Below are 461,373 nucleotides of genomic sequence, written 5' to 3'. Positions count from 1 at the left end.
TTCCACCTCGCCGGCGATGACGTAGATCGTCTTGCCGTCGCGGTCACCGGTCTTGAATATCGTGCGCCCCGCAGGCAGGGTCTCCACCACCGCCTTGCGCGCCAGTTCCTGGAAGTTCTCCGCATTCAGGGCGTTCGGGGGGACGAGTTGTTTCAGAACATTGCGGTCGACTAACTGAGCCATGGGGCCTTCTCGATCCGTTCGATGGCAGGGAAACGGTATTTTAGGTGTATCGGCGGGTACATTGACAGTCCCGCGACGGGGCTGGGGGTGCGCCGGCAAGGCCGGTCACCGGAGGGCAAAAAAAACGGGCGCCGAAGCGCCCGCTGCCAAGATTGCAGAAACACCCCTGGGTTATGTTTTGGGGTTATTTACCCGATCCGGAGCTGCCCACGAACTCCGGATAGGCCTCGAGGCCGCATTCCGCCAGGTCCACGCCCTGGAACTCATCCTCCTCGGAGACGCGGATCCCCATCACCGACTTGATGATGAACCAGACCACGAAGCTGGCGATGAAGACCCAGGCGAAGATGACACCGATGCCCATGAGCTGGGCGCCGATGGTGGCGTCCGGGTTGGTGACGACCACCGCCAGCAGACCCCAGATCCCCACTACGCCGTGGACCGAGATGGCGCCCACCGGGTCGTCCACCCGCAGCTTGTCCAGGGTCACGATGGCGAATACCACCAGCACGCCGCCCACGGTGCCCACCAGGGTGGAGGCCAGGGGCGAACCCGCCAGGGGTTCCGCCGTGATGGCCACGAGACCCGCCAGGGCGCCGTTGAGGGCCATGGTGAGGTCCGCCTTGCCGAACAACAGCCTGGAGGTGACGAGGGCCGCCACTACGCCGCCGGCCGCCGCCATGTTGGTGTTGACGAACACCAGGGCCACGGCGTTGGCCTCCAGCACGTTGGACACCATGAGTTCGGAGCCGCCGTTGAAGCCGAACCAGCCCAGCCACAGGATGAAGGTGCCCAGGGTCGCGAGGGGCAGATTGGCGCCGGGAATGGCGTTGATCTTGCCATCCTTGCCGTACTTGCCTTTACGCGCCCCGAGGAGCAGCACCCCGGCCAGGGCCGCCGTGGCACCGGTCATGTGCACCACGCCCGAGCCCGCGAAGTCCAGGAAACCCGCCGCGTCGAGGAAACCGCCGCCCCACTTCCAGTAGCCCTGCACCGGATAGATGAAGCCGGTCATGACGACCGCGAACAGCAGGAATGACCATAGCTTCATGCGTTCGGCCACGGCACCCGAGACGATTGACATGGCGGTGGCCACGAACACCACCTGGAAGAAGAAGTCCGACAGGTTGGAGTAGTAAGGTGCGTCTTCTCCCCCCGCCGTCACGGCCTCCGTGGTGTTGTCCGCCCCGATGAGAAAATCGAAGCCCGGGATGACGCTGCTGATGGCATCGCCGTACATGATCTGATAACCGAAGAGCATGTACATGATGGAGGCGATGGCATACAGCGCCACGTTCTTGGTGAGGATCTCAGTGGTGTTCTTGGCGCGCACCATGCCGGCTTCCAGCATCGCGAAGCCTGCGGCCATCCACATCACCAGCGCGCCGGATACCAGGAAATAGAAGGTATCCAGGGCGTAGTGCAGTTCCAATATTTCGCTCATGTTTTCCATTGGTATTGACCTCTAAACGGAATCAAAGGGCTTCATCGCCGGTTTCACTGGTGCGGATGCGTACCGTCTGTTCCAGCGGGGTGACGAAGATCTTGCCGTCGCCGATCTTGCCGGTGCGCGCGGCATTGCCGATGGCCTCGATGACCTGATCCACCATGTCATCCGATACCGCCACCTCGAGTTTCGCCTTGGGCAGGAAGTCCACGACGTATTCGGCGCCCCGATAGAGCTCCGTGTGTCCCTTCTGGCGCCCGAAGCCTTTCACCTCCGTGACCGTGATGCCCTGCACCCCGATGTCGGAAATGGCTTCGCGCACGTCGTCCAGCTTGAAGGGCTTGATGATTGCGCTGATGAGTTTCATCTCGATTCTCCATTAAGGGGCCCGCCCGGCGGACGGGCCCGTCTTTCATGCCTGTTTGCGTAGAAGACTCCGGGCCCTCGACTTAGAAGGACTTGCCCCAGGAGACGAAGAACAGCGGGTCGTCCCCGTCCGGGTTGCCGGCCTCTTCGTCGGCCTGGGAGACGCTCAGAGTGAAGTCGCCCCAGTCGCCGGCGCTCTTGCCGATATCGAGCTGGTAATGGGTGTAGTCGGTGTCAGCGGTGTCATCGAATTCGTACTGCCCGATGGTGCCGCCAATGGTCCAGGTGGGGGCCACCTCGAAACTCGCGCCCACGTAGTAGTAGATGTCGTCGTCACTGAAGGTGGCGTCTTCATCTGCCTCGCCATCAAGGGTGTAGTTGATGCCTGCACTGAACCACTTGTAGCTGACGCTGCCCGCCAACTCGAGGAAGTTCAGATCGCCGGTGGCGATGTAGGAGTAATAGATGAGGCCCACGTCGTAACCGAGTTCGCCCACTGAGCCACCGTAGCCGCCGTAGAGGTCGAGCTCGTAGCCGCCGTCGTCCGAATCCACGGTGAATGTTGCGGTATCCCCGGCGGAGTCAGTTATCGTGACTTCCTCACCCGCCGATGGAAAGTTGACATTCGATGCCCACGTGCCGAGATAGAACCCACTGTCGTGGGCCCAGTCGATACCGCCCTGGACGGCGGCCTCGTTACCGGTTTGGGTGACGCCACGCCACATGTAGTTGCTGGTGGCGCCGATGTTGGCGGACAACTCGGCCTGGGCTGCCAGGGGGGAGAGGGCGGCCGACACGGCGGCCACGAGGATGGTCTTTTTCATGTTGAACATGGGTACTTCTCCTTTTGCGTAGGGCTCCCGAGGAGCGGATATGACAAGTTGGATGCTGACGCGGATCACTGATGCAGTTGCCGTGCCAGTTAGATAAATAGGCGTATAATCAAGTTGTTATACGGGTATCATCGCTCCATTGTTGCTTTTTGATAACAGTTGCCTTAAGCCCAACGCACCATAATGGTGCGTCGGGGTCGGTCGTTGCCTGATGACGGTGCCGTACTCGGGCCGCGGCACCGGGAGAGCATGGCTGCGACGGTCCTTGCCCCGGGGCGCGGCCCGGCGCTAAGGTAGGTGTCGTTCTTCATTAATGGAGTGTGGAATGGTGAATCCCTCGGTGTTCGACAAGCTCGCGGACCGCATCGCGGCGGCCATACCGGATGACGCGAAGATGCTGCGCGAGGACTTGAACCGCACGGTGCGCCTCGCCGTCAGCAACGGCCTGTCGCGGCTGGAACTGGTGACCCGCGAGGAGTTCGACGTCCAGACCGAGTTGCTGGAGCGCACCCGGGCGCGCCTCGAGGCCCTGGAGGCGCGGGTGCAGGCCCTGGAGAACCCCCCCGCAGTGGCCCAGGAGGTCGGCGCCCCGGGCGAGGAGGGCGAACAGACGCCCTGACTGCAACGATCCTCGCCACGGAACCACGTGGAATTTCTCCGTGCCTCTGTGCCTCCGTGAGAGCATGATTTGTTCTCATGGGCCCGATGATGAGCTCTCACAGAGGCACAAAGGTACGAAGGCGGGATTGGCTCGGCCTTGTGCTCCGGGTGCCTTGGCGAGAGTAGAAGGGTTTTTTCCGGCCGGCGGCCGATAGCGCCTCGGGATGGGGTAGGTTCAGGGAGGAGCGCATGTCATTGGCGGTGGTGCATACCCGGGCGCAGGTGGGGGTGGATGCGCCGCCCGTCACCGTGGAGGTCCACATCACCGGTGGCCTGCCCGCCCTGTCTATCGTCGGCCTGCCCGAGGCGGCGGTGCGCGAGAGCAAGGACCGGGTGCGCAGCGCCCTCATCAATGCCCGCTACGAGTTCCCGTCGCGGCGTATCACCGTCAACCTCGCTCCCGCCGATCTGCCCAAGGAAGGCGGGCGCTTCGACCTGCCTATCGCCCTCGGTATCCTGGCCGCCTCCGGCCAGATCCCTCTGGATGCCCTGACCAGCCACGAGTTCCTCGGCGAGCTGGCCCTGTCCGGCGCCCTGCGGGGGGTGCGCGGGGTGCTGCCGGCGGCCATCCGCGTGGCCGAAGCCGGGCGGCGCCTGGTGGTGCCCCTGGACAATGCGGAGGAGGCCGCCCTCACGGACAACGGCGCGGTGCTGCCCGCGGGGCACCTGCTGGAGGTGTGCGGCCACCTGGCGGGGGAACGGCCTCTGGAGCCCCCCCGGGAGCGTCCCGCGCCCGCGGTAGAGCCCGCGGTGGAAGAGAGGTGGGGCGATCTGGCCGAGGTGCGGGGCCAGTACCGTGCCAAGCGGGCCCTGGAGGTGGCGGCCGCCGGCATGCACCACCTGCTCATGATCGGCCCACCGGGCACCGGCAAGACCATGCTGGCGAGCCGCCTGCCGGGGATCCTGCCGCCCATGACGGAAGGCGAGGCCATGGCGACGGCCGCCATCCACTCGGTGAGCCGCGGGGGCTTCGATGTCAGACAATGGGGCCGCCGGCCCTTCCGGGCACCCCACCATACCGCCTCGGGGGTGGCGCTGGTGGGTGGGGGCGGCGTGCCGCGGCCCGGTGAGGTGTCCCTGGCCCACAACGGGGTGCTGTTCCTGGACGAGCTGCCCGAGTTCGATTCCCGCGTGCTGGAGGTGCTGAGACAGCCCGTGGAGTCGGGGACCATCGTCATCTCCAGGGCCGCTCGCCAGGAGGAGTTTCCGGCCCGTTTCCAGCTGGTGGCCGCCATGAATCCCTGCCGTGAGGCGCGCACCGGCAGGGGGCATGACCAGGAGTGCACCGGCGAGGAACGCCGGCGCTATCTCGGGCGTCTGTCAGGGCCGCTGCTGGATCGTTTCGACCTCCATGTGGAGGTGCTGCGGGTGCCGCGGGAGCAGATGCATGGCGAGGACGACACTCCTCAGGAGGACTCCGCCGCGGTGCGGCGACGGGTGACCGGGGCGCGCGAACATCAATTGCGGCGCCAGGGAGTGCCCAATGCCCTGCTGGGGCCCGGACAGCTCGCCCGCCATTGCGCCCTGGGGGCGGAGGAGAAGGTGCTGCTGGAAAGGGCGGTGGAACGACTTGGACTGTCGGCCCGGGGTTGGCACCGGGTGCTGAGGGTGGCGCGGACCATCGCCGATCTGGCGCAGGCCGAAACCATCGCCGGTACTCACCTCAGCGAGGCCATCGGCTACCGCGGCCTGTTGGACTAGCCGGGCCGGGGAATATCAGGGGCCTGGGCCGTGGGGGGCTCAGGCGGTGGCGGCCGGCTCCAGGGCCCGCCGGCGACCCAGCATGCCGAGGCCCGCCAGGGCCGCGAGCATGAGCCACGCGCTGGCGGGCAGCGGCACGGGGCTCGGAACGCCCCCCACATCGTCGGTGGCCTGCACCTCCCAGCCGATGTCCGCCAGGGCCGCCCAGTCCAACTCCGTGAAGAACTTGCGGTCACCGGCCTTTATGTCGGGGTCCATGGCCGTCTCCTGGGTGTTACCGTCGACGGTGCTCTGGGTGTCGCCTTCCCAGTGGCCGCCGGTGCGAGTGTTGCCGTTCTGGTCCGTGATTACCTGCAGTGGGACATCAGCGCCGTGCACGCTGGTGGCCACGGGGCCGGTGAATTTCGGTTTTGATCCGGATTCGTCGACGTGGAAGTCCCATGAGGGCGCGATACCGAAGCCCAGTACATGGGCGATTTCGTGAATGGCCACGGAGAAGAAGTCGAGGCCGGCGAAGCCCTCGACGGAAAAGGGATCGGCATCGAAATGCCAGGTGGTGTCGGTGTCGAACCAGATGGCGCCGCCCCAGGGGCCGAAGTCCGTGGGCGGGGAGTCCAAAGCGCCGGCTTGGCCACGGCTGCCTGCGTTATCCAGCCACTCCTGGGATGTCGCGGATGTCGCGCTGGCGTTGAAGCCGCCGGGACCGCCCAGGCCGGCCGCATCGCCGGCGAGGTCGCGGCCGCCGGTGAAGATGACGAGGGTGTTCTCGGAGATGGAACGGGCGCCCAATTGGCGTTTGCCATCGCTCGCGTCAGGGTCGGAGAAGTTGGGCTCGAAGGTGTTGCCGCCGCCGCTAATGATGGCCGTGAGGGAGTCATTCAGGCGATTGCCCACGTAGTCACCGGCGGCCTGGAGCAGGGTCTGGCGGTCCTGCTGGAAGAAGAAATCGTCGTCGTCGTCGAAGGAGAAGTCGAAGTCGATGGTGAGTGCCGTGGCCGGCCCCGTGAGGGCCAATGCCGTCAATGCGACGCCACTGGCGAATAGTCTATGCGCTGTGATCACGGCTACGCCCCCCATACTCATGTCTGATGAGGGCCAATGATACCGAGTCCGGGTGACAATACTCGCTTGGCTGAGCGGTAAAAGTGTGACCCGGGTCCCAAGCCGGCGACTTCGCGCCGCGGGTTCGTATTTGCGCCTCGCCGACATGAGGCTCGGGTACTTGTTTAATCTCCACGCGCTTAATCTCGGTGCCGCGTTGACGAACCACGGGATCACCCGCATCGTCAATCGACTAAAAGAGGATTGCTGATCCCTTGGCGTTCTTGGCGAGAGGAAATGCTTCTCTCTACACCCACGAATGCTACGGGCGAGCCCGGGTTATCCGCAGCCAACCCCGGGCTCCCGGGCGATCGGCATTCAGGAACGGCGGGTCAGAGTCCTTCGAGGAGGGCCGATATGGTGGGTATGGCGTTCTCGGCCGCCTGCTCGCCCGCGGCGATAGCCGCGGTGGCGCGGTGGAAGTCCATCAGGGCGATATCTTTCAGACGTGGGGCGATGATCACGTCGGGGGGGTCGCCGGCCAGGCGGCTGCGGGTGATCTGATCCTGCATGATGTTGATCGCGGTGGCGGTGACGTCCAGCAGGCCGGGCACGCGGTCGTGGTCCGTGCCCCACGCCAGCAGATTGCGGACCCGGGCGGCCCAGTCCGCCGGCAGGTTGGCGGTGATGCGCTGCAGGCCGTCCTGCAGGGCCTCGGACTTCAGGCCGGCCTCTTCCGGCCGGCCCAGGTGGCGGCCCACGATGCCGCTGTTGAGGTTGACCGCCGCCACCCAGTCCACATCGAAGGTGCGGGCCAGGCTCACGGGTACCGGGTTGCAGAGGCCGCCGTCCGCCACCCAGCGGCCCTCGCGCTGCACCGGGGTGAAGAGCCCGGGCAGGGCGATGGAGGCCCGCACCGCCTCCGGCAGGGAACCCTCGCGGATCCAGATCTCGCGGCCGCTGCGCAGATCGGTGGCGGTACAGGCGAAGGGCACGTCGAGATCCTCGATGGCGACATCGGGCACGAACTCGGCCATCACCTCCATGAGCCGGGTACCCTGAATGAAGCCGCCACCCACCAGGGCTGGATCCAGCAGGCGCACCACGTCCACCCGATCGAGGGCCTGCACCCACTTCGCCAGGGCCTCCAGGCGCCCCGCCGCGAAGGCGCCGCCCACCAGGGCGCCGATGGAACTGCCGCATACGGCATGGATGGGGATGCCGTGGCCGATCAGCTTGCGGATGACGCCGATATGGGCCCATCCCCGTGCCGCGCCGCCGCCCAGCACCAGGCCGATGCGGGTGGTGGTCTTGCTGGAGGCCATGGCCGTGTCTCTCCGGGTGGGGTTGTTCAGCCGCTGGCGCCCAGGGCCATGGCCCGTTCCCGGGTGCGGGCGCATTGCCCGGCATCCACCGCCTGGCCCGGCCAGCCCTGGAGGTGGTCGAGAATCAGGCCGGTGAGGGCCGCCACGTGGTCCGGCCGGTCGTTGAGGGCGGGGATGTAGTGGAAGGTCTCGCCACCGGCCCCCAGGAAGAAGGCGCGGTTCTGCTGATCGATCTCCTCCACGGTCTCCAGGCAGTCGGCGGAGAATCCCGGACACACCACCTGGACGTGTCCCACGCCCGCCGCCGCCCACTCCTTCAGCAACTCGTCGGTGTAGGGGCGCAGCCACTCCTCGCGGCCCACCCGGGATTGGAACGACACCGCCCACCGCTCTTGTACCAGACCCAGCGCCGTGGCCAGCAGGCGGGCGGTCTTCTGGCACTCGCAGAAATAGGGATCGCCCGCCAGCAGATAGCGCCTCGGCAGACCGTGGAAGGAAAACAGCAGGCGGTCAGGTTCACCGTGGCGGGCGAATGACTCCCGGACGCTGGCGGCCAGGGCGGCGATATAGTCGGGGCGGTCGTGATAATGGGTGACGAAACGCAGCTCCGGGAGGCGCCGCCGGGTCTTCAGCACATCGGCCACGGCATCGAAGGTGGATGCGGTGGTGGTGGCGGAATACTGGGGGTAGAGGGGCAGCACCAGGAGGCGGTCGACGTTGGCTCCGCGCAGCTCTTCCAGGGCGTCGGCGATGGAGGGCGAGCCGTAGCGCATGCCCAGGGCGACGGCCACCGGGCCCTGGCGCCGGGCCGTGAGTTCGGCGGCTACCGCCTCGCGCTGGCGATGGCTGATGGTGAGGAGTGGCGAACCCTCGTCGGTCCAAACCTCCCGGTACAGGGCCGCCGAGCGTCGCGGCCGGATGCGCAGGATGACGCCATGGAGGATGAGGGCCCACAGCCAGCGCGGGGTCTCCACCACTCGGGGATCCCACAGGAATTCCGCCAGATAGCGCCGTACCGCGGCGGTGGTGGGTGCATCGGGGGTGCCCAGATTGGTCAGGAGCACACCCAGGGAGCCGCTGGAATCGTGGCGGAATTCGGATTCTCCGATATACATGGTGTCGGCGAGGAAGAGTTTTTGGTAGTAGGCCCCGAGTATAACGTCTCGGCCCGGCGGGCAGGAGCCGCCTTCCGTCAGGCGGCGGCGCGCTCCAGCTGGTGGAGGGCGGTGGTGATGACGCCCAGGCCGGCGCCATCCCGGTGCATATGCTCGCTGAGGTGGCGGCGCCACAGGCGGGCGCCGGGCTGGCCCAGGAACAGTCCCAGCAGGGGCTGGGCCATGGCGTTGAGGGGCACACCCGCGGCGAGTCCGGCCTCGACGTAGGGCAGATAGGCCTCCACCACCTCCAGGCGCGTGGGCAGCGGCGTGGGGTCTGCGAAGAAGGTTCGGTCCACCTTCGCCAGCAGGTACGGGTCGTGCTGGATGGCGCGGCCCAGCATGACCCCGTCCACCCGTTCCAGATGGGGGGCCGCGGACTCCAGATCGGCAATGCCGCCGTTGATGATGATCTCGAGGTGGGGGAACTCCCGCTTCAAACGATATACGAGCTCGTAGCGCAAGGGGGGGATGGTGCGGTTGTCCCTGGGGCTCAGGCCCGACAGCCAGGCCTTGCGGGCGTGGACGATGAAGGTCCGGCAACCCGCGCCCGCCACGATGCCCACGAAGTCCGCGAGGGCGTCGTCGTCCTGGTGATCGATGCCGATGCGGCATTTCACGGTGACGGGCAGGTCCACGGTGTCCGTCATGGACGCCACGCAATCCGCCACCACGTGGGGCTCGGCCATGAGGGCGGCACCGAAAGCACCGTCCCGCACCCGCTCGCTGGGGCAGCCGACGTTGATGTTCACCTCGTCGTAGCCGCGCCCCGCCGCCAGCCGGGCGCAGCGGGTCATGGCCCCGGCATCGCTGCCCCCCAGTTGCAGGGCCACCGGGTGTTCCGCGTCATCGAAGGCCAGGTGACGCGCCGTATCGCCCCGCAGCAGGGCGCCGGTGGTCACCATCTCCGTGTAGAGCAGGGCGTGGCGACTGATGAGACGCAGCAGGTAGCGGCAGTGGCGGTCCGTGACATCCAGCATGGGCGCCACGGCGAACCGTCTCATGGGCGCTGGGGTGGACTCGGCCATGGAATGCCTGCTTTGCGCGTGGGCGCCGGCGGTCGGTAGGGCGAAGGAGTATTCCAGAGCATCGCGGGTGTGGCAACCACGACTCTGCCCCATGGGCTGATTACCGGCGCTGCGGGCCTTTTTCTGTGCCGCAAAGGGGGCTATCTTGGCTGCAAGCTCAACCATCCAACTTTTACAGGAACCACGTCCATGAGCGCTGCCATCATCCATCTGCCCCGGACCCGTATAGCCGACCTCGAGCGTACCGCCGAGGGTGCGTTACACCTCATCCTGTTCCCCGCCATGGTGGTGAAATCGGAGGGGATCCCCCTGACCGACGCCAGCACCCTGTGGACCCAGAAGGGTGAGCTGGTTCTCCACGGCGTGGAGACGGACCAGCTGTTGGCGGTGCCGCTCGAGATCGCCGGGGGCAGCGTCGAGGCGGATGGAGTGCGCTACATGGACATGTTGCCCCTGCCTTTTCGTCCCGCCGGGGTGGTGGAGTTGCGGCTCACCTTCGCCGGTGCCGCCGAATTCGTCTGCAGCGCCGAATGGGCGACCCTTGAGATGGAAGGCAATGCCAAGTACGTTCGGCATCTCGAGCAGGACTGATATGCCTTCGAGGAGCACGCCATGCCTACCCTTTTTGCAAAGATCGTCCGCGGCGATATCGATGCGGATATCGTCTACCAGGATGAGAGCGTAACCGCCTTCAGGGATATCAATCCCAAGGCGCCGGTACATATTCTCGTGGTGCCCAACAAGGTCATCGCCACGGCCAACGACATCGGCGCCGGCGACGAGGTGTTGGTGGGACACATGATGCGGGTGGCGGCCAACATCGCGCGTGAACAGGGCATCGCCGAGTCGGGCTATCGGCTGATCATCAACTGCAACGAGGACGGAGGGCAGGAGGTTTATCATCTCCACCTGCACCTGGTGGGCGGTCGGCCTCTGGGCGCCATGCTGCCGGAATGACGACCCATCCTGCCACCGCGCCGCCTGCAGCCGTGGTGGATGCGGACGAGGAGTCCTTCGAGATACGGGTCATCGACGAATCCCATCGCCGTCTGGTGCTGGTGGATTTCTGGGCCGCGTGGTGCGCGCCATGCGTGGCCTTGACCCCCACCCTGGAGAGCCTGGCCGGGGAATACCGCGGGTGCTTCCTGCTGGCCAAGGTGGAGGTCGATGACAACATGCGTCTGGCGGGGCGCTACAAACTGCGGGGGTTTCCTACGGTCATCCTGTTCAGGAACGGTGAACAGGTGGCCCACTTCGTGGGCAATAAGCCCCGCCATCACGTCCGCGAACTGGTGCAGGCGCATATTTGAAGTGCGGTAAAAAAAAAGCCGCCGGCCCTTGGGACCGGCGGCTTACCACGCACCCTGAAGAGGTTTGTGCGCAAGGGGTGGCGGCTGGAACCGCCGATGGTCAATGCCAGGTGTTGTCCACCAGTTCCAGCCGGCCTTCCAGGTAGCCGTCTCGCCAGGTGCCGTCGAGGACACGCACGTGACGGCCTTTGAGTTCTTCGGTTTCGATGTCATCGCCCGACAGGTTGTGAGGTTTGACGCGGATCTGACCACCTTTGTAGGCGATACGCAGGACGGCACCCGGGGCCACATGGTTGACGCGGCCCTCGTAGATTGCGGGCTCGCCTGCACCGTTGGCCAAGGCCGGCCCCAACAGGGTCAGCAGCGGCAGGGCGATGAGCAGGGTCTTGATGGCATGCCTCATGGTCTTACCTCTTGATTGGTCGATGGCTGTCTTCAATGATTGAAGGCGCTGCATGGCGAAGGGGCATGGTAATGAACCACCTTTTGCCACAGGCAACGCAGGTCGATGTGGGCATCCAGTGCCTGCAGCACGATACCCGTGCCGATGAGCCACCAGAACACGTATTCGGTCCAGACCTGGCCCATCAGGGCGTCCTGACCGTAAACCGCCAGAGTCCCGAGGCCGAACAATGTGGCCGCCGCCAGTGCTGAAAGTATGTAGATCATGGTTTGTCTCCCGGGCATAGGCCCGCATTAAGTAATTAAGAATATTATTATAGACTAAATCGTCTGTGTATAGTTCAACTTCCCGTTTTGTGACGGGACCAGCACGAAATAATGTGTTGCTGACAGGGGCTCAGACCCGCCGGGGCCTGGCGTTCGAGGGGGCTGTGGTGGACCTTGCGGCCGTCGTGTATCCGGGTAATGTTGGGTTTGCTATCTTTACCGGGCGCCTCAGGCCCACTCAGCGGGGTTGTCGAGGCGCGCTTCCAGTTCGTGGAGCAACTCGCGGTATTTGATCCCCAAGGCCCGCTCGTAGGCGCAGTCTCCCTGGTCGCCGATGGCGTGCAGGCGTTCCTGCAGGGAATCGACCATGTCACGAAGTTGTTGCTGGTTGGTGTCGGCGTGGCGTGCCGGCGGGTGGTCAGCGCCGGCGATATGATGGACGGCCTTCATGATGTCATCTCCTCTCTTTTAGCTCTCTCAGGCATTACCAAGGCACATTAGCCCAGTTTTATTACAGATAGATTGCCTTCGAGCCTCCTGATCAGGGACAATGACTGTATATAAAACCAGTTATTATCGGGGGTGCCATGGCCGAGCTTACCCGCCGCCAGCAGCAGGTACTGGATTTTCTCAAGGGGTTCATGGAGGACAACGGTTTCCCGCCCACTCGGGCCGAGATGGCCCGGGCCCTTGGTTTCCGTTCCCCCAATGCCGCGGAGGACCACCTCCGCGCCCTCGCGCGCAAGGGTGCCATCGAACTCCTGGGCGGCGCCTCCAGGGGCATACGCCTCGTCACTCCGGTGGCGGCGGGAGTGCCGGTGGTGGGGCGGGTGGCCGCCGGCCGGCCCGTGCTGGCCCAGGAGCATATCGAGGGCCATTTCCGGCTGGATGGGCGTCTCTTCCGGCCGCGGCCGGACTACCTGCTGCGGGTCCAGGGCATGAGCATGCGGGATGCCGGCATCTGGGACGGTGACCTGCTGGTGGTCCACCGCACCGCGGAGGCCACCGGTGGCAGCATCGTGGTGGCCCGCCTCGAGGACGAGGTCACTGTGAAGCGTTTCCGGCGCCGCGGCCATGTGGTACGGCTGTTGCCCGAGAACCCCGACTACGCCCCCCTGGTGGTGGACCTGCGCCACCAGGCCTTGGTCATCGAGGGCCTCGGCGTGGGCATCATACGCAACCGCCGGCTCTGAGGGGGCAGCCAGGTCATGGCCCCGGTGCCCCAGGCCGCTATCCAGGCCCCGGACGGGTTGGAGCAGGTGCTGCGCCATCCCGCCGTGTGGCGGGGGCGGGCCCCGGCGGGGGGCGGCGGTCCGGTGGTGGCCAGCGGCAACCAGGCCCTGGACGAGGCATTGCCCGGCGGTGGCTGGCCCCTGGGGGGGCTCACCGAACTCTTGGGCGCGGTCCACGGCGCCGGCGAACTCGAGGTGCTCATGCCGGCCCTGGCCACTCTCACCCGGGCGGGGCGTCTCGTGGTCTGGATAGCGCCACCCCATATTCCCTATGCGCCGGCCCTGGAGTCCTCGGGCCTGGTGTTGTCACGGGTGCTGTGGCTGCGCCCCGCGGGCGTGGCGGATGCCCTGTGGGCCGCCGAGCAGGTGCTGACCGATGCCGGCGGTGGTGCCGTGCTGCTGTGGGCGGACGAGGTGGGTGACCGGCAGTTGCGTCGCCTCCAGCTCGCCGCGGAGCGGGGCGGCGCCCTGGGGGTGGTGTTCCGCCATATCGGGCGGGCGGCGCAGCCGTCACCGGCGATGCTGAGGGCCGAGGTGATGGCGCGTCCCGGCGGCGGTGCCCTGCGCATCATCAAGTGCCGGGCGCGCCCGCCGGCCGCACCCATTCCTCTCGCCGGAGAGCCGGCGAACTATTCAACACCTCCCGCGTGGCCCATGGATGGGTATCGCTCCGGCCCCTGAGGGGCCCGCGATGCGGTGGCTGGCCGCCTACCTGCCGGCATTCGTCCTCGACCTTCATGAGCGAGGCACTGCCACGGCCGTGCCCCTGGCGGTGGCCGGAGGTGTGCCGGGGCGCGAGGTGCTGACGGCCTGTAATGAGGCCGCCGGAGTGCGGGGTGTGCGCGCCGGCATGTCCCGGGACACCGCCCATGCCCTGGTACCGGAACTCCATGTAGTATCGCGGGATGAGGCCGCCGAGGCGGCGGCCCTGCGCAACCTGGCGGCCTGGGCCGGACAGTTCAGCGACGTGGTGAGCATCGAGCCCGGCCGGGGGTTGCTCCTGGAGTCCGGCCGCAGCCTGAGGCTGTTCGGTGGCGGCCGGCGCTTGGGGCGCCTGGTACGCCAGGGCCTGGCCACCCTGGGTTTCGAGGCCTGGGTGGCCCTGGCCCCCACCGCCCGGGGCAGTTGGTGGCTGGCGTCGCGGTCGCGGGGCACGTGTATCGCGGATCGCGAGGCCCTGGAGCGGCGGTTGAGGGCCTTGCCCCTCACGGTGATGGCCCTGTCCCCCAGGGTGCTCGTCGATCTGCAGGCCCTGGGGCTGTCCACCCTGGGGGACCTTGAGGCGCTGCCCCGCGACGGCCTGGCCCGGCGGCTGGGGGCAGGGGTGCTGCGCCAGCTCGACGAGGCCCTGGGCCGGCGTCCCGAGGCGCGCCGGCCCCATGTCCCGGTGCCCCGCTTTCACGCTCACCTGGACCTGCCGGCGCCGGTGCTGGAGCAGCAGGCGCTGCTGTTCCCCCTGCGCCGCCTGCTGCTGGAACTGGCGGGCATGCTCAGGGGACGGAGTGCCGGGGTGTCCCGCTTCCGGGTGGGCCTGGACCATGGCGGTGGTCGGACCACCGCCGTGGACGTGGGATTGGCCATGGCGGACGACGACGGCGAGCGTTTCCTGGAACTGTTGCGCCACCGCCTGGAGCGTGTCGATCTGCCGGCCCCGGTGGAACGGGTCGCGGTGGATGCCCCGGAGTTGCGGACCATGGTCCCGGTCACCGGCGACCTTTTCGAGGCGGCTCGGGTCCATGACGGGCGTCGTGAGGCTGCGCTGCTCGATAGGCTGGCGGCCCGCCTCGGGGACGCCGCGGTGTGTGGCCTGGTGCCGGTCCCCGACCATCGGCCCGAGCGGGCCTGGCGCGCCGTACCAGTGGCCCCCGGCCGCCGTGACGTGTCGGAGGCACCTGCGCATCCACTGCGGCCCCGCTGGTTGCTGGCCGAGCCGCGTCTCGTTGCATCACCCGGAGAAGGCCCGGAGGCCCTGTCCCTGGTGGGGGGGGCGGAGCGCATCGAAGGGGGCTGGTGGGATGGCCACGATGTGAACCGTGATTACTACGTAGCCGAGGACCGGGACGGCCGGCGCCTGTGGCTGTACCAGGAGCGCCGCCCACCCCATGGGTGGTATGTGCATGGGTTGTTTGGATGAATGAAAAGCGAGTGAATAGGGAATAGTGAACAAATAGTGAATAGTGAATAGTGAATAGTGAATGGCAAAAAAACAAAACGCGAGCTTGCTGCGAGGGCGTCTGGTGGGACAGACTGAAGGCCATTCACCATTCACCATTCACCATTCACCATTCACCATTCACCATTCACCATTCACCATTCACCATCTGTGTCCCCCGTCACGCCGCAGGGTAAAGGAGGGTGGGACGATGCCGATACCTACCCTCAAGAGCAGGCAGCCGGAGGCCGCTTCCCGCCTGGGGGGCACATGCCAGGCCTCCTGACATCATCGCAGGCAGGACAGGGTGTTCACAGCATGACGACTTCGATACGAGACATGGATCCGCCCTCTCTGGGGGGACGGTTGCGGGAGGCCCGCAAGGCCCGGGGCTGGACCCAGGAAGAACTGGCCTGCCGGGCCGATACCAGCCAGGCCGTGATCCAGAAGATCGAGAATGGCAAGAGCCTGCGTCCCCGTAAGATCGACGTCATCGCCCGGGTGCTGGATGTGGATCCGGCCTGGCTCATGTTCGGTGGACACCGCGCCGCCGCCCTGGAGGGCGAGGCGCGGGAGCTGGCCCTGGCCTGGCAGAGACTGCCCGCGGACCAGCGACTGCTGTTCCGCCGCGAGATCCTCAAGGCCGCCAATGGCGCCAGCCATTCCTCCGGTTACTAGACCGGTGAGTCCGCCGCGCCTGAGCCGACGGCGCCCATCAGGATTAACCACGAAATACGCGAAAGACACGAACAGCCGTTAGGTCTGCCTTCCTTGACCTCCCTACGGCCACCTTATCAGCCCGGCCGTCATGCTGGTCCCGACCCGGACCCCCCTCATCACGCCATACCGGCTTCTTTTACTACGTCATGCCGGGCTTGACCCGGTATCCAGGGCCGTCGGGACGAGCCCGACCCGTAATCCCCGATCATTCACTCTCCTGACTCCCCGGCGGGTCCATTACGTCCCTTCTATGGCCTCCATGGCCTCTGCGGCTGCCTCCCTGACCTCGTCATCGTCATCCGCCAGGCAGGCCTCCAGATAGGGGCGGGCGGTGGTGCTGGCCGTCAGGCCGAGGGCATGGCAGGCGTCGGTGCGCACCCGGGCCTCGGCATGTCGGGTCAGCGCGCCGAGGGGCTCCACCAGGGACTCCGGGGCCTGCTCTCCGGCCAGTTCCTCAAGGGTGGCCATGATCCCCAGGCGCGTGTCGATGGAGGTCTTCAGATCCCCCAGCAATAGCACCAGGGCACCCAGATGCCGGGGCTCGCGCTGCAGCTTGTCCGTCACCGTCCCCCGCCGGCCGCTGCCGAGGAGATGGCGCAGATAGTCCGCCATCCCCGCCGCGCCGGCGACTGCCTGCCCGGCCCAGTGGCGCAGCTCCGCCTCGTCATGGAGCCCCTCCAGCTCGAAGGGTCCCAACCGCGTCCAGGGGGCGGCGCGCACCCCGAGTTCCCGCGCCCGTTCCGGGTGGGCGGCCACGTTCACCACCTCCAGGGTCCCCAGCAGGCCGTCTTCCATGAGATGGGCGAGGCCTGCGAGCACCACGGGGCAGTGGTGGCAACCGGGGGCGATGAACAACAGGGCGTCGGGCGGCGGCGGGGGCTGGCTCATGGCGGTCTCGTCGTACGGGTGAAGGGGTGCGGCCGAATCTTACACGGGCTCACCATGGCGGGGCAGGCTGAAGCGGTGGCTGTCGTGGCCGGCAGGGCCGTGATACTGTATATAAATACAGCTACCGTGCGCCGGGGGATCCGGCGTTTCCCGTGGGCCCATGGATGGACCATCTCTTACCCGTCCGGGGGTGAACCCTATCTCCCCGGGAGTTGCCGCCATGTCCCGCCCGTTGCCCGACTATGCCGAGCTCCATTGCGCCTCCAACTTCAGCTTTCTCAACGGGGCCTCCCACCCGGAGGAGCTGGTGGCGCGGGCTGGGGATCTCGGTTACCAGGGCCTGGCCTTGACCGACGAGGCCTCCGTGGCCGGCGTGGTGCGGGCCCACGGGGCGGCCCGGGGCCACGGTATCCGGCTCATGGTGGGCAGCGCACTGTGCCTGGAGGACGGTCCAAGGTTGGTGCTGCTGGCCCCTGACCGGGCGGCTTACGGGCGCCTGTGCGCCCTCATCAGCCGTGGCCGGCGCGCCGCTGCCAAGGGCAGTTACCGCCTGGTACGCGAGGACCTCGCCGACGGCGTGCCCGGCTGCCTCGCCCTGTTGCCCGGCGGCACCCTGGGGCTGCCGGAGCCGCGGGATGCCCGCTGGCTGCGCGAGGTGTTCGGGGAACGCGCCTGGCTGGCGGTGACCCTGTTGCGGGGGCCCAGGGACGGCGTGCTGCTGGAGGAACTGGAGGGGCTGGGCCGCGCCGCGGCCATGCCCCTGGTGGCCACCGGGGACGTACTCATGCACGGCCGCGGCCGCCGCGCGTTGCAGGATACCCTCACCGCCATCCGTCGTGGCACCACCCTGGCCACGGCGGGCCATGCGCTGCAGCCCAACGGCGAGCGCCACCTGCGCCGGCGCCATGAGCTGGCGTGCATCTATCCCCCGGCGTTGCTGGCCGAGACCCTGGCGGTGGCGGAGCGCTGCACCTTCTCTCTGGATGAGCTGCGTTACGAGTATCCCGACGAGCTGGTGCCGGCGGGGACATCGCCGGCCGCCCATCTGCGCCGCCTCACGGAGGCGGGGATGGCGCGGCGCTGGCCGCAAGGGGTGCCGCCCAGGGTGCGCGCCATGGTGGACCACGAACTGGCCCTCATCGCCGATCTCGGCTACGAACCCTATTTCCTCACCGTCCATGACATCGTCGGCTTCGCCCGCGGGCGCGGCATCCTGTGCCAGGGGCGGGGCTCCGCGGCCAATTCGGCGGTGTGCTACTGCCTCGGCATCACCGCCGTGGATCCGGCGCGCATGGAGATGCTGTTCGAGCGCTTCGTCTCCAAGGAGCGTGACGAGCCGCCGGATATCGACGTGGACTTCGAGCACGAGCGCCGCGAGGAGGTGATCCAGTACATCTACGGCAAATACGGCCGCGAGCGGGCGGCCCTGGCGGCGGCGGTGATCACCTACCGGCCTCGCAGCGCGGTGCGGGACGTCGGCAAGGCCCTCGGCCTGGATGCCGGGGAGGTGGACCGGCTGGCCCGCTCCCACTGCTGGTGGGATGGCCGCGAGATGCAGGGGGAGCGGTTGCAGGAACTGGGCCTCGACCCCGGGAGCCCGGTGATGCGGCGCCTGCTGTACCTGGTGAATACCCTGGTGGGCTTCCCGCGCCACCTGTCCCAGCACGTGGGGGGCTTCGTCATCTCCCGCGGCCCCCTGGCGGAGCTGGTGCCGGTGGAGAACGCCGCCATGGCGGAGCGCACCGTGATCCAGTGGGACAAGGACGACTTGGAGGCCCTCGGGCTCCTCAAGGTGGACGTGCTGGCCCTGGGCATGCTGACCGCCATCCGCCGGGCCTTCGACCTGGTGGCGGGTTACTCGGGGCGGCGCCTCGCCCTCGCCACGGTGCCGGCGGAGGATCCGGCGGTATACGCCATGGTCCAGCGCGCCGACACCGTGGGGGTGTTCCAGATCGAGTCCCGCGCCCAGATGGCCATGCTGCCGCGCCTGCGCCCCCGCACCTTCTACGACCTGGTCATCGAAGTGGCCATCGTGCGTCCCGGTCCCATCCAGGGCGGCATGGTGCATCCCTACCTGCGGCGCCGCCAGGGGAAAGAGCCCGTGACCTATCCCAGCCCCGCCGTGAAGTCGGTCCTGGAGCGCACCCTGGGGGTACCCATCTTCCAGGAGCAGGTGATGAAGCTCGCCGTGGTGGCGGCGGGATTCACCCCCGGCGAGGCCGACCAGCTGCGCCGGGCCATGGCGGCGTGGCGGCGCAAGGGAGGGCTGGAGGCCTTCGAGGCGCGGCTGGTGGCGGGCATGGGCCGTAACGGCTACCCGGAGGCCTTCGCCCGGCAGATCTTCAACCAGATAAAGGGCTTCGGTGAGTATGGCTTTCCCGAATCCCACGCCGCCAGCTTCGCCCTGCTGGTGTATGTGTCGGCCTGGCTCAAGCACCACGAGCCGGCGGCCTTCACCGCGGCCCTCCTGAACAGCCAGCCCATGGGCTTCTATGGGCCCTCGCAACTGGTCCAGGACGCGCGGCGCCATGGGGTGGAGGTGCGGGATGTGGACGTGAGGTACAGCGAGTGGGATTGCTCCCTTGAAAATAAGGTCCTGGATTTTGGTCATTCGTCATTTAAAAAGGGGGCGGGGGCGGCGCCAACCGCAGACAAAGGACAAAGGACCAATGACCAAAACCAGCCGGCCCTGCGGCTGGGCCTGCGTATGGTGAAGGGGCTGTCCCGGGAGAGTGCCGAACGGCTGATGGCGGCGCGCCGTGACGGGGGCTTCGCCGATGTGCGCGAGTTGGCGGCGCGGGCCGGCATCCGGCGCCGGGACCTGGATGCCCTGGCCCGCGCTGGGGCGCTGCGGGGTCTGGACGGCGAACGCCACCGGGCCTACTGGGCGGTGCTGGGCACCGAGCCCACCCTGCCGTTGCTGGGCCAGCCGGCGTTCCGGGAGGCGCCACCGGCCCTGGCACCGGCCACCGAAGGCGAGGACATGGTGGCGGACTACGCCGCCCTGGGGCTCACCCTGGGCCGCCATCCCCTGGCCCTGGTGCGGGAGCGCCTGGCGGCCATGGGGGTGGGTAGTGCCGGCCAGGTGAACGGCCGGCGCCACGGCAGCCGGGTGCGCGCCGCCGGGCTGGTGGTGAACCGCCAGCGGCCTTCCACCGCCTCCGGGGTCACCTTCGTGACCCTGGAGGACGAGAGCGGCCACATCAACCTGGTGGTATGGCAACGCCTGGCCGAGGCCCAGCGCCCGGTGCTGCTGGGGGCCCGCCTGCTGGGCGTGGACGGAGTGGTGGAGCGCGACGGCGAGGTGGTGCATCTGGTGGCCGAGCGCCTCAAGGACCTGTCCCACCTGGTGGCCGATCTGGCCGCGGCATCACGGGATTTCCGTTGACCGGGAAAAGCAGGAAACCACGAAACACACGAAAGATTCGAAAAAGAGCGCTCGCTATCTCTAAGGCTAATAACGTTGTCAGGAACCGTTTTCGGGCTGTACTTGTCCCGCCGTTCGCTCATTCACTACACTTCCATGCACTGTAACCAGGGAGGGCGCAGCCATGGGGCGGGCGCAGCGGATTGCCAGGGGCGGGCTCGCCTATCATGTTCTCAACCGGGCCAACGGACGCCGGCCGATATTCCAGCGGGTAGCCGATTACATCGCCTTCGAGACGGTGATGGCGAAAACCTGCGATCGTATCCCCATGCGCATCCTGGCATGGTGCCTCATGCCCAATCACTGGCACCTCGTGCTGTGGCCTCGTCGCGACGGCGACCTTTCCCAGTTCATGCGCCTGCTCACGCTGACCCACACCCAGCGCTGGCATGCCGCCCATGAGACCACCGGCAACGGTCATCTCTCCCAAACAGGGGCTCTTCAAGTCATTCCCGATCCAGGCCGATGCCCATCTCCTCGAATGAAACGGTTCCTGACACCGTTTTCGGGGTCGGCACCATGATGGGCCTGCTGGTTCTCGGTGCGCTGCTGATCTACGGCCTTATCGCCCTGGCCGCGGCAGGACTGGCGGCGCGGGCGGCGCGGCGCCGGGGTGTTGCGGGCTGGAAGTGGGGCCTGCCGGCGGCCCTGGTGGTGTATTTCCTGGTGTTCCAGGATCACCTACCGTCGGTGGCCCTGCATGCCTGGCAGTGCCGTTTCGGCGATGCGGGGTTCCGGGTGTACAAGACCATCGACCAGTGGCGGGCGGAGAACCCCGGGGTGTGGGAGACCCTGGTGCGGGATGCGTTGCCGGAGGAGTACCTGCAGAAAACCAAGCCCACCGCAGGCAACGGCGAGAAGCGTTTCTACATGTTTCCGGACGGTGCCCAACTCGTGGCGGACTTCTGGGCAGGTGGCAAGCTGATTACCACCCGCCTTACTCGGCCGGATGGAACGAAAGGCTATTGGTTAAACCAGCGTTTCATCGCCCTCAGCGAGGAGACGCGGGGCTGGTTTCATGTGTACCGGTGGGAGGAAGAGATCGTTGACGGCGAAACGGGCGAGGTAATGGCGCGTTATGTGGATTACCGTTCTATCGTGCGGTTGCCGGCCTTTGCCTATCTAAGGGTGGGGCCGGATTCATGTGAAAGTGATGTGCGGAGTCGAATCGCGTTCTCAAAATTTCAGAAGGAATTCGTTGAGCAAGGAGGATAAGGAATGAGAACCAAGAACGTCTTTGAACTGGCGCTGCTTTCTGAAGCAGCGTATGCGGATCTTCGTGGTGCTGATACGCGGTTGCGGGTTCGCGATGCCCTCCAACGCATCGGCAATGCCGCTGGCGAGCCGAATGATCCGGATCTTGGGTTTTCACCCACCCAGGCCGAGGCCTTCACGAGACGCTGGCGCGTCATCGACCACCAGCCCAATACCGGGTCCGGCTATTCGGGCACCCTGTTCGAACGTCTTGATAACCTGGGTAACGGCACGGGCGAGCACGTCCTCGCCCTGCGGGGCACGGAGGGACTTTTTTCCGATGATATGCGCACGAATATCGGCGATATCGTCAGCGACGGTCTGGCCATCGAGCAGATCGTGGATCTCTACAATCACTGGCAGCGGATCAGCCACGCCGGGGTGTACCGGGCCGCTCGTCTGGAGACCCTGGCGGCGGAGACGACGGACTATCAGCTGGCGCGGGTAGGCCAGTTCGTGCCTGCCGTGGGCCTGGCGGCGGAGGCCTACCTGGCCCAGCTGCGGGCGCGGGAAGATGTGGTTATTGACGAGCCTTTTGGAATAGTGCGGAAGCTGGATCTCGAGGACTCCGATGAACTCTTCGGCGACGAGCGCGCCACGGGCCTGGGGCTCGCGATCGGGGCCGGGCCGGCCGTCACCGGCCACAGCTTGGGGGGGCACCTGGCCAGTGCCTTCACGCGGTTGTTTCCCGGGACCGGGGCCGAGGCCCTGACGGTCAATGGCGCGGGCCATGTCGCCGCCATCACCCCAAACCCCGGTGGTATGGCCGCGACCAACATCCGCAACCTCTTCGGCCTGCTGGGTGGCGCTCCTCATTTCGATGATCGTCGCATCGTCAATGTCTTCGGCGAGGCCATGCCCGAGGTGGTCGCCATGGACGAGGAATGGGGTCTGGTGCAGCCCGGTGTGCGCGTGCCCGTGCACATCGAGCAGACCCCGTGGTACGGCAATACCCTGGGTCATGGCGTGTCGCAGGTGACGGACAGCCTGGCGGTGTACGACCTCTTCGTCCAGCTCTCTTCGCCATCGGCCGGGGGCGCCCCCGAAGACACCCTGGAGGGTTTGGAAGGGCTGTTCCGGGCGGGCGCCGTGGCGGCGGACGAGACCCTGGAGCGTCTCGTTTATACCCTCGGGCGCCTGTTCCAGGTGGGCGGGACACTGCCGGCGATCGACCATCGCGAGGCCCTGTTCGAGGGCGTCGTGGCGGTGCGGGATGCGGCCGCCTATCAGCAGGCCGTGTCCGACGGCAACGGCGTGGTGATGGCGCTGTCGGCCTACGACGAACCGGCCCAGCTGGTTGCCAATGCCCGCCACAGCCTGGCCTTTCGCTACGCCCTGGTCAATCTCGCCCCCTTCGTGGTGCTCAACCAGGACGACGTGTATGCCGCCCATAACACCGGCGGCGGGCTGGACCTCTACGATCCGGCCACCGGCAGCGGGGCCCTGAGTGCCCATTACCTCGAAGATCGGGCCCTGTACCTGTCGACGCTGCTGGCTCGCAATACGGAGGGTGGGGCGAACGACACCGGGATCACGTTCCTGGACTTCCCCGAGGCCGGGGGCGGCTCGGATCCCGCGACCCGGCTGGCGGCGGCGACGGCGTTGCCGCGGCGTTTCGTGTTCGGGGGCGAGGGCGGCGATATCCTCATGGGTGGGCGTGCTGAGGATCATCTCTACGGCGGCGGTGGCGGTGACAGCGTCCACGGCGGTAAGGGGGATGATCGGCTGGAGGGGGGGCAGGGTGCGGATCGCCTCTACGGTGGCCCGGGTAATGACGTGCTGGCGGGTGGGGCGGGCGACGATATTCTCCTCGGCGGCCATGATCCGGCGGCGGGCCCGGGCTCCAACGTGCTGCGGGGCGGTCGGGGTCGGGACATCTACTTCGCGCGTCCCGGCGATGTGGTGGCGGACAGCGATGGCGACGGCGACGACACCCTGGTGGCCGGCTGGGGCGACGACCGCCTGGAGGGCGGGCCCGGCGACGACGTCTACCTGTGGGACGAGACCCTGGCCCTCGGCATGCTGGGCTTCCCCACCGGTCACGACCGCATCGCGGACAGCGCCGGCGACGACACCGTGCGCTTTTCCACGATGCGCCGGTACCACCTCGCCTTCGCCCGGGCCGGGGACGACCTCGTCATCCAGGGCCCCGGGGACGACGCTTCCCTCACCGTCGCCGCGTGGTTTCGGGACGACACCCAGCGCATCGAGCGCTTCACCACCGCCGCCGGCGACACCCTGGTGGACACCCAGGTGGCCCTGCTCATCCAGGCCATGAACCAGTTCGTGGCCGACGACCCCGGCATCGACACCTGGCACCAGGCCGTCCGCGAACACCCCCAGGACACCGCCACCCTCCTCGCCGCCCACTGGGAGCCCGCCGCCTCGATGTCGGGATGAATCCCGACCCACATCCGTGCCGAAGGAACGCGCCGTGGGGGGGGGTGTAGGTCGGGCTTCAGCCCGACAGACGGCTGAAAGCAAAAACGCAAACCACGAAACACGCGAAAGACACAAAAGATAAACTTAAACGGTAACTACGAAAGACGCGAAAGGCGCGAAATGTAATGGGTGATCAGGGGCCTGCCGTCACCGTGCAAGCCTGGAGCCATCGCGGCCACATTCCCATGCCGCATGGTATAGGACTGGCCAGGGCAGGGCCGCATCCGGCACCCATTATGTCGTTCCCGATCTTTCGTGATATTTCGTGTGTTTCGTGGTTAACCTTCGCGTCTTTCGCGTATTTCGTAGTTGAAAAAGATTCTGGATTGGATAAAGAGGTGAGAGGGAGGGGGGTCTCGCACCCCGGCCGCCCGGGTTCTTCCAGGCCCTCGCCCTTGCCTGATCTGCCCGCCAGGACCCTTTCGTTCATTTCGCGTGTTTCGTGGTTGAAAGGGGGGTTGAACGGAAACAGTTCCTGACACCGTTTCGGTGTGGGGCGAGCCTCGGAGGGATGGGCCGGGGGCCGCGGGGCTGGAGCTTCGTTGGGGTTTTGGTTATGTTGCGTCACTTTTCGCGCCCCGAGCCCGTCCCAAGTGAAACCGACCGTCGACCAATACCGCTCCTGGCCCCACAAGTCCATCACCCTCATGGGCATGTCGGGGGTGGGCAAGACCCGCCTGTCCTCCATGCTGCGGCGCCATCACTGGTTCCATTATTCCGTCGACTACCGCATCGGCACCCGTTATCTCGACGAGGCCATCCTCGACCAGGTGAAGAAGCAGGCTATGCAGGTCCCCTTCCTGCGGGACCTGCTGCGCTCCGACTCGGTGGAGATCCGCAACAACATCACCGTGGACAACCTGGCCCCCTTGTCCAGTTTCCTCGGCAAGCTAGGGGACCCGGAGAAGGGCGGGCTGCCTCTCACGGAGTTCGTGCGTCGCCAGCGCTTGCACCGGGAGGCCGAGATCGCGGCCCTCGGGGACGTGCCGGAGTTTATGAGCAAGGCGCGGGAGATCTACGGCTACGACCATTTCATCAACGACGTGGGCGGCAGCCTGTGTGAGCTGGAGGACGAGCCGACCTACCGGCTGCTGTCGGAGCACACCCTGTTCCTCTACATCCGTGCCTCGGCCGATGACGAGCAGGCCCTGATGGAACGGGCCAGCCGCGACCCCAAGCCCCTCTATTATCGCGACACCTTCCTGGACGAGCAGCTCGAGGCCTACATGAGCGAGCATAACCTGGAGTATGTGGCCCTTATCGACCCGGATGATTTCACCCGCTGGGTCTTTCCCCGCCTGTTCCGAGCCCGCATCCCGCGCTACGAGGCCATCGCGGCCCAGTTCGGCTATACCGTGTCCAGCGCCGAGGTGGCAGCGGTGCGAGACGAGCATGACTTCAACCGGCTGGTGGAAGCGGCCATCGCGCGGGAGACCTGAATACGTGTCCCCCGCCACCCTTCCTGCGGAGCATCGGCCATGCCCATAGTCGCCCACAATGCCCTGCCCACCTTCGAGCGCCTGCGCCAGGACGGGCACAATGTCCTTACGCCCTATCGGGCCGCCCACCAGGACATCCGGGAATTGCACATCGGCCTGCTGAACATGATGCCGGACGCTGCCCTGGCGGCCACCGAGCGGCAGTTCTTCCGCCTGGTGGGGGAGAGCAACCAGATCGCCCAGTTCTACCTGCACCCCTTCACCCTGCCCGAGCTGCCCCGCAGCGAGAAGGCCCAGCATCACATCGAGGCCTACTACGACACCTTCGAGCAGCTGCGGGAAGACGGGCTGGATGCCCTCATCATCACCGGTGCCAACGTGGCCGGGCGGGAACTCTCGGCGCAGCCCTTCTGGGCGCCCCTCATCGAGGTGATGGACTGGGCCTTCGACAACGTGACCTCGGTGCTGTGCTCCTGTCTCGCCACCCACGCCGTGATGGAGTTCCGCTATGGCCAGCACCGGCGCCCCATGGGACGGAAGATCTGGGGAGTGTACCCCCATCACCTGGTGGATCGCCGCCACCCCCTGGTGAGTGACGTGAACACCCTGTTCAATGTCCCCCATTCACGATTCAACGACGTCAGCCGCGAGCAGTTCGAGGCCGCCGGCTTGCACGTGCTGGCGGAGAGTCCCGAGGCGGGGGTGCATCTGGCGGTGAGCGAGGACGGCTTCCGGGTGGTGTTCTTCCAGGGCCATCCCGAGTATGACTCCATCAGCCTGCTGAAGGAGTACAAGCGGGAGGTGGTGCGCTACGCCCGCGCCGAGCGCGGAGACTATCCGCCCTTTCCGGATACCTACCTCAGCCTGCGGGACCAGGCGGTGCTCGACGAGTTTCGGCACCGGGTGGACACGGCCCTGGACAAGGGCCTGGTGCTGCCGGAGTTCCCCGAGGCGGTGATCACACGTGATCTCCACAATACCTGGCATGACACCGCCGAGGCGGTGGTGAACAACTGGATGGGCAAGGTCTACCAGATCACCAACAACGAGCGCGGCCTGCCGTTCATGCAGAACGTGGACCCGGCGGATCCCCTGGGGTTGGGATTGGGAAAGCGCTGAGATGGGCCGTTGCGGTTTGCGGCGCAGACCGGTCCCAAAGGCTTATTACGCCTCCACCACCATCTCGATGAAGCCGCAGGGGCATTCGTTGGCGCACATGCCGCAGCCCTTGCAGTAGTCGTAGTCGAAGACGTAGTGGGTGCCGTCGGTGGCCACGTCGCGGGTCTTCAGCACCGAGTTGTCGGGGCACAGGGTCCAGCAGTTGTCGCAGGCGAAACAGTTGCCGCAGGAGAAGCAACGCACCGCCTCGGCGGCCGCCTGGCGGGCCGTGATGCCACCCTCGATTTCCTCTGTCTCGCCTCGCTCCTCCACCGGTAATACCTTTTCCTCGGGCGCCGGGGCGTGCTCGAAATAGTTGAGGTTCAGCTGCTCGATGCCGATGGGCTGTGATTTGACCTCGGGTACGAGCTCAACGCCGTTCAGATCCGCGTGCATGGCCGCGGCGGCACGGCGCCCGTCGCCTACCGCCTCGGCGACGGTGCCACGGTCGCCGCGAGCGTCACCGCCGGTGTAGAGCTTTGGATGCTGGAACACCCGGCCGAGGTCGTCGGCCTGCAGGTAGTCGCGGCCCTTGGGCAGGATGGTTCCCAGGCCGTGGCGTTCCACCACCTGGCCTACCGCCGGGATCACCTGGTCCACATGGAGCACCGTCTCCGTGCCCTCGAAGGCGATGCGTTTCAGGCGTCCGTTCTCCTGGATCATCTTTTTCATGTGGACGATCTCCACGCCGATGACCTTCTGGCCCCGCAGGATGAGGCGGTGGACGCCGCGATGCTCGTGGACCACCACCCCCTCCTCGATGGCCTGGCGCACCTCCCGTTCGATGGCCGGCATGGTATCGGCGGCGGGAACGCCCGGCCCCGGGATGGCCTTGTGGGTGATGACGTGGACCTCCTTGGTGCCGGTGCGGCGCATCACTCGGGCCATGTCCATCGCGGTGTTGCCACCCCCGAGGATGGCCACGCTGCGGGCCTCGGGGGCCGCGCCCACGGCGATCCATTCCTGCAGTTGGGTGATGCCGGGATGAAGGTCGCTGGGGGTGACGCCGTCGATGCTCCAGGCCCGCCCTTCCTGGCAGCCGGGGGCCACGAAGACCCGTGCGTATTCCGCCTGCAACTCGGCCAGGGAGACGTCGCGGCCGAGGATGTGATGGGCACGGAACTCCATGCCCGAGGCCAGGATGCGTTCCATCTCCTTGTCGAGGATGTCCCGGGGCAGGCGGTACTGGGGAATGGCGGTGCGCAGGGTGCCGCCGGCCAGGGGTAGCTTGTCGAACACGGTCACCGGATGGCCGAGGCGCAGCAGGTGATAGGCGGCCGCCAGGCCGGCGGGGCCGGCCCCAACCACCGCCACCGCGTCGCCGTCGCGGCGGGCCGGGATGCCGGGATAGTCCCAGCCCTGGCGCAGGGCCTCGTCGCCGAGGAAGCGCTCGACGTTGTGGATGGAGATGGACTCGTCGTAGTCGCGGCGGTTGCATGCCGACTCGCAGGGGTGGTGGCACACCCGCCCGGTGACGGCGGGCAGGGGGTTGGCCGCCACCAGGGTCTCCCAGGCCGCCCGCGGCCCCGCTTCCTCGAGGCTGGCCAGATAGGCCTGGGCATCCTCGCCGGCCGGACAGGCCACATGGCAGGGGGCGTTGCGATGGTGATGCACCGGCCGCTCGACCCGCCAGGTGCCGGTCTTGAAGTCCAGGGAGGTCTCGGGGCGGGCGTAGGCGCCGCGGGTTAGGATGGTCATGGGTGGTGGTCTCGTCCTGGTGCGTTGCCAATGTTCAATGTATGGGGGCCATGCCGGCGCATGGAGTTGAGTGAATGGTGGGTAGGAAAAAGTGAATGGTGAATGGTGATGAAGAGCAAGTGAATAGTGAATAGTGAATGGTGAATAGTAAAAGCAACAGTAGAGAACGCCGGGGCGGGACCGGTTTTTTCCATTCACTATTCACCATTCACTATTCTCTTTTTCCTACTCACTTCCCCTTCCTCTTCCTCACGCCCACCGCGTCCCCCGGCGCTTGACGGTATCGGCGGCCTCGGTATCCATGGCATCGGGGCCGTCGCCGCGGAGGTCGTAGGTCTCCATGTTGTAATCCGCCAGGGCCTGCAGGTGCTCAAGTTCCTCCTTGGCTCGCAGGTCGTCGGCGAACAGATGGCGGAAGCGGTTCTGCACCTTCAGGTAGTCGATCACCGGCCGGGGGTCGCGGATGGGCATGGTATTGGCGAGTTGGCCGCGTTCCAGTTCGATGATGGGAAAGAGCCCTGTCTGCACCGCCAGCCGCGCCACCTCGATGGTGAGGTTACCCTCGTGGCCCCAGCCCAGGGGGCAGGGGGAGTGGATGAGCAGGAAGGTGGGGCCTTCGATGGCCATGGCACGGCGCACCTTCTTGCGCACGTCGGAGGGGTAGGCCACCGAGGCGGTGGCGGCGTAGGGAATATGGTGGGCGGCGATGATGGTGATGATGTCCTTCTTGAGGTGCCGCTTGCCCATGCGCACCTTGCCCGCCGGCGAGGTGGTGGTGGCGGCCGCGTGGGGGGTGGAGCTGGAGCGCTGAATGCCGGTGTTCATGTAGGCCTCGTTGTCGAAGCACACGTAGAGCATGTTGTGGCCGCGCTCCAGGGCCCCGGACAGGGCCTGGAAGCCGATGTCGAAGGTACTGCCGTCGCCGCCCATGGCGATGACCTTGGTCTTGCGCCCCTGGGCCTTGTAGGCGGCCTCCACGCCGGCGGCGATGGCGGCGGAGTTCTCGAACAGGGAGTGCATCCACGGCACCCGCCAGGCCGACTCGGGCCATGGCGTGGTGAACACCTCCAGACAGCCGGTGGCGTTGGTGAGGGTCACGTCGGGGCCGGCGGCCTCGGTCATGAGGCGGGCGGCCAGGGCCTGGCCGCAGCCCAGGCAGGCGCGGTGGCCGGCCTCGATGCCGCGAAAGCGCGGCTGCTTCTTGCGCAGGGCCGCGATGTCGATGTCAACGATGGTTTCGGACATGGGTGTTCCTCATTGGTCTTCGGGGGCGAGGCGCGACACATCGACGTCGAAGACGCTGAATCCACCCACCTCGCCGTCGGCCTCCAGCAGGCGTGGGTACAGGTCCAGGGGCACGTCGCGCCCGCCGAGGCCCACGGCGTAGTTCTCTACTCGGGGCGGCTGATCCATGGTGGACAGGGCCGCCCGCACCTCGTTACCGACGATGCCGCCGGAGCCCGGCGACAAGGCACGCTCCACCACCACCAGGCGCTCGAGGCCGGCACAGGCGGCGCGGATGGCGGCGGCGGGGAAGGGGCGGAAGCAACGTAGCTTGATGAGCCGGGCAGGCTCCGCCGACGGGTACTCGGCCATGGCCTCCATGAGGGTGCCGTGGATGGAGCCGATGGTGAGGACTCCCACGGTGGCATCCGCCGGGCCGGAACTCTCCAGCAGGGCGCCCCCCGAGCGCCCGCTCAGGGCCTGCCAGTCCCTGTCGGCGGCCTCGATCTCGGCGATGGCCCTGACCATGGCGGTGTGGTGGGCGTGGCGTACCTCGCTGAAGTGCTCGGGGGTCACCAGGGTGCCGATGCTGATGGGATGGGCCGGGTCCAGGCTGCGGGAGAAGGTGTAGGGGGGCAGGAAGGCGTCCACCTCGTCCTGGGAGGGCAGCTCCAGGGGCTCCAGGGTATGGGTGAGGGTGAAGCCGTCCACGCACACCATAACCGGCAGCTCCGTGCGTTCGGCGATGCGATAGGCCTGGATGGTGGTGTCGATGGCCTCCTGGTTGTCAGCGCAGTAGAGCTGGATCCAGCCCGAGTCCCGCACCGCCATGGAGTCCTGCTGGTCGTTCCAGATGTTCAGGGGCCCGCCCACGGAGCGGTTGGCGCAGGTCATGACCATGGGTACCCGCAGGCCGGCGATATTGAACAGGACCTCGCTCATGAGCATGATGCCCTGGGAGGCGCTGGCGGTGTAGGCTCGGGAGCCCGCCGCCGCGGCTCCCAGGACCACGGAGGCGGCCGAGAACTCGCTCTCCACGCTGACGAACTCGCAATCGAAGGTGCCGTCCGCCACCAAGCGGGAGATGTTCTCCACGATATGGGTCTGAGGAGTGATGGGGTAGGCCGCCACCACCTGGGGCCGGCACAGGGCCACCGTCCGCGCCAGGGCCTGGGAACCTTCAAGCGCCAGCGGCATGGGCCACCTCCTGCCATCTGCCTGCGTCCACCTGGGAGGCCGCGTTCTCCACCAGGGCGGTGTTGCGTTCCAGCACCTTGCCCGTGAAGCGCTCGCCGAGGGCGTTGGTAAGGGCCGCTACCGGCAGCATTCCGGTGAGGCTGAGGAAGGCCGCCAGCAGGGCGGTGTTGGGCACCGGCCGGCCGAGGTATTCGTTGGCGAGCGCGGTGGCCGGCAGGGTAACCACGTCGGCGTCACCCAAGTCTTCGTCGTCAGGCCGGTCGTTGGCATTCACCAGGATACCGCCGCCCGCCTTCAACCCATTCAGGACCCCCGGCACATGCAGCAGGGCGCGGTCCTGGACGATGAGGAAGGCGGGTTGCAGGACCTGGCAGCGGCGATGGATGGGGGCGGTGCCGATGCGTGTGAAGGCCACCACCGGCGCGCCGCGGCGCTCGGCGCCGAAGGCGGGGAAGGCCTGGGCGTAGCGGCCTTCGCCGATGGCAGCGGTGGCGAGAAGATAGGCGGCTACCACGTTCCCCTGGCCGCCGCGGCCGTGTATCCGGATCTCAAGCATATGGGTCGAATCCCTGTTGCGAGGGCAGGCGCTGCCGGGAGGGCAGCGCTGTGCCCGTCATCCTTCATCTGCGGGAAAAGGCGCGTTTCGGGCGGCCCCGGGCCGGCGGAGTAGGGTCCTCGGAAGGCCCCGCCGGCGATTCCCTGAGCCGTGTCGCTTCGTCCACTTTCCGTTTCCGGGGCCCATGTTAACCGAGTAGCGCCCTATCTGCGCAAGCCCGCTAACGCCGCATGCGCCAGGGGTACGGCCTTCGGCCCTCGGCTGCAGGCGTGGCCCCTCTGTTGCGTACAGGCAACAGTGTTGTAAGAAGGTTGAATTGTTGTTTTGTTAGGTATAGTATTTCAGGCAAGATTCCAAGACCATATCAGACTCACACCCGCATCGCTTGGGGATTCTTCCGGGGGGAAATGAAATGGTGCATAAATTCGATCTAATGAGGGCCTCCATTCTGGTGGCCCTGCTTGCCGGCGGGCAGGGCGCCGCCGGGGCGGGCGAACTCGACGACGCCCGCCGCATGCTGGGCGCAGGTCAGGCCCAGGCGGCGTTGGACAGGCTCCTGGTCATGGAGGGCGAGCGCGCCGGTGACCCGGATTACGATTACCTGCTGGGCATCGCCGCCCTGGATGCCGGCAGGCCGGGGACCGCGGTGTTCGCCCTGGAGCGGGTGGTGGCGATGCAACCGGACAACGCCCAGGCCCGGGCCGAGCTGGCGCGGGCCTATTTCATGCTCCATGACAACGAGTTGGCCAAGCAGGAACTGGAGAACGTCAAGGCCATGGCGCCACCGGAGCCGGTCCAGGCCACCATCAACAAGTACCTGGATGCCCTGGATCAGCGCTTCGAGGCCCTGCGTACCCATGTGTCGGTGTACGCTCAGGCCGGTATCGGCTTCGATACCAATATCAACGCGGCCACCGGTGACGACGACTTCGTCATTCCCCTAAACCGGCTTTCTGCCCGGGACCGAATCGATACCGAAGAGAATGCCGTTTTCCTGACGGGACAGCTGGGGGCCGGCATCACCCATAGCGTTACCCCCGACCTCTACTTCTTCGTGCGCGGGCGTCTGAGCGGCCGCGAGAATACCGGGGGCGAAAAGCTTATCAGTGCCGGGGGCGAGGACTTCGACGACCATCGCTACGGTGCCGACATCGGCCTGCGGTACTTCAAGGGGGCCAACACCTTCACCGCCACCCTGTCGGGCGAGCGGATGAACCTCAACGACGTCTCCTATCGCTCCAGCGGCGGCCTGAGTCTCCAGTGGCAGCACGCCCTGGACGCCCGCAACCAGCTCACGGGTTTCGTGCGCACGACCAACCTGCGCTATCAGGAGTCCACTATTTATCCCGGCAATCCCCTCAACGACGCGGACCAGTGGCTGGTGGGCGCCGCCTGGGGCCATGAATTCGGCGGCCAGGGCTCGCCGGTGCTGTTTGCCAGCGTCTATTACGCCGAGGACGACGAGCGCCGCAAGGTGTCCACCACGGTCAATGGTGTGCCGGTCAATACCTCGGGCCTGGTGGCCCGCGACTTCTGGGGACTTCGCGTGGGTGGACAGTACACCCTCGATGAGCGCTGGGACCTCGTGGGTTCCGCCACCGCCCAGTTTAGCGACTACGACGGCCCCCACCCGTCGTTCTCCGATCGTGAACGGGAGGATGACTTCTATCATCTCTCCGTGGGGGGCAACTATAAGGCCTCGCGCCAGTGGCTCGTGCGTCCGCGCCTGACCTACACCAACAACGACTCCAACGTGAACTTCAGCGACTACGACCGCTGGCAGGCCCACGTCACCGCCCGCTACACCTTCAAATGAGAGTTCGTGAGGACAAAGTCATGACTATGTATAGCAAACCGGGAAAGGTCGTGGGCGTACTGCTGCTGTGGGCCGTCGTGGCGTTCGGGGCCCAGGCGGCCACGGAGGCGGGCAGCGTCTCTTTCGCCTTCGGCGATGCCACCATCGAAGGCACGGATGGCGCCGAGCGCACGGCGCGCCGGGGGGTGACCCTGTACTCCGGCGACACCATCTCCACCGGTCCCCGGGGGCGGGTGCAGATGCGCTTCACCGACGGCGGCTTCGTATCCCTGACCCCCGACACCAGCTTCCGCATCGATGAGTATCGCTTCGAAGGGGAGGCCGATGGCTCGGAGAAGGGTTTCTTCAGCCTCATCAAGGGTGGCATGCGGGCGCTGACCGGCCTGGTGGGTAAGAAGAACCGCGAGAGCTACCAGCTCTCGACGGTGGTGGCCACCATCGGCATCCGCGGCACCCTCTACCGGGCCACCTTCGACCCGGTGATCATGAAGTTCCTCGCCAGCGTGGGAGTGGACCCCACCGATCCGGACTCGGGTCTCCAGATCACCGCCGCGGGCAAGTCCATCGTCATCGGTCCCGGGGGCTCGGTGGTGGTGGAGGGTGAGGGCTCGCCGCCGCGGCCCACCACCGAGCAGGCCCAGGTGGCTGCGGCCCAGCCGGAGGGCACGGAAGAAAGCGGCGAAGGGGATGAGAGCGATGTAGATCAGTCTTCTCTGCTGAGTGGTGCTGATCCAGAGGGCCTGTTGACCGAGCTCATGGAGCCCGAGCCCACGGAGCCCGAGCCTTCGGAGGTCGTGAATGCCTTGGAGTTCAATGCCTACGTGCTGGCAGCGGTAGTACTGGATCCGGATAGTGGGTCCTTGGCGGTCGAGATAGTCCCCGAAGATGCAGACGATACCCTTGCTAGCAGTATCGTGGACGTGCTGTTCACCACACCGATGGATGGCGCTGAGGCACTCGTCGCGAGATTTCAGGTCGACGAATTCACGGGGGGGGAGATCGATGACTCCTTGATCACCATCAGCCGTGTCGTGGCGGAGGACTTCGTGGTGGGTCTGGTGGAGGGCGACTTCGGATTGACGGCGGCGGAGTTGGCGGAAATCGAGCAGTTTATCGACGACACCTTCGCCAATGTCGCCACCAACGCCGATGTGGCCCACGACGATGCCACCGGACTAACCTGGGGGCGCTGGACCGGCGGCAACGTGCTAGTGGTGGACTTCGAGAGCTTCGACGACAGTGCTGATATCGACTTGGTGGAACTCACGGGCAACCAGAGCGATCATTGGATTTATGGTCCCCGTCCCGATGTCCTGCCCACCCAGGGGGTGGCCGAGTACAGCTTCATCGGGGGTACGCCATCCACTACCGCCAGCGGCGACAGCATCGGCCAGGGCATCACTGCCGGCACCATCACGGCCGACTTCGGCTCCCTGTTCGTGCAGACGGACCTCACCGTCAATCATGGAGGCGCCATCGACGTCATGACCTCGGGGCCCATGTTCTCCAACCGCGCGGGCTTCGCCACCTCCGGTGATGGGTTCAGCGATTCGGCGGGACCGTGCAATCCGAGCTGTGGGGCCTACGTCAACGGCGTATTCACCGATGCCTCCGGCGGCGCGGCGCCGGATGGCGTGGGGGCTTCGTTCAAGCTCCAGCCGGCCGATGCACCGGACGACTACATTACCGGCGTGGGTGGGTTCAAGCAGGATTCTTTCGATCCCGAGCCGCCGCTGTAGGGTTTGGCGCCAGCCCCCTGGTCGGCGCTGGTTCGGGACTCGTTGTGGGACCCGGCTGCGGCCGGGTTTTTCTTTGGCCGGAAGGCCTCTGCTATAGTCTGGCCATGGGTCGGGCAGGCATATTCATCGGGTTTCCTTGGCCCCTGCGCCGGGGCTTCGCGGCGCTGCTGGCGCTTTGTCTATGGGGTCCCACGGCCGTCCATGCCGGGGATGGGCCGCGGGCATGGAACGCCGCTGCGCCGCCGGAGCCGGTGGAGCGGCCCGCCAGGGGGGTGTTGCTGGTGGCGGCGGAGTCCCTGCGGGACCCCAACTTCGCGCGCTCGGTGGTGTTGCTGGTGGATTATGCCGACGACGGCCCGGCCCTCGGGCTGGTGGTCAACCGGCCGGCACGCCTGCCCCTGGCGGCCCTGGTGCCCGAGCTGGACGCCGGTGCCGGTGACGCCCCCGATGTCTACCTGGGTGGGCCCGTGGGACTGGGGCGGGTGACTCTGCTGATCCGGGCCCGGGAGGCGCCGCTGGAAGCGGTGCCGGTGCTCGCCGGGGTCTACGCCAGCGTCAGCATGGCCACCCTCGAACAACTGCTGGCCGGCCGCCCGGCCGAGGCCCACGCCCGCGCCTTCGTCGGCCATGCGGGTTGGGCCCCCGGCCAGCTGCAACGGGAGATCGGGCGCGGCGACTGGCATCTGGTGCGGGCGGCCGAGGAGCATGTGTTTGCCGCCGATGGCCGCCGGTTATGGGAACGTCTGATCGCCACCCACCGGGGGCGCTGGGTCGATATTCGCCCCCCTCAACCGTCGCCGCGCTCCGCCTCCACCTGGAACTGCCCGCCGTCATCCATCCACACTCGCAACTCGATGGAGGCGCAGCATACCGGGCAGTCCTCGTAATAGACCTGGTTGCCGCCCGAAGCGTCGATGGTGGTCTCGAAAGCCGACCAGCAATGGGGGCAGGTGAGGGCATACGCGAGGAGTTCATTCATGGCGGGATCCCAGGGCGGTTGATTCACGGTTCGCGCCTGTAGTCATGCAGCGGGTCGTATACGAGTGTAGGACACCGTGGCGGCGGTGGCTCCCTGCCCTGGCGTGTGCCTTGCTCATGGCCGTGGTGAGCGCCCGGGCCGAGGTGGACTATCGGCTGCAGGCGCACTTCCATGAGCGCCTGGTGCGGGCCGAAGCCGGCGACGCAGGGGCCCAGTATCACGTCGGGGATATGCTGCTCAAGGGCCGGGGAGTGGTGGTGGATCGTCCGGCCGCGCGGGTGTGGTTCGGCAGGGCGGCACGGGGCGGCATGGTCAAGGCCAAGTTCAAACTGGCCTATATGCACCTCAAGGGTCTCGGGGGGGAGCACGACGCGGGGCGGGCCCTGCCGCTGATGCGCGAGGCCGCGGAGGCGGGCTACGCGCCGGCGCGATTCTACCTCGGGGAGATGTATGCCCTCGGCCTCGGTGTGCGGCGCGACAGCGCCGAGGCGGTCAGATGGATTAAGGCCTCGACCCAGGAGGGCTATCGGCCGCCGCGCCGCGAACTCGAACTGATCCGCCAGGCCATGGAAAAGGCCATGGATGAAGCGGCGTTGCCCGTGATTGTCCCGCCTGCGCCTCAGGATTGATCGGGGTCCTGCCGGGCGCTCTTTTTCGTGGTGGGCATTTGTACCACCATGGAATCCTGGGGCTCGTCGGTATAGTGGGGACGCATCTCACGATGCGCCCCGCGTTCCTTGGTGAGTTCCATACGGCGCGCGGTGATGAGGTCGAGGCAGTCGCGGATGTTCGTGCGCGTCCCCTCCGACAGGGGGTGACGCAGGCGGGGATCGGTGGTGGTGTCCTTGATGACGTCCACCAGCACCGCGTAGACCATGTCCAGGACCTTCTCTTCCTTCGATGCGTCGTTTGCAGCCATGTCGCTGTAGCCTCGTTGAGAATGACGGTGGCGATTCCAGGACAGAATCGTTTGGAATCAATTAAGCAAGGCTCGCCTACCGGACGCCCAAAGTAAACCGACAGTTTTTGCCGGAAGGTCGAGGACTGCGGTGACACCACGCGTTGAAAGCCGTCGGACTTTCCAGAACAATTGTCCCGTAACGGAGTCAATGCTCTGAAGCTCCCCGCTGCGGCGGCGGGCCACAACCCCATAAGAATCGCTGGAGGATCCCACCATGATGACACGCATGAAACCCATGGCAATCGCTGCCGTCGCCTTACTCCTGATGGCCGGGCCGGTGGCGGAGATCGCCGCCGACGATTCCGAGGACATCATCAAGTATCGCCAGAAGGCCATGGCGTCCCAGGGGGGGCACGTGAGTGCCATGTCGCAGATCGTGCGCGGCAAGGTGTCCTACACGGAGCACATGAAGGCCCATGCCGTGGGCGTGGCCGGGGTGGCGGGGCATATCAAGTCCATGTTTCCCGAGGGCTCCGACTTCGGTGTGACCGATGCGAAGATGGAGATATGGGAGCGCTGGGCCGACTTCGAGAAGGCCGCGGATGAGGCCAAGGAGGCGGCGGATGCCCTGGTGGTGGCCGTGGACTCCGGTGACAAGGCGGCCATCGGTGATGCCTTCAAGACCCTGGGCGAGTCCTGCAAGGGCTGCCATGAGGATTTCAAGGAGGACGACGACTGAGTAGTCCCGGGTCCCTTTCGTCTCCGGCGACCCCGAAGCCCGCTATCCCATGAAGGTTGTAGTCGCGCTGGCGCTGAGCCTCCTCATGCTACTCGGGTGGGGTGGCGCGGTGGCCAGTACACCGGTGTCGGCGGATCTGCTGGAGCGCGGCGAGTACGTGGTGTACGCGGCGGGTTGCATCTCCTGCCACGCCGGGGAGGAGGGCGAGTCCGAGCATCTCGAGGGTGGCCGCGCCTTCGAGACGGCCTTCGGCACCTTCCATGCCCCCAACATCACCCCCCACCCCGAGTACGGCATCGGCGCCTGGACCGCGGAGGACTTCCGCCGTGCCCTGCGGGAGGGCGTGGCCCCCGACGGCCGGCGTTATTTTCCGGTCTTTCCCTATACCGCCTATTCCCGCATGCGCGAAGACGACATCCGGGCCATGTGGGCCTATCTGTCCGCCCGCCCCACGGTGGCCAAACCATCGCGGACCCATGATAGCGACTGGTATCTGCAGTTGCCCCTGGCCATGCGCCTGTGGCGCTTGCTGCATTTCTCTCCCGGGCCATGGCAGGATGATCGGGGCCGCTCGGCCCAATGGAATCGGGGCGCCTATCTGGCCGAGGCTCTCGGTCATTGCGGCGAGTGCCATACCCCCCGGGGCCTGATGGGGAATCTGCGCGCCGATCGCAAGTATGCCGGTACTCCGGAGGGTCCCGATGGCGACCCCGTGCCGAACATCACGCCCCACCCCGAGGACGGTATCGGGCAGTGGGATCAGGACGACCTGGCGTATTTTCTGGAAAGTGGTATGACGCCGGAGGGTGATTTCACCGGTGGCATGATGTCGGAGGTCATCGACAACGGGCTGCGTCATCTTAGCGCGTCCGATCGCGAGGCCATCGCCACCTACCTGCTGTCCCTGCCGCCCCTGCCGAAGAATGAGAGGGCCATGGCGGGCGAATGACGGGCCGGCACTGATCCCGGTCAGCGCTTCGTGGCGGCGACAACGGTTAGACTTGGCGCAGGCGCGCGGGAGTGCCTCGCAGGGCGCAGGGCTCGCTTCGCTGACCCCGCCCCGACACCACGCCGGCCCATTTTCGCAAGACCATCCAATACGACGAGGAACCCTGATGCCACAGTACCGGACCGAGGATATCCGCAACATCGCCCTGGTGGGTTATGGCGGCGCGGGCAAGACCACCCTGGTGGAGGCCCTGCTGCACCAGGCGGGCACTATCCCCGCGCCCGGCAACGTCGAGAAGGGCACGACGGTGTGCGATTACGATCCCCTCGAGCAGCGGTTGGGTCATTCCCTCGAGCCCGCCGTGGTCAGCCTGGACACGGACGGTCGCCATATCAACATTCTGGATACCCCCGGATCCCCGGATCTCATCGGCCGGGCCGTCAGCGTACTGCCGGCGGTGGAAACCGTTTTGGTGGTGGTGGACGCCGATGCCGGCATCGAGATCACTACCCAGCGCATGATGGAGATGGCCGCCAAACGCAATCTGTGCCGCATGGTGGTGATCAACAAGATAGACCATGCCGACAACGACATCCCCGGCCTGCTGGCCCGGTTGCAGGAGACCTTCGGGGCCGAATGTCTGCCCATCAACCTGCCCGCCGATGGCGGCGCCCGGGTGCTGGACTGCTTCTTTCAGCCGGGCGGCGAGGCCACGGACTTCTCTTCGGTGGCGGCGGCCCATACCGCCATCATCGACCAGGTGGTGGAGGTGGATGAGGCCCTCATGGAGGTCTATCTGGAGCAGGGTCAGGAGCTGCGCCCGGAACAGCTCCACGATCCCTTCGAGCAGGCCCTGCGGGACGGCCACCTGATCCCCGTGTGCTTCACCGCCGCCGCCACCGGCGCCGGCGTGGCGGAGCTGCTGAACATCATGGTGCGCCTGATGCCCAATCCCACCGAGGGTAATGCGCCGCCCTTTCTCAAGGGCGAGGGCAAGCAGGCCCGGCCCGTCACCGTGGTGCCGGATCCCCAACGCCACGTGGTGGCCCATGTGTTCAGGGTCAGCCATGACAACTTCATGGGCAAGACGGGTTTGTTCCGTGTCCACCAGGGGACGGTGACTCCCAACAGCCAGCTGTTCGTGGGGGATGCGCGCAAGCCCTTCAAGGTGGGCCACCTGCTCAAGGTGCAGGGACGGGACAGCCGGGAGGTGAGCATCGGTGTGCCGGGTGACATCTGTGCGGTGGCCAAGGTGGACGACCTGCACTTCGATGCCGTGCTCCACGACTCCCACGACGAGGACCACTTCCACCTCAAATCCATCGACTGCCCTGCGCCCATGTACGGCCTGGCCATCGAGGTGAACCAGCACGGCGAGGAGAAGAGACTCTCGGACGCCCTGCACAAGCTGGCGGACGAGGACCCCTGTCTCAGGGTGGAGCACAACGCCCAGGCCAACGAGACGGTGATCCGGGGCCAGGGCGAGCTGCATCTCAAGGTGGTGCTGGAGAAGATGGCCGAGCGCTTCAACATCCATGCCGATACCCACCCCCCCAGCATCCCCTACCGCGAGACCATCGGCGCACTGGCGGACGGCCACGCGCGCCATAAAAAACAGACCGGCGGGGCCGGTCAGTTCGGCGAGGTGTACCTGCGGGTAGAGCCCCTGGAACAGGGTCAGGGCCTGCTGTTCGAGGACGCGGTGGTGGGTGGCGCCATCCCTTCAGTGTTCATCCCCGCGGTGGAGAAGGGAGTGCGCCAGGTGGCGGAGGAGGGCGCCGTGGCGGGCTTTCCCATGCAGGATCTGCGGGTCACGGTCTACGACGGCAAGCACCATCCCGTCGATTCCAAGGAAGTGGCCTTCGTGGCGGCGGGCCGCAAGGCCTTCCTGGACGCCGTGGCCAAGGCCAGACCGGTGGTGATGGAGCCCATCGTGAACATCCGCATCGACGCCCCGGCGGCGAGTACCGGCGACATCACCGGGGATCTCGCCGGCATGCGGGGTCGTATCAACGGCACCACCGCCCTGGCCAACGGCCGGGTGCGGGTGATGGGGCAGGTGCCCCTGTCGGAACTCGAGGCTTATCAGTCCCGCCTCAAGTCGGTGACGGGGGGTGAGGGTACCTTCCTGATGGATTTCAGCCATTACGAGGCGGTGCCGCCCAAGGTGCAGCAAGAGCTGGTGGCTGCCCACCGGCCCCGGGTCCAGGAGGAATAGGCGGGGTCCGCCGCTATTCGGCCAGGGCCTTCTCCAGGCTGGCGCACAGGGTCGTGAGCACGCGGATGCGCGCGAAACGCTTGTCGTTGCTCTCCACCAGGGTCCAGGGCGCCGGCGCCGTACTGGTGCGCTCCACCATGTCATTGACGGCCAGTTCGTAGTCCGCCCACCGCTCGCGGTTGCGCCAGTCCTCGTCTGTCAGCTTCCAGCGCTTGTAGGCCACCTCCTCGCGGGCCTTGAAACGGGCGTACTGTTCCTCCGGGGTGATGTGGAGCCAGAACTTCACCAGCACGATGCCGCTCTCCACCAACTGGGCCTCGAAGTCGTTGATCTCCGCATAGGCCCGCATCCAGTCCTCCTCGTGGGTGAAGCCCTCCACCCGTTCCACCAGCACCCGGCCGTACCAGCTGCGGTCGAAGAAGGTGACGCGGCCGGCGCGGCCGAGGTGGCGCCAGAAGCGCCACAGGTAATGGTGAGCCCGCTCCTCGTCGCTGGGAGCGGCGAAGGGGATCACCTCGTAGCGGCGGGCGTCCAGGGCCGCCGTGCAGCGCCGGATGGCTCCCCCCTTGCCCGCGGCGTCCCAGCCCTCGAACACCCCCAGGGTGGAGATCCCCCGCTCCCAGGCCTGCTGCTGGAGTTGGTTGAGGCGCCCCTGGTAGCGGTCCAGTTCGGTCTTGTAGGCCTTCTTGCCCAGGGCCTGACTCATGTCCAGGGTGGCCAGGATGGTGGGGATGTCCGCGGTGGGCACGGACCCCGAGGGGGCACCGTTGGGGGCGTCCGGCGGACCGTCCTGGGGCGGGTCGCGGTCGTCTTGCGCCGCGGGGGCCGCGGCCAGGGCCTTGCGCCGGGTCTCACGCTCTGCCTCCACCCGCCGCAGGTGCCGGGAGATGGACTCCAGCAGGATGTTGGCCACGGTGAGGCTGCGGTAATTGGAGTCGTAGCCCTCGACGATATGCCAGGGGGCGTGGCCGGTGCTGGTACGCATGATGGCCCGCTCCGCCGCCATCACGAAGTTGTCGTAGAGGCGCCAGTGGTGCCAGTCGGACTCGGTGACCCGCCACGCCTGCCGGGGGTCCTTCTCCAGGCACTTGAGACGCTTCTTCTGGGCCTCCTTGCCGAGGTGCATCCAGAACTTGACCACCAGGGCATTATCATCGGCGAGGGCCTTCTCGAAGGCGATGACGCGGTCCAGGCGTTCATCGAGCTCGGCCGTGGTGATGCGTTCGTTGACGCGGTCCAGCACGGGCTGGGAATACCACGCGCTGAGGAAGATGCCGATACGCCCCTTGGCGGGCAGGTCGCGCCAATAGCGCCAGTAGGGCGGGCGCTCCCGCTCCTCCTGGGAGGGTTCCGTGTAGGCGTGGGTGACCATCCAGCGCGGGTCCATCCAGCCCGATAGCAGGTTGATGGTCTCCCCCTTGCCGGCGCCGTCCACGCCGGCGAACACCAGGACCACCGGCGCCTTCACGCGGCGCAGCTCCTGCTGGACCTCGAGCAACCTCTCTCGCAGCCTCGGAACCTGCTCCTTGTATTCCTTGCGGGCGACCTGGCGGCCCAGTTCGGCGGTTTCGAACATTATGGTGCATCCCTCGTTGTGGCGTGTGGTTAGGCGTGCGCGGTGCCGGTGGCTAGAACGGCGAAGAGGGTCGTGTCACGCCCCATAGCCCATAGCTCATAGCTCATAGCTCATAGCTCATAGCTCATAGCTCATAGCTCATAGCTCATAGGCCAGGGCCCATGGCATCATGATCGGCCGGCATCTTTCAACGGTGGTTTTTCTTGGCCCGCTGATCTTCAGTTTAGTCCTTATCGGTTTGCGGGCGCCGCGGTCAATTTATCGCTAAACTGAGCATTTGCCGCGCCGTGTCGGACCGGCGTGTCATGGGGGGCGTATTCGCGTCCCGCCGCGGTGGCCCATCACATCATGGGAGAAGCACGTGCCTGAAAGCGAGACCCAGCGGTTCCACGAAGAGTTGACGCGTCTGGAAGAGGAGAACCGGCTCCTCGGCAACGAGTTGATGTCGCTGCGCCATTTCGTGCGCTCCCTGCAGGACCTCGCCGACGCGAGCCGGCGCCGCACAGGGCCCGAGGACACCATGGCCCTGTTGCGCCAGATCCTCAAGAGTTCCCTGGATGCCATCAGCGCCGAGGATGGGTCCCTGATGATCCTGGACGAGGACACCGGTGACCTGGTGTTTGTGCTGGCTATGGGGCGCATACCGCAGGAGCAGATCTTCGGTTTCCGCGTGCCCAAGGGTCGGGGCATCTCTGGCTGGGTGGTGGAGAACCAGGAGCCCACCATCGTGGACGACGTGCACAAGGACGACCGTTTCTTCTCGAGTGTGGATGACCACTTCGGCTTCGAGACCCACACCGTGCTGTGTTCGCCTATCGTGGGGGGCGGGCGGGTCCTCGGCGTGGTGGAGATCCTCAACAAGGTGAAGGGTCATACCTTCACCGTCGACGACCTCACCCTGGTGACTCTGCTGTGCCGCTTCGCCGGCGAGCTGCTCCATTCCATGGAGGAACGCATCGCCACCGAGGGCGGCGGCAGCTGACGGGCGACATGGCATCAGACGGCACGGTATTTGCAGGCCGCCGCGCAGAACTGCTCATAGCGGTCCTCTCCATCACCCTCGAAGCCCGTGTGCTGGATGCCGATGAGGAGTTCATCCTCCACCTCCGCCACATAACGCACTTCCGACGTCATGGCCACGCGCCCGCCTGCGGGTAATTCCAGTTCCAGCCTCAGGCTGCCGCTGTCCAGGTCGCGCTGGATGATGGTGGCTAAAGTTACGGCACAGGCGATCTGCATGCCGGAGCGCGAGACGTTGGCGGTGTACATCTCCACGTCGCGCACCCGCACCCGCAAGTGGGCGGCAAAGCGGGGATGGATCCGGCGTTCGGCGCCAGGGGGTTGGGACATGGGCAGGCTCCTCTTCAGACTGATGCTTTCCCACGCCGGGCCTGGAAAAGGGATGATTGTACCCCTCTTCGCCCCGCCCCGGGGCGTCAACGGGGCGTTGCGTCCGGGTCCGGTGGCATAGGGGGGCGTTCCGGCTCCGCCGGCCGGTCCCGCGGCTCGCCGCGTTGGCACTTGAGGCACTCGAGGGTGGTGCCCAGATGGGCCGTGCGGCCGCCAGGGTTCGTTACCCACGGGCGCTGGATGAAGGGGGGCTGATGGCGTACGTGCTGGTCGTGGCCACAGGCCAGGCGCGCCACCCAGTGGCCTTCGTCGTCCCGGTGGTAGCCCACTATGGCCCGTTTCACCGGCGACGCGTCGGGGCTATTTCTTGAATAGATCGCCGAGGGCGGCGAAGGGACGCTGGGTCATGGCGGAGCCCTCGTCACCCTTGCCCGCTACCACGCCCGTGGCCTCGAGCTGCCGGGCGTGCTCGTTGTCGTGGCAGTACAGGCACAGCAGTTCCCAGTTGCTGCCGTCGGCGGGATTGTTGTCGTGGTTGTGGTCGCGGTGGTGGACCGTCAGTTCGCGCAGGTTCTCGCGGGTGAACTCGCGCCCGCAGCGCCCGCATATCCAGGGATACATCCTGAGGGCCTGCTCGCGGTAGCCGCGGTCGCGTTCCTCGCTGTCGCGTCGGGCATCCCTGACTATGCGGTCGAGGCGGTTGTCGTCGGGCTGTTTGGGCGCACTCATGGCGCGGGCGCGCCAGGGTCGTGCGCGGCGGCGCGGGCCGGCATGGAGAGACGGGTGATGCGGGTCATGGCTACCTCCTCGAGCGGTTCCGATGGTGCTGTTCGACAGGGCCGGCGCCGGTTTGCCGATGGCGGCCCCGTCAGTGGCTGGTGGCGGGCCCTCTGGACTCGTGAAAACGGATGGGAATACCAAGGAATTTCACCAGCTTGCGCTTGCTCAGCAAAGCGTAATCGTCGGTATCGATATAGGCATTGATGAGCCATGAGGCGCCCTCCCGGGCGATCTCCGCGGCATTCACCTCGTAGATGCACTCCTTCTGGAACAGGCGCGCCACCGCAGCGACGATGGACCGCCCGGCCTCGGGGTCCGATTGCCACTGGGCCAGAATGGCGTTCCTCTCGGCATCGCTGGCATGCAGCCATTGCTCGAAACTGATGGACTCCATGGTCCGCTTACCTCCGTCCTGGTGTGGGTGTGGCGGCCCGGGTGCCGGCCAGGGGCCGCATGCTCAAGGCCTATTCTAGGAGATCCCGCGGGCCATGGTGAGACCTCAGCCCTCTACCGCTTCTCCGGCGAAGTGTTGCGGCCAGTGCAGGGCCACCACGGGGCTGTGGCTGGCCAGGGCGTGGCATCCTCCCAGGTGCGCCGGGCGGCCTCCGTCGTCTGGCGGTGCCTTGCGACCTTCGGCCACCGCCCGGTCGCCGGAGCCATGGATGGTCTGGAAGGCCACGGTGGCCATCACGCCAATGAGCTCGGTGAGGTGGGTGCAGCCCCGGGTGCCCCCCACACGTTCTTTCAGACGCAGGGTGAAGCCGGGCTTGATGGTGAGACCCACCAGGCTATGGTAGTGGTCCGTGATATCCGTACACATGTCAAAGGGGCTGTGGTCGATGGCCGCCTCCACCCCCTGGATGACCATGGCATCATCGAGGGTGAGTCGCAGCGCCATGCCATGCAACAACTGGCCAGGCTCGACACGGCCCCGTTCGTCGTTGTCGAAGGCGTAGGTCTTGGTGTCGCCCAAGCGGGCCTCGATATCCCACAGGCCATCCTCGCGCAGATAGCCCTCGCAGTGGACGCGACGGGTGTGATAGTGGCGGCGGGCACGGGGTGTAGACAGGGGCATGGATAGGTCCGATGGGGAGCAAACCGCAGGAAAATAGGCAATTCCGTGGCATTTTGCAACGCGCGGCGCCCCCGCCTTCCATGACGCTCCGTGCTCGATGGCCGGATCGATGCCGGGACGCCCCGCTATTCGGGGCGCCGTGGCGGCGACTGCGAGTCCGGGGATGGCCCCCTGCCGGGCGCGGCGTCGCTTCGTCCCAGCAGCCTGTGCAGCAGGCCGGGTTTGGCCGCGGGCGATTCGGGGTGCGGCGCCAAGCGACCCTGACGGGCCCGCAGGCTGTAACCGATGAGCGTGCCCCCGGCCCCAGACAGGGCGAGGGCGCCGAAGGTGATGAATTGGGCGAATATGAGCACGGAGCCGAGGGCGGCCAGGGCCGCCAGCGCCACCCACAGCTTGATGCCGGCGTAGGTCCGCACGCGGCCGGTCTCCCTCGTCACCCGCCGGTGGCTCTCTTCCAGCAGGCGCTGCTGCTGCTGGTGGCTCTGCTCCGCCAGTTTCTGACGTTCCCGGTGGCTGGCCTCCACCACCTTCCGTTTCTCTCGTTCGGTCTTCAGCAGCAGGGCCTCCCGTTCGGCGATGAACTCCTCGCGGGTGCGGGCGCGGGCGGCGTTCTTCATACGCTTGAACCTGGTGTGGAACCAGATGGTCGCCAGCACCGCGATGATGAAGGCGCTCGAGGCGAAGAAGAACCAGGCGCTCTCGAACCGCGGGTCCACGGCGCCCACCATGAGGGCGGCCGTGGCACCCTGCACCAGCACGATGACGATGAAGAATTTAAGCAGGGATGTCATGGTGGGGCTACGGTAGCGGATCCGTGGGGTTGGTGCATTGGGGGGGGGGATTGAGGATAGTGAATGGTGAGGTGAATAGGGAAAAGGGAAAGGGGAAAGGGGAAAGGGGAAAGGGGAATAGTGAATAGTGAATGGTGGAAAGGGGACTGGGAAATCGTTTGGGTGTGGGGTGTGGCTCATGGGGGGAGTTCTATCATCCAGCGTTCGAAGCCCTTCAGGATCATGTCGATGGCGAAGCTGCCCGTGAACAGGGCGGTGACGCGGCCGGCGATCTCCGTGTAGCGCTCCACGTAGCGCTCGTTGCGGTAGCGCACGAAATCATGCAGCCACTTGAGGACCAGCAGGGCCGTCACCGCGGCCACCATGGCCAGGGTGATGGTGGTCACGGTGACGCCGAAGTCATGGTTGCTGCTGATGATGACCACGGCGCTGATGGTGCCGGGCCCGACGATGAAGGGCATGGCGATGGCCCCCGACATGTCGTGGTGCCCGGCGGAGGGGACCTCCACGGGCGGGCCGATGCCGAGGATCAGGCGCACCCCGACGATGAGAAAAATGACCCCACCGAAGATCATGAAGGCCAGGAAACGGATCTGCAGCACGTCGGCGAAGATGCGATCACCGGCCCAGGCGAATACCAGGAAGATGGCGAAGCTGAGTACGGCGGCCTTGACGATTTGCGTCGAGAACTCGCGCAGGCTCAGTTCCTTCACCAGCTCGAGCAGGTAGATGCTCAGGATGAAGGGGTTGAGCAACACGAACAGCAACAGAAAGGATCTCAGTTCAACTTCCATGATGGGGTGCGGGTTGCGGCCGAGTGGGAAAAGTATGGTTCCTGAACGGGACTAAAGCCATCTCCCGGGGAGGGGGCAGGATAGAAGGCGCGCGTCCGACTGCGCTATGATTCAACGCCTGTTTGGGAAACACCGGTGGCCGAGCCGAGGGGTGATTCGGCCACCTCCGGGTCGGGACCGGCGATTCGAGTGCCGGCATCATGGGTGCCTGCCGCCGCCTATACCCTCACCGTCGCGGTTCACCCCGGCGTTGCGATAGAGGAGCTAACATGAGTCAAGAGGAATTGCCAGGGCCGGTCACCCGGTCCGCGCGTGTCGAACACGAGGTGCGGGACCCGGCGCGCGTCCAGGCCTTGGTGGACGCCATTCCGGAGGATGCGCAGCAGATGCAGCGCCTGCGTAACCGCCACGTGCTGTCCATCGCCCATTTTGACGCCCCCCTGCTGCTGCAGATACTGCGCCTCGCGGGGGTCATCGAGAAGTGCAAGGCCCGCGACGAACACCCCCTCGAAGGCAAGATCCTGAGCAACCTGTTCTGGGACAACTCCCGCAGCCACACCCGTCTGTCCTTCAACTCCGCGTGGCTGCGCATGGGTGGCAGCCTGCTCAACTTCGAGAAGGCCGTCGACCAGATCACCCTCCACCGCCATGCCCCCGACGAGCTGGTGCAGTTATGCAACGCCTACGGCGATGCCGCGGTGCTGCGCACCATCGAGGGCCAGGAACTCACCGAGATGGTGGGCATGTTCGAGATCCCGGTCATCAACGCCGGCAACGGCGAAGACGAACATCCCACCAACGCCATGGCGGACCTCTACACCCTCTTCAAGTGGCGTCCCGACCTGCTGGACCCCAAGACCGCCGGCAACCCGCTGCAGATCGGCATATTCGGCCACCATGCCCGCACCCGCACCATTCGCAGTTTCCTCCTCGCCCTGGCCCGTTTCCCCCATGCCGTGGAACGGGTGGTGTTCTTCGAACGCCGGGACAACATGTTCGTGTGTCATGAGCGCGAGCAGTTGGAGGACGCGGGGATCACCATCCAGCTGGTGGAGGAACTCCATCCCATGGACTCCAAGATGAAGGCCTATCAGAATATCGTGCCCGAGCTGGACGTGGTCTACATCCACAGCGGGACGCCCCATCAGTACACCCGCATGGAACTCATCGAGGGCATGAGCTATCTGCGCAAGGACGCCATGGTGCTCAATCCCCGCATCCAGACCCAGGTGTTCAGCGACCTGTTGAACAACTCCACCCACAACGCCTATTTCACCCAGATCCGCGGGGCCGTGTCCCTGAGGATGGCGCTGTTCTGTGGCATCCTGGGTTGCCGGGTGGGGATCTGCTGACTCTGCACCGTCGCTCCTTGCACTGCCGGGCATTGCGGTTATCATCAACGGCCCGCGGCCCGGTGGCGAGAACAGACCCAACCGCCGCCCACGGCCCCGTCCACACGCCAATGGATCCGAATGAATAACCAATCCGAGACCCAGGAGTCACGTCGCGGTGCGCGTATCCTGGTGGCCGTCATCGTGGTGATCCTGGCGGCGGCGCTGGTCTACGTGCAGACGCGGGACGATGCCACGGAGATGGTCGAGGTGCCGCCGGTCCCCGAGGCGGAGCCAACCCCGCCGGCCGAAGACCCCGGGGCCCGGGAGCGGGGTGACCAGGCGCGCGCCATCATCGCCCGGTTGCGGGCCGGCGAATCGGAAGAGGACCTGGACGCCATCTTCGCCAAGGCGCGGGAACTCCAGGCCCAGGGCCACCTGGCCGATGCCTACCTGCTGTATTTCTATGGCGCCCGCAAGGGTGATCCCGCCGCGGCGCTGATGCTGGGGCGCATGTACGATCCCACGGGGCCGGATGATCCCCAGTCCCTGGTGGACGAGCCCATCGCGGCCCAGGCCCTCAAGTGGTACCGCGTCGCCGCCGATGCCGGCTCCGCCATCGCCGAGGACTATCTGGCGAACCTGCGGGGGTGGGCCGAGGACGCGGCGGCCCGCGGCGACCCCGAGGCCCGTCAGTTGCTGCTGATATGGCAATGAGACTGCAAAGGACCCCGATCATGGTGTATCCATATTTTCGCATCGTCGTTGCGCTGCTGGTGCTGCTGGCGGGCGCCCCGTCCGAGGTGATGGCGGCTGAGCCCCTGCTGGTGCCGGGCAAGCAGAGCCTGTACCAGCGGGTGGTGGCCCGTCCCGGCAGCGTGCTCTACGACGAGCCGTCCACGACCGGCGCGGCCCGCGCCGTAGTGCCCTTCACCGCCCTCTATGTCTACGAGCGGCAGGAACTGGGGGGCGCACCCTGGGTGCGGGTGGGGACCGACAGCCACGGCCAGAACCTCGGCTGGCTGGCGGAGGACCAGGTCATCGAGTGGCAGCAGTCCCTGACCGTGGCCTTCCGCGAGCCCCTGGGCCGGGATCGGGTGATGCTGTTCAGCGACCGCGAGTCCCTCAAGGCGCTGGTGGACAGCCGCGACCTGGAGACCTACCGGGCCCTCTATGACGAGGCGGTGGCGGGCGAGATCGGGCCGGATTCCCCGGTGGCGGCCATCCAGCCCAGTGCCAACCTCGACATCCAGGAGAATTTCTATCTGGTGCCCATACTCGACCACGAGGACGTGTTCCTGGGAGACCGCCAGGCGCGCATGCTCAAGGTGGCCTCGGTGCCCCTGGAAGAGTCGAAAACCCTGGAAGAGAAGGAGGCCGCCGCCCCGGCCCGCGACTACCGCTCCGGGGTGGTGTTCGTCATCGACTCGACGGTGTCCATGGGACCCTACATCGACCGCACCCGCGAAGTGGTGCGCGGCGTCTACGATGCCATCGAGGTCGCCGAGCTGGAGAATCAGGTGAGCTTCGGCCTCATCGCCTATCGCGACAACGTGGCGGTGCGTCCCGAACTCGGCTATCTCACCCGCGAGTTCGCCGATCTGCGGAGCGGACTGGCGGCGGATACCTTCTTCGAGCGGGTGGCGGAGATGGAGCCGGCCGAGGTCTCCAGCAAAGATTTCAAGGAGGATGCCTACGCGGGTATCAAGCGTGCCATCGAGGACATGGACTGGCGGGACTTCGACGCACGCTTCATCATCCTGGTCACCGACGCCGGGCCGCGCAGCGGTGGCGACCCCCTCTCGGCCACCGGCCTCGATACCCGGGCCCTGCGCCAGCTGGCCCAGGACAAGGGCGTGGCCATCTGGGTCATGCACCTGCTGACGCCTCAGGGTGCCCGGGACCACGCCGCGGCGGAGCGCGAGTACCGCGTGCTCTCCACCTATCCCGGCATCGGCGATTTCTACTACGGCGTGGGCATGGGGGACGTGGACGAGTTCGGCGACGTGCTGGAGGCCCTCGCCATCCAGCTCACCGAGCAGGTACGCAAGACCTTAGCGGGGGCCTCGCCGGTGCCCGCCACCACTCCGGTGGCCAGGCAGGCCAGTGAACTCGCGCGCCTGCAGCAGAAGGTGGAGACCCTGGGCTATGCCCTGCGCATGCGTTATCTGCAGAAACGCCAGGGCGTACAGGCCCCCACGGTGTTCGACGCCTGGCTGGTGGACCGCGACTTCGAGAACCCCGACGTGCAGACCGTGGACGTGCGGGTGCTGCTGACCCGCGACCAGTTGAGCGACATGCAGGATGTGTTGCGCCGCGTCCTCCAGGCCGCCGAGGAAGGCCTGCTGTCCCCCGGTGGTTTCATCAACGACCTCAAGAGCGTGGCGGCGAGCCTGTCCCGCGATCCCTCCGCCGCCCCGGGCAGCACCCGGGTGGCGGGGGCCGGTGGCCAGAACCTGGCGGATCTGGGCTACATGCGCGAATACATCGAGGACCTGCCCTATACCGGCGAGGTGATGAACGTCTCCCTGGACGACTGGGCCGAGTGGCCCGCCCGGGAGCAGATCGAGTTCATCCACCGCATCGAGGCCAAGATCAACTACTACACCGCGCTGCACGACAACACCGATCTGTGGGTGTCCCTGGACGGCGGTGCCGTCACCGGCGACTCGGTGTTTCCGGTGGCCCTGGAGCTTCTGCCCTGAATGCCGCCGGTCTATCGCCTGCGGGAGGTGGTCAAGACCCGCACGACCCAGTCGTCCACCTTCCGCCTGGTGGTGCCGGAACTCAGCATCCAGCCCGGTGAGCGGGTGGCCATGGTGGGCCAGAGCGGTTGTGGCAAGAGTACCCTGCTGGACCTGCTGGCCATGGTGCTGCAGCCCAACGAGGCCGAGGAGTTTCTCTTCACTCCCCGGGACAGCGCCGAGCAGGACGTGCAGTGGTTGTGGAAGAAGAACAAACGCAACCGCCTCAGTGACCTGCGCAAGCGCCATATCGGCTACGTACTGCAGACCGGCGGCCTGTTGCCCTACCTGACGGTGCGGGACAACATCGCCCTGTCGCGGCGCCTCCAGGGGCTGTCGGAAGGCGAGAGTACCCGCCGCCTGGCCGAGGGCATGGGCATCGAGGGCCACCTGGACAAGCTGCCCGGCCTGCTGTCGGCGGGCGAGCGCCAGCGGGTGGCCATCGCCCGCGCCCTGGCCCACGAGCCCAGCGTGGTGATCGCCGACGAGCCCACGGCGTCGCTCGACCCCATCACCGGGCGGCGCATCATGCGCCTGTTCATGGGGTTGGTGGAGAACCTCGGCATGACGGTGCTGGTGGCCAGCCACGACTGGGCCCAGGTGGACCGCCTGGACCTGCGCAAGCTGACCCACCACACCCGCCAGAAGGCGGACAACGTCACCGAATCGGTGTTCAGCGACTGATGGCACGCACCCAGCTCGGCAATATCCTTTATCTGGCCCTGCGGGACTACGTCCACGAGTGGCGCATGTCCACCTGCTTCATCCTCGCCCTGGCGGCGGTGCTGGGGCCCATGATGGTGCTGTTCGGCCTCAAGTTCGGCATCGTCACCCACATGGTCGAGGACCTGGTGCAGAACCCCCACAACCGCGAGATCCGCAACGTCGGCAGCGGCCGCTTCACCCCTGCCTGGTTCGACACCATGGCTGCCCGCCCCGATGTCGGTTTCCTGGTGCCCGAGACGCGCTCCCTGGCCTCCACCATCAAGGTCCACAGCGAGCAGGCCGGGCGCATCATCGACGTGGAGCTGATCCCCTCGGGGCCCGGCGATCCCCTGCTGCCCTCGGGCACCGCGGCCCCCACGGGTTTCCACCAGGCGGTGCTCTCGGCCGCCGCGGCGCGCCAGTTGGAGGTGGGGCCGGGGGATACCGTCAGGGCCAGCGTGAGCCGCCGTTTCCGCGGCCAGCGGGAGCGCGAGACCCTGGAAGTGGAAGTGACGGCCGTCGCCCCGGCCACGGCCTTCGGCCGGGATGGCGCCTTCGTAGCCGTGCCCTTCGTCACCGCCATGGAGGATTTCCGCGACGGTCGCCGGGTGGCGGCGCTGGGCTGGGATGGCGATCCGGCGGTGGGCGAGGAGCGGCGCTATCCGAGCTACCGCCTCTACGCCGCCGCCATCGGCGACGTGGCCGGGCTGCGCGACGCCCTCGAGGCCGCCGGCATGGAGGTGCGTACCAACGCCGCCGAGATCGAGAGCGTTCAGGCCATCGACCGTAACCTCTCCCTGCTGTTCTGGGTGGTGGCGGTGGTGGGGCTGGTGGGCTTCTCTCTGTCCCTGGGGGCGAGCCTGTGGGCCAACGTGGACCGCAAGCGCCGGGAACTCAGCATCCTGCGTCTGGTGGGTTTCCGCACCGGCTCCATCATCGGCTTCCCCTTGCTCCAGTCGCTGTTCACCGGCGTGCTGGGCTGGGCCCTCGGCTCCCTCATCTACGTGGTGGTGCAGGAGACCATCAACCGCATGCTGGCGGCCCAGATGGCCACCCGCGACACCATCTGCCTGCTGCTACCGGAGCATTACGCCTGGGCCCTGGGTATCACCCTGGTGGCCGCCGTCATGGCGGCCCTGCTGGGCGGCTTCCGGGCGGCCGGCATCGAACCCTCCGACGGCATCCGCGAGATCTGAGCCCCGGGTGTGGGTCGGGATTTATCCCGAGAGCCGGCCCCGCGCCATACACCCAGGCCGGGCTGGAACTCGCCAGTCCAGGATCGGTTGCTCCCGACAACCGACAACCGACAACCGACATCCGCGACCGCAAACCGCCGGGGTTCCGTCGGCTGCCAAGAGCAGCCGACCTACAGATACCACACCCACGAATTCTGCCGACGAGCCGGGGATGAAATGAGTCTGGATGAATTGTTCGAACGTTTGGCCGAGGTTCAGGAGAGGGCCGCCATGGCCTGTGGCCAACTCCGGGGTTGCGATGCCAGCTGTTGCTGGCCCTCCCTGCCGGGCGGTGAGCCCAGTGTGACGGCATCCGAGGTCGGCGCCATCAACCGCCATCTCGCCGCCCGGGGGCCGTTCCCCTTCCATGCCGCCGGTCCCGGGGCCTGCAAGTTTCTCGGCGCGGACGGCCGTTGCGGCATCTACGCGGTGCGCCCCATCGACTGCCGTGTCCACTTCTGCGCCGGAGAGTCCCTGGCCAGCCGGGAGGACCCCGAGGTCGCCGCCCTGGTGGACGCCTACCACGCCCGCCGGGAGGCCGAATTCATGGCCTCGGAACGGCTGGACGCCGTCAGGTTTTACGGCGAACCGCCATGATCGAGCCTGTCGGGCCGACGCCCGGCTACAGGTTCAAGACAATCGCCTGTTCCCGGGGCACGGTTGTGGGTCGGGATTCATCCCGACATCCGGCCGGCGGGCTCAGCGCATGAAGGGCATCAGGCTCTCGGGGCGGGTGAACTTGTTGATGTCGTAGCCCATCCGGCCCATGGAGGCGTTCATGCTGGCCATGGACTGGTTCATCTGGGCCATGTTGGCGTTCATGGTAGCGATGTTCTCGGTCATGGTGCCGATGTTGCCGCTCATGCCGGCGATGTTGCCGTTCAACTGGTGCATGTCCCGGCTCATGGTGTGCATGTTGCCGGCCATGCGTTCCATGCCGAGCCTGACCTGGTGCAGGTCATCGGACATGCCGGCTTGGCCCTCCACCATGCTGTCGGCCATGACCTGCATGCGCCCGGTCATCTCTCCCATGTCCCGCGCCATGCTGCCGACATCGCGGCCCATCTGGGTCACGGCGCCGGTCATGGTGCTCATGTCGTTGCCCATGTTGAACATGAACAGGCCCATGCCCAGGAAGGCTCCGGCGGCGGCCACCAGGAGGATGCCGATGAGGCCGCCGCGGGCGAGGCCGCCGTTGCGGGTTTGTCTGTCCTCGGCCGCTGCCATGATGGGTCTCCTTAAACCGGGTCCCCCGCCGGCGGCGGGTGGTGGTCTGTTGCCTGTTCGGAGTATACCAATCCTTCCCCGGTTCCGGCGCTCGCGGCCGCCGCGCCCATGGGTTCGACCTGCCCTGCGTGAAGATTAACCACGAAAGACGCGAAATACCGCGAAAGATCATTCGGCTCAGGCGCATCGGGCCCCGGGTGGGGCGATGCCATTTCCGCTGTAACGGCGGAACCGCTGCGCTTGTTCCGCCCTACACCCCTGACACGTCTTTTTCACGTTATTTCGCGTATTTCGTGGTTTCCTTTTTCAGCGCGTAGGCTGATGGAGCGCGGCGCACTCCGGCATAAGGCAAGAGTCAAGTACACTGTCGCAGAGTCGCATCCGCGGAGCGCGCAATATGCACGTCATGGTGTTTTTGACCTCGTTGGGCCCCTTGCGCTTGGAGGAGGAGGGCGGTTTCCTCACCGCCTGCCTGTGGAGCGGAGAGGACGGGGATGCCACCGCGCCCACGTCCACCCTGGAGCGGGCCGCCGGCCAACTGTCGGAGTACCTGGCGGGCCGCCGGAGCGTATTCGACATACCCCTGCGGCCCCGGGGCACGCCCTTCCAGGAGGCGGTGTGGCAGGCCCTGACCACCATTCCCTACGGTGCCACCTGGAGCTACCGCGAGCTGGCGGCGGCGGTGGGCAGGCCGGGTGCCGCGCGGGCCGTGGGCACGGCCAACGCCCGTAACCCCCTGAGCATCTTCATCCCCTGTCACCGCGTCATCCGGGCCACCGGCGAAGTGGGGGGCTACGGCGGCGGTGTCTCCGCCAAGGAGCGGCTGCTGGCCCTGGAGGCGCAGCACGCGCCTCGCCCATGATGGCCCTCAGTATTGGCCCTCGCTGATAACCTGGGGGCGTCGTCCCGGCGCCCTCAATGCCCCGCGTAGAGGCCGGCGGTGAGATCGGCGTGTTTTTTCAGGATGGCGCCCCGTTTGAGCTTGAGGGTGGGGGTCATGAGGCCGTTCTCCGGGGTCCACGGCTCGGCCACCAGGGCCAGGCGGCGGATCTGGGCGTAGCCGGGGAAGGCACGGAGCTGGCGCTCCACATGGTCCAGCACCGCCCGGCATACCCGGTTGTCACGGCACGCCGACTCGCTCGCCGGGTCGAGGTCCATGGCCTTGAGGAGCTGGCCGAACTCCTCGCGGTTGGGCACCACCAGGGCCGCCAGGTAGGGGCGCCCCTCACCCACCAGCAATACCTGGTCGATGAGGCGGTCCAGGCAGATGGCGTTCTCCAGCTCCGCCGGCGGGATCTTCTCGCCGTTGGAGAGCATGATGATGTCCTTGAAGCGGCCGGTGATATGGATATGGCCCGCGGCATCGATCTCGGCCCGGTCGCCGGTGTGCAGCCAGCCGTCGCCGTCCAGGATGCGGGCGCTGGCCGTGGCATCGTTCCAGTAGCCCTGCATCACGGCGGGACTGCGCACCAGCAGCTCGTTGTCCGTCGTGAGCCGGGTCTCCACCCCCGGTAGGGGTGGCCCCACGCTCTCCGGGATGTTGCGGTACAGCAGGTTCACCGAGATGACGGGGCTGGTCTCGGTGAGTCCATAGCCCTGGACGATGGGGACGCCGAGACCGATGAAGGTCTTGGCCACCTCCGGGTTGAGGGGAGCGCCGCCGCATACCGAGAAACGCAGCCGCCCGCCCAGGCGCTCCCTTATCCTGCGTCCCACCAGGCGGTCCAGCAGGGGGGCCATGAGCAGCTGTGGCGACCAGGGGATCTGGTCCTGGCGGTGGCGGTAGCGGCGCCAGCCCGTGGCCACCGCACGGTGGAACAAGCGCCGCTTGACGGCCGGCGCCTGTCTCAGGCCGTCCATCACCCGGGCGTAGACGCGCTCGAAGATCCGCGGCACCGAGATGAGAATAGTGGGGCGGATGGCGGCCAGGTCCTCGGCGAGTTGGGGGATGCCGCGGTTGTAGGCCACCGCCGGTCCGGCCACCATGGGCAGGTAATAGCCCACGGTGCGCTCGAAGGTGTGGGACAGGGGCAGGAAGGAGAGCAGCCGGTCCGACGGCCCCACCTCGAACAGTTGCAGACAGGCATGGATGTTCCACACGATGTTGTAGTGGCTGAGCATCACCCCCTTGGGCCGGCCGGTGGTGCCCGAGGTGTAGACGATGGTGGCGAGGTCGCCGGGACGGACCTCCACGTCCAGGGCGATGGTGCCCACCGCGGGCAGCCAGGCCGCCGCCGCCACGGACTCGGCGTCGCCGCCTCGGCAGGGGCCCAGGGTGACCACCCGTTGCAGCCCGGGCAGGGGCATGTTCAGGGCCTGCAGGTCGCGCCACGCCGCCTCCCGCTCCACCACCAGCAGGCGGGTGCCGGAATCGGCGAGGATGCGGGCGATGTTGTCCGGTCGGTCATCGGCATACAGGGGCACCAGCACCAGGCCGAGGCCCAGCACGGCCTGGTCCACGATCACCCACTGCCAGCCGTTGCGGCACAGGATGGCCACCCGGTCACCCTTCTCCAGCCCTGCCGCGGCCAGGACGGCCTGCCAGCGGGCCACCTGGAGGGCCGTCTCCTGCCAGCTGTGGGAGCGCCAGCGGCCGCCGGCCTCGTCATACTGGATGTAGGCGGTGGCCTCGGGGGTGCGGTTCACCCGTTCCCGGAATATCGCGTTGAGGGTGGGGGCCTCGGCGATGGGGATGGCCGCCGGATTGTGCGCGCTTTTCATGACAGCACCTCCTCAGCCCACCGCGGCCCAGCCGGAATCGGCGTGGAAGTGTCTGCCGTGGCGGGTCTCCAGTTGCCGCAGCCGGGCCTGCACCCGTCCCGTCCCCCGTTCCCGGGCGTAGGCCATGGGGCCGCCGCGAAAGGGTGCGAAGCCGGCGCCGAACACCAGTCCCGCGTCCAGCAGATCGGCGTCCGCCACCACCCCCTGGCGCAGGCAGGCCACCGCCTCGTTGATGAGGGGGAGGATGAGGCGATCCGCCAGTTCGTCCTCGGCACCGTGGCGCGCCCGGTGGCTGACCGCCCGGCCGTGGCGCCAGCCATAGAAGCCGTGGCCGGACTTCCTGCCCAGCCGGCCGGCTTCCACATGGCGGCGCAACAGGGTGGGCACATCGGCATCGAGCAGCGGGGCAAGCTCCTCGGCCACCCTGAGGCAGATGTCCAGCCCCACCCGATCCGCCAGTTCCACCGGGCCCACGGGCATGCCGAAGTGGCGGGCCGCGGCGTCGATGCGTGGGGCGTTGGCGCCTTCCTCCAGCAGCGCCATGGCCTCCAGCAGGTAGGGCATGAGCACGCGGTTCACCAGGAAGCCCGGCGTGGCGGCCACCGGCAGGGGCAGCTTGTGGATGCAGCGGGTGAAGGCCAGGGCCTGGTCCACGGCCGCTTGCTCCGTGGCCTCCCCGGTGACCACCTCCACCAACTCCATGCGACTGACCGGGTTGAAGAAATGCAGTCCCACCAGGCGGCCGGGCCGCTCGAGGTCGCGGCCCAGGGCCTCCAGGGGCAGGCTGGAGGTATTGGTGGCCAGCAGGGCCGTGGGGGCCATGGCGCGTTCCGCCTCGGCGTAGAGGGCCCGCTTGGCAGTGGCGTCCTCGACGATGGCCTCGATCACCACGTCGGCCCCGGCGAGGCCGTGATTGCGGGGATCGGGCATGAGGCGGTCGGCGGCGGCCCGCACCCGATAAGGGTCCTTGAGGCGGCCCCGGAACAGGTCATGCCCGCGCGCCAGGGCGGCGCCGATGGCCTCGCTGCGGGGGTCGTGCAGGGTGGTCATGAGGCCCTCCATGGCACACCAGGCGGCGATGTCACCTCCCATGGCACCGGCCCCCATGACATGCACCCGGCGGGGCTGGAAGGCGCCACCGCCCGCGAGGCCCTTGAGGCGCTCCTTGAGCCGGAACACCCGGATGAGGTTGCGGGCGGTGTCGCCGCGCAGCAGCGCCGGCACCGCCCGCGCCTCGTTGGCGTACATCTCCTGCCTGCGCCCGCCATGGTGTTGCCAGTGGTGCAGCAGGGCGTAGGGGGCGGGGTAGTGGTGCTCCGGCACCCGGCGGGCGAGGCCGCGGCGCAGTACGGGGGTGAGCAACCAGCGCGCCGGTGCCAGGCCCGCCAGGCGCTGCAGGAGTGACGGCTGGTGGCGGGACGGGCGGATGGCGATGAGGCGGCGGGCGGCGTTGGCCAACTGGCGGGGCGGCAGGGCGTGGTCCACCAGGCCCAGCGTGGCGGCGCGCCGGGCATCCACGGTGGCGCCACCCAGCATCTGCTCCAGGGCCCGCAGGTGGCCCATGGTGCGGGTGGCGCGCACGGTGCCGCCGAAGCCCGGGAAGATCCCCAGGCGCACCTCCGGGAAGCCGAGGCGGGTGTGGGCCTCGGTGGAGGCGATGCGGTAATCGCAGGCCAGGGCCAGCTCCAGGCCGCCCCCCAGGCAGTGGCCGTCGATGAGGGCTACGGTGGGGAAGGCCAGGGCCTCCAGACGCTGGAGGATCTCGTGTACCCGCAGGATGAGCCGCTCCGCTTGGTCGTCCGCCGGTGGCCGTTCGAACCGCTTGATATCGGCCCCGGCGATGAAGCCGCCGGGCTTGGCCGAGGTGAGCACGAGGCCGGCGGGATGCCCCTGGGCCACCGCTATCAACTGTTCTTCGAAGGCCAGCAGCAACTCCTCGGAGAGCACGTTGACGGTGCTGTCCGCCATATCGAAGGCAAGCCAGGCCACGTGGCCGGCGTCGTGGGTCAGACGGAAGTGCTCGCTCATGGTCAATCCTCCACGCGTTCCACCAGCATGGCGCCGCCCTGGCCGCCACCTACGCACAGGCTCGCCATGCCGCGGCGGGCGCCCGTGCGTTTCAAGGTCTTGAGCAGGTGCAGGACGATGCGCGCGCCGCTCGCCCCCACCGGGTGGCCGAGGCCGATGGCCCCGCCGTCGACGTTGAGGCGCGTCTCGGCGATGGCCGCGAAAGGCTGCTCCCGCCCCAGGGCGCTGCGGCAGAAGCCCTCGTGCCGCCACGCCGCGAGACAGGCCAGCACCTGGGCGGCGAAGGCCTCGTTGATCTCCCAGTAATCCACGTCGGCGCTGGCGAGACCCTGGCGTTCCATGATGGGGGCCATGGCGTGCACCGGGCCGAGGCCCATGCGCCGCGGGTCCAGGGCCGCCCACTGGATATCGGCGATGCGCCCCAGCACCGGCAGCCGGTGGCGTGCCACCGCCTCCCCGGAGGCCAACAGTGCCAGGGCGGCGCCGTCCGTCACCTGGGCGCTGTTGCCGGCGGTGACATGGCCGAAGGGGCGGTCGAAGACCGGGGCGAGGCGCGCCAGGCCCTCGGGGGTGGTGTCCCGCCGCAGCCCGGTGTCGGCGTCATAGAACGTGCCGGCGCCATCGAACAGGGGCTCCACTTCCGTCAGGTGGCCGGCGTCCATGGCCGCGGCCAGGCGCCGGTGGCTGGCGGCGGCGAAGGCGTCCATGGCCTCGCGACCGATGTCGAAATCGGCCGCCAACTGCTCGGCCGTCTGGCCCATGGAGAGGCCGTAGACCGGATCCGTGAGGCCGCGCAGCAGGGCGATCACCGGTTTGAAATGGCCGGCCCGCAGGCGTGCCAGCAGCCGGCCCCGCGCCGCCACGCCGCGGGCGCGTCCCCACAGGGCGAGCCAGTGCTGCATCGCCTCGGCCACCAGCAGGGGATGGCGGCTCATGGCCTCGGTACCCCCCGCCAGCACCAGGTGGGCGGCGCCGGCGGCGATATGGTCGGCGGCGCTGGCCAGGGCCTGCATCCCCGAGGCGCAGTTGCGCTGCACCGTCATGGCGGGCACGTCATGGCCGCAGCCCAGGCGCAGGGCCACCACGCGGGCGATGTTGGCCTCGTCGGGGCCGGGCGAGACACAGCCCAGTATCACCTCGTCCACCGCCTGTGGGTCGAGGTCGAGGCGGGTGAAGAGGGCGCGCCCGGCATGGTGGGCCAGGTCGGCGGCGGCGAAGGGGCCGGGGGTGCCGCGGCTCTTGAGGAATGGCGTGCGGCTGCCGTCCACCACGTAGACATCGCGCCCGGCGGGGGTCTGCATGGGTCGGTTCATGACGGTTCCTCCTCGTCGCAGGCCGGGTCCGGCGCCGCCTCAGGCGGCGTGGGGCGCGGCGGTGGCGGCCGGCTCGCGGCCATCGGCCGTCAGGGCCCAGCGGTGGCCGTAGTCCTCGAAGTGGTCCACGGCGACGACCTCGGCGCGCCACCGGAACATGCGCTCCAGCTCGCTGCACTCGCGGGCCGTGATGAAGCCCCGGGCACGGGCCTGGCGGGCCTGCTCCACGGGGCCGGATGCGGTCACCACACCGTTGCGCTGGAGGTCCCGCAGGGTCTTCTCCAGTGGCGCCGTGCGCCGGGTCTGGAGCAAGGCGCGCTCCAACTGGCCCTGGCGCAGGCTCGGATCGGTGGTGGTGAAGATGCCGGCGGTGAGGCGGTCGCGGGTGGCGGACGGCGCGAGCAGCAGGCGGGCCACCTCGTGGTCCAGGCGGTCGTCGGGCGGGCCGTAGTGACAGCCGGTGGGGAAGACCAGCAGGCGCAGCAGCCAGCCCAGGGGCCGCAACGGGATGGCGCCAAGCTGGGCCCGCAGGGCCTCCTGCATGCGGTACAGGCCGCGCTCGCAGCACCAGTGCACCAGGGGCAGATCGGCCGCCGGGCGGCCGTCGTCCTCGAAGCGCTTGAGCACCGCCGAGGCCAGCACCAGCTCGCTCAGCACGTCGCCGAGGCGGGCCGACAGGCGCTCACGGCGCTTCAGGGTGCCGCCGAGAGTCATCATGGTGGCGTCGGCGCACAGGGCGAAGGCGGCGCTGATGCGGTTCAAGTGCTGATAATGGCGCCGCGTGGCGGGGTGGGGCGGTGCCGCCGACAGGCGCCCGTCGCCGAGGCCGAGAAACAGAGTGCGGGCGAGGTTGCCGAGCAGGAAGGCCACATGGCCGGCCAGCGCGCGGTCGAAGCGTGCGAGGCCCCTTGCCTTGTCCGCATCATGGACCGCTTCCAGTTCCTCCAGCACCCAGGGATGGCAGCGGATGGCGCCCTGGCCGAAGACGATCATGTTGCGGGTCAGGACATTGGCGCCCTCCACGGTGATGGCGATGGGGATGGCCTGGTAGGCGCGGCCGAAGAGGTTGCCGGGGCCGGGGCAGATGCCGCTGCCGCCCTGGATGTCCATGGCGTCATTGATGATGCGGCGGTAGCCCTCCGTGAGGTGGAGCTTGACGATGGCCGAGATCACGGCCGGTTGCTCGCCCAGGTCGAGGCCGGTGAGGCACAGCAGGCGCGCGGCGTCCATCTGATAGGTGAGGCCGCCGATGCGGGCCAGGATCTCCTCCACCCCCTCGAAATGGCCGATGGGGGTGCCGAACTGGCGGCGTACCGCGGCGTAGGCCCCGGTGTAGCGGCTCGCCGTCTTGGCCGCCCCCACCGCCAGGGCCGGCAGGGAGATGCCGCGGCCCTCGGCCAGGCATTCCATGAGCATGGCCCAGCCGTGGCCGGCGCCGGTGCGGCCGCCGATGATCTGCTCCAGGGGCACGAACACTCCGCGGCCGCTGATGGGACCGTTCTGGAACGGGATCCCCAGGGTGATGTGGCGCCGGCCGATGGTGATCCCCGGCAGGTGGCGGGGGATGAGGGCCACGGTGATGCCGATGTCCTCCCGTTCTCCCAGCAGGTGGTCGGGGTCCCGGAGCCTGAAGGCCAGCCCGATGATGCTGGCCACCGGGGCCAGGGTGATGTAGCGCTTGTCCCAGTCGATGCGCACCCCGAGCACCTCGCGGCCCTGCCACTCGCCGCGGCACACCACGCCCGTGTCGGGGATGGCGGAGGCATCGCTGCCGGCCTCGGGGCCGGTGAGGGCGAAGCACGGTATCTCCTCACCCGTCGCCAGGCGCGGCAGATAATGGCGTTTGCTCCCGGGGATCGCCGCGGTAGCATTGCCGCACCCGCTCCCGCAGGGCCTCGTCACGGATGTCGAACAGGCGGCCGATATAGAGGGCCGCGTGGCTCCAGGGACTCTGGGTGATGAGCTTGATGACATCGCCCACGCGGCTGCGCCCCTCCACCAGCAACACATCGGCGGGGCGCAGTTCGAAGCGCAGGCGTTTGAAGTCGCACAGCGGGACAGCGGGCCTCGCGTTCTCTCCGGTCAGCCAGTCCGTTGTGCGCCGACCCAGCCAGGACAGGATGGTCTTCATCGTCTTCGCGCCAGGTAGCCATCATACTTGAGTAGACCTGTCGGGCTTTTGAAAAATTCCACCCCGTAACAGTGGGGTTTCATGCCGGAGTCAAGGACCCGGGTGGGAGCAGCCGGCACGGCCGCGCGAGACGCCGGGGCGCCGGCGCGCCATAATGCGCATTGCTGCGGGCAGGGGCCCGCCGCGGGCAACTCAACGAGAGGAAAACACCTATGGGCGATCCAATGACCGGTCTCATGGGCCTGATATTCAACTTCTGGACCGGGCTCGCCGTCGTCGCCCTCGTGATCCTGAAGTCGAGCGTCAAGTTCGTGCCCCACAACACCACCTTCGTGGTGGAACGCTTCGGCAAGTACTTGAAGACCATGACCGCGGGGCTCAACTTCGTGGTGCCCGTCATCGACCGGGTGGCCTACCGCCGCACCCTCAAGGAGCAGGCCATCGATGTGGCCAGTCAGGCGGCCATCACCCGGGACAACATCTCGCTCACCGTGGACGGCGTGCTTTACCTCAAGGTCATCGATTCCTACAAGGCCTGCTACGGCGTGGAGGACTACCACTTCGCGGTGGGCCAGCTGGCCCAGACCACCATGCGCTCCGAGATCGGCAAGATGGAGCTGGACAAGACCTTCGAGGAGCGGGACACCCTGAACGCCGCCATCGTGTCCTCCATCAACGAGGCGGCCCAGCCCTGGGGGATCCAGGTGTTGCGTTACGAGATCAAGGACATCAATCCGCCCCGCAGCGTGCTGGAGGCCATGGAACGCCAGATGAAGGCCGAGCGCGAGAAGCGCGCCACCATCCTCGAATCCGAGGGCCATCGCCAGTCCCAGATCAACGTCGCCGAGGGTGAGAAGCAGGCGGTGGTACTGGCGGCCGAGGCCGACAAGGAACAGCAGATCCTCAGGGCCGAGGGCGAGGCGCGGGCCATCACCGCCGTGGCCGAGGCCAATGCCGAGGCCATCCGCAAGGTGGGCGAGGCGGCCAATACCGAGGCCGGCCAGAAGGCCATCCAGTACGAACTGGCCGGCGACGCCATCAAGGCCAAGCAGGCCATCGCCCGGGAGTCCACCGTGGTACTCATGCCCGACCAGCAGACCGAGGCGGGCTCCCTGGTGGCCGGCGTCATGGCCATTGCCGATACCCTCAGGGCCAGGACCGGCGGGGCCTGAGATGCTACCGGTGGTCGGCTACATCGACGCCCACCAGGCCGAGTTCTGGATCTTCGTGGGCTTCGCCCTGGTGGCCATCGAGACCCTGGTGCTGGGGCTGGCCTCCGGCGTGCTGCTGTTCGGCGCCATCGGGGCCCTGCTCACCGGTATCCTGATGATGGCCGGTGTGCTGCCCGAGACCTGGACTGCCGGCATCGCCGGCTTCGGCATCCTGGCGGCCGTCAGCACCGCGGTGCTGTGGCGGCCCCTGATGCGCCTCCAGCACGGCCGAGCCGCGCCCGGGCGCGACCGCACCAGCGACCTCATCGGTTACGAGTTCACCCTGCCCGGCGACATCGACACCACCCGCCCCTCCAGCGTCTCCTACTCGGGTATCACCTGGGAGGTGCGCCCCGACCCGGAACTCGCCGCCGGCGCCATCCCCGGCGGCACCCGGGTACGAGTGGCCGGAGTGGACGCGGGGGTGTTCTGGGTAGTTCGGGCCAGGGCGTAGGCACCGGCGGCGGTCCGCGACTAGCGGCGGCCCGGGTGTTGGGGAATGGTGAATAGTGAATGGTTAGGCGGCGGCGAAGATTAGCGATATACCTGGGTGCATCTGAACAGCGCGGCCGTTCTAAGTGAATAGTGAATAGTGAATAGTGAATGGTTAGGCGACGGTGAAGATTAGCGATATACCTGGGTGTACCTGAACAGCGCGGCCATTCTACAAGCGACTACCTGCGCAGTCTGTTAGTGGACCCGCTGCACCATTCACTATTCACCATTCACTGTATTCACCATTCACTATCTCCTCACCCCGTATTCCTCATCCCCGACGCAATGGCATTGATGGACCGCAACAGCGGTTCCATCCACTGCTCTCGTTCCTCGTCGCTGATATCGGGGTCGCGGGCGCGGCGTAGCAGGGTGATCTGGATGTGGTTGAGGGGATCCAGGTAGGGGTCGCGGCGGAACAGGGACAGGGCCAGGGTGGGGGTCTCCTCCAGCAGGCAGTCGATATCCGCCACCTTCAGCACCATCTCCAGGGTGCGGTCGTGCTCCTCGCGGATGGCGCCGTAGACCCGCCCGGCCATCGACTGGTCCTCGGCCAGGGAGGCGTACTCGCCGGCTATCCTCATCTCGGCCTTGGTCAGGGACATCTGGGTGTTGGACAGCAGGGCGCGGAAGAAGGGCCAGTGGCGATACATGCGGCGCAGCTCCTCCAGGTTGCCGCCGTCTGCGGCCGCGAAATCCGTGAGGGCGTTGCCGATGCCGAACCAGGCCGGCAGGGTGTGGCGGGACTGGGCCCAGCCGAAGACCCAGGGGATGGCGCGGATGGAGGCCTTGGATCGGTCCTGTTTTTGGCGGTGGCTGGGGCGGGAACCGATGTTGAGCAGGCCGATCTCCGATACCGGCGTGGCCTCGTAGAAGTAGTCCAGCAGCCCCTCGGTGCGGTCGATGAGGTTGCGGTAGGCCTCTTCGCCGGTGCGGGCCAGGCCGGCCATGATGCGGTGGTACTCCTCGCAGTCCTCGGTGTTGCCCTGCACCACGCCGCGGCTCGCCTTGAGAAGCCCGGTGATGCCCATGGACAGCTCGTACACCGCGGTCTCTTCGTTGCTGTACTTGTAGGACAGTACCTCACCCTGCTCGGTGAACTTGATCTGGCCATGCACGGTGCCGGCGGGTTGGGCGAGGATGGCCTCGTGGGTGGGGCCGCCGCCGCGGCCCAGGGTGCCGCCGCGGCCGTGGAACAGCCGGCACTCGATACCGTGGCCCTCGGCGATGGCGATGATCTTGCGCTGGGCCTCGTAGAGGTTCCAGGCCGAGGCCAGGATGCCGCCGTCCTTGCACGAGTCCGAATAGCCCAGCATCACCTCCTGGAGATTACCCGAGGCCTGGAGCAACCGGCGGTAGATGGGTTGCTCCAGGAGCGTGCTCATCACCTGCTCGACGCGACCCAGGTCGTCGATGGTCTCGAACAGGGGGCTGATGCGGATGTCGCAGTACCAGGCGCCGTCGCGGCGCCCGGCGAGGCCGCCCAGGGAGGCCAGCCACATGAGTTCGAGGATATGGCTGGCGCTGTGGGTCATGGAGATCACGTAGGTACCCAGGGCCTCGGGGCTCACCTCCGCGCGCAGCTTGCCCATCACCTCCAGCACCTTGAGGGTGTCCGCGGTATCGGCGCTCAGCTCCCCTCGCGGCATGGCCAGGGGGGGCTCCTCCAGGAGCCGGCACAGCAGGGCGATGCGCTCGTCCTCGTCGAGGTCCCGGTAGCCCGCGGTGACGCCGATTTCGCCCAGAATCTCGTCCACCGCCGCGGTGTGGCGGGTGGATTCCTGGCGGATGTCTAGGTTCTGCATGAAGAAGCCGAAGGTCTCCGCCATGCGGATGAGGTCCAACAGCCCGCCGTCGGCGATGCGGGCGTCACCGTGGGAGGCGATGGACTCGTGGATGAGCCGCAGGTCGGCGATGAACTCCTGCTCATTGTCGTAGCGGCAGGGGTAGTCCTCGGGCCGGGCGTTGTCGGGGTCGTCGATGAGTTTGTTCACCAGCCGCAGGTTGTCGCGCAGGCGGTTCTCCATGATGAGTAGCTTGCGCCGGTAGGGCTCATGGCTGAACCGTGCCGGCCGCTTGCCCATGATCTCCGGGCACGCCGTGAGTTCCTGCTGCAGCTTCTCCGTGAAGGCGGCGCTCGGGGTCACCAGGCGGCTGGAGAAGGTGAGTCGGCTGCGCAGCTCCTTCACCCGCCGCAGGTACTCGCACAGGACCTCCCGCTTGTGCATGCGCACGGCGAACTCGGTGGTCTCGGGCCGCACGAAGGGGTTGCCGTCGCGGTCGCCGCCGATCCACGAGCCGAAGCGCAGCAGGCTGGGCACCTTGAATGCCACGTCGCCGTAGGTGCGGGAGATGGCCCGCTCCATGTAGCGGTAGACCCGGGGTACGGCGCGGAACAGGCACTCCCGGAAATAGAACAGCCCGATGCGGATCTCGTCCTCCACCGTGGGCTTCACCACCCGCACCTCGTCGGTCTTCCACAGCACCTGGATGAGGTCGCGCAGGTCGTTCATCACCTCCTCGCGCTCTAGCTTGCCGAGGCGGCGGCCGTCCAGCTTGTCGGCGGTGACGAAGATGGCCCGCAGCAGGTGCTTTACCGCCAGGCGCTTGGACTCCGTGGGATGGGCGGTGAACACCGGCATGTAGATCACGCGCGCCAGCAGGGTGTTGACCTGTTCGATATCCAGGCCGCCGGCGGCGAAGTCGCGCATGGTATGGTCGAAGGAACCGCGCCACAGGGGGCCGCCGGCGCGCACGTTGCGGCGCCGCTCGCGGTGCAGGAAGGCCTCCTCGGCGATGTTCACCAGGCTGAAATAGATGTTGAAGGCGCGGATCACGTGGTTGAGGTCGTCGGTGTCGAGGCCGTCGATGAGGTCGGCGAGGCGCTCCCGCAGGGCTTCGTCCTCTCTGATTCGCAGGCGGATGTAGCCGCGGCGCAGGGTCTCCACCGCCTTCAGCACATGGTCGCCCGTCTGTTCCGCCAGTACCTCGCCCAGCAGATTGCCGAACAGGCGTACCCGCGCGCGCAGTTCCTTGTCGCGTTGGGGCGGCAGCAAGGGTGGTTTAGGCATGGGAACAGGACTCCGGGGTGGGGAATGACGCCCCCGGGGACCGGCGGGCGGGACGCGCAAAGCGGGCATTATATCCGCCCCGGGGTGGGGCGGTCGAAGGGCGGGGAGGCGGGGCGTCAGGGGGCGGCAGGCGGTGGCCCTTCGAGACGGGTCGTGACCTCGGCGGGGGCCAGGCAGCGGCCGCTGTCGTTGCAGGCCTGGGCGTGGACCGTGACGGTGGTGCCGGCGGGCAGCGGCGGGTCCGCGACGGCGCTGAGACGGGTGCCGTCACCGTAGATGCGGATGGGGGTGCCGAGGCCGGTATCCATCTTCTCGCCCCGCGGGTAGTCCACGGTCAGGGCCAGAACCTCCCCCTGGGCCCGGGCGCGCACCCGGGTGGCGGTGAGGAAGTCCAGGGAGGCGGGCGTGGCGTTCACGTGCCAGCCGGGGGCCAGGTGCAGCGTGGCCTCCAGGCGGTGGCCGTCGCCCGGGAGGCGGCGGGCACTGATGCGCAGGTGGTCCGAGGTGGTCTCGAGGGCGGCGATGGCGGGCGCCGCGGGGGTATCCTCGGCGAGGCCGGCGCGGCGATAGTCGGCCAGACCCCACAGCATGTAGGGCATGTCGTCGGGGGCCTTTCCCAGCAGGGGGCCGTAGGCCCGCAAGGTGGCGGCGGCCGCGGCGGCGTAGCGTCTGTCGTCCGTCTCCCTGGCGAGGGCCACCAGGGCGCGGGTGGCGAGGCTGTCGGCGCCGGGCATGGCGCCGTCATGGGTGGCCTTGGGGCGGGCCAGCAGGTGGTCCACCGTGGGTGGGGCGTAATGGAAACCGCCGGCGGGGTCTTTCAGGGTGGCGAGCATGGTGTCGGCCAGCATCCGGGCCTCGTCCAGCCAGGCTGCCTCGCCGCTGACGCGGTGGAGTTCCGTGAGGCCGAGGATCACCGCGGCATAGTCATCGAGGTAGGCGTCCAGACGGGCGCGGCCGTGACGGGCGACATGCAGCAGGCGGCCCTGGTCGTCCCGCAGGGTGGCCAGCAGGGCGGTGGCGGCCCGTTCGGCCATGGCCACGTAGGCGGGTCGCTCCAGCACCTCCCCGGCGTAGGCGAGGGCCCAGATCATGAGGCCGTTCCAGGCGGTGATGACCTTGTCGTCGAGGTGGGGCTGGGGGCGTTGCTGGCGGCTGGCCAGCAGGCGGGTGCGGATGGGCTCGAGGCGGGCCATCAGGTCCCCGATTGTTATCTCCAGGGCGGCGGCAGTGGCGGCGTAGCCCCGCGGCCAGTGGAGGATATGCCCGCCCTCGAAGTCGGGCGGACCGTCGAGGCCCCATACCCGGCGCACCAGATCGTAATCGGCGGCGGGCAGCAGTTCCGCCAGTTCTTCCGGGGTCCACAGGTAGGACTCACCCTCCACGGCATCCACCTCCGCGTCCTGGGCCGAGTAAAACAGGCCGCCGGGGCCTGTCATATCCCGTTCCACGTAGGCCACGATGTCATGGGCCACGCGCTCGAAGTGGGCGTTGCCGGTGAGGACGTGGGCGCGGGCGTAGGTGTGCAGCAACTGGGCGTTGTCGTAGAGCATCTTCTCGAAGTGGGGTACCAGCCACTGGTTGTCGATGGCATAGCGGTGGAAACCGCCGCCCACCTGGTCGTGGATGCCGCCGCGGGCCATGGCGCCGAGGGTGGTGGTGGCCATGTCCAGGGCCCGGGTGTCACCTTCGTGCTCGTAACGGTCCAGCAGCAGTTCCAGGATCGAGGACATGGGAAACTTGGGCGCCTGCTGGAAGCCGCCGTCGAAGGTATCGAAGCGCTCGGCCAGGCGGGCCACGGCCTGGTCCGCGAGGGCCTCGTCCGGCAGGGTCGCGAGGGGTTCGCCGGGCAGCCGGCCGGCGTGTTGGATGGCGGCCGCCACCCGCGCGCCCTGGGCCTCCACGGCGGGGCGGTTGTCGTTCCACAGCTCCCGAGCATTGCGGATCAGGCCCTGGAAGCGGTCCCGGGGCAGGTAGGTGGCGGCGAAAAAGGGCTCGAGGTCGGCGGTCAGTAGCAGGGTCATGGGCCAGCCGCCATGGCCGGCCAGCAGTTGCACCGCCGTCATGTAGATGGCGTCCACGTCGGGCCGTTCCTCGCGGTCCACCTTGATGCTCACGGCGTGGCGGTTCAGCAGCGCCGCCGTCTCCTCGTCGGCGAAGGACTCCCGCTTCATGACGTGGCACCAGTAGCAGGTGGAGTAGCCCACGGACAGGAGGATGAACTTGTCCTCGCGGCGCGCCTTCTCGAAGGCCTCCTCGCCCCAGGGATACCATTCCACCGGGTTGCCGGCATGTTGCTGGAGGTAGGGGCTGGTGGCGTCGGCGAGACGATGGCCGCCACTCGCGGCCGGGGCGTCGGGGGGTGCGGCGGCGCCGGCGGGCAGGACCGCGGCAAGGGTCAACAGGACAAGAGGGGTAAAGGGGTTCTTCAAGGTCATGGTCTCGTCAGCCGCGGGCGGCCCGGATGGCCGCCACCAGGGTGTCGCGCTGGAACATGTCGGGCAGGCGTTTCACCACTTCGCCCTCGCCGTCCAGCACTACGGCGAAGGGTATGCCGGCGCCGCCCCAGCCCAGCAGCCGGGCCTGGAGTGCGGGTATGGCGGCGGTGAGGTCTACCTGCAACGTCACGAGGCCGGCCTCCCGGGCCGTCGCCAGGGTGCGGGGGTGGCGATAGACGGTGCGCTCCAGCACCTTGCAGGTGATGCACCAGTCGGCGGTGAACTCCACCAGCACGGGCCGGCCGTCGGCCCTGGCGGTGGCCAGGGCGGCCTCGGAAAAGGGCTGCCATGGCAAGACATCCTCCGGCCCGCCGTCGCCCGGGTCCAGGGCCAGGGGTACCAGGGGGGCCAGCAGGATCGCACATACCACGGGCACGGCCCGGGCTCTCAGGTCCGGGCCCTGCCACAGTACCCACAGGGCCCAGCCCAGGGCCGTGAGGGCCAGCGCGCCCCATAGCAGACGGGTGATGGCCGGGGTGAGGTCGGGGGCGGCGAAGAACACCCCGCCGGCCAGCAGCACCAGGCCCAGGGCCTGATGGACCCGGCGGCTCCAGGGGCCGCTTTTCGGTAGTCGGGCCAGCAGGCGCGGGGAGGCGAGCAGAATCAGGTAGGGCAGGGCCAGGCCGAGGCCTATAGCCAGGAAGATGGCCATCACGTGGCCCGGTGGCCGGGTCACGGCGAAGGCCAGCACGCCACCCAGGAAGGGGCCGGTACAGGGGGTGGACAGCAGGGCCGCCAGCAGGCCCGCCAGATAGGGCTCCGCGTAGCCGCGGCCGCCGAGACGGTAGAGCCTCTCCGGCACCTTGAAGCCCCTGGCGGCCATGCTCATCAGCCCCAGCACCACCAGCACCAGGGCCAGCCCCAGGCGCACGGCCGGGCTTTGAAACAGCTCGCCCCAGTTCCAGGCTGCGCCCCCGGCCGCCAGGGCGAGGCCGCCGAAGAAGGTCCAGGTGCCCGCCAGCACCGCTCCGGCCGCCACCCACCGCGGCCCCGGGCCCGCCCCCACGGCGGCGGTGATCATGCGCAGCTTCACCGGGATGGCGGGCAGCACGCACGGTGTCAGATTCAGCACCGCCCCGGCCACGACGGCCAGCAGCAGTTGGGTGGCGAATACGTAGGATTCCATGGACTCGATAATGACCTCGTTTGCCGCAGGTGGCTCCGGTTCGCCTCACCGAGGGCCTGTGGATTCGACCTCCCCCGGAGAGAAAGGGTTTCATTTCCGCCCCCGCCCGGCATCGCCCCATCCCTGCTCAGACGGTCGGGCACCGTGCGCTATTCCCTGGGGTGCCTTTGGCTTTCGGTGCGGCACTGTCATACTTTGCCAGATATCCGCCGCGGGCGAGGTCATCATGTCGGTCAAATATCCCATCGTCGCCATCACCGGCTCCTCCGGAGCCGGCACCACGTCCGTGCGCGAGGCCTTCCAGGAGATCTTTCTGCGGGAGGCCATGAACGCGGTTTTCGTACAGGGCAATAGTTTCCGCCGCTATGATCGCGTGGAGATGAAGTGCTGGGTGGAGCAGAACGCCCGGGAAGGCCGCATCATGTCGCGTTTCGGGCCGGAGGCGAACCTGCTGGACCGTCTCGAGGGCCTGTTCACGGAGTACTCCCGCACCGGTACCGGGCTCATCCGGCATTACGTGGAGAGTCCAGCCATGGCGGCGCGTCACCAGCACCCCGAGGGTACCTTCACCTCCTGGGAGGAGATCCTGCCGGGCACCGATCTGCTGTTCTACGAAGGCATGCACGGCGGTTACACATCGGACCTGTGGACCCACCGCACCATGGGACCACCCCACAATCCCCTCGTCGTCAAGTTGCGCCGGCACGTGCAGCAGGAGCGCAGCGACTACGGCGTGGACGTGGCCCGCTGGGTGGACCTGCTCATCGGCGTGGTGCCCTCCGTGAACCTGGAATGGATCCAGAAGATCCATCGCGACGTCAGCCTGACGGGGGCCTCGGCGGAGGCCGCCACCGAAGCCATCCTGCGGCGCCTGCCCGACTACGTGCACTACATCACCCCCCAGTTCTCCTACACCGACATCAACTTCCAGCGTATTCCCCTGGTGGACACCTCCAATCCGTTCACGGCCCGCGACGTCCCGACGGCCGATGAGAGCGCACTGGTGATCCGTCTCCGCGAACCGCGTCGCTTCGATTTCCCCAACCTGCGCAAGCGCCTGGATGGCAGCTTCATGTCACGGGCTAACACCCTGGTACTGCCCAATGGCAGCATACGTCACGCCCTGGAGGTGATCTGCGCCCCCCTGGTGCATGAGTTGGTGGAGAGGCGGAGGAAGGCGGGGGAATAGTGGAAAGGGAGAAGAGCGGGGAAAAGGAAGAAAAGCGGGGAAAAGGAAGAAAAGCAGGGAAAAGGGAAATGGGAAAAGGGAAAAGTTAAGCAAAAGCAACAACGAGAGCAAAAACAAAAAACCTTGTTGGCGGGCGCGCCGGGTCAGGCTACACTCTTGCATTTCCCATTTCCCATTTCCCATTTCCCATTTCCCATTTCCCATTTCCCTGGAAACCTCAGGCCAACCGCAGTTCCTCCAGCACCGCCCGGGCCTGGCCGCCGCTGATATCCGGAATGATGGAGAGTTCCAGTACTCTCACGCCCTCCAGCTGCAAGCCGTAGTCCTCGATCTCGGTGGTGGTGGTAGGCGGGCTGAAGTGATACTGCTGGCGCACGATCTCCTCCATGGGCCCGTCGCTGTCGCGTGACCAGCGCAGCATGAACTCCTGGGTACGCTCGGTGTTGTTCTCGATAAAAAGCAGCTGGATCAGGGTGATGCTCAGGGGCTCGTCGAAGGAGAGCCGGATGATCTGCTCACCGGGTCCGGCGGCCCGCCAGCCGGCATCGTGGCCCGGGACCAGCGCCCCCTCGATGGGGAAGTCCGGGTCCTCCGAGCTGAACTCCACCGTCGCCAGCTGCTCCACGTCGAGCCATTCGCGATTGGGGATGGGCGCCTCTGTCTGTTTGTCCATTCTGCGTTTGCGCATCGTTGTCTCCTGTGGGGTGCGCGTAATGACTTCGCTAATCAGAAGGTTAGTATATCTCGAATAACATAGGTATGGAGTGGAGGCGCACGCGGTGCCTCAGGGGACGTCCCTGTCGATGGCCTAGGGTCTGATGGACGCGCTCGTAAGTTCATGCAATTACTGGCTTTTCCATGCCTGTTTGCCATCGAGAGGGGAGTGAGGCTAAGAATCGCTTGCGGACAATCTGAATGTTCTGACTGCCCGAATCGGGTGTCACACCGGTAGCCTGTAACATCAGCACTGAGTCGCACACCAGCCAAGGATCTCCATGATCGAACCTGCCGCCATCCAACCGGGCTTTCATGCCATCCACGCCAATCATCTGGAAGATCTGCGCCGCGCCGTGGTGTACATCTGCCATCGCAACGCCGTGCCGCCTCTCGGGAGCGAAACCTTTCTGGTACAAAGCAACGGCATCGCCCAGTGGCTGAAGCTGGCGCTGGCAGCGAAGCGCTCGGAAGACGGCCGTGAAGGTGGCCTCGGCATTGCTGCCGGTATGGACTTCCTGTTCCCTGCCCGTTTTATCTGGCAGGCCTACCGGGCGGTGCTGCCGGAGGGCGAGGTACCGGAGCAGTCACCCTTCGACAAGCGCCGGCTGCTGTGGCGGCTGTACCGGTTGTTGCCGGAACTGGTGGGGCAGGATGAGGTGTTTGCTCCCCTCGGCCGCTTTTTGGAGGGCAGCGATCCGGAGCTGCGGGGCTTCCAACTGGCAGAGAAGGTGGCGGACCTGTTCGACCAGTATCAGGTATTCCGGGCCGACTGGCTCAGCGCCTGGGAGCAGGGGCAGGATGTGATCATCACCGCCAGGGGCGAGGAAAGATCAGTCGAGGAAGAAACCCGCTGGCAGCCGCGGTTATGGCGCAGGCTGGTGGCAGACGTGGGTACCGACCCCCACACCAGCCGTTCGCAGATCCATACCCGATTCATGGCCGCAGGCCAGCGTATCCGTGTGCCGGCCAATCCCTCCCGGCTGCCCCGGCGCATCGTGGTGTTCGGCGTGTCCTCGCTGCCCCGGCAGGCCCTGGAAGCCCTGTACGTACTCAGCCGTTTCAGCCAGGTGGTGCTGTGTGTCCATAACCCCTGCCAGTTTTATTGGGCGGACATCATCAGCGACCGGGAGTTACTGAAGGCCGAACGCAAGCGCGGCGCCGCCCACCCCACGCTCTCGCGGATTGCCGATCCGGACCAGCTGCACCAGCACGCCAATCCGTTGCTGGCAGCCTGGGGCAAACAGGGGCGGGATTACATTCGCCTGCTGGACGAATTCGATGACCCGGACCAGTATCGGGGCAGCTTCCGGATCCCGGACCAGAAGATCGACATCTTCTCGGAGCACGGCGCCGGTGAAGCCCCCTCTGTGCTGCACCAGTTGCAGAACGACATCTACAACCTGACACCCCTGCGGGACATCCGGGCCGAGAACCGCCGCCTGGATCTTGTACGGGACCACTCCCTGGCGTTCCACGATGCCCACAGCCCCCAGCGCGAGATGGAAATCCTCCACGACCGGTTACTGGCCGCCTTCAATGCCGATCCGACGTTGCGGCCCCGGGATGTCATGGTCATGGTGCCGGATATCAACGTTTACGCCCCTCATATCCAGGCGGTGTTCGGCCGTTACCAGCCCGGGCGCAGGCGCCATATCCCGTTCACCCTCGCCGACCAGGGTCAGCGCCACCACGAACCGGTGCTGATCGCCCTGGAAACCCTCATGTCCCTGCCTCGCAGCCGCTTCGGCGTGAGCGAGATCATCAGCCTGCTGGAGGTGCCGGGGATTCGCGACCGTTTCGATATTGCCGAACAAGAAATCCCCCTGGCCCGGCGCTGGGTGGAAGGCGCCAACATCCGCTGGGGCCTGCACGGCCGGCACCGGGAAAGCCTGGGACTGCCCGCAGGGCTCGAGCGCAATACCTGGCAAGCGGGCCTGCGTTCCATGCTCCTGGGTTACGGCATGGGGGATGACGCACCGTGGGCCGGTGTGCAGCCTTACGGCGAGATCGCCGGGCTTGAGGCCAGTCTTGCCGGCCGCCTCGGCGAGTTCGTGGAGCGCCTGGAAGCCCTGTGGCAGGCGCTGCAAACAGCCCGCACCCCGGGGGAATGGGAGATCCTTTTCTCGGCCATGCTGGCGCGGTTTTTTCACCAGGTCACCGGCAGTGATTTGCTCCTCCTCAACCGCTTCCGTCGCCAGTTGGAACAGTGGCTGGACGATGCCCTGGCGGCCGGCCTGAAAGACCGGACCCTGCCCCTGAATATCGTCAAGGACGTGCTGCTTGAAGGCCTGGACGATGGCGGCCTCAACCAGCGTTTCCTGGCCGGCAAGGTAAATTTCGCCACCCTGATGCCGATGCGGGCGATCCCCTTCCGCATGGTGTGCCTGCTGGGCATGAACGACGGTGACTACCCCCGCTCCCGGCCGCCGGTGGATTTCGATCTGATGGCCCGGGATTATCGGCCCGGGGATCGTTCCCGCCGGGAAGACGACCGGTACCTGTTCCTGGAAGCCCTGTTATCGGCGCGGGAACAGCTTTACATCAGCTGGGTGGGGCGCAGTATCAAGGACGATTCCGCGCGCCCTCCGTCGGTGCTGGTGGGCCAGTTGCGGGATCATCTGGACAGCCTGTGGCAGGTTGACGGCACGGCCGATACGACCGTCACCGGAGCCCTGACCACCCGGCATCCGCTGCAGCCCTTCAGCCGCGAGTACTTTCCCAAGGCCAATGGACTGGAACAAGGCGAGAACAGTCCACCCAGACCTGTGGCCGAAGTGCTCCAGGCCCGTAGCCTGTTCACCTACGAGCGGGAATGGCGCAGCGCCCATGGTATCGAGGCGCCGCATCGGGAACGGCGCCCCTTGGCCTACCGGGAGCCCGAGGAACCCCTCACCCTGAATGACCTGGCGGCGTTCCTTAAAAAGCCCATAGACACCTTCTACCAGCGCCGCCTGCAGGTGCGCTTCGAGGATGTGGAGGACAAGGACGCCGACAACGAAAACTTTGACCTCTCCGGTCTGGATCGCTGGCGGTTGGATGACGAACTGATTCGGGACGGCCTGCTGAAAGCCGCTTCCGAAGAAGACTTGCGCGAACGGCTGGAGGCCACTCTGGACCGCATGGCCCGGCGGGGTGAGCTCGGCATGGGCGTCACCGAGCACCGCCTGCGCAGCGATCTATCGGCCCGGCTGCCGGATCTGTTCGAGCGCTACCGGAGCGCCCTGGCGGCCTGGCCGGAAGTAGTCAGCGAGCCGTTGCCCTTCGAATGCCGTTTCAACCATGACGGTAGTTCGGTGGAGGTCGTGGATCTGATTGACGGCCTGCGTCGCAACTCCGACGGCCGGTGGTGCCGCCTGGTTGTGGCGCGTTCCGGTTTGCTGTCCGGCTCCGGCTCGGCCAGGAAAGTGCGCTATGCCAACCTGATGCGGGACTGGGTGATCCATGTGGCCGGGCAGCTCACGGGGCAACCCTTCGAGACCCTGATTCTGGCCAAGGAAGAGGGGCGCAGTTTCCGCTTCGCGTCCCTGGGCCGGGAACGGGCCCGGATCCATCTCGAAGCGATTGTCGCCCACTGGATGGACGCCACCACCCGGCCCCTGCCCCTGCACTGTAATGCCGGCTTTGCCTGGATTTACAGTTTCTACCAGAGCAGGAAGTTTCGCGGTCAGCATGAGCGGGCCATCAGCGATGCCGAACAGGCCTACACCACGGCATTGGAACGCGATGCCGGTTACCTGAGGGGGGCCTTCGAGCGTGCGGACTTACTGACGGCCGGCGGTGAGTTCGAGGCGTTACTGCATTCACTCTATGTGCCACTGTGGGAGGCCGAGCAGGATAAGTCCGCCGCCGAACAGATTGAGGCCACGGCATGAACGATGTGAACCCGAGCCTCGACCCCTTAACGTTGCCCCTCAACGGCAGCACCCTGATTGAAGCCAGCGCCGGCACCGGCAAGACCTTCACCATCGCCATTCTGTACGTGCGTCTGGTATTGGGCCACGGCCAGCCGCCCGACAGCCCGCTGGCCGGGGGCATATTGCCGCCGAACCTGCTGGTCGTGACCTTCACGGATGCCGCCACCAAGGAGCTGCGGGATCGCATCCGCACACGGTTGACCCAGGCCGCCGAGGTCTTCTCCGGGAACATCGATGGCCTCGAGCCCTCGCCGGATACCCGGCTGATCTTCCGATTGCGGGACGAGGGCTACCCGGATCGGGGTACCTGGCCGGATTGTCGTAAGAAGTTGTTGCTGGCCGCCGAGTGGATGGATGAGGCCGCCGTATCCACCATCCACGCCTGGTGTAACCGCATGCTCGGCGAGCATGCCTTCGACAGCGGCAGTCTGTTCAAACTCACCCTGGAAACCGACCATAGGGATCTGCTGGACGAAGTGGTGCGGGATTACTGGCGTACCTTTATCTATCCCCTGCCTCCCGTGTTGATGGATGAAGTCCTCTGCCACTGGACGACGCCGGACGACCTGGGCAACGCGGTACGCAACCTGATTCCGCTTGCGGACAGCCTGGAAGTGACCGTCGGAGATGTGAAACAGGCCATCGAGCGGACGCTCGATGAGCGCCTGGAACGGGCGCGGGCATTGAAAGCCAATGACTGGAGGGCCTGGAAAAGCGAAGTCCTGGAACTGCTCGACGAACTTCACGCCGCGCGACGCCTGCACGGTAATAGCAGGAATGCGATGCGCAAGGTCTGGGACATACTGTCGTCATGGGCCGAATCGGACGAACTCCTTCCCGAGGGTCTGGACAAAGCCGGTTTCAAGAACCAGACGCCGGCGGGTCTGAAGAAGACCCTCAAGGTTGAGGGCCCGGCGCCACACCATGCCGCCTTCGACGCCATTGCCGAACTGGTCGCATTCAGCGAGAACCTGCCCGGCGCCGAGGCTGATATCCTCAGGCATGCCAGCCATTGGGTCGCCCGGCGTCTGGAATCGGAAAAACATAAACGCTCGGAAATGGGCTTCGACGATCTGCTTACCCGCCTGGATGACGCCCTGCACGGCTCCCGGGGTGATCAACTGGCAGTGACCATCCGCCGCCAGTTCCCGGTGGCGCTGATCGACGAGTTCCAGGATACGGACCCGGTACAGTACCGGATTTTCAACCGCATCTACCGGGTGGCGGACAACGATCCTGATACCTGCATGCTGATGATCGGTGACCCGAAGCAGGCCATCTACGGCTTCCGGGGCGCCGATATCCACACCTACCTGGAAGCCCGCAAGGGCGCCCTGGGGCGTACCTACACCCTGGGCCGCAATTTCCGATCCGCAGAACCCATGGTGAAGGCGGTCAATCGGGTGTTCGAGCATGGCGATAAAAGCGGCCGTGACGGCGCCTTCCTGTTTGGCAAGGGCGATACCTCGGCACTGCCGTTCCGTGCCGTGGACGCCAATGGCACCGAACGGTCATGGTCGGTGAATGGGCAGGTCGGGCCCAGCCTCACCTTCTGGGCCCTGGAATCCGAGGCAGAAGACAGCGCCGGCAACAGCAAGAGGCTGGCCAAAGGCGCCGCGACCAGCGAGGTGGCCGAAGCCTGTGCCAGCGAGATCACTCGGCTGCTGACCCTCGGGCAGCAACGAAAGGCCGGGTTCGTGGTGGCGCACAACGGGTCGGATATTCAGCCTCTCGCACCCGGGGACGTCGCGGTTCTGGTCAACAACCGCGTTGAAGCCAGTGCGGTGCGGGATGCTCTCGGGCGGCGGCGTATCAAGAGCGTGTACCTGTCTGACCGGGATTCCGTGCTGACGTCCCAGGAAGCGAAAGAAGTGCTTTACTGGATCAAGGCCTTCGCCGAACCTCGCCAACTGGCCTACGCGCGAGCCGCGCTGGCCACGCCGACGCTGGGGCAGTCCTGGCAGTCTCTGGACCGGTTGCTGGCCGATGAGATCGCCCTGGAGCGGGAGATCGAACGCTTTATGGGTTACCAGCAGCAGTGGCAACGCCAGGGTGTGCTGCCCATGCTGCGCACTTTCCTGATGGATTTCGATGTCCCCGGCCGGCTGCTGCAACGTCCGGATGGCGAGCGCCGGCTGACGGACATCCTCCATATTGCCGAACTGCTCCAGCAGGACAGCCTGCAACTGGATGGGGAACATGCCCTCGTTCACCACTACACCCAGATGCTGCGAGTGGCGGATGAGGAAGACGAACACCGCACCCTGCGTCTGGAAAGTGATGCCGGTTTGGTGAAGGTGATTACGGTGCATAAATCGAAGGGTCTGGAATACCCGCTGGTGTTCCTGCCGTTCGGCACCGCCCATCGGGCGGAAAGGGGGAAGCGGGCGTTTGTGCGCTATCACGACGACGGCGGCAGGCCGGTGACCGTGTTTGATCCAACGCCTGAAGATGTGGCGCGGGCAGATCGGGAACGGCTGGGTGAAGATATCCGTAAACTCTATGTGGCCCTGACACGCGCCCGGTTCGCCGCCTGGGTGGGTGTGGCGGCGATCGACGACTGGGAACTGAGTGGCCTGGGCTACGTGATAGGGGGAGAAGGCGGGGAGCAGCAGCCCGTCGGCGATTTCCTGAACACACTGGCGGGGGAACACCCGGCCATTGCGATTACGTCGCTGCCGGCAGCCACCGGTGGACACTATCTCGAGAAAATGCCGGAGGCCCTGGGACCTGCCTTGAACTCGAAGCGGGAAGCATGGGAAGACTGGTGGATTGCCAGTTACTCCTCCATCGAATACACCGGCATGGCGGGGACGGGTATCGTGTTCGCCGGGGAAGTGGAAGACGCGGAGACTCAGAACATTCTGGAAGAAAGTGTCAGGCAGGCGGGCGAAGAGACGCCTTCGAGTCCGGCCACCCGCGACCATCATCATTTTCCCCAGGGCGCCGGTCCCGGTACCTTCCTGCACGAAGTGCTGGAATGGTGCGCCCGCCAGGGCTTCAAACAGGTTATGAACAACCCGGCACAGTTACGCGAACAGCTCATCCGCCGGTGCAGCACGAGGGGCTGGAATCCATGGGCGGTACCTTTGGAAAAGTGGTTGCTGGCGCTGATCGGCAAGCCGCTGCCCCTGGGCCGGGGCGGCGATGAAACCGTCACCCTGGCGGACTTGGGCACCCTGCGCCCGGAACTGGAATTCTGGTTCGAGAGCTGCAACGTCAGCACCCGGGTCCTGGATGAGTGGGTCACACGACTCACTCTCAACGGCGCCGACCGGCCCCGGGTGGAAGACCGCCGCTTCAACGGCATGCTCAAGGGTTTCATCGACCTGATGTTTGAGCACCATGGGCGGTATTACGTATTGGACTACAAATCCAATACCCTGGGCACCGGCGACGACGCCTACACCCATCGGGCCATGGGCGAGGCGATCCTGAAAGAACGCTACGATTTGCAATACATTCTTTACCTGCTGGCCCTGCACCGATTGCTGAAGGCGCGGCTGGCCGATTACGACTACGACAGCCATATCGGCGGCGCCGTGTATCTGTTTCTGCGCGGCGTCAATGCGCCGAGTGCCGGGGCGTTCACGGACAAACCTCCGAGGGAACTCATCGAGAAGCTGGACGCCCTGTTCGATGGCGAGGCCGGGCAAGGGGGGGTGGCCCCATGAGGATGGGCGAGGTGGAAGCTCTGCTGGAGGGCTGGCAGCAGGCGGCATGGGTCCGCCCTCTGGATGTGGGCTTCGCGCGACTCGTCCGGACGCTTTCGGAAGCGCAGGGGGATAGCCCGCGGCCGTTATTGTTGTTGCTGGCGGTGCTGGCGTCCCACCAGGTCGGCCGCGGTCATGTGTGTATTGATCTGGCGACCCTGCTGGCGGATGCCGGTAAGACACTGTCGCTGCCACCGGAAGAACAGGTAGGGGTAAGGCCGATCCTCCCCGAAGTTGCGGTTCCCGGCCCGCTGACACCGGACGATGTGCTGGCCGACGTTTCCCTGCGGGACTGCCTGTCCGCTCTGGATGACGCTCTCGCAGTGACTGACGGCACTTCTGTGTCCCCTCTGGTGTTGAACGACAGCCGCCTGTACCTTCGCCGGTTCTGGCGCTACGAGCAGCGCATCGCCGAGGGTATTCGCGAACGACTGGCCTTCCCTTCGGCGCTGGCCGATCCTGGATCAGCGCCCGCCCGCACCTTGGCCGAGGCCCTGGGGCATTTGTTCAAACCGCAGCAAGGCGTGGATTACCAGAAGCTGGCTTGTGCCCTGGCCGCCCGCAACCGCTTTGCGGTGATCACCGGTGGGCCGGGCACCGGCAAGACCACCACGGTGGTGAAGCTGCTGGCGGCCTTGCAGGCCGTGGCCGGTGAATCCCCGCAACGGGCCGGTCGCAAATACCGCATTCGTCTGGCCGCACCCACCGGCAAGGCCGCTGCGCGGCTGAACGAGTCCATTGGGGGGGCCGCCAGCCGTCTGCCCCTGGGTGAGTTGCCGGGCCACGTGGTGCTGGATGACATCCCCACCCGGGTCACCACCCTGCATCGTCTGCTGGGCAGTCACCCGGACACCCGCAGATTCCGTCACGACCGGGATAACCCGCTGCTGGTGGATATCCTGGTGATCGACGAGGCCTCCATGGTGGATGTGGACCTGATGGCCTCGGTGTTCGACGCCCTGCCTGCCAATGCCCACCTGATCCTGCTGGGCGACAAGGACCAACTGGCCTCGGTGGACGCGGGTGCCGTCCTGGGTGAATTATGCCGGCGGGCGCCGGACGCCCACTACACCCCGGATACCGCCCACTGGCTGCGGGCGATCATCGGTGAGCCGATTCCCGATGCGCTGATCGACGCCCATGGCCAGCCCCTGGACCAGGCCGTGGCGATGCTGCGCAGGAGTTACCGGTTCGGTGAAGACAGTGGCATCCGCAAGCTGGCGGATGCGGTGAATACCAATACCCTGGATGCCACCGTATTGCAGCAGTGCCGGGACGGTAGTTTCGATGATGTCATGTGGCTGAATGGTCGCAGGGTCAAACCGGTCCCGGGCGATATCCTGGACCGGGTCTGCAGCCATGCCGTCACGGGCACGCCGGAGGCCTTCAGCAACCACGGCCGGGGTCGGCTAGTGGACAACCGGCCATTGCCGCCGCCGGTGGGGTATCGGCACTATCTGGAGAAGATACAGCAGCACGAGCTGACGGCCCACAGTCCCCGGCAAGACTGGGACGATCTGGCGAGGGACGTCCTGGAGGCCTTCAACGATTTCCAGCTTCTCTGCGCCTTACGCAAAGGCCCCTGGGGAGTGGAGGGCCTGAACGAGCGGGTGGCCCTTCGCCTCCTGGGCGAGAGGCTGATTCCCCGGGCCGAAGGCTGGTATGAAGGACGCCCCGTGCTCATTACCGGTAACGATTACAACCTGGGTCTGATGAACGGGGATATCGGCATCACCTTCCGTGTGCCCTGGGACCAGGCCGGGACGGGTGAGCCGAAACCCATGCTGCGGGTTGCCTTCCCGAGTGGGGACGGCACCGGGGACATTCGCTGGTTATCCCCCAGCCGGCTGCAGCAGCTGGAGACCGTGTACGCCATGACGGTGCACAAATCCCAGGGCTCGGAGTTCAACCACACCAGCCTGCTATTGCCGGACCGGCTCAGCCCGGTAATGACCCGGGAGCTGATCTACACCGCCATCACCCGGGCGAAAAACTGGTTCAGCCTGATCACCGGCGATGCCCAGGTATTGCGCGACAGCGTGGAGCAGCAGGTGGTCCGCGCTTCCGGCCTCGCCCAAAGGCTCTGAGTCCCGATGGTCGCGGGCAGGGTAGAAGAGGCGACACCGGACCCTGGATGGCACTGGGTGGGAATGATTCCGATCGGGGTGCTTCACGGCACCCAGCCGGGGGCGTGGGCATTGGTGTCCGTATCCGCCCGGGCCAGCAGCCGGCGCTGCCACAGCAGGTAGATGGCGGGGATGACGAACAGGCTCAGCAGCGGGGCGGTGATCATGCCCCCCACCATGGGGGCGGCGATGCGCCGCATCACCTCGGAGCCGGCGCCGGCCCCCAGCATGATGGGCAGCAGGCCGGCGATGATGGTGGCCACGGTCATGGCCTTGGGTCGCACCCGCATCACCGCGCCCTCCATGATGGCTGCCTTGAGGTCGTCCTCGCTCCCCAGCCGGCCGATGTCGCGGCGGTCCTTGAGGGCATTGTCCAGGTACACCAGCATTATCACGCCGAACTCCGCCGCCACCCCGGCCAGGGCGATGAAGCCCACGGCCACCGCCACCGACAGGTTGTAGCCCAGCACATAGATGAGCCAGAAGCCCCCCACCAGGGCGAAGGGCAGGGACAGCATCACCAGCCAGGCCTCGGCGGCACGCCGGAAAATCATGTAGAGCAGCACGAAGATGATGGCGAGGGTGAAGGGCACCACCTGGGCCAGCCTCTCCTGGGCCCGCAGCATGTACTCGTACTGGCCGGACCAGGTGAGGGAGTAGCCGGGGGGGAGTTCCACCTCCGCGCGCACCCGCTGCCGGGCCTCTTTCACGTAACCGCCCACGTCGCGGCCGCGGATGTCCACGAAGGTCCAGCCATTGAGGCGCGCGTTCTCGCTCTTCAGCAGGGGAGCGCCGTCCGTGATGACCACCTCGGCGACGCTGCCCAGGGTCACGTGGGCGCCGGTGGGGGTGACGATGGGCATCTCCCGGAGTTTATACACGTCGTCCCGCTGCTCCCGCGGGAAGCGCAGGTTGACGGGATAGCGCTCCAGGCCCTCCACGGTGCGGGTGATGTTGATGCCGCCCACGGCGGCCGCCACCATGCGGTTGATGTCCTCCACGTTGAGGCCCACCCGGGCGGCCTCCAGGCGGTGGGGGCGGATCTCGATGTAGCGCCCCCCCGCCACCCGTTCGGAGAAGGCCGAGGCGGTGCCCGGCACCTGCAGCACGGTCCGCTCCACCGCCTGGCCGAGGCGCTGGATCTCCTTGAGGTCGGGGCCGGCGATCTTGATGCCCACGGGGGTCTTGATGCCCGTGGCCAGCATGTCGATGCGGGTCTTGATGGGCATCACCCAGGCGTTGGTGACGCCGGGGAAATCCACCTTGCGGTCCAGTTCCTCGATGAGGCCGTCCACCGTCAGGCCGGGGCGCCACTCGGATCGGGGCCGGAGCTGGATCACGGTCTCGATCATGGTCAGGGGCGCCGGATCCGTGGCGGTGTCGGCGCGCCCCACCTTGCCGAACACCCGCTCCACCTCGGGCAGGCTGGCGATGATGCGGTCGGTCTGTTGCAGCAGTTCCCGAGCCTTGCCGATGGACAGGCCGGGCAGGGTGGTGGGCATGTACATGAGATCGCCCTCGAAGAGTTCCGGCATGAACTCCGAACCGAGGCCCTCGTGCCAGTCCGCCACCACGGGCACGCCGCGGGTGGCGGTGCGCCAGCCGTCGGTGAGGCCGGCCTGCCAGCCCTCGATGGTGGTGACCGCTCGGTCGCCGGTGCCGGGGGCCGCCAGGGAGGCGGCCTGGAAGGGCCACTTCAGGGGCTCCAGCAGGCCGCCCACGCCATACAGGGGCACCAGCAGGGTGGCGAACAGCAGGGCGGATACGGCGATGGTGGTGCGGGGGGCCGCCAGTACCACCCGCAGCAGGGGCCGGTACAGCCACACCAGCAGGCGATTCAGGGGATTGGTCTCCTCCCGTGGGATGCGACCGCGGATGAAGTAACCCATGAGCACCGGCACCAGGGTCACCGCTAGGCCTGCGGAGGCGGCCATGGCATAGGTCTTGGTGTAGGCCAGGGGCGCGAACAGGCGCCCCTCCTGGGCCTCGAGGGTGAACACCGGCAGGAAGCTCAGGGTGATGATGAGGAGGGAGAAGAACAGGGCCGGCCCCACCTCGGTGGCGGCGCGGGTCACCACCCGCCAGTGTTCCTCGCCACGGGGCGCGTGGCCGAAGGTCTGGCGATAGCGTTCCAGGTGCTTGTGGGCGTTCTCGATCATGACGATGGCGGCGTCTACCATGGCGCCGATGGCGATGGCGATGGCGATGCCGCCGAGGGACATGATGTTGGCGTTGATGCCCTGGTAACGCATGACCACGAAGGCGGCCAGCACCCCGAGGGGCAGGGTGACGATGGCCACGAAGGCCGAGCGCAGGTGGAACAGGAATACCAGGCACACCAGGGCCACGACGATGAACTCCTCCACCAGCTTGCTCTGGAGGTTGTCCACCGCGTCCAGGATCAGTTCGGAGCGGTCATAGGTGGGGACGATCTCCACCCCCGCCGGCAGCCCTGCCGCCAGCTCTTCCAGCTTTTCCTTGACGGCGGCGATGGTGGCCAGGGCGTTCTCGCCGTAGCGCATCACCACGATGCCGCCGGTGATCTCCCCCTCGCCGTCGAGGTCCGCCACCACGCGGCGCATCTCCGGCCCCACCTGCACCGTGGCCAGCTCACGGAGCAGGATGGGCACGCCCCGGGGATCGATGCCCACGGGGATGTGTTCGATGTCCTCCAGGGACTGGATGTAGCCGCGGGTGCGCACCATGTATTCCGCCTCCGCCAGCTCCACCACCGAGCCCCCCACCTCGCGGTTGGCGTTGCGGATGGCCTCGTCGAGGCGCCGCAGAGGAATGCCATAGGCCCGCAGCTTCTCCGGATCCGCCACCACCTGGTACTGGCGCACCATGCCCCCCACGGTGGCCACCTCGGCCACCCCCGGGACCGTCTGCAGCTCCAGCTTGAGGAACCAGTCCTGGAGGCTGCGCAGCTCGGCGAGATCGTGGGTCCCGGTGGGGTCGGTGAGGGCATAGCTGTACACCCAGCCCACCCCGGTGGCATCGGGGCCGAGGCGCGGCGCCACCCCCTCCGGCAGATCCGCGGCCGCCTGGTTCAGGTACTCCAGGACCCGCGAGCGGGCCCAGTAGATGTCGGTGCCGTCCTCGAAGATGACGTAGACGAAGGAGTCGCCGAAGAAGGAATAGCCGCGCACCGTCTGGGCCCCCGGCACCGCCAGCATGGTGGTGGTGATGGGGTAGGTGACCTGCTCCTCCACCACCCGCGGGGCCTGGCCCGGGAAGGTGGTGCGCACGATGACCTGGACGTCCGACAGGTCGGGAATGGCGTCGAGCGGCGTCTCCCGCAGGGACAGCAGCCCCCAGGCGGTGAGGATGATGGTGGCCAGCAGCACCAGGAAACGGTTGTGCACCGACCACTGGATGACCTTGTCCATGGCTTACCGCCGCGCCGCCGGCCGGTGGCGGCCTTCAGTGGCCGTCATGGGCAGTCCCGGCCGGGGCACCGTCCGACATGCGCATGAAGCTGGCCTGGAGGCTGGACTCGGAATCGATGAGGAACTGGCCGGAGACCACGACCTCGTCCCCCGCCTCGAGCCCCGACAGGACCTCCACCTCGCCGCCGCGCTGCATGCCCGTGACCACGTCCACGGGCTGGAAGCGGCCGTCCCCCAGGGCCTTGATCACCGCCTCCCGCTCGCCGGTGACGATGAGGGCGGGACGGGGGATCTTGAGGACATCCCGCTTGGGGCCGCCGTAGATGACCACGTCGGCGAACATGTTGGGCTTGAGTTCCAGCCCCGGGTTCGGGAACACCAGGCGCACCCGCAGGGTGCGGGTGACGGGGTCGAGGTCCGGGTAGAGGTAGTCCACCGTGCCCTCCCAGGTCCTGCCGGGATGAGCGGGTACGGTGATCTCCGCCGTCTGGCCGCGGGCCACCCAGTCGATCTGATGCTCGAACACGTCCACCATCACCCACACTTGGCTCAGATCGGCGATGGTGAACATCTCCGTATCCTTGCTGACGTACATGCCCTCGCGGGCCATCATCTGGGTGATGACGCCCGAGATGGGGGCTCGCACGGGCACCGTGTTGCGGGTCACCCGGGCCTCCTCGATGTCGCGGATGATGGTGTCCGGCACGTCCAGCAGGCGCAGCAGGTTGCGGGCCTTCTCCACCCGGCCGGGCCGGGTGGCGCCGCCCTCGGGCCCGGTGGCGATGAGAAAATCCACCTGGGCGGACAGGATATTGGGGGCGTAGAGGTCGGCGAGGTTCTGGCCGCGGGTCACGGGCTCCCCCTCCGAGCGCACCGCCAGGCCCTCTATCCAGCCCTCCGCGCGGGGGTGGATGTGGGCGATGCGGGTCTCGTCGTAGGCCACCCGGCCTACGGTGCGCACGAAACGCCACAGGGTGCCCCGTTCCGCGACGGCGGTGCGCACGCCCATGTTCTGCACCATGGCGGCGCTGATGGTCACCGCGGGGTAGGTCTCATCGGTGGACTCCATGGTCTTCTTCACCAGGTCCATGCCGCAGATGGGGCAGGTGCCCGGGTCATCCTTGACGATCTGCGGATGCATGGGGCATACGTATTTGGGGTCGAGGTGCTTGCGGGCGTGTTCCAAAGCGGTGTCATCTGCCGCCTCGGCCAGGGACTCGCTGGGGGCCGTTGCCGGCTCGCCACAACCGCTCATAACCAGGACGGCCGCCAGGACGAAGATAGCGGGGAACCGGCCGCCGCCGGGCGACCCCGTACCGAAGCTCATGAAATTCTCCTTGGCCGACGGCATTGCATAGCCTTGACATCATACGGCAGCCAAAGTGCCTCACGATATCAATAACCGCCCGTTCCCGGGGCACGAATGTAGGTCGGGATTCATCCCGACACCCCGGCCAGATACATCACCACCGCACGTTCCCGGGGCACGAATGTAGGTCGGGATTCATCCCGACATTCCGGCCAGATACACCACCACGGCACGTTCCCGGGGCACGAATGTAGGTCGGGATTCATCCCGACATTCACACCCCGCCGCAGGCACCGACGCCGGGCCGGTACCCACGCCGGGTTGTCTTTCCAGTATCCTTTGCCCCCTGACATCCCCTCCACCAGGGGGGGCGGCGAAGGAGGGTAGAATGGGGGGCAAGCTCGAAGACCGGTCGTTTCTGCTGGTGCTGGCGGGGGTGACGCTGTTGTTTCTGTACCTGCTCAAGCCCTTCTTCGGTGCCGTGTTCTGGGCCTGTGTCATTGGCCTCATATTCTATCCGCTGCATCGCCGGGTGTTGCGGCGGCTCGAAGGGCGTCCCAACCTGGCGGCCCTGATTACCCTCATCCTGTGTGTGTTCGTCGGCGTGGTGCCGGCACTGTTCGTGCTGGGGTCGTTTTTCCAGGAGGGGGTGGCCCTCTACCAGCGCCTGCAGAGTGGCGAGCTGGACCCCGGCGCCTATCTGGACCGTATCCGCGAGGGTTTTCCCATGATCCAGGGCCTGCTGGAGCGCCTGGATGTGGACCTCGCGAGCCTCAAGCAGCGGCTCGCCGACGGCGCCGTGGGGGCCACCCGCTTCATTGCCGAGAATGCCGTGCAACTGGGCCAGGGCACCGTGCAGTTCTTCGTCTCCCTGGCCCTGATGCTCTACATTACCTTCTTCATGCTGCGCGACGGCCCCGCCCTGGTGGCCCTGCTGGTGCGGGCCCTGCCCCTGGGGGACGAGCGGGAGCACCTGCTGTTCGCCAAGTTCGCCGAGGTGACCCGTGCCACCATCAAGGGCAACCTGGTGGTGGCCCTGGTCCAGGGGGCATTGGGTGGCCTCATCTTCTGGATCCTCGACATCTACGGCGCTCTGTTGTGGGGCGTGGTCATGGCCCTGCTGTCCCTCATCCCGGTGGTGGGGGCGGGCCTCATCTGGGCGCCGGTGGCCATCTACCTGTTCGCCACCGGCGACTGGGTGCAGGGGCTGGTGCTGACGGGCTTCGGCATGGGGGTCATCGGGCTCGCCGACAATGTGCTGCGTCCCGTGCTGGTGGGACGGGATACCAAGCTCCCGGATTACCTGGTGCTGCTCTCCACTCTGGGCGGCTTCGTGCTGTTCGGCATGAACGGCTTCGTCATCGGTCCCATGGTGGCGGCCCTGTTCGTGGCCTTCTGGGGGATCTTCATGCGCGACTTCAACAGCGAGCCGGAGGAGGCTGGGTGAATCCACGGCCGCGGATGGGCGGGGCCGCGTCGCCCTGCGAACGGCTTTTCACCGGTGACGTCATGGTCCCGCCACCTTCTCCCACCATACCCACTCATGACAGGGCAGGAGCTTCACCATGCGACGTCTGAATATCAGTCATGTCACCGAGTACCGCTTCCCGGTCCCGGCATCGCTGTTGCCGCACCGCCTGTTGCTGCGCCCGCGGGAGAACCACAACGTGCGCATCGAATGCGCCGAGCTGGACATCGTGCCTTCCCACAGCGTGCAGTGGCAACGGGACGTGCTGGATAATTCCGTGGCGGTGGTGAGTTTCTTGGAACCGACGGATCGCCTGTGTATCGCCAGCAACGTGATCATCCAGCATTACGAGGACAACCCCTTCGATTTCCTGCTGGAGGACTACGCGGTGGCCTACCCTTTCAAATACGCGGCCGCTGAACAGGCCGAGCTCGCGGCTTTCCAGCAGGCCGACTATCCGGCCGATGCGCAGGCCGTGGGGCAATGGCTTGACGCCCTGGACTTGAGGCGTCCGGATCAGACCATCGTGTTGCTGGATCGCCTGAACCGTGCCATCGCCAACGGCTTCGTCTATCAGATCCGCGAGGAGCCCGGGGTACAGGGGCCCGCCCTTACCCTGGCCCTCAACGCCGGCTCCTGCCGGGACTTCGCGGCCCTGTTCATCGAGGTCTGCCGCGCGCTTGGCCTCGCGAGCCGTTTCGTCAGCGGTTATCTGTACGTGGAGTCGGGCGAGGCCGACAGCGCCTCCACCCACGCCTGGGCCGAGGTCTATCTGCCTGGCGCCGGCTGGAAGGGTTTCGACCCCACCAGTGGCACCGTGACGGGCGACCGGCATATTGCGGTGGCGGTGGCCCGCCACCCGGAGGCCGTGCCACCGGTGGCCGGCAGCTTCCTAGGGCCGGCCAGCAACAGCCCGCAGCTCAGCATCGTCGCACGGGTCACCGAGCTGGCAGGTTAGCGCTGGGCGGGCAGGATGCGGGTCATGGGGCGGGGTCCTGGTGACCAATGGCGTGCTGGCCCCGGGGGGAGTTTCGCGGGGCGGACTGGCGTACCATCTCAGCTTTGCAGCAGGATCCCCGGCGGATCCGCGAGCGACGAGGAGAAGACGATGGACGAAGAAGTGCTGAACCAACAGATACGCGCCTTTCTCAAACGCACCGGCATCACCGCCCAGCGCGAGATCGAGGCCGCCGTGCGGGCCCGCCTGGCGGACGGCCGGCTGCAGGGCAACGAACGCCTGCCCGCCTCCATGACCCTGCGCGTCGCAGGGGTGGAGCTGGAGGTGACCATCGACGGGGACATCGCCCTGGAATGACGCCGGCCGCGGTCGCATTTGGGTGCCTGTTGGGGTGAGCCCGCGAACCCCAATTTATCCCTGGCCCACGGCGGCGTAATAAGGCGAGGGCACGGTCGGGTAGGCGCGGTATATATGCCGGAATACGTCCTCGGTCTTCTGGTCCACGTCCGCTTCGGCAAACGTATCCACGGGCAGCCCGCTGGCATCATCCCAGAGAAAATCCCGAATGGCGCTGCGTACGGCGTCGCGGGTGGCTTCCTTGTCGCGCCAGTGGTCGACGCGCAGTTTTTCGGCCTTCAGTCTTTCGAGTAACTGTACTGCGACCGCCTTGATGCGTTTGATCTCCGCGGCCTTGAGTTCCGGTTTTTTCAGCAGGTCGAATATCGCCAGGGTCTCCTCATCGAGCCCCTCCCGCACGGCGCGGTCTTCTTCCTCATCGAGTCCCAGAACCAGAGTGAACAGGGCCTCGAAGGTCTTTTCGATGGTGGCCCGGTCCTTCTCGCGGTTGTACTCGGCGACGATCTGCTCGTAGTGTTGTTGGAAGTCGGTGCGCAGCGGATTCTGTAACAGCAGCTTTTGCAGTCGTCGTTCGACGGCCTCGCGCAGGTTCTGAACCGTGGTGTTCTTGCCCGGGCTACGCTCGAATTCCTGGCGCAGGCGGTCGAAGTCGATCCTGCTGATGTCATAGGGCGCGGATTCTTCGCCCTGCCAGTCGGAGCGCACCTCGATCGCCTCATCCACCACGTCGTGTAGTTGTCGGATGATGTCGGTGATGTCGGCCCGCTCACGGTCCTGCTGCAGGCTCTTGTAGACGATATGGATGGCATCCCGATGCGCACGGTGGGTATTGACGCCGGCCACATTGATGCAGGCCTTGAACTTCTTGAACACCTCGCGGCACATCACCTCGAAGCGCTTGCGGCTTTCGTCGTTGCCGTTGGCCGCTTCCTTGCAGGCGACGATGGCGGCGTTGCGTTCGAAACCTGTCTTTCGGATGACCTCATCCAGTGAGGCCTGGCGGTCCTCCACGAAGGCGCGCACCAGGGCGATGGCCTCGGCCAGGTCGGCCAGCAGTTCCTCCTCGGGCCGTGCCGGGTCGATCTCGCCATCTTCGCCGTCAGGTTGGGTGCCGGCAAAGGTTGCCAGTGCCTTGCGCAGGTGTGCAAGAATGCCGCAGTAATCCACGATCAGGCCGTTGTTCTTGCCCTCGGCCACGCGGTTGGCGCGGGCGATGGCCTGCATAAGGGTGTGGGCCTTGAGGGGCTTGTCGAGATAGAGCGTGGACAGGCTGGGTACGTCGAAACCGGTCAGCCACATGGCGCAGACGATGGCGATGCGTAGCGGGTGTTCCGGTGCCTTGAAGGCATCGTCCAGGGCCATGGTCTGCAGGTTGCGGTATTCGGGCCTGGCGCGCATGGTCTCCGGCAGCTCGATGCCTTCCTTCATCAACTTGCGGTGCGGGATGATGTCCAGGTCCCACTTGTTGAACCTGGCGACCTCGCCCTGTTCCTCGCTCACCACCACCGCCATACGGGTCTCGCGCATCCAGGTGATCTGACGTTGACGAAATAACTCGTCCTGCTCGTCCAGGAGTTTTTCCTGCTCCAGCTCGCGGATGCGTTCATCCCAGTAAAAAGCCATCAGCCTGTGCATGCGCACACAGGTAACCTTGTCGATGCATACCAGCATCGCCTTGCCGGTCTCCCAGGAAGTGGAGTAGTGCTGCACGAAGTCCCGCGCCACCTGGTCGAGGCGCCTGCCGGCGGTGATGATGTGATAGTCGCGCTTGAGTTCCTTCTCCAGGCGCTGCTCCACATCGATGTCGTCGGTCTCCAGCGCTTCCAGTTTGCCGGCGATGCGCTCGTTGAGGTCGCCGATAGCGAGGCCCAGCTTCTCGCCGCGGGCATCATAATAAAGCGGCACGGTGGCTTTGTCTTCCACCGCCCGCTGGAAGTCGTAGGTGGAGACATACTCGCCGAACACCTTGCGCGTGATCTCGTCGTCCTTGAACAGCGGTGTGCCGGTAAAGCCGATATAGCTGGCGTGGGGCAGGGCGTTGCGTAGGTTCAAGGCCAGCGTGCCGTACTGGGTGCGGTGCGCCTCGTCGGTGATGACGATGATATCCTCGCGCTCGCTGTAGGGCTGCTCCGGTTCCACCTTCTTATTGAACTTCTGGATCAGCGAGAAGATAAAAGCCTTGTGCTGAATCAGCAGCGCGTTCAAATGGTGGCCGCTGGCGGCGCGGCATTCATCCCTCTCGCTCACCACGCCACAACCGGCGAAGGTCTTGTAGATCTGTGTGTCCAGGTCGTCGCGGTCGGTGAGGACCAGAAAGGTAAAATTACCGCCGAGCTTGCGGTGCACCTTGCGGGTGAACATCACCATGGAATAGCTCTTGCCCGAGCCCTGGGTGTGCCAGAACACGCCCAACTTGCCCTGCCGTGCCTTGCGATCCCGCACGGACGCAATGGCACGGTTGACGCCGAGAAACTGGTGATTGCGCGCGATGATCTTCTTCGCCTCGCCGGTGGATTCGTTGAACAGGATGAAGTTCTCCACCAGATCGAGAAAATTACGCCGGTCGCAGACGCCCTTGAGCAGGGTCTCCATATCCACCGCGCCGGGCGCCTCCTCTGCCAGGCGCTTCCACTCGTTGAAGTGGTCCCAGCGGCTGGTGATGGAGCCGATCTTCGCCTGCTCGCCATTGGCGAACATCACGATGGCGTTGTGGTGGAACAGATGCGGAACGGTGTCGCGATAGTCGGAGAAATTCTGCTCGAAGGCGGCTTTCAGGTTCTTGTGCAGATTCTTACATTCGATGAATAGCAGCGGCAGGCCGTTGACGAAACCGATGATGTCCGCCCGCCGCCGGTAGAGATCACCCCGCACCCACAGTTCACGCACGCAGAGAAAATCGTTGTTGTCCGGCGTGTCGAAGTCGAACAGCCGCAGGCGTCGCCTGTCGCGTTCTCCCTTGTCATTACGGAAGGTGACCTGCACGCCATCGATAATTTGTGTGTATTTCTCACGGTTGGTGGCGATCAGGGGTTGGGAGGCAACTGTCGCAGTGATCTGGCGTACGGCCTCGTCATAAGCCGAATCCGGTAAACCCGGGTTCAGCGCCATCATTTTCTCGCGCAGGGTGCGCGTCAGCACCACCTCGCGATCAGAAGCACGGCCCAACAGACTGTCCGGTCCGTAGTCCTCGTTGTTCCAGGCAAGCACTGAGCGCCAGCCGAGTTGCTGTTCCAAATAATCGGCGGTTGTCTGCTGAACCAGTGCGTCCTCGGTATAACTCATCGCCCCTCACTCTCCATGACCCCGGAGCCTGCTGTTAGTAGATTCATCACCAGCCGCACCATCAGCTCCTTGGCTTTCGGGTCGCTCTCGGCGATCAGCAGCGTCAGTGCCGTCAGGCCGTTTTCATCCAGGGTCAGGCGCATGCCCTCGTGGCGCAGGTAGAGCAGAAACAAAAACGCCCCGGAGCGTTTGTTGCCGTCCGAAAACGGGTGGTTCTTGATGACAAAGTACAAAAGATGGGCCGCGCGTTCTTCCCGGGTCTTGTAAAGCGGATCGCCAAACATGGTCTGTTCGATATTGCCGAGAATGGCCGCCAAGCCCTCGCTCCGATCGCGGGCAAACAGTTCACTGGCCTCGCCGCGCTCGCGCAATTCCCCGGCCAAGGCATCCAGCGCCCGACGCGCCTCTTCCAGAGCCAGCACACCACGCGCCGGTTGGGCACCGGCGGGGATATTTAGCCTGCCTTCGTCGTAGTCCAGCAGTAGGCGCCAGGTCTTGGCATAGCCCAGGATCAGGCCCACCACTTCCCTCCCGATATCGGTCACCAGTTCCTGCCGCGTCAAGGTCTGGCTTAGCAGATCCACCGCCTGCTCCAGTTCGGCCAGCCCCTGTTGTGCCAAACGGTGTTCGTTCAAGCTGTAGCCCTGGGTCAGGTGTTCGCGCAGCACGCGGGTGGCCCATTGACGGAAACGGGTGGCCTGGGTGGAGTTCACCCGGTAGCCGACGGAAATGATGGCATCCAGGTTGTAGAACTCGACTTGCCGGATAACCTCTCGTTCACCCTCTTTTTGAACTGTTGCATTTTTTGCAACAGTTCGGTCTCGCTTTAACTCATTGGTATCAAATATATTTTTCAAGTGGCGTGAGATAACCGACTTGTCCCGCCCAAACAGATCAGCCAGTTGCTGAAGGCTCAGCCAAAGAGTTTCGCCTTCCAGCCTGACTTCCACCTTCTGGCTTTCTGCCTCGAAAATCACGATGTCATTCATGCAGCCTCCTTGCTGTGCCATCACTCGAGCCATTGCCCGGCTGATTGAAAGTTGTATATGTCTTCAAATGAAAACCCCGCCCGGCGCGCAGAATGTCATCCCACAACTGCCGGCACTGCGGCTCGGTCCAGGACCAGGTGCGCTGGTAAATTGGTATGACGAACTGGAGTGACTTTTTCAGGAACTCGAAGAGTTTGGCTTCTGTGGCTTTCATGGGGTCATCTTTTCATTTTTCGTTCGATAGCATTAAGTCGAGTATTGGCGTAGTTTTACCCCGATCATCCATGATGCCAATCTGGCATATCATGCACCAGCCCCCAATACAAAACGCGCCCGCTCATGGCGCAACATCTCGAACGGCGTCATCACCTTGATCCCCAATCCTACGCAGACGTTCGGAATCTTGACCTTGTGTGGGGTATTCGCCGGTTTCTCGTGCGACACGACAATATGGCCATGCGCCAAGGCATGGGATACCAGCCAGTAATCCGCAACCTGCAGAAAAGTATTCACCGCCGCGGGCGTGTAGCCGTTTTCGGTTACCCACAGGCTGACGTTACCCATACCGCTCAGGACACTGGCATCGGGCTTGAGAAACAGCGCCCCGCCCACATCCTTCGCCCAATCCGATAGTTCATCGCCACCGGCCTCGATTTCATCGCCCACCTTCTCGATACTGAACACCTTCCGCGCGGCATTTCCCCGGATCAGCCACTCCCAGAACGCCGGACAGAAATCCAACCCATAGTGCAGGTTGTTCGCCGCCATGAAGACATTTGCATCCAGCAAATAGCTCATCCGTGCAACCTCAGCCGTCGCGCCTCTTCATAGAAGGTGGCGCTCTTTTTGATCCCCAGCATCCGGAAGGCATCGGTAAAGGGGGTCTGCCCTTCCAGCGTGCTGCCCACCACGGCCGATGCGAAACGCTTGCTGACCCGCGCGCCAAGGCTATTGTAGAAATCGCCACCGCCACCTTCCCGTGCAGAAAGGGCCTTCACCCGCTCCAGCTCCTCGCGGTAGACGCGCCACAACGTTGCCTGGTCCAATGATCCCAGGTCGTACAGGCGGCGGACGATGACCAGGGTGCTGACCTTGAACCAGCGGGCCAGACGCTGCATCTCCTCCTGCAACGCTTGCCCCGGCTGGTGGATCTGGCGCAGTTCTTCCAGCGGGACCAGCAACTCCGCCGCCACCGCGTTGCACCAGCGCTCCGTTTCCTCATCGGGCCGGGTGGCCGCCTGCGCGTCGGAGATGCCGCTCTCGCCGAGCCAGAGATGCGCCAGCTCATGGGCCAGGCTAAACATCTGCGCCGCCTTGCTGTCCTTGCCATTGATGAAGATCAACGGTGCAAACGCATCGGCGAGCGCAAACCCCCGGAACTCCTCGACAACCAGCGACCGGTGCGTATTGCTGCCCACCACGCCGCTGACCATCACCAGCACCCCGGCCTCCTCGATCTGTGCGATGAGACGGCGCAGCGCCTCCGACCAGTTGGACAACTGCTTTCTTTCATCCATATTGAAGCCGATGGTGCGGGCGATCCCGGCGGCAATATCAACCACCTGATCTGTTATCGAAGCAGAGCCCACGAAGGCGAGCGGATCCACGCCATACAGGCGCTGATGATCCCGATACCAGGCCTGCCGCTGTTGGCACAGGTAGATGGTATCGAGCAGGTCGGCAGAAGGCCACGACAGACGCGCCTGTGGCAGGGTGCGAAAATCCGGAATGGGCAACGGCTCCTCGGGCGGTTGCGGCAAAAACAACAAACCGATGGCGGTATGCGTCGCGGCGGCGAAGGCCTCCAGTTGCTTCAAGGTCGGCGCAAGCTCGCCCGTCAGCCACTCGTGCAGCTTAGGAAATTTGCCAGCCAACGCATCGGCGCTCACACCGGCGCGTTCAAGGGCCCAGCCGAGTAGATCGGGATTGACCGTGACGCGTGTTATCATGCCGCCACCTCCCCGTTCATTAGTTTGGGAAGTATCACCCCGCTGGCAGCGTAAACAAAGGCGCAGACGTCCCGCCCGAGGTAAGAGGTGCCGGAGCGCTTGAACTCGGTGGTGAAGCCGACGCCGGGGGAGAGGAGGTTGTGGAGGTTGTGAAAGTGCTGAAGGGTCACAATTGACCTCCCTGCCCCGTGAAACATGCTTGAACCTTCGTACAGAAATCTGTCAGCTTGCCAACATCAATCTGGCCGCAGGAATAACAATAAAGAAGATGCTGGGGTTTTCTGTGGCTGGAAACTGGCGGCGTTATCCCGAGGACTGTTTCGAGGTCTTTAGGCAATGTGACAACTGATTTCGTGAAATCAGCATGCTTTGAATCGAAGATAAGCTGATTGAGTTCCTGATGCTCATTTTTGTTGTCGTCATCATCATGGAGCACGGCGTGGACAACGCCAAGTGCGCTCAGCAGGTTCATGAACCGATGGATGTTGTACTTTCCGAGGCAATCCAGAATGTAGACGCCTTGAGGAAGAGACAATTTACCATCGTCAAGTAACCGGTTAATCAGTGCAGTTTCGCTTGGACCTTCGACCAGCAACACGCTTTCTGCAAAAAACATCCCGGCCCGGTCAGGATTCAACCACAGAAAATATTTCACGGCCTCCATCTCGGGCTTGAGGTCATCGTCCTGCATGGTTTTCTGGACTTTCGGATATTTGGCCGCGACTTGCTCAATGGCACGGTTGCCATCAACAATGTTGTCCCATTGGGTGGAGTCGACTTGAAATGTTTTTACAATTCCGTCACTTCTTTGTGCGTGAATTATGGCCGGAATGCGGCTGGCATTCCTGCTCACGAAATGCGCGGAGTGCGTGGAACAGACGATCTGCCAATCCTCGGCTTCGCTAACCTTGATCAAGTTTCTGGCAAGATCATCCTGTTGTGGCGGATGCAGAAACGCTTCCGGCTCTTCAAACAGAACAAGGTTGAGGGATGGTGTGAAATCCTTCGCCTTTTTGGAAACCTTTTGAGGGACGTATTTAGCGCCGAGCTGAATTAGTGAATAGATGAAATGCCGCTGAAATCCTGATCCAAAGTATTCAACGGCTTGCGGCTTCTCATGATGATTGTCCCGGATGTCCCAGCCGAGCATCGATTTGATGATTTCCGCTGTGGAGGGTGCGGTGAACTTCAGGTTGAACTTGGTCTGCCATGGTGAGAGCAGCGAGTTCAAATCCTCCTCGAAGCTCGAAAGAGACCGTTTGTCGTCAGTTTCTATTGCCCGAACACTACCGGCAAAGGTGGTCACGCTGTCTGTCAATGATTTATACGCCTCACTCCCCTCGACAACATCTGCCATGATGTTGGTGATTAGATCGCGCAAAGCCGACGGGCCGCTGAGCTTGGTATGCTCGTCGATCTTGCTGATTGCAGGAATGTAGATCAGGTCGCCAAACTTTCCGCTCTGTACGTTCTTGGCACCATAAAACGGTTCGTTAGATAATGTGCCGTCAAACTTGTAACCGAGAATCGACCCGGTCGCATTTTTGCCGTCGTGTATCTTTTCGCTGGTCTGGAAATACTTTCTCACTTTCAGAGTTTTTTCAGCGCTCTTGTACTCGTCTTTTAACGATTCGTGTTCTTGGTCGTCCAGAGCAAAAGTAAGCTCTATCCAAGATTCCTGGTCGGTTGCTCCCTTGAGAGGGAAGTCGCCATCTTTTTTAAATTTGAACCCGTCTTTTTCATAGAATGCCCGAATGCAGTCAATGATTGTGCTCTTTCCGGCATTATTTGCACCGACCAGAAGCGCATATGGTTGAAAACCCATAGATGCATCGATTATTCCCCGGAAGTTATGGATGGAAACATGCGACAGCGTCATACTGCGACCTCCCCGTTCATCAGGCGCGGCAGGAGTAGGTCGCGGGCTTTAGTGAGAGATGCGTTGTATTTTGTGAGGCACTCGATCTGTTTATGTATTTCGACTGCATGCTGCTCGAACAGCGTCAGAATCTTTACGTCAGGTACGAGTAGTGCACGGCTGTGAGCGTAATCTCTGTTAAGTCCGGGAACCGCGACGTCGGTGCTGATGAACTGCGTGTTGAGCAATGCGTAGTACAAGTAAAGGTTGCAGTTTTTGGGGTCGATGTAGTAGACGGTATCGATGGGGTAGAAGCCACTGCTCGCCCAGTAGACGCTTCCTACGTTGCCTTTTCTTCCCACGATAATTGCAGGGCCTGGCACAAGTGCTTTGTCGTGGGTGCCGACTACGCCACTTGAACCGTAGACTAAGTATGGACCTGGAACCCGGTCATCCGCCTTCAGTGCCTTGCCATACTTTAGCGGCGCCAACTCGCCAATAGTTTTCTTCTCCCACCCCTCCGGCACGCCGTCTTTGATTTTGACATGCTTATGGCCGGGGAAGCGGAGGTGGACGAACCATTCGTTGTAGAGCAGTCGGGCGGACTGTTCCAGCAACTGGATGCGGCGGCGGTTGTTTTCGATCATGTCGTCGTAGGCGGAGAGGATTGCGACGATAGACTCTTGGATCTTAATCGGTGGTAAAGCAATTGGAATTGATTTCAATATTCCTAAGTTAATACCTGCTCAAGAGTCCCGAGTTCTCGGCGGTTATTGCTCCCCGTACTGACCCTCGAGCTCGTCGAGCCAGTCTTCGGTGAGCGCATCGAGTTCGTCTAGTTGTTCCCGGGAGTAATCTTCCGGGGCGTAGTGCTCGAGCCAGGAGATCAGGGAAGCTCGTAATACGCTCACGAGGGAAGTCCGGATACGCCTTCTGTATGCATTCGATGGACTGATCGAAGCTGAGGCGTTGGGCCTCGGGCCAGATGATCTCGCGTCGTCCGGGATCGAGCTGCACGTCGTCCATGAGCGCCCAGAGAGCGTCTGAAACTTCGATGGAGCGTTGGCCCTGGGACGAGCCCATGTAGTCGAGTAGCCCGCCGGCGAAGGGATGCTTCTCACTCATGTCGATAGCATAACACTGGCGGACGTTCGATCATCAGGTACGCAAGGCGCTGCCGCCGAGTCATCGATGTCGTTTGACACCCTAGCTGAATGAAGCTAGTCTGCTGGTCGTCACGGACACGGATCGGCAGCGATGGGCAGCTACTTCGGATCGAAGGCGACGTCGGGTTTGTGCCAGGCGATCATCGCCCTGATGCCGCCCCACGACACCTACATCGAGAGCCACCTCGGCGGCGGGGCGATCATGCAACGCAAGCCGCCGGCGCTCGTCAACATCGGCATCGACCGCAATCGGCGAGCACTCGCGAAGTTCGAATGCCCCTATCCGGTCGAGCTGGTGCATGGTTGCGCGCACCGATTCCTGGCCGAGTATGCGTATCGGGGGCGAGAGCTCATCTACTGCGACCCGCCCTATCTGCAGCCGACCCGCCGCGGCGAGCGCCGATACCGTTTCGACTACGAAGAGCACGACCACGTGGCGTTGCTCGAGCTGCTCAAGTGCCTGCCCTGTCACGTGATCCTCTCCGGCTACCCCTCGGCGCTCTACGACGAGCGGCTGGCCGGGTGGCGCAGCCTCGAGCTTCAGGTGATGAACCAGGCGGGCGTCGTCACCGAGAAGCTGTGGTTCAACTTCAGCGTCGAGCGCCTGCACTGGGCGCGCTATGCGGGCAAGAACTTCACGGACCGCCAACGCATCAAGCGCAAGGCGGTGAGCTGGGCCCGCCGCTACGAGGCCATGCCGCCCGCCGAGCGCCTGGCGGTGCTCTCGGCCGTGATGGCCGTGGAAGTCCAGGAGCCCGAGCCCGGCACGCCTTCTCCATAACCGGCCCCGCGCGGTGGGCCAAATCACCGTTTCATTCACTTCATGGGAGGTGGACGATGTCGCTATGGGAGTCCTGGTGGAAGCAATCTGGCTGCTGCGTCCGGCGTTCTCGCGCCTGCGCACCTTCCTGTGGTTCGCCACCGCCGTGGCCGGTCTCACCGTGCGAGGCGATCTTTTAGGCGTGACCAGCCTCGTGCGGGCGCTCGCCCTCAAGCCCCGCTTCTACGACAACCTGCTGGATTCGTTCCACAGCCGCGCCATCAAGCTCGAGCGGCTCGCGGCGCTGTGGACCCAGGCCGTGCTGCGGCTCTTTCCCGCGCCGCTGCTCGTCAACGGCCGCCGCGTCATGGTCGGGGACGGGATCAAAGTCCCCAAGCGCGGCAAGAAGATGCCCGCCGTGAAGCTATTGCATCAGCAGTCCGACGCCAACACCAAGCCCGAATACATCATGGGACACTCCCTTCAGGCGGTGAGCCTGCTGGTTGAGGCCGACCAAAGCGTCTTCGCTGTCCCCCTCGCCGTGCGCATCCACGAGGGCCTCGTCTTCTCCAATCGCGACCGGCGCACCCTGCTCGACAAGATGCTCGCCCTGATTCAGACCGTGGCGATCACGGAACCCTTCTACTACGTTGCCGATGCCTACTACGCCGCCGGCAAGATGGTTCGCGGCCTCATCGCCGAGGGCAACCATCTCGTCACCCGCGTCCGATCCAATGCCGTCGCTTACACCCCCTATCACCAGCGCGGCCCGAGGAAAAGAGGCCGGCCGAGACGCTACGGGAAGAAGCTCAAGCTCAGGTCACTGCTGAACGACACGAACGACTTCCAATCCGCGCCAAGCCCCGTCTACGGCGAGGACAACGTCACGATTCGGTACCAGGTCCGAGACCTGCTCTGGCGGCCCGCCGGACAGCTCGTGCGCTTCGTCGCCGTCATCCACCCGACCAGAGGCTCTTCCCTGCTGATGTGCACCGACGTCGCCCTGGACGCCGTCGAGATCATTCGCCTCTACGGCCTGCGCTTCAAGATCGAGCACAGCTTCAAGCAGGCCGTCCGACAGATCGGCACCTTCGCCTATCACTTCTGGATGCAGGACATGAAGCCGCTCAAACGCCGCAAGGGCAATCAATACCTGCACCGGGAAACGCGCAGGTATCGCGAGAACGTCAAACGCAAGATCCACGCCTACCACGTCTTCATGCAGGCCGGCGTCGTCGCTCAAGGCTTGCTTCAGTATCTGTCGGTGGTTTTCCCGCAGCTCATCTGGAAATCCTTCGGCTCGTGGCTGCGGACGATCCGACCCGGGTATTCCCCGTCGGAACTCGTCGTCACTCATGCGCTACGCAACACGCTGCCGGAATTTCTCTTGAGTTCCGCCAAAACCCATTCCCTGGCAAAATTCATCACCGAACGGCAGGACACTGAAAGAATCAGCATGTTCCGACTCGCGTCCTGACGAGAAGTCGGGACTCACGAGATACCTGGTACAGCCGCCCCAATGCCTCGGCTTTCGATGTATTCGACGCCTGCCTTTGAGGCGACGTAGTAGTAGACGAATTTGCTATTCGCAAACGATGGGTTGGTACGGAGCTTTAGTTGCTTATTTGAAATCACATACTCGCCGAATGGACCATCTCGAGGAATGCGACCAACTTGGCCAATAGTTCCCCAACAAGTAAACACGAGGTCGCCAGGCCGGACTAGACAGTTCTTGTATTTATCTCTTGCCCGTTCTTCAGATACATACACGAACTCATCAGCAACAAACTCAACCAAATTGGTTGTAAGATTGTTTCCGCGTATTACCGGTATACCTTGCTTGACAAAAAACTTGCGACTGATACTTGATCCAAACGGACCAGCGCGGCAGGCATCGAGATCTGGAGACTTGATTTCGTCAAGGGTCACTGGCCTCCAGCCCGGAGGGATCTTTCGACGGCCACCAAGCGGTTTCGTGGTCATACCCCCAACTTCTCAAAATTCCGTTTAATCGTCGCGGCCAGCTTAACGGCCTCGGCATTGAGGTCTTCCAGCTCCACGTGGATTTCGCGCAGGGTCTCTTCGAAGTCGAAGTCCTCGTCTACTTCCTCGGGAGCGACGCCGACGTAGCGGCCGGGGGTGAGGCTCCAGTCGTTGGCTTCGATTTCTTTGATGTCCACCAACTTGACCAGGCCTTCCACGTCGCGCAGTTGGCCTTGGGGGAAGCGGTCGGTGAGCCAGTGGGCCTGTTTCCAGAAGTAGCGGACCTTTTTCAGTTGCTCGACGGCGATGCCGCGGGCTTCGTCGGCGGCCTTGCGGGCGCGGGTGAGGTCGCGGGTTGTTGCCCTCACCCCTGGCCCCTCTCCCGGGGGGAGAGGGGAAGATGACACTTCGTCGATGAGGCGGGTGGCGAGTTTGTAGACGAGGTCGGTCTGTTTGATGAGGTCGCGGCTGGCCTCGGCGAGAGGCTCGAACGTGGCGGTGAGTTTGACCAGAGCGGCGTTGGTGTCGGGAGCCTTTTTCCAGTTCTTGACGGCTTCGTTCGCGCTTTTGCGGAACTCGTCGACGTCCTGCTGGAACTGTTGGGTTTCCTGGTCTAGCTCTTTTACAACTTCCGATAGACCACCCTCACCCTGGCCTCTGCCTGAGTGGGGAAGCGAATGATCTTTCGGAAGGGTGTTTTCAAATATGGCGCGAGGGCTTGGCGCAGGGCATCTAATGCGTCGCTGAAGTCCGCCAGGGGGTGGAAGGTGTGGCCCAGGTCGTCTTCGACTTTGAAACAGGCGATGGCTTCGTCGGCGACATTACCCAGGTATTGCGACAGCAGTTGCAGGTAGCGGTTGGTCGCGCCCCGGTAGAGCCAGACGATGGCTTGCAGGTTTTGCTGCTGCTCGGGGGAGAAGTCATAGATTTTCCGGGTGACTTTTCGGTAGATGTTTCTGGCATCAAGCATGAGCACATGGCCCTTGCGGTTTAGTGGGCTAGAAAATCTACCCTCACCTAAATCCTCTCCCAAAGGGAGAGGACTTTCTCCGATAGCACTGATCTGCTTGGCCAGATTGCCTAGCGTTGCTTCGGTATCGTTAAGCAATGCGGCGTTTTCTATACGCACAACGCGAATGCCTTGTGATTTCAGATAGGCATCACTCTTTGCGTCTTTTTTCTTGCGTTTGTCATGAACAGGGCCATCGATCTCGATGGCGATACCGGCTTCGTGGCAATAGAAGTCGAGGATGTAGTCACCTGCCTGATGCTGTCTGCGAAACTTGAGCCCAAGGAATTGACGGTTACGAACAAGTTCCCAGAACAGCTCTTCCGCCGGAGTCTGTTTTTTGCGGAGCTCACGCGCTCGCTCCACCAGTCCGCTGAAATCATGGCCACCCCGATACTGCCTTGTTTTTCCCCCTTCTGCCTCTGGGAGAAGGGCCGGGGATGAGGGTTGATCGGGCTTGCCCCGATCAATGAACCACAGCTCGCAGGGCACGGTGCGGGTGTAGAAGAAGTTGGAGCGGATGGCGATCATGAGGTCCACGTCGCCGGTCTCCACCAGTTTCTGTCGCACCTTGGCCTCGCCGCCGCCGGCACTGGAGGCCTGGGAGGACATGACGAAGCCGGCGCGGCCTTTGTCGTTCAGGTAGCTGTAGAAGTAGCTGATCCAGACGTAGTTGCCGTTGCTGACCTTTTCCTTTTTGTTGACGCCGGGCAGGCCGAAGGGCAGGCGCGGGTCGGACTTGACCTTGTCGGCGTCGATCTCGTCGACGTTGAAGGGCGGATTGGCCATGACGTAGTCGGCCTTGCCCACCAGTTCGTGGGGGTCTTCGTAGTAGGTGATGGCCTTCTGGATGTCGCCTTCGAGGCCGTGCACGGCGAGGTTCATCTTGGCCAGGCGGATGGTGGTGGCGTTTTTCTCCAGGCCGCGGAAGGTAAGCTTTTCGGTGGGGCTGTCGCCGTGTTCCTCGACGATGCGCGCGCTCTGCACGAACATGCCGCCGGAGCCGCAGGCCGGGTCCAGCACGGTGCCCCTGGCCGGGTTGAGGACGTGGGCGATGAGGGAGACGAGGGATATGGGGGTGAAGAACTCGCCGCCGTCGTGGGCACCCTGGTCGGCGAACTGGGTGAGGAAGTATTCGTAGATGCGGCCGAAGACATCGCCCGAAACCCGGTTCAGCTCCTCGGGGTTGAGGGTGCGCAGCAACTGGCCGAGCACCTGGTTGTCCAGCTCCTGGTATTCGCCTTTGGGCAGGGTGCCGCGCAGGTTCTCGTAATCCGCCTCGATGGACTCCATGGCCTCGATGATGGCGCGGGCGCGGTCGGCGCTGTCGGGCAGGGCCACCAGAGAATCGAACCGGGCCGCGGGCCTGAGATAAATGGCGCTTCGCTGGGAGAAGTCCTCCTTGGTCAGGGCACGGGTCTTGCCGCCGCGGCTGGGCAGATGGGGTTCGATCTGTTCCTTTACCATCAGATAACGGCTGTAGGCGTGGCGCAGGAACACCAGGCCCATCACCGGCAGGAAGTATTCGTTGCTGGCGTAGTTGGAGTTGGCGCGCAGGTTGTCGGCGGCGCTCCACAGGCGTTTTTCGATGGCTTCGATGTGTTCGAGTTGTGCCACGTTTTACTCCGTATCCCGCGTTGATTTCATTGTGCCGGAAATAGCTCCGGGAACTCCTCCCGTCGCCGGTCCTCCGTCGGGCGTCGCCGCTGGCCTTGGGTCGCTCTTCCGTACCCGGCACTATTCTCCGGCACTATTCTATAGAGTCACGCGCGGTGGGTGGCCCCGGGTTTGGGCGCTGGCGCGGGGAGGCGTGGGTGGGGCGAGGCGGGTGGGTATGGGGGAACATCCTTCAATAAAAGGGGGGGGGTGGCGACATAGGGCCGTTGGATGGATAGGGCAAGAGGGTGGGGCAGGTAGGGGAAAGGGGGCGCGTCATTTTGTCCCATAACGTGGGGCATCGGTACGAAATGTCCCAGAAATTGCGTTCCCGGGTTCCGTTCTGCGGGCGTGGTTCCGTGGTTGGTGGGTTGGTGTGCCTATTGCATTATTAATCTATATTTAATCTTTCGGGCTTCAGGAAGGAGGTTCCATGGCTGAGGAGACCATAACGGACCGGGACGCCATCCCGGTGGCGGTGATCATGAGCCGGCGCATGGCGACTCACCGCGGCTGGAGCTACCCCGACTGGCAACTGGTGGGGGTGGTGGCCGGGGCTATCGCTGATACCGAGCAGGGGCGGCAGCAGGTGCACGTCGAGGACGGGATGGAGCAGTTCGTGTGGCCCGGGTTCATGTTGAGCTTTTTCAAAGACAGTGCCGAGAGCTATTGGTACAACCTCGTGGGTCGCAACCCGTCCCTGTTCGTGGTGTGCCGGGAGAACGAAGCCGGCGAGCTGGAGCCCTGCGCGGTGTCCGCGGACCATGACGAGGCGGGCGCCCACATGGAGGCGGACGACACCGTGTTCTCCACTCCCATGCCACCGGAGATCCATCAGCGCCTCGAGCGTTATGTGATGGACCACTACAAGCCCGAGCCGCCCCGCAAGCGGCGCCGTGAAGACTGGAAGAAGGAGGCCGCCGGTGCGCCACCCGCAAGATGACAGCGGTGTCGCCCACGACGGGACGGAGGGCCAGCCCTTCCTGCGACGCTGGTCGCGGCGCAAGCGCGGCCTGGAGCAGGAGCCGGAGCCGGTGGAGGAGACCGCCGGGGCTGACGCCGCTCCGCCCGCCGGTGAGCCGGCGCCGGTTCTCACGGACGCGGAGATGCCCGATCTGTCCACCATCGACGATCACAGCGACCTGAGCCCTTTCTTCTCCTCGGGCGTCAGCGAGGATCTGCGTCAGGCGGCCCTCAAGCGGCTGTTCCGCGGACCCAAGTTCAACATCCGCGACGGGCTGGATGACTACGACGAGGACTACCGCAACTTCGAGGCCCTGGGGGATATCGTGACCACGGAGATGCGGCGCCAGCAGGAGCGTCTGGAGGCGCGGCTGCGGGAGGCCGAGGCCAGGGCGGAGGTGGTGGCTGAGGCGCCGGAGGATACGGCCGGGCCGTCCGGCGATGGGCCGGTGTCCCCCGCGGCACCTGCCCATGCCGGCCTTTCCGACACGGTCGGGACCGCGGCCGCGGATGAAGACGCAACGGATGGAAACATAGGAGACGGCCATGCGCGTGGTTGAGGAAGCGGGTGGCCACGGTGGCCTGTCCACGGCCACCGCGAATGGCAAGGCCCGGGCCGCTGCCCTGGCCGCGGTAGCTGGGGCCGAGGCGCTGGACATCGAGATGGTCACCTACACCTCGGCGGGGCGGGTGCTCATCATCGGTCCCCAGGATGTGGCGGTGGCCACGGCGCGGCGCCTCGCCGGGGCCGTGGAGTGCACGGTGCTTGCCGACACCAGCGCCGGGGGGCGCCCGGCGGGCAATGGTGTCAGCGTCATCCCCGGGCGGCCGCAACGGCTGGAGGGTCACCTCGGCCGCTTCAGCGTGACCGTGATGGACGGGGAACGGGAGGTGGACCTCGCCACCCTGGCGGGCCCTGCCGGCGGGTACTTCGACGTGGTGCTGGACCTCGCCACGCCGCCCAGCCTTCGGCGCGAGGTGCCGCCCCCCGGTTATTTCGCCCCCGAAGATGATGAGAAGCGCCTGGAGGCCGCCTTGGCCGCGATCCCCGACCTGGCGGGGGAGTTCGACAAGCCCCGTTTTTTCTCGTACGACGCCGCCATCTGCGCCCACGGCCGCAGCGGTATCCAGGCCTGCACCCGCTGCATCGATGCCTGCCCCACCGAGGCCATCACCTCCCTGGGGGAGCGGATCGAGGTGGACCCCTTCCTGTGTCAGGGTGGCGGCAGCTGCGCCACTGCCTGCCCCACGGGGGCCATCCGCTATGCCTTTCCGCGTCCCGTAGAACTCATCGGCGCCCTGCGCCGGCTGCTGGGCGCCTACCACGAGGCCGGCGGCGGCCAGGCCTGCGTGCTGTTCCACGACACCAGTGCGGGGGCGGAGCTGGTGGCCCGCCACGCCGCCGCCCTGCCGGGCCGGGTGCTGCCGGTGGCGGTGGAGGAGGTGGGGTCCGTGGGCATGGATGCCTGGCTCGCCATCCTGGCCTATGGGGCGTGCCACGTGCGCCTGTTGATCCCCGCCAGCGTGCCGGCCTCGGTGGCCCGGGAGTTGGCCCATCAGCTCGGCATCGCCCGGGAGATGCTGGAGGGCATGGGGCACGCCGGCGGGCGCATCGCCATGGTGGCGGGGGACGACATGCCGTTGGCGCTGCAGGGACTGGATGATCTGGATCCGCCGCCGGCGGCCCGCTTCGCCGCCTTCGACGAGAAACGCACCACCGTGCGCCTGGCCATGGATCATCTGTGGGCGCATGCCCCCGCGCCCCGTCCCTCGACGGAGCTGTCCGCGGGCGCGCCATTCGGCCAGGTAACGGTGGATGAACAGCGCTGCACCCTGTGCATGGCCTGTGTCTCCGTGTGTCCCGCCGGCGCCTTGCTTGCGGGCGGCGAGAGTCCCCAGCTGCGTTTCCTGGAAGACAACTGTGTGCAGTGCGGCCTGTGCGTGGGGGCCTGTCCGGAAGATTGCGTAACGACGTCGCCCCGTTACCTCTACGAGGCCACGCGCCGTCGCGAGACCCGGGTGCTTTACGAGGAAGAGCCCTTCCGCTGTGTCGGCTGCGGCAAGCCCTTCGCCACCCGGCGCATGATGGACCGCATGCTCGCCAAGCTGAGCGATCACTGGATGTTCCAGACCCCCGAGAGCCGGCGTCGCCTGCAGATGTGCGAGGACTGCCGGGTGCGGGACTTCTACGCCTCCGGGCCCTCGGAGACGCGGACTGGGGACCGTCCCTAGACCCATGCTGAATGCTTCGGGATGTTCCTTGAAGGACATTTTGTCCGCCATGCCGGGCCGTTGGGTCAGGCCGGCGGATGGCAGGGGCCCGCGGGACGGATCGGTCCTCGTTGCTCCGGCAATTCGTCCGTATTTACCGTTTCTTTTCCAAACACCTTGGCGTGGGGCTTGCTAATAATGAAAGAAACCTCTGGACGATCATCATCCATGCAACCCGATACTATCGCCCGACAGGAAGCCATCGCCCCCCCCGCGCCCATGGCCGGTATGCTGGAGGAGGATCTGTTGCGGGCCGGTACCTACGCCCTGCTGGGGACTCTGCTGGCGGCGCCGCCGGACGCGGGGGTGCTGGAACGCCTGCGGGGCATCGAGGCGAGCGCCGCGGAGGGCGACGGCCTGGCCGCGAGCTGGCAGTTGCTGCAACAGGCCGGCACCAATGCGTGGCCCAGGGAACTCGAGGACGAGTACCACGACCTCTTCATCGGCATCGGCCGCGGCGAGTTGGTGCCCTACGCGTCCTGGTACCTCACCGGGTTCCTGATGGAGCGCCCTCTGGCCCAGTTGCGTCAGGACCTGGCCCGTTACGGCATCGAGGCCCGCCCCGGCGTCAGCGAGCCCGAGGACCACGTCGCGGCGCTGTGCGAGTCGATGGCGGTGATGATCGAGCGGGGGGACGACGGCGTCCAGCAGGCGTGGTTCGATACCCACCTCGCCCCCTGGATGGAACGGTTTTTCCGGGACCTCCAGCAGGCCCAGAGCGCGCGCTTCTACCGCGCCGTGGGGTTGCTGGGAGAGCAGTTCATGCAGTTCGAGAGGCAATACCTCGCCCTGCCCGAGTGAGGCAAGGCCGCGACCCATTCACACGAGGAGGCAGCAATGACCACACCAGCAGATCCCAAGGGTCATGACCGCCGCATGTTCCTGCGCGGCGTGGCCGGTGCCGGCGCCACCACCACGGTACTGGTGATGACGGGCAGTGCCGTGGCGGGCGGTGGCGAGGCCCCCGAGACCGCTCAGGGCGCAGAGCAGGGCGCGTCCCAGGGCTACCACGTGACGTCCCACATCGAGACCTACTACGACAAGGCGCAGTTCTGAGATGACTGCATCGGCCAGACAATTTTCGTCATCTGGAGGCGAGACATGAAGCTGATCAAGAAGCGCAATACGGCTGCGGTGGACAGCGGCACCAGCATCGGCCTGGGGTTCAAGGGCGAGGCGGTGAGTCGGCGCACCTTCATGCAGCGCTCCGGGCTGGCCGTGGGCGGTAGCGCCATCGCCGGCATGGTGCCCTTCTCCATGCTGCGGGCGGAAGAAGGCAAGAGCATCTCGCCCAAGGCCGGGGTCGCGACCGAGATCCGCCGCAGCGTCTGTACCCATTGCTCGGTGGGTTGCGGCGTCATGGCCGAGGTGCAGAACGGTGTGTGGACCGGTCAGGAGCCCGACTTCGAGTCGCCCATCAACCTCGGGGCCCACTGCGCCAAGGGGGCGGCGTTGCGGGAGCACGGCCACGGCGAGAAGCGCCTCAAGTACCCCATGAAGCTCGCCGGCGGCAAGTGGCAGCGCATCTCCTGGGACCAGGCCATGGACGAGATCGGCGACAAGATCCTGCAGATCCGCGAGGAATCCGGCCCCGACGCCCTGTGGATGGCCGGTTCGTCCAAGGCGAGTAACGAGGGCTCTTACCTGCAGCGCAAGTTCGCCGCCTTCTGGGGCTCCAACAACATCGACCACCAGGCCCGGATCTGTCATTCCACCACCGTCGCAGGTGTCGCCAACACCTGGGGCTACGGGGCCATGACCAACTCCTACAACGACATGCATAACGCCAAGGCCATGTTGTTCGTGGGCTCCAATGCCGCCGAGGCCCACCCCGTGGCCATGCAGCACATCCTGCGGGGCAAGGAGAACGGCGCCAAGATGATCGTCGTGGACCCGCGGTTCACCCGCACCGCGGCCCACGCCGACCAGTACATCCGCCTGCGGCCCGGCTCCGACGTACCCTTCATTCACGGCCTGCTGTGGCACATCTTCGAGAACGGCTGGGAGGACAAGGAGTACATCGCCCAGCGGGTCTACGGCCTGGACGACATCCGTGAGGAGGCGAAGAAGTTCGACCCCAAGACGGTGGAGGACCTGACGGGGGTGCCCGAGCAGGAGATGTACCAGTGCGCCAAGACCATGGCGGAGCACCGGCCCGGCACCATCGTCTGGTGCATGGGCGGCACCCAGCACCACATCGGCAACAACAACACCCGTGCCTACTGCATCCTGCAGCTGGCCCTCGGCAACATCGGGGTGTCCGGCGGCGGTGCCAACATCTTTCGCGGCCATGACAACGTGCAGGGCGCCACCGACGTGGGGCCCAACTGCCATACCCTGCCGGGCTATTACGGCCTTTCCGAGGGGGCCTGGAAGCACTGGGCCCGGGTGTGGGATGTGGACTACGAATGGCTGAAGGAGCGCTTCGACATGTCCCGCCAGTACGACGCCGGCGGCGGCAAGATGGCCTACACCATGAATATCCCGGGCATGCCAGTATCACGCTGGATCGACGGCATCCTGGAGGACAAGGACAACCTGTCTCAGAAGGACAACGTCAGGGCCGTCATCTTCCAGGGCCATGCGGTCAACAGCCAGAGCAGGGGTGTCGACATGAAGGCGGCCCTGGAGAGCCCGCGCCTGGACCTGGTGGTCATCTCCGACCCCTATCCCACTCACCTCGCGGTGATGAGCGAGCGCAAGGACGGGGTGTACCTGCTGCCTACCTGCACCCAGTTCGAGCAGGCCGGTTCGGTGACGGCGTCCAACCGTTCCCTGCAGTGGCGGGAGAAGGTGGTGGAGCCGCTGTTCGAATCCAAGACGGATGCCGAGGTGCTCTATCTGCTGGCCGAGAAGTTCGGTTTCGCCGATCAGATGTTCAAGCACATCAAGCTGGACGGCAAGATGCCCAACCCCGAGGACACCCTGCGGGAGATCAACCGCGGCACCTGGACCATCGGCTATACCGGCCAGAGCCCCGAGCGGCTCAAGATGCACATGGCCAACCGCCACACCTTCAACACCACCACCCTGCGGGCCGAGGGCGGCCCCGCGGACGGTGATTACTACGGCCTGCCCTGGCCCTGCTGGGGCAGCGCGGACATGAAGCATCCGGGTACTCCCATCCTCTACGACCCCAGCAAGCCGGTGGCCGAGGGCGGGCTGTGCTTCCGTGCCCGTTTCGGCGTGGAGCGCGACGGCGTGACCCTGCTGGCGGAGGGTTCCTATCCCCAGGGCTCCGAGATCAAGGACGGACACCCGGAGTTCACCGCCGACATGCTCAAGCAACTGGGCTGGTGGGATGACCTCACCGCCGCGGAGAAGGAGGCGGCGGAAGGACGCAACTGGAAGACGGATCTCTCCGGCGGCATCCAGCGGGTGGCCATCAAGCACGGCGCGGCACCCTTCGGCAATGCCAAGGCCCGCTGCGTGGTGTGGCAGTTCCCGGACCCGGTGCCCATCCACCGCGAGCCCCTGTATACGGCGCGTTACGACTTGGTGTCCAAATATCCCACCTATGAGGACCGCAAGGCCTTCTGGCGCCTGCCCACGCGCTACGCCTCGGTTCAGGCCAAGGACTACTCGGGGGACTACCCCCTGGTGTTCATCAGCGGCCGCTTGACGGAGTACGAAGGCGGCGGCGAGGAGACCCGTTCCAACCCCTGGCTGGCGGAACTCCAGCAGGACATGTTCGTGGAGATCAACCCGGCCGACGCCAACGACCGCAACCTGAGGGACGGCCAGTGGGTGTGGCTGGAAGGGCCCGAGGGCGGGCGCATCAAGGTCATGGCCATGGTGACGCCCCGGGTGGGCCGTGGTGTCATCTGGACGCCCTTCCACTTCGGTGGCTGGTTCCAGGGTGAGGACCTCGTGGATCGCTATCCCGAGGGCACGGCGCCCTATATGCGGGGCGAGGCCTGCAACACCGCCACCACCTACGGCTATGACTCGGTGACCCAGATGCAGGAGACCAAGGCAACCCTGTGTCAGATTACGTCAGCCTGAGAGGAGAGCAGCAATGGCCCGAATGAAATTTCTCTGTGACGCCGACCGCTGCATCGAGTGCAACGGCTGTGTGACCGCCTGCAAGAACGAGAACGAGGTCCCGTGGGGGGTCAACCGCCGGCGGGTGGTCACCCTGAACGACGGCGAGCCGGGGGAGAAGTCCATCTCCGTCGCCTGCATGCATTGCACCGACGCCCCCTGTGCGGCGGTGTGCCCGGTGGACTGCTTCTACACCACCACGGACGGTATCGTGCTCCACGACAAGGACCTGTGCATCGGCTGCGGCTACTGTTTCTACGCCTGTCCCTTCGGCGCGCCCCAGTATCCCCAGCAGGAGGCCTTCGGCGTGCGGGGCAAGATGGACAAGTGCACCTTCTGCGCGGGCGGCCCGCCGGCGGACAACTCGGACGAGGAGTTCGCCAAGTACGGGGCCAACCGCATCGCCGAGGGCAAGCTGCCGGCGTGCGCGGAGATGTGCGCCACCAAGGCCCTCATCGCCGGTGACGGCGATCTCATCGCGGACATCTATCGCAAGCGCGTGTTGAAGCGCGGCGGGCGCCCCGATACCTGGGGCTGGGATGCCGCTTACGGCGACAAGGTGTAGACATCCCCGGACGGGGCCCCGCCGGTGGTCCATGGCCGGCGGGAGCCCGTGAGGCGAGACAACGGACCCGCCGTCATGGTAACCGCGTCCAACGCGTCGAACATGGCTGGGCCGACGGGAGAAGACGATGAAGCGAATGCTGGTCATTTCACTGCTCGCCGGGCTGAGCGCAGGCCTCGCGGGTTGCTACGACGAGCCCGGGGTGACGGTCTACGAGCCCGGGGTATACAAGGGCGACCATGACCCCTTGCTGGACAAGATGGCCAGCGAGGATCATCAGGAGACCCTGCAGGCGCGTTTCCGCACCGTCCAGATGGACCGTTGAATAGTTTGGCGCCCCGTGGAGATATCCCGTGATGTCAAAGCCGAGGAGAGAGTGACCGTGACAGAGCCATACGCGCACCCAGCGATCAGAAGTCATGTGTTGCCCGCCATCCTGGCCCTCGCGGTCATGCCCGGGCTCGGTGCCTGCCAGTATGGCGAGGTGCAGGAGCCCTGGGTGGCCGAAGGCCAGTACGAGGAGGAACGCAGCCGCAGCGCCGAGACGGCGGAGCAGCTGCGCCACCGGGCCATGTATAACCAGATCGACCGCTGACCCTGCGGGGAAGCGGTAATCCAAGGAGTAGCCAGATGCCCCAGATGCTCAAGAACAGTAACTCAGGCCGGCCCCGCGCCGGCAGCGTCCGCAGGATGTGGCTGATGGTGGGGATGGCGCTGATGGCGCTGGTCCTGCCCCTGGGGCTCGGCCTCCTGCATGGCGCCGTGCCCGACGCCGAGGCGGCGTTCGAGGGTGACGCCAACCCGCGCTCCGACTACTGGCGAGCCGTGAGGGAGGGCAATCAGGGCTATACGGCGGTGAAGGGGCAGGAGACCAATGTCCTGATCCAGAATGGCGGCGAGAACTGGCGCCAGTTGCGTAACGGCCCCCTGGCCCTCTTCGGTGGCTGGCTGATGGCCGCCTCCCTGCTGATACTGGCCCTCTTCCACCTGGTGGGGGGACGGGCGAAGCTCGAGGAACGCACCGGCCGCAAGGTCATGCGATGGAGCGCCTGGGAGCGGGTCATGCACTGGTTCGTGGCCATCCTTTTCATCGTGCTGGCCATCACCGGGCTCAGCCTGCTCTACGGGCGCGCGGTGCTCATCCCGGTCATGGGCCCCGAGGCCTTCGCAGCCTATGCCCAGTTCGCCAAGGATTCCCATAACATACTGGCCCTTTTCTTCGTGGTGGGCCTGCTGGCCATGATCATCTCCTGGGCCCACGAGAACCTGCTGACCAAGGTGGACTGGGAGTGGTTCAAGGCCGGCGGCGGCTACCTGGGCAAGGGACACCCCCATGCCTACAAGGCCAACGCCGGCGAGAAGATGTGGTTCTGGATCCTCACCTTCGCCGGTATCGTGATGATGGCCTCCGGGGCCATCCTGCTGTTCCCCAATATGGGATGGGAACGTGGCACCATGCAGCTCTCCACCCTTATCCACGCCGCCTCCAGCATCCTGCTCATCGCCCTGTCCTTCGGCCATATCTATCTCGGCACCCTGGGCAACGAGGGTTCCCTCGAGGGCATGATCACGGGTGAGGTGGACGAAGGCTGGGCGAGGCAGCACCACGATCTGTGGTACGAGGAGGTCTACGGCAAGGGGGGGGCATCCCAGGGGGCCGCCGCCGACACCGGCGCGGCGCCCGGCGGGCAACCACGCACCGCCTGAACTCCCCCCAGGCGGCGTCTGGCCCGGCCTCCTTGCCGGGGCCGGACGCCCGTGGCCTTCTGCGGGCGCCGCGGTTTGTCCCCTGAACCACGGGCAAAGGCCGGTTTTGCCGATTTACCTGACTAGCTGCGCTCCTTATCCTTGCCCAATCTCCCGATTCCAATGAGGCCGTTCATGGCGATCTCTGCCCTTCGGAGCCGTCCTGCGGCGGGCCGTCTGTTTCTGCTGGCGGTGGCGTTGGCGGCACCCGGGGGCGCGGCCATGGAGGACCCGGCCACCGCCTGGCTGGAGGCCCTGCGCCAGCGGGACAGCGCATCCCTGGCGCGTCTCGCCGCCACCCCGGCGGCTCCCGTGGAGGCGGCGCTCCCGGATGGCACCACCGCCCTCATGGTGGTCGCCCGTCAGGGTCCTCCGAGGCTGATGGAGCGCCTCGTCACCCTGGGGGCGGACGTCTGCGCCGAGAACACCCGCGGTGGCACGGCCCTGATGTATGCCGCGGTGGCGGGGGACCCGGCGACCCTGGCGTGGCTGCTGGACCATGGTGCGCGGATCCGTGAGCGCGCCTCCAACGGCTGGTCGGCCCTGACCATCGCGGCCGCCAAGGGCCACGAGGCGGCCGTGCGGCTGTTGCTGGCGCGGGGCGCCGATCCCGACAAGGCGGATATCTATGGCGGAACGCCGTTGATCCGTGCGGTGGAGGGGGGTTACGGGGCCGCGGCCCGGATCCTGCTGGAGGAGGGGGGCGCGGCGGTGGATGCCGTAGACGAGCAGGGTGCCACGGCCCTGCACCATGCGGCGGCCAATGGCGACTCCGGGATCGTGGATCTGTTGTTGCGACACGGGGCCGATCCAGCCCGTCGTACCAGCCGGGGCCTCACCCCCGGCGATGTGGCGCGCCTGGGCGGCCGCGACGAGGTGGCCGCCGTGCTGGCACGGCGCGCGCCCCCCGGCTGAGGCACATATCGGGCTGAAGCCCGACCTACAGAATAGTCTGTAGGTCGGTTGCTCTCGGCAAGCGACATCCGCGCCCGCAAAGCGCCGGGTTTCCGTCGGCTGCCAAGAGCAGCCGACCTACGCCTCTGTCTTTTTCCCAGGGGAAATGGGAAAGGGGAAATGGGGAAAGATTACCCTCCGTGCGTCCGCTCTGCTGACGCCGAAACGGTGGATCCGCTGCGCCTTTTCAAACTGCCACTCCTCCCTGACCTTCTCTTTTTTCGCGTTATTTCGCGTCTTTCGCGGTTACGCTTTTTGTAGGTCGGGATTCATCCCGACATTCAGGCTCAGCCGCAGCGCATCTGGTTGTCGCTGAAGTCCGCCGCCGGGTGGACCCGGCTGCGTTCCCCCACGGGCTCCTGGTAACGGGGCCCATGGGTCAGCATGAGGCGCATGCCGAACTTGTCGAAGAAGCGCTCGAAGAGGGCGCCGCCCGCCGTGCCGGTGGCCGTCAGGCCGTCGCTATCCTCATCGTAGGCCAGGGTGACGGCGGCCAGGGGTTGGGGGGCCGGCCCCCCCAGCACCCGGGCGCCGCGCCGCGGGTCGAAGACGCTGCGCTCCGAACAGCAATAGATCAGCCCTGCACCCGTGCGTTTCTGTTCCGCCTTGTCCAGGAAACGCACCTGCTCGCTCCGATAGTTGATGAAACTCACCGAGGGCGCCGGGTGGCTCATGCGGTGGGAGCAGATGGCGGAGAAGGCCACGATGCTGCGCCGGGGTCCCACGCCCCCCGGACAGGTGTAGGCCGTGCCATCCTCGGTCCGCAGTTCCGCGGGATCCAGGGGCTCTCCCAGGTCGAGCAGGAAGCAGGGCGTGCTGACGTAGGGATAATGGAAGATATAGGCCTCTTCGGGCACCAGTTCGGCCGTCGGCAGGGCCCGTTCGCCGCGGCCCACCAGCCGGGCCGGCGGGCGGGGCTCGGGGGCGCCCAGGGCGGGCAGGGCCTGCATGGCGAGGGCGAGCCCACCTGCCTTGAGGAAGCACCGGCGATCGCCGGGACAGTCTTTAACCATGGGAGCCTGTCCTCCGCTCATATCGGTCCATGGTCGCCCATGGCGGTGTCGGTGTTCAACCACGGCCACGGCCGGCCGTCTCTGGGCCGGTCCGGGAACCCGGATGGGTGGAATCTCGAGCACCCGCCGTCTCGCCGGCCGGATCCATTGGCTTTAGGCAATCAATGCCATTCAAACTTTCGACTTATTGTAGATGGATCCCTTGCATAGACTGCGTCGATAACTATTTGCTGGCCCGCCCCCCGGCCCTGCCTTGATCTCGCCAGAAAAAGCTGGGACCAAAGATGTCCGGCGGGCGCCGACATCGTGAGGCGCCGCAGCGGGACGGGTCACGGCGTGCGCTTGTCGCCGCAAACGGGGGGTTGCCGGGGATTATGGAACGACTCGTGGTGTTGGTCGCGGTCCTGCCGCTGGTGTCCGCCCTCGTGATTCAGCTGCTCTCCCGCCGCCTCGGCGGGCGGGCGGGGGGCGTGAGTGTGGCCTTCACCATCGCCACCTTCCTCCTCGCCGCAGTGGTTCTCTGGCAGGCCGTGGTGGGCCGGCCGCCGGCCGCCACCGGCCTCGGTGGGAGCTGGGGCCTGCTGTTGTTCGACCCCCTCGGCAGCCTCATGGCCCTGGTCATCGCCGGCATCAGCCTCATCGTCCACGTCTACTCCCTACGCTACATGGCGGAGGAGCCGGGCTACGCGCGTTTCTTCGTGCTCCTGGACCTCATGACCGCCGCCCTGCTGGTCATGGTGGCCGCCGGCGACCTCATCACCCTGCTCATCGCCTGGCATCTCATCGGTGTGCTGCTCTACTTCCTGTTGGGCCAGGAGACCCGCAGCCCGTCGGCCTACCGCTATGGGCTGTGGACGCTGCTGACCTACCGCATCGGCGACCTGCCCCTGGTGGTGGCCGCCGGGCTGCTCTATCACGCCTACGGGACTTGGTCCCTGCCGGAGATCTTCGCGACCATGGCGACCCTGCCGGACGCCCACGATTTCCTCGGGCTGCCATTGCCGGAGGCCGTAGGGGCGCTGGTGGCCCTGGCGGCCTTCGCCCGCTCGGCCCAGTTCCTGCTCCACACCTGGCTGCCCTACTCCATGGACGGGCCCACACCGGTGTCGGCCCTGATGCATGCGGGGATCGTCAACGCGGGGGGCTTTCTCATCAATCGCTTCGCGCCCGTATACGTCCACACCGACGGCGTACTGCCGTGGATATTCATCGTCGGACTGGTGAGCGCGGTCATCGGTTCGATGCTCATGCTGACCCAGAACGACATCAAGAAGGCCCTCGGTTACTCCACCATGGGGCAGATGGGGTTCATGATCATGGAGTGCGGCATCGGCGCCTTCTCCCTGGCCATCTATCACCTCATCGCCCATGGCCTGTTCAAGGGCACCCTGTTTCTCGGGGCCGGCGGCATCATCCATGGGGCCCGCAGGGATGACGGGGTCCCCAAGGATGACCTCTACACTTTCGTCGTCGAACGGCGGCCGGCCCGCCAGCGCCAGCCCTGGTTGTTGATGGCGGCCATCACCCTGGCGGTACCCGTGACCATCCTGGTGGTGACCCACTGGCTGGTCGCGGAGGATTATTTCCAGAAGCAGGGTGCCATCATATTGTTGTTCTTCGGTTGGGTGACGGGGGCCCAACTCATCTTCGCCACCTACCGCATGGGCAGCCAGAACCCCTGGCGGCTGTTGGGCCTCGGCGTGTTCTCCTTCGCCGTGGTGGTGTTGGGTTACACCTTTATCAGCCACGCCTTCGACCTGTTCCTCTATCCGGACCCTGCGTTGCGGGCGCAGATCTACGATGCCGCGGACATCGCCCTGTTGCGCTTCGATGTCCTCGTGGCCCTGGTGACGGCGGTGATCGTCGTGGGCTGGCTGCTCACCTACTACTCGGAGCAGAACGGCAAACCTGGTCGCCGCTGGGCCAAACGCCTGTGGAACACGGCCTATGCCGTGATCTCTCGCGAGTTCTATGTGGCCGATGTCTACGGCCGGCTGACGGATGGGATCCTGTTCGCCGCCAGGCGGCTGAATGTCTGGTTGCGGTGGGCCTGAGATGAGCGTGCCCACATACCTTCTCGCAGGCCTGTTCCTGCCCCTGTTTCCCTTGAGTCTAGTGTTCAACGCCATGCTGCGTCGTGCGCCTTACCCGTGGCTGCGTATGGTGCTGTTGCTGGCCTGGCCCCAGATCGGTCTGATGCTGGTGCTGGCGGCTGCGGCGCCAGCACCCGCTTGGTTCATACCCTGGGCCCTGCTGACCTCGGGACTCTATGCCCTGCGTGCCCTGACCCTGGAGGACGTGGGCCTGTGGAGCGGTTTCCTGGCCACCTCCCTGTGGTCGCTACTGTGGCTGGTGGTGGCCGGAGATGGCTGGACCCTGCAGGCGGCGCTCCATGCTCTGGGTTTGAGCCTGCCCCTGGTGTTGCTCGCCCTTCTCGGTGCGGGCCTGGAGCGGCGCTTCGGTGCCGCCCGGGCGGGGCTCCCCGGTGGGCTGGCCCAATCCCTGCCCCGCTACGCCGGGGTGCTGGTGTTGGTGGTGCTCGCCGTCACGGCTACGCCCCTTTTTCCGCCCTTCTTCACCATGTTGGCCCTGGTCTTTGCCGCCGTCCCCGCGGTGCCCCTTACCGCCCTGGCCCTGGCCGGCATCTGGCTGCTGTGGACCTGGGCGGGCGCGCGCCTCCTGGCGGGACTGGTGGTGGGGCCGGCCGGTGGGGGTGGGGCGGCGGATCTGAGCCTGCCCGCCGCCTGGGCCTACGCTGCGGCCCTCGCGGGGCTGGCCGGTGCCGGTATCTATGGCGGGATGGCCCTGCTATGAGCCTGGTCCTGGGACAACGGCTGAGGGTGCGGGCCATGGCCTACGTGGCCGGCGAACCCATCCCCTTCTTCTGGCCCATGCGGGCCTTCATCCATCACAATCCGCTGCACGGTCTGGAACACCTGCCCTTCGGGGACGCGGTGGCCGAGGGCGCGCGCCTGTTCCATTGCCGGGGCTACCTGTCCCGCCGCCAGTACCAGGGCTGCCTGGCCGCCGGCAAGGTGGATCGAAGGCATCTGGAGGGGGCCGTGGACGCCTTCGTGGCGTCACGGCCGGCCATACCGGGGGTGGCCCTCGGGGATTGGCTCATGGCCCTGCTCACCGAAATCGACGGTCCCGTGGTGCCGGCCGGGGATTTCGCCGCGGCCGAAGACATCCATGCCGCCCTGGCGGGCCTGCCTTCCGGCACCACGGACGAGGTGGACCTTGCCGCCCTGGCCGTGCGCCTGAAGGATACCCTATTGCGGGACGAGCCCGTCTACGCCGCCGTGGATGGCCTGTACGGCACCGCCATCGGCGCGCAATTGGACCAACAGGTCATCAAGATCTGCCTCGAGTTCCTGGATGAGGGCCAATCGGTGCGGGCCATGCCGGGGCGCCAGCGCGGCCTCTTCGGCGCCTGGCGCGAGGCGGTCGGGCGCAACGGCTGGCTGTTTCCTCACGGGGCCCACGTCCGGCGTATCCTCGCCGCGGAATCCAGTCCCGAGGGCGTCATCATCCACGCCATGGAGGCCCTGGGGGTAGCCGAGGACCGCTGGACGGCCTATTTCACCCGCGAGCTGGCCCGCCTCCATGGCTGGGCGGGCTTCATCCGCTGGCGCTCCAGTGCCCGCCACTACCACTGGGGCCGGCTTTATCCCGCGGATCTGGTGGATCTGCTGGCGGTGCGTCTGACCCTGGGGCTGGCCCTCCTGAAGGCGCATGGGCGCCGGGGCCTGGCCATCACCGCACCCGCCATTCGCGAGTTCATCGAGACGCGCACCTCGGAGGCCTGCCTGCGCCACGAGTTCCACGGTCCCCGCCTGCTGCCTGCCCTGGCCCAGGGGGTGGAGGAGGCCCTGGCCCTGGGGGGCAGGGCGCGCATAGAACGGGTGTTCAAGCGGTACGTGGCGGCCAAGCGCCGGCACGAGGCAGAGCAACAGGCCGCCCGCCTGCGGGCCTTGGCGCTACGTGCCGGCGCGGTCTCGGGCCTCGAGGGCCTGTCTGCCGAGGCCCTGGGCCGCCTGCTGGAGGGGCTCAGGGACTTCGAGGAGCGGGAGGGCATGGTGTGGCTGGAGGCCATGGAGTCCCGGGCCATGGGCCACCTCATGGCGGGGGTGACCCTGGAACCCCCGCCGCCGCGGGACAAGCGCCCCTTCGCGCAGGCGCTGTTCTGCATCGATACCCGTTCCGAGCGCATCCGCCGTCACCTGGAGGGGGCCGGCGACTACCAGACCTTCGGCATCGCCGGCTTCTTCGGCGTGCCCATCAGCTTCATGGAATTGGGCAAGGGCAGCGAGACCCATCTGTGCCCGGTGCTGCTGACCCCCAGGAACCTGACCCTGGAGATGACTGTCGACGGCCCCCGGGACCCGGCGGCGGTGACCGCCCTGGAGAAGGTGCTTCACGAACTCAAGGAATCCGTCCTCAGCCCTTTCGTCACGGTGGAGGCCATCGGTCTGCTGTTCGGCTTCGACATGGTGGGCAAGACCCTGATGCCGCGGTCCTACAACCGCTGGCGCCGGCGGTTGCACGAGCATAAGCCGCCCACCCATCTGCTGATGGACAAGCTCGATCGCGACCAGGCCGATTCCATCGTGCGCACCGTCCAGCGCGCGGTGATCATCAAGGCGGTGGAGCAGGAACTGCGCCTCGCCACCGAGCGCATCACCGACGACCTGGTGCGCGAGTTGCGAGAGGCCGCCCTGGGCCGGCAGGCGGGGCGCTCGGCGCTGGTGCGGGAGCTGGGGCTGGACCCCGAGGCCGAGCAGGGCTTCATCCGGCGCCTGCGGCAGGTCTACCGCATCAATCCCGCCTTCGCCCGCCTGCAGCTCGAGCGCCTGGCGCGCATCGGCTTCAGCCTCGACGAGCAGGTGGGCTTCGTCAGCCAGGCCCTGCGTTCCATCGGCCTCACGCGGGACTTCTCCCGCTTCGTCCTGCTGGTGGGCCACGGCAGTACATCGGAGAACAACCCCTACGAGTCGGCGCTGGACTGCGGGGCCTGTGGCGGCAATCATGGCCTGGTGAACGCGCGGGTGCTGGCCCAGATGGCCAACAAACCGGAGGTACGGCGGCGCCTGGTCGCCCACGGGGTCCACATCAACGATGACGCCTGGTTCATCCCCGCCCTACACAATACCGCCACCGATGCCCTGGAGCTGTTCGACCTCGACCGCCTGCCTTCGACCCACGTGGTCTACCTGGACCGCCTGCGCAGCGGCCTCAGCGCCGCCTCCCGGCTGTGTGCCCAGGAGCGCATACCCACCCTGCAGTCCCCGTCCCGGGCCATGCGGCCACCGCCGGCAGCGGCCACCGCCGGCCGCGCCGCCGAGCGCAATGCCATGGACTGGTCCCAGGTGCGTCCCGAGTGGGGCTTGTCCCGTAATGCCTATTTCGTCATTGGTCGCCGGGACCTCACCCGGCGGCTGTCCCTGGAAGGCCGGGCCTTTCTCCATTCCTACGACTACCGGTTGGACCCCCGGCGCCGGCTGTTGGAGAACATTCTCACCGGGCCCCTGGTGGTGGGGCAGTGGATCAACATGGAGCACTATTTCTCCACCGTGGACGGCGGCTGTCTGGGCAGCGGCAGCAAGGTGTATCACAACGTCGCCGGACGCTTCGGCGTGATGCGGGGCAACCTCAGTGACTTGCTTACCGGGCTGCCGGCCCAGACGGTGCTGCACCAGGGGGAGCCCTACCACGAGCCTCTGCGCTTGATCACCCTCATGGAGGCGCCCCTGGAGCACGCCCGCCGGGCCGTCGAGGCCGTGGTGGCGGTGAAGCAGCTGGTGCGCAACGGCTGGATACGGGTGCTGGTCATCGATCCCGAGACGGAGGTGGTCTCCCTCTACGCCGACGGCCAGTGGCAGTGCCTGTCGACTCTCTTGGAACATCCCATCGCCGAGGAGGCCCAAGCATCATGAAGAATCTCCGATTCAGCCCCTTGAAGAAGCTCGAAATCATCCTGGGCGGAGAGCACCAGGGCTTTGCCACGGACCTGCTGGACCGCGCCGGCGTGAAGGGCTACACCATCGTCAACAACCTGTCGGGCAAGGGCAACCACGGCTTCCACGAAGGCCACCTCATGTTCAACGAGGATGATGTGCTGATCATGATCATCGCCGCCGTGCCCGAGTCCCTGGTGGCTCCCATCCTCGAAGGCTTCGCGCCCTTCTACAGCGAGCATTCCGGGGTGGTGTTCATCTCGGATATCCAGGTCACGCGGCTGGTGAAGTTCGGCGGCGCGAGCGAATCCGAGGAGAGCTGAGGGTCCTGGAAGGGGGCTTCCAACCCATAAACGGCAGGGTGGTCCACCCTTCAGGGCTGCCCGTTTCCTCTGGCGCCGCGGTTCTTGCAGCGAAGCTGGCGGATGACCCCGTCGATACCTACCCGCTCGATGCGGGGGCCCATACCGTGCGCTTATAGGGACGGGCGACGGTGATGTGACGCCCGGTGGTCATGGCGGAACCCCTGTGCTCCCATGGTCGTCGAGAGCCCCTCGGCGGATGGGGGAGACTCGGTCCTTGAGATTCCGCATGGCGCCCTGAGTTCAGAGGTGGACCGGTTTCACCTTCCAGATCTTCTCGCAGTACTCTTGAATGGCCCGATCCGATGAGAACCCGCCCATGCGTGCGGTGTTGAGGATGGACATGCGATTCCAGTGGGCGGGATCGCGAAAGGCCTCCTCTACCCGGCTGTGGCAGTGTGTATATGAGTCGTAGTCGGCCAGCACCAGGTAGGGGTCGTGATAGATCAAAGAATCGGTCAGGGGCCGGAACAGTTCGCGGTCGCCATGGGAGAACAGGCCCGAGTTGATCAGTTCGATGACCTCGCGCAACTCGTTATTGCCTTGCACGATGTCCGCGGGCCGGTAACCCGCGGCCAGGGTTTCGCTCACCTGTTCCTGGGTGAGGCCGAAGAGAAAGAAGTTGTCGTGGCCGACGGCATCGCGGATCTCCACATTGGCGCCGTCCAGGGTGCCGATGGTGAGCGCGCCGTTCATGGAGAACTTCATGTTGCCGGTGCCCGAGGCCTCCTTGCCGGCGGTGGAGATCTGTTCCGACAGGTCCGCGGCGGGGTAGACGTACTCGGCGTTCTTGACGTTGAAGTTGGGGTAGAACGCCACGCGCAGGCGGGTGTTGACCTGGGGATCGCGGTTGATGACCTCGCCGACCGCGTTGATGAGCTTGATGATCAGCTTGGCCATGAAATAACCGGGCGCGGCCTTGCCGCCGAACACGAAGGTGCGCGGGACGAGATCGATGTTCGGTGACTGCTTGATGCGGTTGTAGAGGGTGATGATGTGCAGCACGTTGAGGTGCTGGCGCTTGTATTCGTGGATGCGCTTCACTTGGATATCGAACAGGGACTGCGGGTCCACCACCACCCCGGTAAGCGCCTTGATTCGGCCCGCGAGGCGCTCCTTGGCCGCCAGTTTCATTTCTTTCCAGCGGTCCTGGAAGGCACCGTCTTCGGCAAAGGGCTCGAGCCGGCTCAGATTGTTCGCATCCCGTGCCCAGCCCTTGCCGACGACGTCGGTGAGGATGCCGCAGATCCGCGGATTACTGAGTTGCATGAAGCGCCGGGGGGTGACACCGTTGGTGACGTTGTGGAACTTGTCGGGCCACAGCTCATGGAAATCCTTGAGGATGGTGGTCTTGATGAGTTCCGAGTGCATGGCGGCCACGCCGTTGACCGCGAAGCTGCCCAGCGCCGCCAGGTGGGCCATGCGCACCCGTGGCTGGGGATCGTTGGAGATGAGGGACATGCGGGCGATGCGCTCCGGGTCCCAGGGGTACCGGATCCGCAGTTCGTCGAGAAAGCGCCGGTTGATCTCGTAGATGATCTCGAGGTGACGCGGCAGCAGGCTGCCGAACAGATCCACCGGCCAGGTCTCCAGGGCCTCGGGCAGCAGGGTGTGGTTGGTGAAGGCGAAGGTGTGGCGGGTCACATCCCAGGCCGTATCCCAATCCATGACGTGGACGTCCACCAGCAGGCGCATGAGTTCCGCCACGGCGATGGCCGGGTGGGTGTCGTTGAGCTGGGCGGCGAACTTCTTGTGGAAGGTGTCGAGGGTGGCGTTCTGCAGGTGCAGGCGGATCATGTCCTGCAGGGAGCAGGAGACGAAGAAGTATTGCTGCTTCAGGCGCAGCTCCTTGCCGGCTGCCGGCTCGTCGTTGGGGTAGAGCACCCGGCTGATGTGCTCGGCCTCCACCTTGGCCTGGATGGCGCCATAGTAGTCGCCCTTATTGAAGGCCTGGAAGTCGAAAGACTTGCCGGCAGTGGAATGCCACAGGCGCAACAGGTTGGTGTTGTCCACCCCGTAGCCCATGATGGGGGTGTCATAGGCGACGCCACAGATCTCCTCTGCAGGCACCCAGCGCACGCGGTCGCGGCCGCGCTCGTCGGTGAAGTGCTCGGTGTGGCCGCCGAACCAGACGGGAAAGGAGAGACGGCTGCGGGGGATTTCCCAGGGGTTGCCGTGGCGCAGCCACAGGTCGGTGATCTCCACCTGCCAGCCGTCCTCGATGACCTGCTCGAAGATACCGAACTCGTAGCGGATGCCATAGGCGATGGCCGGTATCCGCAGCGTCGCCAGGGAGTCCAGGTAGCAGGCCGCCAGGCGTCCGAGACCGCCGTTGCCGAGGCCCGGCTCGGGCTCCGCCTCCGCGATCTGCTCCAGGTTCATGCCGAGGTCCTGAGCCCCCTGGCGGGCGCTGTCGACGATGCCGAGATTGATGAGGTTGTTGCCCAGGTGGGGTCCGGGCAGATACTCGGCCGACAGGTAGCACACGGTGCGCACGTCACCGCGCTTGTAGGCCTTGCTGGTGCGGATCCAGCGTTCCAGCATGCGGTCGCGCACGGTGTAGGCCGCGGCCTTGAACAGGTCATGGGGCTCGGCCACGTCCAAGCGGCGGGCCTGGAGGTAGAACAGGTTATCGAGGAAGGCCCGTTTAAGGGCCTCGTGGTCCATGCTGGTGCGGGTGCGTACCTCGATGTCCTTCTTCTTCGCGTTCATGCTCGGCCCTCGGTTTGAACGTCAGCTATTCTTTCCAAGCGAGCCGCAGCTTCCAAGAGAGCCATGGCCTCCAGGCGGGCCACGGCGGCGTCCGTCAGAGACGTGCCAGCAGCCAGCCGGGAAACAGGGTCACCGCCGCCACCGCGGTCACGCAGACCAGGCCGGCGATGCCCGCCAACACCCCGGTATGCGCCTTGGCCTCCGTGGCGACGGGTTCGTCCATGAACATGATGCGAATAACCCGCAGATAGAAGAACAGCCCCAAATAGCTGGCCAGCAGGCCGGCCACCGCCCAGGCGGTATAGCCCGCCTCCACCACGTTCTTGAAGATGAAGAACTTGGCTACGAAGCCCGGCAGGGGCGGGATCCCCGCCAGTGACAGCATGGCCACGGCGATGAGGATGGCTGCCGCGGGCCGGCTGCGGTAGAGCCCCCGCAGGCGATCCAGATGGTCCCGGGTCGCCTCGTCATCGTGGGGGGGCAGGCAGGCGAAGGCCAGGAGATTGGCGAGGCCGTAAACCAGCACGTAGAACACCACCGCCTCCTGGCGTCCGCCGGGTTCTCCCAGCAGCACGAAGAACAGAAACCCCGCATGGGCGATGGAAGAGTAGGCGATCATGCGCCGGAAGCCCGTCTGGGCCATGGCCGCGAGATTGCCCCAGGCGGCGGATAGCAGGGCCAGGGTGGCGGTGAGGCCGACGACGCCGGGGGAGAGACGGGCGCCGTCGAACAGCCCTATCAGGGCCAGCAACACGGCGCCCTTGATCACCGTGGCCATATAGGCTGTCACCGGGATGCCGGTGCCGGCGTAGGCATCGGGGGCCCAGGCATGGAAGGGCACCAGGGCGGCCTTGAGCATCAGGCCCACCAGTACCAGGGTCACGGCGGCCACGGCCAGGGGTTCCGGGCTGACTGCGGCAGCGGCGAAGGCGGCCATGGACAGGGAACCGGTGGCGCCCAGGGTCAGGGATATGCCGAACAGCAGGGTGGCGCTGCCGGCGCCGCCCAGGATCAGGTATTTGAGGGCGGCCTCGGCGCTCTCCGGGCGTCCGGAGCCCGCCACGATGAGGGCATAGACCGGCAGGGACAGCAGTTCCAGGCCCAGGAACAGGGTCACCAGGCTGCCCGCGGAGACCACCAGGCAGGCGCCATAGAGGGACGACAGCAGCAGCATGGCGAAGCGCCTGTCGCTCTGCGACTCGCCCGCCAGCAGCAGCACCGGCAGGGCCAGGCCCAACAACACCGCCTTGGCCACGGCGCGACCCGGGTCCAGCACGAACTGTTCGGGGAAGGGCGCCGCGACATAGTCACCCGCGGCGAGCCACAGGGCCGCGAGGGCCGCCGCGGCCACTGCCAGCAAGGGGATGGGCAACGACGGACTCGACCGAAGGGCGGTCAGGTCGAGCACCAGCAGTATCAGGATCCCCGCCAGCAGCAGGTGCTCGGGGAGCAGGCCCACCAGCATGTCGAGATTCATGGAGTGACTCCTGGGGGTTGGACCGCGCGCATGATGGACTGGATCTCGAGGGCGGAGGCCTCGGTCTTCTCCAGCAGGGACGCCGGCGCCAGGCCAATGAGGAAGATGGCCGCCACCAGGGCGGCCAGGATGCCGCTCTCGCGGCGGTTGAGACCCGCCAGCGGGGTATGGGGCGCCTTGGCCGGGCCGAACAGCAGGCGTCCGGCCAGGCGCAGCATGTAGAGGGCGCCAAGCACCACCCCCAGCACCGCCGTCGCCGCCAGGGCCAGGGGCCAGGTGGCGTGGGGCAACTCGGCCCAGCCGGCGTTGAAGGCCCCCAGGAGCACCAGGAATTCGCCGGTGAAGCCGCTGGTGGAGGGCAGCCCGACGGAAGCCAGGGTCAGCAACATGAAGAACACCGCGTAGCCCGGCAGCAGCTTGGCGAGGCCGCCGTAATCCGCCAGGTCACGGCTGTGGCAGCGCTCGTAGATCATCCCCACCATGAGGAACAGGCCGCCTGCAATCAGGCCGTGGCTGACCATCTGGATGATGGCCCCCTGTATCCCCAGCAGGTCATAGCTCACCAGCCCCAGCATCACGTAGCCCAGGTGGCTGATGGAGGAGTAGGCGACGATCTTCTTGATGTCATCCTGCACCAGGGCCAGCAGGGCACCGTAGATGATACTCACCACCGCCAGAGTCATGAGGGCCGGCCGGAACAGCAGCGCCGCTTCGGGAAACAGCGGCAGACCGAGCTTGAGAAATCCGTAGGTGCCCATCTTGAGGAGCACGCCGGCGAGGATCACCGAGCCCGCGGCGGGGGCCTCCACATGGGCGTCGGGCAGCCAGGTGTGCAGGGGCACCATGGGCACCTTGACGGCGAAGGACAGGGCGAAGGCGGCCAGCAGCAGGGACTGCACCTCCAGGGGCCAGTCGCCGCGGTAGAGGTCGGCGATGGCGAAGGAGGGCACGCCGGTGGCCGTGTAGACCGTGTAGGCGATATAGATCACCGCCGCCAGCATGAGGATGCTGCCGAAGGCGGTGTAGAGTACGAACTTGAAGGTGGCATAGAGGCGTCGCTCGCCGCCCCAGATGCCGATGATCAGGAACATGGGGATGAGCATGGCCTCCCAGAACACGTAGAACAGGAACAGGTCCTGGGCCAGGAATGTGCCCACCATGGCGAACTGCAGCACCAGCAGCATGGCGTAGAACAGGCGCACGCTGGTGGTGATGGCGCTGAAGGCGCCCGCCACCACCAGCGGCCCCAGGAAGGCGGTGAGGAGCACCAGCAGCACGTTGAGGCCGTCGAGGCCCACGTGGTAATAGACGCCCCACTGCTCGATCCAGGGGATGCGGGTCTCGAACTGCAGGCCCGGGATTCCGGCCTGGAAATGGCTGTAGAGCCAGGCGGCGAGCACGAATTGCACCACCATCACGGCCAGGGCCAGGCCGCGGGTCAGGCCATCCCGCCCGGCCGGGACCAGCGCCAGGGCCAGGGCCCCCAGCAGGGGCAGGAACAGCAACCAGTTCAGCATGACGGCCTCAGACATCGGTCCACGTCCATAGCAGCCCGGCACCCAGGCCCATCAGGACCAGCCAGGCATAGAGTTGCAGGTTGCCGGTCTGGACCCGCACCAGGGCCCCGGCGGTGCCCCGCGCGAGGGCCGCCGAGGCATGCAGCAGACCGTCGATGAGCAGGCGATCGGACACCCTCAGCAACACCCGATCCGAGACCCACACCAGGGGCCGGCCGATGAATCCCTGGTAGAGTTCATCCACGTAGTATTTGTTGGTGAGTACCCGGTGCAGGGTGGCGAAGCGCTCGCTCAGGACTGCCGCCGGCCGGGCCTCGCCGGCAAACAGGTAGCGCGCCCCGGCGAGCCCCCCCACGGCCAGCGCCACGGCGAATACCGCCAGGGGCAGATGCCAGGCGGCCAGGCCTTCGGCCACCGCGGGCAGGGGCAGCAGGCTTTCCAGGTAATGGGGCACGGCGATGAAGCCCCCCACCGCCGACAGTAGGGCCAGCACCACCAGCACGCCGGTCATGGAGCGGGGCGACTCGTGGACATGGGCCTCCACCTCGGGGGCCATGCGGGAGGGCGTCAGGAAGGCCAGCCACAGCAGGCGGAACATGTACAGGGCGGTGAGGAAGGCGGTGATGGCGCCCACCACGAATAGCAGGGCCCCGCCGTGCTCCCCGGCCAGGGTGAACCACAGGATCTCGTCCTTGGAGAAGAAGCCTGCCAGAGGGGGCAGCCCGGCGATGGCTGCGGTGGCCACCGCGAAGGTGACGAAGGTGATGGGGATGCGCCGCGCCAGCCCACCCATGCGGCGCAGATCCTGCTCGCCGCCGAGGGCATGGATGACGCTGCCGGCCCCCAGGAACAGGCAGGCCTTGAAGAAGGCGTGGGTCACCAGATGGAACACCGCCACGGCATGGGCACCCACACCCAGGGCGAGCACCATGAAGCCGAGCTGGGAGACGGTGGAGTAGGCCAACACCTTTTTGATGTCGGTCTGCACCAGGGCGATGGTGGCGGCGAAGAAGGCCGTGGCCACGCCCACCACCGCCAGCAGCAGGGAGGCCTCGGGGGACAGCAGGTAGACGCCGGACAGGCGGGCCACCAGGTAGACCCCCGCGGTCACCATGGTGGCGGCATGGATCAGGGCGGACACCGGGGTGGGGCCGGCCATGGCGTCGGGCAGCCATACATGAAGCGGGATCTGGGCCGACTTGCCGGTGGCGCCCACGAACAGCAGTACCCCCACCAGGGTGGCGGTCGCTGCCGGCAGCATGCCCCCTGCGGCGGCGGCATTGATGGCGTCCATCTCCAGGGTGCCCAGCACGGCGAACAGCACGAACATACCCAGCAGGAAGCCGGCATCGCCCACCCGGTTGGTGATGAAGGCCTTCTTGCCTGCAGCGGCTTTGGCGGGGTCGTCGAACCAGAAGCCGATGAGCAGATAGGAGGCCAGCCCCACGCCCTCCCAGCCCACGAACAGCACCAGCAGGGAGCGCCCCAGCACCAGCAGCAGCATGAAGAACAGGAACAGGTTGAGATAGGCGAAGTAGCGGGCGTAGCTCTCGTCGCCCTTCATGTAGCCCATGGAATAGATATGGATGAGGGAGCCCACGCCGGTGACCACCAGCACCATGACCGCGCTCAGGCGGTCGAGATAGAGGGAAACCTCCAGGGCCCCCGTGCCGAAGGCGGCCCAGGTGAACAGGGTCTCCACCAGAGGTTGGCCCGTACCGGCCTCCAGTTGCATCACCGCCTGCACGGCGACCAGGAAGGCGGCGATGGGCAGGCCGCAGCCCACCACGGTGACGAAGCGGGTGCCGAGCCGGGGCCCGAGGAGGCCGTTGACGAGGAATCCCAGCAGCGGCAGCAGAACGATGGTGGTGAGGGATGCGCTCATGGTGTCAGCCCCGCAGTTCCATGTAGGCACTCGGGTCCAGGGAACGCCGGCGGCGCGCCAGCAGGACCACCAGGGGTACGGCGACGGCCACCTCGGCGGCGGCCACCACGAAGGCCAGGAAGATCAGCACCGCACCCGCGGCGGCGCCGGTATGGGCGGTGAACACCGCCAGACTGAGCAGCACACCGTTCAGCATGAGTTCGAGGAACATGAGCATCACCAGCAGGTTGTGCCGCACGATGATGCCCACGAGGCCGATGGCGAAGAGCAACGCGGCGAGGCCGAGCAGCAGGGTGGTGTCATCCATGGTCTTGTTCCTGATAGGCGCGCAGCACCGCGACGGCTGCCACCACTGCCGCCAGCAGCAGCACCGAGGCGAGTTCGAAGAAGAGCCAGTAATCCGCGAGAAAGGAATGCGCGAAAGCCTGGACGCCGAAGGGGCCCGGCGCGCCGGCCGGCACCGGCGTGCCCGGCAGCAGCACGACCAGCAGGATGCCGCCGAGGATCACCAGCCCCACGATGGCGGGCAGGAGGAAGCCCGAACGCCGGTCGACATCGGCGCGGTCGCGGACCTCGAACAGCATGATGGCGTAGATCATGAAGACCATCACCGCACCCACGTAGATGAGCACCTGGAACACGGCCACCACGTGGAGGCCGAGCATGGCGTAGAGAGCCGCTACGGAGAGCATGGTGGCGGCCAGGGCCAGGGCCACCCGCATGGGGTGGTGGAACACCAGCATGAGCAGGGCGCCGGCCACGGCGGCGGCGGCAAAGAACATCAGCAGGAAGGTTTCCATCATTTCTGGAGACCGCCCTTGGGAGGATAGGGCTTGGCCACGTCCTGCTGGGGGTTCCAGGTCATCAGGTGCTCCTTGTCCAGCCACATGTTATGACGGTCACTACCCGGCAGGTTGGGGACGTCCGGCACCATGCGGATGGCGTCCTCGGGGCAGGCCTCCACGCAGAAGCCACAGAAGATGCAGCGGGCGTAGTCGATGGCGAAGGCCTCGGGATACTTGGGATGGGTGGTGTCCTCGATATCGAAGCCGGCCTCGATCTCGATGCAGTGGGCCGGACATACGGTGGCGCACATGTTGCACGCGATGCACTGGGGACGACCATCGGGGCGCTGGGTGAGCACATGCTTGCCACGGTTGCCGCGGGCATAGTCGGGGCGCCGCTCCTCGGGATAATAGCTGGTGACCGCGCCCTTGCGTCCGGTCATCCAGCGCCCCATGTTGCGCCAGAACACGCGGTTGGTGGTGAGCAGGCCGCGGATTATCTCGAAGATATAGGCGCGCTCCCACCAGCCGAGGGTGGGCTCGTTCCAGTAGTCGCGGCGTGGGGGCCTGGGGCTCACAGGCCCACCCCCTGGAGGAACCACACCACCACCACCGTGACCACCAGATTGGCCAGGGCCAGGGGCAACAGGAAGCGCCAGGCGAAGCCCAGCAACTGGTCATAGCGGAAGCGCGGCAGGGACCAGCGCACCAGGATCAGGAAGCTGCACATCAGGAATACCTTGAGCCAGAACACCAGCACCTGGAGGGTCACCACCAGGCCATGGCTCATGGCGATGGCGTAGCCCCCCGGCAGGAGGAAGCCGTCGTCTCCCATGTAGGGCAGGTTGTAGCCGCCCAGGAACAGGGTGGTGAACACCGCCGCGACGATGGCGATCTCGATGAAGTGGGCAAACATGAACAGCCCCATCTTCATGGCGCTGTACTCGGTGAAATAGCCCGACACCAGTTCCGACTCGGCCTCGGGCAGGTCGAAGGGGATGCGCTGGTTCTCGGCCTGGGCCGCCACCACGAACAGCAGCGCCCCCAGGGGCTGGAGGAAGACCCCCCAGGCCGGCAGGAAGCCCAGCACGATGCCGGATTGCTGGTGGACGATATCCACCAGGTCGACGGTGCCGTAGATGAACAGCAGGCCCACCACCGTCAGGGCCAGCACCAGCTCGTAGGAGATGAGCTGGGAACCGGCGCGCACCGCCCCCAGCAGGGAGAACTTGTTGTTGGAGGACCAGCCCGCCAGCAGGGTGCCGAGCACCGCCAGGCCGCCGAAGGCGAACACCACCAGCAGGCCGGCATCCAGGCGGGCCACTTGCATCTGATAGCTGCGGTCGCCGAACCACTCGCTGCCGAACAACTCGCCGGGTACCAGGGTGCCGCCGAAGGGCACCACCGCAAACACCAGCAGCACCGGCACGAAGGCGATCCACGGCGCCAGGGTATAGGCCAGACGGTCGTTGGAATCGGCGCGGAAGTCCTCTTTCAGCAGCATCTTCGCGCCATCGGCGAGGCCGTGGAAGAGCCCCATCCATACCAGCTTCACCTGGGTGTAGGGCAGCCGCAGGTAGGCTCGGTTGGCGCCGATGCGGTCCGACATGATGGCGGACTGCTTGCGCTCCACCCAGGTGAGGAGCAGGCCGCATGTCATGAGCACCAGCACCGAGTAGGCGATGAATACCCCGTGTACCACCAGGTCCTGGATCATGACGTGGCCCCCTGCGGTGCCAGCTGTGGAAACACGGTCTCGGCATCGGCCACCGTGGCCGGAGGCGGGAAACAGGGTGCGAAGGCGCTCACCACGCCCTCGAAGTTGGTGAAGTGCCCGGCGCGCTCGGTGTGGATGCTCAGGGGGACGAATACCGCCGCCAACCCATTCTCCGGCGCATCGAAGGCCCCCAGGACGATGGTGGCGACACCGTCTGGGATCGTGTCGAAATCGAAGCCTTCGCCCCATACCAGCACCAGGTCCGTGCCCTCCGGGACGGCCGCCGGCGTTTCCCCGAACAGTGCCCGGGCGCGGGTGGTGTTGGGGTTCTTGTCGGCCCGCAGCAGCAGGTGGTCGTCCCCCGGCTCGTTGGGCTGCTGCCGATGGTCCTCCTTCACCGCGCAGCTAAAGCGCGGCGCCAGGTGTTCCTTGAAGGCATCGAGTTCCTCGTTGGAGCCCCAGCTGGATACCAGGGCCAGAGGCCGTTGGGCGCCGGCGATGGCCTGCCGGGCGGCCTCCAGCGCCTGGTCCATGGCCACCACTTCGCCCTTCACCATGGGCTCCAGGGCCCGCGGCCGCTCCACCAGGGCCGCGAGGTCGCGGCCCTTGTTACAAATCCACGGGCCGTTCACCGCGGGGTTCTCGTGGGGGGTGACCCGGGCGATGGTGTGGTTGCGGTGGGTGGCCACCGCCTGCAGGCGCCATTCGGGTTTGCGGTGCCACACGTCGATGGTGCAGCCACGGGCGCAGCCCGGGCACACCGAGGGCGTGGTGGTGAGGTACCACACCCGCGATTGGTGCAGGAAGGCGCGCGACAGCAGCGCCCCCACCGGGCAGATATCGATGACGTTGTCCGAGTAGGGGTCGTCGTCCAGGCTGCGTCCCTCGGCGGGACGTACCAGGGAGGTGTCGCCGCGGTGCTTGATGCCCAGGACGTTGGAGCCCGACACCTCGCGGGTGAAGCGCACGCAGCGCGAGCACAGGATGCAGCGCTCGTTGTCCAGCACGATGCGGCTGCCCAGGGAGTAGTGCTTGGTGGCGTGGACCTTGGGATCGATGGAGGTGGATGGGCTGCCGTTATGGGCATAGTGATAATCCTGCAGCAGGCACTCGCCGGCCTTGTCGCAGATGCCACAGTCCACGGGATGATTCAGGGTCAGGAACTGCAGGGTCAGCTTGCGCTGGTTGCGCACCGCTTCGGTGTCCGTGTGCACCTTGAGGCCGTCATATATCGGCAGATTGCAGGCGAGGGCCAGCCCGCGGCCTTCCACCTCCACCATACACACGCGGCAGTTGCCGGCGATGGACAAGGCCGGATGCCAGCAGAAGGCGGGGATGGGGATGTCATGGGCCAGCGCCACCTGCATCACGGTCTGGCCACCCTCCGCCTCCAGTTCGCGGCCGTCGATTACGATCCCGGGCATTCGATGTTTCCCTCAAAGCGGGAGCGTTTGTGCTCGATGTAGTAGGTGAACTCGTCGCGGAAGTGGTCGAGTATGCCCATGGTGGCAAAGCCGGCGGCGTCGCCCATTCCACATATGGTGGTGCCGTCGTTGGCGCGGGAGATGGTGTAGAGGCGCTCGATATCCTCGGGGCGGCCGTCGCCGGCGACGATGCGTTCCACGATGCGATGCATCCAGCCGGTACCCTCCCGGCAGGGCGTGCACTGGCCACAGGATTCCTGATGATAGAAGCGCAGCATGATATGCAGCAGCCGCACCATGCAGGTGCCTTCGGCGATGACGATCATGCCGCCGGAGCCCATGGACGAGCCGGCCTCGCGCACGGCGTCGTGGTCGAGCAACACGCCATCCAGATCATCGGGGGTGCGGATCCCGGCGAGGGCGGCGGGAACCACCGGGGTGGAGATGCCGCCGGGGATCACCGCCTTGATTGGGCGATCCCCCGGGATGCCACCGCAGTCCTGGTGTAATAAACGACCCCAGGGATAGCCCAGTTCCACTTCGTAGACCCCGGGCCGGCGCACGTGGCCGGACACCGACAGCAGGCGGGTGCCGGGACTGGCGTCTGAGCCGGTGGCACGGAAGGCCTCGGCACCGTGGTTCACGATCCAGCTGATGGTGGACAGGGTCTCGACGTTGTTGACCACGGTGGGGCTCTGGAACAGACCGCTCACGGTCATGCGCGGTGGCCGGTTGCGGGGGTAGGCCCGGGTGCCCTCGATGGAGCCGAGCAGGGACGAGGCCTCGCCGCATACATAGGAGCCGGCGCCGCGGAACACGAAGATGTCGGTGGCGAAGTCGGTGCCCAGGATCCCCTCGCCCAGGTAACCGGCGGCATAGGCCTCCTCCACCGCCGCCGCCAGGCGGCGCCAGGGGCGGTCGTATTCGCCGCGGATGTAGATGAAATTATGACGCGCCGCGAGGGAGTAGGCACCGATGGCCATGGATTCCAGCAGGGTATGGGGGCTGTGCTCCAGTACCCAGCGGTCCTTGAAGGTGCCCGGCTCGCCCTCGTCGGCGTTGGCCACCAGGAAATGGGGCTGGCCGTCATAGGGGTTGATGCCCTGCCACTTGCGCCCGGCGGGGAAGGCCGCGCCGCCCCGCCCCTGGATCCCCGAGTCCACGATCGCCTGGGTGACGTCTTCCGGCTTCATGGACTTCAGCACCTTCTCCAGGGTCTGGTAGCCGCCGCGCTCGAGGTAGGCGTCGAGGGTGTGGGAGGTGTCCGTGACCTCGAAATTCATCAGGACCTTGGTGCCCGTCATACCCGGCCCCCCGTCGTTTCTGCGGGCGGTGCCGCCGCCAGTTCGTCCAAGAGGGCATCGACGTTCTCGGTGTTCACGGCATCATGGTAGGCCTCGTTCACCCGCACCACCGGTGCGCCGCCGCAGGCCCCCAGGCACTCCACCGTAGAGAGGGTGAAACGCCCGTCCGGGGTAGTCTCGCCCACGGCGATCCCCAGGCGTTGCTCGAGGTGGGCGATGAGGCGTTCGGCGCCCAGCATGGAACAGGAGACATTGCGACAGACCTGGAGGTGCCAGTGGCCGATGGGGGCACGGCGCAGCATGTGATAAAAGGACAGGATCTCTTCCACCCGGATGCGCGGAATGCCGAGCCACTCCACCAGGCCGTCGATGTCCTCGTCGGCGATGTAGCCCCTATCCTCCTGGATGCGCCGCAGGGCGGGCAGTACCAGGACGCCGTCCTGGTCCGGGGGCAGGCGGCGCTTCAGGGCCTCCAGTTCGGGGATGAGGTGTTTCATCGGTCGCACTCGCCGCCGATCATGTTCACGGAGCCGAAGGTGGCGACGATGTCCGCCAGCTGGTAGCCCTCCAGCAGGCGATGGAGCCCGCCCATGTGGATGAAGCTGGGGGCGCGCACGTGCATGCGGTAGGGATTTCCGCCGCCGGTGCTCACGAGGTAGAAGCCGAGTTCGCCGTTGGCCGCCTCGTGGGCGCGGTAGACATCGCCGGCTGGCACTTGGGGGCCCTCCATGATGAGCTTAAAATGATTGATGAGGGACTCGATCTCCGAATAGACGAGATGCTTCTCGGGCAGCGTGCAGCGACGGTCGTCCACGTTGATGGGGCCGGGCTCCAGCATCTCCACCAGCTGGCGGATCATGTACACCGACTCGTCCATCTCCCGCATGCGCACGTAGTAGCGGTCGTAGTTGTCGCCCTTGATGCCCACCGGCACCTCGAAGTCCAGGTCTTCATAGGCCAGGTAAGGGGTATCGCGGCGCAGGTCCCGGGGCACCCCGGTGGAGCGCAGCATAGGGCCGGTGAAGCCCCAGTTCAGGGCCTCTTCGGTGGTGAGAACGCCGACATCGCGGGTGCGATCGATGAAGATGCGGTTGCGGTCCATGAGGGCGTGCACCCGGCCGATGAAATCGTCGTACTGCACCAGGATCTCTTCGAGGCGCGCGAGCCAACCCTCCGGCAGGTCCCGGGCCAGGCCGCCGATGCGCCCGTAGGTGTAGGTGACCCGCGCCCCCGTGACATCCGCGAGGTGCTCATAGATGTAGTCGCGGATGGTCATCAGATACAGGAAGGCGGTCATGGCCCCGATCTCCATCAACGACGCGGCGATGCAGGTCATGTGGTCGGCGATGCGGGAGTACTCGGCCAGCAGGGTGCGCAGCACCCGGCAGCGCGGCGTGATCTCCACCTCCATGAGGGTCTCCACGGCGTCGCAGTAGGCGAAGTCGTTGAGGAGCCCGGAGCAATAGTTGAGGCGGTCCACGTAGGGGATGAGGTTGTTCCAGGTGTGGTCCTCGCACTCCTTCTCGAAGCCTCGGTGCAGGTATCCGCAGTGAACATCGGCGCGGGTCACCCGCTCTCCGTCCAGGGCGGCGATGATCTGCAGGGTGCCGTGGGTGGCCGGATGGGAGGGGCCGATGTTGACCACCATGCCGCCCACCTCGTCGGGCGTGAAGGCCGCCCGTACGGGGTTCTGCAGGGTGTTGTCCTCAGGCAGCATGGTCATTGGCGATAGCGCACCAGGGGTTGGGCGTGGTCCTTGGCGTAGTCCTTACGCAGGGGGTGACCCTCGAAGCCTTCGTAGAGCAGGATAGGGCGCAGGTCCGGGTTGTCGCGAAAGCCGATGCCGAACATGTCGTGGCACTCGCGCTCCATGAAATGGGCGGCACCGTAGAGAGGAGTAAGGGAATCCACCGTGGGGTCGCCTTCGGGGACGGCGGTCTTCACCCGCACCCGCAGGTGCTCGCGGCTGGAGTAGAAGTGGTACACCACGTCGAAGCGAGGCTCGCGCCCCGGCCAGTCCACCGCGGTCACGTCGAGCAGGATATCGAAACCGTGGGCCGACTTCAGGCGTTTGGCAGTGGCCAGCAGGTCCGTCGCCGGCAACTCCATCACCAGCAGGCCTAGGCTTTCGCTGGCCTCGAGGCCGTCGGTGGCCAGCCGTTCGCGTAGGACGGTGAGCGGGGTCGGTTCCATGGTCATCAGAAGCGTTCGTTGACGATAGGGTGCGGTGAACGGGCGATCTTGTCCTGGAGCTGCATGATGCCGTCGATGACCGTCTCCGGGCGCGGCGGGCAGCCCGGGATATAGACATCCACCGGGATGATGCGGTCGATGCCGTCCAGGGCCGCGTAGTTCTGGTAGAAGCCGCCGCTGGTGGCGCACACGCCGAAGGCCATCACCCACTTGGGCTCGCACATCTGCTCGTAGACCTTCTTGAGGATGGGGGCCTGCTTGTGGGTCACGGTGCCCACCACCATCAGCAGGTCGGCCTGGCGCGGCGTGAAGCGGGGCAGGGCGGCGCCGAAGCGGTCGGTGTCATAGAGGGTGGAACTGACCGACATGAACTCCATGGCACAGCAGGCGGTCACGAAGGGGTAGGGGTAGATGGAGAACTTACGCGCCCACCCCACCAGCTCGTCCTTGCGGGTAGTGATATATTCCATGGCGCCCATGGGCTTGTGCTCCATTTCCACCATTCAGGTTCTCACGTCTTCGAGCAGGCCGCTCTTCCACACATACAGCATGATCAGTACCAGCAGGGTCATGAACAGCCCGAACACCACCACGAGTGTGGCATCGAGGGGCTGCGCCCCCAGGGCCCACAGCACCAGGAACACCGTCTCCAGATCGAAGAGGATGAACACCACCGCCACGCCGTAGTACTTCACCGGTATCGGTCGCACGTTTTGCAGGTCCACGGGGGTGGCGCCGCATTCGAAGGGCTCCTGCTTCACCGCGCTGGTGGCGGGTTTCGGCCCCAGGAAGCGGTTCAAGATCAGCATCACTGCGACGGCGCCGAGGATCGCCAGGAGATAAAGCAGGAAGGCCCCATAGGCATTCATGATGCCGGGCCTCGCGTGAAGCACTGATTGGAGATGGGGCTGACGTGCATGATCGACTGTTCGGTCCCTGGGTCCTTATCGTCTCGTTGTCGAAGTCCGTTGGGCGTGATGGCGGAAGGCCACCTACCGTCATGGCCGCGGATGATGACCGCTTTAAGGCCTAAGATGCAAGACCCTTAATGAAACCAAAACAACAACTTAATAAATACTTAAGAATTGCCGTCTTTCGATTAAACCTGGATTAGACCAGGAATAGATTGGCGCCCGCGGTCCGTGCAATGAGGCCGACTATGGCGTATAGTGCGCGCCACTCAGCGCGAAGCGGATCTGGCGCTGGGTGACTCGCGGTTGTCCTCTTAGCTTCTCCGGCTTACCTCGATTTCCAGTCAAACGCTCCGCGCCCACCGGCCCGGTCGCCCCCGCGTGATCGGCCTGGTCTTTCAGGAACACTACATGCCTTTCGAACGACTCGGCCTCAGAGCCGAACTGGTGCGCGCCGTCAGTGCGCGTGGATACGCCAAGACGACGCCCATCCAAGCGAAGACCATCCCCCTCATTCTCGAAGGCCGCGACGTCCTCGCGGGTGCCCAGACCGGCACCGGCAAGACCGCCGCCTTCACCCTGCCATTGCTCCAATTGCTGAGTGCCGGCAACCCTCAGGGCCGGCACCCGCGGGCCCTCATCCTCACGCCCACCCGCGAACTCGCGGCCCAGGTGGGGGAGAGCGTGGGGGCCTACGGCCGGCATCTGTCCCTGCGCCATGCGGTGGTGTACGGCGGCGTGGGCTTCAACCCCCAGGCCCAGCGCCTGCGGGCCGGCGTGGATGTGCTGGTGGCCACCCCCGGGCGGCTGCTGGACCATCTGGGCCAGCGTACCCTGAACCTCTCCCACGTGGAGATCCTGGTGCTGGACGAGGCCGACCGCATGCTCGACATGGGCTTCATCCACGACATCCGCAAGGTGTTGGCGGTGATGCCCAAGAAGCGCCAGAACCTCATGTTCTCCGCCACCTATTCGGACGAGATCAAGAAGCTGGCCGACGGCCTGCTTCATCAGCCGGCCCTGGTGGAGGTGGCGCGCCAGAGCCAGGCCGCCGAGCTCGTGTCCCAGCGCGTCCACAAGGTGGACAAGGAGCGCAAGCGCGAGCTGCTGTCCCATCTCATCGGCAGCGGTGACTGGCGCCAGGTGCTGGTGTTCACCCGCACCAAGCATGGCGCCAACCGCCTGGCGGAGCAGCTCGGCCAGGACGGCATCAAGTCCAGCGCCATCCATGGCAACAAGAGCCAGAGCGCCCGTACCCGCGCCCTGTCCGACTTCAAGGAGGGCCGTATCCGCGCCCTGGTAGCCACGGATATCGCGGCCCGCGGCCTGGACATCAGCCGCCTGCCCCACGTGGTGAACTTCGAACTGCCCAACGTGCCCGAGGACTACGTGCATCGCATCGGGCGTACCGGTCGCGCGGGCGAGGAGGGTGTGGCCTTGTCCCTGGTGGCCTCGGAGGAGCGCAAGCTGCTGGCGGACATCGAGCGCCTGCTGAAACGCCAGCTACCGTCCGAGGTGATTCCGGGCTTCGAGCCCTCCGGCCGTGAGGAGCCGTTGCTCAAGGCACCGGGACGTGGTGGTGGTGGTCGTTCCCAGCCGGGCGGGCGCAGCAACCGCCCGCCGGCCCACCGCGCCGGCGCCGGCAAAGGCCGGTCCGGCCCGCGCCAGCACCAGCGTACCTGAACCCCCAACCCTCAACTCGAAGCGAGGAAACAATAATATGAATCTATATGTCGGCAATCTGGCCTACGGCGTCACCGAAGAGCAACTCATGCAGACCTTCACTGAATTCGGTGAGGTGGCCAGCGTCAAGCTCATCACCGACAAGTTCTCGGGCCAGTCCAAGGGCTTCGCCTTCGTGGAGATGCCCAATAATCGCGAGGCCGACGTGGCCATCAAGACCCTGAATGGCAGCGCCCTGGCCGGCCGCGCCGTCAAGGTGAACCAGGCCCAGGCCCGCAGCAACAAGCCCTCGGGCGGCGGCCGCCGCTACTGAGGACGCCCCTGACGTCCCCGGCCATGGGCCGGGGGCTTTCCACATCCCCGGTCGGCCGCGTCGTTCCCCGCCCTCTCGTAATCATTACCCTTCCCGTCTGGTCCGTTCTGCTGAGCCCACCCCAACCGTAGCGGGATCTTGCGGCATCCATGACCGAGCATACGAAGACCGCCATCACCAAGGCCAGAGCCCTCCTGGAAGAGGCTGTGGTCTCCTACATGGGCCGTCCCGTGGGCACGGTGGCGGCCCTGGATCCCGGCCTCGAGGCCCTGAACTACGACCAGGTCTTCACCCGCGACTTCGCGGTGTCCGCCTTCGCCCTCCTGCTGGAGGGACGGGACGACATCGTGCGCAATTTCCTGGAACTCGCGGTGGAACTCCAGAGCAGCGAGCGCCAGTTCGACTGCTTCAAGCCCGGCCAGGGGTTGATCCCCGCCAGCTTCAAGGTCGAGACCGTTGACGCGGGACAGCGCCTGGCGGCCGATTTCGGCGAGCACGCCATCGCCCGGGTGGCGCCGGTGGATTCCGGCTTCTGGTGGTTGCTTACGCTCCAGGCCTACGGGCGGGCCACCGGCGACACCACCCTGGTGCGCACCCCGCCGTTCCAGGAAGCCATCCGCCTGGTGCTCGATCTCAGCCTGGTCACGCGCTTCGACATGTTCCCCACCATGCTGGTGCCCGACGGGTCCTTTATGATCGACCGCCGCATGGGGGTCTACGGCTATCCCATCGATATCCAGGCCCAGTTCTATGCCGCCCTGTGTGCCGCGCGCCGGCTGCTGGTGGCAGATGAACCGGCCAACGCGGAGTATGTCGCCGCGGTGGAGGAGCGCCTCGGGCACCTCGCCTATCACCTGCGTACCTATTACTGGTTGGATCTGGAGCGCCTCAACCAGGTGTACCGCTATGGCGTGGAGGAGTACGGACCCACCGCGGCGAACCAGTTCAACATCCAGCCGGAGGCGATCCCCGACTGGCTGATGGACTGGCTGCCGGAGGGGGGCGGTTATTTTGCCGGCAACGTGGGGCCGGGCCGCCTCGACTACCGCTTCTTCGCCCAGGGCAACCTGCTGGCCAGCGCCGCGGGTCTCGCCACCCCGGAGCAGACCGCCGCCATCATGGCCTTATACGCTGCGCACCGGGACGACTTGTTGGGGGAAATGCCCCTGAAGCTCTGTTTCCCGGCCCTCGCCGGCCAGGAGTGGCGTATCCTTACCGGCTGCGACCCCAAGAACCGGCCGTGGTCCTATCACAACGGCGGCAACTGGCCCATGCTGTTGTGGCTGTTCGCCATCGTGGCCCTCGAGGCGGGTGACCAGGAACTGCTGGAGACCGCCCTCCACGACGCGGAGCGGCGCCTGGTCCGGGAGGACTGGCCCGAGTATTTCGACGGCCGTGCCGGCCGTCTGGTGGGCCGCTATGCGCGCCGCCGCCAGACCTGGACCGCCGCCGGCTACCTGGTGGCCCGGCAGTTGCTGGAACACCCTGAGCGGGCCGCCTGGCTGCGTCTCGGTGACCACGTGGATGCCGCGAGTTGCAGCACCTGATGGCCCCTTCTGTACCGCATGGGCCGGGGCCTGACAGCGAAAAGCATCACCGCGAAAGACGCGAAAATACACGAAAAGAGGAAAGGCAGCGGGGCGTGTAGGAACGAGCGAAGCGGTTCCGCCGCTACGGCGGTGGCGGCATCGTTATGGCCCGTGGCTACGAAAGCCCTCAGGTTTCCCGGCGTTTGGGGGCGGCTTGCCGTCGGCCTCGAAGATCCAGCGGTTGTCGCCGCTGCGGGTGAAACGCAGGTGGACGATGTCCGGCGGGAACAGCATCTGCCAATTCCACTCGAAGTACACCCGCACCTTGCGCAGCAGGGTGGGGATCTGCAGCAGGTAGAAGCCCCTCCACAACAGCCATGCCGGAAAGCCCGACAGGCGCAGGCCGTAGATCTCGGCCACCGCCTTGTTGTGGCCGATGGAGGCCAACTGGCCGCGGGAGCGGTAATGGAAGGGCCGGGTGTCGCGGCCCGCCTCCCGGCGTACCAGGTTGTCGGCCACCAGGGCCGCCTGGCGCACCGCGAACTGGGCGGTGGGGGGCGACGGTTGGCCGTCCGCCTGGTTGATCACCCATGCACAGTCCCCGAGGGCCCAGATGTCCGGATGGTCCTGCACCGACAGGTCCGGGGCGGTGACGATGCGGCCCTTCTCCTTGGGCAGGGCCACGCCTTCGATCAGCCCCATGGGGGCGGTGCCGATGGTGGCCACCACCGTGGCACCCTCCACCCGTCCGCCGCCGCTGAGTTCCACGCCGCGGCCGTCCACCTGCGCCACCCGTGCTCCGAGATGGATGTCGATGCCGTTGCGGCGCATGCGTTTCTCGGCATAGCGTCCCAGACCCTCGGAGATCTCGTTCAGCAGCCGGTCGCGGCTGTGGACGACGGCCACCCGGCAGTCCGCGGCATCCACCTCGGGATAGTAACGCACCGCCTCGGCGAGGAAGTCCTGGATTTCACCGGCCACTTCCACGCCGCTGAAGCCGCCCCCCACTACCACGAAGCGGGTGAGGGCCCGGCGTACCTCCGGGTCGGGCTGGCGGGCGGCCCGCTCCAGTTGCACCAGGATGCGGTTGCGCAGGGCCAGGGCGTCCCCCAGCAGCTTGAGGGGGACGGCGTGCTCGGCCATGCCGGGCACCCGGCCCAGGTCGGCCCGCACGCCGCAGGCCAGCACCAGGCGGTCCCAGTGGACGGGTTCGGCGTCGGGCTCGGCCATGATGAGCCGTCGTTGCTCCAGGTCCACCCGGGAGACGTTGACCATGCGGAAGCTGCTGCGGTGCACCATCTGGCGGATGGGGGCCACCACGTGGCCCGGCAGGATGGAGGCCCCCACCACCTCCGCGAGCAGGGGGTTGTAGGTGATGTAGTTCTCGCGGCTGAGCAGCAGGATGCGCCAGTGGTCGGGCAGTTGTCGTTCGAGTCGGCGGGCGACGGTGATGCCCGCAAACCCACCGCCCACGATGGCCACCGTGCGTGCGGGTTGTTCACTCATGGTGACTCCGGATAATCGGCGGGCATCGGCCCGGGCGTGTGACGCCCCATGGGGCCACAGGATAATGGATGGCGATGGACCTCGTTCAGAATACCGGTCGCCGCGGCGTCTGCTTTCAGGTGCGACGAAAAGCGGCGCGTCCCATCCCGGTCTGTGAGGAGAAGGCATCGCCGCGAGACCGCGGCCGGTGAACCAATTGACCGTGGCCCTGGTGGTCTCCTTCTCATCCAGGCGTCACCGGCGAGGTGTAGAGGCATGGTTCCATACGAGCGTGATTCGATGATTGGTGAGGACGAACGCCGGCGGGCGGCGCGTATCCATTACAGCTTTCTGCCGGAGGACTACAGCGACGGGGATCTGCACATCGCCGTGAACTGTGTGCCCTGGGGCGACATCGGCGGCGACTATGGCAGCATCCTGCCGCTGTGTGACGGCCGGGTGGTGGTGTGTCTGTGCGATGCCGTGGGTCATGACGTGGGCAGCGCCCTGTACGCCGCGCGTATCAATACCTTCGTGCTCGCCCACGCCCCGCGTGCCGGCCACCCCTGTGAACTGGTGGACGAACTCAATGCCTTTCTGTGCCGGTCCCTGGCGGGGATCGGCATCTATGCGTCGTTTTTCGTGGCCTTTCTCGATGTCCGCCACGGTACCCTGGACTACGCCGGGGCGGGGCATCCGCCGGCCATCCATTATCGCCGTGCCAGTGGGAATACGGAGACCCTGGCCTCCGAGTCCACCCTGCTGGGGGTGTCCCATCCGGCACCGCTGGCGTGTTCGGCTGCCCGGCGGTCCCTGGACCCGGGGGACAAGCTGTTCTTCTACACCGACGGCATCATCGAACACCGGGACGGGCAGGGCAGGGCCTTCGGCATGGAGCGCCTGGAGCAATTCGTGATCCGCCACAACACCCTCCCCAGCCCCGATTTCAATCGCCGGCTCATGGAGACCCTGACACGGTTCGGGCCGGGGCCACCCCGGGACGACATGCTCATGATGACGGCGAGCCTCCAGGACCCTTCCGGCCGGCAGGCCGCGGCCCTGCGGCGACTTTCACGTTAAGGGGGGATACGCCCGATCCGCGGCATGCCGGCCCGGCCTGACTCGGCAACCTCACATGGTGGGACGCAGATAATCGAGCAGCCCCACCAGGCCGAGGACGATCAGGTAACCGGCGACGATGTAGTTGAGCAGGCGCGGTACCATCAGGATGGCGATGCCCGCCAGCAGGGACACCAGGGGCACCACCAGGGGATGGCCAAAGAATATTCCGTGCATGAAGCTCTCCAGGGGCCGGCAACGGCGCTGTCCACGGGATGGTTACAGGGCGGTGCCGAAGCCCTCGTCCTCGGTGTAGGCGGGCACGGGCAGGCCGGCGATCTTCAGGCCCTGGGTCACCGGGCCACCGGGAAACAGTTTATACAGATAACGCCTTCCTCCCTGTTCGGCGAAGGCCTCTGCCAAAGCATCGGCGAGGTCCCTCCCACTCTCCGGCTGGCCGTGCTCGAGATAGTGCTCCCGCAGGCCGTGCACCACGGACCAATGCTCCGCAGTCATCTCCACACCCACTTCCGCGGCCACGCGGCGACCCGTCTCCTCGTCCCAGCCCGCCAACTCCTGTTCGCGGTCGGCCTGCTGGGGGTCCGCGGTGCCGCCGTTCCTTACCATACTCTTGATGTCTGCCATGGCACTCCCCTGTTGTCGTTGTTGGGCGGTCCGCCGAACCGACGTTCCGAACTCGATTCTAGATTGCGGCAACCACCCTTGCGGATCAAGCCATCCCGGGCGCGGAGGGGTTCATTCGTTGTCCATACCCCATACCCGGGACGGGATAACCGTCCTGATTGCTCGAGCCGGATATGAGCGCTCCGCCTGCCGTAGCAGGCGGGAGGAATAAACCATCGTCCCTATCCGCCGGCCCCGCCCGACGGGGGATGTCGATTATATGCCCTCGTCTGCGGCGCCGTTGCCATCCTCGGAGGACGCGCCCCCTTTTGACTCACTGTCACCACCGGCCGCGGCGCCTTCGTCCCACCGCGGGCCATAGGGATACGGCATCATGGGCATGGGATGCACGGGCTGACCGTAGCCGGGCGGCATGGTGTAGGGATGGTGGCTGTGCTGGCGGGGCCGATGGCGGGGCTCGGCGCGACCCAGGGTGGTCTCCACGGTCTTGGCCTCGCCATCCCGCAGCAGGGTGATGGTCACCTCGTCGCCGGGGTCGAAGAAATACACGGCTCGCAACACATCGACAGGAGTGTGGATGGTGCGCCTGTCGATCTTCATCAGTACATCGCCGGCCTTCACCCCGGCCTCGTGGGCCGGTCCGTTCTTTTCCACGTCGGATACCAGCACGCCGCTGTCGCGGGGCACGCCATAGCCTTGGCGCAGTCCGGGGGTGAGGGGCGTCATGGCGATGCCGAGGTGGGCGATGCCGGCTTGCCGGGACGGGCGCCGCGCCTGCCGCTCGGCGGGCGCGGCCAGGGTGACCTCCAGGGTCTTGGCTGCACCGTCACGATGGATGCGCAGTTCCAGGGTCTCGTCGACGGGCAGTTGACCCATCAGCCACTGCAGCCGCGCGGGCGAATAGATCGGCTCGTCTTCCAGCCGTATCAGGATGTCTCCGCCCTCGATGCCGGCCTCATCGGCCGCACTGTCGGGTACTACCCGGCTCACGGCCACTCCGTGGGAGAGGTCCTTGGCATGAAGATGATCGAAGGGCACCTGCTGAACCACCACCCCCAACTGCGGCCGCTCCGGGTTGGATGCCCCCGGCGCGGCCAGGGCCATGGATGTCGCGATCATGAGCACCAGAAAGGCCATGGCCGCCGCCCATGGCAGGGATCGCTCGAGCGTGGTTGTCTCGACGGTGGTTGGTTCGTATCGGCTCATGGCTATCTCCTTATCGATATCGTGAATCAGTGATGGGGGATGCCCTCTCACTCCTCCAGGGTGCATACGGCAGTGGGGGAATCCAGCATGAGCACCAGGCTCTCGCTGGCGAACAGTTTGAAGTGAATGCCGTCGTTGGTGCCGTAGCCCACCCGCAGATCCTGCCCGACCTTGATGTCGCCGACCCGGGGGTCCACCAACACGGCGCCGTCGATGGGGGCCTTGAAGACACCCCCCTCGCACAGCCGCCGCAGGTGGTCCACCTGCAGCATGTCGGAGCCTTCATAGCGGCGGAACAGGGCGTTGTAGCGAACGGGCGAAAGGGCCAGGGCATAGGGCCCGCGGAAGCCGCTGTGGTCGAGCCGCGTCACGGCCTGTAGGACATCGTTCACCGCGTTTTCCACCTGGTCCCAGTCACTGCACTCCATGTGGTTGCGCCCCTCGGCCGTCATCAGTCCCTCGAGACCGGTTTCTTCCAGGCCGTAATAGATGAGTTCCTCCTCGCGCCGTGCCACGGCTTCGGCGGCGTCCTCCACGGGCCGCAGATCGAGGGGCAACTCCTTGCCGAGATGGCCTTCCACCCGGCGGATGCTGAGGTCGAAGGGTTGGCGCAACATGGGTACGGCGATGGCCCGGCCCGCCACCGTGGCAGCCTTGCTGTCATCCCCCGGCTGGGTCACGTTCTCGTCGCCCACCTCGATACTGGTGAGGCCGGGGCCGTAGGGGCCGTCCACGTCGAGGATGCGGCGGGCGGTGAGGATATCCCGGGCGGCCGCCACCGCCGTGGCGTCGATGCGTGACCACAGGTCGTCGGAAAAGCCGCTGGTCTGCCTGTTCAGGTATGCGGTCATGGATTACTCCTTCAGATTGCCGATGGTGAACGCCTCGACGTCCGGTTCTTCCGCCGCCTCCGGCCCGGGAGACTCCGCTGCCGCAGTGCCTCCTTCCGCCTCGGCCGCGGTGATGGGGCCCGTGGTATTGAGATACTCGGCCATCTGACCGGCAAAGTCCGGCTCATTACGTCGCAGCCACTCCAGCAGCATGGCGGCGTGTTCCATCTCTTCGCGCATGTTGTGGCGGAGGATGTCTCTCAACTCCTCATCCCCACAGGCGTCGGCCCGCTGGCGGTACCAGTCCACGGCCTCCAGTTCCTCCTGCAGGGAGACGAGGGCGCGGTGGAGATCGATGGTGTCCCCGGACAGCATTTCTGCGGGTTCATGCAGGGTGGCGGATGCTTCGGTCATGGTCGTCGTCCATCCTTCGCTCATGGTGTCGGAATCTACAAAGTGCAAAGCAAGGGGCATACCAGGGCGCCGGGGCCCGGCACGCCGGCCCGGGCTCATCCCGCCCCGGCCGACTGATATGGAATATCGGTGCAAATGCCCCGGTGGCCGGGGGTTATGGACCACGTGCCGGCCCCTGGGCCCGGTGGTGGGGCCGGCATCTTTCCTGCAAGGGAGGCTGGGAGACCCTACCTGGTGAGCGCGGCGCGGGTGCGCGAGTTGCTGGGGGCGGAATGAAAAGGCACTAACTCCGCCCCGCTTCAAGTATCTCTGGCTGCGCGGCGCGGGGTGACTTGCGATTCTTCAATGCAGAAGACCCATTGGTGGGTCTATCCTAGAACAAACGTTGAAGAATTCGACGTTTGCCGAGTGGCGCAGGGAGCCGCACTATTTTCGATGGTGTACGCTATCGAAGCGGCCCAATAGGTTCTGCCGGTAATACATTCAAACGCAGGAGGAACGATGGCCACTACCAACGAATTCGACAAAGAACTCGAGCAGCTCAAGACCGATGTCGCTACCTTGCGCGAGGACATGGCCACGCTCATCGACACCATCAAGCAGGCGGGGTTAAAGGAGGGAAGCGAGGCCTACGAAGGGATGCAGACTCGGGCCCGTCAGGCCGGGGCTGATGTCCGCCGGCGCGCCACCGAGGCCTACGGCGCGGTCGGTCGGGAGGTGGAAGAGCGCCCTTTGACGAGCATTCTCGTGGCCTTCGGCACCGGCTTCGTGGTCGGGATGCTGCTGGATCGCCGCGGACATTGAGTCGCACGCACCGCGCCGCATCCTGGCTCCGGGGGATGGCCGGTGGAGTGCTGGCGGCGGCACGGGCCAGGGTCCGGGCCGTCTGGCGCCGGGGGCTGGCGATGGCGGTCCTGAGCCTGGTGCTGGCCCTGCTTGCGGTGAGCGGTGCCGGCTTTCTGGTCCTCGCGGCGTATCTCGCCCTGGCTCAGGTCATGGCGCCCTGGAGCGCGGCCCTCATCGTGGGCGGGGCCCTGGTGGGGGTGGCTCTCCTCGGTGCCCTGGGGGTGTGGCTGATATTGCGCGGCCGTCATGACGGTGCCGCATCTCAGTCGGCGCCCCCCGCCGCCGGGGCGCCCGCGGACGCGGATGAGCGGCCGGTAGACATGGCGGCGCGCCTGGGCGAGGACCTGGGCCAGCGTCTCGGCCGCCGGGGCGTCCGGGTCTCGGACGTGATGGTGGCGGCCCTGGTCGCGGGCACACTACTGGGGGCGAGCCCCGCCCTGCGCGCCCGACTCTTCCGCAATGGCGGCGTCCCGCCTCGCCAGCGGGAGAGGCGTCGCTGCTGAGCGCTGCGGATACGGTTCCTCATGATCGAAAGTCTCGGGTGATATCGGGCATTGAAATTTCCCCACCCGGGCAACCATATAAGGAGTGACGTCATCCGCGGGCCCCGGCGGGGGCGGGGGGTGCCATTCCAGGCAGTGGTTGCGCAGAGAGCCCGATATGGAATTTAAAGATTATTACAAGATCATGGGCGTCGAGCGGGACGCCACCCAGGACGAGATAAAACGTGCCTACCGCAAGCTGGCGCGCAAATATCATCCCGATGTCAGCAAGGAGGCGGACGCCGAGCAGCGCTTCAAGGAAGTGGGTGAGGCCTACGAAGTGCTTAAGGACCCGGAGAAGCGGGCCGCCTACGACCAGCTGGGTGCCAACTGGAAGGCGGGCCAGGACTTCCGGCCGCCGCCCGATTGGGACCAGGGTTTCGAGTTCCACGGTGGTGGCTTCACCGACGCCGATGCCGCCGAGTTCAGCGACTTCTTCGAGAGCCTGTTCGGGCGCGGCTTCTCGCGTGCGGGGGGTGGCCGGCGTTCGACCGGCTTCAATGCCCGCGGCGAGGATACTCATGCCAAGGTCCTCATCGACCTGGAGGATGCCTACCATGGCGCCACCCGCAGCGTCACCCTGCGCCACACGGAGTTGGGGCCGGACGGCCGGCCGCGGGTGCAGGAGCGCACCCTCAACGTGCGCATACCGAAGGGTGTGCGCCAGGGCCAACATATCCGGTTGGGCGGTCAGGGCGGGGCCGGCATGGGCCAGGGCGAGGCCGGAGACCTCTACCTCGAGATCGAGTTCCGTCCTCACCCCCTCTATCACGTGGAGAGCAGGGACGTGGTGATGGAACTGCCCGTGGCCCCATGGGAGGCGGCCCTCGGGGCCACGGTGAAGGTGCCCATGCCCACGGGGGCCGTGGACCTCAAGATACCCCCCGGTTCCGGCAACGGGCGTAAACTGCGCCTGAAGGGCAGGGGTATCCCGGGGCCCAGGCCGGGCGACCTTTACGTGGTACTGAATGTGGCCCTGCCACCGGCGGACACCGAGGCGGCCAAGGCCGCTTATCGCCAGATGGAGCAGGCTCTGGCCTTCAATCCACGGGCACACATGGGAGGCTGACGAGCCATGGCTGGAGACGTGTTGTCATTGATGACCGGCGAGGTGCTGGAAGAGGTGGAACTGAGCCTCGGCGAACTCTGCCGCAGCTGTGGGGTGCCGGCGGAGCATGTGTTCGAGTTGGTGGAGCAGGGCGTGGCGGAGCCCCTGGGGCGCGACCCGCGGGGCTGGCGTTTCCGCGGGGTGAGCGTCTACCGGGTCCGTTGCGCCCTGCGCCTGGAAAGGGATCTCGGCGTCAACGCCGCCGGGGCGGCCCTGGCCCTCGACCTGCTGGAGGAACTGGAGCGGTTGCGCGCCCGTCGCTGGCGCCTGGAGGATTGATCCGAAGCCCAAGGGCGGTGGCATGGACCGTCAGTGATGGCGGTGCCCTGGCGGGCTCAATCGGTCCCACTCCCTGCCCGGTTGGCCCTGTCATGCAGGCGGGAGTACGAAGTTTACCTCGACCGCCCAGGGAGACCCCGCCCCGCTGGCGCATTAGCGACCTGTGGCACTGAGCCTCCCCGGGGAGTGATCGCGCTCCAGACCTTGACGATCCCCGCGCCCCGGGTTTTGCTGCAGACCATTCACCATTCACCATTCACCATTCACCATTCACCATTCACCATTCACCATTCACCATTCACCATTCACCATTCACCATTCACCATTCACCATTCACCATTCACCATTCACCATTCACCATTGCCGTCCGTCATCCGCCATCTCTTAGCGATCCCCACGACCCTCGCCGGGGCACTGCTGCTCGCCGCCTGCGCCGAGTCGACCGACAAGGCGCCCACCCTCCACTGGTACGTCTTCGACGAGCCTTCCGGGGCCTTCGAGGAGGCGGCGCGGCACTGCACCGAGGCCGCCGGCGGGGCCTACGAGGTGGTCATCGCGCCCCTGCCCACGGACGCCTCCCAGCAACGCGAGCAACTGGTGCGGCGCCTGGCGGCGGGGGACGAGGCCATCGATCTCATGGGCATGGACGTCATCTGGACGCCGGAATTCGCCGCCGCAGGCTGGCTGCTGCCGTGGCCGCAGGACCAGGCCGACGCCATCCGCCGGGGGCGGTTGGCGGCCCCCCTTCAGAGCGCCGGGTACGATGGACGTCTGTGGGCAGCGCCCTTCACCACCAACACCCAGTTGCTGTGGTATCGCCGCGACCGCGTGGAGGAGGCGCCGGCGACCTGGGGTGAGATGCTGGACTTGGCCGAGGCCCTCGGTACCCCCGGTGCCATCCAGGTCCAGGGGGAGCGCTACGAGGGCTTCACGGTGTTCTTCACCGCCCTGCTGGCCTCCGCCGGCGGGTCGGTATTGACGCCGGACGGCGAGGCGGTATCCCTGGAGCGGGGACCCACCCTCACCGCCCTCGACACCATGCGCCGGCTGGCCACCTCGCCCGCGGCACCCCCGGGCCTGGCCAATGCCCGGGAGGACCACGGGCGGCGCGCCTTCGAGGCGGGCATCGCCACCTTCATGGTCAACTACACTTATGTCTGGCCGAGCGCCCGGGCCCATGCCCCGGCGGTGGCCGAGAATATGGGCTGGGCGCGCTGGCCGGCGGTGGTGCCGGGGCGCCCCAGCCGGGTAACCCTGGGGGGTATCAATCTGGGGGTGGGGGCCCACACCCGTCACCCGGAACTGGCCTTCGAGGCCGCCGCATGCATCGCCGCCGCCGACAACCAGCGCCTGGCAGCGGCCCGCGGCGGGCTGCCGCCCACCATCGCCGCCCTCTACGACGAACCCGTGGTGAGGGCGGTTTTTCCCTTCGCTGACCTGTTGCGTGCCACCCTGGAGGATGCCGTGCAGCGCCCCCGCACCCCCCTCTACAACGACGTTTCCCTGGCCATCAGCCGTACCCTTCACCCCATGGCGGCCATCGAGCCGGAGCGGGACCTGGCCCGCCTGCGGGCGGCAGTGGGTCGCGCCCTGCGTTCCGAGGGCCTGTTGTGAAGGGCCAGCCATGAAGGGAAGGGTGAGCCCGGAGGAGCGCCTGGGCTGGCTGCTGTGCGCACCCGCGGCCCTGGCCATGGTGGCGGTGACGGCCTGGCCGCTGATCCATGCCATCGGGCTGTCCCTGTTCCACTACGACCTGCGCTTCCCTGCCCGCCGTGGCTTCGCCGGCCTGGACAACTACGTCAGCGTCCTCGGCTCCGAGGTGTGGTGGCAGTCCCTGGCCAATACCCTGTTCATCACCGTGGGCTCGGTGGCCATCGAGCTGGTGCTGGGCATGGCCCTGGCGCTGATGATGCACCGCGCCCTGTTCCTGCGCCGCACCCTGCGGGCCGCGGTGCTGGTGCCCTACGCCGTCATTACGGTGGTGGCGGCCCTGGCCTGGAAGTTCGCCTTCGACCCCGTGTCCGGCTTCGTGAACCCGTGGCTGGGGGTGGACCAGGCGTGGCTGGGGGAGCGCTGGTCCGCGTTCCTGGTGATCATCCTCACCGAGGTGTGGAAGACGACCCCCTTTATGGCGCTGTTGCTGCTGGCCGGCCTCACCCTGGTGCCGCGGGAGCTGCTGGAGGCGGCGCGGGTGGACGGGGCCTCGGCCTGGCAACGCTTCCGCCACGTCACCCTGCCCCTCATGAGACCGGCCATCCTGGTGGCGCTGCTGTTCCGTACCCTTGACGCCTTCCGTATCTTCGACACCGTCTACGTGCAGACCCGCGGCGCCCAGGGCACCGAGACGGTCTCGGTGGTGGGCTACGAGACCCTCATGGGTCGCCTGAACCTGGGCCTCGGCTCGGCGGTGTCGGTACTCATATTCCTCTGCGTGGTGGCCATCGCCTGGCTGTTCGTCAAAGGCCTCGGCCTCGACCTGGCGCGGCGGACCCAGCCGTGAACGGACGCACCATGGAGGCCCTGTTCTGGCGCGCCGGGGTGGCGGTGGTGCTGGTCTACGCCCTGCTGCCCATGGCCTGGATCGCCGCCCTGTCGCTGAAGCCGGCGGCAGACCTCGGCGACGGTCGCCTGGTGCCCGCCCGCCTCAGTCTGGAGCACTACCGGGCCATCTTCGCCGACGCCCAGTTCCCGGCCGCCCTGGCCAACTCGCTGGGCATCGCCGCCATCTCCACCCTGTTGTCGGTGATGCTGGCCATGCTCGCCGCCTATGCCATCGTGCGCCTGCGCTTTCGCGGCCGCGGCCTGCTGCTGGGGGCGGCCCTGGCCATCGCCATGTTCCCGCCGGTGGCCATCATCGGCCCCCTGTTCGACATGTGGCGGGTCCTCGGCCTGTTCGATACCTGGGCCGGGCTCATCCTCCCCTACATGACCTTCACCCTGCCCCTGGGCATCTGGATCCTGGCGGCCTTCTTCCGGGAGGTGCCCTGGGAACTGGAGCGCGCCGCGCGCGTGGACGGCGCCACCCCGTGGCAGGCCTTCCGCCATGTCATCGCGCCCCTGGCCGCCCCCGGCGTGTTCACCGCCGCCATCCTGGTGTTCATCTTCGCCTGGAATGATTTCCTGTTCGCCGCCGCCCTCACCTCCACCAACGACGCTCGCACCGTGCCGGCGGCCATCGCCTTCTTCACCGGCAGCTCCCGCTTCGAGCTGCCCACGGGCTCCATCGCCGCCGCCTCGATGGTGGTGACCGTCCCGGTGGTGGCCCTCATCGTGGCCTTCCAGCGCCCCATCGTCGCCGGCCTCACGGCGGGTGCGGTGAAGGGGTGAGGTCTTCCCGCGGCGCCGTGGTGGCCGTGAAACACGAAAAAAGCCTTTTAACCGCGAAAGACGCGAAATGACGCGAAAAAATGGCTCGTCAGCAGAATTCGTGGGTGTAGAAGAGGAGAATTTCCTCTCGCCAAGATCGCCAAGGCGCCAAGAAGGCCAGGGAACCTGTTTGAATGTCGGGATGAATCCCGACCTACAAAAAGCGTAACCGCGAAAGACGCGAAATGACGCGAAAAGGGAGAAGGTCAGGGAGGAGTGGCAGTTTGAAAAGGCGCAGCGGATCGACCGTTTCGGCGTCAGCAGAGCGGACGCACGGGTGGTAATCTTTTCCCCTTTCCCATTTCCCCTTTCCCATTTCCCCTGGGGAGAAGGACAGAGGCGTAGGTCGGCTGCTCTTGGCAGCCGACGGAAACTCGGCGCTTTGCGGCCGCGGATGTCGGTTGCCGAGAGCAACCGACCCACAGACTGCTTGACCGGAAACGGAGTATCTACAGGTTAACTGTGCTCACCTCCGAACGGTTCGGTGATCTGGATTTCGGAACAGCTATTTAGTGCAGGGCCTTGTCGGGCCACTTCCCCGCGTACTCGGTCATCACGTCACGCACCGGCTGGGGGACGTCCTGGGCGTCCATCTGGCGCTTGCCGTCGGCGAAGAACCCGGGCAGGTCGGTGGGGAGCCGGCGGCCCATTCTGTCGAAGGTGGCGCGCATGAGGTCCGTGTCCAGGGCGCGGGTGGCGGCGATGCCGGAGTTCAGGGTCAGCACCCGCCACGGCCGCCACGGGTTGCTCTTATCCTCGTCCATCTTGATCTCGTCGGCGGTCGCATCCTGGACCGCGTCGATGAGCTGGGCCAGCGTGGCCAGCTTGCCTGATTCCGACGTGCCGTTGATCACCCGGGCGAAGCCGTCCGCGGTGCCGTCCAGGTTGCGCAGCGTCGCGCCGCGGCGGGCGAACCATACGGCGGTGGAGACGAACACGCACGCCATGTTGTCGGCCTGGTCATGGATGTCCAGCTGGCGTAGTTGCGAGGAGAGCCTGTCCAGCAGGTCCAGGCCGTAATCGGCGAGTTCGGAGAGGGCCTCCTGATCCGGTTCCTGCTCCGAGTGCTCGATGCCGGAGGTGAGCTGGAAGAAATCCGAGAGGGCCGAGGCCAGGGGGATGGGGCCGGACTCCTCGTCCGTGATGCGTTGGGTCTCGTCGTTCTCATCGACCACGCGGATCATGGATTGCAGCGCCAGGTCGGAGATGGCGGGCATTTCGATCACGAGTCGGCACATGGCAGTGATATCAGGGTGTCGGAGGGTGGGAGCGGTGAGACCGAGCGTGCCTTAGAGTGTCTCGATGAACTCGTCGGCGGATACTTCGGCTTGACGGAGAATACCCGCGAGGGTGCCGGTCTTCAGTTCCTTGTGGAGCGGAACCACACAGCCTTGCAGGCCCCGGCGCAGGACGACATGACTGCCGCGCCGTCGCGCCGTCGCGCCTGCTCGAAGCCGAGCCGCTCCGGCGTCCGGATGGTCTCGGCACCCGAGACCCTCGGGAGCCCAGGCACTTTCCGAGAGGTTGAAGGTCGTCACAACGGCATGGCAGCCTTGAGCCTGAGGGAATTCCTCGAGGTAGAGCGCCGTCGCTTCCTGCAGGTTCGCGATGGCCTCATCGAGGGTCTCTCCCTGGCTCGTCGTGCCGGTTTCGGGGTTTAGGGCGACGAATCCACCCTCTTCTGCCGCTGTGACTACGGCTGTTAGTTCCATGGTGGGCCTCACCGATTGAGGATTGTGAGACCGAGTATGGCGGAAAACCCTGGTGCTGCGAAGCACGGCATCGGAGCCGCCCGTGACGATGGAGCCGACGATGGGTGCGGGTCGTAGTGGCAGCACCCGCAGTTACGTGAAAGTCGCGAAGCACGAACTCCCCCTCTCCCTCTGGGACAAATCCGTCGGGAACGGATTTGAACGCGCCTTGGCGCGGCCCGCAGGGCGAAGGGCAGGATGCCCGGAGTACAGGAATGGGGTGAGGGAACGAACATGGCGATACGCGCTCATCTTTCATCATTTCGGGCGGCGCGTATCGCCATGAGAGTTAACCGCGAAACACGCGAAATGACGCGAAAAACCATCTGACAGGTGCGCAGGGTGGAACAGCCGCAATGATTCAGCAGTTGTGGCAATGGAGCACTACATTCCCGGTGGCCGATGCACCCGGGCCAAAAGATCTTTTGCGTATTTCGCGCTTTTCGTAGTTCCTTCGTTTTTCATCGGCAGTGAATACATCACCCCGACCGTCGGCTACCGAGCGGCTAAGGCGCTGAGCCGAATGATCTTTAGGGTATTTCGTGTCTTTCGTGGTTATATATTTTATTTACCGCGAGATCATTTCTTCATCCATGGCCCGTATAGAACTAGACGACATCAGCAAGCGCTTCCCCGATGGGACGGTGGCGGTGCAGCCAACGCGCCTCACCATCGAGGACGGTGAGTTCTTCATCCTGGTGGGGCCTTCGGGCTGCGGCAAGTCCACCCTGTTGAATATCATGGCGGGCCTCACGCCGCCCAGCAGTGGGGAGGTGCGGGTGGACGGGCGGGTGGTCACGGGTCTCGACCCCCGGGCCCGCAACATGGCCATGGTGTTCCAGAACTATGCCCTCTATCCCCACATGACGGTGGGGGGGAACATCGCCTTTCCCCTGCGTATAGCCGGTGTCCATAGGGAGGAAATGGACCGGCGGGTGGCGGCGGTGGCGGCGATGCTCGAACTCGATGAGCTGCTGGAGCGCCGGCCCGCCGAACTCTCCGGGGGACAGCGCCAGCGGGTGGCCATGGCGCGGGCCATGGTGCGCGAGCCCGTGGCCTTCCTGCTGGACGAGCCCCTGTCCAACCTCGATGCCCGCCTGCGGGTGCAGATGCGGGACGAGCTGGCGCGGCTGCACCGGCGTCTCGGCACCACCATGGTCTATGTCACCCACGACCAGACGGAGGCCATGACCCTGGGCCAGCGGGTGGCGGTGTTGCGGGCGGGACGGGTGCAGCAGGTGGACAGCCCGCGGGCCCTCTACGAGGCCCCCGCCAATCTGTTCGTGGCCGGGTTCATGGGCTCGCCGGCCATGAACATCCTGCCGGCGAAGGTGCGGCGGGGAAGCCTGGTGTTGCCCATGGTGGAACTGCCCCTGCCGGCACCCATGAGGTCCCTGGAAGAGGGACACGCCGTGACGGCCGGCCTGCGCCCGGAGGCCTTTGGCGTGGCGGGCGGCGGTGAGACGGCGATGGGGGAGACGGTCTTCGAGGTACAGGTGGAACGGGTGGAGTGGCTGGGCGCCGACGGCTTCATTCACTTCGAGGTGGAAGACCCCGGGGACCACGCCCGCCACCGCCTGGTGGCGCGGGTGGACCCCACCACCCGGGTGGTGGCCGGGGCGCCCATACGCCTGTCCCTGGATCCGGAGCGCATCCACCTGTTCGACGCCCGCAGTGGAGATAGACTGGCCCTCGCGGCCAACAAGGCCCAGTAAAGACCTGTTTATTACACTTTCGCGAACGGCGAAAATATTCGGTGTCTGAGAGAAGCCGGGGTTTTCGGCTTCGGTGCTGATTCTGTCCAGGTCTGGCCCCAGGAATAGCCCCAGGGATAGGCAATAGTCAGCGTGTACCCGGTCACGAGGGGAGTTTATGAACGGCAGCAATGCAACAGGCGGGCGGCCCTTGCCCGGCCATGAAGCGGCCTGGCATCCGCGGGACATCGATCTCGATGCCATCGAGACCGCCGCCCTTGCCGACCATCCCCTGTTGTTCGATCTGGTGGTGGGGGCCTCCTTCGTGGAGATCTCCGCGGAGCATTACACCCGCAACCTCGTTGACCACTGCACCGGCCGCGACGAGGTGGTGGCGTGGCTCGCCGACCATTGGGAGCCGGAGGAACTGCGCCACGGCGAGGTGCTCCGGGATTACGCCCTCAGGGCCTGGCCCGACTTCCCCTGGCAGGCGGCCTACGAGGACTTCTTCGCCGACTACGCCGCCGCCTGCTCCGCCGATGAACTGGAAGACAGCCGGGCCCTGGAGATGGCCGCCCGTTGCGTGGTGGAGACCGGCACCGCCACCTTCTACCGCATGCTGGCGGACTACTCGCCGGAACCCGTGCTGGCGCGTATCGCCACCCTCATCGGCCAGGACGAGGTGCGCCATTACCGTCATTTCCGCCACTATTTCGAACTCTACAACGGTCAGGAGGGCCAGGGCCGCCTCGCCATCGTCAAGGCCCTGCGCCAGCGCTTCGGCGAGGTGGAGGAGGACGACGTGTGGTACGCCTTCAAGCATATCCACCGTCACCGCCATGGTCGCGAGCCCACGGCCGCCGAGTACCGGGCCATGAAGGGCCGCATCCGCCCCATCTTCCGCCGCCACTTCCCCTATCGTCAGGCGGCCCGCATGCTGCTGCGGGTGCTGGACCTGGACGGTATGGCGAAGCGCGCCGCCGAGGGCCTGCTGGTGCCCGCCATGCGCCTGGCCCTGATGCGCTGAGGCGTGTCATTGCCTCTTTTGTCTTCGTAGGGCTTCAGCCCGACAGCCCGCCGGCGGGATTTCCTGCCCGGCATGAGGTGCATGGGGCGGTGCCGGATGTCGGGATGAATCCCGACCATTCGTGCCCCGGGAACGGGCGGTGGCGGTGTATTTGGCCGGGATGTCGGGATGAATCCCGATCTACATCGGTGCGGCGGAAACAGGGGAGCGAGCAGCGCGTAGGTTGGGGTGAGGAACGAGCCCCAACATGACCATGAATTCGACCAACAATCTTTGGGGGTCGCAAGCTCACCCCAACCTACCATGCTGGTGCTGGCGGGCATGATGGGCCGCAGAGGCCGTGCCCCGTGGCCATCGCCCTCTCGCGTGACGAGGAACATCTTGGCGCACTGCGCCCGCTAAGGAGCCTGATCGAAATTAACTTGCCATCTTTCGATCTGGCGAACACTACCGATAAGCTCGGCGCGGCTATCAGAGTGACAAGCCAATTCTCGTCAGTGGCCTAAGGGTGCACGTCAGCCAGGCCTGTCGGACCCTTCGATGGCCTGGCGGGTCTTCTGGTGACCCAGATCGATCATCTCGCGGGCACGGTGGAAATCCAGCACGGCGCAGGAATCCACCGGGATCTCGATGAGCAGGTCGGGGGCGTGGGCGGCCAGCTGGTAGCGGGCGATGCGGTCCTGCATGGCCTCCAGGGATTTGGTGACTATCTCCAGGACCGTCTCGTTGGTCGCATCTTCAGGACTGAACCCCAGTTTCTCCCGCGCCTCGGCGTACCAGCCCCGGAGCACATTCAGGCCGGAGGCGGGCTCCGGATCGACTGGGTCTTTGCGGCCGCCGGCCGGCGTGCTGTCCGAGGGGTCATCCAGACCGTTCAGAGAGACCACGATGGTCTTTTGTGCATCGTGGCTGTGGACGGGGGCGATGGGCAGGGGGCTCAGGAGACCGCCGTCCACCAGGAGCCGGCTATCGCGTTCCACCGGCGTGAAGAATCCCGGGATGGCGATGGAGGCCCGAATGGCCTCGAACAGGGAGCCCTCATCGATCCATACCTCCTCGCGCCGCTCGATGTCGGAGGCCACGGCCGTGAAGGGGATGTCGAGGTCCTCGATGCGGGTATCCCCTACCAGATCCTCGAGCTTCTCCATCAGACGGTCACCCTTGAAGAGCCCGAGGCCGGTGAAGGAGAAGTCCAGCAGCTGCCAGATGTCGGCGCGGGACAGGTCCAGGACCCAGTCGGTGTAGGCCTCCAACTTGCCGGCGGCATGGAGGCCGCCGATGAGGGCGCCGATGGACGAGCCGGTGATGGAGCCGATCCCGTAGCGGTCGCTTTGCTCCAGGGCCTTGATGACGCCGATGTGGGCGAGGCCCCGGGCGCCACCGCTGCCCAGCACGAGGGAGGTGCGGATCGGTGTCTGGTTCAAGCGGTTCTCCAGGAATATCGATGATCTTGAGGGCGATGGTACGGGAGGCTCCGCTTCACCACCGCGGCCCGCCCGTCTTCCTCCCGTGGTGAAGCCGTCATTGCGCTACGCGAAAGGTCGTGGTGCGGCTGAACTGGCCGCCGTAGGGATCGGCTACCCGTACCTCCACGGCATGCAGGCCGCTTCGCAGCCCGCCCGGCAGGGTGGCCCGCCACAGGTGGCGGGACAGGCCGGGCGCGGGCAGGGGCTTGCCCCGGGGCGGATGGTGTTGGCTCCAGGTGGTGAGCATGCGCCTGCTGTAGGTGGGGTCGGGTTGGGGCTCCAGATGTTTCATGGAGCGCCACGGGCCACCGTCCACACGCCATTCCACCAGCGTGCGCTCTTCGCCATTGTAGACGTTGGCGTAGACGTAGCCCGGCCACCAACCGCTGCGCGGAATCACCTGGGGCACGAAGAGTGCCATCTGCTCGTCGGCCGGGTGCCCCGTGGCCTTGTAGCGCAGGCCATAGTCCGCGCCCTCGAGGGTGAGTAAGGCATAGCCCTTGGGGGTGCCGTCGCGCATGGGGCTGACGGGCACACCGTCGGCGTCCGGCGGACCCTGCCACCAGCTCCCCGAGGTGGTGCCGACGTTGTAGTGGTGGTGGGGCTCGGCGTGGGGCCAGCCATGGCGGTGGTCATAGAAAAAGTGGTTCTGGGTATGGGTGTGGGCCGACAGGGAGAGGGTGTGGGGATGGTCCGCCAGGAGGGCGAACAGACGCTCGCGGTCGGTGACCCGGAAGGTGCCGCCGAAGTCCTCCAGGGGGATGTGCATGGCGAGCACGATGCGGTCGTCCGTTGGCACGTGGTCGAGGTAGTTCTCCAGGAAGACGTACTGGTCCTCCCGCAGGCCGCCCATGTATCTCTGTGGCCCGTCGTAGGGATAGATGACGTCGTCGAGGACGATGAAATGGGTGTACCCCACTTGGAAGGCATAGGTGGCAGGCCCGAAGGTGGCCTCGAAGGTGTCATCGGCCGACTCGTCGTCCGGCGCATCGAAGTCCATGTCATGGTTGCCATAGACGTACCACACGGGCACCCCCACCCGCGCCAGCGCCGCGCTGACGGGCTCGAACAGGCTGAGGTCGTCCCCCACGATATCCCCCAGCACGATGGCCGCGGCGACGTCCGGGCTGCCGGCCAGTTCGGCGATGGTGCTGCGGGCGAAGTGGTCCACCTCGGCCTGGGTGTAGGGCTGGGGGTCCCCCAGGAGCAGGATGCGGTGGGGGCCGTCGCCGTCGGCCGGGTAGAGGGGAAACTCGATGCGCTCCGGCAGCGGGCCGGTGGGCGCCACGCCGTCGTACGCGAGGGGGGGCGATCCCCCCGGCCTGTGGATGTAATGGAACTGCGGCCGATGGTGGTCATCCACCGGTACCCGCCAGCCCCGGGGCTGGATGACGAATACCGTGGCCGCGTCGCCGACGGGCAGTTCGAAGCCCCCGAAGGGCCCGGTGGGCACCACGTCGCTGCCGTTGGACACCAGCACCCGCGGGATCCCTCCCTCACCGTCGTCAAGCCTGCCGTTGTGGTTGGCGTCGTGGAAGACCACGCCGGAGACGCTCCCTGCCATGGCGCCGGCCGAGGAGGCGAACCAAAGGAACAGCAGGGCGAGGTGATATCTCATGGGGTACAGCCCCTTGTCGGGAAGACGGTCTCCAGGAAGAGGTTGACAGCTTTATTTTTCGTCTTCGTGACCGGAGGGTCATGGTGGTGACGGGCGCCCGATCCCGGACCGGCTATTTTTCCAGGGCCCGCCATACCCCGTCCCAGTCCTCCCGGGGCGGCCGAACCACCAGCCCCTCGCAGCGCCGGCCATAGGCCTGGCAGCGCGGGTCGCCGTCGCCGCGGGAGAAGATGGCGAGGGCAGCGGCGAAGTCGCGGCCCTGGTAGGCATGGAGGCCGTCGCAGAAGATGCGGTCGAGGGCCGACATCTCGTAGGAGCGCTCTCCCACCACTTCGTAGATGCGGGTGGGGCGGGTCTTGCCCATCAGCATCACCCGGTCCACCTCGATGAGGGTGAAGGCGTCGCCGAGGTGGTCCCGGGTGGGTTCGCTGATGAGGATCTGGGTGCCGTACTGTTTGTTGAGGCTCTCCAGGCGGGCCGCGATATTCACGGTGTCGCCGATGACGGTGTAGTCCATGCGCTTCTCGGAGCCGATGTTGCCGGAGATGATCTCGCCGGTGTTGATGCCGACGCCAACGCGTACCCGGGGCAGGCCGGCCGCCGCGCGGTGGGCGTTGAAGTCCTCGAGGCGCGCCTTCATGTTGAGCGCCGCGCTCACGGCCCGCACGGGGTCGTCGTCCTTCGCATAGGGGACGCCGAACACGGCCATCATGGCGTCGCCGATGAACTTGTCCAGCAGCCCGTTGTGGCGGAACACCTCGTCCACCATCAGGGAGAAGTACTGGTTGAGGAAGTCCATGGTGCCGGTGGCGCCGAGCATCTCCGACAGGGAGGTGAAACCGCGGATGTCGTTGAACAGCACGGTGGCCTCGCTCTGGACGCCGCCGAGGCCCTGGTAGCCCTCGTCCTGGAGTACCTGGTCCACGATGTCCTTGGGCATGTAGCGGGTGAGGGTGCCGTGGACCCGCTTCTCGCGGGTGATGTCTTCCAGCACCAGCACCAGGCCGTGGCGGTCGTGGTCGGCCTCCGTCAGGGGCACGATGTTGATATTGGTGGTGCTCTCGCCGCGGCCGGTCTGGATGTCCACGTCGTAGCGCACCAGGTTGGTGCCCTGCTGGTGGACACGGTCCATGAGTTCCATCAGGAAGGGGTTGTGGGCTCCCAGGGTGGCCCGCAGGTCACGGCCGATGATCTGGTCCGGCCGCATGCCCAGCATCTTGAGGGCGGCACCGTTGGCGGTGATGACCTGGTATTCGTCGTCCAGGGTGAGGATGCCGTTGGAGATGCTCTCCTGGACGTTCTCTAGGAAGTTCTTCATGGACACGGTACGGGCGTAGAGCTGGGCGTTCTCCAGGGCCACGCCCATCTGGGACGAGATGGCCCGCAACAGGTCCATGTCCTCCTGCTGGAAGGGGCCGGCGTCCTTGTTGATGGCCTGGGCCACGCCCACCACCTCGCCGTCGCGGTTGCGCAGGGGCACGCACAGCATGTTGCGGGTGCGGTAGCCGGTCTTGCGGTCCACCTCGGGATTGAAGCGGGGGTCCTGATAGACGTCGGCGATGCTCACCACCTCCCCCGTGGTGGCCGAGTGGCCGGCGATGCCCACGGACATGGGGAAGCGGATCTCCTTCATGCCCTCGCCGTGGGCCTCCATGGTCCACAGCTCACGGCTGTCGCGGTCCAGCATGAAGAGGGTGCTGCGGTCGCACTGGAGCAGGTCGGGGATGCGGGTGACGATGTCGCGGATGAGCTTGTTGAGTTCCAGGGTCTCGCCCAGGGAGGTGGCGATGTCCAGCAGCAGGGCCATCTTCTCATGGCTGCCCACCACCTTGCGGTAGAGATTGAAGTTCTCGATGGAGATGGCGGCCTGGTGGGCGAAGGCGCGGAACATGGCCTCGTCCTGCGCGTTGAAGATACCGCGGTGTTTGTTGATCACCTGAACCACGCCGATGACCTCGCCCCGCAGGCTGAAGATGGGGCCGCACAGGATGGTACGGGTGCGGTAGCCGGTCTTGCGATCCACGGCGTGGTTGAAGCGCGGGTCTTCGTAGGCGTCGGGGATGTTGAGGGTCTCACGGTGGGCCGCCACCCAGCCGGCGATGCCGGCGCCCGCGGGCACCCGGATCTCCTTCACCTCGTCGCCCTCGGCGACCTTGGACCACAGGTCGCCGGTGGTCTGATCCACCAGGAACAGGGAGGCGCGGTCGGCCTCCATGAGCTTACTGGCGGTATGCACCACCCGTTCTATGAGGCCCTCGATGCCGAGCTTGAGGTCCAGCACCTCGGACAGGTCCAGGAACTCGTTGAGGTTCCTCAGGGACCGTTCGGCGCTGATGCGGCGGTGGACGTGCTCCTCGAAGGCCAGGTTGGTACGGCGCAGGCGTTGGGTGACCAGCTGGAGGAAGGCGATGGCGAGATTGGGGTAGGTGTCCAGGCAGCGGCTGAGTTCGGTGTAGTGGATACGCACCAGGCTCGCGCGCTCCATCGCTTTGGCGGAGGCCGAACGCAGGCCGTCGGAAAAATAGGCCATCTCGCCGATGGGTTCGCCGGGCGTCACCTCCGACAGGGGGATCTCCGTATCCAGCTCATCGATACGAAACACCTGCACGAGACCGCTGGCGAGGATGTAGAGGTAGTTGTCCGGGGTGTCCTGGGTGACGAACACCTCCTCCCGCTCCACGGTGATGTCCTCGAAGCTGTAGGAGAGTTCATCCAGCTCCTGGTCCGAGAGGCGGGCGAACAACGGGCAGGCCGCGAGGCGGTCATGGCGCTGGGCACGGATGCCGGCGAGGAGTTCGCTGCGGCTGATGTGACCGGCCTCCACCAGGATGTCGCCGAGGCGCTTGCGCTGTCCGCGGCCGGCCGTGTCGTGCTGGATGGCGAGGGCCCGGTGAATGGCCTCGGGGTCGCAGCCCAGGTATTCCCCCAGGGGTTTGGATACGGGCCTGGCGACGGCGGTGGGTTGCTTCTCGGACATCGACTGACGGTTTTCCTCTCCCTGTCCAGGGGATGCGCCGGGTGTTGGACAGGGCCTGACGAGTGGATAGCGAGGGCTGCCTGGCATTGTAGCACCCGCTCAGGGCGGGGCGCCCACCACCAGCCGGCCGCCGGCATCCACGTGGTGGCGCGGTCCCTCGAGGTCCCCCTGACGCGGGTCCCCGGTGCCCGGCAGGCGCCGGCCCGCGGCGTCGAACAGGGCGCCGAAGCAGGGCTCGCCGAAGCCGCCGCTCCAGCCGGCGGGGGTACCGGGGGCGGCGGCGGGCAGGTGATGTACCTTGCAGCCGCGCACGGATTCGAAGGGATGGAACACCGCGACCCCGCCGGCGGCCCGATGGATCCACAGGGGACGGCCGCGCCAGCGGACCTCCCGCACGGTGCCGGGGACGAGTTCGGCCACGGGGATGATGATCACGCCATGCCCGGTTCCGTCTGTTCCTGCGGCTGGCGCGAGGGTATCCCCGAGAAAGCCCGCCAGGGGCACCATGAAGGCCAAAACGCCACCGAGGGCGAGGAGCTTGAGGGCTCGGGACAGCAGGCGGCGACGGGACAGGGTAGGATCAGCCGTCGCCGATGCGCCCGGCCAGTTCGCGGGCATTGCGCACGCAATCGTTGAGGGCGATGCCGCGGTAGGCGTTGGCATTGAGGTGCAGGCCCGGGTGGCGGTCGAGCTTCTTGAACACCCCGTCCACCACCGCCAGGTGGCCCACCTTGTAGTTGGGTATGCCCCGGTCCCAGCGCTTCACGAAGGTAACGTCCGGCGGCGAGGTCACGCCCATGGTCTCCCGTACGCCGCGCAACGCGGTATCCACCAGGGCGTCCTTGTCCTGGAGGGCGAGTTCGGGGTTGCGCTGGCCGCCGATCATCACCCGCATGGCCTTGCAGCCGGCGGGTACGCGGTCGGGGAAAACCGAGCTGTCCCACAACACCCCGAGCACCTGGCGCCGGGACGCGGCGGTGGTGAGCAGGCCGAAGCCATCCAGGGGATGGTCCAGGTGCCGGTAGCCCAGGCCCACCACCGCCACCGGCGAATACTCGATGGCATCGATCTGCATGGCGAGGTGGCTGTCCAGCTCACGCAACAGCTTGGCCGTGGTGTGGGCGGGCGTGCTGAGCACCACCTGGTCGAAGGTGGCCGTATCACCGGCGCTGTGCACGGCGTAGCCGTCATGCCGTTTGACCACGCCGGTGACCGGCGTACCGAGGTGATGGTTGCCCGGGATGCGGGTCATGAGGTGGTCGATGAAGGTGCTGACGCCGCCGGTGAAGCTCATGAGCCTGCCGCCGGGGCCGGCCTGTTTCTTCTTCTTGCGCAGCATGCCGCGGAACAGGCCGCCGTAGGTGCGCTCCAGATCCACCACCAGGGGGAAGGCGGCGTTGACGGAGATCTGCTCGGGGGTGGAGGCGTAGATGCCGGCGGTCATGGCATTGAGAAAGACGTCGGTGAACTCCGCCCCCAGGCGGCGGTCGCCGAAGGACTTCAGGGTCTCGTCGTCCACGTCGCGGCGGGGCGCGACGAACACCTCCGCCGCGGTGCGCAGCTTGCCCCGCCACGACAACAGGCGGGTGGTGAGGAAGGCGGGTGGGGTCTCGGGCAGGCGGTGGAGTTTGTCCGTAAAGATGTAACGGATGCGGGCCGCGTCATTGCTCTCCATGAGTAGAGCCTCGCCACCGGCATCCTTCACCAGGTCCAGGGTGTCGGGCTTGCTGGTGAGAAAGCCGTTACCGCCATGCTCGAAGAGGAAGCCCTCCACGTCCACGGTGCGCATGGTGCCACCGGCCAGGTCCTCGGCCTCGTACAGGGTGAGCTGCCAGTCCGGGTGCTGGCGATGGAGATAGAAGGCGGTGGCGAGCCCGCTGATGCCGGCTCCGATGATGGCTATGTGCATGGTGAGAATCGAATGGGGGATGGGTGGGGAATTTAAGGGGTTCCGGGGGCGCTGTCGAATCCGTCTGGCGATAGGGCCCGGCCGGCGGTGCGGTGGCCGCTGGCGTGGCGCCGTGATGCGGTCGCTGCACCATCCCGGGGATGGCGCGCGAGGCGGTGAATTTGACTCATTGCGCGCTGCGCACCAGGGTCTGCTGGAGCACCAGCGCCTTGTCGCTGGCGCGGTTGCGTATATGGCGCTGCTCCTCCAGAGCCGTCAGGGTGGCCCGTTCCCAGTCCCGGCGCTGGTCCGTGGTGAGCAGGGCCTGCAAGGGCTCCATCCTGAAGGAGGGGGCCACGCCGGCCGCATCGAACAACCTCCGGAGCAACGCCGCGCCGGGCCCGCGGTCATCGAAATGGACGGTGTCGTCACCCAGGGCCCGGTTGAGTTCCAGCGCCAGTTGGGGGGCGGCGAGGGCCCTGCGGTCTCGCACCTCGGGCGTGAGTCCGGTGGCCTGCTCCGCGCCGGATGCCACCGGGAAGCCTGCCGCCTCGGGCCGGGCCACCAGACAGTAGGCGGCGCCGTTGTGCAGCACCAGCCCGATCTCCAAGGGAAAGCCATCCTCGCTGGTGTCCGAGGACTCGGCGTGGATGACGTTGGGCATATTCATCGGGCGCGCCGGCGTCGAAGGTGGATGTTCGTCATAGCTGTTCTCCGGGACGGTGTCTTACAACCAGTCCATGCAGCCGTGCTCGAAGCGGTGCGCGAGCAGCGGGTGAGTAGGGTATATGCGTATCCTGTAATGCTCCAGCCCATTCAGCCGCAGTGCATCGTCACCGGCGCACAGGTCACAGGAGAAGCGGGCGGCGGTGCCCGTCACGGCGCCGGGCACGAGTCGGAACTCCTGTTCGGCGACGAAGGTGCCGAAGACGTCCTCCTGCCCCATGAGGCATTCGACCGCCACCTGGTCGGGCGGCAGGCCGTTCAACTCGACATCCACCTCCAGCACCAGCCGATCGCGGGTGGTGATGGCGGCGGGGGGCTCCACGGCGAGGCGCGCGGAGACGCCGGGCCAGGCGGCGCATACCCGGGTCTTCCAGCGGGCGAGTTCGCGGGCCCCGCCGTTGTCCCCGTCCGCACCCGCCAGACGGCGCCCGTGGGCGGCCGCCGGGGCGTAGTAGTGCTCGAGGTAGTCCAGGGCCATGCGCTGGGAATTGAAACGCGGGATGGTGGTCTTCATGGCCGCCTTGCTCATGCCCACCCAGTCGTGGTGCTTGCCGTCGGGTCCCAGCTCGCCGTCGCTGCGGCGATCGTAATAGACGGGCAGGACCTGATGCTCGAGGATATCCAGCAGCGCGGCGGCCTCCTGTTCGTCGCGGGTGGCGCCATCCAGCTCGGGATGGGGCGTGATGGCCCAACCGTTCTCGCCGTCGTAGGCCTCGCCCCACCAGCCGTCCAGCACGCTCAGGTTGATGACGCCGTTGATGGCCGCCTTCATGCCGGAGGTGCCGCAGGCCTCCTTGGGATACTCCGGCACGTTGAGCCACAGGTCCACGCCCGGAAGCAGTCGGCGGGCCATGGAAAAGTTGTAGTCCTCCAGCAGGATCACCTTGCCGAGGAATTCCGGTCGCATGCTGATGCGGTGGATGTCACGGATGAGGGCCTGCCCGGGCTCGTCGCTGGGATGGGCCTTGCCGGCGAAGATGAAGATCACGGGACGGGCCGGGTCATTCACCATGCGGGCCAGGCGGTCGAGGTCGCGAAACAGCAGGGTGGCGCGTTTGTAGGTCGCGAAGCGCCGGGCGAAGCCCACCACCAGGGTATTGAGACGAGCGGGCGACAGGGCCTCTTCCAGGCGCTTCGCTATCGCATCCGAACAGCCGGCGCGGCGGTACTGGACGGCGACGCGTTGGCGGCAGTCCTGCAGCATGTCCGCCTTCAGGATCTGGTGGACGCTGCGGTAGACATGGTTGGGTACCGATTCCACGAAGCGGGCCCAGAAGGCCTCATCCGTCAGGCGGGCGCGCCAGCCGCCGTCCAGATACATGTCGAACAGGGACATCCAAGGCAGGCCGAGAAAGGTGCTGATGTCCACGCCGTTGGTGACGTAGCCGACGGGGTTCTCGGCCACGGGCACCTGGGGCCACAGGAAGCGGGCGGTCTCGGCGGCTACGCCGCCGTGGATGCGGCTGACACCGTTGTGGAAGCGCGAGCCCCGTAGCGCCAGGGCCGTCATGTTGAAGCCCCGCGGGTCGCCGGGATAGGCCCCGAGGGCCAGCACCTTGGGGACCTCGACCCCGAGGTCGGTCAGGAAGCGCCCGAGATGATGGTTCACGAGGTCGTGCTCGAAGATGTCGTGGCCGGCCGGCACCGGGGTATGGGTGGTGAATACCGTGTCCGCCGCCACCCGTTCCACGGCCCCCGCAAAGTCCAGCCCGGTGGCCATCTGTTCGCGGGAGCGTTCCAGGATCTGAAAGGCGGAATGGCCCTCATTGATGTGCCACACACTGGGCTTCAACCCCAGCCCGCGCAGGGCACGCACGCCGCCCATGCCCAGTACGATCTCCTGGCGGATGCGGTTGGCGCGGTCGCCGCCGTAAAGTTGGGAGGTGATGCCGCGGTCATCGGCGTGGTTCTCTACCAGGTCACTGTCCAACAGATAGAGGCGGATGTGCCCCGCCTTGGCCAGCCACACCTGGAGCACCACCTCGCGCTCGGCGATGGGCACGGTCACCCGCAGGGGCTCGCCCGCGGTGTCGCGGGCCAGGCTGACCGGCAGATCCTCGGGGTCGCGATGGACGTATTCCGCCTGCTGGTGGCCGTCGCAGGTGAGGCGCTGGGTGAAGTAGCCCTGGTGGTAGAGCAGACCCACGCCGACGAAGGGCAGCCGCAGGTGGCTCATGGCCTTGCAGTAGTCCGCCGCCAGGATACCCAGGCCCCCAGCGTAGATGGGCATGCTCTGATGGAAGCCGAACTCGGCGGAAAAGTAGGCTACGAGGTCGTCGTCGTGGGGCAGGTACTTCCCGTAAGCCTGGCGGGGATGCTCCTGGAGGTAGATGTCATAGGAGGACACGGCGCGCCCGAACTCCGCCAGGAACATGGGATCCGTGGCCGCGGCGTTCAGCCTGGCCTGGGGCACCCGCCGCAGGAACAGCTTGGGATTGTGGGCGCAGGCGGTCCAGCACTCGGGGTCCAGGTGCCTGAACAGGCCCCGCACACTGCGATCCCATGAGTAGTAGAGGTCGTTGGCCAGCTCCGCGAGTCGCGCCAGACGCGGGGGAATGATGGGTTGGATCTCAACCGTGAAGCGTGTACCTGTCATGGGGATGGTGATGCCTCGGGGGTGTGGGGGTTCCTTGTACCCGGCCCAATCGCGTTCCTGCGCCGGAGTGATCTGCCGTAGTTATCTCGAATAACCGGCGCCAAGCATAATCCCGGCGTGTGGTCGTTTGCCAACCCGTGCGCGGCGTCGTCGATGGTGTCCTGTTCGGGACGCGTCATGGAGCGCCGTGGCGGTGGTGCGGGCATCGCTGCGTGTCCCGCCTGTCACGGCGCTGCAAAGGGTCGCGTCATACCATGCGCATCATCGCAGGGGCAGGTGTTCATCGCGGCGAGTCCCGGCCTCTCGCCGGAGCGCCTGTCCCGCCCGCGGCCTCACCCCGCAACGTCCGATGGAGCACGCCATGCTCGATGGAGGAACCCCCCGGTACAGCGCCCCTGTCGTGTCGAGAGCGCACCCCGACCCCGCCCGCCGCCGTATCATGCGCAGTATGGCGGTCTGGGTCCCCATGGTGGTGCCGGCGGTCATGGGGGTGGTGGTGCTGCTGATCCTGCGATGACCGGCGGGCGGCCCCGGCGGCATCCGTCGCGCGCGGCAAAAGAAAAGGGCCGCTCGAGCGGCCCTTCCGGTGTCGGCTCGCCGGAGCCTGACGGGTATCAGTAGATGAGAGAGAAAACCAGCAACACCAGTAATACCATGATCACGGGTGACGCCTCACCGAGGGCCCGAAACAACGCCCTCTTGGCGTGCTCATGTTCGAACGCCTCCTGAGTCTGGATGGACCGAGAGGGCGGCGAGGACGGGGTGGGTTCATCGTCTAGGCGATGGCTGGCATGTCCGGGGGTAGCGAAAATATGCATTGTTGGGAATCCTCCCGTGTGTGCCTACGGACCGGATAGTACGCCCCTGACGTCACACTTCCGTGACGAAGTTCACCGAACACCTCAATCGTGGTCAGGGGCGAGGGCGTCTGGGACCCGGTTCTCAAATGGTGACGGGGCGGCACCCGCAGCTGGGCTTTTGCACCCAATCAGTTGGTGCTTGAAAGAGGCATCCGACTAGTTGCCCGAAGGCATGCTGCCGGGCGGCCTGCGGGCCGCCAGCGATTTCGCCCTCTACTGTCATGCCATCGAGGAAACCGGCGCCGATGGTCGCGGCGTCCGGGATTTGGTGTCCCGGGTGGAGGTCGAGGGCGTGGGCCCGGCGCTGGCCGGGGACGGCGTGCCGGCACCTTCACCGGCACTGCCTTCGACATCATCCAACACGCCGATGCTCATGGCGTGGCGGCGGCCATCGAGGGCCGTGTTCTCGAATCCGTCTGAGATCTTCAAAGCCCGGGGCTCCTGAGGTGCGATAAATGTCCGCCGGGGTCTTCGACTGAAGGCATATTCGGGGTTGACTTATGCACACGCATTCCCTTAGAGGCCTGACCCCACGCTTGTCTGTCGGCGGATCAGTCATACGCCGACCCTCTTTGCCCTAACTCATTGAAAACTGGTGGCTGTACAAGATTTCACCAATCTGACAGAAAACGCGCCACCATCCCGTTTGCGGGATATTTAACCCAATCTGTTCACAGAGTTTTCCACAGGATGTGTGGGCAATCCGGGAATCTGTCACAGGTACAAAGGCTTAGCGCCTATAGCGGCGAAGTTCTGTAAGGAGATCGTCCTATCCGGGGTTTCCCTGGGATCGAGGCATACGAGTCTCGGGCGGCTGGAGGCTCCCGCGCACCCAGGCGACGTAGGGTGGGTCAAGCGCAGCGGACCCACCGGCCAACAGGCGCCGGGGGCATGCCGCCAGCGTCGCCACGGTGGAACCGCTGCGCTTGTTCCACCCTACAATTGATTCACCATTCAACCGGCCTCATGCCGCCCCCCAATACGGCGTCTCGATGCCCTCCCCCAAATCCACCTCGACCAGGCGCCGGCGCAACTCCAGCAGGCGTTCGAGCAGCGCCGGCTCCCGCTCCTCGTAGGCCGCGGCATCGGGCACCCGTTTGACCACCACCCCCAGCAGTTCTGTGATGGCGTTGCCGATGGAGTTCTGGCTGATGGTGACGATGAGCCGGCCCTCGTCGTTGCGGTAGATGATCTGCTTGAAGGCGGGTTGCCAGCGGATGGCGTTGGCGTAGCGGGCGTCTCTCATGCAGTGGTCCCGTACCTTTTTGGCGGTCTTCAGGAAGTCGTTGTCGAACAGCAGCACATTCTCCACCGCGTCGGGGTAATAGATGTCCCGGGGCATGGGGGCATTGCGGGTGGAGACCTGGCTGAAGAAGGTGCGATAGAAGTCGAGAAAGCCCTGGAGCACGGCGTCGTACTCCTTCCAGAAATGCACCTCCCGCAGGGCGTCGATGCCGCCGTCGATCTCCCAGCTGGGCAGACCCTGGGGATAACCCGTGAGGGCGATACAAGAAGCCTCCGCACTCGCGGGCCTTAGGATGGAGAGGTCCAGCGCACGGTCGAAGAATTCGCGATAGACGTCCCGCATGTAGGCCTGGAACAGGCTGTGCTGGCCGCCGTCGGTGAGGTTGGGATCGTGGGAATCAGCGGCGGGGGCGCCGCGCAGCTGGTCCATGTCGAAGGCGATGAAGTGGTTGTGGAGCATGCGGATGCTGGGCACCCCCTTGGAGGTCAGGGGCCAGGTGGCGTCGAGACTGGCCTCGCCGGCGAGGATGAGATGCCGGCCGGGGTCCGGGTACTGCTCCACCATGTAGTCCAGTATCACCTGGTTCATGCGGTTCCAAACCTGCCGCACGTTCTGGGGGACCTGGGTGCGCCGCACGGGCCGGCCCAGGGGGTCGAGGATAATCTTGGAGGTGTTGTAGATGATGGAGCAGTCGAACTCGTTGCTGTGGCCGAGGGCCTTGCGATAGAGCAACAGGTGCTCGGGGTTGTTGAGCAGGCCGTTGTTATGCACCAGGTCTTCGAGGTTCTCGGTGCTGTTGAAGAACTCGTTGGGGGCCATGCCTTCGGGCACGTCCAGGGGTATGGGCCTGAAAGGAGTGGTGATTTCGCGGGGTTGGGATGTCATGACCAGGGATTCCATGGGGCTGTGATGGGCTTGGACGGCCCGCATGGGCCGACTTCATGAAACCCTCTCATTCTAAGGCATTCATGAACCGGACGTTGTCCGATGAGTGACAGCCGTGCCTCGTCGCCCCGGGCTGTCGGGCTGAAGCCCAACCTACAAGAACACCACCCCCGTTTGTTCCTGAGGCACGGATGTAGATCGGGATTCATCCCGACATTCAACCCTGCCGTATATGCCTCGGGCCGGGGTGGAACCGGCCGCGGGCTGTCGGGCTGAAGCCCAACCTACAAGAACACCACCCCCGTTTGTTCCTGAGGCACGGATGTAGATTCGGGATTCATCCCGACATTCAACCCTGCCGTATATGCCTCGGGCCGGGGTGGAACCGGCCGCGGGCTGTCGGGCTGAAGCCCAACCTACAAGAACACCACCCCCGTTTGTTCCTGAGGCACGGATGTAGGTCGGGATTCATCCCGACATTCAACCCTGCCGTATGTGCCCTGGGCCGGAGTGGAACCGGCCGCGGGCTGTGGGGCTGAAGCCCAACCTACAAGAACACCACCCCCGTTTGTTCCTGAGGCACGGATGTAGGTCGGGATTCATCCCGACATTCAACCCTGCCGTATGTGCCCTGGGCCGGGGTGGAACCGGCCGCGGGCTGTCGGGCTGAAGCCCGATCTACAGCCTTATTTCGTATGTTTCGTGTCTTTCGTGGTTTGCACTTTTGCTTTTTCCTGCCTTTCGCGTGTTTCCTGGTTGTAAAGTCCGGGTTGGATGCCGGCATGGATCCCGACACGGACGGTTCAGGGTTTGGCGGGCGCCTTCGGGTCGTCGAACCGGCCCTCGTCCACGTGCCGTATCAGGGTCGGCGTGATGTCGTCGAAGCGCAGGGTGGCCCGGCCGTCGTGATCGGCGCTGAAGCCGGCGGCGTCCTTGGCCGTCTTCAGGGGTACCAGTTCGTGGCCCATTGGCCCGTAGACGTCGGAGCCGATGACGAACCAGGCCTCGCGGGCATCGATGGTCTCCAGATCGTAGTAATCGGTGACGGCGATGATGTCGATGTCCCCGGGGCGGTGGCCCGGCGCGTACTTGTCCAGGGCGAAGAGGAACTTGAACAGGTCCTTGGCGCCATCGAAGTGATGCACATGACCGTCCTTGAAGATCACGGTGGCGACCCACTCGGGATACCTGGCGACGAACATGCCGCACACCGGGCAGCTGGCCCGCGGGCCCGGCTGCGGGACGTCTACGGGGCCCGCCAGGGCGGGTCCCGCCAGCAGGGCCAGGGTCATGAGGATGGCAAGGGCGCGGGCTGCCATTAGCCTCACCAGTTGGCCAGGTCCTTCATCACCATGGTGTAGCGCACACCCTGGTAGACGGTGGCCACGCCCATGGCGATGACGATCAAGGCGGCGGCCTTCATCAGGCCGCCGCGGAACTTCGCCCCCATACGGCCGAACAGCACGCTCACGAACATCATGGAGGGCAGGGTACCGGCGCCGAAGGCCGCCATCAGCAGGGCGCCCTCGAGGGCGCTGGCGGCGGTGGTGGCCTTGACGGCGATGGCCAGGGTCAGGGCGCAGGGCATGAAGCCGTTGAGGGTGCCACCCATCATGGAGCCCACCACCGGCCCCCGTTTCATGGCCGCACTGAAGCCGCTACGCACCAGCCGTGCCGGCAGGAAGCTGACGGCGAAGCGCAGGCGGCTCACCCCCAGCACCTCGAGGCCGATGAGGATGACCACCACGCCCGCCACGATCTGCAGGATCCCCTGGGTCTTGCCGATGATGCCGGTGGAGGTGAGGGCGAGACCCAGCAGCGCCGCCAGGGCACCCACCAGGGTGTATACCCCCACCCGGGCGCCGTGGTAGGCCACGTAGGGCAGCACGCTCCTGTTCTCCACGTCCTTGTTGACGCTCATGAAGAAAGCCGACACCAGGCTGCCGCACATGCCGATACAGTGGCCGCTGCCCAGGATCCCCGCCATGAAGGCGGCGGCGTAATTGAGTTCGGGGCTCACGGATTCCGGTACCCGGATGTAGTCGTGGCGGCGGGGAATTCCGCGTCGTGGACCGCGCGTGAGATCACGTAGGCCTGACGACAGCCGGGACAACAGAAGTGAAGCAGGTGGCCGGCGCTACGCAGCAGGTGGCGGTCCTCGTACACGGTGAGGCCGCACAGCTCGCAGGCCCGGAGTGCCTTGGGGGCGGCGTCCCTCACAGGGTCTCCACCAGCATGCGCTCGAAGGTCTCCCTGTCCGCCTCCCCCAGGATCTTGGCGCGGATGCGGCCGTCGCGGTCCACGAAGAAGGTGGTGGGCAGGCCCACCACGCCGTAGGCGCCGGCCACCTCGGATTTCCGGTCCAGCAGGGTGTCATAGCTGATGTCGATGGCGGTGACGAAGTCATGGGCGGTGTCGTGGTCCTGGCCGACGTTGACGGCGAGGATGGCGACGCGATCCCGGTAGCCCTGGTAGACGGCCTCCACATCCTGCATCTCTTGTCTGCAGAAGCGGCACCAGTCGGCCCAGAAACGGAGCACCACGGGGGTGCCGGCGAAATCCTCGGGGAATGCGCGCCGCTCGCCCTGCAGATCCACCAGTTCGAAGGGCGGTGCGGGGTCGCCCTGGGCCAGGCGCTGGCCCTGCTCGCAGCCGGGCAGAGTCAGGGCGAGGGACAGCAGGAGCCAGGGCATGGGGCGGGGCAGGGGCATGTCAGCCTCCCAGGAGTATGAGGTTGGAACTGGCGATGAGCCAGGTGACGGCCACCAGAAACAGCGCGAACAGGAAGGTGGCCATGGTGTCGAGGCGCCGGCCCGCGGTATCCACGATGGCCCGCATGGAGGCGGTGCGGGCGAACAGGCGCGTCACGCCGTGGCCCAGGGCCAGGGCGGTGGCCAGGAACAGGGGGATGTAGAGCCCGTAGCCCACGAAACCGTACTCCGCCTGCAGCATGCAGAAGGGGCAGTGGTGATGGGGGTGTTCATAGACATAGAGGGATATGAAGGAGATCACCGCCAGGATCGCAGTCACGAAGGCCACCGGCGCCAGTACCAGGAACAGTCGCTGCAGCCAGCGCGTGCGCCGGGACAGCAGGCCGGCCGCTACCGTGAGGCCCAGGACGGCGTAGAAGGCCGCCATGGTGGGCCCGGGCGCCAGGCCCGTGAGGTCGCCGGCCACGGCGTCGCGGTCGCTGCTGAACAGGGTGCCGCAACAGGAGGTGATGACATCCGCCTCCAGGTTGAGGAAATAGGCGAGCTGCAGCCCGGCGGTGACGGCGGCCAGTGGCGCCACCACCAGCAGCAGCGCGTACTTGACCCGCACTAGGGGGTAGTCCGGGGCGCGGTTGTCAAGGCGGTTCATGATCAGCCACACGGCGGCCATAAAGAACAGCAGGATACGCAGGTTGAGGCTGGGAAAGCCGAAATCGTTGGCGTTGAGGGTGCCCACCGCGCACATGGCGCCCACGAACAGGGGCGCCATGCGCTCGGCGTTGAGCACGAACAACAGCAGGGCACCCAGTTGGGTCAGCAGCACGAAGGTGACCAGGGTGGACATCAAATAGGTGCGGCGCTCCAGCCGCAGCTGCAGGGCGCTGCCGCTGGCCGGTTCCCAATGGCGCAGCAGCCGCACCGCAAACAGGGAAGCCATGGCGAGGAACACCAGGCCCACCAAGTCCGCCAGCACCAGGGCGATGATGGCCGGCTGGAAAATCACGCCCCGGCCTCCACGCGCCCGTCCCGCAGGGCGATCACCGTATCCACCAGGGCGGCCTCGTACACCAGGGGGTCATGGCTGGTCATGAGAATCGTCTTGCCCTGGTCCACGAGTACCTCCAGGATGGCCAGAAAGTCCCGCGACATGGCCGTGTCCAGGTTGGCCGTCGGCTCGTCCGCGATGAGCACCGGCGGGTCGTTGATGAGGGCGCGGGCGATGGCCACCCGCTGTTTCTCGCCGCCCGACAGCCACTCCACCGGCGCCTCCGCCCGTTCCGACAGGGCCATCAGCTCCAGCAGTTCCAGGGCCCGGGTCACCAGCCCGCGGCGCGGCGGGCCCAGCGGATAGGCGGGCAGCATGACATTCTCCAGCGCCGACAGACCGCTGATGAGATTGAAGTGCTGAAATACGAAGCCGAAGCTGTGGCGTCTCACCTCCGTCAGGAAGCGTTCCGGCAGACCCGAGATGTCGCGGCCCTCGAGGCGGACACGCCCCGAAGTGGGTCGCGCCAGGCAGCCGACCAGGGTGAGCAGGGTGGTCTTGCCCGAGCCGCTGGGCCCGGTGAACACAGTGACCTGGCGGGCGGCCACCTCCAGGGACACGTCGCGAATGGCGGTGAACTCGTTGTGCCTGCCTTCATTGAAGACCTTGCTGACCTGGCGAAGTTCTATCATGGCGCCTCAGCGCATCACGGCGTCGGGATCGGTGACCGCGGTCTTCCAGTTGGGCACCACCGTGGCCGCGGTATAGGGCACCACGGTGAGGAACAGCAGTACCGCGAGTTGGAACAGATCGACGCGGGGCGTCAGGGTGAAACGCGGGTAAAGGGTGGCCCAGCCCTTCAGCACTGGCTCGAACATGACGGCGGAGGCGCCGAAGACATGGCCATAGGCCAGCAGCACCCCCAGCAGGAAGGCGGTCACGGACACCAGGGCCCCTTCCCAGGTCTTCATGGCGATGATGTCGGCGGTTTCCCAACCCACCGCCTTGAGGATCCCTATTTCGCGGCGTTCCTCGGCGGACAGGCCCGAGGCCTTGTCCCAGGCCAGGATGGCGAAGGCCAGCAGGGCCCCGGAGAACACCGCCAGCACCAGACCCTGGCGCCAGTCGAACAGGGAGGCGTAGGTGCGCTGCATCTCAGAGCGCAGGATGGGGCGGGTATCCGGGAAGCGTTCCACGATCTTCTCGGCCACCTTGGTCACCTCCCGCGGGTTGCGCACCCGCAGGGAGATGTCCGTGAACAGCCCGCGCCGGATGCCGAAGAAGGCGCGGAAGTCCGCTTCCGAGACCAGGATGGCGTCGGCGGTGATGATCTCCGACTCCGGCGTCAGCAGGCGCCGCACCTCGAAGGTGAACAGGCCGCCGTCGTGGCCGCGGAAAGACAATACGTCGCCGGGCGCCGCGCCCCGGGCCCGCGCCAAGCCGCTGCCGATGTCCACCGCGCCGGCGGGCGGGGCATCGGCGGCGGGAACCATGAACGTATAGTTGGCGGCGGTGACGGGATCGAAGTGGTAGCCCCACAGCCGCCCCCGCGCCTGGCGGGCGCCGCGAATGGCCTCGATGTCCGCCATGTAGGCGGCGGAAATGAGGTCGTGGCGCCCCGCCACCATGCGCTGCACCACCACCTCCGGGGCCTGCTCCAGCAGGAGACCCGCCTCGCGCTGGATGGCATCGGTGAACATCATCACCGAGGCCAGCACGAACACCAGCAGGGTGTATACCGCCACCAGCCCGAGATTGCGTGCCCAACGCCGCCCCATGGCCGCCAGGGTGTAGTCCATGAGGTAGCGCTGGCGCTCAATCCATACGGACATGGGCGGTGATCCCGGGTGGCGGCCCCACGACGGAGCCGGAGGGAAAATGGTCCAGGGAGTAGGGGGCGTCCTGGAACGGGGTGTGGAGATCCGCCTGGGTCAGGTGGCGGGTATAGCGGGCCTCGGTGAATAGGCACAGATCCGTGAGTTCGAGGGCCGCCACCAGGGCCTGGTTGCGAGCCATGCGCGCGGCGGCCTGCTCGGTAAACAGGGCGCCGCCGGCCAGGGTCGCGGCCACGGCGATGGCGAGGCCGCCCACCACCACCAGCGCCACGTCGGATTGGCGCGGCCGGCGATCACGGGAGGGGTGTGCAACGGGTTTGCTGTGGACCATGGCCTATCATGGGGCGCCCGGGCCCGCCGCCGGGGGCCCGTCCTGCGCCTTCTCAGGCAGTGCCGGCACTGCCCCCAGGGACCGGCGTTACAGATGGGCGACACGCTGCATGCCGGGGGTGCCCGTACAGGGTCCGAATGGGGTGACCTTCACTGCGATGGTTTTATTTCCGGGCAGTCCTTTCCCGGCACCGAACATCCGTCGCGGTACCCGGCATGGCGCCCGGCTCTCTGGATCGTCCCGGACTATTTCACAATGCAGGGAGTCCGGCAAGCCCCTGCGGCATTCAGTCACCCGTCGGACGCCGGAGCCCTCGGCGCGGCCCCGGAGGGGCTTCACCGGCCCCGGCGGGCATCGAGGCGCCGCAGGAATTCCTCCATCACCTTCAGGTACAGAGCGTCTCCGAGAACCTCGTCCTCCACGCCCGATTCTACGCTCGGGTTGTCGTTCACCTCGATCACCACCACGCCCTTGGGGGTCTCCTTGAGGTCCACGCCGTAGAAGCCGTCGCCGATGAGGTTTGCCGCCCGCAGGGCGGTCTTGACCACCCTGGGCGGGGCCTCGGCGAGGGCGAAGGTGTGCCATTTGCCATTGGTGACCGGGCCCGCGTGGTCGTAGATCTGCCAGTGGTCCGCCGACATGAAGTACTGGCAGACGAACAGGGGCTGGCGATTGAGGATGCCCACGCGCCAGTCGAAGGGGGTGTAGGTGTAGGCCTGGCCCAGCAACAGTTCGGAGTTCTTGAACAGGCGTTTGGCCATGGCCTCCAGCTCGGTGCGGTCCGCCACCTTGAAGACCCCGAGGGAGAAGGAGCCGTCCGGCACCTTGAGGACGATGGGATAGGGGATGGCCTGCTCCAGGGCATCCAGCTCGCCGGCGCGCACCATGACTGTCCGGGGCGTGGGCACGCGATGGCCCTTCAGGAGTTCCGCCAGGTAGATCTTGTTGGTGCAGCGCAGGATGGACTCGGGGTCGTCCATCACCACCATGCCCTCGGCCGCGGCCTTGCGGGAAAAGCGGTAGGTATGGTGGTCGATGGCGGTGGTCTCGCGGATGAACAGGGCGTCGTATTCGCCGAGACGCCCGAAGTCGCGCCGGGTGATGAGTTCCGCATCCATGCCGAGCCTGGTGGCGGCGCGCACGAAGGCCCGCAACGCTTTGGGGTCCGACGGCGGCAACTTGTCCTCCGGGTCGTGGAGAATGGCCAGGTCATAACGTGCCGGCTTGCGCCCCCGGCGGGCCAGCCAGCGCTTGTTGAGATAGGCCTCGAGGGCGGCGAAGAAGGCCGCCTCGTGGGAGGCTTCCAGCTCCTGGAGCCCGAGGGCGCGGATGGCCTTGATGCGCCAGTGACCCTTGAGGGTGAAGTCCACCTTGAGCAAGGGCGCGCGGAAGATCTCGAACAGCTCCCGCGCCAGGTTTTGGAGATCGGTCACCTGGCTCTGGCCGAACAGGATGGTGATGGAGAAGGCGGTGGTCTCCATGCCGGCCTTGCGCCGCCCCAGGATGCGCTGCACCCGGTCATCCAGGTCGGCGGTCTCAAGCGAGTACAGGGAGCGGCCGCTGATGTCGCGCACCGTGCGTACCGTGGGGATGATGCGGTGGCCGCGGGCCTCGGCGAGCAGGGAGCAGTAATAGCCCTCGCCGAGATAACGCTGGGTGCGGCACAGATTCACCACCCGGAGGTCGCGGCGGTCCTGCCACGTCGGATCGGACAGGTAACGGGCGGCGGATTCCACGTTGAAATTGGGATAGTGGGGCTTCCAATGGCTCAGACGCTCCACCAGCAACAGGTGTTCGGACACTACCGGCCTCCGGGCTGTGTCATCGCCGCGTCAGACCACGGCCTCGGCGGCGGACCCGGCGTACAGGGTCACTACGGCCTGGAGGCCGACGCGGCCGTAGCGGGCCATGCGCCCGAACTGCGCGCGGCCGATGGGCATGTTGATGGAGTCCATGAGCGTTTCGCCCTCCTCCTCATCCACGTAGGGGTCATGGACGTAGACGAAGTTGCTATCGAAGCCCGTCACCAGCACCCAGTGGGGCATACGTTCCTGGTAGATGGCCCAGGAGCTGATGAGCACGATGGGGATTCCGCCGGCGTGAAAACGGTGTTCCATGTCCTCCACGGTGAGGGCGCCAGTGGTGATGGGCACCCCCAGGTCCTCCAATTCCAGTTGCATGTCCTCCTGCACCAGGCGGATCACCTCCTTCTTCTCCGGGTCACGTACCGAAGCGATGAAATGTACGCCGTCGCCGCTGACATGCACCTGCGCGCCGAAGCCCCGCCTGGCCGCCGCCAGGGCGAGACCGAAGGGCCCGCAGCCGCCATGGCCGGAGGTCATGAAGATAGTAGTGGCCTCCCGCCACAGCCGCAGTTCGAGGTGCCGCGACAGGCCGGTCTCCGGACGCAAGTGCTTCATGGCCATCATGAGGGCCGCGGGGCCGCAGGTGAACTCGAGGGTCTGGCGATAGAACGGGACGGCAGGAAGGTCGGGGTGCAGATGCGGCGACAGGGATTTTTCGAAGCGCCACGCGTCCATGTGGTCCTCGTAATAGCCCGGCCATTCCCCCAGGCGGCGATAGCCGAGGGACTCATAGAGGCGGATGGCGGCAGTGTTGTCCTTTCTCACTTCCAGGCGCAGATAGGCCCGCGGCCGGGCCCAGGTCTCTTTCTCCGCCGCGGTCACCAGGGCGCGGCCCACGCTCCGGCCGCGCATGTGGTCGGCCACGGCGATGGAATAGAGCCGTGCCACCGAGGTGCCGCGGGAAAACAACAGCACTACGTCGCCCACCAGGCGGCCGTCCTCCTCGGCCACCAGGACCGCCGCATTGCCCTTCTTGACCAGATAGTGCAACTGGCGCCGCGAGATGCGATCCCCGTGGAAGCAGGCCCGCTCGAGTTGGTCGAGGGCGGGGATGTCCGACACGTCCCCGTGGCGGATATGCAGGGTCATGGCATGGTGCCCGTTCCGCGGCACCCTCTCTGGGTCCCATCGACGCGAGTCGTCCGGTGCCGGAGACGGCAGTATGCCCGACTCCGCAGCGATCCCGCGATTTCCAGCGAGCGACGCGGCGGCCCATGCCTTTTCAGCCTTTCGCCTCGTGAGGGTGGGAATGGGGCGGTGCACCGTGGCGATGGTCGGCGGGGACACCGGGGGCGTGGATGTGGAGATGGGCATGGGTGTGGGGGTGGCTGTGCATGGTGGCCGCGTGGAGTCGGCCTTCGTGGAGCAGCACCGCCCGCGTCACCATGCGGGCCAGCAGGCGGTTGTCGTGCGAGACGAAGACCATGGCCTGGGGCAGGGACTCCAGATGGGCCGTCAGGCGCTCCTCGGTGGCGGTATCCAGGCCGTTGGTGGGCTCGTCCAGCAGCAGCACCTCGGGCTCCATGGCGAGCACCGCGGCCAGGGCCACCAGGCGTTTCTCGCCTCCGGACAGGCGATGGGTGACGCGCCCGGCGAGGGTGTCCAGACCCAGGGTTCCCAGGGTGGCGTGAGCCCGTGCCAGGGCGGTCGCGGAGTCGAGCCCCAGATTGAGGGGGCCGAAGGCCACATCTTCCTCCACCGTGGGGCAGAACAGCTGGTCGTCGGAATCCTGGAACAGCAGGCCCACCCGGCGGCGCATAGCGCGGAATTCCTGCTCCGTGCGGCAGGGCCGGCCGAAGGCGGTGATGTGGCCCGCCTGGGGCCGGTGCAGTCCCACCATGAGCTGGAGCAGGGTGGATTTGCCGCTGCCGTTGGGGCCCACCACGGCCACCCGCTCGCCGGCGTGGATGTGGAAGTCCACCGCCGCCAGCACGGGGCGGTCCGGGTAACGGAAGGTGACGTCTTCGAGGGCGATCAGGGGCGGTCCATCCGCCACCGGCGGCGGGCCATGTCCGTGATGGTGGCCGGCGCTGCTGGCGCTCACGTGATGGGCTGGGTGTGGGTATGGGAATGGCCCGTGCCGGTGTCATCGTGGGCATGGGCGTCCTGCCGGATCTCCACCGGTACCACATAGAGCCGGCCGTGGCGCACCCCGGGCTGGGAGATCACGGAGTTGGCGAACTCCTCCACCGTCCGGGTGGGGCCGCGGAGCACGACGGTTTCGAGGCAGTTGTCGTGGTCGAGATGGACATGGAGGGTAGAGACGGCCAGGTCGTGGTGGCGGTGCTGGGCCTCGGTGAGGCGGCTGGCCAGCATGCGCTCGTGGTGATTGTAGACGTAGCTCAGGGTGCCGATGCAGTGGCCGCCGTCGGGGGCCTTCATGCGCTCCGCCTCCAGGCGCTCGCGGATGAGGTCGCGAATGGCCTCGGAGCGGTTGCGGTAACCCCGGGTGACGAGAAACTGCTCGAACTGATCCACCAGTTCGTCGTCCAGGGAAATGGTCATGCGTTCCATGGGGCTCGTGTCTCCTCGCTGAGCGCGGCCGTCGCAACGCCGCCGTGATCCACGGGTCAGGTCCTCGCCTGACGCCGGTAGGGTCGCAGGTAGTGCCATTCGAAGGCCTGCTTCATCCAGTGCACGGGCGCTCCCGCGCCAAGCATCATGCTGCGCTTGGGGTCACGGTATACCACCGAGCCGGCGTCGAGGGTATCCACCAGGCAGATGAGTTCGGTACGGAAGGTGTGATCCTGGGGCTTGCCCTGGATGTGGGCCATCAGGTTCTTGGCCGCGGTCTCGGCCTGAAGGTCCGCCATGTGGGCCTGCTTGGGCCGCCACTCGGGACCGGGGAAGCTGCCGGCATCGCCTGCCACCCATACGCCTTGGGTGTCCGCTACCCGGCACTGGGCGTCGGCCTGGATGAAGCCGCCTGCGGACAGGGGCAGGCCGCTGCCGGCGGCCCAGTCGGGGCCCGTCATGCCGGGGATGAACAGGATCAGGTCGGCAGGCACCTCCCCGCCTTCGGTGACCACCCGGTCCGCCTCCAGGCGCTGGGGCTTGTGGCCGAGGTGGGTGGCGATGTCACGCCTCGCCATCTGCGCCAGCAGCCGGTCCACCGCCTTGTCGCCCATGCGCTGGCCGGGTCGTTCGGCGGGACTGAAGAAGGTGAGACTGAAACGCTCGCGCCGGCCCTGGCGGCGCAGCAGGGTGTCGGTGCCGAACATGAACTCGAACACCGGGCCGCCGCGCATGGCAGAGGGCTCCTTGGGGTTGCCGGCGAAGCCGAAGGCCAGGGCGCCGCCGTCCAGCTCCGCCAGGCGGTCGCTGAAGGCCTTCGTGGGGCCCCAGCCGGCGCACGCGATATGGGCGTGCTCGATGCCCGGCAGCTTGCGCAGGTAACGCCCGCCGCTGGCCACGATGAGGTAATCGTAGCTGAACTCGTCGTTCTCGGTGCGCGCCGTGCGCGTGGCGGCATCGAGGCCGGTGAGGGTGCCTGCCACGTGCTCCACGCCGTGGCGGGCGAAAAAGCTGCGCACATCGATGCGCAGATCGGCCTCGGTGCGCTCGCCGGCCGGCACCCAGATGAGGCTGGGGTAGTAGAACAGTTCCGGTGCCGGAGAGAGTACGGTGATGTCATCTCCATAGCCCTGCTTGCGCAGGGTGCGGACCGCGGTGCAACCGGCGAATCCGGAGCCGATGATGAGGGTCTTGGCCATGGGGCCTCCCGGGCCGTGGTGGAGGTTGACGTATGAAGTCGCTAAGTAAAGTCCCTCCCTGTCCCTCGGGGCGGGATGGGGAGTGGAGACGAACGCGGTGATCTCCGCTCCTCTCGCGCCATGCGGGGCGGTGCGGCTCGCCGTGATCGTTTGGCGCAGATTATAGAGGCTGCCACCGCCCCGGTCAGGCCCCGTCTGCGGGGTCATTCCCGACCACGGCGCGCAAGCTGCGGCGCTGGTGGTGGGCGGGGGGGGTCATGGCATGAAGTTTGTATATTCCCGGGTGCTTTTCATTCCAATTGAATACGTGTGGAGATCGAATCATGACCAAAGACGAGATGCGCGATGCCATCCTGGAGGCCAAGAAGGCCAAGGGCACCACCTGGGAGGCCCTGGGGACCGCGGCGGGGCTGGCCCCCGAGTTCACCTGCTCGGCCTGTCTGGGCATGAACAGCCTGCAGGCCGGACCGGCCGAGGGCGTGGCCGGCGCCCTCGGTCTCGGTCCCGAGGTGGCTGCGGCGTTGCAGGAGTTTCCCCACAAGAGCTGGGACAAGCTCGTGCCCACGGATCCGGTCGTCTACCGGCTCTACGAGATGGTGGGCGTCTACGGCGACACCATCAAGGAGATCATCCACGAGAAGTTCGGCGACGGCATCATGAGCGCCATCGACTTCAGCATGGATATCCAGAAACAGGAAAACCCCGCCGGGGACCGGGTGGTGGTCACCCTGAACGGCAAGTTCCTGCCCTACAAGAGCTGGTAGGAGGCGCACCGCGCCCGGTGAGGGAACACCGGCCGGCCCGCGCGCCTGCCCCGAAAACGGTTTCTGACACCGTTTCTGTGGTCGGGCCGTCTGCACCGTAGCGGGGCATAGCCGACGAGGCTGCGCCATGGAGGTGCATCCCGGCCCCCGTGGGAACGCCGCATGTAGGTCGGGCTTCAGCCCGACATCCCGCGGTGCACCCCGGCCCCGGTGGGAACGCCGGAGGGTATGCGGCTTCTCCCGGCGCGTCCGGAGGGCCGGCTCATGAGCGGCCACGGGGCGCACCGGCATCGCTCTCGAAGCCTGGTCTGGGGTCGCCGGATCGAGGCCGAAACAGGCAGGGCCTTGTGCGATTCTGGTGCCAGACGGCTCGAATTTCCCGAGGTTTCCTTCCAATCCGTCCCTGCTCGTCTAATCTTAATTCTTACCGGTACGGTCCGGTGGCGCGATGTCCCGTCGCGTCAGGATGGAAGATGAGGAGGAGATAATGGTCCACCAAGGCGCTGTGAAAAGGCGTGAACTTCTGCCCAATCCCATGGAGGCACACCTCGGTTCCGCCGTCATGTTGCGGGACGAGGCAGACGGCAGTATCCAGAATGTCCGGCTGGTGAAGGAACGGGAATCGAACCCGGTGCGTGGTCTGTTGTCCGTGCAATCACCCCTGGGCGCCACGTTGTTGGGCCGTCAGGAGGGCGAGCGCATCACCGTCGCCACCCCTATCGGCTCGCGCGTGTTCGAGATCATCGACGTGGGGATGTTGCGGTCCGTCAGCTGACGGTATCGGCTTCGCCTTCGGCCCGCCGCCGCGGTGGGGAGGACCGGAGACGAGGCCGCCTTCATTCATCATAGCCCGTCATTTCCAAATAACCCCGTCCAATCTTTGCTCCCGAGGCCGCGTCGAATACCCCCACGGCCCCCTCCCAGTAACGCACGCTGAGGTCCATGAGCTGGTCCGGTAGCACGGCCCGCAGCTCCAGAGTGCGGGGTGGCTGCTCCAGTTCGAACCTCCAGGACACCGGGTAGCGCCCGCCCCGGGGCGACGTCCACCACGCCAGAGGCGTCAGGCCGACGTCCTTCGCCAACAGGTCCGTGCGCCGGCCGGCGGCATCCACGTGGACGCCGCGGCTGCGGGGATCCACGCCACCGCCGGTGCGCCGCAGTTGGTAGTACATGATATCGGCGCCATCGTCCAACTGCAGGGACACCCAGTCCCAGCCCGCCTGTCCGGGCTCCAGGGCGGACGTGCTCCACTCGCGGTCCAGCCATGACAGCCCCGCCACGACGTGGCGGCTGCCATCCGTCGCCACGTGGCCCGAGGTGGCCATGCGGGTGAGGGAGTAGTAATAAGAGGCGTTGCCCGGTGCCGCCCCCTTCTGGCTGAGCCCGTCCTCGCCCTGGAGCACCGGGGCCTTGAGGGGGACCAGGTCGAGGTGGAGGGCGAAGACGTCGGTGACGGCATCGATGCGCCAGTGGCCGCTGTCCGGGTCCCGCGCCAGGGTCCAGTCCTCCACCCAGATGCGCCGGCCGTCGGCCTCGGCGCCGGCGAGGCCCAGGGCCTCCCGCACGATGCGCTCGCGGGCGGTATGGCGCCCGGCCGCCACATCGGTGAGGGCCAGGTGTCCCATCCACACCTGCCGGGCGGCCCAGCGGGAGGCGCGGTCCGCCGCCTCCGGCGCCAGGGCGATGCGAAAGAAGGTGAGATGATAGCCGAGGGTCCGGCCGTCTTGCGTGTCCAGGTTGCCGGTGATGTACCACCACTCGTGCTTGAAGCCCGGGTGGGGACCGTGGTCGGCGGGGAATTCGAAGGTGCGGGCTTCGAGGGCACGGGAAAAGCCCGCCGTATCGCCTTCCCCCAGGGCATCGCTCACCCGGATGGTAGCGGGTGGCGGTGGCGGGGCATCGCAGGCCGCCAGCAGCAGGACCAGGGTCCCTATGATCAGCCGGCCCATGTCACTCCTCCCGCAGGGTGAGGGCCGGCGGCGTGCGAGCGATGCGCCAGGCCGGGTAGAGGGCCGCCACCAGGGCCGCCCCCAGGGCCAGGGCCACCGCCTCCGCCAGCAGGGGTATGCCGATGAGGGTCTGCATGGTCCAGCCGAAGGCGCGCAGGTACACCACCTTGATGAGCATGAGGGCCATGAGCAGCCCCAGGGGCAGGGCCAGCACCCCCGCCAGCAGGCCCATGAGGGCGCTCTGCAGGAGGATCAGCCCGCCCATCTGCCGCGGCGTCGCGCCGATGGCCCGCAGGGTGCCGTACTCCCGGGAGCGCTCCAGATGGAGGGCCAGCAGGGCACCGATGATGCCGATGACGGCCACCCCCACCGCCAGCAGCCGCAATACCCGGGTGATGGCGAAGGTGCGGTCGAAGACCTCCATGGAATAGGCCCGCAGGTCCCGGTTGGCACGCACCCGCACCCCCGGCGCGGTGGCCGCGACCAGCCCCTCCACCCGGGCCATCACGGCGTCGAGGGTGGCACCGGGGGCGAGGGTGAGGCCGAGGGCGGAGATGGCGTCGTCCTCCCAGGCCGCGGCGTAGGCGGGTTGGTGCATCACCACCAGGCCGCGATCGCTGCCGTAGTCGTAGAACACGCCGCCCACCCGCCACGAGCGCCAGCCGGTGGCCGTGAACAACTCCAGCCGCTCTCCCGCCGCCACGCCATGGCGCCAGGCGTAGGGTTCGGATACCAACACCAAGTCGCCATCCTCCAGGCCCGCCCACAGGTCATTCACCACGGCCCCCTTGAAGCGGAAGCCGCGATCCCCGGGGTCCCTCATGGCCAGCGCCAGGATCTCCACCGGTCCGTGCTCCGACTCCACCGTGACCCGCCGGCCCCGACTGATCCCATCTACCCCCGGCAGGGTCTCCAGCCCGGCCATGAGCCCCGGGTCGAGACGCCCGGCGATGCGGGAGTCGGTGCTCTCGGGGGCGCTCACGTAGATGTCGCTGGTGAGGGTCTGGGCCAGCCACAGTTCCACGGTGCCGCGGAAGCTCTCGATCATGATGCCCACCCCCACGGTGCCCGCCACCGCCACCGTCAGGGCGGCGATGGCCGGCGCGGTGCGGGACAGGGAGCGGGTGATGCCGCGCAGGGCCATGGTACCCAGGGGGGGGTACAGGACCCCCATCACCGGCCCCAGCAGGCGGCCGCCGGCCACCAGCAGGCCGGGTACCAGGAGACTGAAGCCGATGACCGCCATGAACAGCGCCCCGAAGGCGGGTACCAGGGCCCGCGGGGCGACGGCCAGCAGTGCCGCCGCCAGCACGAGGAGCCCGAGGCCCGCTACTGCCAGGCGGCGGGTGATGCCGGTCATGGGGGTCTCGACCACGCTGCGTCTCTGCACCTGGACGGGCTCGCTGCGGGCCGCCTCGCGGGCGGGCAGCAGGGCACTCAGCAGGGTGGCGCCCAGGCCCACCAGCACCCCCTTGGCCAGCACCGTGGGACTCACCAGGAGCTGGTTGACCGTGAGGCTGAAGTAGAGGTCGTTGATGGTGCGGGTCACCAGGCCGATGAGCCCCTGGGCGATGGCCATGCCCGAGACGACGCCGATGAGCGTTCCCACCAGGCCCAGGATCAGGGCCTCGCCGAGGATGAGTCGGAAGAGTTCCCCGCGGGTCACGCCGATGACCCTTAACTGGCCGAACAGGGGGCGGCGGCTCAGCACCGCGAAGGTCATGGCGTTGTAGATGATGAAGGCCCCCACCAGCAGGGCCAGCAGGCTCATGGCCGCGAGGTTGATGTGGAAGGCCTCGGTCATGCGGGCGCCGGCCTCGGTGCGGGCCGCGGCGGGAGTCAGGCGCAGCCCCGCGGGCAGGGTGTCCGCCATGGCCTGCTCCATCCCCGGTTCGAGGATGAGGTCGATGCGGTCCAGCCGGCCGACGCGCCCCAGGAGTTCCTGGGCGGTGGCGATGTCCGCCACCAGCAGGCCGTCCCGGGCCGCCGGGTTGGCGCTGCGGAAGGTACCGGCGATGGTGGCCGTCGCCGTCCCTCCCGCCACTTCTAATACCACGTCGTCGCCCTCCTCGAGTTCCAGGGCCGCCGCCCTGGACGCGGACACCATGATGGCTCCCGGGGTCACCAGCAGGCGTTCCACTACGCCGTCCCCCATGCCCTCGAGGTCCCCGCGGAAGGCGCCGCTGCCCAGGGGGTCGATGCCCATGAGGGTGTAGTTCCGCTCCCCCAGGGTCACGGCGCCGGAGACTACGGGGGCGCTCGGCGGGCTACCGGGGCGCAGTCGGAGGGTGGCGTAGACCGTCTCGTCCACGCCCCGGGGACCCCCTGCGATCTGATGGGTGGCGGTGCCGGAAAGCATCTCCATGGACAGCCGGAAGGCGGTGCGGGCGCTGGCGTTGGTGAGGTCCACGGCGATCACCACGGCGCTGCCGAGGCCGATGCCGGCGATGGCCAGCATCAGGTTCCAGGGATGGCGCGTGAGGTAGCGGCGACTGGCACGCACCAGCCCGCCCAGCACCGGGTTCACCATGCCAGCTCCGCGCCCCCCGCGGTGAGGCGGCCGTCCTCCAGCACCACCATGCGGTCCGCCTGCCGGGCCACCGCCAGGCTGTGAGTCACCACCAGCAGGGCCTGGCCGCCGCGCCGCGCCCGCGTCAGCAGCAACTCCAACACATGTCCGCCGGTGACGGAATCCAGATTGCCCGTGGGTTCGTCGGCCAGCACCAGGGCCGGGTCGTGGGCCAGGGCCCGGGCGATGGCCACCCGCTGTTGTTCACCACCCGACAGGCGGTCGGGAAAGGCGTCACCGGCCTGGTCCAGTCCAAGCTCCGCCAGCAGGTCCTCGACCCGCCGGGCGATGGCGTCCCGGCGCCAGCCGTTCAGTTCCAGGGGCAGGCCCACGTTTTCCGCCGCCGTGAGGGTGGGGATGAGATTGAAAGCCTGGTAGATGAAACCCAGATGGCGGCGCCGCAGGAGGGTGCGGTCCCTTTCCGCCAGCCGCTGGAGGGGCCGGCCGAGGAGGGTGAGTTCGCCGCCATCGGGACGGTCGATGCCCGCCAGCAGGTTGAGCAGGGTGGACTTGCCCGAGCCACTGCGCCCCAGGAGGGCCACCGACTCCCCGGCGGCGATGGACAGGTCCACGCCTTCGAGCACCGTCTTGAATGTCTTGCCCGCGGGATAACGTTTGGTGAGGCCTCGGGCATCCACCGGGACCGTCGATCGGGCGTCGGCGGTTGGGACGTGTTCATCGTAGGGATGGTTCATGGCGGACCACTGGGTGCGGGATAACATGGGGCGGCAATGGAACGCGGGACGCGCGTCTCGCTGTTCGGCTGTCGGCGGGCGCTGTGGTGAGTATGGATCGCTACGGCGACTCTTCCATAACGTATTGTCCTCCTTTACGGTCGCGTCCTCGAACCGATCACCGAGGTTGAACTGCGGTGGTCCGAGGACCGTATTATCGATAACCGGTCACAGATTAGACTACTCATGTCAGGGATCATCACAGGAGGTTCACGCTCCGTGCTGGATAGCAGGTCTCTGGAACCGGGATGCGCAGGCGTTTGATGGCCATAACCAAAGAAAAAATCAGCGCGTTTCAGACCATGCCCCTGTTCGGTGGACTGTCGGCGGATGCCATAGAACTGGTGCTCAGCAAGGGCATAGGGCACCGCCGCCGCGCCGGGGAGTTCTTCTATCATGAGGGTGATGGCGCGGAATCTTTGTTCCTGCTGGAGTCGGGGCGGGTGTCCCTGGTGCGCGAGCACGGCGACGAACTCCTGAGGCTCAAAGAGGTGTCGCCCGGCGATTGCTTCGGCGTGGTGGCCCTGCTCGATTTCGCCGGACGCAATACCTCCGCCGTAGCGCAGCAGGACAGCAGCGCCTGCGAGATCACATCGGAGCATCTCTACGCCTTGTACAACGTCAGCGTCGAGCAGTTCAACCTGTTGTATATGAACGTGGCCCGGGAGGTGTGCCGGCGGTTGCGGCAGACCGACCAGCGCCTGTTCGAGTGCTGGGCGGCCGGGGACCTCAAGGCCCGCAACTGATCGCCGCCACAAGATGGGTTGCGGCAGCCGGCCCACGGCCGGCCGGGCGCACAGCTCGCCCTGCAACAGCTGAACCCAGGCCCGCCAGGTCCTCAACCCCCTGCACGTTTTCGGGCGATGATCGCCATACCCGGTCCGGCCATGAGGCCACCGCCGGCCCCCGCGTGGGCATAGAAGGCTCATTGCTAAAGCGGACTGATTGGTCCAAAATGCATTCATGAGTACCGGAAGACCCCTGGGCTACGACCCCGAAGCCGCCCTGGAGGCGGCCATGGGGCTGTTCTGGCGACGGGGCTACGAGGCCACCTCCCTGGCCCGGTTGATGGCCGTCACGGGTTTGTCCAAGAGCAGTTTCTATCAGGCCTTCGGCAGCAAGCACGCGTTGTTCGAACGCTGCATGGAGCGCTACAGCGCCTACATGGTGAAAACCATGGATGCCATGCTGGCAGAGGCGCCCTCGGGACGGGTGTTCGTCGAAAGACTACTCATGGGCATCGCGGACGAGACCCGCGGACCGGGGGCACGGCGGGGCTGTCTGGTGATGAACTCGGCTTCGGAGTTCGCCGGCCGTGATCCGGTCGTCGCCGATCTGGTGGCCCGTAGCACGGCCTCGTTCATGGCGGTGTTCCGGCGCGCCGTGGAACGGGCCAAGGCGGACGGCGAGATCCCGCCCGACAAGGACACAGGGGTGCTGGCGGCCTATATCCTGACCAACGTGGCGGGCCTGCGCACCATGGTGAAGGCCGGCGCCGGCCCACAAGAGGTGCGGGCCATCGCCGCCGTGACCCTGGACGCCCTGGATTGATCCCCCGGATTGATCCCATGGGGCCTTCACCCGGACTTATCGTTAACGTGAAAGTCGCGAAGCACGAACTCCCCCTCTCCCTCTGGGACAAATCCGTCGGGAACGGATTTGAACGCGCCTTGGCGCGGCCCGTAGGGCGCAGGGCAGGATGCCCGGAGTACAGGGATGGGGTGAGGGAACGAACATGGCGATACGCGCTCCTCTTTCATCATCTTGGGCGGCGCGTATCGCCATGAGAGTTAGCTCGCCCGCAGAGTCCGTGGGCGTAGCAGAGGAGAATTTCCTCTCGCCAAGAACGCCGAGAACGCCAAGGAACCTGTTTGATTGTCGGGATGAATCCCGACCTACATTCGTGCCGAATGAATGGGCGGTGGGGGGTGTTGTGTAGGTCGGGCTGTAGGTCGGGCTGTAGGTCGGGCTTCAGCCCGACACCGAACCCTGGCGGAGGGTTCCGGCCCGGCCTGTGGCATGAGCGGCAGGGTTTAATGTCGGGATGAATCCCGACCTACATCCGTGCCGAAGGAACAGGTGGTGGTGTATCTATATAGGGTTGGCGCTTACCGCGAGCGAAACATTCACCCACAGATTCTGCCGCCGAGCCTTTTTTTTCACCAAATATGGACCGAATGGTCCATTACCGGGGCCCTGGCGCCTCATCCCCATCTCTCTGGCAACTAGAAGGAGCCACCATGACCGACTTTCCCTATCACGATCACAGCACCGCCCCCGCAGCCGCCAAGCCCCTGCTGGAGCAGGCGGAAAAGGCCTACGGCATGCTGCCCAACCTGCTGGCCAAGATGGCCGAGGCCCCCGCGCTGCTGGAGGGCTACTGGACCCTGACGGCGGTGTTCGGTAACTCGTCCCTGTCCGCCGCGGAGCAGCAGGTGGTGCTCATCACCACCAGCCGCATCAACGAGTGCATCTATTGCGTGGGCGTGCACAGTGCCCTGGCGGACATGCAGAAGGTGCCCAACGAGGTCACCGACGCCATCCGCGACGACCGGCCCATACCGGATCCCCGCCTGGAGGCCCTGCGCACCGTCACCCGTCGCATGGTGGAGCAGCGGGGCTGGCTCAAGGATACGGAAGTGGAGGAGTTCCTGGGCGCCGGCTTCAACAGGGAACAGCTGTTGGAGGTGGTGCTGGGGGTGGGCCTGAAGACCCTGTCCAACTACACCAACCATATCGCCGGCACGGAGCTGGACGAGGCCTTCGCCGGGCGCAGCTGGCAGCCCTGACGGACCGTCTCTGGCGGGACCTGCTTTTGCGTCCCGCCGGTGGCGGTGGCGGGCTGTGCTATGTCCTTGCCTGGCCGGGGGGATTAGAATAGCCCTGACTTTCAGGGCTATACGCGCCGCTCGAGATGATGAAAAAAAGAGCACCTATCACCATGCTCGTTCCCTCAGCCCATCCCTATACTCCGGGCATCCTGCCCTTCGCCCTTCGCCCTGCGGGCCGCGCCAAGGCGCGTTCAAATCCGTTCCCGACGGATTTGTACCAGAGGGCGAGGGGGAGATCGTGCTTCGCGACTTTCACTTTAATATTATCGGCCCTGGAGCATTCATGACGGATCTGTTGACCCTGTCCCGCGCGGCGCGCCTGGTGGGTATTACCCGGGGCGAGTTGCAACAACGCATCCGTCGCGACGAGCTCGACACCTTCGAGGGCAAGGTCAGGGTGTCGGACCTGTTGCGGGCCTTCCCCGAGGCCAGGCTGGAGGATGATTCCACCCTGGAGCGGGTCAATCGCATCAAGTCCGCCGCCACCCCGGAGAAGGAGCCCAAGTACGAACTGCCCTCGGCCGAGGTGCTGGCGCAGCGAGTGAACATCCTGTCCCACGAACTCACGGCGGCGCGTGCCGAGCTGGCCGGCTACGGCGAGCTGGTGGAGTCATTGACGGGGCGGCTGGCGGATTTGGAACAGGCGATGGGCGAAGAGCAGGGCGGGCGGGTTCGGGAACTGTTCCGCTGGCTGGAGGAACAGGTGGCCGCACGCCCCCGGGAACCCAGGCGCAACGCCGCCCTGCTGGCCAAGGACACCTTCCTGCGCATGCTGGCGGCCCAGGTGGAGGTGATACCCAGCGGCCATGATTTCTTCGTGGAGGGCAACGTATCCATACTGGATGCCGGCCTGCGCTCGGGGCTGGCCCTCAAGTACGGCTGCACCAGCGGCAGCTGTGGTTCGTGCAAGGCCCGGGTGGTGACGGGGCGGGTGCTCAAGGTGCGAGATCACGAATACGAGTTGAGCGAGCGGGAGCGGGAGATGGGCTACGTGCTCATGTGCTCCTACACCGCGGTGACGGACGTGATGATCGAGGCCGATGAGGCCAAGGGGGAGGAGGATATCTCCCCCCAGAGCATCGATACCGCCGTCCGCCGGCTGGACCGGCCCCGGGAAGACCTCGTGGTGCTGCATCTGCGTACGCCGGCCACCCAGCGCCTGCGTTTTCTGTCGGGCCAATCCGCCACCCTCGAACTGCCCTCGGAGGCGCGGGGCCGGCTGCCCCTGGCATGCTGTCCCTGCGACAGTCAGAACCTTGAGTTCCACGTTCACCGGGGTAGTGCCTCGGCCCTGGCCCGGGAACTCTTCGACCATGATCTGGAGCCGGGCGCGCGCGTGGTGGTGACGGGCCCCGAGGGGGACGCCCTGGAGGATCGGGGGGAGACCAGCCCGATGCTGTTCATCATCCATGAAAAGGGCTTCTCGGCCCTCAAGGGCTTCATCGAAAACGCCATCTCGGCGGACGATGCGGAGCGTTTTCATCTCATCTGGATTACGTCAGATCCGGAGGGTCGTTACATGGACAACCTGTGCCGGGCGTGGTCCGATGCGCTGGAGAATTTCGCCTACGAGCCCGTGGTGATGGCCGCGCCCCTGGATGGCGGCGAGAGCAGGCAGGCCATGGACGAGGCCCTCGGGCGGGTGGAGGACATCGATACCTGTGAGGTCTACGTGGCCGGTGCAGAGGAATTCACCGGCGCCGTGACGCCGCTTCTCCAGGCGCGGGGGGTGGCCGCGGAGCGCCTGCAGTTGCGACGGCAGGGTGGTGATGCCGGCGCGGATGTTTGAGGGGCTGATATGAGTTCCAGCCATGGAGCGGGTGACCGCGAAGGCGTTCACGGTGCCAGTAGGTTCCCGCAATTGGATCTGTGCGGGAAAGCCCTCGAGGCGGTGGGTCACGGCGTCATGATCGCCGAGGCCGGAGGGGATATGTCCATCGTCTACGTCAATCCCGCCTTCGAGCACCTGACCGGATACTCGGCGGATGCCGTCCTCAACCGCAGTTGCCGTATCCTCGATGGTGAAGAGTCGGGCCAGGACGGCCTGGCGGATTTGAAGACGGCGATTGTCGCCGGGGAATCCCGTCATGTGGTGCTGCGCCAGTATCGGCGGGACGGTACCGCCTTCATGAACCACCTGAGTCTGTCTCCCATGCGTGACGAAGGGGACGAGATCAGCCATCTCATGGTGGTGATGGAGGACGCCAGCGAGCGTATCCGCCACCAGGAGCAACGGATAGCGGAGGCCGAGGCGCAGCGGGACATGCTGGTGCGGGAGGTGCATCACCGCATCAAGAACAGCCTCCAGGGGGTGTCCGGGTTGCTGGCCCGCCACGCCTACATGCATCCGGAACTCGCCGATATCCTCAGGGAGGCCTGCGCCCAGGTGAATGCCATCGCCATCGTCCATGGCTTGCAAGGCAGGGCCTCGCGCACCGACCTCGATCTCCTGGAGCTGGTGGAGGCCATCGTCGAGACGGCGCGTGGCGGGGGCGCGATGTCCATCGAGACCCGGGTGGAGGCCGGTCCGGATGGTGGTGCCTGGGCCAAGGTGAGGGGCGATACGGGGGTGGCCGTCGCCCTCATCATCAACGAACTCATTCGCAACGCCCAGAAGCATGGTGCTTTCGGCGATGGTCGCGGGATCGACGTCACCGTCAGGTGCGACGCTGCAGGGACTTACGTCGAAGTGGCGAACAGCGGTACCCTGCCTGCCGGATTCGACCTCCAGAACGGGCATGGCCTGGGTACGGGGCTCGAGTTGGTCAGGTCCATGCTGCCCCACAAGACGGCCACTCTCGGCATTTCCGAGCACGCAGGCCGGGTGGTGGCGGCCCTGAGACTCTCGGCGCCCGTAGCCGCCTGAATGCCCACCACCCGCCGGCCTTGCGGTGGGTTAGCGTGACGTCCGTTTATTGCTTTGCATGGAATGCATCTGGCAATGTGCCTGAACAGAGGCGATATGAAATCGTCCGGCAGTTCGCTCTTTCGGCTTCGAAAATACACCCGTTTCCCCGTATAATATATGGGTATTTTGTCCTGCAGAGTAATGGATTCAGGCGACGAATAATGACCAAGAAACTACTCATCGCCGACGATGATGGCGTGGTACTGGCGACCCTCAGCATGGGCCTTCGACAGGCGGGTTACCAGGTGGTGGAGGCCCGGGACGCGGAATCCGCCTACCAGGCCGTGAGTACGGAAAGGCCCGATGTGGCGGTGCTCGATATCCATATGCCGGGTATGAGCGGCATCGAGCTGTCGAGGAGGCTGTTCGAGGAGTTCCAGGTCCCCGTGGTCTTTCTCACCGCCTATGACGAACGGGAACTGGTGGAATCGGCCATCGGTACCGGAGCCTTCGGTTACGTCATCAAGCCCATCGACGTCGCACGGCTCATCCCGGTCATCGAGACCGCGGCGGTGCGCGGGCAGGAGGTGGCCGGCATCAAGGGCGCCATGGACAAGAACAAGCAGATCAATGCCGCCGTGGGTGTGCTCATGGAGCGCCACCGCGTGTCCATGCCCAAGGCCCTGGAGGCGATGCGGGCGGTGGCCCGGCGCGACCGCAAGAAGCTCCATGTGCTGGCCCTCGAGATCCTCTCGGCCACCGAGCAGGACAACCGGTTTTTCGACGAATTCAAGGAATCCTGACCCCCGGGCGGATGCTCCCGTGACGCCGCCCATTACTCCCTCCCGTACCGCCCTGTGACCTTCCACCGGTGATCCCGGGAAAAATTCCCGGCGTTTACCGGCCGTTTTCCCGCGCCCTTTGACATTTTCCCCGTGCCACCGTCGAATGCCCCACGGGCTAAAATAATTAATGGAAACAATAAAATAGCTTTCCCTGCGCAGGGTGTCGCCGGAGCGATGAGTTCTTCCCCTTGACCGCCGCCGTGGCTGTCGGGGGCGCCTAAAGGAATCCTCGCCAGGGACGTTAACCTCGGTAACGCCGGCCATTCCCCCGCCGGCGTCAGGGCCCCGACAGGATGTCACCGGCCGGTCACCGCAACGGATGCCCTTCCTGTTCCGGCGCCTTTCACGAGCGCCAAGCCCTAAACCCGCAATGCCAGGCGTCGGTGCGTCCGCCGCGATCCTTGGCGCCCTTCGGCGCCGGTCGTGAGCGCACACAAAGTGCCCCGGCGGCATCGGTGTCCTGTATTCCGCCCCACGAGGGAATGGATGCGGGTCACCGGCGGACCATTCCGCGCACGGGTTACGGGAGCAAGGGTATGAAACAGGCGAGGTCAGACCAACGGCTCACGGATGGACTACAGACGGTTATGAACAACTTTTTCGAACAAGCCATGTGTCAGGCCCTCGGCGACCGCATCTCCTGCGAGATATTCCGTGTCTCCCAGATCGCCATGATGCTGGTGGACAGGAGAATGTCCATCGTTGCTGTGAACCCGGCCTTCACCCGCACCACCGGTTATGACTTCTACGAGGTGATGGGGGAGAACCCCAGGAAGCTCTCCTCCGGCATCCACGACCGCCTGTTCTACGAGACCCTGTGGCAGTCCCTGCTGGACCAGGGCAGCTGGTCGGGCGAAATCTGGAACCGCCGCAAGAACGGCGAGATCTACCCGGAACACCTGCGCATCGATGCCATCAGGAACGCGCAGGGCGAGGTCACCCATTACGTGGGGATGTTCACCGACATCACCAACGAGAAGGGCATGCAGAAACGCCTGCAGAATCTCGCCTTCCATGACACCCTCACCGGCCTGCCCAACCGGGCCTACCTCAAGCAACGGGTCAACGAGTTGCTGGGGGAGGTGAATTCCGGCTCCGCGCTGCTGTTCGTGGACATCGACAACTTCAAGCGCGTCAACGACGAACTGGGACATTCCTTCGGCGACGAGATCCTGCGTATCGTCGCCAACCGCCTGCAGGCGGCGGTGCGCCAGAGCGACGTGGTGTGCCGTCTCGGCGGCGACGAGTTCGTGATCGTGTTGCCGGATCTCACGGACGTCGCGCGTACCGAGGCCATCGCCGGCAAGATCCTCACCCAGCTGCAGAGTCCCATCACCAGCGGCGATCACGAGATCGGCCTCACCGCGAGCATCGGTATCTCCTTCTATCCCAAGGACGGCGAGGACTTCGAATCCCTGTTCCAGTACGCGGACGTGGCCCTGTACGACGCCAAGGGCATGGGCAAGAACGGCTATTCCCTCTATCGCCGGGAGATGAGCACCACCTTCCGGAATCGCCTGGCTCTCGAGAAGGACCTGCGGTTGGCCATCGAGGGCGGGCTCATCGATGTCTTCTACCAGCCCAAACTCAATCTCGTCAGGGGTCGGGTCAGCGGTTTCGAGGCCCTGGCCCGCTGGCACCATCCGGAGCACGGCTGGATAGGGCCCAACGTCTTCATCCCCATCGCCGAGGATGCCGGCATGATCGACAGCCTCGCGGAGCACGTCATTCGGCGCGCCGTTCGCCAGGTCAGGGACTGGTCGCTTCAAGCCCGATTTCCCTACGAGGTGGCCGTGAACATCTCCAGCAAGCAGTTCCGCACCGGCGGCGTCGTGCACCTGATGCAGGACATCGTGAATGTAGAGGGTTTCCCGCCGGAGCAGGTGGAGATCGAGGTCACGGAGAGCCAGCTGATGGAGAACAGCAGGCAGTCCCAGACCATCATCGAGGCCCTCAAGTCTTTGGGTATGCATATCGCCATCGACGACTTCGGCACCGGCTATTCCTCACTGGGCTATCTCAAGCAGTTCCATGTGGACCGCCTGAAGATAGACAAGGTGTTCGTCCAGGACATCGGTACTCCCGGCAATGACGAGGAGCTGTGCGACGTCATCCTGTCCATCGGCAACACCCTGGGCATCAAGGTCACGGCGGAAGGGGTGGAGAAACGGGAGCAGTTCGACTTCTTCAGCCAGCGCCGCTGCGACGAGCTGCAGGGCTATTACATCGCCCGGCCCCTGCCGTGGGACCAGTTCGGTCCCGACGGGTCCTTCAACACGGGAGTGCAACAGTGACATCCGATCTATCGCAATTTCACGAGGCCTTCTTCGAGGAGGCCGCCGAGGGCCTGGAACTGCTGGAAAGCGGACTGCTCGCCCTGGTCGAGGGCAATCAGGATGAGGGCCAGATCAACGATATCTTCAGGGCCGCCCATTCCATCAAGGGCGGCAGCGGCATGTTCGGGTTCACCGAGATCACCAACCTGACTCACGTCATGGAGACCATGCTGGACGAGATGCGTGCCGGGGATCGGCAGGCCGGCCGTGAGGACGTGGACCTGTTGTTGAAGGCCACGGACTGTGTGAGTGCCATGATCGACGCCCCGCGTAGCGGCAACCCTGTGGATTGCGCCGAGGCGGAAGACATGCGCGCGCGTCTGGAGGCCCGCCTGGCGGTTGCCCCCGGGGCTATGCCCGCCGCGCTTCCGGCGGGCGACGCGGTCGAGGTGGTCGAGGCCGCCGGGGAATCCGCGCGTGGTGATTGGCGGATTCGTTTCGGCCCCACTGCGGCCATGTACGCCGAAGGCCACGACCCCCTGCGCATCATGCGCGAACTGGCTTCCCTGGGAGAGGCGGAGGTCAGCGTGGATGCCGCCCACGTCCCGCCCCTCGAAGACTTCGATCCGGCGGGGGCCTATCTGTGCTGGGAGATCATCCTCAAGGACGGGCCGGGCCGGCGGGAACTGGAGGAGGTCTTCGCGTGGGTCAAGGACAGCTGCGAACTGACTATCGAGAGTGAACACGAGGCGGGCACCACGGCCCGCCCCGTGGCGCCCGCGCCTGACAACGTCGTGGCCATGCCGGGTGCGGCGCCGGAGTCCGCGGCGCCGGCCCCCACGGCGCCGGCCCCCGCCGCAGTGGCCAGCGGCGCTGACAACGGTGCGCCGGCGACCAGGGAATCGAGTTCCATCCGCGTCAGCACCGACAAGGTGGATACCTTGATCAACATGGTGGGCGAACTGGTGATCACCCAGTCCATGCTGGGCCAGTTCAACGAGGAGTTCGAGCTGGTCCAGTTCGAGCGCTTGAAGGACGGGCTGGCCCAACTGGAGCGCAACACCCGCGAGTTGCAGGAGAGCGTCATGCGCATCCGCATGATGCCCATCAAGGCCTCTTTCAGCAGATTCCCGCGGCTGGTGCGTGATCTCAGCCAGGGGCTCGGCAAGTCGGTGCGGCTGGAACTGGTGGGCGAGCATACCGAACTGGACAAGACGGTGCTGGAGAAGATCGGCGACCCCCTGGTCCACCTGGTGCGCAACTCTCTCGATCACGGCATCGAATCGGCAGAGGAGCGCCGCGCCAAGGGCAAGGACCCCACGGGCGTGCTGCGCCTCAAGGCCAGCCACCAGGGCGGCAATATCGTCATCGAGGTGAGCGACGACGGTGCCGGCCTCAATACCCGGCGCATCCTCGACAAGGCCATCGAAAAGGGCATCGTGTCGGCCCAGGACGAGCTGAGCGACGAACAGGTCGCGGACCTCATATTCCAACCCGGCTTTTCCACCGCCGCCCAGGTCAGCGACGTCTCCGGAAGAGGCGTCGGCATGGACGTGGTGCGCCGCAATATCAATGACCTCAACGGCACGGTGGACGTGAAGACCGTGCCCGGCGAGGGCAGCACCTTCACCATCCGGCTGCCCCTCACCCTCGCCATCCTGGATGGCCAGCTCATCCGGGTGGGGGAACAGATCTATGTCATTCCCCTGATATCCATCGTCGAGTCCCTGCTGGTCAATCCCGGCCAGATCAAATCCATCGGCGCCGACTTCGAACTCTACCGGCTGCGTGACAACTACGTGCCGGTGGCCCGGCTGCACAGCATCTTCGGTGTGGATGCGGCCAACGCCGATCTCAAGAAGGGTCTGCTGGTCATCGTGGAATCCAACGACGGCCGGCTCGGGCTCATGGTGGATGACCTGCTGGGGCAGCAACAGGTCGTGATCAAGAGCCTCGAGAGCAATTTCAAACGCGTATCCGGTATCTCGGGCGCCACCATTCTCGGCGACGGCAGTGTCGCCCTCATCCTTGATATCTCCGGGCTGGTGAAGATCTGCCAGAACCGGGGCGAGCAACAGGACAGCGGAAAAACCGAAGACCGAACCATCGAGGCAGTGGCATGAATTCCATGAATGCGGAACAGATCAGCGGCCAGGTGGACCTGGCTCTCGGCGCCAACCAGTACCTGACCTTCAGTCTCGCCGATGAGGAGTACGGTGTGGATATCCTCAGTGTGCGGGAGATCATGGGATGGGGCGCTGCGACGCCCATTCCCAACGTGCCCAGTTACATCAAGGGTGTGATCAACCTCCGCGGCACCATCATCCCCATCATCGACTTGCGCGAGCGCTTCAATCTGGAAAAGCAGCCCTACGGGCCCACCACCGTGGTGGTGGTGCTGCAGGTCAAGGGCGCCAAGTCGCAAAAGACCGTGGGCGTGGTGGTGGATGCGGTGTGCGACGTCTACGACATCGATGCCGCGAGCCTGAATCCGGCACCGGACTTCGGCGGGGCCTTCGACACCGAGTTCGTGCGCGGCCTGGCCACGGTCAGTGACAAGATGATCATCCTCCTGGACATCGAACGACTGGTGGAAGTGGGTGTGCTCAAGGCGATCACCTGACGGAGCAATGGCCATGACGACTCGCATCAGGACAAAGGCAGTGGCGGTGCGGCCCGGGCCCCTGAAGGTGGCCGTGCGGCCACCACGGAGGTCCGGCGGACGCAAGCCGTTGGTGCCCCCGCCCCTGTGGATCGAACTGCTTGCCGGGACGGCCTGGCGGGGCTGAGCCCGCGACCCGGACAGTCCGCAACAACGACCCCATGCCACCGCCGGAGTGGCCCTGACCAGAGGTGAAGACATGAATGTAATGGAACGCGAGTACGCGACCGAGGGGCACCACGGAGCAGACGATGCCGCTCTCATCGAGCACAGCTTCGCGGCCGTTGCGGGCCAGGCCGAGGAGTTGGTGGAGCGGTTCTATGACCGTTTGTTCACCGACTATCCGCAGGTGCGGGGGATGTTCGCCGACACCGACATGGTGGAGCAGCGCAAGAAGCTGCTGGCCGCCCTGGCCCTGGTGGTGCGCAACATCCGCAAGCCCGAGGCCCTGCACGATGCGCTGGCGGAACTCGGCAACAAACACCGGGGCTATGGCGTGCAGCCCGAGCACTACACGGCGGTAAAGGATGTCCTGCTGAAGGTCCTGCCGGAGATGGCGGGGGATCAGTGGACGGAAGAACTCGGTGGGGCGTGGGACCGGGCCCTCACCCATGTAGCGAACACCATGCTTGGCAACGAAATGAACCGAGGAGATACGGCAGTGGATATGAGTGCACAGCGGATTGAAGAGGTGGATCACGGCACGGGTGCCATCGACAGTTTCGAAGTCTATAAGGACATCATCGAGAAACTCCCCCTGAACGTGATGATCGCGGATGTGGACGAGAACATCGTCATGGTCAACGAGCGGGCGCGTGAGACCCTGCGGGGCCTCGAGCCTCAACTGCGGCAGTACCTGCCGAATTTTTCCGCGGATGCGGTGGTGGGGGGCAGCATCCATCGCTACCACCGCGATCCCGGTGCCATCAAGGGCATCCTTCAGAACATGAGGCCGGGCGACAAGCGCACCGGGGAGATCACCCCGGGGCATTTCCGTTTCGCCCACGAGACGCGGGTGCTTACGGACGGCCGGGGCAATCGCATCGGCTACATCGTGCAGTGGCGGGATGCCACCGATGAGTATGAACAGGCCACCCGGGCGGCGCGCCTCCAGGGCGCGGTGGACGGCGCCCAGACGGCGATGATGATGATCGATCGGGACCTCAACATCACCTATGCCAATCAGGCCACCGTCGATCTGCTGTCCCGCAACGAGGCGGTGTTGCGCCAGACCTATCCGGGTTTCAGTGCCCGTGACATCGTGGGTACCAACATCGACCGCTTCCACGCCAATCCGGCCCACCAGCGCCAGCTGCTGGCCAACCCCGCTAACCTGCCCTATGCCACGGACATCAAGGTGGGGCCTCTCATCTTCAGCATCAATGTCACCGCCATCCGTAATCTCGATGGTGATTATGTCGGCAGCACCATGGAGTGGCAGGACGTCACCGAGTTGCGCAGCCGCGAGCAGGAGGTGGCGCGCCTCCAGGCGGCCATCGACGGCTCCACTTCCAACCTCATGCTGTGCGATGAGGATCTCAACATCAGCTATGTCAACCCGGCGGTGGTGAACATGCTGGCCAAGCGGGAAGCGGTGCTGCGGGAGCGTTTCCCGGGCTTCGTCGCACGGGACCTCGTGGGCAAGAACATCGACATCTTCCACAAGAACGCGGCCCATCAGCGTGGCCTCCTGAAGGATCCCGGGCGCATGCCCTTCACTACCCAGATCAAGGTGGCCGACCTGGAGTTCGAACTGAACGCCACCATGATTCGCGATGTCCAGGGCAACTACCGGGGCAACATGGTGGAGTGGAAGGACATCACCGAGCAGAAGGATGGCGAACGCCAGATCCAGGAACTCATCGATGCCGCCACCCGGGGCGAACTGGACCAGCGCATCGATGCCGCCAAGTACTCGGGGTTCATGGCCACCCTGGCCAATGGCATCAACGACATGATGGATACGGTGGTGGCCCCCATCAAGGAGAGCGTGTCGGTCCTCGAACGTCTGGCCGAGGGTGACCTCAACGAGACCATGAACGGTGAGTTCCATGGCGAGTTTGCGGTGATGCGTGATGCCGTGAACGGTTCCATCGTCAACCTGCGCAACATGGTGACGGAGATCAACGACTCCAGTTCCAACATCGCCTCCGCCGCGGGGGAGATCGCCCAGGGCAACACCGACCTCAGCCAGCGCACCGAGGAACAGGCGGCCTCCCTGGAAGAAACCGCCTCCAGCATGGAGGAGCTCACGGGGACGGTGCGCCAGAACGCCGACAACGCCCGCCATGCCGATCAACTGGCCGTGGGAGCCCGGGACAACGCCGAGCGCGGCGGCGAGGTGATGGACAAGGTGGTGGCGGCCATGGGCGAGATCACCGGCAGCAGCAAGAAGATCTCCGACATCATCAGCGTCATCGACGAGATCGCCTTCCAGACCAATCTGCTGGCCCTCAACGCGGCGGTGGAGGCGGCGCGGGCCGGCGAGCAGGGCCGCGGCTTCGCGGTGGTGGCCACCGAGGTGCGCAATCTGGCCCAGCGCAGCGCCAATGCCGCCAAGGAGATCAAGGCCCTCATCAAGGACAGCGTAGAGAAGGTGGGTGAGGGCAGCCAACTGGTCGACGAGTCCGGCAAGACCCTGGAGGAGATCGTTGCCTCGGTGAAGAAGGTGAGCGACATCATCGCCGAGATCGCCGCCGCCAGCGAGGAGCAGTCCACCGGCATCGAGCAGGTGAACAAGGCGGTGGCCCAGATGGACGAGGTGACCCAGCAGAACGCCGCCCTGGTGGAGCAGGCGGCGGCCGCCAGCGAGTCCCTGGATGAGCAGGCGGGCGGGCTCAAGGAGCTCATGAGCTTCTTCAAGGTGGACACCGGCGGTGGTCGCGAGGCCGCGCCGCGGCGCCCGGCCGCCCCCGCCCCCAAGGAGCGCGGTCAGGGGACACGGCCGCAGCGGCCCCAGCAGGCACCGGCCCGCCGGCCGGCCCCCCGCCCCGCAGCGGTGGCGGAGGGCGGGGAATGGGAGGAGTTTTGATGGCTCCATCCGGCAATCGCGGCAATCCACCAGGGGCTGAGCCGACGTGTGCACCATCGCGGTAATCAACCAGAAGGGCGGCGTGGGTAAGACCACCACCTGCGTCAACCTGGCCCATGCCATCGCCCATGAAGGGTATCGGGTGCTGGCCATCGACCTCGATCCCCAGGGTCACCTGACGGTGGCCCTGGGGGGAGACGCGGCGGCGCCCGGCGTGGACCGCGTGTTGCTGGAGGACGCCGCGATGGCCCCGGTGGGCCGCGAGGTGCGGCCCAACATCATGCTGGTGGGTACGGGGCCGCGACTGGCCCGGGTGGAGCACGCGAAGCATGGCGATCCCAACCGCGCGAAGTTGTTGCAGCGCGCCCTGGCCGGCGTGTCCAAGGACTATGACTACATCATCATCGACTGCCCGCCGTCTTCCGGCCTGCTGGCGGTGAACGCCCTGCTGGCCGCCGACGAGGTGCTCATACCCGTGGTGGGCGATTACCTCACGGTGCAGGGGCTCGGCCGTTTCCTGAAGATGCTGAAACGCCTCGAAGAGGCCTTCGACCGCCGCATCCGGGCCTGGTTCACCTTCACCCGTTTTCATCATGATCGGCGCCTCGCCCTGGAGGTGAGGAGGCGGGTGATGGAGCGCTTCCCGGCACGGGTGCTGGAACCGCCCATCCGGGAATCGGAGACCCTGGCCGAGTGCCCCACCCAGGGCAAGAGCATCTTCGAGTACCGGGAGAGCAGCGAAGGCGCCGAGGACTACCGGTTGCTGGCACGCAACTTTCTCGCCGCCGTGACCCCCTGACAGAGGCAGGAACATGTCCGAACAAGACCTGATAAAGGATGACCCCTTCGACTGGATCGACGAGATGGCCGCCGATGCCGGCGGCGATGGCGATGCCGCCACGGCGCCAACGACCGTAGCCCTGGATGCCGGGGCCCTGGATGGAGACGGGGAAAGCCCCGGAACCCCGGAGCCGGCACAGGAGACGACCCTCGGCGCCGCGGAAGGCGCGGCGGGAGCGGCACAGGAGAGCGGCATCTTCGCCAGCACCCCCGTCAGGCTGCCCGCTCAGCTCACCCGCGAAGCGGTGCCCGAACTCAAGGTGCGCCTCGCCGCCATGCTGGCGGAGGAGGAGATCGTCCTGCTGGAAGGCGATGGCGTGAGCCTGTGCGATACCGCTGGCCTGCAACTGCTGGCGGCGTTTTTCAAGACCGCCGAGCGGGACAACGTGTTCGCGGGTTGGCACGGCGCCTCGGCGGCGCTCAGGGAGGATGCCCGGACCCTGGGTCTGGAATCCATGCTGGCCCTCGAAGATGCCTGAACCCTGAGGAACGCCGACGACCGGACATCCCTGGCCGGCATCGGCACGGAAGACGACAGGGCCCAATAGCAGCGTTTTGCCAACCAACGAGAACAAGAACCATGAACATGCAGGCCACGACGGTGGAGCGCGGGACACGGGAATTCAATTTTTCCGACAAGGACTTCCGTTACATCAAGAAGATTGTCCACGAGCATTCGGGCATCGCCCTGTCGGATGCCAAGCAGGATCTGGTCTATGGCCGCCTGTCGCGGCGCCTGCGTCACCACGGCATGACCAGCTTTCGGGACTACTGCGCCCTGCTTACGGATACTCAGGACGACACCGAGTTCGGTGAGTTCATCAACGCCATCACCACCAACCTGACGTCCTTCTTTCGTGAGAACCACCACTTCGAGTTCATGGCCGGGCAGGCCCTGCCGGCCCTCATGGAGGCCAACCGCGTGAGTCGCCGGCTGCGTATCTGGTCCGCCGGCTGCTCCACCGGGGAGGAGCCCTATTCCATCGCCATGGTGGTGGCCGAGCAGCTGCCCGCCGACTGGGACGTGCGCATCCTGGCCACTGATCTGGATTCCAGCGTGGTGGAGCGCGCGGCCGCCGCTGTCTATCCCCTGGAGCGGGTGGAAGGAGTGACCCTGGAACGCAAGCGCCGGTGGATGATGAAGGGCGGTGGCGGGCAGCGGGGCCTGGTGAGGATGCGGGACGAGCTGCGGGACATGATTACCTTCAACAAGCTGAATCTCATGCACGACTGGCCCTTCAAGGGGCCTTTCGACCTCATCCTCTGCCGCAACGTGGTCATCTACTTCGACAAGGACACCCAGCGGGTGCTGTTCGAGCGCTTCGCCAACGTTATCAATCCCCGGGGGTATCTGTTCCTCGGCCACTCGGAGACCCTGCATAACGTCAGTACCCGATTCGATCTGCTCGGCAAGACGGTCTACCAGGTCAGCGCCTGAGTCACGGCGCCCCCAGCAAGGACAAGAACATGGATATTCCCCTGGCTATACCCGAGTTCGAACACATCAACCGCTACTGGGACCGGGGGCGCATGTCCCCGGCCGCCAAGATCCTGCCGGGCGAATACTACGTCACCCGCAACGAGGAGCTCATAACCACGGTGCTGGGCTCCTGCGTGTCGGCCTGCATCCGGGATGCGGAGTCGGGCATCGGTGGCATGAACCACTTCATGCTGCCACTGCTGGGTCTGCAGGGCAGCCAGTCGACCCCGGCCAGCCCCGTGTTCGAGACCCGTTACGGCAACCATGCCATGGATCGCCTCATCGCGGACGTGGTGCGGGCCGGGGCCCTGAGGCAGAACCTCGAGGCCAAGGTGTTCGGCGGCGGCCGGGTCCTGAGCCAGATGACCGACGTGGGGCGCAAGAACATGGAGTTCGTGGTGCAGTACCTGGAGCAACACCGTATCCCCGTGCGGGGCAGCGACCTGGGGGACATCTATCCCCGCAAGGTGGTGTATTTCCCGCGCACCGGTGCCGCCTACGTCAGGAAGCTGAAGACCATGCACAACGACACCATCATTCGACGGGAAGAGGAGTACATGCACGAACTCGAGGAGTCACCGGCCCTGCGCCGGGCGGCCGGTACCTGAGTCGTGGCAGCCCATAAACCAATGCGCATCGATTCAGGAGACAACCGGTGACTGCGACAGCTGTAAGAGCCAACAAGAAGATACGTGTGCTGGTCGTGGACGATTCGGCCCTGGTGAGGAAGCTGATCACGTCCATGCTGAACGAGGACCCCGACATCGAGGTGGTGGGGGCCGCCCAGGACCCCTACGTGGCCCGCGAGAAGATCAAGGAACTCAAGCCGGACGTGCTGACCCTGGACGTGGAAATGCCCCGCATGGACGGCATCACCTTCCTGCGCAACCTCATGCGCCTGCGGCCCATGCCGGTCGTCATGGTCTCGTCCCTCACGGATCAGGGGGCCGACGTGACCCTCCAGGCCCTGGAACTCGGCGCCATCGACTTCGTGACCAAGCCGAAGATGGATCTCGCTCACTCCTTCGAGGGCTATGGCGAGGACATCCGCGAGAAGATCAAGGGGGCGGCGGGCGTGGAGCTGCGGGCCATGGAGATGACCCAGATGCGGCGGCGCATGGTGGAGCAGAAGCAGACGGCAGACGCCGTGCTGCCCCAGACCAACGGCGTCGCGCGCTTCAGGACCACGGACAAGCTCATCGCCCTGGGCGCCTCCACCGGCGGCACCGAGGCCATTCGCGAGGTGTTGTGCCGGCTCGACCCCGCCATGCCGGGGATGGTGATCACCCAGCACATCCCGGCGGCCTTCAGCGGCCCCTTCGCCCGCCGCATGAACGACAACTCCGCCCTCGCGGTATGCGAGGCCGAGGACGGCCAGCAGATCCTGCCGGGCCATGCCTACATCGCCCCCGGCGACCGCCACCTGGTGGTGGAGCGGGACGGCGCGCGGTTCATCATCAGGCTCCACGACGGGCCGCGGGTCAACCGCCACAAGCCCTCGGTGGACGTGATGTTCCGCTCGGTGGCCCAGAACCTGGGGCCCAATGCCGTGGGCGTGCTGCTCACGGGCATGGGGGACGACGGCGCCCGGGGCCTCAAGGAGATGCAGGAAGCCGGTGCCCCGACCCTGGCCCAGGACGAGCACACCAGCGTGGTCTGGGGGATGCCGGGGGAGGCGGTCAAACGGGGCGCCGCCGACCATGTGCTGCCGTTGCAGGACATCGCCGGGAGCCTCACCGGCATCGTCGCCGCCATCAAGAACTGAGGCGTTTTATCGCAACACAGACCCGGCGAGGTTTCCGGAGGTTAAGGTTTCCGGGAATGCGTCATGACACGATGACAGGAGGCACCATGGATACCAACATCAAGATACTCGTGGTGGACGATTTTCAGACCATGCGTCGCATCGTTCGCAACCTGCTGGCCGATATCGGCTTCACCAACACCGCCGAGGCCGACGATGGGGCCACGGCCCTGCCGATGCTGAAGGCGGACAGCTTCGATTTCGTCATCTCGGACTGGAACATGCCCAACATGCCCGGCATCGAGCTGCTGCGGAACATCCGCAGCGACGACAAACTGAAGAACCTGCCGGTGCTTATGGTCACCGCCGAGGCCAAGAAGGAGCAGATCATCGAGGCCGCCAAGGCCGGGGTGAACGGCTATATCGTCAAACCCTTCAACGCCCAGACCTTCCGGCAGAAGATCGAGAAGGTCCTCGAGAAGGTGGCGTGAGACAACGGGAAACGAAACCCTATGAACCAGGCTCTCAGTGACCACGACACCCTGCTGCCCCTGGCCCGCCGGCTGGTGGCGTCCATCGAGGCAGACGATGCCGGGGAGACGGAGCACGCCCTCGCCGAGCTGACCCGGCTGGGTGAGTCCACCCTGTACCAGCGCCTCGGGGAACTCACCCGGGAACTCCACGACGCCCTCGACAGCCTGCGCGTGGGCGAGGATCTGTCCGCCATCTCCGCGGAGACCATGCCCGAGGCCAAGGAGCGGTTGGACTATGTCAACACCCTCACGGAACGGGCCGCCACCGACACCCTGGACGCCATGGACGTGAGTGTTCCCATGGCCGAGATGCTGGGGGAACGCGCCCGGCTGCTGGCCCGGGAGTGGGATCGGGAGCCCCCGGGCCAGCCCCTCAACGGCATGGCCGGCGAACTGCGCGAATTCCTGGGTGATGCGGCCATGGCCTCCGATCTGTTGCGCGTGAAGTTCTCGGAGGTGCAGATGGCCCAGGGCTTCCAGGACCTCACGGGCCAGATCATCAGGCGCGTCACGGACATCGTTCAGGAGGTGGAACAACGGCTGGTGGAACTGGTGGTGACGGTGGGGCAGGGAGATGGACGACCGCGGCAGGGCGTACCACCGGCCGCGGCGGATGCCATCGCCGCCGAAGGACCGGTCATCCCCTCCATGGCCCGGGGCGACGTGGTCAGCGGCCAGGACGATGTGGACGATCTGCTGGCGGAACTGGGATTCTGAATCGTTGCCTGTCCCCTGCGGAGTTCGTTCGTGCCCGCATCGCCGCGGTGGACCCCGAGGCCGAGGGCATCGCGCGCGCCATCGCCGGCCTGGCCCGGGACACCATCACCCGGGTGCGCTCTATCACCCGCCAGTTGCGGCCCGTCACCCTGGATCGCCTGGGACTGCGGGACGCCATCACCGAGACCGTCCGGGAGTGGGCGGCAAGGCATCCGGGGGTCCACTGCGACCTGTGCATCACGGGGGTCTTCGATGCCCTCGACTGGTCCCAGAACATCGCCTTCTTCCGGGTGCTGCAGGAGAGCCTCACCAACGTGTCACGCCATGCCGGGGCGGAGCGGGTCTGGGTCAGCATGACGGGGCGACAACTCTGCCACGACGGAGACGCTGCGGGGCCCTTCACCCTCGTGGTGGAGGACGACGGTCGCGGCCTGCCGTCCCCTGTCCGGGATGGGGGGCTCGGCCTGATGACCATGAGCGAGCGCATGGGGGCCTGCGGCGGCGAACTCGAGATCGCCCGGGGCCGGGCGGGCGGTGTCCGGGTGACGGCCCGCCTCGGCACATCATGAAGCCCGCCGTACCATGACCCGCCGGCAGACCATGACGGTCCTGCTGGTGGATGACCACGCCGTGGTGCGCGCCGGCATCCGCTGCCTGCTGGAGCATGAAGGATATGCCCGGGTGGTGGGGGAGGCCGCCCGGGGCGAGGAGGCGTGCCGGCTCTATCCCACCCTGGAGCCGGACGTGGTGGTGATGGACATCTCCCTGCCGGGCATGAGCGGCATCGATGCCACGCGGCGCATCTGTGCCCGGGATGAGCGGGCCAGGGTCCTCATGCTCAGCGTCCACGACAACGCCCTGTTCGCCCAGCGCGCCTTCGAGGCCGGGGCCCTGGGCTATCTCACCAAGTCCAGTGACGGCACGCTGCTGGGGCAGGCCCTGGAGGAGGTCTGCGAGGGCCGGCGCTACCTCGGCCCGGACATCGCCCAGGCCTTCTTCGCCCATACCGCCGCCGGTGCCGGAAACCCCCTGTGCACCCTCGGCGAGCGCGAGTTCGCCGTCTTTCAGCTGCTGGTGGCGGGGCATTCCACCCAGGGCATCGCCGAGCGCCTCCACGTGTCGTCCAAGACCGTCTCCAACAACGTCAGTGGCATCAAGCACAAGCTTGGTGTCCAGACCACCGTGGAGCTGGTGCATCTCGCCCTGCGCCACGGCATGATGGAGTGAGCCCGCCGTGAACTGCCGGAACGACAGCGCCACCATCCAGGCCCTGGAGCTCTTCGAGGAGGCGCCCGAGGCGACGCTGCTGGTGGGCCCTGAGGGCGGAATCCTGCTGGCCAACCGGCATTGCGAGGCGGTGTTCGGCTACGGCGCCGGGGAGCTGTGCGGCCTGCAGGTGGAGGCCCTCATGCCCACCCACTGTCGCCTCGATCACCTCGCGTGGCGCCGCGCCTATGCGGCCTCGGGCGGCGCGCCTGAACCTGCGGCCGCGGTTCACTGCCGGCTGGATGCGCCGCGGTCATCCCCGGCCACGGGGTGCGACGGCTTTGCACATGGCGCGCCACTCTTGATAGCTTATATAAGCGATTGATTGCCCCAATACGTCACCGCCATGGCGGTGGTGTCCCCCCCTTTGTTTCCGGAGATCGTGTTGAAGACAGAACAGCAGTGGCTGGACGAGCATGGGGCCGTGTCCCTGAGGCGGCTGCTGCCCCGCATCGAGGCCCGTTTCAAGGACCAGACCGACGCCGCGGAATGGGACGCCTACGTGGACCGTGTGCGCCGCCATTTTCCGCGCCTGTTCGGTCATCTCCATGCCCTTTATGGCAGGAACTACGATTTCTTCTACCATTTGGAGGCCATCCTGGCCGCGGCCACCGAGATGTGGCTGGCCCGCCCCGGCGAGCTCAAGGCCCTGGACGCCATGCGCGAGGCCGACCCCCACTGGTACCAGTCCAACCGCATGGTGGGGGCCATGTGCTACGTGGACCTGTTCGCCGGCGACCTCAAGGGCCTGCGGGAGCGCCTGCCCTACCTCACGGAGATGGGCATCACCTACCTCCACCTCATGCCCGTGTTCAAGGTGCCGGCGGACGACAACGACGGCGGCTACGCCGTCTCCAGCTACCGCGAGGTGGATCCGGAGCTCGGCACCATGGAGGACCTCGCCGCCCTGGCCACGGAGCTGCGCCACCACGGCATCTCGCTGTGCCTGGATTTCATCTTCAATCACACCTCCGACGAGCACGAGTGGGCCACCCGGGCCCTGGCGGGAAGCCGCGAATACCAGGCCTACTACCGCATGTTCCCCAACCGGGAGATGCCCGACGCCTACGAGCGCAGCATGCCCGAGGTGTTCACCGATGACCATCCGGGGGCCTTCACCTATCGCACGCGCATCAAGAAATGGGTATGGACCACCTTCCACACCTATCAGTGGGACCTCAACTACGAGAACCCCGCGGTGTTCGCGAGCATGATCGAGGAGATGCTGTTCCTGGCCAACCAGGGCATCGAGATCCTGCGCCTGGACGCCGTGGCCTTCATCTGGAAGCGCCTCGGCACCAACAGCCAGAACCTGCCCGAGGCCCACCAGATCATCCAGGCCTTCAACGCCATCGCCAGCATCGCGGCGCCGGCCATGGTGTTCAAGTCCGAGGCCATCGTGCACCCGGACGAGGTGAACAAGTACATCGGCATCGAGGAGTGCCAGTTGTCCTACAACCCCCAGCTCATGGCCCTGCTGTGGGACGCTTTGGCCACCCGCGACGCCCGCCTGCTCTACTACGCCATGGCGCGCCGCTTCGCCATCGCCGAGGGTTGCGGCTGGGTCAACTACGTGCGCTGCCACGATGACATCGGCTGGGCCTTCGCCGACGATGACGTGGCGGCGGTGGGCTTCAAGCCCGGCGAGCACCGGCGCTTCCTGACCCGCTTCTTCACCGGCCAGTTCGAGGGCAGCTTCGCCCGCGGCGAGCCCTTCCAGGAGGACCCCGTCACCGGTGACGCCCGGGTGTCGGGCATGGGGGCCTCCCTGGCGGGCCTGGAACGGGCCCTGGCCGAGGGTGACGCGGAAGAGACGGAACTGGCGGTGCGCCGGATTCTGCTGATCCACGGCGTCATCATCACCATCGGCGGCATCCCCCTCATCTACCTGGGCGACGAGATCGCCATGCTCAACGACTATGACTACGGCCGCGACGCGGCCAAGCAGGGGGACTCGCGCTGGCTCCATCGCACCACCTTCGACTGGGAGCGGGCGGAGCAGCGCCGCGACGAGGTGACCGTGCCCGGGCGTGTCTACCAGGGCCTATTGCGGGTCATCCAACTGCGCAGCCAGAATGCCGCCTTCGCCTACGCCGATACCGAGTTCACCGAGACCGGCAACAAGCACGTGTTCGCCTTCTTCAGGAGCAACGACCAGCACGTGGTGTTCGTGCTCGCCAACTTCAGCGAGCGGGAACAGCGCCTGGAGGCGCGGCGCCTGCGCCAGATGGGGATGCGCAAGACCATGGTGGACCTCTATGCGGGCCGGGTGGTGACGGCTACCCAGGAACTCGTCATGGAGCCCTACCAGTTCATGGTGCTGTCGCGGGTGGCGTGATGGCCGCGGCGGGACAGGCAATGGCGCGCTGCGGGCGCCGGTCCTTAACTATCACCACCGCCGCTGATGCGGGGCCACCGATCCCGTCTGCAGGGCTCGCAACAACAAAAATGCCTTGAATCTAATAAAGGAGACATATGGGCAAAAACGAGAGACACCTGAGCGAACTCTTCTCCGCGGCCAACAACCGCAGGCTGGAGGTCATTCACGGCCATCTCGGGCCCCGGGCCCGGCAGATCGTCAACCTGTTCTATTCCGAACTCCTCGGCAATCCCGAGGCCGCGGTATTCCTGGACCACGAGATGGTGTCTCAGCGCCTCATCGCGAGCCAGACGGCGTGGCTGGACGACCTCTTCAGGCCCCGCCACAGCCATGACTTCACGGACTTCATCGCCCGCCAGCGGCGCATCGGCCAGGTCCACGCCCAGATCAATCTGCCCATGGAGCTCCAGGTGGAGGGCATGCGGGTGATGCGCCGGGAGATCGGCCGCGAGTTGGCGGCGGCGGCGGCGGACAAGTCCCAACTCATGGACTACCTGCTGCTGGTGAACGAACTGCTGGATGCCGTCGTGTCCCTGATGAACGAGACCTACATCGAGGACCTGGTGGCCCACGACCGCAACACCCAGTCCCTGCGCATGCACACCAGCGGCTACAACCTGGCCCTGGAGTGCGAGCAGCAGCGCGCCGCGCTCTACGACTGGCTGGCCGGCGCAGTGGGGATCCTGGGGCTGGAGGCGGAACTGAACGGCAACGACCTGCCCACCCTCGGCCGCTCGGATTTCAACCTGTGGCTGAACCACAAGGCGGCTCTGACCTTCGGTGAGTCCATCGACATTGAGCGTCTCAAGGAGGCGGTGGAGCGCATCGACGGCATACTCCATCTGGCCGCCGGCGAGCGTCGCAACGGCCTGCATCGCGGCTACCGGCAGCGCCTCGCCGAACTGGAAGAGGCGGTGCATGGGGCCGGCGTGGTGTTGTCCCTCATGAGCGAGCACATGGTGCATCACGAGGGTGCCCGGGACCCCCTGACCCGGGTGTTCAACCGGCGCTACCTGCCCACCGTGTTCCGCCACGAGAACGAGGTCTGCCTCAAGTACCACGCCACCAGCTCGGTGGTGGTGACGGACATCGACCACTTCAAGGAGGTGAATGACACCCACGGCCACGATGCCGGAGACCGCATACTGGTGGAGTTCGCGGAACTGTTGCTCGGCGGGGTGCGGGCCGGCGACTACGTGTTCCGCTTCGGCGGCGAGGAGTTTCTGCTGTTGCTGGCGGGGGCGAACGCGGAGCAGGCTGCGGACCTCGCCGAGCGCCTGCGTATCCAGGTGGCGGAGCATCGCTTCACCACCCGGGATGATGTCACGGTGCCCCTGACGGCCAGCTTCGGCGTCGCCCGCCATCTCTGTGGCCCCGACTACATGGAGAGCGTCAAGCGGGCGGATGTGGCCCTCTACGAGGCCAAGGAACAGGGCCGCAACCGCTGTATCATGGCGCCGGAGCCCTGAGGCGGCGGGCGCGATCGGGACCCGCGCATGACCTCGGCCCGGTCCCGGCCGCGCGTTTGCCCGGAAAGTAGGAGTCACTCCCGGGCCCGGCCCGCATCCTGACGACGAGGAATAGGAGCATGAACGGAGGCGACTTCGATACGGTCATCGTCGGTGGGGGGATCACGGGCACCGCCCTGATGTTCGTCCTGGCTCGCTACTCCGACGTCAAGTCCATCGCCCTGGTGGAGAAGCACGGCGAACTGGCGGCGCTGAACTCCAGCGGTCGCGCCAACAGCCAGACCCTGCACTGCGGCGATATCGAGACCAACTACACCCTCGAGAAGGCCGCGCGGGTCAAGGCCATCGCCCACATGATCGTGCGCTACGGCGAGGGTTTCCCCGCTGCCCGGCGCCACATGCGCGCCTTCCCCAAGATGGTCCTGGCGGTGGGGGAGGCCGAGGTGGAGGCCCTGCGCCGGCGCCACGCCGAGTTCGCCGGCACCTTTCCCTACATGGAGTTGTGGGAGGCCCCCCGCATCGCCGAGGTGGAGCCGGACGTGGCTTTGGTGGACGGCCGCCCGCGGCCCGAGCCCATCGTCGCCAGCGGGGCCCTGGGGGAGATCTGCGCCATCGATTACGGCGGCCTGGCCCACTCCTTCGCCGCCCAGGCAGCCGCGGACGGCGGCACCCGCACCGAGTTGGCCCTGGGCACCCGGGTGACGGGCATATCCGTCGATGGGGACGGCTACCGGGTGGAGACCAGTGGTGGCGGCTACGACGCCCGCTCCGTGGCGGTGTGTGCGGGCGCCCATAGCCTGCTGTTTGCCCACCGCATGGGCCACGGCGAGCATCTGTCCCTGCTGCCGGTGGCGGGCAGCTTCTATTTCACCCCCCGGCACATGCGCGGCAAGGTCTACACCATGCAGGATCCCAAGCTGCCCTTCGCGGCGCTCCATGCCGACCCCGACCTGCTGGTGCCCGGCAAGACCCGCCTCGGGCCCACCGCCCTGGTGTTGCCCAAGCTGGAGCGCTACCAGTGGGGCACCTACCTGGATTTCCTGCGCGTGCTGGGCCTCGACCTGCCGGTGGCCAGCGCCCTGTGGAAGCTGTTCGGCGACACCACCATCCGTAACTACATCCTCCGCAACATGCTGTTCGAGGTCCCGTGGTTGGGCAAGCGGCTGTTCCTCGAGGACATTCGCAAGGTGGTGCCCTCCCTGGCCCTCGGCGAGCTGAGCTATGCCCGGGGCATGGGTGGGGTGCGCCCCCAGGTCATCGACCGCGAGCGCCGCGAGATGTTGTTGGGCGAGGCCGTCGTCGATGCGGGCGGCGGCCTGCTGTTCAGTATCACGCCGTCGCCAGGGGCCAGCACCTGCCTCGGCAATGCCATCCAGAATGCCGCCAGCCTGGTGGCACACCTGGGGGCCCGCCTGGACCACGGCCGTATCGACGAGGAACTGGGAGGCGTGGAGGCCCTGGCGGCGGCGGGGCGGGAGGACCAGGGTGCCGTGGCCGCCGAGACATGGGCCGGGAGCAGGGAATCGTGAGTGGTCGATAACCAAACACGCGGGGCGTGGATCGCCGGCGGTTGGGTGTAGGGTCGGGCAGGCGCGATGGCCGGATTTGACGGCGCCACGACCTCATGTAATCTTTAAGTAACCGCCGCGTCACCCTGCCCCCGTGGCGCCGGCGTCTCCACCACCATCGCCAGTTCGGTCTCGTCGGACCTTGCCCCGTCCGCAGCCCGCCGGAACTCCCATGCCTGCCGGTGCCATGCGCTGGGCATGGCCCCGGCGGGCATAAGAAAGCGGCCCCGGCGGCCGCTAAAGTGTCTCAAGACAATTTTAAAGGCCACAGGCCACTTCACCAGAGGGCAGCACGGGTATGACCATGTCTCCCCAGCGACCCCGCGCCGGGCGGCGATCCGACCCGGCACGCACCGCAGCGCAGCGGCCCGATCTGCAGGGCCGGATGCCCCGCATCCACCTTTTGGAAGGCGACCTCCTGCACTGCGGTCCCTTGGCCGCGGTCCTGGAACGGGCCGGGTTTCGCGTCCGCGTCTACCCGCGCTCCGCGACCCTCGCCGCGGCGTGCGCAATGACGGATGGCGAAACGCCCGCCGCCGTGGTGATGGGTGCCCGGCTGCCGGCAGGGGCCGGCGGCGACGGTACCCTCGCCGCCCAACTCGGCAGCGCCCGTGAACTCGGCATCGCGGTGGTGGTGGTCACCGCCGATGACGATGTGCAGACCCGGATGGCGGGATTCCGTGCCGGCGTCGCCCGCTACCTGAAGGCGCCGCCGGACCCCGGGCGGCTCACGGAGACCCTCGACGAACTCACCCATCGCCAGCCGACCCGGCCCTACCGGGTGGTGATGGTGGATCCCGACACCGCATCCCTGGAGGCCCAGGCGGCGCTGTTGCGGGATGCCGGCATGGCGGTGCAGACGGTATCGGCGCCGTTGGAGACCCTGGACACGGTGGCGGCGTTCACCCCCGACGTGGTGGTGATGGAGATCCACATGGAGGAGGCCAGCGGCCCGGAATTGGCGGCCCTGTTACGGGAACGCCATACCGGCATGGAACTGCCCATCCTGTTCCAATCGACGGCGCCCGGCGCCGGTCGTGATCTGTCGGCCCTCAGACTGGGTGGCGACGATTGCCTGATGAAGCCGGTGCCTTCCCACCACCTGGTGGCCGCGGTGACGGCCCGCGCGCGCCGTGCCCGCCAGGGCAATGCCGTCCACCGGCGACTCGCCGATACCGTGTACGAGTGCGATCGCGAGTATCAGGCCCTGGACCACCATGCCCTGGTGAGCATCACCGACGCCAAGGGCGACATCATCTACGCCAATGACCGTTTCTGCCGCGTCAGCGGCTATCATCGCGACGAGTTGCTGGGCCAAAACCACCGCATCATCAAGTCCGGCATCCATCCCCCGGAGTTCTACGAGGACCTCTGGCGCACCATCGCCGGGGGAGGTATCTGGCAGGGGGATATCTGCAACCGCCGCAAGGACGGCAGCCTCTACTGGGTCACCTCCACCATCACCCCTTTCCTGGATGACACCGGCAGACCCTACCAGTACGTCTCCATCCGTACCGACATCACCGCCCTCAAGCTGGCGAAGGACGAGCGCTCCAAGCTCTCCCGCATCGCCCAGGAGACCACCAACGGGGTTATCATCACCGACGCCGAAGGCCGGGTGGAGTGGATAAACGCGGGCTTCACCCGCATCAGCGGCTATGGCCTGGAGGACATGCGGGGCCGGAGTCCCGGGCACCTGCTCCAGGGCGAGGCCACGGATACGGCGACGGTGCGCCGCATGCACGAGGCCCTGGCGCATCTGGAGCCCTTCGAGGTGGACGTGGTCAACTACACCAAGGTGGGGCGTCCCTACTGGGTCCACATCGCCTGCGATCCGCTGCATGACGACGCCGGCGCCCTCCAGGGCTTCATGGCCATCCAGTCCGACATCACCGAGCAGGTCCATGCCCGGGAGGCTCTCATCACCGCTCGCGACGAGGCGCAACAGGCCAACCGCGCCAAGTCCGAGTTCCTGTCGCGAATGAGCCACGAGTTGCGTACGCCCATGAACGCCATTCTCGGTTTCGGGCAGCTCCTGGAGTACGACCCGGCACTGTCGGAGGACCACCGCGACAATGTCCGTGAGATCCTCCAGGCCGGCCACCACCTGCTGGAACTCATCAACGAGGTACTGGATCTCTCGCGCATCGAGTCCGGCCGCCTCGAACTGTCGGTGGAGGCGGTGGAACTGTGTCCGGTGGTGGAAGAGGCCTTGAGCCTGGTGGCCGGCCTGGCCCAGAGCCATGGCATCCAGATGCGTCATGACGGCCTGGCGGGGGTGGCGGTGCGCGCCGATCGCATGCGTCTGAAGCAGGTGCTGCTGAACCTGCTCTCCAACGCCGTCAAGTACAACCGCGACGGCGGCAGGGTGGTGCTCACGGTGCGGCCGGTGGGTGGCGACTGGCTGCGCATCCAGGTGGAGGACACCGGCTATGGCATCCCCGCCGGACGCCTGTCCGAGCTGTTCGAGCCCTTCCGTCGCCTCAATGCCGAAAACAGCGCCATCGAAGGCACCGGCATCGGCCTCACCATCACCCGTCGCATCGTGGAGATGATGGGAGGCACGGTGGGGGTGGAAAGCGAGGAGGGAGTGGGCAGCACCTTCTGGATCGAGCTGCCACGGGAGTACCTGCCGGAGTTCGATGACGATGCCGGCCCGGGGGCCAGCGAGGCCGATGGCCGGCCGGCGGGCGATGGCGGTGAGGTGGCCACCCATACCCTACTCTATATCGAGGACAACCCCGTCAACCTCAAGATGGTCGCCCAGATCCTCGGCCGCCGCCGCAACATCCGCCTTCATACCGCGCATCTGCCGGGCATCGGCATCGAGCTGGCTACGGCCCACCACCCCGACCTCATCCTGCTCGACATCAACATGCCGGACATGGACGGTTACGCGGTCCTGGATGTCCTGCGCGCGCGGGTGGAACTGGCCGAGGTCCCGGTGGTGGCCATCACCGCCAACGCCATGCCCCGGGACATCCGCTACGGTATGGCCGCCGGCTTCACCGCTTACCTCACCAAGCCCCTGGACGTGACGGCCTTCCATGAAGTCCTGGACCGGCTGCTGGACGGCAGGCCAGAATCCGTCCCGCCATGATCCGCGGCGCCGGCGCCATGGGACCGCTGCCACCGTCCGGGATGGCCGGGAGGCGCCTGTGACCACGGGGCTGGAATCCCATCTCGGACTCATCTATGCGGTCTACGGCCTCGCCTTCTTCAGCCTCGGGGTGGTGGTGTCCGTGCTGCCGCGCTCCGACAACGGCCTCCCCTTCGCCCCCCACCTGGGATGGCTGGCGGCCTTCGGCATGCTCCATGGGCTGCTGGAATTCGTCGAAGGCCAGCGCCTGCTGGCCTCCGCGCCCTGGCTCGACTGGGCCGGCGGGACCCTGCTGATCCTCTCCTACGGTGCCCTGCTGGAGTTCGGGCGGCGCATCTGGAATATCGCAGAAGGGCCCTTCAGGCTGCCCGCCGCCCTGGTTCAGGGTGCGGCGGTCGCCGGCGTGGCGGTATTCGTGCTGGGGGCGGCCGACCCTCTGGCCGGCCTGGAAGCCGGCAGCCGCTGGCTGGCCGGCACCCCGGGGGCCGTGCTGGTGGGTGCCGCATTGCTGCTCTTCGCCGGCGCCAGGGCGCGCCATGCGGGCGCAGACGCCACCATCCACTGGCTGCGTGCGGCGGCACTGGCATTGCTGGCCTACGGCCTGCTGACCCCGTTCCTGACCACCGCCTATGCGCGCCTGCCGGCATGGCTGCCCACCAGCGGCGATTTCCTGGACTTCACCGGCCTGCCGGTGCAACTGCCCCGCGCCCTGTGTGCCGTGCTGGCGGCCGTGGCCTTCGTCATGCTGGTGCGCCGCTCCGGCCGCCGCGCCAACACCGCCCTGCGGCGCGTGGTGAACACCCTCGACGGCTTCGTCTACCGCTGTCGTGACGACCGTCACCGGAGCATGACGTCCGTTACCGACGGCGTCCTCGGGGTGACCGGCTATGCGCCCGAGGCGTTTCTCGACCCCGCCGAGGTGCATTACGGCCGCTTGATCCATCCCGACGACGTCGACGATGTCCGGACCGGGGTCCAGGCGGCCACCGGTGCCCGCCGGGATTTCGACCTCAGCTATCGCATCGTCAGCCGCGGCGGCGGGGTACGCTGGGTCCATGAGCGCGGCCGCGGCATCCGCGGCCTCGGCGACCGCCTGCGCTACCTGGAGGGCCATATCAGCGACGATACGGCGCGCCAGGAGGCCATGGAGGACCTGGCCCGCACCACCCGCCTGCTGGACAGCATCGTCGAACACGTCCCCAGCATGATCTTCGTCAAACGCGCCGCGGACCTGCGCTTCGAATACTTGAATCGCGCCGGCGAGACCCTCCTCGGACGGCACCGGGAACAGGTCATCGGCGGCACCGACCGCGACCTGTTCCCCGAGGAGCAGGCGGCGTTCTTCACCACCAAGGACCGCGAGGCCCTGGAAAGTGATGGGGTGGTGGATATCCCCGAGGAGACCATCGATGCCCGTCGCGGCCCTCGCGTGTTCCACACCCGCAAGATCGCCATCCGAGATGACCGGGGCGAGCCCCGTTACCTGCTGGGGATCTCCGAAGACATCACGGAATCCCGCCGTGCCGCCCTGGCGCTGCAGGACAGCGAGGCCCGCCTCCGGGAGGCCCAGCGCATCGCCCGGGTGGGGAACTGGGAGCTGGATCTCGCCAGCGGCCGCCTCGATTGGTCCGAGGAGATCTTCCGTCTCTTCGAGATCGACCCGCACCGCTTCGCCGCCAACTACCAGGCCTTCCTCGATGCCATCCACCCGGCGGACCGCGAGCGGGTCGACGCCGCCTGCAGTCGTTCCCTGGAGGACCGTACACCCTACGTCATCAGCCACCGCCTGCGCATGGGCGACGGACGGATCAAGTGGGTGGAGGAACGCTGCGTCACCGACTTCGACGGCGACGGCCGGCCCCTGGTGTCCCGGGGCACGGTCCAGGACATCACCGAGCGCCATCTCCTCGAAGAAGAGTTGCGCCAGTTCCGGGCGACCCTGGACCAGACCCTCGACTGCGTGTTCATGTTCGCGGCCGATACCCTGCGTTTTACCTACGTCAATCGGGGGGCCATGGACCAGTTGGGCTATGGCCGGGAAGAACTGCTGGGGATGCATCCCACGGACATCAAGCCCGCGTACGATGAGGCGCGCTTTCGTGCCCTCATTGCGCCATTGCTGGCAGGGACCAGGGAGCGCCTCACCTTCGAGACCGTACACCGCCACCGCGACGGTCGCGACATCCCGGTGGAGGTCTTCCTGCAGTACATAAACCCGCCCGATCAGGCGCCCCGCTTCATCGCCGTGGTGCGGGACATCACGGAGCGCAAGCAGGCCGAGGAGACCCTGAGGGAGATGAACCGGGTGCTGGAGCAACGGGTGGCGGAGCGCACCGCCGCGCTGGCGGAGCGGGAGGCGCAGCTGCGCCGCGCCCACGCCATCGCCCGTCTCGGCCACTGGACCACCGATGTCCAGAGCGGTGAGGTTACCTGGTCCGATGAGGTGTATCGGATCTTCGGCCAGGACCCCGAGACCTTCCGGCCCGGCGTGGAGGCCTTCTATGCAACGGTGCATCCCGACGACCTCGAGCCTGTGCAGGAGGCCGCGGACGCGACCTTATCGGGCACCGGCGACTTTCGTATCGACCATCGCATCGTGTTGCCGGGCGGGGAGGTGCGTTGGGTCCACGAGGAGGCGGTGGCCGAGTTGGATGACCAGGGGCGGCCCCGGCTGCTCACCGGCACGGTGCAGGACATCACCGAGCGCAAGCAGGCCGAGACGGCGGTCATCCAGGCCCGGGACGAGGCCGAGCGGGCCAACGCCGCCAAATCCGTGTTCCTGTCGCGCATGAGCCACGAGCTGCGCACCCCCCTCAATGCCGTGCTCGGCTTCTCCCAGCTGTTGCAGACCGACCCCGACCAGCCCCTGACCGAGGTCCAGACGGACAACGTGGCGGAGATCCGGCACGCCGGCAAACACCTGCTGGAGATGGTGAACGAGGTGCTGGATCTGGCACGCATCGAGAGTGGGCACATGGAACTGAGCCTGGAGCCGGTGGCCGTGGCCGCGGTGGTGAATGCCTGCGCGGCCGGCATCCGCCCCATGGCCGACGAGCGGGGCATCACCCTCGGCTTCGACGTCGACCCCGACTACACCGTGCAGGCCGATTACACCCGCCTCACCCAGGTGCTGCTCAATCTGCTGTCCAACGCCGTCAAGTACAACCGCGACGATGGCCGCATCGAGGTCAGGGTGACCGCGGCCGGGCCGGCGCGCCTGCGCATCGCCGTCGCCGATTCCGGTCACGGCATCGCAGCCGCGGACCAGCAGCGCCTGTTCCAGCCCTTCGAGCGCCTGGAATCCGCCTATGCGGGCATCGAAGGCACCGGCATCGGTCTCGCCCTGTCCAGATATCTGGTGGAGGCTATGGGTGGCACCATCGGCGTGGACAGCAGCCTCGGCGTGGGCAGCGAATTCTGGTTCGAGCTGCCGGCGGCCGAGCCGGCGGCAGCGCACGGGGGTGAGTCGGGAGAGGCGCTATGCCGGCGAGTTCTCTACGTGGAGGACAACCCCGCCAACCTCAAGCTGGTGCAGAAGTCCATGGCTGCCCGCGGCGACATCGAGCTACTGGCGGCCACCAGCGCCGAGGAGGGGCTGGAGATCGCCCGGCAGCAGAGACCCGCGCTGGTGCTGCTGGACATCAACCTGCCGGGCATGGACGGCCTCGCGGCCATCGCCCGGCTCAGGGAAGACCCCCTCACCCGCCACATCCCGGTCGTGGCGGTGTCCTCCAACGCCATGCCCGGCGACATCCGCCGCGCCGCCGCCGCGGGCTTCGACGACTATCTGACCAAGCCCCTGGACATGAGAAGGTTGCATGCTATGGTCGATCAGTACCTGCAGCGAGCCGAGTATCCCGACTCGTCGTGAACTTCATCGACATCATCCGGCACAAACGCCTCGAGGCGGAACTGGCAGACCACCGCCACCTGCTCGAGGAACTGGTGGCTCGGCGTACCGCCGAGGCGACGCGCCAGAGCGCCCGCAGCGCCATCATCGTCGACACCGCCATGGACGGTTTCTTCCTGGTGGACCTGACCGGCCGCATCGTCGACTGTAACCGGGCCTTCTGCCGCATGCTCGGCTATGATCGCGAGGAGCTGCTCGCCCTCTCCATACCCGACATCGAGGCCATGGAGACCCCCGCCGAGACCCGCGCCCACATGGACAGGCTCATGGTGGACGGACACGACCGCTTCGACACCCGCCATCGCCACCGCGACGGCACCGAGATCGACGTGGAGGTGAGCGTCACCCTGGCGGAGAACGGCGGCGAGCGGCTGTTCTTCGCCTTCGCCCATGACATCGGCGAGCGTAAGCGCGCCGAGGCGGCCCTCGCGCAGGCCCGCGACGAGGCGGAACGCGCCAACCGGGCCAAGTCCGAGTTCCTGTCGCGCATGAGCCACGAGCTGCGCACCCCGCTCAACGCCGTCCTCGGCTTCGCCCAACTGCTGGAAGCCGATGCCGAACACCCCCTCACCCCCAACCAGGCCGACAACGTGGGCGAGATCCTGGCGGCCGGCGATCATCTGCTGGAGATGGTTAACGAGGTCCTGGACCTCAGTCGCATCGAGAGCGGCCGCCTGGAACTGGGTCCCGAGGCCGTGGCGGTAGCACCCCTGGTGGAGGCCTGCACGACCCAGATCAGGCCCCTGGCGGAGCGCCGCGGCATCGACCTGGCCCTGGACCTCGGGGAGGTGGGTGAGGCGCGCGCCGACCCCACCCGCCTCAAGCAGGTGGTCCTCAACCTGCTGTCCAACGCCGTCAAGTACAACCGCGAGGGCGGACACATCGCGGTACGCCTGGGCGCCAGGGGGGACACCCGCCTGCACCTGGTCGTGGAGGATACCGGCCACGGCATCGACCCGGCCTACCTGGGGCGCCTGTTCCAGCCCTTCGAGCGCCTCGGTTCGGCCTACTCGGGGATCGAGGGCACCGGCATCGGGCTCACCCTGTGCAAGCGGCTGGTGGAAGCCATGGGTGGCACCATCGGCGTCGACAGCACCCCAGGCGCCGGCAGCACCTTCTGGTTCGAGCTGCCCCTGAGCCCCGCCGACTCCATCCCCTCATCCCCATCGCCGCCGGCGGCCCGGCGACCGTCCGATCACCGTTACCGGGTGTTGTACATCGAGGACGACCGGGTGAACGTCGGCCTGCTCAAGCTGCTGGCGGTGCCGGCGGGGCTCGACCTGCTCACCGCCGAGAATGCCGAGGACGGCCTCGTGATGGCCCGCCGGGAACGCCCCGACGTGATCCTGCTCGACATCAACCTGCCGGGCATGGGGGGACGCGAGGCCGTGGGCCATCTGAAGGCCGATGCCGTCACCGCACACATCCCGGCGATCGCCGTGTCGGGGGAGAGCCGGGAGGAGGGTGACTTCGCATCCGGCTTCGATGCCTGGTTGATGAAACCCTTCGAGGTGGAACGCCTGCGCGACCTCATCCGGCGCGTAGTGAAGGAGGCTCCGGGGCCACCGTGAACCCCGTCGGGGCCTGAAGGCCGGACAGCGGAGCCCGCCGTCGTCCCCGGCGGCAAGCGGGCGCACTCGGTGTGATGAGGGGTCGCCTTCCCTGAACACATCCGGGGGCCACCCGTTAAACTCGAACCATGTGCCGGACGCTACCCCCGGGAACGCCGGTGACGATTACCAGGATCCGACGTGGCAGGAAGACAAGATATGACCGACGACAACCGCCGAACCGAGCGCATACTGGTGGTGGACGACGAGGCGGCGAACCTCAAGCTCCTGAACCGCATGCTGCAAAGCGAGGGTTATAGGGAACAGGTGCTGGTAGAGGATCCGCGCCAGGTCATCCCCCTTTACCGGGAGATGCGCCCGGACCTCATCCTCCTCGATATCAATATGCCGCATCTGGACGGCTTCGAGGTGCTGGAGCAACTGCAGGCCCTCGATGATCCACTGCTGCCGCCGGTGGTGGTGCTCACGGCCCAGCATGGCCGGGACCACCTGCTACGGGCCCTGGCCGAGGGCGCGCGGGACTATATCACCAAGCCCTTCGACCGCAACGAGCTGCTGATGCGGGTGCGCAACCTGCTGGACGCCCAGCTGGCCCACCGCCTGGTCCATGACCAGAAGGCCATACTGGAAGACATGGTGAACGAGCGCACCGACGAGCTGCGCCGCACCCGCCTCCAGGTGGTGCAGCGCCTGGGCATGGCGGCGGAGCACCGCGACGAGGAGACGGGCAACCACATCCTGCGCATGAGCTATTCATCGGCCCTGCTGGCCTGGTCTCTCGGGTGGAGTGATGACGACTGCGACCTGCTCCTGAACGCCAGCCCCATGCATGACATCGGCAAGATCGGCATCCCCGACGCCATCCTCCTCAAGCCGGGTAAACTGGAACCCCACGAGTGGGAGATCATGAAGACTCATGCCACCATCGGCGGCAAGCTGCTCGGGGGCGACGACTCCGACCTCATGCGCCTGGCCCGGGATATCGCCCTGGGTCACCATGAGAAGTGGGACGGCAGCGGCTATCCCCAAGGGCTCGAGGGTGCCGATATCCCCCAGGCCGCCAGGATCGCCGCCGTGGCCGACGTGTTCGACGCCCTGACCTCGGTCAGGCCCTACAAGGCGGCCTGGCCCGTGGACAGGGCAGTGGACCTGATGAAGGAAAGCAGCGGCAGCCACTTCGACCCGGAGCTGGTAGAGGTCTTTCTGCAGGAGCTGCATGGGATCCTGGAGATCCGCCAGCGCTTCGATGATCCCGATGATGGGGGATAGCCCTACGGCGGCGGTGCTTATCGATGGATGGAGCGGCCGGCCGGCAGCGTAACGGGGTCGCGTCAGATGCAATAATGGGGATCCACGAGCGCGGGGAGTGGCGGGTTTTTGTAGAGATGCGGGTGGTTGGCGTAGGATGGCGAACCAGTCTGTACGGCGAGAGATTAAACACATGAAAAGATTTCTTGGTTCCACCATCGTCCTGTTGCTGGGTGCCGGCCTGGTGCCCCTTGCCCATGGTACCAACGGCTATTCCCCCACGGGTTTCGGCACCGCCAACAAGGGCATGGCCGGGGCCGGCGTGGCCCTGCCCCAGGACAGCCTGGCGGCGGCCACCAATCCCGCCGGCATGGCCCTGGTGGGGCACCGACTGGACGTGGGGGCGGCGGTGTTCAACCCCAACCGGGGGTTTACCGCCAACGCCGATGGCGGGCCGCCGTTTCCCAGCATTCCGCCGGGGGAGTTCGACAGCGACAGGGACATCTTCCTCGTCCCCCATTTCGGCTGGAATCGGTCCCTGGGTACCGACGCCGCCATCGGTATCTCGGTGGGCGGCAACGGCGGCATGAATACCGACTTCGACACCGCCGTATGGCAGAATTTCTCGCCCCCAACCGCCCCTGATATGTTCCAGGCCAGCGAGCCCACCGGGGTGGATCTGGCCCAGCTCTTCATCGGCTTCACCTATGCCCGCCAGGTGTCCCCCAACATGGCCTTCGGCATCATGCCCATCGTCGCCGTGCAGCGCTTCGAGGCCGAGGGTCTGGAGCCCTTCCGGGCCTTTTCCACCAGCCCGAACCATGTCACCAACAACGGTCATGACTATTCCTGGGGCTACGGCGTGCGGGTAGGCTGGCTCGGGCGCGCCTCTGAGCGTCTCACCCTGGGGGCGTCCTACCAGAGCAAGCTGTACATGGAGCGCTTCGATGACTACCGGGGCCTGTTTGCCGAGGACGGGGACTTCGACATCCCCTCCACTTTTACGCTGGGGCTGAGCTACGCCGCCACCCCCCATGTGGCCCTGGTGGCGGACTGGCAGCGTATCCACTACTCCGACGTGGCCGCCCTCGGCAACTCCAACGATCTGCCACCGCAGCCGGGGATCCTTGGAAGCGATGGCGGCCTGGGCTTCGGTTGGGATGATATCGACATCATCAAGCTGGGCATCCAGTGGGACCGGGACGAGGCCTGGACCTTCCGCGCCGGCCTCAGTCACGCCGATCAGCTCTTCGACAAGAGTGAGACCCTGTTCAACATCCTCGCCCCGGCCACCATTCGCACCCACGCCAGCCTCGGCTTCACCTGGCGGCCGGACCCTGGCCATGCCATCAGCCTGGCCTACACCCGGGCCTTCGAGGAGAAGATCTCGGGAAGCAATCCCAACTTCGTCGGCACCCAGACCGGCTTCGTGGAGATGGATCAGCACGAGCTGGAGGTGAGCTGGGGCATTCGCTTCAATTGACCGCCCATCCGTAAGCTTGATCAACTACGAAATACGCGAAAGACGCGAAGGTTAACCACGAAACACACGAAAAATCATTTGTCTCTCACGGAGGCACGGAGGCACAGAGAATCAAGACGAAAGCGCATGCTTTCCGTTGGTGATGCGGAACGGGGGCCTCTCGCCAAAGCCGCCATTCAGACCCGGCTATCTGTCTTTCTCCGTGCCTCCGTGCCTCCGTGCCTCCGTGAGAGACTGTATTTCAGGCCTGCCTACTATCCCGTGGCCCCGGTACAAGACGAACGGCATCCACTACCAAGGATGATTTTAATTAACCGATCCAGAATCTTTTTCAACTACGAAATACGCAAAAGACGCGAAGGTTAACCGCGAAACACACGAAGAATCACGAAAGATCAGGAACGACATGATCGGTGCTGGATGCGGCCCTTCCCTGGCCAGTCCTATACCATACGGCATAGGAATGAGACCCCGATGGCTCCCGGCATGCACGGTGACAACAGCCCCCTGATCACCCATTACATTTCGCGTTTTTCGCGTCTTTCGTGGTTACCGTTTTATGCTTTTTGATTCACCATTCACCATTCACCATTCACCACTCACCATCCGTGCGCCCCATGACCCCTGAACCCGACCCCTTCCTCCGCCGCCTGCGCTGGCTCACCTGGACCCTGGTGCTGCTGGTGGTCATCTGGTACATGCTGCCCTGGATCGAGCGCTATGCCATCAGCCTCGGCGCCGAGCCACGACCCGTCATGGCCCGGGGCGAGCTGGCCGCCGACGAGCAGGCCACCATCGAGATATTCCAGCAGACCAGCCCCTCGGTCGTGTTCATCACCACCCACCAGCGGGTCAGGGACTACTGGTCCCGTAATATATTCAGCGTGCCCCGGGGCACCGGCTCCGGGTTCGTGTGGGACAGCTTGGGCCACGTGGTCACCAACAACCACGTTATCGAGGGGGCCTCCGAAGCCACCGTGCGCCTCAACGACGGTCGTAGCTACCAGGCGGCCCTGGTGGGCACCAGCACCGCCCACGATCTGGCGGTGCTGCGCATCAAGGTGCCCTTCGACCTGCCGCCCCCCGTGCCCATCGGCACCAGCGGCGACCTGCGGGTGGGGCAGAAGGTGTTTGCCATCGGCAATCCCTTCGGCCTGGATTACACCCTGACCGCCGGCCTGGTGTCGGCCCTCGATCGCTCCCTGGAGGAGAACGGGGTCACCATCCAGCACCTCATCCAGACCGATGCCGCCATCAACCCCGGCAACTCCGGTGGCCCCCTGCTGGACAGCGCGGGCCGTCTCATCGGCGTCAATACCGCCATCTACAGCCCTTCCGGGGCCTACGCAGGCATCGGCTTCGCGGTGCCGGTGGATACCATCAACCGCGTCGTGCCCCAGATCATCGCCCACGGCAACTACGTCCGACCCACCATCGGCATCGGCGTCGACGAGGACATCAATCGCATCATCAGCCGCGAGCTGGGGGTGGAGGGCGTGGTGGTGCTGTCGGTCCAACCCGGCTCCCCCGCCGCCGCCGCCGGCCTCGAACCTACCCGCGTGGATGAGGACGGTGACGTCATGCCCGGAGATATCATCCTGCGGGTGAACGATGTCCCCTTGGACACCGTCGCCAGCCTGCTGGCGGTGCTGGACGAGCACGAGGTGGGTGACCGCGTGACCCTTCAAGTCTGGCGCAAGGGCCGGGAGACAGAGGTCACGGTGGTGCTCCAGGGTGGGGCAGAGGGTTAGGGCCTGATATCTGAAGGTCGGGATAAATCCCGACCCACATCCCTGCCAAAGGAACAGGCGGTGGTGGTATCTCTGTAGATACTCCGTTTCCTGTCAAGCGGTTTGGAGATGCTGATCGCTAAACAGCTTGGAGGAGTCGAAAGGCTGATCATGCTGCATGCAGGCCCAGATTCCGGTGAGGTACTTGCGCATGACGGCGCACAAGGCTTGGATCCGCTTTTTGCCCCGGGCCACCAGAGCGTTATAGAACGCCTTGGCATACGGGTCATGCACGATCGCCACCATCGCTGGCATGTACAGGGCGCTACGCAGGTAGGCATTGCCGGTCTTGGCTAGGCGCCCGGGTCGATGGACGCTAGAGCCCGACTCATGCAGGCGCACGTCCAGCCCAGCATGACGAGCGACTTGTTTGGCCTTCAGGTCCCTGGGCAGTGTGGATAGCTCGGCCAGCAGAGCCAGGCTGCTGGCTGCCGCGAGGCCGGTGGCGGCACAGAGATGGGCCTGATGTTGCGCCAGCTCGGGGGTCTGCTGGATCAAGTCCTGGGCCGCTTGTTGCACCCGTTCGATGCGTTGGTCCAGTTGAGCGATGCTTTCCTCGGCATCCTCGATCAGCAGGGCTGGCGTGCCCCGTTGCGCCTTCAGGGCGTGCAGGTGGTTCTTGGCCTGGGTCCGCGCGTCCATTAGGCGGTTGAGATGCCGGCCGAAGTCGCGTAGGGCCCGATAGGTCGATGGCGGCGGGGTCCAGCGCCTAGGCGTCATGCGTTCGGCGTATTCGGCCAACAGGGCGGTGTCGAGCGGGTCGGTCTTACTGCCGCGCAGCGTAATTTCGGCGAAATGCCGGAAGCTGCGCGGGTTGATCACGGACACCGGCAGCCCGGCCTCGTGCAGGGCCAGCGCGAGGTCCAGGTAGTAGATGCCAGTGGCCTCCAGCACGATGCCCGCCGGTTGCAGCGCCTGCAGCTTGCGGATCGCCTGGGCGTGACCTTGGGCAGTCTGTGGGAAGGTGTAGACCTTACTGTTCTTGCCGTCACGACGGCAGAGCAAGTCGAAGGAGCGTGCGGCGACATCAATGCCGATATAAACGCTCATCGTTGTTCCTCCTTTCCCTTCTGGGGTCGGTTGCGTCACACTGATCACCGGTTCCCCGACCTCGCATTTCTTGCCGGTTCGACCTTGTGATACGAAGTCCAGCCAGGCTGGCTTCCCGATACTCCTCGAAATCGGCAATGAGGCGGGGAGCCCATCTACGCGCGAGGTCAGAAACTTCCTGCCTCCAGGTCGGGACGGCTTCCCCGGTGTCTGGCAAAAAACCTAACATGCCAGATAACTCCAACATACAAGGTCGGGCTTCAGCCCGACAGCCTGCGGTGGAGATTTCGGCCCGGCCCGTGGTATGCGCGGCGGGGTTTGGATGTCGGGATGAATCCCGACCTACAAAAAGCGTAACCGCGAAAGACGCGAAATGACGCGAAAAGGGAGAAGGTCAGGGAGGAGTGGTAGTTTGAAAAGGCGCAGCGGATCCACCGTTTCGGCGTCAGCAGAGCGGACGCACGAGGGGTAATCTTTTCCCCTTTCCCCTTTCCCATTTCCCCGGGGGAGAAGGACAGAGGCGTAGGTCGGCTGCTCTTGGCAGCCGACGGAAACTCGGCGGTTTGTGGGCGCGGATGTCGGTTGCCGAGAGCAACCGACCTACAGACTGCTTGACAGGAAACGGAGTATCTACATCCCGATAAGGAGGCGAGCTGGTGGGTCCGCTGCGCTTGACCCACCCTACGTTGCTGCGCGCTTCGACGCCATTGGAAGGTCCCTTCTCCCTTGGGGAGAAGGACAGGATGAGGGGATGTTGGGCGGGCGCAGGGGTCGAAGGGATGTCGGGATGAATCCCGACCCACATCGCTTCAGTCGCCGCCCCGGGGCCGGAACAGGGCGAAGGCACTGGTATAGCCGTGGAGGTAGGTCTTGCCCTGGACCGGGCCGATCTCGCCGTTGCAGAAGAAGCCCCCCAGGGCCGTCGGTCCGAGGCGGTGCTGAAAGGCGTCCGCGTCGTGGTCGGGGATGCCATAGAGGCCTTCGCCGCGGCCGGTGCAGGAGAACAGCAGGGCCCCTGCCGGCGCGCTTCCTCCGAGTTGATCGCGGGCCCGCGCCAGCACCCGGTCCAGATCTTCGGCGGAGGTGCCCGCATCCCGCAGATGGAATTGCACCACCTGATTGGCGTGGAGGTCCGCTCCCACCCGAATGGCCCCGGACTCCTGGTCGGCGCCCATGAGATTGCGGATGAGGAAATCACCCTGGCGGTAACGGGTGTGGTTGCTGCGCATGGTGATACCGATGAACAGGGAGTGCTGCATCAACTCCCGGTCCTGTTCGTCGGCCTGCTCGAACACCTCGTTGAGGATCTCCAGGGGCGGCCGGTTGTCCAGCCGGTGAATGATGTGGCCCTCGTGGGCGGTGATGAACATGGGCTCGCCGATGGGGCGACAGCCCTGGGCCACTGCCGTGGTCATCTCCACGTCACCCGCCATGGACAGCACCAGGGCCCCGGAGTGGAAGGTGTCGGCGTTCAGGAACAGCACGATATCCCCCGGCGCCTGACCCCCGCTGGCCAGCCCGCCGGCGATGACCGCATCGGCGAAACCGCTCTCCAGGGAGTGCAGCAGATGCTCGGCGGGGAAGCTGAAGGGATCCGCCAGGACCACGAATTGTGCCCGTGCCGGGCCCGCTTCCAGGGCGAGGCGGGTGCAACGCTCGCTGTGGGGCGTGCCCGGCCCGAGGTCGCCGGCCTCCAGGTGCCAGGCATCCAGTACGGCCCCTGGCAGGCGGGCCGCCACCAGGCCGAGGGCGGGCTTGAACTCCACCTCCAGGGCATCGGCGATGACGCCGCTGGCGGAACAGCCCACCAGGACGGGTTCGCCTCCCAGGCCCTCGCGGACGCGCCGGGGCAGGCTGTCGAAGGCCCCCTGGTGGTGCTCCGAGGCGAACAGGAACACGAGGTCCGGTGGTGCCCCGAGGGTGGCGCGGGCCGCCGTGGTCACCTCGCCGATGGCCTCGGCGGTATCCGTCTGGTGGCTGAGGTTGGAGGTCCAGTGCATGGCGATGACGGTATCGACTCCGGTAGGTTGAGTGATTCAAACACTACCATGACACCGCGACAATGGGGATGAAATCAACCCTCATATCGCCATGGCGTGGGATCGGTTTTCAGCGTCCCGAGCCGCCGGTCCGCGGCGTGGCGGGTTGGCCAGCCCCTTCGGCGATGTGGCGGCGCAACTCGGCGAGCAGCTCCAGGGGCGAGCGATTGTCGGTGGGGCGGGGGGCGGTGGTGGCCAGGCGGTGCCAGAGGCTGTCGCGGATGTCCTCGGGTACCACATTGCCGAGGTATTCGAGGGCGGTGCCGCGCAGGGTGCGATCGCCTTCACCGAGGGCCTGCAGGGCCAGGGCCATGGCATCCTGGTCGAGGACCAGCCCGAGCAGGCTGAATACGTGCTCCGTACTGCGGTTGAGAGCCGGCGGGCGGCCGCCATTCCCAGCGTGGGACGGGGGCGACGAGGCGAGGCGCAGGGTCTGCGACTGCCAGGTTGCGGTATCCACCGTCAACTCCCGGCGTACCTGGGTGAGGATACGGTGGCGCGGCAGCTGCAGGGCGGCGTTGCGGTGGCGCATGCGGGACAGGGCCCGCCCGCAGGCGTAGCGGATATTGAACTCGAAGGCATCCAGACCCTGGAGCAGGGCATGGACGGCGCGGGGACTATGGCTGACCTCGAGCACGCTGGGGATCCGTACCCGGGCCGCCGACGCCAGATCGGGATCCAGCAGGGCGTCCGTCAACTGGCCAGTGATGCGCGGTGCCTGCCAGCGCAGCTCGGTGCGCACATCCTCTGCCACCTCGTCCATCTCCAGCAGCGGGATGATGTAAGGGGTGAGGCGGATGTCCAAGGATTCACTGGCGATGGCGCGCCGGATGCGTTCCGGGTCCCGGGAGGAGAAGGCAGCCACTGCGTGGGTGAAGGTGGCGGCGGTGGTACGGGAAGGCGGTGGACCGGGGGGTGGCGAGGCGGCCCCCGGGTCCGCGGCCTCGCCACCGCCATCGAGGGACCCCACCGGCCCTTCGATGGCGGCGTCGGGGTCCCCCTGCTTGCGGGCATCGCGCATGCGGCGCACCTTGTCCATCAGCAGCCGCCGCTCCACCGTGGGACCGGCCTCCGCCAGCACATACTGGGTGGTGGGATCCAGCACCGGGCGCAGCTCCGTGGCCACGCCGTGACGCAGGTTGGAGGCCAACTGGCCGATGTAGCCCCGATAGAGGCGGTTGATCACATACAGGGCGAGGCCCGCCACCAGCAGCGCCGCCGCAATGACCACATGGTTGGTCAGCGCCGGCGCCAGAGCCAGGATCAACAGTACCAGGCCGCCGCCCACCATGTCGCCGAAGCGATCGGCGGCGACATCGATGATGGTCTTGGTGGGCCGTTTGTGCTGGGTGGGCACGGGGGTGTAGAGCAGTTCGAAGGCCGAGCGGAACAGGGAGTTGGCCAGCAGCGCGTGGCCGCCGCGCGCGATGGCGGCGGTCCCCAGCCCGAGGGCGGTGAGGGCCACCGTTCCCGTGGCCAGGACCATCAAGGGCAGGGTCGCAAGCACCCTGCCTGGACTGATGCGTTCGAGGATCCTCGAACCCACCAGGGATTGCAGGCCGAAGCTGGCGAGCCCGAGGATGGCGTAGAAGGTGGCGAAGAAGGCCACCAGGTCCTCGGCCCGGTCATAGTGGGTAGAGGCCTCGGCCTTGAGCACGTAGTCCAGTAACGCGGCCACCAGGGCCACCAGGGCGATGAGCATGGCCATGCGTCGCATGTAACTGTCGCGCACCAGCAGTTGCAGCCCGGATTGGGTGGAGGGTGGCGCGGGTTCCGGGCCTCCGGTGCGCCCACCGATGGCCATCACGGCCCCCATGCAGGCCAGGTGGAGGCCGGCCAGAACCAGGTACATGGTGCGTAGATCCGTGAGGGCGGTGACCCGTTCCGCCAGCAGTCCCCCCAGCAGCCCGCCGAGGCTGGCGGCGGCCGCCACCCGGCCGATGGTATGGCGTGCGGCGTGGGGGTCGAAGCGCTCGTTCACCACCGACCAGAAGCCGCTGATGAGGATGGCCCCGAATACCGCCATGTGCAGGTAGAGGAGCCCTACCGCGGCGCCGGGGCTGAGACCGAACAGGAACCATTCGAGGACGAAGGCCGTGGCACTCACGGCGAAGGTGACCGGCACCAGGGGGTGGGGGCCGAAGCGGGCCAGCAGCCTGGACATGGACAGCACCGCCAGCATGGAGAGGACGGCGGCCACCACCACTGCCTTGGGCAGTTGGGTGATATCGAACTCGGACAGGAACAGGGCGTCGCGGGTGGCCTTGCCCGCCACCTGGTGGCCGATCATCAGGGTGGCCGATAGCAGGGCGAAGGCGGTGGCCCGGGTGTCTCTGCTTTCCAAGGCGGTAGGCATGGGTGCCGAGTATATACGCCTGCGCGGCGATCCCTGCGCCGGCCGGCTCAGGCGGGTGCGGTCATGGGCAGGAAGGCATACTCCCGCCACAACAGGGCCAGGATCCACAGCCACAGGACGCAGATGCCGATGGTGATCCAGCCGAGCCCCGCCGCGCCGAGCCCCCCGGGCAGCCATTGGGTGGCCGCCAGGATCAGGGCGGAACCCACCACCTTGAACAGGCGGTAGCCCAGCATGTCAATCCAGGCCTTGGCCTGATAGGTGTGCACCGGGTCCACGGGGATGTAGAGCAGCTCCTTGGAGGCCCGGTTGATGGAGTAGGACAGGCCGCGATCACTTATCTTCATGGCCATGGCCATGGTGAGATGGGTGTAGAGCCCGAAGGCGAAGGAGAAGGCGGCCAGCATCAGGGGCTGGAGGGCCATGCCGGCGATGGGTCCCAGGTAGCGGTGGATGAGGGGGGTGACCACTAGGTTCACCCCCACGGATACCAGCCCGAGGATGCCGAAGAAGCCGGAGATGAAGGCGGTGCGCGCATCGAGTTCCGGGAATTCGGCCTCCACCATCTTCATGAACTGGAATTCCACCACCGGCTGGGCGAGCTGGGCACACAGCAGGGCGGCGGCGATGAGCAACAAGTAGCGGCTCTGCACCAGTGCCCGCCAGCCCCGGCCGGCCACCGGCGAATGCCGCGCCGCCGGCAGCTCCCGGTAAGTGCCGATACGCCCCATGTAGAGGTTGAGCGCCAGGGTGATGCCCAGAGTGAGGGCGCAGGACAGCAGCAGATCGGGAGTGGTCATGGGGGTGAACTTGACCAGGGTGGCCGCCAGCACGCCGCCGGCGATACCCCCCACCAGGCCGCCGGTGCCCACGAACCAGTAGCTGCGCCGGCCCTCGGAGGTGGCGGTGACGGTGTTGGTGAGACTCCAGAGCTGTTCCACCAGGATGACGCTGAAAATGTCCACGAAGACATAGAAGCCGGCACTCGCGGCCTTGCCGGCGATGCCCAGCATGAGCCAGAACCCGACCAGCAACCCCATGAAGCAGACCAGGGACCCCAGCACCACCCCGAGGCGGTCGTGGCGTTCCACCAGGCGGTGATAGGTGCCGATGAAGGCCAGCAATACCAGGGCGGAGGCGATCCACAACACCGGGAAGGAATCGGCGCCCCAGTACTCGATGATCAGGGAACGGCTGGCGGATTTGACCTGGTAGTAGGCGAGGATGATGAGCAGGAAATTGAGGAATAACACCACGGCGCGGCCCGGCAGGGGCGGGCGGGATGAAGATATGGCAGTGTTATCAGACATTTACAAATTCTTTTTTAGTGGAAATCCCCGGGTCGGTCTGGTAGATTCCGTTGCCCATGGGGAGGGTTTCCATTCTAGCCACTTTTTTCCTGGCCATGGTGATGGCCGGTCCGGCGGGCGCGGATGCGCCCGGCGGCGACTACCCGCCCCTGCGGGAAAGCTTCGATCCCCGGCTGCAGCGGGGGTTGGAAGCGGCGCTGGTGGACCTCAGGCTCGCCGATGCCGTGGCCGGCCGGAAACTCGCCGTGGCCCTGGTGGATATCACCGATCCCCACGAACCCCGGGTGGCCTCCATCAACGGCGATGAGATGATGTACGCCGCGAGCCTGCCCAAGATCGCCATCCTGCTGGGGGCTTTCGTCGAGGTGGAGGCCGGCACTCTCGAACTGGACGGCGCCACCCGCGAGTCCCTCACCGCCATGATCCGCACGTCATCCAATGTGGAGGCCACGCGGGTACTCAACCGGGTCGGCAGGACACGGCTGTTGGACATCCTGCAATCCGAGCCCTACCGCCTCTACGACCCCCTGGTCAACGGTGGCCTGTGGGTGGGCAAGGAATACGCCAAGTCCCCGGCCTACCAGCGGGACCCTCTTCACAATCTTTCCCACGGCGCCACGGTGATGCAGACCGCGCGTTTCTATTACCTGTTGGAGACCGGCCAACTGGTGAACGCCGAACTCAGCGCCCAGATGAAGTCCCTGCTGGGGGAGCCAGCCATACGTCATAAATTCGTCAAGGGACTGGAAAGCCGGCCCGGCGCGCGCATCTACCGCAAATCGGGCACCTGGCGCCAGTGGCATGCCGACAGCGCCCTGGTGGAAGACGGCGGTTACAAATACATCGCCGTCGCCCTGGCCGCCGACGAACGGGGTGGAACTTGGCTCACCCGCCTCATCGGGCGCCTGCATGACCTCGTCGTACCCGCCCGGGTGGTACGGGCCGACTGACCCCGGCGGCGCGGCCGCCTCGGGTGCCACCCTTCCCTGGATGCCGGGTCAAGCCCGGCATGACGATGGAAAGAGTGGATGCCGGGTCGCGGCCCGGGTTCACCAGCAGACTCGGCCGACGGGACAGGCTTTCCTGCTGCCTCCACGGTCCAGCCCCTCATCATCGCCGGGGGGCGGTGTGCTGACGTGCCTTACGGTTCGTCGCCTTCCCCCGCCGTGGGATCGGCAGCCTCTGATTGGGCGGGAGGGGCGGTGGTGGACGCCGGATGGGCCTGCTCAATGAGGCGATGCACGCGGGTGGCGAAGGTCTGGTGGTCCACGGCGGAGTTGCGGCGCAGCACGTTGGAGGTCAGGGCCACCATGTAATAGAGGTGCGGGTCTGCCGCCGGGGCCTCCACGATGGCCACCGAGTTCATGTAGTTCCGCTTGTTGCCACGGTATTTTCGGCACGTGAAGCCGGGCTCCGGCTCGCAGGAATAGAGGGAGCCCGATTTGAAGTAGACCGCCGCCTCCCGCAGGGCCGGCGACGAGGCGTAGCGGATGCGCCGCTCGGTGACGTAGAGCAGGCGTTTCAGTTCCAGGCTGGAGAAGGCATCCACCAGCCGTCCCTGCTCCAGGCGCAGTAGCAGCCGCATCATCTCTCGGGTGGTGGCGTAGCTGTTGGTGCCGGGCACCTTATTCTTGCCGGTGCGGGTGAACAGGCTGCCCTGGCGCAGGGCGGTGAGGTCGAGGCCGTTACGGGTGACGGGCTCCTGCAGGGTGCGCTCCAGCAGCCGGCCGAGTTCGCCGCGCGGGGTTTCGGCGAAGAAGCGCCGGATCTTCTCCTGCGCCACCGGATAGTCACGGCCGTAGTGGGCCAGCAGCATGGCCTGTTGCTGGACCATGGCGGCGGCGGCATTGGCGCTGGCGGACAGCATCCAGTCCAGGTACTCCCACAGGCTGCCCTCATCGCCCTCCCTCAGCGGCCGGCGCTCCAGGGTCCGGGTCTCCGGGTCCCAGAGCCTGATCTTGTGGTGATCGTGATGGATGAACTCATCGGCGATGACCCGGGTCTCCCGCAGCACCCGGCGCCGCGCCTCGAGGTCGTCGGGATAGACGTCGGCGAGGGTCTGGAACAGCCCCAGGGCCACCAGGATCTTGCCCACGCTGCCCGGGTTCATGGCGGTGGTGGCGCGGTGCTCGGCGTAACGCGGCTGTTGCGGATCGCTGAGATCCAGTACGGAGACGCTGTAGCGGTCCACTTCCGCGCCCAGCAGTTCCCTGATCTGGGCCATGAATGCGGCGTCCGGCGCCGGCAGTCCGAGGGTGGGCCGGTCCCTCAGTCCCAGGTCGATGCGGGGCGCGGCGAGCAGCTCGCCCGCCAGCCGGGCCCGTCCCGGGACCACGCCTTCATGGGCGAGGCGGGCATGCTCCAGGCGCCGGATCCCCGTGTCCTCCTCGTACAGGGGATAGGCGAGGAGGGTGGCGCTATAGCCCAGGGCCAGTAACGGTATCAGGATTCTCATGGGGTTCCTCCGGGGGCGGCGGTCATGTCCACGGTGATGGCGTCGAGGTCCTTAATACGTGCGTCCAGCGCCTTCAACAGGGCGCTGCGGCGGGTGCCCCGGCTCTCCAGGAAGGGGCGGATCTGGAATAATCGCAGTTGTCCGTCCTTGAAGCCGAACTCGATGTCCGCCGGCGCCGCATGGCCCTCGTCGTCCACGATGGCCGGGAAGCGCTGTGGCAGGCTGCGGCTGAAGGCGATGAGCTGCCGGATCTCATCCGGCTCCAGTACCGGTTCGATACCCGCGACGCGCTCCCGGGTCACGCCGCCCGCCGCATCGATGAGCCGCCGCTCGCGGGCGGTGGCCGCCGCCATCAGCCGCACCTCGCCGCTGTGGACATGGATGCGCAGGGACTCTGCGGCCTGGCCGTCCACGGCGCCGCCCACCCCCTGGTTCACCGCCACCGTGAGCCAGTCCGGGGAGCCGCTGTCCACGTCCCGGGTGACCATGACGCCGGATTTGTCCGCCGCCACGCTGCGCAGCAGCAGCACCGCCGGATAGACGTGCTCCGGGGCCTCCATGTGGCGCTGGCGCCAGGCGAAGGCGCGGGCGGTGAAGGGGGAGGCCCAGACCCGGGGGATGGCGGCGAGCACCGCGTCCACGCCCACCACGTTGGGGACCGTGAGGTTGAGCCCGGCGCCGGTGAAGCCGGGCAGGTCCTCGACGTTGGTGTCGCTGCGCACGAACACGCCGTAGCTGCCGTCGGGCCCGAACACCCGCGCCATGGATTCTTTCAAGCGCGCCGCGAAAGCGGGCCCGGGCTCGGCGCCGGCGATGCGGGCGTGGAGGCGCTTACGCAAGGCCTCGGTGCGGGCCTGCCGTTGCGCCGAAGCGGCGGGCAGGGTCTCCAATTGCCGGTACTGGTCCACCATCCACTCGAACACAGAGGGGCCGCCCGTCTCCATGGGCTGGTCCAGCAACGCCCGAAACACGCCGAAGGGGATGGCGAGGCCGTCGGCCACCGCCTCCGGGAAGTGGTGGCGCAGTTCCCCCAGCTTGGCTGCCTTGGGACCCACGGTGCGGCCCGAGTCCGTGGCCCGCAGTTGCGACAGGGGCATAAGGTTCCGATTTTCGAGGTCCAGTTTCTCCAGGTCGGGGCGGATGACCACGTCGTGGTCCGACGCGGCGCTCCCGGTGCCTGTCGGTTCGTCATCCGCTCCGAGCCGGATCACGCCCCGGGGGGAGACCGCCAGCACCACCCGGCGGCCCGCCAGGGGCTCGAGTCGCGCCACCAGGGCCGCATCGGCGGCGACGTTGGGGATCCCCAGGTTGCGGGCCAGTAATTGCACGTGGGACAGGGGGTTGCCCTCGCCGGCGGTGATGATGCCGGCCACCGGGGGCAGCTCGGCGGTGGTCTCGGGGAGGACATAGATACCGTCGCTGTCGAAGGATCCGCCGGAGGCCGCCTCCGCCCGGTACAGGGTGCCGCGGGCGAGGCCGGGATTGAGGCCCCGCAGGCCGCTGCCGATGTCCTGCCCGAGGAAGCGGTGGCGCATACCGGCCAGCCGGTTGGCATCCATCAGCAGGCCGTTCATCACCTGGGAGAAGAACAACAGCGGGCCGCCCCGCAGTACGTCCTGGCTGAACAGGGCGGCCAGGGGCTCGATGCGGGCCAGAGTCTCCTCGGCCGCGCCGAAGTGAAAGCGCAGGGTCTGGGCGGCCCAGCCAGGGGCCAGGGCCAGATCATCCAGGGCGGCCTTGTAACGGGCCAGGGACACCTCGTCCGCCGCGAGCGTCTCCAGGATATCCAGCAGGGCCCGGCGCTGGCGGGGCGTGAACAGCCCGGTGCCGTAACCGGCGTCTATCCCGGCCGCCAGCCAGGCGAGTCGCTCTCGGCGATCGGCGGTGTCGAGGTCCTGCCGCAGCTCGGTGGCGGCGGTGAAGTGCTCGTCCTCGAGGGCGAGGGAGGCGGCCAGCAGTTCCAGGCGGGTGGCGGCCCTGGCAGGGGCGGCCAGATGGTCGCGCAGGACGGCCAGCACCTCGGCGCTGATGGCCAGGCGCCGGGCGGGATCGGTGGCCTGGTCCAGGCGCCGGGCGGCCGCGGCCAGGGTGCGGGCGAGGTGGCCCTCGCCCTCGAGATCGGCCGCGAGGCGGCCCAGGGTCCGGGCCACGGGGACCGCGGCGTAGATGTCCTCCAGCACCGCCACCAGCCGCTCCAGATCGGCCGCGACCGCAGGATCCCGGTGGGTCGCGGCATATTCCCTGACCCGTTCCACGTCGCCCGCATCGGGATGGCCATGGATCTTGTTGCGCAGTTCCGTGAAGCCTTCATCACGGGCCGCCACGCTAAAGGCCAGCTGGCGCATGTCGCCGATGGAGGCGGTCTCGGGGCCATGGCGCAGCAGGCGCGCGGCGCCGCGCAGCACGGCCTGGCGATGCTCGAGCCAGGACTCGTCGCCCAGCAGGGCCAGCAGCAGCCGGCGCGCGCCATGGCGTTCGCCCTCTTCCTGGAGGGCGCCGCGATAGAAGCGGGCTCGGCGCAGAATCCAGCCCTGGTCCACGTTGATCAGATACCTCTCCACCAGCATCTGGCCGATGACATCGGCCGCATCTGGACGGGCCAGGAGGGCCTGTACGTCCAGATCGGCATAGACGTTGGCGATATGGAAGCCCTGGTCCCGCATGGTCTTCACCCGGTCCGTCCATGCGCCGTGCTGGCTGCCGCCACCATGCTCCCGGCAGGCGTAGGGCTCGGGGGGCAGGATGGTGCCGTCGGCGCAGAACCAGCGGATACGGGCGAAGGGCCCGCGGGCGGATGCCTTCATGGCCTCGACGGCCGCCCGCAGGGCACCGTCGCCGGGGTCCGCGGCGGGAGTAGTGAGGGGGCTGAGGACGAGGAGCGCGGCCGTCGCGATGGCGGTAAAAGGGATCATGGGATGCCCTCGTGGGGTGGCAGGGTATGGTGCCATAATAAACGACCCTTCTCCGACCGTTTACCCAGAACGTTACCAGGACGCGCCATGGGACTCCGTCACCTTCGTAACGCCCCGCGCTCCCTGTCGTTGGGGGGACTGCTCCCCGTGCTGCTGGCCGGGGCCCTGGTGGGCTGCGCCGTGGGCGGGCCGCCCCGGGACCAGGAGCCCCACGAGATGCTGGATGCCGTGGTTTGGCAGCGCCTCGGGGCGGAGTACGAGGCGGTGGCCCGCCAGACCTACCGGCTGGCGGCCCACCGCCTGGCCCAGGCCCTCGCCGATCCGTCCTGGAGCGCGGCCCTGGAGGAGTCCGCGGATGCCACCGGGCTGCCGCCGGCGGTGGTGCTGGATATCGATGAGACGGTGCTGGACAACACGCCCTACGAGGTGCGGATCATCCGCGAGCACGGCGCCTATTCCCCCGCTACCTTCGCCGCCTGGTGCGAGGAGTCCGCCGCTGTGGCGGTGCCGGGGGCGCGGGAGTTTCTGAGGGAGGCGGTGGCCCGCGGGGTCGAGGTGTTTTTCTACACCGCCCGGCGGGAATCCCTGCGGACCTGCACGCGGCGCAACCTCGAGGCCCTCGAACTGCCCGTGGCGGCGGACGGTACCAACCTGCTGATGGCCGATGGTGGTGCCAAGGACGAGTGGCGCCGGCGCATCGCCCGCCATCATCGCATCCTCCTTTTGGTCGGCGACAACCTGGAGGACTTCGTGGCCGGATCCCGGCAGGACCCGGCGGCCCGCCGGGCCCTGGTGCGGCGCCACGGGGCGCGCTGGGGCCGCCAGTGGATCATCCTCCCCAACCCCATGTACGGCCACTGGGAGTCGGCCCTCTACGACTTCGACCACGGCCTGTCCCGCGCCGCCAGGACGGCGCGCAAGGCGCGCGGTCTGGAGGCCTCCGTCGGGGATTGAAGCGGCGGCGATTGTCACCGTGTTCGAGGGGTATTGGAATTCTTCCCGGTGCCCCCAATTTAATGGTCAGCCGCAGCAGGGCTCACAGTTTCACCGGTCAGTGTACTGCGGACCATCAACCAGACAGGAGGTGTGACATGTTGGGTTATCTCAGAGGATTCGACGATATCTTCGACCAGGTCGAACGCATGAATCGTGACATGGAAGGGCTGTTCGGCAACCGGCCCGCGTGGAGCGGCATTCGCTCCGTGGCGCCCGGCACCTTCCCGCCCATCAACGTCGGCTCGTCGGCGGAGCAGGTGGATCTGTTCGCCTTCGCGCCCGGCCTCGATCCCGCCACCATCGAGGTGGAGATGCAGCAAAACCTGCTCACCATCGCGGGCGAGCGCAAGGTGGAACTGCCCGAGGATAAACAGCTGTATCGCAACGAGCGTTTCAGCGGCCGTTTCCGCCGCGTGCTGACCCTGCCGGAGGATGTGGACCCGGACCAGGTGAGTGCCAGTTACAAGGACGGGGTGCTGCATATCACCGTCAAGCGTTCCGAGGTAGCGAAGCCGCGCCGCATCGAGATCCATTGACGATCCCCGGCCGTGCGCATCGCAACCATCTACCGAATATGAAGCATGAAGGAGAACCAAGCCATGACCGAGACCAGAGATCTCAAGACCCAGGAGAATAAGGAACTCGAGGCCCGGGGCGGCAGTGAGGCCTATCTGCGCCCCGTGGTCGATATATTCGAGGACGCCAACGGCATCACCCTGATGGCGGATCTGCCCGGAGTATCCAGCGACCGGCTCAATATCGAGGTGGATCGCAACACCCTGGCCATCGAGGGCCAGGTGTCCTTGGATATGCCGAAGGAGATGGAGGCGCTGTACGCCGACGTGCGCGCCACCCGTTACCAGCGCAGTTTCACCCTCAGCAACGAGCTGGATACGGATGCCATCAAGGCCGAGATGAAGGACGGGGTGCTCACCCTCAATGTACCCAAACGGGCGGAGCATCAACCGCGCCGCATCCAGGTCAACGGCGCCTGACAGGGACCCGCGACGGCCCCCGGCCTCCGAGGCGGGGGCCTCGTTTATGCTCTTCGTTACTGTCCATATTTCCCTCACAGATCATGCGCGATGTCATCACCGTCACTACCCACAGCCGCGAGGAACTGGTGGACATCACCGGCCGGATACGGGAGGTGGTGGAGGCCGGGGGGATCCGGGACGGTCTGGTGAATGTCTATGTCCAGGGTGCCACGGCCGGGATCATGATCCAGGAAAACTGGGACGACAGCGTCCAGACGGACGTGGTGGATCTGTTGCGCAAGATCATCCCCCGTGGGGTTTGGTTGCACGACCGCCAGGACGGTAACGGCGATTCTCATCTCAAGTCCGGTCTGGTGGGTCCCTCCGAGACCATCCCCCTGATGGACGGCCGGCTCGGCCTGTCCACCTGGCAGAACATCTTCCTGTGCGAATTCGACGGCCCGCGGCGCGAGCGCAGGGTCGTTGTCACCGTTGTGTCGGCCGCGTAGCGTTGGGAATACGGGGCAGCGGTTCCCCCGCCGGGACGCCAGGGAAACTATTCACTATTCCCTACTCCCCCTCCCCAGCACAGCACCGCTGTGCTCGTTTTACACTGCACACTCCCCGATGTGGTCCCATTTCGCGTATTTTCGCGCCTTTCGCGGTTAAGTTTTTCGCTTTTCGCTGTCCGGCCCCGGTCCCCCAATCGCCCTAGGCGAATACCGTGATCACCAGGTAGGCGGTATAGCCTACGTAGGCGGCCAGCAGGGCGGCGCCCTCGTAGCGGTTGATACGCCCGGGGCTACGGAAGCCGTAGCCGATGACGAACAGGGAGAGGGTGAGGGCGGCCATCACCGCCGCGTCCCGGTACAGGACCTCCGGTCCCACCGTCATGGGATGGATGGCCCCGGCGATTCCCACCACAGCCAGGGTGTTGAACAGGTTCGAGCCCAGGATGTTGCCCAGGGCGATGTCGTGCTCGCCCTTGCGGGCGGCGATGAGGGACGAGGCCAGCTCCGGCAGGGAGGTGCCCACCGCCACGATGGTGAGGCCGATGATGAGGTCGTCGACGCCGAAACCCCGGGCCACTTCCACCGCCCCCCATACCAAAATACGGGAGCTGACGATGAGCAGCACCAGGCCAACGACGAGCCACAGCACCGCACGGCGCAACGGCAGGGTCTGGTCCGCCATGTCTTTTTCCATCTCGCGCCCGAGGGCGTCGGCCCTGTTCGCCATGCCCTGGTAGATGGACCAGGCCATGAGGGCGCCGAATACCGCCAGCAGCACCACGGCATCGAGGCGCGTGATGTCGCCGTCCCGGAGCTGCCACGCCGCGAGGGCGGTGACGGCGGTGAGGATGGGCAATTCCCGGCGCAACACCTGGGAGTGGACCACGATGGGGCTGATGAGGGCCGTCAGCCCCAGGATCAGCGCGATGTTGGTGATGTTCGAGCCATAGGCGTTGCCCAGGGCGAGGCCGGGGTTGCCCTGGGAGGCCGCCAGGGCAGACACCACCATCTCCGGCGCCGAGGTGCCGAATCCCACCACCACCATGCCGATGAGGAGGGGGGGCATGCCGAAGTGACGGGCGGTAGCGGCGGAACCGGCCACGAAGCGGTCGGCGCTCCACACCAGCAGGGCGAGGCCGCAGGCGATGGCGAGAAAAGGCAGAGTCATGGGGTGGCTTCGTCCTAGGTTTTGGGGGGAGGCACGGGGCCCGGAAGTGCGCGAGTATCCGACATCGGGGGCACGATTGCCCACCGTGGATTTACGCTAGAATTTGTGTGTCGAGTTGAGGGAAATCCGGACTATCGGCCATCCACGGCCAAAATCAGCGCGGAAGACGAAAAATCTGTTGGCTACATAGGGTGGGGCGAGCGCGGCGCGGCCGCTGTGCTGGGGAAGAGGGAATGGGGGGATGGGAAAGGGGAAAGGGGAAATGGGAAAAGGGGGGGCGAGAGTGGGGAGTAGGGGATAGGGAGTAGGGAGTAGGGAGTAGGGAATAGTGAATAGTGAATAGTTTCCCCGGCCTTGTCCCATTTCGGGTATTTTCGTGTCTTTCGCGGTGAAGCTTTTAGCGGTTAAGCTCTGATCGGTGTTTTCTTCGCTGGGGACAACCGCCGGTTTCGAGGTCGATTGCTGTGAGTCTTAGCACCGAGTTCCTCACCACCAGGGAGTTGGCGGACCTGCTCCATATCAAGGAGCGCAAGGTCTACGAGCTGGCGGCCTCCGGTGCCATCCCCTGTTCCCGGGCCACGGGCAAGCTGCTGTTTCCGCGCCAGGAGGTGGAGGCCTGGGTGGCCCGTCACAGTTCGGGCGCCGGGACCGAACGCGCCGGCCATCGCCGCAACGTGTTCCTCGGCAGTTACGATCCTCTGCTGGAGTGGTCCCTGAGGGCCGCGGGGACGGAACTCGCCACCTTCCTGGACGGCAGCCTCGACGGGCTGGAGCGCTTCGCCGCCGGGGAGGGGGTGGCCGCCGGGCTGCACGTCTACGATCCCGACAGCGACGACTGGAACGTGGCCGCGGTGCGGGCGTGCTGCGGTCACGCGCCGGTGGCCCTGCTGGAGTTCGCCTGGCGCGAGCGCGGACTCATCGTGGCCCCGGGGGAAGAGTTCGCCCTCGGCGAGGTGGCCGCCCTATGCGGGCGCCGGGTGGCCCCTCGCCAGGAGGCCGCCGGCACCCAGGTGCTGTTGCGTCACCTGATGGCGAAGGCGAGCGTGGACGCCGCCGACATCAGTTGGGGAGACACAGTGCGCACCGAGTCCGATGCCGCCCTGGCCGTGCTCGAAGGCAAGGTGGATGCCGCCCTCGGCCTGCGCGCTATCGCGGACCAGCTGCGTCTCGGTTTCGTGCCCCTGGTGCGGGAGCGTTTCGATATTCTGGTGGACCGCAAGGCGTGGTTCGACCCGCCCCTGCAGCGGCTCCACTCCTTTATGGCTACGGACGGATTCCGGGCCAAGGCGGCCGAGATGACGGGCTACGACATCGGCGGGCTGGGCCGGGTCCATTTCAACGGTGCCTGACCCTATTCGTCGATGTCGAATTCCGGCTCCTCGCCGGGCTCCCCATCCTCCTCTTCGCCCAGTTTGACGATCTCCGGGGCTTCCCAGGAGCCGGTGATGGCGTACTGGGTCTTGATGACCCCGCCCACTTCCTTGCCCATGATATTGCTGGAGATATAGGCGGCGGCCACGCCGATGGCGGCGCCTATGGGACCGCCGGCGATGGCGCCGGCCACCGGCAGGGTGGAACTCACCTTCGGCGTCACCGTGACTATTTCGTCGTAGTCTTCCGTCGCCAGGCCGACGCGGCCCGCCACGTCCACACGGGCCGCGGGGGCGTTCATGGTGAGGTTGTTGGTATAGGCGTCGCCCTCGTCGATGGTGAAGCTGCCTTCCAGCTTGTCGAAGCTCAGTCCCTTCTCGAACAGGTCACGAAAGTCCAGCAACAGGCGGCGCGGCAGAGCGTTGATGCTGAGCAGTCCGAAGAACCGTCCGGCCCCGGGGTCGACGTCTTCCAGGCGGCCGTTACGGATGGTGACTTCCAGTTCGCCCGTGGAACGGGCCAGATCGAACTCCGTGGGCGGTCCCGCCCACGTGGCCTCCAGGCGCGCCTTGGCCTTGCCCTCGGCGATACCGGATTTCTGGTAGCCGAGGCGCTTGAGGAAGTCCCCAAGGTCGTTGGTCTCCACTTGCGCCTTGATGAGGGATCGGGGCCGGCCGGAGGATTCCATGATCCATCTGCCCGTGATGTCCATCTCGAGCCCATCCGTGACGGTGTCGAGGCGCCGGATCTCGAGGCCGTCGCGCAGCGAGCGGGTGGTGAGTTCTACGCGGCCGAGTTCCAGGTCGCCGAGGCGGCAGTCGGCACAGGTCACCTCCAGGGGCGGGATGTCCCGGGGGTCGATGACATCCTCCTCGGTGCCGTCCTCGTCGCGGGTGAGATAGAGACGCTCCAGCTCGCCGCGTACGAGTGCATCGCTGCCATCTACGGGGACCTCCAGGGTGCCGGCGAGGCCGGCCGCGGCGATGGTCACCGGCAGGTGGCCCCCGGCGGGTGCCCCTACCACGACCCGCGCATCCTCGAAGGCCTGGCCGAGGGCCAGGAGCCGTGACGTGGTGAGGTCCAGGCCCGCGAAGTCCAGGCGTCCCGCCCCGGGATCGGCAGGGCCTGCGGTGACCTCCATCACCCGCGGTACCCAGCCGTCGGCATCCAGCTCGGGCAGGGTGCCGGTGATATACAGGCCGGGGATGTCGGTGGTGGTCACGGGACCCGGTCCTATGCGGACATGGGCCCCCTCGACGACCATGGTCTCGCCGCCCCCGGCCAGGGTCACCTCGGCCCGCAGGTCGTTTCCCAGGGTGATGTCCAGGCGGCGCCGTCCGTTCTCGCTGTCCAGGTCGGCCCGCACGGCCAGGGGGCGGGCCGACGCGGCCGCCTTGCCCAGCGGCGCCGGCAGGTCGATGGCGAGGCCCCGCAGATCGCTGGTGGCCCACAGCCGGGTGGGCGGGCCGTCATGGATGTCGTTGGGGATGTCCACGGTGGCCTGCCAGGTGGTCTCGCCGTTGGCCCGACCGGCCCAGGGCACGTCCTCGCGCCGTAGGGTCGCTGCCGTCAGGGGACCCGTGAGGCTGACGCGGGTCACCTCCTCGGCGGGATCCTTCATAGTCTCGATATCTAGACGCACCGGGATGTCGTTGAGAGAGCCGTGCAGATCGGTGCCATCCAGGCCCACATCGGTGATGTGCAGTCTGCCCGTGGTGTCTACCAGGGGCATGTCCAGCAGGGGCAGGGTGAGGTCGTTGCCGTCGAAGTGGATGTTGCCATCCAGGACCACGTCGCCACTGCGCAGGAGGATGTCGAAATCCAGGTCCATGGTCACGTTGCCGGTCACGGCGGCACCGCCGAAGTGGTCCTCGAAGCGGTCCTTCATGGGCGTTTCCAGGAGGATGCGCATGCCGTCCTGGCCGGGACCGGTGACGTCGCCGGCGATCTCCAGCAGCACGTCATCGGCGTCGAGATTGGGGGAATGGGCACGCACGTCCCGCAGGTCGGAACCGAGGATCTTGGCGCTGCTGCCGTGGATGGTCATGGAACGCCCGACGAAGACGGCCTCGGCCTCTATCTCCTCCAGGCGCGGCCACTGGGGCTTGTAGTCGATGATGCCCTGCTCGAGTTGGGCCCTGACCTCCAGGTGCCCCGAGCCGTCCTCCCAGGGGAAGGCATCGGTCCGGCCCTGGATGACGAGGGTGCCGTCGTGGATGCGCCCGCTCACCAGGCCGCGGTCAATCCAGCGCACCGCGTCATCGGCCATGACGGTTGCCGGCAGATAGGCGCTCACCCGCTCCAGGCGGCTGTCATCGAAGGTCCCCACCAGGTTGAGATAGGGCGCACCGTTTGCCGGCAGGTCGATGCGGCCCGTCAGCCACAGCCGGATGTCGGGATTACGCAGCCTGATGTCGTCTACATGCATGGACCACTGCCCGGCCTCGCGGGTCGCCCACACCTCGCCCGCCAGGGTGTCGACCCGCAGGGGCTCGCGGAACAGGTGGCTGGCGTCCACCTCCAGGGGTTTCCCGGGCAGGATGGCGCGCAGCCGTCCGCCGGCCATGGCGAGGCGGCCGTGGATACCACGGATCCCGGGGAGGCTGCCGTGACGGGACATGCCGGCGCCCGCGACCCGGGCCCGCAACTCCAGGGATCCCATTACGTCCTCCGGCGCGAAGGCGAGGGCGATATCCTCCACGGTGCCGCGCAGGGTGGGTTGCGGCGCCTCGTCGCTGTCGCCCGCCGCCACGGCCCGGAGATAGGGGCGGACGGCGGCCAGATCAACGCGCTCCGTGGCCAGGGCCAGCCGTGTCGTCGTGGTCCCGCTGCCCGAGACCTCGAAGCGGATGGCCCGCCCGCCGGAGGTCAGTATGCCGCCGTCCAGGGCGGTGAGGCGCCCACTGCTCCGCCATCCCGGGTCGTCCTGGTTCCGGAAGGTGGCCTCGATGCCGAAACCGGCGGCGGGCAGGGCGTGGCCGTCGAGGGCCATGGCGAGGTCGCGAATGGTGCCGGTGGCATGGGCGCGGGTGATGCGACCCTCGTGCCAATCCAGCCACAAGCGGGTGTCCAGGGTGCCGCCGCCCACGGAGAGGCCCTCCGGCAGCATGGGGCTGAGGGGCGGGGCGGCCATGCGCAGCCCACGGCCCTCCACGTAAATGCGTGCCGTGTCCATGGCCCCGGCGTCGCCGCCGAGGTCGATGGCGAAAGTCAGCCCTGCCCCCAGCTCCGCGGGGGGGGCGGCCTGTCCCCGCAGCCAGCTGCCGTCGGGATGATTGACGAGGACCGCCTGGATGGCCGTGAAACTGTAGGTGACGCCGCCGCGGCTATGGTCCCGGAGATGCAGGGTGGAGTCCTCCACCTCCAGCAGGGATTCGCGGCGCAGCCAGTGGGCCACGTCCGGCGCGCCGGCGGCTCCTGCCCGCCGCTCCCCGAGGCAACACAGGGAGAAGGACCCGGCGGCGTCACGCTGCACCGTGATTTCGGCACCACGGATGATCAGGTGGTCGGGCCGCAGGGCGGCCTGGCGCAGGGACTCCAGGGGGTCCACCTCCACCAGCAGGGCATCGAGGCCCAGGAAGGGCTCGCCGGCCCTATCCAGGAGCTGCACCCCCTCCAGGCGCAACACCGGCCGCCAGCCCCGCCATTCCGCACCGATGCCGCCGAGGCGCACGGGGGTGCCGAGTTCCGCCGTGGCCCACTGTTGCAGATCGGCGCGGAACAGGTCCAGGGCGGGCAGGGCGAGGCGCAACAGGGCCACCGCCAGGGCCGTTACCAGCACCAGGAGGGCCAGGGACCAGCCGAGGTGGTGGCGTACCCAGTAACCCAGGGAGCGCCGCGGCGGTGCCTGGGGGGATGCCCCTTCCACTTCTGTCACCGGGCCACCGTGCCCGCTCGCTTACATGAGGACGACGTCATACTGCTCCTGCCCGTACAGGGTCTCCACCTGGATCTCGATGGGCACCTGGATGAAGGATTCCAGCTCGGCGATGTTGGCGGACTCGTCCTCCAGCAGCCGGTCCACCACGGTGCGGGAGGCCAGCACCAGCAGCTTCTCCGCCTCGTACTGCCGTGCCTCGCGGATGATCTCACGGAAGATCTCGTAGCACACGGTCTCCGCCGTCTTCACCGAGCCCCGGCCGTTGCATACCGGGCAGGATTCGCACAGCACGTGCTCCAGGCTCTCGCGGGTGCGCTTGCGGGTCATCTGCACCAGGCCGAGGGAGGACACCTCGCTGATGTAGGTCTTGGTGTGGTCCCGTTCCAGGTGCTTCTCCAGGGCGCGCAGCACCTGGCGCTTGTGCTCCTCGCTGCACATGTCGATGAAATCGATGATGATGATGCCGCCGAGGTTGCGCAGCCGCAGCTGGCGGGCGATGGCCTGAGAGGCCTCCAGGTTGGTCTTGAAGATGGTCTCCTCGAGGTTGCGCCGCCCCACGAAGGCCCCGGTGTTGACGTCGATGGTGGTCATGGCCTCGGTCTGGTCGATCACCAAGTGGCCGCCGGACTTGAGGGGCACCTTGCGTTCCAGGGCCCGCTGCAGCTCGTCCTCGATGCCGTACATCTCGAAGATGGGCCGCTCCCCCACGTAGTGCTCCAGCCGCGGCAGCAGCTCCGGCATGAAGCGTTCGACGAACTCCGAGACCCACCGATAGTTCTCCGCCGAATCGATGCGCACCCGCTCCAGCTCGGTGCTCACGCTCTCCCTCAGGGTGCGCATCACCAAGGGCAGGTCCTCGTAGACCATGTGGGGCGCGGCATGGCCGTCGGCGTTGTGGCGCAGGGATTCCCACAGCTTGTAGAGGAACTCCATGTCGGCGCGCACGGCCCATTCCGACAGCCCTTCGGCGGCGGTACGGATGATGAAGCCACCGCGGGGTTCCTCGTCATCATCAGGGTCGAGATGGGCGAACCCCCGCCCCAGGGTGCGCAGGCGCTGGCGTTCCGCCTCGTCCTCGATACGTTGGGATACCCCCACGGTGTTCATGTAGGGCATATACACCACGTAGCGCGAGGGCAGGGATATCTGGGTAGTGAGGCGGGCGCCCTTGGTGCCCAGGGGATCCTTGATCACCTGCACCAGCAGTTCCTGGCCTTCATGCACGAGTTCTGCGATGTCCGCCGGGGCCGGCCGGCGTTCCTCCGCCGCCGCCTCTTCTTCCTCCAGGCGGTTGTTCCGGCACGTGAAGTCCGTCTTGTCCTCCGGGGGTGGGATGGGGGGCTTGGAGGGTTGGGAGATATCCGAGGCATGGAGGAAGGCGGCGCGGTCGAGGCCGATATCCACGAAGGCCGCCTGCATGCCCGGCAACACCCGGGACACCCGGCCCCGGTAGATGTTGCTCACCAGACCGCGGCAGCTCGCGCGGTCCAAAAATATCTCCTGCAGCACGCCGTTCTCCACCATGGCGATACGGGTCTCCCTGGGGGTGACGTTGACCAGCAATTCTGTGCTCATGGTATGGGTAGGGTCGCTCGCTGAGTCTTGAATGGTGGGGAGTATAACGTGGTCCGGACGGCCTTTACCGACGAGCCCGCCATCGACCGCTCCCCCGCCGTGACGGTCCTGTCCCCCCCTGTCCGCGAGGCGTGACGGGGCGATCACGGGAGCGGGAGAAACCATGTCTCGAGGGTGCGCGCCGTCGATGGCCGTGCCTGGGTCATGGAGACTTTACCTTTGACACCGGCGAGCCCGGAATGCTCCGTGGCGCTGCCGGTGGGGGGAACCTTGGCCGGTAGGCAGGGTCATTTGCATTCCGTATTCTTGATATTCCTTCATCCAGCGCATCCGAGGATCCATGTCGCAACGACAGAGTTTCGCCCGTCTCAAAGCACACATCTCCGCCCGCATCCTCGGCCAGGAATACCTGGTGGACCGCTTGCTCATCGCCCTGCTGGCGGATGGCCATCTGCTGGTGGAGGGTGCCCCGGGGCTCGCCAAGACCACTGCCGTCAAGGCCCTGGCCACGGGCCTCGCGGGTGACTTCCACCGCATCCAGTTCACCCCCGACCTGCTGCCGGCGGACCTCACGGGCACCGAGGTGTTCCGACCCCAGGACGGCTCCTTCCATTTCCAGCCCGGGCCCATTTTTCACAACATCCTGCTGGCGGACGAGATCAATCGCGCACCGGCCAAGGTGCAGTCGGCGCTGCTGGAGGCCATGGAGGAGCAGCAGGTGACCATCGGCCGCGAGACCTACCGGCTGCCGCCCCTGTTCATGGTCATGGCCACCCAGAACCCCCTGGAGCACGAGGGCACCTATCCCCTGCCCGAGGCCCAGCTGGACCGCTTCCTCATGTACGTGCGGGTGGGTTACCCGGACGCCGCCGGGGAGAAGGCGATCCTGGAACTCGCCCGCGCCATGGCCCGTGGTGGTACCGGTGCGCCCGAGGTCGGCCCGCCCCTGGCGGAATCGGCCGTGTTCGCGGCCCGCGCGGAGGCCCTGGAACTCACCATGGTGCCGGCCCTGGACGATTACCTGGTGGCCCTGGTGGCCGCCACCCGCGACCCGGCGCCCTACGAGCCTGCCCTCGGTGAATGGGTGCGCTGGGGCGCCAGTCCGCGGGCCACCCTGGCCCTGGACCGCTGCGCCCGCGCCCACGCCTGGCTGGCGGGGCGGGACTACGTGAGCCCCGAGGACATCCACGCCATCGCCCACGACGTCCTGCGCCACCGCATCCTGCTGTCCTTCGAGGCCGAGGCGGAGGGCATCACCACCGATCGCATGGTGGACGAGTTGCTGCAACGGGTGCCCACCCCATGAAGACCCTGGTAGCGCCCATTTGCTGGCATCGGTGGTCGATCGCCAGGCCATCGCAAACATCGTGCAGGGGCTTGTCATGCCGCCCCGAGGGTCCATGGCGGAAACGGTGAGGGGAACGACCGACGGGGTGCGACTGGCCCTCGACCGTCTCACGGGGTTACGCGCCCATGCCGGGCGTCTCGGCCTGTCCCCCGGCACCCGGGTGCGCACCGCCCGCGCCGGCGGTTATCTGTCGGTGTACCGCGGCCGCGGCATGGAATTCGACGAGGTGCGCCCCTACCAGGCGGGCGACGACGTGCGCGACATCGACTGGCGGGTCACCGCGCGCTCCGGGCGTGCCCACACCAAGGTCTACACCGACGAGCGGGAGCGCCCCGTATTCCTGCTGCTGGACCTCTCCCCTGGCATGTATTTCGGCACCCGTGGTTGTCTCAAGGCGGTGCGCGCCGCCGAGGCCGGGGTGCTCCTGGCCTGGGCCGCGGTGGCCAACGGCGACCGCGTGGGGGCCCTGATGATGGCCGGCAAACGCCATGCCGAAGTGCGTCCCATGGGGCGCCATCCGGGAGTGCTGCGCCTCATCCGGCGGCTGATGGAGGAACACCGGGCGGGCCTCGAGCGCCCCGGCATCGAGGCCGCCGATCTGAAGGCGGCCCTGGACCGCCTGCTGGCCACCGCGCGGCCCGGCAGCCTGGTGTTCCTCATCAGTGACTTCCGCCACCTGGACGACGACGGTGAGAAGCGCCTGGCGCGGTTGGCGCGGCACAACGACGTCACGGCCGTGTTCGTCTTCGACCCCCTAGAGGCCGAGCCGCCCCCACCCGGCCGTTACCTGCTGTCCGATGGCCATGCCAGTGCCCTGCTGGATACCAGCGACGCCGGGGTGGTCGAGCGCCTGCGCGCCGCCCATGCCACCCACCGCGCCCGGGTGGCCTCGGCATGCAGCCGCCGGGGCATTCATTTCCTGGATCTGGCCACCGATGCCCCCCTGGTGGAGGCCCTGCGCCGGGGTCTCCACGCACGCCTGCCCCATCATGGGGCCCTGTACGAGCCCGCCGGCCGGTCATGATTCCCGATAACCCCCTGGCCCAGGATCCCTTGGCAGAGTTGCGGGACATCCATCTCCCGGACCCCGTGTCCTGGTGGCCCCCGGCGCCGGGTTGGTGGCTGCTGGCCCTGGTGGTGCTGGTGGCCCTCGGCCTCGCCTCGTGGGCCCTGCGCCGCTATCTGAAACGGCGCCGGCGTAGCCGCCGCGTGCTGGCCGAAGTGGATGCCCTGGCGGCCGCCTACCGGCGCGACGGCGACACCCAGGCTCTGTGCAGTGGCCTCTCCCTGGTGCTGAAGCGGGCGGCCCTGGCGGCCTGGCCGCGGCAACGGGTGGCCGGGCTCACGGGCACGGCGTGGCTGGAGTTCCTGGATGCCACCGGCGGCGCCGGCGCCTTCGCCCACGGCCCGGGACAGGCTCTGGCCAGCGCCGGTTACGGTGGCGCCGCGGCGGTGGACGGCGAGGCCCTGGAAGCCCTGGTCCGACGCTGGATTAAAGGTGCCTTGAGGCGGGTACCGGCATGATCCACCTGGCGTGGCCCTGGGCCCTGCTGCTGTTGCCCCTGCCGTGGCTGATACGACGCCTGGCGCCGCCGGCCCGGGCACCCCGGGCCGTGGCCCTGCGCGCGCCCCTCTTCGAATGGCTGGCCGGCGGCGCCGCGGCGGCCGCCCCGCCGCGGCGGTTGCGGCCGCGCCTGCGCCTGGGCACCGCGGTGGCGGCATGGCTGCTGCTGGTGCTGGCGGCGGCCCGCCCCCAGTGGCTGGGGGAGCCCCTGGAACTACCCCTGGAGGGGCGTGACGTGATGCTGGCGGTGGACGTGTCCGAGAGCATGCAGGTGGCAGACATGGTGCTGGAGGGGCGGGCGGTGGACCGCCTGGCGGTGGTACAGCGGGTGGCGGGGGACTTCATCCGCCGGCGCACCGGCGACCGCCTGGGGCTCATCCTGTTCGGCTCCCAGGCCTATGTGCAGACGCCTCTGACCTTCGATCGCACCACCGTGGCCCACATGCTGGAGGAGGCCGCCATCGGTCTGGCGGGCAAGAAGACCGCCATCGGCGACGCCATCGGCCTGGCCGTGAAGCGCCTGGGGGACGAGGCGGGCGGGGAGGGGCGTGGGCCGCGGGTGCTGATACTCCTGAGCGACGGCGCCAACACCGCCGGGGCGGTGGATCCCCGCCAGGCGGCGGCCCTGGCGGCCGAGCGCGGCCTGCGCATCCATACCGTGGGGATCGGCGCCGAGCGCCTGCGGGTAGGCGGCATTTTCGGCAGCCGCGTGGTCAACCCTTCCGCGGATCTGGACGAGGCCATGTTGAAGGACGTGGCGGCGGCCACCGGGGGGCGATACTTCCGGGCCACGGACACCGATGCCCTGGAGGAGGTGTATCGCCTGCTGGATGAGCTGGAGCCCGCGGTGCGCGACGCCCGCCTGTTCCGCCCCCTCACCGCCCTCTATCCGTGGCCCTTGGCGGCTGCCCTGTTGCTGGCCGCGGGCCTGCTGGTGGATGGCCTGCGCCGCCCCGGGGTACCGGAGGCGGCATCGTGATCCCCGATACCTTCCTGTTCCTGCGCCCGTGGTGGTTCCTGGCCCTAGTCCCCCTGGCAGGCCTAGTGTGGGCCCTGGTCCAGGGCGGTCCGGCGACGGGGGCCTGGCAACGGGTGTGCGATCCGGCCCTGCTGCATTTCCTCGCCGAAGGCGAAAATGCCGTCGCCGCGCCGCGGCGGGCGGCCCTGGCGGTGGCGGTGGGGGGGCTGCTGGCGGTGGTGGCCCTGGCGGGCCCGGCGTGGGAGCGACTGCCCCAGCCCGTCTACCGCGGCGAGGCCACGCGGGTGGTGGTGCTGTCCCTGGCCGGCACCATGAACGCCGCCGATCTCAAACCCTCCCGCCTGGCCCGCGCACGCTTCAAGGTGATGGACCTGCTGGAACGGGCCGGGGAGGGGCGCACCGGGCTGGTGGTGTACGCCGGCGAGCCCTTCATCGTGTCGCCTCTGACCGACGATGCTGCCACCATCGCCGCCATGGTGCCGGTGCTGGAGACGGACCTCATGCCGGCCCCGGGGCGGCGCCTCGCCCCCGCCCTGGAGCAGGCGGCGGCGCTGCTGGACCAGGGGGCGGCCGGCGGTGGGCGCATCATCGTCCTCGCCGACGGCATGGACGACCCGGCCGCCGCCCTGGAACGGGCGCGGGACCTGTCCCGGCGCCATACCATCGGCGTCATCGGGGTGGGCACGCCGGACGGGGTGCCCGTGACGGATGCCGGGGGCGGCTTTCGGCGGGATGGCACCGGGGCCCTGGCGGTGACCCGTCTCGAGGAGTCGGCCCTGGAGGCGGTGGCCGCGGCCGGTGGCGGCGCCTACCGCCGCCTGACGGCGGATGATGCCGATCTGCGGGCCGTGATGCGTCCCCCCGGGGCCGTGGACGGAGTGCTGGAGGCGTCGGATGAGCGCACCGCCGACCAGTGGTGCGAGGCCGGCCCCTGGCTGCTGCTGCCCCTGGCCCTGCTCGGGGCCTTCGCCTTCCGGCGCGGCTGGCTGGCGGTGGCCCTGGTGGCGGTCATGGGCAGTCCCGGGGAGGCGTGGGCCCTGGACTGGGAGGACCTGTGGCGGACCCCCGATCAGCAGGCCGCCGCGGCCTTCCAGGAGGGACAGCCGGCGGCGGCCGCCAAGACCTTCCGGGATCCGGCATGGCGGGGCAGCGCCCTCTATCGCGCCGGCGAATACGAGGCCGCGGCCGCCGCCTTCGAGGCCCTGGGGCACGCGGGCGCCCATTACAATCGTGCCAACGCCCTGGCCCGTGGCGGGCGCCTCGAGGAGGCCCTGGCCGCCTATGAACAGGCGCTGGAGCTGGCGCCCGGCCACGACGATGCCCGCCACAATCTGGCGGTGGTGAGACGGGCCCTCGAACAGCAGGCACCTCAGGAAGGCCAGCAAGGCGAGGGGGAATCCGGTGACCCGCGGCAGCAGTCGGAGCCGGCCGCTGGCGGCGGCCAGGGTGATGGGAGCGAGGACCAGGACACGCCCTCCCGGGAGCAGGATGACGGCCAGGCAGGCGCCGGCGACGACAACGCAGGGGACCAGACCCCCGGTGACGGGGAGCCGTCTGCGGGCGAGGCGCCGGCGGAGGATGACGCGGGGCGGGATCCCCTGGCCGAGCCGGGATCCCCAGGGGAGGAGACACTCGCGACACCGCCAGGCCCCCCCAAGGGCACGGGTGAACAAGCCCCGCCCGAGGAACCGCCCCTGGAGACATCCGGCGCCGCGCCGCAGGATGCCGGCGCCACGGAAGCGGACCAGGCCATGGAACAATGGCTGCGGCGCATACCCGACGACCCCGGTGGCCTGCTGCGCCGCAAGTTCATGCTGGAGCACTACCGCCGCCAGCAGGCGGCCGGCGGACGGTGATGGAAAGCAAAGGGATCCGCTCACGGAGGCACAGGGTGGACACAGAACACCTCGTATACTTTTTCTGACAACCTCGGACCCTTCTTCCGATGAACCCGCACCGCCCCATCAGCCCCTGGTTTCCCCGTCTCGTGTCCCGTCATGACCGGCCCCTCGCCTGGCGTCGCGGCAGGCGTAGCGAGACGAGGTTCTCCGTGCCGCCGTGCCGCCGTGAGGGTTTGCTGTCGTGGTTCCTGATTCTCGTGCTGGCCTGCGCCCCGGCAATGGTGCTGGCGGCAGTGGAGGCCACCGTGGACCGCACGGTGGTGGGCGAGGGCGAGAGCCTCGAGCTGCGCCTGAAGGTCACCGGGGATGACGCCGGGGCGACGCCGGATATGGCGCCCCTGGAGCGGGACTTCGAGGTTGCGGGCACTCGCCGCAGCAGCCACATCAGATTCATCAACGGGCGCATGGAACGCAGCAAGTCGTGGATCCTGACCCTCATTCCCAAGGGCACGGGGGAACTCAGCATCCCCGCCCTCGACGTGGGGGACGCCACCACGCGGCCCCTCACCGTCAGCGTGCGGCCGGCCGGCAGCGGTCCGGCGGACGATGAGCCGGCCGATGTCTTCCTGGAGGTGGAGGCCGAGCCCCGGAACCCCTACGTCCAGGCCCAGGTGAGCTACCGGGTGCGTATCTTCTTCCAGGATCTCAGCGAGGGGGAACTGGCAAACCCCGAGGTGGAGGGTGCGGTGGTGGCCCGCCACGGCGAGGATGTGGCCTACGATGCCACTCGCCACGGTCGCCGCTATCGGGTGCTGGAGCGCCGTTATGTCATTTTCCCCCAGCGCAGCGGTCCTCTGGAGATCCCGGCCCCGGTATTCGTGGGCCGGGCGCCCGACGGCGGGGCCGGCCCGCGCTCTCCCTTCGGCAGCTTCGGCGCCTTCGACCAGATGTTCCAGAGCGCCCGCGCCATCCGCCGCCGCGGTGAGGCCGTGACCCTGGAGGTGCGGCCGCAACCGGCCGCCTTCCAGGGCAAGCGCTGGCTGCCGGCCCAGGCCCTGGCCCTGGACCAGGAATGGTCCGACGGCGCCGGGACGGGGCGCGTGGGCGAACCCATCACGCGCGCTTTGATTATCGAGGCCCGGGGCCTGGAGGCGGCCCAGTTGCCGGAGTTGGGCCCGCCCGCGGGCGCGGGCTACCGCGCTTATGCCGACAAGCCGCAGCTGGAGACCGGTGCCGACGGGGCCCCAGTGGTGTCCCGGCGCCGCGAGTCCCATGCCATCATCCCCACCCGCCCGGGTGAGTTGCGGCTGCCGCCCGTGGAGGTCCACTGGTGGAATACCCGGGACGACACGCCGCAGCTTGCCACCCTGCCGGGGCGTACGATCAAGGTACAGCCAGCCGCCGGAGAGGCCCCCAAGGCCACCGCGCCGGCGGAGCCGCGGCCGGCCCCCGCCACTCCCGCGCCGTCGCCGCCCGGCGACCCATCCCGGCCGGGCCTGTCGGCTGGGCCCTGGCCCTGGATTTCGGCCCTGTTGCTGGGGGCCTGGCTGGTCACTCTTTATCTGCTGGTGCGCCAGCGCCGCCGGGTGGTGTCCCCCGCGACTGTCGAGGGTCCCGTACAGCCTTCAGGTGCCCCAACCGTCTCAGAGGCGACCAAGTCCCTCGTCAGGGCCTGCCGGGGGCAGAACCCGCTGGCGGCACGGGATGCCCTGCTGGTGTGGGGCCGGGCCCGCTGGCCGGAGGATCCGCCGGTGAACCTGGGGCAGTTGGCGGCCCGGGTGGGTCCCGGCGAGCTTGCCGATCTCGTGACGGAGTTGGACCCTGCCCTGTACGGCGGCCCCGCCTCCCCGGCGCCGTCGGCGGAGTTGTGGGAACGCCTGCCGGGCCTGGTCAGGGCCTGGCGCCCCCGGCCGGAGGGCGACCCGGCCGCGCTGCCCCTGCCCGAGCTCTATCCCGGCTCCCATTTCTATGGCCATGGTGCTGAATAAAACACCCGCGTTGCTTTACCATGGGTGGACGACTGTTCGGGGGGTGTGTGCGATGGTGGGGATTGCGGTCCCTGGGCCGCCGCCCCACGGCTCCTGTTGTGGATGACACGGTACGAGGGGACTCAAGATGAACCAGGTTGCCACCACGGATCGTCCCGCCATTACGGGCCCGGGGCTCGCGGTGGCGGGCTGAGGGGCCGGGCTTGGCGCGCGGCTTCGTCATTCGCATGCGCCTGCGCTGCCCCCCCGAGCGCGTGTGGGGCCGGCTGGTGGACCCCGCCGTGCGCGGTCCCGGCCACCGCTGCACGGACGGCGACGGGACCATGGCGGTGGTCACCGAATACCAGCCGAAGAATCGCTACGCCCTGTCATCCCGTTGGAAGGACATCCTCACCACTCACCGCTATACGCTGCGCGGCAGCCAGCGCGGCACCGAGCTGGTGTTGCGCATGATGTGCGATGCGGATGGCGCCTGGTGGGCCCGCCACTCCTTTTCCGTCATGGGCCTGTGGTTCCAGGACCGCCGCCGCCTGCGGCGCCTGAAGCACGAGTTGGAGGCCGCCGAACATGGCGGACCTTAAGCTCCGACAAAGACAAGACACCGCCTGTCACCTCGGCACGACTGTGGGTCGGGAGTCATCCCGACATGTACCCCATGCCCTCGCCCAACATCCCCTCATCCTGTCCTTCTCCCCAAGGGAGAAGGGACCTTCCCAATGACGCCGAAGCGCACAGCACCGTAGGGTGGGTCAAGCGCAGCGGACCCCTGTGCCGGGGAATTGGGAAAAGGGAATTGGGAAATGGGAAAAGGGAAATGGGAAAAGTGAATGGTGAGTGGTGAATAGTACCTTACCACTGAAATCTTGGACAAGAATGCCAAGAAATTCTCATGCCCTGTCAGCACAGAGTGCAGGGAGAACACAATATTCACGCATCTTGAGTGATGCAGCCAGGACGCGACGCCCAAACTTTGTAAGGTAATACTTGTAGCGACGTCCCACTTTCTTGATCAGTCCGTGGGTTCGTAACCGTTTGAGTAGATAGGATGATTGACTGGGTGATAGATCGGGCATAGAGGCCCGCAGATCGGCGGCACGGAAGCCACTGATTGACCATTCGCCCCGCCCGATGGCGAGGAAGAGATGATAGTCCTTTTTCTGGAACAGATTGAAGCCACGGAATGAACGGCCCTGGTCCCTGGCGGGGCTGGACATTTTATCGATGTCCTTGAGTCCGGCGTCAGGATTGTCGATTGCCGCCATATAGGCGAGATAGCGCTCATTGGCGGCGTTCATCAGCTTGCGCAGATCGCGCAGGCTGTAGATATTTTTGCGTAGCGGTGCCAGTTTCCACTGTTGCCAGCCGTCACGTTGTTCCACCCAGCGGTGGATTTTGAAGAATGAGGCATCGTTGGTGGTGCATTCCACACGCGCCATGATGCCGGCTTTATCGTAGAGTTTGATGCTGGCCGGCCCCATCTGGTGGCGGATGCGTGTACCCTGGATACGGGTGCTGAAATCGTTACCGACCTCCCCTTGATAGGTGCTGGCGAGTTTACGGCCAAGGAAGGTGGCCACATTGTCGGCTTTAATGGCCTGTACCGCCGTGCGGGTGATGGACTCGTAGAGCGGCTGGAATTCGGCCTGCTGGTGGAAGATGACATCGGTGGCGAACTCCACCTGCATCAAGCTCCAGTGGTAACCGGAGCGAAAGCGCTGAGCTACCGGGCAGAACTGTTTGGCCCATCGATTCAGTCGTCGGTGAAGCTGTTTGGCATCCAGCCGGTCGGCAAGCGTCTGAGCCTGCTCGGGATCGGCAATGGACAGAAAGGCATTGTCCGCCATCGCGAAGGGAATGCCGGCTTTTTCCAGTCTGCGCGCCAGCCAGTGATGGCCGTTGAAGTAGACTTGCAGGCGGAACGGCGCCCAGGTGGGCACCCGCACGTAACAGAGTCCAAAGGCCTCATCGATGAAGTAGAAGTAGTAATGCAGGCATTTCCCTGACGTGGGTTTGAGCAGGGTATGGCCTGTGTTCTTGTCATGCCAGGGGCGATAAGCGGTGCAGGATTCCATGGCGGAGAAGATGTGGACCAGCCCGGGATGACCGCCGCGTTCCGCAATGATGGCCTTGATACGGTCTTCTTTGCGAAAGGCCTTGTGGCGCCGGATGAACTCGATCTCAATGCCGGCCTCGATGGCGAGTTGCTCGGCATGGTGGCGCAACTCATCGCGCAGGGGTTCTGCCCACCGGGGGTAGTCGAACAGTCGGATCTTATGGTAACTGAGGTAGCTCGCCATAGCGCCGGCATAACCGATATCAGGAAGGGTTCCGGTGATGACAACCCGGTCAAAACAGGAGAGCACACCGGCGATCTTGTTCTGGTGACGTTCAACGAACGGATTCATGGCCTGTCCCTCTTGTCCTGGATGGTGCTGTGGATAAGGATAGGCGATCCGAGATATTTTGGTTCCGGCTATGCCGGGTTAGGGAATAGGGAATAGGGAATAGGGGATAGGGGATAGGGGATAGGGGATAGGGGATAGGGGATAGGGGATAGGGGATAGGGGATAGTGAATGGTGAATGGTGAGTGGTGAATAGGGAACAGTTTTCCCGGTGTTCCGGCGGGGGAGCCGCGGTGCTCGTTCTGTCCTCCACGCCTACCGACTTTCTCCCTTTTCGTGTCATTTCGTCTTTTTCGTAGTTACCGTTTTTTTATAACGTGAAAGTTGCGAAGCACGAACTCCCCCTCTCCCTCTGGGAGAGGGACGGGGTGAGGGAACGAACATGGCGATACGCGCTCCGCTTTCATCATTTTGGGCCGCGCGTATCGCCATGAGAGTTAACTACGAAATACGCGAAAGAACAAAGAGATGACGGTGGAAGTGCCACCTGTAGGAGCGGCGCCTCGCCGCGATGGGGCCGGGGCAATCGCGACGGGGGCGTCGCTCCTAGTGCGTCCGTGGAGGCGCATTTTCTGCACGGTGAGAGTCCGTGTCGGGGTAAGCCAAGGCCCCGTAGTCGAAGGTAACTGCGTCGTCGCGAGGCGGGGTGGAGAGCAACCGGAGGCGAACTGGCGGTCCGTAGGATGACGAACTCGATTCGGCGGTACGGGACGGCGAGCCCGCTAGGAGAAGGTGAAGCCTGAAACTCATCGGATGCGCTGGGATTGGCGTGGAAAGCGACATTCGGGTCCCCTCCGTGGTTGGAGACGGAACGCTGGGAAGGAAATGCGAGAGAAGCGGGGAGACCTGACCGCCGTGGTGACGGTGGGCAGGAGTCAGAGCCTTCGTAGTACTGAACGGTTCTGCTGCGGTCATGGCGAGGTGCTGCGGAAACGCGGACCCAAGAGCTGGAGGGCGTCCTCCGCCTAAAACCGTGGGTGGTGCCGGGAAAGCGCGAAGAACAGAAATCGCGCCGAGGGAAGGGAGGCAGGAAGGTGGATGGGTGAAGTCTGGAGGAGGTGAGCGCGTATGCAAAGGGTCGAGAGTGTCTCGCAAGAGGCTAAGCCAGACTCGTCCAACCCGGTGGAATGGCCGTGGGTGGACCGCACGATCTGGACGGAGCGCATGTTGGCGGCGCTGGGTAACGGCGTCCAAGGGACGAAGTGGTTCAGTCTGATCGACAAGGTGCATCGCCCCCAGACCCTGGAACGGGCGTGGCAGGATGTGCGGGCCAACCGGGGTTCAGCGGGGGTGGATGGCCAGAGTGTGCAGCGTTTTGAGGCCCATGCCGAGCGGTATCTGGCGGAGTTGGGAGAGGCGCTGGGAATTGGACGGTACCGACCGGATGCGGTGCGTCGGGTGGAGATTCCGAAGGGGACAGGGACGCGTCCCCTGGGCATTCCGACGGTGAAGGACCGGATTGTGCAGGCGGCGATGAAGCGGGTGCTCGAGCCGATTTTCGAGCACCAGTTTTTGCCGATGAGTTGAGTGTAATCACAGTCTTCGAGGGTACCATTTTCACTTTTCGTGAGGGTTTCCCGCCCGCGTTCATTCCTCACTGATCCTGCACGCAGGTTTCTCGATCAGAACTGTGCTACGTCAGCGAATGGCAGTTCCAGCTGCTGTTCTTCGCCGACGGCACGGGCCTCTTGCAGCATCTGCACGATCTCCTCGCCATATTCATTGATGATCTGTTCGCGCAGCTCGTCGATGAAGGTGAGCACACTATAGGCGTCTTCCGCCTGCCAGTGCGTGTACAGCCGCAAGACTTTCATACTCATGATGTGGTCTCCTGGGTCGTGAGGCTGGGTTGGCCTGCGTCAGGTGCGTAAGACTGTGGACGGCCAGCGGTCGGGTTCGGCGCCAGTGCTCAGGCAGCGCTGCGAGCGCGCCGCGGTGATGGCTTGCGCTCGGTGTGGAAGACATCGAAGAAGAGCTTTTCATCGAGCTGGGTGAGTTCGTGGCGGCTGGCATGGGCGAGGATTTCGGCGGCCATATTGGTCAGCACACGGTAGTTGCCCATAGCGTGATCGGCCAGCGCCTGTGCCAGCTGTTCGCTGAACAGACCGGGGTTGCCGGCGCTTGTGCAAAGATGCGCCAGGCAGGCGAGGAGATCGTCGCGTGAGGCGTGTTCAAGCGCCAGGCGGGCCCGGATGCGCGAGCCGAGCGGGAGCAGATCGTCACGCCGGAGCAGGTCGGTCAGGCGTTGATCGCCGGCGAGGACCACGCTCAGCAAGGTGCGGGAGTCGAACTGGGACGAGGCGAGCAAGCGCAACTCATTCAGTACCACAGGCGCGATCTCCTGGGCTTCATCGATCAGCAGCACGGGGCGCATGAGTGAGGCGTCGAGAGTCGCCAGCCAGCGGGTGCGCAGCCCCTTGAAGCCCATCCAGCGATTGTGCGGCTTGAGATCGACGCCGAACAGGTCTCCCAGCTCGCGGTAGAAGTCCGCGAGGTTGGCACTCGGATGGGTCAACGCGGCGATGGTCAGGTCGGGCAGGCGCCCGAGGCGGGCGGCGAGGATGCGCAATGCGACGCTCTTGCCGGTGCCGGGCGCGCCGGTAATGAGGGCAAAGCCGCCTTCGCGGACATGGGTGTGTTCGATACGCCAGGCGAAGTCCTCCAGCGCAGGCGTTGCCATCAATGCCTCGGTGGGCAGTTCCGGCGAGAATGGATTCCACTTGAGGCCGTAGAGTGCGAGCAGGGATTTGTTCATGGGTCAGTATCCTCGGGATCGAAGGGCAGATAGGCCGGCGGTATGCCGGTGGCGGCATACTCGGCCAGGAGTTGGTCAAGCAACGGCGCCATACCGGCGCACGTGTTAGCGTTAACCGGCAGGGCATCGACCGACGTGCTGTCATCCACCGGCGCGAGGGCCCGTCGTCCATGCTCGGCATTACGCTGCTTGTCGAGTGGATAGAGCACGGCGACGGGTTGTTCGGTGTGGGGATCGAGTAGATCAATACTCGCAAGATCCCAGCGTGCGTAGCGCAGCTTTAGCCGGTGGAGGTGGCGGAACCGGGAGGGCACCTCGAAGCGGGTGCCCAGTACGGTGCAGGTGCCATCGGATCGACGCTGGACACGCGTGGTCTGTGCGCGGAAGCTGCGGCGTAGCATCTCGGCATCGGGGCACTCGCGGGCAACGTCGGGGCCCTGCCGATAGCGCTCAATGGGCGCGCAGCCGAGCTCGTGGTGGCGGCGACGCTGATACTCGCCCTCGACCCAGGCGAGTGTTGCGCGGTTGAGACTCTCCAGTGTCAGCTGCTCGACGCCCTCGAGCATGGCGAGCAGGCGACCCTCAACGACCGACCACCAGTTCTCCTGCTTGGCATTCTGGTAGGCCGAGTACGGTAATGTCGTCTCATGCACGATACCCAGGCGCGCCAGGCCCTCGGTGACTTCGGTCGCGGTCTCGGCACTGCCGTTGTCGGTCAGCAGGGCACGGGGCAGGCCGCGCTTCTGCAGCGCCTGCGACAGGCCGTGCACGAAGCGTTCGGCGTCCTCGGTGAGGTACCACTGGGCGTGACAACAGATCCTTGAGCAGTCATCGAGAATGCCGAGCATCTGTACCGTCTGCCAGCGCCCGCGCGCATCGACGACGCGGCGCGAGCCGACGTGGAAGTCGGCGTGCCATAACGCATTGACGTGGGCGAGTTCATAGCTGCGCACCTCGCGCGTGGCCAGGTGGCGCTCGGCGGCTTCAGCACCGGGGGTATCGCGCCGCACGCGCCCGGTGCGCTTGCGCATGCCGTTCGCCTGTAGATACCGCCGAACGGTGGCGTACGAGGGCATCGCGCCAAGAGACGGATCCTTGGCAGCCAGAACTGCAAGGTTATCGACATGCAGCTGCACGCTCCAGCCCGAATGCGCTTGGTAGAGCGCATGCAGCTCGGTGCGCAGCAGGTCACTCAGGCGGCGGTGACGTCCCGCATCGGCGCGTCGGCGTGAACGCAGCGCACGGACTGGGTCAGCGCCGGCACGAAGCGCCAGGTAGTACCAGCGCTCTATGGTGGAGAACCCGAAGCGTACCGCCTCGCCAGTGACCGGATGACGCCAGGTCCTGGCGGCCAGCGCCGTAATGGCTGTGTGCAGCTCACCGCTCTCTGGCGGTGCCGCCAATAGCGAACCGATCACGGCGAAGCGCAGCCGTGCCCAGCGTTCGTGCACGCTCAATCTGTTGTCGTCGCCCATCGGTGCATCGCCTCGTCATCGGTCCGTCTTGTGAGGCTAAGCGCCTTGGCACAGGTTGTGGAAGGTGCAACTTCTGCGGGTGCGCGATCCCCCTCAGCCAACGTGCCCGGCGGCGACAGACAGCGGCGCGAGAAATGCCAACACCTCGGCCATCCTGCGCAGCGGATCCGGTTCCTCGAAGCGTGCAAGCAGGGCACCCGGCAGTTGCTGGTCCTCAAGCGGCGGCAGGAAGCGCGCCCGCGCTGCATGCCACCAGGGCGAGCGCACCAGGGACTCACGCCACCAGCGGCACCAGCGCCGCAGCGTACGCCGGTCTACCCCCAACAGCGCCTGCAGCTCGCGAATCCGCGCAGCGGTGAGTGTGCGTACGCAGGCCAGTACCAGCACAGCGCCGGTGTATACCCGGCGTCCGAGGAAACGCACCGAAGGCGGTGTCACCCGCTGGCGGCAACGGGCGCAGCACAAGCTCAGGCGACGGGTGTGCAATGCATCGGTAAGGCCCGGTGGAATCCCGCGTGGCTTGCGCTGATAGGTGGCACTGTGCAGGACGCCGGCACACTGAGGGCAGCCTGCGCGTCGTGCCCGCTCACACAAATCGCGGTCAAGCAGAAGCAAGTGGTCGTACAATCGTGGATCGGCAAACAGTTCATCGCCCATGGCGCGCTCTCCGAGATTGGGGCCAGACCATTGTCGATGAGGAGACAGCGATGGCAAAGATAGGAAGAAATCAGCCCTGCCCTTGCGGCAGTGGCAAGAAATACAAGCGCTGCTGCTGGGAGCAGGACCGCAGCATCCCACCCACCACCACACCGGCGACATCAGATCACAGTGACCTGCTCACCCTGCAACACGATGACCTCTTCGACGACATGGAACTCGACCGGTTATCCAACAGCGTTATCACCCTTGTCAATGCGGGAAGGCTCGATGAGGCGGATGCCGTGTGCGAGCAATTGCGCACCGAATACCCTGAAGTGCACGACTGGCTCATGCGAAAAGCCATGGTCTGCGAGGCACGCGGCGAGACCGATCTGGCCATCGAGTATTGCCAGCGCACCATCGACTGGATGGATGCGCATCCAGAGGACTTCGACCCTGAGAGCCGAGAGCCGTTCTATGCGGACATTGAGCGTCTGAAAAACGCTAGCAAGGATACGAACTGAGCGGTTTACATGAGGGGCTGAGAACCTGAACCCTCAGCGAATGTGATTAAAGTACGCGGCAAAAACATCATGCAGTATGTTCAGACTCAATGAGTTACGGGTTTCGCCCGGGTCGCGGGTGCAAGGATGCGCTGCGGGAAGTGGATGGGCTGGTTCGGGAGGGCTACACCCATGTGGTGGATGCCGACCTGGCCCAGTACTTCGACACCATCCCGCACGAAGCGTTGATGGCCCGGGTCGAGGACCGGATCAGCGATGGTCGGATCCTCGACCTGCTGCGCGCCTGGTTGCGCCAGGACGTGGCGGCGGAGATAGCGCGCTGGACGCCGACCCGGGGCTCGCCCCAAGGGGCGGTGATCAGTCCGTTACTCGCGAATCTGTACCTGCACGGGCTGGATGTACACATGACCCAGCGCGGCTATCGGATGGTTCGGTATGCTGACGACCTCGTGATCCTGTGTGCCAGTCCGGACGAAGCCCAGGAGGCGCTGCAGGAGTTGCGGCACTGGGTGGAGGCCAATGGTCTGCAACTGCACCCGGAGAAGACCCGTGTGGGGGATTGCCGGCAGCCCGGGAAGGCTTTGAGTTTCTCGGGTACCGGTTTGAAGCGGGACGGCGGTGGGTACGCAAGAAGAGCCGCAAGGCCCTTTACGACCGGGTCCGGGCCAAAACCCGGCGCAGTCGTGGGGATTCGCTGGCGCGGATTGTGGCCGACCTGAACCCGATGCTGCGTGGCTGGTTCGTGTATTTCCAGCACGCGCACCCGTGGACCTTTCCTCGCGTGGACGGTTTTGTCCGACGTCGATTACGGGCGCTGTTGCGCAAGCAGCAGAAGCGCCCGGGAGCGGGTCATTGTCAGTCCGACCATCTCCGCTGGCCGAACGCGTTCTTCGCTGCGGCTGGGCTTTTCACCATGACCGAAGCCCGGACGTTGGCGAGCCAATCCCGATGAGGTAACCACCGACTGGAGAGCCGTGTGCGGGAGAACCGCATGCACGGTTCGGAGGGCGGGGAGGGTCACTCCTTCCCGACCCCTATCATGAATAGCGGAAGCCCCCCGGCCTGCTCCCTTTTCGCGCCTTTCGTGTCTTTCGCGGTCACGCTCTTCTCTGAAGCTCGACCTATGGCGACGGGCAGGGGGCGCTGGTGTTGTCGGGATGGGGTTTCAGGACCAGTTGGTAATCCAGATTCACCCGGTTGGCGACCCGCAAGGCGCCCATGAGGACGGAGAAGGGGGTGATGCCGAAGGTGGTCTGACGGATATTGCCGGTGCCGGTGGCATGAACCGCGCCGTCGCGGCGTTCCACGCGGACGAGCAGGGACAGCGGGGCCGCGCGGCCGCGGATGGTCAAGGTGCCATCGACCGCGTCCGTCCCCGGTGCCAGGCGGCCTGCGAAGCGGATGTGGGGGAAGGCGGCAGCGGCGAGGCCGTCGTTGCCGAGCATGTTGCTGCGGGTGGATGCGATGTCGTTGGGGGTGAGGGGGACTTCGAAGCCTTGCCCTGCGCGATGTCGATCCGCCTCCCTGTCCACTTCGAGGTCGGCCACCGGAATCACTATGCTGACCCACGTGCCCCCGGTGTCGTTCACCAGGGCACAACCCGTGAGGGTGCCGGCGGCCACGGTGTGGTTGTGGCCGGCCTCGGCCAGGGGACCGGCGCGATGGACCAGGGCCACGAGTCGCGACTCCGCCCCATGGACTTCATAGGATGCGACCGTGCGCCGGGGATGCCAGGCCGGCGGCGCGGTGGCGATCACATCCGGGTCGATGTCCTCGGGGGCCGGTGTTGGCATGGCGCACCCAGTCAAGCCGAGCGCCAGGACCAACAAATGGGCGGAGCCAGGCCATCTCACCGCCCGGCACGGGTCAGCCGCAGGTCGAAGCTCACCTGCACCTCGAGGGCGATGGTGTCCCCGGTTTGCCATTCCCCGAGGCCCACATCGAAGCGGGTGCGGTCGAGGCGGGTAGAGCCGCTGAGGCGGGCGGTGTCTTCTCCTGGCTGCCATTCCAGCTTCAGGGTGACTGGGTGGGTGATGCCCTTGAGTGTCAGTTCGCCTTCCGCCTCGTAGCCACCGTCGACCGTAACCCTGAAGGTGTCGGCCTCGTAGCGCGCGGTGGTGTATCGCGCGAGGTCGAACCATTCCGGTTGGGCGATGGCTTCGTTGCCGTCGCGGGTGCCGGTATCCACCGATGTGAGGTCGACGCGGATGTCGAAACGGCTATCCTGAAGGTCATCGGGCGAGAAGCGCAGGGTCTCGGCCCGCCAGCGGCGGAACATCGACTCGAAGGCCTCGCCTTCCCACCAGTTGGTGAAGCCAAGGCGGCTCTCGCCGTGGTCCACCGTCCAGTCGGTGGCGGCATATCCCGGTAGGGTCAGCATCAAACCCAGCACTGAAAGAACAATCGTTCGCATCATGGTCGGCCGCCTCCGGGCAGCATGCGGCGCAGGGTATCGTTCCTGCGCACGAAGTGGTGGTGGAGGGCCGCGCCGATATGCAGCACCAGCAAACCCATCAGGATCCAGGCCATGGTGCCGTGGATGGTCTCGAACAGGGTCTGGGTGGCCTCACTGCGCTCCACCAGGTGGGGCAGCTTGAAGAGCCCGAAGGGCTTGAAGGGGACGTTGGCCGCGGAGTTGATGACCCACCCGGCCAGGGGCATGAGCACCATGAGCCCGTAGAGGATCAGATGCACCGCGGACGCCCCGATGAGCTGATAACGCGGGGCATCCGCCGGGTGGGCCGGCGTGGGATTGAACAGCCGCCAGGCGATGCGCAACACCACCAGGGCCAGTACCAGAAGGCCGATGGACTTATGCCACTGGAACACCTCTATCTTCGTCTTGGAGAAGGCCATGTCCGCGCCGATGAGGCCGAGGGGGATGAGGGTGAAGATTAGGACCGCCATCAGCCAATGGAAGCCTTGGGTGACCCCGCCCCAGCGCGTCGTGGTGTTGCGCCAGCCCATGCCGGTGGCCTCCGACTACTGGCGGACGCCTTCCACCTCGAGGCGGATCCCCACCTCGTCGCCGATGACAGGCAGGCCGTACTTCATGCCGAACTCGGAGCGCTTGATGGTGGTGGCGGCGGAAAAGCCGGCGATCCACTCCTTGGATTTGAAGTGCTGGCCAACCTTGTTGAAGGTGACGTCCAGGGTCACGGGACGAGTGACGCCAAGGAGAGTCAGGTCGCCGTGAAGTTTGCCGGTTTTCTCACCCGTCTTCTCCAGTTTCGTGCTCTCGAAGGTCATGGTGGGGTGGACGTTGACGTTGAAGAAGTCCTCGTCCCGCATGTGCTTGTCCCAGGCATGGTCATCCATGTCGATGCTGTGGGTGCGGATGGTGACCTGAACCGAGGAGTTGCCCCAGTCCTCGGAATCGAAGGTGAAGCCGCCGTCGAAGTCGAGGAACTCGCCCTGGGACTTGGAAAAGCCGAGGTGGCTGACGAAGAACAGGATCTGGGTATGGGGTTTCTCGAGGACGTATTGCTCGGGTGCCGCGTGGAGGGGGGCCGAGAGCATTGCGGTAATGGCCGCGGCGGCCAGGACGGAAGTGGTGCGCATTATGGTTCTCCTCAGGTCGTTGGCTACGGAGGGATGTGACCCTGGGTTCGACGGGAAGTTTAACGCGCCGGGGCCTGTTCGTGGCCAGGGACGGCACGGCTGTGGGTCGGGATCATCCCGACATCGGGCCCAGATCCCGTCGGCTGTCAAGAGCAGCCGACCTACAGACACACCATCAGCGCCTGTTTCCGGGCTACTCAGGTTCGACGGCCCCTATCGGGCCCCAGATTCTCCAGCAGGTGCTCGATGACATCCCGACTGTCGTCGATGTCCTCGAACGCCGCCTCGGGGGTCCAGCTCATGTCGTTTTCCAGGCGGTAGGCACCCTCATAGTGGTCCGCCAACCGGTTGCCCCAGTCTTCGGGCGACAACATGGAAAAATAGAGTTCGTCCGCGGGGGTACGGTACAGGTGATAGACCTTGCCGGCGATGCGCCGGAAGTTGCAGCGGGCCCGGTGCAGTTCCTGGTTGCGCCGGGTGTCCTCCAGTACATCACGCGCCTCCTGCTGCAGGGCCTTGATCTGCTTGGCGATGCTGCGCAGGCGGGCGGTGGCCTGGGCGTTGACCATGTTGTCCGCCTCGGCCACCTGGCGGGCCAGGTCCACGAGTTCGATGGGCGGAGCCAGGCGGCTCACGGGGTAGGGGGCGCTGCGGGACTCGCCTTGATGGTAGGCGCCGCGGCGGGACTTGTCTGTCGTGTCATTCATGATTGGCTTCACGTGGGAATCTGCAAGTTTGCGACCGGCAACGGTCGCCCAAGACTGCGTAACCTATTGAACTCGCGACAATTAATCAACATGCGCCGGCGGGTGTTTCTTCATCGTTCGCGCGGTAGCGAAGCGGTCGGAGGATACAGCCATTAATCGCGTCATATGATTGTCGTGGGGTAGGTTCAGAATACAGTCCTTTCCAATTCAGACATGAGCCTGAGCGAGGGCGGTCAGTGAGGCGGTTCTGGCGGCTGAGTTGTGGGCGTCGTTGATGAAATGGGATAGTACGTGCTGAGTCCGGTTGAGTCGCTGGGCGGCCCCATCCTCGGTCTGGTGGACAACGGCAGGGCCCGCCGTCGGGGCCGGCCCGGCTAACTTGCTTATACAAAAGACCTACGGGATGCGGGTTCTTTGCTTGCGTTCCGGCGCGCAGGCACCGGCAAGCTATGGTGGTTAGCCACCGGGTGTCATGGGTCGTCATTGTAGGTTCGTTAGTTCAAGGAGCCTGCAAGTTGCGCCGCTATCCCCGGTAGAGCAGGATCAAACGACTGCACACCCCTTATGAACACCGGGGTGGTAAGGGCCATATCGAGATCACAACCAGAGTAACAGCAAATGATCGTACCGGTAATCCTTTCCGGCGGCGCCGGCACGCGGCTCTGGCCCCTGTCGCGCAAGCTTTACCCCAAGCAGTTCCTGCAACTCGTGGACCATTCCAGCCTCTTTCAGGCCACCCTGGCCCGATTGGCGGGGCTGGCGGACGTGGCCGGTCCCCTGGTGGTGTGCAACGATGCCCATCGCTTCCTGGTGGCCGAGCAGTTGCGCCAGGCGGATGTCGATCCCTTGGGGATCCTGTTGGAGCCCGTCGGTCGCAACACCGCCCCCGCCGCGGCGGTGGCCGCTCTGCACATCCGCCGCCTCATGGCGGACGCCGTCATGCTGTTGCTGCCGGCGGACCATGTGATCCGTGACGAGCAGACCTTCCACGATGCCGTGGCATGCGGGCTGGAGGCCGCCCGGGAGGGGGCGCTGGTGACCTTCGGCATTCCCCCCACGGCGCCGGAGACCGGCTACGGGTACATCAGGGTGGGGACGGGCGGGGCTGCGGACGGCGTGTGGCCGGTGGAACGCTTCGTGGAGAAGCCCGACCGTGCCACGGCCGAGGAGTACCTGGCGTCGGGTGCCTACTACTGGAACAGCGGCATGTTCCTGTTCCGCGTGGACGCCTACCTCGACGAACTGGGCCGCCATCGCCCGGATATCCTCGAAGCCAGCCGGGGGGCCCTGGAAGGGGCGGGGACGGACCTAGATTTCGTGCGTCTGGATCGCGAGGCCATGACGGCCTGTCCGGAGGACTCCATCGACTATGCCGTGATGGAGCACACCGATCACGCCCGCATGGTGCCCATGGATGCCGGCTGGAATGACGTGGGCTCGTGGTCGGCTTTACTGGATATCGGCGATCACGACGGCGACGGCAACGTCGTGTCCGGCGATGTGCTCACCTACAATACCCGCAACTCCTATGTCCACGCCGAGGACCGGCTCATCGCCACGGTGGGGCTGGACAACCATGTGGTGGTGGAGACCGCCGATGCCGTGCTGGTGGCCGCCCGCGATCAGGTGCAGGACGTCAAGGAAATCGTCGAGCAGCTGCGGGCCCAGGGGCGCGAGGAGTGCAACATCCACAGCCGTGTCTACCGGCCGTGGGGTTCCTACGAGGGCATCACCGCGTCGGAGCGCTACCAGGTAAAACACATCGTGGTGAATCCGGGGGAGCGGCTGTCCCTGCAGATGCACCATCACCGTGCCGAGCACTGGGTGGTGGTGAGCGGCACCGCCAAGGTCACCTGCGACGGCAAGGAATTCCTGCTGTCGGAGGACCAGTCGACGTATATCCCCCTCGGTACGACCCATCGGTTGGAGAATCCCGGCGTAATTCCTCTAGAACTCATAGAAGTGCAGAGCGGTGCCTACCTCGGCGAGGACGATATCGTGCGCTTCGACGACCACTATGGGCGCCACAAGGAGTGACCACCACGAACAGCGAACAGCGAAAGCGAAAAGCGTAACCGCGAAAGACGCGAAATTGCGCGAAAAGGGGAAAGATCAGGGAGGTGTGGAGGTTGGAACGAGCGTGGCGGTTCACCGCTACGGCTCATGGGCAAGGCCAGATAGCGAAGAATTGTAACCGCGAAGGACGCGAAATTGCGCGAAAAGGGGAAAGATCAGGGAGGTGTGGAGGTTGGAACGAGCGCAGCGGTTCACCCACCGGAACGCCGGCTAAACTATTCACCATTCACCATTCACCATTCACCATTCACCATTCACCATTCCCCATTCACTATTCACTATTCACTATACCCATGCCCCATTTCCCCATTCACCGCCATAGGGTCCCGCTGCCCTTGATTCACCCGCCGGCTTGATTTTAAAGGAGAACGAATACCCGATGCCCGATACGAGTCTTGGCCCCGTGGCGCCCCTTGCCTGCTTCAAGGCCTACGATATTCGTGGCCGTCTGCCCGATGAACTGAACGAGGACGTGGCCTATCGCGTGGGCCGCGCCTTCGTGGAGGAACTCGGTGCCCAGCGAGTGGTGGTAGGGTGCGATGTGCGCCTATCCAGCACGGCGCTGCTGAACGCTCTGGTGCGGGGCATCACCGACGGCGGCGCCGATGCCTACGATATCGGCCTCGCGGGCACCGAGGAGATCTACTTCAATACATTCCATCACGCCATGGACGGCGGCATCGTGGTCACCGCCAGCCACAACCCCATGGACTACAACGGCATGAAGCTGGTGCGCGAGGGCTCCCGGCCCATCAGTGGCGACACCGGCCTGCTGGACGTCAAGGCGCGGGCTGAGGCGGGTGATTTCGCCGCCGTGGCCGTTCCGGGTACGCGCCATGCATTGACCGACAAGACGCCCTATGTCGATCACCTGTTGCGCTACGTGGATGTCACCCGGCTGAAGCCCCTCAAAATCGTGGTGAACGCCGGCAACGGCGGCGCCGGGGTCATCGTGGACCTGCTGGAGGGGTGGCTGCCCTTCGAGTTCATAAAGGTGCATCACGAGCCCGACGGCAACTTTCCCAACGGCATCCCCAACCCCCTGCTGCCGGACAATCGCGCCGCCACGGTGGAGGCCATCCGCCGCAGCGGTGCCGACCTGGGGGTGGCCTGGGACGGCGATTTCGACCGCTGTTTCCTGTTCGATGAGCAGGGCGGGTTCATCGAGGGCTACTACATCGTGGGCCTGCTGGCTGAACTGTTCCTGCGCAAGGAGCCGGGTGCCAAGGTCATCCACGACCCGCGCCTCACCTGGAATACCATCGATATCGTGACGGAGTACGGCGGCATCCCCATCCAGAGCAAGACCGGCCACGCCTTCATCAAAGAGCGCATGCGTCTGGAGAACGCCGTCTATGGTGGCGAGATGAGCGCCCACCACTATTTCCGCGACTTCGCCTATTGCGACTCCGGCATGATCCCATGGCTGGTGGTGGCGGAACTCATGTCCCGCGAGGGCCGCACCCTGTCCAGCCTGGTGGGCGAGCGCCAGGCCCTTTACCCCGTGAGCGGCGAGATCAACCGCCGCCTGCCCGATCCCGCCGCCGCCATCGCCGCCATGGAGGCCCGCTATGGCCCCGAGGCGATGGCCGTGGAGCACGTGGACGGCCTGTCGGTGGCCTACGAGGATTGGCGCTTCAACCTGCGTACCTCGAATACCGAGCCCCTGCTGCGCCTCAACGTCGAGTCCCGCGGCGACCGCGCCCTGATGGAAGCCAGGACCGCCGAGCTGCTGGCTCTGGTCGACGCCGTTGGCAACGACGCTTATTCCCCGCCATAGGCCCGCGCGCCTCGTCGGAGCGCCTGTCATTGTAGGTCGGGCTTCATCCCGACAGCCCGCCGGCGGGGATTCCGGCCCGGCCCATGGCGCGCGCCGCGGGATTGAATGTCGGGATGAATCCCGACCTACAAAAAGCGTAACCGCGAAAGACGCGAGTGACGCGAAAAGGGAGAAGGTCAGGGAGGAGTGGCAGTTTGAAAAGGCGCAGCGGATCCACCGTTTCGGCGTCAGCAGAGCGGACGCACGGGTGGTAATCTTTTCCCCTTTCCCATTTCCCATTTCCCCGGGGGAGAAGGACAGAGGCCTAGGTCCGCTGCTCTTGGCAGCCGACGGAAACTCGGCGCTTTGTGGGCGCGGATGTCGGTTGCCGAGAGCAAGCGACCTACAGACTGCTTGACAGGAAACGGAGTATCTACATCCGTGCCGCTGGAACAGACGGAGGTCGTAGATCTGTAGGTCGGGCTTCAGCCCGACAGCCCGCCGGCGGGGATTCCGGCCCGGCCCATGGCGCGCGCCGCGGGGTTGAATGTCGGGATGAATCCCGACCTTGTATGTTGGAGTTATCTGGCATGTTAGTACCTTACCACTGAAATCTTGGACAAGAATGCCAAGAAATTCTCATGCCCTGTCAGCACAGAGTGCAGGGAGAACACAATATTCACGCATCTTGAGTGATGCAGCCAGGACGCGACGCCCAAACTTTGTAAGGTAATACTTGTAGCGACGTCCCACTTTCTTGATCAGTCCGTGGGTTCGTAACCGTTTGAGTAGATAGGATGATTGACTGGGTGATAGATCGGGCATAGAGGCCCGCAGATCGGCGGCACGGAAGCCACTGATTGACCATTCGCCCCGCCCGATGGCGAGGAAGAGATGATAGTCCTTTTTCTGGAACAGATTGAAGCCACGGAATGAACGGCCCTGGTCCCTGGCGGGGCTGGACATTTTATCGATGTCCTTGAGTCCGGCGTCAGGATTGTCGATTGCCGCCATATAGGCGAGATAGCGCTCATTGGCGGCGTTCATCAGCTTGCGCAGATCGCGCAGGCTGTAGATATTTTTGCGTAGCGGTGCCAGTTTCCACTGTTGCCAGCCGTCACGTTGTTCCACCCAGCGGTGGATTTTGAAGAATGAGGCATCGTTGGTGGTGCATTCCACACGCGCCATGATGCCGGCTTTATCGTAGAGTTTGATGCTGGCCGGCCCCATCTGGTGGCGGATGCGTGTACCCTGGATACGGGTGCTGAAATCGTTACCGACCTCCCCTTGATAGGTGCTGGCGAGTTTACGGCCAAGGAAGGTGGCCACATTGTCGGCTTTAATGGCCTGTACCGCCGTGCGGGTGATGGACTCGTAGAGCGGCTGGAATTCGGCCTGCTGGTGGAAGATGACATCGGTGGCGAACTCCACCTGCATCAAGCTCCAGTGGTAACCGGAGCGAAAGCGCTGAGCTACCGGGCAGAACTGTTTGGCCCATCGATTCAGTCGTCGGTGAAGCTGTTTGGCATCCAGCCGGTCGGCAAGCGTCTGAGCCTGCTCGGGATCGGCAATGGACAGAAAGGCATTGTCCGCCATCGCGAAGGGAATGCCGGCTTTTTCCAGTCTGCGCGCCAGCCAGTGATGGCCGTTGAAGTAGACTTGCAGGCGGAACGGCGCCCAGGTGGGCACCCGCACGTAACAGAGTCCAAAGGCCTCATCGATGAAGTAGAAGTAGTAATGCAGGCATTTCCCTGACGTGGGTTTGAGCAGGGTATGGCCTGTGTTCTTGTCATGCCAGGGGCGATAAGCGGTGCAGGATTCCATGGCGGAGAAGATGTGGACCAGCCCGGGATGACCGCCGCGTTCCGCAATGATGGCCTTGATACGGTCTTCTTTGCGAAAGGCCTTGTGGCGCCGGATGAACTCGATCTCAATGCCGGCCTCGATGGCGAGTTGCTCGGCATGGTGGCGCAACTCATCGCGCAGGGGTTCTGCCCACCGGGGGTAGTCGAACAGTCGGATCTTATGGTAACTGAGGTAGCTCGCCATAGCGCCGGCATAACCGATATCAGGAAGGGTTCCGGTGATGACAACCCGGTCAAAACAGGAGAGCACACCGGCGATCTTGTTCTGGTGACGTTCAACGAACGGATTCATGGCCTGTCCCTCTTGTCCTGGATGGTGCTGTGGATAAGGATAGGCGATCCGAGATATTTTGGTTCCGGCTATGCCGGGTTAGGTTTTTTGCCAGACACCGGGGAAGCCGTCCCGACCTGGAGGCAGGAAGTTTCTGACCTCGCGCGTAGATGGGCTCCCCGCCTCATTGCCGATTTCGAGGAGTATCGGGAAGCCAGCCTGGCTGGACTTCGTATCACAAGGTCGAACCGGCAAGAAATGCGAGGTCGGGGAACCGGTGATCAGTGTGACGCAACCGACCCCAGAAGGGAAAGGAGGAACAACGATGAGCGTTTATATCGGCATTGATGTCGCCGCACGCTCCTTCGACTTGCTCTGCCGTCGTGACGGCAAGAACAGTAAGGTCTACACCTTCCCACAGACTGCCCAAGGTCACGCCCAGGCGATCCGCAAGCTGCAGGCGCTGCAACCGGCGGGCATCGTGCTGGAGGCCACTGGCATCTACTACCTGGACCTCGCGCTGGCCCTGCACGAGGCCGGGCTGCCGGTGTCCGTGATCAACCCGCGCAGCTTCCGGCATTTCGCCGAAATTACGCTGCGCGGCAGTAAGACCGACCCGCTCGACACCGCCCTGTTGGCCGAATACGCCGAACGCATGACGCCTAGGCGCTGGACCCCGCCGCCATCGACCTATCGGGCCCTACGCGACTTCGGCCGGCATCTCAATCGCCTAATGGACGCGCGGACCCAGGCCAAGAACCACCTGCACGCCCTGAAGGCGCAACGGGGCACGCCAGCCCTGCTGATCGAGGATGCCGAGGAAAGCATCGCTCAACTGGACCAACGCATCGAACGGGTGCAACAAGCGGCCCAGGACTTGATCCAGCAGACCCCCGAGCTGGCGCAACATCAGGCCCATCTCTGTGCCGCCACCGGCCTCGCGGCAGCCAGCAGCCTGGCTCTGCTGGCCGAGCTATCCACACTGCCCAGGGACCTGAAGGCCAAACAAGTCGCTCGTCATGCTGGGCTGGACGTGCGCCTGCATGAGTCGGGCTCTAGCGTCCATCGACCCGGGCGCCTAGCCAAGACCGGCAATGCCTACCTGCGTAGCGCCCTGTACATGCCAGCGATGGTGGCGATCGTGCATGACCCGTATGCCAAGGCGTTCTATAACGCTCTGGTGGCCCGGGGCAAAAAGCGGATCCAAGCCTTGTGCGCCGTCATGCGCAAGTACCTCACCGGAATCTGGGCCTGCATGCAGCATGATCAGCCTTTCGACTCCTCCAAGCTGTTTAGCGATCAGCATCTCCAAACCGCTTGACAGGAAACGGAGTATCTACATCCATGCCGCAGGAACGGGCGGTGGGGGTCTATCTGTAGGTCGGACTTCAGTTGGCGCACGGAGGTTAATCTTTGCTTTCCCTTTTCCCATTTCGCCATTCCCCATTCACTATTCACTATTCACTATTCACCATTCCCGTTCCTCTTTCTCTTTCCCCACCAGCCTATTCCCGGGCGTTGTCGAAGGCGGCCTTGGTGGATTTCGCCGTCGTCAATTGGCTATGCTTTTTTTTCATACAACGGATTGTAGCCACCCGCCCCCGACCCATGCAGCCCTCCTGGTGTGACGCCCCCATTCACGTGGAAGTGCGGCCTTCCCGGCTGCTCACGGTCTTCCATCTCCTGTCTCACGGGGGTGCCCTGGTCGCCCTGGGCTATGCCGTCGTGCCGCCGTTACCGGCGGTGGTGTGCGGGCTGCTGGTGGTGGGCCATGGGCTCCTGGAGTGGCGGCGGGAATGGCATCAGGCGCACCCGCGGCGGGTGCGGCGCCTGGTAAGCCTGCCGGGCGGGGGCTGGGAAGTGGTGAACGGCGCCGGCGAGGCCGCGACGGCGCGCCTGCTGCCCGGAGGGCTGGTGCACCCGTGGGTGACCGTGCTGGCCTTTCGTGTGGCGGGGGAATGGCGCCCCCGGGGTGTGGTGCTGACCCCGGACAACACCCCCGCCCGCGCCTTCAGGCGCCTGCGGGTGCGCCTGCTGCTCGCCGAGAAGACACCGGCCACCCCAGATGGCCGTGGCCCTGGATGGTGGAAAAAAGTAACCGCCTGCCCTCAGACCTCCGCCACCAGCGGTTCCGGACTGCCCAGCAGATAGCCCTGGGCCCAGTCGAAGTCCAGGTCCCGGGTGATGGCCAGCAATTCGGTGTTTTCGACATGGGTGGCCACGGTGGTGGCGTCCACCAGCCGCCCGAGTTCCAGGAGCCGTTCCGCCAGGCGCCGTCGGAAGGGCCTGTGGCCGGCTATCAGAGGGCGTACATCCAAGGTCAGGAAGTCCGGGCGCAGGGCCTCCAGCAGGCATATGGCGCTCGGCCCCTCGCAGCGCAGGGCCAGCGCCAGGTCCCAGCCGCGCCGCCGCACCGCGTCACAGAAGGGGGTGATGGCCGCGCCTGCCTCCAGGAGGGTGGTCTCCGTGATGTCGAAACAGAGACGGGCGGCACACCGCTCGCCGGCGGCGATGGCCTCCACGAAGGCCGGGTCCTGGATGCTGGCGGCGCTCACATTGACCAACAGCGGCTGGTCACCCCCGAGGATGGGCCGGGAGGTCAGCCGTTGCAGCACCCAGCGGTCCATTTCGACGTTGAGCCTGTGGCGGGTGGCGGGCACGAACTCATGGGGCGAGGCGATGCCACCGCCGGTGGGCAGGCGCAACAGGACTTCCCGGGCCCGCACGACGGGTTCATCGCCGTTCATGTCCAGGATGGCTTGGGCGTAAAGCAACAGTGAGTCCTCTGCGAGGGCCCGGCGCAGGGTTTCCACCATGCGGGGACCGTCCGCGTCGTCCTCACTCTCCAGCACGCACACCCGGTTGCGACCGGCGTTCTTGGCCTGGTAGCAGGCGGCGTCTGCCATGGACATGACGCGCCCGGCCTCCTGGTGGTGGGCCGTTATGGGCACCAGGCCGATGCTCGCGCCCACGCCGAAGCGTTGGCCCTCCCACTCGAAGACGAAGTCGGCCACGGTCTGGCGCAGCTTCTCCGCCACCTCCCGGGCCTCTTCGAGGGGACAATGCTCCAGCAGGATGGCGAACTCGTCGCCGCCGAACCGCGCCAGGGTATCGCGGCCGCGTACGCGGTTGAGCAGGGCCGTAGTGACCTGGCGCAACAGCTCATCGCCGGCGGCATGGCCCGCGCTGTCGTTCACCGACTTGAACTGGTCGAGGTCCATGAAGCACAGGGAGTGGGTCCAGCGTTGTTCGGCGCTGCGCTCCAACAGTCGCTCCAGGCGGGTGGTGAACTCCTCGCGGTTGATGAGCCCCGTCAGGGGATCATGTCGGGCCTGGATGGAGAGCTGGCTGTGGCGCCGGTGCAGGTCGCTCAGGTCCTCGATGACCACCAGGGCGCCGCCCGCGGGATCCCCGGGGATGGATGACACGGTGATCCTGGCGGGTACCTCGCCACCGTCGCGGCGTAGCAGGGTCGCCTCCATGCGAGCGTTGGGGGGGCCCTCCGGGTCCATGACCCCTGATACCATGGCGGCGAGGCCCGGCGGGTCGCCGCCGTTGGTGAGCACCTTGAGGACGGCCGCCAGCGGCGCCCCCGTCACATCCTCGCGGGCGCCGTTGAGGTAGGGGACCGCGGCGGCATTGAAGGTGCGGATGTAGACACCCCCATCCACAGCCAATACCGGATGGAGGAGGGCCTCCAGGATCCCGGTGGCCGTGGAAAAAGGAGGGGCATGCGGGTGAAAAGCCTGCATCATTAATGCCTTAAACACACAATTTGGCTAGAATCATCAACATTGTGGGAAACCTTTGGATACCCCTGTAACGGCCGTGAGCCTTTATTCCGTAGACAAACTCATCTCCGAGACCCGCCGTCTCGCCGCCGAATACCGTCGCAGCACCGGCGCGGTGCTGCCGGTGACCGCCGAGATCGCCCGCCATGACGTGGCGCGGCTGCTGGGTTTCGAGCTGGTTCCCGTCGCCGCAGAGGGGGGCTACGACGCCATCGGCACGGGGCGCTGGGCAGGCGAGCGCATCCAGATCAAGGGTCGGACCCTGTTCGACGAGGGCAAGGCCAGCCCCCGCATCGGCCAGTTTAAGACCCATCAGGAGTGGGACGTGGTCATGCTGCTGTTGCTGGACGAGGACTACGAGCCGATGGAGATCTATGCCCTGGAGCGCGCCGATGTGGAGGCCGAGACCGCGGCCAGGGGCGGCGCCCGGGCCAAGCGCGGGGCCATCTCCGTGGCCAAGTTCAAGATCATCGGCGAGCGGGTATGGAGCCGCGAGCACGGCGTCGAAGACGACGGCTACTGGGACAACAGCCTGCCCTTGTGATGGTGATCGCCGTGGCCCGCCATCCCCGGGGCGCCTGCGGCCTCCCCGGGTCCTCCGTCCCGGGCGGCCCCGCGCCGTGCTTGCCGGCCTCGAAGGGGGCGCGCCGTGACGGCTGACATGGCCGCGGCCGATGTGCTGGGTCCCGAGGGACCCTTCGCCACCTCGCACCCGGGGTTCGCCCTGCGGGTGCAGCAGCAGGAGATGGCGAGCGCCGTGGAACAGGCCCTCGAGGCCCGTAAGGTGCTGGTGTGCGAGGCCGGCACCGGCACCGGCAAGACCTTCGCCTACCTGGTACCGGCGGTGGCCTCCGGCATCAAGGTGATCGTCTCCACGGGGACCCGCGGCCTTCAGGATCAGCTCTACTTTCGCGACCTGCCCCAGGTCAAGGAGGCCCTCGGGTCCGCCATCTCCACCGCCATGCTCAAGGGCCGCAGCAACTACCTGTGCCAGCAGCGTCTCGGTCTCTACCACGCCGAGTTCCAGCACCTCGGCGGCGAGTTGGCGGGGCACCTGGGGCGGCTGGTCCAGTGGAGCGGGCGTACCCATACGGGGGACATCGCCGAGATGGCGGACGTCCCCGAGGGCGCCGAGGCCTGGCGCTATGCCACATCCACGGTGGACAACTGCCTGGGCCAGGAATGCCCGCGGCTGGAGGACTGTTTCGTGGCGAAAGCCCGGCGCGCGGCCATGGATGCCGACCTGGTGGTTATCAACCATCATCTGTTCTTCGCCGATCTGGCCCTCAAGGAGGACGGCTTCGGCGAACTCCTGCCTACCGCCGCCGCCTTCATCATGGACGAGGCCCATCAGATACCAGCGGTGGCGTCGCGTTTCTTCAGCACCACGGTGTCCAGCCGCCAAATGGCGGAGCTGGCGCGGGACAGCGCCGCCGCCTACCATCAGGAGGCAGGGGACATGCCCGACTTCCCCCGTGCCCTCGGCGACCTGGAAGACGCCCTGCGGGGGCTGCGCCAGGTGTTGGGCCTGGGGGCCGGGCGCAGCGCCTGGGACGAGTGCATGGCCGCCCCCGGGGCGGCGGATGCCTTCGAGCGCTGCCGGGCGCGTCTCGGACAGGCGGTGGCGCAGCTCGAGGTGCTGGCACCCCGGGGCAAGGACCTGGCGGGTTGCCACGGCCGTGGCCTGGAGCTGATGCGGCGCCTCGAGCGCATCACGGGGCCCCGCCAGGCGGACGAGGTGGCGTGGCTGGAGGCCGGCGAGCGGGGCTTCACCCTTAATCTCACCCCCATCTCGGTGGCCGAGAGCTTCGGCCGTTATGTCAAGGAGAGGGATGCCGCCTGGGTGTTCACCTCCGCCACCCTGGCGGTGGACGGCCGCTTCGACCACTTCGACGGCCGTCTCGGTCTGAAATCCGGGCAACGGCGGCGCTGGGACAGCCCCTTCGAGTTCCACCGCCAGGCTCTGTGCTACATCCCCGACGGCCTGCCGGACCCGTCATCGCCGGCCTACGTCGAGGCGGTGGTGGCGGCGGCGCTGCCGGTGCTGGAGGCCAGCCGGGGCCGCGCCTTCGTGCTGTTCACCAGCCACCGCGCCCTGCAGCGGGCGGCCCCCCTGTTCGCCGAGCGCCTGCGCTTTCCCCTGATGGTTCAGGGCGAACGGCCGCGCACCGCCCTGCTGGAGCGTTTCCGTACCACGCCCAACGGCGTGCTGCTGGGTACCGGCAGCTTCTGGGAGGGGGTGGACGTGCGCGGCGATGCCCTGTCCTGTGTCATCATCGACAAGCTGCCCTTCGCGCCGCCGGACGATCCCCTGCTTCAGGCTCGCCTCGCCGCGCTGCGGGACCAGGGCGGCAACCCCTTCGCCGATTACCAGGTGCCGGAGGCGGTGATCACCCTCAAACAGGGCGTGGGGCGGCTCATCCGCGACATCCACGACCGCGGCGTGCTCATGATCTGTGACCCCAGGATGCTGTCCCGCAACTACGGGCGGGTGTTCCTGCGCAGCCTGCCGGTGATGCCCCTGAGCCAGCGCCTCGAGGACGTGGAGGCCTTCTTCGCTAGCGCCACCCCGGGCGAAGCGGGGGTGGGATCATGAGGATCCTGGCCCTCGAGACCGCCAGCGACGCCTGCTCCGCGGCCCTGTGGCATGATGGCGCGGTTTATCAACGCTTGGAGGTGGCGCCACGGCGCCACGGGGAACTCATACTGGTGATGGCGGAGGCGGTAATGGAGGAGGCGGGTTGTCGGCGCGGCGACCTGGACCTGGTGGCCTTCGGCCGTGGTCCGGGGTCCTTTACGGGGCTGCGCATCGCCGCCGGGGTGGCCCAGGGCATCGCCTTCGCCCGCGACCTGCCGGTGGCCCCCGTGTCGTCGTTGCAGGCCCTCGCCCAGGGGGCCCTGCGGGAGCGGGGCCGGCGCCGCGTGCTGGCGGCCTTCGATGCCCGCATGGCTGAGGTCTACTGGGGGGGCTACGATGCCGGCGCCGGCGACACCATGGCGCTGGTGGGCGAGGAGGTGGTGTGCCCGCCGGCGGCCGTACCCGTGCCGGCGGAGGGCGCGTGGCATGGCGTTGGCAGTGGCTGGAAGACCTACGGCGCCGAGCTGGCGGGGGTCCTCGGCCCGCGGCTTTCGTCAGTGGAAGGGGGCCGCCATCCCGAGGCCCGGGATGTGGCCGAGCTGGCAGTGGCCATGGCCGCCGCCGGTACCACGGTGGCCGCCGAGGCGGCCCTGCCGGTGTATCTGCGCAACCAGGTGGCCACGCCCCGCACCTGAGGGTACCCGCCATGATCTTCCGTCCCCTCGAACTCTACATCGGGTTGCGCTACACGCGGGCCAAACGCCGCAACCATTTCATCTCCTTCATCACCCTGACTTCCGTCCTCGGCATCGCCCTCGGGGTCACGGCCCTCATCACCGTGCTGTCGGTGATGAACGGGTTCGAAAAGGAGTTGCGGGAACGCATCCTCGGCATGGCGGCCCATGCCACCATCCAGAGCCACGATGGTCCCATGGTGGACTGGCCGCTCATCACCGACCTGGCCCGCCGCCACCCGCGGGTCACCGGCGCCGCCCCCTACGTGCGGGCCGAAGCCATGCTGACCCGGGGCCAGGAGGTGCGGGGTGCGGTGGTGCGGGGGGTGTCGCCGGAGTTCGAGGCCCAGGTCTCGCAGGTGGTGTCCAAGCTTACCGCCGGCACCCTGGATGACCTCGAGGCCGGGGCGTGGCGCATCATCCTCGGGGTAGAGTTGGCCCGTGCCCTGGGGGTGGCGCCGGGGGACAAGGTGACCCTGGTGGCGCCCCAGGCCCAGGTCACGCCGGCGGGGATCCTGCCGCGCCTGCGGCGCTTCGAGGTCTCAGGCGTCTTCGAGGTGGGCATGTACGAGTACGACGCCGCCCTCGCCATCATCCACATGGAGGATGCGGCGCGGCTGTTCCGCCTGGATGAGGGGGTAAGCGGGGTGCGCCTGCGCCTCGACGACATGTTCGCCGCCCCGCGGGTGAGCCGCCTGCTGGCGGCGGAGCTGCCGGGGCACTACTGGGTCAGCGACTGGACCCAGCAGCATGTGAATTTCTTCCGCGCCATCAAGACCGAGAAGACGGTGATGTTCGTCATCCTCACCCTCATCGTGGCGGTGGCCGCCTTCAACATCGTCTCCACCCTGGTGATGGTGGTGACCGACAAGGAGGCGGATATCGCCATCCTGCGCACCCTGGGGGTCACGCCTCTGTCCATCATGGGGATCTTCATGGTCCAGGGGGCGGTGATCGGCGTCATGGGGACCCTGCTGGGGGCGGCGGGGGGCATCGCCCTGGCCCTGAACGTGGAGACCCTGGTGCCCGCCATCGAGTCCATGCTGGGCACCCAGTTCCTGCCGGCGGACGTCTACTACATTAGTGATCTGCCCTCGGAGATGCACCTGCCGGACGTGGCCAGGATCACCGGCGTGGCCTTGTTCCTCAGCCTGCTGGCCACCCTCTATCCGGCCTGGCGGGCCTCCCGTACCCAGCCGGCGGAGGCCCTGCGTTATGAGTGAGGCGGCGGTTGTGGAGGCTCAGGGGCTCTGCAAGGCCTTCACCGAGGGCGGCCTCGACGTGACGGTGCTGGCGGGCATCGACTTCCGCGTGATGGCGGGTGAGTCCGTGGCGGTGGTGGGAGCCTCGGGCTCCGGCAAGAGCACTCTGCTCCATCTGCTGGGCGGCCTGGAGCGGCCCACTGCGGGCGAGGTGTGGCTGGGCGAACAGCGCCTCGACGACTTGAACGAGGCCGCCAAGGGCCGCGCCCGCAATCGCCAGCTGGGCTTCGTCTACCAGTTCCATCATCTGTTGCCGGAGTTCACCGCCCTGGAGAATGTGGCCCTGCCCCTGCTCGTGCGCGGCGACGCCCCGGCCGCGGCTCTGGCCGCCGCCGGGGACCTGCTGGAGCGGGTGGGGCTGGGGGCACGGCTGCGCCACAAGCCGGGGGAGCTGTCGGGGGGCGAGCGCCAGCGGGCCGCCATCGCCCGCGCCCTGGTGACCCGCCCCGCCTGCATCCTCGCCGACGAGCCCACGGGTAACCTCGATCAGCGCACGGCGGCGCGGGTCTACGAACTCATGCTGGACCTCAACCGCGAGCGCGCCGCGGCCCTGGTGGTGGCCACCCACGACCTGGACCTGGCTCGGCGCATGGACCGCATCCTGGTGCTGGAGGACGGGCTGCTGGTCAGTTCCGGAACGGCGGCCGGGCCGGCGGATTGAGGCGCCGCCGCCGCCGCTCCTGCCAGTGGTGCAGCACGTGCAGGCGCCACAGCAGCCTCACCAGCAGGTTGCCCGCCACGGCGGCCGTGAGGCCGATGACGAAACAGCCCAGCAGCAGGGGTTCCCAGAAGGTGTCCGCCTGCTCCGTGAGCCACTCCCATGACAGGCGGAACTCCGTGATGGTGAGTTCGCGGTCCAGGATCCAGGCCCCCAGGTTGGTGGCGAACAGGAACATGGGGCCCACGGTGATGGGATTGGTGATTAATACCCCGAGCACCGCGATGGGTAGATTGACGCGGATGATCACCGCCACCAGGGCCGCGATCCACATCTGGATGGGTACCGGCACCCAGGCCAGGAAGAGGCCGACGGATACTGCACCCGCCACCGAGCGGCGGTTCAGGTGCCACAGGTTCGGATCATGGAGCAGCCGGCCCATCCAGCGCAGGCGCTTGTGTTCCCGGATGGTCTGATCGTTGGGCAGCCAGCGCCGGAGAAACTTACGCGGCATGGGGCGCGGGCCTGGTGCGGTGATGGATCGGCTGAGGCATTATGTATTTGTGGATGCCCTTTTGTCGGGATGGTCTCGAGTCATAACGCGGTGGTCCCTCGTCCCCTGACACCCCGTGTCGCCGTCAGCCAGGAACCATGGGCCGGCCACCAAGGCCGGGATCCCTCGAAAGGTTGGTGCGACGCGTCCCTTTCTGATTATATAGAAAGGTGACGGCCCGGGTGCAGGGCCGGGCGCGGGCGGATTCTATCCGTCATCGATGACAGGGAAGTTGTGGGTGTATGTCGGTACACCCGGGGGGATTAGGGATGATCGCAGGGACCATGGCCTTCGTTGCGGGGATCCTCAGCTGTCTGTTTGGCCCGCCGGCTGGTGGCCCGTGGCCGCCGCTGGTGGCCGTCATCATCCTGCTCGCTGTTCTCGCCCTGCCGCCGCCGCGCCGGTGGCTGCCCCTTTTCTTCGTGGCCGGCCTGCTGTGGTGCTGGCTGCGGCTGGATGCCCAGCTCGGCAACGCGTTGCCTGGCGACCTGGATGGCCGGGACTTGCCGGCCCGAGTGACGGTGACGGGGTTGCCCGAGGCGCGGGGGCGTCTGGTGCGGTTCGTGGCGCGGGTGGAGTCGGAGGACCCCGCACGACCGTGGCGGGGCCGCGTGCGCCTGTCCTGGTATGCCGGTGCCCGGGAGGTGAAGACCGGCGATCGCTGGCGCTTGGTGGTGCGTCTCAAACGGCCGCGGGGCTTCGCCAACCCCGGCATCTTTGACTACGAGCGCTGGCTGTTCACCCGCGGCATCCTCGCCACCGGCTATGTGCGCTCCCGGGAAAGGCCGCTGCTCCTGCTGGAGCGCGGCAGCGGCGGCCTGCACAACCTGCGGGCCGGTCTCGCGGCCCGTATGGGGGCGGTGCTGGCCGAGGGTGAGCGGGGTGGCATGGTGGTGGCCCTGGGGGTGGGCCTGCGGGAGGGCATCGACGGCGACGAATGGGCGGTCCTGCGACGCAGCGGCACGGCCCACCTGATGGCCATCTCGGGGCTCCACGTGGGGCTGGTGGCGGTGCTGGCCTACGGCCTGGGCGGTTTCCTGTGGCGGCGCTCGGCCGGCCTGTGCCGGCGCCAGCCCGCGCCGCGGGCGGCGGCCCTGGCCGCAGTGGCCGCCGCCTTGGCCTATGCCCTGTTGGCAGGCTTCGCCCTGCCTACCCAGCGGGCCTTCATCATGGTGCTGGCCCTGGCCGGTGGTGCCCTGCTGGGGCGGCGCTGGCCGGCGTCCTCGCGGCTGGCGGTGGCCGCCCTGGCGGTCCTGTTGCTGGACCCCTTCGCGGTCCTGGGGCCGGGTTTCTGGCTGTCCTTCGGTGCCGTGGCCCTGATCCTCCTGGGCATGGGCGCCCGCGTGGGGGTGGCGCGGCGGCCGTGGTGGCGTTGGGGCCGGGTCCACCTGCTGGTGGGCCTCGGCCTCGCGCCCATCACCGCCGGGGCCTTTGGATTGGCGCCCCTGGTGTCGCCCCTGGCCAACCTGGTGGCGGTGCCCTGGGTCAGCGTGCTGGTGGTCCCCCTGACCCTGCTGGGGGTAGCGTGCCTGGGATTGTGGCCCGCCCTCGGCGGGCTGTTGCTGGAGGGCGCGCGTCTCATGCTCGTGGTGTTGTGGCCGCTGCTGGATGGCCTCGCCGGCCTGGGCTGGGAACTGCCCGGAACCCTGCCGCCGCTGGCCATCACCGCGGCGGTGGCGGGTGTGGTGCTGCTGTTCGCGCCCCGGGGCCTGGCCGGGCGCTGGCTCGGCCTGGTGTGGTTGCTGCCCCTGCTGCTGGCACCGCACTCGGTGCCGCGGGAGGGCGAGGTTCAGGTCACGGTGCTGGATGTGGGCCAGGGCCTCGCCGCGGTGGTGCGCACCGCCTCTCATGTGCTGGTCTTCGATACCGGCCCGCGTTTCGGCTCCGGCAGCGATACCGGGGACATGGTGGTGGCGCCCTATCTGCAAGCCCTGGGGCTCGGCTGGCTCGATGTCCTGATGGTGAGTCACGGTGACGGCGACCATGCCGGCGGCGTCGCCTCGGTGCGCCGTGCCCTCACCGTGGAGCGGGTGATGTATGGTGGCGGCGCACCCGTGGCGGGGGGGATCCCCTGCGAGGCGGGCCAGGGCTGGCGCTGGGACGGTGTGGACTTCGCGGTGCTCCATCCGCCGCCGGGGGGTGGATTGCGGGGCAACGACGGCTCCTGCGTGCTGGCGGTGGGCGGCGGGGACGGCCGCCTGTTGTTGACGGGCGACGTGGAACAGGCCGGTGAGGCGGCACTGGTGGCGGAACGCGCCGCGGACCTCGAGGCCACGGTGTTGCAAGTCCCCCATCACGGCAGCCGGACCTCCACCACCGCCCCCTTCCTGGCTGCCGTGTCTCCTAGTATGGGAATCATACCCGTGGGTTTCGGCAACCGCTTCGGGTTTCCCCATCCGGATGTGGTCAGGCGCCTCGAGGCGGCAGGCGTGCGTTTGCTGGATACCGCGACCTGCGGGGCCATCACGCTGACACTGACGCCGGCGGGGCCGGATGAGCCGGAGTGTTACCGCCGCGCCCATCCCCGGCCGTGGCGGGCGGGGGGGAAGGAAAGCAGTGAATAGTGAATAGTGAATAGTGAATGGTTAAAAGCAAAAACAAAAGCAGATGCCAGTATGATGGGCTTGAAGGGTTGTAGGTCGGACTTCAGTCCGACAGCCCACCTTGTAGGTCGGGCTTTAGCCCGACAGCCCGCCTTGTAGGTCGGACTTCAGTCCGACAGCCTGCGGGTGGTACCGGCCCGGCGTCGGTGCCTGCGCCGGGGTGTGGATGTCGGGATGAATCCCGACCTACATCCGTGCCCCAGGAGCGGGCGGTGGTGGTGTGTCTGGCCGCAATGTCGGGATGAATCCCGACCTACATCCGTGCCCCGGGAAGGGGCAATTGTCTCGTCTTCGGGTCCGGATGTCGGGATGAATCCCGACCTACACATCCCCCAATCGGACTACACTTCTGCATTTCCCATTTCCCATTTCCCATTTCCCATTTCCCCTACTTACTCATCATCGTCCACACCCCGCCCCAGTCCGCGGGCGGCGGTTGGGCCATGTAGGTGGTGCAGCGCTCCATGTACATGCGGGAGGGACCGTCCCACGGGCATCGCTCGAGGACATCGGTGAAGGCGGCCATGGCCCGCTGCCAGGCTCCCTGGCGGTAGAGCGCGACGCCGCGCTCGAAAGCGGCCAGGGCTTTATCCAGTGGGTCCGCCCGTTCCGGCGGCAGGTAGTCCAGGGATTCGAACACCGCCACCGGGCGGCTCTGGCCCTTGACGCGGATGAGGTCCAGCTCGCGGTAGCGGGACCCACCATCCAGGGCGCGGGCGGTGAACTCGCACATCAGCAGGTCGACACCGTAGACCTTGGTGGCGCTTTCCAGCCGCGCCGCCAGGTTCACGGTATCGCCGATCACCGTGTAGTCCATGCGTTTGGCGGAGCCGATGTTGCCGGCCACCAGCTCGCCGCTGCTGACGCCGATGCCGATGTTGATGGCCATCTTGCCCTGGGCCACCTGCCCGGCGTTGAAGCGCGCCAGGGTGCGCATCATCTCGTTGGCCACCCGCATGGCGTTGGCGGCGTCGTCGGGGGCGGGGAAGGGGGTGCCGAACACCGCCATGATGGCGTCGCCGATGTACTTGTCCAGGATGCCGCCGTGGCTGAAGATGATGTCCACCATGTGGGTGAAGTACTCGTTCAGCAGGGTCACCGTCGCCCGGGCGCCGAGTTCCTCGGACAGGGTGGTGAAGCGGCGGATGTCCGAGAACAGTACCGTGGCCTCGCGGGTGATGCCCCCCAGCTGTTCCTCGCCGGACTCCAGCAACTGGTCCGCTACTTCCTTGGTGAGGTAGCGGGCCATGGTGCTCCTGACCCGCTTCTCCCGGGTGATGTCCTCCATCACCAGCATGTAGCCCAGCGGCGTGCGTTTGATGTCCACCAGGGGCACCACGTTCAGGTTCACCGAGGTGCTGCAATCGTCCGCCAGCCGCAGTTCGGCGTCGACCGCCATATCCACCTGGCCATCCTTGCGTACCCGGGTGATGCTCTCGTAGAGCCATTCATTGAGAGGGACCGGGATGACGGCGTCCAGGGAGCGGCCGCCGGGATCGTCGTCCTGTCGGTGGAGAATGCCGAGGGCGGCTCCGTTGGCCTTGATGATACGCAGCTCGGTGTCCAGGGTGACCACGCCGTTGGAGAGCGAGATCAGAATACTCTCGTTGTAGTTGCGCTCGTTGAGCACGTCGTCGAACAACTGGGCGTTCTCCAGGGCGATGGCCACTTGGGCGCAGAAGGCCCGCAGGCGCCGTTCGTCGGTGGCGCCGAAGGGGCCGGTCTTCTTGTTCAACACCTGGATCACCGCCAGCTTCCTGCCGTCCTTGCTGATCACCGGCAGGCACAGGATGCTGCGGGTCTTATAGCCGGTCTTGCGGTCCACCGCCGGGTTGAAACGGGGATCGGCGTAGGCATCGGGGATGTTGATGGTCTCGCCGCCGGTGAAGCAGGCCCCGGCGATGCCAGCCGCGGCGGGGAAGCGGATCTCCCGGGTGTCCATGCCCTCGGCGACCCGGGACCATAGCTCGTGGCTGCGGGGGTCGTACATGAACAGGGTGCTGCGGTCCGCCCCCAGCATGTGGGTGGTGGCCTGGATGATCTTGGCCAGCAGGGTATCGAGCTGCAGTTCCGAGGCGATGGCATTGGTCACCTCCAGCAGCTGGGCCTCCTCCTGGCGGGCCCGCTCCACCTTCTCGTAGAGGCGGGCGTTCTCCAGGGCCGAGGCGGCCTGGGAGGTGAGGGCCTCCAGCAGGCGCAGGTCCTCGCCGTCGAAGTCGCCGGCGTCCTTGTTGAGGACCTGGGTGACGCCGATGGCCTTGCCCTTGTTGTGGATGGGATTGCACAGGATGTTGCGGGTGCGGTAGCCCGTCTTGCGGTCCACCTCGGGATTGAAACGGTCGTCCTCGTAGGCGTCGTGGATGATCACCGCCTTGCCGCTCCTGAACACCGAGCCGGCGATACCGGCCCCGGCGGGGATGCGGATCTCGCCCACGGCATCGCCCTGAGCCACATGGGAGAACAGCTCGTCGCTGTCAGGATCATGGAGGAACAGGGTGCTGCGGTCGGCCCCCAGGGACTCGGTGATGATCTCCATCAGGCGCGGCAGCAGCACATCCAGGGCGAGGGTGTCCGATATCTTGTTGGACACGTCCACGAGGGCGGAGATGTGGCGCAGGAGGTCCCCGATCTTGCTCACCAGCTCGTCCCGCTCGGTGGCGGACAGGGCCGTGAGGATGCGGTCCAGATCCGTCTGGCGCAGCCGGTGCTGGAAGACAGACTGGATGAGGTCGATATCCTGTTCCACCGCGTCTCCTGGGGTTGGGGTACAGGGCGCGCCGCGTGAAACGCGCGGGCGCTGCCGGGATCAATCTAGCACTTTATCTCCAACATGAGATCCAGCTTTGCCGCGGCGTCGACGGCGCCCGTAAAGGGATGGGCGGGACATCGTCCCGCCGCCAGAAGGTCATGGACGCGGGGGATCAGGGTGCCGTCGACAACGGCATTCCCATCCACCGCCGCGCAGGCTACGTGGGATGCCAGCCAGGGGGCCAGGTAAGGGGTCTCCGGCCAGTCGGGCCGGTCGATGTACAGCACCGGCGTCCCGGCACACGCGGCCTCCACGAAGGTGCCGTAGCCCGGCTTGGTCAGCACCATGTCCGCCGCCGCCAACAGCTCCGGGAAGGTGGCGACGCCGGACGGTAGTGGCCGGATGTGGGGAGCCGCCATGGCCCAAGCCTCCGGCACCATCCACAGCCCGTGGCTCACCGCGGGCCAGCGGTCCACCTCGAGCCGGGTGTCGATGCCACCGAGGGCCACCAGCAGCAGCCGGGTGCCGGCATCCACCCCGAGGCGTTCGCGCACCTCCCGGCGGTCGCCGGCGGGGGGCGGGGCGATGGGGGCCACGGCGAGGTGGCGCGGGATCCAGGCCATGGGCATGTGGGGTGTGGCCTGGATGAACAGGGACACGGCGCCGTAGGCCGTGGTCATTTCCTCGAGGACCCGTTCCGCTCCCGGCAGGTGGCCACAATAGGCGCGGTAGACGTCTGCCCAGTTGAGGGAGCACAGGGCCACCGTCGGGACCCCGGCGGCTTCTGCGGCGGCCAGGGACAGGTAGGGGACGTCGGCCAGCAGCAGGTCGGGGGCGAGGGCGGCGAGATCCTCCGCCGCATCATCGACCCGGCGGGGCCAGTGGCGGTGAAAGGCCAGGTGGGCGCTATGGCTGTCGTCCACCCGGACGGTCATGGCCGACGCCATGACCATGCCCACGTCCGCCTGCAGGGGGATGAGGCGTTCCAGGTGGGGGATACGGGTGCGCACCACGGCCTCGGGCAGGGCACAGCGCACCGTGAGCTGGAGGTCCGGACGCCGGGCCCGCAGGGCCTCCACCGCGGGCGCCACCTGGGCCAGATGGCCGAAACCATGGCTCGAGATATCCACCACCAGATGGGGCATTGCGGGTCGCCTGATCCGTGTGTCCGGCACCACATTCGCATAAGCGGGGGTTTTACAAAAGCCCGGGTCGGACGCGCACGATCTCTGCCGCAACGGTATCCATCGGCCTCGTTCCCGGGGTTCGTGGCACGCAAAGCCCCAGGCCGCACCAGGCTTTGCCGCCCCGGGGCCCTCTGCTACAGTAGCCGCCGTCCCGAGACGTCAAGGAATCTCACGCGTGCTAGAACTCATCAAGGCAGGCGGATGGCTGATGTTGCCCATCCTACTGTGCTCCATCATCGCCCTCGCCATCATCGTCGAGCGCTTCTGGACCCTCCAGAGCAGACGCGTTACGCCCCAGGGCCTGGTGCTGCGGGCGTGGAAGATGGCGCGGGAGCAACGGTTGAACGACAAGGCCCTGGAGACCCTGCGGGACGGTTCGCCCCTGGGACGGATCCTGGCGGCCGGTCTGGTGAATATGCAGCACGAGCGCGAGATCATGAAGGAGGCCATCGAGGATACCGGCCGTCACGTGGTCCACGAACTCCAGAAGTATCTCAACACCCTCGGCACTATCGCCTCCATCACCCCCCTGCTGGGGCTGCTGGGCACCGTCATCGGCATGATCAAGGTGTTCACCGTCATCACCACTCAGGGGGTGGGGGATGCTGGCGTGCTGGCGGGGGGGATCTCAGAGGCCCTCATCACCACCGCGGCGGGCCTGTCCGTGGCCATTCCCTCCCTGATGTTCTACCGTTATTTCATCGGCCGGGTGGATGAACTGGTGGTGACTATGGAGCAGGAGGCCCTGAAGATGGTGGAGGTGTTCAAGGGCCAGCGGGAGCAGGAGCGGAGGCCGTCCTCGTGAAGCTGGGGGAGCGGCGCGACCGCGCCCCGGACATCAACATCACGCCCCTCATCGACGTGGTGTTCCTGCTGCTGATCTTCTTCATGGTGTCCACCACCTTCTCCCGTCTGACTGAACTCGAGATCCAACTGCCCGAGGCCTCCAGGACCGAGCAGGAGGAGAAGGAGCCGCGCACCCTGCAGATCGTCATCGACGCCCGTGGTCGTTACTTCATCAACGACAATCGCCTGGTGAACGATCGTCCGGAGACCCTCAAGCGCGCCCTGGAGAATGAACTCGCGGCAGCGGGCGACGAGGCGCCGCCGGTAGTCATCAGCGCCGACGCCCAGACGCCCCATCAGGCGGTCATCACCGCCATGGACGTGGCCCAACAGGTGGGGCTGCGGAGGCTGAGCTTCGCCACCGAGAGCGCGGTGTCGGGGGAGGCGGATTCCCCCTGACCATGGCCGGGTCCGCCCCGCCTGCCCGGGTGGTCTCCCGTGCGTGACCTGCTGCAGCGGGCCTGGTACCGCAGGGCTCATCCCCTGGCCCTGATGCTGGCTCCCCTGGGCTGGTTGTTCTGCGCCCTGGTGTGGCTGCGCCGCCGTGCCTACGACCACGGGCTCCTGCAGGGGGAGCGGGCACCGGTACCGGTGCTGGTGGTGGGCAACATCAGTGTCGGGGGTACCGGCAAGACTCCCCTCGTGATATGGCTGGTGGACCATCTGCGGCGCCAGGGCTGGCAGCCCGGCATTATCACCCGCGGCTACGGTGGCACGGCCCGCCACTGGCCCCAGCAGGTGCGCCACGATAGCGACCCGGCGACGGTGGGCGACGAGGCAGTGCTGCTGGCACGGCGTACCGGCCGCCCGGTGGCCGCGGGTCCGGACCGCCTGGCCGCCGCCCGTGCCCTGGTGTCCTATCGCCAGTGCGATATCGTGGTGTCCGACGACGGACTGCAACACTATCGGCTGGCCCGGGACCTGGAATTCGCCGTCATCGACGGCGGGCGCCGCTTCGGCAATGGCCGATGTCTGCCGGCGGGGCCGTTGCGGGAGCCCCCCGGGCGCCTCAACGACGTGGACATCGTGGTGGCCTATGGCCAGCCGGCACGGGGTGAGTTCACTATGACCTACCGCCCCGAGCCCATCCGGCGCATTATGGACGACAGCATCACCCGCGCGCCGCCGCCCCATAGGGGGGGGCGGGTCCACGGAGTGGCCGGCATCGGCGATCCCGAGCGTTTTTTCAGCATGCTGAGCCATCTGGGTTTCAAGGTTGTGCCCCATGCCTTTCCGGACCATCATCCCTTCGTTCCCGCGGACCTCCGCTTCGCGCCGGAGCTGCCGGTCATCATGACCGAGAAAGACGCGGTAAAATGCCGCCACTTCGCCGGCCACGACATGTGGTACCTGCCGGTTACGGCCGAGCCCTCGCCGTTGCTGGCCAAACGTTTGTCTCTGTTGATGGAGGATGTGCGTCGTGGATAAGAAACTGCTCGACATACTCGTGTGCCCGGTCACCAAGGCACCCCTGGTCTACAAGGAAAAGGAACAGGAGTTGGTGTGCTATGCCTCCCGTCTCGCCTATCCCATCCGTGATGGCATCCCCATCATGCTGGAGGACGAGGCGCGTCCCCTGGCACCGGAAGAAGTGAAGGATTGACCTTTCACGTCATCATCCCGGCCCGCTATGGGTCCACCCGCCTGCCGGGCAAGGTGTTGGCCGATATCCATGGCCGCCCCATGCTGCAGTATGTCTACGACAACGCCCGTGCCAGCGGCGCCACGCGGGTGGTGGTGGCCACCGACAGCGAGCGGGTGGCCGAGGCCTGCCGGGACTTCGGTGCCGAGGTGTGTATGACCTCGGCGGACCATCGCACCGGCACCGACCGGCTGGCCGAGGCGGCGGAAGTGCTCGGGCTGGCGGACGACGCCGTGGTGGTGAACGTGCAGGGCGACGAGCCGCTACTGCCCTGGCAGCTTATCCACCAGGTGGCCGACGACCTGGTGGCCCACGGGGATGCCCACGTCGCCACCCTGTGTGAGCCCGTGCGCAGCGCCGAGGAGTTGTTCGATGCCAATGCCGTCAAGGTCGTGATGGACGGCGCCGGCTATGCCCTCTATTTCAGCCGAGCCCCCATACCCTGGCACCGCGACGGCTTCTCCGCGGCCGAGCGCCGCCTGCCCCCGGGCGGCAGCCACTATCGCCACCTGGGCCTGTACGCCTATCGCGTCTCCTACCTGAAGTTCTTCGCCACCCATCCACCCTGCGAGCTGGAACGGCTGGAGAGCCTGGAGCAACTGCGGGCGCTCCATGGCGGGCATCGTATCCATGTGGCGGCGGCGCTGATGGCGCCGGGGATGGGGGTGGATACGCCGGGGGATCTGGCGCGGGTGAGGGGGATGGTTCGGGGAAGGGGGGAATGGGGAATAGTGAATAGTGAATAGGGAATGGTGAGCGGGACCGGAGGATGGAGGGGGTTAATCCTCCTCCTCCAGGTCGAGGGCGAGGAACTGGGGGTGGAGTTCCCTGCGGTCGGGGGTCAGTACCGGGACGGTGAGATATTCGGCGGTGCGGCGGTGTCCGTCGCCGAACTTGTCGGGCTGGATCACCCTGGGGTGCTGCTGGGATTCCAGCACCAGGGAAGGGCCGTCCTCCAGTACCTCGATGACCCGCCAGAACGATCCCTCATAACGCACCTTGACGCCGATCATGCGGCGCAATTGCTCCAGGGTGATGACGATTTCCGACATGGTGAGCAGCCGTGGAAGACTCGGAGCTTAGGGATTGAATAGATCAACCCGGAGGAAGGCAAGGATCCGTATGGCGTGGCGCCATGGGTTGGGGGCCCGGGTCAGCTGTCGTGGTCGGGATTAACGCTGCCGGTCGCCTTATCCGCGGCCGGGGGCGTCGCGTGGTCTGCTGCATCGCTTGCCCGTCGCTTTTCCTCAGCGAGCCGGTCCATGGGATGCCCGGTCACACTGTAGCTGTCCGGTGAAGTCGAGGAGAACAGGTGGGGAAAGATCTGCTGCATCATTATCACCAGGGCCACCGCGGCCACCAGCGACAGGCCGATGCGCAGGCCGAAGGCCTTGGAACACAGGAAAGACGTAATGCAGTTTTTGCGTTTGTTACAGAAGCAGCAGGGAAGGCTGAATTTTCTGTTCACGAACTATCCACGGATTGGATGAAAACCGCACCTATCCACGCACCATAATGCGGTTCTCCCGGAAGTACAACCCTTGCAGTTCCCCGCCTTCAGACCCTCGGTCCATCACTCCGGAAGCCGTTGTTGCTGTTGCTGTCCACTGGGTGGGTTGACGATGATGGTGCCGGGCCCGTAACCCGGGTAGCCGCCCCAACCGCCGTAGGGATTGCCATAGTGACCCGGATGACCACCCCAGCCGTAGCCGGGTCCGTAAGGTCCATAGCCATAGGGTCCACCACCATAAGGTCCACGATAGTAGTCGCGGTCGTTATCGAACCACCGCGAAGGGTTGATCATGTCGAACATGTCCGCCTGTGCCACGTTGAGGGCGGCACTCGAGCCCAGGATTGCGACGATGGCCAGTGAACGGTATGAATTCGGACGCACGTTTGCTCTCCTGTGCTGGATTGTGGATGGACCTTGCGTCGCGACTGCCAGTTGTCCCGGCGACGGGCGGGCCTTGGCCGGCTCGGCTCCATAGGGTGTCTCAGCCGTCTCCTTACGAAGTCAAGACTACCCACCAAGGCAGCGGGAATTCAACTGTGGCGTTGATCCGGCGAGGCCCGTGGCGTTCCAGCGCCACGGCGAGTGGCGGTAGGTTTGTGTCCTGGGGGATTTTGGCACAAACTTTCCCGGCTTTTGGAGGGCGGTGTGTGCGCCTTGGAAGAAGCTAGGACGTGTGGGTGTCTGCGGCAACGTGCCGTACTCGATTGGTCTCGCCTAGGCCCGGTACATGTGCGCGCCGGCCCGGCGCGCGGGCGGGGCCGCGGTAGCGCATCCCAGGGGCCACCGGGAAGACATTCGGGTTTGAGGAAGCCGAAGGCGGGGAGTGAATAATGAAAAGATCACTGCTGGTTGTTCTGTTCTGGTTGCCCCTGGCCGCGTGGTCGGGGGAGTTCGAATCCACCCTGCTGGTGCAGACAGGCAAGCTGCGGGAGAGCGATCTCATCGTACGAGCCATCGCCGATCTGGAAAGCAACAGGGTCTGTCTCGGCTTCTATATCCGTACCCCCGGCACGAGTTCCTCCATGGCCTGCTACGACACCGATTCCGGGTTTCGCTCCCGGGTGGACCACGTGGGCTATTTCCAGGAGGGCAAGCTGGTCATCCGCAAGGTGCGCGACCACGGCAACCAGATCACCTGCCTCGTGGCCTACGCCAGCACCCCCGGCACCTCACCCGCCATAGATTGCTATAAGAGCACCGCCAAGACCAACGAGCCCATACGGCGCGAGGACAGCCTGCGTGAAGGCGACCTCGAGATCATCCGGCTCGGGGATCCCGACAGCACCCGCACCTGTCTGGTGGCCTTCGTGAAGGTGGGGGGTGCGGGTCCCGCCATGGCCTGTTACGACAGCGTGCCCGACGGCCAGGGCGGCATCGTCCAGACCAGTGCCATGCGCGAGGGCGACCTGGTGGTGCGCAAGGTGGTGGACCAGACCAACTCCAAGGCCTGCCTGGCGTCCTATGTCAGCACCACCGGTACCACCCCCACCCTGCAGTGCAGCGAACAGGATGCCCCGGTCGTCATGCCGGTGGCGGCACCCCGCCCGCCGGCCATGAAAAGCGACTGGCCACCACCCCCGGAGCCGGAGCCCTGGCCACCCTTACCCCCTGCCATGGAGCCATGGCCCCCGGTGGGGGAGCAGTAAGTCATATCTCGGGGAAAAGGAGGCCGCCGAGGCCCCCGACACCCTCCGGCCCGTAAAGATTCACCTCAGCCCGGGTGGCGAAATGGGTAGACGCAAGGGACTTAAAATCCCTCGGGGGCGACCCCGTGCCGGTTCGAGCCCGGCCCCGGGCACCATTTAAAAAACGAGAGCGGGTGAAAAAAGGCACTCGTGGGAAAAGACCATTTGCGGCTTTCAGCGGTGATACCATGGCGGCCGGGTGGCGGCGTACCATGCAGGATCCGATTCCGGGTGGCGAGCGGGGGAGTTCCATGGGCGAGACCGAGAACTGGCTGGTTCACGATCATCGCCGCTACGAGGCGGCGCTGGCCGATAGCGTGGTGGCGGCCGAGGCCGAACAGTGGAAGCTGGCGATGGAACGCTACGAGGAACTGGTGGATGAACTACGGCTTCACATGCGCATCGAGGACGATGTCATCTTCCCCCTCCTGGAGCAGGAGACGGGTGACCCGGATGGGGCCATTGCCGAGTTGCGGGAGGAGCATCAGGATCTGGTGCGCCTGCTGCGTGACCTGAACTTCATCGTCAAGACCCGCAATGTCGACCACCTACTGGAGTCGCTGGTACCCCTCAAGGCGGCCATGGACCACCACAACGACCATGAGGAGGCGGTCCTTCTCGTGCTGGCCGGTCCGTCGCTGCTGCGGCGTCGCGAGGATGTGGAAAAACGCCTGGCGGCCACGCGCCTGGGGCGCTGGGATTTCTGACCCCGGGGTCAGGCCATCGTGAGCCACAAGCAAGCCCGCATCATCGGCGAGATATTCAAGGAGCCGGTCACCGGCAACCTGCACTGGCGGGACGTGGAATCTCTGCTGCATCATCTCGGCGCGGACGTGGTGCAGCACGGCGCGCGACTTCATGTGACCCTCAACGGCCGCGAGGGGGTCCTACATCGTCCCCACAGGACAGGAGTCACCTCCAAGCAGGAGGTGCGTCATCTGCGGGAGGTGCTGGCCACCTTGGGAGTCACACCCTCCTCTTATGACGGCTGAGGCAGCGCTGCGTGGCTCGCGTGTTGTGGAGCCAGACAGCGAAAAGCGTAACCGCGAAAGGCGTGAAATTACGCAAAAAGGGAGAGGGGTAGAGCGGCGTGTAGGCCAGAGCGGCGTGTAGGATTGAACCGCCGCGCTCGTCCCCCCATACCATGCTTCGGCGTCATTGGGAGCGCGTAGCGCGTAGGTTGGGGTGAGGAACGAACCCCAACATGACCATGAATTCGACCAACAATCGTTGAACTAAACCGCTCCGCGGTAGCTCCCCTTCGATAGACGCCGGCGGTTCTTCCGTCGTCAACACTCTCAGTTGACCCGATGTGGGTCTGACGGAGAGGAGAGACGACGATGACACCCTTGCGGCAGCAGATGATTGATGCCATGCGTCAGCGTGGCTTTTCAGTGCGTACCCATCAGAGTTACCTGGCAGCGGTTACCGCCCTGGCGCGGTACTACGGGCGTTCGCCGAGTCAGTTGAGCGTCGAAGAGCTGGAGGCCTGGTTCAGGTATCTGGCCGTCGAGCGTTCGCTATCCGGTTCGACCTGCCGGGTTCACCACGGTGCGGTGCGCTTCCTCTATGTGCAGGTGCTGAAGTGGCCGTCGTTCGATGTGTCCTTCGTGGTGCCGAAGCGGGCCCAACGGATCCCCGAGTTGCTGAACCGCGATGAGGTAGGGCGGATCCTGAACGCCTGTACCAACCCCAAGCACCGCATGCTGCTTCAGACCTGCTACGGCTGCGGCCTGCGGGTGAGCGAGGTGGTGCGAGTGCGGGTGCGTGATATCGATGGCGAACGCGGGCTGCTGCGCATCGAGCAGGGCAAAGGGGCGAAGGACCGGCTGGTCACTCTTTCGCCCGGCCTGCTTCACGCGCTGCGCCGTTACTGGGCGGTTTACCGCCCCCCCACGTGGCTCTTTCCCAGCGGAAGCGATACGACGACCCCTCTCTGTTAGCGATGAGATGGTCTCCTCCCTCTATAATCTGTTCGGCATCTGATGTGCCACGATGGAAACGTTAACAACCATCGAGATGAAGAAGGAGAAGACCATGTCTGAGATTACTACTGTGGGTCTGGATCTGGCAAAGAACGTGTTTCATGTCGTGTACCTGGATCGCCATGGGCGGGAGGTAAGCAAGAAAATGCTCCGCCGCAACCAAGTGCTTGGATGGTTTGCTAATCTGCCCCCCTGCCTGGTGGGTATGGAGGCTTGTGCCGGGTCCCACTACTGGGCCCGTGAGCTGCAGGCACTGGGGCACGAGGTGCGGCTGATCCCGGCCCAGCACGTCAAGGCCTATGTGCGGGGTCAGAAGAACGACTACAACGATGCCCGAGCGATTGCCGAAGCGCTCGGGCGCCCGGGGATGCGTTTTGTGCCGCCCAAGAGCCAGGCTCAGCAGGATATCCAGGCCCTGCACCGGCTGCGTTCAGGGGTGGTGGACGACCGTACGGCGTTGTGCAACCAGTTACGCGGGCTGCTGGCCGAGTACGGGATTGTGGTGCCCCAAGGCGTGGGGCGCCTGCGCCGTCGCATCCCGGAGTTGCTCGAGGATGGCGAGAATGGGCTCAACGCCCTGTTCCGGCAGCTGCTGGAGCGTGGCTATCAGCAGTTGTGTGAACTCGATGGGCATATCAAGTACTACAGTGGACTGATCAAGCAGGGTGCGCGCGAGCGTGAGGCCGAGCGGCGTCTGTGCACGATCCCGGGGTTTGGGCCGGTGGTGGCCGGTGCGTTTTATGCCACCGTGGGTGATGGTCGAGGCTATCGCCGGGGGCGCGATGTCTCGGCCGCGTTGGGGATGGTGCCACGCCAGCACTCCAGCGGTGGCAAGGCGGTGCTGCTGGGGATCACCAAGCGCGGCGACAGGTATCTGCGCAGCCTGCTGGTGCATGGGGCCCGCTCGGTGGTGCGCCGGGCCCCCGGCAAAGAGGACCGCCTGAGCCGCTGGGTGCAGCGCCTGGTGGCCGAGCGGGGCGTGAACAAAGCCACGGTGGCGCTGGCCAACAAGCTGGCGCGCATTGGTTGGGCGGTGTTGCGCCACAACACGGTCTATCAGCCCGCCTGAGGCTAGGGCAAGCGTAGAGCACATCGAAGATGATTTTTGGAGGTTAATCCTGCCGACGATTGCGACGGCTATGTGAGCGAAGATGACAAACAGGTCAGACCGGCGTATCGAAAACCTGACCAAGCCGCGGGCCCTCTTCAGAGGCCGCCTTAGCGATAAGGACGATACGCGCGAACTTCATCGAGGCCAGAAGGCAGCCATGCCTTCATCAACAGGCCGGATATACGACCGCAATCCTGTCCCTGTCAGAACCGACCACAGAGCCTTGCAAAACGGGAGGAGACCATATACGGCTGAGCAAACCCGCGCATAAATGGCGAAGGTCGCAGTCGCGGGTTGGGGCGGCGTGACTCGGCCTCAGCGCGGATAGGTCGCCTCGACTCAAGCCAGGTCACGCCGCCGGGGTGGGCTTAAGAGTCGGCTCAGAAGATCAAGTCATCGTCGTCGACTTCAAAGGTCGTTATGCGGTCTTGTTGCATGAGTTCGACCAGCTGCCGATCGTATCGGCTCCAGATGGCATCGCGGAGTTCGTCGATAAAGTCATCGATCGCCAATGCCTGCTCTGGCGTCCAGTCGTCCGGTATCGCGGGATGGGTCATGGTTAGGCTCCTTTGTTGGATTTGGCTGCGGATTGGCGCCGCTGCGCCTGTTGCTGCTGTCGCTCCTTGGCCTCCTTGAGCCGGTAGGATTCACCTTCGATGGTGAGGATCTCCGAGCGGTGTACCAGCCGATCCACGAGGGAGACCACGCAGGAGGCGTTGGGAAAGACTTCACCCCATTCGGCGAAGGGTCGGTTGGTGGTGACCAGGGTGGATTTCTCCTCGTAGCGGCGGGAGACGATTCTCGAACAGCAGATCGGCATGGCGATTGGAGTAGGCGAGATACCCCACCTCGTCGACCGCTAGCAGTTGAGGGCGGGCGTAGCGGGCGAGGCGCCGCTTGAGGGCGCTGTCGCCATCCTGGGCGGCCAAGTCATTGAGCATCTGGCCGGCGCTGGTAAAGAGGACGCTGTGGCCGGCCAGCACCGCTTGATGGGCGATGTTGCGGGCCAGGGTGGATTTGCCGACCCCGTTGGGTCCCACCAGGATGATATTGACCGCCTCGGTAAGGAAGTCGAGGCGCATCAGCTCACTGACCAGTTCCCGGTCGCAACGGCTGGGCCAGCCCCAGTCGAAGTCGGCCAGGGGTTTGAAGCGGCCCAGCCGCGCCCCTTTCATGCGCCGCTCGAGGCTGCGGTCGGCACGTTCTTCCTCTTCCCACTGGATCAGGGACTCGACCCAGCCAGCGTCGGCGTGCTCCTCCCAATGGCTCAGCAGGCCATGGAGCTTGAGGGCCGTGGCCCGTTCTTTCAGGGATGGGTTAGGGATCATTGGGGCTCCTCCTGGGCGTCGTCTTCGGTTTCGGGCGGGGTGGACTGCAAGGCGTCGTAGCCGCCCAGATCATGGGTGCGTACCACCAGCCCGCTGGCGCGCGCGTGGTCGATGCGCACTCCCACCCGGGGCGGCTGGTTTCTCGCCTCGCGCCTACGCTGCAGGGCGATTCGCACGCCGTTGGGGTGAGCCACCCCCTGGGCCAGGCTCTCCTGGATGGCCGCTTCCAGCTCGGGGGCGCCGTAGGCATCGAGGAGGCGCAGCAGGGCGGCGGTGATGGCGCCGAGGTTGTCGCCGCGCTCGGCGGCCTGGACCAGTAAATGCCGGCTGGCCGGTGCGGCCTGGGCCAGGTGGTCCTGGCCGCGATGATGTCGGGCCTGGCGTTTGATCTGGACCAGCGCCTCGATGTGTTCCGGCTGTTCGATCTGCCGACCCTTGTCGTAGCTGCGCGGGTGGTGGGCGATGACGTCCCCGCCGTCGAGGATCCGCACCTCGGTGGGTGAGGCCGAGACGGTGAGGGTGCGGCGCACATGGGTGTGGGGCACGCTGTAGTCGTTGCCCTCGAAGCGCGCGTAAGGGGTCTTGCCGATGTGGACCTCGACCCGCTCGTCGGTGGGATAGGGGTTATCGGGCAGCGCCAGCAGGGGCTCCTGCTCGAAGGCCTGGCGCACCGAGAGGGCACGGTCTTCCGGGCAGGGCCTGTCCATGGCCCAGCCGTTGCACCAGGCCTCGGCCTGGGCGTTGAGATCATCGATGTCGGTCCATTGGCGGGCCGGCCAGAAGTTATCGCGTACCGTACGGATGGCGCGCTCCACCCGCCCCTTCTCGTTGCCCCGGGCCACCGCCACCGGACGGGGCTCAAAGCGGTAATGGGCGGCGAACTCGAGCAAGGTGGGATGGAAGCGGATGGCCTCACCCTGGCGCTCCAGCACGGCGCTTTTGAGGTTGTCGTAGAGCAGGACCTTGGGCAGGCCGTTCCAGGCGGTGAAGGCCGCCTCGTGGCCGCGCAGGAAGTTGGCCATCTTGGCCCCGAGGAAGAAGCGTACAAAGATCCGCCGGGAGTAGCTGAGCACCATGACAAAGGCCATCAGGGCATGGGTTGCGCGGCCGATGGTGAGCTTGCCGAAATGGCCCCAGTCGATCTGTCCCTGGTCGCCGGGCAGGGTCTTCAGGCGCAGAAAGGCCTCGGGCTGGGGGCGTGGCCGGTAACAGGCGAGCTGGTGGCGGAAGTGGTCGGGGCCACCGGGGTAGCCCCGTTCACGCACCATGCCGTAGAGGCGGCTGGCGGTGAGCCTGGGGAACTGGGCCAGGGTGTCGGTGATGAACGGCAGATAAGGATCGATCATCGACGGCTGCGCAGCCCGCTCGACCTTCGGCATGCCGGCCTGGGAGAGCACCCGATTGACGACGTTGTGGTGCACGCCCAACTGACTGGCAATGGTGCCCACCCGCCACTTCTCGACGTAGTGATAGCGCAGGATCTGCGCCTCTTGTTCTTTGCTGATGGCCAATGTGTTTCTCCTCATCTCGTGGCCGGGCGGCTCAAGGGGGCTGAGCCCGGGCGCCTGGTGGCCCCTGTCGGGTGACTGTTCCAAGCGCCGCGGCGGCGGTGGCGCGATGAAGCGGGCCGGTACGCAGGAAAGGTCCGCACTCACGGCCGCAGAAGTGGCAGCGCATGGGCGCCCTCATCGGCGCGCCATCCGCACCGCGGCGGCCAGCCGGCCTCGCCGGAACGGGGGATAGTGGATCATGAGGGGACGGGGCCGGGGAACCCTGATGCGTCACTTTCTGCCTTCTCGCCCGGTAGCGGCGTTGCCGCTCGGCATGCTTGTGCCGGCCATTGCGGCTCTGCTGGTAGCGCCAGCCGGCGGCCCGCAGAGACGCGCTTCGTGCCACCTGCGCACACCCTTCAGGGCAATAGATGTTGCCGCGGTCACAGCCGCTGCAGATCATCACTTGACGGTGACAACGGGCGCAGTTGTACAGGCGTGCAGAGTTCTCCATCGGCGATCCAGGCCGATGAGGACTTGATTGTCAGGGGAAAACGAGAAATAGTGTGCGGGCTCGTGCTCTGCACGGCCCGGGGTGCGATACCGGGATCGACGGCCAAGTCAATTAGACCCGGTATCGCACCTGTCTCAACGGCCCCTCTTCATCTACCCGATTCCGGCACTCTTGTCACCGGTTGCTCGCGGCCGCCCGCCTGCCGGCTCAGCGACTGATTGGCCTACCAATCAATCCTTCGCCAGATATGCGCGGGTTTTTACAGCCATCTACACTCTCAGTATCGCCAGCGCCCAGCGGGTGTTCCGTCGCGCCAAGAACCGGGCCAGAGTGGAGAAGATCGGCGGCATCCACAGCCTGCGTCACGCCTATGCGACCCATCAACTGGAGAGCGGCCTGCCGGTCCACCGGCTGCAACGCCTGCTCGGCCACGGCAACCTGCAATCGACGATGCGCTACGTGCATTGGGTACCCGAGCAGCGCGGCGCTGCGCAGGGGGTGTCCGATCTGATCGCGGGACTGGGGGTGGGTCATGACTGAGGCGGCCACTGTGCAAGGGATTCTGAACCGCTTCCTGCGCGCTGACACGCTGGATTACCAGCGGCGCAAGGTCTGTGGCCATCTGCAGGCCTGCCGAACCGAGGCGATGGGCGGGGTGCGGCTGCGCTGCGGCGCGTGCGGTGACGAAGAGGTTTGGTATCACGGTTGCCGCGACCGGCACTGCCCGCAGTGCCAGGGACGGGCGACCCGCCAATGGGCCGCGCGTCAGCAGGGGCACATCCTGCCGGTGACCTATTACCATCTGGTCTTCACCCTGCCACATATCCTCAACGGCTGGGTGGCACTGCACCCGGAGGTGATCTACCGCCTGCTCTTTCAGGCGGCCTGGTCCACCCTCAAGGCGTTCGGCCAGGATCCCAAGCGTCTGGGCGGTGAGATGGGCATGAGCGCGGTGCTGCACACCTGGGGCCAGAACCTGAGCCGCCATGTGCACCTGCACTGCCTGGTACCGGGCGGGGCGCTGGGCGGTGACGGCCAGTGGCGGGCGGCGAAGAGCACCTACCTGTTTCCGGTCAAGGCGCTCTCGCGGCACTTCCGGGGGCGGATGGTGACCCGGCTGCGCCAGGCCGCGACCCAGGGCGACCTGCACCGTGTCACGCGCGACGGCGAGGTCGATGCCGTACTCGACGCCTTGATGGCCGTTGACTGGGTGGTCTACACCAAACACTGTCTCGACCATACCGCCACCGTCGTCGACTACCTGGCCCGTTACACCCACCGCATCGCGATCACCCCAGCGCGGATCCTCGCGGTCGACGACGAACGGGTGACCATCCGGTACAAGGACTACCGCGACCGTGACCGACATAAGACATTGTCCCTGGAGGGCGAAGAGTTCGTGCGCCGCTTCCTGATGCATGTCCTGCCGAAAGGGCTGATGCGCATTCGTCACTTCGGCTTCCTGGCCAACCGCGGCCGCCGGGAGAAGCTCGCCCGGATCCGTGAGGCCCTGGCCGCCCCCGTCCCGCCGGAGACCGACGACGGCACCGCACACCACGACGGTGTCGACTATGCCTGCCCGCAGTGCCGGACCGGGCGACTGCACGTGATCGCGCAGATTGCGCCCGGTCGGTCCCTCTGGAGACCGCCCGACACGCAACACTGAGGCCGTAGAACAGGATAAAGGCCCGCGGTCTTGACCAAGGTGGGACGGCCCCGCAGCCGGGCCGCGGTTGCGCTCGTCCGGACATTGGATTTTGCGCCGAAATGGCGAGAGAATAACCACCCATCGCACATCGCAGGGACCGAAGACATGGACGAAGACGCCTCACCGGCCACGACCACCGCCCCGATCTGCGCCACCGCCGGCGCATCGCACCCACCCCGCGTAATACATTTCCCTATAGATCAGTCCGTGCCGGTCTGATGGGCGGCTTAGTCCAACAGACATTTATCCGCCATGCTGCGCACGGCGGATAAATGCTTATTAGTTGGGGTTCGCAAGCTCACCCCAACCGACCATGCCAGATAGCTGCAACGTACAAGGTCGGGCTTCAGCCCGACAGCCCGCCGATGGGGATTCCAACCCGGCATGAGGGCATGGGGCGCGGCCGGATGTCGGGATGAATCCCGACCTACATTTGTGCCGCTGGAACGGGCGGAGGGCGTATCTACGGGCCGGGATGTCGGGATGAATCCCGACCTACATGCGTGCTGCGGGAGCGTGGCGCTTGACACGATGCTCTCAACCCTATACTTTGCCGCGTCTCAAATCGGGGCCATAGCTCAGCTGGGAGAGCGCAACACTGGCAGTGTTGAGGTCGGCGGTTCGATCCCGCCTGGCTCCACCATGTTTCGAGGCTGGACTTGCTCCAGCCTTTGTTTTTGCAGGGCCCTCGTCCCCATCGTCTAGAGGCCCAGGACACCGCCCTTTCACGGCGGCGACGGGGGTTCGACTCCCCCTGGGGACGCCATTTTTCCCCGGCTATCCCGGGCAACGGCGAGCTGCCCGATGATCGGTTCTTCCGCGTCTACGCGCAATCTTCGTCTCTCCACCCTCTCGATTGTCGGTCGAAGTGCGCGTGCCGTCCTCTTACAAGCATTTCCGGTAGGTCCGCTGCGCTTGATCTACCCTACGGCGCCGGCCATGCTATGTCCGCGTTTTGGAACCCGGCCACATAAATGGTCCGGCGCGTGCCTCGCGCAATCCACCCCCCGCCCGTATAATCCCCGCGGTGACGTCCGCTGGCGCCGCGCCTGGCCCCACGCCGGGGCGGTTGGCATTAACGTGAAAGTCGCGAAGCTAGAACACCCCCTCTCCCTCTGGGACAAATCCGTCGGGAACGGATTTGAACGCGCCTTTGCGCGGCCCGCAGGGCGAAGGGCAGGATGCCCGGAGTACAGGGATGGGGTGAGGGAACGAGCATGGTGATACGCGCTCCTCTTTCATCATTTCGGGCGGCGCGTATCGCCATGAGAGTTAAGCGCACATTCGACGGGGAGAGGGCATGAAGGTTCTGGTAACCGGATCCGCAGGATTCATCGGGGCGGAGTTGAGCTTGCGCCTGCTGGAGCGGGGCGACGAGGTCATCGGGGTGGACAACCTCAACGACTATTACGACGTCAATCTCAAGAAGGCGCGCCTGGGGCGGCTCACGTCGAACAAGCGATTCACCGATGTGCGTCTCGACATCGCCGATCGCAAGGGTATCGAGATGCTGTTCGCCCAGGCCCGCCCCGACCGGGTGGTGAATCTGGCGGCCCAGGCCGGGGTGCGCTACTCCCTCATCAATCCCCATGCCTACGTGGACACCAACGTGGTGGGGTTCATGAACCTCCTGGAGGGGTGCCGCTACAACGACGTGGAGCACCTGGTCTACGCCTCATCCAGCTCCGTCTACGGTGCCAACACCAAGCTGCCCTTTTCGGTGCACGACAACGTGGACCATCCCGTGTCCATGTATGCGGCCACCAAGAAGGCCAACGAACTCATGGCCCACACCTATAGCCACCTCTACGGACTGCCCACCACGGGGCTGCGGTTTTTCACCGTTTACGGCCCCTGGGGCCGGCCCGACATGGCCTTGTTCCTGTTCACCCGCAAGATCCTGGCGGGTGAGCCCATCGACGTCTTCAATTACGGCAAGCACCGCCGGGACTTCACCTACATCGCCGACATCGTGGAGGGTGTCATCCGGGTGCTGGACCAGCCCGCCACCCCCAACCCCGAGTGGTCCGGCGACGCCCCGGATTCGGCCACCAGCAATGCTCCCTACCGTCTCTACAACATCGGCAACAACAACTGGGTGGACCTGTCCCACTACATCGAGGTGCTGGAGGACTGCCTGGGCCGCAAGGCCGAGCGCAACCTGCTGCCCCTGCAGCCCGGGGATGTCCCCGATACCTACGCCGATGTGGATGATCTGGTAAGGGATCTGGATTATCGGCCGAATACCAGCGTTGAGGATGGCATTCGCCGCTTCGTGGACTGGTACAAAGACTACTTCGGGGTATAAGGACGATGAGCCACGGCAGGAAGATTTCCGTCATTGGGCTGGGCTATGTGGGCTTGCCGGTGGCGGTGGCCTTCGGCAAGCAGGGCAGGGTCATCGGCTTCGACGTCAACGCCACCCGCATCGCGGAACTGAAGGCCGGCCATGACCGCACCCTGGAGGTGCGGGGCGGCGATCTCCAGCGTACCGATATCCTCTACACGGATAACAAGGATGACCTCCGCGCCGCGGATTTCCATATCGTCGCCGTGCCCACGCCGGTGGATGCCGCCAGCCAGCCGGATCTCACCCCCATGCTGCGGGCCTCCGAGACGGTGGGAGACATCGTCAAGAAGGGCGACATCGTGGTCTACGAGTCCACGGTCTATCCCGGCGCCACCGAGGAGGACTGTGTACCCATCCTGGAGGCCCGCTCCGGCCTCAAGGCGGGGGTGGCCTTCACCGTGGGATACTCCCCCGAGCGCATCAATCCCGGCGACCACGTGCATACCTTCACCAAGATCACCAAGGTGGTGTCGGGTCAGGACGCCGCGACCCTGGACATCGTGGCGCGGGTCTACGAGTCGGTGGTGGAGGCCGGCGTGCACCGCGCGCCCACCATCAAGGTGGCGGAGGCGGCCAAGGTCATCGAGAACACCCAGCGCGATCTCAACATCGCCCTCATGAACGAACTGGCCCTCATCTTCGACAAGATGGGCATCGACACCCTGGACGTGCTGGAGGCCGCGGGCACCAAGTGGAACTTCCTGCCCTTCCGCCCGGGCCTCGTGGGTGGACACTGCATCAGCGTCGATCCCTACTATCTCACCTACAAGGCCGCCATGCTGGGCTACTTTCCCCAGGTGATCCTCTCGGGGCGGCGTATCAACGACACCATGGGCGAGTTCATCGCCGGCCAGGCGGTCAAGCGCCTCATCCAGGGTGGCAGCGGCGTGCGCGGCAGCGTGGCCACGGTGCTCGGCCTCACATTCAAGGAGGACTGTCCCGATCTGCGCAACACCCGGGTCATCGACATCATCCGCGAACTCCAGGTCTACGGCATCGAGGTGCAGGTTCACGACCCCCTGGCCGACAGCCACGAGGCGGAAGAGGAGTACGGCATCCGCCTCACCGCCGAGGCGGACCTCAAGCCCGCGGAGGCGGTGTTGATGGCCGTGGCCCACAAGGACTACCTCGAGCGGGGCTGGGACCTCATCCAGGGCCTGCTGAAGGATGGCGAGGGCGTGGTGGTGGACGTCAAGGGCGCCCTCGACCGGACCCGCCAGCCGGCCGCCGTCAACCTCTGGCGCCTGTGAGCCGCGGATTCCGTAGACCCTTCTCAAACTCCAGCAGGACTATCCAACCATGAACGTAACCATGATCGGTGCCGGCTACGTCGGCCTTGTGTCCGGTGCCTGTTTCGCCGAGTTCGGCGCCAATGTCACTTGTCTCGATGTCGACGAGGACAAGATCCGCCGCCTCGAGGAGGGGGGTATCCCCATCTACGAGCCGGGCCTGGAGGATCTGGTGACGCGCAACGTGCGGGCCGGCCGCCTCGGCTTCACCCTGGATTTCGAGCAGGCCATCCCCGGGGCCGACCTGGTGTTCATCGCCGTGGGTACCCCCACCCGCCGCGGTGACGGCTACGCCGACCTCAGCTATGTCTACGGTGCCGCCAAGGACATCGCGCGCTACATGAAGGGCTATACCGTGGTGGTGGACAAGTCCACCGTGCCCGTGGGCACCGCGCGCCAGGTGCGGCGGGTGATATCGGAGGCGAATCCCGAGGCGGATTTCGACGTCGCCTCCAACCCCGAGTTCCTGCGCGAGGGTGCCGCCATCACCGATTTCATGCGCCCCGACCGGGTGGTGCTCGGGGTGGAGAGCGAGCGGGCGGAGGCACTGCTGCGGGAACTCTACCGGCCCCTGAATCTCATCGAGAGCCCCATCCTGGTGACGGGTCTGGAGAGCGCCGAACTCATCAAGTACGCCTCCAACGCCTTCCTGGCCACCAAGATCAGCTTCATCAACGAGATGGCCACCCTGTGCGAGCGCGTGGGGGCCGACGTTCACGCGGTATCCAAGGGCATGGGCATGGACAAGCGCATCGGCGGCAAATTCCTCCATCCCGGCCCCGGCTACGGCGGTTCCTGCTTCCCCAAGGACACCCTGGCCCTGGTGCGCATCGCCCAGGAACACGGCTCCTCCGTGCGCATCGTGGAGACCACGGTGGAGGTCAATGCCGCCACCAAGGCGCGCATGGTGGGCAAGATCCGCGATGCCCTGGGGGGCAGCGAGGCCGGCAGGACCATCGCGGTGCTGGGCCTCACCTTCAAGCCCGAGACCGACGACATGCGGGACGCACCGGCCTTGTCCATCCTGCCCATGCTGCTGGAGAAGGGGGCGCGCATCCGTGCCCACGACCCCGAAGGCATGGAGGAGGCGAAGAAGGTGCTGCCCCAGGGGATTGAGTACATGGACGACCCCTACGCCACGCTGGAAGGTGCGGAAGCCCTGGTGATCCTCACGGAATGGAACGCCTACCGCGGCCTCGACCTGGAGCGGGTCAAAGGCCTCATGGCGGGCAATGTGTTCGTGGACCTGCGCAACATCTACGAGCCGGAGCACATGCGCGAGCTGGGCTTCGCCTATACCTGCGTCGGGCGGTCGTGAGGGGTTCTGCGCCATAGGGGCGCCCCCGGCGCGAACCTCATGGCGGTGGAATGGGCCATGGCGACGAACCGAAACCGACAGCTGGCGAGGGTTTGGCGCCGGCCCTTGCCAACCTACCCCGGCTGCCACACCATGATGCCTGTGCAGGCATGATGAGGGGGTGTTGATGGGTCCCGGCAGGAATACCCCGGCGCAGGCCGGGACCCCTTCGAAGGGGCTTAGCCATGGGCAACTCTCGGGGTTGGAAGGGGTATTTCGGACGTATCCGGAAATCACGGCGGTCTACCTGTTCGGCTCCCATGCCGAGGGCAGGGCCCGCCCCGACAGCGACCTCGATCTGGCCCTGGTGGGCCCGCGCGAAGTGCTGGAGGCCCGCAAGCTCGATATCCTCGCGGATCTGACTCGGGCCGGCTTCGACCGCATCGATCTGGTGTTGCTGGAGGGGGCCGATCCGGCCCTCGCCTTCGAGGCCGTGCGTCCCAACAGGCTCCTGTACGCCCGTCCCGATTTTGACCACGGCAGCTTTTACTCCCTGACCCTGCGGGAGTACTTCGACTTCGAGCCCTACCTGCGCATTCAGCGCGAGGCCCTCAAGAGGAGACTTACCGGTGGTCAGGCCTGAGGTCATCCGCAGGCGCCTGGAACGGTTGTCGCAAGACCTGCAGGTGCTGGAGCGCCTCGCGCGCTACGATTTGGATGAGTTCATGGACGAGCCTGAGCACTATGGCAGTGCGGAGCGTTTCCTGCAGTTGTCCCTCGAGGCCTTGTTAGACATGGGCAGTCATGTCATCGCCGACGAGGGGTTGGGTATGGTCAACCAAAGCCGTGACATCCCGCGATTGTTGTGCGAGAACGGCTATATCGATGCCGGCCTCGAGACCCGATGGATACGCATGATCGGATTTCGCAACTTGCTCGTGCACGATTATCTGGAAATTGACCGCAAGAGGGTGCATGCAATTTTGCGGGAAGGACTGGATGACCTGCGCACCTTGCAGCGCGTGTTCGCGCAGTTCTTATAGGAGGGATAAATCCGATGTTTGCGGGCAAATCCCCCATCACAGACCGCCGCATCCGCTTTGCCGTGGTGGGCTGCGGGCGTATCGCGGGCAAGCATTTCGAGGCCCTGAAACAGCACCGGGACAATGCCGAGCTGGTGGCGGTATGTGATGATCAACCCCAGCGGCTGGAGGCAGCGGTGGCCGAGACCGGGGCCAGGGGCTATGGTTCGCTCGCCGAACTGCTGGCCGGGTCGGACGCCGACATCATCGTGCTGGCCACCCCCAGCGGGCTTCATCCCGCCCAGACCATCCAGATCGCCGAGAGCGGCCGCCATGTCATGACAGAGAAACCCATGGCCACCCGCTGGCGCGGTGGGCTGCGCATGGTGGAGGCTTGCGACCGGGCGGGGGTGCGGCTGTTCGTGGTCAAGCAGAACCGGCGCAACTCCACGTTGCAGTTGCTCAAGCGGGCCATGGAGCAGAAACGCTTCGGGCGTATCTACATGGTGCAGATCAACGTCTTCTGGTCCCGCCCCCAGGAATACTACGACCAGGACGCCTGGCGCGGCACCTGGGAGTTCGACGGCGGAGCCCTGATGAACCAGGCCAGTCACTACGTGGACCTGCTGGACTGGCTCATCGGTCCCATCGCCGACGTCCAGGCCATGACGGGGACCCTGGCGCGGGATATCGAGGTGGAGGACACGGCGGTGATGAACATCCGCTGGCGCTCCGGGGCGCTCGGCAGCATGAGCGTGACCATGCTCACCTACCCGAAGAACCTGGAGGGCTCCATCACCATCATCGGCGAGCAGGGCACGGTGCGGGTGGGGGGCGTGGCGGTGAACGAGATCCAGCACTGGGAATTCGCCGACGCCCACGAGGACGACGCCCTGCTGGAGCAGGCGAGCTACGAGACCACCTCGGTCTATGGCTTCGGCCACCCCCTCTACTACGACAACGTCATTCGCGTGCTCCGCGGCGAGTTGGAACCGGACACCGACGGCCGCGAGGGCCTGCGCTCCCTGGAGCTGCTCATCGCGGCCTATCTCTCGGCGCGGGACGGCCAGCGCGTCTCTCTGCCGCTGCAGTACTGACGCCATGGACTACCAGGTTCATGAAACGGCCATCGTCGATGCGGGTGCGCAGATCGGCAGGGACACCCGCATCTGGCACTGGGTGCATGTGTGCGGCGGCGCCGTCATCGGCGCGAGCTGCTCCCTGGGCCAGAACGTCTTCGTGGGCAACCGGGTGGTCATCGGCGACCAGGTCAAGATCCAGAACAACGTCTCCGTCTACGACAACGTGACCCTGGAGGACGGCGTCTTCTGCGGACCGAGCATGGTGTTCACCAACGTCTACAATCCCCGTGCCGAGGTGGAGCGCAAGGCGGAGTACCGGGATACCCTGGTGCGCCGGGGCGCCACCCTGGGGGCCAATTGCACCATTGTCTGCGGCGTCACCATCGGCCGCTATGCCTTCGTAGGGGCGGGGGCGGTGGTGACCCGGGATGTCCCTGACCATGCCCTGGTGGCCGGGGTACCGGCCCGCCACCTCGGTTGGATGAGCCGGTACGGCGAGCGGCTGGATCTGCCCCTGGGCGGGGATGGTGAGGCCGAGTGCGGCCACACCGGCGAGCGCTATGCCCTGGTGGCGGGCGTCTGCACCCCGGTAGACGGCAACGACTGAGCCCCGCCCTGACGGGTTCCCCGGCCGCCAACTCCCAAGGAACATCCATGCAGTTCATCGACCTGAAGACCCAGTACGAGACCATCAAGGCGGACGTGGACCGGCGCATGGCGGAGGTCCTCGCCCACGGCCGGTTCATCATGGGCCCGGAGGTGGTCGAACTGGAAGAACGCCTGGCGGACTATGTGGGCGTGAAGCACTGCATCGGTGTCGCCAGCGGCACCGACGCCCTGCTCATCGCCCTCATGGCCCTGGGGGTGGGGCGGGACGACGAGATCATCACCACACCCTTCTCCTTCATCGCCACCGCCGAGACCATCGTGCTGCTGGGGGCGCGGCCGGTGTTCGTGGACATCGACCCACGTACCTACAACCTGGCCCCGGCCCTCATCGCGGCCGCCATCACCCCCCGCACCCGGGCCATCATGCCCGTCAGCCTCTACGGCCAGTGTGCCGACATGGATGCCATCAACGCCGTCGCCACCGCCCACGGGCTGCCCGTCATCGAGGACGGGGCCCAGAGCTTCGGGGCCACCTACAAGGGCCGGCGCTCCTGCGGCCTGTCCACCATCGGTGCCACCAGCTTCTTCCCCTCCAAGCCCCTGGGCTGCTATGGCGACGGCGGCGCCTGCTTCACGGATGATGACGATCTGGCCACGGCGATGCGGGAGATCCGGGTCCACGGCCAGGACCGGCGCTATCACCACCCGCGCATCGGCATCAACGGCCGCCTGGATACCATCCAGGCGGCGGTGCTGCTGGCCAAGATGGCGGTCTTTCCGGGGGAGGTGGAGGCGCGGGCCCGCGTCGGTGCCCGTTATTCGGAATTGCTCGCAGACGCCGACTGTGTGACCCCCCACATCGAGGAGCACAACACCAGCGTCTACGCCCAGTACACCCTGCAGGTGGAGCAGCGGGAACGGTTCGTCGCCGGCCTGCAGGAGGCGGGCGTCCCCGTCGCCGTCCACTACCCCGTGCCCCTGCACGAACAACCGGCCCTGGCGGGCCGCAGCCGCGTGGCCGGGGAGCCGGCCCAGGCCGCCGCGGCGGCGCGGCGGGTGGTGAGCCTGCCCATGCATCCCTTCCTGGCCCCGGCCGCCGTAATGGCGGTGGCGGAGGTCGTAAGGAGTCGGCTGGCTCCCTGAATCGCCCCTGAGCAGGGGTGGTCCAAAAGGTTGCGGCCCGCCCCGCCCGACCCCTGATTCAGCGCGTAGGTTGGGGTGAGGAACGAACCCCAACATGACCATGAATCTGAGAAAGACCCGTTGGGGTTCGCAAGCTCACCCCAACCTACCATGCCAGATAACTCCAACATACAAGGTCGGGCTTCAGCCCGACACCCGACGATGCGGGTTCCAACCCGCCGCGGGGTGTGGGCGTCGGGGCTGGGATGTCGGGATGAATCCCGACCTACATTCGTGCCGTTGGAACGGGCGGTGGGGGGTGTCGGGCTTCAGCCCGACAGCCCGCCGATGGGGATTCCAGCCCGGCGTTGGCGGCATGGGGCGCGGTCGGGATGTCGGGATGAATCCCGACCTACAACCGTGCCCTGGGAACGGGCAGCTGCAGGTCGGCTGCTCTTGGCAGCCGACGGGATCCCGGCGGGTAGCGGGCGGGATGTCGGTTGCCGGGAGCAACCGACCTTCTGTGCCGCTGGAACGGACCTAGAGGTGGGGATGTCGGGATGAATCCCTACGGGCTGAATTGGTGTTGCGCATGATGTGCGATGCCGGCGGCGCCTGGTGGGCCAGCCACTCTTTTGCCGTCATGAGCCTGGGGTTCCAGGGCCGCCGACTGCGACGCATGAAGCGCGCGCTGGAGGCCGTGGGTGGAGGGTGGCCGGTCATAGGGCCGAAGCCGCCTTTTGCCCACGGCGAGCACCCCGGGGTAGGATCCTTGGCCGTTTCCGCAGATGAGTATTCTGGTGTCCCGCAATCCGCCCATTACCCCGGAGGCCATTACTGCCCAACTGCTCAAGGATGAATGCGGCGCCGGTGCCTATGAGCGTGGCCTCGGCTATTTCCGCCAGGGTCGCACCGTCATCGAGGATATCGAGGTGGACGAGGAGGGCGGCTTCATCCTGTACTCCACCAGCCGCGGCAGTGGCGGCCACTTCTATGACCAGGTGGTCATCCTCAACTCGGATCCGCGCGGCCCCATCATCGACGGCGCCTGCACCTGCCCCGTGGAATACAACTGCAAGCATGTGGTGGCGGTCTGTCTGGCCTGGAAAGACGAGAGGTGGAGCGATTACGACACTTCAGGGGCGTTCGAGCGCTGGCTGGACCGCTTGGGTGACGGGCGTGCCCCGCAGGACGAGCCATCGGGTGAGGCGCTGCTATACATCCTCTCCACCGCCCGGGAAGGGGGGACGGTGGTGGGCTTCGTCGTGGCCAAGCGCAAGGCAGACGGCCGGTGGAGCAAGGGGCGTAAGGCGCCACAATCGATCGTGGCCCCCCACTTCAGTTCGAGGCACCAATATTCGGGGCCCCGATATATGTGCCCGGAGGATACGGAGATCATGGCCCTGCTGCGGGCGACCGAACCCGTTATCTGGAGTGATACGGTCGTCTTGCGCGGTGCCGCGGGTCACGCGGCCCTGATGTTGATGGCCAAGAGCGGCCGCGCGTTCTGGGACGCCGAGCGGCAGCGGCCCCTGTGCCCCGGCGAGCCGCGCCAGCTGACCCTGGCCTGGGAGGAACTGCGGGACGGCTACCGCCTGGGGCTCAAGATGGAGGGCGAGGGGGAGATGGTGGTCGTGGATCCTCCCTGCTATATCGACCCCGGGCGACCGACGGTGGGTGAGTTGCAGTTGCCACAGGGGGTCGATGCCGAGAGGCTTGTCCTGCTGGCCCAGGCGCCGGACGTGAACAAGTCCGAAGCCGAGCGTATCAGCCGTCGACTGGCACTGGAGCTTCCCGAACTACCCACCCCCACGCCCGTCGCCGTGGACGAGATCCACGGCCCCCCCACACCACGGCTCGCCCTGCACCTCGATCCGGAACGGCCATGGGACGACGCCATGACCCTTTCCTTCCGTTATGGCGACCATGAGGTCGAGGCCGGCGAGCCGGCGGCGCTGATCACCCGGGAGCAGGAAGGGCGACTGCAACGCATCCACCGCGACCCGGCAGCCGAGGCCGCCGCGGGCGAGAGGCTGCTCGACAGCGGGCAGGTGATGGGAGCGGCGCGGGCCGGGCGCTTCGCCCTGCGCGGCGAACGGCCCGAGCATCCTGTCGCCATGGGGGTGTGGTTCCGCTTTCTCGAGGCCGTCGTGCCCGGACTCGAGCAAGATGGATGGATCGTCCTGCAAGTGGCCCGCAATGTCCTCACACTGGACCACGCCGAGGTCATCGACGCCGAGGTGGAGTCGTCGGATAACGACTGGTTCAGCCTGCGCTTCGACCTGGAGGTGGACGGCAAGCGGCTGCCCCTGCTGCCCCTCGTGAGCGAGCTTCTGGGGGATTATCGGCCCGGGACGCTGCCCCAGACCCTTTATCTGGACGCCGGCGGCGGCCACTATGTCGCCGTGCCGGGCGAGCGCCTCGAGCCGGTGCTGCAGACCATCGTGGATCTCTTCGATCGCGACCAGGGCGATGGCGAGGGCCTGCGGCTGTCGCGTCTCGACGCCCCGCGCCTGCTCGAGTTGGGAGAGACTCGCGTGCGTGGCGGCCAGGACCTCCAGAAGATGGCCGAGCGGCTGCGCGACTTCGACGGCATCAAGCCCGTCGAGCCACCCACCACCTTCCACGGCGTGCTGCGCCCCTACCAGCAGCGCGGGCTCGACTGGCTGCAGTTTCTGCGCGAGTACCAACTGGCGGGGATCCTCGCCGACGACATGGGGCTGGGCAAGACGGTGCAGACCCTGGCCCATCTGGCGGTGGAGAAGCGCGCCGGGCGCATGGATCGGCCGGCCCTTATCGTCGCCCCCACCAGCCTGATGGGCAACTGGCGGCGCGAGGCGGCGCAGTTCACGCCCGAACTCGAGGTGCTGGTGCTCCAGGGGCCGGGACGGGACCGCTACTTCGATACCATCGGCGACCATGACCTGGTGCTCACCACCTACCCGCTGCTGCCCCGGGACCGGGAGGTGCTGTTGGAGTGGCACTGGCATTATCTCATCCTCGACGAGGCCCAGCAGATCAAGAACCCCAAGTCCCAGGCGGCCCAGTTGGTGCGGGCGATGAAGGCCGACCACCGCCTGTGCCTCACCGGCACCCCCATGGAGAACCACTTGGGGGAGCTGTGGGCCCAGTTCGATTTCCTGCTGCCCGGTTTTCTGGGTGATCAACAGGGTTTCGCGCACCGCTACCGCACCCCCATCGAGAAGCAGGGGGATGGCGACAAGCTCGAGCGCCTGACCCGTCGCATCGCCCCCTTCATGCTGCGGCGCACCAAGGGCTTAGTGGCGGGCGAGTTGCCCGCAAAGACCGAGCTGCTGCGCACGGTGCCCCTCGAGGGCAGACAGGCGGCCCTCTACGAGAGCATCCGCCTGACCATGGAGAAGCGGGTTCGGGATGCCATCGCCAACAAGGGGCTGGCACGCAGCCATATCACCATCCTCGATGCCCTGCTCAAGCTGCGCCAGGTGTGCTGCGACCCCCGCCTGTTGCCGGCGGGGGGCAAAGGGACCAAGGACGCCGGTTCGGCCAAGCTGGAGATGCTGATGGAACTGCTGCCGGAGATGCTCGATGAGGGGCGGCGCATCCTGCTGTTCTCCCAGTTCACCACCATGCTGGGGCTGATCGAGAAGGAGCTGCAGGGGCGGGACATCCCCTACGCCAAGCTCACCGGCCAGACCCGCAAACGCGAGGAAGCCATCGAGACCTTCCGCAGCGGCGCGGTGAACCTGTTCCTCATCAGCCTCAAGGCCGGCGGCGTCGGCCTCAACCTCACCGAGGCCGACACCGTGGTTCACTACGACCCGTGGTGGAACCCGGCGGTGGAGACCCAGGCCACCGACCGCGCCCACCGCATCGGCCAGCACAAGCCGGTATTCGTCTACAAGCTCATCACCGAGGCCACGGTGGAGGAGCGGATCCTCGCCCTCCAGGACAAGAAACGGAAACTGGCCGACAACATCTACGGCCGGGGCAAGAAGGCCCGGGAGCTGCCCATCGACGCCGAGACCATCGAGTCCCTGCTGGCGGGGGACTGAATCTTCGGTTTCCGTTGGAACATCGGTAGACTGTAGGGCAACGCCCGAGGAGGTCGCCCCCAGGAGGTCGCACCATGATGCCGCCGTTGCCCAGCCGCACAACAGCCCTTACCGTCCCCGAGTACCTGGAGGGGGAGCGCGCCAGCGAGATCCGTCACGAGTATATCGACGGCGAGGTCTACGCCATGGTCGGCGCCAGCGACCGCCACGGCCTGATCGTCAACGCCCTGGCCTTCGCCCTGACCCCGGCCGCCCGTCGCGGCCACTGCCAGCTCTTCACCTCGGACATGAAGGTGCGCCTGGAGATCGGCGACCAGACCCTGTTCTATTACCCCGACCTGCTTCTGACCTGCGATGCCGACGACCGGGAGCGTTATTATCGTGCTCGTCCCTGCCTCATCGTGGAGGTGCTCTCCGAGACCACCGAGCGCATCGACCGGCGGGAAAAGCTGTTGGCCTACCAGACCCTGCCGAGCCTCCGGGAGTATCTGCTGGTGGCCCAGGACGAGCGCCACGTCACCGTCTACCGCCGGCGCAACGGCTGGCGCGCCGAGTATTTCAGCCAGGGGGACATCGCCCTCGACTGCGTGGACGAGCCCCTGGCGGTGGAGGCCATCTACACCGATGTGGAACTTGATGCCGGAGGGTAAGCCGTGGTGACCGCAGTAGACTCCCGTTGCCGCCTGCCAGGGGTGTTGCTATCGTTCCTCCCATGACCTCGCCTATTCAGCTCTACGAAGCCCTTTCCTCGGCCCCGGACGACAAGACCCGGGCGCGGATCATCGCCGAGGCCTTCGAGCGCATGGAGGAGCGCTATCCGGAGGTCAAGGACTTGGCCACCCGCACCGCGCTGAGCGAGACAGAACTCCGCCTGCAGAAAGAGATAGAGATCACTCGCAAAGAGATAGAGATCACTCGCAAGGAGATCGCCGAGGTAGAAGGTCGGCTGCGCCTGGAGATCGAGCAGGTGCGCAAGGAGATCGCTGAGGTAGAAGGCCGGCTGCGCCTGGAGATCGAGCAGGTGCGCAAGGAGATCGGCGAGACGGAGGGCCGGCTGCGCCTGGAGATCGAGCAGGTGCGCCAGGAGATCGCCGAGGTAGAAGGCCGGCTGCGCCTGGAGATCGAGCAGGTGCGCAAGGAGATTGCCGGAGTGGAAGGCCGGCTGCGCCTGGAGATAGAGCAGGTGCGCAAGGAGATCGCCGGAGTGGAAGGCCGCCTGCGCACCGACATCGCCGAGTCCAAGGCCTCCATTGTGCGCTGGGTGGTGAGCCTGCTGGCGGGCCAGACCGTGGTCCTCATCGCCGCCCTGTTCGCCATCGCCGGGCGATGAGCGCCTGCGCAGTAAGACGTAGGAGCCCAGCCCCCTGGGCGATAGGTAGGAGCCCAGCCCCCTGGCCAATGCCCCCGGTTGTAGGATGTAGGTTGTAGGAGGCCAGCCCCCTGGCCGATTGGTCGGTGGGGTGCGATTGACAAGATGAATCGCCGAGAGGGCTCGGCTCCCAGTGCGTCCGTGGAGGCGCATTTTCTGCACGGTGAGAGTCCGTGTCGGGGTAAGCCAAGGCCCCGTAGTCGAAGGTAACTGCGTCGTCGCGAGGCGGGGTGGAGAGCAACCGGAGGCGAACTGGCGGTCCGTAGGATGACGAACTCGATTCGGCGGTACGGGACGGCGAGCCCGCTAGGAGAAGGTGAAGCCTGAAAATCATCGGATGCGCTGGGATTGGCGTGGAAAGCGACATTCGGGTCCCCTCCGTGGTTGGAGACGGAACGCTGGGAAGGAAATGCGAGAGAAGCGGGGAGACCTGACCGCCGTGGTGACGGTGGGCAGGAGTCAGAGCCTTCGTAGTACTGAACGGTTCTGCTGCGGTCATGGCGAGGTGCTGCGGAAACGCGGACCCAAGAGCTGGAGGGCGTCCTCCGCCTAAAACCGTGGGTGGTGCCGGGAAAGCGCGAAGAACAGAAATCGCGCCGAGGGAAGGGAGGCAGGAAGGTGGATGGGTGAAGTCTGGAGGAGGTGAGCGCGTATGCAAAGGGTCGAGAGTGTCTCGCAAGAGGCTAAGCCAGACTCGTCCAACCCGGTGGAATGGCCGTGGGTGGACCGCACGATCTGGACGGAGCGCATGTTGGCGGCGCTGGGTAACGGCGTCCAAGGGACGAAGTGGTTCAGTCTGATCGACAAGGTGCATCGCCCCCAGACCCTGGAACGGGCGTGGCAGGATGTGCGGGCCAACCGGGGTTCAGCGGGGGTGGATGGCCAGAGTGTGCAGCGTTTTGAGGCCCATGCCGAGCGGTATCTGGCGGAGTTGGGAGAGGCGCTGGGAATTGGACGGTACCGACCGGATGCGGTGCGTCGGGTGGAGATTCCGAAGGGGACAGGGACGCGTCCCCTGGGCATTCCGACGGTGAAGGACCGGATTGTGCAGGCGGCGATGAAGCGGGTGCTCGAGCCGATTTTCGAGCACCAGTTTTTGCCGATGAGTTACGGGTTTCGCCCGGGTCGCGGGTGCAAGGATGCGCTGCGGGAAGTGGATGGGCTGGTTCGGGAGGGCTACACCCATGTGGTGGATGCCGACCTGGCCCAGTACTTCGACACCATCCCGCACGAAGCGTTGATGGCCCGGGTCGAGGACCGGATCAGCGATGGTCGGATCCTCGACCTGCTGCGCGCCTGGTTGCGCCAGGACGTGGCGGCGGAGATAGCGCGCTGGACGCCGACCCGGGGCTCGCCCCAAGGGGCGGTGATCAGTCCGTTACTCGCGAATCTGTACCTGCACGGGCTGGATGTACACATGACCCAGCGCGGCTATCGGATGGTTCGGTATGCTGACGACCTCGTGATCCTGTGTGCCAGTCCGGACGAAGCCCAGGAGGCGCTGCAGGAGTTGCGGCACTGGGTGGAGGCCAATGGTCTGCAACTGCACCCGGAGAAGACCCGTGTGGGGGATTGCCGGCAGCCCGGGGAAGGCTTTGAGTTTCTGGCTCTTCAGGAAAATTTGTGGGTAAAAACGTAGATAACTAGCACTCCAGGGATGCAAATTTAGATTTTATTAGGGGAAGCGCATCCTGCTCCCTAACTCTGAGATGATGGAAGTACGACCAACCGTCAATCAGAAAAAAGGAGCGAGGATGCAAGTCAAGACTATCCTTAATCGAGTCCAGAAATTCAAATCTTTTGTGTACGGCGCCATCCGTTGGGTAGATGGCACGGAGGTGCCGACAATCGAGGCCGAACTCCACCCTCGCGGTAATGGGCGGCCGGAGTGCTCGAGGTGCGGCCGGCGCAGGCCGGGTTACGACACATTGCCGGTTCGAAGATTTGAGTTTATTCCGGTGTGGGGTATTAAGGTGTTTTTTCTCTATGCGCCACGCCGCGTCGACTGTCCAAGCTGTGGCATCGTGGTGGAGCGGATGCCTTGGGCCGAAGGCAAACATCGCCTGACCGAGGCCTATGCCTGGTTTCTGGCGAGCTGGGCCAAACGCCTGAGCTGGAAGGAAGTCGCTGAAGCCTTTCGCACCAGTTGGGACCATGTGTTCTGCTCGGTCGAGATGGCTGTCACCTGGGGCCGGGAACATAGAGACCTGTCGGGCATTAAAGCTATTGGTATCGATGAGATCCAATGGCAGAGGGGCCACAAGTACCTCACGCTGGTTTACCAGATCGACGTTGGCTGTAAACGGTTGCTGTGGATCGGCAAGAAACGGAAGGTCAAAACTTTGTTGGGATTCTTCCGGTGGCTTGGCAAGGAACGAACCGCCGATTTGCGCTATATCTGCAGCGATATGTGGAAGCCCTACCTGAGGGTGATCGCCAAGAAGGCGGGAGGTGCACTCCACATCCTGGACCGGTTCCACATCATGGCGCACTTGAGTAAAGCGATCGATGAGGTGCGGGCCGGGGAGGCCAAGGAGCTGAAGAAAAGAGGCTACGATCCGGTACTGACGAAGACCCGCTGGCTGCTGCTCAAGCGTCCGGAGAATCTGACGGAGAAACAGGAGACCAAACTGGCGGATCTGCTGCAGTACAATTTGAAGTCGGTCAGAAGCTATCTGCTCAAAGAGGAGTTTCAGCTCTTCTGGTCGTATCAGTCGCCCTATTGGGCCGGTGAGTTCCTGGATAAGTGGTGTACGAAAACGATGCGTTCCAAGATTGAGCCGATGAAGAAGGTGGCCCGCATGCTGAGAAACCATCGGCCCCTGCTGCTGAACTGGTTCCGGGCAAAAAAGCAGTTTTCGAGCGGCATTGTCGAAGGTTTCAATAACAAAGCGAAACTGACCACCAGAAAAGCATATGGCTTCAGGACTTATCATGCGGCAGAAATCGCTTTATATCATGCGCTTGGAGCATTACCTGTCCCGGAAACCGCCCACGAATTTTTCTGACGAGGCGAGTTTCTCGGGTACCGGTTTGAAGCGGGACGGCGGTGGGTACGCAAGAAGAGCCGCAAGGCCCTTTACGACCGGGTCCGGGCCAAAACCCGGCGCAGTCGTGGGGATTCGCTGGCGCGGATTGTGGCCGACCTGAACCCGATGCTGCGTGGCTGGTTCGTGTATTTCCAGCACGCGCACCCGTGGACCTTTCCTCGCGTGGACGGTTTTGTCCGACGTCGATTACGGGCGCTGTTGCGCAAGCAGCAGAAGCGCCCGGGAGCGGGTCATTGTCAGTCCGACCATCTCCGCTGGCCGAACGCGTTCTTCGCTGCGGCTGGGCTTTTCACCATGACCGAAGCCCGGACGTTGGCGAGCCAATCCCGATGAGGTAACCACCGACTGGAGAGCCGTGTGCGGGAGAACCGCATGCACGGTTCGGAGGGCGGGGAGGGTCACTCCTTCCCGACCCCTATCTGCACAAGTGACACAAGCCGGAAGAAGAACAACATGCGTGAGTTCAGTATCCGGGAAATGCGGGCCTGCCTCGGGCGCCTGGCCCGTGTGGTCGAGGAGGCGGGCGAAGTCATCGTGACCCGGCAGGGTCGGGCCATCGCCCGGGTGGTTGCGGTGGCGCCCCGCAAGACCCGGCCGGACTATGAGGATCTGCGCAGCCGTATGCCACGGCTCGCCACCTCGTCCGCGGACCTGGTCCGCAAAGAGCGCGATGAGCGTTGAGGGCCCCATCTATCTGGATACCAGCGCCCTGGCCAAGTGGTATCTCAACGAAGCGGGTTCCGAGGACTTCGTTCGTTTCGTCCAGGCCCTGGATGTCGGGGTGATCAGCAGCCTGACCCGCACCGAGATGCGCTCCCTGTTGGCCCGGCGCCGGCGCATGAGCGAGCTGGACGCCACCCTGGAGGCGGTCATCTACGCCACCTTTCAGGATGACGTCTCCAGTGGTCACCTCACCAAGGGGCATTCGGGACACTAAAACTCCGTTGCCGCCCGTCAAGGGTGTTGCTATCGTTCATTCCATGACCTCGCCTATTCAGCTCTACGAAGCCCTCACCTCGGCCCCGGACGACAAGACCCGGGCGCGGATCATCGCCGAGGCCTTCGAGCGCATGGAGGAACGCTATCCGGAGGTCAAGGATCTGGCCACCCGTACCGCGCTGAGCGAGACAGAACTCCGCCTGCAGAAAGAGATAGAGATCACTCGCAAAGAGATAGAGATCACTCGCAAGGAGATCGCCGAGATAGAAGGCCGGCTGCGCCTGGAGATCGAGCAAGTGCGCACCGGCATAGCCGAGTCCAGGGCCTCCATTGTGCGCTGGGTGGTGAGCCTGCTGGCGGGCCAGACCGTGGTCCTCATCGCCGCCCTGTTCGCCATCGCCGGGCGATGAGCGCCGTTGCCCCCCGCCGCCGGCCCTAAACGAGCGTTTGCGCGAGCCATGGCCGGTCGCTTGAATTCATCCCTGACAAGACGGTCCTTCCAGCGAACACCGGTCACCAGCCGGCGAGGGCGTGGCAGGATCTGGACCAACTGAACAGGGGGTCAGAAACGGGCGAACAGGTTGAAGTGCAACCGTCCATCATAGCGGTCGGTTTCCTGCGCACCGTTTAAGACCTTGGCGGCGTCCACAGCGAGGGTGAGACGAGTTTTCCAGTGCCAGCGCAAGCCGACGCCCGCGCTGGAGACACTCTCGGTGCCTTTAACCCCCGCGACGGTACGCTCCCGTTCCAGCCAGCCGTGGTCCAGGAATAGCAGGCCCTCGAGGTTGCTGCTCAGCTCCGGCGCCCAGGCTTCGAGATTCACGCGCACGCCGTTGTCCCCGGAGATCTCCCGTTCCTCGAACCCGCGCACGTTGGTCGCGCCCCCTAGACCGAACTGCTCCCCGGAGACGAGGGTCTCGTTTGCATACTGGGCCGCCAAACGCCCGCGGAACAGCCAATCGCTGGGCAGTTGACGCTCGATATCGGCAGTGACGCGCAGTGCATCCCAACTGGAATGCCCGAAACCGTTCGTCACCGCCTGGTAATCCCGGTCGTCGTTGTGATTGCCGCTTTGCAGATTGCGGTGATAGCCGACATCGAATCCGCCGTTCCAGGGGGCGCCGTCCCAGCGCCCGATGTAGCTCAAGGAAACCGGCCGGGTGCGCACATCACTGCCGATGGTTAACGGTACTCCCTGAAACGTGAGCAGCGAGTCGTCCTCGAACAGCTTGTCCTGAATCTGCGCCCGCACCTTGTGCCGATAATTACTCTGGGGGTTCAGGGTATATTCAAGGTCCGCTCCCTTGAAACGGCCGCTGCCACTCACGTCGAAGAACTGGCCGATCCGACCCTGGTCCACTTCGGAGTCCGTATAGAACAGGCTGAGCGCCAAATGCTGCTCGTATATCGGGATGCGGTAGTGGACACCTCGCTGTTTCACTTCCCCCGCGTGGCCCGGAGAGGTCGTGTAGCTCAAGGTCAGGGCATGGTCCCTGTCAAACAGGTTGCTGTGCTGGTATCCCACCGCGAGACGATTGTGGCCAGTCTCTTCAGAGCCTGTATTCGACAACGAGGCGAAGATCTGCCAGGGACGGACGTCCCTCGTCTCGATGCGGGCGTCGATGAAACCCGGGGTATCGCTTTCCTTCAGGAATACCCCCACGCGTTTCGACGGGTGCTGGTTTGCCAAGTCGGCGGATCGAGAGATCGCCAGGTTGTCCGGAACTTTGCCGGGAACCAGGGCAGGCATACTGGCAAGGATGTTGTCGTCACCGAAAAACCGGTTTCCGGCCACCTGAACGTCGCGAAGCTTGAACGCGAGCACTCGGAGGGTAAAAACACCGCCCTCGGCCCGTTGCGGCGGGACGATGACGCGATGGAAGGCGTAACCACGCCGTTGCAGTTCGACCTCCAGGGCCTGGGATGCCGCATCGATACCGGCCAGACCCTCATGGATCCCCGTGTAAGGGGTGAGAATGCCTTCGGTGACGGCCGGCTCGAGGGGGTTGTCTCCCTCCACCTGGTAACGCTCCACGGAGAAGGACAGCGGCGGCGGGGCGTCCTCGGCGAACCCCTGGGGAGATGCCAGGGCCGCACCGACAGACAGGGCGAGGGCCATGGCGCGGTGGAATTGGCGGCTCATCGGATCTGACACGGCTCCATGTTCTTCCGGGCATTCGGGTCGGCGTCAGGCAGAGGAACGTTCTGCATGAAATCGACCGGTAGCTGGTCTTGCGGAATCGTCTGGGGCGGTGCGCCGGGGGCTGCATGGGCAGCCTCACCGGCGCTTACTTCCAGTTGTCCATCCTCAGTCTCCAAGGTGACTGCCCCTTCGTCCACCTTGACGAAAAGCTCGGCCTCCTTGTCCTTTTTCTTCGAGGGCGCCTTGTCGCCGGTTTCCCCGTTGTCCTTGCCGAAGACCTGCTTGCGTCCGAACTCCGGCTTGTCCGGCCGCGGGCCCTGTTTCTGCTGGAGGTCCTTGGGCAGGCCCGGGACCTGGATGGGAGGCGTGAAAACGGACTTGGCGAAGAACGTTTCGCCCTCCTTGACCTCGGATTTCTTTCCGTTCTGATCGAGGACGATGCCCCCTTCCCAGACATCAAAAAACATACCGTCCTCCGTATCTGACTGTCCTGCGGGTTCTCCCTCAGAGGTGAAGCACTTGCCTTTGCAGATTCCGTCAAAGCCCGTGCCGCGGATGCCTATGGTCGCCACCGGGGTGGCCACCCGGAACCGTTCCCGGTTGTCGCGGGCCACCAGACCGGTCAGTACGCGCAGGCCACCGCGCACGAAGCGGAACAGCAGGCTGCTCTTCTCGGGCTCCTGCTCGCGATACTGATACTGTTCCACCACGAAACGGGACTCGCTTTGCAGCGTTACCCGGGTGTCATCCCGGAATACCAGCACTGCCACGCTGTCTGAACTGGTTTCCACCACGTCCCCTTCATAGAGTCGGGCGCGTCGCCCCAACGCCTCGCGCCGCCCGCTCCGCACGGCGAATACCTGGCCACTGAGAAAGGCCACGCGGCCTGCGTCTGCCGCCGATTCCGCCGTTTGGCACTCGCCGGCTTCGCACAGGCGCGCATCATAGCGGGTGCCACGAATCCCGATGGTTGCCACGGGCGTACGCAAGCGGTAGGACTCGGGCCGGGACTTGCCAATAAGACCCGTGAGGGTTCTGAGGCCGCCCTTGAACAGGCGCAACAGGGCGCTGCTTTCGTTGCCTTCAAGGTCGTGGACGTACTCCTCCACCTTGAAGGCCGTGCCAGGTCGCAGCGTAACCTTGCCATCATCGATGAAACGGACGGCCACGTAACCGTTATTGCTGGTGGTAATGACGTCTCCCCGTTTTACCTCGTCCCCTCGCCCCAGGAAGCGGGGAAAGGCCTCCGCCTCGCCCTGGGCTGTGACGGGGCCACGCACGAACAACACCTCGCCCACTCGCGCCTCGGCGAGGCCGGAGGTGAGCCCGGTCAATACCACAAACGCCAAAGACGCCAGCCGCACGGTCCCCCTCCGCCTCATGTGAGCCATATAATCTGCTTCTCCAACGTTGGGTCCCCGTCTCGATTAACGTGAAAGTCGCGAAACACCATCTCCCCCTCTCCCTCTGGGAAAGGGATGGGGTGAGGGAACGAACATGGCGATACGCGATCCTCTTTTATCATTTCGGGTGGCGCGTATCGCCATGAGAGTTATCAGCGCCAGGTTTTAACTCGCTTTATAGCTTATTTCCTTAGCCAATTGAAATCGTTTTGAATCTTTCGTTGATTTCAATCCCCTTCAAGGGCATTCGAGCTCAGCTGCACTCTGGCACCTTGCGTTTGGTCTTGGTGCCCTTGTGGTCGCCCTCACCGACGGTGGTTTCGATGCGCTCTCGCTGCCCGTCCTCATCGTCCCCTTCCTCGCCGTAGGCCCAGTCCAGTATATCGTCACCCGTGTCGAGGCCGTCGTCGCCCGCCAACTCGTCGCCCGGCAGCGCCCCGGCGAATCGCTGCTGGTCGAGCGACACAATCTCCGAGGCGGTCTCCGAAGCCGTGTCCGACGTCGTCTCAGTCTCACCTTCCGGACTACCGCCACTGGCCCCTGGAAAGAGCGTCACCAGGTATTGGGCCGGCATCGCCGCCAACGGTGTACCCGTCATCTCGAAACCCGCCGGCGCCACCAGCGTGGCAAAATCACCCGACAGCGCGCCCCCCGCGCCGATGAGTTCGAACTCACTCCCTGAGGCCGGCGCAAACCCATCCAGGGTCGTCACCAGCAGGAGGCCCCCCAGGGCCACGTCCCCTGTCACGTCCAGAAAGTCGTGGTCGATGCCCTGTTGCGTGCCCGCTAACTCCATGCTCAGCGTGCCGTCAGGACCCTGGACGTAGTCTCCTTCCACCGTCAATGTCCCCGGCGAAGCCCCCGGACTCACAATGCCTCCGGTGTTGCGCAGCTCCGCGGCAATGGTCCCCGTGCCCCCGAGGGTACCGCCACTGAGGGTGATGACCCCGTCAAGGTTAATCAGCCGTCCCCCGCCGAACATCACGATCGCGCCGTCGAACACCACATTACCCCCGTCGAAGACGACCTCGCCTGCATTAAGAATGCGCGCGCCCTCGGCAAATGTGGTCGAGGCCCCCAGCGCAAGCTGCGTGCCCGCGGCTACCCGGAAAGTGCCCGTCTGGACGAGGCTGCCGGTGCCGGCGGCGGACAAGCCCCCCGCACGCAGATCGATGGTACCCGCGTTGCGCAGGGTGCCGTTCACCCCGACCTGGCCCGCGCCCGTCTTGATGAAGGTGCCCGTGTTGTCGAACCCGGTCTCCGGCCCAAACACCGCCGTGTTGCCCGAGGCATAGGCCGCGTTGATAGTGCCCTCGTTGCGCAGCGTACCGCTGCCACCAAGCTGCCCACCGTCACTCCAGAAACCCGTGCCCCGGTGTACCACGGCTCGGTTGAGCAGCATCGAGCCGGTGAGGTTCAGCCCCCCCTCGGCCAGCAGCCGCCCACCGCCGCCGCCGAGGGTTCCCCCGGCGAGCCGCGTGAGACCGGCAACCGTCACGTCTCCATCACCCTGGACCGCACCACCGGCCAGACGCAGCGCCCCCACCGACGTCGGACCGTCGAGGATGAGCACACCGCCGGTCAGCACCGACAGGCTTGACAGGAACGCGGCGTCGTTGGCCACTGTCAGGGAGGCATTGCTGATCTCGAAGTCGTCATCCACTTGCAGGCTGTCCAGCACCAGCGGGCCAGAACCGGCCAGCGACACCGTTACCCCCGCCGACACCAGCACCCGGTCCGCATCCCCGGGCACCGCGTCCCCGGTCCAGTTGGCACCGTCCGTCCAAGTGCTGCCGTCACCTCCACCGTCCCAGCACAACGTCGCCACCGGGCAGTCCGATACCTGCTCCAGTGCAATCACCCCGCCTCCGCTGAGCCCCAATAGATCAAAGTCCGCCGGCTGGTTCAATACATCGCTAAACGAGCCCCCAACGTTCCCATAGGTCACCAGTTCGAAGGTGCGGCCTGTTGGGTCGAAGCCCGGGTCCAGCTGCAGCTCCAGGGTGCCCCCCAGGCTCGCCGTCCCCGAGACCTGCAACTGGTCATGCCCGGTGGTGCCCGGTTCCACGCCCGCCACCTCCAGCAGCAACCGTCCTCCGGGGCCCTGATCATAGTTGCCCTCGATGGCCAGGATCCCCGTCGACAAGCCCGGAGAGACCGTACCCCCCGGGTTGTCCACGTTGCCCACCACCGTGCCCGTGCCCTGCAACAGACCGGACGAGAGCGTCAAGCCGTTGGCAAAGGTCACGGTGCCACCGTCCACCTGTACCGTGGCGCCGTCCACACCCGATGTGCCTGCACCCCCGACATCGGCCCCATCGGCAAAGGCGTGCACCCCCCCCGTGAGTACCACATTGCCCGCCGTGACCTGGAACGCCCCCGAGTGCGCACCGCCGCCGGCGAGGAAGATGTCGTCTCCCGCATCCGCGTCCAAGTCGCTCCACGTGCCCCCTTCGTTGTCCACCGGGACCGATACGATCACGGGCCCCCCCAGCGTCTTCTCCACCAAACCCGAAGCCAGATTGCGCAGCCGCCCAGTGCCCTCCAGGCTGCCCGAGCCGTTGAGCAGCAGTGTCCCGGCATTGGCCAGGGTGGTGTCGAGCGAGCCCCCCAGCCACCTCACCGTTCCCGACGTCGCGAGTTCACCCGAGCCCTGCAGGCTCCCGGCCAGCAGATCCACGTCCACCGCCGTCGACGACCCGTTGAGTTCGAGCGTTCCGCCATTCACCGTCACCGGCCCCGTAAACTCCGCCGCACCGGAAATCGTCAGCGACCCTCCGGAGAACAGCAGATCCTCGGCCGAGAACACGCTCGAGATGGTGTGACTCCCATTGTCCACCACCACCGAGGTGCCCCCGCCCAGGTCGATGAAGACCTCGTCCGCGGCATCCGGCAACGTCAGCAGACTCCAGTTCTCCGCCGTCGTCCACAAACCATCCTCGCCATCACCCGTCCAGCAGATGGAGCCCCCGGTGCATCCTTCCCCCTCGGAAGCCACATTCAACTGGACCAGCGAAGGCCCCTGCGAGAGGTCCACGGTGAAATCCGCCGGCTGGTTCACCGTCGCAAATTCAACGTCGCAGCCGCTCCCACAGGTCATTACGTCGAAGGTGTCCCCCAGCGCCGCGACGAAGCCTCCAGCGGCGTTCAGATCCAGGGTTCCCAGATCCTGGGCGCTGCCCGTCGCGTTGAGCACCCCGGTGATCGCCAACTGGTCGTTGTCCACACCGGGGATCCCGCCACTGCCCGCCAGGTCGATGTCCAACTGGTTCCCGTCGCCCCAGTTCACATCACCGTCGATGGTCAGTACCCCCACGCCCTGAGTGGCCAGCCCATCCACCGGGATGAATGTGCCGCCCGCCGTGTCGAGGGTGCTCACCGCCAGGGTGCCCCCGCCAATGACCGTGCCGCTGTTGGACATGCCGCCGAACACCTCGCCGTCCGAGACCGCGAGACTGGCCCCTGCCTCCACCTCCACGCCGCCACTGTTGGAAAAGCCGGGCCACAGCGCCAGCGTTCCGCTGTCCACGCCCACCGTGCCAAGGTTCTCCACCACGGGGGCGATGCTGGCCGTGCCGGCGCCGGAGGTCTTGCGCAGACTGCCCTCGGAACCAACGATGATCCCACTGCCGCCGAGGGCACCGTCCGTCAGAGAGAGGTCCCCCTGGATCTCGAAGGAGTCGTTCAGGTTTATGGTCCTAAGGCTCCCCGGGGCGCCGAGTTCCAGGCCGCCGCCGGACCACACCACGGCGCCTTCGCTCACCCAATCGCGCGCGAGGGTCTTGAGGCCCGTAGTCAAATTGACACTGCCCTGGGTGGTCAGGGTTTCACCACCCGACCCCTCCGCGATGTCACCGCCTGCCCAATCGAAGGCCCCGGAAACGACAAAATCGGCGGTGCCCCCCAGGGAGCCTGACACGACCCGCAGGCTGCCAAAGGTGGCGTCGTCCCCGTTCAATGCGACGATCACCTCGTCCACCGTCACGGCGCTGGTGCTGAAATCGATATCGTCGAACACCGTCACGTCGTCGTTGAGGATCACCGCGGCCCCGCTGACCGTCAGATCATCGAGATGGGTAGCGGTCGCTTCACCGCCGTTATTGTCGACCAGCCCCAGGGACACGAGGCTGTCGCCGGCCCCGGATTCCGCGCGGATCACCAGACTGGAGGAAAGGGCGGTAAGGGCCGCGTAGACATTGACCGGGGACAGGTCCACGGTGGCCGCCGGGCCGTCATTGCCGTCATCGGTGTCGATAACCACGGGACCGGTCAAGCGGCCGCCGGCGCCGCCGGAGACGGAGAAGGCGGCACCGCTCTCACTGTCCAGGGCGATGTCCCGGTTCAGGGTCACCTCACCCTGCTGGGCGGGAGTACCGTCGGGGTTGCCGGCGGAGAGGGTCAGGCTTCCAAAAAAGGCGCCGCCGGCGCCATTGACCTCACCGAGGGAGATGTCCCCCGCCACCCCCTCGGGGGCGGTGGTGGAGGAGTCCAGGGTCAGGCTCAATCCCGCGGTCTCGGCCGATACCTGGTCTCCCTGCAACGGGACCAAGGCGATGGCGCCGGCGTCGCCATCGTTCCCCTGCTCGGTATCGATCAGCAGGTCGGTGGGGGCGAAGACGTTCCCGTTGAGACTCACCGTGCCGCCGTCCGTAAGGATCTGTCCGCCGAAGACTCGCATCGCACCCTCTGTGCCGTTACCGATGTAGGTCAGGCTCTCAAGGTAGGCGCCGGCGCCGTCCCCGTTGCCGACCGTATTCACCGAGAAGTCCCCCACCGCAGCGTTTAGATGTGCCGTGTCGACACTCAGGCTGCGGCCGGGGATATCGCCGTATACATCGGCGAACTGGAAATCGACGTCCCCCGCATCCTCACCAATGTTGTTTCCCTGTTCGGTATCGATGGTCACGTCATTCCCTGCCACCACCACCGCCGATCCCGTTCCGGCGCCGTTTCGGAACGTGAAATGAGCGGGGGTGCTGCCATCGTGATCGAGAAAGATGTCATCGTGTAAGAACAGTCGTCCCGGCGTATTACCGCTGGCGCCGGTGGACGTGTCCACGTCGAGAACATTCACGAAACTGCCCCCGGCGACGTCGTCGAATCGCCCGAGGCGCACCTCTCCGGTATCGTGGGGACCGGCCACCCGGGTCGACAGGACGAGAGAGTGATTGCCCCCGTTCGATGACACGGGGCCGGCGCTCAAGTCGATCAAGCCGGAAGGGCCGTCGTCTCCCAACTCCGTGTCGATTAGGGTGTTTTGGTTAAGGACCACGCGGTTGCCCAGGAAGACATCGCCGCCGTCGGTGTGGATCACGGCACCCGAGCCGGCGTCATGGTCCAGGTCGACGATACCCGTTCCATCATTGGTGGAGAGGTTGATCGGGCCGCCGACCACCCCGGAGGTGTCGAGGGGCGCTCTGACGTTGATCCCGCCACTTCCGGTTGGGGTACCCCCGGGGTCATTGGCAGAGAAGGCGATTGAGGCGGCAGCGATGCCTGCCCCCGTAGCCACGGTAATATTGTTTCCGGCGCGGGCGAGGAGGGCGTTCCCGCCCAAATCGAGTGCGCTGGCGAAGGTGATGTCGTTATCGGCCTGCAGGATGATGTCGCCGCCCACCGCCACCAACTGGTCTGGGGTGACGTTCCAGGGTTCGACCTCGGGCGTGTCGTCGAACGAGATGGCGCCGTCGCTGTCGCCGTCGCCGCCGCCCGCCCCGTCCGCGCCGTCTGCATCGGAGACCACGATGTCCGTGGGGTCGAACAGCACCGTGCCCACCTCGCCGAGGGGCGCCGCGGTGGAGATCTGCCCGCTGAACGCCAGCCCCGCCTTGCCCGAGACCTCCACGAAGCCCCCGTCTCCACCACCGGGGCCTCCCCTGGCGCTGATGGCCCCGGAGGCCCGGGTCGAGCCGTCGGCCCACAGGATGACCCGCCCGCCGTCGCCCGAGACCGTGGCATCGGCCTTCACGACCGCGTCCGGACCCAGCACCGTCTGCGCGGCATTGGCCACCGCCGGGTCCTTGCCCTGGAAGCCGCCGCCCACCCGCACCTCGCCACCCCCCGCGGCACCCGAGGCATCCACCTGGGCCGACCCGAAGAGCCCCACGCGCTTACCCAGCAGCCGGACATCCCCGCCGGCCCCCTCCGAACCCGTGGCCGCCACCCGGCCCGCCACCACCGCGTCACCACCCGTGCTCTCGACGCGCACCGCGCCCCCCGCCGGACCCGAGGCACTCACCGTGGAGGCCGCCAGCAACTCCACATTGCCCCGCGCCTCCAGCACCACGACGCCCGTCTCATCCACCGAGAGGCTGTCTGCGCGGATGTCCCCCGCGTGCTCCAGGCTCCCCGCGAAGGCGCGCACCGCACCCCCCCTGGCCAGCAGCTCCCCCAGGTTCACCACCCGGTCCTCCGGCGCCTGCACCTCGAAGTACACCCCGCCGGCGCCCAGGTCCGTGATGGTCACCCTGCGGCCCGCCGCCAGCAGGATGTTCCCCCCTTCGGCAACTACGGCGCCGCTGTTCCGGATCTCGGGGGCAATCAGGTACACGTCCCCACCGCGTGCCCGGATGAGCCCTGCGTTCTCGATGGCCCCCGGGTCGTCGCCCTGAAACGCCAGTTTCCCGGCGAGGAAGTCCTCATCCGAGATATTGAGCGTCGAGGCCACCAGTCCTGCCGTGTCCACCACCGCGTCGGGGCCGAACACGATGCCGTGAGGATTCACCAGGAACACCCGACCATTGGAATGCAACTGCCCGAGGATCCGCGATGGGTCCGAACCGGTGACCCGGTTCAGCACCGCACTGTCTGCATGCTGCTGGAGGAAGCGGGTTAACTCGCCCCGGGCAATGGAAAAGCCCTGCCAATTGATGATCGCGCCAGGACTGTTGGTGACGGTGAGCGCCCCGCCCTGGCGCGCAAAGCTCGCGCTCCCATGTATCACATGGGGATCCAGAGGATTGGCCATGGCCGGGCAGGCGGTCAGAACGCCCACAATGAACCCCAACCCCAGACTGTGCCGAGAACTCATGGATCCCCCCCCTTGCTGTAATCCTATTACGGACGATTGACGCTACGCCAATCTTAGGCCGAGCAACAAAAAAAATCTCCTTGAACGTGAAACTCGCTAAGCACGAACTCCCCCTCTCCCTTTGGGTGAGGTACAAACCCCAACAGCCGCCAGCCCAACACCCCGTAGGCCCGTAGGAGGCCAGCCCCTGGCCGATAATCCGTAGGAGGCCAGCCCCTGGCCGATGGGAGGCTGTAGGTCGGGCTGTAGGTCGGACTTCAGTCCGACACCCAACGCCGGCGGGTTCCACCCCGGCCCGTGGTGCGTGCGGTTGGGTTTAATGTCGGGATGAATCCCGACCTACAAAAAGCGTAACCGCGAAAGACGCGAGTGACGCGAAAAGGGAGAAGGTCAGGGAGGAGTGGCAGTTCGAAAAGGCGCAGCGGATTCAGCGTTTCGGCGTCAGCAGAGCGGACGCACGGGTGGTAATCTTTCCCCCTTTCCCATTCCCCCTTTCCCATTTCCCCTTTCCCATTTCCCCTTTCCCATTTCCCGGGGGAGAAGGACAGAGGCGTAGTTCGGCTGCTCTTGGCAGCCGACGAAATGCGGCGGTTTGCGGGCGCGGATGTCGGTTGCCGAGAGCAACCGACCTACAGCCGTGCCGTAGGAAGAGGCGGTGGTGGTGTGGCTCTAGGTCGGGCTGTAGGTTCGAGCCGGGTCCGGCCCCATGGCACCCTTCGCCTGCAGCAGCGCCCGCGTGCGGCGCAGGTCCTCGCCGTCACCCCCCGCGGCCATCTCGAGCCGGCTGATGACGTCCACCGGCAGGCCGGTGTCGGCCAGCTCGTCGTCCTGGACCACGAGCACCAGGGTGTCCACCCGCGGGTCCAGGAGCAGGGCCCGGCAGCGCCGATAGAGCCCATCGAAGGGAAAGGGCAGGGGGGCCCCCCGGGCGTCCAAAGTCAAATCGTGGCTGGTGGCGAAGCACCTTTTCCCCGCTTCGGCGTACTTCCGCTGGCGTCGTTGCGCCCAACCCCACGCCGCCTCGTGCCCTAACACGGCCTCCACCGGGATGCGGCCGTCTCCTTCCAGGAGGTGGGCGAAGAAGGCGGGCAAGTGGCGTTGTGAGATCGCCGTGACGCCGAACAGGGGCGAGAAGTTCACCTCGCTGACGATGGCGCCGCTCGCGTGCCAGGGGCCTTCGATGTCGTCGGTAATGAGGTCCACACCGGCCATGGCGAGCCCGAACAGGCGCGCGGCGCGAATCGCCAGGTCCGCGTTATCCGGGTGGACCCTCTCGGTGACGTCCTCGAAGCGGCCCCCGTCGCGGGTGGTCTCGATGGGGCGCAGGGGCACCCATGTGCCGGCCGGGGGCACAGAGTCCAGCGGGTAGCCTGCGGCGCGCATCGCCTCGATGGCCGCGGCATCCGCCGGAAACCGCTCCTCGCGCAGCCAGGGCGGGCGCTGTGCCTGGGCCCGGTTGGCGACCTCGATGAGTTCGCCCACGGGGGTGCGGCCGTCGCCCTGGATGGATATCGGCCAGCGGGCGGTGGCATAGAGCAGGCGCCCCTCGGCCACCAGCAGACGGTAACAGATCCCCGGTGCCTGACGCTCCACCAGCACCTGCCCCGATGGGGAGGCCTGGTGGGCCGCCCGGAAGGCCTCGGCGAGGGTCCCCTCGTCGCGGATCCCCACCCTTACCGCCTCGCCCCGATCACGGTCCACGGGCTTCACCACCACCGGCCAGCCGATGGTGCGGGCCAGGGCGCGGGCCTCGCGCTCCGTTTCCGCCGCCCCGTGACGGGGCGCCGGCAAGCCCGCCGAGCGCAGCAGGTTGGCGGACCACAGCTTGTTCTGGGCGAGCTTGTTGCCCATGGCGCTGTCGCCGTCGCAGGAGCCGCGGTCCATACGCCGGGCGCGGCTGCCCCAGCCAAGCTGGTAGACACCGCCGTCCAGGTGGATGAAAGGGATGCCCTGTTCCGCGGCGGCCCGCAGCACGGGCAGGGTGGACTGGCCGGAACTCACCCGTTGTCCGAGGGGCCGGAACAGTTCCCGATCCAGCACCCGGTGCAGGTCCTCCACCTGCTCCCGCGCGAGTTCTTCGGCGGCCAGAACCCGTGCCACATGAACCGCGGCCGAGGCCGTCATCCGATAGACCTCGGCCGGGATGTGGTCGATGCTGTCCACTTCCACCGCCGCCGACCAGCCGCCGTCCGGGGCGCGGGCCAACTCCAGGAGCCGCCCCGGCCGGAACAGGGGCACCGCGGCCGTCTGCATGAAGGCGCGCAGCAGCAGCTGGCAGCGCCAGGCGAGCCCCGCCGCGCGGTCCTCGTCCCCGCCACCACGAATGGCGCCGGCCGCCGGGGCGGGCGGCTCGGGCACCGGGATCTCCAGCACCGTCTCCAGCCGCCGGTCCAGGCGCTCCAGGGCCGCTGCGTCCGGCTGCCACAGGGGCAGGGTGAGCACCAGGGTGGTCTGGCGCCGGGGCCTCTCCGGGGCGCGGCCACTTCCCGGGGTCATGCCCGCTCCCCCCTGGGGGCGGCGCATGCCTCGTAAACGAAGCGGTTCACCAGGGCGTCCTGCACCGCGATGCCGGTGGAGATGAACAGCCACTGGGGCGCCGTCGGCGGTCCGGCAGCCGCCAGATCCCGCAGTTCGGCCACCGCGCCAGGCTTCAGCAGGCCCGCATCGGCCCAGCGCCGCATGTCCCCCAGGCGCATGGAGTCCCGGGAATCCGCCACCACCCGGTGGCTGCCCAGCAGGGTGGCGTCCACCTCGCTCAGGTTGTCCGCGTCGGCGCCGACGCTGGCGACGAACCCCAGGTGGGCACCGTTGTCTGCCCCCACCAGGGGTTCCTCAGACGTGGTGGCAAGGAACAGGGCGTTGCTGGCGGCGGTCACCGCCGCCAGGGGCAGCATCTCCACCGCCAAAGCGGGCAGGTAGTGGGCACACAGGGCGCTGAAGTCCGCCCGCCGGCGGGGGTCCGGATCGGCGGCCAGGATGCGGTCCACGCCCAGCCAGCGGTGGAGGATGCAGGCGGTGTAGAAGCCGATCCGGCCCATGCCCACCAGCCCCACGGGGTCGCCGCCGGCGCCGCACAGGCGCAGGGCCAGTACGCTCACCGCCGCGGTGCGGAAGGACGACAGGGCGCACACGTCCAGGACCGCATAGACATGGTTGTCGTAGGGATCGACGAGCAGGGATTTTCCGACGCAGATCTTGTCCCGGACCTGCCGCTCCTCCTCGTTGGTGCCGATGACCTTGACGATCTTGAGACCATCGTCCCCCAGCACGCAGGGCATCACCCGGAAGTCGCCGCGTACCCCCGCCTGCCGGAACACCTGTTTGGGGGGCAGGTCCACCGCCACCGTGGCGTCGCCCCAGGCGCGGTAGAAGGCGAGCAGCCGGTCCATGAAGCGCTCGCAGCCCGCCATCACCGCGCCGTGGGCCTGCATTTCATCGATATAGACCCAGGGCTCGTCTGCGAGACGCAACAGCTCTTTGATCTGGGCCTGGGCTTTCGGGCCGGTTTCGGCTTCCGGGTCCACGGCTTCCGGGTCGGACCGGGGGAAAAATCCAGCATTCATGGGTTTACGTCCAGTAAAGGTTGTGCCTGGGATCTGAAAATACCATTTTCGCCCGGAAAGCGCCGTTTCAGGGCGGGGCCCATGGCGTAGGAGCCCACCCCTCTGGCCGCTAATCCGTAGGAGGCCAGCCCCCTGGCCGATGCCCCCCGGTTGTAGCTGTGTGATGTAGGAGCCCAGCCCCCTGGGCGATAGCGATGAGGCCATCCCCCTGGCCGAGGGGGGTTGGTTCAGCGGCGAATCGATGGTTCTTCAGGCCAAATCGCCGAGAGGGCTCGTCTCCTACAGGTTATGCGCCGTAGGAGGCCGGCCCCCTGGCCGATGCCTCCCTATCCGCGCCCATCCGTCCAGCCATCGGGGTTGCCTGCCGCACCGGCCACTATCACATCTGCCTCGGGCACCTCGCGCCGCAGCCGCCGTTGCAACTCGCGCTTGGCTCCGGCCTGAATCCGCACCTCCACATAGGCCGAGCCGAGGATATGGCCGGCGGGATGCAGCTTGATGTCGAGGCCATCCCCCACCGCCCGCCACTGCTTGTAGGGCAGGGCGACCATCTGGCCCTGGATGCGGTGGAGAAAGCGCTCGATCAACGACCTGTCGCGAGTGAAGCCCACCTTGAGGGCATCTTCGAGCACCAGGGGCAGCAGCACGGCCGAGGCCTCGGTGCAGTAGATGGGGCCGCGAAACCTTGCCGCAAGGGTCATTCGGGACACTAAAACTCCGTTGCCGCCCGTCAAGGGTGTTGCTATCGTTTATTCCATGACCTCGCCCATTCAGCTCTACGAAGCCCTCACCTCGGCCCCGGACGACAAGACCCGGGCGCGGATCATCGCCGAGGCCTTCGAGCGCATGGAGGAGCGCTATCCGGAGGTCAAGGATCTGGCCACCCGTACCGCGCTCAGCGAGACAGAACTCCGCCTGCAGAAAGAGATAGAGATCACCCGCAAGGAGATCGTCGAGGCGGAGGGCCGCCTGCGGAAGGAGATCGCCGAGGTCGAAGGCCGGCTGCGCCTGGAGATCGAGCAGGTGCGCCAGGAGATCGCCGAGGTCGAAGGCCGGCTGCGCCTGGAGATCGAGCAGGTGCGCCAGGAGATCGCCGAGGTCGAAGGCCGGCTGCGCCTTGAGATCGAGCAAGTGCGCAGGGAGATCGGCGAAACCGAGGGCCGGCTGCGCCTGGAGATCGAGCAGGTGCGCACCGGCATAGCCGAGTCCAGGGCCTCCATTGTGCGCTGGGTGGTGAGCCTGCTGGCGGGCCAGACCGTGGTCCTCATCGCCGCCCTGTTCGCCATCGCCGGACGATGAGCGCCTACGTAGGAGGCCAGCCCCCTGGCCGATAGGTAGGAGCCCAGCCCCCTGGGCGATACCCCACTTAACCTACCAAGCCGTTGCGACGCTGGATACAAACCCAAAAAGCGGCGCGTGGTCTTCTCCGGCGATCTCGGCCCCGGCAACACCCCGCTGCTTCGCGCCCCGCGCGCGCCGCACCACGCCGACTGCCTGGTGCTGGAATCCACCTACGGCGATCGCAACCACGAACGCCGCCACGAGCGCCAGCGGCGCCTGCGCGAGGCCGTCGAACGGGCCTTGGAGAACGGTGGCACGGTGATCATCCCGGCCTTCAGCGTCGGTCGCACCCTGGCCGAGACCGGCCGCCCCGCTGTGGTCATCGCCGCCAGCGGCATGGCCGCCGGGGGCAGGGTGGTCAACTACGAGGATAAATATCCTTGCGAATTGAAAGATGGAATTACAAAATGCAAGGATGATAGAGCGACGCATACGACAGCATGTGACGGAAGCACTGGACCGCCAGGCGGCGGTGGCGCTGATTGGCCCGCGCCAAGTTGGCAAGACCACGCTGGCCCAGGACATTGCTGAAGAGCGGGACGCGCTGTACCTCGATCTGGAGGACAGTGACGATCGGGAGAAGCTTTCCAGCCCCGGGTTGTTTTTGAAGCAATACGAGGACCGGCTGGTGGTGCTCGATGAGATCCACCGCGTGCCGGAACTGTTCCAGACCTTGCGGGGCGTGATCGACCAGGGCCGCCGAAAAGGCAAACGGACGGGGCGGTTTCTGATCCTGGGATCGGCCTCCACCGACCTACTGCGCCAGTCCGGTGAGAGCCTGGCCGGCCGCATTGAATATGTTGATATGCAGCCCCTCGATGTTACCGAAGCCGGAGGAGGGGAGGGCGCGCTCGACCGGCTCTGGATTCGGGGCGGGTTCCCGGACAGTTTTCTGGCGAAGAACGACCCGGACAGCCTCAAGTTGCGCCGGAGCTTTATCCGGACTTATCTGGAGCGGGACGTGCCGCAGTTCGGCCCGCGCATCCCGGCTGAAACGCTGGAGCGTCTGTGGACGATGCTTGCACACGGACAGGGCACGCTGGTGAACGCTTCGCGGCTGGCCTCGGGGTTGTCCCTGACCGCGCCGACGGTGACCAAGTACATCGACCTGCTGGTGGACCTGTTGCTGGTGCGGCGGCTGCCGCCCTTGCATGCGAATATCGGCAAGCGCCTGGTGAAGTCGCCGAAGGTCTATGTGCGGGATAGTGGTCTCGTGCACGCGCTGCTCGGGATTGAGGATTACAATGAGCTGGCCGGCCATCCTGTGGTCGGGACGAGCTGGGAAGGGTTTGTGATCGAAAACCTGCTTGCGGTCGCGCCGGAGCGGACCCAGGCCAGCTTCTACCGGACCTCGGCCGGTGCGGAAATCGACCTGGTGCTGGAGTTGCCCGGTCGGGCCGGCCGCTGGGCGATCGAGATCAAACGGGCGCTCTCGGCCAAGCCGGGCAGAGGATTTTACCAGGCCTGCGAGGACATTCAGCCGGACAAGAGCTTTGTGGTTTATGCCGGCGAGGAGCGCTATCCGGTAACGGAAGATGTACAGGCCATAGGCGTGCTGGAGATGGCGCAGACTCTTTTAAAGACGGGTTAGGGTCGGCTCTTCGACGATCCGAGTGGGTTTCGGCATGTGGGCTGTGCCAGGCCCTGCTGGCCTTTGTCCGCCGCATGAAGCGCTGGCTGGCCCACGTTCGCCTGGTCCATGGCGAACCCGACGCCCAGCGCGCCCTGGCCGATGCCCCCCTATCCGCGCCCATCCGTCCAGCCATCGGGGCTGTCCGCCGCACCGGCCACCATCACATCTGCCTCGGGCACCTCGTGCCTCAGCCGCCGTTGCAACTCGCGCTTGGCCCCCTCATCCCCATGCACCAGCCGGATCTGCCGTGGCGGATGGCGCATGCCCCGGACGAAGCGCAGCAGACTGGCCTGATCGGCATGGGCGGAATAGCCTCCGAGGGTATGCACCCCGGCCCGGATATCGAAACGCCGGCCATCCAGCTCCACGTGGCCGCCGGAAGGGCCGTATCTCTGGATCACCCGACCCGGCGTGCCCGCGGCCTGGTAGCCCACGAACAGCACGTCGTGGCGCGGATCCCCCAGTAGCGCCTTCAGGTAATTGACCACCCGGCCGCCGGCACACATGCCGCTGGCGGCGATTACCACCGCCGGGTGGCCCGTGGCGGTGAGACGGGCGACCATGCGCAGATGTTGGCCATGGCTCTGGACGGTGTGGAGTTGCTCGAAGGCGAGGGGGTGGCGCCCGGCGCGGACGCGGCGCAGGGCCTCCGCGTCCCACAGGTGGCGAAGGCGGCGGTAACCGGCCGTCATCCTCGCGGCCAGGGGCGAGTCGACGATGATCTCCAACTCGTCCCACGCCACACCAGCCCCGGCGGGGCGCCGGCCGTCGCGGTGGATCAGACCCTCCAGATCATAGAGCAGCTCCTGGGTGCGACCGATGGAAAACGCCGGCACCAACACCGTGCCGCCGTTGCCCAGGGCGTGCTCCACCACCCCCCGCAAGCGCCGTTGCCGCTCACCGCGCCGCTCGTGCACGCGGTCGCCGTAGGTGCTCTCCAACACCAGCACATCGGCGCGCCAGGGCGAACGCGGCGCCGGCAATAGGGGCGTATGAGGGGCCCCCAGGTCTCCGGAGAACACCACCCGCCGGTCCGGCCGCGCCCCTTTCTTACCGGCCTGAATCCGCACCTCCACATAGGCCGAGCCGAGGATATGGCCGGCGGGATGCAACTTGATGTCGAGGCCATCCCCCACCGCTCGCCACTGCTTGTAGGGCAGGGCGACCATCTGGCCCTGGATACGGTGGAGAAAGCGCTCGATCAACGACCTGTCGCGGGTGAAGCCCACCTTGAGGGCATCTTCGAGCACCAGGGGCAGCAGCACGGCCGAGGCCTCGGTGCAGTAGATGGGGCCGCGAAACCCCGCCGCCAGCAGATAGGGAATACGCCCCACATGGTCGATGTGGACGTGGGTCACCACCAGGCCCACCAGGCCGTCCACCGGGAACTCGATCTTCATCCGCTCCATGGAGGCCCCCGCGGCGGAGTGCTCGGCACCCTGGAACAGCCCGCAGTCCACCAGCAGCGACCGCCCATCGGCCAGTCGCAACTCGTGGCAGGATCCCGTCACGCCGGTTACGGCGCCATGATGATGGATGGTGAAACCAGGCGGGGCCTCGGGCGTTCCGGAAGCGGCGTGTGTCGCCATGCGCGTTCATTCCCTTGTCATGGGCCACGGGCCCGATGGCCGGAGCGTCCTTCGCGTCCCTCAAAAATGCACCAACCAGGGGAGCCGTGGCGAGATTCGACTCTATATTCAGGCACCAAGGGTCATGCGGGACATTAAGACTCCGTTGCCGCCCGTCGAGGGTGTTGCTATCGTTCATTCCATGACCTCGCCTATTCAGCTCTACGAAGCCCTCACCTCGGCCCCGGACGACAAGACCCGGGCGCGGATCATCGCCGAGGCCTTCGAGCGCATGGAGGAGCGCTATCCGGAGGTCAAGGACTTGGCCACCCGCACCGCGCTCAGCGAGACAGAACTCCGCCTGCAGAAAGAGATAGAGATCACCCGCAAGGAGATCGTCGAGGCGGAGGGCCGGCTGCGGGTGGAGATTGAGCAGGTGCGAAAGGAGATCGCCGGGGTGGAAGGCCGGCTGCGCCTGGAGATCGAGCAAGTGCGCACCGGCATAGCCGAGTCCAGGGCCTCCATCGTGCGCTGGGTGGTGAGCCTGCTGGCCGGCCAGACCGTGGTCCTCATCGCCGCCCTGTTCGCCATCGCCGGGCGATGAGCGCCTACGTAGGAGGCCAGCCCCCTGGCCGATGGATAGGGGTCGGGAAGGAGTGACCCTCCCCGCCCTCCGAACCGTGCATGCGGTTCTCCCGCACACGGCTCTCCAGTCGGTGGTTACCTCATCGGGATTGGCTCGCCAACGTCCGGGCTTCGGTCATGGTGAAAAGCCCAGCCGCAGCGAAGAACGCGTTCGGCCAGCGGAGATGGTCGGACTGACGATGACCCGCTCCCGGGCGCTTCTGCTGCTTGCGCAACAGCGCCCGTAATCGACGTCGGACAAAACCGTCCACGCGAGGAAAGGTCCACGGGTGCGCGTGCTGGAAATACACGAACCAGCCACGCAGCATCGGGTTCAGGTCGGCCACAATCCGCGCCAGCGAATCCCCACGACTGCGCCGGGTTTTGGCCCGGACCCGGTCGTAAAGGGCCTTGCGGCTCTTCTTGCGTACCCACCGCCGTCCCGCTTCAAACCGGTACCCGAGAAACTCAAAGCCTTCCCCGGGCTGCCGGCAATCCCCCACACGGGTCTTCTCCGGGTGCAGTTGCAGACCATTGGCCTCCACCCAGTGCCGCAACTCCTGCAGCGCCTCCTGGGCTTCGTCCGGACTGGCACACAGGATCACGAGGTCGTCAGCATACCGAACCATCCGATAGCCGCGCTGGGTCATGTGTACATCCAGCCCGTGCAGGTACAGATTCGCGAGTAACGGACTGATCACCGCCCCTTGGGGCGAGCCCCGGGTCGGCGTCCAGCGCGCTATCTCCGCCGCCACGTCCTGGCGCAACCAGGCGCGCAGCAGGTCGAGGATCCGACCATCGCTGATCCGGTCCTCGACCCGGGCCATCAACGCTTCGTGCGGGATGGTGTCGAAGTACTGGGCCAGGTCGGCATCCACCACATGGGTGTAGCCCTCCCGAACCAGCCCATCCACTTCCCGCAGCGCATCCTTGCACCCGCGACCCGGGCGAAACCCGTAACTCATCGGCAAAAACTGGTGCTCGAAAATCGGCTCGAGCACCCGCTTCATCGCCGCCTGCACAATCCGGTCCTTCACCGTCGGAATGCCCAGGGGACGCGTCCCTGTCCCCTTCGGAATCTCCACCCGACGCACCGCATCCGGTCGGTACCGTCCAATTCCCAGCGCCTCTCCCAGCTCCGCCAGATACCGCTCGGCATGGGCCTCAAAACGCTGCACACTCTGGCCATCCACCCCCGCTGCACCCCGGTTGGCCCGCACATCCTGCCACGCCCGTTCCAGGGTCTGGGGGCGATGCACCTTGTCGATCAGACTGAACCACTTCGTCCCTTGGACGCCGTTACCCAGCGCCGCCAACATGCGCTCCGTCCAGATCGTGCGGTCCACCCACGGCCATTCCACCGGGTTGGACGAGTCTGGCTTAGCCTCTTGCGAGACACTCTCGACCCTTTGCATACGCGCTCACCTCCTCCAGACTTCACCCATCCACCTTCCTGCCTCCCTTCCCTCGGCGCGATTTCTGTTCTTCGCGCTTTCCCGGCACCACCCACGGTTTTAGGCGGAGGACGCCCTCCAGCTCTTGGGTCCGCGTTTCCGCAGCACCTCGCCATGACCGCAGCAGAACCGTTCAGTACTACGAAGGCTCTGACTCCTGCCCACCGTCACCACGGCGGTCAGGTCTCCCCGCTTCTCTCGCATTTCCTTCCCAGCGTTCCGTCTCCAACCACGGAGGGGACCCGAATGTCGCTTTCCACGCCAATCCCAGCGCATCCGATGATTTTCAGGCTTCACCTTCTCCTAGCGGGCTCGCCGTCCCGTACCGCCGAATCGAGTTCGTCATCCTACGGACCGCCAGTTCGCCTCCGGTTGCTCTCCACCCCGCCTCGCGACGACGCAGTTACCTTCGACTACGGGGCCTTGGCTTACCCCGACACGGACTCTCACCGTGCAGAAAATGCGCCTCCACGGACGCACTAGGAGCCCAGCCCCCTGGTCGATAGGTAGGAGCCCAGCCCCCTGGGCGATACTTTAGTGCCTGAGGCGAATTCACCTAATGATTGTTTTCGCTGCGCCAAACCATTAGTATATACATTGCGTATATGGGAGGCGGTTATGATCAAAACAAAAGTGTTTGAAAACAATAAAACGCAAGCAATCCGTTTGCCCGTGCCCGTACGGTTTTCTGCATCGGTAAAGCAAGTCACGATTCGTACGGTAGGGCCTGATCGCGTCATCAGCCCCGTTGAGCAGAGCTGGGATAGCTTTTTCTTATCACCCGAAAACACCGTAACAGAGGATTTTTTGCCGGAGCGAGCTGAGCAGATAGAAACGCCAAAAGAATCATTAGATGATTAAGTATCTCCTGGATACCAATATCTGTATCTATGTGATCAAACGACGCCCAATTGACGTCCTGGATAAATTCAACATGGCCGCAGGCCACATGGCAATATCGTCTATCACCATGGCTGAATTACTACACGGCGTCGAAAAAAGCCAGCATGTCTCCAAAAATGCCCACGCGGTAGAAGATTTTTGCAGTCGTTTGGACGTGCTCAACTACGATGAGCAAGCCGCTTACCATTATGGCAATATTCGAGCACACCTTGAGCAACAAGGCCGCGCCATCGGTGTGAATGACATGCACATCGCCGGTCATGCACGCAGCATCGGTACGATATTGGTGACCAACAATCTCAAAGAATTTGAACGCGTCGAAGGCTTACGCTTGCAAAACTGGATCAGCCAGACGGCTACATAATTCACCTGTCTCTTGAAGGCCATTTCGTTCCGGGTCCCCGCATTCGCGAGAACGATATTCTCGTTTTGGGATGGATGTAGGTGTAGGAGGCCAGCCCCCTGGCCGATTGGGCGGTGGGGGTGAGATGGTCGAGGGTTAATCGCCGAGAGGGCTCGGCTCCTCGTGCGTCCGTGGAGGCGCATTTTCTGCACGGTGAGAGTCCGTGTCGGGGTAAGCCAAGGCCCCGTAGTCGAAGGTAACTGCGTCGTCGCGAGGCGGGGTGGAGAGCAACCGGAGGCGAACTGGCGGTCCGTAGGATGACGAACTCGATTCGGCGGTACGGGACGGCGAGCCCGCTAGGAGAAGGTGAAGCCTGAAACTCATCGGATGCGCTGGGATTGGCGTGGAAAGCGACATTCGGGTCCCCTCCGTGGTTGGAGACGGAACGCTGGGAAGGAAATGCGAGAGAAGCGGGGAGACCTGACCGCCGTGGTGACGGTGGGCAGGAGTCAGAGCCTTCGTAGTACTGAACGGTTCTGCTGCGGTCATGGCGAGGTGCTGCGGAAACGCGGACCCAAGAGCTGGAGGGCGTCCTCCGCCTAAAGCCGTGGGTGGTGCCGGGAAAGCGCGAAGAACAGAAATCGCGCCGAGGGAAGGGAGGCAGGAAGGTGGATGGGTGAAGTCCGGAGGAGGTGAGCGCGTATGCAAAGGGTCGAGAGTGTCTCGCAAGAGGCTAAGCCAGACTCGTCCAACCCGGTGGAATGGCCGTGGGTGGACCGCACGATCTGGACGGAGCGCATGTTGGCGGCGCTGGGTAACGGCGTCCAAGGGACGAAGTGGTTCAGTCTGATCGACAAGGTGCATCGCCCCCAGACCCTGGAACGGGCGTGGCAGGATGTGCGGGCCAACCGGGGTTCAGCGGGGGTGGATGGCCAGAGTGTGCAGCGTTTTGAGGCCCATGCCGAGCGGTATCTGGCGGAGTTGGGAGAGGCGCTGGGAATTGGACGGTACCGACCGGATGCGGTGCGTCGGGTGGAGATTCCGAAGGGGACAGGGACGCGTCCCCTGGGCATTCCGACGGTGAAGGACCGGATTGTGCAGGCGGCGATGAAGCGGGTGCTCGAGCCGATTTTCGAGCACCAGTTTTTGCCGATGAGTTACGGGTTTCGCCCGGGTCGCGGGTGCAAGGATGCGCTGCGGGAAGTGGATGGGCTGGTTCGGGAGGGCTACACCCATGTGGTGGATGCCGACCTGGCCCAGTACTTCGACACCATCCCGCACGAAGCGTTGATGGCCCGGGTCGAGGACCGGATCAGCGATGGTCGGATCCTCGACCTGCTGCGCGCCTGGTTGCGCCAGGACGTGGCGGCGGAGATAGCGCGCTGGACGCCGACCCGGGGCTCGCCCCAAGGGGCGGTGATCAGTCCGTTACTCGCGAATCTGTACCTGCACGGGCTGGATGTACACATGACCCAGCGCGGCTATCGGATGGTTCGGTATGCTGACGACCTCGTGATCCTGTGTGCCAGTCCGGACGAAGCCCAGGAGGCGCTGCAGGAGTTGCGGCACTGGGTGGAGGCCAATGGTCTGCAACTGCACCCGGAGAAGACCCGTGTGGGGGATTGCCGGCAGCCCGGGAAGGCTTTGAGTTTCTCGGGTACCGGTTTGAAGCGGGACGGCGGTGGGTACGCAAGAAGAGCCGCAAGGCCCTTTACGACCGGGTCCGGGCCAAAACCCGGCGCAGTCGTGGGGATTCGCTGGCGCGGATTGTGGCCGACCTGAACCCGATGCTGCGTGGCTGGTTCGTGTATTTCCAGCACGCGCACCCGTGGACCTTTCCTCGCGTGGACGGTTTTGTCCGACGTCGATTACGGGCGCTGTTGCGCAAGCAGCAGAAGCGCCCGGGAGCGGGTCATTGTCAGTCCGACCATCTCCGCTGGCCGAACGCGTTCTTCGCTGCGGCTGGGCTTTTCACCATGACCGAAGCCCGGACGTTGGCGAGCCAATCCCGATGAGGTAACCACCGACTGGAGAGCCGTGTGCGGGAGAACCGCATGCACGGTTCGGAGGGCGGGGAGGGTCACTCCTTCCCGACCCCTATCAGGCGGGTTCGATGAGCGATGTCGGTGTAGGTGTAGGAGCCCAGCCCCCTGGTCGATAGGTAGGAGCCCAGCCCCCTGGGCGATACTTTAGTGCCTGAGGCGAATTCACCTAATGATTGTTTTCGCTGCGCCAAACCATTAGTATATACATTGCGTATATGGGAGGCGGTTATGATCAAAACAAAAGTGTTTGAAAACAATAAAACGCAAGCAATCCGTTTGCCCGTGCCCGTACGGTTTTCTGCATCGGTAAAGCAAGTCACGATTCGTACGGTAGGGCCTGATCGCGTCATCAGCCCCGTTGAGCAGAGCTGGGATAGCTTTTTCTTATCACCCGAAAACACCGTAACAGAGGATTTTTTGCCGGAGCGAGCTGAGCAGATAGAAACGCCAAAAGAATCATTAGATGATTAAGTATCTCCTGGATACCAATATCTGTATCTATGTGATCAAACGACGCCCAATTGACGTCCTGGATAAATTCAACATGGCCGCAGGCCACATGGCAATATCGTCTATCACCATGGCTGAATTACTACACGGCGTCGAAAAAAGCCAGCATGTCTCCAAAAATGCCCACGCGGTAGAAGATTTTTGCAGTCGTTTGGACGTGCTCAACTACGATGAGCAAGCCGCTTACCATTATGGCAATATTCGAGCACACCTTGAGCAACAAGGCCGCGCCATCGGTGTGAATGACATGCACATCGCCGGTCATGCACGCAGCATCGGTACGATATTGGTGACCAACAATCTCAAAGAATTTGAACGCGTCGAAGGTTTACGCTTGCAAAACTGGATCAGCCAGGCTGCTACATAATTCACCTGTCTCTTGAAGGCTATTTCGTTCCGGGTCCCCGCATTCGCGAGAACGATATTCTCGTTCCCTTGGGGAATAAAAGAAGAAATGGAAGTCTGATTCTCAGGGATCCCCTCATTTTTAATCTCAACAATGACTTGCAACTTGTTGATCTGAAGATCATTATTGGAATCCTCACAATCATCATGAGGACCGACGATGAAGCAGCACAGGCGCTTCGGCAGGATGACATCATCGAGTTCATTCATAGGCTTTTCGACGGCGACTTGCACGCCAAGCGCGTGTTGTCGCTGGCGAACGCGGCCTGGGGGGTGCTGACCAGCGCTTCGCTGGCAGTGCACGCCATCGGTCAGGGTTTGGCGCATGCCCAGGGGACGCTGAGCAAGCATGGTGTGATGCAGGTGGACCGGCTGCTGAGCAACCGCGGCATCAAACTCGCTAGGTTCTTTGCGTGCTGGGTGCCCTATGTTATCGGCGCACGTACCAAGGTGGTGGTGGCGCTGGACTGGACGAGCTTTGCCAATGACGGGCACGAGACGCTGGTGCTGTCGATGCTGACCCGTCATGGTCGTGCCACACCGTTGCTGTGGCAGACGGTGGAGGCCGCCACCCTCAAGGGTCGGCAGACGGATTACGAGGATGCGTTGCTGTGTCGGCTCTATGAGGTGCTGCCGGCGGGGGTGTCGGTGACGATCGTGGCCGATCGGGGCTTTGCGGACTGCAAGCTGTTGAAGCTGCTGAGCGAGGAGTTGAGTTTCGGCTATGTGGTGCGGTTGCGCAGCCAGTATTACATCACCAACGCCAAGGGCGAGCGGCGCAAGGCAGCGAAGTGGGTGGGTGCCCATGGCCGGGCGCGCACGTTGCGCGATGCGACGCTAACCGACTCCCAAGCCCTGCCCGTGGCCACGGTCGTGTGTGTGCAGGCCAAGGACATGAAGGAGCCGTGGTGCCTGGCTGCCAGTGACCGCGAGGCGAAGGCCAAGACGCTCATCGGCTACTACGCCAAGCGCTGGGGGATTGAGACGAGCTTCCGCGACATCAAGGATCTGCGCTTCGGCATGGGGATGCCCTCGCTCCGAATCAGTCGCCCGGAGCGCCGCGACCGGTTGTTGCTGGTCAGTGCACTGGCCATCGCCTTGCTGTCGCTGCTCGGTGCCGCGGGAGAGGCGTTGGGCTACGATCGCTGGCTGAAGGCGAACACCGTCAAGCGACGGACCCACTCGCTGTTTCGCCAGGGACTGATGCTCTACGAACATATTCCGAATTGGCCTGAGGAGCGATTGCGCCCGTTATTCGAGAAGTTCACCGAACTCCTCCACGAGCACCGCGTGTTCCGCGATGCCTTCGGCATTATTTGAGTTAACTCTCATGGCGATACGCGCCGCCCAAGATGATGAAAGAGGAGCGCGTATCGCCATGTTCGTTCCCTCACCCCATCCCTGTACTCCGGGCATCCTACCCTTCGCCCTGCGGGCCGCGCCAAGGCGCGTTCAAATCCGTTCCCGACGGATTTGTCCCAGAGGGAGAGGGGGAGTTCGTGCTTCGCGACTTTCACGTTAAAAATGAGGGGATGCCTAAGGGTACGTCCCCTATTACGCGATCCACCCCCCGGCCACGAGCTGATGTGGTACGGCTATCAGAACTTGGTGATGATGTGTGTGGGGTATGAGCTTGGCAAAACAGGATCGTAAACGCAGTTGTTCAATTCGCCCCGCGCGATATCTGGGGACAGGGCAGGGCTAGGGTGGCTAGGCGATCCCGAGAAGGCGCTCATACAGCGCCATGTAGGCGCTCCCCATACGGTCGGCGGTGAGCAGGCGCTCGTAACGCTCACGGGCGGCCACACCGAGGGCGCGGGTGCGCTCAGGGTGGTTGGCGAACTCCTCAAGCGCAGCGCGGAGCGCGTGCACGTCGTTCGGGGCAACGACGCGGCCGGTCTCACCGTCGCGGTTGACGAACGTCGTCCCGGTGCCGAGTTCCGTGGAGATGAGAGCGCGCGCGTTCATCGCACCCTCGACCAACGCGACACCGTACGCCTCGGAGCGGGCATTCGAGGGCAGTACCACCGCACCGGCCAGAGCGAAAAGAGCCGAGCGCTCGCTGTCGCTGACCCGCCCCAGGAAATGCACACGACCCGACCCGGCCGCATTGGCTCGGCGTTGCAAGGCATCGCGCTCGGGGCCATCGCCCGCGATGACCACGGGAACGTCCGTCCCGGTAGCGGCGTCGACCAGCGTGTCCAGCCCCTTGTAGCTGCGCAGGACGCCGATAAACAGAAAAAAACCGCTTCCGACGCGAGCCCGCATCGCAGCGATTTCAGCGGACGTAGCGGTGGGTTGGGAGGCGGAATCGACGCCGATGGGGATGATTTCGGTCTTTTGATGATAGCGCTGCAGCACTTGGCTCGATGCCGCATAGTTCCCGGAGGTCGCCACCACGCGATCGACGCGCGCGAGAAAGCGGTGCATGAGGGGGCGGTAGAGTGCGAACAGGCGGCGTTGTCGCACAATGTCCGAATGGTAGGTCACGAGCGCCGGTGCGCTTGGGCGGAAGAGGCAGTGGAGGAGGTCAGCGAAGGGCCAGGGATGGTGGTAATGGATGAGATCGGCCCATTGGGCGTGGCCGCGAAACCGGGGCAGCGCCTGCATCGAGAGACCGTTTGAGGCGATCTCCGCGTCCCGGTGGCAGCGTACGACGCGGGCCTCGGGGCGGTCGATGGTCGTCGGCCCGCCATCGGCGGCAAGCGTCAGAATGCGATTGGTCACACCCCGAGCTGTTGTCTCGAGGGCAATTTGGCGGATAACCTCCTCGAGACCGCCCTGGGTCTCGGGAAAGTACGTCTTGTAGACATGGAGCACCCGCATGGTTGCTGTCACTGCCTGTTGTGGAGTGTATGCTCATTTATTCGCCGCACGGGCGCTGGGCGTTTCGGCGTCGCGGTCGTGTTGTTATGCTGTCGGCCTCGCCGACGGTGGAGATTATCTGAACCCGGTGGTCGCGTGCCACGCCGTCATGCATTCCAAAGCCGGGGCACGTGCCGATGTGGCCGCGCCTGGCTATTTGCCGCACAGAGATCTGGAGAACCGGCCTACATGACACGCTTGGAAGTTGCTTACGTTGTCTTGGCTGTCCTGGCCGCAGGCGCCTTCGGGGGAATTTCGCCGGAGGGGCATGCTCAGGAGGCCGCCCCGCTGTCGCTTTCCACCGCTGTCCAGTGGGCGGATGCCGGGGCACCCTCGACCCGTGCGAATCGCTACGCCATTGACGCTGCGGGGCGGGCCATAGAGCAGGCCCAGGCCGAACTCTACCCCCGCATCTCGGTCGATGGCTCGCTCGGCTACTCGAAATTCGAGACCACGGGGCAGCAGCTAAACCCACAGACACTCGCGTTCGAACAGACAACCCGAGAGCTGGAACAGACCAGCACCAGCTACGGACTCAACGTCACCCAGCCGCTGTACGACCGGCGGGCATGGAAAGGCGTCGAGCGTGCGAAGAGTGAGACCGAACTTGCGCGTACCCAGCTTGAATTGACCCGTCAGGAGCTGATGCTGCGCGTGGCTGAGACCTATTTCACCGTGTTGCGGGAGCGCGGGAATCTCGCACTCGCGCAGTCAGAGCTCGAGGCGCTTGGCGTTCGCGTGCACCAGCTTGAGGGGCGGCATAAGCGGGGATTGTCGAGCCGGATCGATTTGCTCGATGCGCAAGTGCGCAAGGAGGAGGTCGAAGCGCAGGTCCAGCGCGCGCGCAATGCGCTCGAGGCGGCCGTGATCGAACTCGAGCGGCTGGTGGGCGCATCCGTTCGTGTGCTGCAGGCCGCCGATGTCGAACGGGTCGATGCCGGTGAGCTACCGTCTGCGGAAACGCTCAACCAGTGGGTCCAGGAAGCTATGGAGCGAAGCCCCGCGGTGGATGTTGCCGCGGGACGGCTCGCGGTGCAGCGCGACGCGATCGAGGTGCAACGCTCGGGCCACTATCCCACCGTGTCCCTGCAAGCACGGCATAGTGATACCGACCGCACCGATCAGGTCGTCAGCGGTAAGCAAACGCGGGTGTTTTTGCAGTTGGAGGTTCCGCTTTACGCCGGCGGCGGCGTTAAGGCGAGCGTCGACGAAGCGCAGGCGCGCGCCAATGCCGCGCAGGCGCGGCTTGATGATGCGCGTCGGCAGGCGTTTGTTGAAGTCCGCCGCATCGCGAACGAGTTGCGTACTGCCACGCGCAGCATCATGGTGCTGCAGCGTTCGCTTGACACCGCCGAGGCCCGCGCCGAGGCGACCGAGCGAGCGCTCGCTTCCGGACTGCGCGACCAGGTCCAATTCCTCGAGGCGCGTGCGCGGGTGTTCGAGATCCGCCGCGAACTCACCAATGCCGTCTATGATCGTCTTATTGCTCAGGTCCGGATCGACTCGCTGACGGGCCGGCTTGATCCGCCCCGGCTCGAAGCGCTGGAGCAAACGTATCTCACGGACACCGTCGTGCTCGGTCCTGTTGCTGAGACCGCGCCCGTGGCACCACGCACGCCCTGATTTTCCTGCACTAATGTGCATGACAACCGCATAAGCCGATCATTTATCATTATTTTCATGCACTTAAAATATTTTCTCGCCCCGTGACTGGATTTCATCGCCTGGCCCCTTCCATTCGCCTGCGAGCGGCTCCGCGCGCCGAATAACCACACGGAAAGTGGTGCAATCTTGCCTTGCACTAAAGCGTTGACTGGTTTACCAGCGCGAGGCGTCCCGCTATACTGCCCGCTTAATTTTCGCGCCCGTTGCGGTCGACGGTAGCGCGCTCGCCTGCGCCACGCGATCACTGCCGATTCATCTCATCGCGGCTCTGGCCGTGCAAGCATGTCGCGGTGCATGGGGCCGGCTCCTCGATTCCGGCGCGTTAGCAGCCTTGTGCTCCGCAACGTGTAGCGAGCGCTCCGCTCCGCACCGGATTGGTCAAACTGCTCTTGGGGTCCTCTTATGAAGCCTGCGAACAACGCCGGCACAAAGGCAGCGAACGAGTCCGAACTCAAGCGGGCGCTCAGGGCGTGCCGTAGTGCGTTCTCCAGCGTTGGCGTGTTCAGCTTCTTCATCAACCTGCTCATGCTCCTGCCGGCGATCTACATGCTCCAGGTCTATGACCGGGTAATGAGCAGCCGCAGTTTAGAGACGCTCGGCATGATCACGCTGATTATAGTGGTGATGTTCGTCGTGCTCGGCGTATTGCAGGTGATCCGCTCCCGGATCCTCACGCGCGTGTCGGTGCGGCTCGATCGCGATCTCAGCGATCGCGTCTTCGACGCCATGTTCCGGGAAAGTCTCGTTCGACCCGGTAGCGATAGCGCGCAGGCCATGTCCGATGCGACCACGCTTCGGCAGTTCCTCACCGGACAGGGACTGCTCGCGTTCTTCGATGCCCCATGGATTCCGATCTACATCGGCGTGATGTTCCTCTTTCACTTCTGGCTTGGTATCTACGGCGTGGTTGCCGTGGTGGTGCTGTCGATACTTGCCGTCATCAATGAGCTGGTGACGCGCAACCCGCTGGCAGCGGCCAACCAGGCGGATGTCGAGGCGCGGCGCTTCGCCTCGGATAATATGCGCAACGCCGAAGTGGTTCACGCCATGGGCATGACACCCGCCATTCGCGAGCGCCTTGGTCAGCGCCAGAAGCAGGTTATCCAGCATCAGGCCTTTGCCAGCGACCGCGCCGGGACGTTCTCTCATCTCAGCCGCACGTTCCGCCTCGGAGCACAGGCGCTTGCCTACGGTGTTGGGGCGATCCTGGCCATCCGTGGCGAGACGTCTGCCGGTGGTATCGTCGCCGGCGCGATCCTCCTGGGCCAGGGGTTGCGGCCGGTGGACCAGCTCATCGGAAGCTGGCGCCAGATCGGTGCCGCGAAAACAGCCTATGAGCGCCTGGAGGCTCTGCTCGCCAACTATCCGGAACAGCAGCGGCATATGCCGCTGCCCCCCCCGCACGGGGCATGGCAGTTCGACCGCCTCGTGGCGGCACCGCCTGGTGTGCGTACCCCGACGTTGCGGGGGGTCTCGTTCAGTGTCGATCCCGGCGAAGTGGTCGCGGTCATTGGGCCGAGTGCCTCCGGTAAGTCTACCCTCGCGCGTGCCGGGCTCGGGGTCTGGCCCATTCTTGGCGGCTCGGTGCGGCTTGATGGTGCGGAGATCCAGCAGTACAATCGCGACGAGCTCGGCCCGCACATCGGGTACCTACCCCAGGATATCGAGCTGTTCGACGGCACGGTGGCGGAAAACATTGCGCGCTTCGGTGCGGTCGACTCGGACGCCGTCATCGCCGCTGGTCGCCGGGCTGGTGTGGATGAACTTATTCGGCACCTGCCCGATGGCTACGATACGCTCATTGGCTCCGGCGGCGGCGTGCTCTCGGCAGGCCAGCGCCAGCGCGTCGCGCTCGCACGGGCGGTCTACGGAAAGCCGCAACTGATCGTGCTCGATGAGCCCAATTCCAACCTCGACGAAGAGGGCGATCAGGCGCTCGTGCAGTGCATCGACGCCCTGCGCAAGGAAGGCGCATCGGTCATGGTGATCACCCATCGTCGGCCCATCCTGAAACAGGTCGACAATATCCTCGTGTTGCGTGAGGGCCAGATGGCCGCGTTCGGCGGCCGGGACGAGGTGCTTGCGCGCTTCACCGCGCTCCAGCCCGGTAGCGGCCAGGCGGTGGCGCAATACAATCGCGTGACGCAGCTTACGGCGAACAACCCCGCGGGCAGCGCGAATGTTTGACCAGATCGACGCGGGAAGCACAATAGACGCCGCCGGCGGCAAGGGTGTCATGCCGATGCCGTCCGGCGACTACCGCCGCTATGCGCTCATCGGCTTGATTGTGGTGATCGCCGTGTTCGGTGTCTTTGGTATTTGGGCGGCGACGGCGCCATTGTCGGGAGCGGTGATTGCCGAGGGCCAGCTCGCCGTGTCGTCGAACACCAAGACGGTCCAGCACCAGGAAGGCGGCATTGTCCGCGCGATCCGTGTCGGCGAGGGCGATGTGGTGGGCGAGTCCGACGTGCTCATCGAACTCGATCGCACACAGCGGGCGTCTGAGGTTCAGACCACGCGCGCACGACTCCTCACGAATACGGCCGTGAGTGCCCGGCTGCAGGCCGAGGCCGAGGGTGCCGAGTCGATCGAATTCCCGTCAACGCTGCATGATGGCCCCGTTCCCGGAATTGACGTCGAGCAGATCCGCACCACCCAGCGCATCCTCTTCGAGGCGCGGCGGGCCACGCTCGCGAGCCAGCTCGGACAGCATACGCAGCGCATCGAGCAGCTCGGCGCGCAAATCAGCGGTCTGCGCGAGGTGATGGCCTCGGTCGAAGAGCAAATTGCCTCGTACAGCGAAGAGGTCAGAGAGTGGAGTGATCTCTACGAGGACGATCTCACCGACAAGCAGCAGCTCCGCGAAGCGCGACGGCGGCAGCTTGAACTCGAGGGCGAGCGCGCCGCACAGCGCTCCGAGATCGTGCGGCTGCGCTCGGAGATCCAGGCCTCGCAGGCTTCGCGGACGCTCACCCAGAACGAGTACGATCGCGAGGTCGCAACGCAGCTCAGCGATGTTCGCAGCCGTTTGCTCGAGGCCCGGGCACAGCTTCCGGCGCTTGAGCAGCGGCTCGAGCGAACGACCATCCGCGCCCCGGTGGCCGGTCAGATCGTCGGGTTGAAGGTCCACACCCTCGGGGGTGTGATCTCACCCGGTGAACCCTTGATGGGGATCGTTCCACGCGCCGAAGATCTGCTGGTGCGCGCCCGCGTCGCACCCGCCGATATCGACAACGTCACCAGTGGCCAGGATGTGCGCCTACGCTTCTCGGCGCTTGGCACATCCCTGGTCGAGGCCATCACCGGTGAGGTCCAGTCCGTGTCCGCCGACACACTGCGCCAGGAAGAAGACGGCACCCGCTATTACCTCGCGCGTATTCGTGTCAGCGAGGAGGGGCTCGAGACACTGCGCCGCGAGGGATTGATCCTGCAGGCCGGGATGCCTGTGACGGCGATGATTCAGACCGGCGAGCGCACCATGTTGTCCTACATGTTGCGCCCGATTAGCGACATGATGGCACGCTCAATGCGAGAGCCATGAGTGCGCCATCGTCTGCCTTGCGGTCTTCGGCGTCGCGGCATCGTGGGCGCAAGGTGATTACGGTGCACGACCTCTTCCGCAGGCACTACCCGGACGTTCATCCGGCAGCGCGTGTCATGGCGCTCAACCGTGCGGTTCTGCTGGCGGCGGCTGAATCCGCCGGGCTCGAGTGGCTGCTTGACGACAAGCTGCTACGCTAGCGGCTGCGCAGCACCGGGCCGCGCCAGGCGCCCGCGTTTACAAGAACGTGACTGTTACAGCCTTTCATTGAATTTAAGCATCACGCTACCAGAAGTAGCAGACCTTGATTCAGTTTGAGTCGGCAATTGGTTCGTCCGGATCAATCCATTAGAAGGCTTGTGGCTATGCAAAATCATTCTGTTCATCCTTGGCACCTTTGCCTGAGCTTGTGGCACCGACGTCAGCTCATCTGGCAGATGAGCAAGCGCGAGGTCGTCAGCCGCTACCGGGGTTCCGTCATGGGGCTGCTATGGTCTTTTTTCCATCCGGTGTTCATGTTGCTCATTTATACGTTTGTTTTCAGCGTAGTCTTTCAGGTCAAATGGGGGCTGGGTCATTCGGAAGGTAAGACCGAATTCGCCATAATCCTGTTCGCGGGGCTGATCATCTTCAACTTCTTTTCCGAAGTTATCAATCGCGCGCCGGCACTCATCCTGACCAATGTCAATTACGTCAAGAAGGTAATGTTTCCTTTGGAAATCCTTCCGGTTGTCACGGTAGGATCTGCGCTCTTTCATACACTCGTCAGTGTCCTGGTGCTGCTGTGTTTTGAGGCCATTATCAATCAGGCCGTGCCGCTTACGGCTCTTTTCCTGCCTATTATACTTCTTCCATTGCTTATCCAGGCGCTCGGCTTCGCGTGGTTTCTGGCCGCCCTCGGGGTCTTTCTGCGGGATGTGGGGCAGACCGTCGGCATCCTGACGACGGCATTGCTCTTTCTCAGCCCCATCTTTTTTCCCTCGACAGCCTTGCCCGAGGCCCTGCGTCCCTATCTGTTCCTTAACCCCCTGACGTTTATCATCGAACAGACGCGGGGTGTGCTGATATGGGGGATTGTTCCAGACTGGTTTGGCATGGCCGTTTATATGCTGGTCAGTATGATGATTGCCTGGGCTGGATATTTCTGGTTTCAAAAAACGCGTAAGGGGTTTGCGGATGTCCTTTGATCCCGCTATTCGAGTCGAACATATCAGCAAGTGCTATCAGATCTACGACACCCCGGGCGATCGCTTGAAGCAGTTCATTTTGCCGCGCTTCCACCAGGTATTGTCCCCACTCGGCCGGAAGGCACTTCTGAGCTACTATCATGAATTCTGGGCCCTGCAGGATGTCTCTTTTGATGTCCGGCGCGGGCAGACGGTCGGCATTATCGGTCGTAACGGATCGGGCAAGTCTACACTGCTGCAGATGATCTGTGGCACATTGGCGCCTTCCTCCGGCAGCATACAGACGCGAGGTCGCGTGGCCGCACTGCTTGAGCTGGGATCTGGATTCAACCCGGAATTCACTGGACGGGAGAATGTTTACCTCAACGCTTCGGTGTTGGGCCTGAGCAGGCAGCAGACTGATGAGCGTTTTGCCGATATAGTCGCATTCGCGGATATCGGGCCCTTCATCGACCAGCCCGTTAAGATGTATTCCAGCGGTATGATGGTGCGCTTGGCATTTGCCGTCATTGCCCATGTCGACGCAGACATTCTTGTCATCGACGAAGCCCTCGCCGTCGGCGACGCCTTTTTTACTCAGAAATGCATGCGCTACCTGCGACGCTTTATGAAGACCGGAACCGTGCTCTTCGTCAGTCATGACACCGGCTCCGTGCGCAACCTGTGTACCGAGGCCATCTGGCTGGAGAAAGGGCGCATCCTGCAGCAGGGGCCGCCCAAGGAAGTGTGCGAAAATTACCTCGAGGCCTTTTACGAGGCACAGCAGGGGAAAAGCACCACCACCCGCATAAAAAAAATCAAGCGCGACGAAGAGGGGCGGATTCCGTTCAAGGACCAGCGCGCGTCGTTCATAAACGCCAGCAACCTGCGCAACGACCTGCAGCTCTTCGATTTCGACCCGGAGGCTCCCTCTTTCGGTAAGGGCGCCGCCCAGATCACTTCGGTGAAATTTTTCGACGCCAATGGGGCGATCCTCTCCTGGATCGTCGGTGGGGAGGATGTCATCCTTCGCGTTCAGGTATTGGCTCACCAGCCACTGCAATCACCCATCATTGGTTTTTATGTCAAGGACCGACTGGGGCAGTGCCTGTTTGGCGATAATACCTGGCTCAGCCACATGGACCATACCGTTGCCTGCGAAGCCGGACGGTACCTGGAAGCTGCTTTCGCCTTTGAGATGCCGCGGCTTCAGACCGGAAACTATTCCATCACCGTCGCGGTCGCCGAAGGGGACCAGGACGACCATGTGCAGCACCACTGGATACACGATGCCGTGTTTTTCAAATCCGAGTCCACCAGCGTGGCCGCGGGGCTGATCGGCATCCCCATGAAAGAGATCAAGCTTGACGTGAAGGATATATGATGACGCAACCACTAGGGACCTTCCTGGCGGCCGCAGAGTTTAATCCTCGCTCTCTCCAAAAACCCCTCTCCTGGGCAGGACATCTGCCTTTCGCCGCGTGGCTGGCGCGCCGCGTGGTCCCCGCAATCTTCGTGGAGTTGGGGACTCACTCCGGCAATTCCTATTTCGCCTTCTGCCAGGCTGTCGCCGAGGCGGGTCTGCCAACCCGCTGCTATGCCGTCGATACCTGGCAGGGTGACGAGCACGCCGGGACCTATGGAGAGGACGTCTTTCAGCAGGTCGATGCCCACAACCAGCAGTATTATTGGGAATTCTCAAGCCTGCTGCGCATGATGTTTGACGAAGCCGTTGATTTCTTTAGCGACGGCTCTATCGATTTGCTGCATATCGACGGTCTGCATACCTACGACGCCGTCAGGCACGATTTTGAAAGCTGGCTGCCCAAGCTGGCGCCCGGCGCCGTTGTCATCTTTCACGATACCAACGTGCGTGAAAAAGGATTCGGAGTCTGGAAGTTCTGGGAAGAACTCAAGCAGCGCTTCCCGCGCCATTTCGAATTCACCCACTCGCACGGCCTCGGTGTCCTGCAGATCGGCGGTGACGAGACGCAGGACTGCCTCGCGCCTCTGATGGCCAACCCGGGCGAGCAGCAGGGGATTCGGCAATATTTCGCCCTGCTGGGAGCCCGGATTTTCGAGCGAGAGCAGGCCCTTCACGATATTGAAGAACTCCGGCAGGCAATTGCCGACCACCGCAGTGTGCTGAGCGAGTGCGAGGAGCGTATTTCCCACCAGGAGAAACAAGTAGAAGAGCTTAAAGAGGGGATTGCTGAGCACCGCCGGATATTGACCGAGCGTGAGGAGCATATTTCCAACTTAGGCCAGAAGAGGGAAGAGCTCCAGGAAACGCTCGCGAGGCGAGAGGCGCGAATTGCGACTCTTGAGCAGCGCATCGCCGAACTGGAGCGGGATCTTGCCGCGGCGACCGGCACCCTGGCGACCACGAACAACAACCTGATGGCTGCATATCAGTTGATAGAGGAGCTGCAGTCCAGTACCAGCTGGCGTATCACCGCGCCGCTGCGAATGCTCTCAACCCTGGCCCGCGACGGCCTGCGAAGGCTGCAGAAATCCAAGGATTTTTATGCCACCGTGGGCGATCATGGAGGGCCCGCCAAGGTCGCGCGCAAAGCTCTCCGGGTCTGGCGCCGCGAAGGTTTTGCCGGCTTGCGTGCCCGCTGGGGGCGCGTTCCCCACCCCCTTTCCCTGCCAGCCGCACCCCAGGCGGTGCCGCCGAATCCCCCGGTCGAAGCCGCCTTCACTCTTCAGGTGGTGCCCCGCTATATCGACCCCCAATGCGATCAGCAGCCGCCCCAACTGGTGGCGGAGCCGACGGTGGCCATCCATCTTCATCTTTTTTATCCCGACATGCGCGATGAATTCGCCACCCGCCTCGTGGCCATGCCCTGCGCCTTCGACCTCTTTATCTCCGTGCCGCAGGGCTGGGCAGGTGAGGAAGCTCTTACTGCGGAGCTTAAGTCATTCCTGCCGCGGGTGCGGCGGATCATCGTCGAGTCTGTGCCCAACAGGGGGCGCGATATCGCGCCTTTCATCATTCAGTTCGGCGAGCGTCTCGCCCGCTACGATGTCATCGCCCATTTCCACTCCAAAAAGAGCCCTCACTGCGACCAGCTCGCCGGCTGGTGCAAAGATCTCCTCGACCTGCTGATCGGTCCGCCGCACGGCAGCGGCGGTCGGTTGGCTCAGATTCTCAATCTGCTGCAGGTCGACGCCAAGCTTATCTATCCCGAGGGGCAGCCGCGCATTATTAAGGATCGCACCGGCTGGGGGGGCAACTACCCGCTGGCGAAAGAACTGCTCGAAAAGCACACGGCTCTCGATATTGCCGATTTTCCGGTCGTCGAGTTTCCGGAAGGGTCCATGTTCTGGACGCGCGGCGAAAGCATGTCCGAGTTGCTTCGCCTGCCCCTGCGGTGGAACGACTTCCCTCGCGAGCCGATCCCGGCGGACGGCACACTCGCCCATGCCCTCGAGCGGCTGCTGTTGATTTTTCCCTCCGCGCGGCCCGGGCGCTTTTATCGCCTGCACAGCGGAGATTCCATCCACGATTACCGCCATTACGAAGAACAGCTCGATTTTTCACAGAGCCGCAGGCACCGCGACGTCAAGGTGTTCTCCTATTACCTGCCTCAGTTTCACCCCACCCCCGAAAACGACCACTGGCATGGCAAGGGATTTACCGAATGGACCAAGGTGCGCGCCGCCAATCCGCTGTTCGAAGGGCACTACCAGCAGCACATTCCCCACCCGGACTTCGGCTACTATCTCCTCGACCACCCCGGGGTGCTGAGAAAACAGGCCGAATCGATGCGCCAGGCCGGGATCGATGGGCAGGTCTTCTATCATTACTGGTTCACCGGCAAGCTCATTCTCGAGGAGCCTGCTCAAATGCTCCGCGACCACCCCGATATCGAGATGCCTTTCTGTTTCTGTTGGGCCAATGAAAACTGGACCCGGCGCTGGGACGGCAACGAGGAGGACATCCTGCTCAAGCAGGACTACTCCCCGGCCGACGCCCGTGCTTTCGTCCAATATCTCATTCCTTTCTTCAGGGATGCACGCTACATTCGCATCGAAGATCGCCCCGTTTTGTTCATCTACCGGCCGGCTTCGATGCCCGACGCCCGAGAGTACCTCGAGATCTGGACCGAAGAATGCGCAGAGCAGGGGCTGCCGCGCCCCTATGTCGTCGCCGTGCTCACCCGCGGGGCCGAAGACCCGCGCGATTTCGCCATGGACGCCGGCGTCGAGCGCGTGCTGCAAGACTGGACCGCAGGCGCCGTGGCCGATATCCGGCATGAGCTGCGTCCCTACGAACCGCTGCGCGGCAGCGTACTCCCCTACGAACAGGTCGCAGAGTTTTACCATAATCAGACGCAGGCTCCGCAATTCACCTGGTTCCGTTCGCTGGTGGCCATCTGGGACAACACCGCCCGTTACGGGGCCGACGCCTTCATGGTACACGGCAGCACGCCCCGCCTTTTCCAGCAGTGGCTGGAGAGCAGCATCGCTCACGCTCAGGCGCACCTCCCGCCGGACCGCCGCTTAGTCCTCGTCAACGCCTGGAACGAATGGGCCGAAGGCGCGCATCTCGAACCCGATTCCCGCTACGGCTACGCCTATCTCAATTCCGTCGGTCGCGCGCTTTCAGACCAGCCCTATGAAGCCGACCTCAACCCGGATTCGCCGATCCCCGCAGGGCTGCGTGTGCGCACCTCGATCACCCCTGAAGTCCAGGCCGCGCTCGCTGACGACCCGGAACTCGAAAGGCGCTTTCTGCAGATGCTCGCCCGCTCCACCCTGTTCAGCCGTTGCCGCGTTCAGGTTGAGCCCGCTTCGTTTGCGCAGAAACTCACAGCGCGTCATGGCCGTTCGTGCGTCCCTGTGGGTGAAGACGCTGACTTCCTGCTGCAAGTGCGTCGTATCGCTCTTCTGGCCCCGGACGTGATGGAAAAAATGGTGCGCACCGCCTGCCATGTGCCGGGCGTCGGGGTTGTCTCCAACGCCTATGACTGTCATTTCCCCCTCCTTGAGGCCACCGCCAATGGGTCTGTCAATTCATCCGCTGCCTATCAGGCTCCTCTGCTGCTGCTGCCGCTGCAAGGCAATGGCCCGGCCTGCAAAAACTTCCGCCTGCGGGCGGATGCGCATACTTTCGTCACCTACCCCTGCACCCGGCCGCCGGAAAATCGCCCCAGTATCAGCACCATCATTCGCTATCATCAAAAAGGCGATTTGCGTTTATTGAAAAACGCTCTTTACAGCCTGGCTGCCATGCAGGATTGCCTCGTCGTGCCCCGTATCGCCGCGCAGGATCTCGACCCGGACCGCACCGCCGAACTCGAAGAGCTGCTCGCTGAAGTGCCCTGGCCCACGGGGAGCACGCCACGGGTCTTTCAATATCGCTCCCCCTCCGGCAGCGGCGATCTGCGTGCGCGTATGCTTACCGAAATCCTCCAGAGCGTCGAAACCCGCTATGCCGCTTTTCTCGACTATGACGATCTGCTCATGTCCCATGCCTACGGCGCGCTGCTCGAACGCCTCCATCGCACCGGCAAGGCGGTCGCTTTCGGGCGTGTCTATTCCACCGACTATCACCTCGATAGTGGCCTGTTTGGCGAGCGCAGGCAGGAGTTCACTCATGGACGCTCCTACGACGACTATCTCGCCACCAATCACGCACCCTTACACAGCTTTCTGCTCGATCTGCACCGGCTCGATCTCTCCAACCTGAGGTTCGACGATGACCAGCGTTATCTGGAGGACTACTATCTGACGCTGCAGCTCTTTACCCGCGACAACGCCGATTGGCAGGGACTGGCTGACAGCCTCTTCATCGGCGACTATATTCACGCCGTTGGCGGCGATAACAGCCTCGCATTCGTAGAGGTCGAGCAGCGGCGCGCCATCGTTGGTGGCGACCAGTACCGCCGCTGCGAGAAAAGGGTACGCGAACTCAAGGCCACTCTGAAAGGCGCGCGGCAATGACCCCCCCGGGGACTCTCCGGCACCGTCCCTGTCCTCGACGGCTTGCGTGGGGTCCCTTCGGATATCCCGGCCCACCGCGAGCTCGAGGTCGCGGTCACAGATGACCCAGTGCAGGCCGCTGCAATGCTTGCTATCATTGTCGTCCGATCGCTCGAAAGGGTGCCCACGTCTGGGAATGGCAAGAGCAACTCAAGCCCCTTGTCGACATTGTCGAGCAGGTTTGTGCAGCCAGGCAATCCCCCGCAGGGGCCGGTGGTGCGTCAACTGCGCTTAGCCACTGAAAAATATGATAAAAAAGTCGACCGGCGGGGTCTGATTTGTCTTAATGTTAGGGTTGACATGGTCGGTTAAACCTCTAGAATGGAGGCAGTTTTTTGATTCTTCGCGCCTGAGGCGGAACATAGGTCGGCGGCATCCTAGGGTCGAGGGAATAATAATCTTGGTAAGGAATAAATCCATGGCAGTAAAGCCGACAGTCGTCACAATCGAAAAGCAAATTTTCACTCCAGCCCTTCAGCAGGCGATGAAAAAAGCCGAAGATACCGGGTATGACTTCAGCGACAGCATCATGGGGGCCACCAATGCCCATCTCAATATGCTGGTTGAACTCGTCGGTGCGGAAAAAGCGACATCGCTCCTTAAAAGGGAAGTTGAATTTTTGGAATCTCAGGAGTAACAAATGCCGTCTGCTAAATTCTTGACAGAATCGTGTTGCAAAGATTTCTTGTTTAGAATGACTCAACAGGCTGAATGGGAGGGGCGGCCTGCTTCGGTGCGGGCTTCGCCCGTAGTATTTGAACTGGGTTGGTTTGTGCTTATATAGCGACCGACTGGACCAAACTGCCGGTGCGCTAACTTACAGCTTGCAGATTAAATCTTGCAGATTTATCCTCGCAGGCGTTATCGATTTCTGTCAGCAACTGTCAGTAAACTGTACAGGCTTGGCCTCGAACGTTCGTCGTGATGAGGGGGGGCTGTGGGTATTTCTATCCGACTAAGGGGAATGAAACATGAGTGACTTTTACGAAGGCTTTTATTTGGCCAACAATTCCGATGTTGCCAGGGCGGTCAATGAAGGCAGTTTCGGGACGGGTTGGGAGCACTACAGCCTGGTCGGTCAGGACGAAGGTCGCAGCTTTGCCGAGCCCGACGGGTATGGTGGCTTCAATGAGTTGTTCTATTTGGCCAACAATCCCGATGTTGCCAAGGCGGTGGAACTGGGCGTGTTTGGCACTGGCTGGCAGCACTTCAGCCTGCTCGGCCAGGACGAGGGTCGCAGCTTTGCCGAGCCGGCCGGCTATGGCGACTTTAATGAGTTGTTCTATTTGTCCAACAATGCCGATGTCGCCAAGGCTGTTAACGATGGCACGTTTGGCACTGGCTGGGAACACTTCACCCTGTTCGGTCAGGCCGAGGGTCGCAGTTTTGCCGAGCCGGCCGGCTATGGCGATTTCAATGAGATCTTTTACCTGGCCAACAACCCCGATGTCGCCAAGGCTGTCCAGCAGGGCGTACACGGTACCGGCTGGGAGCACTTTCAGCTGTTCGGGGAGGATGAGGGCCGCAGCTTTGCCCAGCCTGCTGCGGTTGGCGAGGCGAATCTCCAGTCTGAGGTATTGCCTGCTCCTGGTGAAGGTTCCCCCATTCCTGGTGAAACCTTCATTCTCACCGAAATTCCCAGCCAGACCGAGACCACGCTGCTGGTAGGCGATAACGGCATTACAGTCGATCTGGCGCTGGAGTTCCTTCAGGACATCGCTGAGCTCGATCTCACGGCGCTGGGCCTGCTGGACGAAGACGGCAACCTGACCAGCGATATCGCCAGCATCAATATTCAGGACAACACCGATGGCACCGCCCAGGTGATCATCAACGCTGATGGTGAATTCATCGAAGACTACTTTGCAGGTCACCTGGGCCTGTTAAGTAACGTGCTGTTCAGTGGCTACCTAGATACTGAAGAGACCACCACCCAGACCGGCATCGTTCTGACTCCGTCTGAGAATAATGGCGGCGCCTTTGAGCCGGGCGTAACAACAGCAGCAGACGACACCATCATTGCTGGCCGCCCGGAGTTGCTGCAAGGCGCCTTTATCGACGGTGGGGCGGGTTACAACACGCTCGTGGTCGACATGAAGGGCTTCTTCGCCCAGCCGTTCCAACTCCGTAATATTCAGGAAGTCCAGGTACAGAACCTGACGAACGTTTACGAGCCCGGCCAGACATTTATTGATGGTGCAGTCACCAACTTCCCGATTCCAACTGCGGCCACCCTGTCGGGAGATGACAGCATCCTCGATCTCAGTCGTGCCTCCAGTCTGCAGAAACTGATGATCACAGAAGGTTTCAACGCGGGTGGCACTTTGGTCATCTCCGGAATCCAGAACTACGCTACAGCCCGGCTGGAAGGCAATTTTGATGGCGATGTCGATCTGTTCTATGGCGGCGGCCAGGGGAATCTGCTCACCGTCGAATTGGCGAATGTCTCTTTCCATGGAACCTTCTCCGCTAATCAGAACGTAGGTGCCGTGGAGTTGGTTTCTGAAGGCCGTGTCAACACCCTCGATAACATCGATTTCGGCGGCAACTTCATCGAACTGATGGTCTCCGGCACTGGCCTGCTGAGCATTGAGGATGACCTGCAGTTTGGGTTCGGTGTTGCGTACATCGATGCCTCCGAGAATACTGGCGGTGTCCGCATGGCGGTCGACACGCAGCTCGGCTTCGGTGCCCTTGAGGAGGTCACCATTATGGGCTCCCAGGGCCGTGATGTATTCGACATCAACAGCGCTGCGCAAGCAGGTGTGCTGCTGAACATCGATACCGGTACTGGCCGCGATACTGTGAAACTGAATGAAGACATGAGCGCCGGCGAGGGTTCCGTCATTACCGGTGAAAACCTCACCGTGCAAGTCATGGCCAATGCCGACCTGCGTCAGGCCGATGTGAGTGGCGTAAATTCCTTCGTCCTGTCCGCTGCGGGCGGCCTGCTGCTCACCCAGGAGCAGGTGGGAGAGCTGGGCGTCGGTGTCTTTTCTGCCGCCCACAACGCCATCCCGGTCCTGTCCATCGAGGTGAGTGAAGCGGGCACCGTGCTCTCCGACCTGATCGACCTGTCTGCGCTGGACAGCGACGTTAAGCTCGCCTTTAACGTTGAGGCCGGCGCCAGCCTGGATCTGACCGCCGAGGAGTTGCATACCTACCTGGCGGATGACGGTGTCGTGGGTGAGGGTACCGTGACCGTGACCGGCGCCGGTCTTGGTTTTGACGCCGATGATCCGGCTGCCACCGGCATCGGTGACGGCGTCGGCTCCATAGATAACGATTTCGAGGGCACTCTGCATGTCGTGCGCGCCGCGGATGGTTTCGAGCGACCCGTTGCCGCGCCGGACAGCGATACCCTGGTTATCGATACCACCGACACCGGTGGCGTGACCGTAGGCGCTAACGACCTCGAAGGTATTGCCGACAACGTCGGGGCCTTCTCGACCGCCGCCGAAACGGTGATCATCCAAGGCGCTGATGACATTACCTTCGACGTTCCGGTCGAGATGCTGACAGCCGACTTCACCCTCGATTTCTCTGGCCTGACGGGTGCGCTGAACGACCTCACCATCGAGCAGTTCAACAACGTCGGGGAAGTGATCGGTAACGGCGCAGAAGGCCTGCGCATCGATGTGGTCCTGAACGGCGATGTGGGAACAGAAGGCGCGGATTCCGGTCTGCAGTCTTCCGGTGTTGAGCAATATGTTGTTGTTGATATTGACGACACTGCAGATGACGATGGCGACGCGGACGACAGTACCGCCAGCTTCCATCTTTGCGATCAAACCCGCGATTTCCAGGTTATCGGTCTGCAAGGTAACGGCGGGCACACCCTGACCCTTACCAACATTCCATGGGGTGCGGTTAACCCGACCATCCTTTTCGAAGGTGACGGCTATAGTAACTGGGATCAGCTGCCCAAGGCGGCCGGTAATCCGGATGCTTCCAACGTCGGTACCATCGTTGCGGAATACTTCTTCGACGGCGCCCCGGCCAATGTGCTGATCAACAACCAGGGCGTGGCCCCGGGCCTAACCAGCACCGGTGAAGCGCGTCCCATCGTCGTTGACGGCATCGTAGTGGATAACGCTGCAAGCCTGAACATCGCTGTCGAAGACGGTGACGGCGTCATCAGCAGCATTGCTGATGGTGGCACCGGCGAGGGCCTTGCAGATGTTACCCTGACCAGCGCCAATGACGTGACCCTGCACCTGGATGGCGACGACCTCGACAGCATCGATGCCACTGCAGTTGCTGGCGTCGCCACTCTGCAAATTGGAGACGACACCGACTTCAGTGATACTGAACTGTCTGGTATCGATGCAGTGGTTCTGGAAGATGGTGTGACTGTCACCATGACTATCGATCAGATAACCACCATCGGCACTGCAAACATCACCGTTGAAAACGATGGTGATGCAGCGACTCTGAACGTGGGTAACTACGACGGCCAGGCCTTTGATTTCAGCGCCCTGGCACTGGATGACATCACTGTTAGTACCGTCACCTTTGCTGAAGGCGGCGACATTACCGTTGACGCGACAACGGACTTCACTGGTATTAACGAGCTTATTATTCCCGCCGACACCACCGTGCAGATGTCAGCCGAGCAATATAAGCAACTGGTTGAGTCCGAAGCAACCATCACAACCGTTGCTGCAGGTGTAGACGATGACGAAGACGGCGCCCTCACCGTTGTACTAGACGGCGACCTGACCATCGATGCAGACGCTACTGATGAAGATGGCAGTGATGCATTTACCATCAACGGCTCCAACGTCACGTTTGAGATGTCCGATGGCGAGACCCTCAACGTCGACGATTTCACTCTCGCCGACGGTCTGCAGGTGACCGGCGATGCTGCCGCTGCGGTCAAGCCGCTGGTAAACTTCACCTTTGAGAACAGTGGAACGGTACCTTTTGCGGACACCATCGACGTGTCCGGCTATCAGGATGTCGACCTGCGTATCTTCGATACTCTGCTGGATGACTTTTACATTGATGATTCAGCTAATGGCTCTTTCGAACTTGGTGAAAACAGCCAGTCCATCGAAGACTTGCTCGAGAATCTGGACAGCGCCAACATCCTCAATATCTTCCAGGAAGAGGCGGACGTTGAGCTTGATCCTCGTGACCGTGAGGTGGTGGTTGAGTCTCTGGCCTCTCCCGATGGTATCGAGTTCAGCGCCGAAGGTGAGCTGGCGGATTTCGTCCGCTCCATCGACCTGACCCTGGAGGCCGATGCCGACAACGCCGCGAGCGTCGAGGGTGATCTGCTGGTCAACGATGGCCAGGTGGCAGCTGGTTCCACCATGCTTACCATCAACGCCGTGGACACCGACGGTGCCGCTGTGGGACCTGTCACCATTACTGGCGACATCTACAGCGAAGGCGATGACGGTGCCGGTGAAGACGGCGATCTGCTGACTGTCACCATCAATGCTGCAGTCGATGTGCTGATTGGCGATGGAGAGGGTGCCGCCGGTAGCGGTGACGGTAACCTGATATTCAGTTCAACCGAGGCTGATGCCGAAGCCACCCTGACCCTCACCGGCGCGGGTGATGTCACCATGAAGTCGGTTCAGGCAGGTACCAACGTCGCCACCGTCAACATCGTAACGACCGGCTACACCGGGGTCCTGACCATCACCGGTGGTTCCGATGCCATCGAAATGGGTGATGATGGCACCTCACTGGTGTTCACCGGTGACGCAGACATCGTGCTCGACACCGACGATGTTCTCGGTAACAACGGTATCGACGGTGGTGAAGATCTAACCAGCATCGACGCATCCGAGCACAGCGGTGGTCTGACCCTGAGCGTGATTGAAAACGTCTCTGAAACAGACTTCACCTTCACCGCAGGTGAGGGCACCACCACGGCAACGTTGTCTGCCACGTTAGATGCAGATCCTGCAGCTGCTGACCCCGCAGAGCCTGGCTGGGAGCTGAATACCGAAGCCAACACCACCTTGACCCTGTTGGGAAGCACCTTCACATCGGGTGCCCTGAGCATCACCGGCGAGGGTACGGTTGTGATGGACGGAGATGGCGGTGATGTTGATCTGACCGGATTGGTCGATGCAGATGGCAATTCCCTGCTGGAGATCAGTGCGGACACCACCATTGAGTTGGCCCCGGACACCACGTTGGTAATGACCCCGGAGCAGCTCGATGCCCTCAACGCAGCAGGGATAACCTTCACCAAGCAAGCGGTTGACCCTGATGCCGATCCGGCCGAAACAGAAGCAGAAATTACCGTCCGGATTCCTGCTGATGCCGATCTGACGGCCGCTAACGAAGATCTCGATGCCGATCTGGATCTGTCTCAGGCAGACAATCTGGTCTTGAATGGCGACGCTACCCTTACCGGTACCCAGGTATCCGGTAAGACCGTCACGGAAGCTGTTGCTTCCAATCTAACCCTGACCGGTATTACGGCTGAACACGATCTGAGCGGAATCACTATATCCGGGACCGTGACAGCGGTGGCTGATGCAGCAGCCACCAGCATTAGCCTGGCCGCCATCGCCATCAGCGGAGTGACTCTGGCGGTTGAAGGCGATGCACTCACTAATGTCGTCGTCACGGGTGTTGAAGCGGTTGTGGGTGACGAAGGTGACGCGGACGAAGATGATGTCAATGCCGACTTCTCCGGCTTGACAGCAACTGATCTGGATGTTGAATTCCAGCTCGATTCCACGGGTGATGTGCACCTCAACGGCACAACATTTGCCGCGAATGTTGGCACAGGGTCCACCACCCTGACCGTCAATGGCACGGGAACCGTGACTACCGAAGGTACAGATGGTGCTGAGTTGAATGTAGGTGCCGTCAGCGTGGGTGAGGATGCGACCTTGTCTGTCGAGGCCGCTGAGCACAATGCAGGCGTAGGCGCCCTTGTCGAAGGTGAAGGCACGGTGGAAGTCAACGATCTGGGAGCGGATGTGGTTACCATTGACACCTCTGCTGCTGCCGATACGGTAGACTATATGCTGACCTTCACTGGAGATGCAGGTACATCGCTGGTAACCATTACCAACTTCACTGCCAACACCGCCGATGCGCAGGATATGCTTAACTTCAGTGCGGTGTTGCCGGCAGAAGCAGACCACACCTTGACCAAGTATGATGCTACTATTGCTCCTAACCAGATAGGCGCTAGTGACATCCTGGTTGTCAGCAGCGCCCTTGGTTCAGCAGTTGATGCTGCAGCCATCGAAGCTGCCTTTGGTGACACGGGTGCATTTACAGATGATGGAGATGCCGGGACTGACGACACCACAATCTTCAGCAACCAGGCCGAGAAGATCATCATCGTTGATGATGATGTTGCTGGTGATGCTGAGGTGTGGCACTGGGTAGACACCTTGAACGGCCAGATAGAAGCGGGTGAGCTGACCCAGATCGCAATCCTGGGTGGCACTGATACTGCGGATCTTGTAGCGGGAAACTTTGACATCGCCTAATCCCACTTTTAAGTGAGATGCCCTGACGGTAACCGGCCTTGGCCGGTTACCCAAGGGTCAACGCGAGGTCTGATAATACTTAAGCCCCGTCCCAGCCTAGGGGCGGGGTTTTTTTTCTGTAAAGGAGAACTATGATGCCTTTTTTTGGATCTACACCCCAGACTGGCAGCGGAGTCAGCTCGTCCCCGAGCGGCAGTGGCAGCAGCTTCTTCGGCGGTTCGTCGTCCACGGGAAGTGCGATCTCTGCCGTTAAAGAAAACGGCTCAGCGCTGCTTCCTGGGCAAGGAGGCAGCGAAGAGACAGGTGTGCTCATTTTTGATCATCAGCAGCACTCAGGTGACGGGGGTGGTGAACCTATCGCGGAGCGCGGTACAGGCGACGAAGCCGCAAACCTCTATCGTGAGTTTGACGCCCTTGGCCACGACGTAACAACCACCGCTGAAACGGATGGTGCTGCCCTGGCTCCGTTGCTGGCCGATGTTGCTGCCTTTGTACTTCCTGAAGCGGAGGCCGGAAATGTGTTCCCCGATGGCGATACGGTATTAGACTTCGTGGAAGGGGGGGGTAACCTGCTGTTCTTCGGGTTCTCCGGGGCCTCCACCAACGGTTCGCAGCTCAACTTCATAAATGAGACCTTCGATCTGGGACTGACCAGTAGTGGAAGCGGCAACTACGTCCTGAGTCCGGATGCGCTGCCGGAGTTTCTGGGCGGCCCGGCTCAGCTGGGTCATAACAACGGCACCAGTACTCTGGCTACGGGCGACCTGCCGGACGACGCGGTGGTGATCTACGGCGATGGCGACGACGCCGTATTAGTATTCATGCCCCAGGAGGACGGGCAGTTGATATTCCTGGGCTGGGATTATTTCAACTCTTCAGGTCAAGATAACGGCTGGAACGACGCCTTCGAAACCGTCGCTGAGCTGACCGCGGAGATCGAGGTGACTGGCGTAGAGGCCCCCGCCATTGGCACTAGCTTCTTCGGATTTGATGCTGGCTAGACATTATCCATGTGACGCCCAAATGCCCCCGGGATAGTTCGGGGACAGTAGGGGGTTGGCAATGCCGCAGGTTCTAGCGGGTGAGAGACCCGCGCGGGTGACCCCCTGGCCACGGGCCCGGTGTCCAGCCGGTGCAGAACGCTTGGCGGCGCAAGTGAAAGTGGTTGAGGCACAGGCCGCGACGTGCCGCGAGCCGCCGGAGGGGACCTCTGGTTCATGCGCATGCTCAACGAAGCCGGTGCCTGCCAGGCCCGGCGGCTGGGCGGTATGCGGATGGCGCGGGAGGTGTTCGGGGGCCGGGTGGCTTGAAGGGTCCGGGCAGGCGGAGAAGCTGTACTATCATGCTGCTGTTACAATGGCCGCGTATTTCGAGACATGATGAGATATGGCCATGACAGAGTGGATCGCATTATCCCGCAGCCAGCACGCTGGCAGGCACTATCTGCCCCGCGAGGGCTACGCCTTCGCCACCAACCAGGCCGTTGCGAGTATCCTGTTGGCCGAACTGGCCAAGCTGCTGCCGCACTATGCACTGGGCTTCATCGAGCAGGGGGAGGGCCACCAACCCGTAGCGCTGCTGAGCCTCGATCTTCAGACGAATCTCTACGTCGCGCCCAACGGCAAATGGCTGGGCAGCTACGTACCGGCTAGCCTTCGCGGTTACCCGTTCACCTTGGCCAACACCGAGGATGGGCAGAAGGCGCTGTGTATCGATCAGGCGTATTTTGCCAGCGATCAGGGCGAACCACTGTTTGATACCGACGGCAATCTCGGTCAGCAGGTAGCCAGGACGCTGGATTTTCTGGAACAGTGCGAGAAGAACCGGCCGGTGACCCTGGCCGCGACCAAAGCCCTCAGCGATGCCGGTGTCATCGAGCCGTGGCCTCTGCAGATTGAGCGCGGTGAAGGGCAGGAACCGCTCAAACTCAACGGCCTGTTCCGAGTGAGCGAGGAAGCGCTGAACGCGCTGGAGGCCGACGCCTATACCCAATTGCGTGGCGGACCGATGGCACTGGCCCATGCTCAGTTGTTCTCCATGAGCCAACTCAATCAGCTCACCGAGCGTGCCAGGTTTCATGCCCAGCACCACAGTGCCGCCAAACTCCCCGAATCCCTTGATGCGCTGTTCAGGGAAGATGACGATCTTGCCTTCGATTTCAATAATTGATCATGGAACAGAGTATGCCCGCTGGGCAACCACGCCGGACGCTCAGTTGATAACGATTTTGACCATGGCGGTGATACCCACGATCCCCGGGGCATACTCATGGGGCTTCACGTGATACTGGGCCGGATAGTCGCGAGGCTCTGACCGCGCCAGGTGACATCGGCGGGCCGGCATACATCGGCGACAAGGTCGCGGGCGTGGCCACCTATACGGCGCGCCTCGGTCAGTACCCTGATGTGACGGGCGTCCTGGACGGCAGCGTCGGCGAACTCGCCGCCTTTCAGCATATAAGCCACTACCAGCAGTGCGTGTCCACCAGTCCCTGCGAGAGGCGGATCCTTAGGCACCCACCCGTACCACGATCCCGGGTCGGGGACTGGCCTTCAGGATATGTCGAGTGCGAGGTGATTCCGGGTTGAGCCTTTTTCTGGTGATGGCCACCTACAACGGGGAGAGCTTCCTCCGCGAGCAACTCGATAGTCTCGTCGGGCAGAGTGTCCGGGAGTGGACCCTGCTGATACGGGACGATGGCTCCCATGACGCCACGGTGGCAATCCTCGACGAGTATGCCGGGAGGGACGGCAGAATCCGCAGGGTCGAGGATGGGCTGGGCGGGCTCGGGGCGGTGGCCAATTTCGCGCGTCTGATGGAGCAGGCCCGCGACCGGGGGGCGAGCCGTCTCTTTCTGGTGGATCAGGACGATGTGTGGATGCCCGGCAAGATCGCGGGGGAGTTGGCGCTGTTGGAAGAGGGGGAGGGGCGGTTCGGCGCCGGCACGCCGCTTCTGGTCCACTCCGACATGGCGGTGGTCGATGAGTTCTGCAGGGAGCGGAGCCCTTCGTTCATGGACTACCAGATGATTCGCCATGAGGAACAGGATCCCTTGTGCGTTCTGGTGGTACAGAATTTCGTGACCGGCTGCACGGCGCTCCTCAATCGCCCCCTCCTCGAACTGGCCCTCCCCATCCCCGATGGGGTTCCGATGCACGATTGGTGGCTCGCGCTGGTGGCTGTGGCGGCGGGGCGAATCCTCTATCTGCCGCGTGCAACCCTCTGCTATCGACAGCATGGCGCCAACCAGGTGGGGGCGAGTGGCGTATGGCGCACGGCGTGGCGCTCGTTGACGGGCCGTGGCCCCGGGCGGGGGATGATGGCGGACTTCGCGCGTAGCGTTCATCAGGCACAGCTTCTGGTCGAGCGCTTGAAAAAGAGTGGCCTCTACCGCGAGGGCGATCCGGAGCACTCGCTGTTGCGTGCCTACTGCGAGCTGTTCGGGGCACGGTTGCCGTGGTACCGGCGGGTGATGGGGCTCAGGCGCCTCGGGGTGAGGCGGCAGCACCCCATCCGCCAATTCCGGCTATATCTCCAGGCGGCGCTCTGGGGCGGAAGGCGGCGGCGCCTGCAGGGCCTCTCTCACCGGAAGCCGGGGTGAGTGGTTTGTCCACCGGGGAGGCTCACGGCAAGGAGGTGTCGTTGAGCATCTCCCTGGTCACCTTCGCGCCCAGCAAGGAGGTGTTGAGGGATACCCTGGAGAGCGTCGCGTTATCGCTAAGGCGGGCGCTCGCCAGCGGGGAGATCGGCAAGGCGCGGGTGATGTTGGTCGATAATGGCCCCGATGACGGTGCCTCGGCGTGTGTCGCGGGCCTCGCCTCTGCGCTGCGCCGGAGGGGGATCGAGACGGAGGTGGTCAGTGGTCACGGCAATGTCGGTTACGGACGGGGCAACAACCTGGCCATGGAGCGCTGCGCGGGTGATTTCCACTTGGTCCTCAACCCTGATGTGGTCGTGGAGGAGCGGGCGCTGGCAACCGGCGTCGCATATCTGGCCGCCCACCCCGACGTGGTCCTTATCGCTCCGGCGGTCATCGGGCAGGAATCGGATGCGCGGCATCTGTGCAAGCGTCACCCGACGGTTATTGACCTGCTGCTTCGAGGGTTTGCGCCGAACTTCGTTAAGCGTCTCTTCCAGAGGCGTCTCGACCATTATGAGCTGGCCGACGTTCGGGATGGATCGGTGGCGGTGGATGTGCCCATCGTCAGCGGCAGCTTCATGCTCTGCCGTGGCGAGGCGCTGCGTGCGGTGGGGGGATTCGACCCGGCCTTTTTCATGTACTTTGAGGACTTCGATCTCTCCCTGCGCCTCGGTTGGCGGGGACGGGTGGAGCTGCTTCCGGCGATGCGGATCCGCCACGCCGGCGGCGGTGCCGCTCGCAAGGGGCGGCGGCACATTATCTGGTTCGGCCGATCGGCCGTGCGTTTCTTCAGCAAGCACGGCTGGAGGTGGTGGTGAGACGCGCTTACTTTAATTATGACGCTGGACGAGGCGGGGCGGATCGAGCAGGGGGCATACGCGCCGATGTCGCGCCCGCCTGGGCGTGGCTGCCGGAAAATCCATGAACCCGGATGAGCGGATACTCGTTACCGGGGCGACCGGTCTCATCGGCGGTGCCCTGATCGCGCGCCTGTTGCTGGACGGGGTCGGCAGCGTGCGCGCGACGGTGCGGGGCCTTGCTGGCGGGCTGTCGGCAGCGGTGGAAGTGAAACCGATCGGAGATCTCGGCCCCGCAACCGACTGGAGCCGTGCACTGGGCGATGTGACCGCCGTGGTTCACACCGCGGCCCGGGTGCACGTGATGCGAGAACAGGCGGCCGATCCCCTGGCTGTTTACCGGCGGGACAATGTAGAGGGCACCTTGCAGCTGGCGCGCCAGGCGGCTGAATCAGGGGTGCGCCGGTTCGTCTTTCTCAGCTCCATCAAGGTCAATGGGGAAGAAACGCTGCCGGGCCGGCCCTGTCGTGCGGCGGATGCACCACGGCCCGAGGACGCCTACGGGATTTCCAAGCTGGAGGCCGAGCAGGGCTTGATGAACCTGGCGCAGGAGGCCGGCATGGAGGTGGTCATCCTTCGACCGCCGCTGGTCTACGGACCGGGGGTGAAAGGCAATTTCGCGGCCCTGATCAAGGCGCTGGCCCGGGGTTTGCCGCTGCCGCTGGGGGCCATCACCGACAATCGCCGCAGCCTGGTCGGGCTGGACAATCTGGTGGATCTGATCCGCGTCTGTCTTGAGCATCCGGCGGCGGCAAATCAGGTCTTTCTGGCCGGGGATGGCGAGGATCTTTCCACCGCGGAGCTGTTGCGGCGGCTCGGGCAGGCTCTGGGGCGGCCGGCACGGCTGATCCCGGTGCCGCCGGCCCTGATGAAGGCGGGGGCTCGGGCTCTGGGCCGGGAGGGCGTCTGCCGGCGGCTGTGCGGCTCGCTGCAGGTGGACATCGCGCCGACTTGTGAGCGACTGGACTGGACCCCGCCGTTGGGCGTGGACGAGGCGCTGGCCCGGACGGTTCGGGGATGAGTGCCATTGGACTCGCTATGGCCGCCTTCGGCGCGGCCCTGGTGCTCACGGCGATGGTGCGCGTTTATGCGGTGCGCCGAGAGCTTCTGGATACCCCCAACGCCCGCAGTTCCCATACCGTGCCCACGCCGCGGGGCGGCGGTGTTTCCATCGTTCTGGTCTACCTGGTGGCCACGGCTTTCGCGGCGTTGGCCGGCTGGATCGATGCCGCCGCGGCGCTCGGCCTTGGCGGCGGCGCCTTGGGCGTCACCGCGGTGGGTTTCTGGGACGACCACGGCCACGTTTCCCGGCGGCTGCGCTTCGCCGTGCACCTGGGCGCGGCGGTGTGGGCGCTCGCCTGGCTCGGCGGCCTGCCGCCATTGCCGCTCGGTTCAGGGTCGGTGGATTTGGGCCTGGCGGGGGATGCGCTGGCGGCGGTGGCCATCGTCTGGCTACTCAACCTGTACAACTTCATGGACGGCATCGATGGCATAGCGGCCACGGAGGCCATTACGGTGGCTGCGGGTGGGGCGCTCATCTTGCTGCTCGGTGGCACCCCCGGGGCGGCTGGCTGGCTGTTCTGGCTGGCCGCCTCGGCCGCCGGCTTCCTGGTCTGGAACTGGCCGCCAGCCAGGATCTTCATGGGCGACGCGGGCAGCGGCTTCCTCGGTTTCGCTTTCGGCGCGCTCGCGGTGGCGACCAGCCACGGCGGCGCCATCAACCTGTGGAGCTGGGCGATCCTGCTGGCCGCCTTCATCGGCGACGCCACCTGGACGCTGCTGCGGCGCCTGGCCCGGCGGGACACCTGGTACGAGGCCCACCGCTCCCACGCCTACCAGATCGCCGCGCGGCGCTGGGGCAGCCATCTCAAGGTCACCCTGCTGGTGGGTGCCTTCAACCTGCTGTGGCTGCTGCCCCTGGCACTGCTCGCCGCGAACCGGCCGGGCTGGGGCTGGGCGCTGGCGCTGCTCGCCTACCTGCCGGTGGTGGCGGCGGGCGTGGGTCTCGGGGCGGGGCTGCCGGACGACCAGGTGTCGCGGCCGGTGGCCGGGTCTGGCGGCGGGCAACGCTCGGCGCGCCGTTCCTGAGCCGACGGGCAGATGGCCGAGGATGAATCGCCGAGGGGCTCGGCTCCTAGTGCGTCCGTGGAGGCGCATTTTCTGCACGGTGAGAGTCCGTGTCGGGGTAAGCCAAGGCCCCGTAGTCGAAGGTAACTGCGTCGTCGCGAGGCGGGGTGGAGAGCAACCGGAGGCGAACTGGCGGTCCGTAGGATGACGAACTCGATTCGGCGGTACGGGACGGCGAGCCCGCTAGGAGAAGGTGAAGCCTGAAACTCATCGGATGCGCTGGGATTGGCGTGGAAAGCGACATTCGGGTCCCCTCCGTGGTTGGAGACGGAACGCTGGGAAGGAAATGCGAGAGAAGCGGGGAGACCTGACCGCCGTGGTGACGGTGGGCAGGAGTCAGAGCCTTCGTAGTACTGAACGGTTCTGCTGCGGTCATGGCGAGGTGCTGCGGAAACGCGGACCCAAGAGCTGGAGGGCGTCCTCCGCCTAAAACCGTGGGTGGTGCCGGGAAAGCGCGAAGAACAGAAATCGCGCCGAGGGAAGGGAGGCAGGAAGGTGGATGGGTGAAGTCCGGAGGAGGTGAGCGCGTATGCAAAGGGTCGAGAGCGTCTCGCAAGAGGCTAAGCCAGACTCGTCCAACCCGGTGGAATGGCCGTGGGTGGACCGCACGATCTGGACGGAGCGCATGTTGGCGGCGCTGGGTAACGGCGTCCAAGGGACGAAGTGGTTCAGTCTGATCGACAAGGTGCATCGCCCCCAGACCCTGGAACGGGCGTGGCAGGATGTGCGGGCCAACCGGGGTTCAGCGGGGGTGGATGGCCAGAGTGTGCAGCGTTTTGAGGCCCATGCCGAGCGGTATCTGGCGGAGCTGGGAGAGGCGCTGGGAATTGGACGGTACCGACCGGATGCGGTGCGTCGGTGGAGATTCCGAAGGGGACAGGGACGCGTCCCCTGGGCATTCCGACGGTGAAGGACCGGATTGTGCAGGCGGCGATGAAGCGGGTGCTCGAGCCGATTTTCGAGCGCCAGTTTTTGCCGATGAGTTACGGGTTTCGCCCGGGTCGCGGGTGCAAGGATGCGCTGCGGGAAGTGGATGGGCTGGTTCGGGAGGGCTACACCCATGTGGTGGATGCCGACCTGGCCCAGTACTTCGACACCATCCCGCACGAAGCGTTGATGGCCCGGGTCGAGGACCGGATCAGCGATGGTCGGATCCTCGACCTGCTGCGCGCCTGGTTGCGCCAGGACGTGGTGGCGGAGATAGCGCGCTGGACGCCGACCCGGGGCTCGCCCCAAGGGGCGGTGATCAGTCCGTTACTCGCGAATCTGTACCTGCACGGGCTGGATGTACACATGACCCAGCGCGGCTATCGGATGGTTCGGTATGCTGACGACCTCGTGATCCTGTGTGCCAGTCCGGACGAAGCCCAGGAGGCGCTGCAGGAGTTGCGGCACTGGGTGGAGGCCAATGGTCTGCAACTGCACCCGGAGAAGACCCGTGTGGGGGATTGCCGGCAGCCCGGGAAGGCTTTGAGTTTCTCGGGTACCGGTTTGAAGCGGGACGGCGGTGGGTACGCAAGAAGAGCCGCAAGGCCCTTTACGACCGGGTCCGGGCCAAAACCCGGCGCAGTCGTGGGGATTCGCTGGCGCGGATTGTGGCCGACCTGAACCCGATGCTGCGTGGCTGGTTCGTGTATTTCCAGCACGCGCACCCGTGGACCTTTCCTCGCGTGGACGGTTTTGTCCGACGTCGATTACGGGCGCTGTTGCGCAAGCAGCAGAAGCGCCCGGGAGCGGGTCATTGTCAGTCCGACCATCTCCGCTGGCCGAACGCGTTCTTCGCTGCGGCTGGGCTTTTCACCATGACCGAAGCCCGGACGTTGGCGAGCCAATCCCGATGAGGTAACCACCGACTGGAGAGCCGTGTGCGGGAGAACCGCATGCACGGTTCGGAGGGCGGGGAGGGTCACTCCTTCCCGACCCCTATCATAGCTCGGCTCCTACAGGTGTTAATCGCGGAGGGGCTCTCGTGTCGTGTAGCATCCGGAACATGGTAAACGTGACGCGGAGGGAACCTACGATGCCCATCCGGCCTTGAAGCACGACATCTATGCTGCCCTGGAGGCCCTGCCGGAGGGTGTGGCCGGGGAGATCATCGATGGCCAGCTCCATACCCAGCCGCGGCCGGCGGGGTGCCACCTGCGTGCCACTTCGGTACTGGACCGTCGTCTCGGCGGTGCCTTTGACGATGGCGTCGGCGGGCCGGGCGGTTGGTGGATCCTGATCGAGCCCGAGATCCATTTCGTGCGCAACACCGAGGTGCTGGTACCGGATCTGGCAGGTTGGCGCCGCGAGCGCATGCCGGTGCTGCCGGAGGATCAGCGTTTCGAGGTGGTGCCGGACTGGGTGTGCGAAATCCTCTCACCGTCCACTGCGAGCAAGGACCGCGAGGTGAAGATGCCGGTCTACGCCGCCTATGGCGTGGCCTATGCCTGGCTGGTGGATCCGGGGCCGCGTACGTTGGAGACGTATGCCCTGCGCGATGGGGGCTGGGAATTGCTGCGGCGCTACGAAGAGGGTGACGTCGTGGATGCCGCCCCATTCGCCGAGGCTGGGTTCCGGGTGGCGGATCTCTGGGCGTAAGGGCGGAGACAGAGCCGGGAGCGGCCTTCCTGATGGACTGCGCCGGGTTGCTGTATCAATAACGGACGCCGGCTGCGCTTCGCGTATACGGCCTACGCGCTATGAGCCGGCGGGGGGTGTTGCCTGAGGCATTCTACACTCGCGGCAAGCCTTCTCGCCCCCCTCTCCCTTGCGCGGGAGAGATTGGGGGAGAAGGGCGATCTCTTTTCGGGCAAGACCGAGACTGCCTGCGGCATCCCAAGGTTCCGCTGCGCGCAACTTTGGGCTACGGCGGGTGGTGTCCGGCGCCGTCCCGGTGACCCCGGGGCCTCGCCGAAGTTCGCCGCAGGGCAGGTTGCGAAGAAACCTATCATGGGCCTGGGGCCGGCACTGCGCCCGGCCTCGTGGCAGGCGACCGCCGCAGATGGTCGATACCGCCCGCGGCGTTGCGCTAGACCTGCCCTGACGCAGGATGTGAACCCCCGGCAAGGATGCGCGATGCCCGACCAATCTATCTCCGACGACCACGACAGCCCCTGGAAGGAGGCGCTGGAGCGCTACTTCCCGGAGTTCCTGGCGCTGCTCTTTCCCGAGGTCCACGCCGGCAACGACTGGTCCCGCGGCCACAGCTTTCTCGACAAGGAGCTCCAGCAGGTGGTGCGTGACGCCGAGGCCGGCCGGCGCCACGCCGACAAGCTGGTGCGGGTGTGTGCCGCCGACGGGGCCGAGACCTGGGTGTTGGTGCACGTGGAGGTGCAGGGCCGGCCGGAGGCGGCCTTCGCCGAGCGGATGTTCACCTATCACTACCGTCTTCTGGATCGCTACGCCCGTGACGTGGTGAGTCTGGCCGTGCTGGCCGACGCCTCGCCGGGCTTTCGGCCAAGCAGCTACCGCCGCGGGCGCTGGGGTTGTGAGTTGGCCTTTCGCTTCCCGGTGGCGAAGCTGCTGGACTGGGCGGCCGAGCCGGCCTGGTCAAAGCTGGAGGCGAGCGAGAGCTGCTTCGCCCTGGTGGTGATGGCGCAGATCCGGGCGCGGGCGACGCGCGATGCCGAGCAGCGCCGGGCCTGGAAGTTCCGCCTGGTGCGGCTGATGTATGATCGGCGCTACAGCCGCGATGTTATACTGGAGTTGTTCCGGGTGATCGACTGGATGATCCGGTTGCCCGAGGATCTGGAAGAGGCGTTTCGTGAAGAACTCTACCAACTGGAGGAGGCCAAGCGCATGCCTTATGTGACCACCGTGGAGCGTGCCGGCATCGAGAAGGGCCTGCAACAGGGTCTGGCGCAGGGTCAGAAGCAGGGCCAGAAGCAGGGTGAGGCTGCGGTGCTGCTGCGCCAGCTCACCCGCAAGTTTGGCCTGGCGGCGGCCGAGGCCCACCGCGCACCCATCGAGGCCGCCGACGCCGAGACGCTGCTCGCCTGGAGCGAGCGCATCCTCGATGCCGAAACACCCGAAGACATCTTCGACGCGGAGTAAACGCCGAAGCGGTGCTCGAAGACCCAACGGTGCTCCGCCCCATCGGGCTACGGCGGGGGGCTACGGCGGGCGCCATGAAGGCATTGGCCTCTGCCGCCCCTCTTCCCTCTCCTCTAGGCGGGAAGGATCCTTTCGCTGGAAAGACCAAGTGAATCGCCGAGGGGGCTCGGTTCCCACATGGGTTAATCGCCGAGGGGGCTCGGCTCCTAGTGCGTCCGTGGAGGCGCATTTTCTGCACGGTGAGAGTCCGTGTCGGGGTAAGCCAAGGCCCCGTAGTCGAAGGTAACTGCGTCGTCGCGAGGCGGGGTGGAGAGCAACCGGAGGCGAACTGGCGGTCCGTAGGATGACGAACTCGATTCGGCGGTACGGGACGGCGAGCCCGCTCAGGAGAAGGTGAAGCCTGAAAATCATCGGATGCGCTGGGATTGGCGTGGAAAGCGACATTCGGGTCCCCTCCGTGGTTGGAGACGGAACGCTGGGAAGGAAATGCGAGAGAAGCGGGGAGACCTGACCGCCGTGGTGACGGTGGGCAGGAGTCAGAGCCTTCGTAGTACTGAACGGTTCTGCTGCGGTCATGGCGAGGTGCTGCGGAAACGCGGACCCAAGAGTTGGAGGGCGTCCTCCGCCTAAAGCCGTGGGTGGTGCCGGGAAAGCGCGAAGAACAGAAATCGCGCCGAGGGAAGGGAGGCAGGAAGGTGGATGGGTGAAGTCCGGAGGAGGTGAGCGCGTATGCAAAGGGTCGAGAGTGTCTCGCAAGAGGCTAAGCCAGACTCGTCCAACCCGGTGGAATGGCCGTGGGTGGACCGCACGATCTGGACGGAGCGCATGTTGGCGGCGCTGGGTAACGGCGTCCAAGGGACGAAGTGGTTCAGTCTGATCGACAAGGTGCATCGCCCCCAGACCCTGGAACGGGCGTGGCAGGATGTGCGGGCCAACCGGGGTGCAGCGGGGGTGGATGGCCAGAGCGTGCAGCGTTTTGAGGCCCATGCCGAGCGGTATCTGGCGGAGCTGGGAGAGGCGCTGGGAATTGGACGGTACCGACCGGATGCGGTGCGTCGGGTGGAGATTCCGAAGGGACAGGGACGCGTCCCCTGGGCATTCCGACGGTGAAGGACCGGATCGTGCAGGCGGCGATGAAGCGGGTGCTCGAGCCGATTTTCGAGCACCAGTTTTTGCCGATGAGTTACGGGTTTCGCCCGGGTCGCGGGTGCAAGGATGCGCTGCGGGAAGTGGATGGGCTGGTTCGAGGAGGGCTGCACCCATGTGGTGGATGCCGACCTGGCCCAGCTACTTCGACACCATCCCGCACGAAGCGTTGATGGCCCGGGTCGAGGACCGGATCAGCGATGGTCGGATCCTCGACCTGCTGCGCGCCTGGTTGCGCCAGGACGTGGTGGCGGAGATAGCGCGCTGGACGCCGACCCGGGGCTCGCCCCGAGGGGCGGTGATCAGTCCGTTACTCGGCGAATCTGTACCTGCACGGGCTGGATGTACACATGACCCAGCGCGGCTATCGGATGGTTCGGTATGCTGACGACCTCGTGATCCTGTGTGCCAGTCCGGACGAAGCCCAGGAGGCGCTGCAGGAGTTGCGGCACTGGGTGGAGGCCAATGGTCTGCAACTGCACCCGGAGAAGACCCGTGTGGGGGATTGCCGGCAGCCCGGGGAAGGCTTTGAGTTTCTCGGGTACCGGTTCGAAGCGGGACGGCGGTGGGTACGCAAGAAGAGCCGCAAGGCCCTTTACGACCGGGTCCGGGCCAAAACCCGGCGCAGTCGTGGGGATTCGCTGGCGCGGATTGTGGCCGACCTGAACCCGATGCTGCGTGGCTGGTTCGTGTATTTCCAGCACGCGCACCCGTGGACCTTTCCTCGCGTGGACGGTTTTGTCCGACGTCGATTACGGGCGCTGTTGCGCAAGCAGCAGAAGTGCCCGGGAGCGGGTCATTGTCAGTCCGAGCATCTCCGCTGGCCGAACGCGTTCTTCGCTGCGGCTGGGCTTTTCACCATGACCGAAGCCCGGACGTTGGCGAGCCAATCCCGATGAGGTAACCACCGACTGGAGAGCCGTGTGCGGGAGAACCGCATGCACGGTTCGGAGGGCGGGGAGGGTCACTCCTTCCCGACCCCTATCGGGGGGCGATTTGCGAGGTAGGTGTAGGAGGCCAGCCCTCTGGCCGATTGGTCGGCGAAGGTAGGCGAGGGTTTTGGATATATAAGGGGGGGCAGTGAAGCTCGACAAGTGGAAAGGGACGATCCCGTATGCACGCACCCTGGCGTTCGTGCATGACTTGGTGTGGGTGCCGCTGGCGCTGCTGCTGGCCTATTGGTTGCGCCTGGATTTCCGCTGGCCTCCTGAGCCGTATATAGGGGAGCTTTGGGTGTTGATGGCGCTCGCGGTGCCGGTGCAGGCCGTGGCGTTCTGGTGGTTCGGACTCTATCGGGGGGTGTGGCGTTTCGCCTCCATTCCCGATCTGATGCGGATCCTCTATGCGGTGTGGCTCGGAGCGGCGGTGATTTTTCTTGGCCACTTTCTCGTGGCGCGCCTGGAAGGGGTGCCGCGCTCCATCATGGTGCTATATCCGGTGCTGCTCACCATGGGGCTGACGGGGCCGCGGCTCATCTATCGCTGGTTCAAGGACCATCGCTTGCGCCTCGCACCGAAGGAGGGGCAGCGGGTGCTGATCCTGGGGGCGGGGCAGGCCGGTGAGTTACTGGCGCGCGACCTGTTGCAGGACGAGAACTATCAGCCGGTGGCGTTCCTCGATGACGCGCCGGAGAAGCACGGGCGGGAGCTGCACGGCATCCGGGTGCGGGGCGGTATCGACGCGTTGGGAGAGAAACTCTCCGATCTGGCTATCGACGTGGTCCTCGTGGCCATGCCCTCGGCGGGGCGGGACACCATGCGCCGCATCGTGGAGGAGTGTAATGCCCAGGGGGTGCGCTGCGTGACGCTGCCCTCCATCGAGGAGCTGCCGGACTCCCAGGTGAGTATGGCCCAGCTCCGGGAGGTGCGTATCGAGGACCTGCTGGGTCGTGAGATCATCGAGTTGGACGACGCGGGCTTACACGGCCTGCTGGAGGGCAAGCGGGTGCTGGTGACGGGGGCCGGTGGGTCCATCGGCTCGGAGCTGTGCCGGCAGGTGTGGGACTATGGTCCGGAACGGTTGATCATGCTGGACCACGGGGAGTTCAATCTCTACCGCATCGAGGGAGAGATGCGGGTTCGGGCGCAGGACGGCCGTATTCGGGCCCACCTCGGAGACGTGCGCGACGAGGTACGCATGCGTTGGGTGTTCGAGACCCACCGCCCTCATATCGTGCTCCATGCCGCGGCCTACAAGCACGTGCCCCTGGTGGAGGAGAACCCGGGTGAGGGCATCAGGACGAACGTGTTCGGTACCCGTATGGTCGCCGACCTGGCGGTGGAATATCGGGTGGAGAAGTTCCTGCTGGTCTCCACCGACAAGGCGGTGAACCCCACCAACGTGATGGGCGCCAGCAAGCGCACCGCGGAGGTGTACTGCCAGGCCCGCAACGCCCACGGCGACACCGCCTTCATCACCACCCGTTTCGGCAATGTCCTGGGTTCGGCGGGCTCCGTGGTGCCCCTGTTCCGGCGCCAGATCGAGGAGGGCGGCCCGGTCACCGTCACCCATCCCGAGATCACGCGCTTCTTCATGACCATCCCCGAGGCGGTGAGCCTGATCCTTCAGGCGGCGGCCATGGGCAAGGGCGGTGAGGTATTCGTGTTGGACATGGGGGAGCCGGTGAAGATCGTCGACCTCGCCCGGGAGATGATCCGCCTGTCGGGGCGGGAGCCGGATGTGGACATCGCCATCCAATATATCGGGCTGCGCCCCGGGGAGAAGCTCCACGAGGAGCTGTTCCACCGCGACGAGAACCTGTTGGGTACCGCCCATCCCAAGATCCTGCTGGCCCGGGCCCGTCAAGTAGCCTGGCGGGTCCTGCAGGACGAGCTGGCGGAACTGGCCGGCGCCTGCACGGCGCGGGATGACGATGCGGTGCGTCACCTGCTGCGCCAAGTGGTCCCCGAATACCAGGAGTCTCACGCGACGGAGGCCTTGAGCCCGCCGGAGGCGGTCGGGGTCGGCACGGTGCATTGACGCCGGGAACGTGCCGGCGGCGGTGTCCTGTCGAAGAGGGGCGGAGAGTGCGGTCGATCAAATGGGGATTTTTGTGGCAGCGGCGCCTCGCCGCGATTGGCTCTGGGAATCGCGACGCGGGCGTCGCTCCAACAGGTAATCGAAGTCGGGGTGTTGTAGGACCGGCGCCCCGCCGCGATGGGTTGAAGATTGAATCCGCGGGCGTGCGTTTGCCGCTCGTTGGTTGCTACAGGACCGCTCGCGTCGTGTAGTATCCAGAACATGGTGAACGTGACGCGGAAGGAACCTACGATGCCCCATCCGGTCCTGCAGCACGATATCTATGGCGCTCTGGAAGCCCTGCCGGAGGGTGTGACCGGGGAGATCATCGATGGCCAGCTCCATACCCAGCCGCGGCCGGCGGGGCCGCACGCGTTGGCCAGCTCGAACCTGGGCGGGGAACTGCATCAGCCGTATGGACGGGGTCGAGGAGGCCCCGGCGGTTGGTGGATCATCGATGAGCCCGAGATCCATTTCGTACGCAACACCGAGGTGTTGGTACCGGATCTTGCGGGCTGGCGCCGGGAGCGGATGCCGGTGCTGCCGGAGGATCAGCGTTTCGAGGTGGTGCCGGACTGGGTCTGCGAAATTCTCTCACCGTCCACCGCGAGCCGGGACCGCGAGGTGAAGATGCCGGTATACGCGGCATACGGGGTTGCCTGGGCGTGGATCGTCGATCCCGGGCCGCGGACGCTGGAGGCGTACGCACTGCGTGACGGGCGTTGGGTACTGCAGCGGCACTTGGAGGCGTCTGACACGGTGGCGGCAGAGCCTTTCGAGGCGGCGGCGTTCCGTGTGGAGGACCTCTGGCGGTAACGCGGCGGGCATCGCCGAGGGGGCTCGGCTCCTAGTGCGTCCGTGGAGGCGCATTTTCTGCACGGTGAGAGTCCGTGTCGGGGTAAGCCAAGGCCCCGTAGTCGAAGGTAACTGCGTCGTCGCGAGGCGGGGTGGAGAGCAACCGGAGGCGAACTGGCGGTCCGTAGGATGACGAACTCGATTCGGCGGTACGGGACGGCGAGCCCGCTAGGAGAAGGTGAAGCCTGAAAATCATCGGATGCGCTGGGATTGGCGTGGAAAGCGACATTCGGGTCCCCTCCGTGGTTGGAGACGGAACGCTGGGAAGGAAATGCGAGAGAAGCGGGGAGACCTGACCGCCGTGGTGACGGTGGGCAGGAGTCAGAGCCTTCGTAGTACTGAACGGTTCTGCTGCGGTCATGGCGAGGTGCTGCGGAAACGCGGACCCAAGAGCTGGAGGGCGTCCTCCGCCTAAAACCGTGGGTGGTGCCGGGAAAGCGCGAAGAACAGAAATCGCGCCGAGGGAAGGGAGGCAGGAAGGTGGATGGGTGAAGTCTGGAGGAGGTGAGCGCGTATGCAAAGGGTCGAGAGTGTCTCGCAAGAGGCTAAGCCAGACTCGTCCAACCCGGTGGAATGGCCGTGGGTGGACCGCACGATTTGGACGGAGCGCATGTTGGCGGCGCTGGGTAACGGCGTCCAAGGGACGAAATGGTTCAGTCTGATCGACAAGGTGCATCGCCCCCAGACCCTGGAACGGGCGTGGCAGGATGTGCGGGCCAACCGGGGTTCAGCGGGGGTGGATGGCCAGAGTGTGCAGCGTTTTGAGGCCCATGCCGAGCGGTATCTGGCGGAGCTGGGAGAGGCGCTGGGAATTGGACGGTACCGACCGGATGCGGTGCGTCGGGTGGAGATTCCGAAGGGGACAGGGACGCGTCCCCTGGGCATTCCGACGGTGAAGGACCGGATTGTGCAGGCGGCGATGAAGCGGGTGCTCGAGCCGATTTTCGAGCACCAGTTTTTGCCGATGAGTTACGGGTTTCGCCCGGGTCGCGGGTGCAAGGATGCGCTGCGGGAAGTGGATGGGCTGGTTCGGGAGGGCTACACCCATGTGGTGGATGCCGACCTGGCCCAGTACTTCGACACCATCCCGCACGAAGCGTTGATGGCCCGGGTCGAGGACCGGATCAGCGATGGTCGGATCCTCGACCTGCTGCGCGCCTGGTTGCGCCAGGACGTGGTGGCGGAGATAGCGCGCTGGACGCCGACCCGGGGCTCGCCCCAAGGGGCGGTGATCAGTCCGTTACTCGCGAATCTGTACCTGCACGGGCTGGATGTACACATGACCCAGCGCGGCTATCGGATGGTTCGGTATGCTGACGACCTCGTGATCCTGTGTGCCAGTCCGGACGAAGCCCAGGAGGCGCTGCAGGAGTTGCGGCACTGGGTGGAGGCCAATGGTCTGCAACTGCACCCGGAGAAGACCCGTGTGGGGGATTGCCGGCAGCCCGGGAAGGCTTTGAGTTTCTCGGGTACCGGTTTGAAGCGGGACGGCGGTGGGTACGCAAGAAGAGCCGCAAGGCCCTTTACGACCGGGTCCGGGCCAAAACCCGGCGCAGTCGTGGGGATTCGCTGGCGCGGATTGTGGCCGACCTGAACCCGATGCTGCGTGGCTGGTTCGTGTATTTCCAGCACGCGCACCCGTGGACCTTTCCTCGCGTGGACGGTTTTGTCCGACGTCGATTACGGGCGCTGTTGCGCAAGCAGCAGAAGCGCCCGGGAGCGGGTCATTGTCAGTCCGACCATCTCCGCTGGCCGAACGCGTTCTTCGCTGCGGCTGGGCTTTTCACCATGACCGAAGCCCGGACGTTGGCGAGCCAATCCCGATGAGGTAACCACCGACTGGAGAGCCGTGTGCGGGAGAACCGCATGCACGGTTCGGAGGGCGGGGAGGGTCACTCCTTCCCGACCCCTATCGGGTGGGTTCGATTAGCGATGTAGGTGTAGGAGGCCAGCCCTCTGGCCGATTTGGCCGGTGGGGTGCGATGTAGGAGGCCAGCCCTCTGGCCGATTGGTGGGCGGGGGTGCGGTCGTCGAGGATGAATCGCCGAGAGGCTCGGCTCCTGTGAGGGCTCTCATCCCTATACCCCACGATCTTGACTGCGAATCCGCCTCGGGCTAGCGTTTGTTGAAATGTTCAACAAACGAGGTGCTCTCGCATGGCGACGGTTAATTTCAGTGTCCCGGATGAGGTCAAGGAGGCCTTCAACGCCGAATTTGAGGGGCAGAACAAGAGCGCCATCATCGCCAACCTCATGCGCGAGGCCGTGGAGCGGGCCCGTCGTCGGCAACGCAGCCGGGTGGCCATTCAGCATATCCTGGAACGCCGGGCCAAGGCCCCTGGCCGGTCTGATGAGGAATTGCGGGAGTCGAGGCAAGAGGGGCGGCCTTGACCTTGGTTCTTGACGCGAGCGTCGTGCTCAAGTGGTTTTTCAGGGACCGCGGGGACGAAGCCCATGCCGATAATGCGTTGGCGATTCTCTATGCGCTGGATGCTGGGACGGTACGGTTGCTGGAGCCGCCCCATTTCGTTGCCGAGATGGCCGCAGTGCTGGCACGTGAGAATCCGGATGGGGCCTTGGATGACCTGGTGAATCTCGAGGCCCTGGACTGGCGACTGACGGCGGAGCAGGGAATCTATGCGACGGCGGTGGAACTGTCCGCCAGCCTCGGTCATCACCTCTTCGACACCCTGTATCACGCCACGGCCCTCCATGAGCCGGGCGCAACCCTGGTGACTGCCGACGAGCGGTACTACAAAAAAGCTAAAGTAATCGGAAGGATCGTCCTTTTGCACCGGCTTGAGCTACCGGGGCGTTGAAGCGTGCATCCCGCGCCTCACGGGTCCGTTTCCGTCCGGGGGGTGTCCAGGGGACGATCCCGGGTCCTCATGTTCCGGGTAGGGCGCCGGGGCGGTTCGCGGTAAGATGGCTGCTCCAGTGGACACGGAAGCCGGAGGATGCCAGCCCATGAGCCTGCCCTTGAGAGACCATCAACACCATACCTACGCCGATTACCTGACTTGGCCCGAGGAGGAGCGCTACGAGCTCATCGACGGCGTCGCTTACGCTATGGCACCGGCCCCGGGGCGCCGCCACCAGGAGGTGGTTGTGGAGATGCTGCGCCAGATTGCCGATGCCCTGGAGGGCCATCCCTGCAGGGTCTACGTGGCGCCCTTCGACGTGCGCCTGCCCCGGGGCAGTGAGGCGGACGAGGCCATCGATACCGTCGTCCAGCCGGACCTCTCGGTGATCTGTGACGCCGCGAAGCTGGACGACCGGGGTTGCCGCGGGGCACCGGACTGGGTCATCGAGGTGATCTCCCCGTCCACCGCCAGCCACGATCAGGTGAAGAAGCGCGACGTCTACGAGCGGGCGGGGGTGAAGGAGCTGTGGCTGGTGCACCCTGCCGATGGCATCGTCAGCGTCTATACCCTGGCGGCGGGTGGCTATGGCAAACCGCGGATCAACGAGTTGGAGGGCTGCCTCCTGAGCGCCGTCCTGCCCCAGGTGGAGATCCACTGGGCGCGGGTGCTGCGCTGAATAGCATCCAGTAACGGCATGGCCTTTTAAGATCCGCTAAACTGCCCCGGTTTCGCCATTTCTATCGAGGAGTGATTATGTCCGACAGGATCAAGAAGGCGGTATTTCCGGTTGCCGGTCTGGGCACCCGTTTCCTGCCCGCCACCAAGGCCAACCCCAAGGAGATGCTACCCATCGTCGACAAGCCGCTGATTCAGTACGCGGTGGAGGAGGCGGTGAGTGCGGGGGCTACGGAGTTGGTGTTCATCACCGGGCGCAACAAGCGCTCCATACCGGACCACTTCGATCGCATGCCCGAGCTTGAGTACGAGCTGGAGGAGCGGGGCAAGCGGGAGATGCTGGAGCAGGTGCGGAATATCGTGCCGCCCCATGTGACGTGCATCTACATACGCCAGGCGGAACCTCTGGGCCTGGGCCATGCGGTGTTGTGCGCCAGGCCGGTGGTAGGTAACGAACCGTTCTCGGTGATCCTCGCGGACGACCTCATCGACGGTTTCGGCAACAGCTGCCTGCAGCAGATGGTGGACCAGTATGACAAGCACGGGTGCAGCGTCGTGGCGGTGCAGCAGGTGGACCCCAATGAGACGGACAAATATGGCATCGTGCGGGCCACCGAGGTGGCGGAGCGCACGTCCCGGGTGGAGGAAATGGTGGAGAAGCCAGCGCCCGCGGACGCCCCCTCCACCCTGGCGGTGGTGGGGCGTTACATCCTGACGCCGCGGATCTTCGATCTGCTGGAGACCACCGGCCGCGGAGCCGGCGGGGAGATCCAGCTTACCGACGCCATCGCGGCGTTGTTAAAGGAGGAGCAGGTGCTGGCCTGGGAATTCATCGGCAAGCGCTACGACTGCGGCAGCAAGCTGGGCTACCTGGAGGCCACGGTGGAATACGCCCTCAAGCACGAGGAACTCAAGGCGGATTTCTGCAATTACCTCCGGGAACTGGCGGAAGGGGACGTGTGCCGGCCCCATGAGTGAGGGGGCGACTCCAAGTACACCCTATGCAGATTACCTCACTTGGCCCGGAGGCGAGCGGTACGAACTCATCGGCATCGAGGGCCTCCCTAGTGAGGCAGGTCCAGCTTCTCGCCGATGCGGGTGAGTAGTGCTTCCAAGTCTTTGACGGAAGCGACGGCGAGATTTAAGAACGCCGCGTTTTTCTCAGGGTCATCCGGATATTCGTGGGCGAATCCGTTCCTGATGGCCCTAAGTTCCTGCCATCGTTGTGCACTTGGCACGTATCCGAGCTTTTCCAGACGATTCAGCTTATCCAGCATGGGGCGATCTTCATAGGGTTCCTGAAGATAAGCGAGTACAGCCGGCAGCAGACGGGATCCTATGGCATCCTGCAGCTTGCCGAAGCGAAGTACGAATTGGTCCAGGACTTGTACTGTGTCATCGTCGAATTTCTCCAATTCACTTCCGTTCAAGGGGACCTTCGGATCCAGATCTTCCAGTGCATGACGCATATGGTGCATGTGCCGCCCACACTCGCGCCACGCATCGTGCAGCCTTCGCTCCGCGATCTCGACGGTCATAAAGGCACTCCCGTTTCTTCGGCTATCTTGAAGATTAGCGGGTGTGTGCGGCGCCCTGGGTAGTTGATCAGAAGGTCCAGCTTTTGGTCGCCCAGCTGCTGTTGTAAATGACTCTGGAAGGCAATTTCGGCGCGTGCGATCTCGGTTACGTCGCGACTCGGGGTTTCAATTAGTAAATCGATGTCACCGCCACGGGCGGAGTCGTCCGCGCGCGAGCCGAACAAACGCACGGTCGCTTTCTCCCCGAAGTGATCGCGGACGGCCTCGCGGATTATCCGACGCTGCTTGGCACTTAAACGCATACGACAACATCCAGGTCGGTGCCCGTGTTTTTTCGTCCCCGAATCGGTTTCGTGATCATATTGTGATTATCGGCGATTCGCCGGGCGGTTCAAACAGGCCCGTGAGATGGGCGCCACCGGCGTCCTGCGGTTCACCGAAGCCGTTACCTGGCTATTGACCAGGCGGGCGGTCTGGCAGTAATATCCGCGGCTCTTTTCCCCGGTAGCTCAGTCGGTAGAGCAGCTGGCTGTTAACCAGCGGGTCGGCAGTTCGAGCCTGTCCCGGGGAGCCAATTTCCTCTCTGAGGTCCGCGCCTTTCCAGGTATTATGGCCGGCGTGTAGGGTGGAACAAGCGCAGCGGTTCCACCGTTGCGGCGGCATGGTGTTGTCCCGGTTCTCGCCCGGCAGGTCCGCTGCGCTTGACCTGCCCTACATCGCCGTAAGGATGCGTAGGGTGGAACAAGCGCAGCGGTTCCACCGTTGCAGCGGCATGGTGCTGCTCACCCCGGTTCCCGGCCGGCAGGTCCGCTGCGCTTGACCTGCCCTACATCGCCGTAAGGATGCGTAGGGTGGAACAAGCGCAGCGGTTCCACCGTTGCAGCGGCACGGTGCTGCCCACCCCGGTTCCCGCCCTGCAGGTCCGCTGCGCTTGACCTGCCCTACATCGCCGCAAGGAAGCGTAGGGTGGAACAAGCGCAGCGGTTCCACCGTTGCGGCGGCATGGTGTTGTCCCGGTTCCCGCCCTGCAGGTCCGCTGCGCTTGACCTGCCCTACATCGCCGTAAGGATGCGTGGTGACGTAGCCCGGATAGCGGTTGGAGCGCCGTGTGGGGTGCTCCCGGGTTTGCTGACCCTGCTCAGCCGAGGACGGCCTTGAGCTTGTCCAGGGCGGCGTCCAGGTTGGCCATGCTGGTGGCGAAGGACAGGCGCATGTAGCCCGGTGCGCCGAAGGCCGAGCCGGGCACCAGGGCCACGCCGGCCTCCTGGAGCAGGAACTCCGCCATCTCCACGTCGTTGCGCACCCCATCCATGCCCGCGATGGCCTCCTCGAAGCTGGGAAAAAGGTAGAAGGCCCCCTGGGCGGGCAGGCAGCGCACGCCCTTGATGGCATTCAGGCGTTCCAGCACGCTGTCGTGACGCTCCTTGAACACCCCGATCATCTCACCGATGAGGGACTGGTCCCCGTTCAGGGCTGCCACCGCGGCCTTCTGGGCGATGGAGGTGGGGTTGGAGGTGCTCTGGGACTGGATCTTCTTCATGCCCTTGATCACATCCTCCGGCCCGGCGGCGTAGCCGATGCGCCAGCCGGTCATGGAATAGGCCTTGGAGACCCCGTTCAGCACGATGGTACGTTCGTATAACTCGGGTGCCACCATGAGGATGTTGCTGAAGGGCTCCTGGCCCCACACGATGTGCTCGTAGATATCATCGGTGCAGACGAGGACATTGGGGTGGCGTTTCAGCACCTCGGCGATGGCCCGGAGTTCGTCCCGGCCGTAGCACACGCCCGTGGGATTCGACGGGCTGTTGATGAGGAACATGCGGGTCTGGTCGGTGATCGCCGCCTCCACCTGGGAGGGTGTGACCTTGAAGCCGGTCTCCATGCCGGCGCGCAGGATCACCGGCTCCCCATCGGCCAGCATCACCATGTCCGGGTAGGATACCCAGTAGGGCGCCGGGATGATGACCTCCGCGCCCGGGTCCAGCAGGGCCTGGGCCAGGTTGTAGAAGGCCTGCTTGGCGCCGCAGCTGACGATCACCTGGTCGCGGCTGAACTTCAGCCCGTTGTCCCGCTCGAACTTGTCCTGGATGGCCTGCTTGAGTTCGGCGATGCCGTCCACCGCGGTGTATTTGGTGAAGCCCTCGTCCAGGGCCTGCTTGGCGGCATCCTTGATGTGGTCCGGGGTGTCGAAGTCGGGCTCTCCGGCGCCGAGACCGATGATGTCATGGCCGGCCGCGCGCAGTTCGGCCGCCCGGCTGGTGACGGCCAGCGTGGCGGAGGGACGGACTCGGCGGATGCGGGCGGAGAGGGGGATGTCCACGTAATGTCCTCTGTGACGATCTGTGTAATGGGGCAGTAATATACTTTAGCCGCCGGGCCTCGCGTAACCCGCAGGGGCGCACTTTCCCAAATTTCTGCAATGGGTTACCGCTTTCTCCGGCCGGCCCGTCGACGTTAAGGTTCAAACCATGTCCAAAGCCTTCGAGCTCTGCTCCAACTACCAGCCGGCCGGCGACCAGCCCGCGGCCATAGAGGCCCTCGTGGCGGGCCTCGAGGACGGGCTCGCCCACCAGACCCTGCTCGGCGTCACGGGCTCCGGCAAGACCTTCACCATGGCCAATGTGATCCAGACGGTGCAACGCCCCGCCATGGTGATGGCCCCCAACAAGACCCTGGCGGCCCAGCTCTACGGCGAGATGCGCGAGTTCTTCCCCAGGAACGCCGTGGAGTACTTCGTTTCCTATTACGACTACTACCAGCCCGAGGCCTACGTGCCGTCCTCCGATGTGTACATCGAGAAGGACGCCTCCGTGAACGAGCACATCGAGCAGATGCGCCTGTCGGCCACCAAGGCCATCATGGAGCGCCGGGACGTGGTGGTGGTGGCCACCGTGTCCGCAATCTACGGCCTCGGTGATCCGCAATCCTACCTGGGTATGGTGCTGCACCTGGCCCGCGGCCACACCATGGACCAGCGCACCATCCTGCGGCGCCTCGCCGAACTCCAGTACACCCGCAACGATGTGGAACTGCGGCGCGCCACCTTCCGCGCCCGCGGTGATGTCATCGACATCTTTCCCGCCGAGTCCGACGAGGAGGCGGTGCGGGTGGAACTGTTCGACGACGAGATCGAGTCCCTGGCGTACTTCGACCCCCTCACCGGCGAGGTGCGCCGCCGGGTGCCGCGTCTCACCATCTACCCCAAGAGCCACTACGTGACGCCGCGCCAGACCGTGCTGGATACCATCGAGGCCGTCAAGGTGGAGCTCAAGGAACGCCTGGAGCATCTGCGCTCCGTGGACAAGCTGGTGGAGGCCCAGCGCCTGGAGCAGCGCACCATGTTCGACATCGAGATGATGAACGAGCTGGGCTACTGCAAGGGCATCGAGAACTATTCCCGCTACCTGTCGGGACGCAATCCCGGCGAGCCGCCGCCGACCCTGCTGGATTATCTGCCCGCGGATGCCATCGTTTTCCTGGACGAGAGCCATGTCACCGTGCCCCAGATCGGCGGCATGTACCGCGGCGACCGTTCCCGCAAGGAGACCCTGGTGGAGTACGGCTTTCGCCTGCCCTCGGCCCTGGACAACCGGCCCCTGCGTTTCGAGGAGTTCGAGCGCATGGTGGGCCAGATCATCCATGTCTCCGCCACCCCCGGCCCCTACGAGCTGGAGCATTCCGAAGGTCAAGTGGTGGAGCAGGTGGTGCGGCCCACCGGCCTCGTGGACCCGGAGGTGGAGGTGCGTCCCGTGGGTACCCAGGTGGACGACCTGCTGTCGGAGATCCACCTGCGGGTGGCCGCCAAGGCCCGGGTGCTGGTCACCACCCTCACCAAGCGCATGGCCGAGGATCTCACGGACTATCTGGCCGAGCACGGCGTCAAGGTCCGGTACCTGCACTCGGACATCGACACCGTGGAGCGCATGGAGATCCTGCGGGACCTGCGCCTCGGCGAGTTCGACGTGCTGGTGGGTATCAACCTGTTGCGGGAGGGCCTGGATATCCCCGAGGTCTCCCTGGTGGCCATCCTCGATGCCGACAAGGAAGGCTTCCTGCGTTCGGAGCGCTCCCTCATCCAGACCATCGGCCGGGCCGCCCGCAACCTCCACGGCCGCACCATCCTCTATGCCGATACCATGACCGGCTCCATGACCCGCGCCATCGACGAGACGGACCGGCGCCGTACCAAGCAGGTGGCCCATAACCTGGCCCACGGCATCACCCCCAAGTCGGTGGAAAAGGCCGTGGCCGATGTCATGCAAAGCGGCTTTGCTGGTGCGCCCATGCCGGCCCGGCGCTTCGCCAAGGTGGCCGAGGAGATGGAACAATATGCCGCCCTCTCCGAGGCCGAATTGCACCGCCGCATCGAGGCCCTGGAAAAGGACATGTACCGGGCCGCCGACAACCTCGACTTCGAAGAGGCCGCCCGCCTGCGAGACGAGATCCACCACATCCGCAACGCCACCCTCATTCCGGGGACAGTATACTAATTAGTGCCTGCACGAAAACCCGTATTTCCCGGCAAATTCCCAGCGTGACACTCAGGTACTGATGGCCGGTGTTCCACCTTGGCGACTGTTTTGAGATGCGTGGCGTCATCCAATGCGAATGCTTCGCATTGATGGTGATGTGCAGACGCTCCTCTCCTGTCCGCGTGGCGCGGTATCGGCTTCGGAGCGCTGCTCAGGCAGCCTTTCGGTAGGGGCCGCGCCTTCGCCGCTCCCGCTCTTGTTCTTGCTGACGCAGCAGCGCGCCAAGGCGGTGAATGTTGCGTGCGAGCACGGCCAGCGCCACATAGCGCTTGAAGCCCTCGATGCCGTGGTCCGGACACTTGTCCAGACCATGAACCTCCAGGGCATTGATGGCCGACTCCACCGCCGAATGGCGATGGCGCAGGCGCAGAAATTCCTCATCACTCTCGCGCACCTTGTCGGCCTGAGAGAGACGACCCTTCTTCGGCAGGACCACCCGCTCCAGACGCTCAGCCAAGGCCGCCTGGTTGGCTGGACTGTGGAAGCCCTTGTCCATGCTAACAGCGCGCAGTGGCGCAAATCGCTCCTTCGTCTCCTCAACCATCGGCACGGCCACCTGATCATCGGTGCACATCTGCATCACCTGGTGGTGCAGGATGAAACGGTCGCTGTCCTCCATCACGCACACCCGCAACCCCAACTCCACCGGCACCCCGGCCTTGCCCTTGCTGATCCACTCGGTGTGGGGCTCGAACAACGAGAAGACCTTCTCATTGTGGGGGATGCGCTCGCCCTGGAGCACGCGGCGGCGGATCTGATCGATCTGCCGATTGGCGTGGGTCATGAATTCATCAAGCTCGCGCAGCAGCCCCTCGCTCAGCGCACAGGAGGCCGGCACTTTCTGGCGGATCTGCTCGGCACGGGTCAGGTGGTCCTCGGCCAGTTCCAGGTAGGTGCCGTGGGCCTCGGCGATATCCTGCAGTTTGGCTTGACGCTTGTCTTCGTCCTTGGAGGTGGAGTGTTTGAGCCGCTGGACGATTCGGTACTGGCGCTTAAACTGGCGCTGATGGTGGGCATGCTGACGCCAACCGGGCAGCGCGTGGAGTTCGGCCAGTTCGGTGCTCAAATCGATGACCTTACGGATGGCGTCGAGCAGCAAGTTGATGTCGGTGGGGAAATGCACATCGGTCTCCACCACGAACGAGTCACAGCGCCCGACGAGCCCTTCTTCTAGGTTTTTTTTTAGCGCCTTGTGCCCCGCACGCACCACCTCTTGATTGATCCGGTCCAGGAGCTCCGGGGTGAACAGGCGCAGATTATCCCGTAGCGTCTGCATCGGGTAGAGATAGGTGTCGGTCCAGTCGCCGTGCCCGAGGAACTGGCGGATCGTGTTGTGCTCGTTGGCCAGTTCCCGGACCCTGTCGTAGTCGGCACTGAGCCCCAGGCGCAGTACGCCAAGCACCAGGATCTTCCACTGCGACATCCCCGGCCGACCGGCGTTAGGGGCCACCAGGACATTTTCTGCCTCGCTATCACGTACCGGGCGCACCTCTTCAAGGATCGCGAAAACCCGCTCGCGCAACGCGGGCGTGGTGTAGATGTGCTGCAGTCCCCGCAGGAGCTGCGGGATGTCATCGCGCGATTTGGGATCGAGCCAAATCGCGCCGATGTCCTGCTCGCCGATCTGCATTTGCGGCTCGATCACCTTGCGCATACGAATTTCATCCTGGCGAAGATTGCGTCTCTCAAGGGCCTTGTGCGCCTGTACCGTCCGGCCCTCACCGGTTACGCCGCCATTATATCAATGCAGATCAATGCGTTACAGATTTATCTTGCAATCCAGCAAACGGAACCGTCGCATTCTTCGCGTCGCGATTATTAGCTTATGCCGTTGATCAATAAACTCTTTTGAGTTTCTCGTGCAGGCACTAATTACGCCTCATTCCGCCTCATTCCGGGGTCATTCCGCGCCTCATTCCGGAGACAGTATACTAATTACGTTATCTCAAACCGTCATGGAGGACACCCGATGCCCAGGATCGCTCGTGTAGTGGTACCCCACTACCCGCATCACGTCATACAACGAGGCAATCGCCGCCAGCAGGTCTTTTTCAGCCCCGCAGATTACCGGGCCTACATCCAGCTCATGTCCGAGTTCTGTGAGGCTGCGGGAACAGCGGTATGGGCCTACTGCCTCATGCCCAACCACGTCCATTTCGTCATGGTGCCGCAGCACGAGGACGGACTGAGGGCCGCCATCGGCGAGGCCCACCGGCGGTATACGCGCCGTGTCAACTTCCGGGAGGGCTGGCGCGGTCACCTGTGGCAGGAGCGCTTCCACTCTTTTCCCATGGATGAGGAGTACCTGGTGGCCGTAGTGCGCTATGTAGAACGGAATCCGAAGGTCGCCGGGCTACGCAGGCAACCGGCGGACTGGCCATGGTCGAGTGCCCGCGCCCATATCGACGGTATCGATGACGAGTTGGTTACGGTGGCACCGATGCTGGAGCGCATCGACGACTGGCCCACCTACCTGAGCACGGAGGGTGATGATGCACTTGTGGAGAAGCATTCCCGCACGGGGCGTCCGCTGGGCTCGCAGGTCTTTGTGGAGAAACTGGAAAGCCTCACCGGGCGGTCCCTTGCGCCGCGCAAGCGGGGGCGTAAGGTTCGAGATGAGACTTAATTAGTGCCTGCACGAAAACCCGTATTTCCCGGCAAATTCCCAGCGTGACACTCAGGTACTGATGGCCGGTGTTCCACCTTGGCGACTGTTTTGAGATGCGTGGCGTCATCCAATGCGAATGCTTCGCATTGATGGTGATGTGCAGACGCTCCTCTCCTGTCCGCGTGGCGCGGTATCGGCTTCGGAGCGCTGCTCAGGCAGCCTTTCGGTAGGGGCCGCGCCTTCGCCGCTCCCGCTCTTGTTCTTGCTGACGCAGCAGCGCGCCAAGGCGGTGAATGTTGCGTGCGAGCACGGCCAGCGCCACATAGCGCTTGAAGCCCTCGATGCCGTGGTCCGGACACTTGTCCAGACCATGAACCTCCAGGGCATTGATGGCCGACTCCACCGCCGAATGGCGATGGCGCAGGCGCAGAAATTCCTCATCACTCTCGCGCACCTTGTCGGCCTGAGAGAGACGACCCTTCTTCGGCAGGACCACCCGCTCCAGACGCTCAGCCAAGGCCGCCTGGTTGGCTGGACTGTGGAAGCCCTTGTCCATGCTAACAGCGCGCAGTGGCGCAAATCGCTCCTTCGTCTCCTCAACCATCGGCACGGCCACCTGATCATCGGTGCACATCTGCATCACCTGGTGGTGCAGGATGAAACGGTCGCTGTCCTCCATCACGCACACCCGCAACCCCAACTCCACCGGCACCCCGGCCTTGCCCTTGCTGATCCACTCGGTGTGGGGCTCGAACAACGAGAAGACCTTCTCATTGTGGGGGATGCGCTCGCCCTGGAGCACGCGGCGGCGGATCTCGATCGATCTGCCGATTGGCGTGGGTCATGAATTCATCAAGCTCGCGCAGCAGCCCCTCGCTCAGCGCACAGGAGGCCGGCACTTTCTGGCGGATCTGCTCGGCACGGGTCAGGTGGTCCTCGGCCAGTTCCAGGTAGGTGCCGTGGGCCTCGGCGATATCCTGCAGTTTGGCTTGACGCTTGTCTTCGTCCTTGGAGGTGGAGTGTTTGAGCCGCTGGACGATTCGGTACTGGCGCTTAAACTGGCGCTGATGGTGGGCATGCTGACGCCAACCGGGCAGCGCGTGGAGTTCGGCCAGTTCGGTGCTCAAATCGATGACCTTACGGATGGCGTCGAGCAGCAAGTTGATGTCGGTGGGGAAATGCACATCGGTCTCCACCACGAACGAGTCACAGCGCCCGACGAGCCCTTCTTCTAGGTTTTTTTTAGCGCCTTGTGCCCCGCACGCACCACCTCTTGATTGATCCGGTCCAGGAGCTCCGGGGTGAACAGGCGCAGATTATCCCGTAGCGTCTGCATCGGGTAGAGATTAGGTGTCGGTCCAGTCGCCGTGCCCGAGGAACTGGCGGATCGTGTTGTGCTCGTTGGCCAGTTCCCGGACCCTGTCGTAGTCGGCACTGAGCCCCAGGCGCAGTACGCCAAGCACCAGGATCTTCCACTGCGACATCCCCGGCCGACCGGCGTTAGGGGCCACCAGGACATTTTCTGCCTCGCTATCACGTACCGGGCGCACCTCTTCAAGGATCGCGAAAACCCGCTCGCGCAACGCGGGCGTGGTGTAGATGTGCTGCAGTCCCCGCAGGAGCTGCGGGATGTCATCGCGCGATTTGGGATCGAGCCAAATCGCGCCGATGTCCTGCTCGCCGATCTGCATTTGCGGCTCGATCACCTTGCGCATACGAATTTCATCCTGGCGAAGATTGCGTCTCTCAAGGGCCTTGTGCGCCTGTACCGTCCGGCCCTCACCGGTTACGCCGCCATTATATCAATGCAGATCAATGCGTTACAGATTTATCTTGCAATCCAGCAAACGGAACCGTCGCATTCTTCGCGTCGCGATTATTAGCTTATGCCGTTGATCAATAAACTCTTTTGAGTTTCTCGTGCAGGCACTAATTAGTATACTGTCCGTATGCCGTAACAGGCTGATTAACTAGCGGGTTAGAGTCCCGCCAAAGGAGTTGCTCGTACACCTTTGTAGTGTCGCGGAGCGGCGTCCGGGTAACCGGGGGTCGTAAGTTACGTAGATGCAAAACCGCAGGCCGCAGCGCAAGCGAACCGAGATGTAGCCTCGTGAACAAAGTGAAGATGCCGACCCGGTGGACAGTCGGGGAAGGCCGCTGTTGGTGGGAGGAGACAACGAGAGCGTCCCGCTGAGTCTTCCGGGGTAGTACGGGTGGCATGTGGTGGAAGTTGATTGGTCCCAGTGCGGGAGGCCCGCGGCGGTGGCAGGTGAGAACTGCCGACGGTGGCGTATAAGGCCAGTCCGAAGTCGTCATCGACCGTCGTGGGAGTCGGAGGGGTTCATAGTACCGATTGAGGGTCTGGGACAACATAACCCGACCTGAGGGAAGGGACCCTACTTTGTGCACGCAACCGAAACGCAGAGGGTCAGGAGATTGCGGCGATGTCGCTAACAACTCCGGAAAAGATCAGGACGCTGCAGAGGAAGCTCTACGTCAAGGCCAAGCAAGAGCCGGCGTTTCGCTTCTACGCCTTGTATGACAAGGTCTATCGGGCAGACACTCTCGGTCACGCCTATGATCGTGTCAGGTCCAATCGGGGCGCGCCAGGAATCGATGGTGTGACCTGTGAGGCCATCGAGGCGGGGGTCGGAAGAGACGCCTACTTGGCGGAATTGCAACGGGAACTGGAGCAGAAGACGTACGGCGCGGACGGCGTGCGTCGGGTCTGGATACCCAAGCCGGATGGCAGTGAGCGCCCATTGGGGATCCCCACAATCCGGGATCGGATCGTACAGATGGCGCTCAAGCTGGTGGTGGAGCCGATCTTCGAGGCTGATTTCTGCGAGCACTCCTATGGATTTCGCCCGCAGCGCTCGGCCCATGATGCGGTGAAGGCCGTCACCGACGGCCTGTTTCAGGGAAAGACCCAAATCATCGATGCGGATCTATCGAAGTATTTCGATACGATCCCGCACGCCAAGCTCATGGCCGTGGTTGCCGAGCGCCTTGCCGATGGGGGCGTCCTCGCCCTCATTCAGCAATGGCTCAAGGCCCCGGTCATCGAAGAGGATGGGCGAGGCAAGCAACGCCCGAGTGGCGGTAAAGGGAATCGGAAAGGGACGCCGCAAGGCGGGGTTGTTTCCCCGCTGCTGGCCAATCTTTATCTACATCTGCTGGACCGGATTTGGGAACGGCACGACTTGGAACGGCGGTTAGGGGCTCGCCTCGTGCGTTACGCTGACGATGCCGTGATTCTGTGTCGTGGGGACACCGCGCCGGCCATGGCGGTGCTTGAGACGGTGCTGACACGCCTGGAGTTGACGCTCAACCGGGGGAAAACCCACGTGGTCGATGCCCGCCGACAGGCGTTCGACTTTCTTGGCTTCAGCATCAAATGGGCACGCAGCCGACGAACCGGCAACGGCTACCCTCACGTTGAGCCGAGCCGCCGCGCCGAACGAAGGATCAAGGCGCGCATCAAGGAACTCACCGCGCGGCGCCGCACCCCGGTGCCGATGCCGCGTATGATCACGGAAGTGAACCAAGTGCTACGCGGCTGGTCGGGCTACTTCCACTACGGCAACTGCACCAAGGCTTTCGGACGCGTCCGGTGGTTCACTGAGGAACGCGTGCGTACCCAACTGCGGCGGCGTCACAAAGTGCGCACTCGCACGCGCGGTTACGAACGCTTTCCCTACGCCCACCTCCACGACGCCCTTGGATTACTCAAGCTATCCCATAAAGCAGGCTGGCGCTCAGCGCATGCCTTGGCGTGAAGCACATCGGAAAGCCGTGTACGGGAGAACCGTATGCACGGTTTGATGAGGGAGGGCTGGCCCTGGTGGCTAGGGCCCGGCTATTTAGGCACCGCCAAACGAAAGGGGCGGGAACCGCTAAGCCGGACCTACGGGCGTTAGGGCCTGCTCTCTACTCTACCCGAATTTGGGCTTGATTTGAGCCTCATGGCCGATTAACTTTCTAGTTATTGCATCATGGATGCGGCCCCGTCGCCATCATTCCGGCGCCAGCCGGACGAAAGCGCGTAGCGCAGCGTGTAATCCGGCGACATAAGTGACAAGGATTGTCGAATGCCACCATCATATTGTCCGATAACTCTCCGCCGCTTTATCCCTTCTGGGCTAGGCGCAACCGTGCCGGCGATCCCCAGCCCGCGTTATCGCCATCGCCCTCGGGGCCGCGCCATCGTCTCCAACGGTCGCTTTCTGAATGCCCGGCGTGTCCGGCGACTCGTTTGTTTCAGTCTGGCCCCTACTGCTGCCATTGCCTGGCTGCCCCGGTCATTTGCACGGGACGGCAAATTGCCCCTTCGATTGTCGGCATATTCCCTGAACCTCCGGATGAAGCGTCTTGGAGAGACGGCGCGGAGGCGGCGAGGATATATCCGGTCCACGGGAATGTATGGAAGAGCACATATTGGGTGGTGCTCCCTTGGAGAGATGCGAGCTTCACGCCTGACGGAGGGGGGTGGATGGATAATACCGTTGTGAATACCAAGCGCGGGTGGATTGGCTGCAACCCCCGAAGGCAACCGTTATGTGCGCTGTTGACACTGCTCTTGCTGGAGCTGCTGTTGGCGTATCAGGTGCCCGGGGACCTGTTGACCCAGTCGCCCATGCTCGCTCGACTGGTGGGGTTGGTGGAGCAGCTGGCGCCAGTGATCGGAAAGGTCTCCGTGTATGGATCAGAGAACGGGGAGGTGATCAGGGTCTATTTGGCCCTGACCCTGCTGGTGGTGCCCGTCAAGGTGTGGCTTTTTTATCTGTGGCTCAACAGCGACAGGAACGGCATTTACCGGTATCTGGTGATCACTCCCCTCACCACCACCAAACCTGCTGGCGGTGACAACTTCGTCACCGATCCTCTGCGTCAGGCGCGCGCACGTGAGCCCGAGACCAAGCCGCGGTCGGCGTTCAGTCGGGTGTTTTGGTCGACGTTGATCCTGCTGATTACCTCTGGGATTTGGTGGGCCATATTGGGTTCGGAGAATACCACCAGTCCACAGGCTAAAGGGTTAAGTTTCTATAAAGATATTGCATCTGGAGAATTTGGGATGTGGTTTTCCTGGGTGCTAAAATATCTAATTTTTGCGTCTTTCCTATTTGCAGTCTCCATATGCATCCTGAGGGACTATATGATTCTACTGGGTCGTTGGGCCCGATTACTACGGAGGGTAAACCATGAGTGAACGGGATACGGCCGAACAGTATCGACTGCTGCTGGAGGGCGGCGAGACCACCGTGGGTGCGGCGACTCAGAAGTTCGCCGAACTCCAGGTGCTGCGGCTATTCGGGGTGTTGGAACCGGCATTCCTGGAGACCGTCCTAAAGACCGAGACCGCCATGTCCGCCTTTGTCCAGGTGGCGCGGGTCAACCAATTGCAGGCCTTGATGGACGAGGCCTTCCTGGAGGCTTCCCGGCTGCCGGCGGGCTCCCCTCACAAGGCCTATCATCAGCAATTGGGCCACCAGATCCGCCAGGGTGTGGAGCAGGCCCAGCGGGAGTTTCTGGACCAGTTCGCCGGCTCCCAGAGGGATTTTCGGGTCGCCGTGGGGCAGGTGTTTGGTGTTAGCGGCGATATGTTGTCCACGGTGATGGGCCACGGAGTGGGTGCGGCCATCAGTTATGTCGACCTCAAATCGCAACTGGACGGGGCGGCAAGCCGTGGCGAGCCCCCCTCCGCGGCCGCGGCCATCGTCGCCAACGAGCTGGCCTATACGAGCACCTCCAGTATCGCCGGTGTCACCCGGGTCATGCAGGAGGCGGTGAGGACCGGCAATTTGCGTTTGGCCGGCGGCACGACCCTACAGCTAGGCGGGGGGTCGGTTGTTCATGTGGTCGCTCGAGCCGGTGCGGCGGGGTTATCACTGTGGTTAGCGTTTCAAGGCGGAAAAATTTTTGGAGAAGCTTTTTATAGTCAGTCCTGGTTCAACGAAGGCCTGGCCGATCTAATCGACTACTCCGTGGACCTGTTGACGGTGGATACCGCCCTGGCGGCATACCCCTCGGAGCACGGGTCCATGGCCTTGTTAATCAATGCTCTGGACCCTCAGGTGGACATGCCGCAACTGGTGGACGTGGTGGAGGCAAGCACCAACGAAGCCGAATCCCGGGCCGGGTTGATTGCCGTATACAATCAGTTGGCCGCGCTGCTCGCGCCGGGTGCGCAGCCCTTGGGGCCCGATGGGGACCAGAAGGACTTCCACCGCCGGGTGGTAGAGACCCTACGTGCCGGCCGGGAGCGGTGGTCCCTTGGGGAATTGACAGTCATGGATCTGTCCCGAATGGACGCCGCCGATATCGCTGCCCGGGCTTTGGCCCCGGAGGGTCTCGCCTACCGCTATGCCCTGCTTCATTTGGCGCCCTTCGCCGTGGAAGGGCTGCCGAATCTTTTCGAGGCTTTCAATGATCATGGCCAACTCGACCTGAATAACACGGCGAACGATGGCGGCATGAGTCCCGCGTACATCACGGACCGCGCCACCATGCTCGAGAAGCTCATGACCCGTAACCGGGCCAATGAGAACTATATCCCGGGGGACATGACAAACGCCTATTACCTGGATATGGACTCCGGCATAGCCATGCTCACGGAGGCGGCCGCCGACGGTTTTCTGTTCCTGAAGAACAGGAAGCCAGGAAGGGATACGGCTCGATATCTTTTCGGACCTACCGAGGGCGGTGGTGAGCTGTATGGTGGTGAAGTCGGTGACCATCTCTACGGCGGCGGTGGCGGTGACAGTCTCTACGGCGGTAAGGGGGATGATCGGCTGGAGGGGGGGCAGGGTGCGGATCGCCTCTACGGTGGCCCGGGTAATGACGTGCTGGCGGGTGGGGCGGGCGACGATATTCTCCTCGGCGGCCATGATCCGGCGGCGGGCCCGGGCTCCAACATGCTGCGGGGCGGTCGGGGTCGGGACATCTACTTCGCGCGTCCCGGCGATGTGGTGGCGGACAGCGATGGCGACGGCCTGGTGTTGTTCGGCGGCCAGGTGCTTTCGGGGGGCGTGGCCGAAACCGTCGGGATCCCGAGCTACACCAGCGCCGATAAGCGCGTCCACTACGCGTTGGCCGGCACGGTGCTGACTGTCACCCGCGCCAGCGGTGGGCAGCTCACCATCGAGGATTTCCAGCCGGGTGAGCTTGGCATCGTGCTGTCCGATGAGGCGCCGGAGGCGGTGACCTACACCCTGTTCCATGGCACCTCGGGTGACGATCGGGGCGCCACCATCCACGACGTCGAGGACGGCGTGGCCGGGGATGGCCAGGCCAACCAGCTGTTCGGCTACGGGGGCGACGATGATCTCTACGGCCAGGATGGCCCCGACATGGTCCTCGGCGGCCGAGGCGACGACTACCTCGATGGCGGTACCGGTGATGATTTGCTCCAGGGGGGCGCCGGGCGGGACGTGCTGCGGGGCAACTGGGGAGATGACCGCCTGCTGGGGGGCGGAGAGACCGATGTGCTGTCGGGAGACAGGGGCGATGACGTGCTGAAGGGGGGCGCGGGGGGCGATGCCCTGTTCGGGGGCAGTGGTGCGGACGTGCTGCACGGCGGTGCGGACAACGACATCGTGTTCGGCGAGGGCAGCGCCTACGCCACCGGGCGCGATTGGGACATGCGGGTGGTGCTGCGCCCCCGGGCCGCGGACGAGAAGGCCAAGGCGGTGCGGTCCTCGAGCCTGTCAAGCGCGGTGGCCCTGGGCCCGTTGGATATGTCCAATGGCGACCTGGTGCTGCAACTGCCGGGGGCGCCCCACGCCGCGGGTGGCGCGGACCATCTTTATGGTGGAGCCGGAGACGATTTTCTTCATGGCTTCGACGGCGCCGACGTGCTGGTGGGGGGCGCCGGCGACGATGGCCTGTTCGGGGACTGGGACGACGACGTGGTGGTGGGCGGGGCCGGTCACGACTTCATGGTGGGTGGTGCGGGAGACGACACCCTGCTGGGGGGCGCGGATCACGACGCCCTGTGGGGCAACGACGGCGATGACACCCTGGCGGGCGGTGGCGGCCACGACCTGCTCCACGGTGACCACCCGACGGCACCAGGGCAGACCGGGGATGACGTCCTCTACGGCGACTGGGGCGATGACGATCTGCACGGCGGGGCGGGTGACGATGTGCTCCATGGCGGCGCGGGTGCCGATCGCCTATGGGGCGGGTCGGGGGCGGATGCGCTGTACGGGGGCCGGGGCGACGACCACTACTATTTTGCCCCGGGGGACGGGCAGGACCTCCTCCGGGACACGGTAGGGACCGACACCGTACACTTCAGCGGCGGCCTCCACCTGGGGCAGCTGCAGTTTGGCCTGGCCGGTGGGGCGCTGCACATCGACTACGGCGACGGTGACAGCCTCACCCTCGCCGGCTGGGCCGCCAGCAGTGTGGACACCCTCGACGTGGGTGGTCTGGTGCTGGTGCGCCGGGACATCGAGCGCTTCGCGGCCCTGGCGCCCCCCGCGGCCCTCGTCGCCGGCACCCCGGGCACCGACGAGGAGACGGCCACTGCGGGGGACGACGTGCTGGTGTTCCAGGGGGGCGATGATGTCTATCACGGGGGCGCGGGGGACGACAGCTACCTGGTGGCCTCAGGGCTGACCGCTGAGGTCACCATCGTGGACGGCGCGGGCGCCGATAGCCTCAGCTTTCTCGGCGCCGGTGACGTGGCGAACCTCGCCATCACCCGCGCGGGTGACGCCCTGCGCCTCAGTCATGGCCCCAGCGACGTGATGCTTCCCTCCTGGGTAGACCATGGGCTGGCCGAGGTGCGGCTGGCCGAGGTGCGCTTGGGGACCGGTCCGGTCCTGACGAGGGCCACCCTGGACCGCTATTTCCACAACCGCGCCCCGGCAGTGGGCGCGGCCCTGTCCCCGCACCATGCCACGGTGGACGCCCCCTTCGCCTTCACGCCGCCCGCGGGGGCCTTCGTGGACGCGGACGGGGACCCCCTGAGCTATCGTCTGGACATCACCCGTCAGGGTGGATCCTTGCCCGTCGAGTTGGACTGGCTGGCCTTCGATGCCGCCACGGGGGCCCTGACCGGGACGCCGGGGGAGATGGATCAGGGGCGTTTCACCGCCCACCTGACGGCCATGGATCCTTACGGCGGCGCATCGGCCCCCCAGTCCTTCGCGCTGGACGTGGCCCTGCCGCGGGAGCGCAACCCCCTGTATGCCACGCCGCCGGATGCCCGGGCGCGGCCCCTCGCACCCTTTCGCTATGAACTGCCCTTCGCGCCCACGCTGTTTCTCACCATCGCGGCCGACGAGAACCCGGGGGCGGGCCATGCCCCAGAGGGCACGTGGTTGGAGACGCAGATTGCCTTCCACCAGGGGGTTATTCAAACGCCCCTTCGTCATATCACCGACGGTATGCGTCTTGCTGATTTGCCCATGAACGACACCCTTATTATGGTGGGTGATGACGACGGCGGAGAGACTCCCCCTGCCATCGTGCCAGACTGGCTCCATTACGATGCCACGACCAATGCCCTGTACGGCACCCCGTCGACGGACGATATGGCCCGTTTCGAGGTGCGTCTCCAGGTGCGGAATCACGAGATAGCCCTGCCCGAGCACATCATCGACATCACCGTGCCGGGCCTCGATGCGGTGCCGGTGGTGGCGGTGCCGCCCGAGGCCCCCGAGGCCATTGCCGGCGCGGTGTTCTATTACGCGCTGCCGGCGGAGACCGTCGCCAGCGGTGACGGCAGCCCCCTGAGCTACCGTGCCCAAGGGGCCGATGGCACCTCGTTGCCCGACTGGCTCACCTTCGACGCCGCCACCCGGACTTTTCACGGCACCCCCGGCCCGGAGGCCGTAGGGCCCCTCGCCCTGGAGGTGGTGGCCACGGACGGTGACGGCGACGCCCTGCCGGTGGAGCTGGCCGTGACGGTGGCCCCCGGGCCGGCCGCCCCCCCGGCCCGCGTGCTCACGGGCGGTGCGGAGGCGGATGTGCTGGTGGGCGGGGCGGGGGACGACGTCCTGGACGGCGGTGGCGGCGTCGACGTGCTGGTGGGAGGGCCGGGAGCTGACCACTACACGGTGGACCACCCCGACGACCGGGTGCTGGAGCGGCCGGGCGAGGGCGTGGATACCGTGGTGCTCGGCCACCCCAACGGTCCGGGTGCACGGCTGGCGGACCACGTGGAGCGCCTGGTGGTGTCCGAAGCGGCCCGCCAGACCATGGGTCAGTGGGGCATAATGGGCCCGTGGGAGCATGTGTATTACCGCCCCCGGGCCTACGGCAACGCCCTGGACAATCATATTACGGGCGCGGCCTATGACGACGTGCTGAAGGGTTTCGAGGGCGACGACGTGCTGGTGGGCAGCGACGGCCTGGACGAGATGTACGGCGGGCCCGGCGCGGACACCTACCGTTTCGGCGCCGGCCTCACGGGGGAGAGCGAGGTGCGCCTCGGGCCCGGCGACCGCATCGAGCTGGTGGGCCCGTCCCCGGACGAGGTCACCGTGAAGCGGGGGCACTTCCACTACTCGGATGCGCGCCTCGGCGATGAGCGCCGGACGTACTGGCGTCCCGGGCTCGGCCGCGGCTTCGGGCTCCACACGGGAGGGCTGACGGTGGGCAGCCAGGAGGACTTCTTCAGCCCCGCGGGGGCGGACACCAGCGGCTTCGCCGGCATCGACTTCGACATCAACGGCGACGGCAGCGCCGACGCCCACTGGAGCGCCGCCGACATCGCCGCGCGCCTCACCACCCCTACCCCCGGGGACGATACCCTCTATGCCTTCGACGACGGCATACCCCTATACGGCGGTGCAGGCAATGATCGCCTCCATGCCGGAGCCGGCGACGACACCCTGTACGGCGGCGCGGGCGACGACACCCTGGTGGCCGGCTGGGGCGACGACCGCCTGGAGGGCGGGCCCGGCGACGACGTCTACTTGTGGGACGAGACGCTGGCCCTCGGCATGCTGGGCTTCCCCACCGGTCACGACCGCATCGTGGACAGCGCCGACGACGACACCGTGCGCTTTTCCACGATGCGCCGGGACCATCTCGCCTTCGCCCGAATCGGGGACGACCTCGTCATCCAGGGCCCCGGGGACGATGCCTCCCTCACCGTCGCCGCGTGGTTTCGTGACGACACCCAGCGCATCGAGCGCTTCACCACCGCCGCCGGCGACACCCTGGTGGACACCCAGGTGGCCCTGCTCATCCAGGCCATGAACCAGTTCGTGGCCGACGATCCCGGCATCGACACCTGGCACCAGGCCGTCCGCGAGCACCCCCAGGACACCGCCACCCTCCTCGCCGCCCACTGGGAGCCCGCCGCCTCGATGTCGGGATGAATCCCGACCCACATCCGTGCCACAGGAACGCGCCGTGGGGGGTGTTTGTAGGTCGGGCTTCAGCCCGACAGACCTAGGTCGGGCTTCAGCCCGACAGCCCGCGGAGGGTTCCGACCCGGCCCGTGGTGCGTGCGGCGGGGCTTGGATGTCGGGATGAATCCCGACCCACATCCGTGCCGAAGGAACGCGCCGTGGGGGGGTGTTTGTAGGTCGGGCTTCAGCCCGACAGACCTAGGTCGGGCTTCAGCCCGACAGACCTAGGTCGGGCTTCAGCCCGACAGCCCGCGGACGGTTCCGACCCGACCCGTGGTGCGTGCGGCGGGGCTTGGATGTCGGGATGAATCCCGACCCACATCCGTGCCACAGGAACGCGCCGTGGGGGGTGTTTGTAGGTCGGGCTTCAGCCCGACAGCCCGCGGAGGGTTCCGACCCGGCCCGTGGTGCGTGCGGCGAGGCTTGGATGTCGGGATGAATCCCGACCCACATCCGTGCCGAAGGAACGCGCCGTGGGGGGGTGTTTGTAGGTCGGGCTTCAGCCCGACAGACGGCTGAGAGCAAAAACGCAAACCACGAAACACGCGAAAGACACAAAAGATAAACTTAAACGGTAACTACGAAAGACGCGAAAGGCGCGAAATGTAATGGGTGATCAGGGGCCTGCCGTCACCGTGCAAGCCTGGAGCCATCGCGGCCACATTCCCATGCCGCATGGTATAGGACTGGCCAGGGCAGGGCCGCATCCGGCACCCATTATGTCGTTCCTGATCTTTCGTGATATTTCGTGTGTTTCGTGGTTAACCTTCGCGTCTTTCGCGTATTTCGTAGTTGAAAAAGATTCTGGATTGGATAAAGAGGTGATAGGGAGGGTGGTCTCGCCCCCCGGCCGCCCGGGTTCTTCCAGGCCCTCGCCCTTGCCTGATCTGCCGGCCAGGACCCTTTCGTTCATTTCGCGTGTTTCGTGGTTGAAAGGGGGGTTGAACGGAAACGGTTCCTGACACCTTAAACTCTGCGACGGCAAAGGTGACTTGCCCCCCGGGGGGCATTCGAGTATCTTTCCGCCCTTCCACAGGCGCGTAGCTCAGCGGTAGAGCACCACCTTGACATGGTGGTGGTCGGTGGTTCGATCCCACTCGCGCCTACCAACAAAAACAAGGCCTTACGGAATGTCCGGCCTGCCCAAAACCCAAGGATGGCGGCCCGGATCAACCACAGATCAACCGGATCCGCCTCGGATCCACCAGTCAGGGGATATCAGGAAAAACCCTCCCTCGGTTGGTAGGGTTTCAAGACAACGCAAGGAGGCACCCCATGCGCATCCTCACCCGCCGCGTAGGCGAAGCCCTCCGCATCAATGACGACATCACCGTGACCGTGCTCGGAGTGAAGGCGAATCAGGTGCGTATTGGGGTGGAGGCACCCCGGGACGTCCAGGTGCATCGGGAGGAGATTTACCAGCGTATTCAGGCAGGCGAACCGCCACCAGGGGCTCCCCCACCTATACACCGGAATCTGGATAACCGCTCCTGGGACCGCTCAGGGCCTTCCGGGGGGCTTTTGCGGAGGATGCTGCCAGAGGGCCGGCACGGGGTTGTGGGAAGCTTCCAACTCAGACCCGCCTTGGGAGTGGAATTTATGGTGAGACACATCGCACATTCTGATGTTGATCCCCCGATTCTTGTTGACTAGCTTATATCTAGGTAGATATATTGTTCGCCCTATTTCTCCATGATGATGCGGTAGCAGACCTTGATACCCTTTGGCTCACCGACTTTGACGTTGCGAAAAGGATTACGGTTCTGCTCGAAGAACTGAAAGGGAATCAAGGTCTCTTGGACCGGCTTACTCAGCACAAGTACGGTGCGAATCGTAGCGCTGACTTCGACGTGAGCAAGTGGCAGGAACAATGGCATAAGGGCCGGAACCTGTGGCGATTGAAGATTTGGGATCTCGAGGACACTGGACTTCGCTACCGGGTCATCTACGCCTTTGATCCCAAGAAGCATCATTACTACATACTAGCTGTGGCGCCACGCAGTTTTAATTATGCGGAGGCACATCCATTGACCGTGCGAATCAGGCGAGCTTATGAAGAACTCTGATCGAAAGTATCCGACGCTGGGAAAAGTAGACGAGACATCAACCGAACTGGCTCCAGGCAGGGTATTGGCTTTCGAGGCTCCCGCTGAAAGGATTAACACTCCTGAAAAATACACGGAGATTGATGATCTAGTTAAACGTTGGAGTTCAGATCCAGAGAAAGCAAAGGGGCTGAAGGAGGCAAGGCAGTGGATTGCCGTTACATTCCATGAAGGCGAGGGCGTTACTGTTCGCACGCTTAGGCTTCGAAAAGGCTTGTCTCAGGTTGAACTTGCGCGGGAGATATGCACTAGCCAATCACACATAGCTCGAATCGAGCGCGGGAATGACAATCTGACAATAGATACTTGCCGACGACTCGCAGGAGCCTTAGGTGTTGATCTGAATATTATCGATTTAGCCCTGAGGCGCCAAGAAAAGAATAATAATGAAAAGTGAGATCTCAATGAACGGACGTCATATCGAGATAATCTATTGTGACGACATTCGCCACGAAGTGGGTGGTAAGGTGTCGCTTATTGGGATTTATTTTAATGTCTTGTTCGTTAGAGAATTCCCCGTCTCACTTCCGAAGCTATGTTTTTTCGCAAGGCTTATAAGCCCCTTGGACCATCCGATTCGCTCTTTGACGCTTAGGATCTTCAAGGACGATGATCTCTTGAAAGAGTTTTCTATCGACGATGATCTTTTGAGTATAGATGCTCCGTCCTTAGAAGAATCGCCAGACGAGAACCTTGCAGACCACGCTACAGTCCATCAGTTTAATGTCGTCATATCCCCAATTGTCCTTGAAGAACCCGGCAAGATTCGCGTTCACGCACAGACAGAAGAAGGAGAAATGAAGGCATTGTCTCTTAGGATTGAACAGATGGAAGAGCAGGTTTCAAACGAAGACTGCGGCGGGTCGTCATAACCCCCCAAGACCCCACGCCTGGGACAGCAATCGCCAAACCTGTCGGGTGGTAACCGATCGCCTCTCCCCCTTCCTGGTGGATGGTAGCGGCACACGCCTGCCGGCACCCCTGAAGGCACGCGGGAGGCCACACGGACCCCTTCCCTTGCCCGCCGGACCTAGCCAAGCGCGACGGCGCAGGGCGGCGGCGCCTGGAAGCCGCCACCGAGGCGGGCGCCCTGGGGAGCAACCCCTGGAGCGCTTGCCCTCTCCGTGTCCCTACCAAGCCCCGCTCTGCCGAGGCTTTTTGTGGGTGGGTGATGCAGCAAGCCTGGTGGTTGAGGGGCCCCTCCAGTTCTGGCGCAGGTCACTTAGCCCTTCGTCCACCTCTTCAGGTTCCAGGCCAGCGGCCTCCAGTGGGGCCGCCAGCCAAACGGTGATCTCCGCTACTCACTTGCTCCCCGACAATCGGCGTTAACTCTCATGGCGATACACGCCACCCAAAATGATGAAAGCGGAGCGCGTATCGCCATGTTCGTTCCCTCACCCCGTCCCTGTACTCCGGGCATCCTGCCCTTCGCCCTGCGGGCCGCGCCGAGGCGCGTTCAAATCCGTTCCCGACGGATTTGTCCCAGAGGGAGAGGGGGAGTTCGTGCTTCGCGACTTTCACGTTAAGGACGATGCAGCGATTCTTCGTTGCTCGGGGGGCGGGTGACGCGCCTTACTCGTGTGGGGCTTTATCCTCGCGGCAAAAACATCATGCAGTATGTTCAGACTCAGTATCGCAATTACTCGGGTGTTAGCGGCTGAGTAAATCCGCGCATAAATGGCGAAGGTCGCAGTCGCAGGTTCAGGCGGCGTGACTCGGCCTCAGCGCGGATAGGTCGCCTCGACTCAAGCCAGGTCACGCCGCCGGGGTGGGCTTAAGAGTCGGCTCAGAAGGTCAAGTCATCGTCGTCGACTTCAAAGGTCGTTATGCGTTCTTGTTGCATGAGCTCGACCAGCTGCCGATCGTATCGGCTCCAGATGGCATCGCGGAGGTCGTCGATAAAGTCATAGACTGCCAATGCCTGCTCTGGCGTCCAGTAGTCCGGTATCGGGGGACGGGTCATGATTGGGCCCCTTTGTTGGATTTGGCGGCGGCTCGGCGCCGCTGTGCCTGTTGCTGCTGTCGCTCCTTGGCCTCCTTGAGCCGGTAGGATTCACCTTCGATAGTGAGGATCTCGGAGCGGTGTACCAGCCGGTCCACGAGGGAGACCACGCAGGAGGCGTTGGGAAAGACTTCACCCCATTCGGCGAAGGGCCGATTGGTGGTGACCAGGGTGGATTTCTCCTCGTAGCGGCGGGAGACGATCTCGAACAGCAGATCGGCATGGCGATTGGAGTAGGCGAGATACCCCACCTCGTCGACCACCAGGAGTTGAGGGCGGGCGTAGCGGGCGAGGCGCCGCTTGAGGGCGCTGTCGCCGTCCTGGGCGGCCAAGTCATTGAGCATCTGGCCGGCGCTGGTAAAGAGGACGCTGTGGCCGGCCAGCACCGCTTGATGGGCGATGTTGCGGGCCAGGGTGGATTTGCCCACCCCGTTGGGTCCCACCAGGATGATATTGACCGCCTCGGTGAGGAAGTCGAGGCGCATCAGCTCACTGACCAGTTCCCGGTCGCAGCGGCTGGGCCAGCCCCAGTCGAAGTCGGCCAGGGGTTTGAAGCGGCCCAGCCGCGCCCCTTTCATGCGCCGCTCGAGGCTGCGGTGGGCGCGTTCCTCCTCTTCCCACTGGATCAGGGACTCGACCCAGCCAGCGTCGGCGCTCTCCTCCCAATGGCTCAGCAGGCCATGGAGCTTGAGGGCCGTGGCCCGTTCTTTCAGGGATGCGTTAGGGATCATTCGGGCTCCTCCTGGGTATCGTCTTCGGTTTCGGGCGGGGTGGACTGCAAGGCGTCGTAGCCGCCCAGATCATGGGTGCGTACCACCAGCCCTCTGGCACGCGCGTGGTCGATGCGTACCCCCACCCGGGGCGGCTGGTTTCTCGCCTCGCGTCTACGCTGCAGGGCGATACGCACGCCATTGGGGTGGGCCACCCCCTGGGCCAGGCTCTCCTGGATGGCCGCTTCCAGCTCGGGGGCGCCGTAGGCATCGAGGAGGCGCAGCAGGGCTGCGGTGATGGCGCCGAGGTTGTCGCCGCGCTCGGCGGCCTGGACCAGTAACTGCCGGCTGGCCGGTGCGGCCTGGGCCAGGTGGTCCTGGCCGCGATGATGTCGGGCCTGGCGTTTGATCTGGACCAGCGCCTCGATGTGTTCCGGCTGTTCGATCTGCCGGCCCTTGTCGTAGCTGCGCGGGTGGCGGGCGATGACGTCCCCGCCGTCGAGGATCCGCACCTCGGTGGGGGAGGCCGAAGCGGTGAGGGTGCGGCGCACATGGGTGTGGGGCACGCTGTAGTCGTTGCGCTCGAAGCGCGCGTAAGGGGTCTTGCCGATGTGGACCTCGACCCGCTCGTCGGTGGGATAGGGGTTATGGGGCAGCGCCAGCAGGGGCTCCTGCTCAAAGGCCTGGCGCACCGAGAGGGCACGATCCTCCGGACAGGGCCGGTCCATGGCCCAGCCGTTGCACCAGGCCTCGGCCTGGGCGTTGAGATCATCGAGATCGGTCCATTGGCGCGCCGCCCAGAAGTTATCGCGTACCGTACGGATGGCGCGCTCCACCCGCCCCTTCTCGTTGCCCCGGGCCACCGCCACCGGACGGGGCTCGAAGCGGTAGTGGGCGGCGAACTCGAGCAAGGTGGGATGGAAGCGGATGGCCTCACCCTGGCGCTCCAGCACGGCGCTTTTGAGGTTGTCGTAGAGCAGGACCTTGGGCAGGCCGTTCCAGGCAGTGAAGGCCGCCTCGTGGCCCCGCAGGAAGTTGGCCATCTTGGCACCGAGGAAGAAGCGCAAAAAATGCGCCGGGAGTAGCTGAGCACCATGACAAAGGCCATCAGGGCATGGGTTGCGCGGCCGATGGTGAGCTTGCCGAAATGGCCCCAGTCGATCTGTCCCTGGTCGCCGGGCAGGGTCTTCAGGCGCAGAAAGGCCTCGGGCCGGGGGCGTGGCCGGTAACAGGCGAGCTGATGGCGGAAGTGGTCGGGGCCGCCGGGGTAGCCCCGTTCACGCACCATGCCGTAGAGGCGGCTGGCGGTGAGCGTGGGGAACTGCGCCAGGGTGTCGGTGATGAACGGCAGATAAGGATCGATCATCGACGGCTGCGCAGCCCGCTCGACCTTCGGCATGCCGGCCTGGGAGAGCACCCGATTGACGACGTTGTGGTGTACGCCCAACTGGCTGGCAATGGTGCCCACCCGCCACTTCTCGACGTAGTGATAGCGCAGGATCTGCGCCTCTTGTTCTTTACTGATGGCCAATGCGTTTCTCCTCATCTCGTGGCCGGGCGGCTCAAGGGGGCTGAGCCCGGGCGCCTGGTGGCCCCTGTCGGGTGACTGTTCCGAGCGCAGCGGCGGCGGTGGCGCGATGAAGCGGGCCGGTACGCAGGAAGGGCCCGCACTCACGGCCGCAGAAGTGGCAGTGAATGTGCGCCCTCATCGGCGCGCCATCCGCACCGCGGCGGCCAGCCGGCCTCGCCGGAACGGGGGGTAGTGGATCATGAGGGGACGGGGCCGGGGAACCCTGATGCGTCACTTTCTGCCTTCTCGCCCGGTAGCGGCGTTGCCGCGCGGCATGCTTGTGCCGGCCATTGCGGCTCTGCTGGTAGCGCCAGCCGGCGGCCCGCAGAGACGCGCTTCGTGCCGCCTGCGCACACCCCTCAGGGCAATAGATGTTGCCGCGGTCACAGCCACTGCAAATCATCACCTGACGATGACAACGGGCGCAGTTGTACAGGCGTGCAGGGTTCTCCATCGGCGATCCAGGCCGATGAGGACTTGATTGTCAGGGGAAAACGAGAAATAGTGTGCGGGCACGTGCTCTGCACGGCCCGGGGTGCGATACCGGGGTCGACGGCCAAGTCAATTACACCCGGTATCGCACCTGTCTCAACGGCCCCTCTTCATCTACCCGATTCCGGCACTCTTGTCACCGGTTGCTTGCCGCCGCACGCCTGCCGGCTCAGCGACTGGTTGGCCTGGCAATCAATCCTTCGCCAGATATGCGCGGGTTTTTACAGCCAGCTACACTCGGGAGGATTGATTAACTATGTCGTACCCCTTCGGGCAAAGCTCCCCAGCTTTTTTCAAAACATTGATCCAATGATCTTCCCATGCCGCTACAGCGCATAGAGTAGGCTTGACCCCCATTAGTACCTTACCACTGAAATCTTGGACAAGAATGCCAAGAAATTCTCATGCCCTGTCAGCACAGAGTGCAGGGAGAACACAATATTCACGCATCTTGAGTGATGCAGCCAGGACGCGACGCCCAAACTTTGTAAGGTAATACTTGTAGCGACGTCCCACTTTCTTGATCAGTCCGTGGGTTCGTAACCGTTTGAGTAGATAGGATGATTGACTGGGTGATAGATCGGGCATAGAGGCCCGCAGATCGGCGGCACGGAAGCCACTGATTGACCATTCGCCCCGCCCGATGGCGAGGAAGAGATGATAGTCCTTTTTCTGGAACAGATTGAAGCCACGGAATGAACGGCCCTGGTCCCTGGCGGGGCTGGACATTTTATCGATGTCCTTGAGTCCGGCGTCAGGATTGTCGATTGCCGCCATATAGGCGAGATAGCGCTCATTGGCGGCGTTCATCAGCTTGCGCAGATCGCGCAGGCTGTAGATATTTTTGCGTAGCGGTGCCAGTTTCCACTGTTGCCAGCCGTCACGTTGTTCCACCCAGCGGTGGATTTTGAAGAATGAGGCATCGTTGGTGGTGCATTCCACACGCGCCATGATGCCGGCTTTATCGTAGAGTTTGATGCTGGCCGGCCCCATCTGGTGGCGGATGCGTGTACCCTGGATACGGGTGCTGAAATCGTTACCGACCTCCCCTTGATAGGTGCTGGCGAGTTTACGGCCAAGGAAGGTGGCCACATTGTCGGCTTTAATGGCCTGTACCGCCGTGCGGGTGATGGACTCGTAGAGCGGCTGGAATTCGGCCTGCTGGTGGAAGATGACATCGGTGGCGAACTCCACCTGCATCAAGCTCCAGTGGTAACCGGAGCGAAAGCGCTGAGCTACCGGGCAGAACTGTTTGGCCCATCGATTCAGTCGTCGGTGAAGCTGTTTGGCATCCAGCCGGTCGGCAAGCGTCTGAGCCTGCTCGGGATCGGCAATGGACAGAAAGGCATTGTCCGCCATCGCGAAGGGAATGCCGGCTTTTTCCAGTCTGCGCGCCAGCCAGTGATGGCCGTTGAAGTAGACTTGCAGGCGGAACGGCGCCCAGGTGGGCACCCGCACGTAACAGAGTCCAAAGGCCTCATCGATGAAGTAGAAGTAGTAATGCAGGCATTTCCCTGACGTGGGTTTGAGCAGGGTATGGCCTGTGTTCTTGTCATGCCAGGGGCGATAAGCGGTGCAGGATTCCATGGCGGAGAAGATGTGGACCAGCCCGGGATGACCGCCGCGTTCCGCAATGATGGCCTTGATACGGTCTTCTTTGCGAAAGGCCTTGTGGCGCCGGATGAACTCGATCTCAATGCCGGCCTCGATGGCGAGTTGCTCGGCATGGTGGCGCAACTCATCGCGCAGGGGTTCTGCCCACCGGGGGTAGTCGAACAGTCGGATCTTATGGTAACTGAGGTAGCTCGCCATAGCGCCGGCATAACCGATATCAGGAAGGGTTCCGGTGATGACAACCCGGTCAAAACAGGAGAGCACACCGGCGATCTTGTTCTGGTGACGTTCAACGAACGGATTCATGGCCTGTCCCTCTTGTCCTGGATGGTGCTGTGGATAAGGATAGGCGATCCGAGATATTTTGGTTCCGGCTATGCCGGGTTAGGTAAACTGTCCCCAGAACCCCTCCAGAACCCCTGTCAAACCGGCGTCACGTCCACCGGCCGTGCCGCGTCTTCCCGCGTGGACTCTTCGCGCCGCCGCGCCTGGAAGTCCAGCAGCGCTCGAAAGAACTCCTGGCGGTCGAAGTCCGGCCACAGTCTGGTGGAGAAGTAGAGCTCGCCGCCGCCGGGGAGGGCCCACTGGTTCGGGACGGGGCTGGAGCGGCCGTGCTGTCGGAAGTTGATGTCTGCCCAGCCCAACCTGGACGCCGGGCAGCTGCGCCGTAATCAGCTAAAGCTGGCCATGTCCGTTGGAAAGAACCGCCACTACGTCATTCACGAGATACATACACGACACTTCGTGCAAACCGCCGCGCTCGCAGCTATATCCGAGACGACTATTCAACACGTCCTGGCCGATCTGCGTGCCCGCGTAACACCCGCCCTCGATGCGACGCTCGAACAGCTGCCGGCGGACGGCTCTGAACGAACAACCGAGTCAATAGCAGCCGGAATACGGGCGCGCCTCAAGCTCATGGACTCTGGTTTAAGGATCAATTGAGCTTTCGCAAGGCGGGTTGAAATGCATCAGAAAATATCCGCAACTTCGCGGTAAGAAACAGCCACCAAACCATCGCTGAAAGCCATTCCCTCACCACCATAGACGACATAACGGTTGCTGAGCGGATGATGCTTTGCCGCAAAGGGCTGCAAGCCTTGTTTGAAACTGCTGTGCCAGGTGGCCGCGGCCTTGATTTCGATTCCGCTCAGATCACGCCCGGATTTATATAACAAATCAACCTCCACGCCATTGCTGTCACGGAAGAAATACAGGTTGGGCGTCAATCCCTGGTTATAACGCGCCTTAAGCGCCTCCAGCACCACCAGATTTTCGAACAGGTTGCCGACCAGTGGGTCGCGCGTTACCTGCGCGGCCTTTTCAATGTCCAGCAAATAGGCCAACAGGCCGACATCGGTGAAATAGTACTTGGGCGACTTGATCACACGCTTGCCAAAATTCTCGAAATACGGCGGCAATTTGAAAACCACAAACGAGGCCTCCAGTATCGACAGCCATTGCCTGATGGTTTTGCCATCCACCCCGACATCATTCGCCAGCGACTGGTAATTGATGAGTTGCCCGGTACGCCCCGCCAGCAGTTTGACGAATTTTTCAAACAGCGTGGCATCCTTGAGCTGGATCAACTGGCGTACATCGCGCTCCACGTAGGTCTGGTAGTAGTTGGCATAGGCGGTGTACGGGCGTTGTTGCTGGTCGTATACGCGCGGCATGAAACCATGATGGATGTAGTCCTCGAACGCATCGAAGCGGATGTCGGCGGCTTCCAGTTCGGCAATCGATAGGGGCAACAGGTGCAACATCCCGGTGCGCCCGGCCAGTGACTGGGTGATGGCGGCACGTAACTCCAGTTGATGCGAACCGGTCAGCACAAACTGCCCGTTTTCCGGTTGCGCATCCACGACACCCTGCAAATAGCTCAGCAACAGCGGGGTGCGCTGGACCTCATCAAGAATGACGTTACCGGGGTACTGTTTCAGGAAGGCTTTCGGGTCTTCGGTGGCAAACTGGCGGTTTTCCGGGGTTTCCAGGCTGACATAGGCGTAATCCGGCAGCGCCGCGCGCACCAGCGTGGTTTTGCCCGCCTGACGCGGCCCGATGACTGTGACAATCGGGTACTCCCGAAGCTGGGCAAGCAGCTCGGTTTGCATGCGTCGTGGGATCATGTAAACAGCGTATATTATGCAAATATGGAGTTCAACTCCGTTTTTGCATGACTTTGCCCCTTATGGCAGACGTGAGAAAGGTCGGCCGCCCACGTTTTGCCATCCGAAAACCAATCCTATGCCCAGGAGTCCTGGGGCTCGTCAGCAAAATTCATGGGTGTTGAGAGAAGAATTTCCTCTCGCCAAGAATGCCAAGGAACCTCTTTGATTGTCGGGATGAATCCCGACCTACATCCGTGCGAAAGGAGTGGGCGGCGCGATACGCGGACAGATTCTCCAACCGGGTCAGGATCATCCCGCCGCGCCGGCTTCCAGCGACTCGATAGAGCGCAGGAGATCTTCGCGGTGTTGCAGCGCCGCAGGGCCTCGCTTAGGCTATGCGCGCTTCGGGTGGAACTCTCAGGGAGAGCTTCACCTGGCTTCGGATGCGACAGGCTGGCTCGGGTGAAGGCCGCGGTAGTGGCCGCCTGGGCTCGCAGGCATTGTTACCCCCCATTTTCCAAGTGGCCCCTCGTATCGGTCACCTCTGAACCAAGGAATCACCCATGCCCACACTCACCCTTCCCGACGGCTCCCAGCGGAGCTTCGATGCCCCCGTGTCCATCGCCGAGCTGGCGGCCGATATCGGCCCGGGCCTGGCCAAGGTGGCCATGGCCGGGCGCGTGGACGGCCGGCTGGTGGACCTCGGTTACCGGGTGGACGAGGACGCCGCGGTCGCCATCGTCACCCCGCGGGACGAGGAGGATGCCCTGGAACTCATCCGCCACGACGCGGCCCATGTCATGGCCCAGGCGGTGCAGGAGCTCTACCCCGGCACCCAGGTGACCATCGGTCCCGCCATCGAGAACGGTTTCTATTACGACTTCGCCCGCGACGAGCCCTTCGGCCCCGAGGACCTGGAGCGGATCGAGCGGCGCATGGAGGAGATCGTGGACCGCGACCTGCCCATCGTGCGGGAGGTGCTGGACCGCGAGGAGGCCAAGCGGGCATTCGGCGAACTCGGCGAGAAGTACAAGGTGGAGATCATCGACGACATCATCCCCGCGGGCGAGGAGGTGTCCATCTACCGCCAGGGGGACTGGTTCGACGTGTGCCGGGGTCCCCACCTGCCCAGCACCGGGCGTCTCGGCAAGGCCTTCAAGCTCATGAAGCTGGCGGGGGCCTACTGGCGGGGCGATTCCCGCAACCCCATGCTGCAGCGCATCTACGGCACGGCGTGGCGGGACAAGAAGGAGCTCAAGGGGTATCTCCATCGCCTGGAGGAGGCGGAGAAGCGGGATCACCGCAAGCTGGGCAAGGCCCTGGACCTGTTCCACTTCCAGGAAGAGGCGCCGGGCATGGTGTTCTGGCATGAGAAGGGCTGGGTGCTCTACCGCCAGGTGGAGGAGTACATCCGCAGCAAGCTGATTGATTACGATTACCAGGAGGTGCATACCCCTCAGATGCTGGACCGCTCCCTGTGGGAGAAGTCCGGCCATTGGGACAAGTTCGGCGACATGATCTTCGCCACTCACTCCGAGAACCGCGAATACGCCGTCAAGCCCATGAACTGTCCGGCCCATGTGCAGCTGTTCAACCAGGGGGTGCGCAGTTATCGCGAGTTGCCGCTGCGCATCGCCGAGTTCGGCACCGTGCATCGCAACGAGCCCTCGGGCACCCTGCACGGCCTCATGCGGGCGCGGCGCTTCGTCCAGGACGACGCCCATATCTTCTGTACCGAGGATCAGCTCCAGCAGGAGGTATCCACCCTCATCGACCTCACCGAGGTGGTCTATGGCGATTTCGGCTTCGAGGATATCCAGCTCGCCCTGTCCACCCGTCCCGACCAGCGGGTGGGGGAGGATGCCCTGTGGGATAAGGCCGAGGCGGCCCTGGAACAGGCCCTCACCGACAAGGGTCTGGAATATAAGCTGCAGCCCGGCGAGGGTGCCTTCTACGGCCCCAAGATCGAATTCGTGCTGAAGGACTCCATCGGCCGCGTGTGGCAGTGCGGCACGGTGCAGGTGGATTTCTCCATGCCCGGGCGGCTGGGGGCCGAGTACGTCACCGAGGAGGGCAGCCGCAAGGTACCGGTGATGATCCACCGCGCCATCCTGGGCTCCCTGGAGCGATTCATCGGGATCCTCATCGAGGAATATGCCGGCAAGATGCCCGCCTGGCTGGCCCCGGTGCAGGCCGTGGTGCTCAATATCACCGACGATCAGGCGGCCTACGCGGCGGCAGTGGCAAAGTCTCTGAGATCCTTGGGATTCCGTGTGGACGCGGACTTGAGAAACGAGAAGATTGGCCTTAAGATCCGCGAACACACGTTACAACGCATTCCCTACCTGCTGGTAGTCGGCGGCCGGGAAGTCGAAGGAAAACTGTTGGCCGTGCGCACGCGCGGCGGCGAGGATCTCGGCACCATGTCCCTGGAGGCATTCGCCGAGCGGCTCGCAGCCGATATCGCGTGTCGCGGCCGCTCTGTTTTGGAGGCCTGACAATTACAGCGACAAAGACGTCTAGATACCGGGTAAACGAGGACATAACCGCACCCGAGGTGCGGGTGGTGGACAGCGAGGGCGAGCAGTTGGGGGTCATCCCGCTGGTAGAGGCCATGCAGAAGGCGGAGGCGGCCCAACTGGACCTCGTGGAGATAGCGCCCCAGGCCGATCCGCCGGTGTGCCGCATCATGGACTATGGCAAACACCTCTTCGAGGAAAACAAGAAGAAGCAGAATGCCAAGCGCAAGCAGCAGCAGGTCCATGTCAAAGAGGTCAAGTTCAGGCCCGGCACCGAGGAAGGCGATTATCAGGTCAAGCTGCGTAATCTGACACGGTTCATCAACCAGGGTGACCGGGCCAAGGTGACCATCTGGTTCCGCGGCCGTGAGATGGCTCACCAGGAGTTGGGCAAACGCATCCTCGACCGGGTGGAGGCCGACATGGCGGAGATCGCCAAGGTCGAGCAGTTTCCGAAGATGGAAGGGCGCCAGATGGTGATGCTGCTGGCCCCCAAGAAATAGACGCGCCATTCTTCCTTGGGCGCAGGCAGGGCTGACCCCAACGGGGCGGGACCCTGCGCCGTAGGAGTGCGCTTGCGCGCGAGCGCCGGTGGTCGTAAGGGAGTATCATGGCCGGTTCGCGCCCCAGGGCGCTCCTGCGGAGGAGGGCGCTCCTGCGGAGGGTATCCCGGGCCTGTAGGGGCCCGCTGGCGGGCGAAGCAGGTCGACGGCGACAGGGCCCCGCCCATATCCAGGGCCCAGCGTGGTGTTTACACCGCGGACAATAAGGTCACTCGGGGCGGCATCTGAGGATGCCACGAAAGGGAATACCCTGCCCGGTGGGACAGTAATCAGAAACCGACGAGGTAAGTCATGCCCAAGATGAAAACCAATCGCGGTGCCGCGAAGCGTTTCGCGCGCACGGCATCGGGTCGCTTCAAGCGTAACCAGTCTCACCGGCGTCACATCCTGACGAAGAAGAGCACGAAACGGATGCGCCACCTGCGCTCCCCCGCCCTGGTGCACGATGCGGATGCCCGGTTGGTGGCCCGCATGCTGCCCTACAGTTAAAGGAGCCACGAGATGCCAAGAGTCAAGAGAGGGGTTACCGCCCACGCCCGCCACAAGAAGATCATCAAGCAGGCGAAGGGCTACAGCGGCCGCCGCAAGAACGTCTATCGTGTCGCCAAGCAGGCGGTCATCAAGGCCGGGCAGTATGCCTACCGGGACCGCAAGCAGCGCAAGCGCCAGTTCCGTGCCCTGTGGATCGTCCGCATCAATGCGGCGGCGCGGGAGAACGGCCTGTCCTACAGCCGCTTCATGAACGGCCTCGGCAAGGCGGAGGTCACCGTGGACCGCAAGATCCTCGCGGACCTCGCGGTGCACGACAAGGCGGCCTTCGCGGCGCTGGCCGAGCAGGCCAAGGCCGCCTTGGCCGCCTGATCCGCCGCCGTCCACGGACGGCTTTCGCGGGTCGGTATCAGCAGGGGAGAGGCCCAAGGCCTTTCCCCTGATCATTTGTGCGCCACCGCGGTGCGCCGAATTAATTAGTAGGCAGAGACCTGAACGCACCGATGTCGGATATCGACCAAATCCTCGAACAGGCCCTGGAGGCCCTGGATGCCGCCGGCGACCTGGAGGCCCTGGACGCCGCGCGCGTGCGTTATCTGGGCAAGAAGGGGCAGTTCACCGAGCGACTCAAGGGCCTGGGAGCCCTGCCGCCCGAGGAGCGCAAGGCGGCGGGGCAGGTGATCAACGAAGCCAAGCAGCGCTTCCAGGCCGACCTCGAGGCCCGCAAGGCCCACCTGCAGCAGGCGGCCCTGGACACCGCCCTGGAGCGCGACCGGGTGGATGTCACCCTGCCCGGGCGCGGCCAGCACGACGGCGGCCTGCATCCCATCACGCGCACCCTCCAGCGTATCGAGCGCATCTTCGCCCGCGCCGGCTACCAGGTGAAGGAGGGGCCGGAGATGGAGGACGACTATCACAACTTCGAGGCCCTCAACATCCCGGCCCACCATCCCGCCCGGGCCATGCACGACACCTTCTATTTCGACAGCCACACGGTGTTGCGCACCCATACCTCGCCGGTGCAGATCCGGGTGCTGGAGAACAGCCCGCCACCCTTGCGGATCATCGCCCCGGGGCGGGTCTATCGCTGTGACTCGGACCTGACCCATTCGCCCATGTTCCACCAGGTGGAGGGGCTGATGGTGGACGAGAACGTGAGCTTCGCGGACCTCAAGGGGGTGCTCGACGAGTTCCTCAAGAGCTTCTTCGAGAAGGACCTCGAGGTGCGCTTCCGGCCCTCCTATTTCCCCTTCACCGAGCCCTCGGCGGAGGTCGACATCGGCTGCGTCATGTGTGGCGGTGCGGGCTGCCGGGTGTGTGGCAACAGCGGCTGGCTGGAGGTGTTGGGCTGCGGCATGGTGCATCCCAACGTGCTCGATTTCGTGGGGGTGGACAACGAGCGCTATACCGGCTTCGCCTTCGGCATGGGGGTGGAGCGCCTCGCCATGCTGCGCTATCAGGTCAACGACCTGAGACTCTTCTTCGACAACGATCTCCGCTTCCTGCGGCAGTTCGCCTGATCCCCGGGCCGGAATAAGCAATGCGATTCAGCGAGAAATGGCTGCGACAGTGGACCTCCCCGGACGTGGATACCGGCGGCCTGGTGGCCCAGTTGACGGCCGCCGGCCTCGAGGTGGATGCCGTGGAGGACGCCGCGCCTTACCCCCTCAACGGTGTGGTGGTGGGGCGGGTCACGGCCGTGGAGCCCCACCCGGATGCGGACAAGCTGCGGGTGTGCCGGGTGGACGTGGGGCAGGGCGACCTCCTGACCATCGTCTGCGGCGCCCCCAACGTGCATGAGGGCATGCGCGCGCCCACCGCCCTGGTGGGGGCGGTGATGCCCGGCGGCATGGAGATCAAGCGGGCACGGCTGCGGGGAGTGGAGTCCGCCGGCATGCTGTGCTCGGCCAAGGAACTCGGTCTGTCGGATGTCTCCGCCGGGCTCATGGATCTGCCCGCGGATGCCCCGGCGGGCGTGGCCCTGTATGACTATCTTGAATTGGGGGATGCCTGCATCGAGGTGGACCTCACCCCCAATCGCGGCGACTGTCTGGGGCTGGCCGGCATCGCCCGGGAAGTGGGGGTGCTCAACCGCAGCGCCGTGACGCCGCCGGACCCGTCCGCCGTGGCGGCCGGCATCGACGATACGTTCCCGGTGCGGGTCGATGCCCCCGAGGCCTGTCCGCGCTACGTGGGCCGCGTGGTGCGGGATGTGGATGCCGGCGCCGCCACCCCCCTGTGGATGCAGGAACGCCTGCGCCGCAGTGGCCTGCGCAGCATCAGTGCCCTGGTGGATATCACCAACTACGTGCTCCTCGAATTCGGTCAGCCCATGCACGCCTTCGATCTGGAGCGCCTGCGGGATGGTATCGAGGTACGCATGGCGCGCCCCGGCGAGGGTCTCGAACTGCTGGACGGCGAGACGGTGGAGTTGCAAGCCGATACCCTGGTCATCGCCGATGGCGCCGGGCCGGTGGCCATGGCTGGCATCATGGGGGGGCTCCCCAGCGCCGTGGGGGAGGGGACCCGACATATCTTTCTCGAAAGCGCCTTCTTCGCGCCACTGGCCATCGCCGGCAAGGCCCGGGCCTATGGCAGGCACACCGATTCCTCCCATCGCTTCGAGCGTGGGGTGGACCCGGAACTGCAGCGCCGGGCCGTGGAGCGCGCCACCCGGCTGGTGCTGGACATCGCCGGCGGCATGGCCGGCCCGGTGGTGGAAGTGGTCTCCGGGGCCCATCTGCCGGTACGGGCACCGATACCCTTGCGGGGCGAGCGCATCAAACGCCTGCTGGGCACGACGGTGCCGGCGGGTGAGGTCATCGACATCCTCGAGCGCCTGGGCTGCGCCGTGACGGGTGACGACGGCCGCTGGCAGGTGACGGCCCCCAGCTATCGTTTCGACCTCACCATCGAGGCGGACCTCATCGAGGAACTCGCCCGGGTGGTGGGCTATGACCGCATCCCCTCCACCACGCCCGAGGCGGGCCTGGAGGTGAGCCGCGACGAGGAGGAGCAGGTGCCCCTGGACACCATCCAGCGCACCCTCATCGCGCGGGGCTACCAGGAGGCCATCACCTTCAGCTTCGTGGATCCGCGACTCCAGGCCCTGCTGGATCCCGAGCATCCGCCCATCGCCCTGGCCAACCCCATCTCATCGGAAATGGCGGTGATGCGCACCAGCCTGTGGCCCGGGCTGGTGGGGGCATTGCGCTACAACGCCAACCGCCAGCAGGCGCGGGTGCGGCTGTTCGAGACTGGCCTGCGCTTCCGTCAGGGCACCACCACCGAGCAGGTGCCGATGCTCGCGGGCATCGCCGCGGGTACGCCCTGGCCCGAGCAATGGGGCGTATCCGCCCGGGCCCTGGATTTCTTCGATATCAAGGGGGACGTGGAGGCGCTGCTGGGCCTCGGCGGCTGCGGTGACGAATGGTCCTTCGTGGCCCATCCCCATGCCGCGCTGCATCCCGGTCAGAGCGCGCGTATCGAGCGCAACGGCGAAGCGGTGGGCTGGTTGGGGGCACTCCATCCGGCCCATGGGGAGGCCCTGGACATCGCCGGACCGGTGTTCGTGTTCGAGGTGCTGCTTGACCGTTTGATGGCGGGTAGACTGCCGAGATATGACGCCCTGTCTCGCTTTCCCCTCATCCGCCGTGATCTGGCCGTGGTGGTAGACGAGGCCGTGACCGCGCAGAATGTGCGGGAATGTATTGGACAGGCCGCCTCCGATATGCTAAAAAACTTACAGTTGTTTGACGTATATCGCGGGGAACATATTGATTCAGGAAAGAAAAGTCTGGCCCTTGGATTAATGCTTCAGGCACCGGACAAAACCCTCACGGACGAAGAGGTGGATTCCATCCTGGGCCGTGTGGTGCTGGCCCTGGAGCGCGAACTGGGTGGCAGATTGAGAGGGTAGTATGGCGTTGACCAAGGCCGTGATGGCCGAAAGACTGTTCGAGGAACTGGGCCTCAACAAGCGGGAAGCCAAGGAGATGGTGGAATCCTTCTTCGATGAGGTCCGGGCCGCCCTCGCCAAGGGACACCAGGTGAAGTTGTCCGGCTTCGGCAACTTCGACCTCAGAGACAAGAACGAACGCCCCGGCAGAAACCCCAAGACGGGCGAGGAGATCCCCATCTCCGCCCGCCGCGTGGTGACCTTCCGTCCCGGACAAAAACTAAAAACACGCGTGGAAGCATATGCTGGATCCATCGAGCGGGAATGAGCTCCCCCCCATTCCGGGCAAACGGTATTTCACTATCGGTGAAGTCAGCGAACTGTGCGGAGTGAAGCCCCACGTGCTGCGTTACTGGGAGCAGGAATTCCCCCAGCTCAAGCCCCTGAAACGCCGGGGCAATCGCCGCTACTATCAGCGCCAGGATGTAATCCTCATCCGCCAGATCCGCAGCCTGCTCTACGAGAACGGCTTCACCATCGGCGGCGCACGCCAGCGCCTGTCGGGCGAAGACGCCAAGGAGGATGTTAATCAGAGCCAACAGATCATCAGACAGCTGCGGGCGGAACTCGAGGAGATCGTCGCCATCCTCAAGCGCTAGGCGGCAGGGGCCGGGGTACGGCAGGGTTTCGCGCAAAAGCCGTGGACTTGGCGCCACCTTCCCTGTAATCTACGGCGCCTTCAAGCAAGACCCGCGGTTCCCTCCCGCGGCGGTAATTCAATCGGAGCGTAGCGCAGCTTGGTAGCGCACCACAATGGGGTTGTGGGGGTCGGGAGTTCGAATCTCCCCGCTCCGACCAATAAAAACAAGCACTTAGGCGAGTTTTCCCAAGGTGCTCAGAAGTCAAAAAGGCCGCTGTAAAGCCGCTGTAAAGCCTCCATCACCCGCCTGGAGGCGGCGGGCCAGTGGGGCAACGCCAGAAGCGGCCCCAGGGCCGCCCGCGGCGGCAAGGCTGCTACAAGCCCCACCGGGACCGAGGCCGGGCGCCTCAGGATGCCCGCCAGCTTTTCCAGGGGCACAAAAAAACCCCGCCGAGGCGGGGCTTTTCCCGGGGCGCCTACATTGGCGATCGAGTGACTGAGAAAATATCGTCTCTCGACAACCATCCCTGTGCCCACAACAGGCGGGCCGTTACCCGAACCGCAGCCCAATTACCCACCAGCATCCGGGCGGCCTCCTCGGCAACCTGCTCACACCGGCCCTCGTCGCCTTGAACCCACTGCTCGATGCCCTCCGCGTCGGTGCCGCTGAGGCCCCCCATGTCCCAGCGACAAACGACAGATTCCACGGCCCCCTCCACTTCCGAGTCCATCGGAAATTGCCGGGGCCGTCGCCCTCGTGGGGAGGGACCGCCGGCGCACATTACGAGCGCCTCGCACACTGCGCCGGCAATGGCGTAGACCGCATACTGAGCGCCTCGGAAATGCGGGGTCACATTGGTTCGAACATGAGCAAGCGAAGATCCGGCGGGCTCAATGAATGCCTCGAGCGGTGTTCCCAGCCCCACGGCCAGGTGGGCAATAATATGCCCGGACTCATGATAGGCAATCTCCCAACGGTCGTGCGGGTGCAGGTGATCCAACCAATCGGGGACACGAACCGGAATCTGCGCAGGCGGGTAATACGTAGCGCCTATCATGCCCCCTTCCTCCTGGAACCACTCCGCGGCCCCTGCAGCTTGTGCGTCTTCACCAGTGCCTCCTCGATCAGGACGGCTATGGGCTCGTCCTGCTCCCGGAGCCACGCCACCAGCCAGGCCGGCAGCTTGGTGGCCAGGGGTATCTTCACAAGGTCCGGGTCTCCCGGGGGCCTCCCTGCCCCTTCCCGTTTGCCGCCTCGGGTCACGCTTCCAACTCCACCCGGGCCTCGGGGCGGGCCAGTAGCTCCTCGGCCTTCGCCTGGCGGGCCAGTTCCTGCTCCTCCAGGAACTCCGCCATCTCCTCGGCGAGGGTCTTGAGCGCCGGGGGGTCGGTGTCCCGCACCAGCTCCCGGAGGTGGTCCACGTTGCCCATGGCATCCTCGAACATATCACTGAGGGTCGTGCCTACGTTGTTCGGTGTCATCGCTCTATCTCCTTTCCTGCCGGCGGGTCACCCCGCCGGCTGGTTGTCTGGCCTCAGGCCTCCTGCAGCCACTCCGCTGCCGCCAGTCCTGCGTCCCGGTAGTCCTGCTCGTCCTGGCCCCGGGCCGGGAACTCCTGCCGCTCGGTGCCCACGTCCACGCTAAGAACGTCCTGGCCTTCGATGACGATCCACTTGATTGCGTCGAATTCCACTCCTTCGCAGTCCGCCACCACCTTCACCATTTCCGCGATCTGATTTTTCATCTGGGCTTCTCCTGTTCGGCTCGGGCCTTTCCCTTACCTTTGAATAGAGTCTAGACGCTATTAAGAATAGAGTCAAGCCTAGTTTCAAAATAATTTCGCCCGGTGCGCCAGGTCGGCCTGGCCCGACATGGACTCCAGAGATTTCGAAACGCGCTCGAGTTCTTCACGGAGCAGCACGATGCTGCCCGCCACGCGTTCCGCGTCTTCGCTGCCGTACTCGAATAGGTGATCCGCCAGCACCTGCAGGGCGCCCGCCACGAAGGTGACTTGGCCCGCAGCGTCACCAGCCGAATTGCTCAGCTCGGCGGGGGTAATGGGTTCAATGGGGAGGGTGTTACGATCGGAATCAGCCATGGTGGCCTCCTGTGTAGGTTGTCATGGTCAGGTCCCCGGGCAGTGGTGCAACACTCCCGGGGCCCGCTTATGGGGAGGTGTCCCGTCCCCAGGTTCGATAGTACCCCAGCCGGCGGGCCAGGTGGTTTAGCACGCGCTATCCAGTTTTTGCGGTAGCGAGCGCTATTCCTGATTCAGCTTCGCGCCCGCCGCGGCGATGCCAGCGAAGTAAGCCAGGTCCTCCACGTAATCCGGATGGGCGCCACGCTGGCGGGCCGACTCGGCGGCCATCCGCAGCAGCTCGGCCAGGGAGCCGAGGACCACGGCGGGGTGGGAGTCGTTCCCCTCGAGCACGCGCATCGCCTCCCGCTCTTTCCGGTCGCACATACCCGCCACAGTCTCGGTACCAGGCCGCCGCCGCAGGGGAACCACAGTCGCGGCCGTCATGAGTTCATCCGGCCACCGCGGGCTGGTTGGTGATCTGGCGGATGCCATCCACTACCTGACTGCTAAGTTCATTTTGCCTTTCCATGAGTCCGCGCATCTCCGTCGTCGCCTGAGCGGTGGCGGCCGCGGCCTCGCTGTCCTTTTGGCTTTCGCCACTCGCGCCGGCCGATCCACTCCCCTGGCCTGATTCGGGCCGGGCGAAAGCCTTGTCCACGTCATCCACGGCTTGCTTAAAAATATCGCCGAAGGTGAGGCTGCCGAGCTCCGCGGCGCCGGCGAAATTTCCGGAGAAGAACTGCTTAATGGCGGCCGCGCTCGCCGCCGCGACGCGGACGAGGGTGAGGAATGTTGCCGCGGCGGCCTTGATGGCATTCGGGAGCGCCGTGCGGAGAAAATCCGCAGTGGCTGCCAGTTCGTCCGCGAAGGTGGCTCCCATGGCAAAGGCGGTCCCCTTGATCGAGTGGGCCAGGTTATCGAAAGCGTCTCCTGCTTTTTCGGAGTCTTCCACCATCTGCTTGGTCATGAAGCGCGAAGTCTTCCGGGCCTCTTTGTCGAACTCGCGCAGGCCTTCGGAGCCGCCCTGGAGCGCCAGCACCAGGTCCAGCCCCAGGGATTTGGAGAACGCCGCCGCGGCAATCGCGTTACGGTCGGCCTGAGTCCCGGCGTCCTGCATGGCATCGGCCAACAGGTTCACGGCTTCGCCGGTGCTGGTGGTGTTCACGAGAGCGTCCAGCAGGCTCTGGTCGTACCTCCCGAGGAAGCTGGCAAGCGCACCCGTCCCCAGCTTCGCTTCACCGAGGCGCTTGGAGAGGGTCGCCAGGCCCCGGTCCATCGTTTCGGCGCTCGAACCGCTACGCTCCGCGGCGAAGCGTAGGGCTTGCAGCTCCTCCACGGTGACGCCGGCGCGTTTGGAGGCCTTGCCGAGTGCGTCGGCGACATCGATCGAAGCCTTGATCAAGCCACCGAATGCGGCCCCGACACCCAAGGCCGCGAGACCCACTTTCTTAAGGTCGCCCAGTATCTTCTTTGCCCCCTTGTCCCATTTGTTGGTGCGGGCGACGAAACTGATTCCAAGACTTGCAACTGCTGTTGCCATGATGCTATCTCCCGTCAGATATATCGCAGGGCCACCGGCCGGCCCTGGTGGTCATCGACCGCAACACAGAAGGTCCGGCGCTCGGCGAAGTACTCGCGGCCGCGGAATGTGAACCAAGCCTTCCGGCGCGCCGTCACGGCCCGGCCGGCCGCATCCATCAAGGCCTGTTTCGTCTTGGTGCTTGCTCCCCTCATGACGCCCCCTGTTTTCGTTTCCCGGGAAACACTGTCCCCCGGTGTTGTTAGATGCCGGCCGCGGCCGCCCGCAACAGCAACCCGCCGGCGCTCGTGATCGCGGTGACAAGCCGCAGGGCCAAACGAGAGCGCCCCCACACACAGGAGTGGTCAGCTCGCGGCGAACTTCATCAGCTTTACCGCGTTTGAGTCACGCAGACCGCCGGTTACGCGGCGGCGCATATAGAACAGGACGTTGGGCCGGCCGGTGAAAGGATCTCGCAGCAGGGTCGTATTGCGATCCACGATGGTATAGCCGCTCATGAAGTTGCCGAACGCGATAGATAGCGAATCGGCAGCCACGTCAGGCATGTTTTCGTCCGTGAAAACCGGATATCCCAGCAACGTATCCGGGGCGGCCGACTCCAGACCGGCGCGCCAGATGAAGTTACCGGTCGTCTCCTTGAATTTCCGCACGGAAGAAAGCGTAGAGGAATTCATCAGCCACGCCGCGCCCTGGCGATACCGGGGCCGCACGCTGTGCACCAGGTCGATCAGCTTGTCGCTTGGGTTCGTGCTCGCGAACGCGCCGGCGGCACCGGAGGCGATGTACTGCAACTCCGCGAAGGCCCGCGTCGAGTCGTCGGCGGTGACCGCGGGATAACTCAGCAGGCCACGCGGTTTGTTGACACCATCACCAGAGATGAACGCCGAGCCTTCTGCGGCATCGAATACTTCGGCCGACTCCTCGATAAGCCACGATTCCAGATCGAATGCATTGTCTTCGAGAAGGACCTGGCTGATGGGCAGATTCGTGTAGACTTCCGCTGGAGTCATCGTGATTTTGGTGAAGGAGGGTGTTGCCTTCTCGGTCCGCGCCTCAGTTTCGCCGGCCCACGCGTAACCCGTGCCGCCAGTGGAATGCAACATGACGTACTCGCTGGTCGAGACCTGGACCACGCGAGCCAGTTGGCGCATGGGCGACAAATCACGCAGGGCCTTCGTCAGGGTGTCGTCAACCTCACTTGGAACCAGGAAGCCGCCATTCGGATCGCTGCCGCTGAACATGCTTTTGATTTCGCCGTCGGACTTTCGTCCGCGCATCCATTCCAGAAACGAGGCCTTACGTTCGTTGGACTCGAATGAGAGGCCGCCCGCGGCGCCGGCACCGGGCCGGCCCGCCCGCTTCATTAATTCCACCAGGTCTTTTTCCAAACTCGCGACGCGCGCGTTATTCGCGTCCCTGAATTCCTCCCAGGCCTTGCCCTGGCCATCGAGGAGTGTTTTGATTTCCTGAAGATCCGACATTAGTTTTTACCCCGTTTAAGTTGTAGGTTCGTACTGCGTGAATCACAGCATCGATCAAACTCTACATTATTGGATTCCGGGTTTAGGCGATGCTGGGAATTATTTTTTTTTAATTTTTTTTTCGCTTCTGTCAGGTGGTCGCGGAGCGTACGAAAAGTGACAGGGATACGACCGCGGCTCCGGTCATGGAAGATTATCTCCTTCTCTTCGTGATCTACCCTTTCCACCGGTTCAACCGGGCGCGGCGACTCGCTGTATAGATCCCGGCGCAATGCCGCAACCTCCAGTTCGTGAACAAGCGCCTTGAAGGTAGGACGAACCGACCGAGCCTCGAGGACGCCAATGATATCCAGGATGTAATTATGGAGATGGCCAGTGCGCCGGCCTACGTGTTGGGCGGCCATCGCCGCCCCCAGGCGCACCAAGCGCACGGCTTCATCACGCTCCTGCCCATCGGGCAAGTGTTCCATGAGAAACTCGGTGAGATCCAAGGGCGGCACCAGGCGGGGAGAGGGCCGTTACTCGGCGCCCGGGGGCGTCGGTTCGTCCCCGCCGGTGACATCGTACAGGACCACCGCCACGGCATCCGTTTCCGGATCATGCAAAGTTAGGCGCAGGTGCACATCCTGGCCGCCATACGGCATGGAGACGGTCAGCCGCCGATAGAGGCGGCCCTCGTCGTGCATCTTGGCCGCGTTTCTCCAGGCCGCCGGCGAATTGAGTTCCTGTGCCCGCTGGCCGCAGGCTCCCAGCAGCTGCGCCGCCGCCGACGCCAGTTTTACGTCGCCGCCATGCTCACCGTACTTCGTGTCTTGTATCGTCATCGTCTTTCCTCGTGTTGATAAGCGTTATCACTAGCTCTCTGATTAGCACCCCCCCCCTCCAAAACCCCCGCATATGCGCGCGAAGGGGGAACATCGGTCTACAGCATCCGGATCGCTGACTTCTTGCCCCCCCTCCCTCTCTCATTCCCGTCCTCCATAGATCATGGCCAGCGCGACTAGCACGGAGCCAGGCTGCAAACCTGAGTCAGCTGATATGTCCTTGGCCACGGCGGCCAGGTGGCGCACGTCACGCTCGAGGAAATACATCGTCCGTTCACGGTCTTTTCGGCCCATCTCGTAATACTGTGCATGCTGGTCATTTTTTTCAGGCATAGCGTGCCTCCTCGGGGGTCATCTGGATAAAGTGGAAAAAGTGGAGGTGTACATGGAAGAGGGTATGCGCGCGCGTGCGCGCGTAGAGAGTTATAGCCCTGTGATAACCCACTTTTTCCACTTCGGGGGTCGGGGTCATAGGGGCGGCTCCGAGGGTAGGAGCCGGATACCCTCCACCACGTCGTAGCCATCGCGCTTTTTGGTGCGGTACCCCAGCCCATCGAGCCGCTCAAAGAAGAGGGTCTTGGACATGACCTTCCGGCCGGAGTCCGCGCACCACTCACGATGTCTCGCGTACAGCCATGACCGGCGCGTCCATATACCTGGATCATCACGCACGATGTCGGCGGCGTCGTCGAGGAATGCAGCGACGGCATCGGTATGGGTGCGCCAGCGCGCGAGCGCGTCATCGGATGCGCGTGATGCCGTCAGCCGGCCGGCGGCCACCACCCGCGCCGCGCCCTCGAGCGCCCACGCCAGCACGCCAGGCAGCTCGTTCCGGATGATGTCTGCGGCCAGGTCCCGCTCCATGTCGTTGGCCGCCACCGGGTTACCGAACACCAGGACCAGCCAGCGGCGCCAAAATCCGGAAGAGTGATCACGCGTCGAGGGATAGTGATTGCTGCTAAAGATGTGTGAGCAACTTGGACGGAACTGGAACACTCGCCCGTAGGGCTGCCGCGCCGTGAGCAGGTCGCGACCGGTGACATCTTTAAAATCCGCGGCGGGGATGAAGTTATCTGATGGCAGCTCGCCAACAAGGTTAAGCCTGGCGTGCGCCAGGGGCGCCAGGTGATAGTCGTGCCCCCACCGGTATGGGCTGATGGCGGTGGTGTACGCGTCCGGCACCAGCGCGCTGATGATTCGCTGGAGGGTGGATTTCCCCGTGGCGCCCGGTCCGTACAGCAGCACTACCTTCTCATGGGCCGGGAGCAGTCCAGTCAACGCGGCCCCGATGACATCCTGGGCCAGGCGTTGTTGCTCGCTCGTTCTGGCAGGGTCGCTATCCCGGAAAGCACTTTCCAGGTAGTAGTCCCATATCGGCGTCGGGCAGTCGCCAGGCTCGACCGCGAGAGTGAACCGCTGGCGGTGGTCGCACCGCAGCTCCTCGCAAACCAGCTGGCCCGAGTCAACCCGGTGGAACTGGTCACCCGCGGCGACGCCCACGGGGCCCGCCGGAAAGTACTCGGGATCGGCCACCATATCGTAGGCGTGCCGGGCGATGGCGTTATAGTCGGCCTTGCGGCGGCAATTTTTTCGATCGGTGTACCAGGCCCCCAGCTGGACCTCAACTCGATCGAGGGGCATGCGTTCCCAGACGCCATGCTGCCCGCAGCACCAAATAGCGCCCTCGGCCCCGACCGGCTCGGGCTGACCCTGGAGCGCCAGCCAGTGGGACGCGATGGCATGGTGGGACGCGTCCTTATCCGGCCAGTCCGGTCTCGGCACCTCATCGAGGGACACGACCTCGCTCACGGCAGCTGTTTCCTGGGAAACACGTCGCTACGCGTCACTTTCCGGAGCGTAGCCGCTGGATCGACTCGGCAGTGATTCGCCGATGGCGGCCCACCAGATAGCCTTCAAGCTGGCCTTTCTTCAGCAGGCGGTAGAGCGTCGGGGGTGTGCACCCCAGGAGCGTGCAGGTCTCGATCACTGACCGGTCGCGTTCAAAATCAGGAAGGGGGGATGTCTCGGACATTTCGGCACCTCAGTGATTACCTAGCGCCAGATTAATTCTGTGGCTTACACGGGTCTGCCCAGACTTTTGTAATTATTTTCTGCTATTGCGTTTCTTGTAGGCGTCCGGGTGCTCGTAGTCCTCGGGGAAGAAGGCATGCATTTGGAGGCGATATTCCCGCTCTGCCTTGCCGGCGGTCAGCTTGAGATCGGTCCCATGTTCGTCGTGGAAGTAGTTGGCCCATTCGTCGTTGATGCGGTCCGCCAGCTCTTCGAAGAAATCCCTCCCGCTGGGACGGTCGGATTCGCCCTTTAATTGTGTAGCCCTGACAAAGATGATTGAGCGAAGCTCGTGCTTCAAAGTATGGTTCCTGTCTCTTCGCTTGGACGGCCGCGAGAAAGCATCCTCCAGGTCCATGGCTTCGCCGAAGCTCCATTTCTCCATCGCATCATGATAGGCGGCATGCACCCACTCAGGCATGACCAGGCACCAGGCGGCGCAATACTCGATTGCCAGGAGCAGGGCCGCCGGCTTGCCGCTTTCAAACTCCTCTCGGAAGTCATCGAGGCGCATCGAGTCAACGGAGTTCATCACAGCACCTCCACGGCGGCCCGTAGGTTATCGGGCGCCAGGTGGGCATAGATGAGGGTCATCTCTATCGACGCGTGCCCCAGCAGCTCGCGCACGGTATTGAGGGGCACCCCTGCCATCACCAGGCGAGAGGCGAAGGTATGACGCTTATGCCGCGCGCGGCATAAGCGTCATCATGCCGACAACCGGATTATGCCGAGTGATCGGCAATCCTTTGCTTTTTTCTCTCCTAGTTTTGCCTAGTTACGGCCATAGCACGGTTTTCAGACGCGGCATAATCCGGTCATCTCTCCGGACTGACAATAGGGTCAGGAAGGAGAAGAGACATGCTCAAAGAGTTCTTAAAACAGGGCGATTTCCTCGAGCGCTTACACAGTAACCCGCTGCGGGAACACCTCGATTCGTTCTCGACCTCACTGGTCGAGGAAGCCTACGCTTCGTCGACAGTCCGATTGAAGCTTCTCTGGGTCGTCGAATTTGGTTGGTGGCTGCAAGAGGAGCAGCTCACAGCTGAGCAGCTCAGCGAGCACATTGTCGATCGGTTCCTGAAGGAGTTGCAGCGCCTGGGACAGCTGCAGCGAGGTCAAAGGCCGACCACCCTAAGGTTTGTTGCGTATCTGCAGAGTCAGGGGGTCATTCCGTTTCCTGAGCCGGTTTGTGACACCTCGCCGCTGGCCGAGCTCGAGCGCCGGTACGAGCGCTATCTGCGAACCGAACGCGGCCTGACCACGGCGACGGTGTTGAACTACCGGCCCGCTGCCCATGGTTTTCTGGTCCATCATTTCGGCGACGGCCCCTTGCGTATCGAGGAGCTGACGGGATCGGACATCTCCACCTACGTCCTTACCCACGCTCGCTGCCAAGGCGCAAAAAGAGCGCAGCTTCTAGTCACGGCACTGCGCTCGTTCTTTCGATTCTTGTTGCGCGAGGCGAAGACCCAGATCGATCTGGCCGCTTGTGTGCCGGCCGTCGCGGATTGGCGCTTGTCGTCCGTTCCCAAATTCCTGACCGCGGAGGAGATCCAACGCCTGTTGGATGGCTGCGATCGCACGACAGCGACAGGGAGACGCGACTATGCGGTCCTGGTCCTCCTCGCCCGCCTTGGACTACGTGCCGGCGAGGTCGTCGCCCTCGAAATCGATGACATCAATTGGCGAGCCGGCGAAGTGATGATTCGCGGGAAAGGCTTCGTGCATGAGCGCTTACCGTTGCTCACCGAACCGGGAGAGGCGATGGCTGCCTACTTGCGTCGGGATCGTCCCGAGACCCGCTCGCGCCGGGTCTTCGTTCGCATGAAGGCACCCCATTCGGGCTTCGCCGGGCCATCAACCGTCTCGACCATTGTTCGGCGCGCTCTGGAACGCGCCAGTCTCCAACCGCCTGCCAAGGGCGCCCACCTACTCCGCCACACCCTGGCGACGGAGATGCTCCGAGGGGGTGCATCCATGAGCGAGATCGGCCAAGTGCTCCGACATCGCTCCCCGAACACCACGGAGATTTACGCCAAAGTCGACCTCTCCGGTCTCCGCTCCCTTGCCCCACCGTGGCCGGACATAGGGGGTGGGCAATGAACCAGCTACGTGACGCTTTGGAGGAGTATCTTGCCGTGCGCCGGAGCCTGGGATTTGGCCTGCGGATACCGGCGAGCTTGCTACATAACTTTGTCTCCTTTCTGGAAGCCAACGAGGCGACCTATATTACCCGAGCGTTGGCGATTCGCTGGGCCGAACAACCCCGCGACGCGCAGCTAGCCACATGGGCGGGGCGCCTGGGAGTGGTGCGTCGCTTCGCCCGCTGGCGCAGCGTGACCGATCCGCGCACCGAGATCCCACCGGATGGCCTCTTGCCTTACCGCTACCACCGTAACCCTCCTTACATTTACACCGATGAGGAGATCGAGCGGCTCCTTGGCGCCGCCGCAGGGCTGCCTTCCGCCAATGGCCTGAAAGCCCGCAGCTACTTGACGCTGTTCGGCCTGCTTTCCGTCACGGGCATGCGCGTAAGCGAAGCACTCATGCTCGATCGTGTGGATGTCGATTTGGAGCAAGGAATCCTTACCATACGACGCACGAAGTTCGGCAAGTCACGGTTGGTGCCAGTCCATCGCTCAACCCGCGATGCGCTGGAAAGCTACGACACGCAAAGAACGCGTGTGTTTCCCCGCCCGGAAACACCGGCATTCTTTCTCTCCGAGCGTGGTCGACGCATCACGGAGTGGAGCGCGCGTTACACCTTCGCGAAACTCTCCCAACGGATCGGCCTGCGCGGCGCCGCGAAGGGTCACGGGCGCGGACCGCGGATTCATGACATGCGCCACCGATTTGCGGCCCGCACGTTACTGCAATGGTACCGCGCGGGGGTCGATGTCGAGCACGAGTTACCCAAGCTTGCCACCTATCTTGGCCACGTTCACGTGAATGAGACCTACTGGTATCTCGAGGCCGTCCCGGAACTCCTCCAGTTGGCCACCAAGCGCCTGATGGAGAAGGCCGAGGAGGTCCGCTCATGATCGCCAACAGCTTTCCCGCCATGCTTCAATCCTTTTTCACGGAGCGCCTATTTCGGCAACGCTGCGCCAGCGGACACACCATCGCTGGATACCGTGATGCCTTCCGTCTTCTTCTGCGTTACGCAGCAGAACGCCTCGGCACAGCGCCCTCGAAACTGCGGCTCGAGGATCTCGATGCGTCCTTCATCGGGCAGTTCCTCGATCATCTCGAACAGGAGCGGGGAAACAGCGCGCGCACCCGCAACGCCCGCCTGGCTGCAATCCATTCGTTCTTTCAATATGTCGCTTTGGAGGAGCCCGCCCATGCGCTGCTTTGCCAGCGCGTCCTGGCCATGCCGAACAAACGCCATGAGCGCCGGCTGATCGAGTTTCTCCACCGCGATGAGATCGATGCATTGATCGCCGCTCCAGACCCCTCCACGTGGATCGGCCGCCGGGATCGAACCTTCCTGACCGTGGCCGTTCAGACAGGACTGCGGGTTTCTGAACTGATCGGACTTCGCTGTCAGGACGTCGTTCTGGAAACCGGGGCCCATGTGACATGCCTAGGAAAAGGCAGAAAACAACGCGCAACACCACTGAGTGAGGAAGTTGCGGCCATGTTGGGCAGTTGGCTGCAAGAGCGTAACGGCTTGCCTCAAGAGCCAGTCTTTCCCAGCAGCCGCGGCGGGCCACTCAGCCGGGATGCGATCGAACGCCTGGTCGCAAAACATGCCAAGATAGCCGAGCAAAGCTGTCCCTCCCTGCGCCGCAAAAAAGTGACCGCCCATGTCCTGAGGCACAGCGCCGCGATGGACCTTTTGCAGCACGGTATCGATCGATCGGTGATTGCCCTCTGGCTGGGACATGAGTCCGTGGAAACGACACAGATGTATCTCCATGCAGACCTCCGCCTGAAGGAGCAGGCGCTGTCTCGCACCACGCCCCGAGGGATCGAACCGGCTCGCTACCGCCCCGACGACCAGCTGCTGGCATTCCTCGAGAGCCTGTGATTATGCCGACTCGAGGCACCGCCCGAGCGCCGCCAGCCGCTTTCCAGCAGCGCGATTCGGCATAATCCGGTTGTCGGCATGATGCCGGCAATCGTGGAACCGGAAGTCCTCGAGGCCTGCATCCTTGAGCACCGCCGCGAAGGCCGTCTTGAACTCATGCCGCCCGAAGACCGGGAGAGAGGGGAGAGGGGTCACGTCACCTTTGTGGGCCTTCAGGGCGGCAGTGGCCGAGGCATTCAAGGGAACATGCCGGGTCTGCTTCGACTTCGCGCCCTGTCCGCTCACAGTGAGCGTCCCGCGCTTCAGATCGACATCTCCCCAGGCCAGATTCCACAACTCACCCCGGCGAAGCCCCGTGTTCAGGGCAACGATCACCAGGGGGGTCAGGTTATCGGCGTATGGGCCCAGCTTCGGCAGCAGCTCGTAACCGCGTTCAGCCCGCCAGCGGTTGGCGCTCTCCCGCGCCTCCTGGATGCTGGTGTCCCGCGCCGACAGCGCGGCCAGGAGGCGGGTCGCCTCCTCGCCGTGAAGGTAGCGGACCACGCCGCGCTTGTCGGTCTTCAGGGGCTTGAGTCGGCGCAGGGGGTTTTCGGGCAGTAGCTCCCATTCCACCGCTCGCTCCAGGGCCGCCTTCAGGGTGGCGGTGTCCCGATTGATGGTCCGGTCACTGCGGCCCTTCCGGCGGCGCTCGATGCGCCAGGTCTCGACATCGGCCAGGCGCAGGGCCACCAGCTCCTTGTCACCGAGACCGAAGCGCTTGAGGCAGCGTAGGGACTCCTCGGGGCGCGAATGGTGAGAGCGGAGGTAGGGCCAGTAATGCCGATCCAGGAACAGGTCGAAAGTCAGGGCCTCCGGCAGCTCCGGCTCGGGCTCGGGGGCCGCGTCCGGATCTTCGCCGCGCAGGATGGCCATGGCCTTTTCGGCGGCCATGCCGTGGGTCATCACCGGCATCCGGCCCAGGGTGCGCGGCTTGCGGTTCTGGATGAGCTTCCACGTCTTCGCCCCGGTCGGCTGGACGCGCAGGATCAGGCCCGTTATGGCCGTGTCTCGTACCTCGTATGGCCGGGCCTCGGGCTTGGCTGAATCCGCCACCCTCTGATTGAGCAATTTCCGCATTGTGGGGGTCCCCTGTTCGGCAGTCGTAATGCTTTCGTACAGCCTAGACCTTAATTGGCGTTAATTCCAATTGTTAAGGAAGCGAGAGAAAACAACGGTTTGCGACGTAAGCCATTGGCCGAAAAGGGCCAAAAAACGGAATGGGGTTGTGGGGGTCGGGAGTTCGAATCTCCCCGCTCCGACCAATAAAAACAAGCACCTAGACGTTAGTCTCGGTGCTTTTTTTATGTCCGATAGGAAATAGGTACCGAAATAGGTACCAAAGGAAGCGCCAATAAGAAAACGCCTCGCACTAGCCGAGGGGCGGCAGCACGCTACGATGCAGAGGCCCGGCGGACGCCGGTACGGACGTCATGGCTGCGACTGTGACCAAGCTGTGGGCCAAGCCGCTCCTGTTCGCCAGTTGTGCGGGTTTGGACAGCGGTCGACAGGTGCTGCTCTGGCCGCTCGGCTGATGGCGTTGAAGCGGGAAGTCGGCTGAAAGAGGCTCGATTGGAAGCTGACCTGATCTTTCCGGACCGTTGCATTGCCCATCTGGATATGGACGCCTTCTACGCGTCCGTGGAGTTGCTGCGCTACCCACAGCTACGCGGCCAGCCGCTCGTGATCGGCGGGCGTCGCGCAGAGCCGCCGGTCAAGGGAAAGGACGGTGCCTGGCAGTTTGTACGCCTGGGCGGCTACCGGGGCCGCGGCGTGGTGACCACCGCGACCTATGAGGCGCGTGCGCTGGGGGTGCATTCCGGCATGGGGCTGATGACCGCCGCCCGCCTCGCGCCGCACGCATTTCTGCTGCCGGCCGATTTCACCGCCTATCGCGACTACTCGGCGCGCTTCAAGGCAGCGGTCGCAGCCCTCGCGCCGCAGATCGAGGATCGGGGGATAGACGAGATCTACATCGATCTGACCGCGCATCGGTTGGATCCGGGGTTGGATCCGGCCGCTATCGCTCGAAGGCTCAAGGAAGCGGTACGCACCGCGACGGGACTGTCCTGCTCCATCGGGGTCGCCCCGAACAAACTGCTGGCGAAGATGGCCTCGGAGTTCGACAAGCCGGACGGCCTCACGCTGGTAGGTCCGGAGGATCTGAGCACACGGATCTGGCCGCTGAAGGCAGACAAGATCAATGGTATCGGACCGAAATCCGCGAAACGGCTGGAGGCCCTGGGTGTCCATACCATCGGCGATCTAGCCCAAGCGGACCTCGGACTGCTCCAGACACACTTCGGGCGCAATTACGCGGCCTGGCTGCACGCGGCCGCCCACGGGCGGGATGATCGGCCGGTGCTCACGGAAATCGAACGCAAGTCAGTCAGCCGGGAAACGACCTTCGAGCACGACCTCCATCCGCAGCACAACCGAGCGCAGCTCACGGGGTTCCTCACCGCCCTCTGCGACCAGGTGGCGGCCGATCTCAGGGCCCTGGACGTACGTGGAACGACCGTGGGTATCAAGCTGCGTTACGCGGACTTCCGTACCCTGACCCGCGACCTTACGCTGCGCGAGCCCCTCGACGATCCCGCGGGCCTGCTGGCCGCGAGCCGGGAGTGCCTGCGACGGGCGCCGTTGGACCGGCCCCTGCGACTGCTGGGCGTGCGCGTGAGCGCGTTGGTGTCGAGTGAGGATGCGGCCGAGAATGCAGGGTCCGGGGCACAGGGCGAGCTGGCCTTTGACGAATGAACCCGATGGCATCCGGTATCAGAGTCCCCGCGGCGGGCTGGGGGGGGTGGGGGTCTCCAGGCTGGGCGGCAGGCGGGATTTCCCCATCAGCCAGACATCGATATGCCGGGCCACATCGCGCCGCAGGACATAGAGCCTGACATCCAGCTCGGAGGGCTCGAGGGGCTCCCGCGGCCGAACGAAGAACTGCTGAGTCACCGGCTCGCTGTCGAGGGCCGTCTGCCCCAGGCCATGGTTATCCGTGGGGACATCGCGCCAGGCGACCAGGTCGAAGCCCCTGGCGCGGCAGCGGTCCGTCACGAGGGCCCGCAGGGCGGCCCGTTGATCGCCGTCGCAGGGCATGAATGCCTGGCCGACGCCATAACCATCGCATTCGCCCAGCCCGGGCACCATCTCCCGGAAGAAGCGGTGGGGCTTCTGCAGCAGCATGCCGGCACCATCGCCGGTGTTCTCCTCGGCACCGCGCGTACCCCGATGGTCCAGGTTTCACAGGCACTCCAGGCCGTCCAGCACCAGTCCATGGCCGGATTTGCCATCGAGATCCGCCAGTATCCCCACACCACAGCTCGAATGATTGGCCATGGGCACATGCCGCCCGGTTTCGAAGGCCCCGGCCGGTGCCGAAGGGCAATTGTCGGACGCGTTCATCATCATCGTTCCCCGTCTGTCCGGCCCTCGCCGAGGGCGCCGTCGCCGGCTCGGGTGAGGCTGCGCACGATGTCCCACTCCGTCTTGATGCGCGCCATCACCTGCTCCCAGCCTCGCTCCTCGGCGGCGGAGTGCTCCGCCGGCTCCCGCTTGAGCTGCTCGAAGCAGGACAGGGCGGTCTCCGCGGACCGGGGCATTGAGTAGGCCTCGGCCGTGTCCCGCGCCGCCTGGACGAGGGCGGCCGCGGCCTCTTCGTCCCGTGCGGCCAGCCAGGCCAGACCGGCGGCGAAGGCGGCGATATCCTGGTGCGGGATGAGGCGCCCGTTCGTGCCGTCCGCCACCACCTCGCGGGCCCCGGGGGCGTCCAGGGCCACCACCGGCAGGCCGGCCGCCATGGCCTCGATGAGTACCATGCCCTGGGTCTCGCTCCTGGAGGCGAAGGCGAAGACATTCATGGCGGCGAGGGCGTCCGCCAGGTCCTCGCCTTCCAGCACTCCGGCCATGTGCAGGCGGTCCGCCATCTCGGCCCGGGCAAAGGTCCGGCCCATGGCCTCCGCGGCCGGACCCACACCCACCACCAGAAAATGGGCCCGGGGGTGCTCGGTCATGAAGGCCGCCACCGCCGTGGCCAGGAAGGCGAGGTTCTTCTCCTCCGCGAGCCGCCCCAGGTGTCCCACCACGAAGGCGTCGCCGGGGATCCCGGCGCGCTCCCGGAACGCCCGTCCTATGCTATGGGCGAAGCGCTCCACCCGCACCCCGGTGGGCACCACCAGGATGGGCCGGGTGACCCCGCGTTCCAGGAGCAGGTCGCGAATGCTCTCGCTGGGCGCGAAAACCTGGTCGGAGAGGTTGGCGTAATGGGTGGCCAGCTCGATGACGAAGCGTTTCAGCAGCGCGGAATCCCCCGGCACGTAGTGGGTGTACTCCTCGTACAGGGTGTGGTGGGTGAACACGAGGGGCAGCCGCCGGTGACGGGCGATGCGCAGGGCCGTCATGCCGAGCAGGAAGGGGTGCTGGGAGTGGATGATGTGGGGCCTGAAATCATCCAGGGTCTCCTTGAGACCGGCGGGGAAGGGCAGCGCCACGGAGAAGTCACTGGCATTGAAGCGCTGGATGGCGGGAATGCGCACCACGTCGGTCTCGCCCCTCGGGGCGTCCGGGAACTCCGGCGCCACCACCAGCACGCGGTGGCCGCGTTCGCGGTATTCCTCGGCGAAGGCCTGCACCGAGCGTGCGACGCCGCCCACGTGGGGTGTGAAGGTATTGGTGAGGAGCACGATATTCATCGGCCGGGGTTCCTCCCGGGCAGGATCACCTCGTCGCGGCCCGCCTCCACCGCCACGGCTGCAGTGCCCGGCAGGCGGACTTCCAGAGCGGGCTCGCCGTCCCGCCACTCGGCCTGCCAGTGTACCCGCACCTTGTCCGTCGCGGGCAGCACCGTGATGGAGATGGGTCCGTAGGGTGTGGGCGCGGGCCCGAAGGACAGGGGCTCACCGGCCTCCAGCCAGCGGGCCGGGATCCCCGAGCACAGCACCAGGCCCTCGCCCTCCTCGCGCACGAACCAGTGGCGGATCATGAGGATCCATTCCGCGGCCGCCCACACGTGATGGCCGTCGCCCATGCAGCCGCCGCCGGTGCGCGGGTGGATGGCCTCGGGCCACTGGCCGGTGGGGCTGGCCAGGTCGGCCACCGCGTCCACCAGCCGGAGGTAGCGGTCATCGCCGGCCCGCAGCAGCACCTGGGCCACGTGCAGGGTCAGGTAGGCGTTGAGGCCCGAGTGGATCATGTCCTGAAAGAACGCGTCGTCCACGAAGCACTTGTCCAGGAGAAACTCCACGCAATCCAGCAGGCGGGGGTCGTCCGGTGGGCAGGCCTGCAGGGGATAGCCCACGACGAGGGAGCCTATGGCACCGGCATCCAGCCGCCGATAGGGGGAGGCGGGCATGCCCGGGCGGCCCAGGCGGCGGGCCGCTTTGGCCAGGCTGCGGTCCACCGCCCCGGCAAACGCCTGCGCGACCGCCGCGAAGTCGTCGGCAGCGGATCCGTCCTCGCCGTCCAGCAGCCGGTGCGCGGCGCGCAGCCCGGCGATGCCCCAGAAGTCGTCCCAATAATAATAGTCGTTGGGCCCGAAGTGCTCCGCGCTGAAGCCGGCAGGCAGCAGGCCCGCATGGGGTGCGTCCAGATCGTCGCCGGTGCGTTTGCGCACGATCCAGCGGGCGGCCCGCCGGATGGGCCCTTGCCACTCGCCGGAGAGCCGGCGCCCGCTGAGACGCTCGTAACGCTCGAGGATCCACAGCACCTCGCCGTTGGAGTCCCACTCGCCCTCCTGGGAACGGAAGTACCCGAAGGGAGTCTGGCGATCGGGGAAGCGCGCCAGCGCGCGTTCCGCGCGGTCGTGGAGGCCGAGGCACAGGAGGGCATGAATGAGGAAGGCGGCATCACGGAACCAGAAGCGCTTGTAGGTAAAGGGGCCCGGATAAACATCGCCCGGCGAGTGCAGGATCAGGGAGGTCACCGCCCCATCGTAGAGGGCCTGGTAACGGGCCTCGGGACACCGGAGCCGGCACGCCCGGCCGCGCAGCGCCGGCCAGGCGTCCGCCTCCAGCGGCGCCGGTCCCTCGTGCTCCAGGGGGACCGTCACGGTGACCCCGGCGGCGCCAGCGGCCGGTATGGGGAAAAGGGCCGCCGCCGTCACCATGCCCACGTTGCACAGTCCCTCGGTCTCGTCGTCGCGGTCCCACAGATGGATGAGCACGTCACCGGCATGGTAGTCCGCCACGTGGTGGCGCGTCGCGGGCCTGCTGAATCGTACGATGGTGTCGTTATCCACCGTCCACGAGCCGCGGTCATGGGCGAGGGCCACCTTGTGGACGAAGCTGACACCTTCCGTGTTATAGGGGCGCAGGGCGAGCACCAGCCAGCCCGGCCCGCCGGCCGAGCCCTCGAGGGTCATCTCACAGATCGGCTGTCCGTCCTCCAGGCGCACGGTGGCGGTGGTCGTCAGGTCGAGGTCCCCGTCCCGGGTGCGAGTGGTGATGGCGAGCCCCGTGTCAATATGCTGTGCCTGCTCCGCCGCGCGCGCGCGGGAGGGCAGCAGGCGCCGGCCGTCGTCGGCCAGCACCCAGGCATCCAGGGACCAGCCATCGAACAGCGGGGTGAGGAGGCCACGGGGATCCACGGTGGGCAGCTCCTCGCAATCGGGGTGGCCGATGGCCGTCCAGTTGCGGTGGGTGAGATTGATGTGGGAGAGGGAGAAGCCGCGGGGGATGAAGGCCTCGTCCCGCGGATCGAACTGGCGCTCGATCCAGTAGGGCCACACCCAGTCCAGATTGTTCTGAATGACTCGGGTATTGATGAGCCCGCGGGCATGGAACACCGCACCGGCCCGCAGCAGCTCCACCGGCTCGCCCACCTCGGAGGGCTGGGCGAAGCTGCGCAGGCGGGCCATGAGTTCGATGGGATCGAGAAAGCCCTGGTTGCGCGCGGCGCGACTGACGATGTAGCGCCACGGGAGCCATCTCAACAGCTTCACGGTGTCTGCCCCCGCTGGTCGTCCGGTTCCTCCCCGGCATAGCGCGCCAGGGCCCGGCGCGCCAGCTTGTTCAGGTAGATGACGGTGAAGACGGTGACCAGGAACCCCCCGCCGTAAAGGGCCCACTCCAGGGGCGTGCGGCCGATCTCCCGTTCACCCAGCGTGACCACGTCGCCGGCGATGGCGCCGAGATAGACGTTGTTCACGGAGAAGGGGATGAAGCCCACTAGGGAACCCGCCGCGAAGCCGCTGAAGGAGAAGGAAGTGAGCCCGAAGACATAGTTGGAGAGCTTGGCCGGGAAGAAGGGGATGAGGCGGGTCAGCAGCACTACCTTCCAGCCGTGGTGGGACATCTCGTCGTTGAGGACGCTCATCTTGCCGTGGGCGACGATGAACCGCGCGGCGCGCCGGCCGAACAGGTGGCGCGCCAGGAGGAAGGCGATGCAGGCCCCGAGGGTGGTGCCCAGCACCACGTAGGCGGAACCCTCCATTACGCCGAACACGAAGCCGGCGCCGGTCGTGAAGAAGATCCCCGGCAGCAACAGCACCACCACCAAGGCCATCATGAGGATGAAGATGAGCGCCGCCCATGGCCCCTGGTCCTCGGTCCACCGAATGAGCGCCACCAGTTCCTCGTGGACGCCGAAGTACACCAGCACGCCCACGATGGCGGCCACGAAGAGCACGCTCGCCGCGATGGCCCACAGCGGGGACTTGAAGCGACTCCCCGGGGTATGAAAGTGCGTCTCGCCCATAATGGTCGTGCGGCAGGGACCCTTCCCGTGGCTGCCGGCCCCCGCCGTGCATCAGCGGGAGGGGCCTGCGGCCCGGCGAGGGGTTGCCGCTGTGCTCCCTGAGGATTTCCAGAGACATTAGCAATCCCGGTGCCGGGATGCGACCCGCCGGACGGGGCGGCCGCGGGCTCCGGGGTGGGGGATATGAACCCGCCCGGGGCATATGGTCCGCTTAGCCATCCCGCGGCGGGCGGCACACCAGGACCACGCCGACGTCGGTCAACGCGAGTCGGGCCGGGTTCCTCGGCGTTGTCCTGCCGGCCGGACGCGCTCCGGGTAACGCGCCGCGCCGGGCTCAGGCCTATTTTTCCAGTACGTCGAGGCGCTTGCCCGACATGCTCATCTGCGAACCCACCAGGGGCTCTTGTCGCGGATCCCACGCTTGTGCAGGTACTCGTCCACAAGGCACGCGGACTCCAGGGGCGCCGCGGGCACTTGATGGGCATCTCGGCTACATCCGCGATGCCCGCCGTAATCTACGGGCCTGGGAGCGTCGATGGGGGGATTGACGGACCTCAATTGCGCGCCGGGTGGCTTATGTCAGAGTAACGCTTTGGCGGGCCAACGGGTCGAGCGGCATCTGGCCCACCAGCGTTGTCTGGAACCAGACGGGAGAGCACTCCATGACGGATGACACCAGAGATCGGGACCGCGATGGCCCCGCCCCCCTCACCAGCGGACAGGACCTGAGCCGCCGCGCATTCATCAAGTCCTCGGGCATGGGCACCGTGGCCTTCGCCATGAGCCCCGGTGCCTATGCCGCCGGGCAGGCCGGTGCGGAAGAGGGCTCGGAGACCCGTCTCGAGGCGGGCGAGACGGTGCCCATCACCCTCCATATCAACGGCCGCAGCGAGCGCCTGTTGGTGGAACCGCGCTGGAGCCTGCTGTTCGTGCTGCGGGAACGGCTCGGACTCACGGCCGCCAAGATCGGCTGCGAGCGCGGCGAGTGCGGCTCGTGCACCGTGCTGGTGGACGATGTCCCACGCTACGCCTGCATGACCCTGGCGGTGGAGGCCGTGGACCGGCGTATCGAGACCGCGGAAGGGCTCATGGACGGCGAGACCCTGGGACAGGTGCAGGCCAGCTTCGTCAAGGAGGATGGCCTGCAATGCGGCTACTGCACGCCGGGCCAGGTGATGGCCGCCGAGGGGCTGCTGCGCAGGAACCCATCCCCGGGGCGGGAGGAGATCCGCCACGCCATGAGCGGCAACCTGTGCCGTTGTGGCGCCTACGCCCACATCTTCAACGCGGTGGAGGACGCCGCCAAGCACCGCAAGGGGTGATTCATGGCTGAAGAACGCGAGCCCGTCGAGGGCCAGATGGCCTTTCCCCAGGCCCCGGATGAAGGCGGCGAGGGCAAGGCCCCGCCGTGGGGTGATACCGCCCGCGTGGTGGGCGAGCGCCGCCCGCGGGTGGACGGCTACGAGCGCGCCAGCGGCAGCGCCGTTTTTCCCTCTGACCTGGTGCTGCCGGGCATGGTCCATGGCGCTATCCTCGGCTGTCCACATCCCAACGCCCGGGTCAAGTCCGTGGACACCTCCGAGGCCGAGGCGCTGCCCGGGGTCTATGCGGTCATCAGCCGCAACACCCCCGACGCCAATCCCGTCTGGTCCTACGGCGGCGACCACGAGGGCCGGCTGTTCGAGGACCACTGCCGCTTCGAGGGCGAGGCGGTGGCCGCGGTGGCCGCCGACACCCCCTACCATGCCGCCGATGCCCTGCGCGCCATCGCGGTGGAGTACGAGGAATTGCCCTTCGTGTCCCATGCCGAGGCCGCCCTGGAAGAGGGCGCCCCTGCGGTCCACCCGGGCGGCAATACGGTCAAGGAATCCAGTGATGTCCGCGGCGAGGTGGAGCAGGGATTCGACCAGGCCGACGTGGTGCTGGAGCGCACTTACCGGGTGGGCTCGCAGATGCAGTCGCCCCTGGAGCCCCATGGTTGCGTGGCCCGCTGGGAGGGTGACCGCCTCACCCTCTGGGAGTCCACCCAGGGGGTGTTCGCCATCCAGTCCAGAGTAGCCGAGGTACTCGACCTGCCCCTGGCCCAGGTGCGGGTCAGCGGCCATTACCTGGGTGGCGCCTTCGGCTCGAAGCTCAGGCCCGATAAGTACACCATCGCCGCTGCGCTCCTGGCCCGGCGCATCAACCGCCCGGTGAAGCTGTTCGTCAGCCGCGAGCAGGACCTCCTCACCCAGGGCAACCGCCCGCCCACGGTTATGACCCTCAAGGTAGGTGCGAGGCAGGACGGCACCCTCACCGCCATCGATTTCGACGGCATCGGCGCCAGCGGCGCCTATTCCGCCGGTGGCACCTCGCTGCTGGACTACATCGCCAAGGATCTCTACCGCTGCCCCAACGTGCGGACCCGGCTCACCGACGTCTACATCAACGCTCAGCCGGCACGGCCCTTCCGGGCGCCTGGCTATGTGCAGTGCTCCTGGGCCATGGAGCAGATGATGGACGAGCTGGCCCGGGAGCTGGCCATGGACCCGGTGGAACTCAGGCTCAGGAATGTGCCGGACAACGCGCCGGCCAGCGGCAAGCCCTACACCACCGACGGCCTGCGCCGCTGCATCGAGGAGGGGGCCGAGGCCTTCGGCTGGCAGCAGGCCCGCGATGGCGCCGGAGGCTCGGGCACCGGCCACGTCAAGCGCGGCGTGGGCATGGCCGCCGCCAACTGGTACGTCGGTGACGGCGGGCCGCCGGCCACGGTGATCCTGCGGCTCTACGCCGACGGCACCGCCAACCTCAATATGGGTGCCTCCGACATCGGTACCGGCACCAAGACGGTGATGGCCATGGTGGTGGCGGAGGAGTTCGGCATGGAGCCCGATGCCATTCAGATAGAGCACGCCGACACCGCCACCACCCAGTTCGCCACGCCCTCCGGGGGCAGCAAGACCGTGCCCACGGAGGCCCCCACGGTGCGCCGTGCCTGCCTGGCGGTGAAGGACCAGCTGATGGATATGGCCGCCGCCCAGTGGGGTCGGCCGCGGGACGAGGTGGTGTTCGCCGGCGACCATCTGGAGACCGCCGACGGCCTCGAGACCGTGGCCGTCACCGACCTCGACGCCCTCAAGAACCAGAAGGTGGTGGTGGGCATCGGTGAGCGTAAGCCCAACCCCCAGGACGTCAGCATCACGCCCTTCGCGGCCCAGTTCTGCGAGGTGGAGATCAACACCCTGACCGGCGAAGTGAAGCTCGTGCGCATGCTGGGTACCAACGAGAGCGGGCGGGTCATCAACCGCCTTACCTGGGACGGCCAGGTGGTGGGGGGCATTACCATGGGAGTGGGCTTCGCCCAGACGGAGTCACGGGTGCTGGACGGGCCCACCGGCAAGCTGTGCAACAAGAGCTGGCACGACTACAAGCTGCCCACCGCGCTGGACGTGCCGGACGAGGTGGTGTCGGCGCCGGTGATGCTCAACGACGAGCAGGCCAACATCGTGGGGGCCAAGGGCCTCGGCGAGCCGGTTACCATCCCCACCGGTGCGGCCATCGCCAACGCGGTGTACGACGCCGTGGGGCTGCGCATGCTCGACACGCCCATCAACCCCGAGACCCTCGTCGCCCGTATCCATAACCAGGAGGGCCAGCCATGACTGTGCCATTCGCCTACGTGCGGCCGCGTTCCGTGGCCGCTGCCATCTCCAGCGCCGCGGACGAGAGGGCGGCCATCCATGCCGGCGGCACCGATCTGCTGGGCTGCCTGCGGGACGGCGTCTACACCGTGGAAACGGTGGTGAGCCTGGCGGATATCGAGGGCCTCGCCGGGGTGCGGGAGAGGAAGGACGGCGGCCTCGCCATCGGTGCCATGACCACCATCACTGCCCTGGCCGAGGACCCCACCGTGGCCGGGCGCTACCCGGGCCTCGCCCAGGCCGCCGCCGCCGTTGCCAGCCCCCAACTGCGCCATCAGGGCACCGTGGGCGGCAATCTGTGCCAGAAGCCCCGTTGCTGGTACTACCGCGGTGACTTCCCCTGCCTGCGCAAAGGCGGCTACAAGTGTTTCGCCGTGAACGGTGAGAACCAGCACCATGCCATCCTGGGCGGGGCCCCGTGTTTCATCGTCCACCCCTCGGACCTGGCGCCGGCCCTCATGGCCCTGGATGCCGCGGTGATCATCGACGGCCCCGACGGCACCCGCCGCGTGGCGGTGGCCGATCTCCACGTCGCCCCCGCCGACAACCCCACCCGCGAGACGGTGCTGGAGGCCGGCGAGATTATCACCGAGGTGCGCATCCCGGCGCCGCCTGCCGGCCTCTACAACAGCTATCGCAAGATCCGCACCCGGCGCTCCTGGGACTTCGCCATCGCCGGCTGTGCCCTCGCCCTGACCCTGGACGACGACACCGTACGGGAAGCCCGGGTGGTGCTGGCCGCCGCCGCTCCCGTGCCGTGGCGCGCCACGGCGGCCGAGGAGGTGTTGCGTGGCAATCCCCTGGACGACGCCCACATCCGCGACGCCGCCGATGCCGCCATGGCCGACGCCGTCCCCATGACTCACAACGCCTACAAGGTGCCTCTCTTCAAAGGCATGCTCCAGGAAGAACTCGCCAAGGCCCGCCCCCGCTGACCTCGACCTCCGCCGCCCCGCGGCGTGCTGCTACTATCCTCGCCAGTGGTGGCGGCCAGCGCCGCCATCATCGTCGGGCTGACTCCTGCCCATCCTGACGGTGTTCGTGTTGAGCCTTCAGGAGCGCCGGCAGCGGACCTGAGGGCCTGGTGCGGGGGAAATGGCCGCCCGCCGGTGGAAATCCCCCATATAAACCGCCCTCAGCCCCCGTTTGCGCCGTTATTCCCCATGGAACGGTTCTCGCATGGTGTGGCGTGTACTCAAGATACTCAAGGAGTCCATCCATGCGAGTCCGCCGAAGTGAACTGGGGTGCCGCCCAGGTAAACGCGGTGACCCATTACCTGGCACGGGATTTATATGACATCTGACGAGCCCATCGGCACGCTGTTCGCGAACAGCTTGCGCTCCAGGCCCATGGCGATGGGTTGGCAATGGGAAGAATGGATTTGATGCGCGATCCAAGGAGAAAAAAGATGATCAACCTTCATATCAAGCTGGCCGTCAGTGTCTGCAACCCAATCGGCGGGTCGAGATAGACATCGAGGCCACCAGCCTGATCACCACCACGCCCTGAGGACGGTAGCGGGACCGGGCGCCCCGGGAGGGCTCCGGCCCCCATCCTCCGGAGGACCAGTTATGACCATCCGCAACGCACCTGATCAATGGGGCGTCATCCACCAGTTGCCGCACGTGGCCGGGGCCCTGCGTCATAAATTCGTGCTGCAGAACTCCACCCTGCGCCGCATGCTGCCGTTGGTGCCCAGGCGTCGGCAGACTGAGGATCTTCAACATGGGGGATAAGGGCGACGGCGATACAGGGTTTGACGACACCCGGAAGAAGGAGCCCCAGGAGGTGGAATCCGCGGTCGAGGATCCGTGGCTCCTGCCATGGGGCGAGCGTGGCCTGGTGCCGGGGTTCTGGGACTATGTGGCGAGTCATTATGGGGAAGAGGATGCCGTGGAAGCGGCCCACGAGGGCGTCGAACTCACCGAGTATCTGCTGGCCGATGCCCTCGCCATCGGCGCCACGGACATTCACATCGATCCGCGGGACAACGGCACGATGGTACGCCTGCGTCTCGATGGTGTGCTGAAAGACACCGTGCTACTGGACGCGCAGCTGGCCCTGATCCTGGGCAACCAGGTAAAGATCCTGGCCGAGATCAATCCTCTGCCGGCCTTTGGAGCGGCGGACGGGCACTTCTTCATGGTGGTCTCCGAGACCTCCCTCAACGTGCGGGTCACGGTTGCCTCGGTGATGCGCGGCGACAAGCTGAGCATGCGTTTGCTCGTCCAGCCAGAGGAATCCCATGATCTGACGGCCCTCGGCATGCAGGAGGATGACCTCCAACGGGTGGAACGTTGCCGCCGCGGCCGTGCAGGCATCATGGCCGTGGCCGGCCCCATCGGAAGCGGCAAGACCACTACGCTCTATGGCCTGATTCGGGAACTCGACACCGCCACCGGCAATATCGTGACCATCGAAGACCCGGTAGAGACGGAAATCAAAGGCATCAACCAGATGCAGGTGGATGAGAAACAGGGCATGACCTTTCCCGAGGGCCTCAAGGCGATGTTGCGCCTCGATCCCGATTTCCTCGTGCTGGGGGAGATCCGGGAGCCCGAATCGGCCCGGCTGGCGGTGGATGCCGTCATCTCCGGACGTCGCTTGTTGTGTACCCTTCACAGCCGGGATGCCGTGGCAACCGTTACCACCCTGCGCAACTTCGGCCTGTCGTCCCGCGAGATCGCCACTAATCTGGTGTTGGTGATCTCCCAGCGGCTGCTGCGCAGGTTGTGCGGGCAATGCGCCCGCCGCGAGGCCCCGACCCGTGAGGAGCAAGAGTGGTACGAATGGGTGGGCGAAGAACCCCCCGCGGAAGTCAGCCACGCGGTGGGCTGCGAAGAGTGCCACCATAGCGGCTATCGCGGGCGGCAGGGCATCTTCGAGATCTGGGTGCTCAACCGCGAGGACGTGGGGGCTATCATCGATGGCGCCGACGAGCAGGAGCTACGGCGCCGGCTCCTCGGACGTGGCCATCGCTTCCTGCTGACAGAAGGACTCCAACGCATTGCCGACGGCGTGACCACGGTGGATGAGATCGCCAACATGGGAGGTTACGAGCTGGGGATGGAGTCCTAGTCCCCCCCGGCCAATCCCCTGTTCCTCACGAGCCGCCCCCATCCTCTCCGGCGCTGATGGGCAGGAGGGGGCTGGAATCGAGCCGGTGCCGCGTCATGGCACGGTGGTGGGCCGATTCACTCTTTGTCATCTCCCCGCAACAGGAAGCGACGCTCGAATTCCACGGTGAAGGGCTGCTCCATGCCGGGTGGACGCACATGGATGGTGAAATCCAGTTCGTCGCCGTGGTGGATGTCGAAGGTGCCGATGTAGGAGGTCCGGTCATTGATCCGGACGGGATGCATGTCGATGGTGCGTAGCTGGCTGGCCAGGTTGTACGCAGTTACCGAGACGTCCCCCTTCACGGTGTCGCCGGCCTTGCCTTCCTCCGTTGGTTCCAGGATCACGACATTGAGGACGCCCCGTCCTGAGGAGCCGAGATGGTGCTTTTCAACCATCGAGCGGGGCAAAAAACCGGTCACGGCGGTACTCCAGCGTATCGTATATCCATCCACGGTGGCTTCCATATCCGTGAGGCCGGCGGCGATGGCCACCGTGGCCATGGCCAGCCACAGTGCTGGTGCTATGGTCAAAATACGGCGAGCGCGTGTCGGATGCATGGGATTCATGTTCATGGAGATCACTCCTCGGAGTCTGGTATCTGTCTCTTCACGTCCCAAGGCGTGCAATGGGAGTGCCATGGTGGGGCTGCGGCACGGAGATTGCTCCGGATCGGACAGACCGTCGGGCTGTCGCCGTAGCTTTGGATGCGGACACGATGGCGCGGAACCAGAAGGAGGCGAACATGCAAAAGAGAACATCCTCATCACCGGTGCCAACCGGGGTATCGGCCTCGAACTCGTCCGCCAGTACGCCGTCGAAGGCTGGCGGGTGTATGCCACCTGCCGGCGGCCGGAGGCGGCCGCGACGCTGGCCGAGCTGGCCCGGGCCCGTCCCGAGGTCTCCATCCATCGTCTCGATGTGACCCGCAGCGACGACCTGAGGGCCCTCGCCGCCGAGTTGGCGGGGGCGCCCCTCGATGTGCTCTACAACACGGCACCGAGATGTCCTGGTGACGTCCCTGGCGGAAGTGATAAGGAACAATTCTCGTCAAGATGCCAGGGGCGCCAAGAAAAGCAAAAAGCTGTGAGAAATCCGCTTTTATCTTGGCGCGCCTGGCGCCTTGGAGAGCGTTTGTTCTCCGGGCCGCGTGCCGGACCGGGATCATGCGCCAGGGGATGATTCCTCCAGTAACTGCTCCATGCGTTTGTGCAGGGCCTCCACGATGCGCTGGCGGCGGTCATCGCCTTCGCCTTCATCGGCCAGGGTGTAGGCGAGATCCGGGGCCAGGGGCGAGCCGCCGCAGGCCGCCAGGCGCAGCCGCGGCCCGATGCGCCGGTGCAGGGGCCCGAGCAGGCGCCGCCCCAGCTTCAGGCCGAGATGTCTGCGGGCGGCGGTGGTGACGGCCACGGTAGCATCGAACAGGGCGCCGGCCGCGAGCCCGCGTGCCAGGCCAATCACCGCGTCGGCGAGTTCGGGCCACGACCACTCCACCATGTCGTCCTTGCGGAACTCGAGGATCGCCGGGCGGTGACCCTTGTCCCGCAGGCCGTCCACCAGACCCTGCATCGTCTCTGCGGTATCTGCTTTCGAGTCAGTCATGGGTTAGGAGCGTGCTAGCCTTGGATGAGTCGTTCGGCGTCGGCCGAGATCATTCATCAAACAGTCAATTACCGTGCCACCACGGAAGCGGCACGGCACTTGCTGCGATATGGACGCCGATATTCCATAGCCACAGGAGGACATCATGACCAGGAACATGGGAAACACCGACCGCATAATCCGACCCGTCATCGCGGTGGTGCTCGCCGCCCTCATCGTCACCGGGACCGTCAGCGGGGTATGGGCCATCGTCGCTGGCGTGGTGGCCGCGGCCTTTGTCGTCACCAGCGTGGTGGGATTCTGTCCCGGTTACTGGCCCTTCGGGGTGTCCACACGTGGGCGCCACAAGTCCCAGGCGCAGTGAGGACCAGGCGCAGTGAGGAGATGACCCGTGGTGCTGGATAGCCGGGGACTAAAGGCTTGAAGCGATGCGGAGCCCTGTGGCGGGCCCGTCCAGTCTGATTAGGGCTCAGGCGTGAGGCCGGCCACGGCCAGCACTCATCCACTCCTTGGGTATACTTTGGAAGAAGACTGAATCATCGCGTTTAGCGTGGTTTCGAGCTCCACCCACCGGCCCATCGGCCAATCGTTCTTGACTGAGTACGGGATGCCCGCGTGAACCTGTCGGCCTGGCCCCTGGCCGCCGTGGTGGCCCTGTTCCTGGCGGGGGCAGTGGTCATCGCCATCGCCGGTACCCGCATCACCCGGCTCGCCGATCGCCTCGCCGATGTCACGGGCATCGGGGAGGCCATCTTCGGGGCGGTGCTGCTGGGTGGCACCACTTCCCTGCCGGGCATCGTCACCTCGGTGACCACCGCCTGGCAGGGCCATCCGGAGCTGGCGGTGAGCAATGCCGTGGGCGGCATCGCCGCCCAGACTGCGTTCCTCGCCATCGCCGACATCACCTACCGCCGGGCCAATCTGGAGCATGCCGCCGCCTCCCTGGAGAACCTGATGCAGGGCGCCCTGTTGGTGACCCTGCTCACGCTCCCCCTGCTGGCCATGGGCGGGCCCGAGGTGACCCTGCTGGGGATCCACCCGGCGTCGGTGTTGCTACTGGCCGGTTACGCCTTCGGTCTGCGCCTCACCTATCAGACTCGCGCCACGCCCCAGTGGCTGCCCCGGCACACCCGCGAGACCCGTGTCGACACGGGGGCGGAAGGGAAGGGTGAGGATGACCGTGGTGTGGTGCGGTTGTGGCTCGCCTTCGGAGGCCTGGCACTGGCGTTGGTGCTGGCGGGCTACGTGGTGGCCCAGACGGGTCTCGCCCTGGCCGCCCGCACCGGCCTGTCGGAGACGGCGGTGGGCGCCCTGTTCACGGCGGTGGCCACCTCGCTGCCCGAACTCATCACCGTGATGGCGGCGGTACGCCAGGGCGCCCTGACCCTGGCCGTGGGTGACATCATCGGCGGCAACAGCTTCGACGTGCTGTTCCTGGCCTTCTCCGACGCCGCCTATCGCCAGGGCTCCCTGTACTATGCCATGGGGGACATGCAGGTGTTCATCATCGCGGCGAGCCAGGCCATGACGGGGATCCTGCTGCTGGGCCTGTTGCGGCGCGAGAAGAGCGGCATCGCCAACATCGGCTTCGAGAGCTTCCTGGTGCTGGTGTTCTACGGCACCGGCGTGGTCATCCTGCTGGCCGTGTGAGCGGGAGTCGCCTCAGGCCCACAGGGTGAGCCAGGCCGCCGCCAGGCCCACCAGTCCCGCCACGGCGAGGGCCGGTGCCACCCGCAGGCCCAGGGCCCGCCCCGCGATGGCCCCCGCCATGCCCCCCTTGACCAGGC

The 461,373-nt window shown here is 65.5% G+C and carries 389 protein-coding genes, 6 tRNA genes and 15 pseudogenes (1 of these 410 only partly in view); 237 read left to right on the top strand and 173 right to left on the bottom strand.

All coding sequences use genetic code 11. The features are described from left to right. The 4 genes from U5S82_02235 to U5S82_02220 form a co-directional block, all read right to left on the bottom strand. Positions 1-183, bottom strand: the start of a protein-coding gene (locus U5S82_02235) for a cyclic nucleotide-binding domain-containing protein (protein MDZ7750486.1). It extends 885 nt beyond the left edge of the window; only the first 183 of its 1,068 coding nucleotides appear in the window; its start codon is at positions 181-183; its stop codon lies beyond the left edge, outside the window. A gap of 184 nt (positions 184-367) precedes the next feature. Next, positions 368-1,627, bottom strand: coding sequence for an ammonium transporter (locus tag U5S82_02230; protein ID MDZ7750485.1), 1,260 nt, complete (start codon positions 1,625-1,627; stop codon positions 368-370). A gap of 31 nt (positions 1,628-1,658) precedes the next feature. Beyond that, positions 1,659-1,997: a P-II family nitrogen regulator gene (locus tag U5S82_02225; GenBank protein MDZ7750484.1), complete on the bottom strand. Its 339-nt coding sequence runs from the start codon at positions 1,995-1,997 to the stop codon at positions 1,659-1,661. Positions 1,998-2,079: 82 nt separating this feature from the next. Next, positions 2,080-2,829 (bottom strand): TorF family putative porin, encoded by a 750-nt coding sequence (locus U5S82_02220; GenBank protein ID MDZ7750483.1) that lies wholly within the window; start codon positions 2,827-2,829, stop codon positions 2,080-2,082. A gap of 325 nt (positions 2,830-3,154) precedes the next feature. Between U5S82_02220 and U5S82_02215 the strand changes: the two genes are divergently transcribed. Next, positions 3,155-3,448, top strand: a complete 294-nt coding sequence (locus U5S82_02215; GenBank protein MDZ7750482.1) for an accessory factor UbiK family protein — start codon at positions 3,155-3,157, stop codon at positions 3,446-3,448. 230 nt (positions 3,449-3,678) lie between these two features. Next, on the top strand, positions 3,679-5,190 hold the full coding sequence (locus U5S82_02210) for a YifB family Mg chelatase-like AAA ATPase (protein MDZ7750481.1): 1,512 nt from the start codon (positions 3,679-3,681) through the stop codon (positions 5,188-5,190). 39 nt (positions 5,191-5,229) lie between these two features. Here the strand turns inward: U5S82_02210 and U5S82_02205 are convergent, their stop codons facing one another. The 4 genes from U5S82_02205 to dusA form a co-directional block, all read right to left on the bottom strand. Continuing rightward, positions 5,230-6,252, bottom strand: coding sequence for a VPLPA-CTERM sorting domain-containing protein (locus U5S82_02205; GenBank protein ID MDZ7750480.1), 1,023 nt, complete (start codon positions 6,250-6,252; stop codon positions 5,230-5,232). 371 nt (positions 6,253-6,623) lie between these two features. After that, positions 6,624-7,556: a patatin-like phospholipase family protein gene (locus U5S82_02200; GenBank protein ID MDZ7750479.1), complete on the bottom strand. Its 933-nt coding sequence runs from the start codon at positions 7,554-7,556 to the stop codon at positions 6,624-6,626. A 26-nt stretch (positions 7,557-7,582) separates the two neighbouring features. Beyond that, on the bottom strand, positions 7,583-8,671 hold the full coding sequence (gene hemH / locus U5S82_02195) for a ferrochelatase (protein MDZ7750478.1): 1,089 nt from the start codon (positions 8,669-8,671) through the stop codon (positions 7,583-7,585). Between the two features lie 77 nt (positions 8,672-8,748). Continuing rightward, the gene (dusA, locus tag U5S82_02190; GenBank protein MDZ7750477.1) at positions 8,749-9,738 is read right to left on the bottom strand and encodes a tRNA dihydrouridine(20/20a) synthase DusA; all 990 of its coding nucleotides are present in this window, start codon (positions 9,736-9,738) and stop codon (positions 8,749-8,751) included. 189 nt (positions 9,739-9,927) lie between these two features. Between dusA and U5S82_02185 the strand changes: the two genes are divergently transcribed. The 3 genes from U5S82_02185 to U5S82_02175 are packed head-to-tail and all read left to right on the top strand — an operon-like array spanning position 9,928 to position 11,048. After that, positions 9,928-10,329, top strand: a complete 402-nt coding sequence (locus U5S82_02185) for a hypothetical protein (protein ID MDZ7750476.1) — start codon at positions 9,928-9,930, stop codon at positions 10,327-10,329. A gap of 21 nt (positions 10,330-10,350) precedes the next feature. Then, entirely contained in the window at positions 10,351-10,695 is a 345-nt protein-coding gene (locus U5S82_02180) for a histidine triad nucleotide-binding protein (protein MDZ7750475.1), read from the top strand. After that, positions 10,692-11,048 (top strand): thioredoxin domain-containing protein, encoded by a 357-nt coding sequence (locus U5S82_02175; protein MDZ7750474.1) that lies wholly within the window; start codon positions 10,692-10,694, stop codon positions 11,046-11,048. Before U5S82_02180 ends, U5S82_02175 begins: the two co-directional genes overlap by 4 nt. Positions 11,049-11,148: 100 nt before the next feature. Here U5S82_02175 and U5S82_02170 read toward each other — a convergent pair whose 3' ends face one another. The 3 genes from U5S82_02170 to U5S82_02160 all read right to left on the bottom strand — a co-directional run bounded on the left by U5S82_02170 (position 11,149) and on the right by U5S82_02160 (position 12,167). After that, positions 11,149-11,451 carry a hypothetical protein gene (locus U5S82_02170; GenBank protein MDZ7750473.1) on the bottom strand — a complete coding sequence of 101 codons (303 nt, stop codon included), beginning with the start codon at positions 11,449-11,451 and terminating at the stop codon, positions 11,149-11,151. A gap of 32 nt (positions 11,452-11,483) precedes the next feature. After that, a complete protein-coding gene (locus U5S82_02165; GenBank protein ID MDZ7750472.1) occupies positions 11,484-11,717 on the bottom strand; it encodes a hypothetical protein in 234 nt (77 codons plus the stop codon). Positions 11,718-11,945: 228 nt separating this feature from the next. Then, the gene (locus U5S82_02160; protein MDZ7750471.1) at positions 11,946-12,167 is read right to left on the bottom strand and encodes a hypothetical protein; all 222 of its coding nucleotides are present in this window, start codon (positions 12,165-12,167) and stop codon (positions 11,946-11,948) included. 137 nt (positions 12,168-12,304) lie between these two features. On the opposite strand from U5S82_02160, the gene lexA reads away from it, so the two are divergent. From lexA to U5S82_02140, 4 genes are all read left to right on the top strand, one after another. Further along, a complete protein-coding gene (lexA, locus tag U5S82_02155) occupies positions 12,305-12,910 on the top strand; it encodes a transcriptional repressor LexA (protein ID MDZ7750470.1) in 606 nt (201 codons plus the stop codon). Between the two features lie 15 nt (positions 12,911-12,925). Beyond that, entirely contained in the window at positions 12,926-13,630 is a 705-nt protein-coding gene (gene imuA, locus U5S82_02150) for a translesion DNA synthesis-associated protein ImuA (protein MDZ7750469.1), read from the top strand. Between the two features lie 10 nt (positions 13,631-13,640). Next, the gene (locus U5S82_02145) at positions 13,641-15,083 is read left to right on the top strand and encodes a DNA polymerase Y family protein (protein ID MDZ7750468.1); all 1,443 of its coding nucleotides are present in this window, start codon (positions 13,641-13,643) and stop codon (positions 15,081-15,083) included. 357 nt (positions 15,084-15,440) lie between these two features. After that, positions 15,441-15,779, top strand: coding sequence for a helix-turn-helix transcriptional regulator (locus tag U5S82_02140; GenBank protein MDZ7750467.1), 339 nt, complete (start codon positions 15,441-15,443; stop codon positions 15,777-15,779). Between the two features lie 279 nt (positions 15,780-16,058). Here the strand turns inward: U5S82_02140 and U5S82_02135 are convergent, their stop codons facing one another. Further along, positions 16,059-16,709, bottom strand: a complete 651-nt coding sequence (locus U5S82_02135; GenBank protein ID MDZ7750466.1) for a HEAT repeat domain-containing protein — start codon at positions 16,707-16,709, stop codon at positions 16,059-16,061. A 220-nt stretch (positions 16,710-16,929) separates the two neighbouring features. Between U5S82_02135 and U5S82_02130 the strand changes: the two genes are divergently transcribed. From U5S82_02130 to U5S82_02105, 6 genes are all read left to right on the top strand, one after another. Beyond that, complete coding sequence (locus U5S82_02130; protein ID MDZ7750465.1) at positions 16,930-20,097, top strand: error-prone DNA polymerase; 3,168 nt, start codon at positions 16,930-16,932, stop codon at positions 20,095-20,097. Positions 20,098-20,260: 163 nt separating this feature from the next. After that, a complete protein-coding gene (locus U5S82_02125; GenBank protein ID MDZ7750464.1) occupies positions 20,261-20,659 on the top strand; it encodes a transposase in 399 nt (132 codons plus the stop codon). Continuing rightward, positions 20,656-21,351, top strand: a complete 696-nt coding sequence (locus U5S82_02120; protein ID MDZ7750463.1) for a hypothetical protein — start codon at positions 20,656-20,658, stop codon at positions 21,349-21,351. The genes U5S82_02125 and U5S82_02120 overlap by 4 nt, the downstream gene beginning before the upstream one ends. A 3-nt stretch (positions 21,352-21,354) precedes the next feature. Then, positions 21,355-23,790 carry a hypothetical protein gene (locus U5S82_02115; protein ID MDZ7750462.1) on the top strand — a complete coding sequence of 812 codons (2,436 nt, stop codon included), beginning with the start codon at positions 21,355-21,357 and terminating at the stop codon, positions 23,788-23,790. Between the two features lie 635 nt (positions 23,791-24,425). Next, the gene (locus U5S82_02110; protein ID MDZ7750461.1) at positions 24,426-25,271 is read left to right on the top strand and encodes an ATPase; all 846 of its coding nucleotides are present in this window, start codon (positions 24,426-24,428) and stop codon (positions 25,269-25,271) included. Between the two features lie 39 nt (positions 25,272-25,310). Next, positions 25,311-26,390, top strand: a complete 1,080-nt coding sequence (locus tag U5S82_02105) for a homoserine O-succinyltransferase (GenBank protein MDZ7750460.1) — start codon at positions 25,311-25,313, stop codon at positions 26,388-26,390. A 45-nt stretch (positions 26,391-26,435) separates the two neighbouring features. Here the strand turns inward: U5S82_02105 and U5S82_02100 are convergent, their stop codons facing one another. From U5S82_02100 to U5S82_02085, 4 genes are all read right to left on the bottom strand, one after another. Continuing rightward, positions 26,436-28,127 carry an NAD(P)-binding protein gene (locus U5S82_02100; protein MDZ7750459.1) on the bottom strand — a complete coding sequence of 564 codons (1,692 nt, stop codon included), beginning with the start codon at positions 28,125-28,127 and terminating at the stop codon, positions 26,436-26,438. A 249-nt stretch (positions 28,128-28,376) separates the two neighbouring features. Continuing rightward, positions 28,377-29,372 carry a thiamine pyrophosphate-dependent enzyme gene (locus tag U5S82_02095; GenBank protein MDZ7750458.1) on the bottom strand — a complete coding sequence of 332 codons (996 nt, stop codon included), beginning with the start codon at positions 29,370-29,372 and terminating at the stop codon, positions 28,377-28,379. 9 nt (positions 29,373-29,381) lie between these two features. Beyond that, positions 29,382-30,548, bottom strand: coding sequence for a pyruvate ferredoxin oxidoreductase (gene porA / locus U5S82_02090; protein MDZ7750457.1), 1,167 nt, complete (start codon positions 30,546-30,548; stop codon positions 29,382-29,384). Further along, complete coding sequence (locus U5S82_02085) at positions 30,532-31,104, bottom strand: 2-oxoacid:acceptor oxidoreductase family protein (protein MDZ7750456.1); 573 nt, start codon at positions 31,102-31,104, stop codon at positions 30,532-30,534. The genes porA and U5S82_02085 overlap by 17 nt, the downstream gene beginning before the upstream one ends. Positions 31,105-31,516: 412 nt before the next feature. Between U5S82_02085 and U5S82_02080 the strand changes: the two genes are divergently transcribed. The 3 genes and pseudogenes from U5S82_02080 to U5S82_02070 all read left to right on the top strand — a co-directional run bounded on the left by U5S82_02080 (position 31,517) and on the right by U5S82_02070 (position 35,399). Beyond that, positions 31,517-32,920, top strand: coding sequence for a tetratricopeptide repeat protein (locus U5S82_02080; protein ID MDZ7750455.1), 1,404 nt, complete (start codon positions 31,517-31,519; stop codon positions 32,918-32,920). Positions 32,921-32,940: 20 nt separating this feature from the next. Next, positions 32,941-34,659 (top strand): FecR family protein, encoded by a 1,719-nt coding sequence (locus U5S82_02075; GenBank protein MDZ7750454.1) that lies wholly within the window; start codon positions 32,941-32,943, stop codon positions 34,657-34,659. A 104-nt stretch (positions 34,660-34,763) separates the two neighbouring features. Further along, positions 34,764-35,399 (top strand): annotated as a pseudogene (locus U5S82_02070) (YqgE/AlgH family protein). 47 nt (positions 35,400-35,446) lie between these two features. Here the strand turns inward: U5S82_02070 and U5S82_02065 are convergent. After that, a complete protein-coding gene (locus U5S82_02065; protein MDZ7750453.1) occupies positions 35,447-35,638 on the bottom strand; it encodes a CPXCG motif-containing cysteine-rich protein in 192 nt (63 codons plus the stop codon). Positions 35,639-35,682: 44 nt separating this feature from the next. Between U5S82_02065 and U5S82_02060 the strand changes: the two genes are divergently transcribed. Continuing rightward, positions 35,683-36,267: a tetratricopeptide repeat protein gene (locus tag U5S82_02060; GenBank protein ID MDZ7750452.1), complete on the top strand. Its 585-nt coding sequence runs from the start codon at positions 35,683-35,685 to the stop codon at positions 36,265-36,267. On the opposite strand, the gene U5S82_02055 is transcribed toward U5S82_02060, so the two are convergent. Further along, positions 36,258-36,557 carry a segregation and condensation protein A gene (locus U5S82_02055; protein ID MDZ7750451.1) on the bottom strand — a complete coding sequence of 100 codons (300 nt, stop codon included), beginning with the start codon at positions 36,555-36,557 and terminating at the stop codon, positions 36,258-36,260. The genes U5S82_02060 and U5S82_02055 overlap by 10 nt on opposite strands. Positions 36,558-36,825: 268 nt before the next feature. Between U5S82_02055 and U5S82_02050 the strand changes: the two genes are divergently transcribed. From U5S82_02050 to fusA, 3 genes are all read left to right on the top strand, one after another. Then, positions 36,826-37,278 carry a cytochrome c gene (locus tag U5S82_02050; GenBank protein MDZ7750450.1) on the top strand — a complete coding sequence of 151 codons (453 nt, stop codon included), beginning with the start codon at positions 36,826-36,828 and terminating at the stop codon, positions 37,276-37,278. Positions 37,279-37,327: 49 nt separating this feature from the next. After that, entirely contained in the window at positions 37,328-38,227 is a 900-nt protein-coding gene (locus tag U5S82_02045; protein MDZ7750449.1) for a cytochrome c, read from the top strand. A 166-nt stretch (positions 38,228-38,393) separates the two neighbouring features. After that, positions 38,394-40,445, top strand: coding sequence for an elongation factor G (gene fusA, locus U5S82_02040; protein ID MDZ7750448.1), 2,052 nt, complete (start codon positions 38,394-38,396; stop codon positions 40,443-40,445). Between the two features lie 13 nt (positions 40,446-40,458). On the opposite strand, the gene U5S82_02035 is transcribed toward fusA, so the two are convergent. Next, positions 40,459-42,021: a polyphosphate kinase gene (locus U5S82_02035; GenBank protein ID MDZ7750447.1), complete on the bottom strand. Its 1,563-nt coding sequence runs from the start codon at positions 42,019-42,021 to the stop codon at positions 40,459-40,461. A 361-nt stretch (positions 42,022-42,382) separates the two neighbouring features. On the opposite strand from U5S82_02035, the gene U5S82_02030 reads away from it, so the two are divergent. Continuing rightward, the gene (locus U5S82_02030; GenBank protein MDZ7750446.1) at positions 42,383-43,003 is read left to right on the top strand and encodes a GAF domain-containing protein; all 621 of its coding nucleotides are present in this window, start codon (positions 42,383-42,385) and stop codon (positions 43,001-43,003) included. Positions 43,004-43,017: 14 nt separating this feature from the next. Here the strand turns inward: U5S82_02030 and U5S82_02025 are convergent, their stop codons facing one another. From U5S82_02025 to U5S82_01995, 7 genes are all read right to left on the bottom strand, one after another. Then, positions 43,018-43,371, bottom strand: coding sequence for a PilZ domain-containing protein (locus U5S82_02025; protein ID MDZ7750445.1), 354 nt, complete (start codon positions 43,369-43,371; stop codon positions 43,018-43,020). Positions 43,372-43,457: 86 nt separating this feature from the next. Continuing rightward, entirely contained in the window at positions 43,458-43,715 is a 258-nt protein-coding gene (locus U5S82_02020) for a DUF3565 domain-containing protein (protein ID MDZ7750444.1), read from the bottom strand. Positions 43,716-43,731: 16 nt separating this feature from the next. Beyond that, complete coding sequence (locus U5S82_02015) at positions 43,732-44,100, bottom strand: YajD family HNH nuclease (protein ID MDZ7750443.1); 369 nt, start codon at positions 44,098-44,100, stop codon at positions 43,732-43,734. 139 nt (positions 44,101-44,239) lie between these two features. Then, positions 44,240-44,545 (bottom strand): hypothetical protein, encoded by a 306-nt coding sequence (locus tag U5S82_02010; protein ID MDZ7750442.1) that lies wholly within the window; start codon positions 44,543-44,545, stop codon positions 44,240-44,242. Positions 44,546-44,650: 105 nt separating this feature from the next. Further along, positions 44,651-45,226, bottom strand: a complete 576-nt coding sequence (locus tag U5S82_02005) for a DUF2889 domain-containing protein (GenBank protein ID MDZ7750441.1) — start codon at positions 45,224-45,226, stop codon at positions 44,651-44,653. Positions 45,227-45,351: 125 nt separating this feature from the next. Next, the gene (locus U5S82_02000) at positions 45,352-46,017 is read right to left on the bottom strand and encodes a hypothetical protein (GenBank protein ID MDZ7750440.1); all 666 of its coding nucleotides are present in this window, start codon (positions 46,015-46,017) and stop codon (positions 45,352-45,354) included. Positions 46,018-46,193: 176 nt separating this feature from the next. Then, positions 46,194-46,811: a MarC family protein gene (locus U5S82_01995; GenBank protein ID MDZ7750439.1), complete on the bottom strand. Its 618-nt coding sequence runs from the start codon at positions 46,809-46,811 to the stop codon at positions 46,194-46,196. 269 nt (positions 46,812-47,080) lie between these two features. Here U5S82_01995 and U5S82_01990 point away from each other — a divergent pair, with 269 nt between their 5' ends. From U5S82_01990 to U5S82_01965, 6 genes are all read left to right on the top strand, one after another. Then, the gene (locus U5S82_01990; protein ID MDZ7750438.1) at positions 47,081-48,163 is read left to right on the top strand and encodes an aspartate carbamoyltransferase; all 1,083 of its coding nucleotides are present in this window, start codon (positions 47,081-47,083) and stop codon (positions 48,161-48,163) included. A gap of 120 nt (positions 48,164-48,283) precedes the next feature. After that, entirely contained in the window at positions 48,284-48,859 is a 576-nt protein-coding gene (locus U5S82_01985) for a hypothetical protein (protein MDZ7750437.1), read from the top strand. Between the two features lie 20 nt (positions 48,860-48,879). Further along, entirely contained in the window at positions 48,880-50,847 is a 1,968-nt protein-coding gene (locus U5S82_01980) for a vWA domain-containing protein (protein MDZ7750436.1), read from the top strand. Beyond that, positions 50,848-51,570 (top strand): ABC transporter ATP-binding protein, encoded by a 723-nt coding sequence (locus U5S82_01975; GenBank protein ID MDZ7750435.1) that lies wholly within the window; start codon positions 50,848-50,850, stop codon positions 51,568-51,570. It abuts the gene before it with no gap. Further along, positions 51,570-52,787, top strand: a complete 1,218-nt coding sequence (locus U5S82_01970) for an ABC transporter permease (GenBank protein ID MDZ7750434.1) — start codon at positions 51,570-51,572, stop codon at positions 52,785-52,787. Before U5S82_01975 ends, U5S82_01970 begins: the two co-directional genes overlap by 1 nt. 216 nt (positions 52,788-53,003) lie before the next feature. Further along, positions 53,004-53,423 (top strand): YkgJ family cysteine cluster protein, encoded by a 420-nt coding sequence (locus tag U5S82_01965; protein ID MDZ7750433.1) that lies wholly within the window; start codon positions 53,004-53,006, stop codon positions 53,421-53,423. Positions 53,424-53,525: 102 nt separating this feature from the next. Here the strand turns inward: U5S82_01965 and U5S82_01960 are convergent, their stop codons facing one another. Next, a complete protein-coding gene (locus U5S82_01960) occupies positions 53,526-54,053 on the bottom strand; it encodes an LPXTG cell wall surface anchor family - like protein (protein MDZ7750432.1) in 528 nt (175 codons plus the stop codon). A gap of 397 nt (positions 54,054-54,450) precedes the next feature. Here U5S82_01960 and U5S82_01955 point away from each other — a divergent pair, with 397 nt between their 5' ends. Further along, positions 54,451-54,915 (top strand): methylated-DNA--[protein]-cysteine S-methyltransferase, encoded by a 465-nt coding sequence (locus tag U5S82_01955; GenBank protein ID MDZ7750431.1) that lies wholly within the window; start codon positions 54,451-54,453, stop codon positions 54,913-54,915. A gap of 53 nt (positions 54,916-54,968) precedes the next feature. On the opposite strand, the gene U5S82_01950 is transcribed toward U5S82_01955, so the two are convergent. The 5 genes from U5S82_01950 to U5S82_01930 are packed head-to-tail and all read right to left on the bottom strand — an operon-like array spanning position 54,969 to position 62,246. Further along, positions 54,969-56,774 (bottom strand): long-chain fatty acid--CoA ligase, encoded by a 1,806-nt coding sequence (locus U5S82_01950; GenBank protein MDZ7750430.1) that lies wholly within the window; start codon positions 56,772-56,774, stop codon positions 54,969-54,971. Between the two features lie 12 nt (positions 56,775-56,786). Continuing rightward, the gene (locus tag U5S82_01945; protein MDZ7750429.1) at positions 56,787-58,802 is read right to left on the bottom strand and encodes a 3-hydroxyacyl-CoA dehydrogenase NAD-binding domain-containing protein; all 2,016 of its coding nucleotides are present in this window, start codon (positions 58,800-58,802) and stop codon (positions 56,787-56,789) included. Positions 58,803-58,804: 2 nt separating this feature from the next. Continuing rightward, entirely contained in the window at positions 58,805-60,115 is a 1,311-nt protein-coding gene (locus tag U5S82_01940; protein MDZ7750428.1) for an acetyl-CoA C-acetyltransferase, read from the bottom strand. A gap of 39 nt (positions 60,116-60,154) precedes the next feature. After that, positions 60,155-62,017 (bottom strand): acyl-CoA dehydrogenase, encoded by a 1,863-nt coding sequence (locus tag U5S82_01935; GenBank protein ID MDZ7750427.1) that lies wholly within the window; start codon positions 62,015-62,017, stop codon positions 60,155-60,157. Next, on the bottom strand, positions 61,926-62,246 hold the full coding sequence (locus U5S82_01930) for a hypothetical protein (GenBank protein ID MDZ7750426.1): 321 nt from the start codon (positions 62,244-62,246) through the stop codon (positions 61,926-61,928). Before U5S82_01930 ends, U5S82_01935 begins: the two co-directional genes overlap by 92 nt. A 224-nt stretch (positions 62,247-62,470) precedes the next feature. Here U5S82_01930 and U5S82_01925 point away from each other — a divergent pair, with 224 nt between their 5' ends. Together U5S82_01925 and U5S82_01920 are read left to right on the top strand one after the other, a co-directional pair. Next, positions 62,471-63,418 (top strand): SPFH domain-containing protein, encoded by a 948-nt coding sequence (locus U5S82_01925; protein MDZ7750425.1) that lies wholly within the window; start codon positions 62,471-62,473, stop codon positions 63,416-63,418. Position 63,419: 1 nt separating this feature from the next. Next, entirely contained in the window at positions 63,420-63,911 is a 492-nt protein-coding gene (locus U5S82_01920; protein MDZ7750424.1) for an NfeD family protein, read from the top strand. A 298-nt stretch (positions 63,912-64,209) separates the two neighbouring features. Here the strand turns inward: U5S82_01920 and ppc are convergent, their stop codons facing one another. The 3 genes from ppc to U5S82_01905 form a co-directional block, all read right to left on the bottom strand. Then, positions 64,210-67,023 carry a phosphoenolpyruvate carboxylase gene (gene ppc / locus U5S82_01915; protein MDZ7750423.1) on the bottom strand — a complete coding sequence of 938 codons (2,814 nt, stop codon included), beginning with the start codon at positions 67,021-67,023 and terminating at the stop codon, positions 64,210-64,212. A 116-nt stretch (positions 67,024-67,139) separates the two neighbouring features. Continuing rightward, positions 67,140-69,458 (bottom strand): DUF255 domain-containing protein, encoded by a 2,319-nt coding sequence (locus tag U5S82_01910; GenBank protein ID MDZ7750422.1) that lies wholly within the window; start codon positions 69,456-69,458, stop codon positions 67,140-67,142. A gap of 7 nt (positions 69,459-69,465) precedes the next feature. Beyond that, positions 69,466-70,644: a thioredoxin family protein gene (locus U5S82_01905; protein MDZ7750421.1), complete on the bottom strand. Its 1,179-nt coding sequence runs from the start codon at positions 70,642-70,644 to the stop codon at positions 69,466-69,468. Positions 70,645-70,870: 226 nt separating this feature from the next. Between U5S82_01905 and U5S82_01900 the strand changes: the two genes are divergently transcribed. After that, positions 70,871-71,833: a phosphoribulokinase gene (locus U5S82_01900; GenBank protein ID MDZ7750420.1), complete on the top strand. Its 963-nt coding sequence runs from the start codon at positions 70,871-70,873 to the stop codon at positions 71,831-71,833. 217 nt (positions 71,834-72,050) lie between these two features. On the opposite strand, the gene U5S82_01895 is transcribed toward U5S82_01900, so the two are convergent. Then, positions 72,051-72,521 carry a hypothetical protein gene (locus tag U5S82_01895; GenBank protein MDZ7750419.1) on the bottom strand — a complete coding sequence of 157 codons (471 nt, stop codon included), beginning with the start codon at positions 72,519-72,521 and terminating at the stop codon, positions 72,051-72,053. Between the two features lie 307 nt (positions 72,522-72,828). Here U5S82_01895 and recC point away from each other — a divergent pair, with 307 nt between their 5' ends. From recC to recD, 3 genes are read left to right on the top strand one after another with little or no spacing between them, the layout of a single operon-like run. Continuing rightward, on the top strand, positions 72,829-76,422 hold the full coding sequence (recC, locus tag U5S82_01890) for an exodeoxyribonuclease V subunit gamma (protein MDZ7750418.1): 3,594 nt from the start codon (positions 72,829-72,831) through the stop codon (positions 76,420-76,422). Continuing rightward, positions 76,419-80,138: an exodeoxyribonuclease V subunit beta gene (gene recB, locus U5S82_01885; GenBank protein MDZ7750417.1), complete on the top strand. Its 3,720-nt coding sequence runs from the start codon at positions 76,419-76,421 to the stop codon at positions 80,136-80,138. Before recC ends, recB begins: the two co-directional genes overlap by 4 nt. After that, on the top strand, positions 80,135-82,264 hold the full coding sequence (recD, locus tag U5S82_01880; protein ID MDZ7750416.1) for an exodeoxyribonuclease V subunit alpha: 2,130 nt from the start codon (positions 80,135-80,137) through the stop codon (positions 82,262-82,264). The genes recB and recD overlap by 4 nt, the downstream gene beginning before the upstream one ends. An 83-nt stretch (positions 82,265-82,347) precedes the next feature. Here the strand turns inward: recD and U5S82_01875 are convergent, their stop codons facing one another. Both U5S82_01875 and U5S82_01870 read right to left on the bottom strand, forming a co-directional pair. After that, a complete protein-coding gene (locus U5S82_01875; GenBank protein ID MDZ7750415.1) occupies positions 82,348-85,692 on the bottom strand; it encodes an efflux RND transporter permease subunit in 3,345 nt (1,114 codons plus the stop codon). Positions 85,693-85,726: 34 nt separating this feature from the next. After that, positions 85,727-87,019, bottom strand: a complete 1,293-nt coding sequence (locus U5S82_01870) for an efflux RND transporter periplasmic adaptor subunit (GenBank protein MDZ7750414.1) — start codon at positions 87,017-87,019, stop codon at positions 85,727-85,729. Between the two features lie 370 nt (positions 87,020-87,389). Between U5S82_01870 and U5S82_01865 the strand changes: the two genes are divergently transcribed. From U5S82_01865 to U5S82_01855, 3 genes are all read left to right on the top strand, one after another. Then, positions 87,390-88,448, top strand: a complete 1,059-nt coding sequence (locus tag U5S82_01865) for an AI-2E family transporter (GenBank protein MDZ7750413.1) — start codon at positions 87,390-87,392, stop codon at positions 88,446-88,448. 118 nt (positions 88,449-88,566) lie between these two features. Further along, positions 88,567-89,427: a transglutaminase family protein gene (locus U5S82_01860; GenBank protein MDZ7750412.1), complete on the top strand. Its 861-nt coding sequence runs from the start codon at positions 88,567-88,569 to the stop codon at positions 89,425-89,427. A gap of 150 nt (positions 89,428-89,577) precedes the next feature. After that, positions 89,578-89,784: a DUF6494 family protein gene (locus tag U5S82_01855; protein ID MDZ7750411.1), complete on the top strand. Its 207-nt coding sequence runs from the start codon at positions 89,578-89,580 to the stop codon at positions 89,782-89,784. Positions 89,785-89,838: 54 nt separating this feature from the next. Here the strand turns inward: U5S82_01855 and U5S82_01850 are convergent, their stop codons facing one another. The 9 genes and pseudogenes from U5S82_01850 to U5S82_01810 form a co-directional block, all read right to left on the bottom strand. Next, positions 89,839-93,066 (bottom strand): type I restriction endonuclease subunit R, encoded by a 3,228-nt coding sequence (locus tag U5S82_01850; protein ID MDZ7750410.1) that lies wholly within the window; start codon positions 93,064-93,066, stop codon positions 89,839-89,841. Beyond that, positions 93,063-94,055 (bottom strand): RhuM family protein, encoded by a 993-nt coding sequence (rhuM, locus tag U5S82_01845; GenBank protein ID MDZ7750409.1) that lies wholly within the window; start codon positions 94,053-94,055, stop codon positions 93,063-93,065. Before rhuM ends, U5S82_01850 begins: the two co-directional genes overlap by 4 nt. Positions 94,056-94,131: 76 nt before the next feature. After that, positions 94,132-94,269, bottom strand: a pseudogene (locus tag U5S82_01840) (DUF262 domain-containing protein). A gap of 89 nt (positions 94,270-94,358) precedes the next feature. Next, positions 94,359-94,853, bottom strand: coding sequence for a DUF4411 family protein (locus tag U5S82_01835; protein MDZ7750408.1), 495 nt, complete (start codon positions 94,851-94,853; stop codon positions 94,359-94,361). Beyond that, entirely contained in the window at positions 94,850-96,004 is a 1,155-nt protein-coding gene (locus U5S82_01830) for an ImmA/IrrE family metallo-endopeptidase (protein ID MDZ7750407.1), read from the bottom strand. The genes U5S82_01835 and U5S82_01830 overlap by 4 nt, the downstream gene beginning before the upstream one ends. Continuing rightward, complete coding sequence (locus U5S82_01825; GenBank protein ID MDZ7750406.1) at positions 96,001-96,174, bottom strand: hypothetical protein; 174 nt, start codon at positions 96,172-96,174, stop codon at positions 96,001-96,003. The genes U5S82_01830 and U5S82_01825 overlap by 4 nt, the downstream gene beginning before the upstream one ends. After that, positions 96,171-97,883: an AAA family ATPase gene (locus tag U5S82_01820; protein ID MDZ7750405.1), complete on the bottom strand. Its 1,713-nt coding sequence runs from the start codon at positions 97,881-97,883 to the stop codon at positions 96,171-96,173. The genes U5S82_01825 and U5S82_01820 overlap by 4 nt, the downstream gene beginning before the upstream one ends. Beyond that, positions 97,880-98,590 (bottom strand): restriction endonuclease subunit S, encoded by a 711-nt coding sequence (locus U5S82_01815; GenBank protein MDZ7750404.1) that lies wholly within the window; start codon positions 98,588-98,590, stop codon positions 97,880-97,882. The genes U5S82_01820 and U5S82_01815 overlap by 4 nt, the downstream gene beginning before the upstream one ends. Positions 98,591-98,632: 42 nt before the next feature. After that, positions 98,633-98,773 (bottom strand): hypothetical protein, encoded by a 141-nt coding sequence (locus tag U5S82_01810; protein MDZ7750403.1) that lies wholly within the window; start codon positions 98,771-98,773, stop codon positions 98,633-98,635. A 346-nt stretch (positions 98,774-99,119) separates the two neighbouring features. On the opposite strand from U5S82_01810, the gene U5S82_01805 reads away from it, so the two are divergent. Together U5S82_01805 and U5S82_01800 are read left to right on the top strand one after the other, a co-directional pair. Continuing rightward, complete coding sequence (locus U5S82_01805; protein MDZ7750402.1) at positions 99,120-99,809, top strand: DNA methylase; 690 nt, start codon at positions 99,120-99,122, stop codon at positions 99,807-99,809. Positions 99,810-99,865: 56 nt separating this feature from the next. Continuing rightward, positions 99,866-101,265 (top strand): annotated as a pseudogene (locus tag U5S82_01800) (transposase). Between the two features lie 14 nt (positions 101,266-101,279). Here U5S82_01800 and U5S82_01795 read toward each other — a convergent pair. The 3 genes from U5S82_01795 to U5S82_01785 form a co-directional block, all read right to left on the bottom strand. Further along, a complete protein-coding gene (locus tag U5S82_01795; protein MDZ7750401.1) occupies positions 101,280-101,717 on the bottom strand; it encodes a hypothetical protein in 438 nt (145 codons plus the stop codon). A gap of 50 nt (positions 101,718-101,767) precedes the next feature. After that, positions 101,768-102,139 (bottom strand): hypothetical protein, encoded by a 372-nt coding sequence (locus U5S82_01790; protein MDZ7750400.1) that lies wholly within the window; start codon positions 102,137-102,139, stop codon positions 101,768-101,770. 254 nt (positions 102,140-102,393) lie between these two features. Continuing rightward, entirely contained in the window at positions 102,394-104,397 is a 2,004-nt protein-coding gene (locus tag U5S82_01785; GenBank protein ID MDZ7750399.1) for an N-6 DNA methylase, read from the bottom strand. A 472-nt stretch (positions 104,398-104,869) separates the two neighbouring features. Between U5S82_01785 and U5S82_01780 the strand changes: the two genes are divergently transcribed. From U5S82_01780 to U5S82_01730, 11 genes are all read left to right on the top strand, one after another. Next, entirely contained in the window at positions 104,870-105,379 is a 510-nt protein-coding gene (locus U5S82_01780) for a DUF3305 domain-containing protein (GenBank protein MDZ7750398.1), read from the top strand. Then, positions 105,360-105,959, top strand: a complete 600-nt coding sequence (locus tag U5S82_01775) for a DUF3306 domain-containing protein (GenBank protein ID MDZ7750397.1) — start codon at positions 105,360-105,362, stop codon at positions 105,957-105,959. Before U5S82_01780 ends, U5S82_01775 begins: the two co-directional genes overlap by 20 nt. After that, positions 105,946-107,631: a 4Fe-4S binding protein gene (locus tag U5S82_01770; GenBank protein MDZ7750396.1), complete on the top strand. Its 1,686-nt coding sequence runs from the start codon at positions 105,946-105,948 to the stop codon at positions 107,629-107,631. Before U5S82_01775 ends, U5S82_01770 begins: the two co-directional genes overlap by 14 nt. A 207-nt stretch (positions 107,632-107,838) precedes the next feature. Continuing rightward, positions 107,839-108,471, top strand: coding sequence for a molecular chaperone TorD family protein (locus tag U5S82_01765; GenBank protein ID MDZ7750395.1), 633 nt, complete (start codon positions 107,839-107,841; stop codon positions 108,469-108,471). A 36-nt stretch (positions 108,472-108,507) separates the two neighbouring features. Continuing rightward, complete coding sequence (locus tag U5S82_01760; protein MDZ7750394.1) at positions 108,508-108,726, top strand: formate dehydrogenase; 219 nt, start codon at positions 108,508-108,510, stop codon at positions 108,724-108,726. Between the two features lie 45 nt (positions 108,727-108,771). Beyond that, positions 108,772-111,675, top strand: a complete 2,904-nt coding sequence (locus U5S82_01755) for a formate dehydrogenase subunit alpha (protein ID MDZ7750393.1) — start codon at positions 108,772-108,774, stop codon at positions 111,673-111,675. Between the two features lie 13 nt (positions 111,676-111,688). After that, complete coding sequence (gene fdh3B, locus U5S82_01750; protein MDZ7750392.1) at positions 111,689-112,279, top strand: formate dehydrogenase FDH3 subunit beta; 591 nt, start codon at positions 111,689-111,691, stop codon at positions 112,277-112,279. A 127-nt stretch (positions 112,280-112,406) separates the two neighbouring features. After that, positions 112,407-112,604 (top strand): hypothetical protein, encoded by a 198-nt coding sequence (locus U5S82_01745; GenBank protein MDZ7750391.1) that lies wholly within the window; start codon positions 112,407-112,409, stop codon positions 112,602-112,604. 57 nt (positions 112,605-112,661) lie between these two features. Then, complete coding sequence (locus U5S82_01740; GenBank protein ID MDZ7750390.1) at positions 112,662-112,874, top strand: hypothetical protein; 213 nt, start codon at positions 112,662-112,664, stop codon at positions 112,872-112,874. Between the two features lie 35 nt (positions 112,875-112,909). Next, entirely contained in the window at positions 112,910-113,986 is a 1,077-nt protein-coding gene (locus U5S82_01735) for a formate dehydrogenase subunit gamma (protein ID MDZ7750389.1), read from the top strand. 174 nt (positions 113,987-114,160) lie between these two features. Beyond that, positions 114,161-114,940, top strand: a complete 780-nt coding sequence (locus U5S82_01730) for an ankyrin repeat domain-containing protein (protein MDZ7750388.1) — start codon at positions 114,161-114,163, stop codon at positions 114,938-114,940. Positions 114,941-115,266: 326 nt separating this feature from the next. Here the strand turns inward: U5S82_01730 and U5S82_01725 are convergent, their stop codons facing one another. After that, positions 115,267-115,992 carry a (2Fe-2S)-binding protein gene (locus tag U5S82_01725; protein ID MDZ7750387.1) on the bottom strand — a complete coding sequence of 242 codons (726 nt, stop codon included), beginning with the start codon at positions 115,990-115,992 and terminating at the stop codon, positions 115,267-115,269. 374 nt (positions 115,993-116,366) lie between these two features. Between U5S82_01725 and U5S82_01720 the strand changes: the two genes are divergently transcribed. The 4 genes from U5S82_01720 to U5S82_01705 are packed head-to-tail and all read left to right on the top strand — an operon-like array spanning position 116,367 to position 122,272. After that, the gene (locus tag U5S82_01720) at positions 116,367-118,046 is read left to right on the top strand and encodes a proton-conducting transporter membrane subunit (GenBank protein ID MDZ7750386.1); all 1,680 of its coding nucleotides are present in this window, start codon (positions 116,367-116,369) and stop codon (positions 118,044-118,046) included. A gap of 1 nt (position 118,047) precedes the next feature. Next, positions 118,048-118,806, top strand: a complete 759-nt coding sequence (locus U5S82_01715; GenBank protein MDZ7750385.1) for a hypothetical protein — start codon at positions 118,048-118,050, stop codon at positions 118,804-118,806. Continuing rightward, a complete protein-coding gene (locus tag U5S82_01710; GenBank protein MDZ7750384.1) occupies positions 118,803-121,928 on the top strand; it encodes a DUF2309 domain-containing protein in 3,126 nt (1,041 codons plus the stop codon). Before U5S82_01715 ends, U5S82_01710 begins: the two co-directional genes overlap by 4 nt. Continuing rightward, on the top strand, positions 121,925-122,272 hold the full coding sequence (locus tag U5S82_01705; GenBank protein ID MDZ7750383.1) for a P-II family nitrogen regulator: 348 nt from the start codon (positions 121,925-121,927) through the stop codon (positions 122,270-122,272). The genes U5S82_01710 and U5S82_01705 overlap by 4 nt, the downstream gene beginning before the upstream one ends. A gap of 282 nt (positions 122,273-122,554) precedes the next feature. On the opposite strand, the gene U5S82_01700 is transcribed toward U5S82_01705, so the two are convergent. The 15 genes from U5S82_01700 to U5S82_01630 all read right to left on the bottom strand — a co-directional run bounded on the left by U5S82_01700 (position 122,555) and on the right by U5S82_01630 (position 138,194). After that, the gene (locus U5S82_01700; protein ID MDZ7750382.1) at positions 122,555-125,023 is read right to left on the bottom strand and encodes a glycogen/starch/alpha-glucan phosphorylase; all 2,469 of its coding nucleotides are present in this window, start codon (positions 125,021-125,023) and stop codon (positions 122,555-122,557) included. 94 nt (positions 125,024-125,117) lie between these two features. Beyond that, positions 125,118-126,500 (bottom strand): NADH-quinone oxidoreductase subunit N, encoded by a 1,383-nt coding sequence (locus tag U5S82_01695; GenBank protein MDZ7750381.1) that lies wholly within the window; start codon positions 126,498-126,500, stop codon positions 125,118-125,120. Further along, positions 126,497-128,032, bottom strand: a complete 1,536-nt coding sequence (locus U5S82_01690; GenBank protein MDZ7750380.1) for an NADH-quinone oxidoreductase subunit M — start codon at positions 128,030-128,032, stop codon at positions 126,497-126,499. The genes U5S82_01695 and U5S82_01690 overlap by 4 nt, the downstream gene beginning before the upstream one ends. After that, positions 128,025-129,902, bottom strand: a complete 1,878-nt coding sequence (gene nuoL / locus U5S82_01685) for an NADH-quinone oxidoreductase subunit L (protein MDZ7750379.1) — start codon at positions 129,900-129,902, stop codon at positions 128,025-128,027. The genes U5S82_01690 and nuoL overlap by 8 nt, the downstream gene beginning before the upstream one ends. 4 nt (positions 129,903-129,906) lie before the next feature. Beyond that, positions 129,907-130,209: an NADH-quinone oxidoreductase subunit NuoK gene (gene nuoK / locus U5S82_01680; protein MDZ7750378.1), complete on the bottom strand. Its 303-nt coding sequence runs from the start codon at positions 130,207-130,209 to the stop codon at positions 129,907-129,909. After that, positions 130,202-130,705 carry an NADH-quinone oxidoreductase subunit J gene (locus tag U5S82_01675; protein ID MDZ7750377.1) on the bottom strand — a complete coding sequence of 168 codons (504 nt, stop codon included), beginning with the start codon at positions 130,703-130,705 and terminating at the stop codon, positions 130,202-130,204. The genes nuoK and U5S82_01675 overlap by 8 nt, the downstream gene beginning before the upstream one ends. After that, complete coding sequence (locus U5S82_01670) at positions 130,702-131,265, bottom strand: NADH-quinone oxidoreductase subunit I (GenBank protein ID MDZ7750376.1); 564 nt, start codon at positions 131,263-131,265, stop codon at positions 130,702-130,704. Before U5S82_01670 ends, U5S82_01675 begins: the two co-directional genes overlap by 4 nt. Next, positions 131,262-132,404: a complex I subunit 1 family protein gene (locus tag U5S82_01665; protein ID MDZ7750375.1), complete on the bottom strand. Its 1,143-nt coding sequence runs from the start codon at positions 132,402-132,404 to the stop codon at positions 131,262-131,264. Before U5S82_01665 ends, U5S82_01670 begins: the two co-directional genes overlap by 4 nt. Further along, positions 132,401-133,828, bottom strand: a complete 1,428-nt coding sequence (locus tag U5S82_01660) for a 2Fe-2S iron-sulfur cluster-binding protein (protein ID MDZ7750374.1) — start codon at positions 133,826-133,828, stop codon at positions 132,401-132,403. Before U5S82_01660 ends, U5S82_01665 begins: the two co-directional genes overlap by 4 nt. Next, positions 133,813-135,132: an NADH-quinone oxidoreductase subunit NuoF gene (gene nuoF, locus U5S82_01655; protein MDZ7750373.1), complete on the bottom strand. Its 1,320-nt coding sequence runs from the start codon at positions 135,130-135,132 to the stop codon at positions 133,813-133,815. The genes U5S82_01660 and nuoF overlap by 16 nt, the downstream gene beginning before the upstream one ends. Next, positions 135,129-135,629, bottom strand: a complete 501-nt coding sequence (nuoE, locus tag U5S82_01650; GenBank protein MDZ7750372.1) for an NADH-quinone oxidoreductase subunit NuoE — start codon at positions 135,627-135,629, stop codon at positions 135,129-135,131. The genes nuoF and nuoE overlap by 4 nt, the downstream gene beginning before the upstream one ends. After that, complete coding sequence (gene nuoD / locus U5S82_01645) at positions 135,626-136,855, bottom strand: NADH dehydrogenase (quinone) subunit D (protein ID MDZ7750371.1); 1,230 nt, start codon at positions 136,853-136,855, stop codon at positions 135,626-135,628. Before nuoD ends, nuoE begins: the two co-directional genes overlap by 4 nt. Continuing rightward, a complete protein-coding gene (locus U5S82_01640; GenBank protein ID MDZ7750370.1) occupies positions 136,852-137,331 on the bottom strand; it encodes an NADH-quinone oxidoreductase subunit C in 480 nt (159 codons plus the stop codon). Before U5S82_01640 ends, nuoD begins: the two co-directional genes overlap by 4 nt. Next, positions 137,331-137,819 (bottom strand): NADH-quinone oxidoreductase subunit NuoB, encoded by a 489-nt coding sequence (nuoB, locus tag U5S82_01635; GenBank protein ID MDZ7750369.1) that lies wholly within the window; start codon positions 137,817-137,819, stop codon positions 137,331-137,333. Before nuoB ends, U5S82_01640 begins: the two co-directional genes overlap by 1 nt. Positions 137,820-137,828: 9 nt before the next feature. Then, positions 137,829-138,194 carry an NADH-quinone oxidoreductase subunit A gene (locus tag U5S82_01630; GenBank protein ID MDZ7750368.1) on the bottom strand — a complete coding sequence of 122 codons (366 nt, stop codon included), beginning with the start codon at positions 138,192-138,194 and terminating at the stop codon, positions 137,829-137,831. Positions 138,195-138,647: 453 nt separating this feature from the next. On the opposite strand from U5S82_01630, the gene U5S82_01625 reads away from it, so the two are divergent. The 3 genes from U5S82_01625 (at position 138,648) to U5S82_01615 (ending at position 141,779) form a co-directional block, all read left to right on the top strand. After that, the gene (locus U5S82_01625) at positions 138,648-139,919 is read left to right on the top strand and encodes a DEAD/DEAH box helicase (protein ID MDZ7750367.1); all 1,272 of its coding nucleotides are present in this window, start codon (positions 138,648-138,650) and stop codon (positions 139,917-139,919) included. 37 nt (positions 139,920-139,956) lie between these two features. Beyond that, a complete protein-coding gene (locus U5S82_01620) occupies positions 139,957-140,232 on the top strand; it encodes an RNA-binding protein (GenBank protein MDZ7750366.1) in 276 nt (91 codons plus the stop codon). A 149-nt stretch (positions 140,233-140,381) separates the two neighbouring features. Then, positions 140,382-141,779, top strand: a complete 1,398-nt coding sequence (locus U5S82_01615; GenBank protein ID MDZ7750365.1) for a glycoside hydrolase 100 family protein — start codon at positions 140,382-140,384, stop codon at positions 141,777-141,779. 144 nt (positions 141,780-141,923) lie between these two features. Here the strand turns inward: U5S82_01615 and U5S82_01610 are convergent, their stop codons facing one another. Continuing rightward, positions 141,924-143,267 (bottom strand): NAD(P)/FAD-dependent oxidoreductase, encoded by a 1,344-nt coding sequence (locus U5S82_01610; GenBank protein ID MDZ7750364.1) that lies wholly within the window; start codon positions 143,265-143,267, stop codon positions 141,924-141,926. Positions 143,268-143,522: 255 nt separating this feature from the next. Between U5S82_01610 and U5S82_01605 the strand changes: the two genes are divergently transcribed. Then, entirely contained in the window at positions 143,523-144,326 is an 804-nt protein-coding gene (locus tag U5S82_01605; GenBank protein ID MDZ7750363.1) for a PP2C family protein-serine/threonine phosphatase, read from the top strand. A gap of 51 nt (positions 144,327-144,377) precedes the next feature. Here the strand turns inward: U5S82_01605 and U5S82_01600 are convergent, their stop codons facing one another. The 5 genes from U5S82_01600 to U5S82_01580 all read right to left on the bottom strand — a co-directional run bounded on the left by U5S82_01600 (position 144,378) and on the right by U5S82_01580 (position 147,400). Further along, positions 144,378-144,542 carry a DUF3096 domain-containing protein gene (locus U5S82_01600; GenBank protein ID MDZ7750362.1) on the bottom strand — a complete coding sequence of 55 codons (165 nt, stop codon included), beginning with the start codon at positions 144,540-144,542 and terminating at the stop codon, positions 144,378-144,380. A 42-nt stretch (positions 144,543-144,584) separates the two neighbouring features. Next, the gene (locus U5S82_01595) at positions 144,585-144,950 is read right to left on the bottom strand and encodes a TusE/DsrC/DsvC family sulfur relay protein (GenBank protein ID MDZ7750361.1); all 366 of its coding nucleotides are present in this window, start codon (positions 144,948-144,950) and stop codon (positions 144,585-144,587) included. 255 nt (positions 144,951-145,205) lie between these two features. Continuing rightward, positions 145,206-146,156: a PDZ domain-containing protein gene (locus U5S82_01590; GenBank protein ID MDZ7750360.1), complete on the bottom strand. Its 951-nt coding sequence runs from the start codon at positions 146,154-146,156 to the stop codon at positions 145,206-145,208. 47 nt (positions 146,157-146,203) lie between these two features. After that, positions 146,204-147,007, bottom strand: a complete 804-nt coding sequence (locus U5S82_01585; GenBank protein ID MDZ7750359.1) for a family 1 encapsulin nanocompartment shell protein — start codon at positions 147,005-147,007, stop codon at positions 146,204-146,206. Positions 147,008-147,010: 3 nt separating this feature from the next. After that, complete coding sequence (locus U5S82_01580; protein MDZ7750358.1) at positions 147,011-147,400, bottom strand: encapsulin-associated ferritin-like protein; 390 nt, start codon at positions 147,398-147,400, stop codon at positions 147,011-147,013. Between the two features lie 501 nt (positions 147,401-147,901). On the opposite strand from U5S82_01580, the gene U5S82_01575 reads away from it, so the two are divergent. The 7 genes from U5S82_01575 (at position 147,902) to U5S82_01545 (ending at position 153,502) form a co-directional block, all read left to right on the top strand. Then, positions 147,902-148,204, top strand: a complete 303-nt coding sequence (locus tag U5S82_01575) for a DUF883 domain-containing protein (GenBank protein ID MDZ7750357.1) — start codon at positions 147,902-147,904, stop codon at positions 148,202-148,204. Continuing rightward, entirely contained in the window at positions 148,201-148,749 is a 549-nt protein-coding gene (locus U5S82_01570) for a hypothetical protein (protein ID MDZ7750356.1), read from the top strand. The genes U5S82_01575 and U5S82_01570 overlap by 4 nt, the downstream gene beginning before the upstream one ends. A 157-nt stretch (positions 148,750-148,906) precedes the next feature. Next, positions 148,907-149,857 carry a DnaJ C-terminal domain-containing protein gene (locus U5S82_01565; GenBank protein ID MDZ7750355.1) on the top strand — a complete coding sequence of 317 codons (951 nt, stop codon included), beginning with the start codon at positions 148,907-148,909 and terminating at the stop codon, positions 149,855-149,857. Positions 149,858-149,863: 6 nt separating this feature from the next. Then, a complete protein-coding gene (locus tag U5S82_01560; protein ID MDZ7750354.1) occupies positions 149,864-150,175 on the top strand; it encodes a chaperone modulator CbpM in 312 nt (103 codons plus the stop codon). Between the two features lie 360 nt (positions 150,176-150,535). Beyond that, positions 150,536-151,789 carry an ABC transporter substrate-binding protein gene (locus U5S82_01555; protein ID MDZ7750353.1) on the top strand — a complete coding sequence of 418 codons (1,254 nt, stop codon included), beginning with the start codon at positions 150,536-150,538 and terminating at the stop codon, positions 151,787-151,789. Positions 151,790-151,799: 10 nt separating this feature from the next. After that, positions 151,800-152,675, top strand: a complete 876-nt coding sequence (locus tag U5S82_01550) for a sugar ABC transporter permease (protein MDZ7750352.1) — start codon at positions 151,800-151,802, stop codon at positions 152,673-152,675. A gap of 11 nt (positions 152,676-152,686) precedes the next feature. Further along, a complete protein-coding gene (locus U5S82_01545; GenBank protein MDZ7750351.1) occupies positions 152,687-153,502 on the top strand; it encodes a carbohydrate ABC transporter permease in 816 nt (271 codons plus the stop codon). Positions 153,503-154,050: 548 nt separating this feature from the next. Here the strand turns inward: U5S82_01545 and U5S82_01540 are convergent. The 3 genes and pseudogenes from U5S82_01540 to U5S82_01530 form a co-directional block, all read right to left on the bottom strand. Then, positions 154,051-154,779 (bottom strand): hypothetical protein, encoded by a 729-nt coding sequence (locus U5S82_01540; GenBank protein ID MDZ7750350.1) that lies wholly within the window; start codon positions 154,777-154,779, stop codon positions 154,051-154,053. A gap of 51 nt (positions 154,780-154,830) precedes the next feature. After that, positions 154,831-155,054: pseudogene (locus U5S82_01535) on the bottom strand (type II toxin-antitoxin system HicA family toxin). Then, positions 155,050-155,253 (bottom strand): annotated as a pseudogene (locus U5S82_01530) (type II toxin-antitoxin system HicB family antitoxin). Before U5S82_01530 ends, U5S82_01535 begins: the two co-directional pseudogenes overlap by 5 nt. Before the next feature lie 632 nt (positions 155,254-155,885). Between U5S82_01530 and U5S82_01525 the strand changes: the two are divergent. Both U5S82_01525 and U5S82_01520 read left to right on the top strand, forming a co-directional pair. Further along, entirely contained in the window at positions 155,886-157,007 is a 1,122-nt protein-coding gene (locus tag U5S82_01525; GenBank protein ID MDZ7750349.1) for an ABC transporter ATP-binding protein, read from the top strand. Between the two features lie 157 nt (positions 157,008-157,164). Next, on the top strand, positions 157,165-158,013 hold the full coding sequence (locus U5S82_01520) for a ferritin-like domain-containing protein (GenBank protein MDZ7750348.1): 849 nt from the start codon (positions 157,165-157,167) through the stop codon (positions 158,011-158,013). A 515-nt stretch (positions 158,014-158,528) separates the two neighbouring features. On the opposite strand, the gene U5S82_01515 is transcribed toward U5S82_01520, so the two are convergent. The 7 genes from U5S82_01515 to glgP all read right to left on the bottom strand — a co-directional run bounded on the left by U5S82_01515 (position 158,529) and on the right by glgP (position 169,284). Continuing rightward, a complete protein-coding gene (locus tag U5S82_01515; GenBank protein MDZ7750347.1) occupies positions 158,529-159,437 on the bottom strand; it encodes a patatin-like phospholipase family protein in 909 nt (302 codons plus the stop codon). Between the two features lie 97 nt (positions 159,438-159,534). After that, on the bottom strand, positions 159,535-161,097 hold the full coding sequence (locus U5S82_01510) for a calcineurin-like phosphoesterase C-terminal domain-containing protein (protein MDZ7750346.1): 1,563 nt from the start codon (positions 161,095-161,097) through the stop codon (positions 159,535-159,537). Between the two features lie 112 nt (positions 161,098-161,209). Then, positions 161,210-164,074, bottom strand: coding sequence for a GAF domain-containing protein (locus U5S82_01505; protein MDZ7750345.1), 2,865 nt, complete (start codon positions 164,072-164,074; stop codon positions 161,210-161,212). 99 nt (positions 164,075-164,173) lie between these two features. Further along, on the bottom strand, positions 164,174-164,692 hold the full coding sequence (locus U5S82_01500) for a hypothetical protein (protein ID MDZ7750344.1): 519 nt from the start codon (positions 164,690-164,692) through the stop codon (positions 164,174-164,176). Next, entirely contained in the window at positions 164,655-165,983 is a 1,329-nt protein-coding gene (hemG, locus tag U5S82_01495; GenBank protein MDZ7750343.1) for a protoporphyrinogen oxidase, read from the bottom strand. Before hemG ends, U5S82_01500 begins: the two co-directional genes overlap by 38 nt. 166 nt (positions 165,984-166,149) lie before the next feature. Continuing rightward, the gene (locus tag U5S82_01490; GenBank protein ID MDZ7750342.1) at positions 166,150-166,632 is read right to left on the bottom strand and encodes a hypothetical protein; all 483 of its coding nucleotides are present in this window, start codon (positions 166,630-166,632) and stop codon (positions 166,150-166,152) included. 57 nt (positions 166,633-166,689) lie between these two features. Further along, positions 166,690-169,284 (bottom strand): alpha-glucan family phosphorylase, encoded by a 2,595-nt coding sequence (gene glgP, locus U5S82_01485; GenBank protein ID MDZ7750341.1) that lies wholly within the window; start codon positions 169,282-169,284, stop codon positions 166,690-166,692. Positions 169,285-170,304: 1,020 nt separating this feature from the next. Between glgP and U5S82_01480 the strand changes: the two genes are divergently transcribed. Next, on the top strand, positions 170,305-170,589 hold the full coding sequence (locus tag U5S82_01480) for a hypothetical protein (protein ID MDZ7750340.1): 285 nt from the start codon (positions 170,305-170,307) through the stop codon (positions 170,587-170,589). Between the two features lie 519 nt (positions 170,590-171,108). Here U5S82_01480 and U5S82_01475 read toward each other — a convergent pair. The 14 genes from U5S82_01475 to U5S82_01410 all read right to left on the bottom strand — a co-directional run bounded on the left by U5S82_01475 (position 171,109) and on the right by U5S82_01410 (position 183,715). Next, a complete protein-coding gene (locus U5S82_01475; protein ID MDZ7750339.1) occupies positions 171,109-172,275 on the bottom strand; it encodes a hypothetical protein in 1,167 nt (388 codons plus the stop codon). An 803-nt stretch (positions 172,276-173,078) separates the two neighbouring features. After that, complete coding sequence (locus U5S82_01470; protein ID MDZ7750338.1) at positions 173,079-173,594, bottom strand: nitrous oxide reductase accessory protein NosL; 516 nt, start codon at positions 173,592-173,594, stop codon at positions 173,079-173,081. A gap of 5 nt (positions 173,595-173,599) precedes the next feature. Beyond that, the gene (locus U5S82_01465; protein MDZ7750337.1) at positions 173,600-174,295 is read right to left on the bottom strand and encodes a sulfite exporter TauE/SafE family protein; all 696 of its coding nucleotides are present in this window, start codon (positions 174,293-174,295) and stop codon (positions 173,600-173,602) included. Beyond that, on the bottom strand, positions 174,292-174,495 hold the full coding sequence (locus U5S82_01460) for a hypothetical protein (GenBank protein ID MDZ7750336.1): 204 nt from the start codon (positions 174,493-174,495) through the stop codon (positions 174,292-174,294). The genes U5S82_01465 and U5S82_01460 overlap by 4 nt, the downstream gene beginning before the upstream one ends. After that, positions 174,492-174,986: a TlpA disulfide reductase family protein gene (locus U5S82_01455; protein MDZ7750335.1), complete on the bottom strand. Its 495-nt coding sequence runs from the start codon at positions 174,984-174,986 to the stop codon at positions 174,492-174,494. Before U5S82_01455 ends, U5S82_01460 begins: the two co-directional genes overlap by 4 nt. Position 174,987: 1 nt before the next feature. Beyond that, the gene (locus U5S82_01450) at positions 174,988-175,989 is read right to left on the bottom strand and encodes a hypothetical protein (GenBank protein ID MDZ7750334.1); all 1,002 of its coding nucleotides are present in this window, start codon (positions 175,987-175,989) and stop codon (positions 174,988-174,990) included. Continuing rightward, positions 175,986-176,663 (bottom strand): ABC transporter ATP-binding protein, encoded by a 678-nt coding sequence (locus tag U5S82_01445; GenBank protein MDZ7750333.1) that lies wholly within the window; start codon positions 176,661-176,663, stop codon positions 175,986-175,988. The genes U5S82_01450 and U5S82_01445 overlap by 4 nt, the downstream gene beginning before the upstream one ends. Positions 176,664-176,669: 6 nt before the next feature. Continuing rightward, positions 176,670-177,803, bottom strand: coding sequence for an FtsX-like permease family protein (locus U5S82_01440; protein MDZ7750332.1), 1,134 nt, complete (start codon positions 177,801-177,803; stop codon positions 176,670-176,672). Further along, positions 177,787-178,137 carry a hypothetical protein gene (locus U5S82_01435; protein ID MDZ7750331.1) on the bottom strand — a complete coding sequence of 117 codons (351 nt, stop codon included), beginning with the start codon at positions 178,135-178,137 and terminating at the stop codon, positions 177,787-177,789. Before U5S82_01435 ends, U5S82_01440 begins: the two co-directional genes overlap by 17 nt. A 335-nt stretch (positions 178,138-178,472) precedes the next feature. Next, positions 178,473-179,939 carry a RimK family protein gene (locus tag U5S82_01430; protein ID MDZ7750330.1) on the bottom strand — a complete coding sequence of 489 codons (1,467 nt, stop codon included), beginning with the start codon at positions 179,937-179,939 and terminating at the stop codon, positions 178,473-178,475. A gap of 30 nt (positions 179,940-179,969) precedes the next feature. Continuing rightward, positions 179,970-181,091: a peptidase C39 family protein gene (locus U5S82_01425; protein MDZ7750329.1), complete on the bottom strand. Its 1,122-nt coding sequence runs from the start codon at positions 181,089-181,091 to the stop codon at positions 179,970-179,972. A 133-nt stretch (positions 181,092-181,224) separates the two neighbouring features. Next, a complete protein-coding gene (locus U5S82_01420; GenBank protein MDZ7750328.1) occupies positions 181,225-181,998 on the bottom strand; it encodes an ABC transporter ATP-binding protein in 774 nt (257 codons plus the stop codon). Between the two features lie 44 nt (positions 181,999-182,042). Beyond that, positions 182,043-182,516 carry a nickel-responsive transcriptional regulator NikR gene (nikR, locus tag U5S82_01415; protein ID MDZ7750327.1) on the bottom strand — a complete coding sequence of 158 codons (474 nt, stop codon included), beginning with the start codon at positions 182,514-182,516 and terminating at the stop codon, positions 182,043-182,045. A 56-nt stretch (positions 182,517-182,572) separates the two neighbouring features. Continuing rightward, positions 182,573-183,715: an FAD-dependent oxidoreductase gene (locus tag U5S82_01410; GenBank protein ID MDZ7750326.1), complete on the bottom strand. Its 1,143-nt coding sequence runs from the start codon at positions 183,713-183,715 to the stop codon at positions 182,573-182,575. A 323-nt stretch (positions 183,716-184,038) separates the two neighbouring features. Here U5S82_01410 and cynS point away from each other — a divergent pair, with 323 nt between their 5' ends. Both cynS and U5S82_01400 read left to right on the top strand, forming a co-directional pair. Continuing rightward, on the top strand, positions 184,039-184,479 hold the full coding sequence (cynS, locus tag U5S82_01405) for a cyanase (protein MDZ7750325.1): 441 nt from the start codon (positions 184,039-184,041) through the stop codon (positions 184,477-184,479). Between the two features lie 487 nt (positions 184,480-184,966). Beyond that, entirely contained in the window at positions 184,967-185,254 is a 288-nt protein-coding gene (locus tag U5S82_01400) for a GreA/GreB family elongation factor (GenBank protein ID MDZ7750324.1), read from the top strand. 61 nt (positions 185,255-185,315) lie between these two features. On the opposite strand, the gene U5S82_01395 is transcribed toward U5S82_01400, so the two are convergent. From U5S82_01395 to U5S82_01385, 3 genes are read right to left on the bottom strand one after another with little or no spacing between them, the layout of a single operon-like run. After that, the gene (locus U5S82_01395) at positions 185,316-186,419 is read right to left on the bottom strand and encodes a lipocalin-like domain-containing protein (protein MDZ7750323.1); all 1,104 of its coding nucleotides are present in this window, start codon (positions 186,417-186,419) and stop codon (positions 185,316-185,318) included. A 10-nt stretch (positions 186,420-186,429) separates the two neighbouring features. Then, complete coding sequence (locus U5S82_01390) at positions 186,430-188,958, bottom strand: ABC transporter permease (protein MDZ7750322.1); 2,529 nt, start codon at positions 188,956-188,958, stop codon at positions 186,430-186,432. Continuing rightward, a complete protein-coding gene (locus U5S82_01385) occupies positions 188,952-189,692 on the bottom strand; it encodes an ABC transporter ATP-binding protein (GenBank protein MDZ7750321.1) in 741 nt (246 codons plus the stop codon). Before U5S82_01385 ends, U5S82_01390 begins: the two co-directional genes overlap by 7 nt. Before the next feature lie 302 nt (positions 189,693-189,994). Between U5S82_01385 and U5S82_01380 the strand changes: the two genes are divergently transcribed. The 30 genes from U5S82_01380 (at position 189,995) to U5S82_01235 (ending at position 229,284) form a co-directional block, all read left to right on the top strand. Continuing rightward, complete coding sequence (locus U5S82_01380; GenBank protein MDZ7750320.1) at positions 189,995-190,477, top strand: Crp/Fnr family transcriptional regulator; 483 nt, start codon at positions 189,995-189,997, stop codon at positions 190,475-190,477. A gap of 217 nt (positions 190,478-190,694) precedes the next feature. Continuing rightward, entirely contained in the window at positions 190,695-191,282 is a 588-nt protein-coding gene (locus tag U5S82_01375; protein MDZ7750319.1) for a TetR/AcrR family transcriptional regulator, read from the top strand. A gap of 689 nt (positions 191,283-191,971) precedes the next feature. Then, positions 191,972-192,520, top strand: coding sequence for a carboxymuconolactone decarboxylase family protein (locus U5S82_01370; protein MDZ7750318.1), 549 nt, complete (start codon positions 191,972-191,974; stop codon positions 192,518-192,520). 325 nt (positions 192,521-192,845) lie between these two features. After that, complete coding sequence (locus tag U5S82_01365; GenBank protein MDZ7750317.1) at positions 192,846-194,351, top strand: 2Fe-2S iron-sulfur cluster-binding protein; 1,506 nt, start codon at positions 192,846-192,848, stop codon at positions 194,349-194,351. 72 nt (positions 194,352-194,423) lie between these two features. Further along, positions 194,424-195,428, top strand: a complete 1,005-nt coding sequence (locus tag U5S82_01360; GenBank protein ID MDZ7750316.1) for a PAS domain-containing protein — start codon at positions 194,424-194,426, stop codon at positions 195,426-195,428. A 203-nt stretch (positions 195,429-195,631) separates the two neighbouring features. After that, complete coding sequence (locus U5S82_01355) at positions 195,632-196,213, top strand: response regulator (protein ID MDZ7750315.1); 582 nt, start codon at positions 195,632-195,634, stop codon at positions 196,211-196,213. Between the two features lie 629 nt (positions 196,214-196,842). After that, a complete protein-coding gene (locus U5S82_01350) occupies positions 196,843-198,549 on the top strand; it encodes an EAL domain-containing protein (protein ID MDZ7750314.1) in 1,707 nt (568 codons plus the stop codon). Then, positions 198,546-200,654 carry a chemotaxis protein CheA gene (locus tag U5S82_01345; protein MDZ7750313.1) on the top strand — a complete coding sequence of 703 codons (2,109 nt, stop codon included), beginning with the start codon at positions 198,546-198,548 and terminating at the stop codon, positions 200,652-200,654. The genes U5S82_01350 and U5S82_01345 overlap by 4 nt, the downstream gene beginning before the upstream one ends. 5 nt (positions 200,655-200,659) lie before the next feature. Next, entirely contained in the window at positions 200,660-201,154 is a 495-nt protein-coding gene (locus U5S82_01340) for a chemotaxis protein CheW (protein MDZ7750312.1), read from the top strand. Between the two features lie 13 nt (positions 201,155-201,167). After that, positions 201,168-201,320 (top strand): hypothetical protein, encoded by a 153-nt coding sequence (locus U5S82_01335; protein ID MDZ7750311.1) that lies wholly within the window; start codon positions 201,168-201,170, stop codon positions 201,318-201,320. A gap of 72 nt (positions 201,321-201,392) precedes the next feature. Further along, positions 201,393-204,224, top strand: a complete 2,832-nt coding sequence (locus U5S82_01330) for a methyl-accepting chemotaxis protein (GenBank protein MDZ7750310.1) — start codon at positions 201,393-201,395, stop codon at positions 204,222-204,224. 46 nt (positions 204,225-204,270) lie between these two features. After that, positions 204,271-205,023: a ParA family protein gene (locus U5S82_01325; protein ID MDZ7750309.1), complete on the top strand. Its 753-nt coding sequence runs from the start codon at positions 204,271-204,273 to the stop codon at positions 205,021-205,023. Between the two features lie 13 nt (positions 205,024-205,036). Continuing rightward, the gene (locus U5S82_01320) at positions 205,037-205,543 is read left to right on the top strand and encodes an STAS domain-containing protein (GenBank protein ID MDZ7750308.1); all 507 of its coding nucleotides are present in this window, start codon (positions 205,037-205,039) and stop codon (positions 205,541-205,543) included. 101 nt (positions 205,544-205,644) lie between these two features. Next, positions 205,645-206,502 carry a protein-glutamate O-methyltransferase gene (locus U5S82_01315; GenBank protein ID MDZ7750307.1) on the top strand — a complete coding sequence of 286 codons (858 nt, stop codon included), beginning with the start codon at positions 205,645-205,647 and terminating at the stop codon, positions 206,500-206,502. Between the two features lie 29 nt (positions 206,503-206,531). Beyond that, positions 206,532-207,152: a chemoreceptor glutamine deamidase CheD gene (gene cheD / locus U5S82_01310; GenBank protein ID MDZ7750306.1), complete on the top strand. Its 621-nt coding sequence runs from the start codon at positions 206,532-206,534 to the stop codon at positions 207,150-207,152. A 47-nt stretch (positions 207,153-207,199) separates the two neighbouring features. Continuing rightward, a complete protein-coding gene (locus U5S82_01305) occupies positions 207,200-208,309 on the top strand; it encodes a chemotaxis response regulator protein-glutamate methylesterase (GenBank protein ID MDZ7750305.1) in 1,110 nt (369 codons plus the stop codon). A gap of 86 nt (positions 208,310-208,395) precedes the next feature. Continuing rightward, positions 208,396-208,779 carry a chemotaxis response regulator CheY gene (locus U5S82_01300; GenBank protein ID MDZ7750304.1) on the top strand — a complete coding sequence of 128 codons (384 nt, stop codon included), beginning with the start codon at positions 208,396-208,398 and terminating at the stop codon, positions 208,777-208,779. Between the two features lie 21 nt (positions 208,780-208,800). Continuing rightward, positions 208,801-209,538, top strand: coding sequence for a protein phosphatase CheZ (locus tag U5S82_01295; protein MDZ7750303.1), 738 nt, complete (start codon positions 208,801-208,803; stop codon positions 209,536-209,538). 47 nt (positions 209,539-209,585) lie between these two features. Beyond that, entirely contained in the window at positions 209,586-210,107 is a 522-nt protein-coding gene (locus U5S82_01290) for a hypothetical protein (GenBank protein ID MDZ7750302.1), read from the top strand. A 13-nt stretch (positions 210,108-210,120) separates the two neighbouring features. Further along, on the top strand, positions 210,121-210,765 hold the full coding sequence (locus tag U5S82_01285) for a response regulator transcription factor (GenBank protein ID MDZ7750301.1): 645 nt from the start codon (positions 210,121-210,123) through the stop codon (positions 210,763-210,765). A 7-nt stretch (positions 210,766-210,772) separates the two neighbouring features. After that, positions 210,773-211,129 (top strand): PAS domain S-box protein, encoded by a 357-nt coding sequence (locus U5S82_01280; protein MDZ7750300.1) that lies wholly within the window; start codon positions 210,773-210,775, stop codon positions 211,127-211,129. Positions 211,130-211,189: 60 nt separating this feature from the next. Further along, positions 211,190-213,142, top strand: a complete 1,953-nt coding sequence (locus tag U5S82_01275) for an amylosucrase (GenBank protein ID MDZ7750299.1) — start codon at positions 211,190-211,192, stop codon at positions 213,140-213,142. A 137-nt stretch (positions 213,143-213,279) separates the two neighbouring features. Further along, entirely contained in the window at positions 213,280-214,653 is a 1,374-nt protein-coding gene (locus U5S82_01270; GenBank protein ID MDZ7750298.1) for a GGDEF domain-containing protein, read from the top strand. A gap of 119 nt (positions 214,654-214,772) precedes the next feature. Further along, entirely contained in the window at positions 214,773-216,182 is a 1,410-nt protein-coding gene (locus U5S82_01265) for an FAD-dependent oxidoreductase (GenBank protein ID MDZ7750297.1), read from the top strand. Positions 216,183-216,525: 343 nt separating this feature from the next. After that, positions 216,526-219,321, top strand: a complete 2,796-nt coding sequence (locus U5S82_01260) for a response regulator (GenBank protein MDZ7750296.1) — start codon at positions 216,526-216,528, stop codon at positions 219,319-219,321. Beyond that, positions 219,269-223,192 (top strand): PAS domain S-box protein, encoded by a 3,924-nt coding sequence (locus U5S82_01255; protein ID MDZ7750295.1) that lies wholly within the window; start codon positions 219,269-219,271, stop codon positions 223,190-223,192. The genes U5S82_01260 and U5S82_01255 overlap by 53 nt, the downstream gene beginning before the upstream one ends. Further along, positions 223,189-224,802: an ATP-binding protein gene (locus U5S82_01250; GenBank protein ID MDZ7750294.1), complete on the top strand. Its 1,614-nt coding sequence runs from the start codon at positions 223,189-223,191 to the stop codon at positions 224,800-224,802. The genes U5S82_01255 and U5S82_01250 overlap by 4 nt, the downstream gene beginning before the upstream one ends. A 198-nt stretch (positions 224,803-225,000) precedes the next feature. Continuing rightward, positions 225,001-226,071, top strand: a complete 1,071-nt coding sequence (locus U5S82_01245) for a response regulator (GenBank protein ID MDZ7750293.1) — start codon at positions 225,001-225,003, stop codon at positions 226,069-226,071. Positions 226,072-226,243: 172 nt separating this feature from the next. Continuing rightward, positions 226,244-227,533, top strand: a complete 1,290-nt coding sequence (locus tag U5S82_01240; GenBank protein ID MDZ7750292.1) for an outer membrane protein transport protein — start codon at positions 226,244-226,246, stop codon at positions 227,531-227,533. Between the two features lie 617 nt (positions 227,534-228,150). Further along, on the top strand, positions 228,151-229,284 hold the full coding sequence (locus tag U5S82_01235; GenBank protein MDZ7750291.1) for a trypsin-like peptidase domain-containing protein: 1,134 nt from the start codon (positions 228,151-228,153) through the stop codon (positions 229,282-229,284). A 93-nt stretch (positions 229,285-229,377) separates the two neighbouring features. Here the strand turns inward: U5S82_01235 and U5S82_01230 are convergent, their stop codons facing one another. The 4 genes from U5S82_01230 to U5S82_01215 all read right to left on the bottom strand — a co-directional run bounded on the left by U5S82_01230 (position 229,378) and on the right by U5S82_01215 (position 236,078). Then, positions 229,378-230,373 carry an IS110 family transposase gene (locus tag U5S82_01230; GenBank protein MDZ7750290.1) on the bottom strand — a complete coding sequence of 332 codons (996 nt, stop codon included), beginning with the start codon at positions 230,371-230,373 and terminating at the stop codon, positions 229,378-229,380. 809 nt (positions 230,374-231,182) lie between these two features. Further along, positions 231,183-232,373 (bottom strand): FIST C-terminal domain-containing protein, encoded by a 1,191-nt coding sequence (locus U5S82_01225; protein ID MDZ7750289.1) that lies wholly within the window; start codon positions 232,371-232,373, stop codon positions 231,183-231,185. Positions 232,374-232,482: 109 nt separating this feature from the next. Beyond that, positions 232,483-234,756, bottom strand: a complete 2,274-nt coding sequence (locus U5S82_01220; GenBank protein MDZ7750288.1) for an Npt1/Npt2 family nucleotide transporter — start codon at positions 234,754-234,756, stop codon at positions 232,483-232,485. A 59-nt stretch (positions 234,757-234,815) separates the two neighbouring features. Continuing rightward, entirely contained in the window at positions 234,816-236,078 is a 1,263-nt protein-coding gene (locus tag U5S82_01215; protein MDZ7750287.1) for an Npt1/Npt2 family nucleotide transporter, read from the bottom strand. A gap of 56 nt (positions 236,079-236,134) precedes the next feature. Between U5S82_01215 and U5S82_01210 the strand changes: the two genes are divergently transcribed. After that, positions 236,135-237,028 carry a serine hydrolase gene (locus U5S82_01210; protein MDZ7750286.1) on the top strand — a complete coding sequence of 298 codons (894 nt, stop codon included), beginning with the start codon at positions 236,135-236,137 and terminating at the stop codon, positions 237,026-237,028. A 191-nt stretch (positions 237,029-237,219) separates the two neighbouring features. On the opposite strand, the gene U5S82_01205 is transcribed toward U5S82_01210, so the two are convergent. Together U5S82_01205 and U5S82_01200 are read right to left on the bottom strand one after the other, a co-directional pair. Further along, positions 237,220-238,533, bottom strand: a complete 1,314-nt coding sequence (locus U5S82_01205; protein MDZ7750285.1) for a serine hydrolase — start codon at positions 238,531-238,533, stop codon at positions 237,220-237,222. Beyond that, positions 238,530-241,445, bottom strand: a complete 2,916-nt coding sequence (locus U5S82_01200) for a PEP/pyruvate-binding domain-containing protein (GenBank protein MDZ7750284.1) — start codon at positions 241,443-241,445, stop codon at positions 238,530-238,532. The genes U5S82_01205 and U5S82_01200 overlap by 4 nt, the downstream gene beginning before the upstream one ends. Positions 241,446-241,532: 87 nt before the next feature. On the opposite strand from U5S82_01200, the gene U5S82_01195 reads away from it, so the two are divergent. The 4 genes from U5S82_01195 (at position 241,533) to U5S82_01180 (ending at position 243,927) form a co-directional block, all read left to right on the top strand. Beyond that, a complete protein-coding gene (locus U5S82_01195) occupies positions 241,533-242,399 on the top strand; it encodes an HAD family acid phosphatase (GenBank protein ID MDZ7750283.1) in 867 nt (288 codons plus the stop codon). Positions 242,400-242,536: 137 nt separating this feature from the next. Next, the gene (locus U5S82_01190; GenBank protein MDZ7750282.1) at positions 242,537-242,977 is read left to right on the top strand and encodes an Hsp20/alpha crystallin family protein; all 441 of its coding nucleotides are present in this window, start codon (positions 242,537-242,539) and stop codon (positions 242,975-242,977) included. A gap of 63 nt (positions 242,978-243,040) precedes the next feature. Further along, positions 243,041-243,436 (top strand): Hsp20/alpha crystallin family protein, encoded by a 396-nt coding sequence (locus U5S82_01185; protein ID MDZ7750281.1) that lies wholly within the window; start codon positions 243,041-243,043, stop codon positions 243,434-243,436. Between the two features lie 83 nt (positions 243,437-243,519). Then, the gene (locus U5S82_01180; protein ID MDZ7750280.1) at positions 243,520-243,927 is read left to right on the top strand and encodes a secondary thiamine-phosphate synthase enzyme YjbQ; all 408 of its coding nucleotides are present in this window, start codon (positions 243,520-243,522) and stop codon (positions 243,925-243,927) included. A 202-nt stretch (positions 243,928-244,129) separates the two neighbouring features. On the opposite strand, the gene U5S82_01175 is transcribed toward U5S82_01180, so the two are convergent. Further along, positions 244,130-245,098 (bottom strand): calcium/sodium antiporter, encoded by a 969-nt coding sequence (locus tag U5S82_01175; GenBank protein ID MDZ7750279.1) that lies wholly within the window; start codon positions 245,096-245,098, stop codon positions 244,130-244,132. A gap of 464 nt (positions 245,099-245,562) precedes the next feature. Here U5S82_01175 and U5S82_01170 point away from each other — a divergent pair, with 464 nt between their 5' ends. Next, positions 245,563-246,447 carry a helix-turn-helix transcriptional regulator gene (locus U5S82_01170; GenBank protein ID MDZ7750278.1) on the top strand — a complete coding sequence of 295 codons (885 nt, stop codon included), beginning with the start codon at positions 245,563-245,565 and terminating at the stop codon, positions 246,445-246,447. A 2-nt stretch (positions 246,448-246,449) separates the two neighbouring features. Here the strand turns inward: U5S82_01170 and U5S82_01165 are convergent, their stop codons facing one another. Beyond that, positions 246,450-250,346 (bottom strand): YhdP family protein, encoded by a 3,897-nt coding sequence (locus U5S82_01165; GenBank protein ID MDZ7750277.1) that lies wholly within the window; start codon positions 250,344-250,346, stop codon positions 246,450-246,452. A gap of 21 nt (positions 250,347-250,367) precedes the next feature. Next, complete coding sequence (gene rng, locus U5S82_01160) at positions 250,368-251,924, bottom strand: ribonuclease G (protein MDZ7750276.1); 1,557 nt, start codon at positions 251,922-251,924, stop codon at positions 250,368-250,370. A gap of 340 nt (positions 251,925-252,264) precedes the next feature. Between rng and U5S82_01155 the strand changes: the two genes are divergently transcribed. The 7 genes from U5S82_01155 (at position 252,265) to U5S82_01125 (ending at position 260,225) form a co-directional block, all read left to right on the top strand. Continuing rightward, on the top strand, positions 252,265-253,230 hold the full coding sequence (locus U5S82_01155; GenBank protein ID MDZ7750275.1) for a MoxR family ATPase: 966 nt from the start codon (positions 252,265-252,267) through the stop codon (positions 253,228-253,230). Positions 253,231-253,336: 106 nt separating this feature from the next. Beyond that, positions 253,337-254,296 carry a DUF58 domain-containing protein gene (locus U5S82_01150; GenBank protein ID MDZ7750274.1) on the top strand — a complete coding sequence of 320 codons (960 nt, stop codon included), beginning with the start codon at positions 253,337-253,339 and terminating at the stop codon, positions 254,294-254,296. Continuing rightward, positions 254,293-254,796: a DUF4381 domain-containing protein gene (locus U5S82_01145; GenBank protein MDZ7750273.1), complete on the top strand. Its 504-nt coding sequence runs from the start codon at positions 254,293-254,295 to the stop codon at positions 254,794-254,796. Before U5S82_01150 ends, U5S82_01145 begins: the two co-directional genes overlap by 4 nt. Further along, on the top strand, positions 254,793-255,815 hold the full coding sequence (locus tag U5S82_01140) for a VWA domain-containing protein (protein MDZ7750272.1): 1,023 nt from the start codon (positions 254,793-254,795) through the stop codon (positions 255,813-255,815). The genes U5S82_01145 and U5S82_01140 overlap by 4 nt, the downstream gene beginning before the upstream one ends. After that, positions 255,812-257,671 carry a VWA domain-containing protein gene (locus tag U5S82_01135; protein MDZ7750271.1) on the top strand — a complete coding sequence of 620 codons (1,860 nt, stop codon included), beginning with the start codon at positions 255,812-255,814 and terminating at the stop codon, positions 257,669-257,671. Before U5S82_01140 ends, U5S82_01135 begins: the two co-directional genes overlap by 4 nt. Before the next feature lie 89 nt (positions 257,672-257,760). Next, a complete protein-coding gene (locus U5S82_01130; GenBank protein ID MDZ7750270.1) occupies positions 257,761-259,644 on the top strand; it encodes a BatD family protein in 1,884 nt (627 codons plus the stop codon). 203 nt (positions 259,645-259,847) lie between these two features. After that, complete coding sequence (locus tag U5S82_01125; GenBank protein MDZ7750269.1) at positions 259,848-260,225, top strand: hypothetical protein; 378 nt, start codon at positions 259,848-259,850, stop codon at positions 260,223-260,225. Positions 260,226-260,531: 306 nt separating this feature from the next. On the opposite strand, the gene U5S82_01120 is transcribed toward U5S82_01125, so the two are convergent. Beyond that, positions 260,532-262,049: a MarR family transcriptional regulator gene (locus U5S82_01120; GenBank protein MDZ7750268.1), complete on the bottom strand. Its 1,518-nt coding sequence runs from the start codon at positions 262,047-262,049 to the stop codon at positions 260,532-260,534. Between the two features lie 1,066 nt (positions 262,050-263,115). On the opposite strand from U5S82_01120, the gene U5S82_01115 reads away from it, so the two are divergent. After that, a complete protein-coding gene (locus U5S82_01115; GenBank protein MDZ7750267.1) occupies positions 263,116-263,574 on the top strand; it encodes a hypothetical protein in 459 nt (152 codons plus the stop codon). A 95-nt stretch (positions 263,575-263,669) separates the two neighbouring features. Here the strand turns inward: U5S82_01115 and U5S82_01110 are convergent, their stop codons facing one another. The 4 genes from U5S82_01110 to U5S82_01095 all read right to left on the bottom strand — a co-directional run bounded on the left by U5S82_01110 (position 263,670) and on the right by U5S82_01095 (position 266,934). Further along, positions 263,670-263,867, bottom strand: coding sequence for a hypothetical protein (locus tag U5S82_01110; protein MDZ7750266.1), 198 nt, complete (start codon positions 263,865-263,867; stop codon positions 263,670-263,672). Positions 263,868-263,956: 89 nt separating this feature from the next. After that, positions 263,957-264,802: an ATP-binding protein gene (locus tag U5S82_01105; protein MDZ7750265.1), complete on the bottom strand. Its 846-nt coding sequence runs from the start codon at positions 264,800-264,802 to the stop codon at positions 263,957-263,959. Next, positions 264,799-266,277, bottom strand: a complete 1,479-nt coding sequence (locus U5S82_01100; GenBank protein MDZ7750264.1) for a DDE-type integrase/transposase/recombinase — start codon at positions 266,275-266,277, stop codon at positions 264,799-264,801. The genes U5S82_01105 and U5S82_01100 overlap by 4 nt, the downstream gene beginning before the upstream one ends. A 93-nt stretch (positions 266,278-266,370) precedes the next feature. Continuing rightward, on the bottom strand, positions 266,371-266,934 hold the full coding sequence (locus U5S82_01095) for a hypothetical protein (GenBank protein MDZ7750263.1): 564 nt from the start codon (positions 266,932-266,934) through the stop codon (positions 266,371-266,373). Positions 266,935-266,984: 50 nt separating this feature from the next. Here U5S82_01095 and U5S82_01090 point away from each other — a divergent pair, with 50 nt between their 5' ends. From U5S82_01090 to U5S82_01080, 3 genes are all read left to right on the top strand, one after another. Beyond that, the gene (locus U5S82_01090) at positions 266,985-267,440 is read left to right on the top strand and encodes an SEC-C metal-binding domain-containing protein (GenBank protein ID MDZ7750262.1); all 456 of its coding nucleotides are present in this window, start codon (positions 266,985-266,987) and stop codon (positions 267,438-267,440) included. Between the two features lie 89 nt (positions 267,441-267,529). Continuing rightward, a complete protein-coding gene (locus U5S82_01085) occupies positions 267,530-268,159 on the top strand; it encodes a reverse transcriptase domain-containing protein (GenBank protein ID MDZ7750261.1) in 630 nt (209 codons plus the stop codon). After that, the gene (locus U5S82_01080) at positions 268,135-268,392 is read left to right on the top strand and encodes a group II intron maturase-specific domain-containing protein (protein ID MDZ7750260.1); all 258 of its coding nucleotides are present in this window, start codon (positions 268,135-268,137) and stop codon (positions 268,390-268,392) included. The genes U5S82_01085 and U5S82_01080 overlap by 25 nt, the downstream gene beginning before the upstream one ends. 169 nt (positions 268,393-268,561) lie before the next feature. On the opposite strand, the gene U5S82_01075 is transcribed toward U5S82_01080, so the two are convergent. From U5S82_01075 to U5S82_01055, 5 genes are all read right to left on the bottom strand, one after another. Beyond that, positions 268,562-269,233, bottom strand: coding sequence for a YceI family protein (locus U5S82_01075; protein MDZ7750259.1), 672 nt, complete (start codon positions 269,231-269,233; stop codon positions 268,562-268,564). A gap of 56 nt (positions 269,234-269,289) precedes the next feature. After that, positions 269,290-269,856: a YceI family protein gene (locus U5S82_01070; GenBank protein MDZ7750258.1), complete on the bottom strand. Its 567-nt coding sequence runs from the start codon at positions 269,854-269,856 to the stop codon at positions 269,290-269,292. After that, positions 269,853-270,407: a cytochrome b gene (locus U5S82_01065; GenBank protein ID MDZ7750257.1), complete on the bottom strand. Its 555-nt coding sequence runs from the start codon at positions 270,405-270,407 to the stop codon at positions 269,853-269,855. The genes U5S82_01070 and U5S82_01065 overlap by 4 nt, the downstream gene beginning before the upstream one ends. 15 nt (positions 270,408-270,422) lie before the next feature. Then, positions 270,423-271,001 carry a YceI family protein gene (locus U5S82_01060; GenBank protein ID MDZ7750256.1) on the bottom strand — a complete coding sequence of 193 codons (579 nt, stop codon included), beginning with the start codon at positions 270,999-271,001 and terminating at the stop codon, positions 270,423-270,425. 197 nt (positions 271,002-271,198) lie between these two features. Continuing rightward, positions 271,199-271,708, bottom strand: coding sequence for a DUF2452 domain-containing protein (locus tag U5S82_01055; GenBank protein ID MDZ7750255.1), 510 nt, complete (start codon positions 271,706-271,708; stop codon positions 271,199-271,201). A 618-nt stretch (positions 271,709-272,326) separates the two neighbouring features. Here U5S82_01055 and U5S82_01050 point away from each other — a divergent pair. Both U5S82_01050 and U5S82_01045 read left to right on the top strand, forming a co-directional pair. Beyond that, positions 272,327-273,745, top strand: a complete 1,419-nt coding sequence (locus U5S82_01050; GenBank protein ID MDZ7750254.1) for a mannose-1-phosphate guanylyltransferase/mannose-6-phosphate isomerase — start codon at positions 272,327-272,329, stop codon at positions 273,743-273,745. Positions 273,746-274,163: 418 nt separating this feature from the next. After that, entirely contained in the window at positions 274,164-275,564 is a 1,401-nt protein-coding gene (locus tag U5S82_01045) for a phosphomannomutase (GenBank protein ID MDZ7750253.1), read from the top strand. A 618-nt stretch (positions 275,565-276,182) separates the two neighbouring features. Here the strand turns inward: U5S82_01045 and U5S82_01040 are convergent. Next, on the bottom strand, positions 276,183-277,700 hold the full coding sequence (locus tag U5S82_01040; GenBank protein ID MDZ7750252.1) for a MarR family transcriptional regulator: 1,518 nt from the start codon (positions 277,698-277,700) through the stop codon (positions 276,183-276,185). Positions 277,701-278,004: 304 nt separating this feature from the next. On the opposite strand from U5S82_01040, the gene U5S82_01035 reads away from it, so the two are divergent. After that, positions 278,005-279,000: an IS110 family transposase gene (locus U5S82_01035; GenBank protein ID MDZ7750251.1), complete on the top strand. Its 996-nt coding sequence runs from the start codon at positions 278,005-278,007 to the stop codon at positions 278,998-279,000. A 287-nt stretch (positions 279,001-279,287) separates the two neighbouring features. After that, positions 279,288-279,830: a protein YgfX gene (locus U5S82_01030; protein ID MDZ7750250.1), complete on the top strand. Its 543-nt coding sequence runs from the start codon at positions 279,288-279,290 to the stop codon at positions 279,828-279,830. Here U5S82_01030 and U5S82_01025 read toward each other — a convergent pair. Continuing rightward, positions 279,788-281,434 carry a diguanylate cyclase gene (locus U5S82_01025; GenBank protein ID MDZ7750249.1) on the bottom strand — a complete coding sequence of 549 codons (1,647 nt, stop codon included), beginning with the start codon at positions 281,432-281,434 and terminating at the stop codon, positions 279,788-279,790. The genes U5S82_01030 and U5S82_01025 overlap by 43 nt on opposite strands. Positions 281,435-281,507: 73 nt before the next feature. Between U5S82_01025 and U5S82_01020 the strand changes: the two genes are divergently transcribed. The 5 genes from U5S82_01020 to U5S82_01000 all read left to right on the top strand — a co-directional run bounded on the left by U5S82_01020 (position 281,508) and on the right by U5S82_01000 (position 286,705). Continuing rightward, positions 281,508-282,014, top strand: a complete 507-nt coding sequence (locus tag U5S82_01020) for a hypothetical protein (GenBank protein ID MDZ7750248.1) — start codon at positions 281,508-281,510, stop codon at positions 282,012-282,014. A 105-nt stretch (positions 282,015-282,119) separates the two neighbouring features. Beyond that, positions 282,120-284,066, top strand: a complete 1,947-nt coding sequence (locus U5S82_01015) for an ATP-dependent DNA helicase (protein MDZ7750247.1) — start codon at positions 282,120-282,122, stop codon at positions 284,064-284,066. Further along, entirely contained in the window at positions 284,063-284,743 is a 681-nt protein-coding gene (gene tsaB, locus U5S82_01010) for a tRNA (adenosine(37)-N6)-threonylcarbamoyltransferase complex dimerization subunit type 1 TsaB (GenBank protein ID MDZ7750246.1), read from the top strand. Before U5S82_01015 ends, tsaB begins: the two co-directional genes overlap by 4 nt. Before the next feature lie 14 nt (positions 284,744-284,757). Next, positions 284,758-286,005 carry a lipoprotein-releasing ABC transporter permease subunit gene (locus U5S82_01005; GenBank protein MDZ7750245.1) on the top strand — a complete coding sequence of 416 codons (1,248 nt, stop codon included), beginning with the start codon at positions 284,758-284,760 and terminating at the stop codon, positions 286,003-286,005. Further along, positions 285,998-286,705, top strand: coding sequence for an ATP-binding cassette domain-containing protein (locus U5S82_01000; protein MDZ7750244.1), 708 nt, complete (start codon positions 285,998-286,000; stop codon positions 286,703-286,705). Before U5S82_01005 ends, U5S82_01000 begins: the two co-directional genes overlap by 8 nt. Here U5S82_01000 and U5S82_00995 read toward each other — a convergent pair. Then, a complete protein-coding gene (locus U5S82_00995; protein MDZ7750243.1) occupies positions 286,671-287,216 on the bottom strand; it encodes a DUF2062 domain-containing protein in 546 nt (181 codons plus the stop codon). The genes U5S82_01000 and U5S82_00995 overlap by 35 nt on opposite strands. 308 nt (positions 287,217-287,524) lie before the next feature. Between U5S82_00995 and U5S82_00990 the strand changes: the two genes are divergently transcribed. Beyond that, positions 287,525-289,819, top strand: coding sequence for a DNA internalization-related competence protein ComEC/Rec2 (locus tag U5S82_00990; GenBank protein MDZ7750242.1), 2,295 nt, complete (start codon positions 287,525-287,527; stop codon positions 289,817-289,819). 427 nt (positions 289,820-290,246) lie between these two features. Here the strand turns inward: U5S82_00990 and U5S82_00985 are convergent, their stop codons facing one another. Further along, positions 290,247-292,604 carry a GAF domain-containing protein gene (locus tag U5S82_00985; protein MDZ7750241.1) on the bottom strand — a complete coding sequence of 786 codons (2,358 nt, stop codon included), beginning with the start codon at positions 292,602-292,604 and terminating at the stop codon, positions 290,247-290,249. A 65-nt stretch (positions 292,605-292,669) separates the two neighbouring features. Continuing rightward, the gene (locus tag U5S82_00980; protein ID MDZ7750240.1) at positions 292,670-293,752 is read right to left on the bottom strand and encodes a hypothetical protein; all 1,083 of its coding nucleotides are present in this window, start codon (positions 293,750-293,752) and stop codon (positions 292,670-292,672) included. A gap of 217 nt (positions 293,753-293,969) precedes the next feature. Here U5S82_00980 and U5S82_00975 point away from each other — a divergent pair, with 217 nt between their 5' ends. From U5S82_00975 to kdsB, 5 genes are all read left to right on the top strand, one after another. Next, entirely contained in the window at positions 293,970-294,599 is a 630-nt protein-coding gene (locus tag U5S82_00975; GenBank protein MDZ7750239.1) for a MotA/TolQ/ExbB proton channel family protein, read from the top strand. After that, positions 294,596-295,039 (top strand): biopolymer transporter ExbD, encoded by a 444-nt coding sequence (locus U5S82_00970; GenBank protein MDZ7750238.1) that lies wholly within the window; start codon positions 294,596-294,598, stop codon positions 295,037-295,039. Before U5S82_00975 ends, U5S82_00970 begins: the two co-directional genes overlap by 4 nt. Positions 295,040-295,132: 93 nt before the next feature. Then, positions 295,133-296,068: a tetraacyldisaccharide 4'-kinase gene (gene lpxK / locus U5S82_00965; protein MDZ7750237.1), complete on the top strand. Its 936-nt coding sequence runs from the start codon at positions 295,133-295,135 to the stop codon at positions 296,066-296,068. Further along, a complete protein-coding gene (locus U5S82_00960; protein MDZ7750236.1) occupies positions 296,061-296,243 on the top strand; it encodes a Trm112 family protein in 183 nt (60 codons plus the stop codon). The genes lpxK and U5S82_00960 overlap by 8 nt, the downstream gene beginning before the upstream one ends. Beyond that, the gene (gene kdsB, locus U5S82_00955) at positions 296,240-297,028 is read left to right on the top strand and encodes a 3-deoxy-manno-octulosonate cytidylyltransferase (protein MDZ7750235.1); all 789 of its coding nucleotides are present in this window, start codon (positions 296,240-296,242) and stop codon (positions 297,026-297,028) included. Before U5S82_00960 ends, kdsB begins: the two co-directional genes overlap by 4 nt. Before the next feature lie 33 nt (positions 297,029-297,061). Here the strand turns inward: kdsB and U5S82_00950 are convergent, their stop codons facing one another. The 3 genes from U5S82_00950 to U5S82_00940 form a co-directional block, all read right to left on the bottom strand. Then, a complete protein-coding gene (locus tag U5S82_00950) occupies positions 297,062-297,334 on the bottom strand; it encodes a hypothetical protein (GenBank protein ID MDZ7750234.1) in 273 nt (90 codons plus the stop codon). Between the two features lie 101 nt (positions 297,335-297,435). After that, positions 297,436-297,750 (bottom strand): hypothetical protein, encoded by a 315-nt coding sequence (locus tag U5S82_00945; protein MDZ7750233.1) that lies wholly within the window; start codon positions 297,748-297,750, stop codon positions 297,436-297,438. Between the two features lie 105 nt (positions 297,751-297,855). Next, positions 297,856-298,176, bottom strand: a complete 321-nt coding sequence (locus U5S82_00940) for a hypothetical protein (GenBank protein MDZ7750232.1) — start codon at positions 298,174-298,176, stop codon at positions 297,856-297,858. Between the two features lie 449 nt (positions 298,177-298,625). On the opposite strand from U5S82_00940, the gene U5S82_00935 reads away from it, so the two are divergent. From U5S82_00935 to U5S82_00910, 6 genes are all read left to right on the top strand, one after another. Next, the gene (locus U5S82_00935; protein MDZ7750231.1) at positions 298,626-299,441 is read left to right on the top strand and encodes a hypothetical protein; all 816 of its coding nucleotides are present in this window, start codon (positions 298,626-298,628) and stop codon (positions 299,439-299,441) included. A 68-nt stretch (positions 299,442-299,509) separates the two neighbouring features. Then, positions 299,510-299,596: transfer RNA gene (locus tag U5S82_00930), tRNA-Leu, on the top strand. 96 nt (positions 299,597-299,692) lie between these two features. After that, complete coding sequence (locus U5S82_00925) at positions 299,693-300,187, top strand: hemerythrin domain-containing protein (protein ID MDZ7750230.1); 495 nt, start codon at positions 299,693-299,695, stop codon at positions 300,185-300,187. A gap of 18 nt (positions 300,188-300,205) precedes the next feature. After that, entirely contained in the window at positions 300,206-300,472 is a 267-nt protein-coding gene (locus U5S82_00920) for a type II toxin-antitoxin system HicA family toxin (GenBank protein ID MDZ7750229.1), read from the top strand. 348 nt (positions 300,473-300,820) lie between these two features. Next, positions 300,821-301,423, top strand: coding sequence for a site-specific integrase (locus U5S82_00915; protein ID MDZ7750228.1), 603 nt, complete (start codon positions 300,821-300,823; stop codon positions 301,421-301,423). A 94-nt stretch (positions 301,424-301,517) separates the two neighbouring features. Further along, positions 301,518-302,534 carry an IS110 family transposase gene (locus U5S82_00910; GenBank protein MDZ7750227.1) on the top strand — a complete coding sequence of 339 codons (1,017 nt, stop codon included), beginning with the start codon at positions 301,518-301,520 and terminating at the stop codon, positions 302,532-302,534. A 422-nt stretch (positions 302,535-302,956) separates the two neighbouring features. Here U5S82_00910 and U5S82_00905 read toward each other — a convergent pair whose 3' ends face one another. The 3 genes and pseudogenes from U5S82_00905 to istA (U5S82_00895) all read right to left on the bottom strand — a co-directional run bounded on the left by U5S82_00905 (position 302,957) and on the right by istA (U5S82_00895) (position 305,415). Further along, positions 302,957-303,133: a hypothetical protein gene (locus U5S82_00905; protein ID MDZ7750226.1), complete on the bottom strand. Its 177-nt coding sequence runs from the start codon at positions 303,131-303,133 to the stop codon at positions 302,957-302,959. Between the two features lie 2 nt (positions 303,134-303,135). Next, a pseudogene (gene istB / locus U5S82_00900) lies at positions 303,136-303,904 on the bottom strand (IS21-like element helper ATPase IstB). After that, complete coding sequence (gene istA / locus U5S82_00895) at positions 303,901-305,415, bottom strand: IS21 family transposase (protein ID MDZ7750225.1); 1,515 nt, start codon at positions 305,413-305,415, stop codon at positions 303,901-303,903. The pseudogene istB (U5S82_00900) and the gene istA (U5S82_00895) overlap by 4 nt, the downstream one beginning before the upstream one ends. Positions 305,416-306,184: 769 nt before the next feature. Between istA (U5S82_00895) and U5S82_00890 the strand changes: the two are divergent. From U5S82_00890 to U5S82_00790, 21 genes and pseudogenes are all read left to right on the top strand, one after another. Then, a pseudogene (locus U5S82_00890) lies at positions 306,185-306,448 on the top strand (tyrosine-type recombinase/integrase). Further along, positions 306,441-307,574, top strand: coding sequence for an IS91 family transposase (locus U5S82_00885; GenBank protein ID MDZ7750224.1), 1,134 nt, complete (start codon positions 306,441-306,443; stop codon positions 307,572-307,574). Before U5S82_00890 ends, U5S82_00885 begins: the two are co-directional and overlap by 8 nt. Positions 307,575-308,183: 609 nt before the next feature. Beyond that, positions 308,184-308,259 (top strand) — tRNA-Ala (locus U5S82_00880). 47 nt (positions 308,260-308,306) lie between these two features. After that, a tRNA-Glu gene (locus tag U5S82_00875) sits at positions 308,307-308,382 on the top strand. A gap of 534 nt (positions 308,383-308,916) precedes the next feature. Beyond that, positions 308,917-309,924, top strand: a complete 1,008-nt coding sequence (locus U5S82_00870) for an NAD-dependent epimerase (protein ID MDZ7750223.1) — start codon at positions 308,917-308,919, stop codon at positions 309,922-309,924. A gap of 5 nt (positions 309,925-309,929) precedes the next feature. After that, on the top strand, positions 309,930-311,216 hold the full coding sequence (locus tag U5S82_00865; protein MDZ7750222.1) for a nucleotide sugar dehydrogenase: 1,287 nt from the start codon (positions 309,930-309,932) through the stop codon (positions 311,214-311,216). Between the two features lie 49 nt (positions 311,217-311,265). Then, positions 311,266-312,573: a UDP-glucose/GDP-mannose dehydrogenase family protein gene (locus tag U5S82_00860; protein MDZ7750221.1), complete on the top strand. Its 1,308-nt coding sequence runs from the start codon at positions 311,266-311,268 to the stop codon at positions 312,571-312,573. Positions 312,574-312,814: 241 nt separating this feature from the next. Then, positions 312,815-313,195, top strand: a complete 381-nt coding sequence (locus tag U5S82_00855) for a nucleotidyltransferase domain-containing protein (GenBank protein ID MDZ7750220.1) — start codon at positions 312,815-312,817, stop codon at positions 313,193-313,195. Further along, positions 313,182-313,595 (top strand): DUF86 domain-containing protein, encoded by a 414-nt coding sequence (locus U5S82_00850; protein MDZ7750219.1) that lies wholly within the window; start codon positions 313,182-313,184, stop codon positions 313,593-313,595. Before U5S82_00855 ends, U5S82_00850 begins: the two co-directional genes overlap by 14 nt. 14 nt (positions 313,596-313,609) lie before the next feature. After that, complete coding sequence (locus U5S82_00845) at positions 313,610-314,671, top strand: Gfo/Idh/MocA family oxidoreductase (GenBank protein ID MDZ7750218.1); 1,062 nt, start codon at positions 313,610-313,612, stop codon at positions 314,669-314,671. Between the two features lie 4 nt (positions 314,672-314,675). Continuing rightward, positions 314,676-315,263: an acyltransferase gene (locus U5S82_00840; GenBank protein MDZ7750217.1), complete on the top strand. Its 588-nt coding sequence runs from the start codon at positions 314,676-314,678 to the stop codon at positions 315,261-315,263. Between the two features lie 47 nt (positions 315,264-315,310). Then, positions 315,311-316,408 (top strand): DegT/DnrJ/EryC1/StrS family aminotransferase, encoded by a 1,098-nt coding sequence (locus U5S82_00835; protein ID MDZ7750216.1) that lies wholly within the window; start codon positions 315,311-315,313, stop codon positions 316,406-316,408. 767 nt (positions 316,409-317,175) lie between these two features. Beyond that, the gene (locus U5S82_00830; protein MDZ7750215.1) at positions 317,176-320,421 is read left to right on the top strand and encodes a DEAD/DEAH box helicase; all 3,246 of its coding nucleotides are present in this window, start codon (positions 317,176-317,178) and stop codon (positions 320,419-320,421) included. 77 nt (positions 320,422-320,498) lie between these two features. Further along, entirely contained in the window at positions 320,499-321,071 is a 573-nt protein-coding gene (locus tag U5S82_00825; GenBank protein ID MDZ7750214.1) for a Uma2 family endonuclease, read from the top strand. A gap of 62 nt (positions 321,072-321,133) precedes the next feature. After that, complete coding sequence (locus U5S82_00820; protein MDZ7750213.1) at positions 321,134-321,751, top strand: DUF1640 domain-containing protein; 618 nt, start codon at positions 321,134-321,136, stop codon at positions 321,749-321,751. Positions 321,752-322,442: 691 nt separating this feature from the next. After that, complete coding sequence (ltrA, locus tag U5S82_00815; GenBank protein MDZ7750212.1) at positions 322,443-323,429, top strand: group II intron reverse transcriptase/maturase; 987 nt, start codon at positions 322,443-322,445, stop codon at positions 323,427-323,429. A gap of 115 nt (positions 323,430-323,544) precedes the next feature. Further along, positions 323,545-324,798 (top strand): ISL3 family transposase, encoded by a 1,254-nt coding sequence (locus U5S82_00810; protein ID MDZ7750211.1) that lies wholly within the window; start codon positions 323,545-323,547, stop codon positions 324,796-324,798. 75 nt (positions 324,799-324,873) lie between these two features. Then, a pseudogene (locus tag U5S82_00805) lies at positions 324,874-325,173 on the top strand (group II intron maturase-specific domain-containing protein). A 120-nt stretch (positions 325,174-325,293) separates the two neighbouring features. Further along, positions 325,294-325,521, top strand: coding sequence for a type II toxin-antitoxin system Phd/YefM family antitoxin (locus tag U5S82_00800; protein MDZ7750210.1), 228 nt, complete (start codon positions 325,294-325,296; stop codon positions 325,519-325,521). After that, positions 325,511-325,744 (top strand): annotated as a pseudogene (locus U5S82_00795) (type II toxin-antitoxin system VapC family toxin). Before U5S82_00800 ends, U5S82_00795 begins: the two are co-directional and overlap by 11 nt. A 76-nt stretch (positions 325,745-325,820) precedes the next feature. Next, on the top strand, positions 325,821-326,189 hold the full coding sequence (locus U5S82_00790) for a DUF1640 domain-containing protein (GenBank protein ID MDZ7750209.1): 369 nt from the start codon (positions 325,821-325,823) through the stop codon (positions 326,187-326,189). 152 nt (positions 326,190-326,341) lie between these two features. Here the strand turns inward: U5S82_00790 and U5S82_00785 are convergent, their stop codons facing one another. The 6 genes and pseudogenes from U5S82_00785 to U5S82_00760 form a co-directional block, all read right to left on the bottom strand. Further along, positions 326,342-327,922 (bottom strand): ShlB/FhaC/HecB family hemolysin secretion/activation protein, encoded by a 1,581-nt coding sequence (locus U5S82_00785; protein MDZ7750208.1) that lies wholly within the window; start codon positions 327,920-327,922, stop codon positions 326,342-326,344. Next, the gene (locus U5S82_00780; protein MDZ7750207.1) at positions 327,919-329,286 is read right to left on the bottom strand and encodes a FecR domain-containing protein; all 1,368 of its coding nucleotides are present in this window, start codon (positions 329,284-329,286) and stop codon (positions 327,919-327,921) included. Before U5S82_00780 ends, U5S82_00785 begins: the two co-directional genes overlap by 4 nt. 292 nt (positions 329,287-329,578) lie before the next feature. Next, positions 329,579-336,319: a filamentous hemagglutinin N-terminal domain-containing protein gene (locus U5S82_00775; GenBank protein MDZ7750206.1), complete on the bottom strand. Its 6,741-nt coding sequence runs from the start codon at positions 336,317-336,319 to the stop codon at positions 329,579-329,581. A gap of 705 nt (positions 336,320-337,024) precedes the next feature. After that, complete coding sequence (locus U5S82_00770) at positions 337,025-338,851, bottom strand: hypothetical protein (protein ID MDZ7750205.1); 1,827 nt, start codon at positions 338,849-338,851, stop codon at positions 337,025-337,027. Continuing rightward, positions 338,848-339,918: a hypothetical protein gene (locus U5S82_00765; protein MDZ7750204.1), complete on the bottom strand. Its 1,071-nt coding sequence runs from the start codon at positions 339,916-339,918 to the stop codon at positions 338,848-338,850. The genes U5S82_00770 and U5S82_00765 overlap by 4 nt, the downstream gene beginning before the upstream one ends. 452 nt (positions 339,919-340,370) lie before the next feature. Further along, positions 340,371-340,613: pseudogene (locus tag U5S82_00760) on the bottom strand (MBL fold metallo-hydrolase). Positions 340,614-340,674: 61 nt separating this feature from the next. On the opposite strand from U5S82_00760, the gene U5S82_00755 reads away from it, so the two are divergent. The 3 genes and pseudogenes from U5S82_00755 to U5S82_00745 all read left to right on the top strand — a co-directional run bounded on the left by U5S82_00755 (position 340,675) and on the right by U5S82_00745 (position 342,850). Then, complete coding sequence (locus U5S82_00755; GenBank protein MDZ7750203.1) at positions 340,675-341,217, top strand: DUF1640 domain-containing protein; 543 nt, start codon at positions 340,675-340,677, stop codon at positions 341,215-341,217. A gap of 105 nt (positions 341,218-341,322) precedes the next feature. Next, positions 341,323-341,625, top strand: a pseudogene (locus U5S82_00750) (hypothetical protein). 49 nt (positions 341,626-341,674) lie between these two features. Further along, complete coding sequence (locus U5S82_00745; protein ID MDZ7750202.1) at positions 341,675-342,850, top strand: ATP-binding protein; 1,176 nt, start codon at positions 341,675-341,677, stop codon at positions 342,848-342,850. 149 nt (positions 342,851-342,999) lie between these two features. On the opposite strand, the gene U5S82_00740 is transcribed toward U5S82_00745, so the two are convergent. Next, the gene (locus U5S82_00740; protein ID MDZ7750201.1) at positions 343,000-344,481 is read right to left on the bottom strand and encodes an MBL fold metallo-hydrolase; all 1,482 of its coding nucleotides are present in this window, start codon (positions 344,479-344,481) and stop codon (positions 343,000-343,002) included. A 181-nt stretch (positions 344,482-344,662) separates the two neighbouring features. On the opposite strand from U5S82_00740, the gene U5S82_00735 reads away from it, so the two are divergent. After that, on the top strand, positions 344,663-345,064 hold the full coding sequence (locus U5S82_00735; GenBank protein ID MDZ7750200.1) for a hypothetical protein: 402 nt from the start codon (positions 344,663-344,665) through the stop codon (positions 345,062-345,064). 121 nt (positions 345,065-345,185) lie between these two features. Here the strand turns inward: U5S82_00735 and ltrA (U5S82_00730) are convergent, their stop codons facing one another. After that, a complete protein-coding gene (gene ltrA / locus U5S82_00730) occupies positions 345,186-346,499 on the bottom strand; it encodes a group II intron reverse transcriptase/maturase (protein MDZ7750199.1) in 1,314 nt (437 codons plus the stop codon). Positions 346,500-347,156: 657 nt separating this feature from the next. Here ltrA (U5S82_00730) and vapB (U5S82_00725) point away from each other — a divergent pair. The 7 genes from vapB (U5S82_00725) (at position 347,157) to U5S82_00695 (ending at position 352,064) form a co-directional block, all read left to right on the top strand. After that, a complete protein-coding gene (gene vapB, locus U5S82_00725) occupies positions 347,157-347,399 on the top strand; it encodes a type II toxin-antitoxin system VapB family antitoxin (GenBank protein MDZ7750198.1) in 243 nt (80 codons plus the stop codon). Continuing rightward, a complete protein-coding gene (gene vapC / locus U5S82_00720) occupies positions 347,392-347,805 on the top strand; it encodes a tRNA(fMet)-specific endonuclease VapC (protein MDZ7750197.1) in 414 nt (137 codons plus the stop codon). The genes vapB (U5S82_00725) and vapC (U5S82_00720) overlap by 8 nt, the downstream gene beginning before the upstream one ends. Positions 347,806-348,486: 681 nt before the next feature. Next, positions 348,487-349,566: a group II intron reverse transcriptase/maturase gene (gene ltrA, locus U5S82_00715; protein ID MDZ7750196.1), complete on the top strand. Its 1,080-nt coding sequence runs from the start codon at positions 348,487-348,489 to the stop codon at positions 349,564-349,566. Further along, positions 349,542-349,799: a group II intron maturase-specific domain-containing protein gene (locus U5S82_00710; protein ID MDZ7750195.1), complete on the top strand. Its 258-nt coding sequence runs from the start codon at positions 349,542-349,544 to the stop codon at positions 349,797-349,799. Before ltrA (U5S82_00715) ends, U5S82_00710 begins: the two co-directional genes overlap by 25 nt. A 258-nt stretch (positions 349,800-350,057) precedes the next feature. Continuing rightward, on the top strand, positions 350,058-350,300 hold the full coding sequence (gene vapB / locus U5S82_00705; GenBank protein MDZ7750194.1) for a type II toxin-antitoxin system VapB family antitoxin: 243 nt from the start codon (positions 350,058-350,060) through the stop codon (positions 350,298-350,300). Continuing rightward, the gene (vapC, locus tag U5S82_00700; GenBank protein MDZ7750193.1) at positions 350,293-350,706 is read left to right on the top strand and encodes a tRNA(fMet)-specific endonuclease VapC; all 414 of its coding nucleotides are present in this window, start codon (positions 350,293-350,295) and stop codon (positions 350,704-350,706) included. Before vapB (U5S82_00705) ends, vapC (U5S82_00700) begins: the two co-directional genes overlap by 8 nt. 185 nt (positions 350,707-350,891) lie before the next feature. Then, complete coding sequence (locus tag U5S82_00695; GenBank protein MDZ7750192.1) at positions 350,892-352,064, top strand: IS4 family transposase; 1,173 nt, start codon at positions 350,892-350,894, stop codon at positions 352,062-352,064. A 390-nt stretch (positions 352,065-352,454) separates the two neighbouring features. On the opposite strand, the gene U5S82_00690 is transcribed toward U5S82_00695, so the two are convergent. Continuing rightward, positions 352,455-353,570: a glycosyltransferase gene (locus tag U5S82_00690; GenBank protein ID MDZ7750191.1), complete on the bottom strand. Its 1,116-nt coding sequence runs from the start codon at positions 353,568-353,570 to the stop codon at positions 352,455-352,457. 228 nt (positions 353,571-353,798) lie between these two features. Here U5S82_00690 and U5S82_00685 point away from each other — a divergent pair, with 228 nt between their 5' ends. The 11 genes from U5S82_00685 to U5S82_00635 all read left to right on the top strand — a co-directional run bounded on the left by U5S82_00685 (position 353,799) and on the right by U5S82_00635 (position 375,616). After that, a complete protein-coding gene (locus tag U5S82_00685) occupies positions 353,799-355,232 on the top strand; it encodes a TolC family outer membrane protein (GenBank protein MDZ7750190.1) in 1,434 nt (477 codons plus the stop codon). Positions 355,233-355,676: 444 nt separating this feature from the next. Further along, positions 355,677-357,461: a type I secretion system permease/ATPase gene (locus U5S82_00680; protein MDZ7750189.1), complete on the top strand. Its 1,785-nt coding sequence runs from the start codon at positions 355,677-355,679 to the stop codon at positions 357,459-357,461. Then, positions 357,454-358,815, top strand: coding sequence for an HlyD family type I secretion periplasmic adaptor subunit (locus U5S82_00675; GenBank protein ID MDZ7750188.1), 1,362 nt, complete (start codon positions 357,454-357,456; stop codon positions 358,813-358,815). The genes U5S82_00680 and U5S82_00675 overlap by 8 nt, the downstream gene beginning before the upstream one ends. A 62-nt stretch (positions 358,816-358,877) precedes the next feature. Further along, positions 358,878-359,015 (top strand): hypothetical protein, encoded by a 138-nt coding sequence (locus U5S82_00670; protein ID MDZ7750187.1) that lies wholly within the window; start codon positions 358,878-358,880, stop codon positions 359,013-359,015. Between the two features lie 165 nt (positions 359,016-359,180). Continuing rightward, the gene (locus tag U5S82_00665) at positions 359,181-360,002 is read left to right on the top strand and encodes an ABC transporter permease (GenBank protein ID MDZ7750186.1); all 822 of its coding nucleotides are present in this window, start codon (positions 359,181-359,183) and stop codon (positions 360,000-360,002) included. Further along, entirely contained in the window at positions 359,992-361,365 is a 1,374-nt protein-coding gene (locus U5S82_00660; GenBank protein ID MDZ7750185.1) for an ABC transporter ATP-binding protein, read from the top strand. Before U5S82_00665 ends, U5S82_00660 begins: the two co-directional genes overlap by 11 nt. Then, positions 361,362-365,933 carry a glycoside hydrolase family 99-like domain-containing protein gene (locus U5S82_00655; protein MDZ7750184.1) on the top strand — a complete coding sequence of 1,524 codons (4,572 nt, stop codon included), beginning with the start codon at positions 361,362-361,364 and terminating at the stop codon, positions 365,931-365,933. The genes U5S82_00660 and U5S82_00655 overlap by 4 nt, the downstream gene beginning before the upstream one ends. Positions 365,934-366,390: 457 nt before the next feature. After that, positions 366,391-366,609 carry a hypothetical protein gene (locus U5S82_00650; GenBank protein ID MDZ7750183.1) on the top strand — a complete coding sequence of 73 codons (219 nt, stop codon included), beginning with the start codon at positions 366,391-366,393 and terminating at the stop codon, positions 366,607-366,609. Positions 366,610-366,943: 334 nt separating this feature from the next. Continuing rightward, positions 366,944-373,447, top strand: a complete 6,504-nt coding sequence (locus U5S82_00645; GenBank protein MDZ7750182.1) for a hypothetical protein — start codon at positions 366,944-366,946, stop codon at positions 373,445-373,447. A gap of 131 nt (positions 373,448-373,578) precedes the next feature. Next, positions 373,579-374,448 (top strand): hypothetical protein, encoded by an 870-nt coding sequence (locus U5S82_00640; protein MDZ7750181.1) that lies wholly within the window; start codon positions 373,579-373,581, stop codon positions 374,446-374,448. A gap of 391 nt (positions 374,449-374,839) precedes the next feature. Further along, complete coding sequence (locus U5S82_00635; GenBank protein MDZ7750180.1) at positions 374,840-375,616, top strand: SapC family protein; 777 nt, start codon at positions 374,840-374,842, stop codon at positions 375,614-375,616. 107 nt (positions 375,617-375,723) lie between these two features. On the opposite strand, the gene U5S82_00630 is transcribed toward U5S82_00635, so the two are convergent. After that, on the bottom strand, positions 375,724-375,903 hold the full coding sequence (locus U5S82_00630; protein ID MDZ7750179.1) for a hypothetical protein: 180 nt from the start codon (positions 375,901-375,903) through the stop codon (positions 375,724-375,726). 128 nt (positions 375,904-376,031) lie between these two features. Here U5S82_00630 and U5S82_00625 point away from each other — a divergent pair, with 128 nt between their 5' ends. From U5S82_00625 to galU, 21 genes are all read left to right on the top strand, one after another. Beyond that, the gene (locus U5S82_00625) at positions 376,032-377,048 is read left to right on the top strand and encodes a glycosyltransferase family 2 protein (protein ID MDZ7750178.1); all 1,017 of its coding nucleotides are present in this window, start codon (positions 376,032-376,034) and stop codon (positions 377,046-377,048) included. A 41-nt stretch (positions 377,049-377,089) separates the two neighbouring features. Then, complete coding sequence (locus U5S82_00620; GenBank protein ID MDZ7750177.1) at positions 377,090-377,905, top strand: glycosyltransferase family 2 protein; 816 nt, start codon at positions 377,090-377,092, stop codon at positions 377,903-377,905. A 103-nt stretch (positions 377,906-378,008) separates the two neighbouring features. Then, the gene (locus U5S82_00615) at positions 378,009-378,965 is read left to right on the top strand and encodes an SDR family oxidoreductase (protein MDZ7750176.1); all 957 of its coding nucleotides are present in this window, start codon (positions 378,009-378,011) and stop codon (positions 378,963-378,965) included. Next, positions 378,962-380,032, top strand: a complete 1,071-nt coding sequence (locus U5S82_00610; GenBank protein ID MDZ7750175.1) for a glycosyltransferase family 4 protein — start codon at positions 378,962-378,964, stop codon at positions 380,030-380,032. The genes U5S82_00615 and U5S82_00610 overlap by 4 nt, the downstream gene beginning before the upstream one ends. Positions 380,033-380,600: 568 nt before the next feature. Beyond that, positions 380,601-380,981: a hypothetical protein gene (locus U5S82_00605; protein MDZ7750174.1), complete on the top strand. Its 381-nt coding sequence runs from the start codon at positions 380,601-380,603 to the stop codon at positions 380,979-380,981. Further along, the gene (locus tag U5S82_00600; GenBank protein ID MDZ7750173.1) at positions 380,930-381,679 is read left to right on the top strand and encodes a reverse transcriptase domain-containing protein; all 750 of its coding nucleotides are present in this window, start codon (positions 380,930-380,932) and stop codon (positions 381,677-381,679) included. The genes U5S82_00605 and U5S82_00600 overlap by 52 nt, the downstream gene beginning before the upstream one ends. After that, positions 381,655-381,912 carry a group II intron maturase-specific domain-containing protein gene (locus tag U5S82_00595; protein ID MDZ7750172.1) on the top strand — a complete coding sequence of 86 codons (258 nt, stop codon included), beginning with the start codon at positions 381,655-381,657 and terminating at the stop codon, positions 381,910-381,912. The genes U5S82_00600 and U5S82_00595 overlap by 25 nt, the downstream gene beginning before the upstream one ends. Positions 381,913-382,105: 193 nt before the next feature. Then, positions 382,106-382,654, top strand: coding sequence for a Uma2 family endonuclease (locus tag U5S82_00590; protein MDZ7750171.1), 549 nt, complete (start codon positions 382,106-382,108; stop codon positions 382,652-382,654). A 477-nt stretch (positions 382,655-383,131) separates the two neighbouring features. Beyond that, positions 383,132-384,109 carry a DUF4351 domain-containing protein gene (locus tag U5S82_00585; protein MDZ7750170.1) on the top strand — a complete coding sequence of 326 codons (978 nt, stop codon included), beginning with the start codon at positions 383,132-383,134 and terminating at the stop codon, positions 384,107-384,109. Between the two features lie 729 nt (positions 384,110-384,838). Next, positions 384,839-385,219, top strand: coding sequence for a hypothetical protein (locus tag U5S82_00580; GenBank protein ID MDZ7750169.1), 381 nt, complete (start codon positions 384,839-384,841; stop codon positions 385,217-385,219). Between the two features lie 23 nt (positions 385,220-385,242). Beyond that, positions 385,243-385,428 carry a hypothetical protein gene (locus U5S82_00575; GenBank protein MDZ7750168.1) on the top strand — a complete coding sequence of 62 codons (186 nt, stop codon included), beginning with the start codon at positions 385,243-385,245 and terminating at the stop codon, positions 385,426-385,428. Next, complete coding sequence (locus tag U5S82_00570; protein ID MDZ7750167.1) at positions 385,371-385,643, top strand: hypothetical protein; 273 nt, start codon at positions 385,371-385,373, stop codon at positions 385,641-385,643. The genes U5S82_00575 and U5S82_00570 overlap by 58 nt, the downstream gene beginning before the upstream one ends. Further along, positions 385,606-386,154: a group II intron maturase-specific domain-containing protein gene (locus tag U5S82_00565; protein MDZ7750166.1), complete on the top strand. Its 549-nt coding sequence runs from the start codon at positions 385,606-385,608 to the stop codon at positions 386,152-386,154. The genes U5S82_00570 and U5S82_00565 overlap by 38 nt, the downstream gene beginning before the upstream one ends. 181 nt (positions 386,155-386,335) lie before the next feature. Further along, entirely contained in the window at positions 386,336-388,234 is a 1,899-nt protein-coding gene (locus U5S82_00560; GenBank protein ID MDZ7750165.1) for a nucleoside-diphosphate sugar epimerase/dehydratase, read from the top strand. A 291-nt stretch (positions 388,235-388,525) separates the two neighbouring features. Beyond that, positions 388,526-389,089 (top strand): Uma2 family endonuclease, encoded by a 564-nt coding sequence (locus U5S82_00555; protein MDZ7750164.1) that lies wholly within the window; start codon positions 388,526-388,528, stop codon positions 389,087-389,089. 553 nt (positions 389,090-389,642) lie between these two features. Then, positions 389,643-390,722, top strand: a complete 1,080-nt coding sequence (ltrA, locus tag U5S82_00550) for a group II intron reverse transcriptase/maturase (protein MDZ7750163.1) — start codon at positions 389,643-389,645, stop codon at positions 390,720-390,722. Beyond that, positions 390,698-390,955 (top strand): group II intron maturase-specific domain-containing protein, encoded by a 258-nt coding sequence (locus U5S82_00545; protein ID MDZ7750162.1) that lies wholly within the window; start codon positions 390,698-390,700, stop codon positions 390,953-390,955. Before ltrA (U5S82_00550) ends, U5S82_00545 begins: the two co-directional genes overlap by 25 nt. A gap of 329 nt (positions 390,956-391,284) precedes the next feature. Further along, a complete protein-coding gene (locus U5S82_00540) occupies positions 391,285-391,518 on the top strand; it encodes a hypothetical protein (GenBank protein ID MDZ7750161.1) in 234 nt (77 codons plus the stop codon). Then, a complete protein-coding gene (locus U5S82_00535) occupies positions 391,515-391,946 on the top strand; it encodes a type II toxin-antitoxin system VapC family toxin (GenBank protein ID MDZ7750160.1) in 432 nt (143 codons plus the stop codon). The genes U5S82_00540 and U5S82_00535 overlap by 4 nt, the downstream gene beginning before the upstream one ends. A gap of 148 nt (positions 391,947-392,094) precedes the next feature. Next, positions 392,095-392,667, top strand: coding sequence for a Uma2 family endonuclease (locus U5S82_00530; protein ID MDZ7750159.1), 573 nt, complete (start codon positions 392,095-392,097; stop codon positions 392,665-392,667). Between the two features lie 77 nt (positions 392,668-392,744). Continuing rightward, a complete protein-coding gene (gene galU / locus U5S82_00525) occupies positions 392,745-393,644 on the top strand; it encodes a UTP--glucose-1-phosphate uridylyltransferase GalU (protein MDZ7750158.1) in 900 nt (299 codons plus the stop codon). 86 nt (positions 393,645-393,730) lie between these two features. Here the strand turns inward: galU and U5S82_00520 are convergent, their stop codons facing one another. Both U5S82_00520 and U5S82_00515 read right to left on the bottom strand, forming a co-directional pair. Next, the gene (locus U5S82_00520) at positions 393,731-394,204 is read right to left on the bottom strand and encodes a hypothetical protein (GenBank protein MDZ7750157.1); all 474 of its coding nucleotides are present in this window, start codon (positions 394,202-394,204) and stop codon (positions 393,731-393,733) included. Further along, a complete protein-coding gene (locus tag U5S82_00515) occupies positions 394,201-394,506 on the bottom strand; it encodes a nucleotidyltransferase domain-containing protein (GenBank protein ID MDZ7750156.1) in 306 nt (101 codons plus the stop codon). The genes U5S82_00520 and U5S82_00515 overlap by 4 nt, the downstream gene beginning before the upstream one ends. A gap of 196 nt (positions 394,507-394,702) precedes the next feature. Between U5S82_00515 and U5S82_00510 the strand changes: the two genes are divergently transcribed. Next, positions 394,703-394,778: transfer RNA gene (locus tag U5S82_00510), tRNA-Asn, on the top strand. A 564-nt stretch (positions 394,779-395,342) separates the two neighbouring features. On the opposite strand, the gene U5S82_00505 is transcribed toward U5S82_00510, so the two are convergent. Further along, on the bottom strand, positions 395,343-396,527 hold the full coding sequence (locus U5S82_00505; GenBank protein ID MDZ7750155.1) for a pyridoxal phosphate-dependent aminotransferase: 1,185 nt from the start codon (positions 396,525-396,527) through the stop codon (positions 395,343-395,345). A gap of 148 nt (positions 396,528-396,675) precedes the next feature. Here U5S82_00505 and uvrB point away from each other — a divergent pair, with 148 nt between their 5' ends. Beyond that, on the top strand, positions 396,676-398,697 hold the full coding sequence (gene uvrB, locus U5S82_00500) for an excinuclease ABC subunit UvrB (GenBank protein ID MDZ7750154.1): 2,022 nt from the start codon (positions 396,676-396,678) through the stop codon (positions 398,695-398,697). A gap of 193 nt (positions 398,698-398,890) precedes the next feature. Here uvrB and U5S82_00495 read toward each other — a convergent pair whose 3' ends face one another. Then, positions 398,891-400,393 carry an ISNCY family transposase gene (locus tag U5S82_00495; GenBank protein MDZ7750153.1) on the bottom strand — a complete coding sequence of 501 codons (1,503 nt, stop codon included), beginning with the start codon at positions 400,391-400,393 and terminating at the stop codon, positions 398,891-398,893. Positions 400,394-400,708: 315 nt separating this feature from the next. On the opposite strand from U5S82_00495, the gene U5S82_00490 reads away from it, so the two are divergent. Beyond that, positions 400,709-401,365 carry a transposase gene (locus U5S82_00490; protein ID MDZ7750152.1) on the top strand — a complete coding sequence of 219 codons (657 nt, stop codon included), beginning with the start codon at positions 400,709-400,711 and terminating at the stop codon, positions 401,363-401,365. Positions 401,366-401,558: 193 nt separating this feature from the next. Here the strand turns inward: U5S82_00490 and U5S82_00485 are convergent. Continuing rightward, a pseudogene (locus U5S82_00485) lies at positions 401,559-403,062 on the bottom strand (ISNCY family transposase). Positions 403,063-403,791: 729 nt separating this feature from the next. Here U5S82_00485 and ltrA (U5S82_00480) point away from each other — a divergent pair. From ltrA (U5S82_00480) to U5S82_00445, 8 genes and pseudogenes are all read left to right on the top strand, one after another. Beyond that, on the top strand, positions 403,792-405,126 hold the full coding sequence (gene ltrA / locus U5S82_00480; GenBank protein ID MDZ7750151.1) for a group II intron reverse transcriptase/maturase: 1,335 nt from the start codon (positions 403,792-403,794) through the stop codon (positions 405,124-405,126). Positions 405,127-405,839: 713 nt separating this feature from the next. Next, the gene (locus U5S82_00475) at positions 405,840-406,556 is read left to right on the top strand and encodes a hypothetical protein (GenBank protein ID MDZ7750150.1); all 717 of its coding nucleotides are present in this window, start codon (positions 405,840-405,842) and stop codon (positions 406,554-406,556) included. Beyond that, positions 406,549-412,683 (top strand): putative Ig domain-containing protein, encoded by a 6,135-nt coding sequence (locus tag U5S82_00470; protein ID MDZ7750149.1) that lies wholly within the window; start codon positions 406,549-406,551, stop codon positions 412,681-412,683. Before U5S82_00475 ends, U5S82_00470 begins: the two co-directional genes overlap by 8 nt. A gap of 1,067 nt (positions 412,684-413,750) precedes the next feature. Beyond that, positions 413,751-413,825 (top strand) — tRNA-Val (locus U5S82_00465). Between the two features lie 166 nt (positions 413,826-413,991). Next, positions 413,992-414,153, top strand: a pseudogene (gene csrA, locus U5S82_00460) (carbon storage regulator CsrA). 236 nt (positions 414,154-414,389) lie between these two features. Then, on the top strand, positions 414,390-414,782 hold the full coding sequence (locus tag U5S82_00455) for a hypothetical protein (protein MDZ7750148.1): 393 nt from the start codon (positions 414,390-414,392) through the stop codon (positions 414,780-414,782). Then, positions 414,769-415,218: a helix-turn-helix transcriptional regulator gene (locus U5S82_00450; protein MDZ7750147.1), complete on the top strand. Its 450-nt coding sequence runs from the start codon at positions 414,769-414,771 to the stop codon at positions 415,216-415,218. The genes U5S82_00455 and U5S82_00450 overlap by 14 nt, the downstream gene beginning before the upstream one ends. Then, the gene (locus U5S82_00445) at positions 415,208-415,693 is read left to right on the top strand and encodes a hypothetical protein (GenBank protein MDZ7750146.1); all 486 of its coding nucleotides are present in this window, start codon (positions 415,208-415,210) and stop codon (positions 415,691-415,693) included. Before U5S82_00450 ends, U5S82_00445 begins: the two co-directional genes overlap by 11 nt. A 914-nt stretch (positions 415,694-416,607) precedes the next feature. Here the strand turns inward: U5S82_00445 and U5S82_00440 are convergent. From U5S82_00440 to U5S82_00420, 5 genes and pseudogenes are all read right to left on the bottom strand, one after another. Further along, positions 416,608-416,784, bottom strand: coding sequence for a hypothetical protein (locus U5S82_00440; GenBank protein MDZ7750145.1), 177 nt, complete (start codon positions 416,782-416,784; stop codon positions 416,608-416,610). Further along, the gene (istB, locus tag U5S82_00435) at positions 416,781-417,554 is read right to left on the bottom strand and encodes an IS21-like element helper ATPase IstB (GenBank protein MDZ7750144.1); all 774 of its coding nucleotides are present in this window, start codon (positions 417,552-417,554) and stop codon (positions 416,781-416,783) included. The genes U5S82_00440 and istB (U5S82_00435) overlap by 4 nt, the downstream gene beginning before the upstream one ends. Continuing rightward, positions 417,551-419,079, bottom strand: a pseudogene (istA, locus tag U5S82_00430) (IS21 family transposase). The gene istB (U5S82_00435) and the pseudogene istA (U5S82_00430) overlap by 4 nt, the downstream one beginning before the upstream one ends. 918 nt (positions 419,080-419,997) lie before the next feature. Beyond that, positions 419,998-421,515, bottom strand: coding sequence for a MarR family transcriptional regulator (locus U5S82_00425; GenBank protein ID MDZ7750143.1), 1,518 nt, complete (start codon positions 421,513-421,515; stop codon positions 419,998-420,000). A gap of 116 nt (positions 421,516-421,631) precedes the next feature. Next, positions 421,632-421,853, bottom strand: coding sequence for a hypothetical protein (locus U5S82_00420; protein ID MDZ7750142.1), 222 nt, complete (start codon positions 421,851-421,853; stop codon positions 421,632-421,634). Here U5S82_00420 and U5S82_00415 point away from each other — a divergent pair. Continuing rightward, positions 421,837-422,154 carry a hypothetical protein gene (locus tag U5S82_00415; protein ID MDZ7750141.1) on the top strand — a complete coding sequence of 106 codons (318 nt, stop codon included), beginning with the start codon at positions 421,837-421,839 and terminating at the stop codon, positions 422,152-422,154. The genes U5S82_00420 and U5S82_00415 overlap by 17 nt on opposite strands. Positions 422,155-422,180: 26 nt before the next feature. On the opposite strand, the gene U5S82_00410 is transcribed toward U5S82_00415, so the two are convergent. Next, positions 422,181-423,323, bottom strand: coding sequence for an ATP-binding protein (locus U5S82_00410; GenBank protein ID MDZ7750140.1), 1,143 nt, complete (start codon positions 423,321-423,323; stop codon positions 422,181-422,183). 560 nt (positions 423,324-423,883) lie between these two features. Between U5S82_00410 and thrS the strand changes: the two genes are divergently transcribed. The 9 genes from thrS to U5S82_00365 all read left to right on the top strand — a co-directional run bounded on the left by thrS (position 423,884) and on the right by U5S82_00365 (position 431,647). After that, positions 423,884-425,818 carry a threonine--tRNA ligase gene (thrS, locus tag U5S82_00405; protein MDZ7750139.1) on the top strand — a complete coding sequence of 645 codons (1,935 nt, stop codon included), beginning with the start codon at positions 423,884-423,886 and terminating at the stop codon, positions 425,816-425,818. Beyond that, the gene (infC, locus tag U5S82_00400; protein ID MDZ7750138.1) at positions 425,815-426,342 is read left to right on the top strand and encodes a translation initiation factor IF-3; all 528 of its coding nucleotides are present in this window, start codon (positions 425,815-425,817) and stop codon (positions 426,340-426,342) included. Before thrS ends, infC begins: the two co-directional genes overlap by 4 nt. Positions 426,343-426,693: 351 nt before the next feature. Next, the gene (gene rpmI, locus U5S82_00395) at positions 426,694-426,891 is read left to right on the top strand and encodes a 50S ribosomal protein L35 (GenBank protein ID MDZ7750137.1); all 198 of its coding nucleotides are present in this window, start codon (positions 426,694-426,696) and stop codon (positions 426,889-426,891) included. 12 nt (positions 426,892-426,903) lie between these two features. Further along, positions 426,904-427,263, top strand: a complete 360-nt coding sequence (gene rplT, locus U5S82_00390) for a 50S ribosomal protein L20 (GenBank protein MDZ7750136.1) — start codon at positions 426,904-426,906, stop codon at positions 427,261-427,263. A gap of 131 nt (positions 427,264-427,394) precedes the next feature. Beyond that, positions 427,395-428,411 (top strand): phenylalanine--tRNA ligase subunit alpha, encoded by a 1,017-nt coding sequence (pheS, locus tag U5S82_00385; protein MDZ7750135.1) that lies wholly within the window; start codon positions 427,395-427,397, stop codon positions 428,409-428,411. A gap of 20 nt (positions 428,412-428,431) precedes the next feature. After that, positions 428,432-430,810 (top strand): phenylalanine--tRNA ligase subunit beta, encoded by a 2,379-nt coding sequence (gene pheT / locus U5S82_00380; GenBank protein ID MDZ7750134.1) that lies wholly within the window; start codon positions 428,432-428,434, stop codon positions 430,808-430,810. A 1-nt stretch (position 430,811) separates the two neighbouring features. After that, a complete protein-coding gene (gene ihfA, locus U5S82_00375; protein ID MDZ7750133.1) occupies positions 430,812-431,117 on the top strand; it encodes an integration host factor subunit alpha in 306 nt (101 codons plus the stop codon). Continuing rightward, positions 431,092-431,448, top strand: coding sequence for a MerR family transcriptional regulator (locus tag U5S82_00370; GenBank protein ID MDZ7750132.1), 357 nt, complete (start codon positions 431,092-431,094; stop codon positions 431,446-431,448). Before ihfA ends, U5S82_00370 begins: the two co-directional genes overlap by 26 nt. Positions 431,449-431,570: 122 nt before the next feature. Then, positions 431,571-431,647: transfer RNA gene (locus U5S82_00365), tRNA-Pro, on the top strand. A gap of 836 nt (positions 431,648-432,483) precedes the next feature. Here the strand turns inward: U5S82_00365 and U5S82_00360 are convergent. The 15 genes and pseudogenes from U5S82_00360 to U5S82_00290 all read right to left on the bottom strand — a co-directional run bounded on the left by U5S82_00360 (position 432,484) and on the right by U5S82_00290 (position 440,103). Next, positions 432,484-432,636, bottom strand: coding sequence for a hypothetical protein (locus U5S82_00360; GenBank protein MDZ7750131.1), 153 nt, complete (start codon positions 432,634-432,636; stop codon positions 432,484-432,486). Positions 432,637-432,689: 53 nt separating this feature from the next. Then, positions 432,690-432,911 (bottom strand): hypothetical protein, encoded by a 222-nt coding sequence (locus tag U5S82_00355; protein ID MDZ7750130.1) that lies wholly within the window; start codon positions 432,909-432,911, stop codon positions 432,690-432,692. 53 nt (positions 432,912-432,964) lie between these two features. Further along, positions 432,965-433,174: a hypothetical protein gene (locus tag U5S82_00350; protein MDZ7750129.1), complete on the bottom strand. Its 210-nt coding sequence runs from the start codon at positions 433,172-433,174 to the stop codon at positions 432,965-432,967. An 84-nt stretch (positions 433,175-433,258) separates the two neighbouring features. Then, complete coding sequence (locus tag U5S82_00345) at positions 433,259-433,528, bottom strand: hypothetical protein (GenBank protein MDZ7750128.1); 270 nt, start codon at positions 433,526-433,528, stop codon at positions 433,259-433,261. A gap of 162 nt (positions 433,529-433,690) precedes the next feature. Then, entirely contained in the window at positions 433,691-433,954 is a 264-nt protein-coding gene (locus U5S82_00340; protein MDZ7750127.1) for a hypothetical protein, read from the bottom strand. A 4-nt stretch (positions 433,955-433,958) separates the two neighbouring features. Further along, positions 433,959-435,050 carry a hypothetical protein gene (locus tag U5S82_00335; protein ID MDZ7750126.1) on the bottom strand — a complete coding sequence of 364 codons (1,092 nt, stop codon included), beginning with the start codon at positions 435,048-435,050 and terminating at the stop codon, positions 433,959-433,961. Between the two features lie 14 nt (positions 435,051-435,064). Then, positions 435,065-435,244, bottom strand: a complete 180-nt coding sequence (locus U5S82_00330; protein MDZ7750125.1) for a hypothetical protein — start codon at positions 435,242-435,244, stop codon at positions 435,065-435,067. 150 nt (positions 435,245-435,394) lie between these two features. Further along, positions 435,395-436,531, bottom strand: coding sequence for a phage major capsid protein (locus U5S82_00325; GenBank protein ID MDZ7750124.1), 1,137 nt, complete (start codon positions 436,529-436,531; stop codon positions 435,395-435,397). Beyond that, complete coding sequence (locus tag U5S82_00320; protein ID MDZ7750123.1) at positions 436,531-437,022, bottom strand: hypothetical protein; 492 nt, start codon at positions 437,020-437,022, stop codon at positions 436,531-436,533. Before U5S82_00320 ends, U5S82_00325 begins: the two co-directional genes overlap by 1 nt. A 27-nt stretch (positions 437,023-437,049) precedes the next feature. Beyond that, entirely contained in the window at positions 437,050-437,355 is a 306-nt protein-coding gene (locus tag U5S82_00315) for a hypothetical protein (protein MDZ7750122.1), read from the bottom strand. A gap of 141 nt (positions 437,356-437,496) precedes the next feature. After that, positions 437,497-437,688 (bottom strand): hypothetical protein, encoded by a 192-nt coding sequence (locus U5S82_00310; GenBank protein MDZ7750121.1) that lies wholly within the window; start codon positions 437,686-437,688, stop codon positions 437,497-437,499. A 135-nt stretch (positions 437,689-437,823) separates the two neighbouring features. Continuing rightward, positions 437,824-439,164 carry a phage/plasmid primase, P4 family gene (locus U5S82_00305; protein MDZ7750120.1) on the bottom strand — a complete coding sequence of 447 codons (1,341 nt, stop codon included), beginning with the start codon at positions 439,162-439,164 and terminating at the stop codon, positions 437,824-437,826. Positions 439,165-439,198: 34 nt separating this feature from the next. Continuing rightward, a complete protein-coding gene (locus tag U5S82_00300) occupies positions 439,199-439,387 on the bottom strand; it encodes a helix-turn-helix domain-containing protein (GenBank protein MDZ7750119.1) in 189 nt (62 codons plus the stop codon). A gap of 72 nt (positions 439,388-439,459) precedes the next feature. Next, positions 439,460-439,957, bottom strand: a complete 498-nt coding sequence (locus U5S82_00295; protein ID MDZ7750118.1) for a hypothetical protein — start codon at positions 439,955-439,957, stop codon at positions 439,460-439,462. After that, positions 439,957-440,103: pseudogene (locus U5S82_00290) on the bottom strand (tyrosine-type recombinase/integrase). Before U5S82_00290 ends, U5S82_00295 begins: the two are co-directional and overlap by 1 nt. 180 nt (positions 440,104-440,283) lie before the next feature. Here U5S82_00290 and U5S82_00285 point away from each other — a divergent pair. From U5S82_00285 to U5S82_00275, 3 genes are read left to right on the top strand one after another with little or no spacing between them, the layout of a single operon-like run. Further along, positions 440,284-441,528: a site-specific integrase gene (locus U5S82_00285; GenBank protein MDZ7750117.1), complete on the top strand. Its 1,245-nt coding sequence runs from the start codon at positions 440,284-440,286 to the stop codon at positions 441,526-441,528. Then, on the top strand, positions 441,525-442,466 hold the full coding sequence (locus U5S82_00280) for a tyrosine-type recombinase/integrase (protein ID MDZ7750116.1): 942 nt from the start codon (positions 441,525-441,527) through the stop codon (positions 442,464-442,466). The genes U5S82_00285 and U5S82_00280 overlap by 4 nt, the downstream gene beginning before the upstream one ends. After that, a complete protein-coding gene (locus U5S82_00275; GenBank protein MDZ7750115.1) occupies positions 442,463-443,458 on the top strand; it encodes a site-specific integrase in 996 nt (331 codons plus the stop codon). Before U5S82_00280 ends, U5S82_00275 begins: the two co-directional genes overlap by 4 nt. Here U5S82_00275 and U5S82_00270 read toward each other — a convergent pair whose 3' ends face one another. Beyond that, positions 443,459-444,574, bottom strand: coding sequence for an integrase family protein (locus U5S82_00270; protein ID MDZ7750114.1), 1,116 nt, complete (start codon positions 444,572-444,574; stop codon positions 443,459-443,461). A gap of 492 nt (positions 444,575-445,066) precedes the next feature. Between U5S82_00270 and dinB the strand changes: the two genes are divergently transcribed. Then, a complete protein-coding gene (gene dinB / locus U5S82_00265; protein ID MDZ7750113.1) occupies positions 445,067-446,251 on the top strand; it encodes a DNA polymerase IV in 1,185 nt (394 codons plus the stop codon). An 18-nt stretch (positions 446,252-446,269) separates the two neighbouring features. On the opposite strand, the gene U5S82_00260 is transcribed toward dinB, so the two are convergent. The 5 genes from U5S82_00260 to U5S82_00240 are packed head-to-tail and all read right to left on the bottom strand — an operon-like array spanning position 446,270 to position 451,186. Further along, entirely contained in the window at positions 446,270-446,734 is a 465-nt protein-coding gene (locus tag U5S82_00260) for a hypothetical protein (protein ID MDZ7750112.1), read from the bottom strand. 3 nt (positions 446,735-446,737) lie between these two features. After that, positions 446,738-446,905 carry a hypothetical protein gene (locus tag U5S82_00255; protein MDZ7750111.1) on the bottom strand — a complete coding sequence of 56 codons (168 nt, stop codon included), beginning with the start codon at positions 446,903-446,905 and terminating at the stop codon, positions 446,738-446,740. Continuing rightward, a complete protein-coding gene (locus U5S82_00250; GenBank protein MDZ7750110.1) occupies positions 446,902-448,185 on the bottom strand; it encodes a glycosyltransferase in 1,284 nt (427 codons plus the stop codon). Before U5S82_00250 ends, U5S82_00255 begins: the two co-directional genes overlap by 4 nt. Further along, complete coding sequence (locus U5S82_00245) at positions 448,182-450,431, bottom strand: hypothetical protein (protein MDZ7750109.1); 2,250 nt, start codon at positions 450,429-450,431, stop codon at positions 448,182-448,184. Before U5S82_00245 ends, U5S82_00250 begins: the two co-directional genes overlap by 4 nt. Beyond that, positions 450,428-451,186, bottom strand: coding sequence for a TVP38/TMEM64 family protein (locus tag U5S82_00240; protein ID MDZ7750108.1), 759 nt, complete (start codon positions 451,184-451,186; stop codon positions 450,428-450,430). The genes U5S82_00245 and U5S82_00240 overlap by 4 nt, the downstream gene beginning before the upstream one ends. A 662-nt stretch (positions 451,187-451,848) precedes the next feature. Between U5S82_00240 and U5S82_00235 the strand changes: the two genes are divergently transcribed. From U5S82_00235 to U5S82_00215, 5 genes are all read left to right on the top strand, one after another. Beyond that, on the top strand, positions 451,849-452,508 hold the full coding sequence (locus tag U5S82_00235) for a (2Fe-2S)-binding protein (protein ID MDZ7750107.1): 660 nt from the start codon (positions 451,849-451,851) through the stop codon (positions 452,506-452,508). A 3-nt stretch (positions 452,509-452,511) separates the two neighbouring features. Continuing rightward, entirely contained in the window at positions 452,512-454,827 is a 2,316-nt protein-coding gene (locus U5S82_00230; protein MDZ7750106.1) for a xanthine dehydrogenase family protein molybdopterin-binding subunit, read from the top strand. Further along, positions 454,824-455,801, top strand: a complete 978-nt coding sequence (locus U5S82_00225) for an FAD binding domain-containing protein (GenBank protein ID MDZ7750105.1) — start codon at positions 454,824-454,826, stop codon at positions 455,799-455,801. The genes U5S82_00230 and U5S82_00225 overlap by 4 nt, the downstream gene beginning before the upstream one ends. Positions 455,802-456,438: 637 nt before the next feature. Beyond that, positions 456,439-456,603, top strand: a complete 165-nt coding sequence (locus tag U5S82_00220) for a hypothetical protein (protein MDZ7750104.1) — start codon at positions 456,439-456,441, stop codon at positions 456,601-456,603. Beyond that, positions 456,593-457,945, top strand: coding sequence for an ATPase, T2SS/T4P/T4SS family (locus U5S82_00215; GenBank protein ID MDZ7750103.1), 1,353 nt, complete (start codon positions 456,593-456,595; stop codon positions 457,943-457,945). The genes U5S82_00220 and U5S82_00215 overlap by 11 nt, the downstream gene beginning before the upstream one ends. A gap of 116 nt (positions 457,946-458,061) precedes the next feature. Here the strand turns inward: U5S82_00215 and U5S82_00210 are convergent, their stop codons facing one another. Continuing rightward, positions 458,062-458,559, bottom strand: a complete 498-nt coding sequence (locus U5S82_00210) for a DUF4426 domain-containing protein (GenBank protein ID MDZ7750102.1) — start codon at positions 458,557-458,559, stop codon at positions 458,062-458,064. On the opposite strand from U5S82_00210, the gene U5S82_00205 reads away from it, so the two are divergent. Then, positions 458,471-459,166 (top strand): SDR family NAD(P)-dependent oxidoreductase, encoded by a 696-nt coding sequence (locus U5S82_00205; protein ID MDZ7750101.1) that lies wholly within the window; start codon positions 458,471-458,473, stop codon positions 459,164-459,166. The genes U5S82_00210 and U5S82_00205 overlap by 89 nt on opposite strands. Here U5S82_00205 and U5S82_00200 read toward each other — a convergent pair. After that, on the bottom strand, positions 459,149-459,586 hold the full coding sequence (locus tag U5S82_00200; GenBank protein ID MDZ7750100.1) for a hypothetical protein: 438 nt from the start codon (positions 459,584-459,586) through the stop codon (positions 459,149-459,151). The genes U5S82_00205 and U5S82_00200 overlap by 18 nt on opposite strands. Before the next feature lie 145 nt (positions 459,587-459,731). Here U5S82_00200 and U5S82_00195 point away from each other — a divergent pair, with 145 nt between their 5' ends. Continuing rightward, on the top strand, positions 459,732-459,950 hold the full coding sequence (locus U5S82_00195) for a DUF2892 domain-containing protein (protein MDZ7750099.1): 219 nt from the start codon (positions 459,732-459,734) through the stop codon (positions 459,948-459,950). Between the two features lie 251 nt (positions 459,951-460,201). After that, complete coding sequence (locus U5S82_00190; GenBank protein MDZ7750098.1) at positions 460,202-461,236, top strand: sodium:calcium antiporter; 1,035 nt, start codon at positions 460,202-460,204, stop codon at positions 461,234-461,236. Positions 461,237-461,373 lie beyond the last annotated feature (137 nt).

The sequence above is a fragment of the Gammaproteobacteria bacterium genome (assembly GCA_034522055.1).
GTDB lineage: Bacteria > Pseudomonadota > Gammaproteobacteria > JAABTG01 > JAABTG01 > JAABTG01.
This window is presented reverse-complemented; position numbering and strand designations above follow the sequence as displayed.

Bases quoted from the DNA above. Each gene is read 5' to 3' on its own strand.
- U5S82_01580 (MDZ7750358.1), bottom strand. From the start codon at position 147,400: ATGACCGAAGCATCCGCCACCCTGCATGAACCCGCAGAAATGCTGTCC.
- U5S82_00270 (MDZ7750114.1), bottom strand. From the start codon at position 444,574: ATGCGGAAATTGCTCAATCAGAGGGTGGCGGATTCAGCCAAGCCCGAG.
- U5S82_01100 (MDZ7750264.1), bottom strand. From the start codon at position 266,277: ATGGGCGACGACAACAGATTGAGCGTGCACGAACGCTGGGCACGGCTG.
- U5S82_01340 (MDZ7750312.1), top strand. From the start codon at position 200,660: ATGAATGCGGAACAGATCAGCGGCCAGGTGGACCTGGCTCTCGGCGCC.
- U5S82_02165 (MDZ7750472.1), bottom strand. From the start codon at position 11,717: ATGATCTACATACTTTCAGCACTGGCGGCGGCCACATTGTTCGGCCTC.
- U5S82_00745 (MDZ7750202.1), top strand. From the start codon at position 341,675: ATGATAGAGCGACGCATACGACAGCATGTGACGGAAGCACTGGACCGC.
- U5S82_02035 (MDZ7750447.1), bottom strand. From the start codon at position 42,021: ATGTTCGAAACCGCCGAACTGGGCCGCCAGGTCGCCCGCAAGGAATAC.
- ltrA (MDZ7750151.1), top strand. From the start codon at position 403,792: ATGTCGCTAACAACTCCGGAAAAGATCAGGACGCTGCAGAGGAAGCTC.
- U5S82_01075 (MDZ7750259.1), bottom strand. From the start codon at position 269,233: ATGCCAACACCGGCCCCCGAGGACATCGACCCGGATGTGATCGCCACC.
- U5S82_00585 (MDZ7750170.1), top strand. From the start codon at position 383,132: ATGCCCGACCAATCTATCTCCGACGACCACGACAGCCCCTGGAAGGAG.
- thrS (MDZ7750139.1), top strand. From the start codon at position 423,884: ATGCCCACACTCACCCTTCCCGACGGCTCCCAGCGGAGCTTCGATGCC.
- U5S82_00225 (MDZ7750105.1), top strand. From the start codon at position 454,824: ATGACTGTGCCATTCGCCTACGTGCGGCCGCGTTCCGTGGCCGCTGCC.
- U5S82_00950 (MDZ7750234.1), bottom strand. From the start codon at position 297,334: ATGTCGGAAATCGTCATCACCCTGGAGCAATTGCGCCGCATGATCGGC.
- U5S82_02045 (MDZ7750449.1), top strand. From the start codon at position 37,328: ATGAAGGTTGTAGTCGCGCTGGCGCTGAGCCTCCTCATGCTACTCGGG.
- U5S82_01865 (MDZ7750413.1), top strand. From the start codon at position 87,390: ATGGGGGGCAAGCTCGAAGACCGGTCGTTTCTGCTGGTGCTGGCGGGG.
- U5S82_00220 (MDZ7750104.1), top strand. From the start codon at position 456,439: ATGACCATCCGCAACGCACCTGATCAATGGGGCGTCATCCACCAGTTG.
- U5S82_00660 (MDZ7750185.1), top strand. From the start codon at position 359,992: ATGTCCTTTGATCCCGCTATTCGAGTCGAACATATCAGCAAGTGCTAT.
- nuoL (MDZ7750379.1), bottom strand. From the start codon at position 129,902: ATGAGCGCATCCCTCACCACCATCGTTCTGCTGCCGCTGCTGGGATTC.
- U5S82_00450 (MDZ7750147.1), top strand. From the start codon at position 414,769: ATGAAGAACTCTGATCGAAAGTATCCGACGCTGGGAAAAGTAGACGAG.
- U5S82_01205 (MDZ7750285.1), bottom strand. From the start codon at position 238,533: ATGAGAATCCTGATACCGTTACTGGCCCTGGGCTATAGCGCCACCCTC.
- U5S82_01445 (MDZ7750333.1), bottom strand. From the start codon at position 176,663: ATGATAGAACTTCGCCAGGTCAGCAAGGTCTTCAATGAAGGCAGGCAC.
- U5S82_01875 (MDZ7750415.1), bottom strand. From the start codon at position 85,692: ATGGACAAGGTCATCCAGTGGTCGGTGCACAACCGTTTCCTGGTGCTG.
- U5S82_01990 (MDZ7750438.1), top strand. From the start codon at position 47,081: ATGAGTCAAGAGGAATTGCCAGGGCCGGTCACCCGGTCCGCGCGTGTC.
- U5S82_01115 (MDZ7750267.1), top strand. From the start codon at position 263,116: ATGCAAAGGGTCGAGAGTGTCTCGCAAGAGGCTAAGCCAGACTCGTCC.
- U5S82_00825 (MDZ7750214.1), top strand. From the start codon at position 320,499: ATGCCGCCGTTGCCCAGCCGCACAACAGCCCTTACCGTCCCCGAGTAC.
- U5S82_01045 (MDZ7750253.1), top strand. From the start codon at position 274,164: ATGCCCGATACGAGTCTTGGCCCCGTGGCGCCCCTTGCCTGCTTCAAG.
- U5S82_01585 (MDZ7750359.1), bottom strand. From the start codon at position 147,007: ATGACCGCATACCTGAACAGGCAGACCAGCGGCTTTTCCGACGACCTG.
- U5S82_01410 (MDZ7750326.1), bottom strand. From the start codon at position 183,715: ATGGCCAAGACCCTCATCATCGGCTCCGGATTCGCCGGTTGCACCGCG.
- U5S82_00440 (MDZ7750145.1), bottom strand. From the start codon at position 416,784: ATGACCCGTCCCCCGATACCGGACTACTGGACGCCAGAGCAGGCATTG.
- U5S82_01425 (MDZ7750329.1), bottom strand. From the start codon at position 181,091: ATGACCCTGCATATCCGCCACGGGGACGTGTCGGACATCCCCGCCCTC.
- U5S82_00205 (MDZ7750101.1), top strand. From the start codon at position 458,471: ATGGCCACCGTGGCCATGGCCAGCCACAGTGCTGGTGCTATGGTCAAA.
- U5S82_00285 (MDZ7750117.1), top strand. From the start codon at position 440,284: ATGCTCAAAGAGTTCTTAAAACAGGGCGATTTCCTCGAGCGCTTACAC.
- recC (MDZ7750418.1), top strand. From the start codon at position 72,829: ATGATCGAACCTGCCGCCATCCAACCGGGCTTTCATGCCATCCACGCC.
- U5S82_02085 (MDZ7750456.1), bottom strand. From the start codon at position 31,104: ATGCTTGAGATCCGGATACACGGCCGCGGCGGCCAGGGGAACGTGGTA.
- U5S82_01765 (MDZ7750395.1), top strand. From the start codon at position 107,839: ATGCAACCCGATACTATCGCCCGACAGGAAGCCATCGCCCCCCCCGCG.
- U5S82_00685 (MDZ7750190.1), top strand. From the start codon at position 353,799: ATGACACGCTTGGAAGTTGCTTACGTTGTCTTGGCTGTCCTGGCCGCA.
- rpmI (MDZ7750137.1), top strand. From the start codon at position 426,694: ATGCCCAAGATGAAAACCAATCGCGGTGCCGCGAAGCGTTTCGCGCGC.
- U5S82_01545 (MDZ7750351.1), top strand. From the start codon at position 152,687: ATGGAGGCCCTGTTCTGGCGCGCCGGGGTGGCGGTGGTGCTGGTCTAC.
- rng (MDZ7750276.1), bottom strand. From the start codon at position 251,924: ATGAGCACAGAATTGCTGGTCAACGTCACCCCCAGGGAGACCCGTATC.
- U5S82_00515 (MDZ7750156.1), bottom strand. From the start codon at position 394,506: ATGCGTTTAAGTGCCAAGCAGCGTCGGATAATCCGCGAGGCCGTCCGC.
- U5S82_01035 (MDZ7750251.1), top strand. From the start codon at position 278,005: ATGAGCGTTTATATCGGCATTGATGTCGCCGCACGCTCCTTCGACTTG.
- U5S82_00250 (MDZ7750110.1), bottom strand. From the start codon at position 448,185: ATGAATATCGTGCTCCTCACCAATACCTTCACACCCCACGTGGGCGGC.
- U5S82_01870 (MDZ7750414.1), bottom strand. From the start codon at position 87,019: ATGAGCTTCGGTACGGGGTCGCCCGGCGGCGGCCGGTTCCCCGCTATC.
- U5S82_00995 (MDZ7750243.1), bottom strand. From the start codon at position 287,216: ATGCCGCGTAAGTTTCTCCGGCGCTGGCTGCCCAACGATCAGACCATC.
- U5S82_01980 (MDZ7750436.1), top strand. From the start codon at position 48,880: ATGGTGTATCCATATTTTCGCATCGTCGTTGCGCTGCTGGTGCTGCTG.
- U5S82_01085 (MDZ7750261.1), top strand. From the start codon at position 267,530: ATGAGTTACGGGTTTCGCCCGGGTCGCGGGTGCAAGGATGCGCTGCGG.
- U5S82_01000 (MDZ7750244.1), top strand. From the start codon at position 285,998: ATGAGTGAGGCGGCGGTTGTGGAGGCTCAGGGGCTCTGCAAGGCCTTC.
- U5S82_00580 (MDZ7750169.1), top strand. From the start codon at position 384,839: ATGCAAAGGGTCGAGAGTGTCTCGCAAGAGGCTAAGCCAGACTCGTCC.
- dusA (MDZ7750477.1), bottom strand. From the start codon at position 9,738: ATGGCCGAGTCCACCCCAGCGCCCATGAGACGGTTCGCCGTGGCGCCC.
- U5S82_00520 (MDZ7750157.1), bottom strand. From the start codon at position 394,204: ATGACCGTCGAGATCGCGGAGCGAAGGCTGCACGATGCGTGGCGCGAG.
- U5S82_01255 (MDZ7750295.1), top strand. From the start codon at position 219,269: ATGAAGTCCTGGACCGGCTGCTGGACGGCAGGCCAGAATCCGTCCCGC.
- pheS (MDZ7750135.1), top strand. From the start codon at position 427,395: ATGTCGGATATCGACCAAATCCTCGAACAGGCCCTGGAGGCCCTGGAT.
- U5S82_00555 (MDZ7750164.1), top strand. From the start codon at position 388,526: ATGCCCCATCCGGTCCTGCAGCACGATATCTATGGCGCTCTGGAAGCC.
- U5S82_01955 (MDZ7750431.1), top strand. From the start codon at position 54,451: ATGCACGTCATGGTGTTTTTGACCTCGTTGGGCCCCTTGCGCTTGGAG.
- U5S82_01490 (MDZ7750342.1), bottom strand. From the start codon at position 166,632: ATGAATATGCCCAACGTCATCCACGCCGAGTCCTCGGACACCAGCGAG.
- U5S82_02210 (MDZ7750481.1), top strand. From the start codon at position 3,679: ATGTCATTGGCGGTGGTGCATACCCGGGCGCAGGTGGGGGTGGATGCG.
- U5S82_01755 (MDZ7750393.1), top strand. From the start codon at position 108,772: ATGAAGCTGATCAAGAAGCGCAATACGGCTGCGGTGGACAGCGGCACC.
- U5S82_01565 (MDZ7750355.1), top strand. From the start codon at position 148,907: ATGGAATTTAAAGATTATTACAAGATCATGGGCGTCGAGCGGGACGCC.
- U5S82_01230 (MDZ7750290.1), bottom strand. From the start codon at position 230,373: ATGAGCGTTTATATCGGCATTGATGTCGCCGCACGCTCCTTCGACTTG.
- U5S82_01200 (MDZ7750284.1), bottom strand. From the start codon at position 241,445: ATGATCCCTTTTACCGCCATCGCGACGGCCGCGCTCCTCGTCCTCAGC.
- U5S82_02050 (MDZ7750450.1), top strand. From the start codon at position 36,826: ATGAAACCCATGGCAATCGCTGCCGTCGCCTTACTCCTGATGGCCGGG.
- U5S82_02010 (MDZ7750442.1), bottom strand. From the start codon at position 44,545: ATGGAGTCCATCAGTTTCGAGCAATGGCTGCATGCCAGCGATGCCGAG.
- U5S82_01525 (MDZ7750349.1), top strand. From the start codon at position 155,886: ATGGCCCGTATAGAACTAGACGACATCAGCAAGCGCTTCCCCGATGGG.
- U5S82_00790 (MDZ7750209.1), top strand. From the start codon at position 325,821: ATGACCTCGCCTATTCAGCTCTACGAAGCCCTCACCTCGGCCCCGGAC.
- U5S82_02055 (MDZ7750451.1), bottom strand. From the start codon at position 36,557: ATGGCTGCAAACGACGCATCGAAGGAAGAGAAGGTCCTGGACATGGTC.
- U5S82_01860 (MDZ7750412.1), top strand. From the start codon at position 88,567: ATGCGACGTCTGAATATCAGTCATGTCACCGAGTACCGCTTCCCGGTC.
- U5S82_00980 (MDZ7750240.1), bottom strand. From the start codon at position 293,752: ATGCCCCATCTGGTGGTGGATATCTCGAGCCATGGTTTCGGCCATCTG.
- U5S82_01720 (MDZ7750386.1), top strand. From the start codon at position 116,367: ATGGAACGACTCGTGGTGTTGGTCGCGGTCCTGCCGCTGGTGTCCGCC.
- U5S82_01235 (MDZ7750291.1), top strand. From the start codon at position 228,151: ATGACCCCTGAACCCGACCCCTTCCTCCGCCGCCTGCGCTGGCTCACC.
- U5S82_02135 (MDZ7750466.1), bottom strand. From the start codon at position 16,709: ATGAGCCAGCCCCCGCCGCCGCCCGACGCCCTGTTGTTCATCGCCCCC.
- U5S82_00570 (MDZ7750167.1), top strand. From the start codon at position 385,371: ATGTGGTGGATGCCGACCTGGCCCAGCTACTTCGACACCATCCCGCAC.
- U5S82_01910 (MDZ7750422.1), bottom strand. From the start codon at position 69,458: ATGACCTTGAAGAACCCCTTTACCCCTCTTGTCCTGTTGACCCTTGCC.
- U5S82_00925 (MDZ7750230.1), top strand. From the start codon at position 299,693: ATGCAGGATCCGATTCCGGGTGGCGAGCGGGGGAGTTCCATGGGCGAG.
- U5S82_01900 (MDZ7750420.1), top strand. From the start codon at position 70,871: ATGTCGGTCAAATATCCCATCGTCGCCATCACCGGCTCCTCCGGAGCC.
- vapC (MDZ7750193.1), top strand. From the start codon at position 350,293: ATGATTAAGTATCTCCTGGATACCAATATCTGTATCTATGTGATCAAA.
- U5S82_01730 (MDZ7750388.1), top strand. From the start codon at position 114,161: ATGGCGATCTCTGCCCTTCGGAGCCGTCCTGCGGCGGGCCGTCTGTTT.
- U5S82_01770 (MDZ7750396.1), top strand. From the start codon at position 105,946: ATGCGCGTGGTTGAGGAAGCGGGTGGCCACGGTGGCCTGTCCACGGCC.
- U5S82_01455 (MDZ7750335.1), bottom strand. From the start codon at position 174,986: ATGCCCCTGCCCCGCCCCATGCCCTGGCTCCTGCTGTCCCTCGCCCTG.
- nuoF (MDZ7750373.1), bottom strand. From the start codon at position 135,132: ATGACGGGCACCAAGGTCCTGATGAATTTCGAGGTCACGGACACCTCC.
- U5S82_00845 (MDZ7750218.1), top strand. From the start codon at position 313,610: ATGTTTGCGGGCAAATCCCCCATCACAGACCGCCGCATCCGCTTTGCC.
- U5S82_02105 (MDZ7750460.1), top strand. From the start codon at position 25,311: ATGCCCATAGTCGCCCACAATGCCCTGCCCACCTTCGAGCGCCTGCGC.
- U5S82_01180 (MDZ7750280.1), top strand. From the start codon at position 243,520: ATGCGCGATGTCATCACCGTCACTACCCACAGCCGCGAGGAACTGGTG.
- U5S82_01620 (MDZ7750366.1), top strand. From the start codon at position 139,957: ATGAATCTATATGTCGGCAATCTGGCCTACGGCGTCACCGAAGAGCAA.
- U5S82_01120 (MDZ7750268.1), bottom strand. From the start codon at position 262,049: ATGAATCCGTTCGTTGAACGTCACCAGAACAAGATCGCCGGTGTGCTC.
- U5S82_00300 (MDZ7750119.1), bottom strand. From the start codon at position 439,387: ATGTCCGAGACATCCCCCCTTCCTGATTTTGAACGCGACCGGTCAGTG.
- U5S82_01060 (MDZ7750256.1), bottom strand. From the start codon at position 271,001: ATGCGCACCACTTCCGTCCTGGCCGCCGCGGCCATTACCGCAATGCTC.
- U5S82_00210 (MDZ7750102.1), bottom strand. From the start codon at position 458,559: ATGAACATGAATCCCATGCATCCGACACGCGCTCGCCGTATTTTGACC.
- U5S82_00495 (MDZ7750153.1), bottom strand. From the start codon at position 400,393: ATGCGCAAGGTGATCGAGCCGCAAATGCAGATCGGCGAGCAGGACATC.
- U5S82_00605 (MDZ7750174.1), top strand. From the start codon at position 380,601: ATGCAAAGGGTCGAGAGCGTCTCGCAAGAGGCTAAGCCAGACTCGTCC.
- U5S82_01335 (MDZ7750311.1), top strand. From the start codon at position 201,168: ATGACGACTCGCATCAGGACAAAGGCAGTGGCGGTGCGGCCCGGGCCC.
- U5S82_00280 (MDZ7750116.1), top strand. From the start codon at position 441,525: ATGAACCAGCTACGTGACGCTTTGGAGGAGTATCTTGCCGTGCGCCGG.
- U5S82_01295 (MDZ7750303.1), top strand. From the start codon at position 208,801: ATGAACCAGGCTCTCAGTGACCACGACACCCTGCTGCCCCTGGCCCGC.
- U5S82_00650 (MDZ7750183.1), top strand. From the start codon at position 366,391: ATGGCAGTAAAGCCGACAGTCGTCACAATCGAAAAGCAAATTTTCACT.
- U5S82_01575 (MDZ7750357.1), top strand. From the start codon at position 147,902: ATGGCCACTACCAACGAATTCGACAAAGAACTCGAGCAGCTCAAGACC.
- U5S82_02175 (MDZ7750474.1), top strand. From the start codon at position 10,692: ATGACGACCCATCCTGCCACCGCGCCGCCTGCAGCCGTGGTGGATGCG.
- U5S82_02025 (MDZ7750445.1), bottom strand. From the start codon at position 43,371: ATGTCCCAACCCCCTGGCGCCGAACGCCGGATCCATCCCCGCTTTGCC.
- U5S82_01390 (MDZ7750322.1), bottom strand. From the start codon at position 188,958: ATGGTGAACCCGGTGCTGGGCGGGCTGGTGCGTGCCAGTCGCCGCTAC.
- fusA (MDZ7750448.1), top strand. From the start codon at position 38,394: ATGCCACAGTACCGGACCGAGGATATCCGCAACATCGCCCTGGTGGGT.
- U5S82_00680 (MDZ7750189.1), top strand. From the start codon at position 355,677: ATGAAGCCTGCGAACAACGCCGGCACAAAGGCAGCGAACGAGTCCGAA.
- U5S82_00445 (MDZ7750146.1), top strand. From the start codon at position 415,208: ATGAAAAGTGAGATCTCAATGAACGGACGTCATATCGAGATAATCTAT.
- U5S82_01110 (MDZ7750266.1), bottom strand. From the start codon at position 263,867: ATGAGTATGAAAGTCTTGCGGCTGTACACGCACTGGCAGGCGGAAGAC.
- U5S82_01025 (MDZ7750249.1), bottom strand. From the start codon at position 281,434: ATGATGCAGGCTTTTCACCCGCATGCCCCTCCTTTTTCCACGGCCACC.
- U5S82_00230 (MDZ7750106.1), top strand. From the start codon at position 452,512: ATGGCTGAAGAACGCGAGCCCGTCGAGGGCCAGATGGCCTTTCCCCAG.
- U5S82_01945 (MDZ7750429.1), bottom strand. From the start codon at position 58,802: ATGAGCGAGCACTTCCGTCTGACCCACGACGCCGGCCACGTGGCCTGG.
- U5S82_01225 (MDZ7750289.1), bottom strand. From the start codon at position 232,373: ATGCACTGGACCTCCAACCTCAGCCACCAGACGGATACCGCCGAGGCC.
- U5S82_01400 (MDZ7750324.1), top strand. From the start codon at position 184,967: ATGGTCCACCAAGGCGCTGTGAAAAGGCGTGAACTTCTGCCCAATCCC.
- U5S82_01540 (MDZ7750350.1), bottom strand. From the start codon at position 154,779: ATGTGCCGACTCGTGATCGAAATGCCCGCCATCTCCGACCTGGCGCTG.
- ltrA (MDZ7750196.1), top strand. From the start codon at position 348,487: ATGCAAAGGGTCGAGAGTGTCTCGCAAGAGGCTAAGCCAGACTCGTCC.
- U5S82_00470 (MDZ7750149.1), top strand. From the start codon at position 406,549: ATGAGTGAACGGGATACGGCCGAACAGTATCGACTGCTGCTGGAGGGC.
- U5S82_00755 (MDZ7750203.1), top strand. From the start codon at position 340,675: ATGACCTCGCCCATTCAGCTCTACGAAGCCCTCACCTCGGCCCCGGAC.
- U5S82_01665 (MDZ7750375.1), bottom strand. From the start codon at position 132,404: ATGATCCAGGACCTGGTGGTACACGGGGTATTCATCGCCTACTCGGTG.
- U5S82_01965 (MDZ7750433.1), top strand. From the start codon at position 53,004: ATGAGTCTGGATGAATTGTTCGAACGTTTGGCCGAGGTTCAGGAGAGG.
- U5S82_01500 (MDZ7750344.1), bottom strand. From the start codon at position 164,692: ATGCCCGCGAACTGGCCGGGCGCATCGGCGACGGCTGATCCTACCCTG.
- U5S82_01385 (MDZ7750321.1), bottom strand. From the start codon at position 189,692: ATGAACCATCCCTACGATGAACACGTCCCAACCGCCGACGCCCGATCG.
- U5S82_01690 (MDZ7750380.1), bottom strand. From the start codon at position 128,032: ATGTCTGAGGCCGTCATGCTGAACTGGTTGCTGTTCCTGCCCCTGCTG.
- U5S82_01030 (MDZ7750250.1), top strand. From the start codon at position 279,288: ATGCAGCCCTCCTGGTGTGACGCCCCCATTCACGTGGAAGTGCGGCCT.
- U5S82_01265 (MDZ7750297.1), top strand. From the start codon at position 214,773: ATGAACGGAGGCGACTTCGATACGGTCATCGTCGGTGGGGGGATCACG.
- U5S82_00840 (MDZ7750217.1), top strand. From the start codon at position 314,676: ATGGACTACCAGGTTCATGAAACGGCCATCGTCGATGCGGGTGCGCAG.
- U5S82_00785 (MDZ7750208.1), bottom strand. From the start codon at position 327,922: ATGAGCCGCCAATTCCACCGCGCCATGGCCCTCGCCCTGTCTGTCGGT.
- U5S82_02140 (MDZ7750467.1), top strand. From the start codon at position 15,441: ATGGATCCGCCCTCTCTGGGGGGACGGTTGCGGGAGGCCCGCAAGGCC.
- ltrA (MDZ7750163.1), top strand. From the start codon at position 389,643: ATGCAAAGGGTCGAGAGTGTCTCGCAAGAGGCTAAGCCAGACTCGTCC.
- rhuM (MDZ7750409.1), bottom strand. From the start codon at position 94,055: ATGAATGACATCGTGATTTTCGAGGCAGAAAGCCAGAAGGTGGAAGTC.
- nuoK (MDZ7750378.1), bottom strand. From the start codon at position 130,209: ATGGATGACACCACCCTGCTGCTCGGCCTCGCCGCGTTGCTCTTCGCC.
- U5S82_00615 (MDZ7750176.1), top strand. From the start codon at position 378,009: ATGAACCCGGATGAGCGGATACTCGTTACCGGGGCGACCGGTCTCATC.
- U5S82_00870 (MDZ7750223.1), top strand. From the start codon at position 308,917: ATGAAGGTTCTGGTAACCGGATCCGCAGGATTCATCGGGGCGGAGTTG.
- U5S82_01065 (MDZ7750257.1), bottom strand. From the start codon at position 270,407: ATGGGCTGGCGCAACACCACGACGCGCTGGGGCGGGGTCACCCAAGGC.
- fdh3B (MDZ7750392.1), top strand. From the start codon at position 111,689: ATGGCCCGAATGAAATTTCTCTGTGACGCCGACCGCTGCATCGAGTGC.
- uvrB (MDZ7750154.1), top strand. From the start codon at position 396,676: ATGTCCAAAGCCTTCGAGCTCTGCTCCAACTACCAGCCGGCCGGCGAC.
- U5S82_00645 (MDZ7750182.1), top strand. From the start codon at position 366,944: ATGAGTGACTTTTACGAAGGCTTTTATTTGGCCAACAATTCCGATGTT.
- U5S82_00665 (MDZ7750186.1), top strand. From the start codon at position 359,181: ATGCAAAATCATTCTGTTCATCCTTGGCACCTTTGCCTGAGCTTGTGG.
- U5S82_00235 (MDZ7750107.1), top strand. From the start codon at position 451,849: ATGACGGATGACACCAGAGATCGGGACCGCGATGGCCCCGCCCCCCTC.
- U5S82_00475 (MDZ7750150.1), top strand. From the start codon at position 405,840: ATGGATAATACCGTTGTGAATACCAAGCGCGGGTGGATTGGCTGCAAC.
- U5S82_02065 (MDZ7750453.1), bottom strand. From the start codon at position 35,638: ATGAATGAACTCCTCGCGTATGCCCTCACCTGCCCCCATTGCTGGTCG.
- U5S82_00770 (MDZ7750205.1), bottom strand. From the start codon at position 338,851: ATGACCCCGGGAAGTGGCCGCGCCCCGGAGAGGCCCCGGCGCCAGACC.
- U5S82_00345 (MDZ7750128.1), bottom strand. From the start codon at position 433,528: ATGGCTGATTCCGATCGTAACACCCTCCCCATTGAACCCATTACCCCC.
- vapB (MDZ7750198.1), top strand. From the start codon at position 347,157: ATGATCAAAACAAAAGTGTTTGAAAACAATAAAACGCAAGCAATCCGT.
- U5S82_01940 (MDZ7750428.1), bottom strand. From the start codon at position 60,115: ATGAACCGACCCATGCAGACCCCCGCCGGGCGCGATGTCTACGTGGTG.
- lpxK (MDZ7750237.1), top strand. From the start codon at position 295,133: ATGCTGGCTCCCCTGGGCTGGTTGTTCTGCGCCCTGGTGTGGCTGCGC.
- hemG (MDZ7750343.1), bottom strand. From the start codon at position 165,983: ATGCACATAGCCATCATCGGAGCCGGCATCAGCGGGCTCGCCACCGCC.
- U5S82_01330 (MDZ7750310.1), top strand. From the start codon at position 201,393: ATGAATGTAATGGAACGCGAGTACGCGACCGAGGGGCACCACGGAGCA.
- U5S82_00810 (MDZ7750211.1), top strand. From the start codon at position 323,545: ATGCAAGTCAAGACTATCCTTAATCGAGTCCAGAAATTCAAATCTTTT.
- U5S82_00820 (MDZ7750213.1), top strand. From the start codon at position 321,134: ATGACCTCGCCTATTCAGCTCTACGAAGCCCTTTCCTCGGCCCCGGAC.
- U5S82_01995 (MDZ7750439.1), bottom strand. From the start codon at position 46,811: ATGGAAGTTGAACTGAGATCCTTTCTGTTGCTGTTCGTGTTGCTCAAC.
- U5S82_01850 (MDZ7750410.1), bottom strand. From the start codon at position 93,066: ATGAGTTATACCGAGGACGCACTGGTTCAGCAGACAACCGCCGATTAT.
- U5S82_00215 (MDZ7750103.1), top strand. From the start codon at position 456,593: ATGGGGGATAAGGGCGACGGCGATACAGGGTTTGACGACACCCGGAAG.
- U5S82_00690 (MDZ7750191.1), bottom strand. From the start codon at position 353,570: ATGCGGGTGCTCCATGTCTACAAGACGTACTTTCCCGAGACCCAGGGC.
- U5S82_01975 (MDZ7750435.1), top strand. From the start codon at position 50,848: ATGCCGCCGGTCTATCGCCTGCGGGAGGTGGTCAAGACCCGCACGACC.
- U5S82_02180 (MDZ7750475.1), top strand. From the start codon at position 10,351: ATGCCTACCCTTTTTGCAAAGATCGTCCGCGGCGATATCGATGCGGAT.
- U5S82_00640 (MDZ7750181.1), top strand. From the start codon at position 373,579: ATGATGCCTTTTTTTGGATCTACACCCCAGACTGGCAGCGGAGTCAGC.
- U5S82_00835 (MDZ7750216.1), top strand. From the start codon at position 315,311: ATGCAGTTCATCGACCTGAAGACCCAGTACGAGACCATCAAGGCGGAC.
- U5S82_01985 (MDZ7750437.1), top strand. From the start codon at position 48,284: ATGAATAACCAATCCGAGACCCAGGAGTCACGTCGCGGTGCGCGTATC.
- U5S82_01260 (MDZ7750296.1), top strand. From the start codon at position 216,526: ATGTCTCCCCAGCGACCCCGCGCCGGGCGGCGATCCGACCCGGCACGC.
- U5S82_00990 (MDZ7750242.1), top strand. From the start codon at position 287,525: ATGATCGCAGGGACCATGGCCTTCGTTGCGGGGATCCTCAGCTGTCTG.
- U5S82_01185 (MDZ7750281.1), top strand. From the start codon at position 243,041: ATGACCGAGACCAGAGATCTCAAGACCCAGGAGAATAAGGAACTCGAG.
- U5S82_00425 (MDZ7750143.1), bottom strand. From the start codon at position 421,515: ATGAATCCGTTCGTTGAACGTCACCAGAACAAGATCGCCGGTGTGCTC.
- istB (MDZ7750144.1), bottom strand. From the start codon at position 417,554: ATGATCCCTAACGCATCCCTGAAAGAACGGGCCACGGCCCTCAAGCTC.
- U5S82_01050 (MDZ7750254.1), top strand. From the start codon at position 272,327: ATGATCGTACCGGTAATCCTTTCCGGCGGCGCCGGCACGCGGCTCTGG.
- U5S82_01090 (MDZ7750262.1), top strand. From the start codon at position 266,985: ATGGCAAAGATAGGAAGAAATCAGCCCTGCCCTTGCGGCAGTGGCAAG.
- U5S82_01760 (MDZ7750394.1), top strand. From the start codon at position 108,508: ATGACCACACCAGCAGATCCCAAGGGTCATGACCGCCGCATGTTCCTG.
- U5S82_02185 (MDZ7750476.1), top strand. From the start codon at position 9,928: ATGAGCGCTGCCATCATCCATCTGCCCCGGACCCGTATAGCCGACCTC.
- ppc (MDZ7750423.1), bottom strand. From the start codon at position 67,023: ATGCCTAAACCACCCTTGCTGCCGCCCCAACGCGACAAGGAACTGCGC.
- U5S82_01245 (MDZ7750293.1), top strand. From the start codon at position 225,001: ATGACCGACGACAACCGCCGAACCGAGCGCATACTGGTGGTGGACGAC.
- U5S82_00415 (MDZ7750141.1), top strand. From the start codon at position 421,837: ATGTCTGCCCAGCCCAACCTGGACGCCGGGCAGCTGCGCCGTAATCAG.
- U5S82_01830 (MDZ7750407.1), bottom strand. From the start codon at position 96,004: ATGATAACACGCGTCACGGTCAATCCCGATCTACTCGGCTGGGCCCTT.
- U5S82_02000 (MDZ7750440.1), bottom strand. From the start codon at position 46,017: ATGACATCCCTGCTTAAATTCTTCATCGTCATCGTGCTGGTGCAGGGT.
- U5S82_00740 (MDZ7750201.1), bottom strand. From the start codon at position 344,481: ATGGCGACACACGCCGCTTCCGGAACGCCCGAGGCCCCGCCTGGTTTC.
- U5S82_02220 (MDZ7750483.1), bottom strand. From the start codon at position 2,829: ATGTTCAACATGAAAAAGACCATCCTCGTGGCCGCCGTGTCGGCCGCC.
- U5S82_01470 (MDZ7750338.1), bottom strand. From the start codon at position 173,594: ATGGCAGCCCGCGCCCTTGCCATCCTCATGACCCTGGCCCTGCTGGCG.
- U5S82_00350 (MDZ7750129.1), bottom strand. From the start codon at position 433,174: ATGAAAAATCAGATCGCGGAAATGGTGAAGGTGGTGGCGGACTGCGAA.
- U5S82_01190 (MDZ7750282.1), top strand. From the start codon at position 242,537: ATGTTGGGTTATCTCAGAGGATTCGACGATATCTTCGACCAGGTCGAA.
- U5S82_02005 (MDZ7750441.1), bottom strand. From the start codon at position 45,226: ATGCCCCTGTCTACACCCCGTGCCCGCCGCCACTATCACACCCGTCGC.
- U5S82_01365 (MDZ7750317.1), top strand. From the start codon at position 192,846: ATGACGGATCTGTTGACCCTGTCCCGCGCGGCGCGCCTGGTGGGTATT.
- cynS (MDZ7750325.1), top strand. From the start codon at position 184,039: ATGACCAAAGACGAGATGCGCGATGCCATCCTGGAGGCCAAGAAGGCC.
- U5S82_01510 (MDZ7750346.1), bottom strand. From the start codon at position 161,097: ATGAGATATCACCTCGCCCTGCTGTTCCTTTGGTTCGCCTCCTCGGCC.
- U5S82_00490 (MDZ7750152.1), top strand. From the start codon at position 400,709: ATGCCCAGGATCGCTCGTGTAGTGGTACCCCACTACCCGCATCACGTC.
- U5S82_00530 (MDZ7750159.1), top strand. From the start codon at position 392,095: ATGAGCCTGCCCTTGAGAGACCATCAACACCATACCTACGCCGATTAC.
- U5S82_01780 (MDZ7750398.1), top strand. From the start codon at position 104,870: ATGGCTGAGGAGACCATAACGGACCGGGACGCCATCCCGGTGGCGGTG.
- ihfA (MDZ7750133.1), top strand. From the start codon at position 430,812: ATGGCGTTGACCAAGGCCGTGATGGCCGAAAGACTGTTCGAGGAACTG.
- U5S82_00655 (MDZ7750184.1), top strand. From the start codon at position 361,362: ATGATGACGCAACCACTAGGGACCTTCCTGGCGGCCGCAGAGTTTAAT.
- U5S82_02115 (MDZ7750462.1), top strand. From the start codon at position 21,355: ATGAGAACCAAGAACGTCTTTGAACTGGCGCTGCTTTCTGAAGCAGCG.
- U5S82_02120 (MDZ7750463.1), top strand. From the start codon at position 20,656: ATGATGGGCCTGCTGGTTCTCGGTGCGCTGCTGATCTACGGCCTTATC.
- U5S82_02130 (MDZ7750465.1), top strand. From the start codon at position 16,930: ATGTCCCGCCCGTTGCCCGACTATGCCGAGCTCCATTGCGCCTCCAAC.
- U5S82_00910 (MDZ7750227.1), top strand. From the start codon at position 301,518: ATGTCTGAGATTACTACTGTGGGTCTGGATCTGGCAAAGAACGTGTTT.
- U5S82_01710 (MDZ7750384.1), top strand. From the start codon at position 118,803: ATGAGCCTGGTCCTGGGACAACGGCTGAGGGTGCGGGCCATGGCCTAC.
- ltrA (MDZ7750212.1), top strand. From the start codon at position 322,443: ATGCAAAGGGTCGAGAGTGTCTCGCAAGAGGCTAAGCCAGACTCGTCC.
- U5S82_00765 (MDZ7750204.1), bottom strand. From the start codon at position 339,918: ATGAATGCTGGATTTTTCCCCCGGTCCGACCCGGAAGCCGTGGACCCG.
- U5S82_01805 (MDZ7750402.1), top strand. From the start codon at position 99,120: ATGGGCAGCTACTTCGGATCGAAGGCGACGTCGGGTTTGTGCCAGGCG.
- U5S82_00905 (MDZ7750226.1), bottom strand. From the start codon at position 303,133: ATGACCCATCCCGCGATACCGGACGACTGGACGCCAGAGCAGGCATTG.
- U5S82_01590 (MDZ7750360.1), bottom strand. From the start codon at position 146,156: ATGAGCCGATACGAACCAACCACCGTCGAGACAACCACGCTCGAGCGA.
- U5S82_01925 (MDZ7750425.1), top strand. From the start codon at position 62,471: ATGACCGGTCTCATGGGCCTGATATTCAACTTCTGGACCGGGCTCGCC.
- nuoB (MDZ7750369.1), bottom strand. From the start codon at position 137,819: ATGGAGCACAAGCCCATGGGCGCCATGGAATATATCACTACCCGCAAG.
- U5S82_01370 (MDZ7750318.1), top strand. From the start codon at position 191,972: ATGACCGACTTTCCCTATCACGATCACAGCACCGCCCCCGCAGCCGCC.
- U5S82_01285 (MDZ7750301.1), top strand. From the start codon at position 210,121: ATGACCCGCCGGCAGACCATGACGGTCCTGCTGGTGGATGACCACGCC.
- U5S82_02160 (MDZ7750471.1), bottom strand. From the start codon at position 12,167: ATGAAGGCCGTCCATCATATCGCCGGCGCTGACCACCCGCCGGCACGC.
- recD (MDZ7750416.1), top strand. From the start codon at position 80,135: ATGAGGATGGGCGAGGTGGAAGCTCTGCTGGAGGGCTGGCAGCAGGCG.
- U5S82_01970 (MDZ7750434.1), top strand. From the start codon at position 51,570: ATGGCACGCACCCAGCTCGGCAATATCCTTTATCTGGCCCTGCGGGAC.
- U5S82_00325 (MDZ7750124.1), bottom strand. From the start codon at position 436,531: ATGTCGGATCTTCAGGAAATCAAAACACTCCTCGATGGCCAGGGCAAG.
- U5S82_00575 (MDZ7750168.1), top strand. From the start codon at position 385,243: ATGAAGCGGGTGCTCGAGCCGATTTTCGAGCACCAGTTTTTGCCGATG.
- U5S82_02125 (MDZ7750464.1), top strand. From the start codon at position 20,261: ATGGGGCGGGCGCAGCGGATTGCCAGGGGCGGGCTCGCCTATCATGTT.
- U5S82_01725 (MDZ7750387.1), bottom strand. From the start codon at position 115,992: ATGGTTAAAGACTGTCCCGGCGATCGCCGGTGCTTCCTCAAGGCAGGT.
- U5S82_01595 (MDZ7750361.1), bottom strand. From the start codon at position 144,950: ATGGCAGACATCAAGAGTATGGTAAGGAACGGCGGCACCGCGGACCCC.
- U5S82_02215 (MDZ7750482.1), top strand. From the start codon at position 3,155: ATGGTGAATCCCTCGGTGTTCGACAAGCTCGCGGACCGCATCGCGGCG.
- U5S82_02095 (MDZ7750458.1), bottom strand. From the start codon at position 29,372: ATGTCCGAAACCATCGTTGACATCGACATCGCGGCCCTGCGCAAGAAG.
- U5S82_00200 (MDZ7750100.1), bottom strand. From the start codon at position 459,586: ATGACTGACTCGAAAGCAGATACCGCAGAGACGATGCAGGGTCTGGTG.
- U5S82_02200 (MDZ7750479.1), bottom strand. From the start codon at position 7,556: ATGGCCTCCAGCAAGACCACCACCCGCATCGGCCTGGTGCTGGGCGGC.
- U5S82_00565 (MDZ7750166.1), top strand. From the start codon at position 385,606: ATGACCCAGCGCGGCTATCGGATGGTTCGGTATGCTGACGACCTCGTG.
- U5S82_00315 (MDZ7750122.1), bottom strand. From the start codon at position 437,355: ATGACGATACAAGACACGAAGTACGGTGAGCATGGCGGCGACGTAAAA.
- U5S82_01705 (MDZ7750383.1), top strand. From the start codon at position 121,925: ATGAAGAATCTCCGATTCAGCCCCTTGAAGAAGCTCGAAATCATCCTG.
- U5S82_01820 (MDZ7750405.1), bottom strand. From the start codon at position 97,883: ATGACGCTGTCGCATGTTTCCATCCATAACTTCCGGGGAATAATCGAT.
- U5S82_01950 (MDZ7750430.1), bottom strand. From the start codon at position 56,774: ATGAAAAGCGCGCACAATCCGGCGGCCATCCCCATCGCCGAGGCCCCC.
- U5S82_01675 (MDZ7750377.1), bottom strand. From the start codon at position 130,705: ATGATGGAAACCTTCCTGCTGATGTTCTTTGCCGCCGCCGCCGTGGCC.
- U5S82_00310 (MDZ7750121.1), bottom strand. From the start codon at position 437,688: ATGCCTGAAAAAAATGACCAGCATGCACAGTATTACGAGATGGGCCGA.
- U5S82_01700 (MDZ7750382.1), bottom strand. From the start codon at position 125,023: ATGAACGCGAAGAAGAAGGACATCGAGGTACGCACCCGCACCAGCATG.
- U5S82_01380 (MDZ7750320.1), top strand. From the start codon at position 189,995: ATGGCCATAACCAAAGAAAAAATCAGCGCGTTTCAGACCATGCCCCTG.
- U5S82_01835 (MDZ7750408.1), bottom strand. From the start codon at position 94,853: ATGAGCTATTTGCTGGATGCAAATGTCTTCATGGCGGCGAACAACCTG.
- U5S82_00370 (MDZ7750132.1), top strand. From the start codon at position 431,092: ATGCTGGATCCATCGAGCGGGAATGAGCTCCCCCCCATTCCGGGCAAA.
- U5S82_01520 (MDZ7750348.1), top strand. From the start codon at position 157,165: ATGAACGGCAGCAATGCAACAGGCGGGCGGCCCTTGCCCGGCCATGAA.
- recB (MDZ7750417.1), top strand. From the start codon at position 76,419: ATGAACGATGTGAACCCGAGCCTCGACCCCTTAACGTTGCCCCTCAAC.
- U5S82_01630 (MDZ7750368.1), bottom strand. From the start codon at position 138,194: ATGAATGCCTATGGGGCCTTCCTGCTTTATCTCCTGGCGATCCTCGGC.
- U5S82_01270 (MDZ7750298.1), top strand. From the start codon at position 213,280: ATGGGCAAAAACGAGAGACACCTGAGCGAACTCTTCTCCGCGGCCAAC.
- U5S82_00800 (MDZ7750210.1), top strand. From the start codon at position 325,294: ATGCGTGAGTTCAGTATCCGGGAAATGCGGGCCTGCCTCGGGCGCCTG.
- U5S82_01105 (MDZ7750265.1), bottom strand. From the start codon at position 264,802: ATGAACAAATCCCTGCTCGCACTCTACGGCCTCAAGTGGAATCCATTC.
- U5S82_01375 (MDZ7750319.1), top strand. From the start codon at position 190,695: ATGAGTACCGGAAGACCCCTGGGCTACGACCCCGAAGCCGCCCTGGAG.
- U5S82_00865 (MDZ7750222.1), top strand. From the start codon at position 309,930: ATGAGCCACGGCAGGAAGATTTCCGTCATTGGGCTGGGCTATGTGGGC.
- U5S82_01855 (MDZ7750411.1), top strand. From the start codon at position 89,578: ATGGACGAAGAAGTGCTGAACCAACAGATACGCGCCTTTCTCAAACGC.
- U5S82_01055 (MDZ7750255.1), bottom strand. From the start codon at position 271,708: ATGAATGACACGACAGACAAGTCCCGCCGCGGCGCCTACCATCAAGGC.
- U5S82_00410 (MDZ7750140.1), bottom strand. From the start codon at position 423,323: ATGCAAACCGAGCTGCTTGCCCAGCTTCGGGAGTACCCGATTGTCACA.
- U5S82_02170 (MDZ7750473.1), bottom strand. From the start codon at position 11,451: ATGAGGCATGCCATCAAGACCCTGCTCATCGCCCTGCCGCTGCTGACC.
- U5S82_01040 (MDZ7750252.1), bottom strand. From the start codon at position 277,700: ATGAATCCGTTCGTTGAACGTCACCAGAACAAGATCGCCGGTGTGCTC.
- U5S82_02075 (MDZ7750454.1), top strand. From the start codon at position 32,941: ATGACTATGTATAGCAAACCGGGAAAGGTCGTGGGCGTACTGCTGCTG.
- U5S82_00675 (MDZ7750188.1), top strand. From the start codon at position 357,454: ATGTTTGACCAGATCGACGCGGGAAGCACAATAGACGCCGCCGGCGGC.
- ltrA (MDZ7750199.1), bottom strand. From the start codon at position 346,499: ATGCAAAGGGTCGAGAGTGTCTCGCAAGAGGCTAAGCCAGACTCGTCC.
- U5S82_01615 (MDZ7750365.1), top strand. From the start codon at position 140,382: ATGACCGAGCATACGAAGACCGCCATCACCAAGGCCAGAGCCCTCCTG.
- U5S82_01640 (MDZ7750370.1), bottom strand. From the start codon at position 137,331: ATGACCATGGAACCGACCCCGCTCACCGTCCTACGCGAACGGCTGGCC.
- U5S82_01745 (MDZ7750391.1), top strand. From the start codon at position 112,407: ATGAAGCGAATGCTGGTCATTTCACTGCTCGCCGGGCTGAGCGCAGGC.
- U5S82_01315 (MDZ7750307.1), top strand. From the start codon at position 205,645: ATGAACATGCAGGCCACGACGGTGGAGCGCGGGACACGGGAATTCAAT.
- U5S82_01895 (MDZ7750419.1), bottom strand. From the start codon at position 72,521: ATGCGCAAACGCAGAATGGACAAACAGACAGAGGCGCCCATCCCCAAT.
- U5S82_01140 (MDZ7750272.1), top strand. From the start codon at position 254,793: ATGATCCACCTGGCGTGGCCCTGGGCCCTGCTGCTGTTGCCCCTGCCG.
- pheT (MDZ7750134.1), top strand. From the start codon at position 428,432: ATGCGATTCAGCGAGAAATGGCTGCGACAGTGGACCTCCCCGGACGTG.
- U5S82_01240 (MDZ7750292.1), top strand. From the start codon at position 226,244: ATGAAAAGATTTCTTGGTTCCACCATCGTCCTGTTGCTGGGTGCCGGC.
- vapB (MDZ7750194.1), top strand. From the start codon at position 350,058: ATGATCAAAACAAAAGTGTTTGAAAACAATAAAACGCAAGCAATCCGT.
- nuoE (MDZ7750372.1), bottom strand. From the start codon at position 135,629: ATGAAACACCTCATCCCCGAACTGGAGGCCCTGAAGCGCCGCCTGCCC.
- U5S82_00610 (MDZ7750175.1), top strand. From the start codon at position 378,962: ATGAGTGCCATTGGACTCGCTATGGCCGCCTTCGGCGCGGCCCTGGTG.
- U5S82_00275 (MDZ7750115.1), top strand. From the start codon at position 442,463: ATGATCGCCAACAGCTTTCCCGCCATGCTTCAATCCTTTTTCACGGAG.
- porA (MDZ7750457.1), bottom strand. From the start codon at position 30,548: ATGCCGCTGGCGCTTGAAGGTTCCCAGGCCCTGGCGCGGACGGTGGCC.
- U5S82_00915 (MDZ7750228.1), top strand. From the start codon at position 300,821: ATGACACCCTTGCGGCAGCAGATGATTGATGCCATGCGTCAGCGTGGC.
- U5S82_01070 (MDZ7750258.1), bottom strand. From the start codon at position 269,856: ATGATGCGAACGATTGTTCTTTCAGTGCTGGGTTTGATGCTGACCCTA.
- U5S82_01695 (MDZ7750381.1), bottom strand. From the start codon at position 126,500: ATGAATCTCGACATGCTGGTGGGCCTGCTCCCCGAGCACCTGCTGCTG.
- U5S82_01210 (MDZ7750286.1), top strand. From the start codon at position 236,135: ATGGGGAGGGTTTCCATTCTAGCCACTTTTTTCCTGGCCATGGTGATG.
- U5S82_01920 (MDZ7750424.1), top strand. From the start codon at position 63,420: ATGCTACCGGTGGTCGGCTACATCGACGCCCACCAGGCCGAGTTCTGG.
- U5S82_00330 (MDZ7750125.1), bottom strand. From the start codon at position 435,244: ATGAGGGGAGCAAGCACCAAGACGAAACAGGCCTTGATGGATGCGGCC.
- U5S82_01600 (MDZ7750362.1), bottom strand. From the start codon at position 144,542: ATGCACGGAATATTCTTTGGCCATCCCCTGGTGGTGCCCCTGGTGTCC.
- cheD (MDZ7750306.1), top strand. From the start codon at position 206,532: ATGGATATTCCCCTGGCTATACCCGAGTTCGAACACATCAACCGCTAC.
- U5S82_02080 (MDZ7750455.1), top strand. From the start codon at position 31,517: ATGGTGCATAAATTCGATCTAATGAGGGCCTCCATTCTGGTGGCCCTG.
- tsaB (MDZ7750246.1), top strand. From the start codon at position 284,063: ATGAGGATCCTGGCCCTCGAGACCGCCAGCGACGCCTGCTCCGCGGCC.
- U5S82_01610 (MDZ7750364.1), bottom strand. From the start codon at position 143,267: ATGAGTGAACAACCCGCACGCACGGTGGCCATCGTGGGCGGTGGGTTT.
- U5S82_01195 (MDZ7750283.1), top strand. From the start codon at position 241,533: ATGGGACTCCGTCACCTTCGTAACGCCCCGCGCTCCCTGTCGTTGGGG.
- U5S82_02060 (MDZ7750452.1), top strand. From the start codon at position 35,683: ATGCAGCGGGTCGTATACGAGTGTAGGACACCGTGGCGGCGGTGGCTC.
- hemH (MDZ7750478.1), bottom strand. From the start codon at position 8,671: ATGTATATCGGAGAATCCGAATTCCGCCACGATTCCAGCGGCTCCCTG.
- nikR (MDZ7750327.1), bottom strand. From the start codon at position 182,516: ATGGAACGCATGACCATTTCCCTGGACGACGAACTGGTGGATCAGTTC.
- U5S82_00255 (MDZ7750111.1), bottom strand. From the start codon at position 446,905: ATGATGATGAACGCGTCCGACAATTGCCCTTCGGCACCGGCCGGGGCC.
- imuA (MDZ7750469.1), top strand. From the start codon at position 12,926: ATGGCCCCGGTGCCCCAGGCCGCTATCCAGGCCCCGGACGGGTTGGAG.
- U5S82_00540 (MDZ7750161.1), top strand. From the start codon at position 391,285: ATGGCGACGGTTAATTTCAGTGTCCCGGATGAGGTCAAGGAGGCCTTC.
- U5S82_00860 (MDZ7750221.1), top strand. From the start codon at position 311,266: ATGAACGTAACCATGATCGGTGCCGGCTACGTCGGCCTTGTGTCCGGT.
- rplT (MDZ7750136.1), top strand. From the start codon at position 426,904: ATGCCAAGAGTCAAGAGAGGGGTTACCGCCCACGCCCGCCACAAGAAG.
- U5S82_01155 (MDZ7750275.1), top strand. From the start codon at position 252,265: ATGTCGCAACGACAGAGTTTCGCCCGTCTCAAAGCACACATCTCCGCC.
- U5S82_01625 (MDZ7750367.1), top strand. From the start codon at position 138,648: ATGCCTTTCGAACGACTCGGCCTCAGAGCCGAACTGGTGCGCGCCGTC.
- U5S82_02015 (MDZ7750443.1), bottom strand. From the start codon at position 44,100: ATGAGTGCGCCCAAACAGCCCGACGACAACCGCCTCGACCGCATAGTC.
- U5S82_01355 (MDZ7750315.1), top strand. From the start codon at position 195,632: ATGACCAAGAAACTACTCATCGCCGACGATGATGGCGTGGTACTGGCG.
- U5S82_01905 (MDZ7750421.1), bottom strand. From the start codon at position 70,644: ATGGAATCCTACGTATTCGCCACCCAACTGCTGCTGGCCGTCGTGGCC.
- U5S82_01475 (MDZ7750339.1), bottom strand. From the start codon at position 172,275: ATGACATCCCAACCCCGCGAAATCACCACTCCTTTCAGGCCCATACCC.
- U5S82_01300 (MDZ7750304.1), top strand. From the start codon at position 208,396: ATGGATACCAACATCAAGATACTCGTGGTGGACGATTTTCAGACCATG.
- U5S82_01435 (MDZ7750331.1), bottom strand. From the start codon at position 178,137: ATGGTCCACAGCAAACCCGTTGCACACCCCTCCCGTGATCGCCGGCCG.
- U5S82_02145 (MDZ7750468.1), top strand. From the start codon at position 13,641: ATGCGGTGGCTGGCCGCCTACCTGCCGGCATTCGTCCTCGACCTTCAT.
- U5S82_01130 (MDZ7750270.1), top strand. From the start codon at position 257,761: ATGAACCCGCACCGCCCCATCAGCCCCTGGTTTCCCCGTCTCGTGTCC.
- U5S82_00935 (MDZ7750231.1), top strand. From the start codon at position 298,626: ATGAAAAGATCACTGCTGGTTGTTCTGTTCTGGTTGCCCCTGGCCGCG.
- U5S82_00195 (MDZ7750099.1), top strand. From the start codon at position 459,732: ATGACCAGGAACATGGGAAACACCGACCGCATAATCCGACCCGTCATC.
- U5S82_01660 (MDZ7750374.1), bottom strand. From the start codon at position 133,828: ATGCCCGGGATCGTAATCGACGGCCGCGAACTGGAGGCGGAGGGTGGC.
- U5S82_01175 (MDZ7750279.1), bottom strand. From the start codon at position 245,098: ATGACTCTGCCTTTTCTCGCCATCGCCTGCGGCCTCGCCCTGCTGGTG.
- U5S82_00735 (MDZ7750200.1), top strand. From the start codon at position 344,663: ATGACCTCGCCTATTCAGCTCTACGAAGCCCTCACCTCGGCCCCGGAC.
- glgP (MDZ7750341.1), bottom strand. From the start codon at position 169,284: ATGACAGGTACACGCTTCACGGTTGAGATCCAACCCATCATTCCCCCG.
- galU (MDZ7750158.1), top strand. From the start codon at position 392,745: ATGTCCGACAGGATCAAGAAGGCGGTATTTCCGGTTGCCGGTCTGGGC.
- U5S82_00335 (MDZ7750126.1), bottom strand. From the start codon at position 435,050: ATGGCAACAGCAGTTGCAAGTCTTGGAATCAGTTTCGTCGCCCGCACC.
- vapC (MDZ7750197.1), top strand. From the start codon at position 347,392: ATGATTAAGTATCTCCTGGATACCAATATCTGTATCTATGTGATCAAA.
- U5S82_00295 (MDZ7750118.1), bottom strand. From the start codon at position 439,957: ATGAACTCCGTTGACTCGATGCGCCTCGATGACTTCCGAGAGGAGTTT.
- U5S82_01095 (MDZ7750263.1), bottom strand. From the start codon at position 266,934: ATGGGCGATGAACTGTTTGCCGATCCACGATTGTACGACCACTTGCTT.
- U5S82_01320 (MDZ7750308.1), top strand. From the start codon at position 205,037: ATGTCCGAACAAGACCTGATAAAGGATGACCCCTTCGACTGGATCGAC.
- U5S82_01735 (MDZ7750389.1), top strand. From the start codon at position 112,910: ATGCCCCAGATGCTCAAGAACAGTAACTCAGGCCGGCCCCGCGCCGGC.
- U5S82_01505 (MDZ7750345.1), bottom strand. From the start codon at position 164,074: ATGTCCGAGAAGCAACCCACCGCCGTCGCCAGGCCCGTATCCAAACCC.
- U5S82_02100 (MDZ7750459.1), bottom strand. From the start codon at position 28,127: ATGACCATCCTAACCCGCGGCGCCTACGCCCGCCCCGAGACCTCCCTG.
- U5S82_00630 (MDZ7750179.1), bottom strand. From the start codon at position 375,903: ATGCTGAAAGGCGGCGAGTTCGCCGACGCTGCCGTCCAGGACGCCCGT.
- U5S82_01145 (MDZ7750273.1), top strand. From the start codon at position 254,293: ATGATTCCCGATAACCCCCTGGCCCAGGATCCCTTGGCAGAGTTGCGG.
- U5S82_01550 (MDZ7750352.1), top strand. From the start codon at position 151,800: ATGAAGGGAAGGGTGAGCCCGGAGGAGCGCCTGGGCTGGCTGCTGTGC.
- U5S82_01605 (MDZ7750363.1), top strand. From the start codon at position 143,523: ATGGTTCCATACGAGCGTGATTCGATGATTGGTGAGGACGAACGCCGG.
- U5S82_01350 (MDZ7750314.1), top strand. From the start codon at position 196,843: ATGAACAACTTTTTCGAACAAGCCATGTGTCAGGCCCTCGGCGACCGC.
- nuoD (MDZ7750371.1), bottom strand. From the start codon at position 136,855: ATGACCATGCTGCCTGAGGACAACACCCTGCAGAACCCCGTACGGGCG.
- U5S82_02225 (MDZ7750484.1), bottom strand. From the start codon at position 1,997: ATGAAACTCATCAGCGCAATCATCAAGCCCTTCAAGCTGGACGACGTG.
- U5S82_01960 (MDZ7750432.1), bottom strand. From the start codon at position 54,053: ATGGCAGCGGCCGAGGACAGACAAACCCGCAACGGCGGCCTCGCCCGC.
- lexA (MDZ7750470.1), top strand. From the start codon at position 12,305: ATGGCCGAGCTTACCCGCCGCCAGCAGCAGGTACTGGATTTTCTCAAG.
- U5S82_00240 (MDZ7750108.1), bottom strand. From the start codon at position 451,186: ATGGGCGAGACGCACTTTCATACCCCGGGGAGTCGCTTCAAGTCCCCG.
- U5S82_00635 (MDZ7750180.1), top strand. From the start codon at position 374,840: ATGACAGAGTGGATCGCATTATCCCGCAGCCAGCACGCTGGCAGGCAC.
- U5S82_00355 (MDZ7750130.1), bottom strand. From the start codon at position 432,911: ATGACACCGAACAACGTAGGCACGACCCTCAGTGATATGTTCGAGGAT.
- U5S82_01715 (MDZ7750385.1), top strand. From the start codon at position 118,048: ATGAGCGTGCCCACATACCTTCTCGCAGGCCTGTTCCTGCCCCTGTTT.
- U5S82_01215 (MDZ7750287.1), bottom strand. From the start codon at position 236,078: ATGTCTGATAACACTGCCATATCTTCATCCCGCCCGCCCCTGCCGGGC.
- U5S82_01930 (MDZ7750426.1), bottom strand. From the start codon at position 62,246: ATGAAGACCATCCTGTCCTGGCTGGGTCGGCGCACAACGGACTGGCTG.
- U5S82_01560 (MDZ7750354.1), top strand. From the start codon at position 149,864: ATGGCTGGAGACGTGTTGTCATTGATGACCGGCGAGGTGCTGGAAGAG.
- U5S82_00340 (MDZ7750127.1), bottom strand. From the start codon at position 433,954: ATGACGGCCGCGACTGTGGTTCCCCTGCGGCGGCGGCCTGGTACCGAG.
- U5S82_02230 (MDZ7750485.1), bottom strand. From the start codon at position 1,627: ATGAGCGAAATATTGGAACTGCACTACGCCCTGGATACCTTCTATTTC.
- U5S82_00885 (MDZ7750224.1), top strand. From the start codon at position 306,441: ATGACTGAGGCGGCCACTGTGCAAGGGATTCTGAACCGCTTCCTGCGC.
- U5S82_00695 (MDZ7750192.1), top strand. From the start codon at position 350,892: ATGAGGACCGACGATGAAGCAGCACAGGCGCTTCGGCAGGATGACATC.
- U5S82_00830 (MDZ7750215.1), top strand. From the start codon at position 317,176: ATGAGTATTCTGGTGTCCCGCAATCCGCCCATTACCCCGGAGGCCATT.
- U5S82_01440 (MDZ7750332.1), bottom strand. From the start codon at position 177,803: ATGTCCGTATGGATTGAGCGCCAGCGCTACCTCATGGACTACACCCTG.